402 protein-coding genes, 7 tRNA genes, 3 rRNA genes, 1 other RNA gene and 1 pseudogene (2 of these 414 cut by a window edge) are annotated in these 454,217 nt (G+C 64.9%); 229 read left to right on the forward strand and 185 right to left on the reverse strand.

Annotated elements, in window-relative coordinates:
• The 17 genes from nuoF to CT3_RS05605 all read left to right on the forward strand — a co-directional run.
• Positions 1-360, forward strand: the 3' end of a protein-coding gene (nuoF, locus tag CT3_RS05525) for an NADH-quinone oxidoreductase subunit NuoF (RefSeq protein ID WP_066539314.1). Its footprint begins 1,017 nt before the window's first position; 360 of the gene's 1,377 nt are visible here — the last part of the coding sequence; its start codon lies off the left edge, out of view; the stop codon is at positions 358-360.
• 15 nt (positions 361-375) lie between these two features.
• A complete protein-coding gene (gene nuoG / locus CT3_RS05530; RefSeq protein ID WP_066539312.1) occupies positions 376-2,490 on the forward strand; it encodes an NADH-quinone oxidoreductase subunit NuoG in 2,115 nt (704 codons plus the stop codon).
• On the forward strand, positions 2,487-3,563 hold the full coding sequence (gene nuoH / locus CT3_RS05535; RefSeq protein ID WP_066539310.1) for an NADH-quinone oxidoreductase subunit NuoH: 1,077 nt from the start codon (positions 2,487-2,489) through the stop codon (positions 3,561-3,563). The genes nuoG and nuoH overlap by 4 nt, the downstream gene beginning before the upstream one ends.
• A gap of 15 nt (positions 3,564-3,578) precedes the next feature.
• A complete protein-coding gene (nuoI, locus tag CT3_RS05540) occupies positions 3,579-4,088 on the forward strand; it encodes an NADH-quinone oxidoreductase subunit NuoI (RefSeq protein WP_066539308.1) in 510 nt (169 codons plus the stop codon).
• A gap of 33 nt (positions 4,089-4,121) precedes the next feature.
• Positions 4,122-4,778, forward strand: a complete 657-nt coding sequence (locus CT3_RS05545; RefSeq protein ID WP_066539306.1) for an NADH-quinone oxidoreductase subunit J — start codon at positions 4,122-4,124, stop codon at positions 4,776-4,778.
• Entirely contained in the window at positions 4,775-5,083 is a 309-nt protein-coding gene (gene nuoK / locus CT3_RS05550) for an NADH-quinone oxidoreductase subunit NuoK (RefSeq protein ID WP_066539304.1), read from the forward strand. The genes CT3_RS05545 and nuoK overlap by 4 nt, the downstream gene beginning before the upstream one ends.
• A 28-nt stretch (positions 5,084-5,111) precedes the next feature.
• Positions 5,112-7,163 (forward strand): NADH-quinone oxidoreductase subunit L, encoded by a 2,052-nt coding sequence (nuoL, locus tag CT3_RS05555; RefSeq protein WP_225608760.1) that lies wholly within the window; start codon positions 5,112-5,114, stop codon positions 7,161-7,163.
• A gap of 12 nt (positions 7,164-7,175) precedes the next feature.
• Positions 7,176-8,651, forward strand: coding sequence for an NADH-quinone oxidoreductase subunit M (locus CT3_RS05560; RefSeq protein ID WP_066539301.1), 1,476 nt, complete (start codon positions 7,176-7,178; stop codon positions 8,649-8,651).
• 24 nt (positions 8,652-8,675) lie between these two features.
• Entirely contained in the window at positions 8,676-10,169 is a 1,494-nt protein-coding gene (nuoN, locus tag CT3_RS05565; protein ID WP_066539300.1) for an NADH-quinone oxidoreductase subunit NuoN, read from the forward strand.
• Between the two features lie 17 nt (positions 10,170-10,186).
• Positions 10,187-10,504, forward strand: a complete 318-nt coding sequence (locus CT3_RS05570; RefSeq protein WP_066539299.1) for a DUF2818 family protein — start codon at positions 10,187-10,189, stop codon at positions 10,502-10,504.
• A 29-nt stretch (positions 10,505-10,533) separates the two neighbouring features.
• Complete coding sequence (locus CT3_RS05575) at positions 10,534-11,013, forward strand: DUF1178 family protein (protein ID WP_066539297.1); 480 nt, start codon at positions 10,534-10,536, stop codon at positions 11,011-11,013.
• Between the two features lie 373 nt (positions 11,014-11,386).
• Entirely contained in the window at positions 11,387-12,157 is a 771-nt protein-coding gene (locus CT3_RS05580) for an ABC transporter ATP-binding protein (RefSeq protein ID WP_066539296.1), read from the forward strand.
• Between the two features lie 148 nt (positions 12,158-12,305).
• Entirely contained in the window at positions 12,306-13,025 is a 720-nt protein-coding gene (locus CT3_RS05585; protein ID WP_066539530.1) for an ABC transporter ATP-binding protein, read from the forward strand.
• A gap of 104 nt (positions 13,026-13,129) precedes the next feature.
• Positions 13,130-14,329 (forward strand): ABC transporter substrate-binding protein, encoded by a 1,200-nt coding sequence (locus CT3_RS05590; protein WP_066539295.1) that lies wholly within the window; start codon positions 13,130-13,132, stop codon positions 14,327-14,329.
• Positions 14,330-14,411: 82 nt separating this feature from the next.
• Positions 14,412-15,605: an ABC transporter substrate-binding protein gene (locus tag CT3_RS05595; RefSeq protein ID WP_066539294.1), complete on the forward strand. Its 1,194-nt coding sequence runs from the start codon at positions 14,412-14,414 to the stop codon at positions 15,603-15,605.
• Positions 15,606-15,725: 120 nt separating this feature from the next.
• Positions 15,726-16,610 (forward strand): branched-chain amino acid ABC transporter permease, encoded by an 885-nt coding sequence (locus CT3_RS05600; RefSeq protein ID WP_066539293.1) that lies wholly within the window; start codon positions 15,726-15,728, stop codon positions 16,608-16,610.
• Between the two features lie 15 nt (positions 16,611-16,625).
• On the forward strand, positions 16,626-17,618 hold the full coding sequence (locus CT3_RS05605; protein WP_066539292.1) for a branched-chain amino acid ABC transporter permease: 993 nt from the start codon (positions 16,626-16,628) through the stop codon (positions 17,616-17,618).
• Between the two features lie 203 nt (positions 17,619-17,821).
• Here the strand turns inward: CT3_RS05605 and CT3_RS05610 are convergent, their stop codons facing one another.
• On the reverse strand, positions 17,822-19,024 hold the full coding sequence (locus CT3_RS05610; protein WP_066539291.1) for a lipocalin-like domain-containing protein: 1,203 nt from the start codon (positions 19,022-19,024) through the stop codon (positions 17,822-17,824).
• Positions 19,021-20,115 (reverse strand): PLP-dependent cysteine synthase family protein, encoded by a 1,095-nt coding sequence (locus CT3_RS05615; RefSeq protein WP_098066341.1) that lies wholly within the window; start codon positions 20,113-20,115, stop codon positions 19,021-19,023. The genes CT3_RS05610 and CT3_RS05615 overlap by 4 nt, the downstream gene beginning before the upstream one ends.
• Positions 20,116-20,273: 158 nt before the next feature.
• Here CT3_RS05615 and CT3_RS05620 point away from each other — a divergent pair, with 158 nt between their 5' ends.
• On the forward strand, positions 20,274-20,915 hold the full coding sequence (locus CT3_RS05620; RefSeq protein ID WP_066539285.1) for a DUF924 family protein: 642 nt from the start codon (positions 20,274-20,276) through the stop codon (positions 20,913-20,915).
• Positions 20,916-21,298: 383 nt separating this feature from the next.
• On the forward strand, positions 21,299-21,529 hold the full coding sequence (locus CT3_RS05625; RefSeq protein ID WP_066539529.1) for an HP1242/YdcH family protein: 231 nt from the start codon (positions 21,299-21,301) through the stop codon (positions 21,527-21,529).
• 270 nt (positions 21,530-21,799) lie between these two features.
• Here CT3_RS05625 and CT3_RS05630 read toward each other — a convergent pair whose 3' ends face one another.
• The 4 genes from CT3_RS05630 to CT3_RS05645 all read right to left on the reverse strand — a co-directional run bounded on the left by CT3_RS05630 (position 21,800) and on the right by CT3_RS05645 (position 26,215).
• The gene (locus CT3_RS05630) at positions 21,800-22,909 is read right to left on the reverse strand and encodes an acyltransferase family protein (RefSeq protein WP_066539284.1); all 1,110 of its coding nucleotides are present in this window, start codon (positions 22,907-22,909) and stop codon (positions 21,800-21,802) included.
• A gap of 579 nt (positions 22,910-23,488) precedes the next feature.
• Positions 23,489-24,397, reverse strand: coding sequence for a transporter substrate-binding domain-containing protein (locus CT3_RS05635; RefSeq protein WP_066539283.1), 909 nt, complete (start codon positions 24,395-24,397; stop codon positions 23,489-23,491).
• A gap of 224 nt (positions 24,398-24,621) precedes the next feature.
• On the reverse strand, positions 24,622-25,455 hold the full coding sequence (locus CT3_RS05640) for a tRNA-uridine aminocarboxypropyltransferase (protein ID WP_066539282.1): 834 nt from the start codon (positions 25,453-25,455) through the stop codon (positions 24,622-24,624).
• 148 nt (positions 25,456-25,603) lie between these two features.
• Positions 25,604-26,215, reverse strand: coding sequence for a class I SAM-dependent methyltransferase (locus CT3_RS05645; RefSeq protein WP_066539280.1), 612 nt, complete (start codon positions 26,213-26,215; stop codon positions 25,604-25,606).
• A 504-nt stretch (positions 26,216-26,719) separates the two neighbouring features.
• Here CT3_RS05645 and CT3_RS05650 point away from each other — a divergent pair.
• Positions 26,720-27,697: a Bug family tripartite tricarboxylate transporter substrate binding protein gene (locus CT3_RS05650; RefSeq protein WP_083520524.1), complete on the forward strand. Its 978-nt coding sequence runs from the start codon at positions 26,720-26,722 to the stop codon at positions 27,695-27,697.
• 463 nt (positions 27,698-28,160) lie between these two features.
• On the forward strand, positions 28,161-28,775 hold the full coding sequence (locus CT3_RS05655; protein ID WP_083520543.1) for a PadR family transcriptional regulator: 615 nt from the start codon (positions 28,161-28,163) through the stop codon (positions 28,773-28,775).
• Between the two features lie 72 nt (positions 28,776-28,847).
• Here CT3_RS05655 and CT3_RS05660 read toward each other — a convergent pair whose 3' ends face one another.
• Positions 28,848-29,765 carry a LysR family transcriptional regulator gene (locus CT3_RS05660; RefSeq protein ID WP_066539274.1) on the reverse strand — a complete coding sequence of 306 codons (918 nt, stop codon included), beginning with the start codon at positions 29,763-29,765 and terminating at the stop codon, positions 28,848-28,850.
• Between the two features lie 156 nt (positions 29,766-29,921).
• On the opposite strand from CT3_RS05660, the gene CT3_RS05665 reads away from it, so the two are divergent.
• The 5 genes from CT3_RS05665 to CT3_RS05685 all read left to right on the forward strand — a co-directional run bounded on the left by CT3_RS05665 (position 29,922) and on the right by CT3_RS05685 (position 35,785).
• Positions 29,922-30,632, forward strand: a complete 711-nt coding sequence (locus tag CT3_RS05665; protein ID WP_066539272.1) for a pirin family protein — start codon at positions 29,922-29,924, stop codon at positions 30,630-30,632.
• Between the two features lie 76 nt (positions 30,633-30,708).
• Complete coding sequence (locus tag CT3_RS05670) at positions 30,709-31,407, forward strand: hydrolase (RefSeq protein WP_066539270.1); 699 nt, start codon at positions 30,709-30,711, stop codon at positions 31,405-31,407.
• 114 nt (positions 31,408-31,521) lie between these two features.
• Positions 31,522-31,806 (forward strand): XapX domain-containing protein, encoded by a 285-nt coding sequence (locus tag CT3_RS05675; protein WP_066539268.1) that lies wholly within the window; start codon positions 31,522-31,524, stop codon positions 31,804-31,806.
• 112 nt (positions 31,807-31,918) lie between these two features.
• Positions 31,919-33,814 carry an amidohydrolase gene (locus CT3_RS05680; protein ID WP_066539266.1) on the forward strand — a complete coding sequence of 632 codons (1,896 nt, stop codon included), beginning with the start codon at positions 31,919-31,921 and terminating at the stop codon, positions 33,812-33,814.
• A gap of 342 nt (positions 33,815-34,156) precedes the next feature.
• Positions 34,157-35,785 carry an MFS transporter gene (locus CT3_RS05685; protein ID WP_066539265.1) on the forward strand — a complete coding sequence of 543 codons (1,629 nt, stop codon included), beginning with the start codon at positions 34,157-34,159 and terminating at the stop codon, positions 35,783-35,785.
• Between the two features lie 45 nt (positions 35,786-35,830).
• Here CT3_RS05685 and CT3_RS05690 read toward each other — a convergent pair whose 3' ends face one another.
• The 4 genes from CT3_RS05690 to CT3_RS05705 all read right to left on the reverse strand — a co-directional run bounded on the left by CT3_RS05690 (position 35,831) and on the right by CT3_RS05705 (position 39,689).
• Positions 35,831-36,214, reverse strand: a complete 384-nt coding sequence (locus CT3_RS05690) for a VOC family protein (RefSeq protein WP_066539527.1) — start codon at positions 36,212-36,214, stop codon at positions 35,831-35,833.
• 300 nt (positions 36,215-36,514) lie between these two features.
• Positions 36,515-37,417, reverse strand: coding sequence for a sulfurtransferase (locus tag CT3_RS05695; protein WP_066539262.1), 903 nt, complete (start codon positions 37,415-37,417; stop codon positions 36,515-36,517).
• Between the two features lie 100 nt (positions 37,418-37,517).
• Positions 37,518-38,468: a DMT family transporter gene (locus tag CT3_RS05700; RefSeq protein WP_066539261.1), complete on the reverse strand. Its 951-nt coding sequence runs from the start codon at positions 38,466-38,468 to the stop codon at positions 37,518-37,520.
• An 81-nt stretch (positions 38,469-38,549) separates the two neighbouring features.
• Positions 38,550-39,689, reverse strand: coding sequence for an aromatic ring-hydroxylating oxygenase subunit alpha (locus tag CT3_RS05705; RefSeq protein WP_066539260.1), 1,140 nt, complete (start codon positions 39,687-39,689; stop codon positions 38,550-38,552).
• Between the two features lie 391 nt (positions 39,690-40,080).
• Between CT3_RS05705 and xseB the strand changes: the two genes are divergently transcribed.
• The 5 genes from xseB to CT3_RS05730 all read left to right on the forward strand — a co-directional run bounded on the left by xseB (position 40,081) and on the right by CT3_RS05730 (position 45,813).
• A complete protein-coding gene (gene xseB / locus CT3_RS05710; protein ID WP_066539257.1) occupies positions 40,081-40,326 on the forward strand; it encodes an exodeoxyribonuclease VII small subunit in 246 nt (81 codons plus the stop codon).
• Positions 40,326-41,243: a polyprenyl synthetase family protein gene (locus tag CT3_RS05715; protein ID WP_066539252.1), complete on the forward strand. Its 918-nt coding sequence runs from the start codon at positions 40,326-40,328 to the stop codon at positions 41,241-41,243. Before xseB ends, CT3_RS05715 begins: the two co-directional genes overlap by 1 nt.
• A 106-nt stretch (positions 41,244-41,349) precedes the next feature.
• Positions 41,350-43,218 (forward strand): 1-deoxy-D-xylulose-5-phosphate synthase, encoded by a 1,869-nt coding sequence (gene dxs / locus CT3_RS05720; protein WP_066539250.1) that lies wholly within the window; start codon positions 41,350-41,352, stop codon positions 43,216-43,218.
• Positions 43,219-43,481: 263 nt separating this feature from the next.
• Positions 43,482-44,564 carry a type 2 periplasmic-binding domain-containing protein gene (locus CT3_RS05725; RefSeq protein WP_066539247.1) on the forward strand — a complete coding sequence of 361 codons (1,083 nt, stop codon included), beginning with the start codon at positions 43,482-43,484 and terminating at the stop codon, positions 44,562-44,564.
• A gap of 169 nt (positions 44,565-44,733) precedes the next feature.
• Positions 44,734-45,813: a TRAP transporter substrate-binding protein gene (locus CT3_RS05730; protein WP_066539245.1), complete on the forward strand. Its 1,080-nt coding sequence runs from the start codon at positions 44,734-44,736 to the stop codon at positions 45,811-45,813.
• An 86-nt stretch (positions 45,814-45,899) separates the two neighbouring features.
• On the opposite strand, the gene nhaA is transcribed toward CT3_RS05730, so the two are convergent.
• The 5 genes from nhaA to CT3_RS05755 all read right to left on the reverse strand — a co-directional run bounded on the left by nhaA (position 45,900) and on the right by CT3_RS05755 (position 51,230).
• A complete protein-coding gene (gene nhaA / locus CT3_RS05735; RefSeq protein ID WP_098066344.1) occupies positions 45,900-47,216 on the reverse strand; it encodes a Na+/H+ antiporter NhaA in 1,317 nt (438 codons plus the stop codon).
• A gap of 474 nt (positions 47,217-47,690) precedes the next feature.
• A complete protein-coding gene (locus CT3_RS05740; protein WP_066539241.1) occupies positions 47,691-49,469 on the reverse strand; it encodes a TRAP transporter large permease in 1,779 nt (592 codons plus the stop codon).
• A gap of 17 nt (positions 49,470-49,486) precedes the next feature.
• Positions 49,487-50,098, reverse strand: coding sequence for a TRAP transporter small permease subunit (locus tag CT3_RS05745; RefSeq protein WP_066539239.1), 612 nt, complete (start codon positions 50,096-50,098; stop codon positions 49,487-49,489).
• A 224-nt stretch (positions 50,099-50,322) separates the two neighbouring features.
• Positions 50,323-50,853, reverse strand: a complete 531-nt coding sequence (locus tag CT3_RS05750) for a low molecular weight protein-tyrosine-phosphatase (RefSeq protein WP_066539525.1) — start codon at positions 50,851-50,853, stop codon at positions 50,323-50,325.
• 5 nt (positions 50,854-50,858) lie between these two features.
• Positions 50,859-51,230 (reverse strand): hypothetical protein, encoded by a 372-nt coding sequence (locus CT3_RS05755; protein WP_066539237.1) that lies wholly within the window; start codon positions 51,228-51,230, stop codon positions 50,859-50,861.
• 163 nt (positions 51,231-51,393) lie between these two features.
• Between CT3_RS05755 and CT3_RS05760 the strand changes: the two genes are divergently transcribed.
• Positions 51,394-52,035, forward strand: coding sequence for an ABC transporter ATP-binding protein (locus tag CT3_RS05760; RefSeq protein WP_066539235.1), 642 nt, complete (start codon positions 51,394-51,396; stop codon positions 52,033-52,035).
• A 31-nt stretch (positions 52,036-52,066) separates the two neighbouring features.
• On the opposite strand, the gene CT3_RS05765 is transcribed toward CT3_RS05760, so the two are convergent.
• The 9 genes from CT3_RS05765 to CT3_RS05805 form a co-directional block, all read right to left on the reverse strand.
• The gene (locus tag CT3_RS05765; protein WP_066539233.1) at positions 52,067-52,894 is read right to left on the reverse strand and encodes an alpha/beta fold hydrolase; all 828 of its coding nucleotides are present in this window, start codon (positions 52,892-52,894) and stop codon (positions 52,067-52,069) included.
• Positions 52,895-52,918: 24 nt separating this feature from the next.
• Entirely contained in the window at positions 52,919-53,746 is an 828-nt protein-coding gene (locus CT3_RS05770; protein ID WP_066539228.1) for a proteasome-type protease, read from the reverse strand.
• Between the two features lie 114 nt (positions 53,747-53,860).
• The gene (locus CT3_RS05775; RefSeq protein ID WP_066539227.1) at positions 53,861-54,646 is read right to left on the reverse strand and encodes a LytR/AlgR family response regulator transcription factor; all 786 of its coding nucleotides are present in this window, start codon (positions 54,644-54,646) and stop codon (positions 53,861-53,863) included.
• Positions 54,643-55,761 carry a sensor histidine kinase gene (locus CT3_RS05780; RefSeq protein WP_066539226.1) on the reverse strand — a complete coding sequence of 373 codons (1,119 nt, stop codon included), beginning with the start codon at positions 55,759-55,761 and terminating at the stop codon, positions 54,643-54,645. The genes CT3_RS05775 and CT3_RS05780 overlap by 4 nt, the downstream gene beginning before the upstream one ends.
• 6 nt (positions 55,762-55,767) lie before the next feature.
• Positions 55,768-56,067: a 2TM domain-containing protein gene (locus CT3_RS05785; protein WP_066539523.1), complete on the reverse strand. Its 300-nt coding sequence runs from the start codon at positions 56,065-56,067 to the stop codon at positions 55,768-55,770.
• A gap of 196 nt (positions 56,068-56,263) precedes the next feature.
• Entirely contained in the window at positions 56,264-58,852 is a 2,589-nt protein-coding gene (mutS, locus tag CT3_RS05790) for a DNA mismatch repair protein MutS (protein WP_066539521.1), read from the reverse strand.
• 310 nt (positions 58,853-59,162) lie between these two features.
• On the reverse strand, positions 59,163-59,480 hold the full coding sequence (locus tag CT3_RS05795; protein WP_066539225.1) for a chaperone modulator CbpM: 318 nt from the start codon (positions 59,478-59,480) through the stop codon (positions 59,163-59,165).
• Positions 59,477-60,463 carry a DnaJ C-terminal domain-containing protein gene (locus CT3_RS05800; protein WP_066539223.1) on the reverse strand — a complete coding sequence of 329 codons (987 nt, stop codon included), beginning with the start codon at positions 60,461-60,463 and terminating at the stop codon, positions 59,477-59,479. The genes CT3_RS05795 and CT3_RS05800 overlap by 4 nt, the downstream gene beginning before the upstream one ends.
• Positions 60,464-60,660: 197 nt before the next feature.
• Positions 60,661-61,542, reverse strand: a complete 882-nt coding sequence (locus tag CT3_RS05805) for an inositol monophosphatase family protein (protein ID WP_066539222.1) — start codon at positions 61,540-61,542, stop codon at positions 60,661-60,663.
• A 268-nt stretch (positions 61,543-61,810) separates the two neighbouring features.
• Between CT3_RS05805 and CT3_RS05810 the strand changes: the two genes are divergently transcribed.
• The 3 genes from CT3_RS05810 to CT3_RS05820 all read left to right on the forward strand — a co-directional run bounded on the left by CT3_RS05810 (position 61,811) and on the right by CT3_RS05820 (position 64,403).
• On the forward strand, positions 61,811-62,632 hold the full coding sequence (locus CT3_RS05810) for an RNA methyltransferase (protein ID WP_066539221.1): 822 nt from the start codon (positions 61,811-61,813) through the stop codon (positions 62,630-62,632).
• Positions 62,633-62,666: 34 nt separating this feature from the next.
• Complete coding sequence (gene cysE, locus CT3_RS05815; RefSeq protein WP_066539220.1) at positions 62,667-63,515, forward strand: serine O-acetyltransferase; 849 nt, start codon at positions 62,667-62,669, stop codon at positions 63,513-63,515.
• 243 nt (positions 63,516-63,758) lie between these two features.
• On the forward strand, positions 63,759-64,403 hold the full coding sequence (locus CT3_RS05820; protein ID WP_066539219.1) for a nitroreductase: 645 nt from the start codon (positions 63,759-63,761) through the stop codon (positions 64,401-64,403).
• A gap of 143 nt (positions 64,404-64,546) precedes the next feature.
• On the opposite strand, the gene CT3_RS05825 is transcribed toward CT3_RS05820, so the two are convergent.
• The gene (locus tag CT3_RS05825; protein ID WP_066539217.1) at positions 64,547-65,878 is read right to left on the reverse strand and encodes an MmgE/PrpD family protein; all 1,332 of its coding nucleotides are present in this window, start codon (positions 65,876-65,878) and stop codon (positions 64,547-64,549) included.
• A 193-nt stretch (positions 65,879-66,071) separates the two neighbouring features.
• On the opposite strand from CT3_RS05825, the gene CT3_RS05830 reads away from it, so the two are divergent.
• Genes CT3_RS05830 through CT3_RS05850 form a run of 5 tightly spaced genes read left to right on the forward strand, consistent with a single transcriptional unit; the run spans position 66,072 to position 72,140 of the window.
• On the forward strand, positions 66,072-67,226 hold the full coding sequence (locus CT3_RS05830) for an acyl-CoA dehydrogenase family protein (RefSeq protein WP_066539215.1): 1,155 nt from the start codon (positions 66,072-66,074) through the stop codon (positions 67,224-67,226).
• Between the two features lie 31 nt (positions 67,227-67,257).
• On the forward strand, positions 67,258-68,229 hold the full coding sequence (locus tag CT3_RS05835) for a Bug family tripartite tricarboxylate transporter substrate binding protein (protein ID WP_066539214.1): 972 nt from the start codon (positions 67,258-67,260) through the stop codon (positions 68,227-68,229).
• Between the two features lie 8 nt (positions 68,230-68,237).
• Complete coding sequence (locus CT3_RS05840) at positions 68,238-70,328, forward strand: acetate--CoA ligase family protein (RefSeq protein WP_066539212.1); 2,091 nt, start codon at positions 68,238-68,240, stop codon at positions 70,326-70,328.
• Between the two features lie 12 nt (positions 70,329-70,340).
• Complete coding sequence (locus tag CT3_RS05845; RefSeq protein WP_066539210.1) at positions 70,341-71,183, forward strand: alpha/beta fold hydrolase; 843 nt, start codon at positions 70,341-70,343, stop codon at positions 71,181-71,183.
• A gap of 57 nt (positions 71,184-71,240) precedes the next feature.
• On the forward strand, positions 71,241-72,140 hold the full coding sequence (locus CT3_RS05850; protein ID WP_066539519.1) for a LysR substrate-binding domain-containing protein: 900 nt from the start codon (positions 71,241-71,243) through the stop codon (positions 72,138-72,140).
• A gap of 50 nt (positions 72,141-72,190) precedes the next feature.
• Here CT3_RS05850 and CT3_RS05855 read toward each other — a convergent pair whose 3' ends face one another.
• Both CT3_RS05855 and map read right to left on the reverse strand, forming a co-directional pair.
• Entirely contained in the window at positions 72,191-72,523 is a 333-nt protein-coding gene (locus tag CT3_RS05855; protein WP_066539208.1) for an SMR family transporter, read from the reverse strand.
• 133 nt (positions 72,524-72,656) lie between these two features.
• Positions 72,657-73,451 (reverse strand): type I methionyl aminopeptidase, encoded by a 795-nt coding sequence (map, locus tag CT3_RS05860; RefSeq protein WP_066539518.1) that lies wholly within the window; start codon positions 73,449-73,451, stop codon positions 72,657-72,659.
• A gap of 465 nt (positions 73,452-73,916) precedes the next feature.
• Here map and CT3_RS05865 point away from each other — a divergent pair, with 465 nt between their 5' ends.
• A complete protein-coding gene (locus CT3_RS05865; protein WP_066539206.1) occupies positions 73,917-75,233 on the forward strand; it encodes an NAD(P)/FAD-dependent oxidoreductase in 1,317 nt (438 codons plus the stop codon).
• Between the two features lie 127 nt (positions 75,234-75,360).
• On the opposite strand, the gene CT3_RS05870 is transcribed toward CT3_RS05865, so the two are convergent.
• The 7 genes from CT3_RS05870 to CT3_RS05900 form a co-directional block, all read right to left on the reverse strand.
• The gene (locus CT3_RS05870) at positions 75,361-76,671 is read right to left on the reverse strand and encodes a citrate synthase (protein ID WP_066539204.1); all 1,311 of its coding nucleotides are present in this window, start codon (positions 76,669-76,671) and stop codon (positions 75,361-75,363) included.
• A 60-nt stretch (positions 76,672-76,731) separates the two neighbouring features.
• Entirely contained in the window at positions 76,732-77,007 is a 276-nt protein-coding gene (locus tag CT3_RS05875) for an FAD assembly factor SdhE (protein ID WP_066539202.1), read from the reverse strand.
• Positions 77,008-77,010: 3 nt separating this feature from the next.
• On the reverse strand, positions 77,011-77,715 hold the full coding sequence (locus tag CT3_RS05880; RefSeq protein ID WP_066539199.1) for a succinate dehydrogenase iron-sulfur subunit: 705 nt from the start codon (positions 77,713-77,715) through the stop codon (positions 77,011-77,013).
• Between the two features lie 27 nt (positions 77,716-77,742).
• Complete coding sequence (gene sdhA / locus CT3_RS05885) at positions 77,743-79,548, reverse strand: succinate dehydrogenase flavoprotein subunit (protein WP_066539198.1); 1,806 nt, start codon at positions 79,546-79,548, stop codon at positions 77,743-77,745.
• A gap of 33 nt (positions 79,549-79,581) precedes the next feature.
• Positions 79,582-79,947, reverse strand: a complete 366-nt coding sequence (gene sdhD, locus CT3_RS05890; RefSeq protein ID WP_066539194.1) for a succinate dehydrogenase, hydrophobic membrane anchor protein — start codon at positions 79,945-79,947, stop codon at positions 79,582-79,584.
• Between the two features lie 23 nt (positions 79,948-79,970).
• The gene (sdhC, locus tag CT3_RS05895) at positions 79,971-80,405 is read right to left on the reverse strand and encodes a succinate dehydrogenase, cytochrome b556 subunit (RefSeq protein ID WP_066539192.1); all 435 of its coding nucleotides are present in this window, start codon (positions 80,403-80,405) and stop codon (positions 79,971-79,973) included.
• A 134-nt stretch (positions 80,406-80,539) separates the two neighbouring features.
• Complete coding sequence (locus tag CT3_RS05900) at positions 80,540-81,331, reverse strand: GntR family transcriptional regulator (protein WP_066539189.1); 792 nt, start codon at positions 81,329-81,331, stop codon at positions 80,540-80,542.
• A 223-nt stretch (positions 81,332-81,554) separates the two neighbouring features.
• On the opposite strand from CT3_RS05900, the gene CT3_RS05905 reads away from it, so the two are divergent.
• The 7 genes from CT3_RS05905 (at position 81,555) to CT3_RS05935 (ending at position 91,183) form a co-directional block, all read left to right on the forward strand.
• Positions 81,555-82,541 (forward strand): malate dehydrogenase, encoded by a 987-nt coding sequence (locus tag CT3_RS05905; RefSeq protein ID WP_066539187.1) that lies wholly within the window; start codon positions 81,555-81,557, stop codon positions 82,539-82,541.
• 20 nt (positions 82,542-82,561) lie between these two features.
• Positions 82,562-83,362 (forward strand): trans-aconitate 2-methyltransferase, encoded by an 801-nt coding sequence (gene tam / locus CT3_RS05910; RefSeq protein WP_066539186.1) that lies wholly within the window; start codon positions 82,562-82,564, stop codon positions 83,360-83,362.
• The gene (locus CT3_RS05915) at positions 83,359-84,363 is read left to right on the forward strand and encodes an HpcH/HpaI aldolase/citrate lyase family protein (protein ID WP_066539184.1); all 1,005 of its coding nucleotides are present in this window, start codon (positions 83,359-83,361) and stop codon (positions 84,361-84,363) included. The genes tam and CT3_RS05915 overlap by 4 nt, the downstream gene beginning before the upstream one ends.
• A gap of 39 nt (positions 84,364-84,402) precedes the next feature.
• Positions 84,403-84,990 carry a hypothetical protein gene (locus CT3_RS05920; RefSeq protein WP_066539182.1) on the forward strand — a complete coding sequence of 196 codons (588 nt, stop codon included), beginning with the start codon at positions 84,403-84,405 and terminating at the stop codon, positions 84,988-84,990.
• Positions 84,991-85,050: 60 nt separating this feature from the next.
• A complete protein-coding gene (gene acnB / locus CT3_RS05925; protein WP_066539180.1) occupies positions 85,051-87,636 on the forward strand; it encodes a bifunctional aconitate hydratase 2/2-methylisocitrate dehydratase in 2,586 nt (861 codons plus the stop codon).
• 167 nt (positions 87,637-87,803) lie between these two features.
• Positions 87,804-90,692 carry an aconitate hydratase gene (locus tag CT3_RS05930; protein WP_066539177.1) on the forward strand — a complete coding sequence of 963 codons (2,889 nt, stop codon included), beginning with the start codon at positions 87,804-87,806 and terminating at the stop codon, positions 90,690-90,692.
• A gap of 224 nt (positions 90,693-90,916) precedes the next feature.
• Positions 90,917-91,183, forward strand: coding sequence for a hypothetical protein (locus tag CT3_RS05935; protein ID WP_083520520.1), 267 nt, complete (start codon positions 90,917-90,919; stop codon positions 91,181-91,183).
• 491 nt (positions 91,184-91,674) lie between these two features.
• On the opposite strand, the gene bamC is transcribed toward CT3_RS05935, so the two are convergent.
• The 7 genes from bamC to CT3_RS05965 all read right to left on the reverse strand — a co-directional run bounded on the left by bamC (position 91,675) and on the right by CT3_RS05965 (position 99,273).
• The gene (bamC, locus tag CT3_RS05940; protein WP_066539173.1) at positions 91,675-92,778 is read right to left on the reverse strand and encodes an NlpB/DapX family lipoprotein; all 1,104 of its coding nucleotides are present in this window, start codon (positions 92,776-92,778) and stop codon (positions 91,675-91,677) included.
• A 63-nt stretch (positions 92,779-92,841) separates the two neighbouring features.
• Positions 92,842-93,738, reverse strand: coding sequence for a 4-hydroxy-tetrahydrodipicolinate synthase (dapA, locus tag CT3_RS05945; RefSeq protein WP_066539171.1), 897 nt, complete (start codon positions 93,736-93,738; stop codon positions 92,842-92,844).
• Positions 93,739-94,017: 279 nt separating this feature from the next.
• Positions 94,018-96,132, reverse strand: a complete 2,115-nt coding sequence (locus CT3_RS05950) for a DUF6630 family protein (protein ID WP_066539170.1) — start codon at positions 96,130-96,132, stop codon at positions 94,018-94,020.
• Positions 96,133-96,384: 252 nt separating this feature from the next.
• Positions 96,385-96,954, reverse strand: a complete 570-nt coding sequence (locus CT3_RS05955; protein ID WP_066539167.1) for a class I SAM-dependent methyltransferase — start codon at positions 96,952-96,954, stop codon at positions 96,385-96,387.
• 64 nt (positions 96,955-97,018) lie between these two features.
• Positions 97,019-97,831 (reverse strand): SDR family oxidoreductase, encoded by an 813-nt coding sequence (locus CT3_RS05960; RefSeq protein WP_066539166.1) that lies wholly within the window; start codon positions 97,829-97,831, stop codon positions 97,019-97,021.
• 42 nt (positions 97,832-97,873) lie between these two features.
• Complete coding sequence (locus tag CT3_RS21165; protein ID WP_172591864.1) at positions 97,874-98,041, reverse strand: hypothetical protein; 168 nt, start codon at positions 98,039-98,041, stop codon at positions 97,874-97,876.
• A gap of 38 nt (positions 98,042-98,079) precedes the next feature.
• Positions 98,080-99,273, reverse strand: a complete 1,194-nt coding sequence (locus CT3_RS05965) for an MFS transporter (RefSeq protein WP_066539517.1) — start codon at positions 99,271-99,273, stop codon at positions 98,080-98,082.
• A 232-nt stretch (positions 99,274-99,505) separates the two neighbouring features.
• Here CT3_RS05965 and CT3_RS05970 point away from each other — a divergent pair, with 232 nt between their 5' ends.
• The 3 genes from CT3_RS05970 to parC are packed head-to-tail and all read left to right on the forward strand — an operon-like array spanning position 99,506 to position 104,790.
• Positions 99,506-101,485, forward strand: a complete 1,980-nt coding sequence (locus tag CT3_RS05970) for a DNA topoisomerase IV subunit B (RefSeq protein WP_066539163.1) — start codon at positions 99,506-99,508, stop codon at positions 101,483-101,485.
• Between the two features lie 9 nt (positions 101,486-101,494).
• Entirely contained in the window at positions 101,495-102,430 is a 936-nt protein-coding gene (locus CT3_RS05975; RefSeq protein WP_066539161.1) for a lytic transglycosylase domain-containing protein, read from the forward strand.
• Positions 102,427-104,790 (forward strand): DNA topoisomerase IV subunit A, encoded by a 2,364-nt coding sequence (gene parC, locus CT3_RS05980; RefSeq protein ID WP_066539157.1) that lies wholly within the window; start codon positions 102,427-102,429, stop codon positions 104,788-104,790. Before CT3_RS05975 ends, parC begins: the two co-directional genes overlap by 4 nt.
• 166 nt (positions 104,791-104,956) lie before the next feature.
• Here the strand turns inward: parC and CT3_RS05985 are convergent, their stop codons facing one another.
• A complete protein-coding gene (locus tag CT3_RS05985) occupies positions 104,957-106,018 on the reverse strand; it encodes an NAD(P)-dependent alcohol dehydrogenase (protein ID WP_066539156.1) in 1,062 nt (353 codons plus the stop codon).
• A 195-nt stretch (positions 106,019-106,213) separates the two neighbouring features.
• Here CT3_RS05985 and CT3_RS05990 point away from each other — a divergent pair, with 195 nt between their 5' ends.
• A complete protein-coding gene (locus CT3_RS05990) occupies positions 106,214-107,158 on the forward strand; it encodes a LysR family transcriptional regulator (protein WP_066539155.1) in 945 nt (314 codons plus the stop codon).
• 93 nt (positions 107,159-107,251) lie between these two features.
• On the opposite strand, the gene CT3_RS05995 is transcribed toward CT3_RS05990, so the two are convergent.
• The gene (locus CT3_RS05995; protein ID WP_066539154.1) at positions 107,252-107,929 is read right to left on the reverse strand and encodes a YiaD family glycine zipper/OmpA-like lipoprotein; all 678 of its coding nucleotides are present in this window, start codon (positions 107,927-107,929) and stop codon (positions 107,252-107,254) included.
• A gap of 322 nt (positions 107,930-108,251) precedes the next feature.
• Positions 108,252-108,611, reverse strand: a complete 360-nt coding sequence (locus CT3_RS06000; RefSeq protein WP_066539153.1) for a hypothetical protein — start codon at positions 108,609-108,611, stop codon at positions 108,252-108,254.
• A 507-nt stretch (positions 108,612-109,118) separates the two neighbouring features.
• On the opposite strand from CT3_RS06000, the gene CT3_RS06005 reads away from it, so the two are divergent.
• Positions 109,119-109,508 (forward strand): COG4315 family predicted lipoprotein, encoded by a 390-nt coding sequence (locus CT3_RS06005; protein WP_066539152.1) that lies wholly within the window; start codon positions 109,119-109,121, stop codon positions 109,506-109,508.
• Between the two features lie 127 nt (positions 109,509-109,635).
• On the opposite strand, the gene trhA is transcribed toward CT3_RS06005, so the two are convergent.
• The 4 genes from trhA to CT3_RS06020 form a co-directional block, all read right to left on the reverse strand.
• Positions 109,636-110,271: a PAQR family membrane homeostasis protein TrhA gene (gene trhA / locus CT3_RS06010; RefSeq protein ID WP_066539150.1), complete on the reverse strand. Its 636-nt coding sequence runs from the start codon at positions 110,269-110,271 to the stop codon at positions 109,636-109,638.
• 154 nt (positions 110,272-110,425) lie between these two features.
• Positions 110,426-110,818, reverse strand: a complete 393-nt coding sequence (locus tag CT3_RS06015) for a nuclear transport factor 2 family protein (protein WP_066539149.1) — start codon at positions 110,816-110,818, stop codon at positions 110,426-110,428.
• Positions 110,819-111,097: 279 nt separating this feature from the next.
• A complete protein-coding gene (locus CT3_RS21170; protein ID WP_172591865.1) occupies positions 111,098-111,268 on the reverse strand; it encodes a hypothetical protein in 171 nt (56 codons plus the stop codon).
• A 261-nt stretch (positions 111,269-111,529) separates the two neighbouring features.
• Entirely contained in the window at positions 111,530-111,793 is a 264-nt protein-coding gene (locus CT3_RS06020; RefSeq protein WP_127446185.1) for a hypothetical protein, read from the reverse strand.
• A gap of 117 nt (positions 111,794-111,910) precedes the next feature.
• On the opposite strand from CT3_RS06020, the gene CT3_RS06025 reads away from it, so the two are divergent.
• On the forward strand, positions 111,911-113,629 hold the full coding sequence (locus CT3_RS06025; protein ID WP_083520518.1) for a methyl-accepting chemotaxis protein: 1,719 nt from the start codon (positions 111,911-111,913) through the stop codon (positions 113,627-113,629).
• A 575-nt stretch (positions 113,630-114,204) separates the two neighbouring features.
• Positions 114,205-115,833, forward strand: coding sequence for a methyl-accepting chemotaxis protein (locus CT3_RS06030; RefSeq protein WP_066539148.1), 1,629 nt, complete (start codon positions 114,205-114,207; stop codon positions 115,831-115,833).
• A gap of 215 nt (positions 115,834-116,048) precedes the next feature.
• Here the strand turns inward: CT3_RS06030 and CT3_RS06035 are convergent, their stop codons facing one another.
• Positions 116,049-116,507, reverse strand: coding sequence for a RidA family protein (locus tag CT3_RS06035; protein WP_066539147.1), 459 nt, complete (start codon positions 116,505-116,507; stop codon positions 116,049-116,051).
• Positions 116,508-116,607: 100 nt separating this feature from the next.
• On the opposite strand from CT3_RS06035, the gene CT3_RS06040 reads away from it, so the two are divergent.
• The 3 genes from CT3_RS06040 to CT3_RS06050 all read left to right on the forward strand — a co-directional run bounded on the left by CT3_RS06040 (position 116,608) and on the right by CT3_RS06050 (position 121,716).
• Positions 116,608-119,070, forward strand: coding sequence for a DNA internalization-related competence protein ComEC/Rec2 (locus CT3_RS06040; protein ID WP_083520517.1), 2,463 nt, complete (start codon positions 116,608-116,610; stop codon positions 119,068-119,070).
• Between the two features lie 107 nt (positions 119,071-119,177).
• On the forward strand, positions 119,178-120,704 hold the full coding sequence (locus CT3_RS06045; protein WP_066539145.1) for a circularly permuted type 2 ATP-grasp protein: 1,527 nt from the start codon (positions 119,178-119,180) through the stop codon (positions 120,702-120,704).
• 46 nt (positions 120,705-120,750) lie between these two features.
• Complete coding sequence (locus tag CT3_RS06050) at positions 120,751-121,716, forward strand: alpha-E domain-containing protein (RefSeq protein ID WP_066539143.1); 966 nt, start codon at positions 120,751-120,753, stop codon at positions 121,714-121,716.
• A gap of 38 nt (positions 121,717-121,754) precedes the next feature.
• On the opposite strand, the gene CT3_RS21175 is transcribed toward CT3_RS06050, so the two are convergent.
• Positions 121,755-122,126 carry a DUF4148 domain-containing protein gene (locus CT3_RS21175; protein WP_174976631.1) on the reverse strand — a complete coding sequence of 124 codons (372 nt, stop codon included), beginning with the start codon at positions 122,124-122,126 and terminating at the stop codon, positions 121,755-121,757.
• 367 nt (positions 122,127-122,493) lie between these two features.
• Here CT3_RS21175 and CT3_RS06060 point away from each other — a divergent pair, with 367 nt between their 5' ends.
• Positions 122,494-124,230, forward strand: a complete 1,737-nt coding sequence (locus tag CT3_RS06060; protein ID WP_066539139.1) for a thiamine pyrophosphate-binding protein — start codon at positions 122,494-122,496, stop codon at positions 124,228-124,230.
• A gap of 64 nt (positions 124,231-124,294) precedes the next feature.
• On the opposite strand, the gene bfr (CT3_RS06065) is transcribed toward CT3_RS06060, so the two are convergent.
• Entirely contained in the window at positions 124,295-124,771 is a 477-nt protein-coding gene (gene bfr, locus CT3_RS06065; RefSeq protein WP_066539137.1) for a bacterioferritin, read from the reverse strand.
• A gap of 286 nt (positions 124,772-125,057) precedes the next feature.
• On the opposite strand from bfr (CT3_RS06065), the gene ahpC reads away from it, so the two are divergent.
• From ahpC to CT3_RS06110, 9 genes are all read left to right on the forward strand, one after another.
• Entirely contained in the window at positions 125,058-125,621 is a 564-nt protein-coding gene (gene ahpC / locus CT3_RS06070) for an alkyl hydroperoxide reductase subunit C (protein ID WP_066539131.1), read from the forward strand.
• Positions 125,622-125,719: 98 nt separating this feature from the next.
• Positions 125,720-127,276 (forward strand): alkyl hydroperoxide reductase subunit F, encoded by a 1,557-nt coding sequence (gene ahpF, locus CT3_RS06075; protein WP_066539130.1) that lies wholly within the window; start codon positions 125,720-125,722, stop codon positions 127,274-127,276.
• Between the two features lie 249 nt (positions 127,277-127,525).
• Positions 127,526-128,407 carry an alpha/beta hydrolase gene (locus CT3_RS06080; RefSeq protein ID WP_225608764.1) on the forward strand — a complete coding sequence of 294 codons (882 nt, stop codon included), beginning with the start codon at positions 127,526-127,528 and terminating at the stop codon, positions 128,405-128,407.
• 324 nt (positions 128,408-128,731) lie between these two features.
• Entirely contained in the window at positions 128,732-130,930 is a 2,199-nt protein-coding gene (locus CT3_RS06085; RefSeq protein WP_066539129.1) for a TonB-dependent hemoglobin/transferrin/lactoferrin family receptor, read from the forward strand.
• 72 nt (positions 130,931-131,002) lie between these two features.
• Positions 131,003-131,434, forward strand: coding sequence for a hypothetical protein (locus tag CT3_RS06090; protein WP_066539128.1), 432 nt, complete (start codon positions 131,003-131,005; stop codon positions 131,432-131,434).
• The gene (locus CT3_RS06095) at positions 131,431-132,531 is read left to right on the forward strand and encodes a hemin-degrading factor (RefSeq protein WP_066539126.1); all 1,101 of its coding nucleotides are present in this window, start codon (positions 131,431-131,433) and stop codon (positions 132,529-132,531) included. The genes CT3_RS06090 and CT3_RS06095 overlap by 4 nt, the downstream gene beginning before the upstream one ends.
• Positions 132,531-133,427, forward strand: coding sequence for a heme/hemin ABC transporter substrate-binding protein (locus CT3_RS06100; protein ID WP_370510817.1), 897 nt, complete (start codon positions 132,531-132,533; stop codon positions 133,425-133,427). Before CT3_RS06095 ends, CT3_RS06100 begins: the two co-directional genes overlap by 1 nt.
• 12 nt (positions 133,428-133,439) lie before the next feature.
• Positions 133,440-134,543, forward strand: a complete 1,104-nt coding sequence (locus CT3_RS06105) for a FecCD family ABC transporter permease (RefSeq protein WP_066539511.1) — start codon at positions 133,440-133,442, stop codon at positions 134,541-134,543.
• Positions 134,540-135,436, forward strand: coding sequence for a heme ABC transporter ATP-binding protein (locus CT3_RS06110; protein ID WP_227657861.1), 897 nt, complete (start codon positions 134,540-134,542; stop codon positions 135,434-135,436). Before CT3_RS06105 ends, CT3_RS06110 begins: the two co-directional genes overlap by 4 nt.
• Positions 135,437-135,683: 247 nt before the next feature.
• Here the strand turns inward: CT3_RS06110 and CT3_RS06115 are convergent, their stop codons facing one another.
• Entirely contained in the window at positions 135,684-135,950 is a 267-nt protein-coding gene (locus tag CT3_RS06115; RefSeq protein WP_066539124.1) for a DUF2798 domain-containing protein, read from the reverse strand.
• A 159-nt stretch (positions 135,951-136,109) separates the two neighbouring features.
• Between CT3_RS06115 and CT3_RS06120 the strand changes: the two genes are divergently transcribed.
• Complete coding sequence (locus CT3_RS06120) at positions 136,110-137,066, forward strand: LysR family transcriptional regulator (protein ID WP_066539122.1); 957 nt, start codon at positions 136,110-136,112, stop codon at positions 137,064-137,066.
• A gap of 1 nt (position 137,067) precedes the next feature.
• Here CT3_RS06120 and ppsR read toward each other — a convergent pair whose 3' ends face one another.
• Positions 137,068-137,892, reverse strand: coding sequence for a posphoenolpyruvate synthetase regulatory kinase/phosphorylase PpsR (gene ppsR, locus CT3_RS06125; protein ID WP_066539119.1), 825 nt, complete (start codon positions 137,890-137,892; stop codon positions 137,068-137,070).
• A gap of 218 nt (positions 137,893-138,110) precedes the next feature.
• Between ppsR and ppsA the strand changes: the two genes are divergently transcribed.
• From ppsA to CT3_RS06145, 4 genes are all read left to right on the forward strand, one after another.
• The gene (ppsA, locus tag CT3_RS06130; RefSeq protein WP_066539113.1) at positions 138,111-140,501 is read left to right on the forward strand and encodes a phosphoenolpyruvate synthase; all 2,391 of its coding nucleotides are present in this window, start codon (positions 138,111-138,113) and stop codon (positions 140,499-140,501) included.
• 23 nt (positions 140,502-140,524) lie between these two features.
• Positions 140,525-140,848, forward strand: a complete 324-nt coding sequence (locus tag CT3_RS06135; protein WP_066539111.1) for a DUF4212 domain-containing protein — start codon at positions 140,525-140,527, stop codon at positions 140,846-140,848.
• Positions 140,832-142,940 carry a VC_2705 family sodium/solute symporter gene (locus CT3_RS06140; protein WP_066539504.1) on the forward strand — a complete coding sequence of 703 codons (2,109 nt, stop codon included), beginning with the start codon at positions 140,832-140,834 and terminating at the stop codon, positions 142,938-142,940. Before CT3_RS06135 ends, CT3_RS06140 begins: the two co-directional genes overlap by 17 nt.
• Before the next feature lie 183 nt (positions 142,941-143,123).
• Positions 143,124-143,615 (forward strand): hypothetical protein, encoded by a 492-nt coding sequence (locus CT3_RS06145; RefSeq protein WP_066539109.1) that lies wholly within the window; start codon positions 143,124-143,126, stop codon positions 143,613-143,615.
• An 82-nt stretch (positions 143,616-143,697) separates the two neighbouring features.
• On the opposite strand, the gene CT3_RS21180 is transcribed toward CT3_RS06145, so the two are convergent.
• The 3 genes and pseudogenes from CT3_RS21180 to CT3_RS06155 form a co-directional block, all read right to left on the reverse strand.
• On the reverse strand, positions 143,698-144,051 hold the full coding sequence (locus CT3_RS21180; protein ID WP_225608792.1) for an FKBP-type peptidyl-prolyl cis-trans isomerase: 354 nt from the start codon (positions 144,049-144,051) through the stop codon (positions 143,698-143,700).
• Positions 144,043-144,390: pseudogene (locus CT3_RS21185) on the reverse strand (FKBP-type peptidyl-prolyl cis-trans isomerase); the annotation flags it as partial. The pseudogene CT3_RS21185 and the gene CT3_RS21180, both read right to left, overlap by 9 nt.
• 111 nt (positions 144,391-144,501) lie before the next feature.
• Positions 144,502-144,807, reverse strand: a complete 306-nt coding sequence (locus CT3_RS06155) for a winged helix-turn-helix transcriptional regulator (RefSeq protein ID WP_066539105.1) — start codon at positions 144,805-144,807, stop codon at positions 144,502-144,504.
• Between the two features lie 429 nt (positions 144,808-145,236).
• Between CT3_RS06155 and CT3_RS06160 the strand changes: the two genes are divergently transcribed.
• The 3 genes from CT3_RS06160 to CT3_RS06170 all read left to right on the forward strand — a co-directional run bounded on the left by CT3_RS06160 (position 145,237) and on the right by CT3_RS06170 (position 148,573).
• Positions 145,237-146,472: a CaiB/BaiF CoA transferase family protein gene (locus CT3_RS06160; RefSeq protein WP_066539103.1), complete on the forward strand. Its 1,236-nt coding sequence runs from the start codon at positions 145,237-145,239 to the stop codon at positions 146,470-146,472.
• A 47-nt stretch (positions 146,473-146,519) separates the two neighbouring features.
• Positions 146,520-147,476, forward strand: a complete 957-nt coding sequence (xerD, locus tag CT3_RS06165; RefSeq protein ID WP_083520514.1) for a site-specific tyrosine recombinase XerD — start codon at positions 146,520-146,522, stop codon at positions 147,474-147,476.
• 116 nt (positions 147,477-147,592) lie between these two features.
• Positions 147,593-148,573 carry a Bug family tripartite tricarboxylate transporter substrate binding protein gene (locus tag CT3_RS06170; RefSeq protein ID WP_066539102.1) on the forward strand — a complete coding sequence of 327 codons (981 nt, stop codon included), beginning with the start codon at positions 147,593-147,595 and terminating at the stop codon, positions 148,571-148,573.
• A gap of 218 nt (positions 148,574-148,791) precedes the next feature.
• Here the strand turns inward: CT3_RS06170 and CT3_RS06175 are convergent, their stop codons facing one another.
• A complete protein-coding gene (locus CT3_RS06175; protein WP_083520513.1) occupies positions 148,792-150,057 on the reverse strand; it encodes an EAL and HDOD domain-containing protein in 1,266 nt (421 codons plus the stop codon).
• An 87-nt stretch (positions 150,058-150,144) separates the two neighbouring features.
• On the reverse strand, positions 150,145-150,954 hold the full coding sequence (locus tag CT3_RS06180) for a ferritin-like domain-containing protein (RefSeq protein ID WP_066539100.1): 810 nt from the start codon (positions 150,952-150,954) through the stop codon (positions 150,145-150,147).
• Between the two features lie 47 nt (positions 150,955-151,001).
• Here CT3_RS06180 and CT3_RS06185 point away from each other — a divergent pair, with 47 nt between their 5' ends.
• Together CT3_RS06185 and hslO are read left to right on the forward strand one after the other, a co-directional pair.
• Positions 151,002-151,529: a gamma carbonic anhydrase family protein gene (locus CT3_RS06185; RefSeq protein ID WP_066539098.1), complete on the forward strand. Its 528-nt coding sequence runs from the start codon at positions 151,002-151,004 to the stop codon at positions 151,527-151,529.
• A 31-nt stretch (positions 151,530-151,560) separates the two neighbouring features.
• Positions 151,561-152,556, forward strand: a complete 996-nt coding sequence (gene hslO, locus CT3_RS06190; protein ID WP_066539096.1) for an Hsp33 family molecular chaperone HslO — start codon at positions 151,561-151,563, stop codon at positions 152,554-152,556.
• A 240-nt stretch (positions 152,557-152,796) separates the two neighbouring features.
• Here hslO and CT3_RS06195 read toward each other — a convergent pair whose 3' ends face one another.
• The 5 genes from CT3_RS06195 to pyrG all read right to left on the reverse strand — a co-directional run bounded on the left by CT3_RS06195 (position 152,797) and on the right by pyrG (position 157,923).
• Positions 152,797-153,369 carry a hypothetical protein gene (locus CT3_RS06195; RefSeq protein ID WP_127446186.1) on the reverse strand — a complete coding sequence of 191 codons (573 nt, stop codon included), beginning with the start codon at positions 153,367-153,369 and terminating at the stop codon, positions 152,797-152,799.
• A 223-nt stretch (positions 153,370-153,592) separates the two neighbouring features.
• Positions 153,593-153,871 (reverse strand): FtsB family cell division protein, encoded by a 279-nt coding sequence (locus CT3_RS06200; RefSeq protein ID WP_066539093.1) that lies wholly within the window; start codon positions 153,869-153,871, stop codon positions 153,593-153,595.
• 40 nt (positions 153,872-153,911) lie between these two features.
• Complete coding sequence (gene eno, locus CT3_RS06205; RefSeq protein WP_066539088.1) at positions 153,912-155,198, reverse strand: phosphopyruvate hydratase; 1,287 nt, start codon at positions 155,196-155,198, stop codon at positions 153,912-153,914.
• Between the two features lie 172 nt (positions 155,199-155,370).
• Positions 155,371-156,228 (reverse strand): 3-deoxy-8-phosphooctulonate synthase, encoded by an 858-nt coding sequence (kdsA, locus tag CT3_RS06210; protein ID WP_066539086.1) that lies wholly within the window; start codon positions 156,226-156,228, stop codon positions 155,371-155,373.
• A gap of 36 nt (positions 156,229-156,264) precedes the next feature.
• Complete coding sequence (gene pyrG, locus CT3_RS06215; RefSeq protein ID WP_066539084.1) at positions 156,265-157,923, reverse strand: CTP synthase; 1,659 nt, start codon at positions 157,921-157,923, stop codon at positions 156,265-156,267.
• Positions 157,924-158,029: 106 nt separating this feature from the next.
• Between pyrG and coaBC the strand changes: the two genes are divergently transcribed.
• From coaBC to dut, 3 genes are all read left to right on the forward strand, one after another.
• Complete coding sequence (gene coaBC / locus CT3_RS06220) at positions 158,030-159,256, forward strand: bifunctional phosphopantothenoylcysteine decarboxylase/phosphopantothenate--cysteine ligase CoaBC (RefSeq protein WP_066539082.1); 1,227 nt, start codon at positions 158,030-158,032, stop codon at positions 159,254-159,256.
• A gap of 41 nt (positions 159,257-159,297) precedes the next feature.
• Entirely contained in the window at positions 159,298-159,804 is a 507-nt protein-coding gene (locus CT3_RS06225; RefSeq protein ID WP_066539081.1) for a hypothetical protein, read from the forward strand.
• Positions 159,805-159,932: 128 nt separating this feature from the next.
• Complete coding sequence (dut, locus tag CT3_RS06230; RefSeq protein ID WP_066539080.1) at positions 159,933-160,382, forward strand: dUTP diphosphatase; 450 nt, start codon at positions 159,933-159,935, stop codon at positions 160,380-160,382.
• A gap of 73 nt (positions 160,383-160,455) precedes the next feature.
• On the opposite strand, the gene CT3_RS06235 is transcribed toward dut, so the two are convergent.
• The gene (locus CT3_RS06235; RefSeq protein ID WP_066539078.1) at positions 160,456-161,127 is read right to left on the reverse strand and encodes a DsbA family oxidoreductase; all 672 of its coding nucleotides are present in this window, start codon (positions 161,125-161,127) and stop codon (positions 160,456-160,458) included.
• 484 nt (positions 161,128-161,611) lie between these two features.
• On the opposite strand from CT3_RS06235, the gene CT3_RS06240 reads away from it, so the two are divergent.
• Positions 161,612-162,193: an outer membrane lipoprotein gene (locus tag CT3_RS06240; RefSeq protein ID WP_066539074.1), complete on the forward strand. Its 582-nt coding sequence runs from the start codon at positions 161,612-161,614 to the stop codon at positions 162,191-162,193.
• A 148-nt stretch (positions 162,194-162,341) separates the two neighbouring features.
• On the opposite strand, the gene CT3_RS06245 is transcribed toward CT3_RS06240, so the two are convergent.
• Genes CT3_RS06245 through CT3_RS06255 form a run of 3 tightly spaced genes read right to left on the reverse strand, consistent with a single transcriptional unit; the run spans position 162,342 to position 164,823 of the window.
• Positions 162,342-163,781, reverse strand: a complete 1,440-nt coding sequence (locus CT3_RS06245) for a sensor histidine kinase (RefSeq protein WP_066539072.1) — start codon at positions 163,779-163,781, stop codon at positions 162,342-162,344.
• Positions 163,778-164,455: a response regulator transcription factor gene (locus tag CT3_RS06250; protein WP_066539070.1), complete on the reverse strand. Its 678-nt coding sequence runs from the start codon at positions 164,453-164,455 to the stop codon at positions 163,778-163,780. The genes CT3_RS06245 and CT3_RS06250 overlap by 4 nt, the downstream gene beginning before the upstream one ends.
• Complete coding sequence (locus CT3_RS06255) at positions 164,455-164,823, reverse strand: PepSY domain-containing protein (RefSeq protein WP_083520510.1); 369 nt, start codon at positions 164,821-164,823, stop codon at positions 164,455-164,457. The genes CT3_RS06250 and CT3_RS06255 overlap by 1 nt, the downstream gene beginning before the upstream one ends.
• Positions 164,824-164,976: 153 nt before the next feature.
• On the opposite strand from CT3_RS06255, the gene CT3_RS06260 reads away from it, so the two are divergent.
• Both CT3_RS06260 and CT3_RS06265 read left to right on the forward strand, forming a co-directional pair.
• Complete coding sequence (locus tag CT3_RS06260) at positions 164,977-165,333, forward strand: PepSY domain-containing protein (RefSeq protein WP_225608765.1); 357 nt, start codon at positions 164,977-164,979, stop codon at positions 165,331-165,333.
• Positions 165,334-165,406: 73 nt separating this feature from the next.
• Positions 165,407-166,831: a ferredoxin reductase family protein gene (locus CT3_RS06265; protein WP_066539068.1), complete on the forward strand. Its 1,425-nt coding sequence runs from the start codon at positions 165,407-165,409 to the stop codon at positions 166,829-166,831.
• 112 nt (positions 166,832-166,943) lie between these two features.
• Here CT3_RS06265 and CT3_RS06270 read toward each other — a convergent pair whose 3' ends face one another.
• On the reverse strand, positions 166,944-167,468 hold the full coding sequence (locus CT3_RS06270; protein ID WP_066539497.1) for an FKBP-type peptidyl-prolyl cis-trans isomerase: 525 nt from the start codon (positions 167,466-167,468) through the stop codon (positions 166,944-166,946).
• 305 nt (positions 167,469-167,773) lie between these two features.
• Here CT3_RS06270 and CT3_RS06275 point away from each other — a divergent pair, with 305 nt between their 5' ends.
• Entirely contained in the window at positions 167,774-168,901 is a 1,128-nt protein-coding gene (locus CT3_RS06275) for a cupin domain-containing protein (protein WP_066539066.1), read from the forward strand.
• A 231-nt stretch (positions 168,902-169,132) separates the two neighbouring features.
• On the opposite strand, the gene CT3_RS06280 is transcribed toward CT3_RS06275, so the two are convergent.
• On the reverse strand, positions 169,133-169,732 hold the full coding sequence (locus CT3_RS06280) for a DUF5610 domain-containing protein (protein WP_066539064.1): 600 nt from the start codon (positions 169,730-169,732) through the stop codon (positions 169,133-169,135).
• On the opposite strand from CT3_RS06280, the gene CT3_RS06285 reads away from it, so the two are divergent.
• Together CT3_RS06285 and ccoG (CT3_RS06290) are read left to right on the forward strand one after the other, a co-directional pair.
• The gene (locus tag CT3_RS06285) at positions 169,731-169,928 is read left to right on the forward strand and encodes a hypothetical protein (protein WP_127446187.1); all 198 of its coding nucleotides are present in this window, start codon (positions 169,731-169,733) and stop codon (positions 169,926-169,928) included. The genes CT3_RS06280 and CT3_RS06285 overlap by 2 nt on opposite strands.
• A gap of 135 nt (positions 169,929-170,063) precedes the next feature.
• Entirely contained in the window at positions 170,064-171,542 is a 1,479-nt protein-coding gene (gene ccoG / locus CT3_RS06290) for a cytochrome c oxidase accessory protein CcoG (protein ID WP_066539495.1), read from the forward strand.
• Positions 171,543-171,731: 189 nt separating this feature from the next.
• Here the strand turns inward: ccoG (CT3_RS06290) and CT3_RS06295 are convergent, their stop codons facing one another.
• On the reverse strand, positions 171,732-173,171 hold the full coding sequence (locus tag CT3_RS06295; protein ID WP_066539493.1) for an aminotransferase-like domain-containing protein: 1,440 nt from the start codon (positions 173,169-173,171) through the stop codon (positions 171,732-171,734).
• 175 nt (positions 173,172-173,346) lie between these two features.
• Positions 173,347-174,279, reverse strand: a complete 933-nt coding sequence (locus CT3_RS06300; protein ID WP_066539062.1) for a DMT family transporter — start codon at positions 174,277-174,279, stop codon at positions 173,347-173,349.
• Positions 174,280-174,410: 131 nt separating this feature from the next.
• On the opposite strand from CT3_RS06300, the gene gcvA reads away from it, so the two are divergent.
• Positions 174,411-175,298 carry a transcriptional regulator GcvA gene (gene gcvA, locus CT3_RS06305; protein WP_066539060.1) on the forward strand — a complete coding sequence of 296 codons (888 nt, stop codon included), beginning with the start codon at positions 174,411-174,413 and terminating at the stop codon, positions 175,296-175,298.
• Positions 175,299-175,424: 126 nt separating this feature from the next.
• Here the strand turns inward: gcvA and CT3_RS06310 are convergent, their stop codons facing one another.
• Together CT3_RS06310 and CT3_RS06315 are read right to left on the reverse strand one after the other, a co-directional pair.
• A complete protein-coding gene (locus CT3_RS06310; protein ID WP_066539058.1) occupies positions 175,425-175,811 on the reverse strand; it encodes a VOC family protein in 387 nt (128 codons plus the stop codon).
• A gap of 142 nt (positions 175,812-175,953) precedes the next feature.
• Entirely contained in the window at positions 175,954-176,877 is a 924-nt protein-coding gene (locus CT3_RS06315) for a LysR family transcriptional regulator (protein WP_066539055.1), read from the reverse strand.
• 169 nt (positions 176,878-177,046) lie between these two features.
• Here CT3_RS06315 and CT3_RS06320 point away from each other — a divergent pair, with 169 nt between their 5' ends.
• The 4 genes from CT3_RS06320 to CT3_RS06335 all read left to right on the forward strand — a co-directional run bounded on the left by CT3_RS06320 (position 177,047) and on the right by CT3_RS06335 (position 182,135).
• Positions 177,047-178,747 (forward strand): acyl-CoA dehydrogenase family protein, encoded by a 1,701-nt coding sequence (locus CT3_RS06320; RefSeq protein WP_066539049.1) that lies wholly within the window; start codon positions 177,047-177,049, stop codon positions 178,745-178,747.
• Positions 178,748-178,847: 100 nt separating this feature from the next.
• A complete protein-coding gene (locus CT3_RS06325; RefSeq protein WP_066539045.1) occupies positions 178,848-179,822 on the forward strand; it encodes a tripartite tricarboxylate transporter substrate binding protein in 975 nt (324 codons plus the stop codon).
• A gap of 182 nt (positions 179,823-180,004) precedes the next feature.
• On the forward strand, positions 180,005-180,970 hold the full coding sequence (locus tag CT3_RS06330) for a Bug family tripartite tricarboxylate transporter substrate binding protein (protein ID WP_066539492.1): 966 nt from the start codon (positions 180,005-180,007) through the stop codon (positions 180,968-180,970).
• Between the two features lie 31 nt (positions 180,971-181,001).
• Positions 181,002-182,135: a CaiB/BaiF CoA transferase family protein gene (locus CT3_RS06335; RefSeq protein WP_225608766.1), complete on the forward strand. Its 1,134-nt coding sequence runs from the start codon at positions 181,002-181,004 to the stop codon at positions 182,133-182,135.
• Between the two features lie 70 nt (positions 182,136-182,205).
• Here the strand turns inward: CT3_RS06335 and CT3_RS06340 are convergent, their stop codons facing one another.
• Positions 182,206-183,312 (reverse strand): NADH:flavin oxidoreductase/NADH oxidase, encoded by a 1,107-nt coding sequence (locus CT3_RS06340; protein WP_066539041.1) that lies wholly within the window; start codon positions 183,310-183,312, stop codon positions 182,206-182,208.
• A gap of 364 nt (positions 183,313-183,676) precedes the next feature.
• On the opposite strand from CT3_RS06340, the gene CT3_RS06345 reads away from it, so the two are divergent.
• From CT3_RS06345 to CT3_RS06365, 5 genes are all read left to right on the forward strand, one after another.
• Complete coding sequence (locus CT3_RS06345) at positions 183,677-185,212, forward strand: TolC family protein (protein ID WP_066539039.1); 1,536 nt, start codon at positions 183,677-183,679, stop codon at positions 185,210-185,212.
• Positions 185,209-186,042 carry an efflux RND transporter periplasmic adaptor subunit gene (locus tag CT3_RS06350; RefSeq protein ID WP_225608767.1) on the forward strand — a complete coding sequence of 278 codons (834 nt, stop codon included), beginning with the start codon at positions 185,209-185,211 and terminating at the stop codon, positions 186,040-186,042. The genes CT3_RS06345 and CT3_RS06350 overlap by 4 nt, the downstream gene beginning before the upstream one ends.
• A gap of 217 nt (positions 186,043-186,259) precedes the next feature.
• Positions 186,260-192,748 (forward strand): Ig-like domain-containing protein, encoded by a 6,489-nt coding sequence (locus CT3_RS06355; RefSeq protein ID WP_083520507.1) that lies wholly within the window; start codon positions 186,260-186,262, stop codon positions 192,746-192,748.
• Positions 192,748-194,136 carry an efflux RND transporter periplasmic adaptor subunit gene (locus CT3_RS06360; RefSeq protein WP_066539032.1) on the forward strand — a complete coding sequence of 463 codons (1,389 nt, stop codon included), beginning with the start codon at positions 192,748-192,750 and terminating at the stop codon, positions 194,134-194,136. The genes CT3_RS06355 and CT3_RS06360 overlap by 1 nt, the downstream gene beginning before the upstream one ends.
• Positions 194,133-196,256, forward strand: a complete 2,124-nt coding sequence (locus tag CT3_RS06365) for a site-2 protease family protein (protein ID WP_227657862.1) — start codon at positions 194,133-194,135, stop codon at positions 196,254-196,256. Before CT3_RS06360 ends, CT3_RS06365 begins: the two co-directional genes overlap by 4 nt.
• Before the next feature lie 123 nt (positions 196,257-196,379).
• Here the strand turns inward: CT3_RS06365 and CT3_RS06370 are convergent, their stop codons facing one another.
• From CT3_RS06370 to CT3_RS06380, 3 genes are all read right to left on the reverse strand, one after another.
• A complete protein-coding gene (locus CT3_RS06370) occupies positions 196,380-197,252 on the reverse strand; it encodes a plasmid replication/partition related protein (protein ID WP_066539031.1) in 873 nt (290 codons plus the stop codon).
• Positions 197,253-197,406: 154 nt separating this feature from the next.
• Positions 197,407-198,789: a prephenate-dependent tRNA uridine(34) hydroxylase TrhP gene (gene trhP, locus CT3_RS06375; protein ID WP_066539030.1), complete on the reverse strand. Its 1,383-nt coding sequence runs from the start codon at positions 198,787-198,789 to the stop codon at positions 197,407-197,409.
• A 211-nt stretch (positions 198,790-199,000) separates the two neighbouring features.
• Positions 199,001-199,894: a LysR family transcriptional regulator gene (locus CT3_RS06380; RefSeq protein ID WP_066539026.1), complete on the reverse strand. Its 894-nt coding sequence runs from the start codon at positions 199,892-199,894 to the stop codon at positions 199,001-199,003.
• 217 nt (positions 199,895-200,111) lie between these two features.
• Between CT3_RS06380 and CT3_RS06385 the strand changes: the two genes are divergently transcribed.
• A complete protein-coding gene (locus CT3_RS06385) occupies positions 200,112-200,876 on the forward strand; it encodes a TSUP family transporter (RefSeq protein ID WP_066539024.1) in 765 nt (254 codons plus the stop codon).
• Between the two features lie 124 nt (positions 200,877-201,000).
• Here the strand turns inward: CT3_RS06385 and tolA are convergent, their stop codons facing one another.
• From tolA to CT3_RS06430, 9 genes are all read right to left on the reverse strand, one after another.
• Complete coding sequence (tolA, locus tag CT3_RS06390; RefSeq protein WP_066539022.1) at positions 201,001-202,155, reverse strand: cell envelope integrity protein TolA; 1,155 nt, start codon at positions 202,153-202,155, stop codon at positions 201,001-201,003.
• A 63-nt stretch (positions 202,156-202,218) separates the two neighbouring features.
• Entirely contained in the window at positions 202,219-202,650 is a 432-nt protein-coding gene (locus CT3_RS06395; protein ID WP_066539020.1) for an ExbD/TolR family protein, read from the reverse strand.
• 13 nt (positions 202,651-202,663) lie between these two features.
• Entirely contained in the window at positions 202,664-203,368 is a 705-nt protein-coding gene (gene tolQ / locus CT3_RS06400; protein ID WP_066539018.1) for a protein TolQ, read from the reverse strand.
• Positions 203,365-203,784, reverse strand: a complete 420-nt coding sequence (locus CT3_RS06405) for a YbgC/FadM family acyl-CoA thioesterase (protein ID WP_066539489.1) — start codon at positions 203,782-203,784, stop codon at positions 203,365-203,367. The genes tolQ and CT3_RS06405 overlap by 4 nt, the downstream gene beginning before the upstream one ends.
• 8 nt (positions 203,785-203,792) lie before the next feature.
• Positions 203,793-204,989 (reverse strand): pyridoxal phosphate-dependent aminotransferase, encoded by a 1,197-nt coding sequence (locus CT3_RS06410; protein ID WP_066539016.1) that lies wholly within the window; start codon positions 204,987-204,989, stop codon positions 203,793-203,795.
• A gap of 82 nt (positions 204,990-205,071) precedes the next feature.
• The gene (gene nusB / locus CT3_RS06415) at positions 205,072-205,674 is read right to left on the reverse strand and encodes a transcription antitermination factor NusB (protein ID WP_066539014.1); all 603 of its coding nucleotides are present in this window, start codon (positions 205,672-205,674) and stop codon (positions 205,072-205,074) included.
• Positions 205,675-205,677: 3 nt separating this feature from the next.
• On the reverse strand, positions 205,678-206,142 hold the full coding sequence (gene ribH, locus CT3_RS06420) for a 6,7-dimethyl-8-ribityllumazine synthase (protein ID WP_066539012.1): 465 nt from the start codon (positions 206,140-206,142) through the stop codon (positions 205,678-205,680).
• A 6-nt stretch (positions 206,143-206,148) separates the two neighbouring features.
• Positions 206,149-207,270: a bifunctional 3,4-dihydroxy-2-butanone-4-phosphate synthase/GTP cyclohydrolase II gene (gene ribBA / locus CT3_RS06425; protein ID WP_066539010.1), complete on the reverse strand. Its 1,122-nt coding sequence runs from the start codon at positions 207,268-207,270 to the stop codon at positions 206,149-206,151.
• A gap of 198 nt (positions 207,271-207,468) precedes the next feature.
• Positions 207,469-207,765 (reverse strand): 2Fe-2S iron-sulfur cluster-binding protein, encoded by a 297-nt coding sequence (locus CT3_RS06430; protein WP_066539487.1) that lies wholly within the window; start codon positions 207,763-207,765, stop codon positions 207,469-207,471.
• Between the two features lie 491 nt (positions 207,766-208,256).
• Between CT3_RS06430 and CT3_RS06435 the strand changes: the two genes are divergently transcribed.
• From CT3_RS06435 to CT3_RS06445, 3 genes are all read left to right on the forward strand, one after another.
• A complete protein-coding gene (locus tag CT3_RS06435; protein ID WP_066539008.1) occupies positions 208,257-209,180 on the forward strand; it encodes an SDR family NAD(P)-dependent oxidoreductase in 924 nt (307 codons plus the stop codon).
• A 164-nt stretch (positions 209,181-209,344) separates the two neighbouring features.
• Entirely contained in the window at positions 209,345-210,877 is a 1,533-nt protein-coding gene (gene gshA, locus CT3_RS06440; protein ID WP_066539006.1) for a glutamate--cysteine ligase, read from the forward strand.
• A gap of 171 nt (positions 210,878-211,048) precedes the next feature.
• Positions 211,049-212,701: a methyl-accepting chemotaxis protein gene (locus CT3_RS06445; protein ID WP_127446188.1), complete on the forward strand. Its 1,653-nt coding sequence runs from the start codon at positions 211,049-211,051 to the stop codon at positions 212,699-212,701.
• 127 nt (positions 212,702-212,828) lie between these two features.
• Here the strand turns inward: CT3_RS06445 and CT3_RS06450 are convergent, their stop codons facing one another.
• Positions 212,829-213,059, reverse strand: coding sequence for a hypothetical protein (locus CT3_RS06450; protein ID WP_066539002.1), 231 nt, complete (start codon positions 213,057-213,059; stop codon positions 212,829-212,831).
• Positions 213,060-213,142: 83 nt separating this feature from the next.
• On the opposite strand from CT3_RS06450, the gene ylqF reads away from it, so the two are divergent.
• Both ylqF and CT3_RS06460 read left to right on the forward strand, forming a co-directional pair.
• Entirely contained in the window at positions 213,143-214,081 is a 939-nt protein-coding gene (gene ylqF, locus CT3_RS06455; RefSeq protein WP_066539000.1) for a ribosome biogenesis GTPase YlqF, read from the forward strand.
• Positions 214,082-214,188: 107 nt separating this feature from the next.
• The gene (locus CT3_RS06460; protein WP_066538998.1) at positions 214,189-216,510 is read left to right on the forward strand and encodes a putative bifunctional diguanylate cyclase/phosphodiesterase; all 2,322 of its coding nucleotides are present in this window, start codon (positions 214,189-214,191) and stop codon (positions 216,508-216,510) included.
• 108 nt (positions 216,511-216,618) lie between these two features.
• On the opposite strand, the gene CT3_RS06465 is transcribed toward CT3_RS06460, so the two are convergent.
• Positions 216,619-217,695, reverse strand: a complete 1,077-nt coding sequence (locus CT3_RS06465) for a Bug family tripartite tricarboxylate transporter substrate binding protein (RefSeq protein WP_083520506.1) — start codon at positions 217,693-217,695, stop codon at positions 216,619-216,621.
• A complete protein-coding gene (locus tag CT3_RS06470) occupies positions 217,610-218,803 on the reverse strand; it encodes a M20 aminoacylase family protein (RefSeq protein WP_066539484.1) in 1,194 nt (397 codons plus the stop codon). The genes CT3_RS06465 and CT3_RS06470 overlap by 86 nt, the downstream gene beginning before the upstream one ends.
• A gap of 695 nt (positions 218,804-219,498) precedes the next feature.
• Between CT3_RS06470 and CT3_RS06475 the strand changes: the two genes are divergently transcribed.
• From CT3_RS06475 to CT3_RS06485, 3 genes are all read left to right on the forward strand, one after another.
• The gene (locus CT3_RS06475; RefSeq protein ID WP_066538993.1) at positions 219,499-220,500 is read left to right on the forward strand and encodes a DHH family phosphoesterase; all 1,002 of its coding nucleotides are present in this window, start codon (positions 219,499-219,501) and stop codon (positions 220,498-220,500) included.
• A 286-nt stretch (positions 220,501-220,786) separates the two neighbouring features.
• Positions 220,787-221,443, forward strand: a complete 657-nt coding sequence (locus CT3_RS06480; protein ID WP_066538991.1) for a TetR/AcrR family transcriptional regulator — start codon at positions 220,787-220,789, stop codon at positions 221,441-221,443.
• Between the two features lie 67 nt (positions 221,444-221,510).
• Complete coding sequence (locus CT3_RS06485; RefSeq protein WP_066538990.1) at positions 221,511-223,211, forward strand: acyl-CoA dehydrogenase family protein; 1,701 nt, start codon at positions 221,511-221,513, stop codon at positions 223,209-223,211.
• Positions 223,212-223,330: 119 nt separating this feature from the next.
• Here the strand turns inward: CT3_RS06485 and CT3_RS06490 are convergent, their stop codons facing one another.
• The 6 genes from CT3_RS06490 to CT3_RS06515 all read right to left on the reverse strand — a co-directional run bounded on the left by CT3_RS06490 (position 223,331) and on the right by CT3_RS06515 (position 229,257).
• Positions 223,331-224,137 carry a pseudouridine synthase gene (locus CT3_RS06490; protein ID WP_066539480.1) on the reverse strand — a complete coding sequence of 269 codons (807 nt, stop codon included), beginning with the start codon at positions 224,135-224,137 and terminating at the stop codon, positions 223,331-223,333.
• Positions 224,138-224,303: 166 nt separating this feature from the next.
• Positions 224,304-224,768: an azurin gene (gene azu / locus CT3_RS06495; RefSeq protein WP_066538989.1), complete on the reverse strand. Its 465-nt coding sequence runs from the start codon at positions 224,766-224,768 to the stop codon at positions 224,304-224,306.
• Positions 224,769-224,883: 115 nt separating this feature from the next.
• Positions 224,884-225,420: a RidA family protein gene (locus CT3_RS06500; protein WP_066538987.1), complete on the reverse strand. Its 537-nt coding sequence runs from the start codon at positions 225,418-225,420 to the stop codon at positions 224,884-224,886.
• A gap of 98 nt (positions 225,421-225,518) precedes the next feature.
• Positions 225,519-225,989: a c-type cytochrome gene (locus CT3_RS06505; RefSeq protein WP_083520540.1), complete on the reverse strand. Its 471-nt coding sequence runs from the start codon at positions 225,987-225,989 to the stop codon at positions 225,519-225,521.
• Positions 225,990-226,018: 29 nt separating this feature from the next.
• The gene (locus CT3_RS06510; protein WP_066538985.1) at positions 226,019-227,605 is read right to left on the reverse strand and encodes a flavin monoamine oxidase family protein; all 1,587 of its coding nucleotides are present in this window, start codon (positions 227,603-227,605) and stop codon (positions 226,019-226,021) included.
• A 338-nt stretch (positions 227,606-227,943) separates the two neighbouring features.
• On the reverse strand, positions 227,944-229,257 hold the full coding sequence (locus tag CT3_RS06515) for an MFS transporter (RefSeq protein WP_172591866.1): 1,314 nt from the start codon (positions 229,255-229,257) through the stop codon (positions 227,944-227,946).
• A gap of 82 nt (positions 229,258-229,339) precedes the next feature.
• Between CT3_RS06515 and rarD the strand changes: the two genes are divergently transcribed.
• On the forward strand, positions 229,340-230,230 hold the full coding sequence (gene rarD, locus CT3_RS06520) for an EamA family transporter RarD (RefSeq protein WP_066538983.1): 891 nt from the start codon (positions 229,340-229,342) through the stop codon (positions 230,228-230,230).
• 498 nt (positions 230,231-230,728) lie between these two features.
• Entirely contained in the window at positions 230,729-231,067 is a 339-nt protein-coding gene (locus CT3_RS06525; protein ID WP_066538981.1) for a MoaF-related domain-containing protein, read from the forward strand.
• 379 nt (positions 231,068-231,446) lie between these two features.
• Here the strand turns inward: CT3_RS06525 and CT3_RS06530 are convergent, their stop codons facing one another.
• Positions 231,447-232,196, reverse strand: coding sequence for an META and DUF4377 domain-containing protein (locus CT3_RS06530; RefSeq protein WP_066538979.1), 750 nt, complete (start codon positions 232,194-232,196; stop codon positions 231,447-231,449).
• 563 nt (positions 232,197-232,759) lie between these two features.
• On the opposite strand from CT3_RS06530, the gene CT3_RS06535 reads away from it, so the two are divergent.
• A complete protein-coding gene (locus tag CT3_RS06535) occupies positions 232,760-233,311 on the forward strand; it encodes a DUF2242 domain-containing protein (protein WP_083520537.1) in 552 nt (183 codons plus the stop codon).
• A gap of 250 nt (positions 233,312-233,561) precedes the next feature.
• Here CT3_RS06535 and CT3_RS06540 read toward each other — a convergent pair whose 3' ends face one another.
• Positions 233,562-234,443, reverse strand: coding sequence for a peptidoglycan DD-metalloendopeptidase family protein (locus tag CT3_RS06540; RefSeq protein ID WP_066538975.1), 882 nt, complete (start codon positions 234,441-234,443; stop codon positions 233,562-233,564).
• 260 nt (positions 234,444-234,703) lie between these two features.
• Here CT3_RS06540 and CT3_RS06545 point away from each other — a divergent pair, with 260 nt between their 5' ends.
• Both CT3_RS06545 and CT3_RS06550 read left to right on the forward strand, forming a co-directional pair.
• Complete coding sequence (locus CT3_RS06545; RefSeq protein WP_066538973.1) at positions 234,704-235,873, forward strand: acyltransferase family protein; 1,170 nt, start codon at positions 234,704-234,706, stop codon at positions 235,871-235,873.
• A gap of 237 nt (positions 235,874-236,110) precedes the next feature.
• A complete protein-coding gene (locus CT3_RS06550) occupies positions 236,111-236,482 on the forward strand; it encodes an oxidoreductase (protein WP_066538971.1) in 372 nt (123 codons plus the stop codon).
• 182 nt (positions 236,483-236,664) lie between these two features.
• Here CT3_RS06550 and CT3_RS06555 read toward each other — a convergent pair whose 3' ends face one another.
• Positions 236,665-238,479: a glutamine--tRNA ligase/YqeY domain fusion protein gene (locus CT3_RS06555; RefSeq protein WP_066538969.1), complete on the reverse strand. Its 1,815-nt coding sequence runs from the start codon at positions 238,477-238,479 to the stop codon at positions 236,665-236,667.
• Positions 238,480-238,718: 239 nt separating this feature from the next.
• Between CT3_RS06555 and CT3_RS06560 the strand changes: the two genes are divergently transcribed.
• From CT3_RS06560 to CT3_RS06590, 7 genes are all read left to right on the forward strand, one after another.
• The gene (locus CT3_RS06560; protein ID WP_066538967.1) at positions 238,719-239,060 is read left to right on the forward strand and encodes a hypothetical protein; all 342 of its coding nucleotides are present in this window, start codon (positions 238,719-238,721) and stop codon (positions 239,058-239,060) included.
• 304 nt (positions 239,061-239,364) lie between these two features.
• Positions 239,365-239,823 (forward strand): type II 3-dehydroquinate dehydratase, encoded by a 459-nt coding sequence (aroQ, locus tag CT3_RS06565; protein ID WP_066538965.1) that lies wholly within the window; start codon positions 239,365-239,367, stop codon positions 239,821-239,823.
• 36 nt (positions 239,824-239,859) lie between these two features.
• Entirely contained in the window at positions 239,860-240,816 is a 957-nt protein-coding gene (locus CT3_RS06570) for an alpha/beta fold hydrolase (protein ID WP_227657863.1), read from the forward strand.
• A gap of 13 nt (positions 240,817-240,829) precedes the next feature.
• Positions 240,830-241,234: an alternative ribosome rescue aminoacyl-tRNA hydrolase ArfB gene (gene arfB, locus CT3_RS06575; RefSeq protein ID WP_066538963.1), complete on the forward strand. Its 405-nt coding sequence runs from the start codon at positions 240,830-240,832 to the stop codon at positions 241,232-241,234.
• A gap of 150 nt (positions 241,235-241,384) precedes the next feature.
• Positions 241,385-241,810, forward strand: a complete 426-nt coding sequence (locus CT3_RS06580) for a hypothetical protein (protein WP_066538961.1) — start codon at positions 241,385-241,387, stop codon at positions 241,808-241,810.
• A gap of 191 nt (positions 241,811-242,001) precedes the next feature.
• The gene (locus CT3_RS06585) at positions 242,002-242,880 is read left to right on the forward strand and encodes a DODA-type extradiol aromatic ring-opening family dioxygenase (protein ID WP_066538959.1); all 879 of its coding nucleotides are present in this window, start codon (positions 242,002-242,004) and stop codon (positions 242,878-242,880) included.
• A 29-nt stretch (positions 242,881-242,909) separates the two neighbouring features.
• On the forward strand, positions 242,910-243,584 hold the full coding sequence (locus CT3_RS06590) for an alpha/beta hydrolase (RefSeq protein ID WP_066538957.1): 675 nt from the start codon (positions 242,910-242,912) through the stop codon (positions 243,582-243,584).
• Positions 243,585-243,619: 35 nt separating this feature from the next.
• Here the strand turns inward: CT3_RS06590 and CT3_RS21190 are convergent, their stop codons facing one another.
• Complete coding sequence (locus tag CT3_RS21190; protein WP_227657864.1) at positions 243,620-244,039, reverse strand: hypothetical protein; 420 nt, start codon at positions 244,037-244,039, stop codon at positions 243,620-243,622.
• Entirely contained in the window at positions 244,039-244,482 is a 444-nt protein-coding gene (locus tag CT3_RS21195) for an MBL fold metallo-hydrolase (protein ID WP_227657865.1), read from the reverse strand. Before CT3_RS21195 ends, CT3_RS21190 begins: the two co-directional genes overlap by 1 nt.
• Before the next feature lie 91 nt (positions 244,483-244,573).
• Here CT3_RS21195 and CT3_RS06600 point away from each other — a divergent pair, with 91 nt between their 5' ends.
• The 4 genes from CT3_RS06600 to CT3_RS06615 all read left to right on the forward strand — a co-directional run bounded on the left by CT3_RS06600 (position 244,574) and on the right by CT3_RS06615 (position 247,835).
• Positions 244,574-244,783: a hypothetical protein gene (locus CT3_RS06600; protein ID WP_127446189.1), complete on the forward strand. Its 210-nt coding sequence runs from the start codon at positions 244,574-244,576 to the stop codon at positions 244,781-244,783.
• 6 nt (positions 244,784-244,789) lie between these two features.
• A complete protein-coding gene (locus tag CT3_RS21200) occupies positions 244,790-245,566 on the forward strand; it encodes a helix-turn-helix domain-containing protein (RefSeq protein WP_227657866.1) in 777 nt (258 codons plus the stop codon).
• A 322-nt stretch (positions 245,567-245,888) separates the two neighbouring features.
• A complete protein-coding gene (locus tag CT3_RS06610) occupies positions 245,889-246,863 on the forward strand; it encodes a quinone oxidoreductase family protein (protein WP_066539473.1) in 975 nt (324 codons plus the stop codon).
• A 21-nt stretch (positions 246,864-246,884) separates the two neighbouring features.
• Positions 246,885-247,835, forward strand: a complete 951-nt coding sequence (locus tag CT3_RS06615; protein ID WP_066538955.1) for a LysR family transcriptional regulator — start codon at positions 246,885-246,887, stop codon at positions 247,833-247,835.
• A 49-nt stretch (positions 247,836-247,884) separates the two neighbouring features.
• Here CT3_RS06615 and CT3_RS06620 read toward each other — a convergent pair whose 3' ends face one another.
• From CT3_RS06620 to CT3_RS06640, 5 genes are all read right to left on the reverse strand, one after another.
• Positions 247,885-248,721: a M90 family metallopeptidase gene (locus CT3_RS06620; protein WP_066538953.1), complete on the reverse strand. Its 837-nt coding sequence runs from the start codon at positions 248,719-248,721 to the stop codon at positions 247,885-247,887.
• Between the two features lie 8 nt (positions 248,722-248,729).
• Positions 248,730-249,530: a UDP-2,3-diacylglucosamine diphosphatase gene (locus CT3_RS06625; RefSeq protein WP_066538951.1), complete on the reverse strand. Its 801-nt coding sequence runs from the start codon at positions 249,528-249,530 to the stop codon at positions 248,730-248,732.
• Between the two features lie 138 nt (positions 249,531-249,668).
• Positions 249,669-250,196 (reverse strand): peptidylprolyl isomerase, encoded by a 528-nt coding sequence (locus CT3_RS06630; protein WP_066538950.1) that lies wholly within the window; start codon positions 250,194-250,196, stop codon positions 249,669-249,671.
• Positions 250,197-250,247: 51 nt separating this feature from the next.
• Positions 250,248-250,832 (reverse strand): peptidylprolyl isomerase, encoded by a 585-nt coding sequence (locus CT3_RS06635; RefSeq protein ID WP_066538949.1) that lies wholly within the window; start codon positions 250,830-250,832, stop codon positions 250,248-250,250.
• 140 nt (positions 250,833-250,972) lie between these two features.
• Positions 250,973-251,497 (reverse strand): tetratricopeptide repeat protein, encoded by a 525-nt coding sequence (locus CT3_RS06640; protein ID WP_306304386.1) that lies wholly within the window; start codon positions 251,495-251,497, stop codon positions 250,973-250,975.
• 201 nt (positions 251,498-251,698) lie between these two features.
• Between CT3_RS06640 and cysS the strand changes: the two genes are divergently transcribed.
• The 12 genes from cysS to CT3_RS06700 all read left to right on the forward strand — a co-directional run bounded on the left by cysS (position 251,699) and on the right by CT3_RS06700 (position 263,990).
• Positions 251,699-253,078 carry a cysteine--tRNA ligase gene (gene cysS, locus CT3_RS06645; protein ID WP_066538944.1) on the forward strand — a complete coding sequence of 460 codons (1,380 nt, stop codon included), beginning with the start codon at positions 251,699-251,701 and terminating at the stop codon, positions 253,076-253,078.
• 18 nt (positions 253,079-253,096) lie between these two features.
• Positions 253,097-253,756 (forward strand): DNA-3-methyladenine glycosylase family protein, encoded by a 660-nt coding sequence (locus CT3_RS06650; RefSeq protein WP_066538943.1) that lies wholly within the window; start codon positions 253,097-253,099, stop codon positions 253,754-253,756.
• Positions 253,757-253,802: 46 nt separating this feature from the next.
• Entirely contained in the window at positions 253,803-254,774 is a 972-nt protein-coding gene (locus CT3_RS06655) for an acetyl-CoA carboxylase carboxyltransferase subunit alpha (RefSeq protein ID WP_066538942.1), read from the forward strand.
• Between the two features lie 173 nt (positions 254,775-254,947).
• On the forward strand, positions 254,948-255,895 hold the full coding sequence (gene tilS, locus CT3_RS06660) for a tRNA lysidine(34) synthetase TilS (protein WP_066538940.1): 948 nt from the start codon (positions 254,948-254,950) through the stop codon (positions 255,893-255,895).
• Positions 255,896-255,997: 102 nt separating this feature from the next.
• Positions 255,998-257,263 (forward strand): aspartate kinase, encoded by a 1,266-nt coding sequence (locus CT3_RS06665; RefSeq protein WP_066538935.1) that lies wholly within the window; start codon positions 255,998-256,000, stop codon positions 257,261-257,263.
• Between the two features lie 54 nt (positions 257,264-257,317).
• Positions 257,318-257,410 (forward strand) — tRNA-Ser (locus CT3_RS06670).
• A gap of 326 nt (positions 257,411-257,736) precedes the next feature.
• Positions 257,737-259,267, forward strand: a 16S ribosomal RNA gene (locus tag CT3_RS06675).
• 90 nt (positions 259,268-259,357) lie between these two features.
• A tRNA-Ile gene (locus tag CT3_RS06680) sits at positions 259,358-259,434 on the forward strand.
• Between the two features lie 31 nt (positions 259,435-259,465).
• Positions 259,466-259,541: transfer RNA gene (locus tag CT3_RS06685), tRNA-Ala, on the forward strand.
• A 380-nt stretch (positions 259,542-259,921) separates the two neighbouring features.
• Positions 259,922-262,801, forward strand: a 23S ribosomal RNA gene (locus CT3_RS06690).
• Between the two features lie 129 nt (positions 262,802-262,930).
• Positions 262,931-263,043: ribosomal RNA gene (rrf, locus tag CT3_RS06695) — 5S ribosomal RNA — on the forward strand.
• Together the 16S, 23S and 5S rRNA genes with 3 tRNA genes alongside form the textbook arrangement of a ribosomal RNA operon.
• A gap of 212 nt (positions 263,044-263,255) precedes the next feature.
• Entirely contained in the window at positions 263,256-263,990 is a 735-nt protein-coding gene (locus tag CT3_RS06700; RefSeq protein ID WP_066536288.1) for a 16S rRNA pseudouridine(516) synthase, read from the forward strand.
• A 290-nt stretch (positions 263,991-264,280) separates the two neighbouring features.
• Here CT3_RS06700 and CT3_RS06705 read toward each other — a convergent pair.
• From CT3_RS06705 to CT3_RS06720, 4 genes are all read right to left on the reverse strand, one after another.
• Positions 264,281-264,365: transfer RNA gene (locus CT3_RS06705), tRNA-Leu, on the reverse strand.
• Between the two features lie 85 nt (positions 264,366-264,450).
• Positions 264,451-264,535: transfer RNA gene (locus CT3_RS06710), tRNA-Leu, on the reverse strand.
• Positions 264,536-264,623: 88 nt separating this feature from the next.
• Positions 264,624-264,708, reverse strand: a tRNA-Leu gene (locus tag CT3_RS06715).
• A 122-nt stretch (positions 264,709-264,830) separates the two neighbouring features.
• A tRNA-Leu gene (locus CT3_RS06720) sits at positions 264,831-264,915 on the reverse strand.
• Between the two features lie 34 nt (positions 264,916-264,949).
• Here CT3_RS06720 and rnr point away from each other — a divergent pair.
• Complete coding sequence (rnr, locus tag CT3_RS06725; protein ID WP_066536286.1) at positions 264,950-267,349, forward strand: ribonuclease R; 2,400 nt, start codon at positions 264,950-264,952, stop codon at positions 267,347-267,349.
• Positions 267,350-267,866: 517 nt separating this feature from the next.
• Here rnr and CT3_RS06730 read toward each other — a convergent pair.
• The 3 genes from CT3_RS06730 to CT3_RS06740 all read right to left on the reverse strand — a co-directional run bounded on the left by CT3_RS06730 (position 267,867) and on the right by CT3_RS06740 (position 272,250).
• Positions 267,867-269,399: an NAD(P)H-hydrate dehydratase gene (locus CT3_RS06730; protein ID WP_083520422.1), complete on the reverse strand. Its 1,533-nt coding sequence runs from the start codon at positions 269,397-269,399 to the stop codon at positions 267,867-267,869.
• Between the two features lie 178 nt (positions 269,400-269,577).
• A complete protein-coding gene (locus CT3_RS06735; protein WP_083520423.1) occupies positions 269,578-270,831 on the reverse strand; it encodes an FAD-dependent oxidoreductase in 1,254 nt (417 codons plus the stop codon).
• 45 nt (positions 270,832-270,876) lie between these two features.
• Entirely contained in the window at positions 270,877-272,250 is a 1,374-nt protein-coding gene (locus CT3_RS06740) for an amidase (RefSeq protein WP_066536282.1), read from the reverse strand.
• Positions 272,251-272,433: 183 nt separating this feature from the next.
• Here CT3_RS06740 and rpsB point away from each other — a divergent pair, with 183 nt between their 5' ends.
• The 20 genes from rpsB (at position 272,434) to CT3_RS06840 (ending at position 293,306) form a co-directional block, all read left to right on the forward strand.
• Positions 272,434-273,186: a 30S ribosomal protein S2 gene (gene rpsB / locus CT3_RS06745; protein WP_066536279.1), complete on the forward strand. Its 753-nt coding sequence runs from the start codon at positions 272,434-272,436 to the stop codon at positions 273,184-273,186.
• Between the two features lie 105 nt (positions 273,187-273,291).
• A complete protein-coding gene (gene tsf, locus CT3_RS06750; protein ID WP_066536275.1) occupies positions 273,292-274,182 on the forward strand; it encodes a translation elongation factor Ts in 891 nt (296 codons plus the stop codon).
• A gap of 72 nt (positions 274,183-274,254) precedes the next feature.
• The gene (pyrH, locus tag CT3_RS06755; protein WP_066536273.1) at positions 274,255-274,977 is read left to right on the forward strand and encodes a UMP kinase; all 723 of its coding nucleotides are present in this window, start codon (positions 274,255-274,257) and stop codon (positions 274,975-274,977) included.
• Positions 274,978-275,039: 62 nt separating this feature from the next.
• Positions 275,040-275,600 (forward strand): ribosome recycling factor, encoded by a 561-nt coding sequence (gene frr, locus CT3_RS06760; protein ID WP_066536272.1) that lies wholly within the window; start codon positions 275,040-275,042, stop codon positions 275,598-275,600.
• A 27-nt stretch (positions 275,601-275,627) separates the two neighbouring features.
• A complete protein-coding gene (uppS, locus tag CT3_RS06765; protein WP_066536270.1) occupies positions 275,628-276,359 on the forward strand; it encodes a polyprenyl diphosphate synthase in 732 nt (243 codons plus the stop codon).
• A 14-nt stretch (positions 276,360-276,373) separates the two neighbouring features.
• Positions 276,374-277,225 carry a phosphatidate cytidylyltransferase gene (locus tag CT3_RS06770; RefSeq protein WP_066536268.1) on the forward strand — a complete coding sequence of 284 codons (852 nt, stop codon included), beginning with the start codon at positions 276,374-276,376 and terminating at the stop codon, positions 277,223-277,225.
• Positions 277,225-278,406 (forward strand): 1-deoxy-D-xylulose-5-phosphate reductoisomerase, encoded by a 1,182-nt coding sequence (ispC, locus tag CT3_RS06775; RefSeq protein WP_066536260.1) that lies wholly within the window; start codon positions 277,225-277,227, stop codon positions 278,404-278,406. Before CT3_RS06770 ends, ispC begins: the two co-directional genes overlap by 1 nt.
• A 64-nt stretch (positions 278,407-278,470) precedes the next feature.
• Complete coding sequence (gene rseP, locus CT3_RS06780; protein ID WP_066536258.1) at positions 278,471-279,820, forward strand: RIP metalloprotease RseP; 1,350 nt, start codon at positions 278,471-278,473, stop codon at positions 279,818-279,820.
• Between the two features lie 42 nt (positions 279,821-279,862).
• Positions 279,863-282,199, forward strand: a complete 2,337-nt coding sequence (gene bamA, locus CT3_RS06785; RefSeq protein ID WP_066536256.1) for an outer membrane protein assembly factor BamA — start codon at positions 279,863-279,865, stop codon at positions 282,197-282,199.
• 2 nt (positions 282,200-282,201) lie between these two features.
• Positions 282,202-282,705, forward strand: coding sequence for an OmpH/Skp family outer membrane protein (locus CT3_RS06790; protein WP_066536253.1), 504 nt, complete (start codon positions 282,202-282,204; stop codon positions 282,703-282,705).
• A 20-nt stretch (positions 282,706-282,725) separates the two neighbouring features.
• Positions 282,726-283,724, forward strand: a complete 999-nt coding sequence (gene lpxD, locus CT3_RS06795) for a UDP-3-O-(3-hydroxymyristoyl)glucosamine N-acyltransferase (RefSeq protein WP_066536250.1) — start codon at positions 282,726-282,728, stop codon at positions 283,722-283,724.
• Positions 283,724-284,164, forward strand: coding sequence for a 3-hydroxyacyl-ACP dehydratase FabZ (fabZ, locus tag CT3_RS06800; protein ID WP_003053425.1), 441 nt, complete (start codon positions 283,724-283,726; stop codon positions 284,162-284,164). Before lpxD ends, fabZ begins: the two co-directional genes overlap by 1 nt.
• A 10-nt stretch (positions 284,165-284,174) precedes the next feature.
• Entirely contained in the window at positions 284,175-284,972 is a 798-nt protein-coding gene (lpxA, locus tag CT3_RS06805; protein WP_098066102.1) for an acyl-ACP--UDP-N-acetylglucosamine O-acyltransferase, read from the forward strand.
• A gap of 36 nt (positions 284,973-285,008) precedes the next feature.
• Positions 285,009-286,142 carry a lipid-A-disaccharide synthase gene (lpxB, locus tag CT3_RS06810; RefSeq protein WP_066535909.1) on the forward strand — a complete coding sequence of 378 codons (1,134 nt, stop codon included), beginning with the start codon at positions 285,009-285,011 and terminating at the stop codon, positions 286,140-286,142.
• On the forward strand, positions 286,114-286,761 hold the full coding sequence (rnhB, locus tag CT3_RS06815) for a ribonuclease HII (RefSeq protein ID WP_066535907.1): 648 nt from the start codon (positions 286,114-286,116) through the stop codon (positions 286,759-286,761). The genes lpxB and rnhB overlap by 29 nt, the downstream gene beginning before the upstream one ends.
• Positions 286,758-287,540 (forward strand): TrmH family RNA methyltransferase, encoded by a 783-nt coding sequence (locus tag CT3_RS06820; protein ID WP_066535905.1) that lies wholly within the window; start codon positions 286,758-286,760, stop codon positions 287,538-287,540. Before rnhB ends, CT3_RS06820 begins: the two co-directional genes overlap by 4 nt.
• Before the next feature lie 175 nt (positions 287,541-287,715).
• Positions 287,716-288,888 (forward strand): glutamine-hydrolyzing carbamoyl-phosphate synthase small subunit, encoded by a 1,173-nt coding sequence (gene carA, locus CT3_RS06825; RefSeq protein WP_066535903.1) that lies wholly within the window; start codon positions 287,716-287,718, stop codon positions 288,886-288,888.
• Positions 288,881-292,129 (forward strand): carbamoyl-phosphate synthase large subunit, encoded by a 3,249-nt coding sequence (carB, locus tag CT3_RS06830; RefSeq protein ID WP_066535901.1) that lies wholly within the window; start codon positions 288,881-288,883, stop codon positions 292,127-292,129. Before carA ends, carB begins: the two co-directional genes overlap by 8 nt.
• 221 nt (positions 292,130-292,350) lie before the next feature.
• Positions 292,351-292,827 carry a transcription elongation factor GreA gene (gene greA, locus CT3_RS06835; RefSeq protein WP_066535897.1) on the forward strand — a complete coding sequence of 159 codons (477 nt, stop codon included), beginning with the start codon at positions 292,351-292,353 and terminating at the stop codon, positions 292,825-292,827.
• A gap of 23 nt (positions 292,828-292,850) precedes the next feature.
• On the forward strand, positions 292,851-293,306 hold the full coding sequence (locus CT3_RS06840) for a DUF4149 domain-containing protein (RefSeq protein ID WP_370510802.1): 456 nt from the start codon (positions 292,851-292,853) through the stop codon (positions 293,304-293,306).
• Positions 293,307-293,473: 167 nt separating this feature from the next.
• Here CT3_RS06840 and CT3_RS06845 read toward each other — a convergent pair whose 3' ends face one another.
• Positions 293,474-294,226 (reverse strand): glycosyltransferase, encoded by a 753-nt coding sequence (locus CT3_RS06845; protein WP_066535894.1) that lies wholly within the window; start codon positions 294,224-294,226, stop codon positions 293,474-293,476.
• A 32-nt stretch (positions 294,227-294,258) separates the two neighbouring features.
• Positions 294,259-294,729 carry a YhbY family RNA-binding protein gene (locus tag CT3_RS06850; protein WP_066535891.1) on the reverse strand — a complete coding sequence of 157 codons (471 nt, stop codon included), beginning with the start codon at positions 294,727-294,729 and terminating at the stop codon, positions 294,259-294,261.
• Between the two features lie 32 nt (positions 294,730-294,761).
• On the opposite strand from CT3_RS06850, the gene CT3_RS06855 reads away from it, so the two are divergent.
• From CT3_RS06855 to glmM, 4 genes are all read left to right on the forward strand, one after another.
• A complete protein-coding gene (locus tag CT3_RS06855; RefSeq protein ID WP_066535883.1) occupies positions 294,762-295,418 on the forward strand; it encodes an RlmE family RNA methyltransferase in 657 nt (218 codons plus the stop codon).
• A gap of 183 nt (positions 295,419-295,601) precedes the next feature.
• Positions 295,602-297,524, forward strand: coding sequence for an ATP-dependent zinc metalloprotease FtsH (ftsH, locus tag CT3_RS06860; RefSeq protein ID WP_066535881.1), 1,923 nt, complete (start codon positions 295,602-295,604; stop codon positions 297,522-297,524).
• A gap of 81 nt (positions 297,525-297,605) precedes the next feature.
• The gene (gene folP, locus CT3_RS06865) at positions 297,606-298,448 is read left to right on the forward strand and encodes a dihydropteroate synthase (protein ID WP_066535878.1); all 843 of its coding nucleotides are present in this window, start codon (positions 297,606-297,608) and stop codon (positions 298,446-298,448) included.
• Between the two features lie 35 nt (positions 298,449-298,483).
• On the forward strand, positions 298,484-299,818 hold the full coding sequence (gene glmM / locus CT3_RS06870; protein ID WP_066535872.1) for a phosphoglucosamine mutase: 1,335 nt from the start codon (positions 298,484-298,486) through the stop codon (positions 299,816-299,818).
• A gap of 82 nt (positions 299,819-299,900) precedes the next feature.
• On the opposite strand, the gene CT3_RS06875 is transcribed toward glmM, so the two are convergent.
• The 3 genes from CT3_RS06875 to CT3_RS06885 form a co-directional block, all read right to left on the reverse strand.
• Positions 299,901-302,123: a sensor domain-containing protein gene (locus CT3_RS06875; RefSeq protein WP_066535868.1), complete on the reverse strand. Its 2,223-nt coding sequence runs from the start codon at positions 302,121-302,123 to the stop codon at positions 299,901-299,903.
• Positions 302,124-302,307: 184 nt separating this feature from the next.
• Positions 302,308-305,265 (reverse strand): bifunctional diguanylate cyclase/phosphodiesterase, encoded by a 2,958-nt coding sequence (locus CT3_RS06880; RefSeq protein ID WP_227657867.1) that lies wholly within the window; start codon positions 305,263-305,265, stop codon positions 302,308-302,310.
• A 223-nt stretch (positions 305,266-305,488) separates the two neighbouring features.
• Positions 305,489-306,427, reverse strand: coding sequence for a Ppx/GppA family phosphatase (locus CT3_RS06885; RefSeq protein WP_172591834.1), 939 nt, complete (start codon positions 306,425-306,427; stop codon positions 305,489-305,491).
• Between the two features lie 339 nt (positions 306,428-306,766).
• On the opposite strand from CT3_RS06885, the gene ppk1 reads away from it, so the two are divergent.
• Entirely contained in the window at positions 306,767-308,833 is a 2,067-nt protein-coding gene (ppk1, locus tag CT3_RS06890; RefSeq protein WP_227657931.1) for a polyphosphate kinase 1, read from the forward strand.
• A gap of 253 nt (positions 308,834-309,086) precedes the next feature.
• Here ppk1 and CT3_RS06895 read toward each other — a convergent pair whose 3' ends face one another.
• Entirely contained in the window at positions 309,087-310,562 is a 1,476-nt protein-coding gene (locus tag CT3_RS06895; RefSeq protein ID WP_066535860.1) for a Ppx/GppA phosphatase family protein, read from the reverse strand.
• Positions 310,563-310,841: 279 nt separating this feature from the next.
• Between CT3_RS06895 and pstS the strand changes: the two genes are divergently transcribed.
• The 7 genes from pstS to phoR all read left to right on the forward strand — a co-directional run bounded on the left by pstS (position 310,842) and on the right by phoR (position 317,520).
• Complete coding sequence (gene pstS / locus CT3_RS06900) at positions 310,842-311,882, forward strand: phosphate ABC transporter substrate-binding protein PstS (protein ID WP_066535857.1); 1,041 nt, start codon at positions 310,842-310,844, stop codon at positions 311,880-311,882.
• 174 nt (positions 311,883-312,056) lie between these two features.
• Positions 312,057-312,980, forward strand: coding sequence for a phosphate ABC transporter permease subunit PstC (pstC, locus tag CT3_RS06905; protein ID WP_066535854.1), 924 nt, complete (start codon positions 312,057-312,059; stop codon positions 312,978-312,980).
• Positions 312,977-313,861 (forward strand): phosphate ABC transporter permease PstA, encoded by an 885-nt coding sequence (gene pstA / locus CT3_RS06910; protein ID WP_066535847.1) that lies wholly within the window; start codon positions 312,977-312,979, stop codon positions 313,859-313,861. Before pstC ends, pstA begins: the two co-directional genes overlap by 4 nt.
• Before the next feature lie 18 nt (positions 313,862-313,879).
• Positions 313,880-314,662 (forward strand): phosphate ABC transporter ATP-binding protein PstB, encoded by a 783-nt coding sequence (gene pstB / locus CT3_RS06915; RefSeq protein ID WP_066535842.1) that lies wholly within the window; start codon positions 313,880-313,882, stop codon positions 314,660-314,662.
• An 11-nt stretch (positions 314,663-314,673) separates the two neighbouring features.
• Complete coding sequence (phoU, locus tag CT3_RS06920; RefSeq protein ID WP_066535840.1) at positions 314,674-315,375, forward strand: phosphate signaling complex protein PhoU; 702 nt, start codon at positions 314,674-314,676, stop codon at positions 315,373-315,375.
• A gap of 20 nt (positions 315,376-315,395) precedes the next feature.
• The gene (gene phoB / locus CT3_RS06925; RefSeq protein WP_066535834.1) at positions 315,396-316,100 is read left to right on the forward strand and encodes a phosphate regulon transcriptional regulator PhoB; all 705 of its coding nucleotides are present in this window, start codon (positions 315,396-315,398) and stop codon (positions 316,098-316,100) included.
• 73 nt (positions 316,101-316,173) lie between these two features.
• On the forward strand, positions 316,174-317,520 hold the full coding sequence (gene phoR / locus CT3_RS06930; protein WP_066535832.1) for a phosphate regulon sensor histidine kinase PhoR: 1,347 nt from the start codon (positions 316,174-316,176) through the stop codon (positions 317,518-317,520).
• Between the two features lie 38 nt (positions 317,521-317,558).
• On the opposite strand, the gene CT3_RS06935 is transcribed toward phoR, so the two are convergent.
• The 5 genes from CT3_RS06935 to trxA all read right to left on the reverse strand — a co-directional run bounded on the left by CT3_RS06935 (position 317,559) and on the right by trxA (position 322,999).
• Positions 317,559-318,935, reverse strand: a complete 1,377-nt coding sequence (locus CT3_RS06935; RefSeq protein ID WP_066535821.1) for an MATE family efflux transporter — start codon at positions 318,933-318,935, stop codon at positions 317,559-317,561.
• Positions 318,936-318,939: 4 nt separating this feature from the next.
• On the reverse strand, positions 318,940-320,634 hold the full coding sequence (locus tag CT3_RS06940; RefSeq protein WP_066535819.1) for a hypothetical protein: 1,695 nt from the start codon (positions 320,632-320,634) through the stop codon (positions 318,940-318,942).
• A gap of 118 nt (positions 320,635-320,752) precedes the next feature.
• Complete coding sequence (locus tag CT3_RS06945) at positions 320,753-320,998, reverse strand: type B 50S ribosomal protein L31 (protein ID WP_066535817.1); 246 nt, start codon at positions 320,996-320,998, stop codon at positions 320,753-320,755.
• Positions 320,999-321,141: 143 nt separating this feature from the next.
• Positions 321,142-322,404 (reverse strand): transcription termination factor Rho, encoded by a 1,263-nt coding sequence (rho, locus tag CT3_RS06950; RefSeq protein ID WP_066535811.1) that lies wholly within the window; start codon positions 322,402-322,404, stop codon positions 321,142-321,144.
• A 262-nt stretch (positions 322,405-322,666) separates the two neighbouring features.
• Positions 322,667-322,999: a thioredoxin TrxA gene (gene trxA / locus CT3_RS06955; RefSeq protein WP_066535802.1), complete on the reverse strand. Its 333-nt coding sequence runs from the start codon at positions 322,997-322,999 to the stop codon at positions 322,667-322,669.
• 349 nt (positions 323,000-323,348) lie between these two features.
• Here trxA and CT3_RS06960 point away from each other — a divergent pair, with 349 nt between their 5' ends.
• Positions 323,349-325,109, forward strand: a complete 1,761-nt coding sequence (locus CT3_RS06960) for a TIGR03862 family flavoprotein (protein ID WP_428042430.1) — start codon at positions 323,349-323,351, stop codon at positions 325,107-325,109.
• A 748-nt stretch (positions 325,110-325,857) separates the two neighbouring features.
• On the opposite strand, the gene dmeF is transcribed toward CT3_RS06960, so the two are convergent.
• Positions 325,858-326,820 carry a CDF family Co(II)/Ni(II) efflux transporter DmeF gene (gene dmeF, locus CT3_RS06970; RefSeq protein ID WP_066535796.1) on the reverse strand — a complete coding sequence of 321 codons (963 nt, stop codon included), beginning with the start codon at positions 326,818-326,820 and terminating at the stop codon, positions 325,858-325,860.
• 46 nt (positions 326,821-326,866) lie between these two features.
• On the opposite strand from dmeF, the gene CT3_RS06975 reads away from it, so the two are divergent.
• Entirely contained in the window at positions 326,867-327,142 is a 276-nt protein-coding gene (locus CT3_RS06975; RefSeq protein ID WP_066535792.1) for a metal/formaldehyde-sensitive transcriptional repressor, read from the forward strand.
• A gap of 349 nt (positions 327,143-327,491) precedes the next feature.
• On the opposite strand, the gene ffs is transcribed toward CT3_RS06975, so the two are convergent.
• An RNA gene (gene ffs / locus CT3_RS06980) (signal recognition particle sRNA small type) lies at positions 327,492-327,587 on the reverse strand.
• 89 nt (positions 327,588-327,676) lie between these two features.
• Here ffs and dnaX point away from each other — a divergent pair.
• From dnaX to recR, 3 genes are all read left to right on the forward strand, one after another.
• Positions 327,677-329,857: a DNA polymerase III subunit gamma/tau gene (gene dnaX, locus CT3_RS06985; RefSeq protein ID WP_066535791.1), complete on the forward strand. Its 2,181-nt coding sequence runs from the start codon at positions 327,677-327,679 to the stop codon at positions 329,855-329,857.
• A gap of 83 nt (positions 329,858-329,940) precedes the next feature.
• Entirely contained in the window at positions 329,941-330,273 is a 333-nt protein-coding gene (locus tag CT3_RS06990; protein ID WP_066535790.1) for a YbaB/EbfC family nucleoid-associated protein, read from the forward strand.
• A gap of 293 nt (positions 330,274-330,566) precedes the next feature.
• A complete protein-coding gene (gene recR, locus CT3_RS06995; protein ID WP_066535787.1) occupies positions 330,567-331,160 on the forward strand; it encodes a recombination mediator RecR in 594 nt (197 codons plus the stop codon).
• 176 nt (positions 331,161-331,336) lie between these two features.
• Here recR and CT3_RS07000 read toward each other — a convergent pair whose 3' ends face one another.
• Together CT3_RS07000 and gloB are read right to left on the reverse strand one after the other, a co-directional pair.
• The gene (locus CT3_RS07000; RefSeq protein ID WP_066535784.1) at positions 331,337-332,875 is read right to left on the reverse strand and encodes a transglycosylase SLT domain-containing protein; all 1,539 of its coding nucleotides are present in this window, start codon (positions 332,873-332,875) and stop codon (positions 331,337-331,339) included.
• Positions 332,872-333,663, reverse strand: a complete 792-nt coding sequence (gloB, locus tag CT3_RS07005; RefSeq protein WP_066535781.1) for a hydroxyacylglutathione hydrolase — start codon at positions 333,661-333,663, stop codon at positions 332,872-332,874. Before gloB ends, CT3_RS07000 begins: the two co-directional genes overlap by 4 nt.
• Here gloB and CT3_RS07010 point away from each other — a divergent pair.
• The 6 genes from CT3_RS07010 to CT3_RS07035 all read left to right on the forward strand — a co-directional run bounded on the left by CT3_RS07010 (position 333,662) and on the right by CT3_RS07035 (position 337,215).
• Positions 333,662-334,471 (forward strand): class I SAM-dependent methyltransferase, encoded by an 810-nt coding sequence (locus tag CT3_RS07010; protein ID WP_066535779.1) that lies wholly within the window; start codon positions 333,662-333,664, stop codon positions 334,469-334,471. The two genes, gloB and CT3_RS07010, sit on opposite strands and share 2 nt — an antisense overlap.
• Positions 334,468-334,917 (forward strand): ribonuclease HI, encoded by a 450-nt coding sequence (rnhA, locus tag CT3_RS07015; protein WP_066535778.1) that lies wholly within the window; start codon positions 334,468-334,470, stop codon positions 334,915-334,917. The genes CT3_RS07010 and rnhA overlap by 4 nt, the downstream gene beginning before the upstream one ends.
• 105 nt (positions 334,918-335,022) lie before the next feature.
• Complete coding sequence (locus CT3_RS07020; protein WP_066535775.1) at positions 335,023-335,589, forward strand: nucleotidyltransferase family protein; 567 nt, start codon at positions 335,023-335,025, stop codon at positions 335,587-335,589.
• A gap of 89 nt (positions 335,590-335,678) precedes the next feature.
• The gene (locus CT3_RS07025) at positions 335,679-336,329 is read left to right on the forward strand and encodes a DUF2625 domain-containing protein (RefSeq protein ID WP_066535774.1); all 651 of its coding nucleotides are present in this window, start codon (positions 335,679-335,681) and stop codon (positions 336,327-336,329) included.
• A 63-nt stretch (positions 336,330-336,392) separates the two neighbouring features.
• Complete coding sequence (locus CT3_RS07030; protein ID WP_066535772.1) at positions 336,393-336,695, forward strand: hypothetical protein; 303 nt, start codon at positions 336,393-336,395, stop codon at positions 336,693-336,695.
• Positions 336,696-336,804: 109 nt separating this feature from the next.
• Positions 336,805-337,215, forward strand: coding sequence for a hypothetical protein (locus CT3_RS07035; RefSeq protein ID WP_066535770.1), 411 nt, complete (start codon positions 336,805-336,807; stop codon positions 337,213-337,215).
• Positions 337,216-337,246: 31 nt separating this feature from the next.
• On the opposite strand, the gene CT3_RS07040 is transcribed toward CT3_RS07035, so the two are convergent.
• The 5 genes from CT3_RS07040 to CT3_RS07060 all read right to left on the reverse strand — a co-directional run bounded on the left by CT3_RS07040 (position 337,247) and on the right by CT3_RS07060 (position 341,982).
• Positions 337,247-337,576, reverse strand: coding sequence for a thioredoxin family protein (locus CT3_RS07040; RefSeq protein WP_066535769.1), 330 nt, complete (start codon positions 337,574-337,576; stop codon positions 337,247-337,249).
• Positions 337,577-337,607: 31 nt separating this feature from the next.
• On the reverse strand, positions 337,608-338,918 hold the full coding sequence (gene moeA / locus CT3_RS07045; RefSeq protein WP_225608560.1) for a molybdopterin molybdotransferase MoeA: 1,311 nt from the start codon (positions 338,916-338,918) through the stop codon (positions 337,608-337,610).
• The gene (gene mobA / locus CT3_RS07050) at positions 338,918-339,610 is read right to left on the reverse strand and encodes a molybdenum cofactor guanylyltransferase MobA (RefSeq protein ID WP_066535768.1); all 693 of its coding nucleotides are present in this window, start codon (positions 339,608-339,610) and stop codon (positions 338,918-338,920) included. The genes moeA and mobA overlap by 1 nt, the downstream gene beginning before the upstream one ends.
• Positions 339,611-339,880: 270 nt before the next feature.
• A complete protein-coding gene (moaA, locus tag CT3_RS07055; RefSeq protein WP_066535759.1) occupies positions 339,881-341,020 on the reverse strand; it encodes a GTP 3',8-cyclase MoaA in 1,140 nt (379 codons plus the stop codon).
• 191 nt (positions 341,021-341,211) lie between these two features.
• Positions 341,212-341,982, reverse strand: coding sequence for an SDR family oxidoreductase (locus CT3_RS07060; RefSeq protein ID WP_066535754.1), 771 nt, complete (start codon positions 341,980-341,982; stop codon positions 341,212-341,214).
• Between the two features lie 388 nt (positions 341,983-342,370).
• On the opposite strand from CT3_RS07060, the gene CT3_RS07065 reads away from it, so the two are divergent.
• From CT3_RS07065 to CT3_RS07080, 4 genes are all read left to right on the forward strand, one after another.
• On the forward strand, positions 342,371-342,991 hold the full coding sequence (locus CT3_RS07065) for a MarR family winged helix-turn-helix transcriptional regulator (protein ID WP_066535751.1): 621 nt from the start codon (positions 342,371-342,373) through the stop codon (positions 342,989-342,991).
• A gap of 52 nt (positions 342,992-343,043) precedes the next feature.
• On the forward strand, positions 343,044-344,522 hold the full coding sequence (locus CT3_RS07070) for an efflux transporter outer membrane subunit (protein ID WP_066535747.1): 1,479 nt from the start codon (positions 343,044-343,046) through the stop codon (positions 344,520-344,522).
• Positions 344,523-344,644: 122 nt separating this feature from the next.
• Positions 344,645-345,928: an HlyD/EmrA/EmrK family protein gene (locus tag CT3_RS07075; RefSeq protein ID WP_066535745.1), complete on the forward strand. Its 1,284-nt coding sequence runs from the start codon at positions 344,645-344,647 to the stop codon at positions 345,926-345,928.
• A gap of 34 nt (positions 345,929-345,962) precedes the next feature.
• Positions 345,963-347,591: a DHA2 family efflux MFS transporter permease subunit gene (locus CT3_RS07080; protein WP_066535742.1), complete on the forward strand. Its 1,629-nt coding sequence runs from the start codon at positions 345,963-345,965 to the stop codon at positions 347,589-347,591.
• Positions 347,592-347,711: 120 nt separating this feature from the next.
• On the opposite strand, the gene CT3_RS07085 is transcribed toward CT3_RS07080, so the two are convergent.
• The 3 genes from CT3_RS07085 to CT3_RS07095 are packed head-to-tail and all read right to left on the reverse strand — an operon-like array spanning position 347,712 to position 350,705.
• Positions 347,712-349,037, reverse strand: coding sequence for an MFS transporter (locus tag CT3_RS07085; RefSeq protein ID WP_066535739.1), 1,326 nt, complete (start codon positions 349,035-349,037; stop codon positions 347,712-347,714).
• Positions 349,038-349,096: 59 nt separating this feature from the next.
• Complete coding sequence (locus CT3_RS07090) at positions 349,097-349,849, reverse strand: SDR family NAD(P)-dependent oxidoreductase (protein WP_066536235.1); 753 nt, start codon at positions 349,847-349,849, stop codon at positions 349,097-349,099.
• Positions 349,850-349,859: 10 nt separating this feature from the next.
• Positions 349,860-350,705 (reverse strand): ureidoglycolate lyase, encoded by an 846-nt coding sequence (locus CT3_RS07095; protein ID WP_066535734.1) that lies wholly within the window; start codon positions 350,703-350,705, stop codon positions 349,860-349,862.
• 91 nt (positions 350,706-350,796) lie between these two features.
• Here CT3_RS07095 and CT3_RS07100 point away from each other — a divergent pair, with 91 nt between their 5' ends.
• Complete coding sequence (locus CT3_RS07100) at positions 350,797-351,771, forward strand: LysR family transcriptional regulator (protein ID WP_066535732.1); 975 nt, start codon at positions 350,797-350,799, stop codon at positions 351,769-351,771.
• Positions 351,772-351,839: 68 nt separating this feature from the next.
• Here CT3_RS07100 and CT3_RS07105 read toward each other — a convergent pair whose 3' ends face one another.
• Both CT3_RS07105 and CT3_RS07110 read right to left on the reverse strand, forming a co-directional pair.
• Positions 351,840-353,084, reverse strand: a complete 1,245-nt coding sequence (locus tag CT3_RS07105; protein ID WP_066535728.1) for a multidrug effflux MFS transporter — start codon at positions 353,082-353,084, stop codon at positions 351,840-351,842.
• Between the two features lie 177 nt (positions 353,085-353,261).
• Positions 353,262-353,585, reverse strand: a complete 324-nt coding sequence (locus tag CT3_RS07110; RefSeq protein ID WP_083520399.1) for a tetratricopeptide repeat protein — start codon at positions 353,583-353,585, stop codon at positions 353,262-353,264.
• A gap of 172 nt (positions 353,586-353,757) precedes the next feature.
• On the opposite strand from CT3_RS07110, the gene CT3_RS07115 reads away from it, so the two are divergent.
• Complete coding sequence (locus tag CT3_RS07115; RefSeq protein WP_066535723.1) at positions 353,758-354,126, forward strand: SpoIIAA family protein; 369 nt, start codon at positions 353,758-353,760, stop codon at positions 354,124-354,126.
• Positions 354,127-354,212: 86 nt separating this feature from the next.
• Here CT3_RS07115 and CT3_RS07120 read toward each other — a convergent pair whose 3' ends face one another.
• Positions 354,213-355,721, reverse strand: a complete 1,509-nt coding sequence (locus CT3_RS07120; protein WP_066535716.1) for an MFS transporter — start codon at positions 355,719-355,721, stop codon at positions 354,213-354,215.
• Between the two features lie 112 nt (positions 355,722-355,833).
• Here CT3_RS07120 and CT3_RS07125 point away from each other — a divergent pair, with 112 nt between their 5' ends.
• Together CT3_RS07125 and CT3_RS07130 are read left to right on the forward strand one after the other, a co-directional pair.
• On the forward strand, positions 355,834-356,724 hold the full coding sequence (locus CT3_RS07125; RefSeq protein ID WP_066535702.1) for a LysR family transcriptional regulator: 891 nt from the start codon (positions 355,834-355,836) through the stop codon (positions 356,722-356,724).
• Between the two features lie 234 nt (positions 356,725-356,958).
• The gene (locus CT3_RS07130) at positions 356,959-358,041 is read left to right on the forward strand and encodes an MBL fold metallo-hydrolase (protein ID WP_066535692.1); all 1,083 of its coding nucleotides are present in this window, start codon (positions 356,959-356,961) and stop codon (positions 358,039-358,041) included.
• Positions 358,042-358,160: 119 nt separating this feature from the next.
• Here CT3_RS07130 and CT3_RS07135 read toward each other — a convergent pair whose 3' ends face one another.
• Positions 358,161-359,171 (reverse strand): Bug family tripartite tricarboxylate transporter substrate binding protein, encoded by a 1,011-nt coding sequence (locus CT3_RS07135; RefSeq protein WP_066535689.1) that lies wholly within the window; start codon positions 359,169-359,171, stop codon positions 358,161-358,163.
• A 223-nt stretch (positions 359,172-359,394) separates the two neighbouring features.
• Here CT3_RS07135 and CT3_RS07140 point away from each other — a divergent pair, with 223 nt between their 5' ends.
• Positions 359,395-359,646 carry a VF530 family protein gene (locus tag CT3_RS07140; protein WP_066536230.1) on the forward strand — a complete coding sequence of 84 codons (252 nt, stop codon included), beginning with the start codon at positions 359,395-359,397 and terminating at the stop codon, positions 359,644-359,646.
• A gap of 107 nt (positions 359,647-359,753) precedes the next feature.
• Here CT3_RS07140 and CT3_RS07145 read toward each other — a convergent pair whose 3' ends face one another.
• Positions 359,754-360,308, reverse strand: coding sequence for a DUF2889 domain-containing protein (locus CT3_RS07145; protein ID WP_066535684.1), 555 nt, complete (start codon positions 360,306-360,308; stop codon positions 359,754-359,756).
• A 174-nt stretch (positions 360,309-360,482) separates the two neighbouring features.
• Complete coding sequence (locus CT3_RS07150) at positions 360,483-361,916, reverse strand: aldehyde dehydrogenase family protein (RefSeq protein ID WP_066536223.1); 1,434 nt, start codon at positions 361,914-361,916, stop codon at positions 360,483-360,485.
• 307 nt (positions 361,917-362,223) lie between these two features.
• On the opposite strand from CT3_RS07150, the gene CT3_RS07155 reads away from it, so the two are divergent.
• The 5 genes from CT3_RS07155 to CT3_RS07175 all read left to right on the forward strand — a co-directional run bounded on the left by CT3_RS07155 (position 362,224) and on the right by CT3_RS07175 (position 368,083).
• On the forward strand, positions 362,224-362,754 hold the full coding sequence (locus tag CT3_RS07155; RefSeq protein ID WP_066535682.1) for an Mpo1 family 2-hydroxy fatty acid dioxygenase: 531 nt from the start codon (positions 362,224-362,226) through the stop codon (positions 362,752-362,754).
• Between the two features lie 170 nt (positions 362,755-362,924).
• A complete protein-coding gene (gene ppa, locus CT3_RS07160; protein ID WP_066535678.1) occupies positions 362,925-363,452 on the forward strand; it encodes an inorganic diphosphatase in 528 nt (175 codons plus the stop codon).
• A gap of 247 nt (positions 363,453-363,699) precedes the next feature.
• The gene (locus tag CT3_RS07165) at positions 363,700-365,514 is read left to right on the forward strand and encodes a methyl-accepting chemotaxis protein (protein ID WP_218568121.1); all 1,815 of its coding nucleotides are present in this window, start codon (positions 363,700-363,702) and stop codon (positions 365,512-365,514) included.
• A gap of 315 nt (positions 365,515-365,829) precedes the next feature.
• Positions 365,830-366,321, forward strand: a complete 492-nt coding sequence (locus tag CT3_RS07170; RefSeq protein ID WP_066535677.1) for a chemotaxis protein CheW — start codon at positions 365,830-365,832, stop codon at positions 366,319-366,321.
• Between the two features lie 79 nt (positions 366,322-366,400).
• Complete coding sequence (locus tag CT3_RS07175) at positions 366,401-368,083, forward strand: methyl-accepting chemotaxis protein (RefSeq protein WP_083520398.1); 1,683 nt, start codon at positions 366,401-366,403, stop codon at positions 368,081-368,083.
• A gap of 53 nt (positions 368,084-368,136) precedes the next feature.
• Here the strand turns inward: CT3_RS07175 and CT3_RS07180 are convergent, their stop codons facing one another.
• Complete coding sequence (locus CT3_RS07180; protein ID WP_066535670.1) at positions 368,137-369,465, reverse strand: GNAT family N-acetyltransferase; 1,329 nt, start codon at positions 369,463-369,465, stop codon at positions 368,137-368,139.
• Between the two features lie 65 nt (positions 369,466-369,530).
• Between CT3_RS07180 and CT3_RS07185 the strand changes: the two genes are divergently transcribed.
• Together CT3_RS07185 and CT3_RS07190 are read left to right on the forward strand one after the other, a co-directional pair.
• The gene (locus tag CT3_RS07185; RefSeq protein ID WP_066536217.1) at positions 369,531-371,183 is read left to right on the forward strand and encodes an NAD+ synthase; all 1,653 of its coding nucleotides are present in this window, start codon (positions 369,531-369,533) and stop codon (positions 371,181-371,183) included.
• A gap of 52 nt (positions 371,184-371,235) precedes the next feature.
• Positions 371,236-371,574: a P-II family nitrogen regulator gene (locus CT3_RS07190; RefSeq protein WP_066535662.1), complete on the forward strand. Its 339-nt coding sequence runs from the start codon at positions 371,236-371,238 to the stop codon at positions 371,572-371,574.
• A 187-nt stretch (positions 371,575-371,761) separates the two neighbouring features.
• On the opposite strand, the gene CT3_RS07195 is transcribed toward CT3_RS07190, so the two are convergent.
• The 6 genes from CT3_RS07195 to CT3_RS07220 all read right to left on the reverse strand — a co-directional run bounded on the left by CT3_RS07195 (position 371,762) and on the right by CT3_RS07220 (position 375,391).
• Complete coding sequence (locus CT3_RS07195) at positions 371,762-372,364, reverse strand: LOG family protein (RefSeq protein WP_066535660.1); 603 nt, start codon at positions 372,362-372,364, stop codon at positions 371,762-371,764.
• Positions 372,361-372,768 carry a diacylglycerol kinase gene (locus tag CT3_RS07200; protein WP_066535657.1) on the reverse strand — a complete coding sequence of 136 codons (408 nt, stop codon included), beginning with the start codon at positions 372,766-372,768 and terminating at the stop codon, positions 372,361-372,363. Before CT3_RS07200 ends, CT3_RS07195 begins: the two co-directional genes overlap by 4 nt.
• Positions 372,769-372,789: 21 nt before the next feature.
• Positions 372,790-373,305, reverse strand: a complete 516-nt coding sequence (locus CT3_RS07205) for an RDD family protein (protein ID WP_066535651.1) — start codon at positions 373,303-373,305, stop codon at positions 372,790-372,792.
• Between the two features lie 142 nt (positions 373,306-373,447).
• Entirely contained in the window at positions 373,448-374,338 is an 891-nt protein-coding gene (locus CT3_RS07210; RefSeq protein ID WP_083520397.1) for a DUF3106 domain-containing protein, read from the reverse strand.
• 19 nt (positions 374,339-374,357) lie between these two features.
• Positions 374,358-374,825, reverse strand: a complete 468-nt coding sequence (locus CT3_RS07215; RefSeq protein WP_066535648.1) for a DUF3619 family protein — start codon at positions 374,823-374,825, stop codon at positions 374,358-374,360.
• On the reverse strand, positions 374,822-375,391 hold the full coding sequence (locus CT3_RS07220; protein ID WP_066535637.1) for an RNA polymerase sigma factor: 570 nt from the start codon (positions 375,389-375,391) through the stop codon (positions 374,822-374,824). The genes CT3_RS07215 and CT3_RS07220 overlap by 4 nt, the downstream gene beginning before the upstream one ends.
• A gap of 267 nt (positions 375,392-375,658) precedes the next feature.
• Here CT3_RS07220 and CT3_RS07225 point away from each other — a divergent pair, with 267 nt between their 5' ends.
• From CT3_RS07225 to CT3_RS07260, 8 genes are all read left to right on the forward strand, one after another.
• A complete protein-coding gene (locus tag CT3_RS07225; protein ID WP_066536215.1) occupies positions 375,659-377,446 on the forward strand; it encodes an acetolactate synthase 3 catalytic subunit in 1,788 nt (595 codons plus the stop codon).
• Positions 377,447-377,608: 162 nt separating this feature from the next.
• Entirely contained in the window at positions 377,609-378,100 is a 492-nt protein-coding gene (ilvN, locus tag CT3_RS07230) for an acetolactate synthase small subunit (RefSeq protein ID WP_066535634.1), read from the forward strand.
• 122 nt (positions 378,101-378,222) lie between these two features.
• The gene (gene ilvC / locus CT3_RS07235; protein ID WP_066535630.1) at positions 378,223-379,239 is read left to right on the forward strand and encodes a ketol-acid reductoisomerase; all 1,017 of its coding nucleotides are present in this window, start codon (positions 378,223-378,225) and stop codon (positions 379,237-379,239) included.
• Between the two features lie 232 nt (positions 379,240-379,471).
• A complete protein-coding gene (gene pssA, locus CT3_RS07240; protein WP_066535628.1) occupies positions 379,472-380,347 on the forward strand; it encodes a CDP-diacylglycerol--serine O-phosphatidyltransferase in 876 nt (291 codons plus the stop codon).
• A gap of 229 nt (positions 380,348-380,576) precedes the next feature.
• The gene (gene leuA / locus CT3_RS07245) at positions 380,577-382,244 is read left to right on the forward strand and encodes a 2-isopropylmalate synthase (protein ID WP_066535620.1); all 1,668 of its coding nucleotides are present in this window, start codon (positions 380,577-380,579) and stop codon (positions 382,242-382,244) included.
• A gap of 269 nt (positions 382,245-382,513) precedes the next feature.
• Positions 382,514-383,644, forward strand: a complete 1,131-nt coding sequence (gene pbpG / locus CT3_RS07250) for a D-alanyl-D-alanine endopeptidase (RefSeq protein ID WP_066535617.1) — start codon at positions 382,514-382,516, stop codon at positions 383,642-383,644.
• A 335-nt stretch (positions 383,645-383,979) separates the two neighbouring features.
• Positions 383,980-384,615 (forward strand): DUF6806 family protein, encoded by a 636-nt coding sequence (locus tag CT3_RS07255; RefSeq protein ID WP_066535611.1) that lies wholly within the window; start codon positions 383,980-383,982, stop codon positions 384,613-384,615.
• Positions 384,616-384,694: 79 nt separating this feature from the next.
• On the forward strand, positions 384,695-385,240 hold the full coding sequence (locus CT3_RS07260) for a M48 metallopeptidase family protein (RefSeq protein ID WP_066535606.1): 546 nt from the start codon (positions 384,695-384,697) through the stop codon (positions 385,238-385,240).
• Positions 385,241-385,387: 147 nt separating this feature from the next.
• On the opposite strand, the gene murI is transcribed toward CT3_RS07260, so the two are convergent.
• The 6 genes from murI to CT3_RS07290 form a co-directional block, all read right to left on the reverse strand.
• Positions 385,388-386,302 carry a glutamate racemase gene (murI, locus tag CT3_RS07265; protein ID WP_066535604.1) on the reverse strand — a complete coding sequence of 305 codons (915 nt, stop codon included), beginning with the start codon at positions 386,300-386,302 and terminating at the stop codon, positions 385,388-385,390.
• 142 nt (positions 386,303-386,444) lie between these two features.
• Complete coding sequence (locus CT3_RS07270) at positions 386,445-387,026, reverse strand: GNAT family N-acetyltransferase (RefSeq protein ID WP_066535602.1); 582 nt, start codon at positions 387,024-387,026, stop codon at positions 386,445-386,447.
• Between the two features lie 10 nt (positions 387,027-387,036).
• Positions 387,037-387,567: a hypothetical protein gene (locus tag CT3_RS07275; protein WP_225608561.1), complete on the reverse strand. Its 531-nt coding sequence runs from the start codon at positions 387,565-387,567 to the stop codon at positions 387,037-387,039.
• 159 nt (positions 387,568-387,726) lie between these two features.
• A complete protein-coding gene (locus CT3_RS07280; RefSeq protein ID WP_066535600.1) occupies positions 387,727-388,323 on the reverse strand; it encodes a hypothetical protein in 597 nt (198 codons plus the stop codon).
• A gap of 228 nt (positions 388,324-388,551) precedes the next feature.
• Positions 388,552-389,925, reverse strand: a complete 1,374-nt coding sequence (locus CT3_RS07285) for a sigma-54 interaction domain-containing protein (RefSeq protein ID WP_083520396.1) — start codon at positions 389,923-389,925, stop codon at positions 388,552-388,554.
• A gap of 10 nt (positions 389,926-389,935) precedes the next feature.
• Positions 389,936-391,360 carry a hypothetical protein gene (locus CT3_RS07290; protein ID WP_066535597.1) on the reverse strand — a complete coding sequence of 475 codons (1,425 nt, stop codon included), beginning with the start codon at positions 391,358-391,360 and terminating at the stop codon, positions 389,936-389,938.
• A gap of 628 nt (positions 391,361-391,988) precedes the next feature.
• Between CT3_RS07290 and CT3_RS07295 the strand changes: the two genes are divergently transcribed.
• From CT3_RS07295 to CT3_RS07310, 4 genes are all read left to right on the forward strand, one after another.
• Positions 391,989-393,158 (forward strand): hypothetical protein, encoded by a 1,170-nt coding sequence (locus tag CT3_RS07295; protein WP_083520395.1) that lies wholly within the window; start codon positions 391,989-391,991, stop codon positions 393,156-393,158.
• Positions 393,159-393,253: 95 nt separating this feature from the next.
• The gene (locus CT3_RS07300) at positions 393,254-393,622 is read left to right on the forward strand and encodes a hypothetical protein (protein ID WP_225608562.1); all 369 of its coding nucleotides are present in this window, start codon (positions 393,254-393,256) and stop codon (positions 393,620-393,622) included.
• A 72-nt stretch (positions 393,623-393,694) separates the two neighbouring features.
• A complete protein-coding gene (locus CT3_RS07305; RefSeq protein WP_083520415.1) occupies positions 393,695-394,453 on the forward strand; it encodes a C39 family peptidase in 759 nt (252 codons plus the stop codon).
• Positions 394,453-395,037, forward strand: a complete 585-nt coding sequence (locus CT3_RS07310; protein ID WP_127446190.1) for a hypothetical protein — start codon at positions 394,453-394,455, stop codon at positions 395,035-395,037. Before CT3_RS07305 ends, CT3_RS07310 begins: the two co-directional genes overlap by 1 nt.
• A gap of 126 nt (positions 395,038-395,163) precedes the next feature.
• Here CT3_RS07310 and CT3_RS07315 read toward each other — a convergent pair whose 3' ends face one another.
• The 5 genes from CT3_RS07315 to CT3_RS07335 all read right to left on the reverse strand — a co-directional run bounded on the left by CT3_RS07315 (position 395,164) and on the right by CT3_RS07335 (position 397,625).
• Positions 395,164-395,574 (reverse strand): VOC family protein, encoded by a 411-nt coding sequence (locus CT3_RS07315; protein WP_066535586.1) that lies wholly within the window; start codon positions 395,572-395,574, stop codon positions 395,164-395,166.
• 38 nt (positions 395,575-395,612) lie between these two features.
• On the reverse strand, positions 395,613-396,119 hold the full coding sequence (locus tag CT3_RS07320) for a GNAT family N-acetyltransferase (RefSeq protein ID WP_066536209.1): 507 nt from the start codon (positions 396,117-396,119) through the stop codon (positions 395,613-395,615).
• Between the two features lie 81 nt (positions 396,120-396,200).
• Positions 396,201-396,677 (reverse strand): hypothetical protein, encoded by a 477-nt coding sequence (locus CT3_RS07325; RefSeq protein WP_066535584.1) that lies wholly within the window; start codon positions 396,675-396,677, stop codon positions 396,201-396,203.
• A 6-nt stretch (positions 396,678-396,683) separates the two neighbouring features.
• The gene (locus CT3_RS07330; RefSeq protein WP_225608564.1) at positions 396,684-397,097 is read right to left on the reverse strand and encodes a DUF6152 family protein; all 414 of its coding nucleotides are present in this window, start codon (positions 397,095-397,097) and stop codon (positions 396,684-396,686) included.
• Positions 397,098-397,163: 66 nt separating this feature from the next.
• Positions 397,164-397,625: an SRPBCC family protein gene (locus CT3_RS07335; RefSeq protein WP_066535582.1), complete on the reverse strand. Its 462-nt coding sequence runs from the start codon at positions 397,623-397,625 to the stop codon at positions 397,164-397,166.
• Positions 397,626-397,848: 223 nt separating this feature from the next.
• Here CT3_RS07335 and CT3_RS07340 point away from each other — a divergent pair, with 223 nt between their 5' ends.
• A complete protein-coding gene (locus tag CT3_RS07340) occupies positions 397,849-399,564 on the forward strand; it encodes a tannase/feruloyl esterase family alpha/beta hydrolase (protein ID WP_066535579.1) in 1,716 nt (571 codons plus the stop codon).
• A gap of 53 nt (positions 399,565-399,617) precedes the next feature.
• Here CT3_RS07340 and CT3_RS07345 read toward each other — a convergent pair whose 3' ends face one another.
• The 6 genes from CT3_RS07345 to CT3_RS07365 form a co-directional block, all read right to left on the reverse strand.
• Positions 399,618-400,253 (reverse strand): DUF938 domain-containing protein, encoded by a 636-nt coding sequence (locus CT3_RS07345; RefSeq protein WP_066535577.1) that lies wholly within the window; start codon positions 400,251-400,253, stop codon positions 399,618-399,620.
• A gap of 239 nt (positions 400,254-400,492) precedes the next feature.
• Positions 400,493-401,548: a TerB family tellurite resistance protein gene (locus CT3_RS07350; protein WP_066535574.1), complete on the reverse strand. Its 1,056-nt coding sequence runs from the start codon at positions 401,546-401,548 to the stop codon at positions 400,493-400,495.
• A 243-nt stretch (positions 401,549-401,791) separates the two neighbouring features.
• Entirely contained in the window at positions 401,792-402,244 is a 453-nt protein-coding gene (locus CT3_RS07355; RefSeq protein WP_066535565.1) for an SRPBCC domain-containing protein, read from the reverse strand.
• A 171-nt stretch (positions 402,245-402,415) separates the two neighbouring features.
• Entirely contained in the window at positions 402,416-402,757 is a 342-nt protein-coding gene (locus CT3_RS07360; protein ID WP_066536200.1) for a putative quinol monooxygenase, read from the reverse strand.
• A 320-nt stretch (positions 402,758-403,077) separates the two neighbouring features.
• Positions 403,078-403,239 carry a hypothetical protein gene (locus CT3_RS21205; RefSeq protein WP_172591833.1) on the reverse strand — a complete coding sequence of 54 codons (162 nt, stop codon included), beginning with the start codon at positions 403,237-403,239 and terminating at the stop codon, positions 403,078-403,080.
• Between the two features lie 28 nt (positions 403,240-403,267).
• The gene (locus CT3_RS07365; RefSeq protein ID WP_083520394.1) at positions 403,268-403,426 is read right to left on the reverse strand and encodes a transcription initiation factor TFIID subunit D10; all 159 of its coding nucleotides are present in this window, start codon (positions 403,424-403,426) and stop codon (positions 403,268-403,270) included.
• A 236-nt stretch (positions 403,427-403,662) separates the two neighbouring features.
• On the opposite strand from CT3_RS07365, the gene CT3_RS07370 reads away from it, so the two are divergent.
• Both CT3_RS07370 and CT3_RS07375 read left to right on the forward strand, forming a co-directional pair.
• Positions 403,663-403,887, forward strand: a complete 225-nt coding sequence (locus tag CT3_RS07370; protein WP_083520414.1) for a hypothetical protein — start codon at positions 403,663-403,665, stop codon at positions 403,885-403,887.
• Positions 403,874-404,200: a plasmid stabilization protein gene (locus CT3_RS07375; protein ID WP_066535555.1), complete on the forward strand. Its 327-nt coding sequence runs from the start codon at positions 403,874-403,876 to the stop codon at positions 404,198-404,200. Before CT3_RS07370 ends, CT3_RS07375 begins: the two co-directional genes overlap by 14 nt.
• 234 nt (positions 404,201-404,434) lie before the next feature.
• Here CT3_RS07375 and CT3_RS07380 read toward each other — a convergent pair whose 3' ends face one another.
• Positions 404,435-405,988 (reverse strand): fumarate hydratase, encoded by a 1,554-nt coding sequence (locus CT3_RS07380; protein ID WP_066535540.1) that lies wholly within the window; start codon positions 405,986-405,988, stop codon positions 404,435-404,437.
• Positions 405,989-406,418: 430 nt separating this feature from the next.
• Here CT3_RS07380 and fumC point away from each other — a divergent pair, with 430 nt between their 5' ends.
• Entirely contained in the window at positions 406,419-407,831 is a 1,413-nt protein-coding gene (fumC, locus tag CT3_RS07385) for a class II fumarate hydratase (RefSeq protein WP_066535539.1), read from the forward strand.
• A gap of 291 nt (positions 407,832-408,122) precedes the next feature.
• Here the strand turns inward: fumC and CT3_RS07390 are convergent, their stop codons facing one another.
• The gene (locus tag CT3_RS07390; protein ID WP_066535537.1) at positions 408,123-408,851 is read right to left on the reverse strand and encodes a DUF3334 family protein; all 729 of its coding nucleotides are present in this window, start codon (positions 408,849-408,851) and stop codon (positions 408,123-408,125) included.
• Positions 408,852-409,221: 370 nt separating this feature from the next.
• Between CT3_RS07390 and CT3_RS07395 the strand changes: the two genes are divergently transcribed.
• The gene (locus tag CT3_RS07395; RefSeq protein ID WP_172591832.1) at positions 409,222-410,106 is read left to right on the forward strand and encodes an META domain-containing protein; all 885 of its coding nucleotides are present in this window, start codon (positions 409,222-409,224) and stop codon (positions 410,104-410,106) included.
• Between the two features lie 106 nt (positions 410,107-410,212).
• Here CT3_RS07395 and CT3_RS07400 read toward each other — a convergent pair whose 3' ends face one another.
• The 5 genes from CT3_RS07400 to CT3_RS07420 all read right to left on the reverse strand — a co-directional run bounded on the left by CT3_RS07400 (position 410,213) and on the right by CT3_RS07420 (position 416,231).
• Positions 410,213-411,013, reverse strand: a complete 801-nt coding sequence (locus CT3_RS07400; RefSeq protein ID WP_066535531.1) for a transporter substrate-binding domain-containing protein — start codon at positions 411,011-411,013, stop codon at positions 410,213-410,215.
• A gap of 163 nt (positions 411,014-411,176) precedes the next feature.
• Positions 411,177-412,148 (reverse strand): glycine betaine/L-proline ABC transporter substrate-binding protein ProX, encoded by a 972-nt coding sequence (gene proX, locus CT3_RS07405; protein WP_225608601.1) that lies wholly within the window; start codon positions 412,146-412,148, stop codon positions 411,177-411,179.
• 215 nt (positions 412,149-412,363) lie between these two features.
• Positions 412,364-413,662 carry a glycine betaine/L-proline ABC transporter permease ProW gene (gene proW / locus CT3_RS07410; protein WP_172591831.1) on the reverse strand — a complete coding sequence of 433 codons (1,299 nt, stop codon included), beginning with the start codon at positions 413,660-413,662 and terminating at the stop codon, positions 412,364-412,366.
• Positions 413,659-414,993: a glycine betaine/L-proline ABC transporter ATP-binding protein ProV gene (gene proV / locus CT3_RS07415; protein ID WP_066535527.1), complete on the reverse strand. Its 1,335-nt coding sequence runs from the start codon at positions 414,991-414,993 to the stop codon at positions 413,659-413,661. The genes proW and proV overlap by 4 nt, the downstream gene beginning before the upstream one ends.
• Before the next feature lie 599 nt (positions 414,994-415,592).
• Complete coding sequence (locus CT3_RS07420) at positions 415,593-416,231, reverse strand: TIGR00645 family protein (protein ID WP_066535525.1); 639 nt, start codon at positions 416,229-416,231, stop codon at positions 415,593-415,595.
• 206 nt (positions 416,232-416,437) lie between these two features.
• Between CT3_RS07420 and acs the strand changes: the two genes are divergently transcribed.
• Together acs and CT3_RS07430 are read left to right on the forward strand one after the other, a co-directional pair.
• Positions 416,438-418,432, forward strand: coding sequence for an acetate--CoA ligase (gene acs, locus CT3_RS07425; RefSeq protein ID WP_066535517.1), 1,995 nt, complete (start codon positions 416,438-416,440; stop codon positions 418,430-418,432).
• Between the two features lie 252 nt (positions 418,433-418,684).
• The gene (locus CT3_RS07430) at positions 418,685-419,206 is read left to right on the forward strand and encodes a LapA family protein (RefSeq protein WP_225608565.1); all 522 of its coding nucleotides are present in this window, start codon (positions 418,685-418,687) and stop codon (positions 419,204-419,206) included.
• A gap of 169 nt (positions 419,207-419,375) precedes the next feature.
• On the opposite strand, the gene CT3_RS07435 is transcribed toward CT3_RS07430, so the two are convergent.
• Entirely contained in the window at positions 419,376-419,681 is a 306-nt protein-coding gene (locus tag CT3_RS07435) for a c-type cytochrome (RefSeq protein ID WP_066535514.1), read from the reverse strand.
• A gap of 319 nt (positions 419,682-420,000) precedes the next feature.
• On the opposite strand from CT3_RS07435, the gene ilvD reads away from it, so the two are divergent.
• Both ilvD and CT3_RS07445 read left to right on the forward strand, forming a co-directional pair.
• A complete protein-coding gene (ilvD, locus tag CT3_RS07440) occupies positions 420,001-421,860 on the forward strand; it encodes a dihydroxy-acid dehydratase (protein ID WP_066535509.1) in 1,860 nt (619 codons plus the stop codon).
• Between the two features lie 488 nt (positions 421,861-422,348).
• A complete protein-coding gene (locus CT3_RS07445) occupies positions 422,349-423,608 on the forward strand; it encodes an NRAMP family divalent metal transporter (RefSeq protein WP_066535508.1) in 1,260 nt (419 codons plus the stop codon).
• A gap of 48 nt (positions 423,609-423,656) precedes the next feature.
• Here CT3_RS07445 and CT3_RS07450 read toward each other — a convergent pair whose 3' ends face one another.
• The 4 genes from CT3_RS07450 to CT3_RS07465 are packed head-to-tail and all read right to left on the reverse strand — an operon-like array spanning position 423,657 to position 432,943.
• Positions 423,657-425,126, reverse strand: coding sequence for an efflux transporter outer membrane subunit (locus CT3_RS07450; RefSeq protein WP_066535505.1), 1,470 nt, complete (start codon positions 425,124-425,126; stop codon positions 423,657-423,659).
• Between the two features lie 38 nt (positions 425,127-425,164).
• A complete protein-coding gene (locus CT3_RS07455) occupies positions 425,165-428,326 on the reverse strand; it encodes a multidrug efflux RND transporter permease subunit (protein ID WP_066536194.1) in 3,162 nt (1,053 codons plus the stop codon).
• Between the two features lie 60 nt (positions 428,327-428,386).
• Positions 428,387-431,581 (reverse strand): multidrug efflux RND transporter permease subunit, encoded by a 3,195-nt coding sequence (locus CT3_RS07460; RefSeq protein ID WP_066535503.1) that lies wholly within the window; start codon positions 431,579-431,581, stop codon positions 428,387-428,389.
• A gap of 60 nt (positions 431,582-431,641) precedes the next feature.
• Positions 431,642-432,943 (reverse strand): efflux RND transporter periplasmic adaptor subunit, encoded by a 1,302-nt coding sequence (locus CT3_RS07465; RefSeq protein WP_486816611.1) that lies wholly within the window; start codon positions 432,941-432,943, stop codon positions 431,642-431,644.
• Between the two features lie 829 nt (positions 432,944-433,772).
• On the opposite strand from CT3_RS07465, the gene CT3_RS07470 reads away from it, so the two are divergent.
• Complete coding sequence (locus CT3_RS07470; protein ID WP_227657869.1) at positions 433,773-434,795, forward strand: Bug family tripartite tricarboxylate transporter substrate binding protein; 1,023 nt, start codon at positions 433,773-433,775, stop codon at positions 434,793-434,795.
• Between the two features lie 150 nt (positions 434,796-434,945).
• On the opposite strand, the gene bfr (CT3_RS07475) is transcribed toward CT3_RS07470, so the two are convergent.
• From bfr (CT3_RS07475) to CT3_RS07485, 3 genes are all read right to left on the reverse strand, one after another.
• The gene (bfr, locus tag CT3_RS07475; protein WP_066535499.1) at positions 434,946-435,422 is read right to left on the reverse strand and encodes a bacterioferritin; all 477 of its coding nucleotides are present in this window, start codon (positions 435,420-435,422) and stop codon (positions 434,946-434,948) included.
• Between the two features lie 166 nt (positions 435,423-435,588).
• Entirely contained in the window at positions 435,589-436,824 is a 1,236-nt protein-coding gene (locus CT3_RS07480; RefSeq protein WP_066535497.1) for an MFS transporter, read from the reverse strand.
• A 101-nt stretch (positions 436,825-436,925) separates the two neighbouring features.
• Complete coding sequence (locus CT3_RS07485) at positions 436,926-437,957, reverse strand: GlxA family transcriptional regulator (protein ID WP_066535495.1); 1,032 nt, start codon at positions 437,955-437,957, stop codon at positions 436,926-436,928.
• Between the two features lie 153 nt (positions 437,958-438,110).
• Between CT3_RS07485 and lgt the strand changes: the two genes are divergently transcribed.
• The 4 genes from lgt (at position 438,111) to CT3_RS07505 (ending at position 442,432) form a co-directional block, all read left to right on the forward strand.
• The gene (gene lgt / locus CT3_RS07490; protein WP_066535493.1) at positions 438,111-438,944 is read left to right on the forward strand and encodes a prolipoprotein diacylglyceryl transferase; all 834 of its coding nucleotides are present in this window, start codon (positions 438,111-438,113) and stop codon (positions 438,942-438,944) included.
• Positions 438,945-439,165: 221 nt separating this feature from the next.
• Complete coding sequence (locus tag CT3_RS07495) at positions 439,166-440,599, forward strand: malonyl-CoA decarboxylase (RefSeq protein ID WP_066535490.1); 1,434 nt, start codon at positions 439,166-439,168, stop codon at positions 440,597-440,599.
• Positions 440,600-440,614: 15 nt separating this feature from the next.
• Entirely contained in the window at positions 440,615-441,634 is a 1,020-nt protein-coding gene (locus CT3_RS07500) for a Bug family tripartite tricarboxylate transporter substrate binding protein (RefSeq protein ID WP_066535488.1), read from the forward strand.
• Positions 441,635-441,652: 18 nt separating this feature from the next.
• Positions 441,653-442,432 (forward strand): enoyl-CoA hydratase/isomerase family protein, encoded by a 780-nt coding sequence (locus tag CT3_RS07505; protein ID WP_066535479.1) that lies wholly within the window; start codon positions 441,653-441,655, stop codon positions 442,430-442,432.
• A gap of 176 nt (positions 442,433-442,608) precedes the next feature.
• On the opposite strand, the gene CT3_RS07510 is transcribed toward CT3_RS07505, so the two are convergent.
• Positions 442,609-443,052, reverse strand: a complete 444-nt coding sequence (locus tag CT3_RS07510) for a universal stress protein (protein ID WP_066535476.1) — start codon at positions 443,050-443,052, stop codon at positions 442,609-442,611.
• Positions 443,053-443,160: 108 nt separating this feature from the next.
• Between CT3_RS07510 and CT3_RS07515 the strand changes: the two genes are divergently transcribed.
• From CT3_RS07515 to CT3_RS07550, 8 genes are all read left to right on the forward strand, one after another.
• Positions 443,161-445,605 carry a heavy metal translocating P-type ATPase gene (locus CT3_RS07515; RefSeq protein WP_083520391.1) on the forward strand — a complete coding sequence of 815 codons (2,445 nt, stop codon included), beginning with the start codon at positions 443,161-443,163 and terminating at the stop codon, positions 445,603-445,605.
• On the forward strand, positions 445,605-445,742 hold the full coding sequence (gene ccoS, locus CT3_RS07520) for a cbb3-type cytochrome oxidase assembly protein CcoS (RefSeq protein ID WP_066535475.1): 138 nt from the start codon (positions 445,605-445,607) through the stop codon (positions 445,740-445,742). Before CT3_RS07515 ends, ccoS begins: the two co-directional genes overlap by 1 nt.
• A 63-nt stretch (positions 445,743-445,805) precedes the next feature.
• Positions 445,806-447,245: a cytochrome-c oxidase, cbb3-type subunit I gene (gene ccoN, locus CT3_RS07525; RefSeq protein WP_066535472.1), complete on the forward strand. Its 1,440-nt coding sequence runs from the start codon at positions 445,806-445,808 to the stop codon at positions 447,243-447,245.
• A gap of 15 nt (positions 447,246-447,260) precedes the next feature.
• Positions 447,261-447,884 carry a cytochrome-c oxidase, cbb3-type subunit II gene (gene ccoO / locus CT3_RS07530; protein ID WP_066535466.1) on the forward strand — a complete coding sequence of 208 codons (624 nt, stop codon included), beginning with the start codon at positions 447,261-447,263 and terminating at the stop codon, positions 447,882-447,884.
• A gap of 12 nt (positions 447,885-447,896) precedes the next feature.
• On the forward strand, positions 447,897-448,034 hold the full coding sequence (locus CT3_RS07535) for a cbb3-type cytochrome oxidase subunit 3 (protein ID WP_066535464.1): 138 nt from the start codon (positions 447,897-447,899) through the stop codon (positions 448,032-448,034).
• Positions 448,035-448,060: 26 nt separating this feature from the next.
• Complete coding sequence (gene ccoP / locus CT3_RS07540; RefSeq protein ID WP_066535461.1) at positions 448,061-448,975, forward strand: cytochrome-c oxidase, cbb3-type subunit III; 915 nt, start codon at positions 448,061-448,063, stop codon at positions 448,973-448,975.
• 70 nt (positions 448,976-449,045) lie between these two features.
• Entirely contained in the window at positions 449,046-450,476 is a 1,431-nt protein-coding gene (ccoG, locus tag CT3_RS07545) for a cytochrome c oxidase accessory protein CcoG (RefSeq protein ID WP_066535458.1), read from the forward strand.
• 83 nt (positions 450,477-450,559) lie between these two features.
• Entirely contained in the window at positions 450,560-450,853 is a 294-nt protein-coding gene (locus CT3_RS07550) for a FixH family protein (protein ID WP_066535456.1), read from the forward strand.
• A gap of 218 nt (positions 450,854-451,071) precedes the next feature.
• Here CT3_RS07550 and CT3_RS07555 read toward each other — a convergent pair whose 3' ends face one another.
• From CT3_RS07555 to CT3_RS07565, 3 genes are all read right to left on the reverse strand, one after another.
• Positions 451,072-451,830, reverse strand: coding sequence for a 3-hydroxyacyl-CoA dehydrogenase (locus CT3_RS07555; protein ID WP_066535453.1), 759 nt, complete (start codon positions 451,828-451,830; stop codon positions 451,072-451,074).
• A 122-nt stretch (positions 451,831-451,952) separates the two neighbouring features.
• Positions 451,953-453,002, reverse strand: coding sequence for an extracellular solute-binding protein (locus tag CT3_RS07560; protein WP_066535446.1), 1,050 nt, complete (start codon positions 453,000-453,002; stop codon positions 451,953-451,955).
• A gap of 306 nt (positions 453,003-453,308) precedes the next feature.
• Positions 453,309-453,854: a phasin family protein gene (locus CT3_RS07565; RefSeq protein ID WP_066535441.1), complete on the reverse strand. Its 546-nt coding sequence runs from the start codon at positions 453,852-453,854 to the stop codon at positions 453,309-453,311.
• A 271-nt stretch (positions 453,855-454,125) separates the two neighbouring features.
• Here CT3_RS07565 and CT3_RS07570 point away from each other — a divergent pair, with 271 nt between their 5' ends.
• On the forward strand, positions 454,126-454,217 hold the start of the coding sequence (locus CT3_RS07570) for an acyl-CoA thioesterase (protein ID WP_066536181.1). 427 nt of this gene lie beyond the right edge of the window; the window shows 92 of its 519 coding nt (coding positions 1-92); the start codon lies at positions 454,126-454,128; its stop codon lies beyond the right edge, outside the window.

A 454,217-nucleotide genomic window follows, 5' to 3' on the forward strand; every position in this document is an offset into this window, starting at 1 on the left:
TCCAAGGCCGGTTCCATGCTGGGTTCGGGTGCCGTGATCGTGATGGACGATTCGCGTGACATGGTCGAGAGTCTGCTGCGCCTGTCGTATTTCTATTCGCACGAGTCCTGTGGCCAGTGCACGCCCTGCCGCGAAGGCACGGGCTGGCTGTGGCGCGTGGTGAACCGTATCCAGCACGGTGAAGGCCGTCCGGAAGACATCGAGTTGCTGGACTCTGTGTCCGTGAACATCATGGGCCGCACCATCTGCGCCCTGGGCGATGCAGCGGCCATGCCGGTGCGCGCCATGATCAAGCACTTCCGCCACGAGTTCGAAGCGAAGATCCAGAACGCTTCCAAACAGGCTGCCAAGGCCGCCTGATCGCGAGACAAGCATATGGTTGAAATTGAACTGGACGGTAAGAAGGTGGAGGTGGCTGAAGGCTGCATGGTGATGCATGCAGCCGAGAAGGCCGGTACCTACATTCCACATTTCTGCTACCACAAGAAGTTGTCCATTGCGGCGAACTGCCGCATGTGCCTGGTGGACGTGGAAAAAGCGCCCAAGCCCATGCCCGCCTGCGCCACCCCGGTGACGCAAGGCATGATTGTGCGCACCAAGAGCGAAAAGGCCATCAAGGCCCAGCAGTCGGTGATGGAGTTCCTGCTCATCAATCACCCGCTGGATTGCCCGATCTGCGACCAAGGCGGTGAATGCCAGCTGCAGGATCTGGCCGTGGGCTATGGCAGCAGCAGCTCGCGCTACGAAGAAGAAAAGCGCGTGGTGTTCCACAAGGATGTGGGTCCGCTGATTTCCATGGAGGAAATGAGCCGCTGCATCCACTGCACCCGCTGCGTGCGCTTTGGCCAAGAGATCTCCGGCATCATGGAGCTGGGCATGATCCACCGCGGCGAGCACTCGGAAATCACCACCGTGGTGGGCGATACCGTGGACTCGGAGCTGTCGGGCAACATGATCGACATCTGCCCCGTGGGTGCGCTGACCAGCAAGCCTTTCCGCTACAGCGCCCGCACCTGGGAACTGTCGCGCCGCAAGTCGGTGTCGCCCCACGACTCCACCGGTGCCAACCTGATCGTTCAGGTGAAGAACCACAAGGTGATGCGCGTGGTTCCGTTCGAGAACGAAGCCGTCAACGAATGCTGGATTGCCGACCGTGACCGTTTCTCCTATGAAGCGCTCAACGGAGCAGACCGCCTGACCCGCCCCATGCTGAAGCAGGGCGGCGAGTGGAAGGAAGTCGACTGGCAGACCGCGCTGGAATACGTGGCCAATGGCCTGCGCACCATCAAGAACGACCACGGCGCCAACAGCGTGGCCGCTCTGGCCAGCCCGCACAGCACGCTGGAAGAGCTGTACTTGGCTGCCGCGCTGGTGCGCGGTATGGGCAGCGACAGCATCGACTGGCGTCTGCGCCATGCCGAATTTGCCGCTGCACAAGGCGTGCGCTGGCTGGGCATGCCCATTGCCGCCATGAACGAGTTGCAGGCCGTGCTGGTCGTGGGTTCCAACCTGCGCAAGGACCACCCGCTGTTTGCACAGCGTATCCGCCAGGCCGCCAAGAAGGGCTGCCAGGTGTTTGCCATCAATGGCAAGGTGTACGACTGGGCACTGCCCGTGTCCGCCTCGGTGGTGGCTGCTGCCGACTGGGCGCAGGCGCTGGCCGATGTGGCTGCTGCCGTGGCCCAGGCCAAGGGCGTGGCATCTCCCGTGCAAGGCTCTGACAACGCAGAAGCGGCCGCCATTGCGGGCGCACTGCTGTCGGGCGAGCGCAAGGCCATCCTGCTGGGCAATGCGGCTGCGCACCATGCACAGGCCGAAAGCCTGCTGGCTCTGGCGCAGTGGATTGGCGAGCAGACCGGTGCCCACGTGGGCTACCTGACCGAAGCGGCCAACACCGTGGGTGCGCAATGGGTCAAGGCCCAGCCTCAGGCCCAAGGCCTGAATGCGGCACAGATCACGGCCGGCCAGGCCAAGGCCGTGATTCTGCTGAACAACGAGCCCGTGTTCGACACGGCTGCCGGTGCCAAGGCCGTCGAAGGCCTGTCCAAGGCAGAGATGGTGGTGACCTTGAGCCCTTTCAAGACCAATCTGGATTTCAGCGATGTGCTGCTGCCGATTGCACCGTTCACCGAAACCTCGGGCAGCTTCGTCAATGCCGAAGGCCGTGTGCAGAGTTTCCACGCCGTGGTTAAGCCACTGGGCGAAACCCGTCCGGGCTGGAAGGTGCTGCGCGTGCTGGGCAATCTGCTGGGCGTGCAAGGCATGGCGTTCGAATCCTCGCAGGACGTGCTGGCGGCAGCCGCCGGCGGCGTGAGCCAGCTGGGTGCCGAGCTGAACAACCGCACAGCCGCCGCTGCGGCCGTGGTGCAGGGTGCTGTGGCCGAACCGGTGGTGGCCAGTATTTACCAACTGGACAGCATTGTCCGCCGTGCGACGTCGCTGCAACTGACAGCCGATGCGCGCCAGGCACGTGAGGGAGGTGCCGCATGATTGACGCACTCAAGAATGCAGGCGCTGGCCTGATCGCCGCTTCCTGGTGGACCGATGTGGCCTGGCCGGTGATCTGGGTTCTGCTGGGCATCATCGCCATCGTGGCACCGCTGATGATTGCCGTGGCCTACCTGACGCTGTGGGAGCGCAAGTTCCTGGGCTGGATCCAGGTGCGTCCCGGTCCCAACCGCGTGGGTCCCTGGGGCCTGCTGCAGCCGATGGCCGACGGCCTGAAGCTGCTGACCAAGGAACTGATCTTCCCCTCGGCTGCCGCCAAGGGCCTGTTCTATGTCGGCCCGGTGATGGCGATCATGCCGGCCCTGGCCGCCTGGGTGGCGATTCCCTTTGCCCCCGAAGTGGCGCTGGCCAATGTGAACGCAGGTCTGCTGCTGATCATGGCCATCACCTCGATCGAAGTGTATGGCGTGATCATTGCGGGCTGGGCTTCCAACTCCAAGTACGCCTTCCTGGGCGCGCTGCGTGCTTCGGCACAGATGGTGAGCTATGAAATCGCCATGGGCTTCTGCTTCCTGGTGGTCATCATGGTCAGCGGCAGCATGAACCTGACGCAGATCGTGCTGGGCCAAGGCCAGGGCCACTTTGCGAGCATGGGCGTGAGCATCCTGTCGTGGAACTGGCTGCCGCTGCTGCCCATCTTCATCGTCTACCTGATCTCGGTCGTGGCCGAAACCAACCGCCACCCCTTCGACGTGGTGGAAGGCGAGTCGGAAATCGTGGCCGGCCACATGGTTGAGTACTCGGGCATGGGCTTCGCCATCTTCTTCCTGGCTGAATACGCCAGCATGTGGCTGGTGTCCATCCTGGCCGTGATCATGTTCCTGGGCGGATGGCTGCCTCCGTTCGACTTCCTGGGCTTCATCCCCGGCTGGATCTGGCTGGCGATCAAGACGTTCCTGGTGGTGTCGTGCTTCATCTGGATCCGTGCAACGTTCCCGCGCTTCCGTTATGACCAGATCATGCGTCTGGGCTGGAAGATCTTTATCCCTGTCACCCTGGTGTGGCTGGTGCTTGTGGGTGCTTGGCTGCACTCGCCGTGGAACATCTGGAATTAAGGCGGGATACGAACAATGTCTGCTGTTGCTGCAACCCCATTCTCCTTGAAGGACTTTCTCAAGAGCTTCATGCTCTGGGAACTGGCCAAGGGCATGGTTCTGACGGGCCGCTACGCATTTTCGCGCCGCGTGACCATTCAGTTCCCCGAGGAAAAGACGCCGCTGTCGCCGCGCTTCCGTGGCCTGCACGCCCTGCGCCGCTATGAAAATGGCGAAGAGCGCTGCATTGCCTGCAAGCTGTGCGAAGCCGTGTGCCCGGCCATGGCCATCACCATCGAATCGGATGTGCGTGACGATGGTTCGCGTCGCACCACGCGTTACGACATCGATCTGACCAAGTGCATCTTCTGCGGTTTCTGCGAAGAGAGCTGCCCGGTCGACTCGATCGTCGAAACGCAGATCTTTGAATACCACGGCGAAAAGCGTGGCGACCTGTACTTCACCAAGGACATGTTGCTGGCCGTGGGTGACCGCTATGAAGCCGACATCGCCGCTGCCAAGGCAGCCGATGCCAAGTACCGCTGAAGCGGCTCCTGATCAACCAAGAAGATTCGATCCATGGACGCCAAGACTGGTTTTTTCTATCTCTTCTCGGCAGTGCTGCTGTTTGCAGCCTTCCGAGTGGTTACGGCGCGCAACCCCGTGCACGCCGTGCTCAATCTGATTCTGGCTTTCTCGCAGGCTTCCGCCATCTGGCTGCTGCTGAAGGCTGAATTCCTGGCTATCGCGCTGGTGCTGGTGTACCTGGGCGCGGTGCTGGTGCTGTTCCTGTTTGTGGTGATGATGCTGGACATCCGCATTGACGACGTACGACGTGGCTTCTGGCGGCATTTCCCGCTGGCAGCCGTGATCGGCGCGGTCATCACGTTCGAAATGGCACTGGTGGTGATGGGCGGCTTCAGCGGCATGGATGAACCCAAGCCCGTGGCCGATCTGGTGAATGCTGCCGGTCAGGTCATTCCCTATTCCAACACCCAGGCGCTGGGCAAGCTGCTGTACACCGAGTACCTGTACCCGATTGAAATTGCGGCAGTCATCCTGCTGGTGGCCATGATCACGGCCATTGCACTGACGCTGCGCAAGCGCAAAGACAACAAGGCAATCAGCGTTTCCGACCAGGTGCGAGTGCGTGCCCAGGACCGTCTGTCCATCGTCAAGATGCCCAGCACCCAGGCTCCTGTGGAGGAAACCGTTGTGGAGGAGAAGAAGGCATGACGCTCACACTGGGACATTTCCTGACCTTGGGCGCGATGCTGTTCGCGCTGTCGGTTGTCGGGATCTTTCTGAACCGCAAGAACCTGATCGTGCTGCTGATGGCCATCGAGCTGATGCTGCTGTCGGTGAACATGAACTTCGTGGCCTTCTCCCACTACCTGGGTGACATGCACGGCCAGGTGTTCGTGTTCTTCATCCTGACTGTGGCTGCAGCCGAATCGGCCATCGGCCTCGCCATCCTGGTGCTGCTGTTCCGCAACAAGTCCAGCATCAATGCGGAAGATCTCAACACCCTGAAGGGTTGAGTCGCCGGTCTTAGCAAGGTCCAGAAGAATGAGTCAAACCCTCTCTGCATCCATGCTCCTGGCGGTGCCTTTGGCACCGCTGGCGGGCTCCGCATTGGCCGGTATCTTTGGTACAGCCTTTGGCGGCAACAAGTTCGGACGCGGTGCCAGCCGTTCGCTCACCATCTTGGGTGTGCTGGTGGCATTCGTGATTTCCGCGATGACGTTCCAGTCGGTCGTTTTCGACGGCGCCACCTTCAACCAGACCATTTACGAATGGATGACGGTGGGCAGCCTGAAGATGGAGATCGGCTTCCTGATCGACAGCCTGACGGCCATGATGATGTGCGTGGTGACCTTTGTGTCGCTGATGGTGCACATCTACACCATTGGCTACATGGAGGAAGACGACGGCTACAACCGTTTCTTCTCCTACATCTCGCTGTTCACCTTCTCCATGTTGATGCTCGTGATGAGCAACAACCTGCTGCAGCTGTTCTTCGGCTGGGAAGCCGTGGGTCTGGTGTCGTATCTGCTGATCGGTTTCTACTTCAAGAAGGAATCGGCCATCTTCGCGAACATGAAGGCCTTCCTGGTCAACCGCGTTGGTGACTTCGGCTTCATCCTGGGTATCGGCCTGATCGCTGCCTACACCGGCACGTTCAACTACTCGGAAATCTTCGCCAAGCTGCCCGAGATCCAGAACACGCTGCTGCCTGGTACGGCCTGGCTGCTGGTGACCGTGACGGCCATCTGCCTGTTCATCGGTGCGATGGGCAAGTCGGCACAGTTCCCGCTGCATGCCTGGCTGCCGGATTCGATGGAAGGTCCTACCCCCATCTCCGCGCTGATCCACGCGGCCACCATGGTGACCGCCGGTATCTTCATGGTCTCGCGCATGTCGCCGCTGTATGAGCTGTCGGACACCGCGCTGAACTTCATCCTGGTAATCGGCTCCATCACGGCCCTGTTCATGGGTATCCTGGGCATCATCCAGAACGACATCAAGCGCGTGATTGCGTACTCCACGCTGTCGCAGCTGGGTTACATGACCATCGCCCTGGGCGTGTCGGCCTACTCGGTGGCCACGTTCCACCTGATGACGCACGCGTTCTTCAAGGCGCTGCTGTTCCTGGGTGCCGGCTCCGTCATCATGGGCATGCACCACAACCAGGACATCCGCTGGATGGGTGGCGTGCGCAAGTACATGCCCATCACCTGGATCACCTTCCTGCTGGGCAACCTGGCGCTGATCGGTACGCCGTTCTTCTCGGGTTTCTACTCCAAGGACGCCATCATCGAAGCGGTGCACGCTTCGCACCTGCCCGCGGCTGGCTTCGCCACCTTTGCGGTGCTGGCCGGCGTGTTCATCACGGCTTTCTATTCGTTCCGTCTGTACTTCATCGTGTTTCACGGCAAGGAGCGCTACGACCAGAATCCCGATGCACACCATGACGACCACCATGCCCATGATGACCACCACGACGACCACCACGGCCATGGCCACGATGCCAAGCCGCACGAGTCGCCCTGGGTGGTGACCGGTCCTCTGGTCCTGCTGGCCATCCCGTCGGTGGTGATCGGTGCCATGGCACTGATGCCCATGCTGTTTGGTGACTTCTTCAAGGGCGTGATCTACGTCGACGGCACCAAGCACCACGCCATGGCCGAACTGGCCGCGGACATCCACGGCTGGCTGCCCATGGCACTGCACGGTTTCCAGACCGCGCCGTTCTGGCTGGCTCTGGCCGGTGTGGTGGTCTCCTATGTGTTCTACATGGTCATGCCTGCCATCCCCACGGCCATCAAGTCGTTCTCGCAAAAGATCGGCCTGTATCAGGTGCTGGAAGGCAAGTACGGTGTGGACTGGGTCTACGAAAACATCTTTGCACGCGGCTCGCGTTGCCTGGGTACCGGTCTGTGGAAGGTGGGTGACCAAACCTTGATCGACGGTGTTGTCGTCAACGGTTCCTGGAAGCTGGTGGGCAAGATCGCTTCGGTGGTCCGCTGGTTCCAGTCGGGCTATATCTACCACTATGCATTGGTCATGATCCTGGGCATCTTCCTGCTCATGACTTATTTCGTGTGGCTCAACAAGTAAGGAAGTAGAAAAATGGGATTGTTGAGTCTTGCCATTTGGACACCGATTCTTTTTGGTGTCGTGCTGCTGGCACTGGGACGTGAAAGCCAGGTCCGCGCCGTGCGCTGGCTGGCCCTGATCGGGGCCATTGCCGGCCTGCTGGTGACCTTGCCGCTGCTGTCCGGCTTTGACACGACGACTGCCAACATGCAGTTCGTGGAAAAGTCGCTGTGGATTGAACGTTTCAATATCCACTACCACCTGGGCCTGGACGGCCTGTCGTTCTGGTTCGTGCCGCTGACGGCCTTCATCACGGTGATCGTGGTGATCGCTTCCTGGGAGAACATCACCGAGCGCGTGAACCAGTACATGGGCGCGTTCCTGATCCTGTCGGGTCTGATGGTCGGCGTGTTCTGCGCACTGGACGGCCTGCTGTTCTACGTGTTCTTCGAAGCCACGCTGATTCCGATGTACCTGATCATCGGTATCTGGGGTGGTCCGAACAAGATCTACGCCGCGTTCAAGTTCTTCCTGTACACCCTGATGGGCTCGCTGCTCACCCTGGTGGCGCTGATCTACCTGTACAACAAGTCGGGTGGCAGCTTTGACATCCAGACCTGGCACCAGCTGCCGCTGGGCAGCACGGCCCAGACGCTGATCTTCTTTGCCTTCTTCGCTGCGTTTGCCGTGAAGGTGCCGATGTGGCCGGTGCACACCTGGCTGCCCGACGTGCACGTGGAAGCGCCTACAGGCGGTTCTGCCGTGCTGGCGGCCATCATGCTGAAGCTGGGTGCCTATGGTTTCCTGCGCTTCTCGCTGCCCATCGCTCCGGATGCCGCCCGTGAATGGGCCTGGCTGATGATCACCCTGTCCCTGGTGGCCGTGATCTATGTGGGCATGGTGGCGCTGGTCCAGAAGGACATGAAGAAGCTGGTGGCGTACTCGTCCGTGGCCCACATGGGTTTCGTGACCCTGGGCTTCTTCATCTTCAACGACCTGGGCGTGGCCGGCGGTATCGTGCAGATGATTGCCCACGGCTTTGTGTCGGGCGCCATGTTCCTGTGCATCGGCGTGCTGTACGACCGCGTGCACTCCCGTGAAATCGCCGCGTACGGCGGTGTGGTCAACACCATGCCCAAGTTCGCTGCGTTTGCCCTGCTGTTTGCCATGGCCAACTGCGGCCTGCCTGCCACGGCCGGTTTCGTGGGTGAGTGGATGGTGATCCTGGCTGCCGTGAAGTTCAACTTCTGGGTGGGCATGGGCGCTGCCACGGCACTGATGTTTGGCGCGGCCTACACCCTGTGGATGTACAAGCGCGTCTATCTGGGCCCTGTGGCCAACGACCATGTGAAGGAGCTGCAGGACATCAACTGCCGCGAATTCCTGGTGCTGGGTGTGCTGGCCGTTGCCGTGCTGTACATGGGTATCTATCCCAAGCCCTTCACGGACGTGATGGATGTGTCGGTGGCGCAGCTGCTGCAGCACGTGGCACAGAGCAAGCTCCCCTGACAGGACAGAACTGAGAGATTCGAGATGATTGACAACATCAGCTGGCTTTCGATCTACCCCGAGATCGTGCTCCTAGTCATGGGATGCGTGATCGCCCTGGTAGATCTGGGTGTCAAAAGCCCACGCCGCACAGCGACCTATGTGCTGACCTTGCTGACGCTGGCCGTGGTCGCCGTCATGCAGGCCATGTATGCCTCCAGCGGCAATACCTTCTACGGCTGGGGCAACATGGTGGTCTCCGACGCCATGGGCAACTGGCTCAAGTGCTTCGCCACTGTCGCCATGATGGTGACCCTGGTCTACGGCCGTCCCTACGCGGGCGACCGCGGCATGCTGCAAGGCGGCGAGTTCTTCACGCTGTCCATGTTCGCGCTGCTGGGCATGTTCATCATGATTTCCGGCAACAACTTCCTGCTGATTTACCTCGGCCTGGAATGTCTGACGCTCTCCAGCTACGCGCTGGTGGCGCTGCGCCGCGACCATGCCACTTCCACCGAAGCGGCCATGAAGTACTTCGTGCTGGGTGCCATGGCTTCCGGTTTCCTGCTGTACGGCATGTCCATGCTCTACGGTGCCACCGGTTCGCTGGACATTGGTGAAGTCTTCAAGGCCATCAACTCCGGTCAGATCAAGCACCAGGTGCTGGTCTTCGGTCTGGTGTTCATCGTGGCTGGCCTGGCCTTCAAGCTGGGTGCCGTGCCTTTCCACATGTGGGTGCCTGACGTGTACCAGGGCGCTCCCACCGCCATCACCGCCATGATCGGCGGCGCGCCCAAGCTGGCCGCTTTCGCCATGGTGATGCGCCTGCTGGTGGACGGCCTGCTGCCGCTGGCCATCGACTGGCAGCAGATGCTGGCCGTGCTGGCGATTGCGTCGCTGCTGGTGGGTAACCTGGCTGCCATCATGCAGACCAACCTCAAGCGCATGCTGGCCTACTCCACCATTGCGCAAATGGGTTTTGTGCTGCTGGGCCTGCTGTCCGGCGTGGTCAACGGCAACGTGAACCCTGCCAACGTGGAAAGCGCCTACAGCTCCGCCATGTTCTATGTGGTGACCTATGTGCTGACCACCCTGGCTGCGTTCGGCGTGATCCTGCTGCTGTCGCGTGAAGGCTTCGAAAGCGAAGAAATCTCCGACCTGGCTGGCCTGAACCAGCGCAGCCCGCTGTATGCCGGCGTGATGGCCGCCTGCCTGTTCTCCATGGCCGGTATCCCTCCGCTGGTGGGCTTCTACGCCAAGCTGGCCGTGCTGCAGGCCCTGGTGGCTTCCGGTCAGGCGCTGTACATCGGTCTGGCCGTGTTCGCGGTGGTGATGTCGCTGATCGGCGCCTTCTACTACCTGCGCGTCGTCAAGGTCATGTACTTCGACAAGCCGCTGACCGCGACCAGCGTGTCCGCTCCGTTCGACGTGCGTGCCGTGCTGACCGTCAATGGTGCCCTGGTGCTGCTGCTGGGCATCTTCCCCAGCGCACTGATGTCCCTGTGCGCCGATGCGATAGTGCGCGCCCTGGCGTCATGAGGCTTTAAAATCGAAGCGTGACCCAAACTGCTTCTATCTGGCTCGTGATATTGGCTGCCCTTGTGGCAGCCAATTTGCCTTTTCTGAATGAACGCTGGCTGCTGGCCGGCCCCGTGGCCCGTGGTCATGCCAAGCCCTTCTGGGGGCGACTGCTGGAACTGTTCCTGCTGTACCTGCTGGTCGGTGGCCTGGCACTGGCGCTGGAAAAGCGTGCCGGCCAGATCTACCCGCAGGGATGGGAGTTCTATGCCGTGACCGGCGCGCTGTTCCTGACGCTGGCGTTTCCTGGCTTTGTCTACCGCTATCTGGGACAACGCCGCCGCACCCAGGCCTGAGCCGGCCTGCGTGTGCTGAGGAGGGCGACATGAAGGTCTTGGATCTGCGCTGCGAGCAAGGGCATCTGTTCGAAGGCTGGTTCGGCTCGGAAGACGATTTCCAAAGCCAGCTGGCCCGGGATCTGATTGCCTGCCCCGTGTGCAGCAGCGTACGCATCCACAAAGGCCTCAGCGCCCCGCGCCTGAACCTGGGCGCAGCCACCGCACCCAGTACGCCCGGCGCACCGGCAGCGCCGGCTGCTGCGGCGTCATCCACACCTCTTGTCCCGGAAGACCGCCTGCGGGCCGTGCAAGCGGCCTGGCTGCAGATGAGCCGCCGTATCGTGCAGCAGACCGAGGATGTCGGTGCCCAATTCGCCGACGAGGCGCGGCGCATCCACCGGGGCGAGGTGGAGGAGCGCGGCATCCGCGGCCAGGCCACACCGCGCGAGGCGCTGGAACTGCTGGAAGAGGGCATCGGCGTGCTGCCGCTGGCCGTGCCGGATACGTCCAAAGAGACCTTGCAATAAGGCCTGCAGTCCGCATTGCGGGTTCCACTGTGCAAAACGCTCCCTTGGTGGAGCGTTTTTTTATGCCCGCAGCGCGCAGGAAAGCTGCGCCGGGCTGTGCTAACTGACAGAAAGCTGCCGAACTTGTGGCTGGGCGACAGAGCCGGTTATCCCATCGGTGCTTGAATATTCTTCTAACACCTTGTATTTGCAGTGAATTTTTGATTCGTTGGCTGTCTAGGGTTTGTGCTTAGGTTGTAAGTCTTACGCATTAGCCCCAGTGCGGTCACAGAGGGGCCTACGTAGGATGCGCTGCAACATAAGAACATGGATGGTGCGGCCTGGAGACAAGCCACAAGCAGCACTATCCCAACCTTGAAGTGGGACTGCAGCGATGAGCGATGTCATTCTCGAAACCCGGAACCTGACCAAGGAGTTCAAGGGTTTCACTGCCGTGAGCAACGTCAATCTGGACGTTCAGCGCGGCAGCATTCATGCCCTGATCGGGCCCAACGGGGCAGGCAAAACCACGTGTTTCAACCTGCTGACCAAGTTTCTGGTGCCCACCTCGGGCACCATCAAGTTCAACGGCGTGGACATTACCGGCGAGGCGCCGGCGCAGATTGCACGCCGTGGCGTGATCCGCTCGTTCCAGATTTCGGCGGTGTTCCCGCACCTGACGCTGATGGAGAACGTGCGCATCGGCCTGCAACGCCAGCTGGGCACGGAATTCCATTTCTGGCGCAGCGAGAAGTCGCTGGACAAGCTCAACACCCGCGCCATGGAACTGCTCACCGAAGTGGGCCTGGAAGACCTGGCCGATGAAGTGACGGTGAACCTGCCTTACGGCCGCAAGCGCGCGCTGGAAATCGCCACCACCTTGGCCATGGAGCCCGAGCTGATGCTGCTGGATGAGCCCACCCAGGGCATGGGCCACGAAGACGTGGACCGCGTCACCCAGCTGATCAAGAAGGTCTCGGCCGGCCGCACCATCCTGATGGTGGAGCACAACATGAAGGTGATCTCCTCCATCGCCGACCGCATCACCGTGCTGCAGCGCGGCGCGGTGCTGGCCGAAGGTCCGTATGAAGAGGTCTCGAAGAATCCGCAGGTGATGGAAGCCTATATGGGCACCACCGACGGCCAACTGCAGGGCGCGCACTGATGGCTGCCATGCTGCGCCGCTTTGCGCCTTCCCCCCAAGGGGACGGCCGCTGTGCGGCAGAAGGTGCCTTGCTCGACGCCACGCAACTGGCGCGTGCCGGTTGTGCACGCCGCGCCCGGTGCGCGGTGCTTTGAAGAGATACGCAATGATGAACAACACAACAACTCCGGCGCTGGAGATCCGTGGCCTGGAAGCCTGGTACGGCGAATCCCATGTGCTGCACGGTGTGGACATCGTGGTCCAGCCGGGTGAAGTGGTGACGCTGCTGGGCCGCAATGGCGCGGGCCGCACCTCCACCATGCGTGCCGTGATGGGGCTGACGGGCAGCCGCAAAGGCTCGATCAAGATCAACGGCCAGGAAACCATCCACCTGCCCACCCACAAGATTGCGCACCTGGGCGTGGGTTACTGCCCCGAAGAGCGCGGCATTTTCTCCAGCCTGTCGTGCGAAGAGAACCTGATGCTGCCGCCGCCGCTGAAGACCGGCGAAAAAGGCATGAGCGTGGAGGAAATCTACGAGATGTTCCCCAACCTTGCCGAGCGCCGCCACAGCCAGGGCACGCGCCTGTCGGGGGGCGAGCAGCAGATGCTGGCCGTGGCCCGCATTCTGCGCACCGGTGCACGGCTGCTGCTGCTCGATGAAATCTCGGAAGGGCTGGCGCCCGTGATCGTGCAGGCACTGGCCCGCATGATCACCATGCTGCGCAGCAAGGGCTACACGGTGGTGATGGTGGAGCAGAACTTCCGCTTTGCCGCACCGCTGGCCGACCGCTTCTATGTGATGGAGCATGGCTCCATCGTCGAACGTTTCGAATCTGCGCAATTGCAGGAAAAGATGTCCGTGCTCAATGAGCTGCTGGGCGTATGAGTGTTTCTTGCACCGCAAGAGGCTAGGTAAAAAAGAGAGCTGCCAAGTGCGTGAAGCGTGCCGAGCAGCCTGAAATCAGCATAAATACAAGGAGACCGCAAACCATGCAGAATTTTTCGATGAAAGCCCTCGCTCTGGGTCTGGCCGCTGCAGGCCTGCTGGGTGTGAACGCCCAGGCGCAAGAGAAGGTGAAGATCGGCTTCATCACCGACATGTCCAGCAACTACGCGGACGTGGACGGCAAGAACGGTGCCATCGCCATCCAGATGGCGATCGATGACTTTGGCGGCAAGGTGCTGGGCAAGCCCATCGAGCTGCTGACCCAGGACCACCAGCACAAGCCCGACATTGCCGCCACCAAGGCGCGCGAATGGATCGACACCCAGAACCTGACCATGCTGCTGGGAGGCACCAATTCCGGCGTGGCCCTGGCCCTGGCCAAGGTGGCCAACGAGAAAAAACGCGTCTACATCAACAACGGTGCCGGTGCCTCGGCACTGACCAACGAGCAGTGCACCCCCTACACCGTGCACTACGCCTACGACACCGTGGCCCTGGCGAAGGGTACGGGCGCTGCCGTAGTGGAAAACGGCGGCAAGAGCTGGTTCTTCCTGACGGCGGACTATGCCTTCGGCCACTCGCTGGAGGCCGACACCGCTGCCGTGGTCAAGGCCAAGGGCGGCCAGGTGCTGGGCCAGGTGCGCCACCCGCTGAACGCCTCGGACTTCTCCAGCTTCCTGCTGCAGGCACAGAACTCCAAGGCCCAGATCCTGGGTCTGGCCAACGCCGGCGGTGACACCATCAACGCCATCAAGGCGGCGCGCGAGTTCGGCATCAACAAGACCATGAAGATGGCCGGCCTGCTGGTGTTCCTGACCGACATCCACTCGCTGGGCCTGAAAAACACCGAAGGCCTGCTGCTGACCACCAGCTGGGACTGGAACCTGAACGACGAAACCCGTGCCTTCGGCAAGAAGTTCATGGCCAAGACCAAGCGCATGCCCACCGATGTGCAGGCTGCCAACTACTCGGCCGTCACCAACTACCTGAAGGCCCTGGAAAAGTCCGGCACCACCGATGCCGACAAGGTCATGGCCACGCTCAAGAGCACGCCGCTGAAGGACTTCTACGGCCAGGGCGTGATCCGTCCCGATGGCCGCTATGCCCACGACATGTACCTGATGCAGGTCAAGTCGCCCAAGGAATCCAAGGAAGCCTGGGACTACTACAAGGTGGTCACCAAGCTGTCGGCCGACCAGGTGTGGACCACCAAGGCAGACAGCAAGTGCGCTCTCTGGAAGTAAGGCCCACGCGCCGGGCCGTCTGAAGGACGGTCCGGCAGCGGGCGCAGTGTTCGATCGGTAGACCCCTATGAGGAGACAGGCGATGAAGCACAAGCTCGGTAAGTTGGCATTGGCGCTGTGCGCCGCAGGTGTGGCAGTGGGCGCGGCTGCGCAGGAGAAGGTCAAGATCGGTTTCGTGACCGACATGTCCAGCCTGTACGCGGACGTGGAAGGCAAGAACGGCGCGCTGGCCATGCAGATGGCCATCGACGACTTTGGCGGCAAGGTGCTGGGTCAGCCCATCGAGCTGATGAGCGCCGACCACCAGAACAAGGCCGACATCGCAGCCTCCAAGGTGCGCGAGTGGGTGGACACGCAAGGCATCACGCTGATCATGAGCGGCACCAACTCGGGCACGGCCCTGGCGGTGGCGCAGGTGGCCAACGAGAAGAAGCGCGTGCACATCAACAACGGCGCGGGCTCCTCGGCCCTGACCAACGAGCAGTGCAATCCCTACACCATCCACTACGCCTACGACACCGTGGCCCTGGCCAAGGGCACCGGCGCGGCGGTGGTGGAGCGGGGCGGCAAGGACTGGTTCTTCCTGACGGCGGACTATGCCTTCGGGCAGGCGCTGGAAGCCGACACCACCAAGGTGGTGCTGGCCAAGGGCGGCAAGGTGCTGGGCTCGGTCAAGCACCCGCTCAATGCCTCGGACTTCTCCAGCTTCCTGCTGCAGGCGCAGAACTCCAAGGCCCACATCCTGGGCCTGGCCAATGCCGGCGGTGACACCATCAACGCCATCAAGGCGGCGCGCGAGTTCGGCATCAACAAGACCATGAAGACCGCCGGTCTGCTGGTGTTCCTGACCGACATCCACTCGCTGGGCCTGAAGAACACCGAAGGTCTGCTGCACACCACCAGCTGGTACTGGGACATGAACGATGCCTCGCGTGCTTTCGCCAGCAAGTTCATAGCCAAGACCAAGCGCATGCCCACCGATGTGCAGGCGGCCGACTACTCGGCGGTGATGAACTACCTCAAGGCCGTGCAGGCCGTGAAGACCACCGACCCGGACAAGGTCATGGCCTACCTGAAGAGCACGGAGCTGAACGACTTCTACGCCAAGGGCCGCATCCGTCCTGACGGTACCTATGCCCACAACATGTACCTGGTGGAAGTGAAGGCGCCCAAGGAATCCACCAAGCCCTGGGACTATCTGAAAGTGCTGCAGACCCTGCCGGCCGACCAGGTGTGGACCACCAAGGCCGAAACCAAATGTGCGCTCTGGAAATAAGCCGCAGCCGCCGCGCCTGAGTGCCTAGGCACCCAGGCTGCGGTCCGGTCCTGTGCCCTGCGGGCGCGGGGCCGGCGCCACCAGGGCATCCCCCCTCTTTTCCCTTTTGTGTCGTTTCCCATGGAAATCTTCGGTGTGTCATTGCCGGGCCTGATGAGCCAGCTGTTGCTGGGGCTCGTCAACGGCTCGTTTTACGCGATCCTGAGCTTGGGCCTGGCCGTGATCTTCGGTCTGCTCAACGTGATCAACTTTGCGCACGGCGCGTTGTTCATGCTCGGGGCGATGGTCACCTGGATGGCCATGAACTATTTCGAGATCAACTACTGGGTCATGCTGATTGCGGCCCCGTTCATCGTCGGGCTGTTCGGTGTGTTCATCGAGCGGTTCCTGCTGCGCTGGATCTACAAGCTCGACCACCTCTACGGCCTGCTGCTGACGCTGGGGCTGTCGCTGCTGATCGAAGGCGTGTTCCGCTCCGTCTACGGCGTCTCGGGCCTGGGTTACGACACCCCCGAAGCCCTGACCGGCGCCACCGACCTGGGCTTCATGATGCTGCCCAACTACCGCGCCTGGGTGGTGGTGGCCTCGCTGGTGGTGTGCGTTGCCACCTGGTATGTGATTGAAAAGACACGCATCGGCGCCTACCTGCGCGCCGGCACCGAAAACCCGCGCCTGGTGGAAGCCTTCGGCGTCAACGTGCCGGTGATGATCACGCTGACCTACGCCTTCGGCGTGGGCCTGGCCGCCTTTGCCGGCGTGCTGGCCGCACCGGTCTACCAGGTCACGCCGCTGATGGGGCAGAACCTCATCATCGTGGTGTTCGCCGTGGTGGTGATTGGCGGCATGGGCTCCATCATGGGCTCCATCCTCACCGGTCTGGGCCTGGGCGTGATCGAAGGCCTGACCAAGGTCTTCTGGCCCGAAGCTTCGTCCACCGTGGTGTTCTTCATCATGGTCATCGTTCTCCTGATCCGCCCCGCCGGCCTGTTCGGCAAAGAAAAGTAAGCAGGGGCCAGCCACATGAACTCCAAGAAACTCGCTTTTACTGGCTACGGCCTGCTGCTGCTCGGCCTGATCGTGGCCCCCTTCTTCGGGGCCTACCCGGTGTTCGTGATGAAGCTGATGTGCTTCGCACTGTTCGCCTCGGCCTTCAACCTGCTGCTGGGCTACACCGGCCTGCTGTCCTTCGGCCACGCGGCCTTTCTGGGCGGTGCGGCGTACGTGGCCGGCTATTCCATCAAGGCCTGGGCGTTCACGCCCGAGCTGGGCCTGATCCTGGGCACGCTGGCCGGGGCCTTCATCGGTCTGGTCGCTGGCTGGCTGGCCATCCGGCGCCAGGGCATCTATTTCTCGATGATCACGCTGGCGCTGGCGCAGATGCTGTTCTTCGTCTTCCTGCAAGCCAAGTTCACCGGAGGGGAAGACGGCCTGCAAGGCGTGCCGCGCGGCAAGCTGTTTGGCGTGATCGACCTGTCCAGCGACCTGACCATGTACTACGTGGCCCTGGTGATCGTGGCGCTGGCCTTCCTGCTGATCGTGCGCACCGTGCACTCTCCGTTTGGCCAGGTGCTCAAGGCCATCAAGGAGAACGAGCCGCGCGCCATCTCGCTGGGTTATGACGTGCACCGCTTCAAGCTGCTGGCCTTTGTGCTGTCGGCCGCACTGACCGGTCTGGCCGGTGCGCTCAAGACCGTGGTGCTGGGTTTTGCCACCTTGTCGGACGCGCACTGGACCACCTCCGGTCACGTGATCCTGATGACGCTGATGGGCGGCCTGGGCACGCTGTCCGGCCCCATCGTCGGCTCGGCCGTGGTGGTGGCTCTGGAAAACAAGATCGGTGACTTTGGCAGCTTCCTGGCCAAGCTCACCGGCGTGGAATGGTTCTCCACGCTGGGTGAATCGGTGACCATCGTCACCGGCCTGATCTTTGTGATCTGCGTGCTGGCCTTCCGCCGCGGCATCATGGGTGAAATCATTGCCTGGCTGACCCGCCGCAAGAACGGGACCGCGTGATGCGGTGAAGCATTGCTGAAGGCCCTGCGGGCCTTTGCCATGAAAACGCCACGCACTCCGGTGCGTGGCGTTTTGCTTTGGGCGCAGGTGTCGGGGCGTTGGGGCCTGCGGGCCGATGAGTTCCGTGGCGCTGCATGCCGGCGCATGTACGTGGGCAGCAGGGGGACAACCGCGGCCCAACGGTGTCTAGCCCGGCGAGGCCGTCACATCCTCAGCCGGCTGGCATACCCCGTCATTTCCAGGTAGCCCCGGCCCACCAGCGGCAGCTGGTCGTCCAGCGCATCGCCCCCAGGGGGCAGTTGCAGCAGATCGCTCAGCCCCTCCCAGTACACGGCGCCGGTGGTGGCGCGGCTGTCCAGTTCCTGGGCGGCCACCTGAGCGCGCACCACATAGCGCCGGCCGGGCGTGTCCACGCGCCAGCGCACGGGGTAGCGGGCCTGGCTGGCCGGGCTGGTCCACCAGGCCAGCGGGGTGAACTGCACCTCCTGGTCGGCAAACACCTGCGGACTGGCACCGGGTGCGCGCAGCGAGCCGCCGCCCCACAGGGCCGAGCCATCGTGTCGGCGCAGGTGAAAGGCAGTGAGGGCGCTGCCGTCGGCCAGGTTCATGCCGATCCAGTCCCAGCCTTCGGCCTCGGGGTGCATCAGCGCCGTGCTGCACTCGTGGTCCAGCCAGGCACGGTTGTGCAGTGCCGTGGTGGCGTTGGCGGGCACGGGGTCGATGGCCAGCTTCTGGCCGCGCACGGTGATGTGGCCGCTCACGGCCAGTTGGGGCTGGCTGTAGTAGTAGCTGGCCTGCTCCGGCAGCGGGCCTTTGCGGGATAGGCCGCCCCGGCCCTGCAGCAGCACCGGCTGGGTGGTGGCCAGCTCCAGCTCCAGCGCAAAGTCGGCGGCCTGCAGCTTGGCGCTGTAGCGGCTGGCCTGTGCGGCGCTCTGGCCGGGGACAGGCTGGCGGGCCAGGCGCCAGTCCTGGATGTGCACGGACGTGTCGTCCAGCGCCGCCTCGGCCAGGCCAAAGCCGGCGCGCGCCATGCGCTGGTCGTGCAGCAGCACCTGGCCCTGCACATCACACAGCGCCACATGGGCGAACAGCAACTGCTGGGCGGCAAAGGCGGAACGCAGGCCCTGTGCCGCGTCCACCCGACTGCGGAAGAACGTCAGCTGAAAACCCCAGGGCCGCCCGCCGGCCTGCACATGGCCGGTGATGTACCACCATTCGGTGCCCAGATCGGGGTGGCTGCCAAAGTCGCGCGGAAAAGCCAGTGTCCTGGGTGGCAGGGCCCAGGCGCTGGACAGGGGCAGCAGCGTGCCGGTGCCTCCCAGCAACCCCAGTGCACCCAAGGTGCGCAGTGCATGGCGGCGGGGCAGGGACGGCGCGGTCGGCGCAAGAGGGGGCCGCACGCTCATACCCAGCGCTGCACCTGGCCCTGGCGGTCCAGCAACTGCTGCAGCCGGGCCAGTGCCGGGGCCACATCGCCCAGTTGCTGTTGCACCCACTGCGCATCGTGGTAGGTACACAGATAGCGTTCGCCGGCATCGCACAGCAGCGACAGGATGGAGCCCTGTTCACCGCGGTCGCGCATGTCGCAGGCCAGGCGCAGCATGGCCACCAGATTGGTGCCGGTGGACGGGCCCACGCGCCGCCCCAGCAACTGGCCCAGCAACTGCATGGCGGCGATGGATGCCAGGTTGTCCACTTCTTCCATGCGGTCCACCAGCGAGGGAATGAAGCTGGGCTCCACACGCGGGCGGCCGATGCCTTCGATGCGCGATCCGCAGGCGGTGAGCGTGGCATCCCCGGTGCGGTGGTAGGCGGAAAACACGCTGCCTTCGGGGTCGGCCACACAGACCTGCGTGGAAAGGCTTTGGTAGCGCACCCAGCGGCCGATGGTGGCGCTGGTGCCGCCGGTGCCTGCGCCCACCACAATCCAGCGCGGCACCGGGTGGCGTTCGCGTTGCATCTGGCTGAACATGCTTTGCGCGATATTGTTGTTGCCGCGCCAGTCGGTGGCCCGCTCGGCATAGGTGAACTGGTCCATGTAGTGGCCGCCGGTGTCGTGCGCGATGGTGCGGGCTGCGTCATAGACCTCGGCCGCGCTGTCCACGAAATGGCAGCGCCCGCCGTGGAATTCGATCTGCGCCACCTTCTCGGCCGAGGTGCTGCGCGGCATGACCGCCACAAACGGCAGATCCAGCAGCCGGGCAAAGTAGGCCTCGCTGACGGCAGTGGAGCCGCTGGAGGCTTCCACAATCGTCGCGCCCTCGCGTATCCAGCCATTGCACAGCGCATACAGAAACAGCGAGCGCGCCAGCCGGTGTTTGAGGCTGCCGGTGGGATGGGTGGATTCGTCCTTCAGATACAGGTCGATGCCGCAGCGGGCAAAGCCGGGCAGGTTCAGCGGGATCAGGTGGGTGTCGGCACTGCGCTGGTAGTCGGCTTCGATGCGGGCGATGGCGTCGTGGAGCCAGCTGGTCGGGATGGGGAGAGCGGCTTGCATGGTGCCCATTGTGCAATGGGCGGGAGACCGATCCGGGCCAGACCGTTGGTGCAGTGCGGTAGTGCGGCATGCCGTGGCGCTATTGCGGACGTACTACCATGGTGTGCGGCCGCACAGACCGGCGGCATGCTCTCCGATACCGAAGAAAGGATATGGACATGGCTTTCACCCTGCATGTGGGCAACCCGCCGCTGGACCCCCGGCTGGCACAGGTGCTGGAGTACTGGCTGGGCGCCGAGCAGCCCACCGACGCCACGGCACTGGCGCGCAAGCAGCTGTGGTTCAGCAAGGATGAAGCCGTGGACGAGGAAATCCGCCACCGCTTTGGCGCCGTGATGCAGGAAGCCCTGAGCGGCCGCCTGAACGGCGATGCCGCCACCCCGCTGGGGCGGCTGGCGGTGATCATTGTGCTGGACCAGTTCATGCGCAACGCCCACCGTGGCACGCCCAAGAGCTTTGCCGGCGATCCGCTGGCCTTGCAGCTGGCGCTGGAGGGCATTGCCCAGGGCCATGACACCGACGACCGCATTCCACCGGTGGCGCGCATCTTTTTCTACCTGCCGCTGGAGCATGCCGAGGATCTGGCCATGCAGCAGCACAGCGTGGTGGCCTTTGAGCAGCTGGCGCAGGAGGCGGGGCCCGCCACGCGCGATTTCTTTGCCGTCACCGCCGATTACGCCCACCGCCACCGCGACGTCATTGAACGCTTTGGCCGTTTCCCCCACCGCAATCCCATTCTGGGACGGGCGAGCACGGCCGAGGAAAAGGTCTACCTGGCCCAGCCCGGCGCGGGCTTCTAAGCACGGCCCGGCATCGCCCGTTCTCACAAGCCCTCGCAAGGACGTGGTACCGCAGTCGGGTGCATGCCCGCGCTGCGCTGCCTGGCGCGTGGTGCCACGCCTGCGGCATCTGGCTGGTGGTGTACTGCGGGGAATTCCGCCCAGGGGGTGCTCCTGGGACGGGCGTGCACACGGATAGCGGTTGGGTCACCTGCAGTCGGTGCAAGTGGATGATTTGAAAGTGTTTTGTGTTGTATCAACCACCCCGGCCGCACCTCGGGAATGGGCTGCCAGGGCGGCGATTGCTGGGTAAGATGAAACGGCAGCCCAGGTCAGTCTGTCCTTGGAATGCACCCGGGCCTGCACACCACCCCCCTCTCGCCGACCCAAGCAAAGGAGTGATGATGTTTCCTGAGTTTCGCGAACAGATTGCGGACATGCGCGCCAACGACCGCCATTTCAGCCGCCTCTTCGAACAGCACAATGCGCTGGACCATGAGATCAAGAACCTGGAAGACCGGCGTACGCCCAGTCTGCACACCCAGATTGAAAAGCTCAAAAAAGAAAAGCTGCTGATCAAGGAAAGGCTCTACACCATGCTCAAGGGCTGTGCCAACGGCACTGCACCTGCGTGAGGTGGTGCAGTGCCTGTAGCGCTGGCGCTGCGTGTCCCCTGCCCACCTGTGCACCGCGGTGCACAGGTGGGCAGGGGACACGGCCTTGCTGCGGCGCTGCCCTTGCCCGGTAGCCAGGGCTGGAGGCCAGTCTCCCTCCCGTGTGGGAGGCCGCATCTGCCCCAGGGCTGGCGCAAACGGGTCAACGCCCCATGAAAAAAGGCAGCTTTCGCAAGAAAGACTGCCTTTGTGTTATCTGCTTCCCGGTTCCTGGCCGGTGAAGGGGCGCGGTCAGCGGCCGCGTGGAGCGGTTTCCATGTTGGCAGCCTCCACCTTGCCCGCGTCGGCAGCCGTCTGTGGGTGACCTTGGGGTACGGCATCGCGGCGGCGCAGTGCCCAGCGCTCGATGGTGTAGAACGACAGGGCGGCCAGGGCCGTGGAGATGACAAAACCCAGCAGCACGGTGACCGGCCAGGCGAATTCCGCACGCAGCCAGCGCACCACCGGGTAGTGCCACAGGTAGATGCCGTAGGACAGCTTGCCGATGTAGACCAGCCAGGGCGCGGACAGCATCTCATAGACCAGTCCCTGGCCGGGCAGCACGGCCACCAGCACCACCAGAGCGGCCATTTCCACCACCGTCAGTCCCCATACCATGGGGCCCATATCGCCCCATTCCATGGCCATCAGCAGCGGCACGGCCAGCGGAATCCACATCAGGCGCGGCAAGTGCTGCTGCAGGCGATCCAGCAGCGGGTGGCGGTCCAGCACCAGGGCCGCCAGCAAGCTGCCCAGCAGCAGACCGGTGGTGCGGGTGTCAAAGCGGAAGAACACCGCATAGAACTCCTGACCCAGCAGCACCCACAGCACGCGCCAGGCCCAGCCCAGCACGAACAGGGCCGCAATCGCACGCCACAGCGTGCCCGGGCTGCTGCGGCGGGCCAGCCACAGCAGGGCGATGGGCCAGACCAGATAGAAATGTTCTTCCACCGACAGCGACCACATGTGCAGCAGCGTGTCCGGGCTGTCGAAGAAGGCAATGCCGTAATCGGCCAGGTACAGCAGCGACACCAGGGCATCGCTGTACACATCCTCCAGATCGGGCCAGACCAGGGGGGCCAGCAGCGCGTAGGCGGCCAGAAACACCGCCAGCGGGGGCATCAGACGGTAAAAGCGCCGGCGGTAGAACTCCCAGAAGTCGATGCGGCCCGTGGCCTGTATTTCCTTGAGCAGCAGCGAGGTGATCAGATAGCCGCTGAGCACGAAGAACAGGTCCACGCCAAAGAATGCGCCGTCAAACATGGGCGCATGGGCGTGGGACAGGATGACCAGCAGGATGGCGACCGCACGCAGTCCATCCAGTGCGGGGTTGTAGGCCAGCTTCAAGGGGTTCTGGGGCAAAACGCGGCACCTCCTCGGATCGGGCTCCGGGCCCGGTGTGCAAACAGACAAAGTGCAATCCTGCGCAATGCGTGCCATGGACTGCAGCGTGGCGCCAGGGACGCGGCGCCTCAAACAAGGTGTGGGGGTCCTGGTGCAGCATGTTCCGTACCCAGGGGCAGACAATCTGGACCTGTCCGTCTTCCCGCGCAGCGGCAGCGGATGGACATCCCACAGCGAAAGCGGGGCCTGGGCGGAGCGCGCCAGGAGGCTTTCACGGCATGCAGACTGAGTGCATGCGCAGCCCTGAAGTTCCGCTGTCCGGTATCCGGCACAGCCCGCAGGGGTGGGCGCATTCTAGCGGCAGCTCCCGGGCAATGTCGCTGGACTGTACGCAATGTGACAAACGAGACATTCCCGCAAGATGTGCTTGCAAGTGGCTGTGCCGCAAGAGATCGCTCGGCCGCCTGGGCCCTGCTGGGGTCCCAGACCCGGGCCCTGCGTTGGCACCCCGGGGGATGGCCTGCGTCCGGCGTTGGCGCAGGCATGGACCTGCCGTTCCAAAGGTTCGTGCCATCGAACCCAGGAACAAGCGCGCTGTCAGTGTGCCAGCGGCAGCTGCAGCTGTTCCAGCGGCGTGTCGTCGGGTTGGGCCAGCATGCGCTTGAGTGTCTCGCCCATGGGAAGGTTCAGGTTCACGTTCTTGGGCGGGATCGGCTGGGTGAACCATTTGGCGTAGAGCTGGTGGATCTCACCGTTCTTCATCATCTGGCGCAAGGCGGCATCCACGGCTTTTTTTACTTCCGGGTCGCGCCGGGTGAACTGGATGGCAATCGGCTCGGCGCCAATCACCTCGCCCACAATCTTCCAGCCCTGGGGGTTCTTGGACTGGGCGATCACGCCCGCCAGCAGGTTGTCGTCCAGCACAAAGGCATCGACGCGGCCGGCTTCGAGTTGCAGCATGCTTTCAAAATGGTCCTTGCCCATGCGGGTGTCGAACTGGATGCTGTGGGCATCGGCGTACTTGCGCAGAATCTGCACGGCCGTGGTGCCGGTGGTGGCAACCACTTTCTTGCCATTCAACTGCTGAAAGCTGGTGATGGGCGAATGGGCCGGCACGGCCATGCGGACCTCGCTCACATAGGTGGTCAGACCGAAGGCCACCTGCTCCTGGCGGCGCAGGGTATTGGTCATGCTGGCGCAGTTGAAGTCGGCCGTGCCGTTGTCGATCAACGGCATGGTGTTCTGGGCCGTCAGCACCATGTACTTCAGCCGGGCCTTGGGCGCGATGGCATGGATCACCTTCTGGCACAGCTCCAGGTGGTAGCCGGTGAAGGTTTCGTTGGCGTCCAGCGTATAGACCATGGGAGAGGCGCTTTCGCGCACGCCCACCACCACGGTGCCGCCGTCGCGCCATTTCTGCAGGGTGGCCGACGGGGCGGCATGGACAGACAAGGCACTGGCCGACAGGGCCAGCAGGGCGACAGACCCGGCAAACACAGAACGCATGGCAAAAAAAGGAGGCGCTACCGCGGCAGCGCCTCTCAAAGGAAGTTGGGGGGAGGGCGCCTATTCTTCCAGATGCTTCATGCCTTGCAGTGGAATGCTTATGCCCCCGGCAGCGCCGTCGCTTCGGGTGTGCCTGCCGACGCTGCCGGGAAATCACACATCTATGGATGGCAGGCGCCGCAGCGGCGTGCGCGGCCCGCGGATGCCCAGGCAGCCGTGGCTCTTCAGCCGGGCTGCCGTGCCACGGACTGCTGCAGCTGCCGGTGCGCCGGGCTGTGCAGATCGGCCGGCAACTGGTGTTTGGCCTGCAGGTAGTGGTGGGTGTAGACCTCCAGATACGCCTCCAGTGCCTGGCCGGCGCGCTGGTCGTACGGGTGACCGCTCAGCTCCAGGCACAGGGCCGCCACTTCGCTGGTGCAGAAATGGTCGTCGCGTTGGGAGCGGCGCAGGCGGTAGCGGCTGATCTGCTCGGGCTGCAGCCCCAGCACCGGAAAGCGATCCAGATAGGGGCTTTTGCGGAACATCTTGCGCGCTTCGGGCCAGGTGGCGTCCAGCAGGATGAACAGCGGCCTTCTGGCTGCAGCCGCACTGGCGGCTTCGCCGGTGTGGCCGGAAGGAGCCGATGGAGCGGGGGGCAGTGCCTGCACGGCGCGTTCGGGCGGTTGCACATATTCGCTGGGGAAGACCACATAGGGCTGCCACTGCGGGTCGGCCAGCAGGGCCTCCAGGGCCGGATCGATGGCGGTGCGCGCCCAGCCAAAGGCCCAGGTGGACTGCACCACATCGGCGATCAGCCAACCGGTGTTGCTGGGCTTGAGCGGCTCGGCGTCGTGCATCAGCAGACAAAAGCCGGCATGCGTGGGCAGATCGGGGCGCAGCGCACAGATGCAGTGGCTGGGCCGCAGGCGGCAGCCCTCGCAGCGTTCGCCCTTGGGGCCGCCCCGAGCCAGAAACGGTCGGGTGCTGCGCGCCAGTCGGGCGTCGCGCAGGCGGGCGACCGCATGGGGGGCTACCAGCGGCGGCGTGGTGGCGGAGGGACTGGCGTGCGGGGACGCCATGCAAGAGGACGGGTCAGAGGAAAACGGCACGCTCGCGATTGTCCGCGCAAAGCGGGCCGCACCGGCGCGCATGGGCATGGGGCAGTGCAGAGGCCACCACCGCGGGGGTGGGGGGCGTGCATGCCTGGGAAAGAAAGGAATGGAGCGTTCAGCCGCCCAGGCATTCCAGCTCGAACAGCGGCAGTTCGGCCTGGCGGCTCAGCCACACGCCGCCGCCCAGTTCCTTGCAAAAAGGCTGCAGGCCACGGCGGTACAGTTCGGCGCGGTGGCGGTACAGGCGGGGGTCGGTCAGCTCTTCGTCGATGATGTCGCGCTCATAGTCTTCGCGCGCCACGGCCTCGATGTACAGGCCCCCGCGGGTGAGACGGCCTAGATTGGCCAGGGCCTTCTTGAGGTCGGCTGGGTTCAGATAGGGCAGCACGCCCTGGCAGATCACCAGATCAAATGGCTGGCCGTCGGCCGGCTGCCAGTCCACCACCGAGCCCTGGGCCCAGCCATAGCGTTCGCACAGATAGCGGCTGAACTCCACGCCCTGGTAGCTGGCGCCAGGGAAATGCTGCTGCACCGCATCCCGCCACAGGCCGATGCCGCAGCCCACATCCAGCACGCGGTGCACGGGGACGCGCAGATACGCCAAGTACGAGCAGACAAACGTCCCCAGCCGCCGCGCGTGCTCGGGGTCGATCACGCTGGTTTTCTTGTCGAAGTAAAAGCGCTGGTAGTACGCCTCGTCAAACCACTCGCCGCTTGCTGATTGCACGCAGTCTCCTTTGCTGAAGCGCCCATGCGCTGTGGCGGCCGAGTATGGCCCAGGCCGTCACCATGCGTGGGGCGCTGCGGTATTGCGTACGGCACTGTCTGTGCAGGCTGCCGGGACGAGGGCGGAAGGCATGCACGGCCCCGGGATGGGGCAGACGGACGGGCGGCCGACCGGGATGCACGGGTTTGCCCGGAAATGGGGCAGGGAGCGGGTCAGGCCGGCCTGCGCAGACCGCAGGGTTCTGTCACAAAGAGCCGCTTGTACGCAGGTTTTGTGCATATTTGAAAAACAGTCTGCACGATTATATAGACTACCATAAAACCATTATTTATTCAATCTGATAAATACCTATGCGCATTTTCTGTGATGGAGAATGAAGCAGGTAATTTGTTCAGCAAAATCAGCCACCTGTCTGCACTGGGTGCTATTTGATTTATTGAAATCTGAATAATTTGAATATTCCCTGCAAGGCCTCGCCATTCAAAACTCCAAGGGATATTCAATATGTTTTCTCGTCGCCAATTCCTGGCCGCTGCTGCATTGCCAGCCGCCTTGCCGCTGGCACCCACGGCCTGGGCACAGTCCAATGTGGTGCGTCTGGTGGTGGGCTTTGCCGCCGGTGGTGCGGCCGATTTTGTGGCCCGCCAGCTGGCGCAGAATCTGCAGGCCGAACTGGGCGCCACCGTGGTGGTGGACAACCGTCCTGGTGCCGGCGGGCGCATTGCGGTGGATATGGCCAGGAACGCCAAGGCCGATGGCCTGACCCTGCTGGTCACACCCGGCTCCATCCTCACCATCTACCCCCATGTCTACGACAGGCTCAGCTACCAGCCGCTGCGCGACCTGGTGCCGGTGGCCAACCTCTGCGCCGTGCCCTACAGCGTGAACATCGGCCCCGGGGTGCCAGCTTCGGTCACCACGCTCAAGGAATTTGGCCAGTGGCTCAAGGCCCACCCGCAGCAGGCCAGCTACGGATCGCCCGGCGCCGGTACCACGCCGCACTTTCTGGGCGCCATGTTTGCCGCCAGCGCAGGCGTGGACTATCTGCATGTGCCCTACAAGGGCGGTTCGCTGGCGCTGCAGGACGTCATGGGCGGCCAGCTGACATCCAGCTTCAATGTGGTCAGCGAGGCCGTACCCCATGCCGCCAGCCCCAAGCTGCGCGTGCTGGCGGTCTCCAGCCCGCAGCGCATTGCCCAGTTGCCCAAGGTGCCGACATTTGCCGAACTGGGCATGAAGGAGCTGACCAGCCAGGAATGGATCGGTCTGCTGGCCCCCAAGGGCACCAAGCCCGAGGTGGCGGCCCGCCTGCACGATGCCGCCAACCGCGCCTTTGCCCAGCCGGCCGTGCAGAAGGCCCTGGCCGAAATGGCGTTTGGCGTGACCACCAGCACCCAGGCCGAATTTGCCCAGTTGCTCAAAGGGGACCTCGACAAATGGGGCCCCGTGGTGCGCAGCACGGGTTTCAAGGCCGAGGCCTGAGACGCTGGCGCGCAGCAGCGGAGCGCCTGCATAGACAGAAAATCAGGTATGACTTGCATGAAATATGCAACATGGTTATAATTCGTTCCGTTGTTTGCGCAAACAATGCTGATCTCACGCCAGCACGTCGGGCACCCGACGAGAAAAATACAAGTGACAGCTGCAGAGACGTTCTGCCGTAAAACGGTGATCGCGTAAGAGTCATCGTCCAATACTGAAAGCCCGTACCGGTTCGCCGCTGCGGGCTTTTTCACGTCTGATGCCCTGATTTCGATAGCAGCCTGCGCTGGTCCCGCCAACAAGAACAGACCAAAAGAGCGGCAGTCCTGCTTGGTGCCGGCTGCGGAAGAGGGCCGAGGGGGCGGCGTAAAGTGGTGTGAATTGCGTTGCCTGTGGTGCGAAGGGCCTTGAAATCTTTGTTTTAAAGATATATCTTAGATGCATCTTGACCGAGGAATTCACCATGCATCCCCATCCCCACCACGCTTTCCACAGCCCGCGCGGCATGCACCATGACGGCGGCGAAGGCGGCCGAGGACACGGCCGCGAACATGGCCATGGCGGCCCGCAGCATGGCCCGGGCGCGGAACGCCACCGCCGCGAGCGCATGTTCGAGGCCGGCGGTCTCAAGCTCATCGCCCTGCACCTGATCGCCCAGCAACCCAGCCACGGCTATGACGTGATCCGCGCCATTGGCGAGCTGGTCGGTGGCGACTACCAGCCCAGCCCCGGCACCATCTACCCCACCCTGAGCTATCTGGTCGACATGGGCCATGCGACCGCCACCGAAGTGGAAGGCGGCCGCAAGCGCTACGCCGTCACGCCCGAAGGCCAGGCCGCGCTGCAGGAGCAGGATGGCGCGCTGCAGCAGCTGCTGGCCCGTCTGGCCCACGGCAAGGACCGCGAAGCCCGCCAGCGCCCGGCCGGCCTGGTGCGTGCCATGGAAAACTTCAAGACGGCGCTGCGCCTGAAGACCCACGGCCAGCCCGGCGTGCCAGCGGCGCCGTTGACCGACGCCCAGGTAACGGCCATCGCAGCGATCCTGGACGAAGCCGCGTTGAAAATTGAAAAAGCCTGAAAGCCCGGGCAGGTCGCCGCCCGGTCCGGACGCCGTCCGGCTGTGCGTTCCTGCCACCGCAAGGGCTGTGGCCTATTGCCGCTCCGCCCAGGGCTCGTTCGGCAGGCAGGTTGCGACATAGTCGATGAACGCCTGCACCCGCGCTGGGCGGATGCGTCCCGGTGGCGTGAGGATGTGCAGCGCGATCGGGTCGGCCTGCCAGTCTTCCATCGCCACCTGCAACTGGCCTGACTGCAGCAGCGGCCAGACCAGGAATGCCGGTTGCAGTGCCAGTCCCATGCCTGCCAGCAGGGCGGGGGTCAGCGCCTCGGCATTGTTGGCGTGCAACTGGGCATGCACGACCTGGGTGAATTCGCCCTGCTGCGCATGGCGGAAGTGCCAGGGCGCACCATGGGGCGTGTGGCCGTAGTGCAGGGCGCGGTGTTGCCGCAGGTCGCTGGGATGCCGGGGGTGGCCATGGCGCTGAAAGTACGCCGGCGCACCGACCAGCAGCAGCCGCACCCGGCACAGCCGGCGGGCCAGCAGGCTGGAATCTTCCAGGTTGGCAATGCGCAGTGCCAGGTCAAAGCGTTCGGCAATCAGGTCCACCTGGGCATCGCTGAACTGGACCTGCAGATCCACGTCCGGATGCTGCAGCATGAAGCCCGGCAGCAGAGGGGCCAGCCGCGAGATGCCGAACGTCATGGGCGCCGCCACGCGCACCTGCCCGCGCAGGCTGGTGGCATGGTCCATGACTTCGGTTTCCACCGATTCACCTTCCTGCAGGATGCGGGTGGCGCGCTCCAGTGCGGCCTGGCCGGCATCGGTCAGCGCCACACGCCGCGAGGTGCGGTGCAGCAGCATGGTCTTGAGGCGGCTCTCCAGCCGGGAGATCGCTTTGGACACCGTGGCCTGCGACAGCGACAGCTCTTGCGCCGTGCGCGCGAATGAACCCGTTTCAGCCACCTTGGCAAAGATGGCCCAGGCTTCCAGATCCGGCAGTTTTTTCATGGGGTGGTAAGTCGCTGTAGGCCGACGCACTGTAAGACTGCAGGCCTCTGGATAGGGTATCGAAAAGTGAAAGCCAGATATTCGATAGCTGTCATCTCACTGCACATGCCGGGCAACTAGACTTTGCTCCACCATCGCGTCAGCAAAGGATGACACATGATTGAGCGTCGATCGTTGGACAGCCTGGGCGGGGCCAACCATGGCTGGTTGGATGCCAAGCACCATTTCTCGTTTGCCGACTACCATGACCCCAAGCGCATGCACTGGGGCAGTCTGCGGGTCTGGAATGACGATGCCATCCAGCCTGGCAGCGGCTTTCCCCCGCATTCGCACGGGGACATGGAAATCATCACCTATGTGCGCCAAGGTGCCATCACGCACGAAGACAACCTGGGCAACAAAGGACGCACGCCGGCGGGGGATGTGCAGGTCATGAGTGCCGGCAGCGGCATCACCCACGCCGAGTACAACCTGGAGCCGGGTGTCACCCGCATCTTCCAGATCTGGGTCATTCCCGACCGCCGGGGCGAGAAGCCGAGCTGGGGTAGCCAGGCCTTCCCCAAGGGCGACCGTGCGGGGGCATTTGTCACGCTGGCCAGCGGCATGGCGGGCGACCACGATGTGCTGCCACTGCGCACCGACGCACGTGTGCTGGGCGCCACCATCCCAGCCGGGGACAGCGTGGAATACCACTTTGCCCATGCCGACCGCTATGGCTATCTGGTACTGGCCACGGGGGCTGCCTCCGTCAACGGCGTGGACTTGCGCCAGCAGGATGGCGCGGCCATCCACGACGAAACCCGCATCCGGATCACTGCCAGCGAAGACACCGAAGTCGTGCTGGTTGACGCCGCCCCGCTGCCCTAGCCACAGCCCTGGCGCCTGCGCTTTCGCCGCTCTTTTTTCCTTCAACCCTGAATCCCTCAACCCGGAAGGCCTTGCCATGTCCCATCGCAATTACCTGGAAGTTCTGACCCCGCAAAACAGCCAGCTCATCTTCATCGATCAGCAGCCGCAAATGGCATTTGGTGTGCAGTCCATCGACCGCCAGACGCTGAAAAACAATGTGGTGGGCCTGGCCAAGGCGGCCAAGGTGTTCCATATTCCCGTGACCCTCACCACGGTGGAGACAGAAAGCTTCTCCGGCCACACCTATCCGGAGCTGCTGAGCGTGTTCCCCGACCACCCGCTGCTCGAGCGCAGCTCCATGAATTCCTGGGACGACCAGAATGTGCGCGATGCACTGGCCGCCAATGTGGCCAAGGGGCACAAGAAAATCATCGTCTCGGGCCTGTGGACCGAGGTCTGCAACAACACCTTTGCGCTGTCGGCCATGCACGATGCGGGCTACGAGATCTACATGGTGGCCGATGCGTCGGGCGGCACGTCGCTGGATGCACACAACTACGCCATGCAGCGCATGGTGCAAGCGGGTGTGGTGCCCGTGACCTGGCAGCAGGTGCTGCTGGAGTGGCAGCGTGACTGGGCCAAGCGTGACACCTACAACGCCGTGATGGACATCGTGCGCGAACACTCCGGGGCGTACGGCATGGGTGTGGATTATTGCTACACCATGGTGCACAAGGCGCCGGAGCGCGTGCAGCATGGCGGCACCATCGGCCCCAACCCCGCACAGTCCTGAGCCCGCAGCGGTTGCTGCGCTACCACCATCTCCGCCTGCTCCCTGCACCCTCCAGGGGGCAGGACACCGATTCCCATCCGCACCGGCCCGGGCTGGGTGCAGGGAGGTCCTTCCATGAAACTCTATGTGCTCTCGCTGGCAGCAGGTCTGCTGGTCGGTGTGGTCTACAGCCTGCTCCAGGTCCGCTCGCCTGCACCGCCCTTGGTGGCCCTGGTCGGTCTGCTGGGGATTTTGCTGGGCGAGCAGATCGTGCCCATAGGCAAGCAACTGCTGGCGGGCACGGCGTTCGGTACGGCATGCACCGCATGCCAGGCCGATGACCATGTCCTGGGGCAGCTGCCCGGTAAAAGCCGACCGACGGCCACGGCCACACCGCACGACGCCCACCCAGATTCCTGATCCATTCCCTTTCATGCCCACGCGCCGCACAGTCATCACCTCCGCAGCAGGCCTGGCGGCAGGCGGTATGCTGGGTTGTCGTTCGCTCCCCCATTCTTCGCAAGGACCCGCCATGCCCCACAGCCCCCCCGACGTCATCTTTCACAGCGGGCGGATCACCACGCTGAACAAGGGCCAGCCCGTTGCCCAGGCCGTGGCCGTCAAGGATGGCAAGTTCACCGCGGTGGGCACGGATGCCGAAGTGCTGGCCCTGGCAGGCAGTGGCACGCGCAAGATCGACCTGCAGCAACGCAGCGTGCTGCCCGGGCTTTGCGACAACCACACGCATGTAATCCGTGGCGGCCTGAACTACAACCTGGAGCTGCGCTGGGACGGCGTGCGTTCGCTGGCCGATGCCATGGCCATGCTCAAGGCCCAGGTCGCCAACACGCCCGCGCCGCAATGGGTGCGGGTGGTCGGCGGTTTCACCGAGCACCAGTTTGCAGAAAAACGTTTGCCTACGCTGGCGGAAATCAATGCGGTGGCCCCCGACACGCCGGTGTTTCTGCTGCACCTGTATGACCGCGCGCTGCTGAACGCTGCCGCATTGCGTGCCGTGGGCTACACCCGGGACACGCCCGAGCCCCCGGGCGGCGAAATCGTGCGCGACGCCAACGGCAACCCCCTGGGTCTGCTGCTGGCCAAACCCAATGCCACCATCCTCTACAGCACGCTGGCGCTGGGGCCCAAGCTGCCGTTCGACTACCAGCTCAACTCCACGCGCCACTTCATGCGCGAGCTGAACCGTCTGGGTGTGACAGGGGTGATCGATGCCGGAGGGGGCTCGCAGAACTACCCCGACGATTACCGCGTCATCGAACAGCTCGACAAGGACGGTCTGATCACCGTGCGCCTGGCCTACAACCTGTTCACGCAGAAGCCCAAGAAAGAGAAAGAGGACTTTTTGCAGTGGACGCAGAGCGTTCGCTACAAGCAGGGCAACGACTACTTCCGCCACAACGGTGCGGGCGAAATGCTGGTGTATTCGGCCGCGGATTTTGAAGATTTCCGCCAGCCCCGGCCCGACATGCCGCCTAACATGGAAGGCGAGCTGGAAGAGGTGGTGCGCATCCTGGTGCAGAACCGCTGGCCGTGGCGCCTGCATGCCACCTATGACGAGACCATCAGCCGTGCGCTCGACGTGTTCGAGAAGGTGCACCAGGAGTCGCCGATCAACGGCCTGAACTGGTTCTTCGACCATGCCGAAACCATTTCGGACCGGTCCATAGACCGCATTGCGGCGCTGGGCGGTGGCGTTGCCGTGCAGCACCGCATGGCCTACCAGGGCGAATACTTCATCGAGCGCTACGGCGCCCGGGCCGCCGAAGCCACGCCGCCCATCAAGAAGATTCTGGAAAAAGGCGTCAAGGTGTCCGCCGGGACCGACGCGACGCGGGTGGCTTCGTACAACCCCTGGGTGTCGCTGTCGTGGATGGTCACCGGAAAGACGGTGGGCGGCACCCCGATGTACCCCCAGCGCAATCTGCTCGATCGCGAAACCGCCCTGCGCATGTGGACCGAGAACGTGGCCTGGTTCAGCAACGAGGTGGACCAGCGCGGCCGCATCCAGGTGGGCCATTTTGCGGACCTGATCGTGCCGGACAAGGATTACTTCCAGGTGGCGGAGGACGAGATTTCTTTCCTGGTGTCCGACATGACGGTGGTGGGCGGGCGTGTGGTGTATGGCGCGGGCAACTTCCAGCAGCACGATGACAACCCGGTTCCCCCGGCCATGCCCGACTGGTCGCCGGTGCGCCGCTATGGTGGGTTTGCGGCCTGGGGCGACCCGGAGGGCGCGGGCCAGAACTCACTGAACCCCGCGCGCTACCGCCAGATGGCCGCCGCCTGTGGCTGCGGCACCAGCTGCGGCATGCACGGGCACCAGCACGCGAATTCCTGGGCATCGGACGTACCCACCTCCGACCCCAAGAGCTTCTTCGGGGCGCTGGGGTGTTCCTGCTGGCTTTGACCAGATGTGCCGTGCCGGCGCTGGCCGGTGTCGGCTTCGGTTTTCTGCATGGCCCGCCGGGCCGGGAGGGGCGATGAACAGTTCGGGAACTTGCTGTGCCGATCCAGCTGCCCACCGGGTGGGGTCTGCGGAGAGCGGGCGGCACTTGGGGCTGCCATCGGTGCCGGCATCGACGTTTCAGGCACGCTCCGCGCCCACGCGCATGGCAGGCCGGGTGCTGCGGCCCGATGGCGCAGCCGCGGCGGGAGCGAAGCGCCTTGGTGCACTCCCTTCCTTTTATCCACATTCGGGTCTGGCGGGCGGCATGGTGCCGCCCACCGGGCTGCCTCTGCACACGCAACCATGAACGCTTCCATTTCTCCCAGCCCCACTCCGCCTGCGGCCAGTGACAGCAGCTTTGCACCGTTGCGGCAAAAGCTGTTTGCCGTGCTGTGGGTGGCCACCGTCATTGGCAACACCGGCAGCTTTGTGCGCGATGTGGCCAGCTCGTGGATCATGACCGACCTGTCGCCATCGCCTACGGCCGTGGCACTGGTGCAGGCGGCCGCGTCGGCCCCGGCGTTCCTGCTGGCGATTCCGGCCGGTGTGCTGTCTGACATTCTGGACCGCCGCAAGTTTCTGATCTGCATCCAGCTGCTGCTGGCCAGCGTCAGCATTGCGCTGATGACCTTGTCCGCGCTGGGCATGCAGACCGTGTTCTCGCTGGTGGCGTTCACGTTTCTGGGCGGCATTGGCGCGGCGCTGATGGGGCCGACCTGGCAGGCCATCGTGCCGGAGCTGGTGGGGAAGAAAGACCTGAAATCGGCGGTCGCACTGAACTCGCTGGGCATCAACATCTCGCGCGCCGTGGGCCCTGCGCTGGGGGGCATGGTGCTGGCGGGCCTGGGCGCTTCCGTCGCCTATGGCGTGGATGTCATCAGCTATGTGTTCGTGGTGGCCGCTCTGTTGTGGTGGCCGCGTCCCAAGTCCGGGCAGGACGACCTGACCGAGCGCTTTGCGGGTGCCTTCCGCGCGGGGTTGCGCTATGCCCGCGCCAGCCACGAGCTGCATGTCGTGCTGCTGCGCGCATTCCTGTTCTTTGCGCTGGCCAGTTCGGTCTGGGCGCTGCTGCCGCTGGTGGCGCGCCAGCTGCTGGGCGGCGGCGCAGGCTTTTACGGCATCTTGCTGGGGGCGGTCGGTGTGGGCGCCATCGGCGGTGCCTTTCTGTTGCCCAAGCTGCGCGCCCAGTTCTCGTCCGACGGCCTGCTGCTGCTATCGGCCTGTGTCACGGCGGCGGTCATGGCGTTCCTGTCCACCGGCCCTGCGCAATGGGCGGCAGCGGTCGCCTTGCTGTTGCTGGGCACCGCCTGGATCACGGCGCTGACCACGCTCAACGGCGTGGCACAGGCCATCCTGCCCAACTGGGTGCGTGGCCGCGCACTGGCCGTGTATCTGACGGTCTTCAACGGTGCCATGACTTTTGGCAGCCTGGCCTGGGGCTTTACGGCCAAGGCCATCGGCGTGCCCTACACCTTGCTGGCCGGTGCGGCCGGACTCCTCGTGATGGGCCTGGTTGCGCACCGCATCAAGCTGCCTCAAGGGGAGGCGGATCTTGTTCCGTCCAACCACTGGCCCGAGCCGCTGACAGAGGCCGAAGTGGACCACGACCGGGGGCCGGTGATGATACAGATCACCTACCATGTGGAGCATGCCCAGCAGGCCGCCTTCTTGAAGGCGCTGGCCCGGCTGTCTGCCGAGCGCCGCCGCGATGGCGCCTACGCCTGGGGCGTGGTGCAGGATGCCGCGGCGCACAACACCCTGGTCGAGTGGTTCCAGGTCGAGTCCTGGGCCGAGCACCTGCGCCAGCACCAGCGCGTCACGCACCACGATGCCGATGTCCAGGCCGATGTGCTGCAGTACCACAGCGGCAGTGAACCGCCGGTGGTCAAGCACTATCTTGCCATCAACCACCCTGCGCAGGGACGCATCTGACGGCCCAGGTGGCCGTGGTGCGCAAGGCCAGGCAGGGCGGCGGCGTCAGGCCTTGGGTGGACGGTGCAGCAGGCAGACCTTGTTGCCGTCCGGATCGCGCAGATAGGCCAGGTACATGGCGCCCTTGCCTTCACCGCGCCAGCCGGGCGGGTCTTCGCAGGTCACGCCACCCGCTGCAATGCCGGCAGCGTGGGCGGCGTTGGCCTGTTCAATGGATTCGGCGGCAAAGCCAAAGGTGCTGCCGTTGCCGATGGTCGCGGGCTCGCCATTGATGGGTTGGGACATGCTGAACGTGCCGCCCGCATGGCGCCAGAACAGGCGGTGGCGGTCCAGTACCCCGGGCTTGGCGCCCAGTGTGCCCAGCAGGGCGTCGTAGAACTTCTTGGCGGCATCCAGGTCGTTGGTACCGAGCATGATGTGGCTGAACATGGTGGTCTCCTTGGTTATGAGCAAGCCCGAATCCGGGCTTGATGCGCAATCAGCCAGCCATCGTAATGGGCTTTGCACCTGACAGGCGCTCGTTCCTGTCGCCTGGATTCCTCGCACGAAGCCCTTTCTCTTCGCCCTGGTTCCACGGGGCGAGCCGCTCCAGATGGGCTGACGCGTGTGATGGCAAGGCGGGCCAGGCCGCTCCCGCACCGCTCCACCACATCTGCAGCGCCCCTGCGTCACGGGCCTATGCAGGCCTCGCTGCCGAGCCAGTTCCGTGGCGGCTTTCAGGGCGTTGTGTCAGCCGCGTTCCACCGGGCGGCTGGTGTCGGAGCACCATTCGCTCCAGCTGCCGGCAAACAGCCGGGTGGGGGCGTAGCCGGCCACTTCCATGGCAATCAGATTGGGCAGGGCGCTGACGCCACTGCCGCACTGGTGGACCACGCTGGCGGGGTCGCGGCCTTGCAGCAGTTCGTCGAACTCGGCGCGCAGCAGGTCCTTGGGCTTGAAGCGGCCGTCGGCTGCGATATTGGTGGTGAACGGGCGGTTCAGTGCGCCGGGGATGTGGCCGGCCACCGGGTCCAGCGGTTCCACTTCGCCGCGGTAGCGGGCCGGGGCACGGGCGTCGATCACGGTTTGCACGGCGGGCTGGCCCAGGTCTCGCAGCACGTCGGCGGCCGTGCTCAGCGTGCGCAGCGGCGGGTGCAGCTCGAAATTGCTCTGGAAGCGGTTGGGCTCCTCCCCTTGGGCCACGGGCAGGCCTGCGGCTTGCCAGTGCTGGAGGCCGCCGTCCAGCACGGCCACGGCATCGTGGCCTGCCCACTTCAGCATCCACCACAGGCGGCCGCAGTAGTTGGCGCCGTTGCGGTCGTACACCACGGCCTGCATGCCGTTGGCAAAGCCCACACTGGACAGCCAGGTGGCAAAGCGTTCGCGGCTGGGAAGGGGGTGGCGGCCACCGGAGGCGGGCTTGCCGCTTTGCTCCACAGCCACATTGCCGTTGCGATCCGGCAGTCCGTGCTTGGCGCTGAGGGCCTGGTCCAGGTCCGCAAAAACGGCGCCGGGGATATGGGCTTGCAGATACTGCTGGCGGCCGGCGGCGGGCTGGGCCAGGTCGAAGCTGCAATCAAACACCATCAGCGGCTGGCCTTGGGCCTGCAGGGCCTGGAGCTGGGCGGTGGTGATGAGGGTGGTGTAGGTCATGGGCGGTGGCGCAGTGCAAACGACGATGCTGCATTGTGCGACAGCCCGCAGGCTTGGCGCTGTATCCGCTGGTGTGCAGCGGGGAAGGCGGGTTGGGGTCTCAGTGGTTGCTGGAGGGCATGTCGGTGCCCGGCGCCGAAGCCGGAGCAGGGGCCGGCTGTGTGGCCCCGCGGGCGCGGAAGATGGAGGCGGCAATGCCGCAGAAGGTGATCAGCACCATGCCGGTCCAGCCGGCGGTGCCCAGGTGGTCTCCGAACAAGAAGATGCTGTAGAGACTGGCGAACACAATGCCCGAGTACTGCAGATTGGCGGCCACCAGCGTGCCCTTGCGGGTCTTGGCGCTGGAGTAGGCCTTGGTCAGCGTGATCTGGCCGCCGGCGGCCAGCACGCCGATGGGCAGCAGCCACAAGGCCTGCTGCCAGCCCGGCCAGTCCGACACCCCCATGAAGACCATGCCGCCCAGGCCCATCAGCGCGGAGCCCAGGCCGAAGTAGAAGACGGTGCGGCTTTCCGGCTCGCCGATGCGGGCCAGGGCGCCCAGCTGCATATAGGCCAGGGCGGAAAGCAGACCGGAAGACAGGCCGATCAGCGCAGGAGCGGTCTGGTCCTTGGCGAAACTGGGTTGCAGCATCAGCACCACGCCGGCAAAGCCGATGGCGATGGTGATGACCAGCGGAATGTTCAGTGCCTGGCGCTGGCCCTGGTAGCTGGGGCGCAGCGTCCAGGCGGCGCCGGCCAGCATGATGACGGCAATCCACAGGCTGCTCATGTAGTTCAGCGTCATGGCGCTGGCCAGCGGGATCTGGGTGAGGGCGTAGAACCAGCAGCCCATGGAGGTGACACCCACGGCACTGCGCCAGACATGCATCAGCGGGTGCTTGGTCTTGAGGCTGACACCCTGCGAGGACGACAGCGCCCACAGGATGACCATGCCCATCAGGCCGCGGTAGAAGACGATCTCGGCGGTGTTGAAGCTGTCCGACGCATATTTGATGCACACCCCCATCGTCGAGAAGAGGAATGTACTCATCACCATCCACAGCACTTGCATTGGGTCCGCCAGTCAGAACGAAAAAAAGCTGCCTGCGCTGACAAATTCAGCGCAGGCAGCTTGGGAATGCTAGCAAAAAACTCAAGATCGCGGGACGTGCTCACCCATCGTGGATCGATACCACTCGTGGAAATGCTGCATGCCGTCTTCCATGGGGCTCTGGTAGGGACCCACTTCGTTGTCGCCGCGCGCCAGCAGGGCACGGCGGCCCGCGTCCATGCGTTCGCCAATCTCGTCGTCCTCGATGGCGGTTTCCATGTAGGCGGCTTTTTGCGCCTCGACGAATTCCGGCTCGAAGGCCGCGATTTCCTCGGGGTAGTAGAACTCGACCACGTTCATGGTCTGGGTCGGGCTGATGGGGTGCAGCGTCGAGACCGTGAGCACGTGCGGATACCACTCCACCATGATGTGAGGGTAGTAGGTCAGCCAGATGGCACCGCGCTCGGGCAACTGGCCGTTGCGGTACTGCAGCAGCACCTCATGCCACTTCTTGTACACGTCCGAGCCGGGGTTGCCGAAGCTAGGCGCCACGCCCACGGTCTGCACCGAGTATTCCTTGGCGAATTCCCACGTCAGATCGTCACAGGTGACGAAATTGCCCAGGCCGGGGTGGAAGGGGCCGACGTGGTAGTCCTCCAGATAGACTTCGATGAAGGTCTTCCAGTTGTAGTTGCACGTGTGCATTTCCACATGGCTGAGCACAAAGCCCTCGAAACTCAGCTGCTCCTTGAGCTGCATGCCCGCCAGATCGGCGTGCACGTCGCGGCCATTGGCCTCGAACAGCAGGCCGTTCCATTCCTGGAGCGGGTAGTTGTTCAGGTTCAGGCAGGGATCGTGGCTGAAATGGGGCGCGCCCAGCAGTTCGCCACCGGGGCTGTAGGTCCAGCGGTGCAGCGGGCAGACGATGTTGCCGCCAGCGTGTCCCTTGCCTTCTTCCAGCAGGTTGCCACGGCCCTTGAGCATGATGGCCTGGCGGTGGCGGCAGATGTTGGAGACCAGCTCGACCTTGCCGTTGGCATTGCGCACCAGGGCGCGGCCTTCGTTTTCCTGCGGCAGGGCGTAGTAGTCGCCCACATGGGGGACAGAGATGGCGTGGCCCACATAGCGTGGTCCTCGCTGGAAGATGGTTGCCATTTCGCGCTGGAACAGCGCTTCATCGAAATAGCTGGAAACTGGTAGTTGGCTGGCGGCCTGCTGCAGTTGAAGACTTAAATCAGACATGGGTGACCTGACCTAAAGACTCCCCACAGGGAGGGTGCGCGTGCGCACGCGATGAAAAGAAAAACCGGCCATGCGGCTGGCAGGAAGCGGACAACGCCTGGGCCGGAAAAGCTTCCGGAGGCTGGAGTCCGCCTGGCTGCACAGGCAGTGGGGCCGGTTCGACGGGAATGGGATTATAGGTGGTGGGGTTATTTCCGTTCCCCCCGTATGTGTATTGGCATTTCTGGTTAATGCCAAGCGCTTTGTAAGGGCTTTGTAGCCCGGCTGGGCCCCCCGGACCGGCCCTGGCAGCGGCAGGCTGCACCAGCGCGGGGAATCTGTGGACGTGGGCGACGGCGGGAGGGAGGTGCTGCGCCTAAAATCGACGGTTTTCTTTCACCCGAGCGTTGCCATGCCCAAAAAGGCTTCTCCTGTACCCGATCCGATTGAGACGCCCGACAGCTATGAAGCCGCCGTTGCCGAGCTGGAGCAACTGGCGGTGCGCATGGAGTCGGGCCAGCTGCCACTGAACGACATGCTGACGGGCTACCGCCGTGCCTCGGTGCTGCTTGCGTATTGCCGCGAACAGCTCGACGGGGTGGAGGCGCAGATCAAGGTATTGGACGGCGAGACTCTGAAGAAATGGGCCCAGGAGTGATGGAAGCAATGAGTGAGGACGTGACGGCACAGGCATTCGATCTGAACGCCTGGAGCCAGGTGCAGTTGCAGCGCACGGAGGCCGCGCTTTCCGCATGGGTGGGGGTGAGTGCGCCTGCCGGTCTGGGGGAGGCCATGCGCTATGCCGTGCTGGATGGCGGCAAACGCCTGCGCCCGCTGCTGGTACTGGCCGCTTCCGAAGCGGTGCAGGGCAATGCCGAGGCCGCGCTGCGCGCGGCCTGCGCCGTGGAGCTGATCCATGCCTATTCGCTGGTGCATGACGACATGCCCTGCATGGATAACGATGTGTTGCGCCGTGGCAAGCCCACGGTGCATGTGGCGTTTGGCGAAGCCCGTGCGCTGCTGGCTGGCGATGCGCTGCAGGCGCTGGCCTTCGAGCTGCTGACGCCCGAAGGCGAGGCCGTGCCCGACGCCATGCAGGCCCGGCTGTGCCGCCTGCTGGGGGCCGCAGCGGGAGCGCAGGGTATGGCAGGCGGCCAGGCCATCGACCTGGCCAGCGTGGGCCTGCCTTTGAGCGAAGACCAGCTGCGCCAGATGCACCGTCTGAAAACCGGGGCCCTGCTGGAAGGCAGCGTGCTGATGGGAGCGGCCTGCGGACAGGTCGCTGCTGTGACCCAGCAGGCGCTGAAGGACTACGGTGCAGCGCTGGGCCTGGCATTCCAGGTGGTGGACGATGTGCTGGACGTGGTGGCCGATTCCGCCACCCTGGGCAAGACCGCCGGCAAGGACGCCGCCAACGACAAGCCTACCTATGTGTCGCTGATGGGTTTGGATGGCGCCCGCCGCCATGCGGCAGCATTGCTGCAAGAATCACTGGCGGCCCTGGAACGCAGCGGCCTGCGCGATACGCAGGCGTTGCGGGCCCTGGCCCATATGGTGGTGGACCGCTCGCACTGACTGCCAGCGGCACGCTGCCCACCGGGCTGCAAAGCCCGCCCTATTGATGAAAAACAGCTGCCGAGGCGCCCTGCAAGCGCCAAGGCAGCCCGTAAAAAAAGAGCTGATGACCACCAACGCCTACCCTCTGCTGCAGAAAGTGAATGCGCCTGCCGACCTGCGCGCCATGCCGCGTGGCAACCTGAAGGCACTGGCGTCCGAGTTGCGCAACTATGTGATCGACAGCGTCTCCCAGACCGGCGGCCACCTGAGCTCGAACCTGGGCACGGTGGAGCTGACCGTGGCGCTGCATGCGGTGTTCGATACGCCGTATGACCGCATCGTCTGGGATGTGGGCCACCAGACCTACCCGCACAAGATCCTGACCGGCCGGCGCGAGCGCATGTCCACGCTGCGCCAGCTGGACGGGATTTCGGGCTTTCCCCTGCGCACCGAAAGCGAGTACGACGCGTTCGGTGCCGGGCACTCGTCCACCAGCATCTCGGCTGCACTGGGCATGGCCCTGGCCGCCAAGCAAAAGGGTGAAAACCGCCGCGCCATTGCCGTGATCGGCGATGGGGCCATGACGGCCGGCATGGCATTTGAAGCGCTGAACAACGGCGGCGTGGCGGACGCCAATCTGCTCGTCATCTTGAACGACAACGACATGAGCATCAGCCCGCCCGTGGGCGCGCTGAACCGCTACCTGGCCCAGCTGATGAGCGGCCAGTTCTACGCCAAGGCCCGGGATATGGGCAAGAGCGTGCTCAAGCAGGTGCCTCCGTTGCTGGAGCTGGCCAAGCGTCTGGAGCAGCAGGCCAAGGGCATGGTGGTGCCTGCCACCATGTTCGAGCAGTTCGGCTTCAACTACATCGGCCCCATCGATGGGCATGACCTGGATTCGCTGATCCCCACGCTGGAAAACATCAAGGGCCTGAAGGGCCCGCAGTTCCTGCACGTGGTCACCAAGAAAGGCCAGGGCTACAAGCTGGCCGAGGCCGACCCTGTGGCCTACCATGGTCCGGGCAAGTTCGATCCGGCCGTGGGCCTGGTCAAGCCGGCCGCACCGGCCAAGCAGACGTTCACGCAGGTGTTCGGCCAGTGGCTGTGCGACATGGCAGCCCAGGACCAGCGTCTGGTGGGCATCACGCCGGCCATGCGCGAGGGCTCGGGCATGGTGGAGTTCCACAAGCGCTTCCCCGGCCGCTACCACGACGTGGGCATTGCCGAGCAGCATGCCGTGACCTTTGCCGGCGGCATGGCCTGCGAAGGCCTCAAACCCGTGGTGGCGATCTATTCCACCTTTTTGCAGCGCGCCTATGACCAGCTGATCCACGACGTGGCGCTGCAGAACCTGCCGGTGGTGTTTGCGCTGGACCGCGCGGGTCTGGTGGGGGCCGACGGCGCCACCCATGCCGGTGCCTACGACATCGCCTTTGTGCGCTGCATCCCGAACATGAGCATGGCCTGTCCTGCCGACGAGCGCGAAACCCGCCAGCTGCTGAGCACGGCTTACGCGCAGAACCACCCTGTCTGCGTGCGCTATCCGCGCGGTGCCGGCGTGGGCATGACGCCGCTGGAAAGCCTGGACGGCCTGCCGTTCGGCAAGGGGGAAATCCGCCGCAGCTCGGCCACCAAGAAGATCGCCATCCTGGCTTTTGGCAGCTTGCTGTATCCCGCCCTGGCGGCGGGCGAGGCGCTGGATGCCACTGTGGTCAATATGCGCTGGGCCAAGCCGCTGGACGAGGAACTGCTGCGCCAGGTGGCGGCCGAGCACGATGCGATCGTCACCGTGGAAGAGGGCTGCGTCATGGGCGGAGCCGGCTCTGCTGTGGGCGAGGCGCTGGCTGCCGCCGGCATCACCAAGCCGCTGCTGCACCTGGGCCTGCCCGACCAGTTCATCGAGCATGGCGACCCCGCCAAGCTGCTGGCCCTGCAAGGCCTGGACGCGGCGGGCATGGAAGCTTCCATCCGGGCGCGCTTCATGGCGCCATGACGCCCAGCTGCGCTGCCTGCCGGCATCACGCACCAAGCCGCCTTCGGGGCGGCTTTTTTTGCGCCATTGTTTCGCATACCGGCGCTGGTGCGCCGCATGCATGACGCTGACACAACACTGAAGACGGGTGCGGGCTATCCCCTGGTTTCGGGGTTAACCCGCGCGGGGCTGGCGTTTTTCCATTCCTACAATGCCGCACGCTCCGCTGCTGTAGCCGGTGTGCTGCAGTGTGTGTAGCCGAAAGTGCAATATTAGGAGAGAAAATGGACCGTCGTTCCCTTATCAAACAGGCTGGCTTGGCTGGCGTACTGGCTGCCGGTGCAGCCCCCGCCGTGCATGCCCAAGCGGCTGTGCGTTGGCGCCTGGCTTCGAGCTTCCCCAAGTCGCTGGACACCATCTTTGGTAGCGCGGAAAAATTCTCTCAGACGGTCAAGGCCCTGTCGGGCGGCAAGTTCGAAGTCTCGGTGCATGCCGCTGGCGAACTGATGCCCGCCTTCGGCGTGGTGGATGCGCTGGAAAACAGCACCATCGAAATGGCGCAGACCGCGCCTTACTACTTCACCGGCAAGAACTCCATCTTCGCCTTTGGCTGCGCCGTGCCTTTCGGCCTGACCGCACGCCAGATGGATGCCTGGATGGAGCACGGCAACGGCCGCAAGCTGTTCGATGCCTTCTGCGCCAACTACAACATCAAGAGCTACAGCGCAGGCAACACCGGCACCCAGATGGGCGGCTGGTACCGCAAGGAAATCAAGTCCGTCGCCGACCTGAAGGGGCTGAAGATGCGCCTGGGCGGCGGCCTGTTCGGTGAAGCCATGGCCAAGCTGGGCGTGGTCTCGCAGAACATGCCTGCCGGCGATGTGTACCAGGCGCTGGAAAAGGGCACGCTGGACGCCACCGAGTTCGTGGGCCCCTACGACGACCAGAAGCTGGGCTTCAACAAGGTTGCTCCCTACTACTACTACCCCGGCTGGTGGGAAGGCGGTGCGGAGCTGGAGTTCTTCGTCAACGCCAAGGCCTATGCGGCGCTGTCGGTCGAGAACAAGGCCATTGTGGATGCAGCCACCCGTGTGGCGGCCCGCGACATGACGTCCAAGTACGACGCCTTCAACCCCGTTGCCCTCAAGAAGCTGGTGGCCGACAAGACCGTCCTCAAGGCCTTCCCCAAGGACGTGATGGACGCCGGCTACAAGGCCTCGATGGAAGTCTTTGCCGAGCACGAAGCCAAGTCGCCCGAGTTCAAGAAGATCCACCAGGACATGCGCGCCTTCCAGCGCGACCAACTGCTGTGGGAACGCTTCTCGGAGTTCCGCTACAACAGCTACATGGCGTCGATCAAGCTCTGATTGGCGTTCCATGCTGCAACCCGTTCCGCCAGGGGAAGGTTGCAGCATCCCCTGCGAGCCGGCATTGCCATCCGATGCACATCGGATGATGGCCGGCTTTTTTGTTCCCTGAATCCGCCGCAGAAGCGGATCAATTTCCCGTAACTTGCGACAACACAAGGAGAGGTCAATGGATCGTCGTTCCGTATTGAAGAATGCCGGCATTGCCGGCGTGCTGGCTGCCGCCGCAGCCCCGGCCGTGCATGCACAACCCGTGGTGCGCTGGCGCATTGCGTCGAGCTTCCCCAAATCGCTGGACACCATCTACGGCTCGGCCGAAGTGTTTGCCCAGTCCATCAAGGCCATGTCGGGTGGCAAGTTCGAAGTCTCCGTGCACCAGGCCGGCGAGCTGATGCCCGCTTTCAACGTGGTGGACGGTGTGCAGAACGGCACCGTGGAAATGGCCCACACCGCGCCTTACTACTTCTTCGGCAAGAACGAAGTGTTTGCCATCGGCGGTGCCATTCCCTTCGGCATGAACTCGCGCCAGCTGACCTCCTGGATGGTGGATGGCAATGGCTCCAAGCTGATGACCGAGTTCTACGCCAAGTACAACATCGTGCCGCTGCCGGGTGGCAACACCGGCGCGCAGATGGGTGGCTGGTTCCGCAAGGAAGTGAAGAGCACCGAAGACATCAAGGGTCTGAAGTTCCGCGTGGGCGGCTTTGCCGGCAAGGTGCTGGAAAAGCTGGGTGCCGTGCCGCAGAACATTCCGGCCGGTGAAATCTACCAGTCGCTGGAAAAGGGCACCATCGATGCGGCCGAATGGATCGGCCCGTACGACGACCTGAAGCTGGGCCTGAACAAGGTGGCGCCGTTCTACTACTACCCCGGCTGGTGGGAAGGTTCGCTGAACCTGTCCTTCTACATCAACGACAAGGCCTTCAACAGCCTGACCAACGAGCAGAAAGCCCTGGTCAAGTCGGCTGCCTACGAAGCCCACGTGACCACCCAGGCCCGCTACGACGCCCGCAACCCCGGCGCGCTGAAGCAGCTGGTGGCTGCCAAGGCCAAGGTGCTGCCGTTCCCGCAGACCGTGATGGATGCGTCGTTCAAGGCCACCATGGAGCTGTACGCCAGCCTGGACAACAGCAATCCGGACTGGAAGAAGATCTACGCCGACTACCGCAACTTCCAGCGTGACCAGATCCTGTGGTTCCGCTTTGCCGAGTCGCGCTTCGACAACTTCATGTCGGCGCAGAAGATGTGAGCACGCTCTGCGCTGCACACCCCAAAAACCGGGCCATGGCCCGGTTTTTTTGTGGCAAGGCGGGAGTGCGGGAACTCCCGCTGCGGTCAGTGCTGCAGGCGCTGGCGCACGGCCCAGCCATACAGCAGGCCCAGCACCGCGGCCGTGGCCGATGCGCCCAGAATGCCCATCTTGGCGGCGGCCAGCAGCTGTGGCTCGGCAAAGGCCAGTCCCCCCACAAAGATGGCCATGGTGAAGCCGATGCCCGCCAGCATGCCCACCAGCACCACGCCTGGCCAGGTCACGCCCTGGGGCATCCGGCACAGACCGGTCTTGACGGCCAGCCAGGTGGCCAGGAACACCCCGATGGGCTTGCCCAGGACCAGGGCCGCTGCCACCCCCAGCGCCACGGTGGCGGGGCCGGAGGCGGTCAGGTCCACGCCGCCGAACTGCACGCCGGCATTGGCCAGGGCAAAGATCGGCATCACGCCAAACGCCACCCAGGGGTGCAGCAGCGGGGGAAGTCGGAACACCGGGGCCAGCAGATCGCGCTGCGCCGTGGCGGCCACGCGCAGTTCGTGGTGCAGCAGTTGCACATCCACATTGCCGGCCCGGGCCTGAACCTGCACGCGCGACAGCGCTTGTTGTGCCACTTCCAGCTGGTGGCGTGGGGCTGGGCGCAAGGCCACGGGGGTCATCAGCCCCAGCACCACACCGGCCAGGGTGGGGTGGGCACCGGTTTTCAGCAGGCCCCACCACAGCACGGTGCCGGGCAGCAGGTACAGCCATGCGCTGGCCACGCCCATGCGGTTGAACAGCAGCACCAGCAACAGGCCGATGAAGGCAATGCCAAAGCCGCTATAGTCCAGCCCGCCCGAGTAGAAGAAGGCAATGATCAGCACGGCCATGATATCGTCGATGATGGCCAGGGCCAGCAGGAAGATGCGCAGCGGCCCCGGAACAGACCTGCCCAGCAGTGCCAGCACGCCCACGGCAAAGGCAATGTCGGTGGCCGTGGGGATGGCCCAGCCGTTGAGCAGCTGTCTGTCACCGGCCGCGAACGCTACATAGATCAGTGCAGGCACGGCCACGCCGCCGATGGCCGCCATCACCGGCAGGCTGGCCTGGCCGAGGCTGGAGAGCGCGCCGTTGTGGATTTCACGGCGGATTTCCATGCCCACGACCAGAAAGAAAATGGTCATCAGCACATCGTTCACGAAGAAATGCAAATCGGTGGTGACGGACCAGGGGCCGATCGTCAACGCCAGGGGAGCGTGCCAGGTGTCAACGTAGCTTTGCGCCCAGGGCGAGTTGGCCCACAGCAGTGCCACGGTGGCGGCCAGCAGCAGCACGATGCCGCTCATGGCCTCGATGTCCAGGACGCGGCCGAGGTGGCGAAGCGCGCTGTCGGTGGCCTGCTGCATCCGGGGGATGCGGGCCGAGGGCGTGGGGAAATCAGAGTGGATCTGGGCAGGGGGCGCGGACAGGCGCGCCTGGCCCATGGGGTCACGGGAGTGCACGGTGGACGGACTTTCGGCAGGGAGTGCGCCGGCGGCCCGACCTGCGCATGAAGATTCACCTGCCGTCACCACCGCATGTGGCGGGCACCCGCAGCCAGTGTACGCGGCGGGCGGGGTTGGGGTGCAGATGACCGGGCTGCAGGCCGGAAATGCTTGACAGCCAGCACGCGGCCTCTGGGGCGCCAGGTGGTACTGTTGTATCTAAAACAGTAGCAAATTCAATAGATTGGGCAAGGTGTACGCGGTGACTTTGCTCGCAAGCATGCATGCGCCATGCCGCGGGTGGGTGTTCGCGCGGGATGAGGCCACTGTGGCGTAGCCCACAAAAAAGCCCCTGGGCCGAAGCGCAGGGGCTGATGGTGTGCGGAGCGCTGCAGCTTATTTGGGCTGCTCGTTCTTCATCGCGTCTTCCATGGCTTTCATAGGGTCGTCCTCGGCCGGGGCGGCGGGGGCTGCACCGGCATCGGGGGCACCGCCTTCCAGCGTGGGGTTCTCGAAGTCGATGGGCGCCGGCATATCGGCTTCCATCTGTTCGCGCACCTTGTCCAGATCGTAATTCTGCTTTTCGTCCAGACCGCTGGAGACAATGCCCGGGAAGGCAATGATCAGGCCCACCATCAGCAACTGGATGCACAGGAAGGGGATGGCACCCATGTAGATCTGCGAGGTGGTCACCGGGGCAATGCGCTTCTTGGTCACCTTGTCGGTGTATTCCTTTTCAGGCGCCACCGAGCGCAGGAAGAACAGCGCGAAGCCGAAGGGTGGGTGCATGAACGAAGTCTGCATGTTCACTGCCAGCAGCACGCCGAACCACACCAGGTCGATGCCCAGCTTGTCGGCCACCGGGGCCAGCAGCGGCACCACGATGAAGGACAGCTCGAAGAAGTCCAGGAAGAAGGCCAGCACGAACACCATGATGTTCACGACGATCAGGAAGCCCAGTTGGCCGCCAGGCAGGCCGGCCAGCAGATGTTCCACCCACAGCGGGCCGTCCACGCCCTGGAAGGTCAGGCCGAACACGGTGGCACCGATCAGGATGAACAGCACAAAGCACGACAGTTTGGTGGTGCCGACCAGTGCCTGGCGCAGCAGCTTGTAGTCCAGGCGCTTGCGCAGCAGGGCCAGGATGATGGCACCCATGGCGCCCATGGCGCCGCCTTCGGTGGGCGTGGCAATGCCCAGGAAGATGGTGCCCAGGACCAGGAAGATCAGCAGCAGCGGAGGGATCAGCACGAAGGTGACCTTCTCGGCCACATGCGACAGCAGGCCCATGCGGGTGATGCGGTTGATGGACGCGGCCACAAAGGCCAGGGCCACGCCAAAGCACATGGCAAAGACGATGGTCTCGTCGGTGGCGACCTTCTCCACCGTTTCACCGGTGAACCAGGTGTGGATGGTTTCCATGTGGTGGGCGGCGAACAGGGACACGCCCACGCACAGCACGGTCAGGGCCAGCAGCGAAGGCAGGCCGCTGGAGCCGTCCTTTTCCTTCAGACTGCGCGCTTCGGGCGGCAGGGCCGGCACCATGGCGGGCTTGAAGATGGCCAGTGCAAAGATCAGCACCATGTACATGCCCACCAGCATGAAGCCGGGAACAAAGGCACCCTTGTACAGGTCGCCCACGCTGCGACCCAGCTGGTCGGCCAGCACGATCAGCACCAAGGAAGGCGGAATGATCTGCGCCAGCGTGCCGGAAGCGGCAATCACCCCCGATGCGATGCGGCGGTCATAACCGTAGCGCAGCATGATGGGCAGCGAGATCAGGCCCATGGAGATCACCGATGCGGCCACCACGCCGGTGGTGGCGGCCAGCATGGCGCCCACCAGAATCACGGCAATCGCCACGCCACCGCGGATGGGGCCAAACAGCTGGCCCACGGTGTCGAGCAAATCCTCGGCCATGCCGCTGCGCTCCAGAATCAACCCCATCAGGGTGAAGAAGGGAATCGCAAGCAGCGTTTCGTTTTGCATGATGCCGTAGATGCGCAGCGGCAGTGCCTGCATCAGGGCTTCGGGCAGCACGCCCAGCTCGATGCCGACCACGGCAAAGAACAGGCCGCAGGCGCCCAGGCTGAAGGCCACGGGGAAGCCGATCAGCAAGAAACAGATCAGCCCCGCGAACATGATCGGGGCCATATTGTTGGCAATGAATTCCATCGCTGTGTCTCCCTCGCTCAGGCGCGCTTGGCGCCGGTGCGCTCAGCTTCTTCTTCGGCTTTGCGGATGGCTTCTGCCAGTTCTTCTTCCGCGCTCTTCTCCACGATCTTGACCGTGGGGTCGTCAATCAGCCCGGCCAGGAAGGCAATGCGCTTGATGAATTCGGAGATGCCTTGCAGCAGCAGCAGGCCAAAGCCCAGCGGCATCATCAGATAGACCGGCCAGCGGATCAGGCCGCCGGCGTTGCTGGACATTTCACCGGTGCGCAGCGCCTGCAGGAAGAAGGGCGTGCCGTAGTACAGCACGATCAGGCACATGGGGGTCAGGAACAGCGCGAAGCCGATCACGTCGATCCATACCCGGGTGCGCAGCGAAAGCTTGGAGTTGATCACGTCCACCTTGACGTGTTCCTTCTCCAGCAGCGTGTAGCCGGCGGCGAGCAGGAAGGAGGCTGCAAACAGGTACCACTGCACTTCCAGGAAGGCATTGGAGCTGGTGTGCAGCACCTTGCGCACGATGGCGTTGAGGGCGCTGATGATGGTGGCGCCCAGGATGAGCCAGATGACGTATCTGCCGACCAGCGCGTTGAGCCGGTCTATTCCTCGTGAAAGCTTGAGTAAAGCCTGCATGTTGTCTCCGTGTATTGGCGAAGCGTAGGTTCGCCTGACCGGGTGTTCCTGTGGCGGTGTGCACGGGCAAACAAAAGGTCAGCGGACTCTTACGAAGGCGCGATTCTACGGAGCACTTTCTACCGTTTCTGACGGCAGTGTGACGGTGAATTCCCTAGGTGTTTATTGCGTCTGTTGCTATTGATTGTGTAGCAATAAGGGTTAACGCGAAGGCTTGATGCAGATCATTTGGCGCTCTCGCCCGGGGTGGAGTCGGGCCGTGGCAGCTGCGGGTGTAGGTGGGCCAGATGGTCCAGCACGCCATCACAGGCATCTTCCACCAGGTCCAGCACTTTTTCAAAGCCGTTGGTACCGCCGTAGTAGGGATCGGGCACGGTGGCACTGCGGTGGCGGCTGCAGTAATGGGTCAGCAGCTGCAGCTTGTGCTGCAAGGCGGGCGGGCATTGCTGTTCCAGCCGGGCCATGTTTTCGTGGTCCATGGCCAGAATCAGGTCGTGGCGGCGAAAGTCTTCGGGCTGCACCTGGCGTGCACGCAGATCCGACAGGTCGTAGCCCCGGTGCTGCGCATGCTGCCGGGCGCGCTGGTCGGCCGGTTCGCCCACATGGTAGGCATGGGTGCCGCAGGAATCCACCCGCACCAGATCCTGCCAGCCGCGCGCCGCAATGCGGGCCCGCATCACGCCATGGGCCGTGGGGCTGCGGCAGATGTTGCCCATGCAGACCATCAGAATGGAGATGGCGGGGGCGCTGTCCATGGGGCTCATTCCAGATCGAAGGCCTGCAGCAGTGCGTCCGCAAAGGCGGCGCGGCCGGTGAGCGTCAGGGTCAAGGTCACAGTGCCGGTGGCAGGCAGGGCTGCATGCTGCAGCGCCAGCGGCTGGCCCTGTACCACGGCACGCAGATCGCGGCCGGTGCTGTCGCCCAGGCTGATGTCGAAGTCCCAGGCGGCGCCTTCGTCGAGTGCGCCGCGCTGGCGGGGAAATTGCTGTTCGGCCCAGTGCAGCACCTGCAGCACTTCCGCCTGCAGGGCCGGCCAGCGGTCGGCGGTGACGGTGGCCATGGCATCCCAGGTGGCGCTGCCTTCCTCGTCTTCGCTGTAGTCAAAAATCAGATAGTCCAGGGCGGTGCGCATGGTGTTCGGTGGTGGGGGAGACGGCTGTTATTGTGGAGCAGGCTGCTGTCTGTTTTCTAGAATGTGCCGTTGCCCTGGCGCTGTGCCGGCACCGCAGCACTTCCAAGCCGACCCGGTTGTGGGTTGTGGCGGCTCCCGCTTCTTTTGCCTTTGCTGTTCTTCTATGACTTCTCCACCCGATTTCGCACGATTCCGCCAGCTGCAGGTGCAGGCCTTGCAACTGGGCCATGGCGCATGGCAGCTGTGCCGGGAGTGGAGCCATGCCTGGAAGCCTGGATTGCATTTGCTGCGCGGCGGCGACGGTGCCGGCAAAAGCAGCCTGCTGCGCGCGCTGGCCGGGGCACAGCCGCCACGTACGGGGACGGTGGGGTGGTCCGACCGGGCGCTGATGCCGGGCGATGTGTTCTGGGTCGATCCCCGTTTTCCGGAGCAGCAGGGTGCCACCACCGGCACCCCTTTGCAGTGGGCGGCCCAGCAGGCCCGGGCCTATCCGCGCTGGAACGCGGCGCAATGGCAGGCGCACATTGCACAGTGGCAGCTGCAGGCGGATGTGGCCAAGCCCTGGCATGCACTGTCCACCGGCACGGCCCGCAAGCTGTGGATGGCGGCGGCGCTGTCCAGCGGCGCGGATCTGGTGCTGATCGATGAGCCGGTCGCCGGGCTGGACCGGCCTTCCATTGCCTATCTCCGCCAGGCGCTGGCACAACGTGCCCAGGGCGCGCAATGGGTGCTGGTGGCCCACTTTGACGATCTGCAGGGGCTGCCCTGGGACAGCGTGCTGGATCTGGAAGACCTGCCGCAATAAGGGGCGCGGAACGCAGTTCCGCAAAAACGGCTCAGTGGCTGGCGCGGTTGCGCACGAATTCGAGGTTGAGCAAGGCCGCCTCGATGGAGGCCGCCGTGGATTCCGGCTGCTCCATGGGGAACAGGTGCGTGCCGTCCTGGATGCTGATGCGCCCCTGGGTGATGCGCTGGGTCAGGTCCATGCCGACCTGCTTCATTTCGCGCGAGGAGCGTCCGCCGATGAAGGCGACCGGGCAGCGCAGCGGGTTGCGCGACAGCCAGCTGCCCAGGTTGTGCGGCAAGGTGTTGTAGATGGTGGTTTCCACTTCCCGGGTGAAGTGCAGGCGCAGCTGCCCGTCGTCGCCGTGCGCCAGCCCGTGGGTCAGGTAGTCCTGCAGCACCTGGGGGTGCCAGCGGGTGAACAGGCGCTTGCTGTGGAAATAGCTTTGTGCCTCGTCCATCGTCGGCCACTGCGCCCGGCGGCGGGCGCTGACCTTGCCGGGCGAGACGCTGCCCACCAGCTGGGTGCGCTTGGCCACGCCCAGCGTGGTGGCACGCCAGCCGCTGATCAGCGGCGAATCCAGCATCAGCACGCCGCGGGCCAGTTCCGGGTATTTGGCGGCCGTCATCACGCTGACGAAACCGCCCAGCGAATGCCCCACCAGATAGGGAGGCTCGCTGCCTTTGGGCGTCTGGCTGCGCACGAATTCCGCCAGTTGCTCCACCAGGTGCGGCCAGTTGTCGCTGACGGGAAAGCGGGGGTCGTGGCCCAGACGGTCCAGCGCCTGTACCGCCATGCCGCGCCGCTCCAGCAACTGAAACAGCAGCGAATAGGTACCGGCCGGAAAGCTGTTGGCGTGCGAGAAGATGACGGGCAGCATGGCAGGCACTGTAGGCCAGATGGCTTACACCAGCTTTTCGGACGGTGCGGTGATCTTCTTCAGCTGCGGGGCACGGGTGCTGTGCACGCGCAGCGGGGTGGTGGTTTTCTCGCCTTCCCAGGCCGGGTCTTCGATGCTGTCGAACACATGGCGCAGGCGCTCGCCCCAGCTTTCGTGGAGCATGCGGTAGTAGGGGTTGTACTCGTCGATGCACACCACCTTGTCCGAGCGGAAGCTGCCGGTCTCGTACAGCACCAGATCCAGCGGCAGGCCCACCGACAGATTGGACTTGAGCGTGCTGTCCATGGACACCAGCACGCATTTGGCGGCCTCGTCCAAGGGGGTGTCGGGGGTGATCACGCGGTCCAGCACGGGCTTGCCGTACTTGGATTCGCCGATCTGGAAGTAGGGCGTTTCATAGGTGGCTTCGATGAAGTTGCCGGCCGCATACACCTGGAACAGGCGCAGGCCTTCGCCCTTGATCTGGCCGCCAAACACCATGGAGACATTGAAGTCCACACCGGCGCGCTTGAGGGCCACGCCATCGCGGTCGTACACATGGCGCACGGCCGCGCCCAGCACGCGGGCGGCATCGAACATGCTGGTGACGTTCCAGATGGTCAGGATCTCGCCGGTCTGCTCGTCGCGGATGTGCTGGGTCTGCAGGATTTCACGCACCGATTGCGAGATCGACAGATTGCCCGCCGACAGCAGGACCATGAAGCGGTCGCCCGTCTTCTCGTAGACCATCATCTTGCGGAACGAGCTGATCTGGTCCAGTCCGGCATTGGTGCGGGAGTCGGACAGAAAAACGAGCCCGGCGTTGAGTTTGACGGCGACGCAATAGGTCATGGTGGAAAAGTGAAACGGCGAAAGGCCCAAGTGTAGTGCGCCCGCAATGTTGGGGGGCTGCGTGGGGGAAGCAAGCGACGGGCCCGCACGGCGGGTGTCCAGGCTGGTGGCTGCTTACATGGCCTTGAAACGGTGTGCGTAGAGGCGGCTGACCGCCAGGCGCTCCGGGCGCTGGCGCAGGTGCAGGCTCAGGCGGCCGCTGGCGTCCCGGCTGGCGCTGGCAATGGCGTTGGCGCGTACCACCGTGCCGCGGTGCACCTGCCAGAACTGTTCCGGGTCCAGACAGGGCAGCAGTTCCTTGAGCGGGGTGCGTACCAGGTATTCCTGGGTGGCGGTGCACACGCGCACGTATTTGTCGGCCGCTTCCAGGAACAGCACCTCGGCCACGGCCACCATGTGGATCTGCGTGCCCTGGCCGGCTTGCAGCATCTGCAGCCGCGCAGGGGCTGCGGCGGGCAGGTCCAGCAACGCCCGCAGCTGGGCCAGCGTGGCGTCCATCTGGGAGGGGGCCGGGGGGGCGGTCAGCCGCTGCTGCAGCCGCTGCACCGTGCGCCGCAGCCTTTCGGGCTGTACGGGCTTGAGCAGATAGTCCGCCGCCTGGGCCTCGAAGGCCTGTACCGCGTACTGGTCGTAGGCGGTGATGAAGACCAGTGCGGGAAAAGGGCGATCGGGCGGCCAGGCGTCCGCCAGTTCGGCGGCCGCTTCCAGTCCGCTCTGGCCCGGCATGCGGATGTCGAAGAACAGCACATCCGGCTGCAGCGCCAGGGCCTGCTGCACGGCGGCGATGCCGTCCAGGGCCAGGGCGGAGGTGTCCAGTTCGGGCCATGCCTCGGCCAGGGCGTGCTGCAAGCCCAGGGCCAGCAGGGGTTCGTCTTCGGCAATCAGGGCGCGGAAGGTCATGGCGAAGGTGCGGTGCCGGGTAACGGAAATACGATGGTAGCGCTGGTGCCGCCTGTAGGGACAGTCCTCAGCTCCAGGGTCGCCGCGCTTCCGTACAGGCCGGCCAGCCGATCCCGCACTTGCTGCAGGCCAAAGTGGCGGTCGGGCAGGGTGGGGGCATCCGCCGCTGGAGGGGGAGAGTCCGGTGGCAGGCCGGCGCCGTTGTCTGTGACCTGCAGCTGCAGCCGGGCGGCCGCACCCTGCCCCAGTTGCAAGGCCTGCACCGTGATCTGGCCGGGGCCCGGCTGGGGCTCCAGCCCATGGCGGATGGCGTTCTCCACCAGCGGCTGCAGCAGCAGCGGAGCCACGGGTATGCCGGCCAGCGCAGGCGGCAGTTGCAGCTGGTAGTGCAGGCGTGGGCCCATGCGCACGGCCATCAGCGCCAGATAGTCGTTCAGCCGGGCGAATTCGGCCTCCAGCGTGTGCCAGGGCTGGCGGGCAGCGCCCAGGGTGGCGCGCAGATAGGCGATCAACTGGTCCAGCATGGTCTGTGCGCGCGCCGGATCGGCGGCAATCAGCACCCGCAGATTGGCCAGGGTGTTGAACAGCATGTGCGGCTCCAGCTGGCTTTCCAGCAGCTTGAGCCGGGCTTCAGCCGCGTCGCGCTGCACCGCAGTCACCTGGTTTTCCAGCGCATGGGCCTTGCCGCCCAGGTAGAACAGCAGCGAGGCAATGCCATTGGCAACTGCCGTAGTTACCAGGGTGGACACCAGCATATCGCCCTGCAGCAGCGGGTGGCCGAGGACCAGGCGTGTCGTGATGTCCCCCACCAGCAGCCCCACCGCCATGCCCAGCATGACCAGTGCAGGGCCACGCCAGCCCGCCGGCCAGGGGTAGGGCTGGCCGCGGCTGAGCCACAGCCGCCCGGCGTCGATCACCAGCCAGCTGGGGATGCCGATGGCCAGCGAGCACCACAGGTTGGGCAACCAGTCGGCTGGCACCAGGGCGCTGCGCAGCATGGTGATGCCCAGGCACAAGGCGAGCACCAGCGGCGCATGGCGCAGCAAAGGCGCAAACAGGGGGGCGGCCGCGGTGGACGGAGTGGATGGGGTGGGCGGGGTGGCAAACGGCTGCATGCGGGCTCAGCCTTGCGGGTGTTGGGCTTGCAGCCGTGCCCGTTCGAGGGCGACCAGGCGTTCCATCCCGGTGCTGCCGGGCTGCATCCAGAACACGGCCAGGCCATGCAGTGCCAGACCCAGGCCCCAGCCCAGGGCCGGGAACACGGCCCAGTGCCGGCCCTGGTACCAGCTCAGAGCCAACAGCCCCAGGTTGACGAGCAGGTAGATGGTTGCGTGGCTCCACCAGCCCAGTTTGGCGCGTACCCGGCGGCGGGCCAGGCGATCCAGGGCGGCGGGGGAGTGCGATGTGGCGGGCGTCGGCATGGTCAGGGCATCCTTCAAGGTACGGGGCCTGCGGTGGGGAATGGCTGCAGATTACCGCCCGCACCGGTGCACTGCCAGGGGAATGTGACCAGTTGCGGCTACAGCGCCGCGAAATGCAGCCGGTCAGCGCCAATGGCGGAGGTACCCAGGCACAGCGCCCGCAGGCAGCGGGCGCTAGTGGATGGAAACCAGCGGGTCACACCTGCTGCGACAATTTTTTCAGCTGGTACAGCGCCTCCAGCGCTTCGCGGGGGCTGAGGGCGTCCGGATTGATCTGGGCCAGGGCCGCATCCACCGGGCCGGCGCTGGGGCCGGACTCGGCCGCCGCAGGCGCTTCGAACAGGTCCACCTGCAGGCGGTCCTCGCTGGCGCGTTCCTCCAGCGTGGCCAGCGCGTGGCGGGCGTGGTTCAGCACCCCGGCGGGCATGCCGGCCAGCTTGGCGACATGGATGCCGTAGCTGCGGCTGGCCGGTCCGGGCTGGATTTCATGCAGAAACACAATGTCCGTGCCGGCCTCGGCGGCACCCACGTGCACATTGATGGCTGCCCTGGCCTTGGCAGGCAGGTCGGTCAGCTCGAAATAATGGGTGGCAAACAGCGTGAAGGCCTTGGTCTTGTCGTGCAGCTGCGAGGCAATGCCGCTGGCCAGGGCCAGGCCGTCGAAGGTGCTGGTGCCCCGGCCGATCTCGTCCATCAGCACCAGGCTGTGCGGTGTGGCGGCATGCAGAATCTGCGCGGCCTCGGTCATCTCCATCATGAAGGTGGACTGGGCGTTGGCCAGGTCGTCCGCCGCACCGATGCGGGTGTGGATGGCATCGATGGGCCCCAGCAGGCAGCGCGTGGCGGGCACATGGCTGCCCATGCTGGCCAGCAGCGTGATCAGGGCCACCTGGCGCATATAGGTCGACTTGCCGCCCATGTTCGGGCCGGTGATGATCTGCATGCGCGTGTTGGTGTTCAGCTGCGTGTGGTTGGGGATGAAGCTGCCGCTCGAGGTTTCGGCCATGCGCGCTTCCACCACCGGGTGGCGGCCGGCTTCGATCTCGATGCAGGGCAGGCTGCTGAATTCGGGGGCGCACCAGTTCAGGGTCAGGCTGCGCTCGGCCAGCGTGCACAGCACATCCAGTGCGGCAATGGCCTGGGCCACGCGGGTGAGGCCGGGCACATGGGGCTGCAGCTGGTCCAGCAGCTGTTCGTACAGGAACTTCTCGCGCTGCAGCGCACGTTCCTGGGCGGACAGGGCCTTGTCTTCAAAGGCCTTGAGCTCGGGCGTGATGTAACGCTCGGCGTTCTTCAGTGTCTGGCGACGGCGGTAGCGTTCCGGCACCTGGTCGCGGTAGCTGTTGGTGATCTCGATGTAGAAACCGTGGACCTTGTTGAACTGCACGCGCAGATTGGGAATGCTGGTCAGCAGCTTTTCCTTGGCTTCCAGCTCCAGCAGAAAGCCGTCGCAGTTGTCCTGGATGCTGCGCAGTTCGTCCAGCTCGGCGTCAAAACCGGTGGCGATCACACCGCCGTCACGCACCAGGGCGGCAGGTTCTTCCTGGATGGCGCGCTCCAGCAGTTCGGCGCAGCCTTCCGGGGGCTGCAGGTCTGCAAAGATCTGATTCAGATAGGCCGAGGGCGCTGTCCCGGAGCGGGCCAGCAGCTGCGCTTTCTGCAGCGTCTTGCCCAGGGCCACCAGCTCGCGCGGGCGCACCTGGCGCAGCGCGGTGCGGGCGGTGATGCGCTCCACATCGCTCACGCCCTTGAGGGCGTCGCGCAGCGTCTGCCAGGGGGCTGTGCCGCTGCCCTGGCCGCGCAGCACCTGCGTGGCCTGCAGGCGGGCGGTGGCATGGCTGCGGTCGCGGCGGGGCTCCAGCAGCCAGTTTTTCAGCAGGCGGCTGCCCATGCCGGTCATGCAGGTGTCCAGCAGCGAAAACAGCGTGGGCGCGTCTTCGCCGCGCAGTGTCTTGACGAGCTCCAGGTTGCGGCAGGTGGCCGGCGGCAGTGCAATCAGCTCATCGTCGCGCTGCACCTGGATGCTGTGCAAATGCGGCAGGGCACGGCCCTGGGTGTGTTCGGCATAGCTGAGCAGCGCGGCGCAGGCGGCATGGGCCAGCGGCAGGTCTTCGGCGTTCCAGGCGTTCAGGTTGGCGCTGCCCAGTTGCTCCAGCAGCTTGCGCTTGCCCAGACCGCTGTCGAACTGCCAATCCGGCCGGGGGGTCAGCGGTGCGGTGAAGGTGCTGGACTGGCGCAGGGCGTACAGGTTCTTCTCGAACCGCTCGGTCACGCCGGCGCTGTACAGCACCTCGCTGGGGCTGATGCGTGCCAGCCATGCACCCAGTTCGTCGGCGCCGCATTCGGCCATGTGGATGCGGCCCTGCGTCACGCTCAGCCAGGCCAGGCCGCAGCGTTGGCGCCCGGCGGTGTGCAGGGCCAGCAGCATGGCTTCCTGCTTGTCGTTCAGCAGCTCGCTGTCGGTGATGGTGCCGGGGGTGACCACGCGCACCACCTTGCGTTCCACTGGGCCTTTGCTGGCACCGACTTCGCCCACCTGTTCGCAAATCGCCACCGATTCGCCCATCTTGATCAGGCGGCCCAGATAGCTTTCCAGCGCATGGAAAGGCACGCCCGCCATGGCGACCGGAAAACCGGCGGACTGGCCGCGGGTGGTCAGCGTGATGTCCAGCAGGCGTGCAGCTTTTTCGGCATCGCTCCAGAAGACCTCGTAGAAGTCGCCCATGCGGTAGAGCACCAGCGTGTCCGGATAGTGGGCCTTGATCTGGACGTACTGCTGCATCATGGGCGTATGGGCCGCCAGCGGTGCGTCCAGCGGTGATCCGCTGACGCTGGGTGCGCCCGGTTCGTTCGCCGGGGTGGCTTCGGGGGATGCGGTGGTGGTGGAGGTAGCCGGGCTCTGCAAAGTCAATTCCTTGTGTGCTGCGCGGCGCAAGGCGGCTGCCCTGGGGCCGCGGCACCCTGCGCCGGCAGGGATCAGCCGGCAATTATCCCGGATGGGCCGGCGGCTCTTTGCCGCCGGGCGCAGTTCATGCCGACGCACCAGGGCCTTGCGAGCCTGCCTCGGCAAGGCCGGGGGCGGCGGGACGGGCTGCTCAGTGGCCCAGGCTTTCCAGGCGCTGGCGCAGCTGGCGCACTTCCTCCATCAGGTCGGCGGTCATGGCGGCCAGCTCGGGGTCCGCGTCGAACATGCGTTCCAGATCGGCAATGCGCCGCGCGCGGATCACCGTCTGGGTGCTGAAGCGCCACTGCTGCGGTGTCTGGTCATCCGCGGCTGGGTCGCATGCCAGCACGCCGGTGGTCACGCGCTGGACGATCCAGGCGGTGTCGGTGCGGCAGGCCTGGGCCAGCTGCACCAGGCTCAGGGCCTGGGCATCCAGCAGTTCGGGTGGGGTGTAGAAGGGGATGGTCATGTGGCATCTCCGGTGCGGGTGCGCAGATCGGCGTAGGCGGCGGCCAGTGCTTCGTAGGCGGCGCGCTGGGCAGCGGTGTGGGCTTTGGGCACCTGCAGCTGCAGCACCAGGTACAGGTCGCCCGGCGTGCTGCTGGGCAGGCCCTTGCCTTTGATGCGCAGCTTGCGCCCGGGCTGGCTGCCGGCGGGGACATTGATCTCCAGGGGGCCGGCCAGGGTGGTGAATTCCACCGGGCCACCCAGTGCCGCTTCCCAGGGCATCAGGGGCAGCTGCTGGTACACGTCCTTGCCTTCGGTGTGCCAGCGCTTGTCGGCGCGAAAGCGCACTTCCAGCAGCAGGTCGCCGGCTTCGCCGTTGCCCAGGCCGGGGCTGCCCTGGCCTGCCAGGCGGATCATCTGGCCTTCGCGCACCCCCTTGGGAATGGTGACCTGTAGCTCGCGCACGGTTTCATGGGCGTGGCCCTGGGCGTCCAGCTGCACGCCGCGCAACTGCAGGCGGTGCATGCCGCCGGCGTAGCTGTCGGGCACATCCAGCTCGATGACGGAGTGCTGGTCCCGGCCGCGCACATCGGGCGGCGGCCCGGCCTGCTGGCGCTGGCGGCGCTGCTGGCGCTGGGCCCGGCCAAACAGCTCTTCGAAAAAGCTGCTGTAGTCCTCGCCGTGCATGCCACCCATGCCACTGGCGCCATCGCTGTCGCGGAAGTGGAATTCCTGGTGGTTCCAGCCCGGGGGCGGGGTAAAGCCCTGGCCTTGTGCGCCCTGGTACTGGCTGGGGTCGCCCAGTTCGTCATAGGCCTTGCGTTTTTCCGGGTCGGACAGCACGTTGTAGGCCTCGTTGACCTCGGCCATGCGCTGCTGGGCATCGGCCTCCTTGCTGACATCCGGGTGGTACTTGCGCGCCAGCTTGCGGAACGCTTTCTTGATCTCGTCTGCGCCGGCGTCTTTGGCCACACCCAAAGTCTTGTAGTAGTCCTTGTAATCCACTGCAGGCCTCCCTAGGGGCAGCGCGGTCGAAAGCGGCGCTGCATGCCCGGCCATCATGCGGCATGCTGGCTGACAAGGTCGAGGGTTTTTTCCATATGTGCACCGCAGCATGCGGGCATGCAAAAGCCGCCGGGCCCGGGCAGGCTGCGGCGGCTTGGCGTGGCTGCATTGGGCAGCCAGGGCGGAGGAGGCCGGTATCAGGCTTCTTGCGCGCCTTCGCCAGCGGTGTCTTGCTTCAGCGCGGCTTGCACGCCCATCTTGTCGTCCACACCGGCGAACTTGCTGTACTTGCCCAGGATGCCGACCAGTTGGCCATAGGCGCGGGGGTTGCCGGCCAGCAGCTCGCGCTGTTCCAGGAAGTCGGCTTCGCCGGTGAAGTTGCCCACCAGACCACCGGCTTCGGTCACCAGCAGGCTGCCGGCGGCGATGTCCCAGCTGGACAGGCCGGTTTCAAAGAAACCGTCGGTAAAGCCGGCGGCCACATAGGCCAGGTCCAGTGCGGCAGAGCCAGGGCGGCGCACGCCGGCCACGCGCTCGGTCACGTCGGCGAACATGCGCAGGTAGTGGCGCAGGTTGTCACCGGGGCGGAAGGGGAAGCCGGTGGAGACCAGGCAGTCCTTGAGCTGGGTGCGCTTGGACACGCGGATGCGGCGTTCGTTCAGGAAAGCACCACGGCCACGGGTAGCGGTGAACAGGTCGTTGCGGCTGGGGTCGTACACCACTGCGTGCTCGATCTTGCCCTTGTACGACAGTGCAATGCTGACGCAGTACACGGGGAAGCCGTGGATGAAGTTGGTGGTGCCGTCCAGGGGATCGATGATCCAGATGTGGTCGGAGTTCTTGTTGCCGTATTCGCTGCCGGATTCTTCGGCCAGGATGCCGTGCTGGGGGTAGGCGCCCAGCAGGGTTTCGATGATGATGCGCTCGGACGCCTGGTCCACTTCGGTCACAAAGTCGTTGACCTGCTTTTGCGCCACGCGCACGTTCTCCACATCAAGGGCGGCACGGTTGATGACAGCGCCAGCGGCGCGGGCGGCCTTGATGGCCACGTTGAGCATGGGATGCAGGTTGGTCGACATAGATTGTGTAAGCGTTGGGTGCTAAACCACAGGCGCGCGCATGCTGTACCTAACGCAACTTCTCTCAGACAACAACCAGCATGACACACCGCCCGCAGCGGATGAAGAACTCTTTCAGGCGGTCGGACCCGGTGCAATGGCAGTGCAATGACCGGGTTCCCGCGCTCTGCGCACGTCCGGCGATGCGGACAGCGACAATAGGGGCGAGATTCTAACTGGCTTCGCCATTTTTTGCTGCCCGCGGTTTCGCGCCGGGCATGACATTTTCATGAAAACCCGTTTTGTACTGATAGAAACCAGCCATGCCGGCAATGTGGGCGCTGCCGCCCGCGCCATGAAGACCATGGGCTTCGACGATCTGGTGCTGGTGCGGCCGCGCTGGGCCAATGTGCTGCGCAAGGAAGAAACCATCCAGCGCGCCAGTGGCGCCTTGGATGTGCTGGGCAATGCCCGCATTGTGGAAACGCTGGACGAAGCCCTGGACGGCATCAGCCATCTGTGTGCCACGGCCATGACGCCGCGCGACTTTGGTCCGCCCACACGCACGCCGCGCCAGCATTTCGAGATGCTGATGAAAGGGGAGCTGGATGTGCGTCCTGCAGACACGGCACAGGCGGTTCAGTGTTTGGCTTCCGGCGTGGCCGCTGCGGCCGAATCCGCGCCTTCCGCCACGTGCAACCAGACCGGTGTGGGCCTGCTGTTCGGCTGCGAGCGCTTTGGCATGAGCAACGAGGATGTCTATCGCAGCGATGTGGCGCTTTCCATTCCATCCAATCCGCAGTTCGGCTCGCTGAACCTGGGCGCGGCCATCCAGGTGGTGGCCTATGAATGGCGGCAGGCACTGGGCGGTTTCCCGGTGGTGGAGCACACGCCCCAGCCGCAGCGCGCCGATGTGGCGCAGGTGGGCGGCATGCTGCAGCATTGGGAAGAGGCGCTGACGCACATCGGTTTTCTGGACCCGGCCGCACCCAAGAAGCTGATGCCGCGCCTCAACCAATTGTTCAACCGCGCCCAGCTGACGCAGGAGGAAATCCACATCCTGCGCGGTGTCGCCAAACGCATGCTGATGAGCGAGGCGGCAAGCCGCTAGACTGGCGACCTTTTCTTCCACTTTGTAACACCTGATGCTTTCCCGCCTGCGCTCCGACATCCAGTGCATTCTTGACCGCGACCCCGCGGCCCGCAGCACCTGGGAAGTCGTCACCTGTTACCCCGGCCTGCATGCCATCTGGCTGCAGCGCTTGGCGCACTGGTGCTGGACGCATGGGCTCAAGTGGCTGGGGCGTTTCATCTCGCACCTGGGACGCTGGCTCACGGGCATTGAAATCCACCCCGGTGCGGTGATTGGCGAGCGCGTGTTCATCGATCACGGCATGGGCGTGGTGATCGGCGAAACCGCGGTGGTGGGCGACGGCTGCACCATCTACCACGGCGTCACGCTGGGCGGCACCTCGCTGTACAAGGGCAGCAAGCGCCACCCCACACTGGGAAAGAACGTGGTGGTGGCCGCCGGCGCCAAGGTGCTGGGCGGCTTTGAGGTGGGCGACAACGCCAAGATCGGCAGCAACGCCGTGGTCATCAAGCCGGTGCCCGCCGGCGCCACGGCTGTGGGCATTCCGGCGCGGATCATTCCGTCCAAGGAAGGCGCCAGCGCCGATGTGACCGATGCCGTGGATCTGCCGCCCGTGGTTCAGCCGGCCAGTGCGGCACCGTCGGCCGCCGCTAACGCCGACTGCGCGAGCCAGGAGGGGGTTTTCACCGCCTATGGCGTGACGCAGGAAGACGACCCGCTGTCCCAGGCCATGCGCGGTCTGGTCGATGGTGCCGCCTGCCACGAGGAGCAACTGGCCAAGCTGTGGGAAGTGGTCGAGAAACTGTCGGTGCAGATGTCGGCGCGCGACTGCGTGCCGTCCGAAGCCGAACGTGGCCAGCATTTCGAGACCGAGAAGATCAAGCAGATCCTGGGCAAGTAAGCCCGCCATGGCGGGCATAAGCGCTTTGCAAGGCGCACGTTGAAGAAAGGGCCCTCGCAGGCCCTTTTTTTCGGGCGTCTGCTGCACTTTTCGCTGGGCGCATGCCGTGGTGGCAGGCCTTGCCGGACAAGCGGGGGCTGAAATGTCGCTGGATCTGCGTCACCTAGGTGGCGCTGGCAGCTGCCAAGCTCTTGTACGCTTGGTGCTTTGTTCCACCTTTGACCTGTAACAGGACCGCTATCCATGGATGTGACCCAAGCCCTGCGCGAACGCCGTTCGGTGCGCGCCTTCACCGAGCAAGTGCCCGCAGCCGATCTGGTGCAGCGCATCATGCAAGATGCCGCCGCAGCCGCTTCCGGTGGCAATATGCAGCCCTGGCGCGTGGCCGCCATCTCCGGCCAGCCGCTGCAAGCCATGCTCGCCGATGTGGCCAAGACCCCTGGCGAAGAAAACCCCCAGCATGTCTCGTACCCGCCGAATCTGTGGGAACCCTACCGCACCCGCCGCTTTGCCAACGGTGAAGACCTGTATGCCAGCATCGGCGTGCCGCGCGAGGACAAGGCCGGCCGCCTGAAGCAGCTGGCCAAGAATGCCCAGTTCTTTGGCGCGCCCGTAGGCGTGATCATGTTCACCGAAGAGCGCATGGGCCCGGTGCAGTGGATCGACCTGGGCATCTATCTGCAGGCCTTCATGCTGCGTGCCACCGAAGAAGGCCTGGCCACCTGCGCCCAGGGTTTCTGGCGCCGTTACGACGCCGTGGTCAAACAGCATCTCGCGGTACCGGAAGGCTATCTGGTGGCCTTTGGCATTGCCCTGGGCTACGAAGACACGACGGCGCCGATCAACACCATGCGTGCCAGCCGGGCCGAGTTTGCCGAGTGGGGGTAGTTGCAGGGGTTCTGACCCCCAGCGGCCCCCTGCGCCGGTGGCTGTGCAAAAAGGGGCTGACAGCCCCTTTTTTTCTGCGTGCGATAGAGGGTCCTGTGGGCTATGCAGGCCGGCCTTGGAGGCCCTGGCACCGGGCCCATGGCTCAGAGAAAGTGCAGATCCGGTGCCGTTTCCAGCTGCCACAGCCGGGACGAGATGGCCTGCAGCCGCTCTGCCCCCAGGGTGGCGGTGGCCAGCTCTTCCAGCTTGCTCTGCAGATCGGCATCGGTGAGCGGCATGTCCGGATCGCCTTTGCGGGTGGGCTGCAGAAAGCGCAGTGTCTGGCCGCTGTGCAGGCGGATGGTGACCTGGGCCGCACGCTGCCCCGGGAACTGGCGGTCCAGATCGGGGTGCACCGTCAAGCTCACCTTCTCCATCAGGGCGCGGGTGTCGGGGTGGTGCAGCTGCGCCGCATCGAACGCGGCCAGGCGCACGCTGCCGCACCGCAGGGCGGTGCTGACCACGTAGGGAATGCTGAAGCGGGCTTCGGCAGCGGTGCGCGGTGCGGGATTGCCGGCGACCGCCAGTGCCGGACCGTAGGTGGCCACCTCGATGTGGGCAATCTCCGCAGGCGTGAAACCATGGGTGCGCTGCAGCTCCAGTGCGCCATCAATGGGGGCGAAGGTGTGGCCGCAGCAGGCGTGGTTCTTGAAGGTCATTTCCGTGATGTTGAAGGCCTTGCCCAGATCGGCCAGCACCGGCGCCCAGTCGGGTGCGTTGCCCATGGCCACGCCCATCCCCATCTTGCCTTCCAGCACGTCCAGCGAGCCGGTGATGCCCTGCCGGGCCATCAATGCAGCCGCCACACCGGCTTCTGCGGCGCGTCCGGAATGCAAGGGCTTGGACATGGAGTCCATCTGAAAGGCCTGCTGCAGCCCTGCGGCGAACGTGGCCGAAGTGCACAGCGCATGGGTGAACTGCGTGGCATCCAGGTGCAGCAGACAGGCCGCTGCCGCGGCCGCGCCGAACGTGCCCACGGTGCCGGTGTTGTGCCAGTACTGGTAGTGCGCACGTCCCAGGATCTGGCCGATGCGGGTCGAGATTTCGTAGCCGACGATGACCGCCTGCAGAAATTCACGGCCGGTGGCATCCACCTGCTGGCCCACTGCCAGGGCGGCCGAAATCGTTGGGGCGCCGGGATGGTAGATGGCGTGCTTGAAGATGTCGTCGACTTCTGCCGTGTGGGAAGCCGTGCCCTGGATCAAGGCGGCCGCCTTGACCGTTGCCGGGCGGCCCAGAGCCAGCCGCGCCGGTCCCCGGTCCAGGTCGTCCGCCATGGCGGCTTCGAGCAAGGGCGTGGGGTGCATGGGGTAGCCGGCAATCAGGGCCGCGTACCAGTCCACGACGGCACGCTTGGCGTGGTGCAGCACAGAGGGGCTGATGGGCTGGGTCGGGAAGCGGGCACCGAACTGGCCCAGGGTTTCGCTGACGTACATGGTGGCAGACACGATGGAGAGGGGAGTGTGGGAGAGAGGGTAGAGGGCAATGGCCCCCGGAATCTGCAGGATAGGCCGGCAGCCAGGTATCAGTCATTTCTCTAACTCATATCTTGCGGCGCAATTGGAAGACCTTGCCATGAGCGGGCGGGCAGATCATTCGGGCCATTGTTCAACCCCGCACGATCGCACCATGGATTTCACCCTTTCCGAAGAACACCAGGCATTCGCCGACAGCGTGGCCCGCTTCGCCCAAGACAAGCTGGCCGCCGGCGCGCTGGAGCGCGCACATGCCTCCCACTATCCCTGGGAGACCGCGCAGATGCTGGCGGAGCAAGGCTTGCTGGGGATCGCTTTCCCGGAAGAAGATGGCGGCCAGGGCGGCTCGCTGATGCACGCCGTGCTGGCCATCCAGCAGGTGGCACTGGTCTGCCCCAAGAGTGCGGACATTGTGCAGGCCGGCAACTTCGGCCCGATCCGCACCTTTGTGGAGTACGCCACACCCGAGCAGAAGGCGCGCTTTCTTCCGGATCTGCTGGCTGGAAAAAAGCTCATTTCTTTGGGCATGACCGAGCCGGATGCCGGCTCGGCAGTGACCGAACTCAAGACCTCGGCCGTGCTGGACGGCGATCACTACGTCATCAACGGCAGCAAGGTGTTCTCGACCCACAGCCCCGAGGCGGAGCTGTTCCTGATCTATGTGCGCTTCGGCCCCGGTGTGGACGGCATCGGTTCGGTGCTGGTGGAGCGCGGCACCCCCGGCTTCGACGTGGGCCAGCCGTCGAACTTCATGAACGGCGAGCAGTGGTCGCAGCTGTACTTCGAGAACTGCCGCATTCCCAAGGGCAATCTGCTGCTGGGCGCCGGAGGCTTCAAGAAGCAGATCTCCGGCTTCAACGTGGAGCGTCTGGGCAATGCCTCGCGTGCGCTGGCACTGGGCCGCCACGCCTTCAACCTGGCGCGTGAGCACGCCATGGTGCGCAAGCAGTTCGGCCGCGAGCTGTGCGAGTTCCAGGGCCTGCAGTGGAAGTTTGCCGAGATGTGGATGAAGCTGGAACAGGCGCAGCTGTTGCTCTACAAGGCCGCGCTGGAAGGCGAGCATGGCCTGCCCAGTGCGCAAAGCACGGCCATGGCCAAACTGGCCTGCAATCTGGCCGGCTGGGAAGCGTCGAACGAAGCCATGCAGGTCATGGGTGGCATGGGTTTCAGCCAGGAAGCACTGGTCGAGTACTGTGTGCGCCGCACCCGTGGCTGGATGATCGCCGGCGGTTCGATCGAAGTGCTGAAGAACCGCATTGCCGAAGGCGTATTTGGTCGCACGTTCTCGCAACGTGCTCCCAAGCAATAAGCGCCGGCATCGCATAACAAGGAGACAAACCATGCAACGTCGTACATGGGTGGCCGCAGCCGCGGCCATGGCAGGCCTCGCCCTGTCCAGCACCGCACTGGCGTCGGACGCCTATCCGGCCAAACCCGTCAAGATCATCGTCGGCTTTCAGGCCGGAGGCCCTACCGATGTGGTGGCGCGTCTGGTGGCCAAGGCTCTGCAGGACGAGCTGAAGGGGGCTTTCATCGTGGAAAACAAGGTGGGTGCGACCAGCAACATCGCCTCGGAAATGGTGGCTGCCGCCCCGGCCGATGGCTACACCTTGCTGCTGGCGGCCGCACCGTTGACGATGAACAAATACGTGTTCCCCAAGCAGAAGTTCGATCCGCTCAAGAGCTTCGAGCCCGTCTCCAAAGTCTCTTCGGCGCCAGGGGTGCTGGCTGCCAGCCCCAAGCTGAATGTGAAGACCTACAGGGAGTTCGAGGAGCTGGCCCGAAAAAAACCGGGCGAGCTGAGCTATGGCACCACGGGTGCGGGCGGCTCGCAGCACATGGCGACGCTGCGACTGGAGCAACTGACGGGGGTCAAGATGCTGCACGTGCCGTATTCCGGCGGATCGGGTGTGCTGAACGACCTGATTGCTGGCGTAGTCGATGTCGCTTTTATGACATCCACCGGTGCCATGCCCAACCTGGAAGCGGGCAAAGTACGGCCTCTCGCGGTGGCCGGCCCCAACCGCCTGCCGGGTCTGCCCCAGGTGCCGACCTTCAGTGAGGTGGGCTTGCCCGACATGGTGTCCGACTCGTGGAACGGTCTGCTGGCGCCTGCGGGAACGCCCAAGGCCATTGTCGACAAGTTGTCTGCCGCCGTCATGAAAGCGGTCAAGTCCAAGGAGTTCAAGGAGGTGCTGATTCCGCAGGGCGCCGTGCTGATCGGTAATTCTCCCAGCGAGTTCAAGGCCCAGTTGCAGACCGAGGTGGGCCACTGGTCCGAGCAGTTCAAGAAATTCAAGATCGAGAAGTAATCCACGCCATGACCGCATCCCTCGCCGCTATGCCCTCCGTCTGCCAGACCCTGCTGTACCCCCGAAGCATTGCTTTGGTGGGCGCATCGGATGACGTCAAGAAAACGGGCGGCCGTCCGCTGCAGTTTCTGCGCCGCTCAGGCTTCGCTGGGACGATCTATCCGATCAATCCCAACCGGGCACAGGTGCAGGGCGAGCAGGCATGGCCCAGCCTGGCGGCCTTGCCCCAGGTGCCGGACCATGTGTTCGTGCTGTCGCCCACCGAGACCGTGATCGACACGGTCCGTGAATGCGCGCGCCTGGGCGTGCCGCTGGTGACCATTCTGGCCAGCGGCTTTTCGGAGTCGGGCGCCGAAGGCGTCCAGCGGGAAGCGGAGCTGCGTGCCATTGCCCGCAATTCCACGCTGCGCATTCTGGGCCCCAGCAGCCTGGGGGTGGTCAATCCGCACAACGGTCTGGTGTTGACCGCGAATGCCGCATTTGCCGAGCCCGATGTGCCCAGAGGCAAGGTGTTTGTCGCCTCGCACAGCGGCAGCATGATCGGGGCCCTGGTGTCGCGCGGCAAGGCGCGTGGCGTGGGGTTTGCGGGGCTGGTGTCGGTGGGCAGCGAAGTCGATCTGAGCGTGGGCGAGATCTGCGCGGCGACCTTGGACGATCCGGCCATAGAAGGCTATGCGCTCTTTCTGGAGAGCCTGCGCCATGGCGACCAGCTGCAGGCCTTTGCCCGCGAAGCCGCGCGCCGCGGCAAGCCGGTGATCGCGTACAAGCTGGGCCGCTCCAGCGCTGCAGCGGAAATGGCAACCACCCACACCGGCGCACTGGCGGGCGAGGACGATATTGCCGATGCCTTCCTGAAAGACCTGGGCATCGTGCGGGTGGACATGCTGGAGACGCTGTTCGAAGTCTTTCCCCTGGCACAGAAAGTACCGCTGCAGTCCCATTCCATGGCCGGCAAACGCATCGGCGTGGTGACCACCACCGGTGGCGGTGCCGCCATGGTGGTGGACCAGCTGGGGCTGCGCGGTATCACGGTGCAGCCCGTTTCGGATGCGACCCTGGCCAAACTCAAGGCGGCCCAGGTGCCGGGCAGTGCCGGCCGGGTGCTGGACCTGACCCTGGCGGGCACCCGGTATGAGGTGATGAAGAGCGTGCTGGACATCATGCTGGAGGCGCCGGAGTTCGACATGGTGGTGGCGGTGGTGGGCTCTTCGGCGCGCTTTCAGCCCGATCTGGCGGTCAAGCCCATCATGGACAGCGCCGGTCACGCCAAGCCGCTGGTGACCATGCTGGTGCCGGATGCGCCCCAGGCCCTGGCGGCACTGACCCAGGCCGGCATGCCCTGCTTTCGCACACCGGAAAGCTGTGCCGATGCGATTGCGGCCGTGCTGGCCCGCCGTGTGCCGCACACACCGGGCCAGACCGTGGCGGCAGCACCGGGTATGGGTGCTGCACTGAGCGAGGCGCAGGCCTACCAGCTGCTGGACCGCCTGCAGGTGCCCCATGCGCCCGCGGCCACCTTTGCGCTGGACGGCCAGCCCGGGCCGCTGCCGTTCGACTTTCCGGTCGTGGCCAAGGTGTGCTCCCCCGAGATCCCGCACAAGACCGAAGTCGGCGGTGTGGTGCTGGGAATCCAGAATCCGGAGCAACTGGTGCAGGCATTTGCCACGCTGCGCGCCAACCTGGCGGCCAGGGCGCCCGGGGTGGCCTGCAACGAGGTGCTGGTGCAGCCCATGCGCAAGGGTCTGTCCGAGGTGCTGCTGGGCTACCGCATCGACCCCGATGCCGGCCCCATCATCATGCTGGCCGCCGGCGGCATCTGGGCCGAGGTGATGCGTGACCGCAGCATCCGGCTGGCCCCGGTCAGTGTGGACACCGCGCGCGAGATGATTGCCGAGGTCAAGCTGCTGCAGACCGTATCGGGTCTGCGCGGCAAGGCCAGGGGCGATCTGGAAGCGCTGGCCCAGGCCATTTCCGATCTGTCGCAACTGGCGCTGCAGCCCGTGCATGGAGTGCTGGAGGCGGAAGTGAACCCGCTGATGGTGATGCCCGAAGGGCAGGGGGTGCTGGCGGTGGACGCGCTGGTGCTCCAGGCCCGATAAGGCCGGCGCAGCATGGACGGCGAGGACAGCGCAGCGCAGCGGCTGGCGGCACTGGAAGCCGGTGCCCGCCACCACCGGGTGCAGGCCGGCGGCATCAAGCTGCATTGGCGTGAATGGGGCCAGGGCCAACCCCTGGTGCTGCTGCATGGCGGCCATGGGTCCTGGATGCACTGGGTCCGCAACATTGAGTGCTTCGCCCGCCACTACCGGGTGCTGGTGCCGGATCTGCCGGGCTTTGGTGCCTCCGACGACTTTGCCCTGTCCGCCCATGACGGGCAGCGGCCTGCGGCATTGCTGGACGCGCTGAGCGACAGCGTGGTGCAACTGGTGGGGGCCCAGCCGCTGCACCTGGCCGGGTTCTCGTTTGGAGGGGCGGTGGCCGGCATGCTGGCCGCACGCCTGCCGCAGGTACAGCGGCTGGTGCTGCTGGGTACGGCCGGCCATGGCGGCCCGCGCAGGGAAACCGAGGCGCTGCTGGATTGGCGGGTCAGCGACCCGGCCGAGCGCATGGCGGCGCTGCACCAGAACCTGGCGGTGTTCATGCTTTCCAAGGCGGCTGCGGCCGATGCGCTGGCCCTGCACATCCATCGCCATTGCTGCGAAGCCACGCGTTTTCGCAGCAAGGCCATGTCGCGCAGCAGCCGCCTGCAGGCGGTGCTGCAGGACTATGCCAGGCCGATTCTGCTGGTGTGGGGCGAGGCCGATGTGACGGCCGTGCCCATGGTGGCGGCCGAAGCTCTGAAACAGGACCGCCCCGAACGGGACTGGACCATCGTGCCCGGCGCCGGCCATTGGGTGCAATACGAAAGTGCGAATGCGGTGAACACCCTGGTGGTCCGCTGGTTGCAGACGTGACGCCAGACCGGGCCTGCGCGACAGCGTTGCGCCACACAGGCTTCTAGAATGGCGCGCATGGCCCTGAAGATTCCTCCGCTCAATCCGCTGAAAGTGTTTGAGGTGGTGGCGCGCACCTGCAATCTGACCCTGGCCGCCAAGGAGCTGCACATCAGCCAGTCGGCGGTCAGCAAGCAGCTGCATGTGCTGCAGGAATACCTGGGGGTGGAGCTGTTCCGGCGCGAGCGCCATGGCATCAGCCTGACGCAGGCCGGCCAGCGCTACGGCGATGCCATTGCGCCGGCCTTCGAGAGCATAGGCAAGGCCACGGGCGACATCATGCGCAGCGGATCGGACCGGACTCTGCGCATCCAGACCTACACCACGTTTGCAGCCAAGTGGCTGATTCCGCGCCTGCACGATTTCCATACCCGCTACAGCGACATTGCGGTGGTCATTACCAATTCGGTCAAGGACGTGGACTTTGACCGCGACCCGGTGGACATGGCCATCCAGATGGGCAACGGTGCGTGGCCAGGGACGGACACGGACTTTCTGTTTGAAGACGTGATCGAGCCGGTGTGCAGCCCGGCGTTCTTTCGCACCAATGCGCCCGAGTCCGCCTATCCGCAGGCCTTGCTGCGCACGCGGCTGCTGGTCTCGCACTACCGGCAGAAAGACTGGCAGACCTGGGCCCGGCAATGCCGGTATGAGGCGGAGATCGACAGCGTGGAGAGCATGCGCTTCAGCAGCTCGGTGCTGACCTGGCAGGCAGCGGCCGATGGCCTGGGGATTGCCATCGGACAGACCGCCTTGCTGGTGGACGATCTGCGCAGTGGCAAGCTGGTGGCGCCGTTTGGTCTGCCGGTGCGCACCGGCGCCTCCTACTATCTGGTGCGCCCACAGCTGCAGCGCCACTCGCACAAGGTCCAGGTGTTTCGGGACTGGCTGGCCGAGCAGATTGCATCCCAGGGCTGAATCCATGGCCTTCGCCCCGGTGCGAAGGCGAATACCAGGGACGTGGCGGCTCAGTGGCCGGCCGTCTTGGAAAACAGATTGATCACCAGCACACCGCTGAGGATCAGGCCCATGCCGATCAGGGCCGCGGTATCGAGCTTCTGGTTCAGAAACACCCAGGCGATGCCAGAGACCAGCACGATGCCCGCGCCCGACCAGATGGCGTAGGCCACGCCCGTGGGCACGGTGCGCAGCGTGAGCGACAGAAAGTAGAACGACAGCACATAGCCCAGACCCACGACCACGCTAGGTCCCAGGCGGCTGAAGCCTTCGGTGCTTTTGAGAAGCGAGGTGGCAGCCACTTCGCAGACGATGGCGATGCCCAGAAACCAGTAATTGCTCATGTCGGCGACTGTAGCGCCAACCGTTCCGGTGGTGCGCCGGGAGACGGCCAATGGCCCGGGGCAGGCCAGGCCCTTGTTGGACGTCTGCTCCCGGTCTGTGCACACGGGCCGGGGTGGCCGTGCAGCGCCCGGCTCAGGGCGCCGGGTAGGCGCCGGTGCCTTCGGGCCAGGGGGTCAGCACCTCGTAGCCGGTGGCGGTCACGGCCACCATGTGCTCCCACTGGGCGGACAGGGAACGGTCGCGGGTGACCACGGTCCAGCCGTCGTCCAGCTCCTTGGTGGCCGGCTTGCCGGCGTTGACCATGGGCTCGATGGTGAAGATCATGCCTTCCTGTAGCGTCATGCCCTGGCCGCGCTGGCCGTAGTGCAGCACCTGGGGTTCGTCGTGGTAGGTCTGGCCGATGCCGTGGCCGCAGTAGTCGCGCACGATGGTGAACTGCTCGCGGTGGGCCACGGTCTGGATGGCGTGGCCGATGTCGCCCAGCGTGGCACCGGGCTTGACGGCGCGGATTCCGGCCACCATGGCTTCGTAGGTGGTATCGATCAGGCGGCGGCCCAGGGCCGAGACCTTGCCCACGGTGTACATGCGGCTGGTGTCGCCAAACCAGCCGTCCTTGATCAGCGCCACGTCGACGTTGACGATGTCGCCGTCCTTGAGGATTTCCTTCTTGGACGGAATGCCGTGGCAGACCACGTGGTTGACAGAGGTGCACACGGTCTTGGGGTAGCCGTAATAGCCGATGTTGGCAGGGATGCACCGCAGCTCGTCCACGATGAAGTTGTGGCACAGCCCGTCCAGGTATTCGGTGCTCACGCCGGGCTGTACATGGGGGGTGAGCATTTCCAGCACGCGGGCGGCCAGCATGCCGGCTTCGCGGGACTTGGCAATGCCGGCGGCGTCGTGGATGGGAGGAAGTTTTTTGCGCATGGTGTGGGCAGCACCCAAGGTGGCTGCAGGGGGCAGCGGGCAGGCTGCAGATGCTTTCCATTATCGGCATCTGTGCGGCGGGGCGCAGACCGCAGGGGCGCAATGGTGTGGGCCGTGCGGTGGCTTTGCGCAGGTGACGTTGCGCCGGATATGCGCCGGATGCGCGCGGCTCCGCGTGCTGGAAGGCCAGGCCGGTGGTGCCTCCTGCACCGGCCGTCAGGCCGTGAAAAGACCTGGAAACATCGGTGGTAGTTACCAGATGGTTACTAGATTTTCAGTCTTCTATTAGATATAAAACACATTTGAAACCGTTGTCTGTATTGAATTAAGTGCTATGAATATTGGTGCACAATGCGCCCCTTGTGCACAGGGCTGCTGGTGGACTGCGGGGAGAGATACCAGTGGAATGGTGGCAGCCTTGTGCCTCTAATTCTTTTTTCTGCCAACACCACAAAGGAAGTCGCCATGGGCGAAGAACGCAGCACCGCATCGCAGCCGGCCCGGATCGTCGTCGTAGGCGGTGGCGTGGCGGGCCTGGAAATCGCCTCGGCGCTGGGCAAGCGCCGCGATGACGGCCTGATTGCCAGCGTGACGCTGATCGACAGCGATTCCGCCCACGTCTGGAAGCCCATGCTGCACACCATTGCCGCGGGCACGCGCGATCTGGCCCAGCAGCAGACCACCTACCTGGCCCAGGCGGCCGATGCGGGCTTTGCCTACCAGCCCGGCGAGATGTGCGCCCTGGACCGTGTGGCCAAGGAGGTACTGCTGGCTCCGATCACCGCGCCCGATGGCCGCGAAGTGGTGCCGGGCCGGCGCATTGCCTATGACAAGCTGGTGCTGGCCATTGGCAGCGGTGCGAATGACTTTGGCACGGATGGGGTGCTGGAGCACTGTTTCATGATCGACACGCGCCGCAAGGCCGATGCCTTCAACCAGGAAATCCGTTTGCGCATGGTGCGCAGCATGACCCAGGGCGAGGGCCTGCAGGTCGCGATTGTGGGGGGCGGGGCCACCGGGGTGGAACTGGCGGCCGAGCTGGTGCAACTGGCAGAAAGCGCCCGCGCCTATGGCGCCATCGGGGAGGCGGCACGCTTTGGCATTGTGCTGGTCGAAGCCGGGCCGCGTTTGCTGCCCAGCTTCACCGAAGACATCTCGGCCGCGACCAAGCGCCGTCTGGAGGCCCTGGGCGTGACCGTGCTGGTCAACGAACGGGTGCAGCAAGCCACGGCCGATGGTCTGGTGCTGGGCGATGGCCGGACGGTGAATGCCGGTCTGCGGGTGTGGGCGGCGGGCGTGAAGGCGCCGGAATTCCTGTCGACCCTGGGTCTGCAGACCACGCGCGGCCACCAACTGGTAGTCAACGACCACCTGCGCACCGATGACCCCGATATCTACGCCGTGGGCGACTGCGCCAGCTTCACGCTGCCGGGGCAGATCCAGCCCCTGCCGCCGACGGCCCAGGTGGCGCACCAGCAGGCGCGTTACCTGATCGACACCCTGCCCCAGGTGCTGCGCGACCCGCAGGCCGGCAGCAGCGAGCGCTTTGCCTACCGCGACATGGGCGCGCTGGTGTCGCTGGCCAATTACGACGCCTATGGGTCGCTGGGCAAATTCGGACTGTTCAACGGCGGCACCATCCGCGGGCGGCTGGCCATGCTCAGCCACCTGTGGCTGTACCGTTCGCACCAGGCGCGGCTGTACGGTTTCTGGCGCGGCGGCTTCCTGTGGCTGGTGGACATGATGAATTCCCGCCTGCGCCCCTCGATCCGGCTGGACTGAAGGTCTGCGCCGGGGCCCATCCCGGCCGGTGCTAAGTTCGGTGGCGTGAGCACCACGAAAAAAGCCCGCAAGCGCAAGGCGTGCGGGCTTTTGCCATGTCGGTGGAATGCGCCTTGCGGCGCATGCATCAACGCTGGGTGATGGGCTTGACGTCGCGGGCGACAGAGCCGGTGTACAGCTGGCGGGGACGACCGATCTTGTACTCGGGGTCAGCCATTTGTTCGTTCAGCTGAGCGATCCAGCCCACGGTGCGGGCCAGAGCGAAGATGCCGGTGAACAGCTTGACGGGGATGCCGATGGCACGTTGCACGATGCCGGAGTAGAAGTCCACGTTCGGGTAGAGCTTGCGCTGCACGAAGTAGTCGTCTTCCAGGGCGATCTTTTCCAGCTGCTTGGCCAGTGCGAACAGCGGATCCTTTTCCAGGCCCAGCTCTTGCAGGATTTCGTTGCAGGTTTCCTGCATCAGCTTGGCGCGGGGGTCGTAGTTCTTGTACACGCGGTGGCCAAAGCCCATCAGCTTGACGCCGCTGTTCTTGTCCTTGACCTGTTCCATGAACTCGCCGACCTTGGAGATGCCGCCGTTGGCCTGGATGTGTTCCAGCATGTTCAGGCAGGCTTCGTTGGCGCCGCCGTGGGCAGGGCCCCACAGGCAGGCCACGCCAGCGGAGATGGCGGCGAAGGGGTTGGTGCCGGACGAACCGCACAGGCGCACGGTGGAGGTCGAAGCGTTTTGCTCGTGGTCAGCGTGCAGGATGAAGATGCGGTCCAGCGCACGTTCCACCACGGGGTTGACCTTGTATTCTTCGCAAGGGTTGCCGAACATCATGCGCATGAAGTTGCCTGCGTAGGACAGGTCGTTCTTCGGGTACATGTAAGGCTGGCCCACGCCGTACTTGTAGGCCATGGAGACCAGCGTAGGCAGCTTGGCGATCAGGCGGATCGCGGCGATTTCGCGGTGCTCGGGGTTGGTGATGTCGGTGCTGTCGTGGTAGAAGGCCGACATGCCGCCCACCAGACCGGTCAGCACGGCCATGGGGTGTGCATCACGACGGAAACCGCGCAGGAAGAACTGCATCTGTTCGTTGACCATCGTGTGCTGGGTCACGCGGTTCTCGAAGTCAGCCTTCTGGGTTTCGTTGGGCAGTTCTCCGTACAGCAGCAGGTAGCAGGTTTCCAGGAAGTTGCAGTTCTTGGCCAGCTGTTCGATGGGGTAGCCACGGTACAGCAGTTCACCCTTGTCACCGTCGATGTAGGTGATGGCCGACTGGCACGCCGCGGTCGAGAGGAAGCCGGGGTCATACGTGAACATGCCCGATTGGCCGTACAGCTTGCGAATGTCGATCACGTCTGGGCCGATGTTGCCCTGGTAGACCGGCAATTCGACGCTGGGTGCGCCATTGCTGAAAGACAGCGTTGCTTTGTTGTCAGCGAGTTTCATTTCCAACTTCCTTCTCGGAGTGGCCGGATCTGGGCCGGCCTTTTTTGCAAGTTGTGCAGATCAGAGGGGCTTGCGCACCATCTGTAGCACTTCTCTAACTTCAGGGGTGTCTAAGGCCCCTTCCGGCTCTTTGCGGCGCAGGAAGAGATCCATCAGATCGTTGTCTGCCAAGTCCATCAAGGCAGACAGACCAGTTGCGTGTCTCCGCGTCAACTGGCTGCCGTAAGTGGCAAAAAACTTCTCGATGTAGAGATCGTTCTCGACCAGGCCGCGGCGGCTTCGCCACCGCAGCAAGTCGCGTTCCCGTTCTTCGAGGATTGCGTCCATCTCGTTCATGGATCAGATAGCCCGGCGGACCATCAGTTCCTTGATCTTGCCAATGGCCTTCGTGGGGTTCAGGTGCTTGGGGCACACGTCCACGCAGTTCATGATGGTGTGGCAGCGGAAGAGGCGGTACGGATCTTCCAGGTTGTCCAGGCGTTCGCCGGTGGCGGTGTCGCGGCTGTCCGCGATGAAGCGGTAAGCCTGCAGCAGACCGGCCGGGCCCACGAACTTGTCGGGGTTCCACCAGAACGAGGGGCAGCTGGTCGAGCAGCTGGCGCACAGAATGCACTCGTACAGACCGTTGAGCTCTTCGCGCTCTTCGGGCGACTGCAGGCGTTCCTTGCTGGTCGTCGTGTAGATGTCGCTTTGCAGGTACGGCTTGATCGAGTGGTACTGCTTGAAGAACTGGGTCATGTCCACGATCAGGTCGCGGATGACCGGCAGGCCGGGCAGGGGCTTCAGAACGATGTCGCCCTTGAGGGTGTTCATGTTCGTCAGGCAGGCCAGACCGTTCTTGCCGTTGATGTTCATGGCGTCCGAGCCGCACACGCCTTCACGGCAGGAGCGACGGAAGGAGATGGAGGGGTCCATCGCCTTGAGCTTGACCAGGGCGTCCAGCAGCATGCGTTCGTGACCGTCCAGCTCCACTTGCACGGTTTGCATGTAGGGCTTGGCGTCTTTGTCCGGATCGTAGCGGTAGATTTTGAAAGTACGCTTCATTTTTGGATTCTCTCGTGGGCTGCTGGATTAGAACGTGCGGACCTTGGGAGGCACGCTGTCCACGGTCAGGGGCTTCAGGTTCACGGGCTTGTACGACAGGCCGTTGGTGGCGCTGTCCCACAGGGTGTGCTTGAGCCATTCCTTGTCGTTGCGGCCCAGCGGGAACTCGGCGTGGTCGGCAGGGTGCTCGTAGTCGTACACGGTGTGTGCACCACGGCATTCCTTGCGGGCAGCAGCCGATGTCATGGTGGCCTGGGCCACTTCGATCAGGTTGTCCACTTCCAGCGCTTCCATGCGGGCGGTGTTCCAGACCTTGGACTTGTCCTTCAGGGTCACGGAGCCGACCTGGTCACGGATGGCGTTGATCTTGGTCACGCCTTCGTCCATGCTCTTTTGCGTGCGGAACACGCCGGCATGCGTCTGCATCGCGGTGCGGATGTCGCCAGCGATGTCCTGGGCGTAGACGCCGTCCTTGGAGTTGTCCAGCTGGTTGAGGCGCTCCAGCGTGCGGTCAGCACCGTCGGCGGGCACGTTGTGGTGGGGGCCGAAGTTGTTGACGAAGTTGACGATGTGCTTGCCGGCGGACTTGCCGAAGACCAGCAGGTCCAGCAGCGAGTTGGTGCCCAGGCGGTTGGCGCCGTGCACCGACACGCAGGAGCATTCGCCCACAGCGTACAGACCGTTGACGACCTGGTTTTGCTGACCGTCCCAGGTGACGACCTGGCCGTTGATGTTGGTGGGGATGCCACCCATCTGGTAGTGGATGGTGGGCACCACGGGAATGGGTTCCTTGGTGATGTCCACGTTGGCGAAGTTGTGGCCGATTTCTTCCACGGAAGGCAGGCGCTTGCGGATGGTGTCGGCACCCAGGTGGTCCAGCTTCATCAGGATGTAGTCCTTGTTGGGACCGCAGCCGCGACCTTCCTTGATTTCCTGGTCCATCGAACGCGACACGAAGTCACGGGGGGCCAGATCCTTCAGCGTGGGAGCGTAACGCTCCATGAAGCGCTCGCCTTCGCTGTTCAGCAGGATCGCGCCTTCGCCGCGGCAGCCTTCGGTCAGCAGCACGCCGGCACCGGCCACGCCGGTGGGGTGGAATTGCCAGAATTCCATGTCCTGCAGCGGGATGCCAGCGCGCGCGGCCATGCCCAGGCCGTCACCGGTGTTGATGAAGGCATTGGTGGATGCCTGGAAGATACGGCCGGCGCCCCCGGTGGCCAGCAGCACGGCCTTGGCGTGCAGCTCGTACAGGTCGCCGGTTTCCAGTTCGAGGGCGGTCACGCCGACCACATCGCCCTGGGGATTGCGGATCAGGTCCAGGGCCATCCACTCCACGAAGAAGTTGGTCTTGGACTTGACGTTCTGCTGGTACAGCGTGTGCAGCATGGCGTGACCGGTACGGTCAGCGGCAGCGCAGGCGCGTTGCACGGGCTTTTCGCCGTAGTTGGCGGTGTGGCCGCCGAAGGGACGCTGGTAGATGGTGCCGTCGGGGTTGCGGTCGAACGGCATGCCGAAGTGTTCCAGCTCGATCACGACGTTCGGTGCTTCGCGGCACATGAACTCGATGGCGTCCTGGTCGCCCAGCCAGTCGGAGCCCTTGATGGTGTCGTAGAAGTGATAGTGCCAGTTGTCCTCGGACATATTGCCCAGGGAAGCCGACACGCCGCCTTGTGCAGCCACGGTGTGCGAACGGGTGGGGAACACCTTGGACAGCGAGGCGACGGACAGGCCGGCGCGGGACAGTTCCAGGGCAGCGCGCAGACCGGAGCCGCCGGCACCGACGATGACAACGTCAAACTTGCGCTTGGTGATATTCGCTTTGGAGTAGCTCATTCTTAACCTTCAATCGTGAGGGGAGGGCGCAAGTCACAGACGCCACAGGACTTGGAAGCCCCAGCCAGCACAGCCGACCAGCCAGACAATGGTGAAAACCTGCAGCGCCAGGCGCAGGCCCACGGGCTTGACGTAGTCCATCCAGATATCGCGCACACCGATCCAGACGTGCCAGGCCAGCGCAATGATCACGCCGAAGGTGACGAACTTCATCCACTGGGCGGCAAAGATGCCGGCCCACAGGTCGTAGCCGATGGGGCCTTGGCTGAACACCAGCTGGGCCAGCACGACCACGGTGAACAGCACGATCAGGACCGCAGTGACGCGTTGCACCAGCCAGTCGCGGATACCGTAATGGGCACCGACCACGGTGCGCTTGGAGCCGTAATTCACGGACATGTTGTTTTCCTTCTAACGTGGGATCAGTACAGGCCGAACAGCTTGGCACCCAGGACCACGGTCAGGGCGATGCTGATGACCAGCACGGTCACGGCGGAAGACTTGCCGAATTCCTTGGAAACTGCCGAGTGCGACACGTCCATCCACAGGTGGCGCAGACCGGCGATCAGGTGGTGCAGCGAGGCCCAGATGATGGCCAGCGTGACCAGCTTGATGAACCAGCCCGGCACGAAGCCGATGCCGACGTTGAAGGCCGCCTTGAAGATTTCAAAGGAGAACTCGGAGGACAGCGACTTGTCGAACATCCAGAGGATGAACGGCAGCAGCAGGAACATCAGCAGGCCGCTGATGCGGTGCAAGATGGAAACCCAGCCAGCCGGAGGCAAGCGATAGGTTGGGAGGTCCTGGAGGGCGTGGATGTTGCGGAACTCTGGCCGCTTTTTTGCTAACTCAGTCATGGCGGGGTGCTTTCGAGATGTAACTGCGTTGTAATCGCTCGGATGCAAACGATCCAAAATTCTATTGCAATGCCGCAGTTTCGGGTGCCTGGGAATCCGGGATTGTGCGGTATCTCCGAGGCGGAAGCTGCAGATCAGCTCAATTCGTTGCGGTAGTGGTGCGTGTCAGTGCGGTAGATACCGCGTCGTAACTCCATGGGGGTGTCGTTGTAGGTATAGGCTACGCGCTCCACACTCAACAATGGTGTGGAGGTGCTTACTTGCAGTAGCTGTGCCTGCTCTTCATCGGGCAGCACGGCGCGGATCTTTTCGTCGGCACGGACCATGCGCACGCCAAACTCCAGCTCGAACATGGCGTAGGTCGGGCCCTGGTAGCTGCCCATCTGCTCGGCGCTGAGGCCCTTGAAGGCGTGACCGGGCAACCAGATGTCTTCCACGATGGTCGGCGTGCCGCTTAGTGTGAGCACGCGGCGGGCCTGGATGACGGCGTCGCCGCTCTTGAGTTGCAGCAGGCGGGCTACTTCGGCGCTGGCGCGCACGCGCTTGCATTCGAGGATGCTGCGCTGGGCGCGGCCTTCCTTTTGCAGATCGCCGGTGTCCGGGTGCAGCTTCAGAAAGCGATACTGGACCTGCTGCGCGGCGTGGGTGGCCACAAACGTGCCCTTGCCCTGGCGGCGCATGACCAGATTTTCGGCGGCCAGCTCGTCAATTGCCTTGCGCACCGTGCCCTGGCTCACCTTGAAGCGTGCTGCCAGCTCCATTTCGCTGGGGATCAGCTCGCCGGGACGCCACTCGCCAGCCTGCAGGCTTTGCAGGATCAGGCCCTTGATCTGCTGGTACAGGGGGCTGAAGGAGGGCGTGGATGCGCCCGAGCTGGAGACGCTGTGGTGGGGGAACTCGGGGGCGGTGGTCGGGGTGGATGCCATGGTGCAGGGTATGGGAGCGGTCAGCAATCTCCGGGCGGGAAAAACAGGCGGAACGGGTCCGCGACAAAGCCTCGATCATATCTTATATAAGACATAAGACAAATTGACCAAGGATTCAAATCGGCGGTACACTTTCGCCCTGTTTGCGGAGCATGGGCGGCTGGTCATGGATGCTGGTGCTTCCTGCGCCGACAACTGTTTTATCCATACTTGGAGTTCTTACATGAGCAAGAAGCCCGTCCGTGTCGCCGTCACCGGCGCAGCTGGCCAAATCGGTTACGCCCTGTTGTTCCGCATCGCCTCTGGCGAAATGCTGGGTAAAGATCAACCCGTTATTCTGCAACTGCTGGAAATCCCCGACGAAAAGGCTCAAAACGCTCTGAAGGGCGTGATCATGGAGCTGGAAGACTGCGCCTTCCCTCTGCTGGCCGGCATCGAAGCCCACAGCGACCCGAAGGAAGCCTTCAAGGATACCGACTACGCTCTGCTGGTCGGTGCCCGTCCTCGCGGCCCCGGCATGGAACGTGCCGACCTGCTGGCTGCCAACGCCCAGATCTTCACCGCCCAGGGCAAGGCCCTGAACGCCGTGGCTTCGCGCAATGTGAAGGTGCTGGTGGTCGGCAACCCCGCCAACACCAACGCCTACATCGCCATGAAGTCGGCTCCGGATCTGCCCGCCAAGAACTTCACCGCCATGCTGCGTCTGGACCACAACCGCGCTGCTTCGCAACTGGCTGCCAAGGCCGGTTTCAAGGTGGGCGACATCCGCAAGCTGACCGTCTGGGGCAACCACTCGCCCACCATGTACGCTGACTACCGTTTCGCCACCGTGGACGGCAAGTCGGTCAAGGACATGGTCAACGACCAGGTGTGGAACAAGGATGTGTTCCTGCCCACCGTGGGCAAGCGTGGCGCTGCCATCATCGCTGCCCGCGGCCTGTCGTCGGCTGCTTCGGCTGCCAACGCCGCCATCGACCACATGCGTGACTGGGCCCTGGGCTCCAACGGCGAATGGGTCACCATGGGCGTGCCTTCGCAAGGCCAGTACGGTATTCCCGCCGGTGTGGTGTTCGGCTTCCCCGTGACCACCGAAAACGGCGAGTACAAGATCGTCGAAGGTCTGGAAATCGATGCTTTCTCGCAAGAGTGCATCGACAAGACCCTGGCTGAGCTGCAAGGCGAGCAAGACGGCGTCAAGCACCTGCTGTAAGCCACCAGCGAGTCACCGGCATGCAAGACTGGAACCCCGCGCTGTATCTGCGCTTCGCCAATGAACGCACGCGTCCTGCGGCCGAGCTGCTGGCGCGGGTGCCAAGCGATCCTGCCCATGTCCGCCATGTGGTGGACCTGGGTTGTGGGCCGGGCAATTCCACCGAGCTGCTGGTGCAGCGCTTTGTCGATGCCCAGGCGCTGGGCATCGACAATTCCGACGCCATGCTGGCCACTGCACGCACGCAGCTGCCGCAGGCGCAATTTGCCCTGGGCGATATCGCCACCTGGGCGCCGGAGGCAGGCTCTCCTGCACCGGACCTGATCTATGCCAATGCTTCCCTGCAGTGGGTGGGCTTGCATGAAACCCTGATTCCCCGTCTGCTCTCGCTGCTGGCGCCCGGTGGCGTGCTGGCGATCCAGATGCCGGACAACCGTCAGGAACCCACGCACCGGCTGATGCGCGAAGTGGCGCGTCTGCCCGAGTTTGCCCCGTACATCGGCGATGCAGACAAGTTGCGTACCGACATTCTGCCCATTGGGGCTTATTACGATTTACTGGCTGCGCCCGGCGCGCAGACCGCCTCCGTGGATGTGTGGCACACCGTGTACCAGCACCCCATGGAGTCCGCTGCCGCCATCGTGCAATGGGTGCGCGGCACCGGTTTGAAGCCTTTTGTGGAAGGCCTGCCCCAGGCGCTGCAAGCCGCATTTCTGACGGAATACGAGCGCCGCGTGGATGCGGCCTATCCCGTGCGCGCGGACGGCAAGCGCCTGCTGGCCTTCCCGCGCCTGTTTCTTGTTGCCCAACGCCAAGCATGACGAATTCGACTGTCCACCCCGCGCAGGTCTTGCTGGACGCCCAGGCGGGCGGCACGCAGCGTCTGCCCGTGTGCGACCACTACAGTGGCGTGGAAGAGCGCATGCGCAAAAGCCTGCAGCTGCAGGCCGAGATGATGGCCGAGTTCGGCGCCTGCGTGTTCGATGTCACGCTGGACTGCGAAGACGGAGCGCCGGTCGGCCAGGAGCTGCAGCACGCCAGGCTGGTGGCCGGGCTGGCCCGCAATGCGGCGCCTGGCGCCCGGGTGGCGGCCCGCGTGCATGCCGTGGACCATGCGGCCTTTCAGCAGGACATGGACATCATTGCCGGTGAGGCGGGGGCCCGGCTGTGCCACATCATGGTGCCCAAGGTGGAGTCGGTGGAGGATGTGCTCCTGGCTGAAAAAGCCCTGCAGCGCGCCACCGGCCAGCCGGTACCGCTGCATGTGCTGATTGAATCGCCCGCTGCCGTGCACCGGGCCTTCGAGATTGCCGCCCATCCGGCGGTGCAAAGCATTTCCTTCGGGCTGATGGACTTTGTATCGGCCCATGGGGGCGCCATTCCCTCCAGTGCCATGGGCGTGGAAGGGCAGTTTCAGCATCCGCTGGTGGTGCGCGCCAAGCTGGAGATTGCGGCGGCCTGCCATGCCCACGGCAAAGTGCCTTCGCACTGTGTGGTCACCGAGTTCAAAAACCCCGCAGTGATGCAGGCGGCTGCAACAAAAGCTTTCAATGATTTCGGCTATACCCGGGTCTGGAGTATCCACCCGGCGCAAATTCGTCCGATTCTGGCGGCTTTCATGCCCGCGAGCGACGAAGTGGCGCTCGCTGCGGATATTCTTGCCGCCGCCGCCAACGCTGACTGGGCTCCCATCAGCCACCACGGCGTGCTGCACGACCGCGCCAGCTACCGGTATTACTGGCAGCTGCTGGAGCGTGCACACCGGACAGGGCAGCACATCCCTGTGGCCGCAAGCCACTGGTTTGGCCCTGCCGGATCTTAAAAACCGTAGCAAACAACACATGGAAATCCAGGAGCTGAAATGAAAACCCTCATTGCCTCCGTCATCGCCCTCGTACCCGCACTGATGCTGGTACAGCCCGCTGCTGCCACCGTCCAGCCCAAGCCCGCTGCCGCCAAGAAAGCTGCACCGGCCGCCAAGGCCTCCACCGCGAAGAAAACCACCACCGCCAAGAAGCCTGCAGCCGCCAAGGGCGCTGTAGCCGCCGCGGCCGGCGCGGGTGCCGCCACGGCGGTGGCTGCCTCGGCCCTGTCGCCCGAAGCCCTGAGCCTGGCGGACCGCGTGCACACCGGCCGCATCGGCTGCGAACTGGGCCAGCACGTGAACGTGACCAAGGACGGCAACAACCCTGGTTACTTCCACGTGGACGGCAATGGCTTCAAGTACCACATGTCCCCTGTGGCCACGTCCACCGGCGTGGTGCGCCTGGAAGACAAGCAGGCTGGCGCCGTGTGGCTGCAGATCGCCAACAAATCCATGCTCATGAACCAGAAGCAAGGCCAGCGCCTGGCGGACGAGTGCATGAGCAGCGAGCAAACCCAGGTGGCTGAGGCCATCAAGCGAAACCCCCCTCCTAGCCTTCTGGAAAACCCCGCAGCCGGCAAATAAAGCCGGCGGTGGGCTGCCAAGAGGCTGACCCCACTTACAAAACCATTGGAGAGAGAACCCATGTTGAAAGCCTACCGTGACCATGTGGCAGAACGTGCCGCACTGGGCATCCCCCCGCTGCCTCTGGATGCCAAGCAGGTCGCTGAGCTGATCGAGCTGATCAAGAACCCGCCTGCTGGCGAGGATGCCTTCCTGCTGGATCTGCTGACCCACCGCGTGCCGCCCGGAGTGGACGATGCGGCCAAGGTCAAGGCTTCCTTCCTGGCCGCCGTGGCACACGGTGACCTGAAGGTGGGCCTCATCTCCAAGTCCAAGGCCACCGAGCTGCTGGGCACCATGGTGGGCGGCTACAACGTCCACCCCCTGATCGAGCTGCTGGACGACGCCGAAGTCGCCGGTGTGGCTGCCGACGCCCTGAAGAAGACGCTGCTGATGTTCGACTTCTTCAACGACGTGGCCACCAAGGCCAAGGCGGGCAATGCCAAGGCCAAGGAAGTGATGCAGAGCTGGGCGGATGCCGAGTGGTTCACCTCGCGTCCCGAAGTGGAAAAGAAGATCACCGTCACCGTCTTCAAGGTGCCCGGTGAGACCAACACCGACGACCTGTCGCCCGCTCCGGACGCATGGAGCCGCCCCGACATTCCGCTGCACTACCTGGCCATGCTGAAGAACACGCGTCCTGACGCAAAGTTCAAGCCGGAGGAAGACGGCAAGCGCGGCCCGATGAAGTTCATCGACGAACTGAAGGCCAAGGGCAATCTGGTGGCCTACGTCGGCGACGTGGTGGGTACCGGTTCTTCGCGCAAGTCGGCAACCAACTCCATCGTCTGGGCCACGGGTCAGGACATTCCCTTTGTCCCCAACAAGCGCTTCGGTGGCGTGACGCTGGGCGGCAAGATCGCCCCCATCTTCTTCAACACGCAGGAAGACTCGGGCTCGCTGCCGATCGAAGTGGACGTTTCCAAGCTGGAAATGGGTGACGTGATCGATGTGCTGCCCTATGACGGCAAGATCACCAAGAATGGCGAAACGGTGGCCGAGTTCCAGCTCAAAAGCGACGTGCTGTTCGACGAAGTGCGCGCCGGCGGCCGGATCAACCTGATCATCGGCCGTTCGCTGACGGCCAAGGCCCGCGAATTCCTGGGTCTGACCGCCTCCACGGTGTTCCGCCTGCCCCAGGCTCCTGCTGCTTCGAACGCCGGCTTCACGCTGGCCCAGAAGATGGTGGGCCGTGCCGTGGGGCTGCCGGAAGGCCAGGGTGTGCGCCCCGGTACCTACTGCGAACCCCGCATGACCACTGTGGGCTCGCAAGACACCACCGGCCCCATGACCCGTGACGAGCTGAAGGACCTGGCCTGCCTGGGCTTCTCCGCCGACATGGTGATGCAATCCTTCTGCCACACCGCGGCCTACCCCAAGCCCGTGGACGTGAAGACCCACCGCGAACTGCCCGAGTTCATCAGCAACCGCGGTGGCGTGGCCCTGCGTCCTGGTGACGGCGTGATCCACAGCTGGCTCAACCGCCTGCTGCTGCCTGACACCGTCGGCACCGGTGGCGACTCGCACACCCGCTTCCCCATCGGTATCTCCTTCCCGGCAGGCTCCGGTCTGGTGGCCTTCGGCGCGGCGACCGGCGTGATGCCGCTGGACATGCCCGAATCGGTGCTGGTGCGCTTCAAGGGTGAAATGCAGCCCGGCGTGACCCTGCGCGACCTGGTGCACGCGATCCCCCTGTACGCCATCAAGCAAGGTCTGCTGACCGTGGCCAAGGCTGGCAAGATCAACGAATTCTCGGGTCGTATCCTGGAAATCGAAGGCCTGCCCAACCTGAAGGTAGAGCAAGCGTTCGAGCTGTCCGACGCCTCGGCAGAGCGTTCTGCCGCAGGTTGCACGATCAAGCTGAACCCCGAGCCGATCAAGGAATACCTGACCTCGAACATCGTTCTGATGAAGAACATGATCGCCGATGGTTACGCCGACGCCAACACGCTGCAGCGCCGTATCGAAAAGGTCGAAGCCTGGCTGGCCAAGCCCGATCTGCTGGAAGCCGACAAGGACGCCGAGTACGCCCACATCATCGAAATCGATCTGGCCGACATCAAGGAACCCATCGTTTGCTGCCCGAACGATCCCGATGACGCCAAGACCCTGTCCGACGTGGCCGGCACCAAGATCGATGAAGCCTTCATCGGCTCCTGCATGACCAATATCGGTCACTTCCGCGCCGCAGCCAAGCTGCTGGGCGGCCAGCGCGACATCCCCGTCAAGCTGTGGGTGGCTCCTCCCACGAAGATGGACCAGAGCGAGCTGATCAAGGAAGGCCACTACGCGGCCTTCGGCACGGCCGGTGCGCGCACTGAAATGCCGGGCTGCTCGCTGTGCATGGGCAACCAGGCCCAGGTGCGTGAAGGCGCTACCGTGATCTCCACGTCGACCCGCAACTTCCCCAACCGTCTGGGCAAGAACACCAATGTGTTCCTGGGCTCGGCCGAGCTGGCCGCGATCGCATCGCGCCTGGGCAAGCTGCCTTCGAAGGAAGAGTACCTGAAGGAAATGGGCGTGATCGATGCCGACAAGGCCTCCGTCTACCGCTACATGAACTTCAACGAGATCGCCGAGTACGCGGCAGTCGCTGAAAAGGTGTAATTCACCTGCTGCACAGGCCGGACATGCGCCGGCCCTTGCCACCAACCCGCTTCGGCGGGTTTTTTTGTACCCGATGGCTTGCCGCGTGGTCTTTGTCCGATAGACGCGTCAGAGGGGGCGACGCAGAATGCAGGGGAGATGGCTTTTGTATGGACGGAGAACCCTCGATGAAACACGCATTCGCTTCCACCCTCCACAACTTCCGAACCGCTTCGGGCAAGGAAGGGAAATTCTTCTCACTGCCAGCGCTGGCGCAGAAATACCCCGGCGTGAAACGCTTGCCGGTGTCCATCCGCATCGTGCTGGAATCGGTGCTGCGCAACTGCGACGGCAACAAGGTCACGCCCGAGCATGTGGCCCAGCTGGCGCAGTGGAAGCCCAAGGCCGTGCGGACCGACGAGATTCCCTTCGTGGTCTCGCGGGTGGTGCTGCAGGACTTCACCGGGGTGCCGCTGCTGGCCGATCTGGCGGCCATGCGCTCCACCGCCGCCCTGCTGGGCAAGAAGCCCAAGGCCATCGAGCCGCTGGTGCCGGTGGATCTGGTGGTCGACCATTCCATCATGGTCGACTACTTCGGCACTCCCAAGGCGCTGGACCTGAACATGAAACTGGAATTTCAGCGCAACCAGGAGCGCTACCAGTTCATGAAATGGGGCATGCAGGCCTTTGACACCTTTGGCGTGGTGCCGCCGGGTTTCGGCATTGTCCACCAGGTGAATCTGGAATACCTGGCGCGCGGCGTGCACCGCACTGCTGATGGGGTCTACTACCCCGACACCCTGGTGGGCACGGACAGCCACACCACCATGATCAACGGCATCGGCGTGGTGGGCTGGGGTGTGGGGGGCATCGAAGCCGAGGCCGCCATGCTGGGCCAGCCGGTGTACTTTCTGACGCCCGATGTGGTGGGGTTCGAGCTCACGGGGCGGCTGCGCGAAGGCGTGACCGCCACCGACCTGGTGCTCACTGTCACCGAGATGCTGCGCAAGGAAAAGGTGGTGGGCCAGTTTGTGGAGTTCTTTGGCGAAGGCACAGCCAGCCTGACGTTGCCGGACCGCGCCACCATCGGCAATATGGCGCCGGAATACGGCGCCACCATGGGCTTCTTCCCGGTGGATGAAAAGACGCTGGACTACTTTCAGGGCACGGGCCGCAAGAAAAGCGAGATCGAGGCGTTCGAAGCCTATTTCCGCGCCCAGGGGCTGTTTGGCGTGCCCCGGGCGGGCGACATCGACTATTCGCGCGTGGTCTCCCTGGACCTGGGTACGGTGGCGCCCAGCCTGGCTGGTCCCAAGCGCCCGCAGGACCGTATCGAAATCGGCGATGTGGCCAGCAAGTTCGATGCCCTGTTCACGGCCTCGGTGGCGGCCAACGGCTTCAACCAGCCGGCCGACCAGCTGGGACTGCGCCACCGCGTAGGCTGTGGCGAAGGGGAACTGGCCACCGATGCACCGCCGCCCAAGCCGGGCGCACCGCGTGCGGTGGTGGAAATGGTCGGCAACCGCCCCACGCTGGAAACCACGCATGACAATGCCGTGACCACGGCGGTGTGCGCGCTACCCGGCAGCGACGACAAGGTGCTGCGCATCGGCAACGGTGACGTGCTGATTGCCGCCATCACCAGCTGCACCAACACCTCCAACCCCAGCGTGCTGCTGGCGGCCGGCCTGCTGGCCAAGAAGGCGGTGCAGGCCGGGCTCAAGGTCAAGCCGCACATCAAGACCTCGCTGGCGCCCGGCTCCCGCGTGGTGACCGAGTACCTGACCGAAACCGGCCTGCTGCCCTACCTGGAAAAGCTGGGTTTTGCGCTGGCGGGCTATGGCTGCACCACCTGCATCGGCAACGCGGGCGACCTGACGCCGGAGCTGAACGACGCCATCACGCGCAACAACCTGGTGTGTGCGGCCGTGCTGTCGGGCAACCGCAACTTCGAGGCGCGCATCCACCCCAATATCAAGGCCAATTTCCTGGCCAGCCCGCCCTTGGTGGTGGCCTATGCGATTGCCGGCACGGTGCGCAAGGACCTGATGACCGAACCGGTGGGCAAGGGCAAGGGCGGCAAGGACATCTACCTGGGCGATATCTGGCCCAGCAGCGAGGAGATCCATGCGCTGCTGAAGTACGCCATGAACGGCAAGGCTTTCCGCGCCAACTATGAAAAAGTGAAGACCGAGCCCGGCAAGCTGTGGGAAAAGATCAAGGGCGTGACCGGCTCCACCTATACCTGGCCACAAAGCACCTACATTGCCGAGCCCCCTTTCTTCCAGGACTTCACGCTGGAGCTGGGTGCTGCTGCGGGGGGCGCGTCGGCACCCGACTACGACGTGCGCGGTGCGCGCATCATGGCCCTGTTTGGCGACTCCATCACCACCGACCACATCTCGCCGGCAGGCTCCATCAAGGAAAGCTCTCCTGCCGGCCAGTGGCTGCTGGCCCATGGCGTGCAAAAAGCCGACTTCAACAGCTATGGTTCGCGCCGTGGCAACCACGAGGTGATGATGCGCGGCACATTTGCGAATGTGCGCATCAAGAACCTGATGATTCCGGCGGCGGTCGATGGCTCGCGCGAGGAGGGCGGGGTGACGCTCTACCGCGACGACAACGGCAAGGTGGAAAAGATGTCCATCTACGACGCCGCGATGAAGTGGCAGTCGGCCGGTCGGGCCACGGTGGTGCTGGCAGGCGAGGAGTATGGCACCGGCTCCAGCCGCGACTGGGCGGCCAAGGGCACGCAGCTGCTGGGCATCAAGGCGGTGGTCGCGCGCAGCTTCGAGCGCATCCACCGCTCCAACCTGGTGGGCATGGGGGTGCTGCCGCTGCAGTTCAAGGGCAACGACAGCTGGCAGACGCTGGGGCTGAAGGGGGACGAGTGGATCGACGTGATCCCCGCCGCGAATCTGGCACCGCAAAGTGATGCGAAGTTGGTGGTCACACGCGCGGATGGCAGCCAGCAGACCGTGGTGGTGAAGCTGCGCATCGATACCCCTATCGAGGTGGATTACTACCGCCACGGCGGCATCCTGCCCTATGTGCTGCGGCAGCTGCTGGCCGGCTGACAAAGGCGTGCGGCATCGGGCTGCTGCGGTTTTACAGGGGAGGCAAAGTTTTTTTCAAAAAATATGCAAACCCTGTAAACCGACTGCGAGTGACACGCGTTGAGACGGTACATGCCTGTGCATGCGTGCCCCTGGCGGGCATGTGCGTAGCACCAGCCAACAGGGCCCGGAGGGGGTCAGCCGGTGCGGCATACCGAATAACTCATCCTCAAGAGGAAATTGTCATGAAGAAGTCTCTCGTTCTGGCTACCGTGATCGCTGCTGCTGCTCTGGCTGCTTGCGGCAAGAAGGAAGAAGCTCCTGCTGCTCCCGCCGCTCCTGCTGTGGAAGCTCCCGCTCCTGCTGCTCCTGCCGCTGACGCTGCTGCTCCCGCCGCTCCTGCTGCTGACGCTGCTGCCCCCGCCGCTGACGCTGCTGCTGATGCCGCCAAGCAAGCCGCTGACGCTGCTGCCGACGCTGCCAAGCAAGCTGCTGAACCCGCAGCCAAGTAATTTGCACTCCTCCTCCACCTTGCGGGCCCTGGCCTGACAAACGTGGTGGTGAATGCACCAAAAAGCCCGCCTCTGGCGGGCTTTTTGTTTGTGGGCAGGGCTTTGGCCTCTATGGCCGCCGCGGCTTGCGGCGGCAGGCCGGTCGTGAAGGGGTGCCTTGCAGGGGTTCTGCGTCTTGCCGGTTCACTGCATTGGTGCCAGCGCTGTGTCGGCACTCCTGGCCACACACATGGGCTGCGCGTTCAGGTGGGGTCGAGGTGAGGCTGGTGGTGCGCAGGTCCTGGTCTTTACTGCAGGGGGGGCGCTGGACGGTGTGTGGTGCACGCCGGGCGCAGCACTGGATGGCGGTCGTCAGAGGGGCACCGCCATCTCGCCAGTGCAAGGCCCAGAGGCTCAGGAGTGCGCAGGTTTGACAGCCTGGCCGTGCTGCCGGCTGAAAAGGCCATGAAAAAAGGCTGCCGAAGCAGCCTTTGGGGGGAATCCCGAAGGGATTAGCGCAGGTCGTCGGCAATGACGCGCACGATGCGCTGGGCATTGACGTCGCTCTCGGGCTGGCCGTTTTCGCCCAGCACCACCACGCTCGACTTGGCGCCTTCGCTGCGCACGGCGATCTGGTACTTGGCGGGCTTGGCTTCGGCCTTGGAGCCGAACAGGCTGCCGAAGAAGCCCTTCTTCTTTTCTTCCGTGTCGGGGTTGGCCGGGACGTAGCGCACGAAGTACAGGCCCTTGCTGCGGTCACGGTCTTCCACGGTGAAGCCGGTTCGGTCCAGGGCCACACCGACACGGCGCCAGGCGCGGTCGAAGGCTTCGTCGATTTCCACGGCGGGTTGGCCGTTGAGCGTGGTCACGCGGGCCGACTGGGCCACGGTGGGCTTGGTGCCGCCCGCGGCGACCACGGCCTTGGACTGCTCTTCGGTGCTGCCCAGGCGCACCATGATGCGGCGCAGGAATTCGGTTTCCAGCTCGGGATCGGCGGCGCGTGGCTGCCAGATGGTGCTGTCCTTTTGCTGGTTGGCGTAGACCTCCTGCATGCCGCGGTGCGTCACGTAGATTTCGGTCTTGCCGTCGGCGCGGCGTTCCAGGCGGGTGCGGAAGCGGTCACGCTCGCTGGTGGAGTACAGCGAATCGAACACCTTGCCCAGGGTGGAGCGGATCACGTCCTGGGGCAGCTTGGCGCGGTTTTCGGCCCAGTCGGTTTCCAGAATGCCAAGCTCGGGCTTTTCAATGGCCATGTTGAAGCCACTTTCCAGCCAGAAATCGCGCACCGGATCCCAGATCTTGTCGGCAGGGCGGTTGACCACCAGCCAGCGCTGGTTGCCGTCACGTTCGATGGTGACGTCACCCACGGTCAGGGCGGCAGCCTTTTCCAGCGGCGGTGTCACCGAGGCCTGGCCAGCCTGCAGCTCGCGGGCCGAGACGCTGGAGCCGGGCACGTTGTAGCGTGTGTCGCGAGAGAGCTGGTTCAGATCGGGAGGCACGTCCAGGGTCACGCCCTTTTTGGCACTCTTATAGTCGATCTTGTCGTTCTCCAGCACAGAGCAAGCCGACAGAGCGACGGCAATGCCCAACAGGCTCAGTCGTGTGATGTTTTTCACGCAGGAAATCCTTGAGGGTCAAGACATGGGAAAGCGCCGGGCGACACCCGGCGCAAACCGCTATTAGAGCAGACCCGCGTCGCGCAAAGAAGTTTCCACTACGGCGTGGTTGTTTGCGGACAGCGGTGTCATGGGAAGGCGCATGGTAGCGCCACACAGACCCATGCGTGCAACAGCCCATTTCACAGGGATGGGGTTGGCTTCCACAAACAGGTTTTTGTGCAGGGGCATCAGCTTGAACTGGATGTCCATGGCGCGCTTCACATCACCGGCCAGCGCGGCCTTGCACAGATCGCTCATCAGGCGCGGGGCCACGTTGGCGGTGACGGACACATTGCCGTGGCCGCCCAGCAGCATCAACGCGACGGCAGTGGGGTCATCGCCGGAGTACACGCCAAAATCCTCGGGCACATCGCGGATCAGCCACTGTGCGCGCTCGATGTTGCCGGTGGCTTCCTTGATGCCGAAGATGCTGTCGATCTGCGCCAGGCGCAGCACGGTGTCGTGCTGCATATCGGCCACGGAGCGGCCGGGCACGTTATAGAGCATCATGGGCAGGTCGCCCACGGCCTCGGCAATCGCCTTGAAGTGCTGGTACTGGCCTTCCTGCGTGGGCTTGTTGTAGTAGGGCACAACCTGCAGCTGGCTGTCGGCGCCGACCTTCTTGGCGTAACGGGCCAGCTCGATGGCTTCGTGCGTGCTGTTGGCGCCGCAGCCGGCCATCACGGGCACACGGCCTGCGGCCTGTTCCACGGACACGCGGATGATTTCGCAGTGTTCTTCCACGCTCACCGTGGGCGATTCGCCTGTGGTGCCGACCACGCCGATGCAGTTGGTGCCTTCGGCCACATGCCAGTCGATGAGTTTGCGCAGGCTGGGGTAGTCGACGCTACCGTCCTCATGCATGGGTGTGACAAGGGCAACAATGCTGCCCCGCAGGGCGACGGAAGAAGTGGTCATGTCCGCAAAGTGAAACGGTAAAAATTCATTCTACCCAGCGGATCTGGTGAAGGGCACTGGGCAGACAGGGTGGCAACGCTCATGACGCTGTTTATGCCATTTTGATGCAATTATTCGCCGATATGACGATAAATTATTTTTTGTTTCGTCGAATGTGTTGCGTTCGTGCCGGTGCCACGGGGGCAAGCGCGTGAAGCGGCACGGGCTTGGACGGCCCGCGGAACAGGAGGAGCGGGCGGTGCGGCCGCTGCAGCCATCCCCGGCAGGGCCGCTCCACCTTCACACCTCGTGGACCCAGGCGCCGACAGCGGCCTGGGACAGCCGCTCCAGCAAAGGGGCTGCATCGTCCTGGCGCACCACGGCAAAGCGCAGGCAGTCGCTGTCGGTGCGCAGCTGCAGCAAGGCCAGCTGCTGCGTGCCCAGGTGCTGGGCCAGGCTGTCCAGTCCATCCTGCATGCCATCGCCCTGGGTGGCGCGGTCCCACTGCCAATCCCGGGTGCCGGGCAGCCACTGGCTGCCGGCCAGGCCATCGGCATCCTTCCAGTCCAGTTGGGCAAACTGCGGCGCAATGGCTAGCAGATGCTGCCAGTACAGCGTCAGGTCGTTGTCGTCGCCGTAGAGCTCCAGGGTGTCGGGGTCGAAATCCGGGTCCTCTGTGTCCCAGCCAAAGTCGTCCGGGTCCGGGTGGGCGACCGCGTCGCGCCAGCGCTCGGCCAGGGCATCGCCCGCGCCGGTATCGCCCAGGCACAGTATGCGGGCCACGTCCTGCATCCAGTCCGTGTCTTCGGCGTCCACCAGATCGCTGCGGCGCAGGACGCGCACTTCGAGCTCGCTTGTCCCGGTGAGGTTGCTGCGCAGGGCCTCGGTGACTTCGCCCCAGGTTTCGCCGGTGGGCGTGAAGCTGAAGTCTTTCAAAGAGAACCAGCCCATCTCCGCTTCAGGGCCGCTGCCCATGCCGGCCAGCAGCGCGTTCTTCTGGACGATGCGGGCCAGCGGCGGGCACCACAGCGCGGGTGCGCTCAGCAGTTGGCCCTTGGTGCTGAAGACATGGGGTTGGCCTTCGGGGCTGTAAGCCAGCAGTTTACCGCCGGGGAAGACCTTGGGGGGCGAATCGTTGAAGCCGCGCTCGATCTGGGCAAAGGCGCAGGGCACGCGCAGCACGCCGCTGCGGTGGACCACGCCTTCGCGCAACGGACTGCTGCGGTCGCCTGGGCGCTGGCGCTGGAAGGCCACCGCCAGGCCGTTCTTGGGGTTGAAATTCAGCACGTGGCTGAAAGTGCTGTCGAACAGCGGCTGGCCGGTGGCGTCCAGCAGTAGCATGATGTCGTCGCTGCGGCGCGCACGAATGAGCCCGTCATCGTGGGAGAGCTCGATCTCCTTCAGGCCGCTGTACAGCACAGCCAGATCGGACAGGCGCAGCAGCGTATCGCTGCCGTCGGCCGCTTGCGACTTGATCAGGTATGGTGTCAGCGCCCAGGCTTCGGGATAGCCCTGATCCGGAGTGAGCAGCCACAGTCCATTGGCGTCCTGGATGCCATGGCGCTCGGCCTGTCCCGGGCGCTCCGGCGGATAGACCAGGTTGATGCAGTTGCCGCTGGCAAACGCGCCGAGGGCGCCGGCATCCGGATGCAGCAGCCAGCGACCGTAGGGCGTGACCAGGCCCACGGGCCAGTGTTCACGCTCCTGCTCTGTCTGGCAGGGCAGGCCGGTGTGAGGGTGCAACTTGGGCATCACCACGTAGGCCTCGAGTTCTTCCTCCCAGGCTCCGTGGTAGCGCTCTTCATAGTGCTCGGAGAGCCAGGCAGGCCAGTCGTCGGAGATGTCGCGCTCCACCGGTTCGGTGCGTGCCACCACCGAGGGGCTCCACCAGCCCAGCTGGGCGGCGGGCGATTGCAGCAGGCTGTGCAGCACCTCGGGCAGGCCCGTGGTGCTGCAGTCCCACAACAGGCATTGATCGCGCTGGGCCTGCAAAAAGGCGGTGTATGCGGGCTCGTCAAAGTCATGCGGGCACAGCGTGGCGCAGTCCAGCAGCAGCCAGCGGCGCGTGCTGGTGGTAATGGCCTGGTCGATGTCCTGCCATTGCCGGCGCTGAGCCTCAGGCCAATGCGCGGGCAGCGGCTCCATCTGGGACTTGAGCCATTGCCAGCGGGCTTTCACGCCGTCCATGGGGGCGGCTAGGGAGGACAGGCCTTCGTTGTCCCCGTAGGCGCTGCAAGGTACCAGCGTGGGCAGGTGCTGGGCATCGCCCATCAGCAGGCTGAACAGCAAAGGCGTGTGGTCGAACCATTCGGCCCAGCCGTCGCAGGGGCTGCCCGAGGCAGCCGGGCGGGCGGGCCATGCGGTGGTGGAACTGGGGTATTCGTCGTGGGCCAGCAGCAGGGCGTAGGTGGGCATGGAGAGCAGAACTTCAGTGAGAGTGTCGGGAGGGACGGGTTTCAAAGGCCGCACGTGCAATCCCGGAGATGGGCGGGTGTTGCCGGGAGGCCCTGCCATGGCGTGTGGTGTGCACGTGCCCGTGGCGGGTGATTCCATGTGCCTGCGCCGCAGTCCTTGGCAGGCCGGGGCGGGGGTGTGGTTCTGGTTTTAAGGCGACCGCGGGCCCCCCGTGCTGAAGGCTTCGAACCGGTGGAAGGCCGGATGACCGGGTTAAGGCGTCAGCCGGGCCGGGAGCGCGCTGCCCGCTGGGCGGATGGCGGCGATGCGCTGCACCACGCGGTCAGGCTGGCGCAGCTGGCCGCATTCATAGGCCACCACCTGCCAGCCGGTGCAGACCTGCAGCAGCTCGCCGGGGGCCAGCAGAAAGTCCGGGCGTGACGGTTTGCCAAAAGCTTCGTTGCCCTGGCCGAAGGTTTCATACAGCAGCACGCCGCCGGGCGCCACACTGTCCAGGATCTGCGGCCACAGGGGGCGCCACAGGTAGTTGGTGACCACCACCGCGCCGAACTGGCGCCCCGGCAGCGGCCAGGGGCCGTTTTCGATATCGGCGCAGAGCAGCTCGCCCAGACCGGGCAGTGCGGCCAGTGCGGCTGCATCGCGGTCCACCCCGGTCATGGCATGGCCATTGGCGGCCAGCCAGCGCAGGTGGCGGCCGCTGCCGCAGGCCACATCCAGCACGCTGCAGCCGGCCGGCAGCAGATGGCGCCAGCGCTCGATCCAGGGGGACGGTGCTGGCTGGGCTTGCGGGAGTGTGGAGGCAGGTGGCGTGGCGTGGATCATGTAGAAAACTATAGCAGCCTGTACCTTGGGGGCAGGTGGTGCAGACGGCCTGGGCTGACCAGGGTCAATGGCTGCCAAGCGGACGCTGCAGGGCCGCCAGCGCCATGCGTTCCACCACACTGGGGGCAATGAGCTTGACCCAGCGGCCCAGTTTTCCTTGGCGTGTCATGACCACCTCGCGTTGGCGGCGTTCCATGCCCTGCAGGATCAGCCGCGCGCATTCGGCCACGGGCATGGCATGTTCCTCCTTCAGGCCGCTGACGCCGGCGGCCTGGCCTTGGGCGTTGTAGCCGTGGTAACGGATGCGGGTGTCCACCACGCCGGGGTAGGCCGTGGTCACGCTGACGCCGGCCGGTTTCAGTTCGGCGCGCAGCGCTTCGAAAAAGCCGGCCTGGGCGAACTTGCTGGCGCTGTAGGCCGTGCGCCCGGGCACGCCCACCAGCCCGGCCAGCGAGGACACGGCCACGATGCTGCCGTGCGAGGCTTTCAGGTGCGGCAAGGCGGCATGGGTGCACCACACACTGCCCCAGAAATTGGTGCGCATCAGCTGCTCGTACCAGGCCAGGTGCTCGGCACTCACTTCTTCGAACAGGGCATGGGCCGATACGCCGGCGTTGTTGACCAGCACGTCCAGGCCGCTAAACTGCTGCGCGCTCTGTGCCACCAGGGCGCGGCAGGCCGCCTCGTCGGAGACATCGGTGGGCACGGCCAGCAACTGGGCGCCATGGGCCTGGCACTGGTCCGCCACGGACTGCAGTTTGTCGAGGTTGCGCGCGGCCAGGGTCAGCTGCAGCGATTGCTGGTGGTGCCGTGCCAGTTGGAGCGCCATTTCGACGCCGATGCCGTCAGAGGCGCCGGTGATGAGGATGCGGGGCATGAGACCTCCCGGCCATGCCGCCGGGGCGGGCTGCCCCCAGGCTCAGAAGCAGGCCCAGACCTGGTTGGCGAGTGTGACCATGAAGTCCGGCTGCAGATACAGGGCAAACACTGCTGCCAGCACCGCGGCGATGACCGCCCAGACCAGCGCCCGCCGCCAGCCGTGCAGCCGGGGCGGGACAGAGGGCGGTGCGGTGCCGGGGGTATGCATGGCTGCGATGGTAGCGCTGAACGGCGGTGAGAGACCGGTCAGGCGGCGGCCGGCTTGCGCACCAGGGCCTGCTCACGCACCGGCAGGTTGACAACGGCGGCAAAAATGCCCAGCGCAATCGCCAGATACCAGACCATGTCGTAATTGCCGTTGCGGTCATACAGGTAGCCGCCCAGCCACACGCCCAGGAAACTGCCCACCTGGTGGCTGCAGAACACAAAACCGCCCAGCATGGACAGATGCTGCACACCGAAGATCTGGGCGATGGTGGCATTGGTCAGCGGTACGGTGGACAGCCACAGAAAGCCCATGGCGGCCGAGAAGAGGTAGACCGACCAGGGCGACAGCGGGGCCAGCAGGAAGGCAATGATGACCACCGAGCGCAGCCCGTAGATGCCCGACAGCAGGTAGCGCTTGGGCATTTTCTGGCCCAGATTCCCGGCGATGTAGGTGCCGAAGATGTTGAACAGGCCCACCAACGCCAGGGAATAGCTGGCCACCTGGGGGGCAATGCCAAAGTCCTTCAGGTAGCTGGGCATGTGCACGCCGATGAACATCACCTGGAAGCCGCAGACAAAGTAGCCCGACAGCAGCAGCACAAAGCTGGGGTTGGTCCAGGCTTCGGCCAGGGCCTGGCCGATGGTCTGGTCGCGCTGGGGCGCAGCACCTGCCGTGCCGCCAAAGCCGGGCTCGCGCAGGCCAAAGGCCAGGGCGGCAATCACCAGGGCGATCACGGCCAGGATCAGCAGCGCGTTGGACCAGCCGAACTGCGCAATCAGCCCGCCTTCCACCGGCACCATGAAGAACTGGCCGAACGAACCGGCTGCCGCCGTCACGCCCATGGCCCAGCTGCGGCGGTCGGGCGGAATCTGCCGCCCCAGCACGCCATAGATCACCGCATAGGTGGTGCCGGCCTGGGCGGCACCGATCAGCACCCCGGCCGTGAGCGCAAACAGCAAGGTGGAGGGCGACAGCGCCATGCCCACCAGACCCAGCGCATACAGGATGGCGCCGCCGATCAGCACCTTGAAGGCGCCCAGCTTGTCGGCCATCATGCCCACGAAGATGCCCAGCACGCCCCAGGACAGGTTCTGGATGGCAATCGCCAGGGCAAAGGATTCGCGGGTCCAGCCCATTTCCTGGGTGATGGGTTGCAGCCACAGGCCGAAGCCGTGGCGTATGCCCATGGACAAGGTGACCACTGCACCCCCGCACAGCAGCACCTGCAGCATGGGCAGGCGGTTGGTGGTGTTGTTTTGGTTTTGCATAGCTGTGGAATGTATCCAGTTCACCCGCTACCTGTGGGGCAGCCCCACCTCGCGAATGGACTCCGGCGCGACAGCCTGCTGTGTTAGCGTTGCGCCCGGAAATGCCCCGGCGCTTGCGCATGTGCAAGCAATGGCGTCAGGGGTAACTGTTTATTTATCCAGCTGTGCGCTGGTGCGCGCACTACAATTCGCCCCCATGGCAGCCAAACCCTCTACTTCCATTCCCGAATATTCGGAAGGTTCGATCCGCGTCCTCAAGGGCCTGGAGCCGGTCAAGCAACGCCCCGGCATGTACACCCGCACCGACAACCCCCTGCACATCCTGCAGGAGGTGATCGACAACGCGGCCGACGAAGCCCTGGCCGGCTACGGCAAGCGCATCAAGGTCTCGCTGCATACCGATGGCTCGGTCAGCGTGGAAGACGATGGCCGCGGCATTCCCTTTGGCCTGCACCCCGAAGAAGGCGCCCCTGTGGTGGAGCTGGTCTTCACCCGCCTGCATGCCGGCGGCAAGTTCGACAAGGGTCAGGGCGGCGCCTACAGCTTCTCCGGTGGTCTGCACGGCGTGGGCGTGTCGGTGACGAATGCGCTGTCCACGCGCATGGAAGTCACCGTGCACCGCGACGGCAAGGTGGCCCATCTGGTGTTTGCCGGTGGCGATGTGATCGAGCCCCTGACCGTGCGCCCGCTGCAAAGCGGCGAGCGCAAGCAGGGCACCACCGTGCGTGCCTGGCCGGACGCCAAATACTTTGAATCGTCCAACCTGCCCATGGGCGAGATGGTGCACCTGCTGCGCAGCAAGGCGGTGCTGATGCCCGGCGTGAGCGTGTCCCTGGTCAACGACAAGAACCGCGACACGCAAAGCTGGCAGTACAAGGGCGGCCTGCGCGACTATCTGGCGCAAAGCCTGGCGGGCGACCCCGTCATTCCCCTGTTCGAGGGCGAGGGCTTTGCCGACCGGCACAACGACAACTTTGCCGAAGGCGAAGGTGCGGCCTGGTGTGTGGCCTTCACCGAAGAAGGTGCGCCGCTGCGCGAGAGCTATGTCAACCTGATTCCCACCACCGCCGGCGGCACGCACGACAGCGGCCTGCGCGACGGCCTGTTCCAGGCGGTCAAGGCGTTCATCGACATGCATTCGCTGTTGCCCAAGGGCGTCAAGCTGATGCCGGACGATGTGTTCGCCCGCGCCAGCTATGTGCTCTCGGCCAAGGTGCTGGACCCCCAGTTCCAGGGCCAGATCAAGGAGCGGCTGAACTCCCGTGATGCCGTGCGCCTGGTCTCGGGCTTTGTGCGCCCGGCGCTGGAGCTGTGGCTGAACGAGCATGTGGAGCACGGCAAGAAGCTGGCCGAACTGGCCATCAAGGCCGCGCAGACGCGCCAGCGCGCCGGCCAGAAGGTGGAAAAGCGCAAAGGTTCCGGCGTGGCCGTGCTGCCCGGCAAGCTCACCGATTGCGAAAGCCGCGACCTGGCCCACAACGAGGTGTTCCTGGTCGAAGGCGATTCGGCCGGCGGCTCCGCCAAGATGGGACGGGACAAGGAGACCCAGGCCGTGCTGCCGCTGCGCGGCAAGGTGCTCAATACCTGGGAAGTGGACCGCGACCGCCTGTTTGCCAACACCGAAATTCACGACATCTCGGTGGCCATCGGTGTCGATCCGCATGGTCCGGATGACGTGGTGGATCTGTCCGGCCTGCGCTACGGCAAGATCTGCATCCTGTCCGATGCCGACGTGGACGGCTCCCACATCCAGGTGCTGCTGCTGACGCTGTTCTTCAAGCATTTCCCCAAGCTGATGGAGGCCGGCCATGTGTGCATTGCCCGTCCGCCGCTGTTCCGCGTGGACGTGCCGGCACGCGGCAAGAAGCCCGCGGCCAAGGTCTATGCGCTGGACGAAAGCGAGCTGAACGCCATCTTGGAGAAAGCGGTCAAGGAAGGTGTGGCGCGCGAGAAATGCCAGATCAGCCGCTTCAAGGGCCTGGGCGAGATGAACGCCGAGCAGCTGTGGGAAACCACGCTCAACCCCGACACGCGCCGCCTGCTGCCGGTGCAGGTCGACACCATGCCGCTGCAGGAGACCGAGCACCTGATGACCCGCTTGATGGGCAAGGGCGAGGCAGCCTCGCGCCGTGAGCTGATGGAGCTGCACGGCGACGCGGTGGACCTGGACATCTGAGGCCCTGCCATGCCGCTGTCTTTCATTGCATGGCTGCAGACTTTACGGGCATGGCCGCAGCACGCGGCACGCCCGGCGGGACTGCGCCTGTGCGGTGAAAGAGGGCTGCGCGCCCGGTACCGACGGCTGCTGCTGACCCTTTGGCTGTCGGCTGCCGCGGCCCTGGCGCTGCCCGGCGCGGCTCGGGCCGATATCTGGGCCTATGTGGATGGTCAGGGCGTGACCCACTTTGCGGCCGAGCCGCTGGATGAGCGCTACCGCCTGTTCTTCCAGGGCGATGATTTCGATTCGCAGCGCGACGGCACGCCCCGACACGCAGGTAGCGGCTCGGGCCTGAAGGTGGACGCGGCTTCCGTGGCATCGGCCGGCAAGCTGGCAGCGTATTTCTCGTCCTCGGCCCAGTACCAGCGGGTGCGCCGCCATGTGGAGCACACCGCGCAGAATACCGGGCTGGACTACGAGCTGCTCAAGGCCCTGATCGCCACCGAATCCGGCTTCGATGTGGATGTGGTCTCGCCCAAGGGCGCTGTGGGGCTGATGCAGCTGCTGCCGGCCACGGCCGAGCGCTTTGGCGTGCGCGCCGACGCGCGCCGCTCGGTGGCCGCCAAGCTCACCGACCCCGCCACGAATCTGCAGGCCGGCGCCCGCTACCTGAAGTATTTGATCGCCATGTTCCCGGGCCGGCTGGACCTGGCGCTGGCCGCCTACAACGCAGGGGAAAACGCTGTCAAACGCTTCGGCCAGGCGATTCCCCCGTACAAAGAAACCCAAAACTATGTCCGCACCGTGCTGGCGTTGTATGAACAGCTGCAGCCCGGCGCTTCCGCGGCGGCCGCACGCGGTGGCCGCCAGGCGGCCATCCCCGGCACAGGCCGGGTGCGCATGGAGCTGCGCGGCGACCAGCCGGCTGCGGACCTGAGTACTACCCCGAACTTTCTTCCATGAGTGACCATTTGACGCTAGACCTTGCACGCCCCGCCGAGGGCGGTGACTCGCTGGACCTGGGCGCCTACGCCCAGCGCGCCTACCTGGAATATGCCCTGTCCGTGGTGAAGGGCCGGGCCCTGCCCGATGTGGCCGACGGCCTCAAGCCCGTGCAGCGCCGCATTCTGTACGCCATGGACCGCATGGGCCTGTCCTATGGCGGCAGCACCGGCAACACGGCGGCCAAGCCGGTCAAGAGCGCCCGTGTGGTGGGCGATGTGCTGGGCCGTTTCCACCCCCATGGCGACCAGTCCGCCTACGACGCGCTGGTGCGCATGGCGCAGGATTTCAACCAGCGCTACCCGCTGGTGGACGGCCAGGGCAACTTCGGCAGCCGCGACGGCGACGGCGCTGCAGCCATGCGGTACACCGAGGCCCGGTTGTCCAAGATCACGCGCCTGCTGCTCGACGAGATCGACCAGGGCACGGTGGATTTCGTGCCCAACTACGACGGCAGCACCGAAGAGCCCCAGCAGCTGCCCGCGCGCCTGCCTTTCTCGCTGCTCAACGGCGCCAGCGGCATTGCCGTGGGTCTGGCCACCGAAATTCCCAGCCACAACCTGCTGGAAGTGGCCGAAGCCTGCGTGGCGCTGATCAGAAAGCCCGCGCTGGCCGATGAGGAGCTGTTTGCACTGATTCCCGGTCCGGATTACCCCGGCGGCGGCCAGATCATCAGCAGCAGCCATGACATTGCCGAGGCCTACCGCAGCGGCCGCGGCAGCCTGAAGGTGCGTGCGCGCTGGACGATCGAGGAGCTGGCGCGCGGCCAGTGGCAGCTGGTGGTCAACGAGCTGCCTCCGGGCGTGAGCACGCAGAAGGTGCTGGAAGAGATCGAGGACATCACCAACCCCAAGGTCAAGACCGGCAAGAAGGCGCTGACCCTGGAGCAGAACCAGCTCAAGGCCAGCATGCTGGCGGTGCTGGATGGGGTGCGCGACGAGTCCAGCAAGGACGCACCGGTGCGCATCGTCTTCGAGCCCAAGACCGGCAAGGTGCCGCAGTCCGAGCTGGTGGTCGCATTGCTGGCCCACACCAGCCTGGAAACGTCCAGCTCCATCAACATGACCTGTATCGGGCTGGACGGCAAACCGGTGCAGAAGCCGCTGCGCCAGATGCTGGAGGAGTGGATCGATTTCCGCCAGGCCACCATCACCCGCCGCAGCGAATACCGCCTGGCCAAGGTGCTGGACCGCATCCACATCCTGGAAGGCCGCCAGGCCGTGCTGCTGAACATCGATGAGGTGATTGCCCTCATCCGTGCCAGCGACGAGCCCAAGCCGGCGCTGATGGAGCGCTTCAACCTGTCCGAACGCCAGGCCGAAGACATTCTGGAAATCCGCCTGCGCCAGTTGGCACGGCTGGAAGCCATCAAGATCGAGCAGGAACTGGCCGCATTGCGCGACGAGCAGAAGGGGCTGGAAGAAATCCTGCAGGACTCCAAGGCGCTGCGCAGCCTGATGGTCAAGGAAATCAAGGCCGACGCCAAAGAGTTTGGCGATGCACGCCGCACCCTGATCCAGGCGGAAAAGAAGGTGGTGGCCGAGGTCAAGGTGGTGGATGAGCCGGTGACCGTGGTCATTTCCGAAAAAGGCTGGGTGCGCACGCGCCAGGGCCATGGCCACGAGGCCGCGGTGTTTACCTTCAAGTCCGGCGACCAGCTGTGGGGCACGTTCGAATGCCGCACCGTGGACCAGCTGATCGTGTTTGGCGACAACGGCCGTGTCTACAGCGTGGCTGTCTCCAGCCTGCCCGGCGGGCGCGGTGACGGGCAGCCCGTCACCACCATGATCGACCTGGAGTCCGGCAGCCAGATCACCGCCTACTTTGCGGGCAGTGCCGACAGCCAGCTGCTGCTGGCCAGCTCCGGCGGCTACGGTTTTGTGGCCAAGCTGGAATCCATGGTGGCGCGCAACAAGGCGGGCAAGTCCTTTGTGACGGTGCAGGACGGCGAGACGCTGTGCCTGCCCAGCAACCTGGCCGCCATCCCCGCCGCCACGGCCGACGGCGTCGACACACCGGCCGCCACCCATGTGGCCTGCCTGTCCAGCGATGGTCATGTGCTGACCTATGCCCTGTCCGAGTTGAAGCTGATGAGCGGGGGCCGCGGCCTGCAGCTGATGAAGCTGGAGGACAAGGCCAGCCTGGTGGGGGCAGCAGCCTACACCCGCAGCGTGCGCATCACCGGCAACGGACGCGGCGGCAAGGACCGGGAAGAAACCCTGGAAATCCGCAGCCTGAACAACGCGGCCGGCAAGCGCGGCAGCAAGGGCAAGGCCGCAGGCTGGACCTTCAAGCCCAGCGGCATCTTCCGGGTGGAATAAGCCGGCGCGTTCCGTGTCCCCCGCAAAAAAAGCCAGCTGCGTGCTGGCTTTTTTTTGCGTCCCGGTGGCGGGGCAGGAGCCCTGGACATGGGCGAGCGGCCGATGCGCTGGGCTGCCAGCGGCTATGACCGGGTTGCCCCTGCCGCCACAGGGTGGCAGGGTGATCTCACGCAGCGCCTTGGAACGAGGCAATATCGATCACAAACCGATATTTCACATCGCTTTTCAGCATGCGTTCGTAGGCGTCGTTGATGCTGCCGATGTCGATGCGCTCGATATCGGCCGTGATGCCGTGCTGGCCGCAGAAGTCCAGCATCTCCTGGGTTTCGGCAATGCCGCCGATCACCGATCCGGCCACCGATTTGCGGCCCATCACCATGGGGGCGGTGTTGAGCATTTCTTCCAGCGGACCGAGGTAGCCCACCAGCACCAGCGTGCCGGACACCGCCAGGGTGCTGACATAGGGGTTGAGTTCGTGCACATAGGGCACGGTGTCGATGATCAGATCGAACTGGCCGCGCACGGCCTTCATTTGCGCGGGATCGGTGGAGATCACCACGTGGCTGGCACCCAGGCGCTGGGCGTCGGCTTCCTTGCCCGGGCTGCGGCTGAACAGCGTCACTTCGGCGCCCATGGCCTTGGCCAGTTTCAACGCCATATGGCCCAGGCCGCCCAGGCCGACCACGGCCACCTTGCTGCCGGGGCCCACCTTCCAGTGGCGCAGCGGCGACCAGGTGGTGATGCCCGCGCACAGCAGCGGGGCGGCGCCGGCAGGGTCCAGGTGCTCGGGCACGTTCACCACAAACTGTTCGGAGACCACGATGCGTTCCGAATAGCCCCCCTGGGTGGATGTGCCGTCCTGGCGGTCCACATCGTTGTAGGTGCCGGTCATGCCGTTCTCGCAGTACTGCTCCAGCCCCTGGGCGCAGGCCGGGCAGTGCTGGCAGGAGTCGACCATGCAGCCCACGCCCACGCGCTGGCCCACGGTAAAGCGCGTCACATCGGCGCCCACGGCCGTCACGCGGCCGATGATTTCGTGGCCGGGGACCACGGGGTAGCGTGGAACGCCCCAGTCGCCGCGCACGGTGTGCAGGTCGGAGTGGCAGACCCCGGCAAATTCGATCTCGATGGCCACATCGTTGGGGCGTGGATCGCGGCGCACAAAGCTGAACAGCCCCAGTGCAGAGGTGGCGGAATGGGCGGCATAGCCGCGCACGGGCATGACCATGGTGGTGTCCTGTGGGAAAAGTCGCAAGAAAGTGCTGGCCGCTGCCGGGGTGGAAAGGAGGAGGGCAGCGGCAGCCGTTGTGAGCAGATTCTAGAAAGCACATTCACAAGCCACTAGCCATCAATGCCTTGAAGGATTTACAAGTGAAATTTGTCAGTAGACGGATTTTTCAGGTGTTTGCCCCTACCATGGCCCATGCCCATCAATGAACTGCGCGCGCTGCACACCTTTCTTCACACGGCCGAGCTGGGCAGCCTGCGCCGGGCGGCGCAGCAGCAGGGCGTCAGCGCCCAGGCGGCCAGCCAGGCGCTGGCCCAGCTGGAGAAGCACCTGGGCGTGCGCCTGTTCCACCGCACCACGCGCAGCATGGCGCTGACGGCCGAGGGGCGGCAGCTGCTGGCCACGGTGCAGCCGGCAGTACGCAGCCTGGAGCAGGCGCTGGCCGGTGTGCAGCATGCCAAGGACGAGATCGCCGGACCGCTGCGGGTGGTGGGGCCGCGTTCCACCTTTCGCCCGGTGGTGGCGCCGCTGCTGTCCGCATTCAGTGCCCGCCACCCCGCGGTGCAGCTGGAGGTGCAACTGGACGACCATGTAGGCAACTGGGTGGAGGATCGGGTGGATGTGGGCTTTCGCGGCGGCCCGGCCACGGCCGAAGGCGTGGTGGCGCGGCGGCTGTTTGCGCTGCAGCTGATCGTCTGCGCGGCGCCGGCCTATCTGGAGCGGCAGGGCGCGCCGCGCACGCCGGCCGAGCTGGCGCGGCACCCATGCAGCGTGTTCTTGCGCACCGATACCGGCCGCCCCATGCCCTGGCAGCTGCGGCAAGGGGACGCGGTGGTCTACCAGGCGCTCACGCCGGCCTTCAGCACCAATGACGAAGAACTGGAGCTGCAGGCCGTGCTGGGCGGCCAGGTGCTGGGCCAGCTGACGGGGGTCACGGCGGCGCCGTTCATCCGGTCCGGCCGCCTGGTGCCGGTGCTGCTGCCGTACCTGGTGGAGGAGCACAGCCTGTATCTGTACTGGGGCAGCCGCAGCGCCCAGCCTGCCCGCGTGCGGGCGTTCATCGACATGGCGCTGGAGACGCTGACCGAGAACCCGGCCTTTGTGCTGGGCCGGGCGGAGCTGGAAGCCGCCGCACGCTGACACCGCAGCAGACCGGTCCGCGTGCGGATGAGGCTGCTGCGGCACGGAGGCCGGCGGGCGTCCTCCTGGGGCAGGGGCTGCCCCGGCAGCTGTTTATCGGCGCTGTTCCATCACAAACACCTCCACCCGGCGGTTCTTGGCCCGGCCGGCCGGTGTGTCGTTGCTGGCCACGGGTTCACGGGCGCCGCGGCCTTCGGTCTGGATGCGCGGACCCATCACCTTCTGCTGGAAGATGTAGTTGCGTGCCGCATTGGCGCGGTCCTTGGACAGCGGGTCGTTGATGTGCGGGCCGCCACTGCTGTCGGCGTGGCCCACGATCAGCACATGCGTGGTGGGATGGCGCTTGAGGCTGTCGGCAAAGCGGCCGAGCAGGGTGCGGGCCTGGGGCTGCAGTTCGGCGCTGTGGCTGTTGAAGGTGATGTCGGCGGGAAAGACCATCTTGAGCCGGTTGTCGTCGGTGCGGCTGACCTTCACGCCGGTGCCCTTGGTGGCGCGCTCCAGTTCCAGGCGCTGGCGCTCCATGTTCCTGGACCACAGATAGGCCACGGTGCCGCCCACGGCCGCACCCGCCACCGCGCCCACAGCGGCCTTGCCGCCCGTGGCATGGGCCACGCCCGCACCGGCCACGGCGCCCACGGCCGCACCCACTGCGGTATTGCGCGTGGTGTTGGTGGGGGCCTGCGTGGTGGGCGTGGGGGCAGGGGCGCTGCACCCGCTCAGGGCAAGGGCAGAAGAGGTCAGGGCCAGCAGCCAGGCAGTGCGTGCGCGCAAGGTTTTCTCCGTCAGTAACAGTTGCTGCGTCGAATGTACCGGAATTGAAATGCAGAAACGTTGTTCAAGCGCACCAGGTATGCACAAGCTGCTATGCATGCGTGAGCATGGGAGTGCTTGCTTTGATAGAAAAAATTACAAGCTGCGAGGGCGTGGCATGCGGCAGAGAATGGGCCGCAGGCATGGGCCGGCGCTGCCCTGCGGCTGATGGATGACCGCGTGCCGTGCGGCCCAGGTACAAAAAAGCCCGCAGGGAGCGGGCAGAGGCCGTGGTGCGGTGGTGCGATGGGGTGTGGTAAGCGCCACCGCTGCGGCAGGCGGGTCAGGCCAGGCCGTCCAGGCTCAGTACATCGGTTTCCACGCACACGCCATTGTCCAGGCTGGCACGCACCACAAAGCCCTCGTCGATCGCGACCAGCTGGGCGCTGTCCACGTTCAGACCTTCATGGCCTTGCGGGCCCTGGAAGGAGAAAAAGCCGCGCAGCGGCAGGTCGGCGGCGCACTCCATGTCGACGGCAGGGTGTTGTTCCACCAGCCATTGGCGGGCGGAACGCAGGGTGGCGGCTACGGGCAGGCAGTCGGCGGGAATGTCGATGTGGGCGGTGCGCGTGGTGTCATCGCCGCTCAGTCCATCCAGATCGCCGATGGTGAAGAAGGGCAGTTGAAAGCTGTGGGTGCTCATGGGTAGGTTCTGCTATCAAAAATGTTGCATGCATTGTCCGGGTAGAGCGCATCAAGTCTGGTGGGATGGTTTTTGAATCCATGCGGCTGCCACGGAGCAGTCCTGGGATGTCGCGGCCGGCCAGAAGTTCTGCGTGCCGTGCAAAAAAAGCGGCTGGCCTGCGGCTGCACTGCATGCGGGTGGCGGGCGGCGCACTGTTCACACCCGGAGCGGCCGTGGAGCGGGGGCGATGTCGGCACCGTTCCCCGCCGGGGTAGGGGGCCAAGCACCACAGAAAGCGCGCACAACGCACCAACGGTTACACCGTGTAGCTGGGATGGAGGGAGACTGCATGGTCTTGCCCTGCCGGAGTGATGGACACGGCGGGAGCAGGCCATGTGCCCCCGGGCGCTGTCGCAGCCAGTGCGGCTGCGGTGGCAGACCGCGTTGCCCATGCTGGGCAGGGCATTGCGTTGTCTACCGTCCATCCGGCCGCAGGCCGCCATTTCACAGCAAGGAGACCACACCATGATCCGCATGATTTCCCTCACTGTTCTGGCACCGGCGCTGCTGGCGGCCTGTTCCATGGCTCCCCATGCCAAGGACAACTCGCCCAGCACCATTCGCGATGGCATGCTGGTGGGGCCGAACCAGATGACGCTGTATGTGTTCGACAGGGATACTGCCGGCAGCGGAAAAAGTGTCTGCAACGGGCCCTGCGCCACCAACTGGCCGCCGCTGATGGCCAAGGCCAATGCGGCACCCACTGGCGACTGGAGTGTGGTGACGCGCGATGACGGCAGCAAACAGTGGGCCTACAAGGGGCGACCGCTGTACTTCTGGGCCAAGGACACCAAGCCCGGTGACAAGACGGGCGACGGCTTCCTGAACAACAGCTGGCATGTCGCCAGACCGTAAGCGGGGACGATGACAGCGGCGCATGCCGCTGTCGCTGCAGACATGAAACCGCGGTTAGCGCTGGGCGGCGTGCGGCAGAGAGCGCTCTGGTCGCTTTTTCTTCGATCCAGCGGTGTGTCAGCGTGGATCAGCGCGCTGCGGGCACCGGCAGCACATACAGCCACACCGCCGCATAGTGCAGGCCGCTGCCTGCCAGCACGAACAGGTGCCAGATGCCATGGGCGTGGCGCAGCCGCTGGTCCAGAGCGAAGAACACGATCCCGCCGGTGTACAGCAGCCCGCCCGACAGCAGGCAGACAAATCCGGCCGTGCCCAGCGCATCCAGCAGCGGGCCGACGGCGACCAGCACCACCCAGCCCATCAGGGCATACAGCACCAGCGACAGCACCCGGGCTTCACTGCGCGGCTTGATCTCCTGCAGCATGCCCACCACGGCCATGCCCCAGACCACACCAAACAGCGACCAGCCCCAGGCGCCGCGCAGGCTGATCAGGCAGAACGGGGTGTAGCTGCCGGCAATCAGCAGGTAGATGCTCAGGTGGTCCAGCTTGCGCAGCACCCGCTTGGCGCGGCCGCGCACGCTGTGGTAGCTGGTGGAGATGGCGTACAGCAGCACCAGGCTGGCGCCGTAGATGGCCACGCTGGTGATGCCTATGCCGTCGCTGTGCAGGCTGGCACGCACGATCAGCCACACCGCACCGCCCAGCGCCAGCAAGGCGCCCAGCAGGTGGGTCCATGCATTGAAACGTTCGCCGTAATACATGCGTTGCCATGCCTTTCGCCGTGCGGAGGCTGTGCTGCGTCCATGGTGCGCACAGCCAGTGCGTTGCAGTCGGCACAGCGTAAGGGCTGGGCAATGGCACTACCGCAGGCAGGGGATGGCGGGCGTGGTGGGCGGTGTGGCCTGGCTGTGGGACTTACTGCGGCTGGGCGTGGAAGGCCTTGTTGGCAATCTTCCAGCCGGCCTCGGTCTTGAGCAGCACGAAGTAGTCGGTGAAGGTCACGGCGCCATGCTCCAGCGTGACCTTGGCCATGGCCGAGGTGCCGGTGATGTCCAGCCAGTCGATGCGGCGGCGGCGCAGGGCCTCGTCCGCCGCCGGAATGTTGTTGAAGCGCTGGCAGTAGACGTCCAGCGTCCACGATGTCAGCGGACCTTCCCGCACGCTTTCCAGGCGGGCGCTGGGCAGAAAGGCTGCGCGCATGTGTGCGGCGCAGTCCTCCGCGTGTCCACGCATGTACAGCTCCAGCGGTAGGCGCACAGCGGCTTCTTCGGGGTGGGGGATCGGGTGCTGGGGGGCAGCGGTGGTCATGGTGGTCTCCTGGTGATGGTGTCCGGGGTGCGCATGCATGCTAGGTCCGCTGGGGCGGAGGATTAGGCGCGTGGCGGTGAAGACTGTTTCACCGGCGTAGCGGGCACAGGTCGACCATGCGAGCCATTGCAGGCTGTCCAAAGCAAGCGCCCCGAAGGCCACGGCGGGCATTCGGGGCGGAAGGGGAGATCGCTCCAGGATCCGGAGCGCCAGCGGCAGCGCCGCACACAGAAAAAAGACGCTGCTGCTGCCGCTCCGGTGGAGAGCGGGGCGGAAAGCTTATTCGCTTTCGCTGGGGCTGCCGCAGTCGTCGCAGGCTTCGGTGCTGCAGCCGCCTTCGGCTTCGATGGTGTGGGTGCACATGCAGTGCGGGCAAAGGATGCGGCCGAGGTAGCTGCCTTCGTGGGTGGAAGTGGTGTCGGCGGCAAGGGTCACGTGGCGGTTGGGCATGGGATGCTCCTTCTGTAACGGTGGCGCAGGCTGTCAAAGGCCGGAGCGCCGGGTTAAGACATGGGTGTCAAACACCATCCCTTGCTCAACTTGCTAATTAGCACGGTGGTGCTAATTGGCTGGCTGGCGGTGCGGCACAGCAGGTAGTTGCTGTGGTCCTGAGGGGCTGCGCTGGAGGGTGAATCCGCCGCAACCTCAGAGGGTTGGCATGGGTCTTATTGTTTGCGTCGCAGCAATTTCTTTTTTGGCGCCATAAAAAAATTATTCTTCTTTTAAATCAAATAATTGCGTTAATTTTTCGTAATGTAAAACGATTTTCTGGCCTGTAAAAGTACAAAAATCAGGTGTTTTTTCAGAATGCGAAATCAAAATTTCACAATACAGAAAAATGCGGCGATGCAGCGTAATGAAAAGCGCCATGCAACCGGAGGCACCATGCCATCGCAGCAAATGCTGCAAGAAATGCGATAAAGCCCTGTGAATGGCAGGGGATCCATGCAGCAGCTGGCGTGTGGTGCGCGCCACATGCCACCTTCCCTGGGGCTTACACCGATACGAACCTGTGGCGCTTTGTTGTCCACTTCGTATCCGCACGGTCGTGCTTTTTAGTGCGCTGCATCATAAAAAGAGGGAGGAGGGGCTATGAAGCACATCGGGGTGACCCACAAGTTGTGGCTGGGGGTGGGCAGCATCGTGGTGGGGGCGGTGATCATCGTGGGCGTGGCGGGCTACAACTCGGCCCAGCACCAGAAAAAGCATGGCGAGCAGGACCGCCTGCTCTCTCTGCGCCTGGAGCAGGCCACGCAGTGGCATGCATTGACCCAGGTGAATGCGGTGCGGACCCTGGCCCAGGTGTTCAGCCGCGATGCACAGGATGCCGAGCAGTTCTCCGCGCAGATGGCAGCGACCAGCCAGCAGATCTCCACTTTGCAACAGGCGTTGGAGGCATCGGCCCGCGATGCGGACGACCGCGGCCAGATGCAGAACGTGGTGGCCTTGCGCCAGGCCATGCAGACCCAGCGGGATCAGATGCTGCAGAAGAAGGCCGCCGGCCAGGAGGAGGAAAGCCGCGCCCTGGCGCGCACCGGCTACCGCCAGTCGGTGGATGCCTATCTGGCCGGCCTGCTGCGCTTTGTGCAGCACCAGTCCCAGGGGCTCGAAGCCATGCGTGCCGAAATGGGCGCTGCACGGCAAGGGGTGGTGCGCAGTTCTGCGCTGAACATGGTGGTGTTGCTGTTGGGCGTGTCGATTGGTGCCTACCTGCTGATCAACGGCATCCGCCGCGCGCTGGCGCAGGCCAACGGGGTGGCCGGGCAGATTGCGGCCGGCGACCTGCGCAGCCAGTGGGCAGTGCAGCGCCACGATGAGTTTGGTCAGTTGCTGCTGTCACTGCAGGCCATGAGCCGGTCGCTGGGCGCCATGATCCAGGATGTGAGCACCAGCGGCGATGCCATTGCCCTGGCCAGCGCCGAAATCGCCAATGGCAACCAGGATCTGTCGCAGCGCACCGAAATCACTTCCAGCCATTTGCAGCAGGCCGCCAGTGCCATGCTGCAGCTGACCAGTACCTTGCAGCAGACGGCGGCCAGTGCCCAGCAGGCCGCAGGCCTGGCGGACCAGGCGTCGGGCGTGGCCCAGCGGGGCGGGGCCGTGGTGGGCCAGGTGGTCAGCACCATGAACGACATCCACGCCAGCAGCCAGAAGATTGCCGACATCATCGGCGTGATCGATGGCATTGCCTTCCAGACCAATATCCTGGCGCTGAATGCGGCGGTGGAAGCCGCCCGCGCGGGTGAGCAGGGGCGCGGCTTTGCGGTGGTGGCCAGCGAAGTGCGTTCCCTGGCCGGCCGCAGCGCGGATGCCGCCAAGGAAATCAAGCAACTGATCCAGGCCTCGGTCGAGCGGGTGGCCGATGGTGCGCGCCTGGTGAACGAGGCGGGAGGGACCATGCAGGAAATCGTGCAGTCCGTGCAGCGCGTGACCCAGGTGATGGGACAGATCAACGCCAGTGCCGCCGAGCAGCGTGACGGCGTGGCCCAGGTCAGCGAAGCCGTGGGCGCGCTGGACCAGATGACGCAGCAGAACGCCGCGCTGGTGGAAGAAAGCGCGGCGGCCGCCTTCAGTTTGCGTGAGCAGTCGGAACACCTGCGCGAGCTGGTGCAGCGCTTTCAGGTGCCGGACAGCGTGCCGCAGCGCACGGGGGCCGCTGCTGTGGCCGCCACGGTACCTGTCGGTGCATCCGCGCCGGTCCTGGCTAGCGGCCACGGTGCAGTGCATGCACTGCGCTCCCCTGCACGGGCACCCGCATTGGCACCGGCAGGGCAGCAAACCGATCCATCGCGTGCACTGGAGATGGCATAGCACTACCTGTTCTACACGCCGCGAGCACCAAGGCCCGGTGCACGCGGATGCCGGTTGAGGGAAGAGGGCGCAACCGTCCATGGAGCATGGCGAGCGTTGGGGGGAGCTATCGGCTCCCCCATTTTTTTGCGGCGGCGCAGCGATCCTGCGCAGTGCCGCCCTGTTGATTCCACAGGCGGTACCTGCGGTCGCACCGCGGCGGTTGTGCGGCATGCACGGCGGGGCGCGGGTGTGCCACGCTCCTGCGAGGCGCAACCATCCGACGTGCGCTTGCACAGCGATCGCTGATGGCCGACGGCTCGGTGCCTATCTGCGAAGCATGGGACGCTGTGCCTGGGGATGTTTCCGGTTAACGAACGGTTGTGAATGGCTATTGAGAAATGTCAATTCATAGTAATCATCAGTGATGCGAAATGGAGGCCATCAGGGAAAACCAGATTTCGTCGCCGGGCTGGTTCGGCGTCCACTGTGTCTGGGTGTAAGTCTTGTCAATCGTGCAGGCGACCGCCGATATTTTGGCGGACGAACGGTGGCAGGGCCGCATCCACGCATTGCAACCGAGGCATGGAGAGTGCATGAAAAATATCAGCGTCACACGCAAGCTGTGGATCAGTGTGCTGTGTATCGTGGCGGGCATGGTGGGATTGGCGGGCTTTGTGGGCACCGGCGCTTACCGCTTCCAGAAGCAGCAGGAGGCCCAGGAAGTCATCCTGTCCCAGCGCGTGGCGGAGGCCATGCACTGGGCGGCATTGACCAAGACCAACGCCGTGCGCACGCTGGCCGTGGTGCTCAGCACCGATCCCAGCGTGGGCGAAGAGTTCTCGCCCACCATTGCGGCCACCAGCGCGCAGATTACCAAGGTACAGAAAAGCCTGGAAGAAGCCAATCTGAGCGAGGCCGACAAGGCCCAGATGGCCCGTATTGCCCAGCTGCGCAGCGACATGATTGCGGTCCGCCAGCAGGTGATGAAGCTCAAGGAAGCCGGGAGCGCGGATGAAAGTGTGAAGATCGTGCAGGCCACCTACAAGCCGGTGGTGGACAAATACCTCGAAGGCCTGCAGGCCTTTGTCGACCTGCAAACCGCCCACATCACCCGCATGCGCGCCGAGATGGCAGACACCCGTGTACGCATGGGCCTGTGGGCCGGCGTGGGCATGCTGGCGCTGGTGGTGGCCATCGTGCTGGGCGCGCATTGGCTGATCAACAGCATCCGCCGGCCGCTGGTGCAGGCCAACGAGATCGCCGAGCGCATTGCTGCGGGGGATCTGAGCACCCAAGTGGGGGTCGACCGTAGCGATGAGTTCGGGCAGTTGCTGCTCTCGCTGCGCAATATGAACCAGGCGCTGGGGGGGATGATCCAGGAAGTGCGCTACGGCACCGACAACATCGCCCAGGCCAGCGCCGAAATCGCCATGGGCAACCAGGATCTGTCGCAGCGTACCGAGGAAACCTCGGGCCGCCTGCAGCAGGCGGCCTCCGCCATGGCCCAGCTCACCAGTACGCTGCAGCAGACGGCGGGCAACGCCCAGCAGGCTACCCAGCTGGCCGAACAGGCCTCGGGCGTGGCCCAGCGGGGCGGGGCTGTGGTGGGGCAGGTGGTCAGCACCATGAACGACATCCATGCCAGCAGCCAGAAGATTGCCGACATCATCGGCGTGATTGATGGCATTGCCTTCCAGACCAACATCCTGGCGCTGAATGCGGCGGTGGAAGCCGCCCGTGCGGGTGAGCAGGGACGCGGCTTTGCGGTGGTGGCCAGCGAGGTACGGTCTCTGGCCGGCCGCAGCGCGGATGCCGCCAAGGAAATCAAGCAGCTGATCCAGGCCTCGGTCGAGCGGGTGGCCGATGGTGCACGCCTGGTGCATGAAGCGGGCGGCACCATGCAGGAAATCGTCCAGTCCATCGAGCGCGTGACACTGACCATGGCCGAGATCAACGCCGTGGCCGCCGAGCAGCGCGATGGCATTGCCCAGGTCAGCGAGGCCGTGAGCTCGCTCGACCAGATGACACAGCAGAACGCGGCCCTGGTGGAGGAAAGTGCGGCTGCCTCGCACAGCCTGAGCGAGCAATCGCAGAACATGAAAAGCGTGGTGGGCCGTTTCAAGGTCCCCGGCGCGCAGCAGGTTCTGGGCTTGCAGCGCCCGGTGCCGGCGCCCCGCAGCATCGGCAGCCGGCCGCAAGCGATGCTGGAGCTGGAGGGCTGACCTCCTGGATCCACAACCGGGCGTAGGTGGGGCGACCGACCGCCGCACCAGGCACCGGGCAAAAAGGCAAAGCAGCCACAGGCCTCTTCACGGTCCGGTGGTTCGCGCCCAACAAAAAAGCAGCCCCAGAGGCTGCTTTTTTTGTTTCCGGTGCACGGCAAGGGGCCAGGGCGGCCTGCACCCAGGCCACTGGGCCGCGTGCCCGACGGAACGGGTCAGGCGATCTCGGCGACGAGATCGATCTCCACGCAGGCGCCCATGGGGACCTGTGCCACGCCAAAGGCGCTGCGTGCGTGCGAGCCCTTGTCGCCAAACACTTCGGCCAACAGCTCGGAGCAGCCGTTGGTCACCAGGTGCTGCTCGGTGAAGCTGGCGGTGGAATTCACCAGGCTCATCACCTTGACGATGCGGGTGACGCGGTTCAGATCGCCGCCGCAGGCCACCTGCAGCGTACCCAGCAGGTCCACGGCCACGGCGCGTGCGGCCAGCTTGCCTTCGTCGGTGCTGATGGCGCCGCCCAGCTGGCCGGTCCACACCTTGCCGTCCTTGCGGGCAATATGGCCGCTCAGAAACACCAGGTTGCCCGTCTGCACGAAGGGCACATAGGCGGCGGCCGGGACGGCCAGCGGGGGCAGGGTGATGTTCAGGGCTTGGAGTTTGTCGTAGACACTCATGGGAGTTCCTTGCATGGTGGGTAGATCGGGGCGGGAGGGGCGTGCTGCGGTTCCGGCGCGTGCGTGGCCGTCGGTGACAACCGCGCGCATGCCAGCCAGTATGCCAAGAGTGGAGCCGTCTTTCGCTTCCGCGTGCACTGCAGTACGGCTTTCTCCCACGATCTGGGCCCTGGCCGCCACGGCAGGGGTGGCGCTGCAGCTGCTGCAGCCTGCCCTGTGGCCGGGGTGGAGGTACGCGGTGCTGGGCGTGGCGGCCGTGCTGCTGGGGGGCGCGGCCATGTGGGCGCGGCCGCACGCCGGCGCGCGGCGAACGCAGCAGGGGCTGCTGCTTCTGATGGTGGTTTGCGCTGCGGCGGCGTCCTTTGCGCTGACGGGATGGCAGGCCCTGGGGCGGCAAGCCCAGCGCATTGCGCCTGCCTTGGAGGGCGTGGATGTGGACGTGATCGCCGTGGTGGACGCCCTGCCGGCACGCACCTCCCAAGGTCTGCGGATGCAACTGGTGGTGGAGCAGGCACAGCGGGCCAATGGACAGGCCGTGGAGCTGCCGCAGCGGCTGGAAGTCACATGGTATGCGCCACGCGGAGCGGGGGCTGCGCTGTGGCCTGCGGTCTCGGCCGGCGAACGCTGGCGCTGGACGCTGCGCCTCAAAGCCCCGCATGGTGCGCGCAATCCCCATGGCTGGGACTGGGAGCTGTGGCTGTGGGCCCAGGGCATTGGCGCCACCGGCTATGTACGCGACAGCCCCAAAAACACCACCCCCCGGCGGCTGGATCCTGCCGAAGGCCGCCGCCCGGTGGAAGCGCTGCGCCAGCAGGTGCGCGATGCCATCGTGGCCCAGGGGGCCGTCCCGGGCGCGGCAGATGCCGAGCCGGATGCCGCGAACGATCGCCGCCGTGCCTTTGGCGTGGTGGCGGCGCTGGTCACGGGCGACCAGCGCTCCATCGACACCGCCGACTGGGAGGTGTTTCGCCGCACCGGCGTGGCCCACCTGGTCAGCATTTCGGGCCTGCACATCACCATGTTCGCCTGGCTGGCGATGCGCCTGCTGGGGGCCTTGTGGCGCTGCAGCCCGTGGCTGTGCCTGCGCTGGCCCGCGCCGCTGGCGGCACTGTGGGGCGGCGTGGGGCTGGCGGCAGCCTATGCACTGTTCAGCGGTGGCGGACTGCCTGCGCAGCGCACGGTGGGCATGCTGGTGGTGGTGGCCCTGCTGCACAGCACCGGCCGGCGCTGGCCTTGGTGGGCGGTCTGGAGTGCGGTGCTGGCGGTGATCGCGCTGTGGGATCCCTGGGCGCTGTGCCAGGCGGGCTTTTGGCTCAGCTTTGTGGCCGTGGGGGTGCTGCTGGCGTCGGGCACTGCGGGGTGGCAGCTGCAAGGCTGGGCGCAGCGGCTGTACCAGTTGCTGCGCGAACAGATGGTGGTGGTGCTGGCGCTCAGCCCGCTGTCGCTGCTGTTCTTCGGGCAGGTTTCGCTGGTCGGTGGCCTGGCCAATCTGCTGGCCATTCCCTGGGTGACCCTGGTGGTCACCCCTCTGTCGCTGCTGGGGGTGCTCTGGCACCCCTTGTGGGAGGCCGCGGCCTGGTGTGTGCAGGCCATGGCGGTGGTGCTGGAGGCGCTGTCCGCCTGGCCCTGGGCCAGTCTCGCCCGGGCGCAGGCGCCGTGGTGGGCGGCCGCAGCGGCCATCGCCGCCGGTGTGGGCCTGGTGCTGCCGCTGCCCTGGCAGTGGAAGGCGTTGGCCTTGCCGCTGCTGTGGCCCGCGCTGTGGTGGCAGGCGCCCCGGCCCGCCCCTGGCGAGGTGGACATGCTGGCGCTGGACGTGGGCCAGGGGGCAGCGGTGTTGCTGCGCACGGCCCACCACAGTCTGCTGTTTGATGCCGGGCCGGCCTGGCCGGGGGGAGATGCCGGGGCCCGGGTGGTGCAGCCCTTGTTGCAGGCCCTGGGGGAGCGGCTGGACATGCTGGTACTCAGCCATGGCGATGCCGACCATGTGGGTGGGGCCGAGGCGGTGCTGGCCCAGCAGCCCCAGGCGCAGTTGGTGGGGGCGGGCGCGGCGGTGGTGGCCCAGCGCCTGTCCCGGTCCTGGCAGCCCTGCGTGGCCGGTCAGCAGTGGGAATGGGACGGGGTGCTGTGGCAGGTGCTGCACCCCGCGGCCGGCGTGCAGGGTGACGGCAATGCCGCCAGCTGCGTGCTGCGCGTGCAGGCGGCCAACGGTGCAGCGGTGCTGCTGACAGGCGATATCGAGGCGGCGCAGGAAGCCGCATTGCTGCGCTCCGGCCAGAACCTGCAGGCCGATGTGCTGCTGGCACCCCACCATGGCAGCCGCACCTCGTCGAGCGCGGCGTTTCTGGCGGCGGTGGCGCCGCACACGGTGGTGGTGCAGGCGGGTTATCGCAACCGTTTCGGTCACCCTGCAGCGCCTGTTTTGCGGCGCTACGCCGCCCAGGACCTGGTGGTGCAGAGCACGCCCCAATGCGGCGCGGCGCACTGGAATGGTGTGCAGGCGCAGACAGTGGCCTGTGAGCGCAGTCTGCGCCCACGTTACTGGAGCCATGCACCAGATCGGTGAGTGCTTGCCCGGAGGGGGCGGAGCGTGGCAGCCCTTAAACTGGCTGTCATACCCATAGTGCATCGCTATGGCCCGCAATTTGCTATGCAATCCCAAGGAGGCCCACGATGCAGAAGTACGACGAGATGTACACCATGCTGCCGTTTGACGGCAGTGACGTGCGAGACCACTACAAAGCCTATGCGCAGTGGCTGGCACAGCAACCGGCGCAGACCATGGCAGCGCGCGCGGCAGAGGCAGAGATGATCTTCCGCCGCGTGGGGATCACCTTTGCGGTCTACGGGGAGAAAGACGCCAATGGTGCGGGCACGGAACGCCTGATTCCGTTCGACCTGATCCCCCGCATCATTCCCGGCGCGGAGTGGACGCGCATGCAGGCGGGCCTGGTGCAACGGGTCACGGCACTGAACCGCTTCATTGCCGACATTTACCACGACCAGGACATTCTGCGGGCCGGTATCGTGCCCAGGGACCTGATCGCCAACAATGCCCAGTACCGGCCCGAGATGGAGGGCGTGGATGTGCCGCGCGACATCTATGCGCACATCGCCGGCATCGACATCGTGCGCGCCCCCAATGCCCGGGGCGAAGGTGAGTACTTTGTGCTGGAGGACAACCTGCGCGTGCCCTCCGGCGTGTCCTACATGCTGGAAAACCGCAAGATGATGATGCGGTTGTTCCCCGACCTGTTCACCCGGCACGCCGTGCAGCCGGTGGCGCATTACCCCGACATGCTGCTCGATACGCTGCGCGCCAGTGCTCCGGCACGGGCCGCATCCGATTCGGCCACGGTGGTGGTGCTGACGCCAGGCATGTACAACAGCGCCTACTTCGAGCACGCCTTCCTGGCGCAGCAAATGGGGGTGGAGCTGGTCGAGGGACCGGACCTGGTCGTCAAGGACAAGGTGGTCTATATGCGCACCACGCGCGGCCTGCAGCGCGTGGATGTGATCTACCGTCGCGTGGATGACGACTTCCTGGATCCGCTGGTGTTCCGTCCCAATTCCACCCTGGGCTGCGCCGGGTTGATGGACGCCTACCGCGCCGGCAATGTGACCATCTGCAATGCGGTGGGCACCGGGATCGCCGACGACAAATCGGTCTACCCCTATGTGCCGGAGATGATCCGCTTCTACCTGGGCGAGGAACCGATTCTTTCCAACGTGCCCACCTGGCTGTGCCGCAAGCAGGACGATCTGAAATACGTGCTGGCGCATCTGCATGAGCTGGTGGTCAAGGAGGTGCATGGTGCCGGCGGCTACGGCATGCTGATCGGCCCTGCTGCCACCCGGACCGAGATCGAGGACTTCCGCCGTGCGCTGCTGGCCAATCCGGCAGGCTATATCGCCCAGCCCACGCTCAGTCTGTCGAGCTGTCCGACGATGGTGGATGCTGGCATTGCGCCGCGCCACATCGATTTGCGCCCCTTTGTGCTGAGCGGCGAGACCGTGCGCATGGCGGCCGGCGGCCTGACGCGCGTGGCGCTGAAGGACGGATCGCTGGTGGTCAATTCTTCGCAGGGCGGCGGGACCAAGGACACCTGGGTGCTGAACGAACAGGCCCAGGGCCAGCCTTCACCGGAGCTGGTGCAGGAGCTGGGCGGCATGGTGCAGAGCATGGGAGGGAACTGGTGATGAACATCGCTTGCATTCCTGCCATGACGATCTTGAAAGGTTTCCCATGCTGAGCCGTACCGCAGACCACCTGTTCTGGATGTCCCGCTACACCGAGCGGGCAGAAAACACCGCCCGCATGCTGAACGTCAGCTACGACACCTCCATGCTGCCCCAGCCTGCCGAGATGGCACGCAAGGACTGGATGGGGGTGCTGTCCATCAGTGAACTGATTCCCGCCTACGACCGGCGCCATACCCAGGTCACGCGCGATGGCGTGCTGCATTTCATGGTGCGCGATGAGAACAACCCCTCATCGATCTACTCCTGCCTGCGGGCCGCACGCGAGAACGCACGGGCGGTGCGCGGCGCCTTGACGTCGGAAGTGTGGGAAACCCAGAACCAGACCTGGCTGGAGCTGAACCGCCAGCTGCAGGATGGCTGGTTCGAGCGCGACCCGATGCAGTTCTTTGAGTGGGTCAAATACCGCTCCCACCTGTCGCGGGGCGTGTCGCTGGGCACCATGCTGCAGGATGAGTCCTTCCACTTTGTGCGGCTGGGCACATTCCTGGAACGGGCAGACAACACGGCGCGCCTGCTGGATGTGAAGTTCCACGCCATTGAGAGCGACTACCACGGTACCGATCTGCGCCAGGTGGGGCAGCAGCAGTTCGACTTCTACCACTGGAGCGCGGTGCTGCGCAGCGTCTCGGCCTTCGAGGTGTACCGCAAGGTCTACCGCGATGTGATCACGCCCGAGCGCGTGGCCGAGCTGCTGATTCTGCGCCGCGACATGCCGCGTTCGCTGCACGCCAGCATGCACGAGCTGATGGACAACCTGCGCCAGGTGGGGCACCAGGAGATGAGCGAGAGCCTGCGCAGTGCCGGCCTGTTGCTGGCCCAGCTGCAATATGGGCGCATCACGGAAATTCTGGACACCGGCTTGCATGCCTATCTGACCCAGTTCCTGGACCGGGTCAACCTGCTGGGCGGGCAGATCAGCCGCGACTTCCTGGCGCCCGAGCTGGTCTGAACCGCAGCGCGGGGTCCGCGATAGGCGGCCCTATGCGCTCAGTAACCAGACCGTGGTGTCGGGTGCGCCGTATGCGGGCCGGGGGCAGAGCCGGCCATGGCGCCGGGTGCACAGGCTTCGGGGCGCAGCGGTGGCGTGGGCTGGCCGTAGGAGCGCAAGACCATGGCTTCCAGTTCGCCCGAGGCCCGGGCGCATTCCAGCTCTGCAATCACCTCGGCACGGGTGCGACCCGGCTGCACCGCAGGCGCGGCGGGCATGGCCTGGCTGGCGGCGACGGCCACCACCGGTGCTTCGCTGCGCTCCTGTGCCAGGCTGCCGGTGGCAATACCGCCGGCCATGGTGGCGCACAGCAAGGCAGTGCGCAGATGCCAGAGTGGCGTATTCGAAAGGGATGGGGTGTACTGCGACATGGCAGGGCTCCTGCAAAAAACACGGCGACGTTGCCGCATGCCTGCACTGTCGTGCCGGGTGCCAGCGAGGCACAGCGCCTTGCGACGAAACCGGGGCGGCGCAGTGTGTACCGACGTGCTGGTGGTGTGAATGGCGGGGTGCAAATTGGGGACAAGGCAGGTGCAAGGCCGCGCTTGCCGGGCCACGGCGGCGCAGGGACCTTGTCGGCTGTGCGACAGGCAAGCAGGGTGTGCTGCGGGTTCCACCAACTGTCTGCTCTCCCATCCTTCGCATAATCACGGGGCCGCTGGTGCAGCCCCATGCGGGGTGCGACTCCCCGTCGGCTGCCCTCCCGTTTTCTCCCCCTGACACAGAAAGAGACAAGCCATGCCTTCCACCACCCCACCACGCAGCGCAGGCCACCTGATCGTCGAATGCCTGATCGCCCAGGGCGTGGACATGGCCTTTGGCGTGCCCGGCGAAAGCTATCTGGATGTGCTCGATGGCCTGCATGCCCACCGCGACCGCATCCGTTTCATCACCTGCCGCCAGGAGGGCGGAGCCTCCTTCATGGCGGATGCCTACGGCAAGCTCACTGGCAAGCCCGGGGTGCTGATGGTCACGCGCGGTCCGGGGGCGACGAACGCCTCCATCGGCATCCACACGGCGTTCCAGGATTCCACACCCATGGTGGTGCTGATTGGTGACGTGGGCAGTGATATGCGTGACCGCGAAGCTTTCCAGGAAGTGGATTTCGGCACCTTCTTCGGCCCTGGCACGCGTGGCATGGCCAAGCGGGTGGAACGCATCGACGATGCCCGCCGCATTCCCGAATACATCGCCCGTGCGTTCACCACGGCCCTGCAAGGTCGCCCTGGTCCCGTGGTGCTGGTGCTGCCCGAAGACATGCTGACCCAGGTGGTCTCCGGCGAGGCCCTGCCCGCCGCCCCCGCGGTGCACCAGGACATCGGCGCACAGGGCGCTGAGGAATTGCGTGCGCTGCTGCTGAAGGCCAAACAACCGTTTGTGATCGCTGGCGGACCGGGCTGGACGCCGCTGGCCGCGCAAGACCTGCAGGCCTTTGCGGAGCGCTGGCAGTTGCCGGTGGGCAATGCCTTCCGTTTCCAGGACACTTTCGACAACCACCACCCGCTGTACGCCGGCGATGTGGGCATTGCCATCAACCCGGCGCTGGCCCAGCGCATCAAGCAGGCGGATCTGCTGATCACCATCGGTGCGCGCCTGGGCGAGATGACGACCAGCGGCTACACCCTGCTGCAGTCGCCGCGCCCGGTGCAGCAGCTGGTGCACATCCACCCCAGTGCCGAGGAACTGGGCCGTGTCTTCCGCGCCGATCTGCCGCTGTGCGCCACCATGCCTGCGGCAGCCCGGGCGCTGGCGGCACTGGACGCTCCGGCCAGTGTGCCCTGGGCCGCCTGGACGGCGGCAGCCCATGCCGACTACGAAGCCAATCTGCAGCCCCAGCCGCTGGCGGGGCTGGATGTGGCCAAGGACGGCGCCATCGACATGCCGGCCATCATTGCCACGCTGCAGCGCCTGCTGCCGCAGGACACAGCCATCACCAATGGCGCGGGCAACTTTGCCAGCTGGGTGCACCGCTATTTCCGCTTTCATGGCTGGAGCAAGGGCCACAAGACCCAGCTGGCGCCCACCAGCGGCGCCATGGGCTATGGCGTGCCGGCCGGGATTGCGGCCAATCTGATCACCGGGCGCACGGCGTTCACCATCGCGGGAGACGGCGACTTCCTGATGAATGGCCAGGAGCTGGCGACGGCACTGCAGCATGGCGGCAAAAGCATCATCGTGCTGCTGAACAATGGCATCTACGGCACCATCCGCATGCACCAGGAGCGTGAGTACCCCGGCCATGTCAGCGGCTCCACGCTGGGCAATCCGGACTTCTGTGCGCTGGCCCAGGCCTACGGCTATGCGGCCGAGCGGGTGGAACGTACGGCCGACTTCGAAGCCGCACTGCAACGCGCGCTGGCGGCACCCACGGGCACGCTGATCGAGATTCCGCTCAGCCCGGAAGTCATCACCACCCGCGCCACCTTGTCCACCATCCGGGAAAACGCGCTGCACAACCAGAAGGCGCATGGCTGAGCCATTCGGCGGCGCATGAAAAAACGGGCCCTACAGGGCCCGTTTTGCATGGAAAGCAGGAGCTTCAGTCCGCTTCGCTCATCTGCGACTGCAGATAGTTCTGGACGCCCACCTTTTCGATCAGGTCCAGCTGGGTTTCGAGGAAGTCGATGTGCTCCTCGGTGTCTTCCAGGATCTCTTGCAGCAGATCGCGCGAGACATAGTCCTGCACGCTTTCGCAGGCGGCAATGCCTTCCTTGATGGTCTGCTGGGCGGCCTGTTCCAGGCGCAGGTCGCAGGTCAGGGATTCAGGCACGTCTTCACCGATCTGCAGCTTGCCCAGGTCCTGCAGGTTGGGCAGACCGTCCAGCATGAAGATGCGGTCCATCAGCACGTCGGCGTGTTTCATCTCGCTGATGGATTCCTTGTATTCCACCTTGGCCAGCTTGTCGAAACCCCAGTGCTTGAACATGCGGTAGTGTACGAAGTACTGGTTGATGGCGGTGAGTTCGTTTTTGAGTTGTGCCTGGAGGCAGGCAATGACTTGTGTGTCGCCTTGCATGTGGGGGCTCCTTCCTGTCGCTGTTGTGGGGCGATTGTCCTGTATGACAACGCACTTGACATCTTTGCCCCCAATAATGGGGATGGGCTGCGTTTGATGCTGAATCGCGTTTGCATTCGGTGTCTGCACAGCGGTCTGCCGATGGCTATCGATACGGTAGTTTTTGATAGTCATACTCAATCAATATGATCGAGTCAATCGATTGAGTTTATCGGTTGCTTGTCCTACACTTGACCCAGTGCTTAGTTCAAGCAGTACCTCCGATTCACTGAAAGGAAACAACACAATGTCCGTGCTCAACAGCAAGATCAAGCCCTTCACCGCACAAGCCTACAAGGGCGGCAAGTTCATCGAAGTGACCGAAAAGGACGTCCTGGGCAAGTGGGCCGTGTTCTTCTTCTACCCCGCCGACTTCACCTTCGTGTGCCCCACCGAACTGGGTGACGTGGCCGACCACTACGCTGAACTGCAGAAGCTGGGCGTGGAAGTCTATTCCGTCTCCACCGACACCCACTTCGTGCACAAGGCATGGCACGACACGTCGGACACCATCGCCAAGATCCAGTACACCATGCTGGGCGACCCCACCTGGCAAATCAGCCAGAACTTCGACTGCCTGCGCGAAGGCGAAGGCCTGGCAGACCGTGCCACCTTCATCATTGACCCCCAAGGCGTGATCCAGGCCATGGAAATCACCGCCGAAGGCATCGGCCGCGACGCAGAAGACCTGCTGCGCAAGGTCAAGGCTGCCCAGTACGTGGCGGCCCACCCCGGTGAAGTCTGCCCCGCCAAGTGGAAGGAAGGCGAAGCTACCCTGGCTCCTTCCCTGGACCTGGTCGGCAAGATCTAAGCCTTTGCCCGCAGAAAAAAGCCCGGGCCTGACCGGGCTTTTTTTCCATCAAGCAAAAGCAGGCTATCGAAATAAATAATTAATAGGATTTGACTAATATGCTGGACGCCAACCTCAAAACCCAACTCAAGGCCTATCTGGAGCGCTTGCAAAAGCCGCTCGAGATCGTCGCAACCCTGGATGACAGCAAGGCCGCCGGTGAAGTCAAGTCTCTGTTGGCCGATCTGGTGGCGCTGAGCGACAAGATCACCGTGGTCGAAAACAACGATCTGGCGGTGCGCAAGCCTTCGTTTGCCATCAACAACCCCGGCGTGGAAACCGGTGTGCGCTTTGCCGGCGTGCCCCTGGGCCATGAATTCACGTCCTTCGTGCTGGCCCTGCTGCACGTGGGCGGCCACCCCTCCAAGGAATCGGCGGATCTGCTGGAGCAGATCAAGGCCATCAATGTGCCGCTGCACTTCGAGACCTACTACTCGCTGTCCTGCCACAACTGCCCGGACGTGGTGCAGGCGCTGAACCTGATGTCGGCGCTGAACCCCCAGATCACGCACACCGCCATCGACGGCGGCCTGTTCCAGGACGAGGTCAAGGAACGCGAAGTGATGGGCGTGCCCACCGTGTTCGTCAACGGTGAACGCTTTGGCCAGGGCCGCATGGAACTGGCAGAGATCGTTGCCAAGGTGGACACCGGTGCGGTGGCCCGTGCGGCGGCCCAGATTTCCGCCAAGGACGCGTTCGACGTGCTGGTGGTGGGCGCAGGCCCTGCCGGCGCAGCGGCGGCCATCTACGCCGCCCGCAAGGGCATTCGCACCGGCATCGCTGCCGAGCGCGTGGGTGGTCAGGTGCTGGACACGGTGGACATCGAGAACTTCATCTCGGTGAGCAAGACCGACGGTCCCAAGCTGGCGGCGGCGCTGGAAGCCCACATCCGTGACTACGAAGTGGACATCATGAGCCAGCAGCGTGCGGCCAAGCTGATTCCGGCAGCCACCGAAGGCGGCCTGATCGAGGTGCAGACCGAATCCGGTGCCAGCCTGAAGGCCAAGACCGTGATCCTGTCCACCGGTGCCCGCTGGCGCAATATGAACGTGCCCGGTGAAGAGCAGTACCGCACCAAGGGTGTGACGTTCTGCCCGCACTGCGACGGCCCGCTGTTCAAGGGCAAGGATGTGGCCGTGATTGGCGGTGGCAACTCCGGCGTGGAAGCCGCCATCGACCTGGCCGGTATCGTCAAGAGCGTCACGGTGCTGGAATTTGCCGCCGAGCTGAAGGCCGATGCCGTGCTGCAAAAGAAGCTGGCTTCGCTGCCCAATGTGACGGTGATCCTGAACGCCCAGACCACCGAGGTGAACGGCGACGGCAAGAAGGTCACCGGCATCACCTACAAGGACCGCACCACCGATGAAATCAAGTCGGTGGCGCTGGAAGGCATCTTTGTGCAGATCGGTCTGCTGCCCAATACCGACTGGCTCAAGGGCACGGTGAACCTGACGCGCTTTGGCGAGATCGAGATCAATGCCAAGGGCGAGACCAATGTGCCTGGCGTGCTGGCGGCCGGTGACTGCACCAACGTGCCGTACAAGCAGATCATCATTGCCGCAGGTGCCGGTGCCACGGCTGCGCTGTCGGCTTTCGATCACCTGATCCGCCATTGAGGGCTGGGGCCTGGGGGTGAAGGCCGGGCCATCCGCTGCGGTCTGCACCCACCACAGGCCCCACAGTAGCTACTGCCAGGGCGGCCGCGTTGCTGCGATTGCCCACCAAAGGACTGCTTCGGCAGTCCTTTGGTCTTTCTGGCGCCCGCAGCTGCCAGGGCGCTGCCGCGCAGATTGCCTTGCGGTGACCCTGCAGGCTATGCTGGCCGTGCAGCAGGGGGCGGCCCTTGTGCAATGCAGGAGTCGGCCATGCGCAAGTCGCAATGTGAAAGTGCAGCGGGCCTGTGGGCGCGTGCGGTGGTGTGGGCCGGGATGGCCTTGGGGGCGGTCTTGGCCCAGGCACACGCCGCAGAGGCGGAGCGGCCGCCTGCCGCAACGGCTGTCACTGCGGCACCGGCTGCAGCGTTGACTGCCCCCGCATCCGGGACCGTCTGGTCGCTGCCCACCCGTGACGGTGTGCGCACCACCGTGTACTGGGAAGTGGCACCGAATGCCTGGGCCACGGTGCTGCTGTTTCCGGGGGGCGTGGGCGGTTTTGGCAAGCTGGAGCAGAACCAGCCCAGCAGCAACAATTTTCTGGTGCGCTCGGCAGACGAATTCCGGGAGCAGGGCCTGAACGTGGCCATCTTCGGCCGGGCGAATGGGCAGGAGCTGGCGCCCCAGGACCGCATGGGCGCCGAGCATCTGCAGGACATTCGCCAGGTGCTGCAGGCCGTGCGTACCCACAGCAGCCTGCCGGTGTGGCTGGTGGGTACCAGCCGGGGCACGACATCGGTGGCGGCCGCTGCCAGCCGCATGCAGGATGCCGGGCTGGCCGGTGTGGTGCTGACGTCCAGCATCGTGGCCCCGGCGGAGCCGGGCGCGCTGCCCAGCCTGGATCTGGCGGCCATCCGTGTGCCGGTGCTGCTGGTGCAGCATGCCAGGGATGCCTGTCCCCTGTGCACGCCCAGCGCCATGCCGGGGGTGCTGGCGCGCTTCACCCAGGCGCCGGTCAAACAGCTGCAATTGGTCGATGGCGGCGCCCACCCCACGGGCGGCGTGTGCCATGCCTTGCACTGGCATGGCTTCATCGGCATGGAGCACATGGCCGTGCAGCGCATCACGCAATGGATGCGCCAGCCACAACCCTGAGAGCCCTGGACCGGGCGCTGCGAGCGCACAAGCGTCCGCCGCCCATCACTTTTGCCCGTGCAGTGGCATGGGCATCAAGCCCCATGCGTGCCGTGGTCTGGCCGCAGGCATGTCCTTGCCGGGCACTGCGATCCACCCCTCCAGACCACTGGTGCAGAAAACACACACCCTGCCGGTGTACGTCATGTTAATGAGAATTGTTCTCATATAATTGAAGGATTGCCAGCCACCCCAAGCCGTTCGCTTTGCTGAACTCTCGGCCCAGGTTCGCCAGCCCCAAACCCTTTGGTGCAGTACCAGAACTTCAGGAAGAGAGAACAAGCTATGACCCAGCTGTGGGCAGGAATGCGTCCGGTGGCCCAAGCGGCCGTGTTGGCCTGTGTGTGGGGAGGGTCTGCCATGGCCGCCGATGCGCCCGCGGCGGCATTGCCCGAAACCACGGTGGCCGCCCCGGCCCAGCAGGCCGATGCACTGGACCCGGCGCAGACCCCGTATGCCACCGAGCTGCTGAACCGTGCGGAGATGGAGCGCCAGCAGGTGCTGGACATCCGCGATGCCACCCGTGACATGGTCAACGTGGAAGTACCGCGCCAGCCAGCGCGGGGGACCGGCATTTCGGGCACCACAGGGCGCGAAGGCAATACCGGCTTCGAGATTCGCGGCCTGGGCGGCAACCGCGTGCAGATGCTGGTGGACGGTATTCCCCAGCCCGAGGCCGACAGCTTCATGAACAGCCACAGCTTTGGCCGCGACTATGTGGATCCGCTGACGCTGTCGTCCATCGAAGTGCACAAGGGCGTATCGCCCGTGTCCATGCCGGCCGGCGGCATTGCCGGTGCGGTCAATCTGCGCACGCTGTCGCCCTCGGACCTGCTGCTGGATGGCAAGACGCTGGCTGGCCGAGCGCTGCTGGGCTGGCGCAGCGAAAGCCAGGGGCTGACCGCCGGCGCCGTGCTGGCGGGCAAGGCCTCGGACCAGCTGCAGTGGCTGTTTGCGCTCAACGGCGACTGGAGCGACGAGACCGAAACCATGGGCCGCGTGGGGGGCACAGGCCTCAAGCGCACCCGGGCCAATCCCGAGGACATCCGCCGCAACTCGGTACTGGCCAAGCTGGTCTACCAGCCCAATGCCGACCAGAGCCATATGCTCACGGTCGAGCGCCGCAGCCAGAGCACGTATGTCAACAACCTGCATGATTTTGCCAGCGGCACGACCAAGAGCCACACCGACGACAACGAGAGCACGCGCAACCGCGTCTCGCTCAAGTCCGACTTCCGCCTGAATGCGGCCGCAGCCGATCTGTTGACGGGTTATCTCGCCTGGCAGGACAGCAGTTCCACCCAGAAGCTGGATGTGGATACCACCACCCAGGGCCTGCGCGTGCGCGACCACAGCTATGACGAACGCATGCTGCAGGCCGGTCTGCAGGCGCGCAAGCAACTGGGCCGCCATGCGCTGCACTACGGCCTGGATGTGAACCGCCTGGACAACGAAACCAAGAGCCTGTCCACCGACCGAGGCGTGACTACGGCCGTGCCCAAGGGGCCGGACACCACCACCACGCGCTGGGGGGCTTTTGTGCAGGACAGCATCGAGCTGGGCCGCTTCACCCTCAAGCCGGGCCTGCGTTACGAATCGGTGGACGTGGATGCCGATGCCGGCAGCATCAGCATGGGCGCCTCGGGGGCCACGGCCGTGTCCAAACGCTTTGATGCCTGGCTGCCGCAGCTGGGCGGTCAGATGCGCATGGGCGGTGGCGTGCAGCTGTTTGCCAACTATGCGCGGGGCTTTCGTGCCCCCACGGCTGGCGAGCTGAACAACTTCTTCGGCAACATCACACCGTTCTACGGTTACTACATCCTGCCCAACCCGAATCTGAAGGCCGAAACCAGCAACAACCTCGACCTGGGCATACGCGACGCCGAAGGCGCCTTCCAGTGGGAGGCTGCGGCCTTCTACGGCAAGTACCGCAATTTCATTGAGCGCTATGCCAATGCGGGCTCCGTAGGCACTTCCCCGGTGGTCACCTTGCAGCAGTCGCGCAACCAGGCCCGGGCAACGATCAAGGGGATCGAGCTCAAGGCCAGGGCGGAGCTGGGTCAGTCCTGGGGCGGTGTCTGGAATCTGCGCGGTGGCTACGGCTACACCAAGGGCACGGGCGCAGATGGCCAGGGTCTGGAAAGCATCTCGCCCTGGCAGGTCAAGCTGGGCGTAGGCCAGAAGGCCGCGCACTGGAACTGGGAGCTGGCGGCCACGCACCACGCTGCGAAGAAGCAAAGCGATGTGTCCACCAGCAGCAGTGCGCTGTTCATGACGCCGTCCTTCACCGTGCTGGATCTGACCACGCAGGTAGAACTGCGCAAAGGCCTGCGCCTGAACCTGGGCCTGTTCAACCTGACGGACCGCAAGTACTGGAACTGGTCGGATGTGCGCGGTGTGACCACGGCCACCGAGCGCGCCGCCATCGACGCCTACAGCCAGCCGGGCCGCAATGTGCGTGTCTCGCTGGTCGCCGACTTCTAAAACCACAACCGCCTGGGCCAGTGCTTGCTGCACTGGCCCAGGCTTTTTTGACGAAGCACCACTGGAGCCAGCATGTCGCACAACGCCCACTCGCATTCGCACCCCGAGACCGCCAGCGCCAACCACGATGAGGAATACCTGCTTTCCGAACAGGAAGCGGTGCTGGCCGCCACGCTGGCCCTGATGACCGGCTTCGCCCATGGCTGCTGCCCGGCGCACAAGGGGCCCATTGCCGCCAAGGTGGCCGACCAGCTCAGTGCCCTGGTGCACAGCATGCAGGGGCCGCAGCTGTCCTGCGACATGCAGGCGCTGCTGCTGCGCTTGCGCACCCGCTGGACGGCGGCGGCCGCCCATTACGCCGAAGCCCACCTCAACGAAATGCGCCGCGACCTGCGCAGCCAGGCCGATGCGGCGGCGGCTGCCGCCATGCACATGCCCGCTGCCGCCAGCCCCACCCAGACCCCGGACGTGCTGTGGCACGCCCCTTTGGAGACTTTGCAATGAATAACGCCACGATGGAACACCTGAATACTTCTTTCCCGGCCAACCCCGCTACGGTGCGCGAAGGCTTTGCGACCCAGCGCGCTGCCGGCCTGCGTGCCAAGGACGCTGCCGAGACCCTGGGCCTGAGCGAAGGCGCGGTGGTACAGGCCCACACCGGTGCCCATGACCGGTCGCTGCAATCCACACCGCTGGTCGGCGGCCAATGGCTGGCCATCCTGCAGGCGCTGGAAGCCTGCGGCCCGGTGATGGCGCTGACGCGCAACGAAACCGTGGTGCACGAAAAGGACGGCATCTACCGCAATCTGACGCAGGAGGGCCCGATCGGCCTGTGCGTCAACCCCGACATCGACCTGCGCCTGTTCTTCATGCACTGGCATGCCGGCTATGCGGTCACCGAACCCGGGCGCGGCGGTGTGCTGGCCCACAGCCTGCAGTTCTTCGACAGCGCGGGTGTGGCGGTGCACAAGGTCTATGCAAGGCCCGCCAGCGACCTGGATGCCTGGAATGCCCTTGTGGCACGCTTTGCCGACGCCGGTGCGCAGCACACCTTCCAGCCGCGCGCCGCGCAGCCGGCGGTGGCGCCCGACAGCAGCATCGACGTGACGGGCCTGCGCACGGCCTGGGCCGCCATGCAGGACACGCACGAGTTCTTCGGCATGCTCAAGAAATTCGGCAGCGAACGCCAGCAGAGCTTTCGCCTGACGCAAGGTGAATTCTGCGAGCCCCTGGCCACCGGTGTGGTGACCGAGCTGCTGCAGCGCGCTGCTGCCGCGTCCACGCCCATCATGGTGTTTGCGGGCAGCAAAGGCTGCATCCAGATCCATTCCGGCCCGGTGAACAACATCAAGCCCCTGGCCACACCCGGTGCGGCCCAGTGGATCAATGTGCTGGATGCCGGCTTCAATCTGCATGTGCGCACCGACCGCGTGGTCAGTGCCTGGCTGGTGCGCAAGCCCACGAGCGACGGCGTGGTGACGTCGGTGGAAGTGTTCGACGACACCGGCGAGGTGGTGGCCATGTTCTTCGGGGTGCGCAAGCCGGGACAGCCCGAGCTGACCGCCTGGCGCGACCTGGCCGAAACCCTGGAGCGCCTGTGATGAAGGGGTGTGCACGCAGAGCCGCGCTGCAGCGGCTGGCGGCGGTCGCCGCCATGGGCTGGACCGGGGCTGCCAGCTGGGCCCAGCCTGCTACGCCCAAAGCGGCTGCGGCTGCCGGTGCGTCGCGGCGCATCATCAGCCTGGGGGGCGCCGTCACCGAGGCGGTGTACGCCCTGGGCGCCGAAAACATGCTGGTGGCCACCGACACCACCAGCCTCTACCCGGACGCCGCCACGCGCACGCCCAAGGTGGGCTATCTGCGCCAGTTGTCGGCCGAAGGTGTGCTGTCGCTGCGACCCGATGCCGTGATCGGTGCGGGGGAAGCCGGCCCGGCCATCGTGCTGGACCAACTGCGCGCCGCCGGCGTGCAGGTGGAGACCGTGCAGGCCACGCACGACTGGGCCGAAGTCATGGCCAAGCTGCGCATGGCGGGCCGCGCCACCGGCAAGCAGGCCGAGGCCGAAGCCCTGGCCCAGCAGCTGCAGCAGCAGTGGCAGGCGGTGCAGGCCGACGTGGCCCGCGCCCGCAGCAAGCCGCGTGCGCTGTTCATCCTGGCGCACAGCGGCACGCCCCAGGTGGCGGGCAGCGGCACGGCAGCCCATGCGCTGCTGACCATGGCGGGCGCTTCGAATGCGGTGCAGGCATTCAAAGGCTACCGTGCGCTGACGGCCGAGGCCATGGCGGCCGTCGCGCCCCAGCTGATCGTGACCACCACGCAGGGCCTGGAGGCCATGGGCGGGATCGACGCTTTCTGGAAGCGTCCCGAACTGGCACTGACGCCGGCCTATGGCCGGCGCGCCCTGGTGGCCATGGAGGCCAACCACCTGCTGGGCTTTGGCCCGCGTCTGCCGTCGGCAGTGCGCCAGTTGCATGAACAGATGCAGCGGGTGGTGTAAATGGCGGTGCAGATGAGTGCCGTGCCGGCTCCGCGCCGTGCCAGTGCCTGGCGCCGGCCCTGGCGGCTGTCCAACGGGCGGCTGGCGCCGGCGACGGCCCTGGGCACCATGGCGCTGCTGGCCCTGCTGGTGCTGCTGTGGGCCAGCGCCCAAGGGGCCTACGCGATTGCGCCGACGCAGCTGCTGCAGGTGCTGGGCCAGGGGGTGACCGGGCAAGGGGGCCAGCAAGGGGCTGGGGCGCAGGAGCTGGTGTTTCTGCACATCCGCCTGCCGCGCTTGCTGCTGGGCGTGGTGGCCGGGGCCGGTCTGGGTCTGGCGGGCGCCCTGATGCAGGGCTTGTTCCGCAATCCGCTGGCGGACCCGGGTCTGATTGGCGTGAGCAGCGGTGCCGCCCTGGCGGCGGCTTTCACCATTGTGCTGGGTCAGGCCTGGCTGCCGGGCCTGCAGGTCGGCCTGGGCAGCTGGGCGCTGGCGCTGGCCGCGTTTGCGGGCGGCATGGGCGTGACGGTGCTGATCTACCTGCTGGCCCAGACCCAGGGCGGTACGCGCGTGGGACTGATGCTGCTGGCCGGCATTGCCGTCAATGCGCTGGCGGGGGCCGGGCTGGGCTATCTGAGCTATGTGTCCAGCGACGAACAGCTGCGCAATCTGCAGCTGTGGCTGATGGGCAGCCTGGGCCAGTCGCGCTGGTCCACGGTCGTTCTGGTGGGCAGCGTGGTGCTGGTGTGCAACGCCGCCGCGTTGCGGCTGGCGCGGCCGCTGAATGCACTGGCCCTGGGCGAGGCGCAGGCCCAGTTGCTGGGTGTGCCGGTGGAGCGCTGCAAGCGCTGGATCGTGGTGGTCACCGCGCTGGCCGTGGGGGCCGTGACATCGGCCACCGGCATCATCGGCTTCATCGGTCTGGTGGCGCCGCATGGTGTGCGCCTGATTGCCGGGCCGGACCACCGGGTGGTGCTGCCGTGCTCGGCCTTGCTGGGCGCTGCGCTGGTGGTGGGGGCGGATGCGCTGGCACGTACCGTGGTGCAGCCGGCGGAGATGCCGCTGGGCGTGCTGACGGCATTCATCGGCGTGCCGCTGTTTTTGTGGATGCTGCGGCAATTCAGGAGCGGGCTGTGACAGTGGTGACGACCGGGGAACACGGCCCGGTGCAGGGCATGGACGACGGCAGCCTGCACTGCCAGGACATTCGGCTGACCGCATACCGCCAGGGCCCGCTGCTGGCCCGGGTGGACGCGCAGCTGCGGCCCAGCCGGGTGACGGCCATCCTGGGGCCGAACGGCGCGGGCAAGTCCACCTTGCTGGCGGCGCTGTGCGGTACGCAGTCGCCGCGCCAGGGGCAGGTGTTGTGGGATGGTGCGCCGCTGGCCCAGCTACCCGCTGCCCAGCGCGCGCGGCGCATGGCAGTGATGCACCAGGACACGCAGCTGGCGTTTGCCTTCACCGTGCAGGAGGTGGTGGAAATGGGGCGTTACCCCCACCGCCAGCACCCCGCGCCGGACGAGGCGGCCATCGTGCAGCACTGCATGCAGGCCACCGGCGTGGCGGGCCTGGCGCAGCGCGCGCTGGCCTCGCTGTCGGGCGGGGAGCGTGCCCGGGTGCAGCTGGCGCGGGCGCTGGCGCAGATCCCGCCGGAGGGGCAGGCGCAGTCCGGCAGCCGCTGGCTGCTGCTGGATGAACCCACGGCCGCGCTGGACCTGCAGCACCAGCACCATGCCATGGCCCTGGTGCGCGAGCGCTCCAGCTGCGATGGCCTGGGCGTGATCGTGGTGCTGCACGACCTGAACCTGGCGCTGCGCTATGCCGACGAGGTGCTGCTGCTGCCCGGTCAGGGCGAGGCGGCGCTGCTGGGGCCGGTGCATGCCGTGCTGACCTTGCCGACCATCGCCCGCGTATGGCGCATTCACGGTGAGATGCAGACTGCGCGCGACGGTACGCCCCAGTTCATCGCCGGTGCGCACTGCGCGCAGTTGCCAGGGATGGATGCGCCGGTGGCATTAGGCGCTGTGTGAGGGAATGGACCGCGAAAAGGCCGCCCAAGCCTTGCGGCTGCGCTTGGGTAGCGCTGGAAGCAGGCGGGAATGCCAGCAGGGGAGCCAGGGCGTGCGGTCCCGGGCGTCTTCCGGCCCCGGCCTGGTGACCAGGGGTCTGGCCCGCCGAAGATCGGGGTGTTGAGGCCAAACTGTCTCCCTGGGCCGGCCCAGGGGCGTGGGTGGATACCAACGGCAGAACACATGCAGCGCTGACGCCCGCAGCGGTTTACAGATCGACGGTGGCTGCCACCAGGCGGACCACCAGCGGGCGCACCAGCAGCACGCAGCCAAAGGCGATGGGCATGGCAAACACATAGGCGCCGAGCACGCGCTGCACATAGCCATCGCTCAGGCCGCTGTTGATGCCGACGATGGCCGCGCACATCAGCATGGCCATGATGGCCGACATGTAAAAGGCAAACACCACAGGGGCGTAGGGGCGGGGGAGCTTGCGGCGGGCGCGTGCGGCGGGGGGCGAGGTTGGAGGGGTCATCAAAGTCGGAAATGCAATCGGTAAGGGGAGGGGCCACAACCATGGGGGTCATGGGCGAAGGGGGACTTTACGCAGCGCCGGCAGGCAGCGGTAGATGCGGCCAGCTTGCTAGACTCATAAGATAAATTTACGAATCCAAAAAACCATCGCTTACCAAACATGCCGAATCTGCGCGCCATCGAAACCTTCGTCAAAGCGCTGGAAGGGGGCTCCATCGCCTCGGCTGCCCGCCAGCTGGGCATGACGCCGGCCGCAGCCAGTCAGAACATTGCGCGGCTGGAGCGCGAGCTGGGCGTGCGGCTGTTGACCCGCACGACCCGGCAGATTGCGTTGACCGAAGCGGGAGAGCGCTACCTGGCGCGTGTGGCGCCGGTGCTGGGCGAGCTGGAAAAAGCCCAGTCCGATCTGTCGCTGCTGCACGGCGAGTTGCAGGGCCGGCTGCGCATTGCCTGCATGGCCGCCTTTGGCCGCCATGTACTGGCACCGCTGCTGCCGGCCTTTGCCGCGCGCCATCCCAAGCTGGCGCTGGAGCTGCTGAATGTGGACCGGCAGGTGGATGTGCTCAAAGAGGATGTGGACGTCAGCTTGCGCTACCGCGATGTGCTGGAGCCGGGCATGGCGGTGCGGCATCTGGTGGCGGTGCCACGCAGGCTGTATGCCGCACCGGCCTATCTGCAGGCCCACGGCGTGCCGCGCACGGCGGAGGATTTGCTGCAGCACCGCTGCCTGCTGTACCGGCGGGAGGTGGATGGGCGGCTGATGCGCTGGCCTTTCAGCAGTGGCGGCCAGCGCGCCGATCCGCCGCTGCATATTGCGGCCATCGCCAATGACATCGATGTGCTGGTGGCGATGGCGGAGGCCGGCGCCGGCATCACCTGGGCCGGCTTCTTTCTGGTGCATGAGCAGGTGCGCCAGGGCCGGCTGGTGCATCTTCCCATGCCCGAAGCCCGGCCCGGGGACCCCGGCCTGCAGTTCGAGGAGGAACCGCTGGACTTTTTCTCCTGCTTTCGCGACCGACAGTATGTGCCGGCCAAGGTCCGGGCGCTGGTGGACTATCTGCTTGAAGCCCTGCCGGTGCTTCCCCAGCTGCAGTTGCCGCCGGCGCCGGATCAGTAGATCAGTAGTGGCCCAGGCGCTCGGGCAGCACTTCCTGCAGGATGGTGGTGGCGATCTCCTCGATCGACTTGGTGGTGGTGGACAGCCACTTGATGCCGCTGCGGCGCATCATGGCTTCGGCTTCGGCCACTTCATGGCGGCAGTTTTCGAGGCTGGCGTACTTGGAGTCCGGACGGCGTTCGTTGCGGATAGACGACAGACGGCCCGGATCAATGGTCAGGCCGAACAGCTTCTTGCGCTGGGGTTCCAGTGCCGGGGGCAGCTGGCGGCGGTCGAAGTCTTCGGGGATCAGCGGGTAGTTGCCCACTTTCAGACCGAACTGCATGGCCAGATAGAGGCTGGTCGGGGTCTTGCCGGAGCGGCTCACGCCCACCAGGATCACATCGGCGCCGGCCAGATCGCGGTTGCTCTGGCCGTCATCGTGGGCCAGCGTGTAGTTAATGGCCTCCATGCGGTCAAAGTATTCCTTGCTGTGGCTCACGTCCGAGAAGCGGCCCACGCGGTGCATGGACTTCTCGCCCAGTTCGTCTTCCAGCGGCTGGACAAAGGTGCCGAACATGTCCAGCAGCATGCCCTTGCAGCTGCTCTGGATCACCTGCTGCACCTCGGGGTGGACCACGGTGGTGAAGACGATGGGCTTCTTGCCCTCGATCTCGGCGGTGTGGTTGATCTGACGGACGGCCTGGTGGGCCTTGTCTGCCGTATCCACAAACGGAATGCGCACCAGGCGCGGCTTGACGTTGAACTGCGTCATCAAGGCCGAGCCAAAGGTTTCGGCCGTGATGCCGGTGCCGTCCGAGACGACAAAAATGGTGCGCGTATGCATGGGCAGCTAACAGTGGTCAAAAAATGAACAGCCCGCCATTGCCATGGACTTTGCGCGGCAGGCCTACAATGGCGCCCATTATTCCCAATTTCATCCCCACACAAGCAGAACGCCAACATCCAGAACACCTAAGTGTGTTCTGCCAGATGTGGGGGGATGGCTGCAGGCCTGAAAAGCAGGGCCTGGGCTGAGCCGGTTTTTTAACTTTGGAGCTTCCCATGTCTGAACGTTTTGAGGCGACCGCGCTGGTCGTTCCGTTCGAAAACCTGCGCATGAGCGACGTTGAAGTCGTCGGCGGCAAGAACGCCTCGCTGGGCGAGATGATTTCCCAGCTGCCCCAGGGCGTGCGCGTGCCTACCGGCTTCGCCACCACGGCCCACGCCTTCCGCAACTTCCTGGCCTATGAAGGCCTGGCCGACAAGATTTCCGCCAAGCTGGCCGCTCTGGATGTGGACGATGTCCGCGCCCTGGCCGCCGTGGGCGCCGAAATCCGCGCCCTGGTCGAGAACCAACCCTTCCCGGCCGATCTGGAAGCCGCCATCCGCGCCGCTTTCATCACGCTGCAAGGCGGCAACGAAGCCGCTTCGTTCGCTGTGCGTTCCTCTGCCACGGCAGAAGACCTGCCCGATGCATCGTTTGCCGGTCAGCAAGAAACCTTCCTGAACGTGATGGGCATCGAAGACGTGCTGCACAAGATGAAGGAAGTGTTCGCGTCGCTGTACAACGACCGCGCCATCTCCTACCGCGTGCACAAGGGCTTTGCCCACGACGTGGTGGCACTTTCCGCCGGCGTGCAACGCATGGTGCGCTCCGACCTGGGCGCTGCCGGTGTGATGTTCACCATCGACACCGAATCCGGCTTTGAAGAAGTGGTGTTCATCACTTCCAGCTATGGCCTGGGCGAAACCGTGGTGCAAGGCGCCGTGAACCCCGACGAGTTCTACGTGCACAAGCCCATGCTCCAGGCCGGCAAGAACGCGCTGATCCGCCGCAATCTGGGCTCCAAGCTGATCCAGATGGTGTTCTCTTCCGCTGAAGAGAAGGCCGCGTCCGGCAAGCTGGTCAAGACCACCGATGTGGCCACCGAGCTGCGCAACCGCTACTCGCTGACCGACGCCGACGTGCAGGAACTGGCCAAGTACGCGCTGGTGATCGAGCAGCACTACGGCCGTCCCATGGACATCGAGTGGGGCAAGGACGGTACCGACGGCAAGCTGTACATCCTGCAGGCCCGTCCCGAGACCGTGAAGAGCCAGGCCAAGGGCCAGGCCGAGCTGCGCTACAAGCTCAAGGGTACCGGTACGGTGCTGGCCGAAGGCCGCGCCATCGGTCAGAAGATCGGTACCGGCCCGGTGCGTCTGGTGTCCGACATCTCGCAGATGGATCAGGTGCAGGCCGGTGACGTGCTGGTGACCGACATGACCGACCCCAACTGGGAGCCGGTGATGAAGAAGGCCGCCGCCATCGTCACCAACCGCGGTGGCCGTACCTGCCACGCCGCCATCATTGCGCGTGAACTGGGTATCCCTGCCGTGGTGGGCTGCGGTGACGCCACCGAGCTGCTGAAGAACGGCACCCTGGTGACCGTGTCCTGCGCCGAAGGCGATACCGGCAAGATCTATGACGGCCTGATCGAGACGGAAGTGACCGAAGTCACCCGTGGCGCCATGCCCGAGATCAAGACCAAGATCATGATGAACGTGGGCAACCCCCAGCTGGCCTTCGACTTTGCCCAGCTGCCCAACGAAGGCGTGGGTCTGGCCCGCCTGGAATTCATCATCAACAACAACATCGGTGTGCACCCCAAGGCCATCCTGGACTACCCCGCGGTGGACTCCGACCTGAAGAAGGCCGTGGAATCCGTGGCCCGTGGCCATGCATCGCCCCGTGCCTTCTATGTGGACAAGGTGGCCGAAGGCGTGGCCACGATCGCTGCGGCTTTCTACCCCAAGCCCGTGATCGTGCGCATGTCGGACTTCAAGTCCAACGAGTACCGCAAGCTGATCGGTGGCAGCCGCTACGAACCCGAGGAAGAAAACCCGATGTTGGGCTTCCGCGGTGCTGCGCGCTACATCTCGGCCGATTTCGGCGAAGCCTTCCGCATGGAATGCGAAGCCCTGCGCCGTGTGCGTGAAGACATGGGCCTGACCAATGTCAAGGTCATGATCCCCTTCGTGCGCACGCTGGGCCAGGCCAAGCGCGTGACCGAGCTGCTGGCGGAAAACGGCCTGAAGCGCGGCGAGAACGGCCTGCAGCTGATCATGATGTGTGAAGTGCCCTCGAACGCCATCCTGGCCGACGAGTTCCTGGAATACTTCGACGGCTTCTCGATCGGCTCCAACGACCTGACCCAGCTGACCCTGGGTCTGGACCGCGATTCCGGTCTGGAACTGCTGGCTGCCGACTTCGACGAGCGCGACCCCGCCGTCAAGAAGATGCTGGAGCGCGCCATCCAGGCCTGCCTGGCACAGAACAAGTACGTGGGCATCTGCGGCCAGGGCCCTTCGGACCACCCCGACTTCGCCAAGTGGCTGGCGGACCAGGGCATTGCCTCCATCTCGCTGAACCCTGACAGCGTGGTGGCAACTTGGCAACGTCTGGCAAGCTGAGGCTTGCACAGCACAGGTGCTTTGTGAATCGGGACGATCTTCCGCATGAAGCACCGGTCGCCGGCGGGGGCACTTTTGCCCCCGACCTGCACGATATCCACCACCTGTGGCTCAAGGCATTGTTGCTGGCGGTCTGGGTGGTGGTGTCGTTTGGGGCCTGCTTCTACGCGCGCGAGTTGCAGGCCTGGGCCGAAGGCTGGCCGCTGGGGTATTGGATGGCCGCCCAAGGGGCAGTCCTGATGTTCATTGTCCTGGTGCTCGTTTACTGTGTCGCCATGGATCAGTTTGAACGCAATGACGCTGCGCGCCGCCGCGCCCAGGCGGCACGCCATGGCCGGCCCCAGTAATTCCGACTTCGCCTCCACCACCATTCCCTCCAGCTATCTTTGGCGCCTGCACCGCATGCTGGCGCTGTATGTGCTGGGGGTGCTGGCATTTCTGGGCACCATGGTCTGGGCCGAGGAGCAGGGCCTGGCACGGCACTGGATCGGCCCCATCTTCCTGTTCACCACGGTGATGGTGTACGCGGGCATCGGCGTCTACGCCCGCACCAGCAACCCGGAAGACTATTACGTGGCCGGGCGGCGCATTCCGCCCATGTACAACGGCATGGCGGCTGCGGCCGACTGGATGAGTGCCGCCTCCTTCATCAGCCTGTCGGGTGCGCTGTACCTGCAGGGCTTTGGCGGGACCCCGGGGCAACCCGGCGGCCTGGCCTATCTGCTGGGCTGGACGGGCGGCTTTTGCCTGGTGGCCATGCTGATTGCCCCCCATCTGCGCGCCATGCGGCTGTACACGGTGCCGGACTTCTTCCAGGTGCGTTTTGGCGGGCGCTGGCCGCGCATTCTGGCGGCGCTGGCCACTGTGGTCTGCTCCTTCACCTATGTGGTGGCGCAGATCTATGGTGTGGGCCTGATTGCGTCGCGGCTGACGGGGGTGCAGTTCGAGATCGGCATCATGCTGGGCCTGGGTGGGGTGCTGCTGTGCTCCTTTCTGGGCGGCATGCGGGCCATCACCTGGACCCAGGTGGCGCAGTATGTGGTGATCTTGCTGGCGTTCCTGATTCCGGTGTCCTGGCTGGCCTACAAGCAGCTGGGCAACCCGGTGGCGGCCGTCGCCTACGGCGCACAGTTGGGCAAGATTGCGGTGCTGGAAGAGCAGTTGCTGGAATCGTCGGCCGAGCAGGAGGTGCAGGATGCCTACCTGCGCCGTGCCGAGTTGCTGCAGCGCAAGCTGGCGGCGCTGCCCCAGTCGCTGGATCTGGAGCGCGCGCAGCTGGCGGAACGCCTGCGCATTCTGCGGGCCGAGCGCGGGGAGTTGAGCGACATCGTGATGGCCAGCCGCGAGTACGCCGCCTTGCCGCGCGATGCGGACCAGGCCCGGGAGCGCTGGACGCGGGAGGTGGCGGAGAACCTGGAACGCGCCAAGCCGCTGGGCGGCCTGCCGCGGCACAGCCAGCCGTTCACCGGCGACCCGGACGGCACGCCGGCGCAGCAGGCGGAATACCAGGATGCACGCATCAACTTTCTGGCCCTGATGTTCTGTCTGATGGTGGGTACGGCCGGCCTGCCGCATCTGCTGACCCGCTACTACACGGCGCCGTCGGTGTCGGGAGCACGCACCTCGGTGGCGTGGACCCTGTTTTTTATCGGTCTGCTGTACCTGACGGCGCCGGCGCTGGCGGCGCTGGTGAAGTACGAGGTGATGAACAACCTGGTGGGCGTGCGGTTCGATGAATTGCCGGCCTGGATGGGGCAATGGGCGCGGGTGGACGCATCGCTGCTGTCGGTGGAAGACATGAATGGCGATGGCCGCGTGCAGTTTGGCGAAATCCGTCTGGGTGCGGATCTGATCATGCTGGCCACGCCGGAGATTGCGGGACTGCCGTTTGTTGTGTCGGGGCTGGTGGCCGCCGGGGGGCTGGCGGCGGCGCTGTCCACGGCCGACGGCTTGCTGCTGGCCATCAGCAATGCGCTGGTGCGGGACCTGTATTTCCATGCCCGGCCGCGGCGCATGGTGCCGGAGCAGCGGGTGATCCTGTCCAAGTTCGCGCTGCTGGCGGTAGCGCTGGCGGCGGCGTTTGTGGCTGGCCGGCGTTCTTCGGACATCCTGCCCATGGTGACGGCCTCGTTCTCGCTGGCCGCCTCGGCCTTTGTGCCGGTGATGGTGCTGGGCATTTTCTGGCGCGGCACCACCCGCCAGGGCGCCTTGGCAGGCATGCTGGGCGGGCTGGTGGTGGCGCTGTACTACATGCTTTCGCACGCGTCGCTGGTGAAGGCGTGGCTGCCCCATGTGCTGCTGGCTGATGGGCTGTGGTTCGGCATCCAGCCCGTCTCGGCCGGGGTGTTCGGCGTGCCGGCCGGGCTGCTGCTGGCATGGGGTGTGAGTTGGCTGACGCGTACCCGCGCACCCGTACCGCGCCCCTACGGACCCTTGTGAGACGGCGCGGGTGGGCCGGTGGTCGGAACTGCCGGCACGCGGGATTTGATGTGCCGCAACACCTGCTGCATTGTCCCTTTGCGAAAGGGGGGCGGGCGTGGGAAGCTGCATGCCAGTCACTGCGCATCCCGTGGCGGATGCCGCAAGTGCTTGGTTTCATGAGCACCATCCCAGGAGGGCAGCATGATCTTGGTTCCCACTTCAAGCGGCCGGCAGGCCCTGGCCGTACAGGATGCGTTGTTCACGCCCAGCATGCACACCGTCTTCATGCTGTGTGACGGGCAGCGCAGCATGGGCCAGGTATTGGGCGCCACGGCTGGTCTGGGGGCGACGTCCGAGGATGTGCGTACCTTGCTGGAACTGGGGTGGCTGCGGGCCGGGACGCAGCAGGAAACGGCGGCCCCCGCCATGGATGAGCGCACGGCCAGCCTGGCGCTGGAGCATGCGCGGTATGTGGAAGGCTACCGCTGGGCGCGGCAGCTGACCACGGGGCTGGGACTGCGGGGCTTGCGTCTGCTGCTGGCCATTGAGTCCGCCACCGACTACCAGCAGCTGGCGTCGCTGGTGCCGCGGATCCGTGATGCCGTGGGGTCCGCACGGGCCGCAGTGCTGGAGCTGGTGTTGTTTGGCGATGTGCAGGAGAAGACTGTGCCGCCTTCGCGTGCATCGTGGTAGCTTGGGCGCCAGGATGCAAAAAAGGCGCCTGAGGGCGCCTTTTCTTGTCTGGACCGCCTGGTGCGATCCGGGCCGGGCGGGGTCAGACCGCCAGCAGTTCCACTTCGAAGCGCAGCGTGGCATGGGGAGGGATCACGCCACCCGCGCCACGGGCGCCATAGCCCATTTCCGAGGGGATGATCAGGGTGCGCTTGCCGCCCACCTTCATGCCTTGCACGCCCTTGTCCCAGCCCTTGATGACCATGCCGGCACCCAGCTGGAAGACGAAGGGGTCGTTGCGGTCCAGGCTGGAGTCGAACTTGGCGCCTTGTTCGCCATTGTTGTAGAGCCAGCCGGTGTAGTGCACCGTCACGCGCTTGCCGCGTGTGGCTTCGGCACCGTCACCCACAACCGTGTCTTCGATCTGGAGCACCGGTGCGGCCTTGGTGGACAGCAGCTCCACGTCGAACTTCAGGGTGGCATTGGGAGGAATCACACCGCCGGCGCCGCGCTCGCCGTAGCCGAGTTCTGAGGGGATGATCAGGGTGCGCTTGCCGCCCACCTTCATGCCTTGCACGCCTTCATCCCAGCCGCGGATGACCATGCCTTCGTCCAGGGAGAACTCGAACGGCTCGCGGCGGTCCTTGCTGGAGTCGAACTTGGCGCCTTGTTCGCCATTGTTGTAAAGCCAGCCGGTGTAGTGCACCTTGACGTCAGCGCCGCTGATGGCTTCGGCGCCTTCGCCCACAACGGTGTCTTCATACTGCAGGCCAGAGGCGGTGGTGGTCAGGGCCATGGGGTGTCCTTGGAGATCGTCAATAAAGAAATCAGGCCTGCAGGGCATGCCCCGGGCCTGATGCATACCTGTACGCACCTTCGGTGCGCCAGATGCGAAAGGTGCGACAGCTTACTTCTTGGCGCGCGCGGCTGCCCAGCGTGTGGCAAAAGCCTGCACATCGCTGAGGCGCTTGAGCAGGTCATGGCCCTGGGTGGTGACGGTGTAACCGTCGCTGCCGTGCTCCAGCAGGCCACATTCGCGCAGTTCCTTGATACGGGTGTTCAGCGTGTTGGGGGTGATGCCCCCCACGCTGTCCTGCAGCAAGCGGAAGGTCTGTGGGTGTCCGTCGCGCAAAGCCCACAGGACGCGGAGTGCATAACGGCATTCCAGCTTTTCGAACAGCTGGTTGATGGCGGCGTTTTCCTTGGAGCTCATAGACGCTTCTCCTTGCGCATGTCGTTGATGGAGGACTGGGGCAGCGGATCCCCCGTACCAAGTCGGAATGAATATAGCGTGGATCGCATTCTGCTACAAGTTTGGTAGCTCTATATGTAGAGCAATCAGGCAAACGGGTCAGAAATGGCTCAAAAACGGCGCAAGTGTTGCAACCGGACCACGTCCGTTGGAGACGTCGGGTGTTTGTCGGACACGTGGGTGCGCTCCAGTGCCCTTGCAGGGCGCGCGCGTTTGGGGATGCGGCGGCTTCCCAAATGCCGGGGCCGGCAGCTGCAGGCGCTTTCTACAATGGGCCACTGGTTGTGGGCGTGCTCCCAGAGTCCGTGGGCATGGGGGGGTGGGCCGCAGGCGCGCAGGCCCTGCCTCCGGTCGGCGGCGCCCCGTCTTGTGGCTTTTTCTTGGTACCTCATGGCTTCTTCTTCCGATATTCCCCTGGACACCGCTGCGGCGGCTGCCGACCGGCCTCTGCCTCTGCAAGGCCTGCGCGTGGTGGAGTTTTCCCACATGGTGATGGGGCCGTCGTGCGGCATGGTGCTGGCCGACCTGGGGGCGGAGGTGATCAAGGTGGAGCCGGTGGAAGGCGACCGCACGCGCCATCTGCTGGGGGCAGGCGCGGGCTTTTTCCCCATGTTCAACCGCAACAAGAAGAGCATCGCCATTGACCTGCGCAGCGCCGAAGGCCTGCAGGCCGCCATCCGGCTGGCGGCATCGGCCGATGTGGTGCTGCAGAACTTCAAGCCCGGGGTGATGAAGAAATACGGGCTGGACTACGCCACGCTGAGCCAGCTGAATCCGGGACTGATCTATGTGAACCACACCGGCTTTCTGCCGGGGCCCTACGAGCACCGTACGGCGCTGGACGAGGTGGTGCAGATGATGGGCGGTCTGGCCTATATGACAGGCCGCCCGGGCGACCCGCTGCGTGCCGGCACCAGCGTGAACGACATCATGGGCGGCATGTTTGGCGCCATTGGTGCCATGGCAGCGCTGATGCAGCGCGCCCAGACGGGCAAGGGCCAGGAGATCGACTCCGCCCTGTTCGAGAACAATGTCTTCCTGGTCGGTCAGCACATGATGCAGTACGCCGTGACGGGACAGGCGGCGGCTCCCATGCCGGACCGCATTTCGTCCTGGGCCATGTACGACGTGTTCACCGCCCAGGATGGGGAGCAGATCTTTCTGGCCGCCGTCAGCGATGCCCAGTGGCGCACCTTCTGCGATGCCATGGGTTATGACGATCTGAAGAACGATCCGCAGCTGCAGACCAACAATGACCGTGTGCGTGCCCGCTCCACGATGATGCCGGTGCTGCGCGAGCGGCTGGCCCAGCATACGGCGGCCGCGCTGGCGGCCATCTTCGAGCAGCATCAGCTGCCGTTCGCGCCGATCTCCCGGCCGGAACAGCTGTTCGATGACCCCCACCTGAATGCCACGGGCTGCCTGGCGGATGTGGTGCTGACCGATGGCGAGCGCGCCGGACAGACGGTGCGCACCACGCTGCTGCCGCTGCGCATGGACGGCCAGCGCCTGCCGGTGCGCTGCAGCCCGCCCGCCGTGGGCGAGCACACGGCGGTGCTGCTGCAGGGCCTGGGGTACGGGGCGGACGATATTGCGCAGCTGCAATCCACCGGCGCCGTGGCCTGAGTGCTGCCGGGGCGGCTGCACAATGGCGCCTCAGGAGTGAACAGTCGATGACGGAACCGAAGACAGCGCAAGCAGACACCGGCAATGCGGGGGGCGACGGCCTGGATGCCGCCAGCCAGGCCGCGGTGGATGCCTTTGTCGAAGCGCTGTGGCTGGAAGACGGCCTGGCAGACAACAGCCTGCAGGCGTACCGCCGGGATTTGACGCAGTACCTGCGCTGGCTGCAGCAGGCTTTTCCGGGGGTGTCCCTGGATGCTTCCGCCGAGGAACACCTGCAGGCCTATCTGGCACACCGTCTGGATCTGCGCAGCAAGGCCACGTCGGCCAACCGCTGCCTGAGCGTGCTGCGCCGCTATTTCCAGTGGGCGCTGCGCGAAGCGCGCATCCACCAGGATCCGGTGATGCGTCTGCAGCCGGCCAAGCAGCCGCAGCGTGTGCCGCACACCCTGACGGCCGAGCAGGTGGAGCGTCTGCTGCAGGCCCCGGACCTGGGCAACCCGCTGGGCTTGCGCGACCGTGCCATGCTGGAGCTGCTGTATGCCAGCGGCCTGCGGGTGAGCGAGCTGGTGGGTCTGCCGCTGTTCCAGGTCGACCTGCGGGCCGGGGTACTGCGGGTGATGGGCAAGGGCAGCAAGGAACGGCTGGTGCCGTTTGGCCAGGAGGCCCAGCATTGGCTGGAGCAGTACCTGGCGCAGGGGCGCGCCGAGCTGCTGGCCGGTCAGCACAGCGATGCGGTGTTTGTCACCCGGCGCGGCAGCGGCATGACGCGGGTGATGTTCTGGACGCTGGTGAAAAAATATGCGGCCATCGCCGGCATCACGGCGCCGCTGTCGCCGCACACGCTGCGCCATGCCTTTGCCACCCATTTGCTCAACCACGGCGCAGACCTGCGCGTGGTGCAGATGCTGCTGGGACATGCGGACATTTCCACCACCACCATCTACACCCATGTGGCGCGCGAGCGCCTGCGCCAGCTGCATGCCACCCACCACCCGCGGGGGTGAGCGCCAGGACGGTGCCAGCCGGTGCCGCCTGCCGTGGCTTGAAGAATTACTAAACCCGCATAAGCGGTTTTACAGTTTTAAAGAAAATTGCAAGGTTTATGCAATCCGGAGTTTCCATGACTGATTCCCTGCGCCGTGGTCTGCTGGCTGCGGCTGTGCTCGCCGCCACTGTGCCTGCCTTGTCTGTAGCGGCTGAAGCCTGGCCGACCAAGCCCATCCGCATGGTGGTGTCCTACCCCGCTGGCGGCGTGAGCGACAACGTGGCGCGCGCACTGGGCGACAAGCTGTCGGCCCAGCTGGGCCAGACCGTGGTGATCGAGAACAAGGCCGGTGCTGGCGGTGCGATCGGTCTGGACCAGGTGGCCAAGTCGCCGGCCGACGGTTACACCCTGGGCTTTTCGTCCATCAGCCCGCTGGCGCTGAGCCCCCACCTGGGCAAGATGGCCTTCGATCCGCTCAAGGACATCGCCCCGGTGGCCAGCGTCATGTACTCGCCCATTCTGATTCTGGGTACCAAGGCCAACAAGGCGGCCAACTTTGCCGCACTGATGGAACAGTCGCGCAAGGACCCGGGTGTGGTGCGCTGGGCCACGGCCGGCTTGGCATCGCTGGGCCATATCGTGCTGGAGCAGGTGCGCCACCAGGCCAAGGTGGACATCACCCACGTGCCCTACAAGGGCGGCGGCCAGCAGATGAATGACGGCCTGGGCGGTCAGTACGAGATCCTGTCCACCAATGCCAGCCCCACGGTGATGCCCCACATCAAGAGCGGCAGCCTGACGCCGCTGGCCGTGGGCGCGCCCAAGCGCCTGGATTCGCTGCCCAAGGTGCCCACCCTGGCCGAATTGGGTTATCCAGCAGCCAACAGCACCTCGCTGTTCGGCATCTTCGCCCCGGCCGGCACCCCCAAGGCCGTGCTGGACCGTCTGAACGCCGAAATCAACAAGGCACTGGCCGAGCCCGATATCCAGCAGCGCCTGAAGGCCAGCGACAACGTGCCCACCGGTGGCACGGCCGCGGCTTTTGCCAAGCAGATCGCTGCGGAATCGGTGGAGAACGCCAAGATCATCAAGGCCGCCAGCATCACGCTGCAGTAAGCGAAACGGTTGTTCATTTCTCCCCGAAAAGCACTGCCTGGCAGTGCTTTTTTCATGGCCGTGTGCTGCATTCACCACGTGCATGCGCGGCTTTCCGGGCGGCTGCTCCGGCGGGGGGCAGGGCGCTGCGCCGGTGAAGGGGGCCGGTCGCTGCAGGCCCCCCGTTCATGGCGGCGGATGCAGGGCGGGCCTTAAACCGCCCACGGGAAGCGCCGGATTCAGGTCGTGGACAGATTGTCCGTCCATGCCAGCGCCTGCAGGTGCGCCAGATTGATCTGTGGATCGCTCAGCCGCGACAGGGTGGCAGAGCGGTCGTGCAGCAGCGGGCTGCAATCCTCGCAGGCACGCGTCAGCTCCAGCAACTCGCCCAGAACGCCTTCGTTGCGCAGCAGGGCCGCTCCCACGGCATCGGGCACATTCACCAGGTTGAGCGTGGCCTGCATGGGAATGTTCAGCATCACGTCCAGCAGCGAGAACACGCCCACCACAAAGGCCTGGTCGGCCTCGTCCTCGCCCAGCAGTTCCAGGGCCAGCAGCTCCATCAGGCGCCCACGCACCACGGCGGTCTGGCCCACCGATGAGGGCAGGTTGCCGAACTTGGAGGCCGTCAGCAGCAGCGCGGCCCAGCGGAACATTTTCTTCAGTCCCAGGATCAGGACGGCCTGGCGGAAGGAGGTGATTTCCCGTGCCATGCCCAGGCCGGCCGAGTTGATCAGTCGCATCAGATTGAAGGCCAGGCCGGCATCTTTCTTCAGCACGGCCTCGATGGCTTCCGGATGCGCCTGCTGGCGCAGCAGGTTGATCAGCTGGATGATGCTGGCCTGGGCCGGGGCCAGCAGGCGGGCTTCCACCAGCGCAGGGCGGGCAAACCAGTAGCCCTGGAACAGGCGGATGCCCATGTCCTGCAGCAGGTGGTAGTGCTGGGCGCTTTCCACTTTCTCTGCAATGATCTGGGCCTTGGTGTGGCGCTGGGCATAGCCCACCAGCACGGCGAGCTGTTCCGGGCGCAGCACGCCCAGGTCCAGCTTGATGTAGTCGGCCAGCGGCAGCCAGGCGGCGTAGGCCGATTCCAGCACCTTGTGGCCAAACGCCAGCTGAAAGCCCCGGTTGCGCAGCGCTTGCAGAATGGGCAGGCGGGCCAGCACCTCGCTGCTGGCCACATGGCCCAGCATCTCCACCTCCAGCACCACCTTGTCGGAGCTGACCAGTTCCAGCTGGCCGCTGGCCATGCTTTCGTGCGAGCACTTCACGAAAATGGGTTTGGTGACGGCCGGATCGTCACCGCTGGCATGGGACATGGCCGCAAAGATCAGGCTGACATCGTTGGCCACGCCCAGACTGGCGGGTGCACGGGAGCGGCAGAACAGCTCGTAGCCCACGACTTCGCCCTGCTGGTCCACGATGGCCTGCCGCGCAATCATGGCGCCAGGAAGCGCCGCTTGCGCAGTGGGAGGAGGGGCAGAAGTCAAAGTGGACAGTGACATGGGGCGTGAAGGGTGGCGGGGCAGTAGTCGGTGCAGCAGGCGGCTGCGATCATGCCGCACACAGGCGGCGCTTGTCGATGTCCATGGTCAAGCAATTTGCTGGAGCCACAGCAGCTCGGTTTCGGTGAAGCCGGCCTGCTTGCGGGCGCTGGTGTTGAACGGCGGCCGCAGGCGCGGGGCTTCGTAGCGTACCGTGAGTTCGTGGTACAGCGATTCGGGATCCAGCCCCTGTTTGTCGCACAACCAGCGGTACCAGTGGTTGCCGATGGCGACATGACCCACTTCTTCGTGCAGGATGATGTCCAGAATGGCCACTGCCGCCAGGGCATCGGGGGCGTGGGTATTGCGCAGCTTGTTCTGGATCTGCGGGGTGGCATCCAGCCCGCGCGCTTCCAGCGTGCGGGGCACCAGGGCCATGCGGGCGGTGACATCGTCCGAGGTTTTCTCGCACATGGTCCACATGCCCTGGTGGGCAGGGTGGTCGCCGTAGTCCTGGCCGTGGTGCTGGCGCAGGTGGTCGCGCAGCAGCAGAAAGTGTTTGCCTTCCTCGGCGGCCACGCGCAGCCAGTCACGGTAGTAGTCGGGCGGCATGCCGGCAAAACGCCACATGGCGTCCAGCGCCAGGTTGATGGCGTTGAATTCGATATGGGCGATGGCGTGAATCAAGATGGCCCGGCCTTCGGGCGTGGCCGGGGAGCGGCGCGCCACTTCGGTGTGGTGGCGCAGCAGCGGGCGTTCGGGGCGACCCGGCAGGCTGGCCGGATCCACGGACGGCAGCTGCATATCGGCTGCTATGGAATAGTGAGCTTGCTGTGCATGCAGGTCAAGCACAGCAAGCGCTTTTTCTTCAGGGTCGGTGAGGCGCAAGACCTCCAATGCACGGTGGCGAAGCTCCATATTTACAATTTTAGGTTTCGCACTAAAACCAACGGAGACAGTCCCCCATGGCAATTTACGAACTGGACGGCGTGGCGCCGGTGATTTCCCCTTCGGCCTGGGTGGCCGACAGTGCCCAGGTGATGGGCCAGGTTGAATTGGGCGAAGACGCCAGCATATGGTTTGGAACGGTGGTTCGTGGTGACACGGACCGCATCACCATCGGGGCGGGAAGCAATATCCAGGATGCCAGCGTGCTGCATGCCGATTTTGGCTCGCCGCTGACCATCGGCCAGCATGTCACCGTGGGCCACCAGGTGATGCTGCATGGCTGCACGATTGGCGATGAATCGCTGATCGGCATCGGCGCCGTGGTGCTCAATGGGGCGAAAATCGGCAAGAACTGCCTGGTGGGGGCCGGCTCGCTGGTCACCGAAGGCAAGGAATTCCCCGATGGCTCCATGATTCTGGGCAGCCCCGCCAAGGTGGTGCGCCAGCTGAGCCCGGAACAGATCGAAGGCCTGCGCCAAAGCGCACGCCACTATGTACTGAACGCGCAGCGCTTTCACAAAGGCCTGCGCAAGCTCGGCGGATAAACGCCGGGCGTTTTTTGAGAAATGAGACAGCGTGTCTGAACTGCACAAATTCCTTTTTGACGGCCAGCCGGTGCGCGGCATGATCGTGCGCCTCACCGATGCCTGGCAGGAAATCCTGCGCCGCCGCGCCAGCAACACCGAAACCGGGGCCTATGCCGCCCCGGTGCGCGAGCTGCTGGGGGAAATGGCGGCGGCCGGCGTGCTGATGCAATCGAACATCAAGTTCAATGGCGCGCTGGTGCTGCAGGTGATGGGGGACGGCCCGGTCAAGCTGGTCGTGGCGGATGTGAATTCCGACCTGACGCTGCGCGCCACTGCCAATGTGCAGGGGGATGTGCCGGCAGGTGCCTCCTTGGCCGAGCTGGTGAATGTGCATGGCAGCGGCCGCTGCGCCATCACGTTGGACCCCAAGGACCGCCGCCCGGGCCAGCAACCCTACCAGGGCGTGGTGCCGCTGCAGGATGTGGATGGCAAGAAGTTCGCCCGCCTGTCGGATGCGCTGCAGTTCTACATGCTGCAGTCCGAGCAGCTGGACACCACCATCGTGCTGGCGGCCAACGAGGAAGTGGCGGCCGGTCTGATGATCCAGCGCATGCCCGTCAAGGGCGAGGCCAACCTGGCCGGTGCCACCGAGAGTGCCGAACAGGGCGATGACCGCAACGGTTTCAACGAGGACTACAACCGCATCGCCCATCTGGCCGCCAGCCTGACGCGCGATGAGCTGTTGACGCTGGACGTGGACACCATCCTGCACCGCCTGTTCTGGGAGGAGAAGCTGCTGCGCTTTGTGCCCCAGCAGGACGAGGAGGCCGGTCCCCGTTTTGCCTGCACCTGCAGCCGTGAACGCGTGCAGAACATGCTGCGTTCCTTGGGGCAGGACGAGGTGGACAGCATCGTCGCCGAACGCGGCAATGTGGAAGTGGGCTGCGACTACTGCGGCCAGCAGTACCACTTTGACGCGGTGGACGCGGCCCAGCTGTTTGCCGATGCGGCGGCGCAGCCGCCGGCATCCAACGCGGTGCAATAAGCGCCTTGCCTGGGGGCAGGCTCGGTCCTGCCGGGTGGTCCCGCTCGCTAAAAAGCCTTGCTTGCAAGGCTTTTTTCTTGTGCGTGCCATGGGAAGATCGGGCTATGCAGGCACTTTGTACCGAAGCAGCAACTGCTGCAGCGCTGCCCGTGGCGGCTCACAGCGGCCATGGTCCATGGGCGCAGGCAGTGATGATTTATTCATAGAGTTTGCTGTTCGGGTGCGGCAAACAGGCGAGGCTCAGGGCTGCCCTGCGTCGTTCCCAGGGATCTTGCGGCCACCCAGCAGGCGTGAGAACAAGCGCTGCTCGCTGGCGGGGTCCACGCATTCCCGGCAACGCAGATTGGGCGCATGGCCGTGCTGCAGCGCACTGGCCACGTCGGGCCCGCTGCGCAGGGAGGATGTTTCGGTCTGCTGAACAGCCAAGGCCTGCAGGCATTCCAGCAGCGCGCGCAGTTGCTGCGCCGGGGCGCCGTAGAGCACCCGCAGGCAGGTGGTGCCATCCATCGCATCCTGCATCAGCTGCTGGCGGCAGGCCTGCTCCAGCGCGCGCTCGGCGGTACCCGCCGATGCCGGTGTCGGCAGCCAGAACACCTGGCCGGTGGGCAGGGGCTGCTGGGCCTGTGCCGTCCAATGGGCCAGCAGGCCGGCATCCACGAAGGAGGAGGGTGGGGAGCGCCCATCGGGCGGGCATGGCGTGCTGTCGATGGCTGCGGCATCTGCCTGCGCCACACGCTGCCACAGCGCCTGCGGCTGGCTGCTGGCCGTGCCGGCCACGATGGCCAAGGGAAAAGGGGCAGGAAGCGGGGACATCGAGTGGGCGGTGTGGAGCCGTTTTTCGGGGCGAGCAGGACCTGGTGGGGCCGAAGCGCGGCAGGTAGGGCCAGTGTAGAGGCCGTGGCGGTGGGGCGTGCTGCACCGCACGGCATGGGGCCTGGCGGTAGGGGCATGGGTGTAGCAGCCGTTGTGCAGAAACGATAACGGCCTCGCAAGAGGCCGTTACAGGGAGGTGCGCGCAGGGGCGCGCCTGCGGCGATCAGGGCTTGGTGATCTGCACGTAGATCTCGTTGGGTTTGACCATGCCCAGTTCGCTGCGGGCTTTCTCTTCCACCATGTCCTTGCCCTCGCGCAGGTCCGACACTTCCGAGGTCAGCCGGTTGTTTTCCAGCCGGGCCACTTCGTTGGCAGACTTGATCTGCGCGATCTGGGTGCGCATCTCCTGCACATGGTCCATGCTGTAGCTGCCCAGCCAGAGCTGGGCGTGGACGATGGCCAGTATGGCCAGCAGTACCAGCGTGACAATGCGGTGAACCATGGTGCGGGGGAGGCGCTCGACTCAGTGAAAGGGCTGCGGATCAGCGCAGATTGTAGAAAGCAGCGCGGCCGGGGTATTCGGCCACATCGCCCAGGTCTTCTTCGATGCGCAGCAACTGGTTGTACTTGGCGATACGGTCGGAACGGCTCATGGAGCCGGTCTTGATCTGACCTGCATTCAGGCCGACAGCGATGTCGGCGATGGTGCTGTCTTCGGTTTCGCCCGAGCGGTGCGAGATCACGGCGGTGTAACCGGCGCGCTTGGCCATTTCGATGGCGGCGAAGGTTTCGGTCAGGGTGCCGATCTGGTTGATCTTGATCAGGATGGAGTTGGCAATGTGCTTTTCAATGCCTTCCTTCAGGATCTTGGTGTTGGTCACGAACAGGTCGTCACCCACCAGCTGCACCTTCTTGCCCAGACGCTCGGTCAGGATCTTCCAGCCATCCCAGTCGCCTTCGTGCATGCCGTCTTCGATGGAGACGATGGGGTACTTGTCGCACCAGCCCGCCAGCATGTCGGTCCACTGGGTGGAGGTCAGCGTCATATTGCCTTCGCCGGCCAGCACGTACATGCCGTCCTTGTAGAACTCGGAGGCTGCGCAGTCCAGGCCCAGGGCGATCTGTTCACCGGGCTTGTAGCCGGCGTTTTCGATGGCTTCGATGATCAGCTGGATCGCGGCTTCGTGGTTTTCCACGGAAGGCGCGAAACCGCCTTCGTCGCCCACGGCTGTGGACATGCCCTTGTGGTGGATGATGGCCTTCAGTGCATGGAAGACCTCGGCGCCCCAGCGCACGGCTTCGCGGAAGGTCGGCGCACCCACGGGGATGATCATGAACTCTTGCAGGTCCAGGCTGTTGTTGGCGTGGGCGCCACCGTTGATCACGTTCATCATGGGCACGGGCAGCTGTGTGCCGCCCATGCCGCCGAAATAGCGGTACAGGGGCAGACCGGCTTCTTCCGCGGCAGCGCGGGCCACGGCCATGGACACCGCCAGCATGGCGTTGGCGCCCAGGCGGCTCTTGTTGTCGGTGCCGTCCAGATCGATCAGGGTCTTGTCCAGGAAGGCCTGTTCGGAAGCATCCAGGCCCAGCACGGCCTCGGAGATTTCGGTATTGATGTGCTCCACGGCCTTCAGCACGCCCTTGCCCAGGTAACGGCTCTTGTCGCCGTCACGCAGTTCGATGGCTTCGCGCGAGCCGGTGGAGGCGCCGCTCGGCACCGCAGCGCGGCCCATCACGCCGGATTCCAGCAGCACGTCGCATTCGACGGTGGGGTTGCCGCGGCTGTCCAGGACTTCGCGTCCTACGATGTCAACGATTGCACTCATGGTCTTCCTTTGAAGGTTTTTACAAATTCGTGTCCCAGAGGACTTGGCGGAATTCTCCGCCAACAGAGCCGTCCGGATACGCACAGACGGCGCTGTTTTGGATACGAAAAAGCACGCCGTGCGGGGCGTGCTTGGGTGTCGTTACCGGATGGCGTGCATGGTACGCGCTGCTTCAGGCTTCGAAGGCGTTTTCCAGGAAACCGTTGCGCTTGGTCACATCGTCCAAGGCCACCAGGGTTTCCAGCAGCGCCTTCATGTGCTTGAGCGGCACGGCGTTGGGGCCGTCCGACAGGGCGTTGCAGGGATCGGGGTGGGTTTCCATGAAGAGACCGGCCACACCCACGGCCACGGCCGCACGGGACAGCACAGGCACCATCTCGCGCATGCCGCCGCTGCTGGTGCCGTTGCCGCCGGGCAGCTGCACGCTGTGCGTGGCGTCGAACACCACGGGGGCGTTCGTCTCGCGCATGATGGCCAGAGAGCGCATGTCGCTGACCAGGTTGTTGTAGCCGAAGCTGGCGCCGCGTTCGCAGGCGGTGAAGCTGTCTTCGGGCAGGCCTGCTTCCTTGGCGGCGGCACGGGCCTTGTCGATGACGTTCTTCATATCGTGCGGGGCCAGGAACTGGCCCTTCTTGATATTGACCGGCTTGCCCGACTGGGCCACGGCACGGATGAAGTCGGTCTGGCGGCACAGGAAGGCGGGCGTCTGCAGCATGTCCACGACGGACGCCACATACGGCACTTCTTCCACGGTGTGCACGTCGGTGAGCACCGGCACACCGATTTCCTTCTTCACCTTGGCCAGGATTTCCAGGCCTTTTTCCATGCCCGGGCCGCGAAAGCTGGTGCCCGAGGAGCGGTTGGCCTTGTCAAAGCTGCTCTTGAACAGGAAATGGATGCCCAGGTAGGAGGTGATTTCCTTGAGCTGGCCCGCCACGTCCATCTGCAACTGCTCGGACTCGACCACGCAGGGTCCGGCGATCAGAAAAAAGCGTTGGTCCAGGCCAATGTCGAAGCCGCAGAGTTTCATGGCGGGTTTCCTTGTCGTATCCGGTCAAGTCGGCGCTCAGGCCTTCTTGCCCTTTTGCTTGCCGTCGACGGCTGCCTTGATGAAGGCATTGAACAGCGGGTGGCCATCCCAGGGGGTGGACTTGAACTCGGGGTGGAACTGCACGCCGATGTACCAGGGGTGCACGGCAGCCGGCAGCTCGACGATTTCTGTCAGCTGTTCGCGCTGGGTCAGGGCCGAGATCACCAGACCCGCTGCACGCAGCTGGTCCAGGTACTGGGTGTTGGCTTCATAGCGATGGCGGTGGCGTTCGGTGACCACGTCGCCGTAGATGCTGTGGGCCAGCGTGTCTTTCTGCACATCGGAGGACTGTGCGCCCAGGCGCATGGTACCGCCCAGGTCGGAGTTCTCGTCGCGCGTCTTGATCGTGCCGTCCTCGTCCTTCCACTCGGTGATCAGGGCGATCACGGGGTTGGGGGTCTGGGGATCGAACTCGGTCGAGTTGGCGCCTTCCAGGCCCGCCACATGGCGTGCGTACTCGATGGTGGCCACTTGCATGCCCAGGCAGATGCCCAGGTAAGGCACCTTGTTCACACGGGCGAACTGGGCGGTGGAGATCTTGCCTTCCACGCCACGCGAACCGAAGCCGCCGGGCACCAGGATGGCGTCGTACTTGGACAGCTCCTGCTTGGCGTTGGCGTCGGTGATGGTTTCCGAGTCCACGTGGGTGATCTTCACGCGCACATGGTTCTGCATGCCGGCGTGCTTGAGTGCTTCGTTGACCGACTTGTAGGCGTCGGACAGCTCCACATACTTGCCCACCATGGCCACATTCACTTCGCCTTGCGGGTGCTCTGTTTCGTAGACCAGGTCGTCCCAGCGCTTGAGCGTGGTGGGCGGGGTGTTCAGGCGCAGCTTGTCGCAGATCAGGCCGTCCAGGCCTTGCTCGTGCAGCATGCGGGGCACCTTGTAGATGGTGTCCACGTCCCACATGGAGATCACGCCCCACTCGGGCACGTTGGTGAACAGCGAGATCTTGGCCTTTTCCTCTTCCGGTACCTGGTACTGGGCGCGGCACAGCAGGGCGTCGGGCTGGATACCGATTTCGCGCAGCTTCTGCACCGTGTGCTGGGTGGGCTTGGTCTTGAGTTCACCGGCCGTGGCGATGTAGGGCAGGTAGGTCAGGTGGACGAAGGCCGAGTTGTTGGGGCCCAGCTTCAGCGCCAGCTGGCGCACGGCTTCCAGGAAAGGCAGGGACTCGATGTCGCCCACGGTGCCACCGATTTCGCAGATGGCCACATCCACGGCGTCATCGGTGCCGATGCCGGCGCCGCGCTTGACGTATTCCTGGATTTCATTGGTGACATGGGGGATGACCTGCACGGTCTTGCCCAGGTAGTCGCCGCGGCGTTCCTTCTCCAGCACGGACTGGTAGATACGGCCCGTGGTGAAGTTGTTGGTCTGCTTCATGCGGGTTTCGATGAAGCGCTCGTAGTGGCCGAGGTCCAGGTCGGTTTCAGCGCCGTCATCCGTCACAAACACTTCGCCGTGCTGGAAGGGCGACATGGTGCCGGGGTCCACGTTGATGTACGGGTCCAGCTTGATGAGGGTGACTTTGAGACCGCGCGATTCCAGGATCGCAGCAAGGGAGGCTGAGGCGATTCCCTTGCCCAGGGAAGACACCACACCGCCTGTGACGAAGACGAATTTGGTCATCTCTTCATTTTTTTGGTGGTGGTAAAGATGAATTATAGGTGCGAGCGGGTTCCCGCCGCTTGCCGACACGCAAATGCAGGGGCATGCGTCTGCTACATTCGCCGCCATGAACGCGCTTGCTGGCAAACATGTGGTGCTGGGCCTCTCTGGAGGCGTGGCTTGTTACAAATCGGCCCATCTGTGCCGTCTGCTGACCAAGGCGGGCGCCACCGTGCAGGTGGTGATGACGGAGGCGGCCGAGCACTTCATCACCCCGGTGACCATGCAGGCCTTGTCCGGGCGCACGGTGTACGGCTCGCAGTGGGATGCCCGCGAGCCCAACAACATGCCGCACATCAACCTCAGCCGCGAGGCCGATGCCATCGTCATCGCGCCCTGTAGCGCGGATTTCATCGCCAAGCTGGCCCAGGGTCGTGCCGATGAGCTGCTGAGCCTGATGTGCCTGGCCCGTCCCATTGACCGCATTCCGCTGCTGCTGGCGCCAGCCATGAACCGTGAAATGTGGGCCCACCCGGCCACGCAGCGCAATCTGGCCCAGGTGGCGGCCGACGGCGCTCTGGTGCTGGGCGTGGGCGTGGGTGACCAGGCCTGCGGCGAAACCGGCGATGGCCGCATGCTGGAGCCCGAAGAGCTGCTGGAAGACCTGCAGGCCTTTTTTGCCCCCAAGGTGCTGCGTGGCAAAAAGCTGTTGATCACGGCCGGCCCGACGTTCGAAGCCATCGATCCGGTGCGGGGCATCACCAATCTGTCCAGCGGCAAGATGGGTTTTGCGATTGCTGCTGCCGCCCAGGCCGCCGGGGCGGAGGTGACCCTGGTCGCCGGCCCGGTGCACCTGCCCACGCCGCGCGGCGTGCAGCGCATCAATGTGCAGTCGGCCCAGCAGATGCTGGCGGCCGTGCAGTCCCAGGTCGGGCCCGCGGATGTGTTCATCGCCACCGCCGCAGTGGCGGACTGGCGTCCGGCCAATACGGCCGACCAGAAGATCAAGAAAGACGGTTCTGGCGAAGTGCCGGCACTGGCTTTTGTGGAGAACCCCGACATCCTGGCCACCGTGGCCCAATCTGCCCGGGCCCAGAGCGGTGCCTTGTACTGTGTGGGTTTTGCGGCCGAAAGCCACGATCTGCTGCAGCACGCCATGGCCAAGCGCCTGCGCAAGGACGTGCCCCTGCTGGTGGGCAATATCGGCCCGGCCACGTTTGGTCAGGACGACAACGCCTTGCTGCTGGTGGATGCCCAAGGCCACCGCGAGTTGCCGCGCGCGCCCAAGACCGAGCTGGGGGTGCAACTGGTGCAGGAGCTGGCGCGCCGCCTGGCCGCTGCTCCGGGGCGCTGAGCGCGTACCGCCCCTGTTGACCTGTTTGAAGATTTTTGCCCATGTACACCTCGAACTATGACGGCCCGCGTGGCGGCGACTATGTGCGCTATGTCGATTCCCTGCTGCGTGCCAGTCCGCTGTACCGCAGTGCCTTCCATGGGCTGAACGCCGGCAACCGCAGCGACTTCACCGATGCGGGGGCCACCCCGGGCGCACAGCCGGCATCGGCGCTGGCGCGGGTGCGCGAAAAGGCGCAGGCAGCCGTGCAGCAGGCACAGGAAGCTCAGCGTGCAGGCCGGCCTGCGGCGCAAAAAGCGCAGCAGCGCAAGGCCCGCAATCCACGCAAGCAGCTGGAAGCGGAGCAGGCAGCCCGCCGCGCCGCGCAGCAGCAGGCCCAGGACAAGCCGGCTGCTGCATCCTGGTTCCGTATCACGCCCGGGCGGATCGTGTTTCTGGTGTTCCTGGCCATCCTGGGCATGGTTGTGCCGGGTCTGGGTGCGCTGCTGCTGCTGTTCGGCATCATCAGCGCAGTGCGCAAGGGCATCCGGTCTGCCGCCAAGGACTGAGCGATTTCCGAAATGCCATGCCGGGCCTGGCGGCACGGCACAATGCAGCCTTTGTTGTCTGACCGGCGGCAGAGCCCGGCCCCTTCCCGTGGCGCCATCGGCGCCTGCAGCCCGCTGTGAGTTTCCCCATGAATGTTGACCTGAAGATCCTGGATGCGCGCCTGCGCGAGAACATGCCCGCCTACGCCACGCCCGGCAGTGCCGGACTGGACCTGCGCGCTTGTCTGGATGCGCCGCTGACGCTGGAGCCCGGCCAATGGCAGCTGGTGCCTACCGGCATGGCCATCTACCTGAAAGACCCCGGCTACGCCGCCATGATCCTGCCGCGTTCCGGCATGGGCCACAAGCACGGCATCGTGCTGGGCAATCTGGTGGGACTGATCGACAGTGACTACCAGGGCCAGTTGATGGTCAGCGCCTGGAACCGTTCCTCCACCGCGTTCACGCTGCAGCCCATGGACCGTCTGGCCCAGCTGGTGATCGTGCCGGTGGCGCAGGCGCAATTCAACCTGGTGGAAGAATTTGCCGATACCAGCGAGCGCGGCGAAGGCGGCTACGGCTCCACAGGCAAGCAGTAAGCGCAAAGGGCGTCCTGAAACAAAGCCCGGCGTTGCCGGGCTTTGTTTTTTTGGGTGCCGCAGACCACGCAGATCAGACCATGGACGGCGGGGCGCCGGCGGCTGCGATATAGCGCAGCGCACGGACAAAGGCCTCGGGCGCCTGGTTGCCGCGCAGCAGCTGGCGGTGGTTGAAAATGAAGGTGGGGACGGTCTGTATGCCCATTCCCCGGTAGAAGGACTGGGCTTCGCGCACGGCCTGGATGTCGTCGCCCGCCGCCAGATAAGCCAGTGCAGCCTCGCGGCTCAGGCCTGCGGCCACGGCGGCATCGGCCAGCACCTGGTGGTCGGCAATGTTCGCCCCCTGTCCGAAGTAGCCGTGCACCAGCTGCTGCGCCAGCACCAGCTGGTGGTCCTGACCCTGGTTGTCGGCCCATTGCAGCAGCCGGTGGGCGTCCAGCGTGTTGTAGAGCATGCGGGGCTCCTGCGGGCCCATTTCCAGCTGGATCGCCAGGCCGTGCAGACGAATGTCGGCCCAGCAGGGCTGCAGGGCGGCGCGGGCAGGGCGCTGGTGCTGCTGCAGGTACTGGGCGCGGATTTCCCCGGCGGCTTTCACGCTGGGGTGCAGCTCCAGCGGTTGCAGGTGCAGCTTCGCCTGGATCTCGCCTTCCAGGCTGCGCAGCGCGTGCAGCAGATTGAACAGGGCAATGGCGCACCAGGGGCAGGTGGTGTCGCTGACCATATCAATGCGGACGGTGGCGGGCATGGCTGCTCCTGTGGGTGCACGCTGCGGGTGTCTAGCTATCTGGTTGGTAAACCTCATAGCGAATTTGTAAGAGCGTTCTGGCCTTTCGCCCGTAGGCGTGCAACCCAAACACCTATGCGCAGGCAGCGCTATCCAGGCCAACGGCAACTGCGTGCATGCCATGAAAATGCAGCGCTTTGACCAGCGTACGCCATGGGACGGGTGCAGTTACCAATCCCCAAAAATACATGCAAGCGGCAATGCGGCAGCGATGGCAAATAGCTCCGCACCGTGCACACCATGGCGACAGCTTAGGGCTGCATGGGGCTCGTTTGCAAGGCCGCAGCCGGTACGGGGGCGGGAGGGAAGTTTGTGAGCAAGTGTGAAAGCAGTCGTCTCCCTGCGGCACTGGGGCGTTGAACCAGTAAGGCGCTTACGGCGCGCCACCTGTGCAGGCCGTGCACATCGCCATGGCCCTGCCGCTTTGCAGACGAGGAGAAATTGCATGCACACCATTTCACGTTGGGGCCGTCTGGCCATGGCAGCCGCTGTGGCCGCCGCACTGACAGCCTGCGCGGCCTACCCCCAGGGCGGCTATAACCAAGGTGGCTACGCCAGCCAGGGCGGCTACAACCAGCCGGTCACCAGCTACCCGGTGCAAAGCGGCAACTATGGCAGCACCTACGGCAACACGTATGGCGGCGGCTACAACCAGCAAGGCCAGTACAACCAACAAGGCCAGTACGTCCAGCAGGGGCGGGTGCTGAATGTGGAAACCGTGCGCGTGCAGGACGGCAGCGGCATTGGCGCCGGTGGTGCCATCGTCGGCGGTGTGTTGGGTGGTGTACTGGGCCACCAGGTGGGCGGCGGCCGTGGCAAGGACCTGGCCACCATCGCCGGCGTGGTGGGCGGCGCACTGGCAGGCAATGCCGTGCAGAACAATATGGGCGGCGGCAGTGTGCGCGATATCTACCGTGTCAGCGTGCAGATGCCCGATGGCAGCGTGCGGGCGTTTGACTACCAGAATGCCCCGGGCTTCCGTCCCGGCGACCATGTGCGGGTGGACGGCAACCAGATCTACCGCTGAACCACCGCGCTGCCGCTGCAGCATGCATCCAAAGGGCCTGCGGGCCCTTTTTCTATGGGCGCGGTGTGCGCCAGACTCCAACGTATCCGTGTTGTGCGCAGGGCCATGGACAGGAGCCGAGAACCGCGGGGTGGGCCTGCCGGGGGGCTCAGGCCGCCGGCGCAGCCGGCAGGCACAGGCGCATCTGCAAACCCCCCAGCGGCGAGGGGTGGGCCTCGATGCTGCCACCGTAGGTGTGGGCCAGCTCACGCACGATGTCCAGCCCCAGGCCGGTGCCGGGGCGCTGTTCATCCAGCCGCTCTCCGCGGCCGAAGATGCGGTTGCGCTGGGCTGGGTCCGGAATGCCGGGGCCGTCATCGTCCACCAGCAGGCACAGCTGCCCGCCTTGGCCCGGGGGCCCTGGCAGGGCCTGCACCGACAGTTCCACCCGGCTGCTCGCCCACTTGCCGGCGTTGTCCAGCAGGTTGCCCAGCATTTCAAAAAAGTCCTGTTCCTCCCCCCGAAAGGCGAGTGGCTCCAGTTGCTGCACATCGCTTGCTAGATGGAAGTGCACCTCCCGGCCGGCATGCAGGCGCCGCATGGTGCGCAGCAGCGCCTGCAGCGGCTCCAGCACCGGGGTGCGCAGGCCCGTGGCGCGGATGGCCGTGGCGGCGCGCGCGCGGGCCAGGTGGTGGTCGACCTGGCGGGAGGCAGAGCTGACCTGTTCACGCACCAACTGGCCCAGCGGGGTGGCATCGTGCGCGGCGGCGTTGCCCAGAATGTTCAGCGGTGTGTGCACGGCATGGGCCAGATTGCCGGCCTGTGTGCGGGCGCGCTGCACGATGTCGGCATTGGCGGCAAGCACATGGTTGAATTCGGCGACCAAGGGTTGCAGCTCATGCGGCACCGGGCCTTGCAGCTGCGCCGTCTGGCCGGCCCGCACGGATGCCAGTTGCTGGCGCAGGCGTTGCAGCGGGCGCAGTGCCAGGTGCAGTTGCACGGCCACGGCCAGCAGCAGCCCCACGGCCAGCAGGCCCAGCGCGACCAGCAGCATGGTGGTGAAGCGCTGCAGCGGCTCGGCCAGCAGGGCCTGGTCGGCGGCCACGGTCAGCCGCAGCAACGGGGCGTCGGCATCCGGCAGCTGCAGCGGGCGGCTGACCGCCAGTAGCGCATGGCCTTGTGCGTCCTGCAGATCCAGCACGGCATGGCCCAGGCGGCGGGTGCCGGGAAAGCCAGGGTCGGCCGGCAGTGGCAGAGCCTGGTCCCACAGCGAGCGTGAGCGTGCCACCGTGTGGAACTGGCCCTCACTGGGCGCCCAGGTGTCGACCTGCCAGTACAGCCCGGACAGCGGGGTGTCCAGGCGCACATCGTCCGTCATGGCGGTGACGCGCACCTCATGCCCCTGCATGTTGACGGCGGCACTGAGCTGGTTGAGCTGGCGCACCAGCTGGTCCTGCAACTGCTGGTGCACATGTTCCTGGAACAGGCCGCGCAGCCCCCAGCCGGCCACGGCCACGGCCAGCACCAGCCATACCAGCGTGCCCAGCAGCAGCCGCAGACGCAGCGATCCGTGCTGCAGCCAGCGCAGCGCGGCGTGGGCGGCATTCATGGCAGGCTTTCTGCCGGGGCGGGCACCAGGCGGTAGCCCAGGCCGCGCACGGTTTCAATGCTGCCTGCGGGCAGCTTCTTGCGCAGCCGGCCCACAAAGACTTCGATGGTGTTGGAGTCGCGCTCGCTGTCCTGCGGATACAGGTGTTCGGACAGCTCGGTGCGCGAGAGCACTTCGCCCACGCGCTGCATCAGCAACGCCAGGATCTTGAACTCGTGGCTGGTCAGCACCAGCGGCAGCCCATCCACGGCCACGGTGGCCTGGCGCGTGTCCAGCAGGATGCTGCCGCACTGCCATTGGGCGCTGCTGTGGGGCGAAAGCCGGCGCAGCAGGGCGCGCAGGCGGGCCAGCAGTTCTTCCATGTGGAAAGGCTTGGCCAGGTAATCGTCGGCCCCGGCGTCCATGCCCATCACTTTTTCATGCCAGGCACTGCGGGCGGTCAGGATCAGCACCGGCATGCCGCGCCCGCAGGCGCGCCAGTGGCGCAGCACGGTCAGTCCGTCCACCACGGGCAGACCCAGGTCCAGGACCACCGCATCAAATGTCTCTTCCTGACCCAGATACCGCGCGGTGCTGCCGTCGGCTGCGGTTTCCACGGTGTGACCGGCAGCGGCAATGGCGTCGCGCAGCTGGGTCTGCAAAGTGGGTTCGTCTTCCACCACCAGGATGCGCATCAGTCACGTCCTTTCTGGCGCACGCTCAGCACCTTGCCGTTCACCGCGTTGATCTTGACCTTGAGCACCCGGCCGTCGGCCTGCAGCACGCGCAGTTCGTAGAGGAAGCGGCCGTCGTCGTGCTCGAACTCCACCTTGATGACCTGGCCCTTGTACTCGCGCTCCACCTGGTCCAGCACGGTGCGCAGCGGCAGCACCTTGCCCTGCTGCAGCGCCTGGCGGGCCAGCTCATGGTCGCTTTCATCCGACTGTGCGGAGGGCGCCTGCAAGGCGATGGCCCCCCATAGCACCGCCACGCATGCGGCCGCCCCCAGCACGGGCAGGGCGCGCAGGCGGGGCAGGTGAAAGCGGGGACGGGGCAGTGGCATGGCAGGGGCTCCAGAGCGGCAAGGCCTTTCCTTATACCGAAACGCCAATGAACCGCAGATGAACGGCGCCTTCAGCTTCGGTTCACGGGCGCTGGAAAACACTGCAGCCATGTCAGCACGGTGCTGGCAGTTTCTTCTTTCAGGAGTTTGCACATGATGGCTATTACCCGTTCTTCTCTGTCCGTGCTGCGCAAGGCGGCGGCACCCGCATCCGCGCTGGCGCTGGCCGCCGTGCTGGGTGGCACGGCCATGGCGCAAGGTACCCCCGCGGCCACACCGGCTGCGGCCCCCGGGCTGGCGACCATGGCCGCATCCGCAGGCCATGCCCCGGTACTGACCATCCGCCAGGTCTATGACCGCCTGGAAACCGCGGGCTACCGCGATCTGCGCGAAATCGAATGGGATGACTACCACTACGACGTCAAAGGCCGCAATGCGCAAGGCGCGCGTGTGAAGCTGGAAGTGGATGGGCAGACCGGCGCCGTGCTGCGCAGCCGCATCAAGCACTGAACGACGGAATGCGCGAGGGGGCTGTGGCTCCCGCCTGTCGAACCGAGGGTGTAGGTCAGAACAAGGAAGTGGTATGCGTGTACGCGGCATATGGGCCGCCTGGGCGGCGGTGTTGACCGCAGCCTGGATGCTGGCCCTGTGGGCCGAGCAAGGCCAGGGGCTGGTGGCGGGGGCGAATGGCGAGAGCGTGCAGTGGGCCTGGCTGCTGCGGCGGGATCTGTTGCTGCTGACCGGGGTGTGGAGCCTGGGCATGCTCTCGCTGACTATGTGGCTGGCATTGCGCCAGCCTTGGATGGAGCGCCCCCTGGGCGGCATGGACCAGGTGTACCGCCTGCACAAATGGCTGGGCACTACGGCCGCCGTGGCTGCTGTGATGCATTGGATCGCCAAGGAGTCGAGCGCCTGGATCAAGACAGTGTGGGGCACGGCCGGGCGCCCAGCGCGCGATGCCATGCTGCCCTGGCTGGCCGAGGGACGCAGCTGGGCCAAGGACCTGGGGGAATGGGCTTTTTATGCCTTGCTGCTGCTGGTGGCGCTCACGCTGTGGCGCCGCCTGCTGCCTTACAAGCCCTGGCGCTGGCTGCACCGCGTGATGCCGGTGCTGTATGGGGCGCTGGTCTTTCACAGCCTGGTGCTGCTGCCGCAGGCGTACTGGCAGCAGCCCGTGGGGTGGTTGATGGGGGCGCTGATGGTGCTGGGCAGTGCGGCCGCGCTGTGGGCGCTGGCTGGCCGGATCGGGCGTGCCCGCCGCTATGCGGCGCAGGTGCATGCAGTGCAACTGCTGGGGACGCGGCCAGCACAGGATCCGCTGGAGGTGCTGTGTGCTCTGCCTGCCCATTGGCCGGGGCACCGCGCCGGGCAATTTGTCTTTGTGCGCTGGGATGCCTGGGAAGGGGCCCACCCTTTCACTGTGGCCAGTGCGCCGGGGGCATGCGGGCAGACGGCCGATGGGCGGACGTTGTTGCGGCTGGTGATCAAGCCGCTGGGAGACTACACCGCCCAGCTGCACCGCAGGCTGCACGCTGGACAGGCCATGCAGATCGAAGGACCGTATGGGCGGTTCGATGGCCGTGCACCGCATGCCGATGGGCAGGCGGTCCCCGTGCAAGTCTGGGTGGCGGCCGGTGTGGGCATCACCCCGTTTCTGGCGTGGCTGGAGGCGCGGCAGCCGGGCTCCATGCCCCACGCCGAGGCGCCGGGCGACGGCCTGTCTGCGGCCCATCTGCACTACTGCACCCGCGATGCCGCGACCGATAGGCTGCTGCCCCGTGTGCAGAACCTGTGCGCCGAGGCCTGTCCGCCGATGGGCCTGACCGTGCACGATGCCGCCCAGGGCCAGTGGCTGCGCCCCCAGGATCTGGAGCACCATGGCCCCGAACTGGACCTGTGGGTCTGCGGCCCCCAAAGCCTGGGCGATGCCTTGCAGCAAGGTGCCCAGGCGGTACGGGCCCAGGGTGGACGCTGGCGGCTGCACCGCGAGGCATTCGGGATGCGGTAGTCCCCGCGCAGGCGTGCAGCAGCAAGCGCCTGCTGTACCGCCCGCGCGACCCCACAAAAAAGGCAGCCCGCAGGCTGCCTTTTTTTATTGGGGAGAGGGGTGCAGGCCTGTGTCAGTGCAGCAGGTCGTTGCCCGGTGCCTGGGGCTGCACGCGGAAAAAGCCGGTGCCGGCGCTGCCGCGGCCGATTTCCTCTTCCGTGGCTTCGCGCACGGCTTCCACCTTCAGGTGTATACGCAGCGCAATACCGGCCAGCGGGTGGTTGCCGTCCAGCACCACATGCTCGGGGTAGATGTCGGTCACGGTGTAGAGCGCGTCCTTGGGGGCCGTGGGGTTGCAGCCTTCGGGCAGGGCGCTGCCTTCAAAGGTCATGCCTTCTTCCAGCTCGGCCGGGAACAGCGTGCGCGGCTCCAGGAAGATCAGTTTGTCGATGTAGTCGCCAAACGCGTCTTCGGGCTCCAGGTGCAGGTCCAGCGTGGCACCCACCTGGTGGCCTTGCAGGGCTTCCTCAATGCGCTTGAGCAGGTCGTCGCCGCCCAGCAGAAATTCCACCGGCTCGTCCAGCACATCCAGCTCATCGCCCAAGGTGTCTTTGAGCACCCAGGTCAGCGCGACCACGCATTGTTCGGTGATTTCCATATCGAAGCTTTCTTGGCAAGGGGCGTGGGCCTGGCCAGAGGGGGCCACCCAGCGCGGAAGGCCGAAATTGTACCGGCCACCGGCTTTCCTGTCGGCACGTGTGGGTGCCGCTGCCGCGGCGCCCGCATGCTGGCCACTGTCGGCTGCGCCATGCACACGGTTTTGCGCCGCAGCAAAGCCTGGCATTGGGCCCCATGGGACAATGCGCCTCACGGTGGACCGCCTGTGCATGCTGCGCGCGGCCCGCAAACACCTTCCCTTTTTCTACCGATGCGGCCCCTGGTGGCGCCGCTGTCTGCATCGCCATGGACATCCAATCCCCGCTCCAGCTGCTCGGCGGCATCTCGCCCGAGAAATTCATGCGCACCTACTGGCACAAGAAGCCGCTGCTGATTCGCCAGGCGATCCCCGGCTTCAAGCCGCTGCTCAACCGTGCGCAGCTGCTGGCGCTGGCCGGTGAAGAGGGCGTGGAAGCGCGCCTGATCGAGCAACTGGGCGAAGGCCAGTGGAAGCTGTCGCATGGCCCCTTCCCGCGCCGCAAGCTGCCGTCGCTGGCCAAGCCCGGCTGGACGGCGCTGGTGCAAGGCGTGGACCTGCACAACGAAGCGGCGCACCAGTTGCTGCAGCAGTTCCGCTTTGTGCCCGACGCGCGCATGGACGATCTGATGATCAGCTTTGCCACCGACCAGGGTGGCGTGGGCCCGCATTTCGACAACTACGACGTGTTCCTGCTGCAGGCCCACGGCAAGCGCCGCTGGCGCATCGGACGCCAGAAGGACTTCACGCTGCAGGAAGGCGTGCCGCTGAAGATCCTGACCAACTTCGAGCCCGAAGAGGAATGGGTGCTTGAGCCCGGCGACATGCTGTACCTGCCGCCCAAGTGGGCGCACGACGGCATTGCCGAAGGCGAGTGCATGACGTATTCGGTGGGCTTCCGTTCGCCCAAACAGGACGAGATGGCGCGCGAGCTCTTTTTGCGCATGTCCGATGCCCCGGATGAGGCGCCCAAGGATGTGGTCTACAAGGATCCCAAGCAGCCTGCCGTGGCCAAGCCGGGCGAAATTCCTGCCGACCTGTACGACTTTGCCCGGGAAGCGCTGAAAAAAGCCCTGGCCGAGCCGCTGGCGCTGGAGCGTGCCCTGGGCGAGTACATGAGCGACCCCAAGCCGGGCGTGTGGTTCGAGCCGGCCGAGGACTTCGGCATGATCGAAGGCGTGGAACTGAACCGCCGCACCCGCATGCTGTACGACGCCAAGCACATCTTCATCAACGGCGAAAGCTACCTGGCCGGCGGCAAGGATGCCAAGCTGATGCAGCAACTGGCCGATAACCGCCGCCTGTCGGTGCGCGAGGTGCAGCAGTTCAGCGACGATGCGCTGGAGTTGCTGTCCAGCTGGGTGGATGCCGGCTGGGCGCAGAGCGTACCGGCGTGACCACGGCCCTGGCACCGCTCGGTACACCCTGGTGGTGTGGAGCGTGCGGGGCGCGCAGGGGTGAGGCCTGCGGATGCGCAAGCCATCCCGGCGGCCTGGGTGTCGTGGATGGGGGGAATGTCCTGTACTTCACGGCAAGGCAGTGCAGCTGGTAATGGAAATAAAGGCTCCCTCGGGAGCCTTTTTTGTTGCCAGGTCACGCGCTTCGGAGCGGGACAGGTGCCAGGTGAATCAGGCTGTCGCCGCTTCCGTGTTGGCCGGTGTGGCGCTTCCGTCCTGCGGCGCCTTCAGCGCGGCCAGCTTTTGCTGCAGGAAGTCATCAAAGCCCTGCTGCACCAGGCTGTAGGTGCGCTCGATGGCGCTGCGCACGGGGCTGTCGGCCTCTCCCCAGACGCCCAGGCCTTGCAGAATGTCGGTGGCCTCGCCATAGCCTTGCTCAAAGCCGCTGCGGATGGTGGCCACAAAGTCCTGCAGCAGGGTTTCGGGGTTCTTGTCCGGATATTTGGCGGCATAGCGCTCGAACATCGCGGTCGAGAGCGACACGATGCGGCCGGCCACCGCCTCGCTGCTCTGGTCCTGCTGCTGCGCCTGGGCAATGGCGTCTGGTCCCAGCTCGGGCGCCAGCACCTCGTTGAGCTTGTCCACCGCAGCGCGGTACAGCAGCGTCAGGCTGTGGTTGCCGGCAGAGATGGAGACATCCATCGAGGCCTGCAGGATTTGCGCATTCTGCTGTGCACGCTGGCCTTCGCGGCTGGCGGCGACCGTGCGCTGGGCGTCTTCAAGTGCCGTGTTGGATGTGCTGGTGGCGGAAACGCCGGTGGTGGCAACCATGGTCTTCTCCTTGTGGTCGCGTGCGGGTGTGCTGCGACGTTGCGTATATTTCGGCGGGTTTTTTGAAGACTTGAGCGACGTTTTTGGATTTTGCAAAAACATAGCAATCCAGATACATGCGGCGGGCGTTGCCGCGGCCAATGCATGTCAAACCTATGCTGCATGGGCGCAGGCTGCTCAGTTTTTGCAGAACTGATCTGGTGACGCAGATCAAATGCGCATCTGATACGGTCTTTTTGCCCGGAAACTGATGCTGTGCAAGCACGGGGCGTCGCCGCATAGTCGGCGCCAACACATGGCAGATGCACTGCCGCGCCGCCCCCACGCACACATGAACCCGCTTCACGATTCCTCCCCCACCGTGCCCGCAGCCGCCGGCACGGGCACTGCGCGCAAGACCATTCCCATCCATGCCGAGCCACCCGAGGCCGGCCGTTCCTTTTACGAAAAGCGCCAGAAGATCCATCCGCGCTCCATCGCCGGGCGCTTTGCCGCCTGGCGCTGGGCGCTGGTGTGGCTGACGCAGCTGTTCTTCTACGGTGTGCCCTGGTTGCAGATCCATGGCCGCCAGGCACTGCTGTTCGATCTGGAGCAGCGGCGCTTTTACATCTTCGGCTGGCTGCTGGTGCCGCAGGATTTCATCTACCTGGCGGTGCTGCTGATCATCAGCGCGCTGGCGCTGTTCCTGTTCACCGCCGTGGCCGGCCGGTTGTGGTGCGGCTTCAGCTGCCCGCAGACGGTGTATACCGAGCTGTTCATGTGGATCGAGCGGCGCACCGAAGGCGACCGCAGCGCCCGCCTGCGCCTGGACGGCAGCGGCTGGACTGCCGAAAAAATCGCCAAGCGCGGCGCCAAGCACGGGCTGTGGCTGCTGGTGGCGTTGTGGACGGGGGTGACCTTCGTCGGCTACTTCGTCCCCATCCGTTCCCTGGTGGTGGACCTGGCCAGCTTCACCGGTCCCTGGCAGATGTTCTGGACCCTGTTCTACGCCACCGCCACCTATACCAATGCCGGTTTTCTGCGCGAGCAGGTCTGCAAATACATGTGCCCTTATGCGCGCTTCCAAAGCGCCATGATGGACCGCGACACCCTGGTGGTCAGCTACGACAGTGCCCGGGGCGAGGGCGAAAAAGGCCGCAGCCCGCGTGCCAAGGGAGCGGACCACCGCGCCCAGGGCCTGGGCGACTGCATTGACTGTGCCCTGTGCGTGCAGGTGTGCCCGGCGGGCATCGACATCCGCGACGGCCTGCAGTACGAGTGCATTGGCTGCGGTCTGTGCATCGACGCCTGCAACGGCGTGATGGACAAGATGCATTACACCCGCGGCCTGATCCGCTTGAGCACGCAAAACGCCCTGGCCGGGGGCTGGAGCCGGGCCCAGACCTGGCGTCGCATCGCCCGCCCGCGCGTGCTGCTGTACGCCGTGGGGCTGGTGGGCATCACCGTCGCCATGGTGGTGAGTCTTTCACTGCGCACGCCGCTGCAGGTGGATGTGGTGCGCGACCGGGGCACGCTCTCGCGCATTGTGTCTGGCGGCCAGATCGAGAACATCTACCGCGTGCAGATTGCCAATGCCACCGAGCGGCCCCAGCGCCTGCGCCTGAGCGCCAGCGGACTGGGCGGCGTGCATGTGGCATCCGATAGCGAAGTGTGGCTGGAAGGCGCACAAGACCGCTGGGTGGTGGTGCGCCTGCAGGCCCCCTATGGCGCGGCGGAAGCCGGATCGCACCCGGTGACCATCCATGTGCAGGCCGAAGGCGATGCGGCGCTGCAAGTGGCCGCCAAGACCACCTTCCTGGTGCCCCGGTAAAGACGAATTGGATGCATTGAATGAATTGACAGTTGTTTGACCGCTCTGCGGTTGTTGCTGGCGGCGCGGGTGTGCCGCCATTTCAGGCGGTCTGCCCCAAGCAGACCGCCTTTTTTCTGAATGGGCTCCCTGTTTCAGGGAGCGCCGCAGGTGCTTGTGGCTGTGCCGATGTACTTGTGCCGTGGCGGTTCAGGTGGCGTCCTGGCTGCCAGCCACCATGTCACAGCACCAGCGGCCCAGCTGGGCCAGAGCCGCCTCGGTGGCGGCATCCCAGGCAATGCCGTAGTTCAGCCGCAGGCAGTGGGCAAACGCCGGGCTGGGGCTGAACAGCGGGCCGGGTGCCAGGCTGATGCCGTGCTGCAGTGCACGCTGGTACAGGGCCCAGGCGTCGCAGCCTGTGGGCAGTTCCAGCCACAGAAAGTAGCCGCCTTCGGGCCGCGTGGCGCGCGTGCCCGGGGGGAAGTGGCGTGCAATGGCCTCGGCCATGCGGTCGCGCTGCACCGCCAGCGCGTGGCGCAGGTGGCGCAGGTGCTTGTCGTAGCCTACCCCCTCCAGGTACTGGGCCAGGGCCGCCTGGGCCGGGCCATTGGTGGCGATGGAGGTGGTCAGCTTTTGCCGTGCCACGGCCTGGGTAAAGCGCCCGGCCGCCGTCCAGCCGATGCGCCAGCCCGGCGCCAGGCATTTGGAAAACGAACTGCAGTGCAGCACCCAGCCTTCGCGGTCGAACGCCTTGGCGGGCAGCGGGCGGTGCGGGGCGAAGTACAGCTCGCCGTAGACATCGTCCTCGATCAGCGGCACCTGCAGGCGGGTGACCAGTTCCACCAGCGCCTGCTTGCGTGCCGGCGGCATCAGGCTGCCCAGCGGGTTCTGGAAACTGGTCATCAGCCACACGGCCTGAGGCCGATGCTGGAGCAGGGCGGCTTCCAGCGCCTGCAGATCCACGCCGTCGCGCGGGTGGGTGGGCACCTCGATGGCCTGCAGGCCCAGGCGTTCCAGCGCCTGCAGCGCACCGTAGAAGCAGGGGGACTCCACCACCACGGCGCCGCCGGGCCGGGTGACGGCCGCCAGGCACAGGTTCAGCGCCTCCAGTGCGCCATTGGTGATGACCAGATCGTCCATGGCCAGTGGCATGCCGTCGGCCAGGTAGCGGCGCGCAATTTGGCGGCGCAGGCCGCTGTGGCCGGGGGTCAGGTCGTCCAGTGCCGTGCGCTGGGCAGTGGCCTGTCTGGCGCTGGCGGCCAGGGCCTGGGCCAGCTTGGGCAGGGCAAACCACTGCGGGCCCGGAAAGGCGCTGCCCAGCGGCACCGTGCCCTGCTGCAGGCTGGCCTGCAGCACGGAAAACACGCGTTCGGTGACATCCACCTGGACCGAGGCACTGTCGGGGCGGGACAGCGCTTCGGGCTCCGGCGGGGCCATGCCCCCGCCATGGGCCACAAAGTAGCCCGAGCGTTCGCGCGCCCGGATCAGGCCGCGTGCTTCCAGCAGGTAGTACGCCTGGAAGACGGTGGATGGGCTGACCTGGCGGCTGGCACAGGCCTGGCGCACCGAAGGCAGGCGGTCGCCCGGCTGCAGTACCCCGGCGCGGATCGACGCCTCGATGTCCGCCGCCAGCAACTGGTAGCGGTTCAGGGATGCAGCGGGGGCAGAGGTGGCTGGGGGCACGGAAAAAAGTAGGGGATGAAGCGAGGGCAGGGCTGGGGCGAGGGCGCGGCACGACAGAAACAGCGCAGACCGCCGCCGCAGCAGCACAGCAGCCCACGGCGCAAACTGTAGCGGAAGGTCGTGCCTCGGCCGTTGCGCCCGCTCAGGGTTTGGCCGCTTGGGCGGCAACAGCAGGGCCCGCCGGGGCGGGCTTGGGGGCCGGGCGCAGCACCAGCCACAGTGCCAGCGCAATCAGCGCACCGCCGGCGGCGTGGGCCCAGCCCACGGACTCACCCAGCAGCAGCCAACCCCACAGCACGCCGAACAGCGGGATCAGGAATGTCACCGTCAGCGCCTTGAGCGCACCTACATCGGCAATCAGGCGGAAATACAGCACATAGGCCCAGGCCGTGCACAGCAAGCCCAGGGCCAGCAGGGCAACGGCTACGGTGGGCGTCACGCTGGCCAGCGGCAGCGGGTGCAACCACAGCGAACCGGCAGCCAGCGGCACCAGCAGCAGCACGGCGGCGCACTGGCTGCCCAGGGCCACCAGGCGGCTGTCCAGTCCGCCGCGCTGGCCGATCCAGCGCTGGGTCAGGTAGCCGGCCAGGCCATAGCACAGCGTGGCCACCAGGCAGGCGGCCACACCCCACAGTGCTGCGGCATCCACCGGAAGCGGGCCGGTGCGCACCAGCACCGCCACACCTGCCAGGCCCACGCAGACGCCGGCCAGCTTGTGGACGGTGATGCGCTCGCTAAAGAACAAGGTACCCAGCAGCACGCCCATCAGCGGCGTCAGCGCGTTCAGGATGGCGCTGTAACCGGCCGGCAGCACCTGGGCGGCCAACGCGTACATGGCAAACGGAATGCCGGAATTGACCACGCCCAGCGCCAGTGCGGCGCGGCCCTTGCCGTCAAAACGCAGCGGCACGCGCTGCAGCAGCACCAGCAGGCCCAGCCCCAAAGCACCCAGCAGCACGCGGCCACCGGCCGTGGGCAGGGCGCCCAGCACCGGCACCGCAATGCGCATGGACAGGTAGCTGCCGCCCCACAGGGCGGCGAGCAGCAGCAGGCGGATCAGGCTGGGCAGGGGCATGGCTGGTGTTCCAGGGAAAAGTTCAGTACAACTAAAGACAAAGCGTCAGTGCGGCCTGCATTCTGTGCCCATGGTGTGGGCTGTACCAGCGATTTTTTCTGCTGAATTGTTTAGTAAAACTAAATATCACCATGCACTTGCCACCGCTGTCCACCGTCCGCAGTTTTGAAGCCACGGCCCGCCACGGCAGCGCCGCGCGGGCGGCCGAGGAGCTGCATGTCACGCCCGGTGCCATTTCGCAGCAGCTGCGCAAGCTGGAAGATTTTGTGGGCCAGCGCCTGTTTGAACGCCAGGCACGCGGTCTGGTGCTGACGGACGCCGGGCGCGTGCTGCTGGCCGGCTGCCAGGAAGCCTTGGCGGCACTGCAGCGCGCCACGGCCCAGCTGCGCCACCAGCGCCAGGTGCTGCTGGTCAGTTGCACACCGGTGTTTGCCGCGCAATGGCTGGTGCCCCGGCTGCAGGATTTTCTGCAGTCCGCCCCGGAGGTGGATGTGCATGTCAGCACCACCGCCCGGCTGGTGGACCTGGCAGCCGAAGGCGTGCACTTTGCCGTGCGCCATGGCCTGGGGCGCTATGCCGGCTTGCAGGCCCGGCGGCTGCTGGACGACGACCTGCAGCCGGTCTGCAGCCCATTGTGGGTGGCGCACCGGCCCACAGCGCAGGCCGCCGACATCACCGCTGCCGGGCTGCTGCACGATGGCCAGCGCGACGACTGGCAACTGTGGGCCCGGGCGGCCGGGCGCCCCCAGCTGGACACTTCGCAAGGCATTGTGTTTGTGGATTCCAATGCCGCCATCGAAGCCGCGCTGGCCGGGCGCGGCGTGGCCCTGGCGCGCCGCTCCATGGTGGTGAACGAACTGGAGCAGGGGCGTCTGCTGGCTCTGCAGGTGCCGCCGCTGGTGACGCCCCTGGCCTATTACCTGGTGTTTCGCGAGCCCACGCTGGCCCAGCCGGCGGCACGCCGTTTTCACGACTGGCTGCTGGCCCAGGCCGCCTTGGCGCGCACGGTGGATGGCTGAATGCGGCCACCGTGGTGCAACGGGTTCCGCCGCCGCTGGTGCTGGGCACATTGCATGCATACCGCAGCAAAGATGGGGGCCGGCTGTGCACCACTTGCATCCGGCCAGCCCGACTCCTTCACGGCCTTACTGCATGGAATGCAGCCCGATCAGATTGCCTTCGCTGTCCTGCACCATGGCAATAAAGCCATAGGGGGCGATGGAGAACTTCTCCTTGATGATCTGCCCTCCATGGGCGTCGGCGCGGCGCACCTGCTCGGCGCAGTCTTCGCAGACAAAGTAGACCAGGGTGCCGCCGGGGCCGGACAGGTAGTCGGGCATCTTCACCAGCGCGCCGCTGGCGCCCATGCCTTCTTTTTCCATGGGAAAGGCCCACATCTCCAGATCCGAATCCGCGCCGCCCGGGGGCGTCAACTGCTCCAGCGGCCGGCCCAGCAGCTGCTCGTAAAAGCGCCGCGCGCGCGGCATGTCCTGCACATAGATCTCAAACCAACCCACGGCGTTGTGTTGCATGGTCGTACCTCCTGTTGCGGTGGCAGCGGATGCCAGGCCCCGGTAGGGCATGGCGTCCGCTGCCAACCATTGTGCAAAGCTGCGCGCGGCGGTGCACGCTGCGGCTGCACTGCGCCAAGGGGTATCGCGCCAACGGGGTCGATCAGTCGCTGGCGGGGGCTGGCGCTGCATCGGCGGCCGCCACGGCGGCAATGCGTTCTTGCAGCAGTTGCAGCAGAGTGTCGATCAGCGGGTGGGCGGGCACGGGGCGCCATATGGCCTGCAGCTCGGAGTGGGCTGCGCTCTGGCGCAGCGGGCGAAAGGCCAACCCCGGCATGCCCACGCGCTGCAGGCAGGCGGGCACGATCGACACCCCTTGGCCGCCGCTGACCAGCGACAGCACCGACAGCCAGTGGCGCACCTCGTGGCGCAGCTCCGGGTCAAAGCCGGCGCGCTGGCACAGGGTGCGGATGCTGCGGAAATACTCGGGAGAGACCGACTCGGCAAACAGCACCATGCGCTCCTGGGACAGATCGGACACGGCTACGCGTGCTTGCCGCGCCAGGGCGTGGTGGGTGGGCAGGCAGGCCATGAAGGGCTCGCGCAGCAGCGTGCGGGCGCGCAGGCCGTCGGGCACCACCATGGTGTGCAGCAGGGCCAGGTCCAGCTTGCCTTGCTGCAGGGCGCTGACCTGCTCGGCACTGTTGAGCTCATGCAGGTCCACCCGCACCTGGGGGTGCAGCAACTGCAACTGGGCCAGCGCCTCGGGCAGGCCACGGTACATGCTGGAGCCCACAAACCCCAGCCGCAGGCAGCCGGCCATGCCATGGGCCACGGCGCGTGTGTCCAGGGCCGCACGTCGTGCGCGTTCCAGAATGTCGCGGGCCTGGGCCAGCAGGTGGGTGCCGGCCGGGGTCAGGCGCACCTCCTTGCTGCTGCGCTCGAACAGCTGGGCGTCCAGCTGGGCTTCCAACTGCTTGATGGCCACGCTCAACGGCGGCTGCGAGATGTGCAGCCGCTGCGCGGCGCGGCTGAAGTGCAGCTCTTCGGCCAGTACGGTGAAGTACTGCAGTTGGCGCAGTTCCATGGGGAGCCTTTGGAGAAGAAGATGCTGCGATGCAGCAACGTACAGGGTGGTCTATCTATTCGATTTAGATATGGATGAATATTTCAATAATATTCGACATGAATGGTGCATGTTCCCAGAATTTGACCCAAGTCAGATCCACCTCGCCCGCCTTGTTGAAGGAGAGAGCATGAACATGCGTGCCCCATTGGAAGTTTCCCGTACCACCGATTCCGCCCATCCCTTACCCGACCGTGCGGGCAGCAATCTCTACACCACCGACACGCAATGGGCCCCGTTGCTGCAGCAGTACCTGCCGGCCGATGTGTACGCCCACCTGCAGCCCTATCTGACCCGCATGGGCCATTTGGCCGGCAGCCGTCTGGACGAGCTGGCGCTGATTGCCGACAAGAACCCGCCCACGCTGGAGCACCGCACCCGCACCGGTCAGGATGCTCAGCGCATCGTCAAGCATCCGGCCTATGTGGAGATGGAGCGCGTGGCCTATGGCGAATTCGCGCTGGCCACCATGTCGCACCGCACCGGTGTGCTGGGCTGGGAAGGCAAGCTGCCCCCGCTGGCCAAGTACGCGCTGACCTATCTGTTTGTGCAGGCCGAGTTTGGCCTGTGCTGCCCGCTGTCCATGACCGATTCGCTGGCGCGCACGCTGCGCAAGTTCGGTGCGCCGGAGCTGGTCGATAAATACTGGAGCCAGCTCACCGCCACCGACTTTGATGACATGGCCCAGGGCGCCATGTTCATGACCGAGCAGGCTGCCGGCTCCGACATCGCCAACACCCAGACCGTGGCTTATCCGCAGGCCGATGGCAGCTGGCGCCTGGTGGGCGACAAGTGGTTCTGCTCCAACCCCGACGCGGCGTTTGCCATGGTGCTGGCGCGGGTCGATGGCGCGCCGGCCGGCATGAAGGGCATCTCGCTGTTCCTGCTGCCGCGCCAGCTGGACGATGGCAGTACCAACCACTACCGCATCATCCGCCTGAAGGAAAAGCTGGGTACGCGCTCCATGGCCAGCGGCGAGATCCACATGGAAGGTGCCGTGGCCTATTTGGTGGGCGAGCAAGGCCGGGGCTTTGTGCAGATGGCCGATATGGTCAACAACTCGCGCCTGTCCAACGGGGTGCGTGCAGCCGGCATGATGCGCCGCGCCGTGGCCGAGGCCGAGTTCATTGCCAGCGAGCGCCATGCCTTTGGCAAGGCCTTGCAGGACATGCCGCTGATGCAGCGCCAGCTCGACAAGCTGCGCACCTACTCCGAACAGGCCCGCACCATGGTGCTGCAAACCGCACAGGCGCTACAGCGCTCGGACGCCGGGGAAGAGGGCGGCTACGCGCTGCTGCGCATCCTGACGCCGCTGATCAAGTTCCGCGCCTGCCGCGATGCCCGCAAGGTCACCGGGGACGCCATGGAAGTGCGCGGCGGCTGCGGCTACATCGAAGAGTGGAGCGACCCGCGCCTGGTGCGCGACGCCCACCTGGGCAGCATCTGGGAAGGCACCAGCAACATCGTCGCGCTGGATGTGCTGCGCGCCATCCGCCGCGAAGGCTCGCTCCCGGTGCTGCAGGCCCATGCCGCACAGCTGCTGGCGCAGACCCATGCTGCCCCAGCCTTCCTCACTGCATTGCGCAGCGCGCTGGAGCGGGCTGCGGCCTTTTCCCAATCTGCCGCGGATGCCGATGCCGCCGGTGAGCGCCTGGCACGCCAGGCCGCCTCGGGCCTCTACCACTGCTTCACGGCCATCGCCATGGCCTGGGAAGCCTCGCGCACGCACAGCAGCGAGCGCATGCGCTGGGCCCAGCTGGTGCTGCTGCACCGCGCGCTGCCGCGCGATCCACTGCAAGACGGCGGCATCCCCGCCGACTGGGTGCAATAAGCCGCACCGGCGCCGGGCTGCGGCCATGCCGGCTGCTCCGGACATTTTTCCCCGCAAGTCCCGACACAGGGGCAGGGGCCATCCTCCTGGAGACAACACCATGAACAAGCGCCACTTTGTACAGGGGCTGGGCCTGCTGGCTGCCGCCCCTTGGGCCACCAGCTGGGCACAGTCCAGCGGCACGGGCTTTCCGAACAAACCGATCACGCTGATCCTGCCCTATGCCCCGGGCGGCCCCACCGACCAGCACCTGCGGGTGGTGGCCGAAGAGGCCGGCAAGATCCTGGGCCAGCCCATCGTGCTGGACAGCCGCCCCGGCGCCAACGGTGTGACCGCCGCCGCCGCGCTGACCCGCGCGTCCGCCGATGGCTACACGCTGGGCGTGCTGCCGGCATCAGTCTACCGCGAGCCTTACATCAACAAAGTGCCGTTCGATCCCACCACCAGCTTCAGCTACATCGCGCTGCTGTCGGACTACAGCTTTGGTCTGGCCGTGCGCCAAGATGCGCCGTGGAAGACCTGGGCCGATCTGGTGGCCGATGCCAGGAAGCGCCCCGGCGCCCTCAACATTGGCGCCACCGGCGCCATGGGCACACCGCGCATCGTGATGGAAGAGGTGCTGGCAGCGGCGGGCGTGAAGGCCAATGTGGTGACCTACAAGGGCGATGCCGATGTGGCCACCGCCATTCTGGGTGGCCACATCGACGCGGCGCCGCTGTCGGGGGGGGCCGTGCCGCACATCGATGCCCACAAGATGCGCTATCTGGTGATGCTGACGGCGCAGCGTGTGCCGCGCTTTCCCACGCTGCCCACGCTCAAGGAGTCGGGGCTGGACCACTTCATCGACTCCCCTTACGGCGTGGCCGGCCCCAAGGGCATGGACGCAGCGCGCGTGGCCCAGCTGACAGCTGTGTTCCAGAAGGCCTTGCTGTCGCCAGCGGGCATGAAGGCCATGGAGCTGCTCAACCAGCAGCCCAACTACAAGGACCCCGCGCAGTACCAGCGCTACGCACAGGAAGCCTTTGCCCGCGAAAAGCAGCGGGTGGCCTGGCTGCGGGACCAAGGCCTGCTGTAAGACACGGCGCCCTGCAGCGAAACAACAGCCAGACAAGCCGTGCAAGCGCTTTGCAGGCTCTTTGCAGCCGCATGATGCGCTTTCAATTTAATAGCAAAAGACTGTCCTGCCCACACCGGGCTACGGCGGTCATGATAGGAGACACCACTATGAACCCCATTCCATGGCAGCGTCCCGTGCCCATGCTGTGCGGGCTGACGGCCGCCACCTTGCTGGTGGCCGCTCCGCTGGCCGCGCAGGCCGAGACCTTCCCCTCCAAGCCCGTGAACTTTGTGGTGCCGTTCCCGCCGGGCGGCCCCACCGATGCCATGGCACGCACGCTGGCCGTGGCGCTGACCGAGGCCCTGGGCCAGAGCGTGATCGTGGAGAACAAGTCCGGTGCAGGCGGCAACATTGGTGCGGACATGGTGGCCCGCGCCAAGCCCGATGGCTACACCATCATGTTCGGCACCTCGGGCCCGCTGGCCATCAACCAAAGCCTCTACACCAAGATCAGCTACGACCCGGCCACCAGCTTTGCCCCCATCATCCGCGTGGGCCACCTGCCCAACATCCTGGTAGTGCACCCCAAGCTCCATGCCAGCACCGTGCAGCAGCTGATTGCGCAGGACAAGGCCAAGCCGGCCAGCCTGAACTACGCCTCGTCGGGCAATGGCGCGTCCTCGCACCTGGCCGGCGTGTTGTTCAACCAGAAGGCTGGTACCCAGTTGCAGCATGTGCCTTACAAGGGCACAGGCCCCGCGCTCAACGACCTGCTGGCCGGGCAGGTGGACATGACGTTCACCGACATCCTCACGGCCATGCCCTACATCCAGAGCGGCAAGCTCAAGGCCATTGGCGTGACCACGGACAAGCGCTCGCAGGCCATGCCGCAGATTCCCACGATTGCCGAGCAAGGTCTGCCCGGTTACGACGTGAGCGTGTTCTTTGGCGTGGTGGCTCCCAAGGGCACCCCGGCCGATCGCATTGCCACGCTGAACCAGGCCTTCCGCAAGGCACTGGCCAGCGACAAGGTGCGCTCGGTGTTTGCCGCGCAAGGACTGGAGCCCGCACCCGACCACAGCCCCCAGGCGCTGGGCCGCTTCATCAGCGAAGAGGTCGGCAAGTGGAAAACCGTGGTCGATGCCTCGGGTGCCAAGCTGGACTGATGCGTACCCCCGACGACCTGTGAAAGACGCTATGAACGCAACCACTGCAACGGGCATGGGGGCTGGCGCCCTGCAAGGCCTGCGCGTGCTCGACCTCTCCCGCATCCTGGGCGGGCCGCTGTGCGGCCAGATCCTGGGAGACCACGGCGCCGATGTGCTGAAGGTGGAGCCGCCCCAGGGCGACGACACCCGTGCCTGGGGCCCGCCGTTCCAGGACGGTGTGGCCTCGTACTACCGGGGGCTGAACCGCAACAAACGCAGCCAGTGCCTGGACCTGAGCCAGCCCGCCGGCCAGGCCCGCGTGCTGGAGCTGATGGCACAGGCCGATGTGGTGGTGGAGAACTTCAAGATCGGCACCATGGAAAAATGGGGCATTGGCTGGGAACAAGTGCATGCGCGCTTTCCGGGCTTGATCTGGTGCCGGGTCAGCGGCTTCGGGGCCGATGGCCCGCTGGGAGCCTGGCCGGGCTATGACGCGGCCATCCAGGCCATGAGCGGCATCATGAGCGTCAACGGCGAGCAGGGTGGCGAGCCGCTGCGCGTGGGGCTGCCCGTGGTGGACATGGTCACCGGCATGAATGCGGTCATCGGCGTGCTGCTGGCGCTGCAGGAACGCCAGCGCAGCGGCCTGGGCCAGCTGGTGGATGCGGCGCTGTATGACAGCGGCATCTCGCTGCTGCACCCGCATGGCGCCAACTGGTTCATGGATGGCAAGCCGCCCCAGCGCACCGGCAATGCCCACCCCAATATCTACCCCTACGACACGCTGCAGACAGGTTCCATCCCGGTGTTCTTTGCTGTGGGCAATGACCGCCAGTTCGGTCTGCTGTGCGGCCACATCGGCTGCCCGCAACTGGCCGAAGACCCGCGCTTTGCCACGGCGGGCCAGCGCTCGGTGCACCGCGCCATGCTCAAGCCGCTGCTGGAGCAGCAGCTGGCCGCCTTCGAGGGCGAGCAACTGGCCACGGACCTGATGGCCATTGGCGTGCCGGCAGCGCCCGTGCAGTCAGTGGATGCGGCTTTGCAGCATCCGCACACGCTGCACCGCGAGATGGTGGTGGACCTGCCGGGCTACCGGGGCATTGGGGCGCCGGTCAAGCTCAGCCGCACCCCGGCCACCTACCGGCTGGCTCCCCTCACGCCCGGAGAGGACTTTGTGGTGTGACGCGGTGCCGCCAGGGCACACCCAAAGGAGTCGAAGGGCTCCTTTTTCATGAGCTATTCAAGCTCAGCCACTATGCCTGGAACAGTTTTTTGGCCCCATGCGGCTGGCAGCGCAGATACTGCGGTGCCGCATGCACGGTGGCACCCAGCTGGCGTGCAGCCTCCCAGGGCCAGCGCGGCTGGTAGAGCATGGCGCGGGCGATGCCCACTGCATCGGCCTGGCCGGTCTGCACAATGTGCTCGGCCTGCTGCGGGTCGGTGATCAGACCCACGGCAATCACCGGCATGCGGCCTTCCAGGCGGTCCTTCAGTGCTTCGGCCAGCGGAACCTGGTAGCCGGGGCCCACCGGAATCTTCTGGTCCGGGTGCAGCGCGGCACTGGAGACATGCAGAAAATCGCAGCCGCGTGCGGCCAGTTCCTGGGCTAGGTGCTGGCTCTGCGCCAGGTCCCAGCCGGCAGGCTCCATCCAGTCGGTGGCGCTGATGCGTACGCCCACGGCCATGGACGCATCCACGGCGGTGCGCACGGCCTCGAACACTTCCAGCGTCAGGCGCATGCGGTTGTCCAGGCTGCCGCCGTACTGGTCGGTGCGCTGGTTGGACAGCGGCGACAGGAACTGGTGCAGCAGATAACCGTGGGCGGCGTGGATCTCGATGGCGTCCAGTCCCAGTTGCCGGGCGCGCAGGGCGGCATCCACAAAGGCCTGGGTGATCTCGGCAATGTCCTGCAGTGACGCGGCCTGGGGCTGCGGATCGGTGGGGGCAAAAGGTATGGCGCTGGCGCTGACCGTGGGCCAGGCCTGGGCATCGTCCGCCGGCAGCGCTCCGCCACCCTCCCAGGGGCGGCGGCAGCTGGCCTTGCGCCCGGCATGGGCCAGCTGTATGCACACCGGCATAGGGCTGAAACGGCGCATGTGGTGCACCACCGGGCGCAATGCGTCGGTATGGGCATCGCTCCACAGCCCCAGGTCATGGGCACTGATGCGCCCGCGCGCTTCCACTGCCGTGGCCTCCAGCACCAGCAGACCGGCTCCCGACTGGGACAGGTTGCCGTAGTGCATCACATGAAAGTCGTTGGCCAGCCCGTCCTGCGCGGAATACATGCACATTGGGGGAATGACGATGCGGTTGGCCAGCTGCAACGGGCCGAAGGCGATGGGGGAGAACAGGGCAGACATGAAAAGAGGGGGATGTGTATCAACAACAGTGCACTGCAGCATGACACAGACAGGAGATGTCGCGCGTCCGATGCATGACAGCGTGCGCAGAAATGGCGTGACGCTGGAAGTTTGAAGTATTTGGGAATCGATCTTTGTTTTCGGGTAGTAAAAATTCAATGCAAAAGGGCGGATATACCTAAATCTGGTGATTGCCGGTGGGAGCACCGGTGGCTACCATGACAAAAATTTACAAAATTAACAGCCGCTGAGGGATGGCTCTGTGTAGAGAAACGCGGTCTGTGCAGGGTTTGCTGTGGACAGTTTGTGCCCGCCTCCTGCCAGTGGCTGCTTTGGTGTTTCGATTCCATCTCAACCCGCCACCATGCAAGACCACTCTGTTTCCCTCTCCTGGCTGCCTCTGGCACGCCGCGCCGCCCTGGTTCTGGGCACGGGCGCTGTGCTCACCGGCTGCGCCAGCTTCAACGCCCAGCCCCTGACCGACGACGAGCTGCGCAGCCAGGTGCAGGCCGACCGCCAGCAACTGACGCAGGACGTGGCCCCGCTGCCCGCCATCGTCACGCTGGAGGAAGCCATTGCCCGCGCCATCAAGTACAACGCCGTGCAGCGCCTGCGCGCCATGGAAGAGGCCGTGGCCCAGGGAACCTACCAGGTCTCCAAATTCGACATGCTGCCCAAGCTGGTGGCCTCGGCGGGCTACCGCTACCGTGACGAAGAGCTGATCACCCGCAGCCAGGACTCGGTCACCGGTCGTCCCTCGCTGGCCAACCCCTATATCTCCACCGACCGGGAAGCCACGCTGTACTCGCTGGGCTTTTCCTGGAGCCTGTTGGACTTCGGCCAAAGCTATTACGCCGCCCGCCAGAACGCCGACCGTGCGCTGATTGCCGAAGAACGCCGCCGCAAGGCCCTGCACAACCTGGTGCAGGAAGTGCGCACCGCCTACTGGCGTGTGGCCGCCCACCAGGCGCTGCAGGCGCCGCTGCGCACGGCCAGCCAGGCTGCGGATCTGGCGCTGACCGACGTGCGCAAGGTCGAAGCCGAAAAACTGCGCTCGCCGGTGGAGCCGCTGCGCTACCAGCGCCAGTTGCTGGAAAACCTGCGCCTGCTGGAAGTGATCGAGCAGGAGCTCTCGCCCGCGCGCCTGGAACTGGCGGCCCTGATGGGCATGGCCCCCGGCCAGGCAGCCACGGCCTGGCGCGTGGCCGAGCCTGCGCAAGGCACGTCCTCCACCTGGCTGCAGCGCCCAGTGGAAGACATGGAAGCGCTGGCCCTGGTGCGCAACCCCGACCTGCGTGAAAGCCAGTACGGTGCCCGCATTGCCCGCGAAGAGACCAAGCGCGTGATGCTGCGCATGTTCCCCGGCCTGTCCTTCAACTACGCCGCCAACCACAGCACAGACAGCTTCCTGATCAACGACAGCTGGCGCGAAGCCGGGCTGCAGATCTCGTTCAACCTGCTGGGTCTGCTGTCGGTGCCGGCGCAAAAGCGCCTGGCCGATGCCGGTGTGGCCCTGGCCGACCAGAAACGCATGGCCACGCAGATGGCGGTGCTCAGCCAGCTGCACATCGCCCGCCTGCAGTTTGCCAACGCTGCCCACCAGTACGAGCGCGCCGACGCCATTGCGGCGGTGGACCAGCGCTTGGCCGAGCACGTGGACAACCTGGTCAAGGTGGACAAGCAGACCCGCCAGGACAGCGTGGCACAGCAGACCGCGTCCATCCTGTCCACGCTGCGGCGCTACCAGGCGCTGGCGGCGCTGCAGTCGGCAGGTTCGCGCCTGCAGGCCACGCTGGGGCTGGAGCCGGTGATCGAAGGCTCTGACAAACTGCCGCTGCCCGAGCTGACCAGCGCCGTCGGCCAGGCGCTGCAGCGCTGGGAAGCGGGGCAGCTGCAATGATGCGATTGCAAGGGTTGCGCAGCGGCGCACTGGGAATGGCCTGCTGCGGTGTGGTGCTGGCGGCGGGTGCGCAGACAGCGCCGGCGCCTCCCACTTCCACGACTGCCCCTGTCGCCAAGAAGCCTGCAGCCGCGCTGCCGGGCGTGGGCAGTGCGCTGGAGCAGCGCGACATCCGCGCCCAGCTGGCGCCGCGCCGCTACACCACCTTGGCCGCCGAGATCGGTGCCAAGGTGCAGCGCCTGCCGGTGGTGGAAGGCGCAGCCTTCCGCCGGGGCCAGTTGCTGGTGCAGTTTGACTGCAGCCTGCAGCAGGCCCAGCTGAACAAGGCCCAGGCCGGTGTGGATGCGACCGAGAAAACCTGGCGTGCCAACCAGCGCCTGGCCGAGCTGAATTCGGTGGGCAAGATCGAGCTGGACACCTCGCATGCCGAATGGAACAAGGCCCGCGCCGACCTGTCGGCCAACCGCAGCCTGCTGGGCAAATGCCAGATCAGCGCGCCCTATGCCGGCCGCATTGCTGAGCAAAAAATCCGCGAGCAGCAGTACGCCCAGCCTGGTCAGGCTCTGCTGGACATCATCGACGACAGCGTGCTAGAGCTGGAGTTTTTGGTGCCTTCGCGCTGGCTGAGCTGGCTGCAGCAGGGCACGGCCTTCGAGGTGCGCATTGACGAAACCGGTAAGACCTACCCCGCCAAGGTGCAGCGCCTGGCCGCGCGGGTGGACCCGGTGAGCCAGTCCATCAAGGTCAACGCCGCCATCCACGGCAAGTTCCCCGAGTTGATTGCCGGCATGAGCGGGCAGGTGCTGATGGCGCCGCCTGCGCAGAAGTAAGACCCAAGACCGCCGTGGAAGGAGCAGCCTGTGCGCATGTCTGACAGATAGATAGCCCGCAGCTTGCTTCGACCAAGAAATCCGGGCCGGGCCTGCTGCCACCGAAGTGACCGGTGTGCAGCGGGCTTCAGCCCCCCGTATTCCGTGCCAGTGCCCTTGCAAGTGCCGTCCGTGAGCCCGAGAAAGGGCCGCCCAGGCAAAAAGGAAGGATGATTCGATGACCGCCCACAACCGCCCCTTCTGGCGCCGCCTGGCGCAAGCTGCTGCCAAACCTGCGACTGTCAGAGCCGCTGCATCTGCCCACACCGCCCCAGCCGGGCTGGTTAGCCCCATGCGCCCCCTGGCGCTGGAGCAGCGCTTCATGTTCGACGGCGCGGGTGCGGCCGACGCTGCGCATGCAGTGGTGGACGGCGCCACGGCCACCGATGCCGCGGCAGACACCGCCGGCGCGTTGCGCCATGCGCTGATGGCAGAGGCACCTGCAGTCGGCAGCCCGCGGCAAGAAATCGCCTTTATAGATGGTCAAGTCCAGGACTACCAGCAACTGTTGGCGGGGATCAAACCAGGCACCGAGGTGGTGGTGCTCGACCCCAAGAGCGATGGCCTGAAGCAAATCAGCGGCTACTTGGCGGGACGCTCCGGCATCGATGCCATTCATATCGTCAGTCACGGGCTGTCCGGACAGGTGACGCTTGGCAGCCTTACCTTCGATAAAGCAAGCTTGGACGCACGTGCAACCGACTTGGCACAGATCGGGCAGAGCCTCGATGTCGATGGCGACATTCTCTTCTATGGCTGCGATGTCGGCAGCGGTGCCGCCGGACAGGCGTTCATCAACCAGATCGCCCAATTTACCGGCGCAGATGTAGCCGCCTCCAACGATGTGACCGGCTCCACCTCCCAAGGCGGAGACTGGACACTGGAAGTCACCAGTGGCTCGATCGAGGCAGTAACACCATTCTCCGTATCGGCCCAACAGGCCTTCGGTGGGCGGTTGTTCGCGGGGACGCTCAATTTTAGCGGCCCGGATACATATCTCGGCATGACGGTAACGGATGGGCAAGCCAATTCCATTGACATTCCCGGTGTAGTGATCGAGATCTATTCGGCGGATTCGGGTAATACGAACAGTAACTCTCCGTGGGAGTACTACAGCACCTTCTTCGGTCCAAACTCTGACGGAATCGTCGATAGCTCTGGTGACGGAACGCCGATCATCATCATCCGCAGCCAGAACGGAGCTGATTTCTCCTTCACCGGTATCAAGATCGTCGACTATCTGGGCACTCATCCGCAGATCACCTTCGAAGCCTTCCGTGATGGTGTCTCGCAGGGTAGCGTGACGCTGGCGACGGACAGTCTCGACTACATATCCGATTTCACCCAATCCAACGGGCTGACCGCGTCGATCTTCCAAAACGTCGACGAGATCCGTATCTCGGATCCCTCTTCCGGCAATGGCAATCTGTATGTCGCGCTCGACAACATCGGCTTCGCCGATGTGCCGCGCCCCGCCCTGGTGTCGGCAACGTTCTCCGATAACAACCTGAAGATCGGCGAGACCTCCTCCGTCACCTTCACTTTCAACATGGCGGTGACGGGTTTCACTACTGCCGACCTGATCGTGCCCAACGGCAGCATCAACGGCTTGAGCAGCTCCGATGGAGGCCTCACCTGGACCGGCCTGTTCACCCCCGACGCAAGCGTCACCGACAGCACCAACGTCATCACCGTTAACCTCAGCGGTGTCACTGGAGTCAGTACCTCCCTTGCAGGTATCGGAGCCGCCGACTCCAGCAACTACGCCATCGACACCCTGGCACCCAGCGTCACATCGGTGACCTCCAGCACTGCCAACGGTACCTACAAGGCAGGGGATGTGATTTCCGTACAGGTGAGCTTTTTTGAGAATGTCACTGTCACCGGCACCCCTCAGTTGACGCTGGAGACTGGCAGTACTGACAGGGTGATCAACTACACCAGCGGTTCGGGCACCAATACGCTGACCTTCAGCTATACCGTGCAAGCTGGCGACGCCAGTTTGGATTTGGACTACATCAGCATTGGAGCCCTGGCGCTCAATGGAGGCACGGTCCGGGATGCTGCAGGCAATGACGCCACGCTAACCCTGGCACAGCCGGGGACATCGGGCTCATTGGGAGCGAACAAAAGCTTAATCATCGATGCGGTCCCGCCGACCACCACGGTGTCCAGTCTCAATTTCTCCAACGATACGGGGAGTTCAGGCAGCGACTTCATCACCAATGTTGCCTCGCAAACCATCAGCGGCACGCTGTCAGCCAATCTGCAGTCTGGTGAGGCGGTGTATGTCTCCATCAACAACGGCGCGACGTGGACTGCCGCCAGCGCTACCGTGGGCCAGAACAGCTGGTCACTGGCTGGCGTCACACTGAGTACTAGCAGTACCCTGCGCGTAAAAGTCAGTGATGCCGCTGGCAATGACGGTACGGTGCACTCTCAGTCTTACACCTACGACACCACGTCACCCACTACCAGCTTCAGCGGCCTGACTTTCTCCAACGACAGCGGTACCTTCGGCGACTTCATTACCAACAACGCCAGCCAGACCATCACTGCCACGCTGAGTGCCAGCCTTGCCGCTGGCGACGTTCTGCATGGTTCGCTGGATGGTGGCAATACCTGGTCCGACATCACCAGCAAAGTCAGTGGCACGACGTTGAGCTGGAATGGCGTCACCCTGGCAGGCAGCGGCTCTTTGCAGCTGCGGGTGATGGATGCCGCTGGCAACACGGGACCCGTGAGAAGCCAAGCCTACGTGCTGGATACCGGCGTGCCCAGCGCTCCATCTACGCCGATACTGAACGGCGCCAGCGATACCGGAATTTCCAATGGCGATGGCATCACCAGCGACACCACTCCGACCTTCACCGGCGTGGCCGAAAGCGGCAGCACCGTGAAGATCTATGACGGCGCCACCTTGCTGGGCAGCGTGACCGCTACCGGTGGCACCTGGAGCTATACCACCACCACGTTGAGCGAAGGCAGCCACTCCATCACCGCCACCGCCACCGACGCAGCAGGGAATGTGTCGGCTGCTTCTGCAGGCCGGGTGGTGACCATCGATGCGACAGCACCTTCCGTGAGTATGGTCGTGGTACCCGCCAATGCCACCTATTTCACGGGCGATACCCTGAGCTTCAGCGTGAGCTTCAGTGAATCGGTCACGGTTGACACCGGTGGCGGTACGCCCCGCATCGCGCTGACGGTGGGCAGCAGCACGCGCTATGCCTCCTATGTTTCGGGATCCGGCAGCAGTACGCTGGTGTTCAGCTACACCGTAGTCAACGGCGACACGGACAGCGATGGCATCACCGTGGGCGCACTATCGGCCAACGGCGGGACACTGAAGGATGCTGCGGGCAATGATGCCTCCCTGACGTTGAACAGCGTCGGCAGCACCGCTGCTGTGCTGGTGGACGGAGTGCAGCCCGGCATCACCAGCGTCAGCGCCACAACCAGCGACGGCAGCTATGGTGCCGGCCAGACCATCTTCATCACAGTCAGCTTCAGCACGGCCGTGGATGTCAGCACCACCAATGGCCTGCCGACGCTGGCACTCAGCAGCGGGGGGGTAGCCAGCTATACCGGTGGGTCGGGCAGTGCCACGCTGACCTTCAGCTATACCGTGGCCGCAGGGCAGAACAGCGCCGACCTGGATGTGGCATCGACCCATGCGCTGCAACTCAATGGCGCCACCATCAGCGAAGCTGGTGGCAGCCACAGTGCAGCATCGATAGTGCTGGCTGCCCCAGGGACGGCCGGATCGCTGGGGGCGAACAAGGCGATTGTGGTTGACACCTCGGCTCCGACCGCCAGCGTACAAAACGTCTCTTTCTCTTCGGACACTGGGCCCAGTTCCAGCGATCTGGTGACCAGCGACCCAAGCCAGACCATCAGCGGCACATTGAGTGCCAGCCTGGGCAGTGGCGAGTATGTGGAAATTTCGCTGGACAACGGGAACAGTTGGCAAAGCGCGTCGTCTTCTGCAAACAGCTGGAGCCTGGCTGGTCAAACATTGACTGGCAGTGGCACCTTGCAGGTGCGCGTGTCGGATGCCGCAGGCAATCACGGCGCAGCATTCTCTGCTGCTTATGTGCTGGATCAGACAGCACCTACAGTCAGCATCACCAGCAGCGCGAGCTCACTCAAAGCCGGAGAGTCGGCGACCATCACCTTTACCTTCAGTGAGCCTCCTGTGAACTTTCGTGCCGCTGATCTGACGGTGAGTGGCGGCGTGATCAGCGGCTTTTCCGCCACGGCCAATCCACTGGTCTATGTGGCGACCTTCACACCAACAGCGGGAGTAAGTAACGGTTCCGCCGTGGTGTCCGTGGCTGGCGGCGGATACACCGATGTCGCGGGCAACCTGGGCTATGGAGCTGCATCGGTGGCCATTGCTGTTGATACGTTGACCCCTTCATTGGCCATCAGCAGCAATGTCGCAAGCCTGAAAGCAGGCGAAACAGCCCTAATCACGTTCACCTTCAGCGAAGCGCCACGGGGGTTTGACTCCGGTGATGTGAGCGTACAGGGTGGGGTCTTGAGCGGCTGGGCAGCTACCGCCAATCCCTTGGTGTATACGGCAGTCCTGACGCCTGTGCAGGGGGTGGACTCGGGATCTTTGACGGTGACTGTGGCGCCGGGCAGCTATACCGACGCTGCAGGCAACCCAGGCCAGGGAGGCAGCACGCCGAACATCGCCTATGACACGCTGGCCCCCTCTGCGACAGTGGTCAGCGTCCGGTTTTCCGATGATACGGGCGTCAGCAGTAGCGATCTGATCACGCGTACTGCCAGCCAGACCATTGATGGCATGCTGTCGGCGCCCTTGGTGTCGGGGGAGTCGGTGCAAGTTTCGCTGGATGGAGGTGCCACGTGGATGTCAGCGGGGAGTGTCGGCAGCGACAGCTGGTCATTGGGCGTGGTGTTGACGGGCAGTGGTGTGCTGCAGGTGCGTGTGGTCGATGCCGCAGGCAATGCCGCTGCGGCGTTCTACCGTCCTTATGTGCTGGATCAATCGCCCCCTACGGTGGTGATCTCCAGCAATGTGGCGACGGTCAACGGTGTGACGCCAGCGCTGATTACTTTCACCTTTTCCGAGCACCCTATGGGATTTAGTGCTGGCAACATTACGGTGTCTGGAGGGACTTTGAGTGGTTTGACGGCCACATCCAACCCCTTGGTCTATACCGCCACATATACACCGGTAAGCGGCGTCGCCAGCGGCTCGGCCACTATCGCGGTCAATGGCTACACCGACGCTGCAGGCAACTCCGGCAGCAGTGGCGCCATTCCCTCGCTGCAGATTGATACGGTGGCACCGTCCGCAACAGCAAATGGGGTGATGTTCATCAATGACAGTGGTATCAATGGTGACCTGATTACCAATGTGGCATTACAAACCATCAGCGGCAATTTGTCTGCCCCACTGGTTGCCGGTGACGAGGTTCAGATTTCTCTGGACAATGGGGCAAGCTGGATGACGGTGGACACTTCCATCGGAGATATCAGTTGGTCTTTCATTGCAACGCTCAATCCAGGCAGCAATACGTTGCGGGTCCGGGTGAGCGATGCCGCAGGCAACCACAGTACTGTGTATGCACAGGCCTATGCCTATGACGACACTGCACCAGTGGCAACACTCACACCCCTGCAGACGGACAGTTTAACCCCGACCCTGACCGGGACCTCAGCACTCGCAGCAGGGGATACCATGACGGTGACCGTGGGCGGAGCGACCTATCAGGTCACACCCGTGTCCGGGGCATGGAGCTTGGATCTGGCAACGGCAGTGCCGATCAGCGGTGTACTTGCCCTGGCGGCCGGTCAGCAGTACAGCGTGGGCATTGCGACCCTTGATGTCGCAGGCAATCAGGGCAGCAGCAGCAGCACCTTGACGATCCGTGTACCCCCAACGACACCGGTGACGCCCAGCCTTCCAGAACCACCTATCGTGCCGGTGTTCCCTTCCACTCCTGTGTTGACAGACCCTTCGCTGCCCCTCGCCGTGTTCCCTCCTGACATGGCCGACACCCCCATCCCTGGCGGTCCCGCAGCACCGTGGATACTGCCGCAGTCCAGCGTGGGCAGCGATATCGGCATCAGCTGGCCGGGGCAGACGCCACCGACGGTGCTGGACACCTTGCCGAGCTTTGGGCCGCTGTCGCCGATGCAGCAGACGCCGGATGTCGGTCTGACCTCTGCCGAGGGCTTCCAGATTGTGGCGCTACCTGGCATGCAAGGCAGCAATGCACCGGTGGCTTACAAGTCGATCCCGGATGTGGTGGCCAGCAGCGGCGAGCGGATTGCGGTACAGATCAGCAGCGACGCGTTTGCCTACGCCGATGGCAATGCGGTGGTCACACTATCGGCCCGCATGGCGGATGGCACACCGTTGCCAGGCTGGTTGCGCTTCGATGCCCGCACCGGGCGCTTTGAAGGCACACCACCGCCCGGCTTTGAAGGTACGTTGAGTGTCAGGGTGACGGTGCGTGACAGCGAGGGCCGAGTCGCCACGCAGGTCTTCAAGCTGGTGGTCAGCAAGGATGCCAGCAAAACCGCTTTCTGGCACGGCGATGGAAGTGCTCCGGCAGGCCGTGCGAGCCTGAGCGAGCAACTGCGCAGTGCGCGCGGTGCTGCGGCGCGCCTGGCGGTGTTGTCCTGATGAACGAAGGTACGACAGGCAGCCCGTTGATTGCCCTGTTGGAGCTGGCACAGCGCGCACGCGCTGCGGCCACCGGTCAGGAGCTAGCCTTTCAGATGGTGAATGCCACGCGCACGCTGTTGCCCTATCGCCAGGCGGCGCTGTGGTTCCGGGATGGGGGTGTGCGCACCCTGTCCGGGGTGGTAGGGGTGGAGGCCAATGCACCTTATACACAGTGGCTGGATTCACTGTGCCGGACATTGGCCGAACAACACCGTGCAGCAACGCCGCTGGTGGTGGATGTGGCCCAGCTGCCGCCGGCCATTCAGGCCGACTGGAGCCACTGGTTGCCTGCCAAGGCGGTCTGGCTGCCGCTGCGCCCGGCCCCCAACGGAGTCCCAGCCGCAGCCGGGGAGCAGGCCGATGGCGGGCTGCTGCTGGCTGGCGATGCCGCTGCATCCGCCCAACAACTGGCGTTGCTGGCCGAATGGATGGACATCTGGCAGCACGCCTGGCGTGCGGCCCATCCGCAGCCGGGCTGGTCGCTGTCTAGCCTGCCGGGCCGTCTGCGCAGTTGGTGGGGGGGGAACTCTTCCCAACAACGCTGGCGCCGGCGTGCCGGCGTGGTGCTGGCCTTGCTGGCGGTATTGCTGCTTCCGGTGCACCTGACCGTACTGGCACCCGGCGAGCTGGTGGCGGCGCAGCCGGCCGTGCTGCGCGCACCCATGGATGGGGTGGTGGAGCAGATCCATGTGCAGCCCAACGAGATGGTGAAGCAGGGCCAGTTGCTGTTCAACCTGGACGAGGCGCAGCTTGCCAGCCGGCTCGAAGTGTCGGAGCAGGCCTTGCAGACGGCCGAGGCGGAGTACCGCCAGTTTGCCCAGCTGGCGCTGGGCGATGTGCGCTCCAAATCCCAGCTGGCAGCGCTGGCCGGCAAGATTGGCGAGCGCCGCGCCGAGCAGGCGTTTCTGACCGAGCAGCGCCAGCGCGCCCAGGTGCTGGCGCCGCACGATGGCATGGTGTTGTTCGATGCCCCGTCGGAATGGATAGGCAAGCCGGTGCAGACCGGTGAGCGCGTGATGCGCATTGCCCAGCCCGATGCGGTGGAGGTGGAAGCCTGGTTGCCGATTGGCGATGCCATTGCACTGCAGCCTGGCGCGCCGGTGCAGCTGTACCTGGCAGCCGACCCCTTGGCGGCTGTGCAGGCACAGGTGCGCTATGTGGCCTATGACGCTGTGGCCCGCCCGGACGGCCAGTATGCCTACCGTGTGCGTGCACAGCTGGTGCAGCCGGGCACGCAACGCATCGGCCTCAAAGGTACGGCCAAGCTGCAAGGCGAGCGGGTCAGCCTGGCCTACTGGATGGTGCGCAAGCCCTGGGCCAGCATCCGCCAGTGGGTGGCGCTGTGATCGGAGCACCAGCCCCCTGGCAGCCCTTGCGGGAGGAGCTGGACCTGCTGCACGGTCCGGCCTTGCCCGACGGCCAGCCTAGCTGGACCTTGCACGACCCGGTGCGCAATCTGTTCTTTCAACTGGACTGGGCCAGCTTTGAAGTGCTGCGCCGCTGGGACATGGCCGACGCCCAGGCCATGGCACGCGATATTGCGGCGCACACCACTTTGCAGGTGACTGCGGCGGACGTGCAGGTGCTGCAGCAGTTTCTGCTGGGCAACGAGCTGCTGCAGCCGCCGCCCCATGGTGCGCCTGCGCTGGCCGAAAAGTGGCAAAGCCGGCGTGGCGGCTGGTCGCAATGGCTGTTGCACAACTATCTGTTCTTCCGGGTGCCGCTGCTGCGCCCGGACCGCTGGCTGGAACGCTGGGCGCCCCGGCTGGATTTTCTATTTCGGCCCGGCTTCTGGTGGCTGACGCTGGCCGCCTTCCTGTGGGGGCTGTGGGGCGTGGTGCGTTCCTGGGAAGTGTTTCACGCCACCCTGGTGGACATGTGGAGCCTGCAGGGCCTGCTGGCCTATGGTGTCACCTTGCTGGGGGTGAAATGCCTGCACGAGTTGGGCCATGGCATCACCGCCAAGCGCTATGGCTGCCGCGTGCCCACCATGGGGGTGGCGTTTCTGGTGCTGTGGCCCGTGGCCTATACCGATACCAACGAGGTCTGGAAGCTGACGCGCCGCGACCAGCGGTTGAAGGTGGCGGCAGCGGGCATTACCACCGAGCTGGTGATTGCCGTGTGGGCCTTGCTGGCCTGGCTGTGGCTGCCCGATGGCTGGCCCAAGGCCATGGCCTTCTTGCTGGCCACCACCACCTGGGTGAGCACGGTGCTGATCAATGCCAGCCCCTTCATGCGCTTTGATGGCTATTTTCTGCTGTCGGACTATCTGCAGATGCCCAATCTGCACAGCCGTGCCTTTGCCCTGGCGCGCTGGGATCTGCGCGAGCGGCTGTTTGCGCTGGGCGAGGCCCCGCCCGAGCGCTTTGCCCCTACGCGCCAGCGCATGCTGATTGCCTTTGCCTGGGCCACCTGGATTTACCGTCTGGTGCTGTTTCTGGGGATTGCGGCCCTGGTGTATCACTTCTTCATCAAGGCGGTCGGGATTTTGTTGTTTGCGGTGGAAATCGTGTGGTTCGTTGCCAAGCCGGTGTGGTCGGAAGTGAAAGCCTGGCGGGAACGCAAGGCGCAGATTGTGCACAGCCGCCGTGCGCGCTGGAGTGCTGCGCTGGCGGTGGGGTTGCTGGCCTTGCTGGTGGTGCCCTGGCCGGTGCCGGTGCTCAGCAGTGGCATGCTGCAGTCCGGTGCGCAGTGGCAGCTGCATGCGCCGGAGGCCGCACAGCTGGCGCAGGCGCCCTTGGCCGAAGGCAGTGCGGTGGCGGCCGATACCGCCGTGTTTGCGCTGACTTCACCCGCCTTGCAGGCGGCCGCCCAGCAGAACCAGGCGCGTTTGCGGCAGGTGGTGCAGCAGTCGGCAGCCGCCGGCATGGACGGGGAACTGCGCCGCGACTGGCAAGTGTGGCAGGACCGCCAGGCCGAGGCCCTGGCACAGCAGGCGGCGCTGGACACCGACGCCGCGCGCTACCAGTTGCAGCCGGGCGGCAGCGGCGTGCTGCGCGATGTGGACCCGGACTTGCAGGCCGGAGAATGGGTGGCCCGCAGGGAGCTGTTGGGCCGTGTGGTGGACCTGCAGAAACTGGAAGTGGTGAGCTATGTGGCGGAGCAGGAACTGCACCGCATTCGGCCGGGCGATAGCGGCCTGTTCATCACCGAGGGTGCCGGTGGTGCCGCACTGCCGGTGCGCGTGCGCAGCATTGACCAGGACGCCAGCCGCAGCCTGAACGAAGGGGCGCTGTCCGCACAGGCGGGCGGCAATGTGGCGGTGCGCAATCAGCAGGGGGTGCTGTACCCCGAGCAGCCGGTGTACCGGGTGGTACTGGATGTGGTGAACACGGAGGCCTTGCCCGCCTGGGCGGCCCAGCACCGCTGGCGTGGCCGGGTCAGCATCCGGGGGGCCTGGGAAGCGCCGGGGGCGCAGTTTGTGCGCACGGCGGCCAGCGTGTTCTGGCGCGAGGCGGGCTTTTAGCGCCAGGGGGCAGGGCCGCGGCGTGCCGTGGTGGTCCTGCCGTAAGCCCATGGACCATCATGGCCTATGGAACCCGCATGCCGCAGACCCGGGCGGCATGCGGAGCACGGGGGGCTTCAGACCTTAGACCTGTTCGGCCAGCAGTTCCTGCAAGGTCTTGACCTGCAGCTTCAGCCGCTCGTTTTCGGCTTCCAGCTCGGCCACGCGGGCCTGCAGCTCTTCGGCCGATGCCTGCGGAGCAGCTTCGGCGCCTTCTTCGGCTTCCAGCTTTTCGGCCTTGGGCTTTTTCTTGGCGTCGCGCAGGCGCTTGGCAGCCTGTTTCAGTCCGTCAGCGCCTTCGGCGGCCACGGCCTGCTGTTCTTCCATCGGCAGGGTGGCGACCACAGCCGCCGCGTTCAGCGTCAGCTCCCCGGCGCGCACGGCGGCGACCACTTCGGGTGCGGCCTTTTCCTGGATGGTTTCGATCATCTTGACCTGGCCGGCCGACAGGCGTGCGGCGCGGGCCAGTGCTTCGCGGGTGTCCAGGGCCTGGTCGGGCACCTTGGGCATGGTAGCCAGGGCCTGGGCGACCACCGGGTCGGTATCGCCTTCCCAGGGCGCGTCGGTGGCAGCTTCACCGGCCTGGGCCTTGGCGGCGTTCACGGCGGCAGCGGCCGCGGCGCGGCGTTCGGCAATGATTTCGCGTTTGCGCAGGGCCAGCACGCCGCGCTGGAAGTCGGACACGCTGCGGCGGCCCAGGTGCTGGTCGATCATCCACAGGTGGATGTCTTCCATGTTCTGGAAGCGTTCGTTCTGGATGGTCTTGAACGGCAGGCCGTGCTTTTGGCAGATGCCAAAGCGGTTGTGGCCGTCCACCAGGATATTGCCCCACAGCACCAGCGCGTCGCGGCAGCCTTCGTCGAGGATGCTGCGCTCCAGCGATTCGTGTTCGTCGGGGGTCAGGGGGTCGATATAGGCCTTGAGTTCGGGCAGAACCTGGATTTCTTCTGGATTCACTTGTCGTTCCTTGTCTTCAGGCAATCAGAGGCAAAAAGAGGCAAAGGCCCCGAGGGGCCTTGCAGAATCAGGGGCTGCCTGCGCGCATGGGGCGCGGACTTCAGCGCGCCGTCGTGCCGAAGTGCTCCGCGCCTGGGCGCAGGAAGCCGTGGTCTTATGCTTGTTCGGGGTGCAGCAAGCGGGCAATCAGTGCACCTTCCCACGGACCTTCCATCGGCACGCGCACGCGGATGGGGTTGCCCTGGGCCACCTGCACCGGCTCGCCGTCCAGATTGAACATCTGGGTCAGCTGGACGCGGCGGTTGCCTGTGGGGTGCACGACCTCAATGGTATCGCCCACGGCAAAACGGTTCATGGTTTCAATCTCGACCATGCCATTCACGTAATCGCGCACCTGGCCCACAAAGTGGCTGCGCTGCAGCACCGAGGTGCCGGTTTCGTAGTTCTGGTAGTCGTTGGCGGGGCGGCGCTCCAGCAGGCCGCCGGTGTAGCCGCGGTTGGCCAGGCTTTCCAGCTCGGTGATCAGGTGCGGGTTGAAGGGGCGGCCGGCCACGGCGTCGTCGATGGCGCGGCGGTAGGTCTGCGCGGTGCGGGCCACGTAGTACAGGCTCTTGGTGCGGCCTTCGATCTTCAGCGAATCGACGCCGATCTTGGTCAGGCGCTCCACATGCTCCACGGCGCGCAGGTCCTTGGAGTTCATGATGTAGGTGCCGTGCTCATCTTCCATGATGGGCATCATTTCGCCGGGGCGGCCTTTTTCTTCCAGCAGGTAGATGGCATCGGCCTTGGGGTGGCGGTTGCCGTCACCGCAGGTGCTGGTGAACTGGTTGTCGGCGTCGTTCTTGGCGTCTTCGAAGTTGAAGCCCTTGTCCATGGCCTGGGCCAGGGCTTCGCCGGTGTTGGGGTCGACCTGAGCGTCGTGCGTCTTGTAGTCCCAGCGGCAGGCGTTGGTGCAGGTGCCCTGGTTGGGGTCGCGGCGGTTGAAGTAGCCGCTCAGCAGGCAGCGGCCCGAGTAGGCAATGCACAGTGCGCCGTGCACAAAGACTTCGATCTCCATGTCCGGGCATTCCTGGCGGATCTTTTCGATCTCGTCCAGAGACAGCTCGCGCGAGAGGATGATGCGCTCCACGCCCATCTTCTGCCAGAACTTGACGGTGGCGTAGTTGGTGGTGTTGGCCTGCACGGACAGGTGGATCACCGCCTCGGGCCACTTTTCCTTGACCATCATGATCAGGCCCGGGTCGGCCATGATCAGCGCGTCGGGCTTCATGGCGATGATGGGCTCGATGTCGCGCAGGTAGGTGCGGATCTTGTCGTTGTGCGCAATCACGTTGCTGGTCAGGAAGAACTTCTTGCCGCGTGCATGCGCTTCCTGGATGCCCTGGGCGATCTGTTCCATGCGGAACTCGTTGTTGCGGGCGCGCAGACTGTAGCGCGGCTGGCCGGCATACACGGCATCGGCGCCAAAGTCATAGGCGGCGCGCATTTTGTCGAGCGAGCCGGCGGGCAACAGGAGTTCGGGGGCTTTGAGGGTCATGATGGGGCGTATTGTCCTGCAAACCGCCCTCCCGTGTGTCAGGGCGGGCAGGGTGCCCGCAGGGGTTTCAGGGGCTGTTACCTCCGCGTCCGGCACGGTTGCTGCCACCGGATTGGGCAGGCTGCATGGGCGCGTCCGCAGGCCATGTGCCGCGGGAGGGCGTGTTCCCGGTCGCCGCCGCTTGGGCCAGGTGGGGCGTGCGGCAGTGGGCTCAGCGGATGCTGTGCTGCTGCAGGTGTTCCAGCAGCAGCTGGGCATGTGCCGGCAGCTGCACGCCGGGCCGGGTGCACAGCAGCAGCTGGCGCTGGGCCCAGGGGTCCTGCAGGGCGATCGCCCGTGCGCCGTTGCGGCCCGCATGGCGGCGTGCAGCGGAGGCAGGCAGCACGGCCACGCCGGCGCCCTGGCCGACCAGCTGGCAGATGCTGTCGAACTGCTGCAGCTGCACGCGCCAGCGCAGCGGCTGGCCCAGTTGCGTGGCGTGGCGCTGCACCAGGGCCTGCAGGGCAGAGCCGCGGGGCAGGCCAATCCAGTCCTGTGTCAGCAACTCGGCAAGCCGCAGCGACATGCGGCGTGCCAGCGGGTGTTCCACCGGCAGCACGGCCACCAGCGGATCGGGGCGCCAGGGTTCGGCCTGGATGCCGCTGGTGTCCACCGCATCGCTGGCAATGCCAATGTCGCACAGGCCCTGACGCAAGCCGTCCAGCACGGCTTCGCTGCGGCATTCCTGCAGCTCCAGTGCCACGCGCGGCTGGGCCTGCAGAAAACCGGCCACGGCCTGCGGCAGGTGTTCGGCCACGGCCGAGGTATTGCCCCGCACCCGCGCCTGACCGGCCAGGCCGTTGCCGAAGTCCGCCAGATCACCGCGCAGATGCTCCATTTGCTGCAGCACCTGGCGTGCGTGCTGGCCCAGCGTATGGCCGGCGGCCGTGGGGCGCACGCCGCGTGCACCGCGCTCGAGCAGTGGGGCACCCAGCTGGGCTTCCATGCCGCGCACGCGCTCGCTGGCCGAGGCCAGCGTCATGTGCGACAGGCCCGCTGCCGCCGTGAGCGTGCCGCTGTCCAGGATGTGGACAAACAGTTGCAGATCGGTGAGGTCAAAGCGCATGGAGGGCAAGGTGGGCATGGACGAAGAGGGGCGGAACAAGGCTCAGGGAGGGCCTGAGTCTGGCTGCAGCACTTCCGCATTGTGGTGTCAGTGTAGGCGCAGAAGAATGGCGCAGGAAAAGTGTTTGGTTAGGACATGTTGTGATGCAAAAGGTTCAGTTTGAAACGAAGGCTGCTGCGGCCACCATGGCAGCCATGGCGGCACAGCAGGCGGGCGCATGAACGCCGATTTGCTGGCCCAGCCGGGGCTGCTGCTGGGGGCCGTGCTGGTGTTTGCGCTGGCAGGCGTGGTCAAGGGCGTGGTGGGTCTGGGTCTGCCCACGGTCTCCATGGCGCTGCTGGCGCTGTTCATGCCCACGGGGCAGGCCGCCGCCTGGCTGCTGCTGCCTTCGCTGGTGACCAATGTGCTGCAGATGCGTCCGGCGGCATCGCTGGGACCGGTGCTGCGCCAGCTGTGGCCCATGCAGCTGGGCGTGGTGGTGGGTACGTTGGGCGGGGTGTGGTGGTGGGGGCCGCTGGGCCAGGCCGCCGGGGCACGCACCTTGCTGGGAGCGGCGCTGGCGCTGTATGCGCTGTGGGGTCTGTGGGGACGTGCGGTGACGCTGCCGCACAGGCACCAGGGGTGGCTGGGGGCTGTGGCTGGCCTGGTGACCGGGGGCATCACGGCGCTGACCGGTGTGTTTGTGGTGCCGGCGGTGGCCTATCTGCAGGCCTTGCAGCTGCCGCGCCAGGCGCTGATGCAGGCCATGGGGCTGAGCTTTACGGTCTCCACGCTGGCCTTGGGTCTGGGGCTGAGTGGTGTGGCGGGCGGCAGCGGCCCGCTGGATGGTGCGGCGCTGGGGGCGTCGGCCGCGATGCTGCTGCCCGCGCTGCTGGGCATGGCTGCGGGGGAGCGGCTGCGATCGCGTCTGTCGGCCACGGCTTTCAAGCGGGTGCTGATGGGCAGCTTGCTGGCACTGGGGGCTTACATGCTGTTCAACTAGCAGCGGTGAAACCGCTGTGCCGCTGCATGGCATGGCAGCATGTCTGCAAAAGAAAAGGGCTTGAAGGTGGAAACACCTTCAAGCCCTTTTCTGCGTGTGCTGCCGCAGCGTGGCTGGTACGGACTCAGTCTTGCGGGCGGAAGCCGATCACCAGGGTGGGCGGCACCTTGCCATCCACGTCCTTGGGCAGGGAATCGGTCTTCTGCACGGCGCGCACCACGGCGTCGTCCCAGGCCTTGTTGCCGCTGGACTTGATCAGGCGGGCGCTGATGATGTCACCGCCGGGCGCGGTGCGCACTTCGACTTCGGCACGCGGGTTGCCGCTGATCGCGTCCGGGTAGACGATGTTGGGCTTGACCTTGGCCGCCACCTTGGCGCCGTAGCCGGCCGACGGGCCGTGGCCGCCGCCGGCACCGGTGCCCGCACCGGAACCGTTGCCACCGCCCTTGCCAGCGTTGGGGCCGCTGCTGCGCTCGGCCGAGCCACTGCCGCCCGAGCCTGCCAGACCGGCCATGCGTGCCATGTTTTCCTGGCGCATCTTCTCTGCGGCGGCTGCGTCCTTGGCGTCCTTGGCCGCCTGTTCCTTCTTGCGCTTGTCGTCAGCGGCCTTCTTCTCGGCTTTTTCCTTGTCGGCTTTCTCTTTCTCGGCCTTGTCTTTTTTCTCTTTTTCCTTCTGCAGCTTGTCTTTCTCGGCCTTGTCCGCCTTTTCTTTCTCCAGGCGGTCCTTCTTCTCCTGCTCTTTCTTCTGCTTGTCCTTCTCGGCCTTGTCTGCTTTTTCCTTTTCCAGGCGTTCCTTGCGCTCTTCCTCGGCCTGTTCCTTCTTTTCTTTTTCCTTTTGCAGCCGCGCTTTTTCCGCCTTCTCGGCCTTTTCCTTGGCTTGGCGTTCTTCCAGCTCGCGCTTGTCCTTCAGCTCCTGCTGGCGCTTTTTCTCCAGCGCCAGCTCGGCCTCATGGGCCTGTTGCTCGGCTTGCAGCTGTTGTGGCGTGGGCTTGGGCGGCACCACCACGGGCTCTGGCTCCGGTGGGGGCGGGGGCTTGACGGGTTCGGGCTCCGGCTCGGGTTCCGGTGGCGGCGTGGGCGCACGCGGGGCCGCTGCCGTGGGCATTTCCGACCACAGCTCGGCTTCCACAGCGGCTTCACCGACCGCTTTGGGCGGGCGCACGTTCCACACGAGCGCCACGATCAGCAGGATGTGCGCCGCCAGTGCCATCAGCCAGGCGCGCAGGTACTTGCTGCGGCGGGGTGGGGCAAAGGGGTCGTTTTCGTAGCGGGATGACATGGAATCGGGTGCGGTGCTAATAGTTGCGGGCCGGCGGGCGGAAAGTCGCCGCCGGCCCGAAGGTCACTTGCCGGCGGCGGACTTGACGCCCAGGGCCACGCGCTTGACGCCGGCTTTCTGGAGTTCGCCCATGGCGTTGACCACGGTTTCGTAGGGCAGGGCTTTGTCTGCCTGGATCATGACGGCACTGTCCTCGGGCTGGCCGGATTGCCAGCTGGCGGCCGCCAGACCCAGTTCCTGCAGCGTCACGGCCTGTTCGCCATTCGGCGTCTTCAGGCGCACGGAGCCGTCCTTGTCGATCAGCACATGGGCCACGTTCTGGACCGGGGGCTTGGTGGACTTGCCGGCGCTGGGCACGTTGATGGCGCCGGGCGTGAGCATGGGGGCCGTGACCATGAAGATGATCAGCAGCACCAGCATCACGTCGATGAACGGCACCATATTGATTTCGTTGACGGTGCGGCGGCCTTTGCCGCGGGAGCTGACTGAGGGCATGGGGCGGCTCCGATCAGTGGCCCGACGCCGTGCTCTGGCCCACGCCGCTCACATTGCGCTGCAGGATGTTGGAGAACTCTTCGATGAAGGTTTCCTGCTGGCTGGCAACGCGGTCAATCTTGTGGGCGTAGCGGTTGTAGGCAGTCACCGCCGGGATGGCAGCAAACAGGCCCATGGCGGTGGCGACCAGGGCTTCGGCAATGCCGGGGGCCACGGTGGCCAGCGTGATCTGTTCCATGTTGGCAAAACCGGTGAAGGCGTGCATCACCCCCCAGACCGTGCCGAACAGACCGACGTAGGGGGCCACGGAGCCCACGGTGCCCAGGAAGGGCAGACCGGATTCGATCTCGTCCATCTCCCGTTGGAAGCTGGCACGCATGGCGCGGCGGGTCCCGTCCATCAGCGTGTCGGCGCTGGTGATGCGGCGTTCGCGCAGTTTCTGGTATTCGCGCATGCCGCTGGCGAAGACGCGTTCCATCGGGCCGCCGCTCTTGGCGTTTTTCATGGCGCTGATGTACAGATCGTTCAGGCTGGTGCCGGACCAGAAGTCCTGCTCGAAGCTGTCGTTCTGCGCGCGCACCTTGTTGAGCGTCTGCATCTTGCGGAAGATCATGGCCCAGCTGGCGACCGAGGCGGCCACCAGGATCAGCATGACGAGTTGGACCACCCAGCTGGCTTGCAGCACCAGGTGGAGGATGGACATGTCTTGGTTGTTCATGAGAGTTGTTCCAGGATGCTGGCAGGAATACGGGCAGGGCGCATGCTGGCCGCATCCACCCAGCCAATACGGATGGTGCCTTCACTTAACAGCTGAGGCTGGCCATCGGATGACATGGTGTGTTGTAACAAAGCCTGTTGGGCAATGGTGATGGAGGCGCGGCCGGCCGATTGCAGCCGGGCCGTGACCCAGAGCTGATCGTCCAGCCGTGCCGGGGTGACATAGTCCACCGCAGCATGGGTTACGACAAAGAAGCCGCCGGTTTGTTCCCGCAGCTTTTGCTGCTCGATACCCAGGGCGCGCAGCCATTCGGTGCGGCCGCGCTCGAAGAAATGCAGCATCCGGGAGGGGTAGACCGTGCCGCGGGCATCGGTGTCCTCCCAATAGATGCGCAGGGGAAAGCGAAAGGCCGTCATGAGCATGCTCAGCCCAGCAGGCGTTCCATGCGGGCCACGGCTTCCTGCAACTGGGCCATGGAGTTGGCCGTGGAAAAGCGGATGTGGCGTGCGGTGTCGGCCGTGCCGAAGTCGCGGCCTGGGGTGGCCGCGATATGGGCTTGCTGCAGCAGCGCATGGGCAAAGTCCCAGCTGCAGTTGGCTCCGGGCGCCACGCACAGCTTGTGCGCCATCTGGGAGCAGTCGGCCCAGGCGTAGAACGCGCCGTCGGGCATCACCGGCACGGACAGGCCCAGGCGGTTGAGCTGGGGCAGGAAGTAGTCGCGGCGGGCCTTGAATTCGGCACGGCGGCGTTCGAACTCGGCAATGCTTTCGGGCGCAAAGCAGGCCAGGGCGGCATGCTGCGAGATGGTGGACGCGCAGATGAACAGGTTCTGGGCCAGGCGCTCCACCACCGGCACCATGGCGTCGGGCACCACCATCCAGCCCAGGCGCCAGCCGGTCATGTTGAAGTACTTGCTGAAGCTGTTGATGCTGATGATGTCGTCGTCCATGGCCAGGGCGGTCTGGCCGAAGGCGTCGTCATACGACAGGCCCAGGTAGATCTCGTCGACGATGGTGATGCCGCCCTTGGACTTGACCACCTCGTGGATGCGGCGCAGCTCGGTCGGGTCAATGGACGTGCCTGTGGGGTTGGAGGGCGATGCCAGCAGCACCCCGCGCGTCTTGTCGCCCCAGTGGGCCTGCACCTGGGCGGCGCTGAGCTGGAAACGCTCTGCCGCGCCCGACGGAATCAGCTTGGCCGAGCCTTCGGCGGCGCTGACGAAGTGGCGGTTGCAGGGGTAGCTGGGGTCCGGCATCAGGATTTCATCGCCGGCCTCGATCAGTGCCAGGCAGGCCAGTTGCAGCGCAGCGCTGGCGCCGGCGGTGACCACAATGCGGCGTGCGGGTACGTCCACGCCGAAGCGGCTGGCATACCAGCCGCTGATGGCTTCGCGCAGCGGCTCCAGGCCCAGCGCGTTGGTGTATTGCGTGGCGCCGCTGCCGATGGCGCGGGCCGCGGCCTCCTGCACCAGGGCGGGTGCGGTGAAATCGGGTTCGCCAATGTTCAGAAAGATCACCGGCTGGTCGGTGTGGGCCACTTCACGGGCCAGCGCCTGGGCGGCCTTGGCCACCTCCATCACGTAAAACGGTTCAATGCGTTGCGCGCGGGTGGAAAACTGCATGGGCTCTTCAAGGGGGCGGCGGTGCCGCAGAACAAAAAAGAAAAAAGGCAGCGTTCCGGAGGGAAGGCTGCCTGGCAGGAGATCAGGCCTGGCTGTCCTGGGCGGGCTGGTCGGCTGCGGGTTCGGCCTTGGGGGCCTGCTCCGGCTTGCCGGCGCCGTTCTGGCCCTTGTCGGCGGCCACTTCGGTGGGGCGCAGCGTGGGGGCCAGGGCGTGGAGAACGCCGTTCACATACTTGTGGCCGTCGGTGCCGCCAAATTCCTTGGCCAGCTCGATGCTCTCGTTGAGCACCACACGCCAGGGCACATCGGGGCAGTGCAGGAATTCATAGACGCCAATCCACATGCAGGCATGCTCGATGGGCGAGAGCTCTTCCATGCGGCGGTCCAGCTTGGGAGCGATCAGCGCATCCAGGTCCGCAGCGGTTTCGATGCAGCCGTGCAGCAGTGCGTCGTAGTGGGCCGTGTCGCACTTGTGAAAGCCCGCCAGGTCGCGCGTGAACATGTCGATGGACGTGGCATCGTTGCCACCCACGATGTGCTGGTACAGCGCCTGCAGCGCGAACTCGCGCGAGCGGCTGCGGGTGGACTTGGAGGCCGCCTTGCGCACGCCGGTGCTGGTCACGCCCTTGCGGGGCTGGCGGGGGGGGCGGCTTTTGGCCGATGTGGATTGGGTGTCGTCGCTCATGGCTTATTTCAGGGTGCGGAGCAGACAGGCCATTTCGATGGCCACGCGGGCGGCATCGGCGCCTTTTTCGGTCTGGCGGGCGATGGCCTGCTCCAGGTTCTCGGTCGTGATGATCGCGTTGGCGATCGGAAGACGGTAGTCCAGGCTCAGGCGGGTCACGCCGGCGCCGGATTCATTGGCCACCAGTTCAAAGTGGTAGGTCTCGCCGCGGATGATGCAGCCCAGGGCCACCAGGGCGTCATAGCCGCCGCGCTCGGCCAGGGCCTGCAGCGCCACGGGCACTTCCAGTGCGCCGGGCACCAGCACATGGTCAATGGCGTCGGCGGCCACACCGGCGTCCAGCAAGGTCTGGGTGCAGGCCTGGGCCAGGGTGTTGGTGATGCTTTCGTTCCAGCGGGCCTGGACGATGCCAATGCGCAGACCTTGGCCGTTCAGTGCGGAGGCGTTGCCTTTTTCAGCGTGCAGCATGTCGCTTTATTCCTTGGTGATGTAACCGGTGATTTCCAGGCCGTAGCCGGCCATGCTGGGCATGCGGCGGGGCTGGCCCAGCAGCTTCATTTTGTGCACGCCGCATTCGCGCAGGATCTGTGCGCCCACGCCGTAGGTGCGCAGGTCCATGCGGCCGCGCTCGGGTGCCTGGGCCGAGCGGGCCTTGCCGTCGAACTGCTCCAGCAGTTGGGCGGCACTTTCGCCGCAGTTCAGCAGCACGGCCACGCCCTGGCCTTGGCGGTCCAGGTACTGCAGGCTGGTGTCCAGACCCCAGGAGTGCATGGAGCGGTTGATCTCCAGCGCATCCAGCACGGACAGCGGCTCGTGCACACGCACGGGGACTTCATCGGTTTCGCTCCAGCTGCCCTTGACCAGGGCCAGGTGCACGGCATGGCTGGGTTTGTCGCGGAAGGCGTGGCAGGTGAATTCGCCGTAGGGCGTCTGGATGGCACGGCTGCCCACTTTTTCCAGCAGCGATTCGGTGCGGCTGCGGTACTGGATCAGGTCGGCAATGGTGCCGATCTTCAGGCCGTGTTCCGCGGCAAACAGCTGCAGATCGGGCAGGCGGGCCATGGTGCCGTCGTCCTTCATGATCTCGCAGATCACGGCCGAGGGGGTGCAGCCGGCCATGCCGGCCAAGTCGCAACCGGCTTCCGTGTGGCCGGCGCGGATCAGCACGCCGCCGTCCACGGCCTGCAGCGGGAAGATGTGGCCCGGTTGCACCAGGTCGGTGGGCACGGCGTTCTTGGCCACGGCTGCCTGCACGGTGCGGGCGCGGTCGGCGGCGGAAATGCCGGTGGTCACGCCTTCGGCAGCTTCAATGGAGACGGTGAAGGCGGTGCTGTAGACGGTGCCATTGCGTGCAGCCATGGGCGGCAGCTTCAGGTATTCGCAGCGTTCGCGGGTGAGCGTCAGGCAGATCAGGCCCCGGCCGAACCGGGCCATGAAGTTGATGGCTTCGGGGGTGACGTGGTCGGAGGCCAGCACCAGGTCGCCTTCGTTTTCGCGGTCTTCCTCATCCACCAGGATGACCATGCGGCCTGCGCGCATGTCGGCAACGATCTCTTCCACCGGCGAGATGGCGACGGGGTTCAGGGGGGTATTCATGAGAGCTGTTTCCTTGGGGCCTGGTGCTGTGGCAACAGAAGGCGTATGGCGTCCAGGGCACTGACACATGGTGCCCAAGGACACCCCCAAAGAACGCTATGCGCACGGCCACTACCGTACGAGAGAGGGCGCCGGATGGTGCCCGCCTCGGAATCCCGCCATTCTAGTGCAGCGCAGCAGCTGTGCGCCGCAGAAGGTTTAGCGGGAGGGGTCCTGCAGCACCACATCGCCATCCGGAATCGCCACGCAGGGCAGCACGCAGCCTTCGGCTTTTTCTTCGGCGCTCAGGCCGGGCCATTCCACGGCGTAATGCACGCTGCCGGACACCAGTTGGCCGATGCAGGTGCGGCAGGTGCCGTTGCGGCAGGAGCTGGGCCAATCCAGCCCACCTTGCTCCATGGAGTCGAGCAGGGACTGGTCGGCCCAGGCATCGCATTGCTGGTCGCTGGGGCTGAGGCGGGCGATGAAAAAGGGTGGAGCGAATTCGGAAGACATGGGCAGCAAAAAAAGGAGCGCTCCATGGCGCAAACCTTGCATTGTGGCCGAGCCTGGATTCGGCGGGCAGTGGGCGGGATTTGTCCTGGTGTTAACCCGTGCATGCCTAAAAAATGGGCGCAGCAAATGGAAGTGTGAAAAATCAAGCACTTAGCGTCCAGGAATCCGCGGTTGCGAAAGTTGTCCACACAGTTTTCCAACGCGGTTGGTGACAACTTTGTCAGACAGTGCGCTGCCTAAAAAACAGGCATAAAAATAAAATCATTCAAAATCAATGGCTTGGGATTTTTTTGTAACAGTGTCTCATGCTTATCCACAGGCCTTTGCTGCAGAGATGGGGGTAAATCGGTGTTCGCGTCTGCGGTGGCTGCACGTGGGGGCGCACAGTCGCTTGGGCTACTGCAGCGCTGCCCGCCGCCGCGTAGAGTGCGCGGCGTAGACACCCGCAGCGGGTGGCAAAAAGCACGCAGATCCAACAGGAGACAAACACCATGCAAGCAGATGAACTGGACTTTCAGGGCCGTGTGGCCATCGTGACCGGCGCCGGGGGCGGCCTGGGCCGCCAGCATGCGCTGGCATTGGCACGACGCGGTGCCAAGGTGCTGGTCAACGATCTGGGCGGCGCGCTGGACGGCAGCGGTGGTTCGGTCGGCGCGGCCCAGGCCGTGGTCAATGAAATCGTTGCCGCCGGTGGCGAAGCACTGGCCAATGGCGCTTCGGTGACCGATTTCGAGGCCGTGCAGGCCATGGTGCAGCAGGCCGTGGACGCCTGGGGGCGGGTGGACATCCTGGTCAACAACGCCGGCATCCTGCGCGACAAGAGCTTTGCCAAGATGGACATGAGCGATTTCCGCCTGGTGATCGAAGTCCATCTGATGGGGGCCGCCAACTGCTGCAAGGCCGTGTGGGCCCAGATGCAGGCACAGAACTACGGCCGCATCGTGATGACGACCTCGTCCTCCGGGCTGTATGGCAACTTTGGCCAGAGCAACTACGGTGCGGCCAAACTGGCCCAGGTGGGGCTGATGCAGACCCTGGCCATCGAAGGTGCCAAGTACGGCATCCACGTCAACGCGCTGGCACCCACGGCGGCCACGCGCATGACCCAAGGCCTGCTGGGGGAAGAGGCGCTGCAGGCGCTGACGCCCGAATCGGTGGTGCCGGCCATGCTGGTGCTGGCGCACGCGTCGGCGCCCACGCGCACCATCCTGTGCGCAGGTGCGGGGTCGTTCGAGGCGGCACACATCACCTTGACCCAGGGCGTGCACCTGGGCCAGGGCGAGACCGTGCCCGAGCAACTGGCCGAGGCCTTGCCCCAGGTGCTGGACCGCACGCAGGAGCAGGTGCCGCAAAGCGGCCAGGCGCAAAGCCGCCTGGAGGTGGGCAAGGCCTTGCAGGCCAGGGCGCTGGCCTAAGCACAAGCCGGGTGGGGCTGTGGCGGCGGCCCGGGCCGGCACAGTCCGGGTGTGGTTAAAACCGGGGGGCATACGCCACTGGTTACATTTGCCTATCATCGGCGGCCCATGGCCCGGCATGCTAAGTTCGGGCCCCGCAGTACTGTGCACCGACACCAGCCAGCATGAACCATACCGCAGCCTTCTCTTCGCTTCCTGATGCCCAACGCCTGGCGGGAATCCGCCGTGGCATTGAGAAAGAAGGCTTGCGTGCGCTGTCGAACGGGGGGCTGGCACTGACGCCGCACCCCGCCGCGCTGGGTTCGGCACTGACCCACCCCCACATCACCACGGACTTCAGCGAATCGCAACTGGAGCTGATCACCGGCGCCCGTCTGGGCGTGGAAGAATGTGTGCAGGAGCTGCAGCGCGTGCACCAGTTTGTGCACCGCACGCTGGATGCCCAGTGTGACGGCGAGCTGATGTGGGCCTCCAGCATGCCCTGCGGGCTGCCCATCGATGAAACCATTCCGCTGGGGCGCTATGGCAGCTCGCATGTCGGGCGCTCCAAAAGCGTCTACCGCATGGGCCTGGGCCACCGCTATGGTCGCCGCATGCAGACCATCTCAGGCATCCACTACAACTGGTCGTTGCCGGGGGTGTCCAGTGAAGAATACTTTGCGCTGATCCGCAATTTCCGCCGCCACGCGTTTGTGCTGCTGTACCTCTACGGTGCATCGCCGGTGCTGTCCCCGTGCTTTGTCGAAGGTCGTTCGCACCAGCTGCAGCCCATGGGCACCGAGGGCAGGGCGTTCTACCTGCCCTATGCCACCTCGCTGCGCATGGGGCGCCTGGGCTACCAGAGCGATGCCCAGTCCAGCATCAGCGTCAGCTACAACGGCCTGGAAGGCTATGCCAATTCGCTGTACGACGCCCTGACCCGGCCTTACCCCGCCTACCAACTGGTGGGCGTGCGCAATCCGGGCGGCGACTACAACCAGCTGGGCACCAGCCTGCTGCAGATCGAGAACGAGTTCTACGGCACCATCCGTCCCAAGCGCACCGTGAAGAGCGGAGAGCGCCCGCTGCATGCGCTGCGTGAGCGCGGTGTGGAGTATGTGGAAGTGCGCTTGATGGACATCGATCCCTATGAAGATGTGGGGATCCACGCCAGCACCATGCGGATGCTGGACGTGTTCCTGCTGCACTGCCTGCTCAGCGACAGCCCACCGGATTCGCCGCAGGAGATTGCGGACCTCAAGCACAACCAGCACCTGACCGCCGAGCGCGGCCGTGAGCCCGGTCTGCACCTGGTGCGCGCCGGCCGGGAGGTGGAGATGACGGCCTGGGCCGATGAGGTGCTGCAGGCCTGCCGGCCCATTGCCCAGGCGCTGGACCAGGTGCACGGCACGCAGGATTACACCGAGGCCCTGAAGCTGGCACTGGCCCGTGTGCAGGACAGCAGCCTCACGCCGTCGGCCCGCGTGCTGGTCGATATGGCCCAGCACTACGGCAACAACTTCAACGCCTTTGGCCTGGCCCGCTCCCAATGGGCGCGCGACCAGTTGCTGCACCGCCCATGGAGTGCGGCGGATGAGGCGCAGTTTGCGGCCTGGGCGGCCGAATCGGTGCAGGCCCAGCAGGCCATCGAGGCCGCCAGCGTGGGCAGTTTCGAGGACTGGCGCCAGAACTACATGGCGCCCCAGCAACTGGGCTGAGTCCGGCGCGGCTGCCGCCTGTGCCCAGGACGGGCATGGGTTGCCTAAGCAGGGCGCATGAATCTGCGATGACAGCATCGCGGGCATGTGACATGCGTTTGTAACACGCTGTCACTACATTGCCGTACAGAAGCTGCCCCGGTGGGTGGCACAGGGTGACACCCGCCAGCCATGTCCACTGCCACATTGCGTTTGCATCCGCCCCGCCGCTCCGTGTGGGCGCACCTCCAGAACCTGTCGGTCGCCCGCAAGATCGGCATGGTGTTCCTGGGACTGCTGCTGTCCAGTGCACTGGTCGCCGTGGCCCTGCTGTGGCAATTGCAGCGCGTGAACCAGGAAGTGGCCCAGGCTACGGCCCACAGCGAGCAGCGCATGCTCTGGGCCGTGCGCTGGCAGGCCCTGACCAACCAGGCACTGGAAGTGGCGCTGGCCGGGGTACAGTCCGCCGAAGAAGCGCTGATCGCCAGTGCCAACGACAAGGCCCGCACCTTGTGGAAGGCCGCCGAGCAGGCGCGCGAAGCCATGGCCCAACGGATCAGCGATGGCGACGACCGCGCCCTGATGGACGAAGCCCAGGCCGGCCAGGCCCAGTTGCTGAAGCACTATGAAGCGGCGTTCAAAGCGCGCGACCTGGGGCAGGCCTGGGAAGTGCAGAAGCTGGTGGACCAGGCCTTGTTGCCGGCCGCCAAGGCGCAGGTCGCGGTGTTCGAGCGCCTGATCGCCCTGCAGGAAACCCACCGAAGCGAGGTGCTGGAAGCCGGCGCCCGCCAGCGCCAGGCAGCGCTGTGGTGGGCCGTGGCCATCTACGGCAGCCTGCTGGTGCTGGGCGTGCTGGTGTCGGGGGCGCTGGTGCGCTCGCTGACCCGTCCGCTGCACGAGGCAGTGGCTGTGGCCCGCACCATCGCACAGGGGGACTTGCGTGTGCGCGTGGACAGCCAGCGCACCGACGAAGTCGGGGTGCTGCTGCAGGATCTGGGCCGCATGGCACGCCAGTTGCAGACGGTGGTGGCCCAGGTGCACGACGGTGTGGAGGCTGTGACCGAGGCTTCGGGCCAGATTGCCGCCGGCAATGGGGAACTGGCCGAGCGCACGGCCCAGACGGCCGACCACCTGCACCGCAGTGTGGAGCGCATCGAGGAAGTCACGCTGACCCTGATGCAGACCGCTGAAACCGCCTTGCAGGCCGACCGATTGGCCGCCGCCGCTGCCGCCTCGGCCCGCGAGGGGGGAGAAGCGGTGCGCGACGTGGTGGACAGCATGCAGGGCATTGCCGAGCGCAGCCGCGAGATTGCGGCTATCACCGGCGTGATCGATGGCATCGCTTTCCAGACCAATATTCTGGCGCTCAATGCCGCGGTGGAAGCGGCACGTGCCGGCAGCCAGGGCCGGGGGTTTGCGGTGGTGGCCACCGAGGTGCGTGCGCTGGCCCAGCGGAGCGCCGAAGCGGCCAAGCAGATCAAGGCGCTGATCGGCGATTCGCTGCGCCAGGTGGATGGCGGCGTGCTGCTGGCGCGCCAGGCCGGCGGCCGCATGCAGGGCATTGTGGGCGATGTGGCCCAGGTCGGGCAGCTGATTGCCGAAATGGCCCAGGCCTCCACCGCCCAGCGCGACGGCATTGCCCACATCCACAGCGCGGTGCTGGAACTGGACGGCATGACGCGCCAGAACGCGGCCATGGTGCAGGCTTGCAGCCAGGCCACCGATACCATGCAGCAGGAAGTGGGACAGCTGGTGCGCGAAGTGGGGGTGTTCCGCCTGGAGCCGCGTGCCTTGCCCCGGGCTGCCGTGGCTGCCGCGCAGCAGCCGGTGTTGCTGGCGTCCTGAGCACGCAGTGGGCGGGGGGCACCGCCCAGGTGCGGGGTCTGGGGCGGTATCCGGGGGCAGGGGCAGGTGCTACAGAGGCGGCGCCGGACGCACTCCGGCAGGGTCTATGGCCCGAAGGCCGACTCCGTCAGCCGCGCCGCTGGCGCAGGCGGTGCAGACCTTCCTTGCCGATGAAGGCCAGGCCCAGTGCCAGGGCGAACCAGCCCACCACCCGGGCCTGGGCAAACATATCGCGCAGCGGCGTGGCGCCCATGAAGTGGGGTGCGATCAACAGCACCAGTCCGATCAGGGCCAGGATCACCCCTTTGACCAGGGTGTCATTGGCAGTGGGTTTGCGGGAGGGAGAGAAGAAGGCCATGGCGCAGTAGATGACGGGAGAACAGGGTTGCGATTATCCTTGCGCCCCCGAAGACACCTGACATTCCCGTAGAAAGACACTCCATGGCCATCCAGTGGTTTCCCGGTCACATGAACCTGACGCGTAAGCTGATTGCCGAGCGCATCAAAGAAATCGATGTGGTGATCGAAGTGCTGGATGCGCGTTTGCCAGGCTCCAGCTTCAACCCGCTGCTGCAGGAACTGACGGGCCACAAGCCCCGCGTCAAGCTGCTCAACAAGCAGGATGTGGCCGATCCGGTGCAGACCCAGGCCTGGCTGGAGTGGTACAACGCCCAGCCCGAGACCCGCGCCATCCCCATGGATGCGGAGGAGGCCGCGCCCGCCCGCCGCCTGGCGCAGGCCTGCCGTGAACTGGCGCCCAACCGGGGTGGTCTGGCCAAGCCGCTGCGCGTGCTGATCTGCGGTGTGCCCAATGTGGGCAAGTCCACGCTGATCAATTCCATGAGCAACAAGCGCCAGGCCAAGGCCGCCGACGAAGCCGGTGTGACCAAGGACGAGCAGCGCATTGTGCTGGACGATGACTTCTATCTGTGGGACACGCCCGGCATGCTGTGGCCGCGCATCATCGTTGAGCAAAGCGGCTTCAATCTGGCGGCTGCCGGCTCGGTGGGGCGCAATGCCTACGACGAAGAGCTGGTGGCGCTGGAGCTGCTGCTGTATCTGCAAAAGCACTACGCGCAGAACCTGGAAGACCGCTACAAGCTGGGCTGGGGGGCGCAGAAGATTGCGGCCGCCCATGACGATGAGCTGCTGGAAGCCATAGCCCGCAAGCGCGGCGCCGTGATGAGCGGTGGGCGCGTGAACACGCAGAAAGCGGCCGAGCTGGTGATCACCGACTTCCGCACCCACATCCTGGGCCGTATCACGCTGGAAACCCCGGCCGAGTTTGCGCAATGGGTGGCCGCAGGCGAAGCGGCCGAGCAGCAGCGCCAGGCCCTGGCCGAAGCCAAGAAAAAGCAGCGCAAGGCGGCACGGCGCTGACACGGCGCCGGGGGCATTGCCGGCATGGACAATGCCCCCGAAGCTTGTCACCATGAGTGAGTGCTGACGCTATCATGCGCCAACCATCACCTTCATGACGGGCTTTCATGCAAGCGCTGCAGCGTTCGCTTTCTCCGCAGGATGAGACCTTCAGTCGCAGTCTGGTGCGATTGGGGGGCATCTTTGTGGCGCTGCAATCGGTCGTGCTGGCGGCGGCCTACTGGCTGGAAGGTGCGCCCGACTGGCCCTGGCGCCTGCTGGCCAATGCCATCGCCTGCTCCATCGGCATGGCCGCCTGGGCGCTGGAGCGCAAGGGGCGCTGGATTGGTGCCACCTATGTGCTGGTCTGGGGTCTGTGGGGGGTGATCGTGCTGGCGGCCCTGGCCACCGGAGGGGCGCGAAGCCACAACCAGCTGGGTCTTCCCATCATCTTGCTGTTCTGTGGCTGGGTGCTGGGACAGCAGCCAGCGCTGTGGCTGCTGGCGGCTTCGCTGGGCGCGATCATGGCGTTCAAGCTGGCGCAGTTGTGGGGCGTGATGGGGGGGCTGGTCATGACCTGGACCTCCGTGATCTACACCTGCGGCATGCTGGTGCTGACGGTGGTCGCCACCTTGCTGGCGCGCCAGCATTTCATGAGCCGGGCGGCCATTGCGGAAGCGGCGCAGGAACAGCTGCGTGCCAGCGAGCACGAGCTGCGCAAGCTGTCCCTGGCAGTGGAGCAATGCCCGGCCAGCATTGTGATCACCGATATGCAAACGCATGTGGTGTACGCCAACCAGGCGTTCCTGCAGCGTTCCGGCTATGCGCTGCAGGAAGTGCTGGGACGCCCCACGCGTGAAGTGTCCATCACGGGCATGGATGACGCACAGCGCCAGGAGGTGCAGGAGCTGCTGGCCAAGGGGCAGACATGGCAGGGGGATTTGCGCAACCGCCGCAAGGATGGCCGGCTGGTGGTGGAGGATGTGCGCGTGGCGCCATTGCACGATGAGTTCGGTGTGCCGACCCATTACGTGGAGCTCAAACAGGACATCACCGACCGCATCAAGGCCGAGGCCACCATCCACCAGCTGTCGCACTACGACCGCATCACCGGTCTGCCCAACCGCTTTGCCTTTCTCAAGCGGCTGATGGAGCTCAAGGAGCAGAGCAAGGGCCTTCGCTGCGAGATCAGCCCTTGCCCGCGCCACGGTCTGCTGGTGCTGGACGTGGACCGTTTCACCAACTTCAACGATGTGCATGGATCGGTGCAGGGGGACCAGTTGCTGCGCGCCGTGGCCGTCTGTCTCAGCGGGCTGGTGCCCGCGAACGGGCTGCTGGTGCGCAATTCGGGCGATGAGTTTGCCATCGTGCTGGAGAATCTGGCCGTCGATGTCAGTAATGCGGAACTGCTGACCAAGGCTTTCGCGCAGCGGCTGCTGGAGGCACTGTCGGCGGACCCGCTGTGGCTGGATGGCGTGCACGATGGCGTGCGTGTGACCTGCTGCATCGGCATGTGCGTCTTTCCGGAGCTGGCCAACGATTCCGAGATTGAAGCCCTGCGCCGTGCCAATACCGCGCTGCATGAGGCCAAGAGCCGCGGGCCGGGGCATGCGGTGATCTTCCAGGAGGTGATGGCCGAGAACGCCAGCCGCCGTTACCGCATCGAAAAAGGCCTGCGCCGTGCGGTTGGCGAAGGCGAGCTGCGCCTGTTCCTGCAAGGCCAGTACAACGCGGAAGGGGTGGCGATGGGGGTCGAGGCGCTGGTGCGCTGGGAGAACCCGGAGCGGGGCCTGCTGAGCCCGGGGGCCTTCATTCCCGTGGCCGAAGAGTCCGACCTGATCGTGTTGCTGGGGGACTGGATGCTGGAGCAGACCTGCCGCCTGCTGGTGCGGCCGGAACTGGTCGAGCGGCGGCTGCAACTGTCGGTGAATGTCAGTGCCCGGCAGTTTCTGCAGACCGATTTCGTGGCCAAGCTGCAGGCGCTGCTGGCGTTCACAGAGGCCGATCCTTCCCGGCTGACGCTGGAGGTGACGGAAGGTCTGGTGCTGGGAGATTTTGATGAGGCTGCGCACCGGATGCTGCAGCTGCGCGAAATGGGCATCCAGTTTGCGCTGGATGATTTTGGCACCGGCTATTCGTCCATGGCCTATCTGAAGCGCCTGCCGATCCAGGAACTCAAGATCGACCAGAGCTTTGTGCGGGACATGAACAAGAGCCAGCAGACCGAAGCGCTGGTGGAGGCCATTTTGTGGGTGGCCCACCGCTTTGGCCTGCGGGTGGTGGCCGAAGGGGTGGAGACCCCGGCCCAGGCCGCGCTGCTGCATGCCTGGGAGCCGAAGATCCTGTGCCAGGGCTTTCTGTACGACCAGCCCATCCCCTGGCAGGCCTGGGTGGCGCGCTATGTGCAGCAGCTGCAGCCGCCGGTCACCGATACCGGCACGGAGGCCTGATCGCCAGGGGCCTGCGGAAACGCAGGGTCTGCCGCAGTCGCACAGGCGGAGGGTTGCAGGCAAGTGGGAGTGGCACCGCCGCCCTGCAGCGGCGGCGCTGGCGTTGGCCTACTGGGCCTGGATACCGGCTTCGCTGATCACCTTGGCATTGGCCACATAGTCCTGGCGCACCAGGGTGGCAAAGGCCTGCTGGCTCATGGGGTAGGCCATGTTGTCCAGCTTGCGCAGGCGTTCCTGCATCTCGGCAGATTGCAGCAGGCGGTTCACTTCAGCGTGGAAGCGCTGCTGAATGTCTGCCGGGGTGCTGGCCGGGGCATAGAAGCCAAAAGTGGAGGTCAGGTTGGCGGCGGTGAAGCCCAGCTCGCCCAAGGTGGGTATCTGTGCCAGCGCCGGCATGCGGCGCGGGCCGGTCACGGCCAGCACGCGCAGCTTGCCTTCGGCAATCAGGGCATTGATGGGGGCATAGGGATTGGCCAGCAGCAGGTCGAACTGGGCGCCGGCGGCATCGGTGATCAGCTGGGAGCCGCCCTTGTAGGGCACATGCACCAGGTTGGCGCCGGATTTGCGGCGCAGCTGCTCCACCATGATATGGGCCAGCGTGCCGTAGCCGGATGTGGCCACGCTCACGCCCTTGGGGTGGTTTTTGGCGGCGTCCAGTACGGCCGCAAAGTCATTGCCCTTGAAGGCCGTGGTGGCCAGCACATAGACAGGGGCGTACATGACCGAGGCCACGGGCGCGATGTCGCGCAGCGGGTCATAGCCCACTTTCATGATGTGCGGGTTCAGCGTCAGCGGGCTGATGGCGCCGAAGGCAAAGGTATAGCCGTCGCCGGCGCTGCGGGCCATTTCGGCGATGCCGATGGTGCCGCCCGCGCCGCCGCGGTTTTCAACAACGAAGGACTGGCCCAGCGTGGCCGCCATGCGCTCGCCGAACTGGCGGGCGATCACGTCGTTCACACCGCCAGCCGGGTAGGGCACGATCACGCGCACCGGGTGGCGGGGCCAGCCGGACTGCGCAGCCCAGGCCGGCAGCCCGCTGCCGACCGCCATGCCGCCCAGGGCGGCTGCCAGCAGCTTGCGCCGCGAGGGGCCGGCCCGTTCAGTCGCGGGGCTGGGTGAACCAGCGGCGAGCGAGTCGGTCCCAGAAACGGGCGCCGAGTTCGATGTTGTCGTCGTTGAAGTCATAGCCTGGATTGTGCAGCCCCACGCCGGGCTGGCCACCCTTGCCGTTGCCGATCCAACCATAGGCACCAGGGATTTCTTCCAGCATGAAGCCGAAATCCTCGGCCGTCATGGCGGGAGCGATGTCGGGGAAGGCGTTGGCGTTGCCCACCATCTCCTGCATCACCTCGCCCATGAAGCGGGCTTCGCGCTCGCTGTTGGTGGTGTTAGGGTAGCCGGGCTTGTGGATATAGGTGGCTTCACACAGATGGGCTTCGGCCACATGCTGGGAGATGCGCTTGAGGCCCTCGGTCATGTAGTCCTGCGTCTCTTTGCTCAGCGTACGCACCGTGCCGTAGATGCAGCATTCATCCGGGATGATGTTCTCGACCGTGCCGCCGTCGATCTTGCCGATGGTCAGCACTGCGCTGTCGATGGGGTCCACGCCGCGCGACACCAGGGTCTGCAGCTGGCCGACGATGGTGCAGGCGACAGGGATCGGGTCCAGCGTCTTGTGCGGCATGGCGGCGTGGCCGCCCTTGCCCTTGACGCGGATCTCGAAACGCATGGTGGACGCCATGATGGGGCCCACGCGCACGGCCATCTGACCCTGGGGGAGTGATGGCCAGTTGTGCAGTGCAAACACGGCATCGCAGGGGAAGAGGGTGAACAGGCCATCGTCCATCATGGCCTTGGCGCCCGCGCCACCTTCTTCGCCGGGCTGGAAGATCAGGTGCACGGTACCGTCAAAGTCGGGGTTCTGTGCCAGCAGCGTGGCGGCGCCCAGCAGCATGGTGGTGTGGCCGTCGTGGCCGCAGGCGTGCATCTTGCCGGGGATGCAGCTGGCATAGGGTGCGCCGGTGGCTTCGGCCACGGGCAGGGCATCCATGTCGGCACGGATGCCCACCTGGCGGCCGGGGTTCTCTTTGCTGCGGCCCTTGCCGTAGATGCTGGTCACCACGCCGGTCTGGCCCAGGCCGCGGTGCACGGTCAGACCCAGGGCGCCCAGGTAGGCAGCCACTTTGTCAGCCGTGCGGTGTTCTTCGTATTTCAGTTCCGGGTTGGCGTGCAAGTCACGTCGGAAGCTGACCAGTTGGCCCAGGTAGGGGGTGATGTCGGATGCGGTTGTCATCTTGCTATCGGTACCGGCGCGCGGCAGGCGCCCGGCACGGGGGGAAGAGGTGTAGTCCACATTATCGTCAAAAGGAATATATGGGCATAGGGGAAACCGCATTCCAGGGGTGCAGGTAGTGCTGCTGTGAATGCATATGAAAAATGAGTGTCAATAGCTATTTGATTGGGTATGTAGCTCCTGAATTGGTAGTGTTTTGGCGATGGAATGAATAAGTTCAGTCGCAAGTTGCATATCTGGAGCCGGGTGCTGGGGCGCAGTAGAGGGATGTTTTTAATTCTGAATTGGAATATTTTGTGGCGGGGTAACCGGTGGCGCCATGGCGCAGTCCTGCCGCAGTCACGCCACGGCGTGCATCCCTCATGGGGAGGTGCTGGCTCGGCTGCCGCGCACGCGCTGTTCCGGTAGTCCCGTGCCTGCCGTGGTGCGGTGGCGATCCGCGGTGGGCAGGCACTGGCTGACGTTGGCACCGCCAGCCTGCCATGGCGAGCGGAGCTGTGGAGGTAGACGGCATGCCCATGACCGGCCGACGGCATGCTTTAAACGACTGCCTGCGGGAGTTCAGTCCGGCGGGTACTGCATCGCTGCCTAGCGTGTGCGGGCATGGGGGCTGGAGCCAGGCTGTCCCAGTGCTGCCAGGGGTGGTGTAACGGCGCAACGCACGGGCGCGGGCAGAGCGGCGACAATCGGTGGCAATGAGCCGAACCATCCTCCCCCTGCAATTGCTGGTGGGGCCGTCGCACGACGACCCGCGCCCCCTGATCCTCTACCACGGCCGCCGCTGCCCGGACGGCTTTGGCGCCTCGCTGGCCGCCTGGCTGTACTACGGCGATAGCGCCGAGTACCGGGGCCTGGACCATGGCGAGATCCAGACCGCCGATGACCTGGGCGATCTGGATGGCCGCGCGGTCTACGTGCTGGACTTTGCCTTCGAGCCGGAGCTGCTGGCTGCCATCGAAGCGCGTGTGTCCAAGCTGGTGGTGCTGGACCACCACAAGAGCGCGGCCGAGAAGCTGACGGGCTACCAGTGCCGCTGCGGTGTGGTGCACTTCGACATGAACAAGTCCGGTGCGCGCCTGGCCTGGGAGTTCTTTCACCCCGACAAGCCGGTGCCCGGCCTGATCCGCTATGTGGAAGACCGCGATATCTGGAAGTGGGAGTTTCCGGAAAGCCCGGCCTTTCTGGCTGCGCTGGAAATGGAGCCGCGCTCCATTGCACGCTGGGCCGAGATTGCTGCCTTCACCCCGGAAGAGGAAGTCGTCTTCATGGCCCGCGGCGGCGCCATGGACGAGAAATACCAGAAGCTCTGTGCCGATATTGCCGACAGTGCCCAGCCCCTGGTCTTCAACGGCCAGCAGGGCCTGATGGTCAACTGCAACGGCATGTTCCACAGCCAAGTGGGAGATCTGCTGTCCCGCCAAAGCGGCAGCTTTGCCTTCATGTGGCATGCCAGCACCAAGGGCGTGAAAGTGGGCCTGCGTTCGCGCTCCGAGTTCAACTGCATTCCCCTGGCCGAAGCCATGGGTGGCGGTGGCCATGCACAGGCTTGCGGCTTCAAGATGGGCAACGAGCGTCTGGTGGAACTGCTGTCCGGGACCTTCCAAAGCGATGCCGAAGCCGACTACCCCTTTGTCAAAGCACCGCTGATGGAGTTTGACGAGGACGGCAAGTGGATCCGTCCGCCCAAGGCGGATTGAGCGCACTGTCTGCCGCACCGTACCTTGCCCGCCAAGGTGCACCGCTCCAACGCCGCTTTTGCGGCGTTTTTTAATGGGGCTGCCGCATCCCGTGCCCGTGTGCGGGTTGCCAGTGGGCGGTGCTGCCGTTCGCCATCTGTGGATGGGGCCTTGCCCGGGAGAGGTCCGTGGCGTGCACGCAGACCCTTTCGCACTGCATCCAGGTGGGCACCGGGTAAACCACAGGCGGTTTTTCCAACAAATGAATATAGATTCACTTCATTCGTGAATCCATGTTCATTTCTTGATGGTCTACCGCCAAACCCCTGCCGTCGAAGCCCGCTTGCACGACAACCGCAGCCGCATCCTGGCGGCCGCCCGCGCCCTGGTCAGTGAAGGCGGCTGGGCCGAGGCACAGGTGGCCAGCGTGGCCGCCACGGCGGGTCTGGCCACCGGTACGGTGTACCGCTATTTCGCCTCCAAGGCCGAGCTGTTTGCCGAGGTGCTGTCTGCGGTCTCGCAGCGCGAGGTGGATGTGCTCGAAGGCATTGCGGCCACCGGCGACGATGCCCACAGCAGGCTGCATGCCGCCGTGGCGGTGTTTGTGCGCCGTGCCATGCGCAACCCGCGCCTAGCCTATGCACTTATTGCCGAGCCCTGCGACAAGGCCATCGACGAAGTGCGGCTGCAGTACCGCGCCGCCATCAGCGCCGTCATCAGCGGGCTGATCGCCCAGGGCCAGGCCAGTGGCCAGATGCGTGCCGACATGCTGGCGGACACGGCGGCCTGCTTCATTGTGGGCGGTTTCATGGAAGGGCTGATCGGTCCGCTCTCGCCATTGAAGCAGCCCCTGCATTCCCATCCCGACCCCCAGGCCTGCCAGCGCGATGTGGAGGCGCTGGCCGAACAGATGGCCCACCTGGCCTGTGCCAGTGTGGGCAGTCCCACGGTCCCCCGCGCCTAGCCGTCGGCCGTCTGGATGCGGCGGCCGGGATGTTGTGTTGTCTCCCCTCTCAAACCCAGGAGTGCCCATGCTGACCCGAACCCATCTGTCTCCCTCCAGCGGCTTTGCCCCCACGCACGAGGTGCGCAACCAGGCCCAGCCGGCCAGCGGCTTCAACGCCTTCACCGGGGACGCCGTGCTCAGCGCCGCCATTGCGCGCGATGCCCCCTGGGCCGCTGCACGCTGCGCCGCGCTGGGTGCGGTCGCGGGGGATGAGGCCGTGCAGGAGCTGGCCCGCTTGGCCAACCGCCACCTGCCCGAGCTGCAGACCCACGACCGGTTTGGCAACCGGGTGGACTGGGTGGAATTCCATCCCGCCTGGCACCAGCTGATGGCACTGGCCTGGCAGCACGAGGTGCCCAACCTCAGCTGGCGCACCAATGAATCCAACGGCCACCTGGCGCGTGCTGTGCTGTCCTATCTGTGGAACCAGGTGGAGCAGGGCACTGCCTGCCCCACAGGCATGGCCTATGCCTGTCTGCCGGGTTTCGAGGCCGAGCCGGCCCTGGCCATCTGGGCCGAAAAGGCGCGTGGCACCAGCTATGAATTCAGCCGCCGCGAAGTGGCCGACAAGCCCAGTGTGGTGATTGGCTATGCCATGACCGAAAAGCAGGGCGGATCGGACCTGCGGGAGACGCAGACCACGGCCACCTTTGCGGGCACGCACGACTACCATGGCGCCACCGCGCACTGGTACCAGCTGACGGGGCACAAATGGTTTTGCTCGGTGCCGCAGGCGGATGGCTTCTTCACCCTGGCCAAGGTGGATGGGGGCGTCACCTGCTTCTTTCTGCCGCGCACCCTGCCGGACGGCAGCCATAACCGATTTGCCGTGCAGCGCCTCAAGGACAAGGCGGGCAACCGCTCCAATGCCTCCAGCGAGGTCGAATATCAGGGTACGCTGGCCATCCGCGTGGGGGAAGAGGGACATGGCATCCGCGAAATCCTGTCGCACGCCCACCTGACGCGGCTGGACTTTGCCGTGGGCTCGGCCGGCCTGATGCGCCAGAGCCTGACGCTGGCGCTGCGCCACACCGGCACGCGCAACGCCTTCGGCAGCCGCATTGCCGAGCGGCCGATGATGGTGCAGGTGCTGGCCGATATGGCGGTGGAGGTGGAGGCGGCCACGCTGATGGCCCTGCGCGTGGCACGCGCCACCGATGGGATGCAGACCAGCGAACACGAGCGCCTGCTGGCCCGGGTGGCCACGCCGGCCGCCAAATTCTTCAACTGCTCACGCGCGCCATCGATCGCCTATGAAGCGTTGCAATGCCACGGCGGCAATGGGTTCATCGAAGAAAACCCTATGGCCCGCCTGTACCGTGAGGCGCCGTTGAACAGCGTCTGGGAAGGCACGGCCAACATGATGTGCATGGACGTGCGCCGTGCGCTGCAGCGCGATGCCGGCTGTGTGGATGCGCTGTTCGCCGAGCTGGTCCCCCTGGCCGGCCAGCACGCACGGTTTGATGCGCTGGTGGCCCAGACCCAACGGCTGGTGCGCGACGGTCTGGAAGACGAGTACCTGGCCCGCCCCATGACCGAGGCCATTGCCCGTGTGCTGCAGGGCGCCGAATTGCTGCGCCACAGCCCGGCCGAGGTCGGTGACGCCTTTCTGGCGACGCGTAGCGGCGCCATCGGCAGTGGCTGGGGGGTGCACTACGGGACCTGGCAGAACGCGGGCAGCCAGCCGGCGGCCCGGCGCATTGTGCAGCGCGCAGCCGTGCAATAGGCCGCGCTACCGGCTGCACCAGAGCCAGAGACCGGCACGGCGAAGCAGCCCCCGGCAGCGTTGCCTCGGGGTCGGCAGTGTGCGCCACCCGGAGCGTGTTGCTTTCGGAAGAGACCGGTCTACAGCGCCATGCCGCAGCTGGGAGGCAGCGGGTTCGGTCCGCTCTGCCAGCCCGGCAAGGCCATCAGGCGCTGCCACTGCTGCACCTCGGGCACATGGCCCAGCTGGCGCCAGTCGGCGCAAAAGCGCATGCGTTCGCCGGTCGCGGGGTGGGGCAGCTCCAGTGCGTGACCGTGCAGCCACAGGCGCTGCAGACCGATGCGCTGGGCCCACCAGCGGTTCAGCGGGCCTTTGCCGTGCGTGGCATCGCCCAGGATGGGGTGGGCCGTGTGTTTCAGGTGGCGGCGGATCTGGTGGCGGCGGCCGGTGCGGGGGAAGGCTTCCACCAGCGAAAAACGGGTGCTGGGGTGGCGCGGGTCATAGGACTCAGGCCAGTCCAGCCGCGCCAGGCCGCGCAGCAGGGTCTGCGCCGGCTGGGCAGGAGCGTCGGGTGGGGCATCGTCGGGGTGCAGCGCATGGTCCACATTGATGTGGCCCGGGACCCAGCCGCGTGCCAGTGCCAGATAGTGCTTGTGGGCGCGGTGTTCGGCAAACGCCGCCGTCAGCTTCTGCGTGGCTTCCTTGTGCAGGCTAAACACCAGCACGCCGCAGGTGCCTTGGTCCAGCCGGTGCACGGGCCAGACATGGCGGCCAATCTGGTCGCGCAGGTGCTGCAGCACAAAGCGTGTCTCATGGCGCGCCAGCGCGGTGCGGTGCACCAGCCAGCCGGCGGGCTTGTAGACCACCACCATGTCGTCATCCTGATGGAGGATGTGCAGCAGTTCGGGACCGGCCGCTGCATGCGGTGGCAGGTCATTCAGCGGCAGGTCGGTGGGCAACAGGGGCAGGACATCGGGCACAGGCATGGGGGCAGAACGCGAACGGGCAGGCCCCAGGCCTGCACAGCCCCGCAGTGTAGGCGCTGGACTGCCACCGCAGGGCGGCAGGGGCTGCTGTGCCAGCGGCGGCTACCGGAGAGGGGCCGCAGGCCGCTCAGCTGCCCAGCTTGAGCGTGCCCTTCATGATGCTGTTGTGGCCGGGGAAGGAGCAGAAGTAGGTGTAGTCGGTGCCGGCTTTGAGCTTGGCCACCGGAATGTCCACCTGGGTGCTTTCACCGCCGCCGATCAGCTTGCTGTGGGCGATGACGCGCGCGTCCTGTGGCTTCACGTAGTCATTGGCCACGCCGGCGGCAATCCCGTCGGTGGCGACGGCTGCCACATCGCCCGGCACGGTCAGCACCAGGTTGTGGCCCATGGCCGTCTTGGGCAGCTTGCCCACGTGCTTGAGCGTGACCCAGAAGGTCTTGCAGGCGGCGGGCACGGACAGCGTCTTGACGTTGAACTGCATGGCGTCGTTGCTTTCCACGGTGGCGCTGCAGTCGGCCGCCAGCGCGGGCGCAGCGACAAAGGCCGTGGTGCAGGAGGCAATGGCGCACAGGGTGCGAAGAAGGGTCTTCATGGTGTATGCGGATAAGGGCCCTGGCGGCGGACCGCCGTGGCCGGAACAGAGGGCGGGTGGAGGGGCGCCACCCGGATCGGCTGCAGCCACCACACAGAATGGCTGCAGGGGCGGCTTACCTGGTGACCGACTTGGCGCCGCGCACGGCCACCACTTCGATTTCCACCAGGTAGGCGGGGTTGGCCAGGGCCGCAATCTCGAATGCCGAGCGCGATGGCAGATGGGGTTGTTCGGCGGTGCCGAAGAACTGGGTGTAGCCCTTCATGAAGCCGGCAAAGTCCATCTTGTTGCCTTTGGCCGGATCCTTGACCAGGAAGACCTGCATCTTGATCACATCGGACATGGTCAGGCCCATGGACTTGAGCTGGGCGTCGATGCTCTTGAGCACGTTGACGGTCTGGCCTTCGGTGTCACCGCCGTAGGCTGCCGGGTCGTTGGCGGCCTTGCTCTTGTCCTGCATGGCAGGCACCTTGCCCGACAGATAGATCGTGCTGGCGCCGGGCGGCACTTCCACCGCGTTGGAGATGGGGAAGCTGGAGTTGGGGATCTTGTAGCGGATCAGCTCGGGGCTCTGGCTGGCGTTGGTGGCACAGCCGGCCAGCAGGGCTGCGGCGCTCAGGGTGGAAATGAACAGGGTGGTGCGCAAAGACATGCAAATACCTCAATCGATAGGGTCGGTGCCGAAGAGCGGCTCGGGAGTGAGAAAAGAAGCAGGGCTGCAGCGCAGTGCGGCCCTGCCGGGGGAGCGGTTTACTTGCGGAAAAGCTTCACGTCATCGGCTTTGACCGCGTCGGTGAACTGGTTGCCGAAATGCGTGCGCACGTAGTTCACCACCTCGGCCACCTGTTCGTCCTTCAGGCGGGCGGCAAAGCTGGGCATGCCGTGCAGGCCGTTCATCACCACGCCGACGGGGTAGGCGCCGGCCGCCAGCTTGGTGTTGCCGGCGAGGGCCGGGTAAAAGCCTGCGCCCTTGCTGCCCTGGCCTTGGGGCATGTGGCAGCCCTGGCAGATGGCCTGGTAGATCTTGTCGCCACCGCGCTGGGTGTTGATCTGGCGGCTGTCGGAGAACCCTGCCTGCAGCGCCGCCACCTCGGCGGTGGGGATGGCCATCACTTCGGTGGCCGTGCCGGTGGCCGGGGCCGCCAGTGCAGGCAGACTGCACAGGCCGGCCAGCAGCAGGGCGGCGGCGCTGAGACCACGGGAAGAATGCGTGTTGCTCATGGTGTTCAATTCCTTGTCGTGGGGGCGGCTCACAGGGCGGCAGCCTTGGCGTGCAGGCGCTGCACGGCGTTTAGCGACGACAGCACGGCACCTTCCTGCCAAGCAGGGATGAAGGAGATGTGTTCGCCTGCCAGCACCAGGCGGTTGTCGATCTGCGCCATGTTGTCGTAGTGCTGTTCGCGCAAGGTGTCGTTCCAGGCGCCAAAGCAGCCCTGTATCCAGCCCATGCGGTGCCAGGCCACGGAGACGCCGTTGCGGAATTCCTGCTTGTACTGGGGGTGGATCTGGCTGCCGTATTCCACGGCCAGGCGGATGCGTTCCTTGGGTGTCAGCGACGAGAAGCGGTAGGCATTGGTGTTCTCGAAAGCGTAGGCGCCCAGCAGCACGGCGGGGCCGGCGCTCATGTAGTCGTTGGAGGGGTAGGAGATCTGCTGGATGGGCAGGTCGGTGTTGGTGATGCCGCCGTAGATGCGTTCATCCTCCTCCCAGAAGCGGCGCTTGAATTCCAGGCCGATCTTCATGGAGCTGCCGTAGGGCAGGGCCTCGATGCCGGCGCGCATCGTGTCGCCGACCTGGATGTCCATCTGGGCGAGGATGGAGGCCGGAATCGTGCACACGCACCAGTCGGCCTGGACCTGCTGCGGCGCACCGTTGCGGGTGTAGCTGACGGTGACGGCCTTGTCGTTCTGCGCAATCTGGGTGACGCGGGCGTTGTACTGGATGGCCTGGCCCAGGTCCTTGGCCAGGGCTTTGGGCAGCATGTCCATGCCGCCATGGGGCTGGAAGATGGTGCTGTGGAATTCGGTCAGGTTGCCGGCGCCGATCTGCGACCACAGGTTCGACTGCAGGACGTCGTGCAGGGCGATGGGCTGGGAGGCCTTGGCGCGGTCCATCAGGCCGCCGCCCGGGTCGATGTCATAGCCGCGGTATTCGCTGGTGTGCAGGCTGGCGGCGTAGCGGTATTCCTTGTCCAGCGCGCCGTAGCTCTTCAGCGCGGCCAGCAGCTTTTCGGCATCTTCCTTGCGGATCACGGCATCCAGGGCGCCCTGGTTGGTGGCCTTGGCCAGCAGCTCCGACACATGGCCGCGGAAGTCGGTGGAGACATGGCGGAAGCGCTGGGGCTTGCCGCCAAACGCCTTGCTGCTGTGCACATAGGCGTTGTGGTTGACCTGGTTGAACACGTCCAGCTGGATGCCGTAGCGGCGGTACAGGTCCATCATGGCGTGGTGGTTGTGGGGAACACGCCAGGGGCCGGGGTTCAGGTAGTTGCCCTTGGCAAACCCCACGGTCTGCGTGGTGCCGTCCAGCTCTGTGAAGCTGTCGCCACCGCGCAGCGTCCAGGCGCGGCCGCCCGCGCGGTTCTGGTATTCCAGCACGGTGACCTTGTAGCCGGCGTTGCGCAGTTCCACGGCGGCCACCATGCCGGCCAGACCGGCGCCCAGCACCACCACGGAGGCCCCGGGCTTGGCCTTGCCCAGCTGGATGGGGCCGGTGTAGCTGGATTCGGCCGCATGGCCCAGGGAAGTCATGGCCTGATACATCACCGAGCCACCGGCCACCTGGCCAATCATCGAGAGCAGTTTCCGTCTGGTAAGTGGAGTTTTTTGTTCTGGCATAGGTCAGCTTGCTTTCTGTTGACGGCCGCGCGGGAAGTACGCAGACCGCCTTGGCTAGTGCAACTCGTATGCCAGCTTGGATAGATACAGAAAGCGCATGCAGCTATTAAATTTGCACCGCTATGGTTGTGGTGCGCACCAATGCCGTGATGCGAAAAGCTACTTTGGTGCAGCTTTGTGAGCGAGTGTATGAACTTGTTAATTGATGTGTTTTTGGTCGAGCCGTGCCGGGTTGCGCTGCCTGCGCGGGGCGCAAAAAAGCCCGCTCGGAAGCGGGCTGGTGGTGGGATGCGGCTACGGCCCCAGGACCTGCAGCGAGCGCTGCAAGCAGCGGTGGTTCACGCGGAAGGGTGGCTGCTGGAGCGGGCAGCGTCTTCCAGCCGGTCCACTGTGCGCAAGGGCTCGAACACCCGCATCCAGGTGCCCACCACCCCCAGCGTGCACAGGCTGCCGGCAATGGCCGCCGGCACGGCACCAATGGCCGATGCCATGGCACCGGCGCGGAACTCGCCCAGCTCGTTGCTGGAGCTGATGAACAGCATGTTCACCGCATTCACCCGGCCGCGCATGGCGTCGGGCGTGGAGAATTGCACCAGGGCCGAGCGGATGTAAACGCTGACCATGTCCGCAGCACCAGCCACCGCCAGGCAGGCCAGCGACAGCCAGAACCAGTGCGACAGCGAGAAGATCAGGTTGGCCATGCCAAACACGGCCACGGCCGCAAACATCACCTTGCCCACATGGCGCTGGATGGGGCGGGTGCTGAGCCACAGGCCCATGGCCACCTCGCCCACGGCCATCGATGAGCGCAGCATGCCCAGCCCTTCGGGACCGGTGTGCAGCACTTCCTTGGCATACACCGGCAGCAGCGCCACCACGCCGCCCAGCAGCACGGCAAACAGATCCAGCGAGATGGTGCCCAGCACGATGGGACGGCTGCGGATGAAGCGGATGCCTTCTGCGGCGCGCTGCCACATCGTGCCTTCTAGCGGCTGGCGTGGCGCCGCGTAGCGCACGGGCACCACCGCCAGCAGCAGCACGCCCAGCACCAGGGCGACGGCACACACGGCATAGGTCAACTCGCCGCCACCCAGGCCATACAGCAGGCCGCCCAGCATGGGGGCGGCAATGGCCGAGGTGCGCATCAGCATGCTGTTGGTCGCCAGGGCCTGGGCCAGGTGTTCGCGCGGCACGATCTGGGGCAGCAGGCTTTGCATGGCCGGGCTGGTGAAGGCGCGGCTGCAGCCAAACAGCACCAGCACGGCGTAGATGCCGCCCACCCCATGTTCGCCCAGCGTGGTCAGCCACAGCAGCAGACCGGCGCACAAGGCTGCCACGCTCCAGCTGACGGCCAGGATGCGCTTGCGGCTCATGCGGTCGCTCAGATCCCCGGCAGGCACCAGCAGCAGCAGCATGGGCAGGAACTGCGCCAGTCCCACCAGGGCCAGCGACAGCGGATCGCGGGTGATGTCATAGACCTGCCAGGCCACGACGATGGCCTGCATCTGCTGGGCGAAGAAGCCCAGCATGCGGGCAGCGAGAAAGGGAACAAAGCCCGGCTGGCGCAGCGCGCTGCCGTGCACCGGGGTGGGGGCGGTAGAAGACAAGGGGAGACCCGTCGAGGAAGGCACAAGCGCTGCATTCTGGCGCATCTGTCTGCACCATGCCGCCACCTGCGCGTCATGCCAGGTGCATGCCATGGCCGACAATGCGCGGCTTGCAAGGGGGATAGGCATGGTCAAGGGTGTGCTGGCATCGGTGCTGGCTTCGGTGATGTTCGGGCTGCTGTATGCCATGGCGCCCTGGCTGGCTCCGCTGGACGGCGAGCAGATCTTTGGCTGGCGCGTGGTGGTCACCTTGCCGTTCACCACGGCACTGCTGTGGCTGCTGCAGGAGCAGGGACAGTTGAAGGCGATGGTCGCCCGGGTGCGCGCCCAGCCGTCGCTGGTGCTGGGGCTGCTGGCCAGCGCTGCATTGCTGGGGGTGCAGCTGTGGCTTTTCATGTGGGCACCATTGCACGGCAAGGCCCTGCCGGTGTCGCTGGGCTATTTTCTGCTGCCGCTGATCCTGGTGCTGGCAGGGCGCTTGCTGTTTCAGGAACGCCTGACCCGTCCGCAGATGCTGGCTGCGGTGCTGGCCAGTCTGGGCGTGGCGTGGGAGCTGTGGCGCGCGGGCGGGCTGGCGCTGGAAACGGGGATCGTCTGCCTGGGCTACCCGGTCTATTTTGCGCTGCGCCGCAAGCTGGGCACAGACAACCTGGGCGGGCATTGGGTGGACATGGCGCTGCTGGTGCCGGCCGCGCTGTGGTTCATGGCCCGTGCGCCGTCGGGCCTGCTGGTGTGGCAGTCTGCATCGCATCTGCAGGCCATGCTGCCGCTGCTGGGGGTGGTCAGTGCGGCCGGTCTGGCGCTGTACATGCTGGCCAGCCGCTGGCTGCCCATGGGCTTGTTCGGTTTGCTGTCCTATGTGGAGCCGGTGCTGCTGGCCCTGGTGGCGCTGTTGCTGGGTGAGCAGCTGGCGCCCGGACAGCAGCCGCTGTATATCGCCATCTTTGCGGCGGTGGCGGTGCTGGTGGTGGAAGCGGTGGTGCAGCTGCGGCAGGAGCGCCTCCGGAAAGTGGTGTAGACACTGCCGTTCTTGCACGCTGGGTCGAAGGGGCGGCCTGCCGGGCCGGTGGCATCGCGTGCCGGATGTGATGAAAAAACGGGCAATGGCGCCAAAGCCATGCTGGGCGTGGCCTGGGCCGGTTTACAGGCAAGTTATCCACAAGGGCGCCCACACGCAGTGGGCATAAGTCCGGGCAGCGCCTTGGAGGGGCGAGCGCTGTGGGCAGGTGCGTTCTGCCTCGGTGATTTTTCTGGACCGGTGCGCTTGGTGCCTGGCGGCAGTCCCAGCAGCATTGGCATCCGCAGTCGCCGGCGGTGAAACGCCATGGATCGGTACCGGAAACCGTTCGGCGGGAATGTAGGAAAGTGAGGGCGATCTGGCGCTGGCAGTCTGACTTCCCGATCATGCTGACTATTCCTACATGTCCATGGGGTGGGCTATTGAACAATCAATTCCATAGCAAAGGCGTTTTCGACATACCGCGCTCAACCGATACAACGACAGAGGCAGACCATCATGACAATGCAATACATCGGCGCACTCCTGGGTCGTGAAGCCGTCATCGACTTCCCTGAAAGCACTGCCGAAGTCCGTTACACCGTGCGGGGGGATCTGCACTGGAGGGTGCGCGACAAGAACGGCAACATCACGCAAGGGCATGAACGCCTGAGCTATCTGCAACTGTCCGACACGCTGCACTTCCTGAACTGGATCGAAAAGACCGGTTTCACCGTGAGCCAGCTCATCGATACCGAAAACGGCACGGTCAAGGCATTCTGGTCCTATGCCGACGACCAGAGCGAGCGTGGCCACCGCGCTTCCATGTTTGTGGACGGCAAGTTTCGTTTCAACTGATAGCGGGTTGCCCCGCTGGTGGGCGGGGCCGGGAGCTGAATTCCCGCAGGCCAGGCGGATGCACGCTGCGTTCTTTGCCGCCGGGGGAGCAGACAGGAGAGAGGGAAATTGAAATCGGGGTTATGGCTGCCTACCGTGCAGCCGTTTTTTTGTCTGCGCGTGGTCGGTGTTTTGTTTGCGTGCTGTCTGTCTGCCGCCCCGCTGTCAACGTTCCGGCCGTGATGTCCCGTTACCGGGCCTGTGAACCTGGTGCACACCCATGCCGAACCTCGGCAAAAAGCTGTGCCCAAAGAAAAGCCATGCGGGGGCACTGCATGGCTTTTGAGAGGGCTGCGATGGCGACGCAGGCCGCTGGATGGCGGCGCGTGCGGATCCGCAGTCAGCGTGGTTTGACGATTTCCGACTCCACCACCATGTCCAGCACATAGACATAGCGCGAGGCATCGGCCGGAACCTGCTTGCGTTCGTAGCGTTGCACGCGCAGCACGTTACGCACGCCGGGTTCATGGCGGTAGCCTTCGATCTCGGTATAGAACAGCTGCCAGGGGCCGACTTCGGTCTTCAGGCCGCGACTGTCGTACTGGACCGAGCGCACCTTGAGGCACTGCATGGGAGCCACGCCGCTGCAGGCTTCACGTTGCGGTGCCACTTCCAGGAACTCGCGCACGCCTTCGCTGCCGTACAGCGTGGCGGGCGTGGGCTTGCCCTGCAGCTCCCAGCGACCGCCGTCCTTGAAGGTCAGGGTCAGCGTGGGGGCGGCAGGACCTTCGGCCGTACGCAGCTGCCAGCTGTCGAGCTGGGCCAGGCGCTGTGCCACGCGTTGCTCCAGTTCCATCAGCGAACGGTTGTTGCAGGCGCGCATGGTGGACACCAGCTGTTCCACCAGGATGCGGTTGCCGTCCAGCGTGTAGCGGCCGGCCAGCTGGTTGCACAGGTTGTGCACGCTCAACATGCCTTCGCTGGTGAAGTCCAGCTGCACATCCTTGCCTTCCACGCCCGGGCCGCTGGGCTTCCAGCCTGCCTGCTCCGCGCCCTGGGCCGTGCTGGCGCGCTGCAGCAGCCAGTGGTGGCCGCTCAGAATGCGGGCGGCGGAGGGCGCTTGCGATGGAGCAGGACGGGTTTGTGTCACAGGAGAAGCCGAGGAAGATGAAGCCGAGGGCTGGGCGCAACCGGCCAGCAGACCCAGGCACAGGCTTGCGACCGCGACAGGTTGCCATGGGGCGCGCAGCGCATGGGAAGAGGGTGTCAAATGTTTCACAGTGATGGGACAGGGTGAATGGACGGAAGTTCAGTCTCGTAGGCGGTTTGGTGCCGCAGCGTCGCAGCAGCCGCCCTTGCTGTGTCAGACGATATCGTGATCTTCGCCCAGTCGTGTATCTGGTTTGTGCGTGTATTCCACGTAAATGGCAAACAAATGTATTGCGGCGGATGGCGCACATGGAGGGAACCTTGCGTGCCATCGGCCCTCCTATCTGGGCGCCATCGTGGGCGAGATAAAATGGCCTGCCTGGAGCGTGTGATGGCCTCTCGTGGCCGGGTTGCAGCGTGGAGCCTTCTGGAAGTCCTGTGCAGCCAACTCACCGCGGGTTTGCATGCATACCGCATGCAGCGCGATATGGAGTGCATGGGGTGCGGATGAGAGCAACTGGGCAAATACAAGGGCCCGCAGCCAAGGCGGGATGGGCAATGGCCATGGCGACAGCCGCCATGCTGGCAGGGTGCGGGGGCAGCTCCACGCTGCAGACGCTGCCGCCGCAGGAGAGCTTCACGTCGGCTGCCACCTTCTCGCGCATGTTCGATGCGCGGGCCGAGCAGACCTGCGAAGCGGCGCGGCGCGCCTTGCTGAGCCAGGGCTACATCATCGACACCAGCCGCAAGGACCTGGTGGAAGGCAACAAGAACTTCCAGCCCGAGGCAGAACGCCATCTGCAGATGCACATCCGTGTGGTGTGCGCTGCCGAGTCGGCCGATGGCAAGCTGAGCGTGGGTTTTGTCACCGCCTTGCAAGACACCTACGCCCTGCGCAAGGCCAGCAATTCGGCCAGCGTGGGGGTCAGTGCACTGGGCTCGCTGTCGCTGCCGTTCTCGGCGGGGCACGACTCCATGATCAAGGTCGGCAGTGAAACTATCCAGTCGGAGCGTTTCTACGAAAGCTTTTTCGAGTTGATGCGGCGCTATCTGCTGGTGGACGTGGCAGATGGAACGCCCTCCTCTGTCGAATCGGCCAGTTCGAAAAAACCTTGACACCTGGCGCGCGCGCCGCCGCTGTGCACCATCCTGCTGCAGACAATGCGGCGGGATAAGTTGAAAAAATCTTTTCAGGTCGGCGCATCTTGCCTGTGCCGGCAACGCGGTGACTGCCGTTGCAGGCACAGGCTCCGCTGAGTGGCTTCGGTTGCTTTCGAAGGGAGACCCTCCTTCGTGCGCGCAGGCCGACGGCGATGGGCCACGGCACCCTCCGTGTCCGTGGTGCCGGTGGAAAAGCAGGGCGCTGTCAGGCAGCCAGGAACAAGGCCGGGTCCACCATGGTGCGGTTCAGCATCACGCCCCAGTGTAGGTGCGGGCCCGTCACGCGGCCGGTGGCGCCCACCTGGCAGAAGCGATCGCCGGTGCGCAGCACATCGCCGACCTTGCAGTCGGTGCGGCTCAGGTGGCAGTACATGCTCAGCAGGCCGGCACCGTGGTCCAGCCACACGGTACCTCCGTTGAAGAAGTAGTCGCCCACATCCACCACCGTGCCGAGCAACGGTGCCACGATGGGCGTGCCCGTGGCGGCCGCAATGTCCATGCCGCTGTGCGGATTGCGTGCCTGGCCGTTGAAGATGCGGCGCAGGCCAAAGCTGCTGCTGCGCCGGCCGGGCACGGGCTGCTGCATGCGCAGTGGCCCCAGATCGGGCGGCGGGGCGCTGAAACGCTCCATGATGGTCTGCTGGTGGGCGCGTTCGCGCTCGTGGCGGGCCAGATCGTCGGGCGCCAGGTCCACGGTCTTGGGGGAGACCTTCAACCGCTGCTCGGTGTATTTCTTGTCCTGCACCTGGTAGCGCAGTGTGCGCTCACGTGCTCCGTCCTGCACCTGCACCGTATGGGAGCCAGGTTTGGTGGACAGGGGGATGCCCACCACCGCCGTCCACTCGATCATGTCGCCCAGCACGAGCACCGGCACATCGCCGGAGCGTACCTGGGGGCGTTGGGGGGCCGGGCCCAGTGACAGGCGTGCCACGCCGCCGGGGACGCGGCTGTCCTGGGGCCACAGTCCATTGTCAGCGGCAGCCAGGGTGGGAAAAGGGAGTGCGGCCAGCGCACCCATGCCCGCCAGGGCTTGCATGGCACGGCGGCGGGAGGGAAGGTGGCTGAAATGGAGCGGTGCAGCAGACATGCGGTGGTGCAGGACGTAATGTGGGGAGGGATGTGGGCATTGTGAAGCGCGCCCGGCGTGGCTGCAGCAATTCCTGGCGCAGCCATGGGGTTGGGCAGGTGGTCGGGGCTGCGGATGGCATGCGCTGGCGATAGTGGATGGCGCAAGCTGCCGCCACCGTCTGTCAACGGGAATATGGTCTGGAACGTTGAGCTAACACAAGCAGGCCGGCATTTGAACGGCCTGCTGCTTTTTCTGCCGCTTTTGCGCACTCCCTATCCATGTCCTCCAGAAATGCCTGGCTTGACCAGGCCAAAGGGTTCGCCTGCCTGCTGATCGTTTGCCACCATCTGGCCTTCTATGGGCCGATGTCGGATGTGGTCAAGCCGGTGGCGACCCTGTTGATGGACTGGCTGTTCGACTATGCGCGCATGGCGGTGCAGGTGTTCCTGGTGCTGGGCGGCTACCTGGCCGCAGCCGGTCTGGCACCGCAGGGGTTGACGCGCCATGCCCAGCTGCTTCCGTTGCTGGGCAAGCGCTTTGTGCGCCTGGTGCTGCCTTTTGCCGCAGCGCTGGCCGTGACCATTCTGCTCACAGAGCTGGTGCGCAACATGGGGTTCGAACACGATTCCATGTCGGCCCCCCCCACCTGGGCCCAGCTGCTGGCCCACCTGTTCCTGCTGCATGGCGTGGGGGGCTGGGAGTCCCTGTCTGCAGGCGTCTGGTATGTGGCCATCGACTTCCAGCTCTACGCCGCTGCCGCGCTGTGGATCTGGGCCTGCCACCGCCTGGCACAGGCGCCGTTGGCCGCCAAATCTGCCGCGAAGGGCGGTGCCGCAGCGGCGCCAGCTGCCAGCCGCTGGCCGCTGACCCTGGTGCAGGCCGGCATCGTGGTGCTGGTGGCGGCATCGCTGTGGGACTGGAATCTGGACAGCGGTCTGGACAACTGGGCCATCTATTTCTTTGGTGCCTACGGTCTGGGCATGATGGCCTGGTGGGCAGCACACAGCCCGCGCCCCATGGGCCGCTGGGTCTGGGCGGCGGCCATGCTGGTGCTGGGCGCTGTGGCGCTGTGGATCGAATGGCGCACCCGCATTGCCCTGGCGCTGACCACGGCCCTGGTGCTGGCGCTGGCCGGAGCGGTGTCCTGGTCTGACCGCCTGCTGCAATGGCGCTGGTCCCCGCTGCAGCAGCTGGGCCAGATGTCGTACTCCGTGTTCCTGATCCACTTCAGCATCTGCCTGCTGGTGAATGCCGTGTGGCACATGCTGTGGCCCGAAGGCGCGTTCATCAACAGTATCGGGCTGGTGCTGGCGGTGGGCCTGTCGGTGGCTGCCGGCCATCTGCTCTACCGCTATGTGGAAACCCAGAGTGCCAGCTGGCTGGAACTGCTGCGCTGGCAGGCCGGCACCATGGGGGTGGGTGCAGCCGTGGCGCTGAACCTGATCTGAAGCCGGTGCACACCCGGCGGTCGGTACGGACCTGCCAACTTTCCAATCGATACGCTGGGCAGAGCATGCCGACCACATGGCGTGGCGCCCGCAAGGCCGGTGCTGCCGGGCGGGTGTGCCGCACGCGGGCTTGTTGATCTGGCGCAGAGGCTTTGCATTCCCCCGTGGCACTGGTACTGCGGCGGGCAGCAGGCTTTTTATGATGGGGCAGTGCTTTTTGAAAGGATGGGTTGCCCCATGCAGATGTTCCAGATCGTGGTGATTGGCGCCGGCGAGACCGGTACCCCTTTGTTGCAGCAGATGTTGAATGCACCGTTTGTGCAGGTGCGCGGTGTGGCCGACCTGGACCTGAACCAGCCCGGTATCGCCCTGGCGCGCCAGCACGGCGTGCATGTCACCACCAATTTCATGGAGCTGGTGGACCACACGGTGGACATCATCATCGATGTCTCCGGTGCGCCCAGCGTGCGTGAGATCCTGCGCAGCAACATGGTGGACACGGGCAACACCCACACCCTGATCGTGCACGAATCGATTGCGATGCTGATGATGTCGCTGTCTGCCGGCCGCCTGGTGGCCAGCAAGCACGGGAATATGGAATACGCCTGAAATCGGCGTGCCGTGCCGGTTGCCGGTGCACCGGATGCATCCGCCACCATCGAAAAGGACTGCCTGGGCAGTCCTTTTTGCTTGGCGGTCTGCCGCCAGTTCGCGTGTGCGCCGCGCACTGCCTAGTTCACCCCAGAAAAAAGGCTGCCGGATGGCAGCCTTTCAGGCAGGCGCGGGGGCGCTTACTTGCCCCAGGAGTCCTTCAGGCCGGTGATCTTGTTGAACACCGGGTGGGCCGCGCTGTGGTCCTTGCGGTCGGCCACAAAGTAGCCAAAGCGCTCGAACTGGAACTTGTCGTCGGGCTGGGCCGCCTTGAGCGAAGGTTCCACATAGGCGGTCACGACCTTGAGGCTGTCGGGGTTCAGCAGGGCCAGATAGTCCTTGCCGCCGGCATCGGGCTGGGCATCGGTGAACAGGCGGTCGTACAGACGCACTTCCGCTTGCAGCCCGTCCTGCACGCCCACCCAGGTGATGGCCGCCTTGACCTTGACGCTGTCGGCGCCGGGGGTGCCGCTCTTGGTGTCGGGCACCACGGTGGCCAGCACCTTGGTCACGTTGCCGTCGGCGTCCTTCTCGGCACCGGTGCATTCGATCACGTAGCCGCCCTTCAGGCGCACCTTGTTGCCGGGGAACAGGCGCTTGTAGCCCTTGGGGGGAACTTCGGCAAAGTCTTCGCGCTCGATCCAGACCTCGCGGCCCAGGGTGAAGTGGCGGTTCGGTGCCGTGGCCGGCTCGTCGCCGTGGTGGGGCAGGGCCGGCAGTTGGCACTGTTCCAGGTGGTCGGCACTGCCAAACACCTCGGCCCAGTTGGTGAGTTCCAGCTTGACCGGGTCCAGCACCACCATGGCGCGGTGGGCCTGGTTCTCAAGGTCTTCGCGCAGGCAGCCGTCCAGTGTGGCGTAGTCGATCCAGCTGTAGTCCTTGGTCACGCCGATGCGTTCGCAGAAATTGCGGATGGACGCAGGGGTGTAGCCCCGGCGGCGCAAGCCGACGATGGTGGGCATGCGGGGGTCGTCCCAGCCGGTCAGCGTACCGCTGTCCACCAGGTGCTTGAGCTTGCGCTTGCTGGTGACCACATAGGTCAGGTTCAGGCGGGCGAACTCATACTGGCGCGGCTGGGGGGCATCGATCAGGCCGCCAGCGCGCAGGTGGTCCAGCAGCCAGTCGTAGAACGGGCGCTGGTCTTCGAACTCCAGGGTGCAGATGGAGTGGGTGATGTGTTCGTACGCATCCTCGATCGGGTGGGCGAAGGTGTACATCGGGTAGATGCACCACTGGTTGCCGGTGTTGTGGTGCTCGGCATGGCGCACGCGGTAGATCGCGGGGTCACGCAGATTGATGTTGGGGGCGGCCATATCGATCTTGGCACGCAGCACGGCGGCGCCATCGGCCAGCTTGCCGGCCTTCATATCGGCAAAGCGGGCCAGGTTCTCGGACACGCTGCGGTCGCGGAACGGGCTGTTCACGCCGGGGCGGGTGAAGTCGCCCCGGTTGGCCTTCATGTCCTCGGCCGATTGCTCATCCACATAGGCCAGGCCCTGTTCGATCAGGTACACGGCGCAGCGGTACATGAAGTCGAAATAGTTGCTGGCGAAGTACAGGTTGTTGTTGCCCTGGGGATCCTTCCAGTCAAAGCCCAGCCACTGGACGGCATCCTTGATGCTGTCCACATATTCCTGGTCTTCTTTTTCCGGGTTGGTGTCGTCAAAGCGCAGGTGGCACACGCCGCCAAAGTCGCGTGCCAGACCAAAGTTCAGGCAGATGGACTTGGCGTGGCCCACGTGCAGATAGCCGTTGGGCTCGGGCGGGAAGCGGGTGCGGATCTTGGCCTCGTCCACCTGGCCTTGCTGGTGGTGCTGCGCATCGCCCGGCGTGCCACCCCAGTGGCGCTGGGCGTAGGTGCCTTTTTCCAGGTCGGCTTCGATGATTTGGCGCAGGAAGTTGGTGGGTTTGACCACTTCCGGCGCATTGCTGGTGGTATTGACGGGGGTGCTCATAGGGGCGTCATTGTAGGCGGCTGGCCGCCACTGCAGCGTTGCCTGCGCGCCATGCCCGGGTCTGCACAAGGGCGCGGGGTGGTGTGATCGGGGCCTCCAACGTCAAGAAACGTTAAGTCACAAAAGTAGCAGGAATGCTGACATCCAAAAACAGGCCTGCCACGTTAAATATGCAAGCAGGGTGTGTGGCCTGTGCCGCAGCCACCCTTCCTCCCCCGCAGAACGAGGAGATACAACATATGTGGAAAAACCCCATCCCCGCCCTGATCGTCGCTGCCGCCGCATTGGCTGGCTCGGTGGGCACGGCCCAGGCCGGTGGCAATATCAGCTGGTCTGTGGGCATCAATGCCGGTCCCCCCGTGGTCTATGGCCCGCCGCCCGTCTACATGGCGCCGCAACCGGTGTATGTGGCACCGCCGCCGCGCTATTACGCACCGCCGCCGCGCGTGGTGTATGCACCGCCGCCCGTCATGCTGTGGGCGCCGCCGCCGCCTCCCCCCCGTGGCTGGCACCACCACCGCCACCACGACCGCGGTTATGACCGGGGTTACCGTGGCCATGGCCACGATTACCGCCGCTGAGCTTCAGAAAATTTCCGTTCCCGTCGCCTACTGATACACCGGGTGGCGGGGCCGGGGCGTTTTTGTATCTGGCCCCATGCCTGCGATCGCCGGCATGGGGTTTGTTTTTGGCTGCGGCGCATGGCTTGCGCACAGCGCCAGGTTGGCTGCAGATACAGACAAACTAGGGTTTATGCCTAGAGTTGGTGGCGGTCGCGGCTGCTTCGCCGTCGAAGTGTCCGCAATTGTCGAAAAACTGTCATCACCAGCACCGATCGCCCTGGAGTGGCGCCGCATAATCGGCGGCAGTCGCTGGAGTGTTTGCATGCAAAAAACCGTCTTTGTTCTCAATGGCCCGAATCTGAACCTGCTGGGCACACGGGAACCTGCCATCTATGGTGCTGACACCTTGGCCGATGTGCAGGCCTTGTGCGAGGCCGCCTGTGCCCGCCATGGCCTGGCATTGCGCTTTCACCAAAGCAACCACGAAGGCCAGCTGATCGACTGGATCCACGAAGCCGGCCGCCTGCATGCGCAAGGCCAACTGGCGGGCCTGGTGTTCAACGCTGGGGCCTTCACCCACACCAGTGTGGCGTTGATGGATGCCGTCAAGGGCACGGGCGTGGCGCTGCTGGAGCTGCACATTACCAACGTGTTTGCGCGCGAGGCCTTCCGCCACCACTCCTATCTGTCGCCGGTGGCACGCGCGGTGGTGTGCGGCCTGGGCGTGCAGGGCTATGCGCTGGCCATCGATGCCGTGGCCCAGTGGTCCGCAGCAGGCTGAACCTCCTGATCCGAATCCCCCCTCTGAGAGTGCGCTGTGCTTGAGACATTTGAACGCGATGACAACCTGCCCGAGCTGGGCTGGGCCGATTTTCCGGAAGCCATGACCGCCATGGCCGCCGGCCAGCTGCAGTCCATCGAAGCCCGCAAGGTGCTGGCCAAGGGGGAGCGGGTGGAGCACCCCCATGCCAATGGGCACACGGTGCTGCACCACTGGAGCCCGGCCGAGCCCAATGGCCAGCCGCCGGTGGTGCTGTTCCATGGCGGCAGCGGCAGCTGGACGCACTGGGTGCGCAGCATCATCCCGCTGACCGAAGCCGGCCACGACGTGTGGGCGGTGGATTTGCCGGGCTTTGGCGATTCGGACGCCGTGGCCGGTGCCCATGACGCCGATGGCATGCTCGACACCCTGGCGCAGATGCTGCAGGAACGCTTTCCGCTGCAGCCGGTGCAGCTGGTGGGCTTCTCGTTCGGCGGCATGACGGCCGGAATGCTGGCTGCCGCCCATCCGCATGTGGTGCAGCAACTGGTGATCGTTGGCGCCCCCGGCATCGGTCTGAGCGCCAAGCACCCGTTCCAGCTCAAGGGCTGGCGCCATCTGAAGTCGCCCTATGCCCAGCTGCAGACCCATGTCTACAACCTGGGGGAGCTGATGCTGTGCGATCTGAAAAAGATCACCCGCGATACCGTGGCCCTGCATGTGGCCAATGTGCAGCGCGACCGCTTGCCGCGCCGCCGCATCTCCAGCACCGACATTCTGGTCAAGTCGCTGCTGAAAGTGACCTGCCCGGTCACCGCCATCTATGCCGAGCGCGACGCCCTCTACCCCAAGCTGCTGGACGAGGTGGAAACCTTGCTGGCCACCAGCGCCCGCAATTTCCAGGGCATGCACCGCGTGCCCGATGCAGGCCACTGGGTGCAGTACGAAGCCCCGGAGGCCGTGCACGCCCTGCTGTTGCCCATTCTGGCGGGCCCGCAGCCGGTGGAGGCCTGAGAGGCCTGGGACCATGCGCTGGCAGCTGCACGAGGACGAAGTCACCTGGACCGCCATCCGCGCCCAGGGGGCGGGCGGTCAGAATGTGAACAAGGTCTCCAGCGCCGTGCACCTGCGCTTCGATGTGGCCGCGTCTTCGCTGCCCGATCTCCTCAAGGAGCGCCTGCTGGCGCGCTGCGGCCATGACCAGCGCTTCACGCTGGACGGGGTGGTGGTCATCAAGGCCCAGGCCCATCGCACGCAGGAACGCAATCTGCAAGACGCATTGCAGCGCCTGCGCGAGCTGCTGGCCGAAGTCGCCCACACCCCCAAGACCCGCAAGGCTACCCGGCCGACCCGCGCCAGCCAGCAGCGCCGCGTGGATGGCAAGAAACGCGCCGGGGAAACCAAGGCCGGGCGGCAGAAACTGCAGTTCTGACGCGGTCCGTGCTGCAGCAGCGCGCCAGAAGCGCGCACAGCGGGAAAAAATGTGCCTATCGGCCCCCCGCATGTCTACACCGCCCCATACGGGCACACGGGCTTTCACTGCGCAATGACTGACGTACCGATCTTGAAGAGATGGCTTGCCATGGCCGAGGATGACGCCATCGTCGTCGACCTGGACGACATCCACCACGAGGCCTTGGCCAATATGTGGAGCTTTTCTCCGGACGACGACGCGGCTTCGGACCTGCGGCCTGAAGACCTTGCCCACTTTGTCGGCCAGGTGTTGGAAGCGCGGCGGCGGCGACTGGTGGCGGATGGGCATGCGGCCATGCTGTTCTACTGCTGGCATGACGCGCAGACCCGGCAGCTGCGGTTCAGCCTGGTGTCCGCCGCGCATGGCCGCCTGCCGTTTCGCATAGCCCTCCAGCACGAAGCGACCCCCATGGCAATTGCGGAGCGCATCGTCCATGGCGACTGGTGCAACCCGCAATGGGGCCAGGCTTCCGACAAGGACATGGCGGACGACGCGGTGCCCTGCCTGTCGGTGTTTGTGGCACAACTGCCCTGAATCCGCCGCCCGGCGTGCAACGGGCAGGCCTGAACACTGGCGCCGGACACACTGCGGCCTATTGAATTCAATTTCAGAACAATATGTGGCAGTAATGGCGGCTAGTGCAACAGTGGCCGCGCCCCTACATTCACTGGGTAGGCCGTTGGCTGCGCACAGCGCAGCGGCGGCCCCTGTAGGAAAGCCTTGCCATGACCACCTCTTTGCCGAATCTGTCCCCCACCGCTGACATGCCTGTACAGCGCCTGCCTGCCTTGTTTGTCTCCCACGGTTCGCCCATGTTTGCCGTCGAGCCTGGGGACACCGGACCGGCCCTGCAGCGCTGGGGCAGCGCGCTGCGTGCGGAGTACCCGCAGCTGCGCGGGGTGGTGGTGATGTCGCCGCACTGGATGAGCCGGGGGCTGGAGGTGATGGCGGCGCTGCAGCCCGAGACCTGGCACGACTTTGGCGGTTTTCCCCGCCTGCTCTACAGCCTGCAGTACCCGGCCCCGGGCGCCCCCTTGCTGGCACAGCAGGTGGCGCAACTGTTGCAGGCCGCCGGCCAGCAGCCGGTGCTGAACCCCAAGCGCCCGATGGACCACGGTGCCTGGGTGCCGTTGATGCACCTGTTCCCCCAGGCCGATGTTCCCGTGGTGCAGCTGTCGCTGCCAGCCGATGCGGATGCGGCGGCGGTCTACGCCCTGGGCCAGGCCCTGCGCCCGCTGCGCGATGCCGGGGTGCTGCTGGTGGGATCGGGCAGCATGACGCACAATCTGCGCGACTTTGTCACCGGGCAAAGCGGCGGCCGGCTGGACTATGTGCAGCCTTTCAGCCGCTGGATCGAGGAGCGCATCACGGCGCGCGATACCGCCGCGCTGCTGGACTGGCTGGAGCAGGCCCCACAGGCGCGGCGCGCCCACCCGACGGATGACCATTTCCTGCCGCTGTTCTTTGCGCTGGGTGCCGGTGGACCGGGCACCACGGCCAGCTACCTGAGCCGTGAAGTGCAGTACGGCATGCTGGCCATGGACAGTTTTGCGTTGCAGGATGTGCCTGCAGGTGAGCACGCGGCCGCTGCGCCATTACAGTGAAGCCCGGACATTTTCAGCAAGGACCACCCATGGACACCCCCGCACTCCAACTGCCGCTGAATGGCTATATCCGCCCCGCCCAGGCCGCACCGGAACAGGCCTGGCTGCTGGTGCTGATGCACGGCGTGGGCAGCAATGCCCAGGACCTGTTCAGCCTGGCTCCCTATGTGCCACCCCAGTTCCACGTGCTTAGCCTGCAGGCGCCGTACGCCATGGGGCCGGATGCGTTCGCCTGGTTCCAGTTCAGCGTCAACCCAGACGGCAGCCGCACCATTGCGGCCGACCAGGAGCAGCACAGCCGCGCCCTGGTGGCCCAGACCGTGCGGCAGGCCGCCGAACAACTGGGCGTTCCGCCCGAACGCGTGGTGGTGGGCGGCTTCAGCCAGGGCGGCATCATGAGCCTGAGCCTGCTGCTGACCCAGCCCGCGTTGCTGCACGCCATCTGTGTATGGCACAGCCGCCTGCTGCCCGAGGTGCTGCCGCTGCAGGTGCCGCCCGCGCAACTGGCAGGCCGCCAGGTGTGGCTGAGCCACGGTACGCAGGACAACGTGATTCCGCTGACCAGCGCCCACCTGACCCGTGCCCGGCTGGAGCCGTTGCCGGTGCAGCTGCGCTACCACGAGTACCCCTGCGCCCACACCATCCACCCCGACGAACTGCGCGACTGCGTGCAGTGGCTGCAGGGCCTGACGGCCGCCGCGTAAGCACCGCACCGCAGCAGGTCTGCACTGCAGGGTGCTCAGGCCGCTTGCGCGGACGCAAGGGCCGGCCGCCCTGCAACTTCCGGTGCCGGGATGGCACATGTATCTGTGTACACGCGCTGTGCCCCATCTTCCGGCACCCACAGGCGGCCGCCCAGTCCGTGTTCGGCTGCCAGCGCGTGCACCTGGGCGCGGGTGGTGGGACAGTGGTCCAGCGCTTCCAGGTGGTTGACCACCAACTGGCCGGGCCAGCAGGCCGCAGCCCGCACCATGTCGTGGGCATCCATCAGGATCTCGCCACCCAGGTCAAAGCGGGCGCCGCCGGCGGGCAGTACGGCCGCACCGGGCTGCAGCCGCTGCAGGCAGTCACGCACGGCGGGGGTCGGCACGGTGTCGCCCGCCAGGTAAACGGACGGGTTGCCTGGCAGCTCCAGCAGGTAGCCGTGGCCGTGCTCCATCAACCGACCACCCAGCCCCGGCCGTGCACGCAGGGGACCGGGGTGATCTGCCCTCCCAGCGGCCAGGACTGGCGGCCGGGGCCTTCCAGTGCCACCGTCTGCAGCCCGCGCTGGCGCAGGTAGGCGGCATCGTGCGGCATGCAGAACACGGGAATCTGGCGTTCGCGCAAAAAGCGCTTGCCGGCGCGGTCCAGGTGGTCGAAGTGGCCGCGCTGGCAGTGGGTGATGAGGGCGTGGGTCACACGTTCCAGCACGGCTTCGGTGTTGTCTGGCAGCTCGGCGATGGGATTGCGCTGCCGGGCCTTGCCGGTGAGCCGCAGGTAGCGCAGCGCGGGCAGGGTGGCGCGGGGCGCCAGCATGGGGTCGACCAGCAGGCCGACGGGGCGGCCCTGGCTTTCGAACTCCAGAACGATGGTGGCATTGCGCAAGTGGGTGATGAGCATGGAAGACGCCTTGGCGGTGGGAACATGGGCGCATTGTTCCCAGGCACCAGGTGGCTGAAAATGGCAAGATTGGTCAATCTATTTGCCATTCATGCCAAGCGCTGTGCCTCCGCCCGTTTCACCACCCAGGCCCACGCGCCTGGCCTTGCTGCTGTACCCTGGCTGTATGCCGGGTGGCCTGTTTGCCGTGGCCGACATGGTGCGCGCCGCCAACCTGCGCGCGCAGCGCACGCTGTACGAGCTGGTGTGGGCCGGGGTGGACCTGCAGCCGGTGCCGACCTGGCAGGGGCCGGGACTGTAGCCCGCGGTGACGCTGGCCGCGGCGGCCGCCGATGTGGTGCTGGTGCCCGGGTTGTGGCTGTCGTCCGCCAGCGACCTGCAGCGCCCCTTGCAGCAACTGACCCCGCTGGTGCGCGCCCTGCAGCAGTTGCCTGCTGCGACCCGGCTGTGGAGCTATTGCGCCGGCGTGGTGCCGGTGGCGGCCAGCGGGCGTTTGCACGGCGAGGCGGCCACCGCCACCTGGTGGCTGCGCGAGGCGCTGCACACCCACTTTCCCCGGGTGGACTGGCGCTTTGACGAGGCCGTGGTGCAAGGGCAGTCGGTGCTGACGGCGGCCGGAGCCCATGGCTATGTGCCGCTGATGCAGCAGGCCCTGGCCGCACAGCTGGCGCCGGCCGAACTGCGCGACCTGCAGAACCTGCTAATGGTGCCCCGGCCGGCAGCGGTGCATCCTCGGTTCGCGGGCCTGGAGCTGACGGCGCTGGCCGACGACAACCTGCGCCGCGCCTGGATGCTGGTGCAGCGCACCGCCGCCGCCGAGCTGCGTCTGGCGGCATTGGCCCACACGCTGCATGTGTCACCACGCACCCTGGCACGCCGGGTGCGCGCGCAGACCGGGCTGGCCGCCGCGCAGGGGATGCGGCACATCAAGCTGCGGCAGGTGGCCGATGCCCTGTGTGAAACCCGGCAACCGCTGAAGCGGATTGCCGAGGACCTGGGCTTTGCCAGCGAGGCCAGTCTGATCCGCGCTTTCCGGCAGGTGACAGGCATGACGCCCATGGCATACCGCATCGCCCATGCCTGAGTGAAGGGCTGCGTGCTGGAGACAAAGGAACACCTCGGGCGCTAGGGTGCAGCCTGCCTGCAGCAGGTTGGTTAGGCAACGTTCTGAAACTCTATGAATGCGACCGCGGCGTACAGCCTCCTCCAAAGAGGAGGGGGCGGGCGGCATCTGCCATCGCTGCTGCCGTCGCCGCAGCAGTCGGGGCTGCCTTGTGCCCGAGCCGGGGCGCCGCGGCTCTTTTGATTAATGCATGCAGTGCAGTGGTGATCTGCATCTGCATGGATTGTGGCGCTGCATGTGCATGAATACCATGGCTTTTTTCATTCCATTGAAGGAAACAGCCATGGCCATTGCCATTCGTGTGCACAGCACCGGAGCCCCTGAAGTGATGCAGCTGGAGAGCATGGAGCTTGCAGCGCCCGGCCCGGGAGAAGTCTGTCTGGAGCAGACGTCCATCGGCGTCAATCCGCTGGATGTCAGCCAGCGCAAAGGGGCCGTGCCCATCCCACTGCCGTCCGGACTGGGGTTAGAAGGTGCGGGGCGGGTGACGGCGGTGGGGGCTGGGGTGTCCAGCGTGCAGGTCGGGGACAGGGTAGCCTACGCCACCGGCCCTTTGGGGGCCTATGCCAGTGCACGGCTGTTTCCGGCGGACCGGCTGGTGCGTCTGCCGGACACCCTCAGCAACGACGCCGCGGCAGCGGTGCTGTTCAAGGGCATCACGGCCCAGTACCTGCTGAAGACCACCGGCCAGGTTCGCCCGGGCTCCACGGTGCTGGTCTATGGCGCCGCCGGGGCGCTGGGGCAGTTGCTGTGCGCCTGGGCCCGCCATCTGGGGGCGCAGGTGCTGGGTGTGGTGTCCAAGCCGGCCAGCGTGGCGCGGGCCGAGGCCAGCGGCTGCCATGCCGTCTTTGTCTTTGACGCGCAGACCCTGGCGTCCCAGGTGGCGCAGGCCACGCAGGGGCGCAAGGTGGATGTGGTGTACGACCCCATTGGGCGGGACACGTTTGCCGCCTCGCTGGACTGCCTGCGTCCCCGCGGGCTGATGGTGTCGTTCGGGGCCACATCGGGGCTGCCGCCTGCCGTCGAGGTGGGCGTGCTCAATGCCAAGGGCTCGCTGTTCCTGACGCGGCCTTCCCTGGCGGCGCACACGGCGTCCGCCGAGGAATACCAGAGCCGGGCCCGGGACGTGCTGGACGCCGTGGCCAGCGGCATACTCACGCCGCAGATCTGGAAAAGTTACGCACTGGCCGATGCGGCCCTGGCGCATGCGGACCTGGAGCACGGGCGCTCCCAAGGCGCGATCATTCTCAACCCCTGATATTCACATTCAACGCACGCCATGGAAATGCCCGACAGCCAGCACACGGATGAGCTCGCCACCCTGCTGGCGCTGTCGGAGCAGCACTCGTTTGCGGCCGCTGCCCGGGTGCTGGAGCGCCATCCGTCGGTCCTGTCCAAGCGGATCCAGGCGCTGGAGCGCAGGCTGGGCGTGCGCCTGGTCGAGCGCACCACACGCAGGCTGAGTCTCACCCGCGAAGGCCTGCAATTGGTGGAAAAGGTGCGCCAGGCGGCCAACTGGATACGGGATGCCGAGCGGGAAGCGGCGCAAGGGGCCACCGAGGTGCGCGGACGGCTGCGCCTGGCCCTGCCTGCCACCATGGGGCGGCGCTGGATCAGTCCCATGGTGGCCGGTTTTGCCCTGGCCTACCCGGAGGTGGTGCTGGAGGTGGAATACAGCGAGCGCATCGTGGATGTGGTGGGCGAGCGTTTCGATGCCGCCATCCGCATTGGCAATCTGCCCGACAGCGGCCTGGTGGCAACGCGGCTGTGCGACCAGTACCGGATCCTGTGCGCATCGGCCGCCTACCTGGCGCGGTGCCCGGCGCCCGCCAGTCCAGCGGATCTGGCCCGGCACAACTGCCTGGGCTATACCGGCTTGCTGTCCTTTCCGGAATGGACCCTGGTGCAGGCCGACCGGCAAGGAGCTGCCCCGACCCGCCAGTCGCTGCGCGTCACCGGCTCCATGCGCAGCAATGACAACGAGGCGTTGCTGCATGCGGCGCTGCAGGGGGTGGGCATTGTTGCGGGCAGCGACTGGCATCTGCTGCCTGCCGTGCAGTCTGGGGCGCTGGTGCGTGTGCTGCCCGAGTGGACGCTGGGCGAGGCCGGTGGCATCTATCTGGTCCGCCCCTCAGGGCAGTACCAGACAGCGGCCTTGGCGGCGTTCAGGCAGTGGATCAGCGAGCGCTTTGCGGCCGTGCCCTGGCGCCGCCATGCCGGGGCGTCGTAACCCGGCCGCAGGCCAAACTGTGGCTGCACACAGGCAGCCAACGTCAGCGTCAGCGGGCCAGGCGCCCAAAGAAGGCGTCCAGCGCATGGACTACGGTGGGCAGTTCCTCGGCCATGCGTTCGCGGTCCACCCAGTAGCCTTCACAGGCCACGGCAAAGAACTCGGCCGGGGCTTCGGCCCCGTAGGCATCCAGCCAGGGAGCCGGCTGGCCAAAGCGTTCATGGCGGATGACCAGATCGCGAAAGCGTTCGTAGGCATCACCCCAGACGGCGCTCCAGGCCTGGCGGGCGGCGCTGGCACTGGTATGGCCCATGAACCCCCGGGGCAAGGGCGGGCAGCCGTTGGCGTGGCCGTCGTGCATGTCCAGCTTGTGGGCGAATTCATGGATCACCACATTGGTGTGGCCGCCATGGGCGGCGTGGCCGGGCTGCACGGCGGCCCAGCTGAGCATGACGGGGCCGCCTTCCATGGCTTCGCCCATCAGCTCTTCCCGGTAGTGGTGTACCACACCCGCTTCGTCCACCACCTTGCGGCGGGCCACCACGTCGTCCGCATGCACGACGATGCCGACAAAGTCGTCGTACCAGCGCAGGGCGTCAGCGGGTTCGCCGAAATACAGCAGCAGCACACAGGCCTGGGCGGCAATGGCCACGGCCATGGCGTCGGTGATGACCAGGCCATGGGCGCCGGAAAACTCCTTGCGCTGCAGGAAATGCGCCACCAGCTGTTGCAGGTGGGCGTCTTCGGCGGGCGTGAGGCGTTCCAGGAAGGGGTAGGTGGCGACGGTGGCCTGCCACAGTGCGGCCGGTACCGGTGCGGGAGGCAGTGCACCCGCGCGCACGGCTGCGCGGCGGGCCCAGGTGGGGAGAACGCGCTGCCAGTCCATGCAATGCCTCAGCCGGCGCAGGCCGCCTGCGGAGACAGGCGCTGCCAGCCGGCGGGGGTCAGGCGCAGCACTTCGCTGCGCTGGGTGTCGGCATCGATGTGCCAGTCGCTGGTGACAATGCGCCAGCGGTGGCCGTCCAGCGCATGGTCGGCAGGCTGGTGGGTGTGGCCGTGTACCAGCCAGTGGGCCTGGGCGGCATCCATCCAGGTGGCGGTCATCTGCGCATCGGTGTCGGCGTAGGGGGCACCGGCCTGCTTGCGTTGTTCGCTTTCCGTGCGGGCGGATTTGCCGATGGCACGGCGCACGGCCAGCGGCTGGGCCAGCACCTGCTGCTGCCAGGCGGCAGAGCGCGACAGGGTGCGGAACTGCTGGTATTCCACATCGTCCAGGCACAGCGCATCGCCATGGCTGAGCAGGATGCGGCGCTCGCCCCAGACCAGCACGGTAGGGTCGGCCAGGGCGGTCATGCCGGTGCGCTGCATCAGCAGATCGCCGGCCAGAAAGTCGCGGTTGCCGACCATGAAAAACAGCGGCCGCTGTGCGGCGGCTTGTTGCAGGATTGCGGCGCATTCGGCCTCAAAGCTGCCCGGCTCATCCAGCGCGTCGTCGCCCACCCAGACTTCAAACAGGTCGCCCAGCAGGAACACGGCATCGGCGGGGGTGTGCGCCAGATAGTCGCGCCAGGCCTGCACGGTCTGCGGCTCCGAGGGCTGCAGGTGCAGGTCCGAAATGACATCGACCGTGCGCCAGGTGGGCGCAGCCTGCAGCTGCGCCACCGGGGGCACGGTCGTACGGGGATCTGAACTCACTCGAAGAATCAGTGATTCCGGCCGCTGCGCGCCAGCCTGTGCAGCTGGCGGAGCCCATGTGCGCGGCAGCCCGCAAGGGCCGTCCCGCAGCACGGGCTGTCCTCCCATGGAGGTAAGCCGCGCAGCGGCCCAGGGGGATCAGAGGGCCACGGCCTTGTCGATCACCACGGCGTCAAAAGGCACGTCGTCGTGGAAGCCCTTGCGGGTGGTGCGCACCTTCTTGATGGCGTCGATCACGTCTTCGCCCTTGACCACCTTGCCGAACACGGCATAGCCCCAGCCTTGGCCGGTGGGGGCGGTGTGGTTCAGGAAGCTGTTGTCCACGGTGTTGATGAAGAACTGGGCCGTGGCGCTGTGCGGATCGCTGGTACGGGCCATAGCGATGGTGTACTTGTCGTTCTTCAGGCCGTTCTTGGCTTCGTTCTCGATGGGTGCCGCGGTTTCCTTTTGCTTCATGTCAGCCGCAAAGCCGCCGCCCTGGATCATGAAGTTCTTGATCACGCGGTGAAAGATCGTGCCGTTGTAGAAGCCTTGGTTCACGTAGTTCAGGAAGTTTTCCGTGGACTTGGGGGCGTTCACTGCGTCCAGTTCCAGCGTGATCACGCCGGGGGTGGCGGTGTCGGCCACGTTGATGGTGATGTGCAGTTCGACTTGTGGGTTGCTCATGGCGTGTCCAATCTTGAATCTAAAGGGGGTGAGGGGGGATGCCGGTGCGGGTCAGCGCAGCACGGTGGCCGAGGTGATGGTGACCGGCGTGGTGGGCACATTCTGGTGCATGCCACGGGTGCCCGTAATCACCGTGCGGATTTTCTCCACGGTCTCGGTGCCTTCGACCACCTTGCCGAACACGGCATAGCCGTAGCCATCGGGCTTGGGGGCATTGAGCGAGTCGTTGTTGGCGACGTTGATGAAGAACTGCGCCGTGGCCGAGTTGGGGTTGCCGGTACGGGCCATGGCGATGGTGTACTTGTCGTTCTTCAGGCCGTTCTTGGCTTCCAGCGGGATGGGCGCACGCGTGGTTTTCTGCTGCATGTCGGCGGTAAAGCCGCCGCCCTGGATCATGAAGCCGTCGATCACGCGGTGAAAGATGGTGCCGTCGTAGTGCTTGTCGTTCACGTACAGCAGGAAGTTCTCCACTGTCTTGGGGGCGGCGCCGGGGTTCAGTTCCAGCACGATATCGCCCAGGCTGGTAGCCAGCTTGACACGGGGAGGGCCGTTCTGCGCCCAGGTGGGCGCAGCAAAAATGCCCGCTGTCAGTACAGATGCAGCAAGCGTGAGAGCGACTTTTCTACGGGAAAACATGGGAATGCTCCGAAAAGGCAAACAAACGAAAAAAGCAGGGAGTCTGCCAGCAGGGGCACGCAGCGCACGGGGCGCCGGCCAGCCACCGGTGCTGGTGGTGTTCAGTCAGTTGGGGGCGGTTGTCCGCCCGCCAAGGGGTATCACTTGGCTGCGGGCTGCAGCACACCGCCCAGTGTGGACAGTTTGAGCTTGAGAGGGGCGTTGTTGCCGCTCAGTTGCAGCGAACGGGTGTAGGACTGCTGCGCCAGGCGGGTGTAGATATCACCCAGGTTCTCGTGCGCCACCGCATAGTTCGGGTTGTTGCGCACGGCCATCTCCAGCGCGTTGCGGGCCTGGTCCAGGCGGTTCTGGCCGGCATAGATCACAGCCAGGTTGTTATAGGGCTCGGGTAGCTCGGGATATTCCTCGGTCAGCAGCGTGAAGGTGGCGATCGCCTCTTCGGTCTGGCCGGCCGCGACCTGGGCCGTGCCCTTCAGAAAGCGCATCTGCGGATCGCGCTGGTTGCTGGCCAGGTACTGGTCGGCCTTGGCAATGGCGTCGGCGGTCTTGCCGGCGCGCACCAGCTTGGCGACATCGCTGTAGTCGTCAGCCTGGGCCGCGCCGCCTGCCGCCAGCAAGGCGGCCACAGCCAAGGCGCGCAGGGCAGAGGAGGGAGAGCGGCGCATGAACATGGAGTAGGTGCTTTCGAGGAGATGGGGGCACCCCCGCACGGGGGGCTTTATACTGCGACGCATTGTAGCTGAGGGGTGTCGGGCCGCTGTGCGCAGCAAAGGCCGCCAGGGCACCCCTTTTGCGCTGCTGGGAATGTGCGGCCGGACCGTCCTGCCGCTTTCTCCCCTCCCTCTGTGATTGAGACACACCTCCCGATGAGTTTGCGTATCTACAACACGCTGTCGCGTGCACTGCAAGCGTTTTCGCCGATCGAGCCTGGCCATGTCCGCATGTACGTGTGCGGCATGACCGTATACGACCTCTGCCACCTGGGCCATGCGCGCTCCATGGTGGCGTTCGACGTGGTCCAGCGCTGGCTGCGTGCCAGCGGCTACCGCGTGACCTATGTGCGCAACATCACCGACATCGATGACAAGATCATCAAGCGTGCGGTGGAAAACGGCGAAACCATCCGCAGCCTGACGGACCGCATGATCGCGGCCCTGCACCAGGACGCCGATGCGCTGGGCATTGCCCGCCCCGACCACGAACCCCGCGCCACCGACTATGTGCCGCAGATGCTGGGCATGATCGGTACGCTGCAGCAAAAGGGCCTGGCCTACCAGGCCGGCAATGGCGATGTGAACTACGCCGTGCGCAAGTTCCCAGGCTACGGCAAGCTGTCCGGCAAGTCGCTGGACGAGCTGAATGCGGGCGAGCGTGTGGCCGTGCAGGATGGCAAGCACGATCCGCTGGACTTTGTGCTGTGGAAGTCCTCCAAGCCTGAAGAGCCGGCCGATGTGAAATGGCCCAGCCCGTTTGGCGAAGGCCGCCCCGGCTGGCATATCGAATGCTCGGCCATGGGCTGCGCGCTGCTGGGCGAGAGCTTTGACATCCATGGTGGCGGTGCGGACCTGCAGTTCCCCCACCATGAGAACGAGATTGCCCAGAGCGAAGGCGCCACCGGCAAGCCGCTGGCCTCGACCTGGATGCACAACGGCTTCATCAATGTGGACAACGAGAAGATGTCCAAGTCGCTGGGCAATTTCTTCACCATCCGCGATGTGCTCAAGGAATACGACGCCGAAACCGTGCGTTTCTTCGTCGTGCGCAGCCACTACCGCAGCCCGCTGAACTACAGCGATGTGCATCTGGACGATGCCCGCAGCGCCCTCAAGCGCCTGTACACGGCACTGAGTCTGGTGGCTGCGGCGCCGGTGCAGATCGACTGGAGTAACACCCATGCTGCGCGCTTTCAGGCCGCCATGGACGAGGACTTCGGCACCCCCGAAGCGGTGGCCGTGCTGTTCGAGCTGGCCGCCGAGGTCAATCGCAGCAAGTCGCCGGAAGTGGCCGGTCTGCTGAAGGCGCTGGGCGGTGTGCTGGGCCTGCTGCAGGACGATCCGCAGAAATTCCTGCAGGCCGGCACCGAAGGGGTGGACGCGGCCGCCGTTGAGGCGCAGATCGCCGCGCGTGCTGCCGCCAAGGCCGACAAGAACTGGGCCGAGGCCGACCGCATCCGCAAGGCACTGCTGGAGCAGGGCATCGTGCTCAAGGACTCCGCAGCGGGCACCACCTGGGAGGCCGCCCAGTAAGGGCGCAGGACAACTCCCATGGCTCCCTCTCCGAAAGAACTGCCCGTGCCGCCGCAGCATGCTGCGGCCTACTGGGCAGAGGCGTGCAAGCACCTGGTCAAGAAAGACCGGGTGCTGCGCCGCCTGATCCCCCAATACCCCGGTGAAGCGCTGATGGCGCACGGCGACGCGTTCGTGACGCTGGCGCGCTCCATCGTGGGCCAGCAGGTGGCGGCCAAGTCGGCCTCTGCCCAATGGAAAAAACTGCTGGCGCTGCTGCCCGAAGGGCTCACGCCCGCCCAGCTGCTGCGCCTGAAGGTGGACGACATGCGCGTCGCCGGTCTGTCTGCCCGCAAGGTGGACTATCTGGTGGACCTGGCCGTGCACTTCACCGAAGACCGCCTGCATGTGGACGCCTGGGGCGAGATGGATGACGAATCCATCATTGCCGAGCTGACCGCCATCCGTGGCATCGGCCGCTGGACGGCCGAGATGTTCCTGATGTTCTACCTGCTGCGTCCGAATGTGCTGCCGCTGGACGACGCCGGCCTGCTCAAGGGCATCAGCGAGAACTATTTCTCGGGCGAAGCCGTCAGCCGCAGCGATGTCCGTGAAGTCGCTGAGGCCTGGAAACCCTGGTGCAGCGTGGCAACTTGGTATATTTGGCGCTCGCTCGACCCGCAGCCTGTGACCTATTGATACGTTCCATAGGCCCCTTGGCGTGGCCGGGACAAGGAGAATAATTTTGGCGAAAAAGACTTTTCTGGACTTCGAACAGCCCATCGCGGAACTCGAAGCCAAGATCGAAGAGCTGCGTTATGTGCAGACCGAAAGCGCTGTCGATATTTCGGAAGAAATCGACCAGCTGAGCAAGAAGAGCCAGCAGCTCACCAAGGACATCTACAGCGATCTGTCGCCCTGGCAGATCACCAAGATCGCGCGCCATCCGGAGCGGCCTTACACGCTGGACTATGTGCGCGAGTGCTTCACCGACTTTGTCGAGATGCACGGCGACCGCCATTTTTCGGATGACAAGTCCATCATCGGCGGTCTGGCGCGCTTCAATGGCCAGCCGTGCATGGTCATTGGCCACCAGAAGGGCCGTGACACCAAGGAGCGCGCGCTGCGCAACTTCGGCATGACCCGCCCCGAGGGCTACCGCAAGGCCCTGCGTCTGATGAAGACGGCCGAGAAGTTCCACCTGCCGGTGTTCACCTTTGTGGACACGCCCGGTGCCTTCCCCGGCATCGATGCGGAAGAGCGCGGCCAGTCCGAAGCCATCGGCCGCAACATCTTCGAGATGGCCCAGCTGCAGACCCCCATCATCACCACCATCATCGGTGAAGGTGGCTCGGGTGGCGCGCTGGCCATTGCCGTGGCCGACCAGGTGCTGATGCTGCAGTACTCGGTGTACTCCGTGATCAGCCCCGAAGGCTGCGCTTCCATTCTGTGGAAGACCGGCGAAAAGGCGTCGGAAGCCGCCGAAGCCATGGGCATCACCGCCCACCGCCTGAAGGCCCTGGGCCTGGTGGACAAGATCGTGAACGAACCTGTGGGTGGTGGACACCGCGATCCCAAGCAGATGGCATCGTTCCTCAAGCGTGCCCTGGCCGATGCCTGGCGCCAGCTGTCGGACCTGAAGCCCAAGGAGCTGCAGGACCGCCGCTACGAGCGCCTGCAAAGCTATGGTCGCTTCACCGACACCAAGGCCAGCTAAACCGCTGGCACGGCAATGACGGACGGGCACGCTGTGCACACCGCCTTGACCATGGCCCTGCGGGGCCATTTTTCTTGCGCAGAAAAAGCGGCGCCGTGCCCCTGGCGCGATGGACGGGTGGGCCAGGGCGGTCGCAACCCGGTGGTGTGGGTGGCTTGCGAGGGAGGCGGGGTATGACGCAGTCGGTCGACTTTGCCATGGCGGCTTTCGCTCCCGCGCTGCCTCTGGCCGTGGCCTACAGTGGCGGGGCGGATTCCTCTGCGCTGCTGCATGCCTGTGCGCAGCGCTGGCCCGGGCAGGTCTATGCCATCCATGTGCACCATGGCTTGCAGGCTGCGGCCGATGGTTTTGCCGCACATTGCCGCGCCACCTGTGAACGCCTGCAGGTGCCGCTGGCGGTGGTGCAGGTGGATGCGCGCCCTGCGCCGGGGGACAGTCCCGAAGATGCGGCCCGCCGCCGCCGCTATGCCGCACTGACCGAGCATGCGCTGCACGCCTTCGACCGGCCCATGGCCAGCATCGCCCTGGCCCAGCATGCGGATGACCAGGTGGAGACGCTGCTGCTGGCCTTGTCCCGTGGCGCCGGTCTGCCGGGTCTGGCGGCCATGCCCCGGCACTGGCAGCGGGCAGGGCAGGACTGGCACCGGCCGCTGCTGCAGGTGGCCGGGGCCGATGTCCGCCAGTGGCTGACCGACCGGGGCGAGGGCTGGGTGGAAGACCCCAGCAACTCCGATCTGCGCTACACCCGCAACCGGATCCGCCAGCAGCTACTGCCGGTGCTGGAGCAGGTGTTTCCCCAGTTTCGCGACACTTTTGCACGCAGCAGTCAGCACGCGGCCCAGGCCCAGCAGGTGCTGGCGGCCCAGGCGCAGGCTGATCTGCAGACTGTGGGGGTTCCGCCACAGATCAAGGCGGTGCAGGCGTTGCCGCCCGAGCGCCAGGCCCACGTGCTGCGCCAGTGGCTGCTGCAGTTTCACGGCGCCACGCCGTCGGCGGCGCAGCTCCAGGAGCTGCTGCGGCAGATCCGCCATTGCACTACGCGAGGCCACCGCATCCATATCAAGGTGGGATGCGGGTTTGTGGTGAGAGAAGGCGCGCGGCTCGGTTGGTACAATCCCTGAGTTTTGGTCCACTTATCTGAAGTACGAAATCCGGCGGCGCGCCAAAACAGCACACCGTTCATTCAGCGCCGTACCCTGCAGTTTCGTCACCCCTGTTATCCAATGGCACTGATCGTTCATAAATACGGCGGCACCTCGATGGGCTCTCCCGAGCGCATCCGCAACGTCGCCAAGCGCGTGGCCAAGTGGGCTCGGGCCGGCCACCAAATGGTGGTGGTTCCCAGCGCCATGAGTGGCGAAACCAACCGTTTGCTGGGTCTGGCCAGCGAGCTGGCGCCCAACAGCCCCAAGACTTCGTACTACCGTGAGCTGGACATGCTGGCGGCAACTGGTGAGCAGGCCTCCTCGGCACTGCTGGCCATTGCGCTGCAAGCGGAAGGCATGGAGTCGGTCAGCTACGCCGGCTGGCAAGTGCCCGTGCGCACCGACAGCAGCTTCACCAAGGCCCGCATCGAATCCATCGACGACGCCCGCGTGCGCGCCGATCTGGAAGCCGGCCGTGTCGTGATCGTCACCGGTTTCCAGGGGATCGATCCCGACGGCAACATCACCACGCTGGGTCGTGGCGGCTCGGATACCTCGGCTGTGGCCGTGGCGGCTGCCATGAAGGCTGCCGAATGCCTGATCTATACCGATGTGGATGGCGTCTACACCACCGACCCCCGTGTGGTGGCTGCTGCCAAGCGCCTGACCACGGTGAGCTTTGAAGAGATGCTGGAGATGGCCAGCCTGGGCTCCAAGGTGCTGCAGATCCGTTCGGTGGAGTTTGCCGGCAAGTACAAGGTGCCCATGCGCGTGCTCTCGAGCTTCACGCCCTGGGACATCGATCTGGAAGAAGAGGCCAAGTCCGGCACGCTGATTACTTTTGAGGAAGACGAAAAAATGGAAAAGGCCGTCGTATCCGGCATCGCTTTCAACCGCGGCGAAGCCAAGATCTCCGTGCTCGGCGTGCCCGACACCCCCGGCGTGGCGGCTGCCATCCTGGGTCCTGTGGCAGATGCCAACATCGAAGTGGATGTGATCATCCAGAACATCTCCAAGGAAGGTAAGACCGACTTCTCCTTCACCGTCAGCCAGGGCGACTACCAGCGTGCCATGGACCTGCTGCGTGAAAAAGTGGTGCCCGCCCTGGGTGCTGCCGAAGTGGTGGGCAATCCCAACATCGCCAAGGTCAGCATTGTCGGTATCGGCATGCGCAGCCATGTGGGTGTGGCGTCCACCATGTTCCGTGCACTGAGCAAGGAAAACGTGAACATCCAGATGATCTCCACCTCCGAGATCAAGACCTCGGTCGTCATTGACGAGAAGTACCTGGAGCTGGCCGTGCGCGCCCTGCACACGGCCTTCGGTCTGGACAAAAGCGAATAATTTTCGCAACTTCGTCAAAGCGGCCCAAAAAGCTGCTTACAATAGCGTTATTGCGGAAACGTGACCGAGTGGCCGAAGGTGCTCCCCTGCTAAGGGAGTATGGGGTGTAGAGCCTCATCGAGGGTTCGAATCCCTCCGTTTCCGCCAAGATCAAAGAAAAAAGCCTTCCGGCTTTTTTCTTTTTGCAAGCATCTTCTGGATGTTTGCAAAAAGTTAAAAACTTTGATCCGCATAACAAAAGTTGTGCTACACTACGAGGCTTCGCTGATCGCAGCGAACTGAATTCAAAGCAGAGATTCTGGTTTGAGTCGCATCATTAAAAATGTACAGCCGATAAGCGTGGGCGTTTGAAGGCGATTGCCAAATGTTCTTCGGAACTAAACAAACGCTCACAAAAACAGTAATGAGGAAAGAGGAATCTTTCTTGATTCCGTCAAGTGAGTGAGTAGTCGAAAGACTTTAAATTCAAGATCGAACTGTAGAGTTTGATCCTGGCTCAGATTGAACGCTGGCGGCATGCTTTACACATGCAAGTCGAACGGCAGCACGGACTTCGGTCTGGTGGCGAGTGGCGAACGGGTGAGTAATACATCGGAACGTGCCCAGTTGTGGGGGATAACTACTCGAAAGAGTAGCTAATACCGCATGAGAACTGAGGTTGAAAGCAGGGGATCGTAAGACCTTGCGCAACTGGAGCGGCCGATGGCAGATTAGGTAGTTGGTGGGATAAAAGCTTACCAAGCCGACGATCTGTAGCTGGTCTGAGAGGACGACCAGCCACACTGGGACTGAGACACGGCCCAGACTCCTACGGGAGGCAGCAGTGGGGAATTTTGGACAATGGGCGAAAGCCTGATCCAGCAATGCCGCGTGCAGGATGAAGGCCTTCGGGTTGTAAACTGCTTTTGTACGGAACGAAAAGCTTCGGGTTAATACCCTGGAGTCATGACGGTACCGTAAGAATAAGCACCGGCTAACTACGTGCCAGCAGCCGCGGTAATACGTAGGGTGCAAGCGTTAATCGGAATTACTGGGCGTAAAGCGTGCGCAGGCGGTCTTGTAAGACAGAGGTGAAATCCCCGGGCTCAACCTGGGAACTGCCTTTGTGACTGCAAGGCTGGAGTGCGGCAGAGGGGGATGGAATTCCGCGTGTAGCAGTGAAATGCGTAGATATGCGGAGGAACACCGATGGCGAAGGCAATCCCCTGGGCCTGCACTGACGCTCATGCACGAAAGCGTGGGGAGCAAACAGGATTAGATACCCTGGTAGTCCACGCCCTAAACGATGTCAACTGGTTGTTGGGTCTTAACTGACTCAGTAACGAAGCTAACGCGTGAAGTTGACCGCCTGGGGAGTACGGCCGCAAGGTTGAAACTCAAAGGAATTGACGGGGACCCGCACAAGCGGTGGATGATGTGGTTTAATTCGATGCAACGCGAAAAACCTTACCCACCTTTGACATGTACGGAATCCTTTAGAGATAGAGGAGTGCTCGAAAGAGAGCCGTAACACAGGTGCTGCATGGCTGTCGTCAGCTCGTGTCGTGAGATGTTGGGTTAAGTCCCGCAACGAGCGCAACCCTTGCCATTAGTTGCTACGAAAGGGCACTCTAATGGGACTGCCGGTGACAAACCGGAGGAAGGTGGGGATGACGTCAAGTCCTCATGGCCCTTATAGGTGGGGCTACACACGTCATACAATGGCTGGTACAAAGGGTTGCCAACCCGCGAGGGGGAGCTAATCCCATAAAGCCAGTCGTAGTCCGGATCGCAGTCTGCAACTCGACTGCGTGAAGTCGGAATCGCTAGTAATCGTGGATCAGAATGTCACGGTGAATACGTTCCCGGGTCTTGTACACACCGCCCGTCACACCATGGGAGCGGGTCTCGCCAGAAGTAGGTAGCCTAACCGTAAGGAGGGCGCTTACCACGGCGGGGTTCGTGACTGGGGTGAAGTCGTAACAAGGTAGCCGTATCGGAAGGTGCGGCTGGATCACCTCCTTTCTGGAAACAAGCAATCAAGTTTGAACGTCCACACTTATCGGTTGTTGGAACAAGCCAGGTGGCTCGCTGATGAAGCGGGCTGCATGGAATGGGTCTGTAGCTCAGCTGGTTAGAGCACTGTGTTGATAACGCAGGGGTCGTTGGTTCGAGCCCAACTAGACCCACCATTAGGTTCCGATGCCAGTGCAAGAGGATCCCGGGGGATTAGCTCAGCTGGGAGAGCACCTGCTTTGCAAGCAGGGGGTCGTCGGTTCGATCCCGTCATCCTCCACCAATGAAAAAAGATAGCGCCCAAAGGTGCTACAATCATTGGCTCGGCATATGAGAGTTCAATACAAAAGCAGTCTTGCAAAGACTGCTTTTGTATTGATCGATCCGATCAATAGGCTGTTCTTTAAAAATTCATAGAGTCGAAAATCAGCGTTGCTGGTGGAAAGCATGAAAAATGCACCGTGCCACCAGCAACGATTTTGATTGCGTCAACACGAATTCAAACTTTGAATTCAAGTAATGACGAATCATTCTCTAGGCGCAAATCGAAAGATTTGCACCGAAGAATCATTCACATTACGGCATAACGCGTAAGGTGAGAGACCTTACAAGTCTTTGAAAACCGAAATGGCGACCATCTCGCAAGAGAGGTCAAAGTTATAGGGTCAAGTGACTAAGAGCATGTGGTGGATGCCTTGGCGATTACAGGCGACGAAAGACGTGATAGCCTGCGATAAGCTTCGGGGAGCTGGCAAATAAGCTTTGATCCGGAGATTTCTGAATGGGGAAACCCACCTAGCAATAGGTATCGGCAGCTGAATACATAGGCTGTCGAAGCGAACCTGGAGAACTGAAACATCTAAGTACCCAGAGGAAAAGACATCAACCGAGATTCCGATAGTAGTGGCGAGCGAATTCGGAACAGCCTTCTAGTGATAGTCAGACGGTTAACAAAACGGAATGGAAAGTCCGGCCATAGTGGGTGATAGCCCCGTATGTGAAAACCGACTGGTGGTACTGAGCTAGAGAAAAGTAGGGCGGGGCACGAGAAACCCTGTCTGAATATGGGGGGACCATCCTCCAAGGCTAAATACTCGTAATCGACCGATAGTGAACCAGTACCGTGAGGGAAAGGCGAAAAGAACCCCGGGAGGGGAGTGAAATAGATCCTGAAACCGCATGCTTACAAAAAGTCGGAGCCTCGTAAGGGGTGACGGCGTACCTTTTGTATAATGGGTCAGCGACTTACATTCAGTGGCAAGCTTAACCGAGTAGGGGAGGCGTAGAGAAATCGAGTCCGAATAGGGCGTCCAGTCGCTGGGTGTAGACCCGAAACCAAGTGATCTATCCATGGCCAGGATGAAGGTGCCGTAACAGGTACTGGAGGTCCGAACCGACTGATGTTGCAAAATCAGCGGATGAGCTGTGGATAGGGGTGAAAGGCTAAACAAACTTGGAAATAGCTGGTTCTCTCCGAAAACTATTTAGGTAGTGCCTCAAGTATTACCTGCGGGGGTAGAGCACTGTTTAGGCTAGGGGGTCATGGCGACTTACCAAACCTATGCAAACTCCGAATACCGCAGAGTACAGCTTGGGAGACAGAGCACCGGGTGCTAACGTCCGGACTCAAGAGGGAAACAACCCAGACCGCCAGCTAAGGTCCCTAAAATTGGCTAAGTGGGAAACGAAGTGGGAAGGCTAAAACAGTCAGGATGTTGGCTTAGAAGCAGCCATCATTTAAAGAAAGCGTAATAGCTCACTGATCGAGTCGTCCTGCGCGGAAGATGTAACGGGGCTAAGCCAGTTACCGAAGCTGCGGATGTGCAATTTATTGCACGTGGTAGGAGAGCGTTCTGTAAGCCTGTGAAGGTGCCTGGTAACGGGTGCTGGAGGTATCAGAAGTGCGAATGCTGACATGAGTAGCGTTAAAGCGGGTGAAAAGCCCGCTCGCCGTAAGCGCAAGGTTTCCTACGCAACGTTCATCGGCGTAGGGTGAGTCGGCCCCTAAGGCGAGGCAGAGATGCGTAGCTGATGGGAAACAGGTCAATATTCCTGTACCGATCAATAGTGCGATGTGGGGACGGAGAAGGTTAGCTCAGCCAACTGTTGGATATGTTGGTTCAAGCCTGTAGTCGTGGTCCTTAGGCAAATCCGGGGATCTTAGATGAGGGGTGATAACGAGTGTGCTTGCACACGAAGTGAGTGATACCCTGCTTCCAGGAAAAGCCACTAAGCTTCAGCTATTGACGACCGTACCGCAAACCGACACTGGTGCGCGAGATGAGTATTCTAAGGCGCTTGAGAGAACTCAGGAGAAGGAACTCGGCAAATTGATACCGTAACTTCGGGAGAAGGTATGCCCCTAGTAAGTGAAGTTGTACAAATGGAGCTAAACGGGGTTGCAAAAAATCGGTGGCTGCGACTGTTTAATAAAAACACAGCACTCTGCAAACACGAAAGTGGACGTATAGGGTGTGACGCCTGCCCGGTGCTGGAAGATTAAATGATGGGGTGCAAGCTCTTGATTGAAGTCCCAGTAAACGGCGGCCGTAACTATAACGGTCCTAAGGTAGCGAAATTCCTTGTCGGGTAAGTTCCGACCTGCACGAATGGCGTAACGATGGCCACACTGTCTCCTCCTGAGACTCAGCGAAGTTGAAATGTTTGTGATGATGCAATCTCCCCGCGGAAAGACGGAAAGACCCCATGAACCTTTACTGTAGCTTTGTATTGGACTTTGAACGGATCTGTGTAGGATAGGTGGGAGGCTTTGAAGTGTGGTCGCTAGATCACATGGAGCCAACGTTGAAATACCACCCTGGTGCGTTTGAGGTTCTAACCTAGGTCCATTATCTGGATCGGGGACAGTGCATGGTAGGCAGTTTGACTGGGGCGGTCTCCTCCCAAAGCGTAACGGAGGAGTTCGAAGGTACGCTAGTTACGGTCGGACATCGTGACGATAGTGCAATGGCATAAGCGTGCTTAACTGCGAGACTGACAAGTCGAGCAGATGCGAAAGCAGGACATAGTGATCCGGTGGTTCTGTATGGAAGGGCCATCGCTCAACGGATAAAAGGTACTCTGGGGATAACAGGCTGATACCGCCCAAGAGTTCATATCGACGGCGGTGTTTGGCACCTCGATGTCGGCTCATCTCATCCTGGGGCTGTAGTCGGTCCCAAGGGTATGGCTGTTCGCCATTTAAAGAGGTACGTGAGCTGGGTTTAAAACGTCGTGAGACAGTTTGGTCCCTATCTTCCGTGGGCGTTGCAGATTTGAGGAAGCCTGCTCCTAGTACGAGAGGACCGGAGTGGACACACCTCTGGTGTATCGGTTGTCACGCCAGTGGCATTGCCGAGTAGCTACGTGTGGAAGAGATAACCGCTGAAAGCATCTAAGCGGGAAACTCGTTTCAAGATGAGATCTGCCGGGGCCTTGAGCCCCCTGAAGGGTCGTTGTAGACCACGACGTTGATAGGCTGGGTGTGGAAGCGCAGTAATGCGTTAAGCTAACCAGTACTAATTGCCCGAGCGGCTTGACCCTATAACTTTGACTGCCAATAGGTAGTACAAGACTGTTATGCCAAAAGTAGGCGCAATCAAAATACAAGCTGATTTACAGACTCTATGAATTGACTGGGTAGTGCACAGCACTGCCTGGTGACAAGTTATGCCTGATGACCATAGCGATTTGGTACCACTCCTTCCCATCCCGAACAGGACAGTGAAACGAATTTGCGCCGATGATAGTGCGGGTTCCCGTGTGAAAGTAGGTCATCGTCAGGCTCTTACAGCGCAACACCCCCAGCTCTCGCAAGAGGCTGGGGGTTTTGTTTTTGGCGGCTTAGATTGCTCTCCAAAAGCGTAGCGCTTGCGAATTGATGGGCTTGGGTTTCAAATAGAAGTTTATTTGGAAACAATGCCGTGTGTGTTGAGCGTGCTCCGGTTTTTGAATGTTCTGAAATGGATTGCACAGGGCAATCCTGTGAGGTGGTGTTATGCAGTTGCAAGATATTCTGTATTCCCAGGGCTTTGGCATTCGCCGCGTGTGTTCTGGGTTGGTGCAGCAAGGCTGGGTTGAGGTGTGTGTCGATGGCGAGATGCAGCGCGTGACCGACTCCACGCTGGACCTGGATACGGAGGGTTTGAAATTCCGCGTGCAGGGCGTGGACTGGGAATACCATGAAAAAGGCTATGTGCTGCTGTACAAGCCGGCCGGCACGGAATGCTCGCAAAAGCCTTCGGCCCACCCCAGTATCTATACCTTGCTGCCGATGCCGCTGCGCCAGCGACCGAACAAGAATGCGATCCAGGGCCTGCAGGCGGTGGGGCGCCTGGACCAGGATACAACGGGTTTGCTGCTGCTCAGCGATGATGGCCAGTTCATTCACCGCATGAGTTCGCCCAAAAAGCATGTGCCCAAGGTCTACCGGGTGCAGGCCAAACATGCGGTGACGGCGCAGATGGTGGAGCGTCTGCTGGCCGGTGTGGTGCTGGACGATGACCCCAAGCCTGTGCGGGCGGCTGCCTGTGTGCAGGTGGATGAATGCACGCTGGATTTGACGCTGACCGAAGGGAAATACCACCAGGTCAAGCGCATGCTGGCGGCGGTGGGCAACCGTGTGGAAGGCTTGCATCGCTGGAAGATCGGCGGTCTGGAGCTGCCGGCGACGATGGAGCCGGGGCAGTGGCGCTGGTTGACGGCCGCCGACCTGGAGCTGCTGCGCCCTTGAAGATGGCGTACATGGCATGCGAGGCCTGCCATTGGTGACAAAGCCCATTCCTGCTTGGCAGGCAATGGGCTTTTTTCATATGGTTTGCTGGGTGCAGTGCCATTGCGTCACTGCGTGCGCCTGTTGGTGGCAGCGCCGTAACCCTGTCCCTGGGAGGTATCTTTTTTTGTGGGTGGCTTGCTTGGCATCCCGTATGGGCCACTGGGCCGCAGGGGTGGCTGCGGGCAGCAAGTGTAAGTGTGCGGGCAACAAAAAAGGCGATTGCTGAAGCAGCAATCGCCTGATGTGTCTGGTGCCCAGGAGAGGACTCGAACCTCCACGGAGTTACCCGCTAGTACCTGAAACTAGTGCGTCTACCAATTCCGCCACCTGGGCAAAAACAGATTGTGTTGAATGGGTGTGGTAGCACCCGCAATCTATTCTTGGGTGATGTCTGCCAAAAGCAAGCATCGCAAATTTTTGGTGCCCAGGAGAGGACTCGAACCTCCACGGAGTTACCCGCTAGTACCTGAAACTAGTGCGTCTACCAATTCCGCCACCTGGGCAAAAGACAAATTGTGTTGAATAAAGTGTGGTAGCACCTCACAATTTGCTTTTGGTGATGTCTGCTGAACAAGCAAGCATCGCAAATTTTGGTGCCCAGGAGAGGACTCGAACCTCCACGGAGTTACCCGCTAGTACCTGAAACTAGTGCGTCTACCAATTCCGCCACCTGGGCTTGCATCTGTCAAAGACAGATCCATTTTTTCCTAAAGCGTCTCCGCCTTTATGCAAAACATGCTCACTGTGGTAGCAATGAACCTTGTTTTTACGAAAACCACAGCTGGTTGTCGTTAAACTTGGTGCCCAGGAGAGGACTCGAACCTCCACGGAGTTACCCGCTAGTACCTGAAACTAGTGCGTCTACCAATTCCGCCACCTGGGCGCCTCAGGAAAGATTTAGATTGTATAGTAAAAAAATGAACCTCCGCACAAAGACAGCCAACTTGTCCAAAGAAATTGAAGGTACCGTGCAGGGGCACCGCGATGGCCATGGCTTTGTCCTGCGCGACGACGGCGAAGGTGACATCTTTCTTCCTCCCAATGAGATGCGTGCGGTGCTGCACAAGGACCAGGTGCGGGTGCGCATCGTGGGCCAGGATCGCCGTGGCCGGCCCGAAGGCCATGTGCTGGAGATCGTCGAGCGTCCTACCAAGACCCTGATCGGCCGGCTGCTGCAGGAAAGCGGCGTGTGGCTGGTGGCGCCGGAAGACAAGCGCTATGGCCAGGATGTGCTGGTGCCGGGCACCGGCATCGGCACGGCCAAGGCTGGCCAGGTGGTGGTGGTGGAACTGACAGAGGCCCCTGCCTTGTTTGGCCAGCCGGTGGGTCGGGTGATTGAAGTGCTGGGCGAAGTGGATGACCCAGGCATGGAAATCGAGATCGCCGTGCGCAAGTATGGCGTGCCCCATATCTTCAGTGATGCCTGTCTGGCCGAAGCCAAGGCGCTCCCCGACAAGGTGCGTGCGGTGGACCGCAAGAACCGCGTGGATCTGCGCGATGTGCCCCTGGTCACCATCGACGGCGAAGACGCCCGGGACTTTGACGATGCCGTGTACTGCGAGCCCGCCAAGGTGGGGCGCAGCAAGGGCTGGCGCCTGCTGGTGGCGATTGCCGATGTGAGCCACTATGTGCAGAACGGCAATGCCATCGATATCGATGCCTACGAGCGCGCCACCAGTGTGTACTTTCCGCGCCGCGTGATCCCCATGCTGCCGGAAAAGCTGAGCAACGGTCTGTGTTCGCTCAACCCCGCCGTGGACCGCCTGTGCATGGTCTGCGACATGCTGGTCAACAACAAGGGCGAGGTGCAGGCCTACCAGTTCTACCCGGCGGTGATGCACAGCCATGCACGCTTCACCTATACCGAGGTGGCGGCCATTCTGTCCAATACCCGTGGGCCGGAAGCCGCGCAGCGCAAGGAGCGCGTGCAAGACCTGCTGAACCTGCACGATGTGTACCGTGCCCTGCTGCAGGCGCGCCAGGCGCGCGGCGCAGTGGACTTTGATACGGTGGAGACGCAGATCGTCTGCGACGACAACGGCCGGATTGAGAAAATCATCCCCCGCACCCGCAACGATGCCCACCGTCTGATCGAAGAAGCCATGCTGGCCGCCAACGTGTGCTCGGCCGATTTCATCGAAGAGAACGGCCAGAACGGCCTGTTCCGTGTGCACGACCGTCCTTCGGCCGAAAAGATAGACATCCTGCGTGGCTATCTGAAGGCGCTGGGTGTGGGCATGTCGGTCAGCGACACACCGCACCCGCGTGAATTCCAGGCCATTGCCGATGCCACCAAGGACCGTCCGGATTCGCAGCAGATTCACACCATGCTGCTGCGCTCCATGATGCAGGCCTTCTACACGCCCGAGAACAATGGCCACTTCGGTCTGGCGTTCGAGGCCTACACCCATTTCACCAGCCCCATCCGCCGCTACCCCGACTTGCTGGTGCACCGTGTCATCAAGTCCATCCTGGCCGGTTCGCACTACCGCCTGCCCACCTTGCCAACGCCGGGAGAGGCCCAGGCCAAGCTGGCCAAGCGTCTGGCGTCGCGCGTGACCGAGCCGCAGCAAAAGCCCCGCAGCCGTGCGGCCCAGGCCGAGCTGCAAGGCTGGGAGGCCGCCGGCCTGCACTGCAGCGCCAACGAGCGGCGCGCCGACGAGGCCAGCCGGGACGTGGAAGCCTGGCTCAAGTGCAAATACATGCGCGACCATCTGGGCGAGGAGTTTGCCGGTACGGTGTCCTCGGTCACCACCTTCGGCATCTTTGTCACGCTGGATGCCATGTATGTGGAAGGTCTGGTGCACATCACCGAGCTGGGCGGTGATTACTTCCGCTTTGATGAGCACCGCCAGGAGCTGCGCGGCGAACGCACCGGCATCCGCTACACCATCGGCACCCGCATGCGGGTGCAGGTGAGCCGTGTGGACCTGGATGGCCGCAAGATCGACTTCCGCATCGTGCACGATGAGGAAGAAATGGCTTTGCGCAATGCCACCCGCAGCCGTGCCGGCAAGCGTGCCCGCCGTGAAGCGGCCAGCGATGACGGCAGTGAGGAGGCTGCAGCGCCTGCCCGCGCTCCGGTGGAAGCCGTGGACAGCTGGAACCAGGGCAAGCCCGGCCGCTCCGGTTCCGGCAAGCCTGCGCGACGCGATAACCGCAATGCCCACCAGGCGCCGCGTGAAGCGGCGGCGCCCGATATGCAGGATCTGCGTGCATCGGTGCAGCAGGCTGCCGTGGCCAAGCAGGGCAAGGCCGCTGCCAAGACCGCCAAAAACTCCAGGGCCGGCAAGCGCAAGCCCCGAACGGGCCGCTGAGACGGTTGAGCGAGGGCCGCTTCGGCGGCCTGCACCAGGGATTCACCAGCGGAATGCGGTGGATCCCTTTTTTTATGCGCCGCCGCTCGCCCAGGTTGGATGGAGTGTGCGGAGTCTGGCTGCCAAGCTGGCCTGTTGCCTGCTACTCACCCGTTCTGGTGCGCGCGCAGTGCGGGTCTTCCCAGTTGCCCGGTGGGAAGGTTGGAGCGTTTGGCACCTGGTCAGCCTGTGACCCCAACTGTTTCAGCCCTGGGAGGCGTGGGCGTATGCACCGATGTGGCGCTTTTTTCTGCCTCAGGAGCGATGATCGGTTCTGGCGCCAAGGCAAAAAATCGTTCGGGCGGCAGCGTCAGCGCTGTGGGATGGCGCAGCGCCAGTGCTGGGCGGCCGTAGCATCCACGGCAGGTATGGAAGCACCAGGGCGCACCATAGAGTCTCTGGCGGCGGCTGCGGCCGCATCTGCTGCCAGCTTGTTCGCCGGCAGCGTGCATGCGAGGTGGCGCAGTGGCCTGCAGTTTCAGCTGCAGCGCGCCAGTGCGCCGGCCGTCAGCGCCTGACCGGCAGGCCACTGCTCGGCCAGATGACCATGGCGCCACACGGCCCATTGCGCGGCGGTGTGGGGTGGCAGGCCCTGGGCCCAGGCAGCGCCCACCATGCCGGCCAGCACGTCGCCGGTGCCGGCCGTGGCCAGCAGTGCATTGCCGCTGCCATTGATGCACGGCAGCTGGTGGGGGCTGGCAATGATGCTGCCCGAGCCTTTGAGCACCACGGTGCTGGATGTCTGCTGCGACAACTGGTGTGCGGCCTGCAGGCGGTCGGCCTGCACGGCGGTGGTGTCGCTGCCCAGCAGGCGTGCGGCTTCCAGCGGGTGGGGGGTGAGGATGGTGTGCAGGCCGATGTGGGCGCGGCTGGCCAGCAAGTGCTGCAAGGCGCTGTCGGTGGCGATGGCGTTGAGGGCATCGGCATCCAGCACCAGGCGGTGGGCTTGCTCCAGCGCCTGGGGCAGCACGGCGGCAACGGCCTGGCCGCCGCCGCAGCCGCACACCACCACGCCCTGGTCCCAGTGCAGGGCGCTGACCTGGCGCAGCATCAGCTCGGGCTGCTGGGGCAGCAACTGGCAGGCGCCTTCGTCCAGCAAAGCCAGCATCACGCGGCCGGCACCATGGTGCAGCGCCGCGGTGGCCGCCAGTACGGCGGCGCCCCCCATGCCCATACCGCGCAGGTACAGGCCTTCGCCGCCGATCACGGCCACATCGCCATAGCTGCCCTTGTGGCTGGCGTGGGCACGGCTGCGCAGTGCCATGGCGCCGCCCAGCTGGGCACAGGGGCGGTGGTCGGGGTGCTGGTTCAGGTCGACGCCCAGGTCATCCCACCAGACCTCGCCCGCCGCATCCCGGCCGGCGCCGGTGAAGAGGCCGGGTTTCAGCGTCAGAAAGCTCAGCGTGTGGCGCGGGCTGCGCGGGGCGCGCTCGAAGGCCATGCCCGGCAGATACTGGCCGGTGTCGGCCTGCAGGCCCGTAGGCAGGTCGGCGCACAATACCGGTGCCGGACACAGGTGCAGCCATTGCAGCAATTGCACCAGCGGGTCGTTCGGGGGAAGCTGGCGTGTGCTGGCGCCAATGCCCAGCAGTGCGTCCACCGCCAGGTCCTGGGCGTCCAGGGCCGGTGGCGCACTGTCCAGAAAGCGCACGCCGGCCTTCTGGGCGGCCAGCCATGCGGCGTGGGTGTCGCTGCTGCAGCGCTGCGGATCCCCCAGCCAGTGCACGCTGGTGGCGTAACCTGCAGCCTGGAAGGCGGCGGCCGCCTGCAGCCCGTCTCCGCCGTTGTTGCCTGCGCCGCAGGCCAGCCAGACCTGGCGGGCGTGGGGGGCAATGGCCCGGCCCAGCTGGGCCAGTGCCGCACCTGCGCGCTGCATCAGGCTGGGGCTGGGGGCGGCATCCAGTGCGTGGGCTTCAATCAGGCGGGTGGTGGCCGTGTCATACAGCGGTTGACCGCCGGCAGCGCGTTGCAGGCGGCGTACTGCCGGGGGGAGGGCGGTGAGGGAGCGCATACCCCGCAGTGTGCACCCGATGGGTGCCGGGGCTGGTGTGGGCTGTGGCAGATCGCCAACGGCCGCGCAAGCACGCCGCGTGGCGGCGCTGACCGCAGAGGTGCGGCGCGGAGCGTCGGCTGAAAAGGGAGGCTTGTAGGGGCGGTCCATCCCTTCTGGGGTGGACCGCGTCACCGCTTCAGCTGGAAAAACGCATCGGTGACAAGGCCTGGACTTCCTGTGGCACGGCGCGTCCGGCAATCTGGTCGGCCAGGATGCGGGCGCAGCCATTGGCCAGCGATGCGCCGTGGGCGCCATGGGCCAGGTTGAGCCAGATCTGCGGTTGCGAGCCCCGGCCCAGCAGTGGCGCACCGTCCGGCATGACGCCGCGGGTGCCGCGCCAGATCTGCACCTGGGGCGAGGACAGCTGGGCTGCGCCGGGGTACCAGTCGTTCAGCGCTTCGTACATCCGTGTCAGCGTGGCCTGGTTATGGGCTTCGGGCGCGGTGCCCAGCTCGGCACCTCCGCTGATGCGGATGCGCTGGCCGATGCGGCTGATCACCAGTTGCTGGCCCCAGTCCAGCGCCGCCGCGCGGGGCGCATGTGTGGGCTCGCGCAGCGGTGCGCTGATGGAGTAGCCGTGCAGCGGCATCATGGGCAGGCGCAGGCCGCTGGCGGCCAGCAGATCGGGGTTGGCGCCCGTGCACAGCACCACGGCATCGTGCAGGTGGGCGGCGTTGTCGCCTTCCTGCAGCAGGTGCACCTGCTTGCCCACACTTTGCACGCTGCGGATGGTGGTGTGCGGCTGCAGGCGCACACCGCTGTGCATGGCCAGCTGGCGCAGCTGCTGCGTCCACTGGCGGCAGTTGATGGTCTCGCCTTCGCTCAGTTGCAGGGCGCCGGCCAGCGTGGCCTCGGGGGACAGGCCGGGTTCCGCGGCACGGGCGGCGGCGGCGTCCAGCAACTGGGCGGATACATCCATCTCGGCCAGTGCGGCCAGCAGCGGTTGCATGGCCTGCACTTCCTTGGCGCTGCGCAGCAGCACCAGGTGGCTCTGGTGGGATTCTGTGCTCAGTTCATGGGCGGCCGAGATTTCGTGGCGCAGCTGCTGGCTGAAGGCGCTGAGCTGTTCCAGCGCACTGGCGGTGGTGGTGAGCAGGCCGGTCTTGTGGGCACTGCGCTCGGCCGTCTTCCAGCGGCGCAGCCAGCGCCAGTTCTGTCCCAGCCAGGGGCCGGCAGCCTGTACCAGTGTCTGGCCGGTGCCGCCCGGGGTCCAGCCGGGGGTGGACCAGGGTTGCAGCAGGGTGGGGGACAGCCAGCCCGCATTGGCAAAGCTGGCACCTTCGGCAGCAGCATTGTGTTGTTCATAGACCGTCACCGTATGGCCGTCCTGGGCCAGTTCGTAAGCGGTCGCAATGCCGGCAATGCCGGCACCGACTATGGCGATGTCCATGGAAAGGGGGTGGTGCCGGGCGGCCCAGGCCGCCGGCAACATGTATCAATACGAAAGAAGCACGGATTCTGCCTGCAAAGCCAGGTCCAGGATTGCATCATCGTGCATGGCACTGTGCCAAAGCATGACGCCCATAGGCAATTCCCCTGGCATGTGGCAGGGCAGGCTGATGGCGCAGCCATCCAGCTGATTGACCACGCTGGTGTTGCGCAGCAGCAGCATATTGGTGCGGGTGAACGCGGCGTCGCGCTGGGCATCGCGTGCGGCATCCTGTCCATCGGCCGGAGCCACATCTGCAATCAGCGGAGCGGTGATGGGCACGGTGGGCGAGACCAGGGCATCAAAGCCCTGGAGCGTGGCGTCCATGCGCTGCTGCCAGTCGCGGCGTAAATGCAACAGGTCGATGTAGTCGGCCGCGCTGAGCAGCGCGCCCTTTTCAATACGGCTGCGCACACGGGGGTCGTACAGATCGGCCTGGCCGGCCAGCAGGTGGCGGTGCCAGGCATGGCTTTCCGCTGCGGTCAGGCCACCGGCTGCGTTGATGGCCGCCAGCTCGGCGGTCTCGGGCAGGCTGATTTCCACCAGCTCGGCGCCGGCGTCACGCAGGCGCTGCAGGCTGCGGGCAAAGGCGGTGGCGACAGCGGGCTCCAGCTCATTCAGGAACACCGTGGCGGGTACGGCCAGGCGGCTGCCGCGCAGGCTGCGCCGGCCGGTGTGCACCGGCTGTGCGGTCAGTATCTGGTGGGCGAGCACGGCGTCGCGCACGCTGCGGGTCAGGGCGCAGGCCGTGTCCAGCGAGGGGGCCAGCGGCACCGTGCCATCGAGCAGGGAGAGGCGGGCTGTGGGTTTGAACCCCACCAGGCCGTTGAGGGCGGCGGGGATGCGGATGGAGCCGCCGGTGTCTGACCCCAGAGCCAGCCAGGCGGCGCCGGTGGCGACCGAGACCCCTGCGCCGGAGGATGAGCCGCCCGGAATGCGTGCTGCATAGCCTGGAGTGGAGTCGCCATACAGGGCATCCACTGCCGCCGGGGTGCCGAAATGCGGGTTGACGCCCACGCCTGCGTAGGCAAATTCCACCATGTGGGTGCGACCGATGATGCTGGCGCCGGCGCGGCGCAGGCGGGCCACGGCACCGCTGTCCTGGTGGGCGGCGGGCGCGTGGGCCAGCACGCGGGAGCTGGCGGTGCTGGTGCAGCCCTGCATATCAAACAGGTCCTTGACCGAGACCGCCAAGCCTGCCAGCGGCAGTGCGGGGTCGGCTGCGGCCGCGGTGGCGCGCGCGCTGTCGAACAGCGTCTGCGCAAACACATGCTGGCAGGCAGTGGATTGGGCGGCGGCGATGGATTTTTCCAGCTCCCGGGAGGCGGTGGAGCGGCCTTCGCGCAGCAAAGCACGTGTGGCAAGGAGGTCAGGCTTCATGGGCTGTGCTAAAATCTTTCGGCTTTGCGCAATGCAACCCGGCTTGCTTTCAGATTTTGAAGGAGGGCTGTGGGGTGCAGGGATGCAAAGCAAATCGCAAACCAGTCTCTTCAAGGTGTTGCGGTCACGCAGTGGCTGCAATGGTTGGGCTGGATTTTAGACACAACCTTTGAGGTAATTTTCATGGCAGTAACAATGCGCGAGATGCTGGAAGCTGGCGTCCACTTTGGTCACCAAACCCGCTTCTGGAACCCCAAGATGGCTCCGTTCATCTTCGGTCACCGCAACAAGATCCACATCATCAACCTGGAAAAGTCGCTGCCGATGTTCCAGGATGCCCAGAAGTTCGCCAAGCAACTGGCTTCGAACGGTGGCACCGTGCTGATGGTGGGTACCAAGCGCCAAGCCCGTGAGCTGGTGGCTGCAGAAGCCCAGCGCGCTGGCGTGCCTTTCGTGGATCAACGCTGGTTGGGCGGCATGCTGACCAACTTCAAGACGGTCAAGACCTCCATCAAGCGTCTGAAGGACATGAAGGCTCAGCAAGAAGCTGGTCTGGAATCCATGTCCAAGAAGGAACAGCTGATGTTCGTGCGCGAACTGGAAAAGCTGGAAAAGGACATCGGCGGTATCCAGGACATGAACACCCTGCCCGATGCCATCTTCGTGATCGACGTGGGCTACCACAAGATTGCCATTTCCGAAGCCAAGAAGCTGGGCATTCCTCTGATCGGCGTGGTGGACTCCAACCACAACCCCGAAGGTATCGACTACGTGATCCCCGGTAACGACGACTCGGCCAAGGCCGTGGAACTGTACGCCCGTGGCATCGCCGACGCGATCCTGGAAGGCCGTGAAGCCCGTCTGAACGACGTGGCCAAGGCTGCTGCTGGCGAAGGCTCCGACGAATTCGTGGAAGTGGAAAACACCGCTGCCTAATTCCCGGCTGCGCGATACGTCGCGATAAAAAAGCGGGGCTCTGGTAGCCCCCTTTTTTTAGCTGAAATCCTGTAACGAACTGAATACTGAAGACGGAGAAACAAGATGGCTGCAATTACCGCAAGCATGGTCGCCGAACTGCGCGCCAAGACCGATGCCCCGATGATGGAATGCAAGAAGGCACTGACGGAAGCTGAAGGCGACATGGCCAAGGCGGAAGAGCTGCTGCGCGTCAAGCTGGGCACCAAGGCTGGCAAGGCCGCTTCGCGCGTGACCGCCGAAGGCGTGATCACTGCCTTCATCGAAGGTGGCAAGGGTGGCATGATCGAAGTCAACAGCGAAACCGACTTCGTCTCCAAGAACGACAGCTTCATCGCCATGGCCAACGCCGCTGCCAAGCTGGTGGCTGAGCACAACCCCGCTGACGTCGAAGCCCTGGGCGCTCTGGCCTACGAACAAGACGGCTACGGCCCCACCCTGGAAGATGTGCGCAAGGGCCTGATCGGCAAGATCGGCGAAAACATGTCTTTCCGCCGCTTCAAGCGCTTCGAAGGCACGCTGGCTTCCTACCTGCACGGCACCCGCATCGGTGTGGTCGTCGAGTTCGACGGTGACGCTGTCGCTGCCAAGGACGTGGCCATGCACATCGCCGCCATGAAGCCCGTGGCCGTGACGTCCGCCGACGTGCCTGCCGACCTGATCGCCAAGGAGCGCTCGGTGGCCGAAGCCAAGGCAGCCGAATCCGGCAAGCCTGCCGACATCGTCGCCAAGATGGTGGAAGGTTCCGTGCAGAAGTACCTGAAGGAAGTGTCCCTGGCTGACCAGGTCTTCGTGAAGGCTGCCGACGGCAAGCAGACCGTGGCCCAGATGCTCAAGGCTGCCAACACCAATGTGAAGGGCTTCACCATGTTCGTGGTGGGCGAAGGCATTGAGAAGAAGGTGGACGACTTCGCCGCCGAAGTGGCTGCCCAAGTGGCCGCTGCCAAGGGCGCATAAAGCGCTGAAGCCGCCCTGCTGATTACCACCACAACCACCCCTCTCACCTATTTGAATCGAACGGAGTTCCCCATGTCCCAAGCCAAACCAGCCCACAAGCGTATCTTGCTCAAGCTGTCAGGCGAAGCGCTGATGGGGGATGACCAGTTCGGTATCAACCGCGCGACGATCGAGCGCATGGTCTCCGAGATCGTCGAGGTGACCAAGGTGGGGGTGGAAGTGGCGGTGGTGATCGGCGGCGGCAACATCTTCCGTGGTGTGGCGGGCGGCTCTGCCGGCATGGACCGCGCCACGGCAGATTACATGGGCATGCTGGCCACCGTGATGAACGCGCTGGCCCTGGCCGATGCCATGAACAAGCAAGGCCTGACGGCCCGCGTGATGTCGGCCATCGGCATCGAGCAGGTGGTCGAGCCCTATGTGCGCCCCAAGGCGCTGCAATATCTGGAAGAAGGCAAGGTGGTGGTTTTTGCGGCCGGCACTGGCAACCCCTTCTTCACGACCGACACCGCCGCTGCACTGCGTGGCGCGGAAATTGGTGCCGAGGTGGTGCTCAAGGCCACCAAGGTGGACGGTGTGTACACTGCAGACCCCGTCAAGGATCCTTCCGCGACACGCTATTCCTCGCTGTCGTTTGATGAAGCGATCTCGCGCAACCTGGGCATCATGGATGCCACGGCTTTCGCTTTGTGCCGTGACCAGAAGCTGCCTATCCGCGTGTTTTCCATCGTCAAGCCCGGCGCACTGCTGCGCGTGGTGATGGGGAATGATGAAGGCACCCTGGTGTCCGCTTAATTGCGAAGACTGCGTGCCCGCCCGGTGAGTGCGGGCGGACATTGGCTTCCCGAGGTAAACACATGACGATCGCTGACATCAAGAAGAGCACCGAAACCAAGATGGGCCAGTCCATCGAGGCGCTCAAGAACAATCTCTCGCGCATCCGTACCGGCCGTGCCAATCCGGCCCTGCTGGATGCCATCCATGTCGAGTACTACGGCTCCATGGTGCCGCTGTCCCAGGTGGCGAATGTGTCGCTGCTGGACTCGCGCACCATCAGCGTGCAGCCCTGGGAAAAGAACATGGCAGCCAAGGTGGAAAAGGCCATCCGCGAAAGCGATCTGGGTCTGAACCCTGCCTCGCTGGGCGACCTCATCCGCGTGCCCCTGCCTCCGATGAGCGAAGAGCGCCGCAAGGAAATGACCAAGCTGGCGCGTACCGAGGGTGAAAACTCCAAGATCGCCATCCGCAACCTGCGCCGCGACGCCAACGAAGGCGTGAAGAAGCTGGTCAAGGACAAGGAAGCTTCGGAAGACGATCAAAAGCGTTCGGAAGCCGAAGTACAGAAGCTGACGGACAAGTTCATTGCCGAAGTGGACACCCTGGTGGCCGCCAAGGAACAGGACATCCTGGCTGTCTGAGCCTGGCTTGCTAGCGATTTCGACTGCATGACCGTGTCATCCGTGGTGCCGCACCACGTAGCCATCGTGATGGATGGCAATGGCCGCTGGGCCACCAAACGCTTTCTGCCGCGGCTGGCAGGGCACAAGCAGGGCGTGGATGCACTGCGCCGCTGCGTGCGGGCCTGCATCCAGCGTGGCGTGCGCGTCCTGACCGTGTTCGCGTTCTCGTCAGAGAACTGGAACCGTCCTGCGGACGAGGTGTCGGGCCTGATGTCGCTGCTGGCGACGGCACTGGGCCACGAAGTGCCCAGCCTGTCCAAGGAAGGTGTGCAGCTGCACTTTGTGGGTGAGCGCCAGGGCCTGAGCGCCAAGGTGGCGGCAGGCCTGGTGCAGGCCGAGCAGGCCACCGCGCACAATGAGCGTCTGATCCTGAACGTCTGCTTCAACTATGGCGGCCGCTGGGATGTGGCCCAGGCGGCAGCGCAGCTGGCTGCGCGTGGCGAAGCCATCACCGAAGCCAGCCTGAACGCTGCCATGGCCCTGGCCCATGTGCCCGATCCGGACTTGTTCATCCGTACCGGGGGTGAGCACCGCATCAGCAATTTTCTGCTGTGGCAGTGTGCGTACTCCGAGCTGTTCTTCAGCCCCAGCCTGTGGCCCGACTTTGACGATGCGGCCCTGGATGCGGCGCTTCATGATTACGCCAGCCGGGAGCGACGCTTCGGCAAGACTTCCGCGCAGGTTCAGACAACCGGCGCATCCGCGATGCGCGCCTGAAAGGGGAGTGCAACATGCTCAAGCAGCGTGTGATTACCGCCGTGGTCCTGCTGGCCATCTTGCTGCCCGCGCTGTTCGCCAGCACACCCTTGCCCTTTACCTTGCTGGTGCTGGCCATGGTGGCGGCCGCAGCCTGGGAGTGGGGGCGTCTGAATGGTCTGGGGCAAGCGGGCAGCGTGCTGACGGCGGTCCTTTGCCTCGCGCTCTGTGGCCTGGCATGGCAGCAAGGCTGGCTGGCGCGCAATCTGCAGGTGCTGTGGATCGTGGCGGGCGCTGCCTGGGTGCTGGGCAGTGTGGCACTGATACGGGCAGGGGTACCGGGCTGGTCTACCATCCCCCGCAGCATCCGGCTCGTGGGTGGCGTGCTCGCACTGTGGGCGACCTGGCTGGCAGTGGCCCAGGCCCGAGCGATGGGCGTGAACTTTCTGCTCTCCATCATGGTCCTGGTCTGGGTGGCCGACATCTTTGCCTACTTCGCTGGTCGCACGTTCGGTCTGAAGTTCACCAAAAACAAGTTGGCCCCAGCCATCAGTCCGGGCAAGAGCTGGGAAGGGGTGTGGGGTGGCGCGATCGGTGTGCTGGTGCTGGCGGTGGCCTGGGCCTTGCTGGACCGCCACTACGGTGCGGCCGTGCCCAGTTTTTACAGCCATCTGGTACAGGCCGGCTGGCCGCTGCTGGTGGTGGCAGCCTTGTTCATGGCGGCCATGAGCGTGGTCGGGGATCTGATTGAATCTCTGATCAAGCGCAGTGCGGGTGTCAAGGACAGCAGCAACCTGCTGCCGGGCCATGGCGGCGTGCTGGACCGCATCGACGCGCTGCTGCCCACGCTGCCGCTGGCCATGATGCTGACAACTTTGGTGCATTGATGAAACAACGTTTGACGGTGCTGGGCTCTACGGGCTCGATTGGCACCAATACCCTGGACGTGGTGCGCAGGCACCGCGCCGACTATGAGATTTATGCGCTGAGCGCCGCCACCCAGGTGGACCTGATGCTGGCGCAATGTGCGGAATTCGCGCCCCGGTTTGCCGTGATGGCCAGTGCGCCCCATGCACGGCAACTGGAAGAAAAGCTGAAGGCCAACGGGCTGGCGACGCAGGTGTTGCATGCGGTGGATGCCCTGGAGCGCATCGCATCCGATGCGCCGGTTGATGCGGTGATGGGGGCCATTGTGGGCGCAGCGGGGCTGGCGCCTTGCTTGGCGGCTGCCAAAGCAGGCAAGCGCTTGCTGCTTGCCAACAAGGAGGCCCTGGTGGTGGGCGGTGCGCTGTTCATGGACACGGTGCAGCAGCACGGCTGCACCTTGCTGCCGATCGACAGTGAGCACTCCGCCATCTTCCAGTGCCTGCCGGAAGATCGCAGCACCTGGGCGAGCCGGGTGGACAGCCTGCTGCTGACCGCATCGGGCGGGCCTTTCCGCCAGCGCGATCCGGCCACACTGGCGCAGATCACGCCGGACCAGGCGTGCGCCCACCCGAATTTCGCCATGGGGCGCAAGATCTCGGTGGACTCCGCCACGATGATGAACAAGGCGCTGGAAGTGATCGAGGCGCGCTGGCTGTTCGGCATGGAGCCGGACCGCATCAAGGTGGTGGTGCACCCGCAGCAGATCGTGCACTCCATGGTGCAGTTCAAGGATGCGTCCATCCTGGCCCAGCTGGGAACGCCCGACATGCGCGTGCCCATCGCCTGCGGTCTGGCCTGGCCCGAGCGCATCGACAGCGGTGTGCAACCGCTGGACTTTGCGAAGTTGAGTGCGCTCACCTTTGAAGAAGCCGATGCGCAGCGCTTCCCGGGGCTGCACCTGTCCTGGCATGCGCTGAAGGCGCCGGAAGGCACGACCACGGTGCTGAACGCGGCCAACGAGGTGGCGGTGGCCGCCTTCCTGGGCGGCCAGCTGCGCTTTGACCGCATCCATGCGGTGAACCTGGAGGCGCTGGAGGCCGTGGTGCCACCGCGTTGCCCGGGATCGCTGGGTGATCTAATGGCGCTGGACCAGGAAGCCCGCGCACGGGCCGTCCATACCGTTCAGCGCTGGGCCGCTTGATTGCTGCTGCGGCCTGCACGCTCAGTGAGCACTTCCTGAAAACCACCGCGAAAGAGGCGTCCTTATGCTGACCGTGCTTGCTTTTGTTGTGGCTCTGGGCATCCTGATTGCCGTGCACGAGTACGGCCACTACCGCATGGCCGTGGCCTGCGGGGTCAAGGTGCTGCGTTTTTCCGTGGGCTTTGGCAAACCCCTGCTGCGCTGGCAAAGCAAGAAGTCCTCAACGGAATTCGTGCTGGGTGCGCTGCCCTTGGGGGGTTATGTGCGCATGCTGGATGAGCGCGAAGCGCCGGTGGATTCCGACGAGCGGCATCTGGCCTTCAACCGCCAACCCTTGCGTTCGCGTGTGGCCATCGTGGCCGCCGGTCCTGCCGCCAATCTGCTGCTGGCCGTGCTGCTGTATGCGTTGGTGAACTGGGTCGGGCTGGAGGAGCCGCGTGCCGTACTGGCTGCGCCGGCGACCGGTTCGGTGGTGGCGCAGGCGGGGTTGCACGGTGGTGAGCGAGTGACCGCTGTGCAGGTGGGGCAGGAGGCGCCGCAGGATGTGCGTTCCTTCGAGCACCTGCGCTGGGCGCTGACGCAGGCGGCGCTGGAAAAGCAGGATGCGCGCATCACTTGGCAGCGGGCCCCCGGCGACGGGGTGCAAACGACGGAATTGCCCTTGTCCACACTGCCCGGCACCGCGCTCGATGCCAGCCTGGGCGCTGCGATCGGTGTGCAGGTGCCCTGGACCCCGGCGCAGGTGGAGCGCGTGATGGACGCCGGAGCCGCCGCCGCTGCAGGTTTGCAGGCCGGAGATGTGGTGACGCAGGCTTTTGGTGTACCGGTGGTGGATGGCTTTCAGCTGCGCCAGTTGATACGCCAGCATCCCGAACAGGCCGGTGACTGGACGGTGGTGCGCGGCGGGCAGGAAATGCAGCTGTCGGTCAAGCCCGAAGCCACGCAGGAACAGGATGTGCGCATCGGGCGTGTGGGGGCTTACATCGGCGGTGCGCCTGAGATGGTCATCGTGCGCCTGGGGGCGGTCGAGGGGCTGTGGGCCGGTGTGACCAAGACCTGGGACGTGTCGGTGCTCAGCCTGAAGATGATGGGACGCATGCTGATCGGTGAGGCGTCACTCAAGAATCTGAGCGGGCCTTTGACCATTGCGGATTACGCCGGAAAGTCGGCCAGCATGGGGTGGGTACAGTATCTGGCTTTCCTGGCGCTGATCAGTGTGAGTCTGGGTGTGCTCAACCTGTTGCCACTGCCTGTTCTGGATGGTGGGCACCTGATGTATTATCTTTGGGAAGGTGTCACAGGACGCGCCATCTCCGAATTGTGGATGGAACGGCTGCAAAGGGCCGGCGTCAGTGTGCTTCTCGTCATGATGTGCATCGCTTTTTTTAACGACATCAGCCGCATATTGGGCTAAATTTACGGCCTTCCAGAATTCTGGCGGCGTTCGCTTTCATTCATGAATCAACACTTCAAACGCTTCGGCGCACGCACGGCCACGGCTGCTGCTGCATTGCTTTGCCTGGCACAGGCTGCTTGGGCGCTTGCGCCTTTCAAGGTTCAGGATATTCGTGTGGAGGGCCTGCAGCGTGTGGAGGCAGGCACCATCTTTGCCTCCATGCCGCTGCGCGTGGGCGAACAGTACGATGACGAAAAAGGTGCAGCCGCTATCCGCTCGCTGTTTGCCCTGGGTCTGTTCAAGGATGTGCGCCTGGAAGCCGATGGCGACGTGCTGGTGGTGGTCGTGGAAGAGCGCCCATCGATTGCCGATGTGAACTTTGTCGGCACCAAGGAGTTCGACAAGGACACTTTGGTGAAGGCCATGCGCGATGTGGGCCTGGCCGAAGGGCGTCCTTTCGACAAGGCGCTGGCCGATCGCGCAGAGCAGGAGCTCAAGCGCCAGTACATCAACCGCAGCCTGTATGGCGCGGACGTGGTGACCACGGTCACGCCGATCGAGCGCAACCGCGTGAATCTGACGTTCTCGGTCACCGAGGGCGAGCCGGCCAAGATCAGCGAAATCCACGTGGTGGGCAACAAGGCTTTCAGCGAATCCACGCTGAAGAAGCAGCTGGACCTGGATACCGGTGGTTGGATGAGCTGGTACACCAAGTCGGACCGCTATGCGCGCAGCAAGCTGAATGCCGACCTGGAAACCCTGCGTTCGTACTATCTGCAGCGCGGCTACTTGGATTTCCGCATCGACTCGACCCAGGTGGCGATCTCTCCGGACAAGGAAAAGATCACCCTGACCATCAATGTGCACGAAGGCGAGCGCTTCGTGGTCTCCGGCGTGTCGCTGGAAGGTAACTACCTGAACCGTGACGATGAGTTCAAGTCGCTGGTGAAGGTGCGCCCCGGTGAGCCGTACAACGCGGACCTGGTGACGGAAACCACCAAGGCCTTCTCGGACCACTTCGGCAACTTTGGCTATGCCTTTGCACGGGTGGAGGCGGTGCCGGAAGTGGACCGTGAAAACAACCGCGTGCACTTTGTGCTGCGTGCCGATCCTTCGCGCCGTGCCTATGTGCGCCGCATCAATGTCAGCGGCAACGAACGCACGCGCGATGAGGTGCTGCGCCGTGAATTCCGCCAGTACGAATCGTCCTGGTATGACGGTGACAAGATCAAGCTGTCGCGTGACCGCGTGGACCGCTTGGGCTACTTCACCGAAGTCGATGTGGAAACCCAGGAAGTCCCTGGCTCGCCCGACCAGGTAGATCTGGTGGTCAATGTGAAGGAAAAGCCCACCGGCTCCATCCAGCTGGGTGCAGGCTTCTCCAGCGCGGAAAAGGTGACCCTGAGCTTCGGTATCAAGCAGGAGAACGTGTTTGGCTCCGGCAACTACCTGGGCCTGGATGTCAACACCAGCAAGTACAACCGCAACCTGGTGGTGAGCACGACCGACCCCTACTTCACGCAGGACGGCATCTCGCGTACCGTGGATCTGTACTACCGTACCAGCCGCCCCTACTCGTACTACTACGATGGCGTGAGCGTGGATACGGACGATCTGTACAAGATCGTCAGCAAGGGCGCGTCCATCAAGTTTGGCGTGCCGTTCAGCGAGATCGATACCGTGTTCTTCGGTGTCGGCTTTGAACAGACCACCATCAAGGATGGTCTGTACATGCCGGTGGAGTACCAGAGCTACATCAACCAGTTCGGTGCTACCAGCAATGCCATTCCTTTGACGGTGGGCTGGTCGCGCGACAGCCGCGACAGCGCGCTGGCGCCCAATTCAGGTCGTTACCAACGTTTCAATGCTGACTGGTCTGCGGCCGGAGATGCGCGCTACATTCGGGGTAACTACCAGATCCAGCAGTATGTGCCGCTGTCCAAGAGCTTCACCTTCGCCTTCAATGGCGAGCTGGGCTGGGGCAAGGGCTTGAATGGCCGTCCTTTCCCGCTGTTCAAGAATTTCTACTCTGGTGGTCTGGGGTCGGTGCGTGGTTTCGACCAGGGCAGCCTGGGTCCGCGTGGCCAGTCCGTCAATGGCTATGATGGTACGTATCTGGGCGGCGCCAAGAAGCTGACCTTGAATGCCGAGTTCATTGCGCCCTTCCCGGGTGCGGGCAACGACAAGACGCTGCGCTGGTTCACTTTCGTGGACGTGGGTAATGTCTTCGGCGAGAATGAGAAATTCACGGCGAGTGATTTGCGCGCATCGGCGGGTATTGGTCTGAGCTGGATTTCTCCGCTGGGGCCGCTGCGTTTGGCATGGGCCAATCCGATCCGTAAAAAGCCGGAAGATCGTCTGCAAAAAATTCAATTCCAAATCGGAACATCGTTTTAAACATGAAAATCTATCAACCCATCGCAGTGGCCTTGCTGTGCGGCGCAGCCGCTGTGTCGGCACAGGCTCAGGATTTCAAGGCCGGTTTTGTGAATACCGACCGCATTTTCCGCGAGGCCAATTCGGCCAAGGCTGCGCAAGCGAAGCTGGAGCAGGAGTTCTCCAAGCGCGAGCGTGAATTGGTGGATATCGGCAACCGTCTGAAGGCAGATTCGGAGAAGTTCGAGCGCGAAGCGCCCACCATGGCCGAAAGCCAGCGTTCGGCCAAGCAGCGTCAGCTGATCGAGCAGGACCGCGAATTCCAGCGCAAGCGCCGTGAATTCCAGGAAGACCTGAATGCCCGCAAGAACGAAGAGCTGTCGCAGGTCCTGGATCGCGCCAACAAGGTGGTGATGCAAGTGGCGGAAGCAGAGAAGTACGACGTGATTCTGCAAGAAGCCGTGTATGTGAACCCCAAGCTCGACATCACGGACAAGGTCATCAAGGCCTTGAACGGCGGCAAGTGATGTAAGTCAGGCTGTTCGACGTGAGTTTGACCTTAGGACAAATAGTCGAAAGCTTGGGGGGGACACTGGTGGAGGGGCAGCCGGATCGCGTGATCCGGCGTATCGCTCCACTGGAGTCTGCGGATGCCGATTCCATCAGCTTTCTCAGCAATCCCAAGTATTTGCCACAACTGGCCGCCTCTCAGGCGGCCTGTGTCGTTGTGGCGCCTGCCCAGCAGGCGGCTGCACAGGCACGTGGCGCCTGCATCGTTGCAGACAATCCGTATCTGTACTTTGCACGGCTGACGCAGCTGTGGAAGCGTGCGCACGCGGATGCGGCTGCTGCAGGCGTGCATGCCAGTGCAGTCATTCACCCGGAGGCGGTGGTGCACCCCTCGGCCACGATCGGTCCGCTGTGTGTGGTCGAGCGCGGTGCTGTCGTGGGTGCGGGCACGGTGCTGAAGTCGCGTGTCACCATCAGCGAATACTGTCAGGTGGGTGAGCGCTGCCTGTTGCACCCGGGTGTGGTGATCGGCGCGGATGGCTTTGGCTTTGCCCAGGAGCGGGGCGTCTGGGTCAAGATCGAGCAGCTGGGGCGCGTGCGCATCGGCAACGATGTGGAGGTCGGGGCCAACACCTGTATCGACCGCGGTGCACTGGATGACACCGTGATCTCGGATGGGGTGAAGCTCGACAACCTGGTGCAGATCGGTCACAACGTCCATGTAGGTGAGCACACGGCCATTGCCGGCAATGCCGGTGTGGCCGGTAGTGCGCATATCGGCGCGCATTGCAGTATCGGTGGTGCGTCCAATATCCTGGGGCATTTGAAAATTGCCGACGGTGTGGCGATTTCTCCGACTTCGGTCGTCATGCGCTCGGTCACGCAGCCGGGCCTGTACACTGGCATTTTTCCGCTGGCCACGAATGCCCAGTGGGAAAAGAACGCTGCAACACTCAAACAATTGCATGCACTGCGCGAGCGGATCAAGGCGCTGGAAAAAGCCTTGGGCGCCCCGCGCAGCACAAACGGAAATTGATGATGGATATTCAAGAAATTCTCAAGCAACTGCCCCACCGCTATCCTTTTTTGCTGGTGGACCGCGTGCTGGAGCTTGAGCGCAATACGCGCATCAAGGCAATCAAGAACGTAACGTTCAACGAGCCCTTCTTTACCGGGCACTTCCCTGGCCGCCCGGTGATGCCGGGTGTGCTGATCCTGGAAGCGCTGGCCCAGGCTGCCGGCCTGCTGGCGTTCGACGCCATGGGACAGGTGCCGGATGAAAACAATATCTACTACTTCGTGGGTATCGACTCCGCCCGTTTCAAGCGCCCTGTGGTGCCGGGTGACCAGCTGGCGCTGGAAATCACGATCGACCGTGTGCGTGGCGGTATCTGGAAGTTCAATGCCGTCGCCAGCGTGGACGGCGAAGTGGCTGCAGAAGCCCAGTTGATGTGCACCATGCGCCACGTGGGTTGAGTGAGGTCCTGTGGAACAAGACTGCCTGATTCATCCCAGTGCCATCGTCCATCCCCAGGCGCAGCTCGATAGCACTGTGCGGGTGGGGCCGTACGCCGTGGTGGGGCCCAAGCTGCGCATTGGCGCACAAACCACGGTGGGGCCGCATTGTGTGCTGGAAGGCGACACGGAAATTGGGTGCCATAACCAGATCTTTCAGTTCGCCTCGCTGGGGGCGCAGCCGCAAGACAAAAAGTATGCGGGCGAACCCACGCAGCTGATCATCGGCGACCGCAACACCATCCGCGAGTTCTGCACCTTCAACACCGGAACGGTGCAGGATGGCGGCGTGACGCGCATCGGCAATGACAACTGGATCATGGCCTATGTGCACATTGCGCACGACTGCGTCGTCGGCCACAACACCATTCTGGCCAACAACGCGACCCTGGCAGGCCATGTGCATGTGGGGGATTGGGTGATTCTGGGCGGCCTGACCGGGGTGCACCAGTTCACCCGGATCGGCGCCCATGCCATGGCGGGCTTTGCCAGCCATATCTCGCAGGATGTGCCGCCCTTCATGATGGTGGATGGCAATCCGCTGGCCGTGCGCGGTTTCAATATCGAAGGCCTGCGCCGCCGCGGCTTTGGTGAGCAGCGTCTGCGTGCGGTCAAGCAGATGCACCGTCTGCTGTACCGCCAGGGGCTGACCCTGGAGGCTGCACGTGCAGCCATTGCGGCGCTGGCCGCCGAGTTGCCGGAGGCGGCAGCCGATGTGCAGGCCATGCTGGATTTTCTGGCGGCTTCCCAACGCGGCATTGCCCGCTGATGGCCTGTGACTAGCGATAGCAATGCCCGACTGGCCATGGTGGCCGGCGAGACATCCGGTGATCTGCTGGCCGGTTTGTTGCTGGATGGCGTGCACGCCCGCATGCCCGATGTGCAGGCCGCGGGCATTGGTGGCCCGCAGATGGCGGCGCGTGGCTTCGATGCCTGGTGGCACAGCGAAAAACTGGCTGTGCATGGCTACAGCTGGGAGCTGGTGCGCCGCCTGCGCGAAATCCTCTCCATCCGCAAGCAGCTGCGCCAACGCCTGCTGGTGGAAAAGCCTGCGGTATTTGTGGGCGTGGATGCACCGGACTTCAACCTGGGGCTGGAGCGGGATCTGCGTGCTGCGGGCATCAAGACGGTGCACTTTGTGTGCCCTTCCATATGGGCCTGGCGTGCCAACCGGATCGACAAGATCCGGGCTGCAGCAGACCATGTGCTGTGCCTGTTTCCGTTCGAGCCAGCCTTGCTGCAGCAGCATGGCATTGAGGCGACCTATGTCGGCCACCCGCTGGCGGCCGTGATCCCGATGGAGCCTGACAAGGCGGCGGCGCGTGCCAGACTGGGCCTGGCCTTGGACCGCAAGGTGCTGGCCTTGCTGCCGGGCAGCCGTTCTGCGGAAGTGCAGTACATCGCCAAACCGTTTTTTGCGGCGGCGGCGTTGGTGCGGGCGCAGATGCCGGAGGTCCAGGTGGTGGTGCCGGTCGTACCCCAGCATTGGCAGCGCATGCAGCAAGCCGTGCGTGAAGCCGGTGTGCAGGAGTGGGTGCAGCTGGTGCAAGGGCAGTCACACGACGTGCTGGCCGCCTGCGATTGCACCCTGATCGCCAGTGGCACGGCCACGCTGGAGGCGGCGCTGTTCAAGCGCCCGATGGTGATTTCTTACCGCATGCACCCCATCAGCTGGCGGCTGATGCGGCGCAAGCAATTGCAGCCCTGGGTGGGGCTGCCCAATATTCTGTGTTCTGATTTCGTGGTTCCCGAATTACTGCAAGACGCTGCCACGCCCGAGGCGCTGGCGGCCGCAAGCCTGGACTGGCTGCAAGCCTATGACCAGCAGCCTTCCAAGATTGCTGAGCTGCAGGCGCGTTTCAGCGCGCTGCACCACACCCTGTTCCGCGACACTTCTGCGCTGGCTGCCGATGCGATCCAAAAACTCATGTGCCGCTGAGCAGGCTTGCCTGCAGTGGCACGCGCCCGGCCTGGTGGCCGGTGTGGATGAGGCCGGACGCGGCCCCTTGGCGGGCCCGGTGGTGGCGGCGGCGGTGATTCTGGATGATCTGCATCCGATTGCCGGTCTGGCGGACTCCAAAAAGCTCACTGCTGCACGGCGTGAGGCCTTGTTCGATGAAATTCGTGCCAAGGCGCTGTGCTTCTGTATTGCCGAAGCGTCGGTGGAAGAGATCGATCGCCTCAACATCCTGCAGGCCACGATGCTGGCCATGCAGCGCGCCGTCCTCGGCCTGCGTCTGAAGCCTGCGCGTGCGCTGGTAGATGGCAACCGTCTGCCGGTGCTGGAGATGCAGGGCGAAGCCATTGTCAAAGGCGATGCACTGGTGCCGGCCATCTCGGCTGCGTCCATTCTGGCCAAGGTGCACCGCGATCGCTGGTGTGATGGGTTGCACGCCCGTTTTCCGCACTATGGTTTTGCCACGCACAAGGGCTACGGGACGGCGGCGCATCTGCTGGCTTTGCGTGAGTTTGGCGCGTGCCCCGAGCACCGCACTTCATTTTCTCCGGTGACCAAGGTCTTGCAGGCTGCGGCGCTCTCAGTGGGGGGGGGCGCATGATGCAGCACACCATGATTCAGTCGCGTGACAACGCCTTCGTCAAAGAACTGCGCCGTCTCTCCCAGGAAAGTACCGCCTACCGCAAGCAAGGCCAGGTCTGGCTGGAAGGCGACCACCTGTGCCGTGCGGCACTGGCCCGGGGCTTGCGCCCGAAAGTGGCGGTGTTTGCCGAATCCGTCTGGCCGCAGGTGCCGGCGGAGTGGGTGCAGGCCGCCGGCAAGGCGGTGGTGCTGGCGGACAGCCTGTTTGCGGAGATCAGCAGCCTGGAGTCGCCTGCGCGCATGGGCTACGTGATGGAGTGGGATGTGGGTGCACAGGTCCAGCCCGGTGTGGCCGCCGTGGTGCTGGACCGGGTGCAGGACGCGGGCAATGTGGGCTCCATCTTGCGCAGTGCGGCCGCCTTCGGCTTTGGCCAGATTGTGGCGCTGAAGGGGACTGCCGCGCTGTGGAGCCAGAAGGTGCTGCGTGCCGGCATGGGGGCGCATTTCGGCCTGCATCTGGTGGAGGCTGCTTCCATCGCGGAGGTGCAGGCCTTGCAGCTGCCGCTGGTGGTCACCAGCTCGCACCAGGGAACCCTGATCCACGAGGCGGCCTTGCCCTGGCCCTGCGCCTGGGCCATGGGGCATGAAGGGCAGGGCGTGGGCGATGCCCTGATGGAGATGGCGGAGCACCGCATCAGCATTGCCCAGCCTGGAGGGGAGGAGTCGCTGAATGTGGCGGCCGCAGCGGCAATCTGCCTGCATGCCAGCAGCGTAAGCATGTTGCGTGCGCTCGGGTAATCCCGCAGCAAGTCAAAGGGCTGAAGCAGAGAGAGCCTATAATGGGCGGCTTTCAAGCATTCCTTCATACGCCTAGCGACGCTCCCTCGCCATACCCTGCTGACACAAACACTGTCCCCACGCACGTGCGGGGGGCTGCGTTGGGCGTAACCGTAATAAAAAACCGGAGAACCCAGTGCTTTTGTCTCTCAAGGGAGCCTTCCCCCCCGCCATCCTGGCGCTCGCAGACGGCACGGTCTTTATTGGCAACTCGATTGGTGCGCAAGGCACCACGGTGGGCGAAGTCGTTTTCAACACTTCGCTGACCGGCTACCAGGAAATCCTCACCGACCCCAGCTATTGCCAGCAGATCGTGACGCTCACGTATCCGCACATCGGCAACTATGGTGTCAATCCTGAAGACGTCGAAGCCGACAAGATCCATGCCGCAGGTCTGATCATCAAGAACCTGCCTTTGCTGGCCAGCAACTTCCGCAGCACCCAGACGCTGTCCGAGTACCTGGTGGATGGCAAGACGGTCGCCATTGCCAACATCGACACCCGCAAGCTCACGCGTCTGCTGCGTGACAAGGGGGCGCAAAATGGCGCGATTGTCGGCCTGGCGGCTGGTGAGGAAGTGACCCAGGCCAAGATTGACGAAGCCATTACCGCAGCCCAGGCCGCGCCCGACATGAAGGGTCTGGACCTGGCCAAGGTGGTGACCACGGCCAAGCCCTATCCCTGGACCGAGGCCGAGTGGACGCTGGGTGAAGGCTACGGCCAGCTCGAATCGCCCAAGTTCAAGGTTGTGGCCTATGACTTCGGCGTGAAGAAGAACATTCTGCGCATGCTGGCCGAGCGTGGCTGCGAAGTGACCGTGGTGCCTGCCCAGACACCCGCCAAGGACGTACTGGCGCTGAATCCCGATGGCGTGTTCCTGTCCAACGGCCCTGGCGATCCGGCCCCCTGCGACTACGCGATTGCCGCGGCGCAAGAGATCATGGCCTCCGGCAAGCCGCTGTTCGGTATCTGCCTGGGGCACCAGATCATGGCCCTGGCCTCCGGTGCCAAGACCTTCAAAATGCAGAACAGCCACCACGGTGCCAACCACCCCGTGAAGGACCTGGATTCCGGCCGTGTGAGCATCACCAGCCAGAACCACGGTTTTGCGGTGGAGCTGGAATCGCTGCCCGCCAACGTGCGCGCCACGCACATCAGCCTGTTTGACGGCACGCTGCAAGGTCTGGAGCGCACCGATGTGCCCGCCTTCTGCTTCCAGGGCCACCCCGAGGCATCGCCCGGCCCGCACGATATTGGCTACCTGTTCGACCGCTTCACAGCGCTGATGGAGAAACACAACAATGCCTAAGCGCAACGACCTTAAAAGCATTCTGATCATTGGCGCCGGTCCCATCGTGATCGGTCAGGCCTGCGAGTTTGACTACTCCGGCGTGCAGGCCTGCAAGGCCCTGCGCGAAGAGGGTTACAAAGTCATTCTGATCAACAGCAACCCTGCCACGATCATGACCGACCCGGCCACGGCCGACGTCACCTACATCGAGCCCATCACCTGGCAGACGGTCGAGAAGATCATCGCCAAGGAACGTCCCGATGCCATTTTGCCCACCATGGGTGGCCAGACCGCGCTGAACTGTGCGCTGGACCTGTGGAAGCACGGCGTGCTGGACAAGTACCAGGTGGAGCTGATCGGTGCCAAGCCGGAAGCCATCGACAAGGCAGAAGACCGCCTGAAGTTCAAGGACGCCATGACCAAGATCGGTCTGGGTTCTGCGCGCTCCGGTATCGCCCACAGCATGGACGAAGCCTGGGATGTGCAAAAGAAGGTGGGCTTCCCCACCGTGATCCGCCCCAGCTTCACGCTGGGCGGCACGGGCGGCGGTATCGCCTACAACTCGGAAGAGTTCGAAACCATCTGCAAGCGCGGTCTGGAAGCCTCTCCCACCAATGAGCTGCTGATCGAAGAGTCGCTGCTGGGCTGGAAAGAGTACGAGATGGAAGTGGTGCGCGATACCGCGGACAACTGCATCATCGTCTGCTCCATCGAAAACCTGGACCCCATGGGGGTGCACACCGGTGACTCCATCACCGTGGCGCCGGCGCAGACGCTGACCGACAAGGAATACCAGATCATGCGCAATGCATCGCTGGCTGTTCTGCGCGAAATCGGCGTGGACACCGGCGGCTCCAACGTGCAGTTCTCGGTGAACCCCAAGGACGGTCGCATGATCGTCATCGAGATGAACCCCCGCGTCTCGCGTTCCTCGGCGCTGGCGTCCAAGGCCACCGGCTTCCCCATCGCCAAGATCGCGGCCAAGCTGGCCGTGGGCTTTACGCTGGATGAGCTGAAGAACGAAATCACCGGCGGCAAGACCCCGGCGTCGTTCGAGCCCTCGATCGACTACGTGGTCACCAAGATCCCGCGTTTCGCGTTCGAGAAGTTCCCTGCTGCCGACAACCGCCTGACCACGCAGATGAAGTCCGTGGGCGAGGTGATGGCCATTGGCCGTACCTTCCAGGAATCCTTCCAGAAGGCCCTGCGCGGTCTGGAAGTGGGCGTGGACGGCATGAACGAGAAGACCCAGGACCGCGAAATCCTGGAAAAGGAACTGGGCGAGCCCGGTCCCGACCGCATCTGGTATGTGGGTGACGCGTTTGCGGCCGGCTGGACGCTGGACGAAGTGCACAGCATCACCAAGATCGACAAGTGGTTCCTGGTGCAGATCGAAGAAATCGTGAAGATCGAACTCGAGCTGGACCAGCTGGCTGCCGCCAAGGGTGACGGCGCACTGGCCTCGCTGGATGTGCAGACCCTGCGCACCCTGAAGCAAAAGGGCTTCTCGGACCGCCGCCTGGCCAAGCTGCTGCACACCACCGACAAGGCGGTGCGTGAAGCGCGCAAGGCCCTGAAGGTGCGCCCCGTGTTCAAGCGTGTGGACACCTGTGCGGCCGAATTTGCCTCCAACACGGCGTACATGTACTCCACGTACGACGAGGAATGCGAAGCCGCGCCCACCGACAAAAAGAAGATCATGGTGCTGGGCGGTGGCCCGAACCGCATCGGCCAGGGCATCGAGTTCGACTACTGCTGCGTGCACGCCGCCATGGCCATGCGCGAAGATGGTTATGAAACCATCATGGTCAACTGCAACCCCGAGACCGTGTCGACCGACTACGACACATCCGATCGCCTGTACTTCGAACCGCTGACGCTGGAAGACGTGCTGGAGATCGTGGCGGTCGAGCAGCCTGCTGGCGTGATCGTGCAGTACGGCGGCCAGACGCCGCTGAAGCTGGCCCTGGGGCTGGAAAAAGAAGGCGTGCCCATCATCGGCACCTCGCCCGACATGATCGATGCGGCGGAAGACCGCGAGCGCTTCCAGCGCCTGCTGCAGCAACTGAACCTGCTGCAGCCGCCCAATGCCACGGCCCGTACCGAAGCCGAAGCGCTGGAAAAGGCGGCCGGCCTGGGCTATCCGCTGGTGGTGCGTCCTTCCTATGTGCTGGGTGGCCGTGCGATGGAAATCGTGCACGAGCAGCGCGATCTGGAGCGCTACATGCGCGAAGCCGTCAAGGTCTCCAACGACTCGCCCGTGCTGCTGGATCACTTCCTGTCCAATGCCATCGAGTGCGATGTGGACTGCGTGCGCGACCGCGAAGGCAAGGTCTTCATCGGTGGGGTGATGGAGCACATCGAGCAAGCTGGCGTGCACTCCGGTGACTCTGCCTGCTCGCTGCCCCCTTACTACCTGAAGGCCGAGACCGTGGCCGAGATCAAGCGCCAGACGGCCGAGATGGCCCATGGCCTGAACGTGGTCGGCCTGATGAACGTGCAGTTCGCCATCAAGGAAGTGGACGGCAAGGACGTGATCTACGTGCTGGAAGTGAACCCCCGCGCTTCGCGCACGGTGCCGTTCGTCTCCAAGGCCACGGGTATCCAGCTGGCCAAGGTGGCTGCACGCTGCATGGTGGGCGATACGCTGGCCGAGCAGGGCGTCACCAAGGAAGTGACGCCGCCATACTTCAGCGTCAAGGAAGCCGTGTTCCCGTTCGTGAAGTTCCCCGGTGTGGACACCATCCTCGGCCCCGAGATGAAGTCCACCGGTGAAGTCATGGGTGTGGGCAAGACCTTTGGCGAAGCCTTTGTGAAGAGCCAGCTGGGCGCTGGCGTCAAGCTGCCGACCGAAGGCAAGGTGTTCCTGACCGTGAAGAACAATGACAAGTCCCGCGCCGTGGCGATTGCCAAGGAGCTGGTGGCCATGGGCTTCACGCTGTGCGCCACGCGCGGCACGGCCGCTGCGATTGCCGAAGCCGGTGTGGAAGTGCAGACCGTGAACAAGGTCACCGAAGGCCGCCCCCACATCGTGGACATGATCAAGAACAACGAGATTGCCTTGGTCATCAACACGGTGGAAGAGCGCCGCAATGCCATCGCCGACTCGCGCGCCATCCGTACCAGCGCCTTGCTGGCCCGGGTGACCACCTTCACCACCATCTTTGGTGCGGAAGCGGCGGTCGACGGGATGAAGGCCCTGCGCGGCAATCTGGATGTGTACTCGGTGCAGGAGCTGCACGCCCAGCTGACGCATTGATGGGGCACGGCCCGGACAGCCCGACGGGGCTGCCGGGTTTTACCGGAGGGATGCCGTGGCAAACACGGCATAATGGCCGGTAATGAATTGACAAGAACCGCCGCGCGGCAACGTGCGGCGGTTTGCTTTTGGGGCACGGGCCCCTGTCCGGCGTGGTCCGGCAAGGCCCTGCCAGGAGTGCCGCGAGCTGTGCGGTGTTTGCTGAATTTGGAGACTTGACTATGGCCACCATCCCCATCACCAAGCGCGGAGCGGAAAAGCTCAAGGTGGAACTGCAGCGCCTGAAGACGGTGGAGCGTCCTGCCGTGATCCAGGCCATCGCCGAAGCGCGTGCCCAGGGCGATCTGAGCGAAAACGCCGAGTACGAATCCGCCAAGGAACACCAGGGCTTTGTCGAAGGCCGCATCGGCGAAATCGAAGGCAAGCTGTCGGCTGCCCAGATCATTGACCCTTCGGCGCTGGACGCTGGAGGCCGCGTGGTGTTTGGCGCCACGGTGGATCTGGAAGACGAAGACAGCGGCGTGGCGGTGACCTACCAGATCGTGGGCGAGGATGAAGCCGATCTGAAACTGGGTCTGATCAACGTGTCCAGCCCCATTGCCCGTGCCCTGATCGGCAAGGAAGAGGGCGATGTGGCCGTGGTCCAAGCCCCGGGTGGCGAGCGCCGCTACGAGGTGGTCGCGGTCAAGTACCTCTGAACGCGGTTTCACCCCCGCCGGCCATGACACCGCTGCAAGCACGCCTTCCGCTGCTGCTGGCTGCCCTGTGGTGGGGGAGCCTGACGGCCATGGGGGGCGTGGCCGTGCCGGTGCTGCAGGCGCACCTGCCATCACCCACCCAGGCGGCTGCGGCGTGCGCTGCGCTGCTGGCTGCACAGACCTGGATTTCCATCGCATGCTGCGCGCTGCTGCTGGTGGTTTCCAAGCGGAAGTACGCCGAAAGGCAGGAGGCCTGGGCGCAAGCCGCCATGGTGTTCGTGCTGGGCGGCTTGTTGCTGGCGCTGGTGGCGCAATACGGTGTGGCGCCGCGAGTGGCGGCCAGGCAGGGCGCCGTCTGGCAGTACGCCGCCGTGGCCTTGCATGTGCTGCAGTGGTGCTGTGCGCTGTGCACCTTGTGGAAGGTGGCCGCGTTGGCGTTGGCGGGACGGGACGATGCGGAGGCTACGCCACCGGCTTGATGTCTCGCAGAAGGAACGCGTGCCTGCTGGCAGTGCTGCCGGATGGTCGGTGGCCAGAGCCGTGGGCAATCTGTCACCGGCAGGCCATAAAAAAAGCAGTCCATCGGACTGCTTTTTTGCTGGTGCCATGCACCCGCCGTCAGCGGCAGGGGGCTTTCCAGTGGCGCTTATTCGCGCCAGTGTTCGGCCACCCAGCGGGCGGGCTTGATGAAGCGAAAACGCCGGTTGCGGCGACCGGCCAATGCGTCGGGCGGGTTGCACTCTCCGTGGAAGATGACGATGCGCGCACCTTCGGGCACAAAAGGCTCTTTCCAGTAGTTGGTGGGCCAGCTCGGAATGCCGTGGTACTTGAAGCTGGGGCACCACTCGGCGGGCCAGTACTGGAGCTTGCCTTGCTTGTGCAGAAAGTCCGACAGATAGGCCTGTTCGTTGCGGAACTGCTTGCGGATTTCCTCGAAGTGGCCGCGGAAATATTCCAGCACATCCGGATGAGCGCCCAGCTCGAAGCGGTACACCGACGAGTTGCCGGTGATGCGCCAGGGCCGCTTGTGGTCGTGGATGATGAGAAAGTCACCGGGGTAGGTGAAGAACTCGTCCAGCGGGCCGGTGATGACCACATCCACATCCAGGAACAGGGCCGTGCCCTTCAGTCCGTGCAGATCGGCGGAGAAGGTGGTCAGCTTGGTCCAGCCGCGTTCAGGGATGCCAGCGGGCAGGTCCAGCGAGGGAATGGGCAGGCATTCCACCTCGGAACGAATCCCTTCGCTGTTGTCGGTCAGGCAGACAAAGCGAAAATCTCCCTTGAGATGGCGGCGCACCATGGCGTAGAGACGGTTGACGTACTCCGGGCCGTACTTGGTACCCCACTTCATGCAGAGGATGTGGCGCTCAGGCGTCGCCGATGTCGTATTCAGTGCCATGGCAGGTGTGTCGTGGGCGTGCGCGACAGCGCTCAACCCAGGCGGCTTTTCTTGACCGATTTTTGCTTGGGCTTGGCGCGCTTGATCTGGCCGCCGGCGGTCAGGCGCTGGTTGCCCAGCACGCGCAGCTGCTTGACCTCAGGGCGCTGACCGGCCTTGCCGAACTTCAGCACCTTCACGTCGCGTGGGCCGGGCATGCGGTCTTCATCAAAGGCCTTTTCCTTTTCAGGAATCGGGCGCCACAGCACCAGCAGCTTGCCGATGTGCTGGATGGGGGCCGCGTTCAGCTCGTCGCACAGCTGTTGGTAGATCTGGTCGCGGGTGGCGCGTTCGTCGCCGAAGACGCGGACCTTGATCAGGCCGTGGGCATTCAGTGCCGCATCCACTTCTTTCTGGACTGCGGGTGTGAGGCCGTCACCACCGATCAGGACCACGGGGTCCAGGTGGTGGGCGTTGGCGCGGTGTTCCCGGCGCTCTGCGGGAGTCAATTCAATTTGGGGCATGGGCCGTATTATCGAGGCAGGAAGAATTTCGCATGAAGATCAATACCAAAAGCAAGAAAGTGGATAAGGCATGGCTCAACAACCATGTCAACGATCCCTATGTTCAGGCCGCACAGAAAGACGGCTACCGGGCCCGTGCGGCCTACAAGTTGAAGGAGATCGATGAGGCGCTCAAGCTGATCCATCCCGGTGACATTGTGGTGGATCTGGGCTGTGCTCCCGGTGCGTGGAGCCAGTACCTGCGCCGCAAGCTGGCCCCCAAGGGAGCCGCCGTAGGGGACTTGAATGGCACCATCATCTCGCTGGACCTGCTGCCGATGGAATCCATTGAAGGCGTGCACTTCATCCAGGGCGACTTCCGCGAGGAACCGGTGCTGGCGCAGCTGGAAGAGGCGGTGCAGGGACGGGCGGTGGATGTGGTGGTGTCGGACATGGCCCCAAACCTGTCGGGTAATTCCACGACGGACGGCGCGCGCATCACCCACCTGATCGAGCTGGCGGTCGATTTCGCGACCCACCACCTCAAGCCCGAGGGGGCGCTGGTGGTCAAGTTGTTCCACGGTCCCGGTTATGACGAGCTGGTGGCCCTGTTTCGCCAGACTTTTCGCACGGTCAAGACGTTCAAGCCCAAATCCTCGCGCATCCGTTCATCGGAAACATTCCTGATCGGAATGGGACTCAAGACCTGATGCCACTTTGATGTGGATCAACCGCGGGTGTTGCCCCCTCCGCTGGGCGGATATTTCCCGGAGACCTATCGCCTTGGCAGGAATAAGGTTTCGATCCGCATGCTTGAAACACCTAAAATGCATCCCATATGGATGACATCGTCCGTATGTGCATGAATTTCGCCTTTTTCATTGGAGCCCCGCTTGAACAATCAGTGGTTTTCTAAAGTTGCCGTATGGCTGGTCATCGCCATGGTGCTGTTCACGGTGTTCAAGCAGTTTGACACCCGTGGCGGTGCTGGCGCTGGTTATGTCGGCTATTCCGACTTCCTCGAGGATGTGCGCAGCAACCGCATCAAGAGCGTCACCATCCAGGAGAGCCCTGGCGGCACCGAAATCATGGCGGTCACCAACGATGACCGCCGTGTGCGCACGACCGCGACCTACCTGGACCGTGGTCTGGTGGGCGACCTGATCAACAACAACGTCAAGTTCGACGTCAAGCCGCGTGAAGAAGGCTCGCTGCTGATGAGCTTGCTCATCAGCTGGGGGCCGATGCTGCTGCTGATCGGCGTGTGGGTGTACTTCATGCGCCAGATGCAGGGCGGTGGCAAGGGCGGCGCGTTCAGCTTTGGCAAGTCCAAGGCGCGCATGCTCGACGAAAACAACAACACCGTCACCTTCGCCGACGTCGCCGGTTGCGACGAGGCCAAGGAGGAAGTCAAGGAAGTCGTCGACTTCCTGAAGGACCCCAACAAGTTCCAGAAGCTGGGTGGCCGCATTCCGCGTGGCCTGCTGCTGGTGGGCCCTCCCGGTACGGGCAAGACGCTGCTGGCCAAGTCGATTGCGGGCGAAGCCAAGGTGCCGTTCTTCTCGATCTCGGGTTCCGACTTCGTGGAAATGTTCGTTGGCGTGGGCGCGGCCCGTGTGCGCGACATGTTCGAGAACGCCAAGAAGAATGCGCCTTGCATCATCTTCATCGATGAAATCGATGCGGTGGGCCGCCAGCGTGGCGCCGGCATGGGCGGTGGCAACGATGAGCGCGAGCAGACACTGAACCAGATGCTGGTGGAGATGGATGGTTTCGAAACCAACCTGGGCGTGATCGTGGTGGCTGCCACCAACCGCCCCGACATCCTGGATGCCGCTCTGCTGCGTCCCGGACGTTTCGACCGCCAGGTCTATGTGACCTTGCCGGACATCCGTGGCCGCGAGCAGATCCTGAACGTGCACATGCGCAAGATCCCTGTGGCCCAGGACGTGAACCCGGCCATCATTGCACGCGGCACGCCCGGCATGTCGGGTGCCGATCTGGCGAACCTGTGCAACGAAGCGGCCCTGATGGCTGCACGCCGCAACGCGCGCACCGTGGAGATGCAGGACTTTGAAAAGGCCAAGGACAAGATCATCATGGGCCCCGAGCGCAAGTCCATGGTCATGCCCGAGGAAGAGCGCCGCAACACGGCCTACCACGAGGCAGGCCATGCCCTGATCGGCAAGCTGCTGCCCAAGTGCGACCCGGTGCACAAGGTCACCATCATCCCGCGCGGCCGTGCGCTGGGCGTGACCATGAGCCTGCCGGAAAAAGACCGCTACTCCTATGACAAGGAGTTCATGCTCAACCAGATCGCGATGCTGTTCGGCGGCCGCATTGCTGAAGAAGTGTTCATGAACCAGATGACCACGGGGGCATCGAACGACTTTGAGCGTGCGACGCAGATTGCCCGTGACATGGTGACGCGCTATGGCATGACCGATGCACTGGGCCCCATGGTCTATGCCGAACAGGAAGGCGAGCCTTTCCTGGGCCGCTCCATGAGCAAGCCCAGCGGCATCAGCGAAGAGACCATGCAGAAGGTGGACGCTGAAGTGCGACGCATCATCGACGAGCAGTACCATCTGGCGCGCAAGCTGATCGAGGACAACTCCGACAAGATGCATGCCATGGCCAAGGCCATGCTCGATTGGGAAACCATCGATGCGGAGCAGCTGGACGACATCATGGCGGGTAAGGAGCCACGTCCCCCCAAGGACTGGACGCCACGCAATCCCCCCTCGTCGGGTGACAGCGGGCACGGCGGTGGAACCCCTGCGGTAGACACCGATACGGCACCTACGGCGGTGTGATCCTGGTGCCATCAGGCACAGGAAAAGCGGGACTCTGTGGAGTCCCGCTTTGTTTTTTCAGATGAAATCCAAGGACGGGCGATGAATACATGCTGGCAGGTGACGCGCTTTGACATTGATCTGCGCCGACCGCGCGTCATGGGCATTGTGAATGTGACACCGGATTCCTTTTCGGACGGTGGGCGGCATGCCGGTACCAGTGCGGCCATGGCACATGCAGAAAGGCTGCTGAAAGAGGGGGCCGATATCCTGGACATCGGTGGCGAATCGACGCGCCCCGGAAGTCCGGCGGTGCCCCTGGACGAAGAGCTGGCGCGGGTGCTGCCGGTGGTCAAGGAAGCCGTGCGCCTGCAGGTGCCGGTGTCCGTGGACACCTACAAGCCAGAGGTGATGCAGGCAGTGCTGGATGCCGGCGCCGACATCATCAATGACATATGGGCTTTGCGCCAGGCAGGTGCCCGCGAGATCATTGCGGCGCATCCGCGCAGTGGCGTGTGCCTGATGCACATGCACCAGACGCCACAGACCATGCACCTGGAGCACATGCAGGCCGATCCCGTTGCCCAGGTGCGCCAGTTTCTGGCGGAGCAGGTGGCATGCCTGGAGCAGCTGGGGGTGGCGCGCGAGCGCATCACGCTGGACTACGGCATCGGCTTCGGCAAGAGCGTGGAACAAAACTTTGCACTGCTTGCCCGGCAGCAAGATCTGCTGGACCTAGACTTGCCGCTGCTGGCGGGATGGTCCCGCAAGGGCTCGCTGGGAACCGTGACGGGCTTGCCCGTGCACGAGCGCATGGTGCCCAGTGTGACGGCCGCCGTGCTGGCGGTGGAGCGTGGGGCACGTGTCGTGCGTGTGCACGATGTGGCGGACACGGTGGCGGCATTGAAAATCTGGAATGCCATGCATGCACACGATGCGGCGTGAGCAGTGGGTTGAGCAATAAAACGAGGAGGAGCGCCATGGCGCGTCAATATTTTGGTACCGATGGAATCCGGGGCACTGTCGGCAAGGCACCGATCACGGCCGATTTCGCATTGCGCCTGGCGCATGCGGTGGGCCGCGTGCTCAAGCGGACGCAAGAGCGTCCGACGGTGCTGATTGGCAAGGACACCCGGATTTCGGGCTATATGCTGGAAGCCGCGATGGAAGCCGGTTTCAATGCGGCAGGAGTGGACGTCATTCTGCTGGGACCGCTGCCCACACCCGGCGTGGCCTATCTGACGCGAGCACAACGCGCCAGCCTGGGGGTGGTGATCAGTGCCAGCCACAACCCGTACCCGGACAACGGTATCAAGTTCTTCAGCGCCCAAGGTACAAAGCTGCCCGATGCCTGGGAAGAAGAAGTGGAGGCCTTGATCGATGCCGAGCCTGCGTGGGTCGATTCGCGCAATCTCGGCAAGACGCGCCGGCTCAACGATGCGGCAGGCCGCTATATCGAATTCTGCAAAAGCACGTTTGCCAACGATCTGAGCCTGCGTGGTCTCAAGATCGTGGTGGATGCCGCCCACGGCGCGGCCTACCAGATTGCACCGCAGGTGTTCCATGAGCTGGGCGCCGATGTGGTGGCCATCGGCTGCCAGCCGGATGGGCTGAACATCAACGACGGTGTGGGGGCCACGTATCCGCAGGCATTGGCCCAGGCTGTCCGCGCCCACCATGCGGACTACGGTATTGCCCTGGATGGCGATGCCGACCGTCTGCAGATGGTGGATGCGCAAGGGCGTATCTTCAATGGCGATGAGGTGCTGTTCCTGATGGTGCAGGATCGTTTGCGACGCAGCGAACCGGTGGGTGGTGTGGTGGGCACCCTGATGACCAATATGGCGGTGGAAAAAGCCCTGGAAAGCCAGGGCGTGCCCATGGTGCGCGCCAAGGTGGGTGACCGCTATGTGCTGGAGGAGCTGCAGCGGCGCCAATGGATTCTGGGTGGAGAAGGATCGGGACATCTGCTGGCCCTGGACAAGCACACTACCGGTGATGGCTTGGTGAGTGCGCTGCAAGTGCTGCAGGCTTGTGCACGCAGTGGCAAGACCATGGCAGCGCTGCTGGATGGGTTGACGCTGTATCCCCAGGTCATGGTGAACGTGCGCCTGCAGCCTGACCAGGATTGGAAGTCCAACACGGCATTGGCACAGGCGCAGACCGCGGCCGAGCAGGAGTTGGGCCATTACGGGCGGGTGTTGATCCGTGCCAGCGGCACGGAGCCGCTGCTGCGCGTGATGGTGGAGGCGCAGGATGCTGCGCTGGCCCACCGCCTGGCGCAAGGTCTGGCGGATGCAGCCCGTGCAGGATGATGGTGCATTGGGGAGGTGCCGACTGCGCCCCCCTTCATAAAAAACGGGGCCCTTTATGGGCCCTTTTTTTATGATCCGAGCTTCAGTGAGACTGTGCGTAGCTGCGGAAAAAGTGCTCGAAGTCACCTGCCTGGAGCGGCCGGCTGAAGTGGTAGCCCTGGGCCTCATCGCAGCCTTGCTGTTGCAGAAATTCCAGTTGCGCCTGCGTCTCTACGCCTTCGGCCGTGGTTTGCATGCCCAGGGCCTGTGCCATGCGAATGATGGCGCTGACAATGGCGCGGTCATTGCTGTCGTGGTCAATGTCGCGGATGAACGACTGGTCGATCTTGAGTTTGTAAATCTGGAACCGTTTGAGCTGGCTGAGTGACGAGTATCCGGTGCCAAAGTCGTCCATGGACAGCCGGATGCCGTGGGAGTTCAAACGGTCCATCGTGGCCGTGGCCGTGCGGGGATCCTGGACGGCGACACCTTCGGTCAGCTCCAGCTCCAGCAGGTCGGGTGAAATGCCGGATTCCGTCAGGATGCGGCTGACCATCTCCGGCAGCTGGGGCTGGTGGAATTGAATTGCCGACAGATTGACGGCCACCTTGATGTTGCCCAACCCCTGTTGGTTCCACTGCTTGAGCTGTTCCACGGCGGTTTTCAGCACCCATTCACCGATCTGCAGGATCTGCCCGCTGTCTTCGGCTACAGGAATGAATTCCGCCGGGGAAATGGAGCCCAGTTCAGGGTGGTGCCAGCGCAGCAGCGCTTCTGCGCTGCGAATGGAGCCGGTGCGCAGGCACACCTGGGGCTGGTAATGCAGCTGGAATTGCTTGCGCTCCAAGGCCCGGCGCAAGGCATTCTCCAGTTGCAGTGCGCGCAAGGACTTGGCGCGCATCTCCGGGGTGAAGAAGCGGTAGGTGTTGCGGCCATCCAGCTTGGCGTGGTACATGGCCACATCGGCCGCCTGGGTCAGGGCATCGAATTCCGTGCCGTCCTGCGGGTGCAAGGCGATGCCCATGGAGGGCGCAATGGTCAGCTCATGGTGCTCGATCTGGTAGGGGCGCTGCGATGCTTCCTGCAGCTTGGCGGCCACGCGGGCGGCCCCCTGGGCGTTGGCGCCGGGCAGCAGCAGCACGAATTCATCCCCCCCCAGACGCGCCACGGTGTCGCGCTCGCGCACGATGGAGCGCAGGCGCTTGCCGATTTCCACCAGCAGGGCGTCGCCGACCTTGTGGCCCAGCGAATCGTTCACATGCTTGAAGTGGTCCAGGTCCAGGAAGATCACGGCCAGCGGCGTGCTGTTTTCGGTGGCGGTCTGGATGGCCCCGGCGCTGCGCTGGGCCAGCAGTGTTCGGTTGGGCAGGCCGGTGAGCGGGTCGTAGTGCGCCAGCCAGTAAATGCGCTCCTGGTCCTGCACTTCACGGTGCAGGTCGGCCACCGTGGAGCTCAGTTCCAGAGTGCGTTCGCGCACCTGCTGCTCCAGCTGGTTCTGTACCTGTGCCAGATGCTGCTGTGCCAGCTTGCGGTCGGTGATGTCTTCGATGATCCAGACGCTGCCTTGCGAAAGATCGGAGGCATCCAGGAGCTTGCAACGCATCTCGCACTCTAGCACGGAGCCGTCCTTGCGCTGCAGGGCGACTTCGGCCTCGAAGCGCAGGCCGTTCAATAGTACGCTCTGGCTTTTGTGCTGCAACTGCTCCCATGCCTGGGTGCTGGGGATGAAACTGGTGGGGTCGATGTTCTGCAGCTCGCCAGGGTCGTAACCCAGCATCTGTTCCAGATGGGGGTTGCAGCGGGTGATCTTGCCTTTGCGGAAGAACGCAATGCCAATGGCCGCGTGGTCGAACAGCAGCTGCTTTTCTCGCAAGGCATTGCCCAGCAGCGACTGCGAGCGCTTTTGCTCGTCGATGTCGTCGATGATCCAGATGGAGCCTTCCCGTGTGTCGTCCGGGTTGATCAGGCGCCCGGTGAGTGCGCCCCAGAAAAGCCGCCCGTTCTTGCGGCGCATGAGGCGTTCGGTTTTGAAGACTTCACCGCGCGACAGCGTGGGGTAGGCGGTACGCCCCAGTTCGCGAAATTCGGTGCGGGTCGGATGAAAGTTGGCACTGCTGATGCCTTCCATGTCCTGTGGATGCAGATAACCGAAGATTTCCGCGTAGCGCCGGTTGCAGCGCACGACCACGCGCTGGCGGATGAAGACGATGCCGACATCGGCGCTTTCCAGCAGCGTCTGGTGTTCCCGCAGCAGGCGTTGAACGGCATTCGACTCCGCACTTTCAAGAGGCAAGGCGTGCGAAGGCGCATTCAGCAGAGTGGACATGTGTGCGGAAGACACAAAAAGGGAAGCGACCCTGACCCGTCATGCGGGCAGGGGAGGTAAATGTGTACTTATGTTACACGCGCGCGTCACGCGCGGCGGTGTTACCCATCGGGATGTTTGTCGGTTTGCACACTCGCTTGACTGCGCACAAAAAATACGCAAGTCCACTTTGCCGGGCGCTTTTTCAGGACGCCGGCGTGCAGGCTAGAAGCAGGGCTTCAAATTGTGGCGCGGGCAGCGGGCGGCTGAACAGGTAGCCTTGCACAAAATTGCAGCCCTGTGCCTGCAGAAAATCCAGCTGCGCTTCGCTTTCCACCCCTTCGGCCAGGGTGTCCATGCCGAGTGCCTTGGCGATATGGATGATGGCCACAATGATGGCCCGGTCGTTGGCGTCCTGCTCCAGGTCGCGCACAAAGGACTGGTCGATCTTGAGCTTGTGGATCTGAAAACGCTTGAGGTAGCTGAGCGAGGAGTAGCCGGTGCCGAAGTCGTCCAGCGCAATGCGCACGCCCTGGCGATTGAGCCTGTCCAGCATGGCAATGGCGGCTGCTGGGTCGTCGACTGCGGCACTTTCGGTCAGCTCCAGCATCAGATGCTTCGCCGGCAACCGGGCATGGGCCAGATTGCGTGCCACCTGCTCGGGCAGGTGGTGGTGCTGGAACTGCAGCGGTGACAGATTTACGGACACGGTGCGCAGCGTGATCCCCATGTCCAGCCAGCGGCGCATGTCCTGGGCCGCCGTGCGCATCACCCAATCGCCGATGCCGATGATGAGGCCGGTGCTTTCCGCAATGGGAATGAACTCGGCGGGTGACACCTGGCCCAGTTCAGGGTGGTACCAGCGGATCAGCGCTTCCGCGCCGATCACGGCCTTGGTGTGGGTGTCCAGCTGGGGCTGGTAGTGCAGTGCGAACTGCTCCCGCTCCAGGGCGCGGCGCAGGGCATTGGCAATGTGCAGCGTGCGGGCGCTGCGCGCTTCCAGCTCGGCAGTGAAGAAGCTATAGCGGTTGCGGCCTGACTGCTTGGCGCGGTACATGGCTGCATCGGCACGCTGGTAGAGGGTGTCGAAGCCATCGCCGTCCACGGGGTAGGTGGCGATGCCGATAGACAGCGAGATGGTGAGCTCATGCCCATCGATCTGAAAAGGGGCTGCAGTGCTGTCCAGCAGCTTTTGCGCCAGAACCTCCACATCGGCCATCTGCCGGCCGTAGACCAGCACCACGAATTCGTCCCCGCCCATGCGCGCCACGGTGTCCTGGGGACGCAATTGCAGTTGCAGCCGCCGGGCCAGGGCCACCAGGACACGGTCGCCGACACGGTGGCCCAGTGAGTCGTTGATATTCTTGAAATGGTCCAGGTCCAAGAATAGCAAGGCGGCGCAGCCTTCGGCGGTGCGCTGGTGCTGGATGGCTTGCGTGACCCGTTCGGACAGCAGGCTGCGGTTGGGCAGGCCGGTGAGGGCATCGAAATGCGCCAGGTGCCGGATGCGTTCCTGGTCCCGGCGCTGCTGCGTGATGTCGCGGAACAGGGTGATGCAGTGCGTCAGCCGGCCTTGCTCGTCGCGCAAGGCCGTGATGGTCCGGTACTGCTGGTAAGGGGTGCCGTTGCGGTGCAGGCCCTGTGTTTCGCCTTCCCATTGGCCGGTGCGCTGCACGAGCAGGTAGGGCTCGGCAGGCAGCTCGCTGGGTGCGCCGGATTGCGCCATGTCCAGGCTGGCCAGCTGACCGATGGCTTCGGGTGCACCGAAGCCACTCAGGCGGCAGTAGGCCGGGTTGATCTGGACAATGCGGTGCATGGCATCCGAAATGACAATGGCTTCGCTGCTTTGGCGAAACACCTGGGAGGTCAGGTAGAGCTCCTGCTCGGCTTGCACTCGTTCGGTCACATCGCGCGACAGCACGATGAAGTGCGCTTCGGAGGCAAATGCCGGGCTTTTGCGGGCCACCGAGAGTTCGAACCATTTGCTGTGCCCATCGCGGGTCGGAACTTGCAGCCTAAAACCGCTGGCCCAGCCCGAGGTTTCGGCGATCTGCAAGGCGTTGAAGACGATGCGGCTGTCTTTTTCAGGCAGGAATTCCGTGAAGCGCTTGCCGATCAAAGCATCCCGAGGGGCTGCCAGCATGTCGGGGCGCGGGCTGTGCACACTGATGTAGTGGCCTTCGCGATCCAGTTCCATCAGCACATCGGGAATGGCGTCGATGGTGGCGCGCAGCTGGCGCTGGGCGTCCTGGAGCTGTTGGGTGCGCTGGTTCACCATCTGCTCCAGATTGGCTTCATGGGCTTTCAGGTGCAGCAGCAGCTTGGTCAAGGCGCCGATCAAGGAGGCAAACAACAGGCCCGCCAAAGCCCGCATCAGCAAGGTGGTGGGGTTGAGCCAGCCGCTGCGGGGCATGACGCTGAGCATCCATTCGCTGTTGGGCAACTCGATGCGCTGGTGGACGGTGGCGGCCGACAGCGTGGTGCCGGCTGCCTGGATGATCTGCGGGGTGTCACTGCCTGGCGGGACACGCCAGAGCACATAGTCGTAGCCGCGTGCGTTCAGGCGCTCCAGGCGTGCAGTTTTCAGGACCGCTTCCAGGCGCAGGGTGACATTGGTGAAGCCCCAGAATTTACCGGCTTCCAGAAACACCGGCATGCGCCCCACGATGCCGATGCCGCCCTGTGCCAGGGGCATGGGGCCGGCCAGGGTCAGCTGGTTGCTGTCGCGGGCCCGTTCGGCTTCGCGCTGCTGCTGGGGGGAGTTCAACTGGTTGAAGCCCAGCACACCTTCATTGCCCACCAGGGGCACCACGACCTGGATCACTCCGTTGGGTGCCAGGGACATGGCGCTGACTTCCGGGTACATCACGATCAGGTGGCGGGCCGTCTCCTCAAACGCCTGGATGGAACCGTGGGTCTGCGCCACAGCGGCGGCCAGGGCTTTGTTGGCGGCCAGGGCCTGGCCGATTCCGCGCTCCAGATAGCGCGCGTGGTCGGTGGCGACATCGTTGGCCAGGGCGCGGGCCTGCTGCTGATCCTGGCGTTCAAGGTGCCAGATCAGTGCGGTCGATAACAGCAAACCCAGGATGAACACCATCCACGCAACCGTGTTGGTGCGTCCGGCGTTCAGCAGCGGGGGGGCAGGTGTGGAAGGTTCGGCCACAGTGGTCTCTTTCCCGAAGCATTATCACGGTGAGGGCCGGGATGGCAAGTCGCTGCAGCAACGCCTGTCCTGCCGCGGCTGGACTTGCGGTGGGGTCTGCGGTGCAGATGCTGCAGTGACTGCAGTTGTTTGGAAAAGCAAAATTTCCTCTGTCCGTGGGGAGCCAATCTCATGCCGCGATCTGCCAGGAATTGGCTGCACATGGGCGGAATCCGTGTGGTCTTCAGCCATCCAGCGGGCCGGCTTGTGACAGGCTCACCAGCAGCCCGTGCCGCAGTGCCCCCTGGGCCATGCGCATCTGCTGTAGCCCCAGCAGTTCGAACACCGCACACATCACGCTGATGCCGCCACCGATGACCGGTAGCAGCTCGGAGCGCAGCCCTTGCAGGCTGGCCAGGTGGCGCACATGGCCCCAGGACTGCAACTGGTCGCGCAGCGCCCACAACGCCTCGCGGCTGATGCTGCCCGGGGTATGGCCCTGGGCCGTCAGCACCTTGCTGATGGCGCCCGCCGTGCCGGAAGCACCGTACACCTGCGCGCTGGATGCCGTGGCCAGTTGGTTGGCCAAGGGGCGTGCCGGGGCCAGCACGGACAGCGCTGCCTCACGTGCCTGGGCAAAGGCGTTGGCAGACAGCGTGCCATCGGGGAAGAAGGCCTGCGCCCAGCCCACACTGCCCAAGGGGTAGGAGCTGGCGTGTCGCAGCTCGCTGCCCTGGCCCCAGCCCAGCTCGGTGGAGCGGCCTCCGATGTCCACCACCAGCCGGGGATGCTGGTCGTCGGGTAGGAACAGGGCCACGCCCTGGTAGATCAGCTGTGCTTCCTGCTCGCCGGTGATGACTTCCACCGGGCATTGCACAATCGATGCGGTGCGGTCCAGAAAGATCTGGCGGTTGGTGGCTTCGCGCAGGGTCTGGGTGGCCACCACCTTGCGCTGCGAGGGTGGCACATGGGCCATCAGCTGGGCGTAGCGCTGCAGGCAGTCCCAGCCGCGCTCCATGGCTTCGGGCTGCAGGCGGCCGTCGGCATCCAGGGCGCCTCCCAGGCGGATGGTTTCCTTGCGGTGCAGCTGCAGGCGGATATGGCCACGCTCCATGCGCGCGGTCTCCAGCAGAATGCTGTTGGAGCCGATGTCGATTGCGGCCAGCGCGCTTCCCTCTTTCATGTGCATGTGCCCCCAAGCCAAGCCGCGCAGGTTACCACCGAAGCCTGTGGCAGCCCTGACAGAACGGCCAAAGTCCCAGTGCCTGCAGCGGGCGCGCGGCGGGATGCTGGAGCCGTATGGCAGAGTGTGTCATGCCGTTGTCATGGGTTTGTCACATTGGCCGCCAATACTGGACGCTTCACCACTCGGGTTTCTTGTATGCATGCCGCTTCCACCGCCTTCGATGACAACGCGATGACAGAAGAAGCTGTTGTCAGCGATGTCCCCATGCGTGGGAGTGCAGACGTGGTGGCAGCGCTGGAGCTGGGCGCGACGCCCACCCCCAGTGCGCCAGTGGAAATGGCGGCCTTGTTGCCCGTGCCGGCGCCGCCAGTGCTGCCGCTGCTGGACCGGGACCTGTGCATTCTGGCGTTCAACGAACGCGTGCTGGCCTGGGCCATGCGCGACGATGTGCCGCTGCTGGAGCGGCTGCGGTTCCTGACCATCGTCTCCTCCAATCTGGACGAGTTCTTCGAGGTGCGCGCCGCACCGCAGGTCACGGCCATGCGTGCGGCCATCGAGCAGGGGGCGGCCATGCCGGCACCGCTGCAGGCCCTGGCCGACCATTCCCATGCCCTGGTGACGCAGCAGTACCGGATCTACAACGAAGAGATCAGCCCGGCCTTCGGGCGTGTCGGCATCCGTGTGGTGGCCAATCGCGACCGCACGGCGGCCCAGAGGGAATGGGTGCACAGCTATTTCGCCAAGGAGGTGCAGCCGCTGCTGGTGCCGGTTGGGCTGGATCCGGCTCATCCTTTTCCCAAGGTGGCCAACAAGACGCTGAACTTCATCGTGCGGCTACAGGGCAATGATGCCTTCGGTCGCCACAATGATGTGGCTATTTTGCGTGTGCCGCGTGCGCTGCCGCGCCTGGTGGCCATGCCAGCCAAGGTCACGGAAGGCAAGCGCCTGTTCGTCAGTCTGACCAGCATCGTGCGTGCCCATCTGAAAGACCTGTTTCCGGGCCGCAAGGTGCAGGAGTTTTCGCAGTTCCGCGTCACGCGCCACTCCGATCTCTCGGTGGATGAGGAGGATGTGCCGGACCTGCGGACCGCGTTGCGCCAGGGCCTGCACCACCGGCATTACGGCATGGCCGTGCGGCTGGAGGTGGACTTCGGCTGCTCCGACACGCTCGCGCAGATGCTGCTCACCCAGTTCTCGCTGCCGCCGCAGGTGTTGTTCCGCGTCAAGGGACCGGTGAATCTGGGGCGGCTGGCACAGCTGATCGAGCTGGTGGATGCGCCGCAACTGCTGTTCCCCGCCTGGCGCCCGGTCTGGCCACGCCAGCTGGCGCAAGGCAGCTCCATCATGGCGCAGATGCGCCAGCGCGATGTGCTGATGCACCAGCCGTTCGAGAGCTTCGATGGCGTGCTGGCGTTGCTGCGCGAGGCCGTGAACGACCCGCAGGTGCTGGTGATCAAGCAGACCATCTACCGCACCGGTGCCGATTCCGAGCTGATGCGGCTGCTGGGCGAGGCGGTGCGCCGCGGCAAGGAGGTCATGGCGGTGGTGGAGCTCAAGGCCCGCTTTGACGAGGAAGCCAACATCAACTGGGCAGAGTCTCTGGAGGATGTGGGTGCCCAGGTGGTCTATGGCGTGGTGGGACTCAAGACCCACGCCAAGATGCTGCTGGTGACGCGGCGCGAAGGTCGGCGCCTGCGGCGCTACGGCCATCTGTCCACCGGCAACTACAACATGCGCACGGCGCGGCTGTATACCGATCTCGGCTATCTGACCTGTGAGGCCGGCACCACGGCCGATATGGATGCCGTATTCAGCCATCTGGCCAACCAGAACCACATGCCCCAGCTGCAGCGCCTGGTGATGGCGCCGTTTGCCCTGCATGACCGCCTGCTGGCGCTGATAGGCAAGGCGGCCGATGCTGCGCGCCAGGGCAAGCCAGCGCGCATTGTGGTGAAGATGAATGCGCTGACCGATGAAGCCCTGATACGCGGCCTGGTGGCGGCCGGGCAGGCCGGTGTGCAGATTGATCTGATCGTGCGCGGAGCCTGCATGCTGCCGCCACAGGTGGCCGGGCAGACCGACAACATCCGCGTGCGATCGGTGATCGGCCGCTTTCTGGAACACACCCGCGTCTTCTATTTTGCCTGGGGTGTGCACGAGCATGTCTACCTGTCCAGCGCTGACTGGATGAGCCGCAACATGCTGCGGCGTGTGGAGCTGGCCTGGCCGGTGACGGATGCGGCGCTGCGCCAGCAGATCATCGACGAATGCTTGGTGGCCTATCTGCACGATGACCGGGATGCCTGGAGCCAACAGCCCGATGGCCGCTATCTGCCGCCCCCGCATCCCCAGACCGGCCTGGGCGCACAGCAGGCACTGATGCAGCGCTACGCGGGCGGCTGACGCCGGCTGCGGCCGCAGGCAGTCATGCCTGGCCCCTGTCGCAGGGGCTGCGTGCGCTGGTGTGGATTGCTGACCGGTCGCACGCACACGCACGCACGAGCGATGGTGGGGTGACATTGCCGTGCGGTTGTATGCGTTGCCTGGGCACTGCCCGGGAGGCATTGATGGCATGCCTGGCCATTGCCGGTGCGTATGCAGCGCACTCCCGCAACGGTCGTGCAGCCTTGTCAGACAGCCGGTACGGCGTCGCCGTTCAGTCCAGCAAGAGTTGCAGTTTCCACGGCGTCCTGGACCAGGCTTCCGCCTCTTCCGCCAGCAGATGGGCGGATTGGGGAAACTGCTGCGACCAGTGGGCCGGCGCACGCAGGGTGAAGCTCGCACCGCGGCGCAGCAGTTGCATGCCCTGCAATTGGGGTGCCTGGCGGGCGTGGCACAGGATCACGGCCAGGCGCAGGGCCAGCAGTTCCATGGCACCGGGAGCCTGGCTGATGAAGTCTTCCACCTTCTTGAGCTTGCCGCGGTGGCCCAGCACCAGCAGGGCCAGGTGCAGCAACTCGTCCTCGGCAAAGCCTTTGGCACCGCTGTATTGCAGGATGTAGGCGCTGTGGCGGTGGTAGTCGCTGCGGTTGATGCGTTGGCCCACCTCGTGCAACAGGCCGGCCCATTCCAGCAGGTGGTGCTGTGGCTGGGTGCTGCCGGTCATCTCGCGCCACAGGTGCTGGGCGGTGTCGGCCACATGGCGCCCATGGGCGGTTTCCACGGCAAAACGGTTGGCCAGGGCCTGCACACTGGCAGTGCGCAGGTCGCCTGTGGGCAGATCGGCATCGATCAGGTCATGCAGCACGCCCTGGCGCAGTGCGCCCTGGGCAATCTGCATGGAGTCAATGCCCAGCAGGTCGAAGGCGGCACGCATGATGCTGATGCCGCCGGCCAGCATGGGGCGGCGGTCCTCGCGCATGCCTTCCAGCCGGATGCGGTCCATCGTCTGGGCGCGCAACAGCTGCTGCAGCAGCCAGTCCAGGCCGTCGCGGTCGATCACGCCCTGGCTGCGGCCATTGGCAATCAGGACCTCGCCGACGGCATTGGCCGTACCTGCCGAGGCATAGGCGCAATCCCAGCTGCCGGGACGGAAGGTGTCCAACGCCTCGTCCAGCACGGCGCGGGCGGCCAGTTCGGCGTTGGCAAAGGCTTCTGCGGTCAGCACGCCCTGGGGAAAGTAGCGCATGGACCAGGCCACGCTGCCAATGCGGTAGGAGGCCAGGGCTTCGGCCTGCACGCCGTGGCCCAGCACGAATTCGGTGGAGCGGCCGCCAATGTCCATCACCAGGCGCCGTTCATCGCTCATCGGCAGCTGGCTGACCACGCCGCGGTAGATCAGGCGTGCTTCGTCTTCGCCGCTGATGACATCAATGGGAAAGCCCAGCAGCTCGCTGCCGCGCTGCACAAAAGCCTCCCGGTTGCGGGCTTCGCGCAGTGTCTGTGTGGCCACCGCACGCACACGCTGGGGGTCGAAGCCGCGCAGGCGCTCGCCAAACCGCGCCAGGCAGGCCCAGCCGCGCTCCATGGCTTCCGGGGTCAGGTTGCGCTCGTCATCCAGCCCGTTGCCCTGGCGCACGGTTTCCTTGAGGTATTCGACCCGCTGGATCTGCAGGTGCTCATAGCTGCCAATTTCCAGCCGGAAACTGTTGGAGCCCAGGTCGATGGCGGCAAGTGTCGTGGCGTGTGGCATGAAGCGAAAACAGGTACGGGCGAAAAGGGGACAAGCTTAGCAGCGTCGCTGACGCGGAGATGACATTCGCGCGAATGCCTCTGGTGCTTTCTTGACAGAAGCGCAGAGGGCGCACGCTACGCCGACTGTGTGACAGATTGGTGACGCTCTGTGCGATGGTGCAGAACCCATGCTGCGCCCGGGGTGCAACGGCTTGCGACTTCTTTTTTATGTCACGACACTGTCACAAAGCCTTTTTACATTCACGCTTATCACTTTTTCATAACCGAGAGGTTTCTCATGAAGTTGTCTGTGTTGCGTGGTGTGGTGACGGGTGTGGTGGCTGTGGCCGGTGTGTCTGCTGTGTGGGCACAGCAGGAAGCCACGGGCGCGGGTGCCAGCTTCCCCGCTCCGCTGTACTCCAAGTGGGCTGCGGATTACCACAAGGCCACTGGTGTGAAGATCAACTACCAGTCCGTGGGCTCCAGTGCCGGCATCAAGCAGATCGAAGCCAAGACGGTGGACTTCGGTGCCTCGGACGAGCCGCTGAAGGACGACGAGCTGGCCAAAAAGGGTCTGGTGCAGTTCCCCACCGTGATCGGCGGCATCGTGCCCGTGGTCAACATCAAGGGTATTGCTCCCGGTCAGCTCAAGCTGAGCGGTCAGGTGCTGGGTGACATCTACCTGGGCAAGATCACCAAGTGGAATGACGCAGCCATCGTGGCCCTGAATCCCGGTGTCGCGCTGCCGGATGCCACCATAGCTCCGGTGCGCCGTGCCGACGGTTCGGGCACCACCTTCGGTTTCACCAACTACCTCTCCAAGGTGAACGCCGAGTGGAAGGAAAAAGTGGGTGAAGGCAAGGCTGTGAACTGGCCCACCGGTGCCGGCGGCAAGGGCAACGAAGGCGTGGCCGCCTTTGTGGGCCGTCTGCCCAACTCCATCGGTTACGTGGAATACGCCTATGTCAAGCAAAACAAACTGACCTTCACCCTGCTGCAAAACAGCAGCGGCGCTTTCGTGACGCCGGATGACGCCACCTTCAAGGCGGCGGCTGCCGGTGCCGACTGGTCCAAGAGCTTCTTCCAGATACTGACCAACCAGCCTGGCAAGGACGCATGGCCCATCACCAGCGCCACCTTCATCCTGATGCACGCCAAGCAGGAAAAGCCCGAGCAGGCAGCTGCTGCGCTGAAGTTCTTCCAGTGGGCCTACCAGTCGGGTGACCAAACGGCCGCTGGTCTGGACTATGTGCCCATGCCTGAACCCGTCAAGCAAGTGATCTACAAGTCCTGGGGCAACATCAAGAATGCCGCAGGCCAGACCATCGCTGTGAAGTAATCTTTCGTTCTTCTCCTGCCGCGGGAGCCTCTGGCGCCTGCGGCAGGTCAGCTTCTTCTCAAGGTGCCCTCTGTGTCACAAACGACTTCGGCCCCTGGTTTGACGAACGCGCAAGCGTCGGACCGCCGTGCCAGTACCCCGTCTCCCCGCCGTTCCCCCCTGATCACCGGGGTGATGGCGGATCGTCTGTTTGCGTTGCTGGCCAAGGCGGCCGCATGGGTGACCCTGGGTTTGTTGGCGGCCATTCTGGTGTCGCTGCTGTTTGGTGCCTGGCCGGCCATCAAGGAATACGGTCTGGGTTTTCTGGTCAACAGCGAGTGGGATCCCGTGCAGGACAAGTACGGCGGTCTGGTGATGATTTACGGCACCTTGATGACCTCGCTGATCGCGCTGGTGATCGCGGTGCCGGTGAGTTTCGGCATTGCACTGTTCCTGACCGAGCTGTCGCCCGCCTGGCTCAAGCGCCCGCTGGGCACGGCCATCGAATTGCTGGCCGCCGTGCCGTCCATCGTGTACGGCATGTGGGGCCTGATGGTGTTCGGTCCCGTGCTGGCCACCTATGTGCAGCAGCCGCTGCAGTCCCTGCTGGATGGTGTGCCCTATCTGGGCGCCCTGGTGTCGGGCCCGCCGGTGGGTATCGGCATTCTGTCGGCCGGCATCATCCTGGCCATTATGATCATTCCGTTCATCGCCTCGGTGATGCGCGATGTGTTTGAAGTCACGCCCGCACTGCTCAAGGAGTCGGCCTACGGCCTGGGCTCCACCACCTGGGAAGTGGTGTGGAAAGTGGTGTTGCCCTATACCAAGGCCGGTGTGCTGGGCGGCGTCATGCTGGGCCTGGGACGTGCGCTGGGCGAGACCATGGCCGTGACCTTCGTGATCGGCAACATGAACCAGCTGAATTCGCTGTCGGTATTCGAGGCGGCCAACAGCATCACCTCGGCCCTGGCCAACGAGTTTGCCGAAGCCGGCGAAGGTCTGCACCAGGCATCGCTGATCTATCTGGGCCTGGTGCTGTTCTTCATCACCTTTGTCGTGCTGTCGCTGTCCAAGGTGCTGCTCAACCGTCTGAAAAAGAGTGAAGGAGCACGGGCATGAGCACCACCAGCCAACGCATGCTGCAAGATGCCGACCTGGCTGCACGCCGCCAGGCCAAATACGCCAAGCGCAAGCGCCTGAACCGCATTGCCTTGACCCTGTCGCTGGCCGCCATGGCCTTCGGCGTGTTCTGGCTGATCTGGATTCTGTGGGAAACCGTCAGCCTGGGACTGGGGGGCCTGAATGCAGCGCTGTTCACCGACATGACGCCTCCGCCCAATGAAGAGGGCGGCCTGGCCAATGCCATCTTCGGTTCTCTGACCATGGTGCTGATGGCCACGCTGGTGGGGACTCCCATCGGTGTGATGGCCGGCGTCTACCTGGCCGAGTACGACCCGCGCAGCTGGCTGGCCAGCACCACGCGGTTTGTGAATGACATTCTGCTGTCTGCCCCCTCCATCGTGATCGGCCTGTTTGTCTATGCTGTGGTGGTGGCGCGCTTCAAGAGTTTTTCGGGTTACGCCGGCATCGTGGCGCTGGCGCTGCTGGTGATTCCGGTGGTGATCCGCACTACCGAGAACATGCTCACCCTGGTGCCATCCAATCTGCGCGAGGCCGCCTATGCGCTGGGCACGCCCAAGTGGAAGGTCATCAGCCGCATCACCTTGCGTGCGGCCCGTGCCGGTGTGATCACCGGCGTGCTGCTGGCCGTGGCCCGCATCGCCGGGGAGACGGCTCCGCTGCTGTTCACGGCGTTGAACAACCAGTTCTGGAATGCCGACCTGTCCAAGCCCATGGCCAGCCTGCCGGTGACCATCTTCAAGTTTGCGATGAGCCCGTACGAAAACTGGCAGCAACTGGCATGGGCGGGCGTGTTCCTGATCACCATGGCCGTGCTTGCACTGAACATCCTGGCACGTGTGTTGACCCGCCAAAAGTAATAGCAAGGAAACCTGCAGATGACTGCGACTACCCTGAATCCGGTGAGCACCGCCAAGCTGTCGGTGCGTGATCTGAACTTCTACTACGGCAAGTTCCACGCCCTCAAGAACATCAACCTCGAGATCCCCGAAAAAAAGGTCACGGCCTTCATTGGGCCCTCGGGCTGTGGCAAGTCCACCTTGCTGCGCACCTTCAACCGCATGTACGAGCTCTATCCCGAGCAGCGTGCCGAAGGCCAGATCATGCTGGACGGCGAGAATCTGCTGACCAGCAAGCAGGACGTGGCGCTGATCCGTGCCAAGGTGGGCATGGTGTTCCAGAAGCCGACGCCGTTCCCCATGTCTATCTACGACAATATTGCCTTTGGCGTGAAGCTGTTTGAAGACCTGAGCGCCGCCGACATGGACGACCGTGTGGAATGGGCGCTGCGCAAGGCGGCGCTGTGGTCGGAAGTGAAAGACAAGCTGCAGCAAAGCGGCTCCGGTCTGTCCGGTGGCCAGCAGCAGCGCCTGTGCATTGCGCGCGGCATCGCCATCAAGCCGGAAGTGCTGCTGCTCGATGAGCCCTGCTCGGCCCTGGATCCGATTTCCACCTCCAAGGTGGAAGAGCTGATTGCCGAACTCAAGAGCGATTACACCGTGGTGATCGTGACCCACAACATGCAGCAGGCAGCACGTTGCAGCGACTACACCGCCTATATGTACCTGGGCGATCTGGTGGAATTCGGGGAGACGGAACAGATGTTCTTCAAGCCCCAGCGCAAAGAAACCGAAGACTACATTACCGGCCGCTTCGGCTGAGGAGCAATTACATGCCAGACAAGCATCTTTCCTCGCAGTTTGACTCGGAGCTCAACCGCGTCTCGGCCCGTGTCATGGAGCTGGGCGGTCTGGTGGAGCAGCAGATCCACCAGGCAGTCCATGCCCTCACGCAGTTCAGCACCGATTCGATTGCGCAGATCAACGCCAATGAAGCGCGCGTGAATGCGATGGAAGTCGAGATCGACTACGAACTCTCTTCCATCATCGGCCGACGCCAGCCCACGGCCCGCGATCTGCGCATGCTGATGGCCTTTTCCAAGGTCACCGCCAACCTGGAACGCATGGGCGACGAAGCCCACAAGATTGCCCGCATGGTGCAGTCCATCATCGAAAGCGGTGCCGCCCGATCGCTGCCCGCAGGGGAGCTGCGCGTCGCGGCCGAGATGGCCTCGAGCATGCTGCGCAAGGCGCTGGATGCGCTGGCGCGGCTGGACACCAAGTCGGCGGTGGTCATCCTCAAGGAGGACGATCTGATCGACCACGAATTCGATGGTTTTGTGCGCAAGCTCATCACCTACATGATGGAAGATCCGCGCAAGATTTCGCCCAGCCTGGACCTGCTGTTCGTGGCCAAGGCCATCGAGCGCATCGGTGACCACTCCAAGAACGTGGCCGAGCAAATCATCTACCTGGTCGAAGGCAAGGACATCCGCCATGAAACCATGGATGTTATCGAATCGACGGTGAAATAATCGAGGACGGTGTTTCGGGTATGAAGAAGAACCCCCAAATCCTGATCGTGGAGGATGAGCCAGCGATTGCGGAGCTGATCGCCGTCAATCTGCGCCACAACGGTTTCCAGCCGGTGTGGGCCGAGGACGGTGCCAGCGCCCAGCGTGAGCTGGATGCCGTCCTGCCCGACGCCATCTTGCTGGACTGGATGCTGCCGGGGGCCAGTGGCCTGGCCCTGGCGCGCAAGTGGCGCACGGATCCGCGCACCAAGTCGATTCCCATCCTGATGCTGACGGCGCGTGGTGACGAGCCTGACAAGGTGTCGGGCCTGGATGCCGGTGCCGACGACTACATCACCAAGCCCTTTTCCACGCAGGAGCTGCTGGCGCGCATCCGCGCCGTGCTGCGCCGCCGGGCACCGGAGCAGGTGGCCACACGCGTGACCATGGGTACCCTGGAGCTGGATGCATCGACCCACCGCGTCTCGTATGCGGGCGAGGCGCTGAAGCTGGGGCCGACAGAGTTCAAGCTGCTGAACTATCTGCTGAACCATCCGGAACGTGTGCACAGCCGCGCACAGCTGCTGGACAAGGTCTGGGGTGACCATGTCTTCATCGAGGAGCGGACGGTAGACGTGCACGTCAAGCGCCTGCGCGAAGCGCTGGGCGAAGCTGGCGGCATGGTGCAGACGGTGCGGGGTGTGGGTTACCGCCTGAGCGCCCCCTCGTCCGCGGCAGGCGCCTGATACGACAATGCACAACAAGCCTGGTGGCTGAGCCGCTGCCGGGCATGCACAACACACAGAAAAGAGTGCAGACATGACGTGGCGTGGATTGACCCTGGCTTTGCTGCAGGCAGCGTTGATGGGCCTGGGGTGGTGGCTGGGGCAAGCCTGGGGCGTGGCCGCGGGTGCGCTGCTGGCCACCTGGCTGTGGATGGCTTGGGACATGTGGCGTGCGCGCAAGCTGCTGGTGTGGCTGCGGTCGACCGAGCTGCAGCAGGCGCCGGCCATGTCCGGGCTATGGGGAGAGCTGTCCACCCGCATGCGCCGCTGGCTGCGTCTGGGTACCCAGCAGGTGCAGCAAAGCGAACAGCGCCTGCAGGACATCTTTGCGGCCTTGCAGGCCAGTCCCAATGGCCTGATCCTTCTGGATGCCACCGGCCACATTGAATGGTGCAACCAGATGGCGGAGCAGCAGTTCGGTCTGGATGCGCAGCGCGACATGCTGCAGTCCATGGGCAATCTGGTGCGTGATCCGGCTTTCAGTGCCTATTGGGCGCGGCATGACTTTGCGCAGCCGGTGCTGATGCAAGGGCGTGACAGTACCGCAGCGCGGCCGGTGCGACTGTCGGTGCAGCTGTATGCCTATGGCGATGGGCGACACCTGCTGCTCTCGCGCGACATCACCTCGCTGGAACAGGCCGAAGCCATGCGCCGCGACTTCGTGGCCAATGTGTCACACGAGATTCGCACGCCATTGACGGTGTTGGTGGGGTTTGTGGAAACGCTGCAGACCCTGCCGCTGGAAGAAGACGAGCGCAAGCGTTTTCTGGGCCTGATGGCGCAGCAGGCGACGCGCATGCAAAGCCTGGTGCAGGACCTGCTGACCCTGTCGCGGCTGGAAGGCAGTCCGCTGCCCGCGCGCGGAGAGTGGACGCCGCTGGCGCCGCTGCTGCGCCAGTGCGAGGATGAGGCCCGCGCCCTGTCCGACATGGTGACCCGCAAGAGCGGGCAAGCCCATGTACTGGAGTTTCCTCCCGCATCGGCCGTACAGATCGACGTGGCGGGCATTCCCGCCGAGTTGCAAAGCGCGTTCTCCAACCTGATCAGCAATGCCATCCGCTATACGCCGGCGGGAGGCCATATCGCTGTGACATGGACTTCCCATGCCGACGGCAGTGCCACGTTCGCGGTGCAGGACAGTGGCCGGGGCATCGACCCGGAGCATGTGGGGCGCCTGACGGAGCGCTTCTACCGCATTGACCGCAGCCGTTCGCGCGAGACGGGGGGCACAGGGCTGGGTCTGGCCATCGTCAAGCATGTGCTGCAGCGCCATGGTGCGCAACTGCACATCAGCAGCATCCTGGGCAAGGGCTCGACTTTTTCCGCCACGTTCCCGGCCCAGCGCCTGCGTGCGCACGCGATCGGCTTTACCGGCAACTGAAATCTTTCAGCGTGGCCACTCGTCAAGCCGGTGCGGCCTCATCCGGGGTGGATGGCTGGGTCCGGGGTGCTGCGAGCCTGCGGCAAAAGCCGCAGGTGGCGCTGCAACATGGCGACAAAGATCAGGGCCGTCACGGCCAGTGCCAGCACGCTGGAAGCCCAGAACGGGGTCGGGGAGCCCCGCCATGCCGGTGGCCATTCCCACAGATAGGCCATGGCGTAGCCTCCGCCCAGGCCCACGCCCCACAGCATGGTGCTGTAGGTGACCAGTGGTGCCAGGGTGATGCGCAAGGCGCGCAACACAAAGATGCAATAGCACTGGATGCAGTCGGCCAGGTGGTAGGCCGCAATCCAGCCCAGCAGGCCGGTTGTCAGGGCGGCCACGGCCGCATCCTGGGTGTACAGGGCCGCGATGGGGCTACGCAGCAGCCACACCGTCAGGGCCAGCACGGCGCCCAGGCCGGCGGCCAGGCGCAAGCCCTGGCGCGCCATCTGCGCTGCATGGGCCGCATGCCCGGCGCCCAGCCAGTAGCTGACCCGGGCGCTGGTGGCAATGGCCAAAGACAGGGGCACCATGTAGCACAGCGCGGCCAGATTGGCGGCAATCTGGTGGCTGGCCGAGGACAGGCTGCCTTGGCGGGCGATGAACAAGGCCATCAGCGTGAAGGAGGTCACCTCCACCGAGATGGACAGGCCTGCCGGTATGCCCAGCCGGGCAAACTGACCTAGTTGCTGCCGGTCTGGCTGCTCCATGGGGCGCCACAGTTGCAGCGGGGCATACAGCGATTGCCGGCGCAGCAGTGCAATGGCCAGCAGCACCGTGGCGTATTGCACCAGTAGTGTGGCCCAGGCACAACCTGCGGCGCCCATGGCGGGCAGGCCCAGGCCGCCAAAGGTGAACCAGATGGACAGCAGAATCTTGGGCAGCAGGGACAGCAGCTGCAGCCAGGTGACGAGCTGCGGGTGGCCCAGCGCCTGGTTGAGGGTGGTGAACAGCCGGAAGAACAGGGCGGCCGGCAATGCCATGGCCACTATGCGCAGATAGCTGCGCACTTCGGGCTGCAATGCCGGCGGGACTTTGGCCCAGTCCAGCAGCAGGCCGGGAGCCAGCAGCGTGGCCATGCCGACGGCGGTCACCAGCAGGTAGAGGTACAGCGACTGGCGAAAGGACTGGCCAATGAGCGCGGGCTGCCGGCGGCCATGCTGCTCGGCCCAGATGGGCAGCAGGGCCTGGAGAATGCCCATCAGCGAGATGTACACGCTGACAAAGATGGCGCTGGCCACGGACAAGGCGGCCAGTGCGTCGGAGGCATAACGGCCCGCTACCACGGTGTCGGTGACGCCGAAGGCCATTACGGCCAGCTGCCCTGCCAGCACCGTGCCGGCATGCCGTGCCACAGTGCGTATTTCGCTCATGGGCTCAGCGGCGCTGCAGGATCAGCAGGCGGTCTTTCTTGTCCGTGGGACGGGCGGCGATTGCATGCTGTTTCCATTGGGTGGTGGCGGCAGGCGACAGCGTGGCCCAGTAGGCCGGTTCGGTGATCGTCCATTCGCAATTCCGGGCGCGGTCCACCCGGAATAGCTGCAGTTGCCATGGGGTGTAGTACTGCAGTGCGGCGACTTCCGCACGGCCCAGGCCGGCCACGTTCACGCAGGCAGAGTCGTCCGCAGGTATCGCTGCCAGCACCTGGCGCATATGGGGGGCATCGCTGCGCCCATAGTCCAGCGCAGGCAACCACAGCGTCATCAAGAGCACCCAGCCCAGCGTGGCACCGCCTGCGGGCAGCACCAAGCTTTTCCAGATGGCTGCGCGGTGGCGGCGCGTGCGCCAGGCCACCAGCAGCAGCCAGGCGACCGTGGCCGCCAGAGCAACGGCAAATGGGAACCAGGAGAACGTGGGCGTGAAACCGGGGGCCAGCCTGGCCACATTGGCGGCCGGCTTGGCGGGGAAGCCGGTCTGCATGGAGATCCAGATCACCCAGATGGCAATGCCGGAGATGGTGAAGAAGATCAGGGTGAACCAGTCAATCAGCGCGCCCAGGCTGCGCCGGAGCGTGGGCAGGGCAAAGGCGGCCAGCATCGAGATGGCAGGCAGGCCCAGCAGCAGTGCGCGGTCGGCGGGCTGGGTGGTCAGGGTGGCACCCACCGCCAGGACCCACAGCCACAGTGGCAGGGTCAGGTGGGTGTGGCGTGCAGGTGCTGCCAGTTGATGGCGCCAGCGCCACAGGGTCCACAGCGCCAGCGGCCAGGCCGGCCAGCTGAACCAGGTCAGCAGCCTGCCCAGGCTTTGCCATTCCTTGCCTTCCACCCAGGGATTGATCAGGCGCCATTCCCACAGACCTAGTTTCCAGGCGATGAAGGAGGTGAATGCCACGGCGCACAGCCACCAGATCGCCCAGGTGCCCTGGTGCTGCAGGTCGGTGCCGCGGGTGTGCCAGGTCAGCACGGCAATGCCCAGGCCCAGGATGGATGCCAGCGACGGCGCACCGCTGAGGGTCAGGCCCAGCAGGCCGATCCCCGTCAGCGCAGCCGCCAGCCGGGGGTGGTAGGCCATGGCCGCAGCGGCCAGCAAGGTGATGGTGCCGAATGCCAGCTGGGCCAGATAGCTGCTGGTTTCGTGCGAGAACTGTGCCAGACCCAGGCAGGCCATCAGGGCCAGCAGGCCGCCGTCGGCAATGGCGCGGGCGTAATCCTGGGGGCGAGCCTCGCCGCCGAAGGCGAACGCAACCGGCTGTGCGCCCGGGGTGCGGGCCAGGTAGTACACCGCCCACCACATGGACATGAAGGTCAGCACCAGCAGAGCGATGAAGGGCAGGCGCACCACCCATTCCGGACTCCAGCTGGAGGGAAAGATCTGCAAGGCCCAGGCCCCCAGCCAATAGGGCAGCAGACCTTCGGTCGACGGGGAAAGCCCCAGCATCGAGGGGCGCAGCCAGCTGGTATCCCCGGCAGCCAGGGCACGCATATAGCCGAACGATGCGATGTCCGTCTCCCGCCAGGGCGAGCGGCCGATAAAGCCGGGGAAGACATAGGCAGCGCACAGCAGCCACAAGGCCCAACGGGGCAATGTGCGCACGGCGTTCTGGGCAACGATGGCGGGACTGGGCGGATTCATGGGCGAAAAACGGGCATCAGGCACAGCAGCCTGTCAGGTACCGCGCAGCATACCGGGCGCGGCAAATAAAAAGGCAGCACGGTCGCCCGGGCTGCCTTTTTGGCGAAAGAAGCAGAGATTACTTCTTGCCGAAGCGGTTGCGGAACTTTTCCACGCGGCCGCCCATGTTGTCCACCGACTTTTGGGTACCGGTGTAGAAGGGGTGCGACTCGGAGGAGGTATCCAGCTTGAACAGGGGATATTCCTTGCCTTCGAAGGTTTCGGTTTCCTTGGTGGGCACGCACGAACGTGTCACAAACTTGAAGCCGTTGGACAGGTCCGAGAACAGAACTTCGCGGTAGTCGGGGTGAATGCCTTCTTTCATGATCTTCCTTTGGTCAAGTGCGGTAGCCGTGCCTAACCTGCTACAACCCTTGTAGCAGTCAATGCATTAAGCGTACTTTCCGCAATAGAAAAAGCCCCTGATTATACATCGAGGGGCTTTGTCAGTGTGCGGGAGGCAGGGATTTAGCCGCCGCGGCGCATCATGTCGAAGAAGTCCACATTGGTCTTGGTGGCCTTCATGTTCTTGATCATCAGCTCCATGGACTCGATCTCGTCCATGTTGTACATGAACTGGCGCAGGATGCGGGTCTTCTGCAGGATTTCGGGTGGCAGCAGCAGCTCTTCGCGGCGTGTGCCGCTCTTGTTGAGCTCGATGGCCGGGAACACGCGCTTTTCATACAGGCGGCGGTTCAGGTGCAGTTCGCTGTTGCCGGTGCCCTTGAATTCTTCAAAGATCACTTCGTCCATGCGGCTGCCGGTGTCCACCAGGGCGGTGGCGATGATGGTCAGCGAACCACCTTCTTCCACCTTGCGGGCGGCACCGAAGAAGCGCTTGGGGCGCTGCAGGGCGTTGGAGTCCACACCGCCGGACAGCACCTTGCCGGAGCTGGGCACCACGTTGTTGTAGGCGCGGGCCAGGCGGGTGATGGAGTCCAGCAGGATGACCACGTCCTTGCCCAGTTCCACCAGGCGCTTGGCGCGTTCGATCACCATTTCGGCCACGTGCACATGGCGGGTAGCCGGCTCGTCGAAGGTGGAGGCAATGATTTCGCCCTTCACCGAGCGCTGCATTTCCGTCACTTCTTCCGGGCGCTCGTCCACCAGCAGCACCATCATGTGCACATCGGGGTGGTTGGCCGTGATGGCGTGGGCAATGCTTTGCATCATCATGGTCTTGCCGCTCTTGGGCGGTGCCACGATCAGTGCGCGTTGGCCGCGGCCAATGGGGGCAATGATGTCGATGATGCGGCCGGTGATGTTCTCTTCACCCTTGATGTCGCGCTCCAGGCGCATCTGTTCCTTGGGGAACAGGGGGGTCAGATTCTCGAACATCACCTTGTGCTTGTTCGATTCAGGCGAGTTGCCGTTGACCTTGTCCAGCTTGGTCAGGGCAAAGTAGCGCTCGCCATCCTTGGGAATGCGCACTTCGCCTTCGATCATGTCGCCGGTGTGCAGATTGAAGCGGCGCACCTGGCTGGGGGAGATGTAGATGTCGTCCGTGCTGGCGGTGTAGCTGGTGTCGGGGCTGCGCAGGAAACCGAAGCCATCGGGCAGGATTTCCAGCACGCCATCGGCAAACACCTGTTCGCCGGCCTTGGCGCGCTTCTTGATGATGGCAAACATCAGCTCTTGCTTGCGCATACGACCGACGTTTTCGATCTCAAGCGCTTCGGCCTGCTTCAACACTTCGGACACGTGCAGTGCCTTGAGTTCGTTAAGGTGCATGGAGTTGCTCCTGGGCGGAGTCTTTAAGAAATCAGGGGGGGCGTAGGGCCGAGGGAGACCATTGATTGCGTGGTCTGCTGGCGCTGCCGGAAGAGATCAGGACCCGCAAGCCGATGCTGCATTGCGAGGTCTGTGCTGATTATGACAGGAAATGCCGGGCGTTCGCTAGTTTTGCGGGAAACGGGCCGGTTCCTGGAGGAATGGGGTCTTGGGGAAACACATTGCCCGGGGCACGCACTGGCCCGGGCAATGCGGAGGGTGATCAGGCCAGGTTCTGGTCGATGAAGGCCGTCAGCTGGGCCTTGGCCAGGGCGCCCACCTTGGTGGCAGCCAGTTCGCCGTCCTTGAACAGCATCAGGGTGGGGATGCCGCGGATGCCGAACTTGGCGGGGATCTCGCGGTTTTCGTCCACGTTCATCTTGGCGATGGTCAGCTTGCCTTGGTAGGCACTGGCCACGTCGTCCAGGATGGGGGCGATCATCTTGCAGGGGCCGCACCATTCGGCCCAGTAATCCACCAGCACAGGCGTGCCAGATTGCAGCACGTCGGCTTCAAAGCTTGCATCAGAAATGTGTTTGATCAGGTCGCTGGCCATGGGGTTCCTTGTTGGTTGCTTGCTTATTGCAGAACGGAATCAGAAATGCGGTTTGGCAATATGCCGAGAGTTGGGGTTATTGTCGCAGAAAGCAATCTCCAGACTTAGGGTGTGGACAGGGTAGGAGGCGCTATGACGCTGATAGCATTCGGTGATCGCATGCTGCATGCCAGCCTGCCGAATCTTGAATCCCGCCGCCACTGCGGGCCGACGGCAGGGCGGGGGATGCCCTTGTCGCTGCAGCCATGTGGCTTCAGCACCACAATCGCGCCCTGCTTGTGCCGTGTACCTGCGTCACCCCGCCGCCAGGATGGGTTGCCACGCGGTCTGTACCTTACGAATACGTTTTATGACTCTCTCCGCTTCTTCGCAGGACGCCCTCCACGCTGGCCCTGCCGCCCTGGATTGTGAAATCGCCATCATTGGCGCCGGCCCGGCGGGCCTGATGGCCGCAGAACGCCTGTCGGCGCAGGGGCGTGCGGTGTGTGTGTTTGACGCCAAGGCCTCCGTGGGGCGCAAGTTTCTGCTGGCGGGCAAGGGGGGAATGAACCTGACCCATTCCGAGCCGCTGGAGGCCTTTGTGGGGCGGTATGGTGACAGTGCCTCGCATCTGCGCCCCCTGTTGGAGGCCTTCGGTCCGCAGCAGGTGTGCGAATGGGTGCAGGGCCTGGGTCTGCAGACTTTCGTCGGGTCGTCCGGACGGGTGTTCCCCACCGACATGAAGGCGGCGCCTTTGCTGCGTGCGTGGATGACGCGCTTGCGCCAGCAAGGCGTGCGCTTTTTCATGCGCCACCGCTGGACCGGGTGGGCGAGCGACGGCAGCCTGCAGTTGCAGGCCGAGTCGGGCTGTGTTGCCGTGCGCGCGCAGGCCGTGTTGCTGGCACTGGGTGGCGGCAGCTGGGCCCGCCTGGGGTCGGACGGGGCGTGGGTGCCCTGGTTGGCGGAGCGCCAGATTGCCGTGGCGCCTCTGCAGCCCAGCAACTGCGGTTTCGACGTGGGTCCGGCGCCGTCGGCGGAAGGCGAAACACGCCGTGCCTTTTTGCAAGGCCTGGTGGGGCAGCCGGCAGACCAGGGCGGTTGGACGCCCTGGTTCAAAGAGCGGTTTGCCGGCCAGCCCTTCAAGTCGGTGGCCATCCGGTTTGTGGGCAGTGACGGCCGGGTCTTTGACCGCCGTGGTGAATTCGTGGCCACGGAGACGGGGGTCGAAGGCAGCCTGGTCTACGCTGTCTCCAGCCAGCTGCGGGACGAGATCCAGCGCAGTGGAAGCGCGGTGTTTCACCTGGACCTGCTGCCAGCCTGGAGCGATGCAAAAGTGCTGAGCGAAGTGCGCCACCCGCGCGGCTCCCGCAGCCTGTCCAGCCATTTGAAAGGGCGCCTGGGGCTGGATGGCATCAAGGCCGGCATCCTGCGTGAGGTGCTGAGCAAGGCAGAGATGGAAGATCCCGTGCGTCTGGCTGCGGCCATCAAGGCGCTGCCCATCACGGTGGTGGCGCCACGGCCCATCGACGAGGTCATCAGCACGGCGGGGGGGGGTGCGCTGGGAAGCAGTGGATGCGGACTTGATGAGCCGCCAGCAACCAGGCCTGTTCTTTGCCGGAGAGATGCTGGACTGGGAAGCGCCGACGGGGGGGTATCTGTTGACGGCTTGCATGGCCACGGGTGTGCAGGCCGCCCAGGGGATGGACCGGTTCCTGGCTTCCCAAGCCGCCGCAGCGTAAGGCTGCGTTGCCAGGGCGGCCGCGTGCAGTCTGCTGTTGCCCCTTGGCGGGCTGGTTGCGCCGGGGGGCGGTTCTCAGATCTCCGCTGCGTCTTCAGAGTTGCCCACGGCGTCAAAAAAGGTCTGCTGCCAGGCCATGCGGGCGCCGCGCAAACCCTCTATCAGTGCCTTCTGGTCGTTGATGACCTGGTTGCGCAGCGTGCTGAGACCTTGCACGCTGTTCTGAAATTGGCGGGTGCCAATTTCAAACTGGCTCAGTCCGCTGCTGGGCCAGTTGCCCAGGGCCTGCATGCGTTCCCACCATATCTCCGCCTGGGCCGCTGCAAGGTGGCTGCAGGTTTCGTTGAAATCCATGCAGCGCTTGGTGCCATCGTTGGCCAGGTGAACCAGTGACTTTTGATATTCCACATTGGCTTTGAATACAGCCAGAGGGATTTGCGGGATTTCGGTTTTTTGTGCCATGACCAACTCCTTTTATCGGTTATGGGGATGGGGTGTCCAGAAAAGGGGAATTCATTGCCCCAAGGTCTGAATCATTGGATCCTGTTGTGATGTATTTGTGGTTATGCTAGCGCGAAATCTGCAAAATTGTGATGCCGGCACATAGAGTTACATCCGAATGAATGTTCCTGGTGCTCAGAAGAAAATGCAGTCAGTGGCTGTTATGTCGGTCTGCATTGCTTTCAATTGAATAGCGCAACCAAATTTTCCAGCGTCCAACTGTTGATACAGGTCATGAAATCCGGCCTTGTGGCTGGTGCCTGCGTGGTGGCGCGGAGGGCATTGCAGGCCTGTGCAGGCATTGGAATGCACTGTGCAGAAACTTGCTGGAGGTGAAAAGGATGGAATAATTATTTGTATACAAGTTAATGTAAATATAGAAGATATATGGCGTTATTCTTCTGCGCGAAAAAATATATCCGCGCTGAATGTGAATTATTTTCAATGAATGAGTGGGGGATATAAAGGCAGTATCCATGGGATATGCCCGTGCGCCATGAGGTTTCTTTGGCGCTGCGCGCAAAACCTCTGTACGCCTTTGTACGCATATGTACGCCCTTGTCCGGTCCTGTCGTGCTCTGCACGGTAACACCTTGTCTCTGCTGCCCGCTGGCGATTGAGGGGGCTGTGTCGGCGGTCCTCAGCGGGAGTGATTGACTTCGATGGAAACATGCACCAGTTCCTCGTGAATCTGGAGCAACTGGCGGATGTAGTCGGGCGTGACTTCCGGCTCTCCCACCACCGCCACGATGCAGGCGTATTTGTCTTTGCCTACGCGCCAGACATGCAGGTCGGTGATGTCGGCGGGCAAGGGGCCTTCGGCAATCGCCTCGCGCACCTCCTGGGTGACGGGGGCATCCATCTCGGCATCCAGCAGCACCCGGCTGCTGTCGCGCAGCAGGCCCAGAGCCCACGCCGCCACCAGTACGGCCCCGATGAGGCCCATGGCCGGGTCCAGCCAGGCAAAGCCCCACAGCATGCCGCCGAGCAAAGCGACGATGGCCATCACCGATGTGGCTGCATCGGCAAGCATATGCAGATACGCCGAGCGCAGATTGAGGTCGCCGTGTCCTGCATGGGAATGTTGGTCGTGACCGTGGTGTTCGTGCCCATGGTGATGGTGGTGCTGGCCTCCCTTGAGCAGCCAGGCGCACAGCAGATTCACAACCAGCCCCAGTGCCGCGATACCAATGGCCTGTTCATAGTGGATGGAGGAGGGGGACAGCAGGCGTTCCACGGACTGGATGGCCATCAGCGCTGCGACCAGCAGCAGCAGGATGGCGCTGGTGTATCCCGCCAGAATTTCGATCTTCCATGTGCCGAAGGCAAAGCGTTGGTCGCCGGCCAGGCGCCGCGCTGCGGCATACGCTCCCACGGAAAGTCCCAGCGCTAGGGCGTGGGAGCTCATGTGCCAGCCATCGGCCAGCAAGGCCATGGAGTTGAAGTAATAGCCCCCGGCAATCTCCAGGGCCATCATGGCCAGGGTCAGCAGCATCGCCAGCTTGGCTTTCTGTTCCGCCAAGGGGTTGCCTGCATCAAAGACGTGGGAGTGTGTGCGGGCAGCCGGCTGGGCTGCGTGGGGGGGCATCGATGCGGCGTTCATTCATATACTGTACCCCAGTATATTGATGGCGTTAAAATTACCACCTATGTCGCATACAGTTCTCAACAAAAAACCGCTGCTGGCACGGATTCGGCGTATCAAGGGCCAGACCGAGGCCTTGGAGCGCGCGCTGGAGGGTTCGGCCGAGTGTGCGGTCATCCTCCAGCAGTTGGCTGCCGTGCGGGGTGCCGTGAATGGGTTGATGCTGGAAGTTTTGGAAGGGCATGTGCGCGAACACCTGGGTGATGCCGATGCCCCTGCAGAGCAGCGGGCCAAGGACCTGGACCTGGTGGTGTCGGTGATGCGTTCCTATGTGAAGTGATACCCCGGTAGGGTATCGGCAGCCGATGGCGCGTGGCTGAGCAGTGCGGGATGTAGGGGGAGTGCGGGGCGCCGGAGCCTGCGCCCCTACCGCCGTCATCCAACCTTTGATTTCAAGCAGGCAGAAGCCGCTGCGGATGCGGCATCGCCTTCAGCAGGCCACGGTCGGGGCATCCAGGCCCCCGATCATGGTGGCGCAGTCTTTCGGGCGAGGGCTGGGACCTGCTGCCATGGGCGCGAAAAAGCACTTGCCGGATGGGCCGGTGCGTCACAGTCGGTTTTTTGCGTAGCGTTGGGAGAGCCTTTGGTGGAAGACAGCCTCTTGTCTGCAAAGAGGATTTCCAGCTAAAGGTGACGAGCCTGATCTCGGCACTGGTTTCACAGTTAGGGCTGCTTGGTTCCCCACCTGACCCGGTTGGCTGCTTCCCCATGCGAGGAGGCCCGTCACCTCGCATTGTACCCGAGGATTGATCCATCGCCGGCGCGAATGCCTTGACGGCGCAAGGCGGGTGCGCCAGCCCGTAGAATCCTGCGCATGTCCTATCTCGTGCTTGCCCGCAAATACCGCCCCCGCAATTTCTCTGAAATGGTGGGGCAAGAGCATGTCGTGCAGGCGCTGACCAATGCGCTGACCCAGCAGCGCCTGCACCACGCCTATCTGTTCACGGGCACGCGTGGTGTGGGCAAGACCACGGTGTCGCGTATCCTGGCCAAATCGCTCAACTGCGTGGGGCCGGACGGTCAGGGCGGTATCACGGCCACGCCCTGCGGCGTGTGCCCGGCCTGCAAGGAAATCGACAGCGGACGCTTCCCCGACTACACCGAGCTGGACGCTGCCTCGAACCGCGGTGTGGACGAAGTCCAAAGCCTGCTGGAGCAGGCCGTCTACAAGCCGGTGCAAGGGCGCTTCAAGGTCTTCATGATCGACGAAGTGCACATGCTGACGAATACGGCATTCAATGCCATGCTCAAGACGCTGGAAGAGCCGCCGGAGTATCTGAAGTTCGTGCTGGCCACCACCGATCCGCAGAAGGTGCCGGTCACCGTGCTGTCGCGCTGCCTGCAGTTCAATCTGCGGCCCATGGCGCCCGATACGGTGCTGGAGCATCTGACCAGCGTGCTGGGGACCGAAAGCGTGCCGGCCGAGCCTCAGGCGCTCAAGCTGCTGGCGCGCGCTGCCCGCGGCTCCATGCGCGATGCGCTGTCGCTGACCGATCAGGCCATTGCCTTTGGCAGCGGCCAGCTGCAGGAAGCCACCGTGCGCCAGATGCTGGGCAGCGTGGACCGCAGCTATGTGTTCCGTCTGATCGGGGCACTGGCGCAGGGCGATGGCCGTACCGTGGTGGAAACGGTGGACAGCCTGCGCACCAACGGTGTCTCGGCCTCGGCCACGCTGGAAGACATGTGCGCCGTGCTGCAGCGCATGGCCGTGCTGCAGGCCGTGCCGCAGATGGCCGATGCGGCGGACCCTTCCGATCCGGAAGCCGCCGAGATGGCCGCCCTGGCGCAGCAGATGCCTGCCGATGAAACCCAGTTGCTCTACAGCATCAGTCTGCATGGGCGCACCGAACTGGGCCTGGCGCCCGATGAATACGCTGCGCTGACCATGGCGTTGCTGCGCCTGCTGGCCTTCAAGCCCCAGGGCACAGCCGATGCGGCCACGGTGGAAAAAAAAACTCTAGCGAAACCCGTCACACAGGCTGAAGCAGCCCGCATCCAGGCGCCGGCCCCGGCGCAGGCCAGCGCGCAAGCCGTCACAGTGGTGGCTGCGGAGCCGGTTCCTGCTGCGCCGGCCGTTCCGGAGGTGGCACCGGTTGTGCCTGCCGCTGCCCCTGTGCAACCGCCGGCATCCGTCGCGCCGGTGCAGGCTCCGGCCGTGGCGCCTGCCGTCCAGTACACTGCGTCGCCCATCGCGGCGCCAGCGCCTGCCGGGGAGCCTGCTGCGCGCGCCACCCCGGCGGCTGCCGATGTGGTGCAGGCTCCCGCACCCGTGGCACCCCCTGCAGCGCCGAAAGCCACTGCTGTGCAATCGCACGCAGCGCCGCAGCCCGCGCCGCAGCCTGCCGTCGTGCCGCCGGCCGGTGTGCCAGCCGTGAGTAACGAAGTGCCGCCCTGGGAAGATATTCCCGAGGTAGCGGTGGAAGAATCCGACAGCAGCGACGATGCCGACTCCGCACCGCCCGCCTGGGAGGGGCCCATGGACGGCGAGCCCATGGACCTGCCGGATGATCCGCTGGACGCCATGGAACCTGTGGATGCCGCTCCCGCACCGCGCAGCGCACCCGCGGTGCAGGACTACGCTCCGGCACCCGCGCCGCTGGAAGTTCCGACCACGCCACTGGGCGATGTCTGGCATGGCGTGGTGACGCAACTGGTGCAGGCCGAGGCCGTGACTGCCCTGGTGCGCGAGCTGGCGCTGCAGTCCCAGTTGGTGGCCCAGGAGGGCGACAGCTGGACGCTGCGCGTGGAGCGCACCTCGCTGAACCAGGCTACCGCCAAGGAGCGGCTGCGCAAGGCTTTGGCCGACGCCGGGCACTGCCAGACGCTGGTAGTGGAAAATGGCGCTGCGGCCGATACCCCGGCCAAGCGCAATACCGCGGCTGCCCAGCGTCACCAGAAGCTGGCGGAAGCCATTGTGCTGAACGACCCCCAGGTGCAGACATTGATGCGCGCGTACGGTGCCAAAATCGTGCCTGGCAGCATTCGCCCTGCATAAGCAGGGCCCGGCAGACGCTGCCCATGGCACGTCTGCTTCTGTGACCGATTCATACTGAGAAAACCAACGCAAAGGATTTAGCCATGTTCAACAAAGGACAACTCGCCGGCCTGATGAAGCAAGCCCAGGCCATGCAGGACAACCTGAAGAAGGCCCAGGAAGAGCTGGGCAACATCGAGGTGGAAGGTGAGTCCGGCGCCGGTCTGGTCAAGGTCGTGATGACCTGCAAGCACGACGTCAAGCGCATCACCATCGACCCCAGCCTGCTGGCCGAAGACAAGGACATGCTGGAAGACCTGGTGGCCGCCGCTTTCAACGCTGCCGTGCGCAAGGCCGAAGAGACCAGCAACGAGAAGATGGGTAAGCTGACCGCTGGCATGCCCGGTCTGCCCGGTGGCATGAAGTTCCCGTTCTAAGCACCGCGCGCAGCCGCCCTGCGTCGCTTGTGCGTTGCCTTGCCGCCCTGCGGCAGCGGATGGCGCAGGGCGCAGGGCGCGGCACGGGTGGTGTTCATCCTGCAGCCTGCTGCTGCACAGGCCGCCGTGGCCAGGATGGGATGAACGCAGCGCAGCTGTGCTGCAGGGCCGGACGGACTGTGGTCCGGGTGGTCTGTGACCGAGGGAAAGCGCTGGCGCTTTCCCTTTTGCTTTGGGCGCTGCCGTTTCGCTGCGCACTGGGCTGGATATTTCTGGATTCTGGAGTGTTGCCGATGTCCGAACTGCTTCAACCGCTGGAGCCCCTGATCCAGGCGCTGCGCCGCCTGCCGGGCGTGGGCGTCAAAACTGCGCAGCGCATGGCGTTCCATATGCTGCAACGCGACCAGGAAGGTGCGCGCCAGCTGGCGCGGGCGCTGGTGACCGCCGTGGATTCCGTGCGCCACTGCGAAAAATGCAACACCTTCACGCACGAGACGGTGTGCAGCATCTGCCGCGATGAAGGGCGCGACGCCGCTCGCCTGTGCGTGGTGGAGACGCCGGCGGATCTGGCGGCCATGGAGCGCACAGGCGCCTACCGTGGCTACTACTTTGTGCTGATGGGGCGGCTGTCGCCCATGGACGGTGTGGGCCCCAAGGACATCGGCCTGCCCGAGCTGCTGGTGCGCACCCAGGAACCGGCGCTGCAAGAGGTGATTCTGGCCACCAGCTTCACCGCCGAAGGCGAGGCCACGGCCCACGCCATCACGGAGCTGCTGCAAGGCCGCTCCATCGAGGTCACCCGTCTGGCGCGGGGCGTGCCGGTGGGCAGCGAGCTGGAATATGTGGACCTGGGCACGATTGCCCATGCGCTGGTGGACCGGCGCTGAGCCCGACCCACGCCGCTGCCATGCGGTGGTGGGGGCGCAAGCAGGGGCGCTGGCAAGCAAGGCAGGGCCGCGTGCCTGCCTTCGCAGCCGCTTCGGCCGCCCTGATCGCATCACAGCACCAGATGCACAAAAAAAGGACTGCCCAGGCAGTCCTTTTTTGATGGCGCAGGGCCTGGTCAGCGCTTGCGCTTGGAAGGCGTTCCGCCCTTTTGGGCCACCGCGGTCTTGCCTTCGTTGCGCGGCACGGCCTTGACAGCGGTCTTGCTGTTGCGGCTGACCTTGGTCACGGTCTGCTGGCGGCCGTTGCCGCTGCTGGCCACACTGGCGGCCACACGGGCCGGAAGGTACATGGTCAGTGACTGGCCGCTGCGCAGGCTGGCATTGGGGCGCAGGTCGTTCCAGCTCACCACATCGCTGGAGCTGACGTTGTAGCGCCGTGCAATGCTGATGATGGTGTCACCCTTGCGGGCCTTGACGGTGCTGCGCCGCGTCGTGACTTCGGGTGCAAAGGCGATGCTGGCGGTATCCGCCACCTGGCCGGAGACATCGCCGGCTTCGCCTGTACGCGGGATCATCAGTGCCGAGCCGGACTTGATCAGCATGCGCGGCGGGATGTTGTTGGCGGTACGCAGGTCGTACTCGCTCATGCCGGCGCGCTGTGCGGCATCGGCCACGCTCATGGTGCGTGGCAGCACCCACACCGTCCAGCTGGCATGCTGGCCTTTGTCATAGGCTTCCAGGTTGCGGCGGAATACCTTGGCATTGTCCCAGGGTAGCAGGATCTGCGGCGTGCCGGCCGCCAGGATGACGGGTTTGTGGAATGATGGGTTGAGGGCGCGGAAGTCTTCTTCGCGCACGTCGGCCAGCTTGGCGACCAGGGCCACGTCGATGTCGCGGGTGATTTCCACGGCCTGGAAATAAGGGTGGTTCTCGATCAGCGGCAGCTGGGCGCTGAAGCGTCCGGGCTGGGCAATGATGTTCTTGACTGCCTGCAGCTTGGGCACATAGTTGCGCGTTTCGGCGGGCATGTTCAGCTCGGTGTAGCCCGTGCCCAGGCCCAGCGTCTGGTTGCGCTTGATGGCGCGACCCACGCTGCCTTCGCCCCAGTTGTAGGCGGCCAGGGCCAGGTGCCAGTCGCCGAACATGTTGTAGAGCTTTTGCAGATAGTCCAGCGCTGCGCGCGTGGAGGCCATCACATCGCGCCGGTCGTCGCGGAAGCTGTTTTGCTTCAGGTCGAAATAGGTGCCTGTGGCGGGCATGAACTGCCACATGCCGGCGGCCTTGGCGCTGGACACGGCCTGCGGGTTGAACGCGCTTTCGATATAGGGCAGCAGTGCCAGTTCGGTGGGCATGTCGCGGCGTTCCAGCTCTTCCACGATGTAGAACAGGTATTTGCTGGAGCGCTCGGTCATGCGCTGGATGTAGTCGGGGCGGCTGCTGTACCACTGCTCCTGGTTCTGGACCAGGTCCTGTTCCAGATCGGGCATGGCAAAACCGTTGCGGATGCGTTCCCACAGGTCGGCTGGCGGCGTCAGCGATGCCACCTTGCCGCCGCGGGCGCTCTTGTTGCTCAATGGGCTGAGCGGACCTTGGGGAATATGGCTGGTGACCGACGCGGTGCTGGCGTTCGGTGCCGTGCCATCGGTGGGCGTGGTGGTGGCGCAACCGGCCAGCCACAACGCACTGCACAGTAAAAGAATATGCCTCAAATTCATTGGAATACGTTTTTCCATTCGCGCAGCGCGGTGAAGACGCTGAGCGGGTGTTGGGTGTCGAGGTGAGGCGCGAATTGTGAAGCCCCTTGGGCTACTTGCACAACGTTACAACGCAAAAAAGGGTTGATTTCGCGCTCCACCGCCAGGGACGATGGCAGTGTGGGCTGTCCCTGTGCACGCAGATTCTGGCAGTGTGCCGCATGATGGAGCAGCTGCACATTGTTTGGTTCCACGGCCAAGGCGAAGCGCAAGTTAGAAAGTGTGTACTCATGTGCGCAGCACACGCGGGTGTCGGCGGGCAGGGACGCCAGTTGCTGCAGCGAATCGAACATCTGTGCCGGCGTGCCTTCGAACAGGCGGCCGCAGCCGGCCGAAAACAGGGTATCGCCGCAGAACAGAATGGGGGCATTCCCGGGGCCGGGACCTCCAGGGCTGGCACAGTAATACGCCACATGGCCGCTGGTGTGGCCGGGAATGGCCAGTACCTGCCAGTGCAGGCCCAGCAGGTGCAAGGTATCACCGCCGTCCACGCGGGTGGCCGGTTCGGGAATGGTCTCGAAGGCGGGACCGTAGACCGTGGCGCCGGTGGCTTCGCGCAGTGCCGCCACGCCGCCGACATGATCGGCATGGTGGTGGGTCACTAGAATGGTCCGCAGCGCAAGGCCCCGGGCCTGCAACACCTGCATGACAGGCTCGGCCACGCCGGGGTCGACCACCAGGGCCTCGTGGCCATCGTGCAGCAACCAGATGTAATTGTCCGCCAGCGCGGGTATGGGCAACAGGTTCATGAGTGAGACGAATCGGGTAGTACACCCTTGGAATGCGACGGCGTCGGGCCAGTACCTGCTGGACTGGGAGCAGCAACGCTGCGACGAGGCCGTGTCCGATATTTTCGGCTATCACAGCCTTCAGTGGGGTATGCCGATGCTACAAGGGTTACGAACCAACCGCATGCCCCACCGGTGGCTGGCCCTGGAGTCCCCGGAGCAGGCCGCCTGGTGCCCGCCCGCCGCACAGGAAGGGGAGGTGGCGGCGGACAGTCCGCGGTGGGCTCCCGCTTTCTATGCCGATTTCCGCGCGTTGCCGCTGGCCGATGCCTGCATGGACCTGCTGATCCTGCCGCACACCCTGGAGCTCAGCCCCGACCCCCACGCCACGCTGCGCGAGGTGGCGCGCGTGCTGATGCCCGAAGGCAAGGTGCTGATCTTTGGCCTGAACCCCTGGAGCCTGTGGGGTGCCCAGCACGCGCTGGAGCGGCCGGCGGAGGACGCTGCCAATGCCACGCGGGGAATTGCCTATCTGCGGCTGCGCGACTGGCTGCGGCTGATGGAGCTGGAAATCGAGGCGGTGGACTTCGGCGCCTTCACCCCCCATGTGCAGCAGGCGCGCTGGCAGCAGCGCTGGGGCTGGATGAACCGTGTGGGAGCCAAAACCTGGCCCATACTCGGCGCTGTTTATTGCGTGGTGGCCATCAAGCGCGTGCAGGGCATGCGGCTGCTGGAGCCCGGCTGGCGCACGCGCCGTGTCAATGCGCCAGGGGCGGTGCCCGTGGCCCAGCGCAATCCATCGTCGAAATACAAGGATATGAAGTTGTGAACAAGGTTGTGATCTACACGGACGGCGCCTGCAAGGGCAACCCCGGCCCTGGTGGCTGGGGTGTGCTGATGCAGGCGGGAGACGCCAAGAAGGAACTGTTTGGCGGCGAACGTGAAACCACCAACAACCGTATGGAGCTGCAGGCGGTGATCGAGGCGCTCAGCGCCCTCAAGCGTCCCTGCGATGTGACGCTGTACCTGGACAGCCAGTACGTGCGCAAAGGCATCACCGAATGGATCCACGGCTGGAAGGCCAAAGGGTGGCGCACGGCCAGCAAGGAACCCGTCAAGAATGCAGAGCAGTGGCAGCAGCTGGACGCGCTGGTCAGCGGCGCCGGCCACCGCATCGACTGGCGCTGGGTCAAGGGCCACGCCGGAGACCCGGGCAATGAACGCGCCGACGCCCTGGCAAACAAGGGCGTGGACCAGGCACTGGGGCGGCTGTAAGCACCGCGGACGCCACGCTCGCCATGCGCGCGATACGCTTGTTGCACCCCGTCGTACGGGAAGTGCGGCCGGGCTGCTGTGCCTACCTTCGACGAACGACAAGTAATGCAAGCCCTTAGCAGGGAGACCCTGGTGGCGCTGGCCATGGAAAACCCCGCCAACCGTGCCTTGCTGGCGTTGCTGCCCACGCTGGAGCTGCCGCAGGGCATGCTGACTGCGGGCTGCCTGTTCCAGACGGTGTGGAACCTGCAATCCGGCCGCCCGCCCCAGTGGGGCATCAAGGACTATGACGTCATCTACTTTGACGACGATCTGTCCTGGGAGGCCGAAGACCGCGTCATTGCGCGCGTGCGCCAGGCATGCCAGCGCCTGGGCGTGCATGTGGAGGTGCGCAACCAGGCCCGTGTGCACCTGTGGTATGCCCAGAAATTCGGCGCCAGCTACGCGCCGCTGCACCGGGCCACCGATGGCATCGACCGCTACCTGATCTGCTCCACCTGCATCGGGGTGGACGTTGCCACCGGCGTGCTGTATAGCACCCACGGACTGGACGATCTGCAGCGCAATGTGCTGCGGATCAATCCCCTGAACCACCAGCCTGCCATGTTTGCCGACAAGGTACGCAGCTACCAGGAACGCTGGCCATGGCTGACGGTGGAGGCAGCATGCTGAGTGGCTGTGGCGCGCGCTTGGCCGCATGGCTGACGATTTCCCCGTGCCAGAATGGCGCGCATGGATGCTGAACCGGTGAAGGAGGGCGCATGCGGGCGCTGCACGAGCTGTTGAACCATGCCGAGTCGGCGTTGCCGCTGATCACGGCGTGGGCCCGGGATGCGGAGCTGCCCGTGGAGCTGTTGCCGCCCTCGGCCGCATGCGATGCGGTGCTGCTGGCGCTGCAGGTGACGACGCGTTCGCCGCTGGGGGCCATGGCCCATGGCACCGGCGGCGTGCTGGTCGATGGGGGCTGGCTGCGCCTGCTGGGTTCGGGTCATCCCCGGCTGTCGCGCGATCTGGCGGCATGGAACCAGTCGCGCGGCGATGGCTTTCTGTTGGTGGGCGATGATGCCGTGGGCGGCTTCTTCGCCATCAACGGCGGTGCGCTGGGGGCGGACCGGGGAGGCATCTACTATCTGGCACCGGACACCCTCGCCTGGGAAGCGCTGGAGATGGGGCACACGGCGTTCATGCAGTGGGCTTTTTCCAGCCGTCTGTGCGACTTCTACCGCGATTTGCGCTGGGAGGGCTGGCAGGCCGATGTGGCGGCGCTGGATGCCGACAGTTGCATGGGTTTCTATCCTTTTCTGTTCACTGCCCAGGGTTCGGTGCACACCAGCGCACGCCGGCCCACGCCCGTGGCGGAGCATTACGCTTTCATGTGCCAAGGCGGGACGCAGGCCTGCAGCAGCCCGTGAGGCAGGGAGCCGGGCAGGCCTCGGCAGCACCTTGCACCGCCATGGAACCACACTGAGACGACGATGGTCAGTTACACACTCGACAACGGCGAAACCTTGCATGCGCAGGCGCCGGACACTTTCTATCTGCCGCCTGGCGAGATGCGGGCCGGGTTGAATGTGGGCGACTTTGCCAAGCTGGTCTTTCGCATCACCCACGAGGCAGGGGAGAACGTGGAGCGCATGTGGGTGATCGTCCAGGCCCGCCAGGGTGCGGGCTATCTGGGCACGCTCGACAACCAGCCGTATTGCACGCAAGCCCTGGCGCCTGGCCTGCAGGTGGCGTTCGGCCCCGAGCATGTGATCCAGATCCTGCGCGGCGATTAGGCGCACAGCCCATGCGCAGCCCGCTTTCGCTTCCTTCCTTCCTTCCTTCCTTCCTTCCTTCCTTCCTTCCTTCCCCATCTCCCTGCCGCCCCAAGCGGCCTTTGGCCTGTTGAGCAAACAGGAGCTGCGCGCGCTGGCGGACAGGCTGCTGGTGCAGGATGTGCTGGCGGTGGACAGGTGCATAGCGTTTGTGCTGGCGGACACCCGGGGACTGTGGCATGGCCGGGCCCGGGCAATGGTCTGCCGCCGCCTGAAGCACTGCCCGCTGGGGCGCAGCCAGCGCACACAGCTGCTGTCCAGCATTCTTCTACGGCTGCAGACCGGAGCGTTCGCCGAACAGTTCAAGGACCAGCTGCGCCTGGCACGGCATCTGGACCGGCAACGCACCCTGGCCGCTGCGGAACGCGCACTGACCAGCAGCCGCCCCTATGTGCAGCGTTATGCGCAGTGGACGGTGGCGGTGTGCCAGTCCCCAGCGCCATCCATCGCCGTCTCTGTCCCCCGCGCCAGCCCCACCTGACCGGCATTGCCGCGCGGTAGCGGGTTCCGTTTCAGGCGGCCTCCACCACCATCCGCACCGCCGCTTCAGCCTGTGCGCCCTGTGGCCGCACGGTCCTGCGGATTTCCTGGCCGTCCTGCAGCAGCACCAGCGTGGGCCAGAGCTTGACGCGGAACAGGCGTCCCAGGCGGCGGCCGGGGCCGTCTTCCACCTTGATGTGCTGGATGTCGTCTCGCGGTGCCAGCACCTTGCGGATGGCGTCCTGCGCGCCCAGGCAGTGGGGACACCAATCGGTGCCGAACTCCAGCAGCACCAGGCCGGGCAGGGCTTGCACAGCCTCGGCGATGGGCTCTGGCAGGGTGGCGGTATCGGTGTAGGCCATGGATGCGTTGACTGCAAAAAGAATGCAGCTTTTATAGCAGGCCGTGCAGTGGCAGCGCGTTGACCAGGGTTGCTGCCGCCAGATCGCCCTGGTGGTGGTCCAGCAGCAGCAGGGCGTCGGCCTGCACCAGGCTGCTGAGCATGGCCGAGCTCTGGTTGCCGGTGGGGCGGGCCTCGACCTGGCCCTGGGCATTGGTGTGCAGGGTGGCACGGACGAATTCGGTGCGGCCGGCACGCTTGCGCAGCGGCACAGCCAGCGGAACCTGCACCAACGCTGGCGTGGCACGCTCGGCATCCATGCCCATGGCCTGCAGCAGCGCGGGGCGAGCCAGCAGCGCAAAGCTGAGGAGGGTGGCAACCGGGTTGCCGGGCAGGCCCAGCAGCAACGCGCCAGGGCGACCGTCTGCCCGGTGCATGCGGCCGACGGCCAGTGGGCGGCCGGGGCGCATGGCGATGCGCAGGAAAGCCACATCGCCCAGCTCGGCCAGCAGGGTCTGGGTATGGTCGGCGTCGCCGCTGCTGACGCCGCCGCTGGTCAGGATGACATCGGCATCCTGTGCGGCGTGCTGCAGCGCCGCGCGCAGTGCGGCAGGCTCGTCGCGCACAGCGCCCAAGTCGTGCACGGTGCAGCCCAGTTGCTGCAGTGCCGCGGCCAGTGCAAAGCGGTTGCTGTCGTAGATGGCGCCGGTGCGGGCCGCTTCGCCCGGTTGCAGCAGCTCATCGCCGGTGGAAAACAGGGCCACGCGCAGGCGGCGGCGCACGGTCAGCTGGGCCAGGCCCAGGCCGGCGGCCAGGCCCAGCTCGGCAGGACCCAGGCGGGTGCCGGCAGGCAGGGCGGTGGCGCCTGTGGCCAGTTCCTCGCCGCGCTGGCGGCGGTTGGCGCCGGGGCGCAGTCCGGCGCTGGCAAAGCGCACGGTGGGCGCTGCCGCATCCGCAGTGCCTTCCAATTGGCACAGCTCAAACGGCACAACGGTGTCCAGCCCCGGCGGCAGCATGGCACCCGTCATGATGCGCAGCGCATGGCCAGCCGGAATATCCCCCGTCCAGGGCTGGCCGGCCAGCACGGTCCCCGCAACGGGCAGCGCCAGCGGTTCGGCCGTGGCCAGCCACTGGCCGGCAAAGGCATAGCCGTCCATGGCGGCGTTGTCGTGCGGCGGTACATCGACGGGGGACAGGACATCGGCTGCCAGCACGCGGCCCAGCGCCTGTTGCAGCGGCAGCGACTCGGTCTCTGCCACGGGCTGGGCCAGGGCGCGCAGCAGGGTGTGGACCTGGTTTACCTGCATGGCGCCGGCATCCGCGCCAATCCGGGTCAGCAGTTGGGTCATCCAGGAGGGGGACATCAGCGGTTCTCCATCTTCGGTACGGCGGCGTGCAGCCCTTCCAGGGCATGCAGCTCCTGCAGGGAGTTGGCATTGGCAAAGGCCAGCGGGTCGTCGCCCGGCTGGTCGAAGCAGGCCACGGCCAGCGGGTGCAGCGCGGTCCAGCGGTCGATCTTGCGACCGCCTGCGCTGACGAACTGCTGCAGGCTGGCGAGCAGGCTGGTGTGTATCAGGCAGAAAGCGGGCTGGGCACGCAGAGGTGGGGCATGGATGGCTGTCGCTGCGCTGGCGGCGTCCGCATGGGGTGCTGCCGGCTCGGTATCCGGCGCGTGCGCCAGGGCCAGCGGGGCCTGTGCGGCTTCGGCTGCGGCCACCAGGCGCGCGGCCAGGTCGGCCGGGAAGCGGGGCGTATCGCAAGGCACGGCCAGCAGCCAGGGGGTGCGGCAATGCAGCAGGCCGGCCAGAAAGCCTGCCAGGGGGCCGGGGTAGTCGGCCTCGGTGTCGACCACCACCTCCACGCCCCAGGCACGGTAGGTCTCGAGATGGCGGTTGGCGTTGACCAGCAGCGGCCCGACCTGGGGCGCCAGGCGCTGCAGCGCGTGCCGGGCCAGCGGCTGGCCGGCAAACGGCTGCAAGCCCTTGTCCACGCCGCCCATGCGGCTGCCACGGCCGCCGGCCAGCACCATGCCGGTGATGTCGGAAGTAGCGATCATGTTCTTCAAAAAATATAGCTGCCTGCTCCCCTGCAGCAGGCAAGTGAGGCTGATTTGGCGCCAAGTGTAGCGGCAGGGCCGCAGCGCTTCGGGCGGTCAGGCCCCAGGGGTGTGGTGTCCATGGCGGGGATTTCACTGCGGCGTTCGGCCCTGCCCCAATCTGCCCACGTCTCCAGCAACCGATGTGCTGTCTGCCGGAGACCCTAGCTAAACGCCGCTGACTGGCGCTGCGGCCGTCCGCTGTTCAGGGGCCACCCGGTGCTTCAGGGCTCAACCCCCGATGTAGCTCATTTCAATCCGCCGGCGGGGCGCCGCTTCCGAAGGCGGCAGCTGGCTGCGCAGCTCGGAATAGCGGTCCGTGCGGCCTTGCCAGATGTCGGCTACAGCCGCAGACAGCTGCGCGTCGCTGCTGCCGTTGCGCAGCAGGGTGCGCAGATCCCAGCCCTGGTCGGCAAACAGGCAGGTGTAGAGCTGGCCTTCGGTGGACAGGCGGGCGCGGCTGCATTCGTGGCAGAAAGCCTGGGTCACGCTGCTGATCACGCCCACTTCGCCCAAGGCTGGGTCGTGGCGGCCGTCGGCGCCGACATAGCCCCAGCGCTGGGCGGTTTCGCCGGGGGCAGTCGCTTCCAGCGGCACCAGGGGCAGCTCGCGCTGCAGCAGGGCGATGACCTCGGCCGAGGGCAGGACTTCATCCATGCACCAGCCGTTGGTGGCGCCCACATCCATGTATTCGATAAAGCGCAGCGTCACGCCCGTGCCGCGAAAATGCCGCGCCATGGGCAGGATCTGGTCTTCATTGGTGCCGCGCTTGACCACCATGTTCACCTTGATGTGCTGCAGCCCGGCCTGCTGCGCGGCAGCGATGCCGTCCAGCACTTCGGCCACGGGGAAGTCCACATCGTTCATGCGGCGAAAGACCGCGTCGTCCAGCCCGTCCAGGCTCACGGTCACACGCTGCAGGCCGGCGTCTTTCAGCACCTGGGCCTTGCGGCGCAGCAAGGAGCCGTTGGTGGTCAATGTCAGGTCCAGGGGCTGGCCGTCGGGCGTGCGCAGCCCGGCCAGCTGGGCGATCAGGTTTTCCACATGCTTGCGCAGCAGCGGCTCGCCCCCGGTCAGGCGCAGCTTGCGCACCCCGTGCTGCACAAACACTTGGGACAGACGGGTGATTTCCTCAAAGGACAGCAGGGCCGAATGCGGCAGGTAGTACTGGTAGTCCTTGTCGAAGATCTCCTTGGGCATGCAGTAGGCGCAGCGGAAGTTGCAGCGGTCCGTCACGCTGATACGCAGGTCATGCAAGGGGCGGCCGAGTCCATCCTGCAGTACACCGGTAGCGGTGGGCAGGGCAGTGGGGATGCGGGGCTGCAGCGGCGCGGCGCGCTGGTCCAGCACAGGAATCACTCGGTCGGACATAGGGGTGCGATTGTGCCTCTAAGGGGGTATGCCTTGTGGGTGTTGGGGCATGGAGCGCGGGGCGCGCCGTGCGTGCTTGATGTGCATCAAGAGGGCGTCGTGTCGGGCGACCCCTGGACCGCCTCGCCGCAACAGCGGAAAAACCGCCTGCCTGCGCAAATCCAGGGCGCGGGCTGTTTCACCGCCGGGCGTCAGACACACCGGGCGCCATCCACCTCGATGCAGACGCCGCTGATGAACGCCGCCTCGTCGCTGGCCAGGTACAGCGCGGCATTGGCCACATCCAGCGCGGTGGAAAAGCGGCCCAGCGGAATGGTGGCTAGAAACCGGGCGCGCCGGGACTCGTCGACCGGGCCTCCGGCAAACTCGGCGGCCAGGCCGGTGTCGGGGTTGAAGACCGGGTTGATGCAGTTCACACGGATGCCATCCGGTCCCAGTTCGGCCGCCATCGACTTGCTGGTGGTGATGACAGCCCCCTTGGAGCCGTTGTACCAGGTCAGTCCCGGGCGCGGGCGGATCCCGGCGGTGGACGCAATGTTGATGAAGCAGCCGCTGCTGCCCTGTGGGTTGGCACGCATGGCGGGCACGCCGTGGATGGCCGAAAGGTAGATGCTTTTCATGTTGACGGCATACACCCGGTCGAACTCTTCCTCACTGACTTCCAGCATCGGGCGGTTGCGGTGGGTCCAGCCGGCGTTGTTGATCCACACATCCAGCCGGCCGAACAGCTCCAGCGTGCGTGCGGTCAGGGCCTGAACATCGGCATGGCGCGTCATGTCGGCCTGTACGAACTGCGCCTGTCCTCCGCTGGCACGGATGCTGGCGGCCACGGCTTCGCCCTTGGTTGCATCAATGTCGTTGACGACCACGCATGCGCCTTCGGCGGCCAGGCGCCGGGCAATGCCTTCCCCAATGCCATTGCCGGCGCCGGTGACGATGGTGGATTTGCCTGCTGCGCGCATACGGGGTGTCTCCTGAAGCTGGGGTGGGGGAAGGGTGTGCCACCCATTATGGAAAGCGCGGTGCGTGTCCGGTGGCAGCACGCGCGACAGGCCAGGGAAAACACGGGCAAGGCTGTTGCACCTGGTGCGCCGCAGCTGCCAATGGCGAGGTGCTGTCGCGGCATGGTGACAGCAGGGTCTGTGCCGCGCGGCTCTGGAGGTCTGTTGACGGGGCATCTGATATCACGGTGATGCCATGCCAGCCTAGATCCATAGCTCTGATTTCGGGAGCGTTCCAGGCGTTTGCCAGGTCGCCATGCCCCCTGCGGCTGCATGGGTGACAGGCGGTGTTCTGCAATTTGGAATACATTGCACAGCCAATTATTGCTTAGTCAATTAAATTTCGACCATGTCACTTTCCCCTGACGACCCCCAGGCGCACGGCCCGGAACCTGGTGCCGTGCAGCCCCCGGCCGCCTTTTACCGGCCCGGCAGCTACCAGCCTTGGGAGAGCGCCGGTTTTCTGATGCGCCGCGTGCTCAGCTCCGTCCTGCAGCAGGCCGATGCGCAGCTGGCCGAGCATGACCTGACCTATGTGCAGTGGCTGCCGCTGTACAAGCTGCTGCTCAACAGCGACACCCGCAGCACCTGCCTGGCGCGTGATCTGGGCATGGACCCGGCCTCCGTCACCCGTGCACTGGACCGCATCGAGGCCAAAGGTCTGCTGCGGCGCGAGCGCTCCACCACCGACCGCCGCCGTGTGGAACTGGTGCTGACCGAACAGGGCCGCGCCGTGGCCACCCAGGTGCCCGAGGTGCTGTGCGATGTGCTCAACGCCCATCTGGCGGGTTTCAGCGATGCGGAATGCCGCCAGCTGGTGTCCATGCTGCAGCGCATGCTGCTCAACGGCGATGCACTGCGGGGAGGGGCCGCCGCACCCGTCGCGCCTTCTGCGTCGTCCTCGCCATCCCCGGCAGCACGCCCTCCGTCCCCACCACCTGCGGGCGCAGAGGCGACGCCCGAATCCTGACGCTTTTCGGCTGCAGCCCTTGCAGCCTTGTTTGACCTTGGATCCATCCACCATGTCTTCACACCGTTTTGCAGCGCCCCCGCTGCACCGCCTGGCTGCCGGGCTGTCGCTGGGCGCCGCCGCCCTGGTCCTGGCCGGTTGCGCTTCCCAGGGGCCGGCCTACGCCCCGCTGGCCACGCTGGCCCCTGACGCACTGGGGCTGCAGGCCCGCTCCGCTGCGGACGCCACCACCGAGGCCGCCTTGCCCGCTGCTCAGTGGTGGGGTGCGCTGGGCGATGCTCAGCTCAACCAGCTGGTGGCCTTGGCCCTGCAGGACAACCCCAGCCTGGCCGCGAGCCAGACCCGCCTGGACAAGGCCCTGGCGCTGGCCACGGCCACCAGCAGCGCCACCGATGTGCGCGGCAGCTTCACTACCGATGCGACCCGCCAGCACTACAGCGCCAACGGCATGATCCCGGCGCCCATTGCCGGCCACACCTACAACAGCGGCAACGTGCAGCTGGGCCTGGGCTGGAATCCGGATTTCTTTGGCAAGCACCGCGCCGAGCTGGATGCAGCCCTGGGCCAGGCCCGTGCGGCCCAGGCCGACCGTGCGGCCGCCGCCACCCAGCTGGCAGGCCAGGTCGCACGCAGCTATGTGGGGCTGGCCCGCTTGCTGGCCCAGCGCGATGTGGCCCAGCGGACGCTGGTGCAACGCCAGGCCTTGCTGGACCTGAGCCAGCAGCGCACCCGCGCCGGTCTGGACAGCCAAGTGGAACTGACCCAGGCCCAGGCGGGCCTGCCCGATGCCCGCACCCAGGTGGAAATGCTGGATGAGCAGATCACGCTGGCACGCCGCACCATTGCCGTGCTGTGCGGCCAGGCGCCCGATGCCCAGCAGGCCCTGGCGCCGCAGCTGGCAGCCCTGCAGCTGCAGGCGGTACCCACGGTGCTGGGGGGCGATCTGCTGGGCCGCCGCCCGGATGTGGTGGCGGCCCGCTGGCGCGTGGAAGCCGCCACGCGCGGCATTGACAGCGCCAAGGCCGAGTTCTATCCGGATGTGAACCTGACGGCGTTTGTGGGCCTGTCGGCCGTCGGGCTGGACCAGGTGTTCCAGGGCAGTTCGCGCCAGCTGGGCGTGACGCCCGCGCTGCGGTTGCCGATTTTCGATGGCAAGCGCCTGCGCGCCCAGCTGCGCGGCAAGCAGGCCGATCTGGACAGCGCCATCGCCCAGTACAACGGCGTGGTGCTGGATGCGGTCAAGGGCGCAGGCGATGCCGTGGCGTCCATGCAATCGCTGGAGCGCCAGCAGCAGTTGCAGGCCGAATCGCTGGCCAAGGCCGAACGCGCCTATGACTTTGCCGTGCAGCGCTACCAGGCCGGTCTGACCGGTCAGGTGGTGGTGCTGAACACCGAAAACCAGGTGATTGCCCAGCGCCGCCTGGCCGTGGACCTGCGTGCCCGTGAACTGGACACCCGCATTGCGCTGATGCAGGCGCTGGGCGGTGGCTGGCAGGACGACACCGCCCGCGTGCAACTGAGCCAGAAATGATCCCGGGATGAACCGGCGCGCCACGCGCGCCATCCACTTTCACCGATTTTTCCCGGGCACGCTGCTGTGCAGACGGCCCGGGGCGCAAAACCACTTACCGACATAACAAAGCGCCGAACATCATGACCGATAGCAAGAACACTCCCGCCGCAGCGCCCGCTGCCAATCCCCAGGGCCGCCGCAAAGGCCTGACCATCGTGGCGGCCGCCGTGGCCGTGGCCGCCGTGGCATGGGGCGGCTGGCACTGGATGGTGGCCCGCAACTACCAGACCACCGACAACGCCTATGTGGCGGGCAATGTGGTGCAGATCACGCCCCAGGTGGGCGGGACCGTGATCAGCATTGGCGCGGACGACACCGATTACGTCAAGCCCGGCCAGGTGCTGGTGCAGCTCGACACCGCCGACGCCCTGGTGGCCCTGGCCCAGGCCGAATCGCAGCTGGCCCAGACCGTGCGCCAGGTGCGCACGCTGTATGCCAACAATGCCCCGCTGGCAGCCCAGGTGGCCCAGCGCGAAGCCGATCTGCTGCGCCTGCAGGCCGATCTGGGCCGTGCCAGGGACGACGTGGAGCGTCGCCGGCCACTGACGGCCACGGGCGCCGTCGGCAAGGAAGAGTTTGACCATGCCCAGAGCGTGTTCAAGACCGCCAGCAATGCCGTGGTGGCAGCCGAAGCCGCCGTGCGCGCCGCCAAGGCACAGCTGGTGGCCGCCGAAGCCCAGACCCAGGGCAGCACGGCCGAGGCCCACCCCAGCGTGCTGGCCGCCGCAGCCAAGGTGCGCGAAGCCGCGCTGGCGTTGCAGCGCACCCGCCTGGTGGCTCCGGTGGAAGGCTATGTCGCCAAGCGCGGCGTGCAACTGGGCCAGCGCGTGGCCGCTGGCGCACCGCTGATGACGGTGGTGGGCCTGCACCAGCTGTGGGTGGATGCCAACTTCAAGGAAAGCCAGCTGGCCGATCTGCGCATTGGCCAGAAGACCGAGCTGACGGCCGATGTCTATGGCGACAAGACCGTCTACCACGGCACCGTGGTGGGCCTGGGCGCCGGCACGGGTGCTGCCTTCTCGCTGCTGCCGGCGCAGAACGCCTCGGGTAACTGGATCAAGGTGGTGCAGCGCGTGCCGGTGCGCATCAGCCTGAGCCCCGAAGACCTGGCCTCCCATCCGCTGCGGGTGGGCCTGTCGATGGAGGCCAAGGTGGATGTGCGGGACCGTGATGGCACGGCCCTGGCCTCGACCCCGCGCGCCGAGCCGGTGGCACAGACGGCGGTGTATGACGCCGCCTTGCCGCAGACGGAGGAGCGCATCGCCCGCATCATCGCCGGACAAAGCGTGCCTGCACTGCAGCAATTGCCCGCTCCGGTGGCCGTGTCCGCCGCGGCCTCGGCGGCAGACAAGGCTGCGCAGTAAGCCGCCCGGTACCTGAACTGGAGCGGATCCGCGTATGACTTCTTCTTCTACGGCAGCACCCGGCGATAGCCCGGGGGCGCTGCCTTCTCTTCCGCCCGTGCCACCCAGCCCGCCGGCCATGCCTGCGCGGCCGGCGCCGCTCAAGGGCGCGCAACTGGTGCTGGGCACGGTGGCCCTGTCGCTGGCCACGTTCATGAACGTGCTCGACTCGTCCATCGCCAACGTGGCCATTCCGGCCATCTCGGGCGATGTGGGCGTCAGCCCGAGCCAGGGCACCTGGGTGATCACCAGCTTCGGTGTGGCCAACGCCATCAGCGTGCCGCTGACCGGCTGGCTCACCCAGCGCTTTGGCGCGGTGCGGCTGTTCACCATGAGCGTGCTGCTGTTCGTGCTGACGTCCTGGCTGTGCGGTTTTGCCGGATCGCTGGAAACGCTGGTGCTGTTCCGCGTGCTGCAGGGCCTGGTGGCCGGACCCATGATTCCGCTGTCGCAGACGCTGCTGCTGTCCAGCTACCCGCCTTCGCGGGCCGGCACGGCGCTGGCGCTGTGGGGCATGACCACGCTGGTGGCGCCGGTGGTGGGGCCGCTGCTGGGCGGCTGGATCACCGACAACATTTCCTGGCCGTGGATCTTCTACATCAATGTGCCGGTGGGCCTGCTGTCGGCACTGCTGACCTGGAACATCTACCGCAGCCGCGAGACGGCCACGCGCAAGCTGCCCATCGATACCGTGGGCCTGTCCCTGCTGGTGCTGTGGGTCGGTGCGCTGCAGCTGATGCTGGACAAGGGCAAGGAGCTGGACTGGTTCGCATCGGGCGAGATCATCACCATGGCCGTGGTGGCGCTGGTCAGCTTTGTGGTGTTCGTGGTCTGGGAACTGACCGACGCCCACCCGGTGGTGGAGCTGCGTCTGTTCATGCGGCGCAACTTTGCCGCTGGCTCGCTGGCGCTGTCGATTGCCTACGGAGTGTTCTTCGGCAATGTGGTGCTGCTGCCGCTGTGGCTGCAGCAGTGGCTGGGCTACACCAGCACGACCGCCGGCATGGCGCTGGCCCCGGTGGGCATTCTGGCCATTGTGCTGACCCCGCTGGTGGGCAAGAAAGTGGGCAGCTGGGATCCGCGCTGGATGGCCACGGGTGCGTTCGTGGTGTTTGCCACGGTGCTGTGGATGCGTTCGCACTTCACCATCGAGACGGACTTCTTCCACATCCTGATTCCCACCCTGATCCAGGGTGTGGCCATGGCCTTCTTCTTCATCCCGCTGACCACCATCACGCTCAGCGGGCTGACGCCGGACCGCATCCCGGCGGCGGCCGGCCTGTCCAACTTTGTGCGCATCACTGCGGGCGCCATGGGCACGTCGATCGCCACCACGCTGTGGGACAGCCGCGCCACCATGCACCATGCCCACCTGACGGAAACGCTGGTACAGGGCCAGGGGACCTTCGCGATCACGCTGAACCAGCTGCAGGCTGCCGGCATGACACAGGAGCAGGCCCTGGCGCAGATCAACCGGCTGATCGACCAGCAGGCGTTCACGCTGGCGGCCAACGACATCTTCTGGGCGTCGTCCATGCTGTTCCTGGTGCTGATCGTGCTGATCTGGCTGACCAAGCGTCCGGTAGGCCATGCCGGTGCCGCCGATGCCGGAGGGGCGCACTGAGCGGGTGAGGGCAGGCTTCTGTGGATTGTGGCGAGTCGCTGTCACTGCCATTTTCCTTGCAGTTTCCCCATGAAAAAAAGCCCGCCGTAGATACGGCGGGCTTTTTTGTGGGGCGGAATGTCAGCTGCGGGTGCGCTCGTAGAAACGCTGGGGCAGACCCCAGGCAATGATGACGAAGCTCACCACCAGCGCTGCAGCCAGGGCGTACAGGCCCATGGATGCGCTGCCGGTGACGTCCTTTACCTTGCCCACCATATAGGGGCTGATCAGTCCGCCCAGCTGGCCGATGGAGTTGATCAGGGCAATCCCGGCGGCGGCGGCCATGCCGGTCAGAAAACGCTGGGGAAAGACCCAGAACAGACCGATGGCGGAGATCACCCCCGTGGCCGCCAGCGTCAGCCCGAACAGCAGCGCCACCGTGTGTTCGCTGTAGGTGCCGCAGATGAAATAACCCACGCCACCGAGCAAGGCTGTCAATGCCAGGTGCCAGCGGCGTTCGCCGGTGCGGTCGGAGTTCTTGCCCAGCAGGATCATGGTCACGCCGGCCACCAGGTAGGGAATGGCCGAGATCAGGCCGATGGCAAACGTGTCCTGTGTGCCCGCGGTCTTGATGAGCTGCGGCATCCAGAACACCAGGCCATAGATGCCGCCGGCCAGGCACAGATAGATGATCGACAGGATATAGGTTGCGGGTTCGCGCAGGGCCGCGCCGAAGTGGTGGGTGTCTGCCTTCTTGGCGTCGCGGCTGACCATGCTGCTCCAGAACTGCCGGTCGCTGGCGTTGAGCCACTTGGCATGCTCGATTTCATCGTCCAGGTGGAACCAGACGATGATGCCCAGCACGATGGAAGGCAGGCCTTCCAGCAGGAACAGCCACTGCCAGCCATGCAGGCCCAGGGCGCCATCCGTGAACTTCATGATGCCGCCCGAAATGGGGCCGCCGATGATGCCGCAGAAGGCGATGCCGGACATGAAGATGGTGTTGATGCGGCCGCGGCGCTGAGCGGGAAACCACTTGGTGAAATAGTACAGGGCGCCTGGCACAAACCCCGCTTCCAGGGCGCCGACCAGAAAGCGGATGAAGTAGAACCCCATCTCGCTGGTGACGAACATGGTGCAGGCCGAGGCAATGCCCCAGGTCACCATGATGCGCATGATCCAGATGCGGGCACCTACCCGGTGCAGGATCATGTTGCTGGGCACTTCGAACAGGAAGTAGCCGATGAAGAAGATGCTGGCGCCCAGGCCATAGACCGCATCCGAAAAGCCCAGCTCGCTTTGCATCTGCAGCTTGGCAAAGCTGATGTTCACACGGTCCAGGTAGGCCATGACCCAGCAAATCACGAGCAGGGGGATGAAGCGCCAGAAGACCTTGCCGTAGATCTCCTTCTCGCGTGAAACTTCCCCGGTGCTCAACCCACTTTCTACGTGCAGTGTTGTGCTCATAGCTTGTCTCCTTTTTTATTGATGGAACACGCCGCTATGCTGCGGCGTTGTCAGTGCGCTCAGTAGGTCGCCCGGCCGCCGGAGAGATCGAAGACCGCGCCCGTGGTGAACGAGTTTTCCGCGCTCACCAGCCAGCCCACCAGCGATGCAATCTCGTCGACCTGGACGAAGCGGCCCCGGGGAATCTTGGAGAGCATGTAGTCGATGTGCTGCTGCGACATCTGGTCGAAGATCTTGGTTCGGGCCGCTGCCGGCGTGATGGCGTTGACCGAGATGTTCTGGCCTGCGGTTTCCTTGCCGATGCTCTTGGTCAGCGCGATGACGCCGGCCTTGGAGGCACTGTAGGCACAGGCATTCGGGTTGCCTTCCTTGCCGGCAATGGATGCCACGTTCACCACCCGGCCATAGCCCTGGCTCACCATGCCCTTGAGCAGCACCTTGTTGACGTTGAACGTGCCATGCAGGTTCACCTTGATCACCTGGTCCCATTCCGTATCCGGGTAGTCGACCGTGGGGGCGTTGGCGCCCGCAATGCCGGCACTGTTCACCAGGATGGACACCGGTCCCAGGGCGGCCGTGGTGTCGGCGCTGGCCTGCTCCACGCTGGCCATGTTCGTGATGTCGGTGACGACGGTGTGCACGGTGCCTTGGGCCTGCAGCTTCTGCTGTGCTGCCTGCAGGGCGTGGGGGTCGCGGTCCCAGATGGCCACAGCCGCACCGCCGTCGAGAAGCCGCTCCACCACGGACAGGCCAATCCCTTGGGCGCCGCCGGTGACCACTGCCACCTTGCCTGCGAAGTCGTACTGGTTCATGTTCATCTCCTTACGCGGCAATCACGCGCTGTTGCTGTTCACCCAGGCCGTCGATGCCCAGGCGCATGGTCTGGCCTGCGCGCAGGTACACCGGTGCTGGCTTGATGCCCATGCCGACGCCGGGCGGGGTGCCGGTGGAGATGACATCGCCGGGGTGCAGCGTCATGAAGCGGCTGAGGTAGGCAATGATTTCGGGCACCTTGAAAATCATCGTAGCGGTGCTGCCGTCCTGGTAGCGGTGGCCATCGACTTCCAGCCACAGCCGCAGCTGGTGCGGATCCGGCACCTCGTCCCGGGTGACCAGCCAGGGCCCGGTGGGGCCGAAGGTGTCGCAACCCTTGCCCTTGTCCCAGGTGCCTCCGCGCTCGATCTGGTATTCGCGTTCCGACACATCGTTGACCACGCAGTAGCCCGCCACGTGTTCCATGGCCTGGCTGGCGTCGATGTAGGACGCGGTTTTGCCGATGACGATGCCCAGCTCCACTTCCCAGTCGGTCTTGACCGAGCCGCGCGGAATCTTGACGTCGTCATTGGGGCCGACAACGGCCGAGGTCCATTTGTTGAAGACCACGGGCTCCTGGGGGATGGGCATGTTCGATTCGGCAGCATGGTCGGCATAGTTCAGGCCGATGCAGATGAACTTGCCGATCTGACCCACACAGGCACCAAGGCGTGGCTGGCCGGCCACCAGCGGCAGGGTGGTGAGGTCCATGGCCGCCAGCTGGGCCACGGCGGCGCTGGCCAGGAATTTCCCGTCAATGTCCGCCGTCAGGCTGGAGATGTCCCGGATGCGACCTTCCGGGTCCAAAACTCCTGGCTTCTCCGCACCGGCTGGGCCATAACGCAACAACTTCATACAACGTCTCCAAGTAATTCATTCGACGCTGCGCAGTCTAGGAGTCGCCAGCAGGCGCGCGCATGCGGAACACAGGTCCAGGTAGAACAAAATGGAATCTCCGGAGAAACCCGAGCAGGATGTGGCGCAGCAACTGGCCAGCCTGCATGCCATGGGCGGCCGGCTCAAGTTCAAACAGCTCAAGCTGCTCATCGCCATCGAAGACATGGGCTCGGTGCACCAGGCCGCCGTGCTGCTGCACATGTCGCAGCCGGGCGTGAGCAAGGCCCTGCGCGAAATAGAAGAAGCGATCGGCGTCACCTTGTTTGCCCGCACCCCGCAGGGCCTGGTGCCGACCGATATGGGGCGCTGTGCCATCCGGTATGCGCGCCTGATGCTGTCCAGCCTGGCGCACATGCACAAGGAGCTGCTGGGCATGTCCCGCACTTCCGGTGTGCGCATTGCCGTGGGCACGATTGCGGGCGCATTGGCAGCCGTGCTGGCCAATGCCCTGATTGCCTTTCACAGGCTGCACCCGGACGTGACGGTCGAGCTGCAGGAGGGCACCAGTGCCGACCTGCTGGAAGGTCTGCAAAGCGGGGTGCTGGACCTGGCGCTGTGCCGGACATCGGTGGCCCGGCGCACCGATATCTTCCATTTCGAATGGCTGCGCGAGGAAGAGGTGGCAGTGGCGGTCTCGCCCATGCATGCGCTCAGCCGCACTCCGGATGTCGGCTGGGAACAGGTGGCGCAGTACCCATGGATTCTGTTTCCCGGCCACATGCCGCTGCGCACCCTGCTGGAGCGCGAGGCGGCCAGCAATGGGGTGGTGCTGGCGTTCAGGCCGGTGGAGACCTCATCGACATTCGCCACGGCGCTGTTGCTGAACAAAAGCCCCGACATGGTGGCCCTGATGTCGCTGGAGACCCTGCAGTTTTTCGAGGCCCGGCAGACGCTGGCACGGCTGGACCTGAAGGTGCATGCCAATGCGGAGCCTTACGGCCTGGTGACCCGGGTCGGGGCGCCGGAGTCCGCGGCACTGACCGCGCTGAAGGCCTGTATCCGCAGGCAGGCCCTGTCGGCCTGAAGACCGCCTGGAGCCTGGGGGACACCGGCCCGTGATCGCAGCACCACGCTGGCGTGGTGCTGCCGGGCTCACTGTGCCTGGGCTGTCTGGCGGCCGCGTGCAGTCCCCAGCGTGATCCAGGTCAGCGCCACGCCGCACAGCGCGCCGGTGGCCATGCCCACCACCATGGGCAGGGGCTTGCCGGTGGAGAACAGGCCCACCAGTTGCATGGCGATGGCGCCCATGAGCATCTGCAGCGTGCCCAGCAGGGCCGACGCGGCGCCGGCAATGGCGCCATGCTCTTCCAGGGCCAGCACGGAGGTGGTGGGAATCACCAGACCCATGAAGGCGCTGGCAATGAAGTACAGCGCCATCAGTACCGCCAACTGGTCGCCGCCCAGCAGGTAATAGGTCAGCAGTGCAACCATGACCACACCGCTGGCGCTGGCGGCCAGCTTGACCACGGTGGCCAGGCCGAAGCGCTGGCCCAGCGCGCCGGTGAACTGTGCGGCACCGATGAAGGCCACGGCATTCAGTGCAAACGCCATGCTGTACTGCGTGGTGGAGAGACCGTAGTGGTTGATCAGCACAAAGGGCGAGCCGGCCAGGTAGACGAAAAAGCCCGCCATGGCGCAGGCCCCGATGAAGACCAGACCCAGGTAGTGCGTGTCACGCAGCAGCAGCGCATAGGCGCGGAACGTGTCGGCCAGCTGGCTGTCGCCGCGTGCCGCTGGGCCACGGGTTTCGGGCAGGCCGCGCACCATGGCCAGCATGCCCAGTACCGCGGCCGCAGTGACCGCCCAGAACACCCAGCGCCAGCCGCCCAGCCCAATCACCGCACTGCCGGCCAGCGGTGCCAGGATGGGCGAGACGCTGAATACCAGCATCAGCAGCGACATCATGCGTGCCGCCTCGTGGCCGGTGTGCAGGTCCCGCACCACGGCGCGGGGAATCGCCATGCCGGCTGCCGCGCCCAGACCCTGGATGAAGCGCAGCACCACCAGGGTCTGAATGTCCTGCGCCAGCGCGCAGCCGATGCTGGCCAGCACAAAGATGGCCAGGCCCAGGTACAGCGGCTTTTTGCGGCCCCACAGATCGGCCAGCGAACCGAACAGTGGCTGGCCCACGCCCAGCGCCAAAAAGAAGGCCGTCAGGCTGGCCTGCACGGCCGATACCGGCGCGTTCAGGCTGGCGCCGATCTGCGGCAGCGCCGGCAGGTACATATCGATGGCAAACGGCCCGATGGCCGAGAGCAGGCCGAGGATCAAGACCAGGCGCAGGGCGGAAGCAGGGGCAGATGAGGAAGCAGGGTTCGAAACGGGCAAATCAGACATAGGGGCGGGATTGTCGCGGATGGGCGAGGTTGCTGTGCGGAAAGGGCACTGGATGGGCTGGCTGCGTCTGCTGGGAGCGCGTAGATGGCGCAGCTGGTGGCACGAAGGGGCCGGATGGCATGCACATGCCGCTGCCGATGTTGATGGCGATGCGCTTGCAGGCGCTTTGTACCGCACTCAACCCTGCTGTTTGTCCAGCCGTTTCAGGAACACCCCCAGCTCTTTCACCACCTGGGCATCGCCCTTGTCCTGGGCGCAGGCCAGGCCGTGCTCCCAGGCCTGGCGCGCGGCGGCTGGATCGCCTAGCGCCAGCTGGGTCTTGCCCAGCAGCTTCCAGGCCACGGAATAGTGCGGATCCAGTGTGGTGGCGCGCAGCAGGTGCTCCAGCGCAGTGGCGGGTTGTGCGTCGTCCAGGGCGGCTTTGCCCAGCGTGTAGCGCAGCAGTGCGGTTTCCTTGCCGGCATCCAGCAGAGCCTGCAGGCGTTGTGTCATGGGGTTCATGGTCCAGTCCCTCGCGCAATGCATGCGCTGGACACCATCTTGCCTGCGGTGCAGCAAACGCACGCGGTGTAGGGGCTGCCATCGGTGTCCTAAACCATCGATGGCAGTGCAGGCACTGCAGGCGCGGCCAGTCCGCCGTACAGTGAAGGTCTGCGACTCCAGGAGCGCTGCCATGCTCACGTTCACCTTGATGAAGCCCGAAGGCATTTTGCGCCTGCACCCCAGCGGCCCGCTGACCGAGCAGGACTTTGAGCGGCTGCGGACCGAGGTGGATGCCTATCTGATGGGCCACGCCCGGCTGAATGGGGTGCTGGTGCGGGCGGCCGAGTTTCCCGGCTGGGAGAACTGGGCCGGGTTCAGCGCCCACATGCACTTTGTGCACGCGCACCACAAGCGGGTGGAGCGCATAGCCCTGGTGACCGACAGTGCGGTGGCGGGCCTGGGCGAGTTTCTGGCCGAGCATTTCACTTCGGCCGAGGTGCGGCGTTTTCCGCTGGCCGATGAACGGCTGGCAATGCAGTGGCTGCAAGCGGCGTCATGATGGCCGGGCGGAAATGCCTTGGCGGCGGGTGGGCTGGGCTGCAGCCGTCCTGAAGGAAGAAGGCACGCAGCCACGCGCAGGCGTGCTCAGCGCATGCGCCAGCGCACCAGCGCGGCGGCTGCCACTAGCAACGCCGAGGCGCTGATCAGCACCGCGGTAAAGCCCTGGTCAAAGGCCGTGTGGGCGGCGTGCACCAGCGGCTGCGCAACGGCCGCGGGCAGGCCTTCGGCAGCCAGCAGTGCTTCGTCCAGGCTGTCGCGCACACTGGCGGGCAAGGCACCGGCCACTGCCGGGAGTGCCAGACTGTGGGCGTAGACCGCCGAGAGCATGCTGCCCATCAGCGTCACGCCCAGGGCGCCACCCAGCTCGTACGACACCTCTTCCACCGAAGCCGCCATGCCCGCGCGTTCGGGCGCGACGCTCATCAGGATGGTGGCCGACGCCGCTGTCATCGTCGCACCTACGCCAAAGCCCAGCACCGCCAGGCTCAGCACCTGCCATGGCGTGGCGGCCAGGTGCACCCACCAGTAGGCGGCCATGCCCAGGCCGGCCACCAGCAGCGCACGCGCCAGCAGCAGCGGGCTGCCCCAGCGGTGCAACAGCCGCCCGGCAATGGGGCCGGCCACAAACGCCGCCACCGGCAGGGGCAGCGTGGCCCAGCCGGCCTCCAGGGGGGAATAGCCCGCCACCAGTTGCAGCCGCTGGCTGAACACCAGCTGCATGCCCAGCAGCGCAGCCGACGAGGTCAGTGCAGCCACCACCGCCATGCTGAACGTCGGGTTGCGGAACAGTTCCAGGTCCAGCAGCGGGTGGGCGCTGCGGCGCTGGCGGTGCACAAAGATGGCCAGAAACGCCGTGCCCAGCAGCAGCGCCAGCAGGGCCATGGCCCAGTCCGGCACGGCCTTGCCTGCCTCCTTGATGGCGTAGGTGCAGGCCACCAGACCCACCATCACCTGCAGGCTGGCAATGCCGTCCCAGGGGCGCTGGCGGTCGCCGTGCGAGGGGGCGATATAGCGCCAGGCCAGGGGCAGCGTGACCAGCACAATGGGCACGTTGATCAGGAACACCGAACCCCACCAGAAATGCTCCAGCAGCGCGCCGCCCACCACCGGCCCGAAGGCCGCGCCGCCCGAGGCCACCGAGGCCCAGATACCGATGGCCAGGGCACGTTCCTTGTCATCGCCAAAGCTCAGTCGGATCACCGACAGCGTGGCCGGCATCATCATGGCGGCGCCCACACCCAGCAGTGCACGCGCGGCAATCAGCACGCCGGTGTCGGGTGCAAACGCCGCCAGCAGCGAGGCCGCACCAAACACCACCAGGCCCGACAGCAGCATCGTCTTGTGACCCAGCTTGTCGCCCAGCGTGCCCATGCCCAGCAGCAGGCCCGAGACGACCAGCGCGTAGATGTTGATGATCCACAGCTTGGCCGAGGCACTGGCCGCCAGATCGTGTGTCAGCCGGGGCAGGGCGGTGTAGAGCACCGTCATGTCGATGACGATCAGCAGCAGGGCCACGGACACAATGCCCAGCACCAGCCAGCGGTGGCGCGCGGCGGGAGCGGTGTGGAGGGGAGTGGAAACAGACAGAACCATGACAAAACCAATGCGTATCAGCCAGCGCTCCAGCTCTGCCGGTGCGCAATGACCGCATGATTCATCAATTAATTGATTTATAAAAGTTTGATTCAATCAATAAAATTGATGTATGGAATGGACACTTGAACGCCTGAACCAGTTTGTTGCCGTGGCCGAATGCGGCTCGATGACGCAGGCCGCACGCCGCCTGGGCCGGGCGCAGTCGGCCGTGAGCATGGCCATGGGCTTGCTGGAGGCCGATCTGGGCGTGGCGCTGTTCAGCCGTGCCGGCCGCAGCGTGCAGCTCACACCGGCCGGCAGCGTGATGCTGCTGGAAGCCCGCGCGCTGCTGCACCAGGCCCAGGCGCTGGAGCTGCGGGCCCGTGCACTGGCCGCAGGCCAGACCGCCACGCTGTGCATGGCGCTGGACGAGGCGCTGCCGTACCCGCCGATCGCCCGGTTGCTGCGTGAACTGGCCCAGCACTATCCGGCGCTGGAGCTGACGGTGCTCAACGGCACGGCTGCCGAAGTGGCGCTGGCCGTGCAAAGCCAGCGTGCCCAGCTGCGCTTTCAGTTTGACCGGGGGGTGGTCGGCGGACAGTTTGCCCAGCGCTCCGTGGCCAGCGTGCCGCAGATGGTGTGTGTGGCGCACGACCATCCGCTGGCCCGGCAGTCCCGCGTCAGCCGCCAGGCCCTGGCTGCGCAGCGTCAGTTGGTGATGTGCATCGAAGGCGTGGAGGAGCTGGTGCTCAGCCCCCGCGTGTGGCGTTCGGACAGCTTTTATGTGCTGGCCGACATGGTGGCCGATGGCCTGGGCTGGGCCATCCTGCCGCGCAACATCATCGAGTACGGTGAGGGGATCTCGCGCCTGACCGTGCTGCATTGCCCCGAGCTGCTGCTGCCTCCGCTGGCCGTGCGCATGCTGACGCTGCAAGGCGCCGTACTGGATGCCACTGCGCAGTGGATCCAGCAGCGCATGGCCGAGGTGCTGATGCCGGAGGGCCAGGGCCTGTTCACCTGAGTGCAGAAAATGCGTTGCGCCGCGGGAAGGCATGTCGGCCCTGGTGTGAACCGTTTTTTCTCCGAAAACCTTTGCGCAGACATCACGCATGGGGGCCCATGCAGACAGCCTCGTCAGCTCACTTTTCGGCATGAACGCCTGCGCCATGGCGTTCACCCGCTGACCTTCGGGCTTGTGCCCGCCGCCGATGCCCCCATCTGTGGCAGTCTGTGGACTTCTGACCTCCTTCGCGCCATGCCACTTTCCAATCCCTTGGCCCGTTTCTTTCGCAGCCCGGTTGTGGCCTACCCGCAATCGCCCCAGTTTGCGGGCGGGCGCTTTCGCAACATCCACCCCCGTCCTGCCCAGGGTCCACAACCCGGCGCCAAGGTGATGTGGGATTTCTTTTTCAACAAGCCGCGCAACTCGGAGCCGGCGGCACCACTGCCGGTGCAGCCGCTCACGCGCGCCCAGCTGGAGGTGGCGCCCGAGCGCAGCCTCTACCGCATCGGCCACTCCACCTTGCTGATGAAGCTGCGTGGGGGCTGGTGGATCACCGACCCGGTGTTTGCCGAACGTGCCTCACCGCTGGCCTTCTTCGGGCCCAAGCGCTTTCATGCACCACCCATTGCATTGGCGGAGTTGCCACCGTTGCGCGGCGTGCTGTTGTCGCACGACCATTACGACCACCTGGACCGCGCCACGGTGCGGATTCTGGCGGCCAAAACCGATCTGTTCATTTGCACCTTGGGCGTGGGGGACCGGCTGGTGGCATGGGGCGTGCCGGCCGCCAAGGTGCAGCAGTACGACTGGTGGCAGGGCACGCAGGTGGACGGGCTGCGCTTCACGGCCACACCGGCCCAGCACTTTTCGGGTCGCAGCCTGCGCGACGGCAACCACACGCTGTGGGCCTCCTGGGTGATCGAAGACCTGGAAAGCACGCAGCCGCTGCGCATCTTCTTCAGCGGCGATGGCGGCTACTTTGACGGTTTCAGGCAGATAGGCCGGCAGTTTGGCCCCTTCGATGTGACGCTGATGGAGACCGGCGCCTACAACGAACACTGGCCCTATGTGCACATGCACCCCGCGCAGACCGTGCAGGCCCATCAGGATCTGGGCGGCAAATGGCTGCTGCCCATCCACAACGGCACTTTCAATCTGGCCATGCATGCCTGGTGGGACCCGTTCGAGCGCGTGGTGGACCTGGCCGAGGCCCAGGCCATTGCCGTGGCCACGCCGCTGATGGGCGAGCGGCTGGACCTGGCCGCTCCCCATACCGGCGAGCGCTGGTGGCGGGCGCTGGTGCCGGTGGAGGAGGGGGAGCCCCGTACCGCGTGACACGGTGGCCCTGTGCATCGCCCATGCGGGGCCATGCACAGGGCGGCCCTGGTGGCGCAGACCTGTGCGGGTGGAGTGCAGGGCGATGGGCGGTGGGTCGGGCCCCCCGGAACGGGCGCTCAGTCCAGGCTGATATGGCTCTGGCGGATCACCTCGGCAAAGCGCTGGTGCTCGGCGGCAATGAACTGTTCCAGCTGTTTGCGGGTGGCGGGAAAGGGCGTGTAGCCAAAGCTCTGGAACTTGGCGCGCGCCTCGGGGGTGTCCAGTGCGGCCTGCGCATCCTGGCGGATCTGCTCCGCCACTGCGGGCGGCAGGCCGACCGGGGCCACCAGGGCGTTCCAGCCCGAGACTTCCAGCCCTTGCGGGCCACCGGATTCCCCCACAGTGGGCACATCCGGAAAATCGGGTGAGCGCTGCGGCGCCGCAATCGCCAGAAAGCGCAGCTTGCCCGCGCGCTGCAGCGGGCCGGCAGTGGCTGCGCTGCCCAGCGAGAAGTGCAGATCGCCGGTGGACACCGAGGTATAGAGCTGCGAGGTTTCCTTGAACACCACATGCTGCATGCGGGCGCCGGTGCGGGCGGCCAGCAGTTCGACCCCCAGGTGCACCGGGTTGCCCACCGACCAGGAGCCGTAGTTCAGCTGGCCCGGACGGGCCAGGGCATCGGCCACCAGCGCGCCCACCGAGGGGTAGGGGCTGTTCTGCGGAACCGTGATGAAAAAATAGGTCTTGAACAACGCCATCAGCGGCATGAAGTCGCGCTGCGGGTCGTAGGGCAGTTTTTTGAACAGGCTGGGGTAGGCAGACAGGTGCAGGCCGTCCAGCACGATCAGCGTGCTGCCGTCCTGTGGAGCGCGCTTGAAGGCATCAATGGCAATGAAGCCGTTGCCGCCGGGGCGGTTCTCCACCACCACCGGCTGGCCCCAGCGGCGCGCCAGGCCATCAGCCAGCAGGCGGGCCACACCGTCCGGGCCGCCCCCCACGGGGAAGGGGGTGATGATGCGCACCGGTTTGCCAGGGAAGGCAGGGGTGGGCGGGGCCGCATGGGCCGCAGCAAGCGGCAGCGTGCCCAGAGTTCCCAGCGCCAGGACAGCGCCCAGGGCCCGGCGGGTCTGTGCAAAACGAGAGAGCATGGTGCAGTGCGGTGGCCGCAGGTGGGGCAGCGGCCCGTTCCAAAAATGGGCAGCAGTGTACAAAAGCTGCTGCCGCGCCTGCGGCCTGCCGGCCCTGGTGGGGGCAAGGGTGTGGGGCGGTCCCAAGGGGCCGCTGCGTGCTAGGCATTTGCCCGCATTGCAGGATGCGGTGCGCAAAGGCCCTGGCGTGGCCGGCTGGCGGCCGGTACGCGACAATCGGCCCATGACGACCCCCTCTGCGCAGCAACCCCGCAACCCCTTGCACGGCATCACGCTGGAGCGCATCGTGACCGAGCTGGTGGACTACTACGGTTGGCCCGGCCTGGGCGACCGCATCCAGCTGCGCTGCTTCAATGTCGATCCCAGCATCACGTCCAGCCTGCGCTTTCTGCGCAAGACGCCCTGGGCGCGGGAGAAGGTGGAGGGGCTGTACCTGTTCATGTTGCGCGAGCAGCGGCGGTACGGGGAGCGCTGACACCTTCGCTTCTGCGGTGCGGTGGCCGCTGCTGCACCGGCAGCGTTGTGGCCTCGCAAGCCTGGGGGTGAAGACCGTCTGCGCTGCGGCGCACAACCGCTTCAGGTTCAGGCCTTGGGCTTGGCCTGGAAATGCACAAACTGTGGAAAGTGCTCGGCCACACCGGGGCCGTCAAAGTCCCAGCCTTTGCACTGGCCCAGATAGCGCGGCGGGGTGTCCGGGGCGGTGGTGAAGGCGCCGACAATGCTCTGGAAGGTGGCGGTGGCCATGCTTTGCAGCAGCTCGCGCATGTGGGTGCAGCCGGCGATGGTGCCCAGGTGCGTCTCGATCGACTTGCGCCAGCCGCGTGCCATGCAACTGCCCACCATCTTCTGCATGGCCTCCAGCGCGGCGGGGCAGCCACCCAGGGGGTGGGCATCCATCACGGCTTCGATGGACTGCACCACCAGCTGGGTGTTGACGGTGACGCGGATCCACATGTGGTGGATGGGGTCGCCTGCCTTGCGTATCCCGGGGCTGTTGACGCGGGGCACATCGACAGCCTTGGTGTCCAGCAGCTCGCCTTCGATGTCCCACAGCCCGTCCTCACGGACAAAGCTGTTGAAGTGGATGCGGCGGATATGCTGGGGCGTGCGGGCCACCGTGGGTGCGGACAAAGGCATGTGGGGCGTGGATGTCAAAACGCAGCTGCATAGGCCGTGTCTTATGAATTTGATAGCGTGATGGCGGCTGCTGCGTGCGGATGGCGCACAACAGCCTGATTTGATCTGCATCCTAGCGAAAAAGCCGGCGCCGCGCTGTCCGGTGCGGCTCAGTGTGCTGCAGCGCCGCGGCGGTCAGCCATGGCGGATGGCCACGGTTTTCAGCACCGTGAAGCCGTACAGCGCTTCAAACCCTTTTTCGCGGCCGTGGCCGCTGGATTTGACGCCGCCAAACGGCAGCTCCACGCCGCCGCCCGCGCCGTAGTTGTTGACGAAGACCTGGCCGCAGCGCAGTGCCCGCGCCATGCGGAACTGGCGCGCGCCGTCACGCGTCCACACACCGGCCACCAGACCGAAATCCGTGCCATTGGCCAGGCGGATGGCGTCGGCTTCATCGTCAAACGGCATGGCGGCCAGCACCGGGCCAAACACCTCTTCCTGCGCCAGGCGGTGGTCGGGTGGCACATCGCGCAGCAGCGTCGGAGCCTGGTAGAAGCCAGATTCGGGTGCTTCTTCCACGATCTGGCCCTGGGCCACGACCGGAATGCCGGCCACCTGCGCGTCCGACAGAAAGTCCCACACGCGCTGCTGCTGGCTCTGGCGGATCAGCGGGCCGACATCCAGGTCCATGGCGGCCGGGCCCACGCGCAGTGCAGCAAAGGCTTCGCCCAGCCGTTCGAGCAACGGTTCGTAGATGCTGCGCTGCACCAGCAGGCGCGATCCGGCCGAGCAGGTCTGGCCGGCGTTCTGCACGATGGCGTTGATGAGCGTGGGGATGGCGGCGTCCAGGTCGGCGTCTTCAAACACGATCTGCGGGCTCTTGCCCCCCAGCTCCAGCGTGACGGGCACATGGCGCTCGGCCGCAGCCTGCTGGATCAGCGTGCCCACATGGGGACTGCCGGTGAAGCTGAGGTGGTTCACATCCGGGTGGCGGGCCAGCGCATCGCCTGCCTCGTGGCCGTAGCCGGTGACGATGTTGATGCAGCCGGGCGGAAAGCCGGCCTCGGCTGCCAGCTGGGCCACACGCAGCACCGAAAGGCAGGCGTCTTCCGCCGGTTTGACCACGCAGGTGTTGCCTGCTGCCAGCGCCGCGCCCACGCAGCGGCCGAAGATCTGCATCGGATAGTTCCAGGGCACGACATGGCCGGTCACGCCATGGGGCTCGCGCCAGGTCAGCACGCTGTAGCCGTCCTGGTAGGGAATGGTGTCGCCGTGCAGCTTGTCGCAGGCCCCGGCATAGAACTCGAAGTAGCGCGCCAGCGCCAGGGTGTCGGCCTGGGCCTGCTTGGTGGGCTTGCCGCAGTCGCGCTGCTCCAGTGCCGACAGCTCCATGCCGTGCTCCAGCACCAGGGCGGACAGGCGGGCCAGCAGGCGTCCGCGCTCGACGGCCGGCGTCTTGCGCCACACGGTCTCGTAGCACTGGCGCGCCGCAGAGACTGCCGTGGCAATGTCTTCGGCGTTGCCGCGCTGGATGTCTTCAAATGGCTGGCCGTCCGACGGATCAATCACCGCGATCGTGCGGCCGGAGGTGGACGGGACGGAGGCGTTGGCGATGTAGTGGTAGAGCATGCCGGCCATTGTGGCGATCTGCGCGGGCGGCACCAGTCGCACAGCCATCATCGAGTTGCGCTGCCGCAAAGATGGTGGTCCGGCTGCGCAATCAGGTGCGCCGTTGATTTAGACAGGGAAAGAGCAGGGGGCTATTAATAGTGAAGCGCCTGGGAATTTCCCGCAGTCGGTGACCGGCCAGAGGCTGCGCGGGATGCCCCCAGTGGACAAATGGTGTCGGGCGCAGGAATATGCGCCGAAGTGAACAAGCGTGCTTTTTTGATTTTCTCTCACCTTTTCGCTCTGTAGCCCCAGCCGGAGACGCCCCATGAAAACCTTGACCGATCAGCTGTCGCAGTACGCCGACTACCACCGCGACCCGCGCAACATCCTGACCCATTTCTTTGGCGTTCCCATGATCCAGCTAGCCGTCGTGATCCTGCTGTCGCGCCCGGCCTGGGACATTGCCGCGCTGGGTGGGGTGCCGGTGTCGCCCGCCGTGATTGCCGCCATGCTGGCCTGCAGTTACTACCTGCTGCTGGACCTGCGCTACGGGCTGGCCATGGCCGCAGTGCTGGCCGCCATGCTGGCCGTGGCTGCGCCGCTGGCCCAGCAGGCCACCAGCGTCTGGCTGGTCTGGGGCCTGGGCCTGTTTATGGTGGGCTGGGTGATCCAGTTCATCGGTCACTATTACGAAGGGCGCAAGCCGGCTTTCATGGACGACATCGTGGGCCTGCTGATCGGTCCGCTGTTCGTGATGGCCGAAATGGGCTTTGGCCTGGGCCTGCGCCGCGAGGTGCAGCAGGCCATCGAAGCGCGCAGTGGCCCGGTGCGCCAGCGCCAGGCACAGGCCAACTGAGAGCGGGGGGGAGCAGGGGGGCACGTCGCCTGATCCGGCGCAGTGCGGCAGGCGCTGTGCCGGGCGGTGCGGATATTCCGTGCGGCTGCAAGAAGCCGGCAAGGGTGAACCCCTAAAATGCACGGGCTGGCCCCTTGCGGGCTTTTGTTTCAACCCACCCACACAGAACCATGTCTCTGAACAATGTGACCCCCGGCGCCAAGGCCCCTGAAGTCTTCAACGTCATCATCGAAATCTCGGCCAACTCCGCTCCCGTTAAGTACGAAGTGGACAAGGAAACCGGCGCCCTGTTCGTGGACCGCTTCATGGGCACGGCCATGCACTACCCCGTGAACTACGGCTATGTGCCCCAGACCCTGGCCGGCGACGGTGACCCGGTGGACGTGCTGGTGATGACTCCCTTCCCCCTGCCCAGTGGCGTGGTCGTGCCTTGCCGCGCGATCGGCATCCTGCAGATGGAAGACGAAGGCGGCGTGGACGGCAAGGTGCTGGCGGTGCCCACCCAGAAGCTGCTGCCTTCCTACGACAAGATCAACCACCTGAGCGATATCCATGAGCTGACCCTGCAGCAGATCGCTCACTTCTTCGAGCACTACAAGGACCTGGAAAAGGGCAAGTGGGTCAAGGTGCTGGGCTGGAAGGGCGTGGATGTGGCCCACAAGGAAATCACCGACGGCATCGCTGCCTACAAGGGCTGATCCGCCGCAGGCGGTATCCCTATTGTCAGAATGGTTGGACCGGTCGGCCTTCGCAGGCTGACATTGCCGGCCCCGGCTGCCTGGGTGACAGGCACGCCAAGCTGACACCATCGCCGCGAGAACGCGCGTTCCTCTTCGGGAATGCGCGTTTTTTTGTAACATCTGTCGGCTCGCCGTTGGTCGGCCTCTGCCGGGGCTTGGTGGTGGGCGGGTGCCGCTGGCACTCCTTACAACAAGGAGAGGGCGTATGTTGCGATGGTCTGATATGCGGGTGGGCACCAAGCTGTTTGGTGGTTTTGCCCTGGTCGTGTTCTTGACGCTGGTGGTAGGTGGGCTGTCGCTGTGGCAGCTCCAGCGGCTGAATGCCGCAATGGAAACGGTCAGCAACCATTCCATGCCCAGCGTGGCGGATACCGGCAATCTGCGCGGCCAGTGGAACCGCTTTCGCCGCATGGAAGCCGGCATCCTGAATGCCAACAGCCTGCAGGAGGTGCAGAGCATCACCAAGCAGTCCGAAGCGCTGCTGCAGCTGATTCAGGGCGTGGAAAAGTCCTATGACTCGCTGCCCCGTTCCGAGGCCGAAAAGCAGCTGATGCAGTCCTACCAGCAAAACCGCAGCGCCTATCTGGACACCCATGCGCAATTCCTGAAGGAGGCGCAGGCCAAGGATTACACCCAGGGCAGCGGGGATCTGTTGCTGGGCGACACCGTCTCCAATCTGTATGCCGGCCAGGCGGAGGTGAGCTTTGTGGCTCTGGCCGAGACCGTTGGCAAGCTGATGAAGCACAGCCTGGACGAGGCCGACCGTACCCGCACGGCGGGCCAGCAGGTCTATGCCGCCGCCTGGTGGTGGGTGGTGGCCGGTATGGCGGCCAGCGTGGTGCTGGCGCTGCTGTGCGCCTGGCTGGTGACACGTGCCGTCACGCGGCCGGCATCGCAGGCGGTGCAGGTGGCGCGCCGCATTGCCCAGGGCGACCTGGCGGAGACCGTGCCGCAAGGCGGCAAGGACGAAATGGGTGCGCTGCTCAATGCCTTGAGCGCCATGCGCGACAGCCTGGGTGAAGTGGTGGAACATGTGCGCCACAACGCGGAATCGGTGGCCACGGCCAGCAGCGAAATTGCCCAGGGCAACAGCGACCTGTCCAGTCGCACCGAAGAGCAGGCCAGCGCGCTGCAGCAGACCGCGGCGGCCATGGCCCAGCTGGGCTCTACCGTGCGGCAGAATGCCGAAAGCGCCCGCCAGGCCAACCAGTTGGCGATGAGTGCCTCGACCGTGGCTGTCCAGGGTGGTGAGGTGGTGGGTGAGGTGGTCAGCACCATGCGCGGCATCAACGACAGCAGCCACAAGATTGCCGACATCATTGGCGTGATCGATGGCATTGCCTTCCAGACGAATATCCTGGCGCTGAACGCCGCCGTGGAAGCGGCCCGCGCCGGTGAGCAGGGCCGCGGCTTTGCCGTGGTGGCCGGGGAAGTGCGTACGCTGGCCCAGCGCAGTGCCGAAGCGGCCAAGCAGATCAAGCTGCTGATCGACGAAAGCGTGCAGCGGGTCCAGACCGGCAGCCAACTGGTGGACCGCGCTGGTGCCACCATGACCGAAGTGGTGGGCGCCATCCGCCGCGTGACCGATCTGGTGGGTGAAATCACGGCGGCCAGTGCCGAGCAAAGCGAAGGCGTGTCCCAGGTGGCCGATGCCATCACCCAGATGGACACCGCCACCCAGCAGAACGCCGCGCTGGTGGAGGAAAGCGCTGCAGCGGCCGACAGCCTGCAGCGCCAGTCCGGCGATCTGGTGCAGGCCGTGGCACGTTTTCGCACCGCCGGTGGCGCGCAATGGGCGGCTCCGGTGGCCGCGGTGGCCCCTGTACCGCCGGCCGCTCCGCGCAGCGCTGCTGCACCTGCCATCCCCGTATCTGTTTCTGCCGAAGCCCCTGCGCCGCAACGGGCCCAGGCCGGCCTCCCATCTGGACCCACTCCCGTGCGTGCCACGTCGGCCAAGGCGGCGCTCCCGACTGCCGCGGCAACCACGGCCACTGCGGACGACGAGTGGGAGCAGTTCTAACGCCTTTTCCGCACTGCACCGCTCCGGCCAGCCGCGTTGCGTGCATCCATGTCTGAATGGCCACAAAGCAGGCCGTTCCTCCACCCCATGCCACCGCCCCGGTGCATGGGGGTTTTTTGTGGGCCGGTCTGGAGGCGCGCTGTGCCTGCCTGTTCTGTGGCGCAGGGAGGCTCTGCCGTCCGGCCCTGGGCGCAGGACGGGCGGGCTGCTGCGGCAGCTTGCTGGCACGCTCCCTGCATTAGCCTGCGGTATATGGGCCTGGTGCGGGTGTCGGCATGTTCAGGACCGTTTGGCCGCAGGCCGGGGAGGGTAAAGATGACGCAGCACCATGCCGCCAGCAGCGGCTTTTCCGAGTGCCTGACCTTTCGCCTGGGCAAAGAGGAGTACGGCATCGACATCCTGCGGGTGCAGGAGATCCGTTCCTATGAAACGCCCACCCGCATCGCCCACGCCCCGGCGTTCATCAAAGGGGTGATCGATCTGCGCGGTGTGATTGTGCCCATCGTGGACCTGCGCCTCAAGCTGGCCTGTGCCAGCTCCGAGTACACGCCGTTCACGGTGGTGATCATCCTGAATGTGGCCCAGTCGATGATGGGCGTGGTGGTGGATGCCGTGGCCGACGTGGTGCAGATCCCGCACGAGGCGCTGCGACCCGCGCCGCAGTTCCAGGATTCGTCCCAGGTGGATGGGGCTTTCATCAAGGGCATTGCCAAGGTGGGCGAGCGCATGTTGATCGTGGTGGACATCGCCGCCATGCTGACAGCGCAGGACATGGGCGTGTTGCGCACGGCAGCGCACGCGGCCTGAAGCGCCGGTCGGCCCATCAACATTGGCATGGTGCGCCGCAGCACCGTCATGGAATGGGATACACAACAGGGAGGGAAACATGCAGAACTGGAAGATATCAACGCGGCTGGCCGCAGCATTCGGGATGCTGGTGGTCTTGCTGCTGGGTGTGGCCGGCGCGGCGCTGCTGCAGCTGTCGACACTGAACGCTGTCACCAAACAGATCACCAGCAACAACCTGATCAGTGTGGAGCTGATCAACAAGCTGGGGGCTCACATCATCGAGGCGCGCTTGCTGGAGCTGCGCCATGTGTACAACGAGAGCCCGGAATACAAGGCCAGCATCGAGCAGCAGATGACCAAGCTGCAGGGCGACATGGATGACATCAAGGCCAGATATGCACCGCTGGTGGATTCCCCGGCCGAACGCAGCGCCTACGAAACCCTGCTGGCCCAGCGCAAGGAATATGTGGTGCTGATGGAGCGGCTGTTTCGGCTGTCGCGCAGCGGGGAGAGCGACAAGGCCCGCGAGTTCATGAACGGCGAGTCGCTCCAGCTCTACAACGCCTCGTCGGCCACGCTGGACACGCTGCTCGAAATCAATACCAACGATGCCAACAGTGAGTCGCGCAAGGCCGATGCCGCTTTTTCCAACGGCGTATGGGTGATGGGTGTGGCCGTGCTGCTGGCGCTGGCACTGTCCGTGACTGCGGGTCTCTGGATCACCCGTTCCATCCGCACACCGCTGCAGCGTGCCGTGGCCCTGGCCGACAGGGTGGCGGGCGGCGATCTGAGCAGCCGCATCGAGGTGCACACCACCGACGAGCTGGGCCAACTGTTCTCCGCCTTGCAGCGCATGCAGTCCAGTCTGGCAGAGACGGTCAGGGCAGTGCGCCGCAATGCCGAAGGCGTGGCCTCCGCCAGCAGCCAGATCGCCAACGGCAATGCCGATCTGTCCAGCCGCACCGAAGAGCAGGCCAGCTCGCTGGAAGAAACAGCGGCCTCCATGGAAGAGCTGGGCTCCACCGTGCGCCTGAATGCGGAGAATGCCCGCGAAGCCAACCAGCTGGCCCGCACGGCGGCCGATGTGGCGGTGCACGGCGGCGATGTGGTGGGCGAGGTGGTGACCACCATGCGCGGCATCAATGACAGCAGCCGCAAGATCGCCGACATCGTGGGGGTGATCGACTCCATTGCCTTCCAGACGAATATCCTGGCGCTGAACGCCGCCGTGGAAGCGGCCCGTGCTGGCGAGCAAGGCCGCGGTTTTGCCGTGGTGGCCAGCGAGGTGCGCTCGCTTGCCAGCCGCAGTGCCGCAGCGGCCAAGGAGATTGCGGCGCTGATTTCCGAAAGCGTGGGCCGGGTGGAGCAGGGCACGGTACTGGTCGACAAGGCCGGAAACACCATGGCCGAGGTGGTGGACTCCATCCAGAAGGTGACCGCCATCGTGGGCGAGATCAGCACCGCCAGCGCTGAACAGAGCCAGGGCGTGACCCAGGTGGGCGAGGCTGTGTCACAGATGGACACCGTCACCCAGCAGAATGCCGCCCTGGTGGAGGAAAGCGCCGCTGCGGCCGACAGTCTGCGCCGCCAGGCCCAGGAGCTGCTGCAGGCGGTGGAGGTCTTCCGCCTGTCCGACAGTGAAGTGCACCATGGCGCTTCCAGCGCATCGGTGGCCTTCGCGGCAGTGCCGGCGCAGCCGCCCAGTGTGGGATCGCGGGGGCGTGTGCTGGGGCTGCGCAAGAAGACCGCTGCCATGGCAGTGGCCACCGACGTGTTCTGAACGCCTGGGCCCGCAGTGGGCCCCGCCAACGTCCCTGGGCGTCCCTGGAGACTCTAACCAGCGCTGTGGCGCAGGGGGCTGTGGGCTTGCAGTTCCTGCAGATAGTGGGCCATGCCTTCGCCCTCGCGTTCCAGAAAATGCTCCACCGCATCGGCAAATGCCGGGTGGGCCAGCCAGTGGTAGCTGGCCGTGGCCACCGGCAGCAGGGCGCGTGCCATTTTGTGCTCGCCCTGGGCGCCGCCTTCAAATGCCGCCAGCCCGTGCTGGATGCACCACTGCAGCGGCTGGTAGTAGCAGGCTTCAAAGTGCAGGCAATCCACCCGCTCCAGCGCCCCCCAGTAGCGGCCATAGGCCGTGGCACCGTGCAGTGCGGCGGTGGGCGCTGGCAGGGCCAGATGCGCCAGCGTATCCGCAGCGCACGCTTCGCCATGGCGGTCGTTTGGGCCGGGTGTGGCATCCGCGCTGACCGCAATCAGGCTGCATGCCATGCGCTGGCCGCCGCGTGCTGCCACAAACAGCACCCAGTGGCCGGGCAGGTCCTGCGCCATGCGGGCGAAGAAGTCACGGTTCAGATACGGTGGGTTGCCATGCTCATGGTAGGTCTGGGCATAGCAGCGGTAGAAGAAGTCCCAGTCGGCCGCGCGGATCTGCCGCCCCGCCTGCACCTGGAACTGCACACCGGCCTGGGCCACGCGCTGGCGTTCCTGGCGGATTTTCTTGCGCTTGGCCTGCTGCAGCTGGGCCAGGAAATCATCGAAGTCGGCATAAGGGCCGCTCGTGGGGTTGCAGGCCGCTTCGGCAGGCGGGGCGTGAGGGGCCATGGAGAGGGGCGAGGACCGGTTTTGCCAGTGAAACTGCACGCCGGCGCGCGGCATCCAGCCCACTTGTTGCAGAGCGGCATGGTCTGCCGCATCCCCGAACAGCACATGGGCGGACGACAGCTGCTGTGCGGCACACCAGTCCTGCACGGCCTGCACCAGCTGCACACGCAGCGCGTCGCTGGCGGCCAGCAGCCGGCTGCCGGGCACGGGCGTGAAGGGCACGGCCACCACGGCCTTGGGGTAGTAGGCCAGGCCATGCTCGTGGTAGGCGCGGGCCCAGGCCATGTCGAACACATATTCACCCCAGGAGTGGGCCTTGAGGTACAGCGGGCAGGCGGCCACCAGTTGCTCGCCATGCGGCCCGGTGTGCCACAGGGTGATGAAGTGCGCATCCCAGCCGGTTTCCCGCACGGCGCTGCCGCTGTCCTGCATGGCTGACAGGTAGGCGTGGCGCATGAAGGGGGTGGGGGTCATCTGCAGTGCCAACAGGGCATCCCAGGCCGTTGCTGCAATCTGCTGCACGGAGGTAAACACGCGGGTGATAATGGGCTTTTCAGTCATGCGGGGCGCAGGCAGGGTCTCGTTCCGCACAGTTTATGCAGGCCGCTTCGGCCCCAATGCCTTCCATGACGCTTTCTATTCGCATCGCCCAGCTGAATTTTGTCGTGGGCGATCTGCCCGGCAATGCCCAGAAAATCATCGATGCCGCCACCCAGGCCTATGCCGACGGTGCGCAGCTGCTGCTGACGCCCGAGCTGGCACTGAGCGGCTATGCGGCCGAAGACCTGTACCTGCGCCCGGCCTTCCAGGCGGCTTGTGACCGCGAACTGGAGCGCATCGCCCAGGCCACGCTGTCCTGGCCGGGTCTGGCGCTGGTGGTGGGGCACCCCACGGTGGTGGACTACCCTGAAGAGCGCCGCCGCTACAACACTGCCAGTGTGCTGCGCAGCGGTGTGGTGGAACGCAGCTACCACAAGCAGTGTCTGCCCAATTACAGCGTGTTCGACGAGCAGCGCCACTTTGTGCCGGGTGACCGCAGCTGTGTCATCGATCTGGCCGGCGTGCGCGTGGGCCTGCTGATCTGCGAAGATGCCTGGCAGCCGGCACCCGCCATGGCCGCCAAGGCCGCCGGTGCCCAGTTGCTGGCGGTGCTCAATGCGTCGCCTTTCCACCACCACAAGCAGCAGGAGCGCGAGCGCGTGCTGGGCCAGCGCGCCGCCGAAACCGGCTTGCCGCTGGTCTACGCCCATCTGGTGGGGGGGCAGGATGAACTGATTTTTGACGGCGGCAGCGTGGCGGTGAGCGGGCAGGGCTCCGTGGTCGTGCGCGGGCCCTCGTTCCGTGAGAGCCTGGTGGCCCTGCGCGCCACGGTGGTCCAGGGGGCGGTGGAGCTGGCAGGCGACATTTGCCCGGAGCAGACGCCCGATGCCGCCCTGTGGGATGCCCTGGTGCTGGGCGTGCGCGATTACCTGGGCAAAAACCGTTTTCCCAGCGCCGTCCTGGGGCTGTCCGGTGGTATCGACTCCGCCCTGGTGCTGGCGATTGCCGTGGACGCGCTGGGCAAGGACAAGGTGCGCACGGTGATGATGCCTTCGCCCTACACGGCCGACATCAGCTGGATTGACGCCCGTGACATGGCCGAACGCCTGGGCGTGCGCTATGACGAAATCGCCATCGCACCGCAGTTCGAGGCCTTCAAGGCAGCACTGGCCAGCGACTTTGCCGGTCTGGCAGAAGACACCACCGAAGAGAATCTGCAGGCCCGCATTCGCGGCACGCTGCTGATGGCCTTGTCCAACAAGCATGGTTCCGTGGTGCTGACCACGGGCAACAAGAGCGAAATGGCCACCGGCTACTGCACGCTGTATGGCGACATGGCGGGCGGCTTTGCCGTGATCAAGGATGTGCTCAAGACCCGGGTGTTCGACTTGGCGCGCTGGCGCAATGCCAACGACCCTTACGGCACCGGTGCCAATCCGATTCCGGAACGCATCATCACCCGCCCGCCCAGCGCCGAGCTGCGCCCGGATCAGAAGGACCAGGACAGCCTGCCATCGTATGAGGTGCTGGATGCCATCATCGTCCGCTACATGGAAAATGACGAGCCTATGGCATCCTTGGTGGCCGACGGTTATCCTGCTGCGGATGTGGACCGGGTCACGCGGCTGATCCGCATCAACGAGTACAAGCGCCGCCAGGCGCCGGTGGGCATCCGTGTTTCGCCGCGCAGCTTCGGCAAGGACTGGCGCTACCCGATTACCAACGCGTTCCGGGCCTGAAGCCCGTGGGCGCACCGCAAATTTCACAACCTAGCTCTGGAGTAATCCCACTATGAAAATGATCACCGCCATCATCAAGCCGTTCAAGCTGGAAGAGGTGCGCGAGGCGCTGGCCGAATGCGGCGTGACGGGCTTGACTGTGACGGAGGTCAAGGGGTTTGGCCGTCAGAAAGGCCACACCGAGCTGTACCGCGGTGCGGAGTACGTGGTGGACTTTCTGCCCAAGGTGAAGATCGACGTGGTGGTGGCCACCGAAGATGTGGACCGCTGCGTGGATGCCGTGGTGGCCGCTGCCCGCACGGGCAAGATCGGTGATGGCAAGATCTTTGTCACCCCCGTGGAGCGTGTGGTGCGCATCCGCACCGGTGACCTGGACAACGCCGCCATCTGAGCCGGCGGCCTTTCCCGGCCAGCGGGTGTGGCGCTGGGCAGGCTTGCGCAGCTTTCAGCAGGGCCCATTGCTCCAGCCGGGCGCCCGCAGCGATCCCAAGCCGCGATCTCCAGCAGCGCGACCACTTTCCCATCAAAAAAGCAGCCCTGGGGCTGCTTTTTTTGTGCGGTCGGCGTGGGCGGTGGGGTCAGATCTTGCCGCGCAGGTTCTGGCTTTCGGGCGCCAGGCCCGCTTCTTCGACCAGGGCCTGCAGCAGTGCACCGATGTCGGTGCCATGGCGGATCAGGTCCATCTGCCAGGGGCCCATGAAGCCGCTGGCCACGCTGCTGTCCAGGAACTGCAGCATGTGGTCATAGTAGCCAGCGGTGTTCAGCAGGCCGATGGGCTTGTCGTGGTAGCCCAGCTGGCGCCAGGTCCAGACTTCAAAGAATTCCTCGAACGTGCCAATGCCGCCGGGCAGTGCCAGAAAGGCATTGCTGCGTTCGGCCATCATGGCCTTGCGCTCGTGCATATTGGCCACGATGTGCAGCTCGTCGCAGGCGGTGTTGGCCAGTTCCTTGTCGACCAGGGCCTGGGGAATCACCCCCACCACGCGGCCGCCGGCCTGGCGCGTGGCTTCGGCCACGGTGCCCATCAGGCCGGTGCGCCCGCCGCCATAGACCAGTTGGCCGCCCAGCTTGCCAATCCACTGGCCCACGGCAGTGGCGGCTTCGGTGTAGGCGGTGTTCTCTCCCGGGCGGGAGCCGCAGTAGACGCAGATCGAAAAAGCGGGGGTGTTGGTGGCGGTCATGCAAACAAAGCGGCGGCAAAGCGCGCGTACAAGGCAGAAACAAAAGCGGCGCCGCACAGCAGCAGGCTCAGCAGCACGGCGGCGCTGCCCATGTCCTTGGCGTTCTTGGACAGCTGGTGCCATTCCGGGCCGATGCGGTCGATGGCGGCTTCCACTGCGCTGTTGAGCAGTTCGGTGATCAGCACCAGCAGCACGGTGGCGGCCAGGAACATGCGCTCCAGCCAGCTCTGGCCCAGCCACAGCGCGAGGGGGAGCAGGGCGATGGCCAGGATGGCTTCGGTGCGGAAGGCTTTTTCCTTCCAGCCTGCGCGCAGGCCGGCCAGCGAATAGGCGCCGGCATGCAGGATGCGGGTGAGCCCGGTGCGCTGCTTCTGCGGGTTGTCAAAAGGTGTCGGTGCGGTCATGGCGTCGGGTGAAGCAAGGTGTCAGGACTGTACCGATATCAGGCGGGTTCCGGCCAGCACATCGTGCCAGAACTGGCGCTGCGGGTGAAAGCGGCTGAGCACGGCCCAGACCAGCACCCAGCCGCAGACCAGCACGGTGCTTTCGATGGCGGGCAGGTGAAACGGCGCCACGACGGCCAGCGGGGGCAGAAACCACAACCAGCACAGCGCGTAGCGGGCCAGGGCACGTACGCGGGTCAGCGGGCGGCCCTGGGGGTCGACCACCTGGATGCGCCAGGTCTTCATGGCCAGGGTCTGCCCACCGCGGGTCCAGAACCAGACAAAGTAGGCGCCAAACACCACGAACAGCACCACCTGCAGCACATGGGCGCTTTGTAGCGCCGGAATCAGCAGGCCCAGCATGCCGTGGATGAGTGCGGCAATGAAGAGCAGGGCAAACAGCAGCAGCCCTTCATACAGCCAGCAGGCCAGGCGACGGCGCAGGCTGGGGGCTTGCAGGGCCAAGGGGGAGGTGGAGGGTGGTGCGGCGGTGTTCACGGACGGCGATCAAATTCCGGGCGGCCAGCGGCAGGGCGAACCGTTACGGCGCGTGCTGGAGCGGCATGGGGCATGCTCTGCTGCAGCACCGCGTCCGTCGGCAAGCACTTCTGCGATGGGAGTGCGGGCAGGTCAGCCCTGCTTACTGCGGGGAGTGGATGGGAGGGAAGTCGGGGTGCGAGTGGCTGACGGAGGCATCTCTGTCGGTCACTTGCTCAACGGGTGCATTGTCACCCAAAGGCGGCAGGCTGATCACGGGGGCCGCCTGCGGGACCACCACCGGAGCAGTCTGCACCGGTGGGGGCGCCACGGGAGGGATCACCGGTGCCGCAGGTGCCGGCTGCTGGCGCACCGGCGGTTGGGGTGGCGGCAGCAGGATCTTGGGTGGGTTGGCCACGGTCTGCGGCGTGGTGCTGGCCGCGGGAATGGTGGCCAGCTTGCGTTTGGACTGCGGGCGCAGGGCTGTGGCGGCGCCCCGTGTCTTGGGGGCAGCTTTGGCGGCCAGGCGGCGCTTTTCCTCGGAGCTCAAAGCCTGGTAGGCATCCCACTTGGCTTGCAGATCCTCGGGCGAAAGCTGGCGGCTGGTGAAAAAGTTCAGGCGTGCCTGGTTGCGCTGCTGCACGCTCAGGCTGGACCAGGTCTGCATGCGCTGCTGCAGCTTTTCCTGGTCTTCGGGAGGCAATTGGTCAAATCCGTCGGCCAGGCTGATCCAGCGGCGCTTGGTCAGCTCGCCCATGGTGACCCAGCGCTCCTTGAGGGGAGCGAGCACTTCGCGCTGCACGCTTGTCAGCTCGTTCCAGCCGGGGCCAGAGCTGGCGCGCTGCAGGGTCTGGTGGGTGCCTGCCGACAGCGAGCGACGGGCCTTGCCGGAGGCCGAGGAGACGGACATCTCGGCCGGCACGGCGCTGGGCGCCATGCGCACCTGTGACACCACCCAGCCGCCGCCGATCGCCAGGCCCAACAACACAGCAGCCGCCACAGTGGTGGCGGCGCGGGTCAGGGTGGAGGAGGCGTTCAGTGGGCTGGTGGGCATGCAGGCAGAAAACTGGGCGTCAGTGCGCCGGGGTGGATGGGTTGCTTTGCAGGAACTGGATGAAGCCAGGGTCTGTGTAAGCGTCGGGCGGCAGGGCGTCGGTCAACAGCTCGGTGTCGAGCTCGGCCACTTCCAGGGTGGAGCTGGCATCTTGCTGCACGCCGATGAATGCAATGCCGGCCACCATGGCGGCAATGGGCAGGGCAGTGAGCGCATGGCGCAGCCACTGTGGCATCCAGCCCGACGGGCCGGTGCCCAGGGTCGCCGAGCCGTCGGCGCCCATCTGGACGCTGTGCAGGGTCGCTTCCTGTGCCGGGCGGGCGACGGTGCTGACGGCGCGCTTGCGCATGGACAGGGCCTGCTCCCGGGAGGCGCGCAGGCGCTCGGTCACGACATAGGGCAGATCGGCTTGACCGGCGCTCAGGCGTGCAGCGATCTTGCGGCCGAAACGATCGGCAACACTTTCGGTGGAGATGCTGGTGGTCATAACTCGATTCCTTTGGCCTTCAATGCCTTGCTGAGGGTCTGGATGGCGCGAAAACAGTGGGTTTTGACGCTCCCTTCGGAGCAGCCCATGGCCGCGGCCGTTTCTGCAACATCCATTTCCTCCCAGTAACGCATCAGGAAGGCCTCGCGTTGACGTGCTGGCAGTTCTTGTATCTCTTTTTCGATGCTCTGCAAAACCTGAGCGCGCTGTGTTGAATCTTCGGCGCTCTGCACGGTCTTTTGCGCAGTGTCGCTGGCATGACTTTCCAGCCAGTCGTAGCCATCGTCTTCGCCGTCGCGCTGCTCGAAGTCCCCGATGTTGGTGAACAGGGCATTGCGCGTCTTCTGGCGGCGGAACCAGTCCAGCGTGCTGTTGGACAGGATGCGCTGAAAGAGCATGGGCAGCTCTTCCGGCGGTTTGTCCCCGTAATGCTGGGTCAGCTTGATCATGCTGTCCTGCACGATGTCGAGTGCAGAGTCCTCGTCGCGCACGTGGAACACCGTGCGCTTGAAGGCACGTTTTTCCACGTCTTTGAGGAATTGGGACAGTTCTTGTTCAGTAGCCAAGGCAGGGGCCGCAAGGAAAGGCGAAGGCCGCATTGCGGCAAGGAGAAAACGTGATTATCGCATTTACATTTGAATTTTCGGCATGAACGGTACAAATGCGTGTTGCAGTGCGATAATGTTCGCTGCATTTCAAAAAGGCAAACGGGTCACGGTCCGGCGTCCACTCATGTCGCCCATGTCCTTGGTCCTAAGTCCTGAACCACTCCCACAAGGAGGCGGCCAGGGGCACCCAAGGTTTTTCGTTAGAGAAATTCACAAAGGTTGATCATGGAAATCTCCAAGGCCGAGCTGTCTTCTGCAGCGGCTGCTTCCACACAGGCGGGCACCCAGGAACTGATGGGCGCCGAAATTCTGGTCAAGGCCTTGCAGGCCGAAGGCGTCCAGCATCTGTGGGGCTACCCCGGCGGTGCGGTGTTGTACATCTACGACGCACTCTACAAACAAGATACGATTCAGCATGTGCTGGTGCGCCACGAACAGGCGGCCGTGCATGCGGCAGACGGCTTTGCCCGTGCAACGGGTGAAGTGGGCGTGGCGCTGGTCACCTCCGGCCCCGGCCTGACCAATGCGGTCACCGGCATTGCCACCGCTTACACCGACTCCATCCCTCTGGTGGTGATCAGCGGCCAGACCTCCACCAATTACATCGGTACCGACGCCTTCCAGGAATGCGACACCGTGGGCATCACGCGCCCGGTGGTCAAGCACAACTTCCTGGTCAAGGATGTGCGCGATCTGGCGGCCACCATGAAAAAGGCCTTCCACATCGCCCGCACCGGCCGTCCCGGTCCCGTGGTGGTGGACATCCCCAAGGATGTGTCCTTCAAGAAGGCGACGTACACCGGTTACCCGCAGAGCGTGGAGATGCGCTCCTACAACCCGGTGAAGAAGGGCCACTCCGGTCAGATCCGCAAGGCGCTGCAACTGCTGCTGACCGCCAAGCGCCCCTATATCTATACCGGTGGCGGCGTGTTGCTGGGCAATGCCTGCAACGAGTTGCGCCAGCTGGTGGACCTGCTGGGCTACCCCGTCACCCACACCCTGCTGGGCCTGGGGGCTTATCCGGCCAGCGACCGCAAGTTCCTGGGCATGCTGGGCATGCACGGCACCATCGAAGCCAACAACGCCATGCAGAACTGCGATGTGCTGCTGGCCGTGGGCGCCCGCTTCGATGACCGCGTGATTGGCAATCCCAAGCACTTCATGTCGGTGGAGCGCAAGATCATCCACATCGACATCGATCCTTCCTCCATTTCCAAGCGCGTGAAGGTGGATGTGCCCATCGTGGGCGACGTCAAGGATGTGCTGACCGAACTGATCGCCATGATCCGCGAAGGTGTTGCCAAGCCCGATGCGGCGGCCCTGGGACAGTGGTGGAGCACCATCGAAGGCTGGCGCGACCGCGACTGCCTGAAGTACGACCGTGGCAATGGCAACGTCATCAAGCCCCAGTACGTGGTGGAAACGCTGTGGAACCTGGCCAAGGATGCCGACGCCTACATCACCTCCGATGTGGGGCAGCACCAGATGTGGGCTGCACAGTACTACCGCTTTGACGAGCCGCGCCGCTGGATCAACTCCGGTGGCCTGGGCACCATGGGGGTGGGCCTGCCCTACGCCATGGGCATCAAGCTGGCCAAGCCCGAATCCGAGGTGTTCTGCATCACCGGCGAAGGCTCGATCCAGATGAACATCCAGGAGCTGGCCACCTGCTTCCAGTACAACACGCCGGTGGTCATCTGTGCGCTGAACAACCGTTTCCTGGGCATGGTGCGCCAGTGGCAGGAGATCGAATACTCCGGTCGCTACAGCCACAGCTACATGGATTCGCTGCCCGACTTCGTCAAGCTGGCCGAGGCCTATGGCCACCGCGGCATGCTGATCGAAGATCCGGCCCAGGTCGAATCCGCGCTGCAGGAAGCGCGCCGCATCGTGCGTGAAGAGGGCAAGACCGTGTTCCTGGACTTCCGCACCGATCCGACGGAAAACGTCTTCCCCATGGTCCAGGCCGGCAAGGGCATCACCGAGATGCTGCTGGGCGCCGACGACCTGTAAGCCCTGCTCCGGAAAACCGGGTGGCTGCACACGCAGCGCCGGTTCCTGGAGGATGGCAGCGTGCCGCTACGGCAAGCCACTTTTTATTGACGAATCTATTGTCCGCCAAGCCTGGCACTTACCGGTGTCGGGGGAGGGCGGCGAAAAGAGGAATCTGGACCTATGAAACACATCATTGCCGTGCTGCTCGAAAACGAGCCCGGAGCCCTGTCGCGCGTGGTCGGCCTGTTCTCGGCCCGCGGCTACAACATCGAATCCCTGACCGTGGCGCCGACGGAAGATCCGTCGCTGTCGCGCATGACCATCCAGACCACCGGGTCGGACGACGTCATCGAGCAGATCACCAAGCACCTGAACCGCCTGATCGAGGTGGTGAAGGTGGTCGATCTGACCGAAGGCGCCTACACCGAGCGCGAGCTGATGATGGTCAAGGTGCGCGCCGTGGGCAAGGAGCGCGAAGAGATGAAGCGCATGGCCGACATTTTCCGTGGCCGCATCATCGACGTCACCGAAAAAAGCTACACCGTGGAGCTGACCGGCGACCAGTCGAAGAACGATGCCTTCCTGCAGGCCATCGACCGCACCGCCATTCTGGAAACCGTGCGCACCGGTGCCAGCGGCATCGGCCGCGGCGAACGCATCTTGCGCGTCTAAACCCTGTATTCCTGTATCTGTGGAGCGCTGCTGACGCGGCCATGACCGGGTTGTAAGCCTGGTCGTACACAATCCCCTTTTTTCGACCCAACACCTACCCCAACAAGCAACTGGAGCCAACCATGAAAGTTTTCTACGACAAAGACTGTGATCTGAGCCTGATCAAGGGCAAGACCGTGGCCATCATCGGCTATGGCAGCCAAGGCCATGCACATGCGCAAAACCTGAACGAATCCGGCGTGAACGTCGTGGTCGGTCTGCGCAAGGGCGGCGCCTCCTGGGACAAGGTCGGCAAGGCCGGCCTGAAGGTCATGGAAGTCAACGACGCCGTGAAGGCCGCTGACGTGGTCATGATCCTGCTGCCCGACGAGAACATCCCCGAGGTGTACAAGAACAACGTCGAGCCCAACATCAAGCAAGGCGCCATCCTGGCGTTCGCCCACGGCTTCAACGTGCACTACAACCAGGTGGTGCCCCGTGCCGACCTGGACGTGATCATGGTCGCCCCCAAGGGCCCAGGCCACACCGTGCGCTCCGAATACCTGAAGGGTGGCGGCGTGCCTTCCCTGATCGCCATCTACCAGGACAAGTCCGGCAAGGCCCGTGACGTGGCCCTGTCCTATGCCATGGCCAACGGCGGCGGCAAGGGTGGCATCATCGAAACCAACTTCAAGGAAGAAACCGAGACCGACCTGTTCGGCGAGCAGGCCGTGCTGTGCGGCGGCGCGGTGGAGTTGGTGAAGATGGGCTTCGAAACCCTGACCGAAGCCGGCTACGCCCCCGAAATGGCGTACTTCGAATGCCTGCACGAGCTGAAGCTGATCGTCGACCTGATGTACGAAGGCGGCATCGCCAACATGAACTACTCCATCTCGAACAATGCCGAGTATGGTGAGTACGTGACCGGCCCCGAAGTCATCAACGAAGAATCCCGCAAGGCCATGCGCAACGCCCTCAAGCGCATCCAGAGCGGTGAATACGCCAAGATGTTCATCAGCGAAGGCCGTCTGAACTATCCTTCGATGACCGCACGCCGTCGCCAGAACGCAGACCATGCCATCGAGCAGGTCGGTGGTCAGCTGCGTTCCATGATGCCTTGGATCTCCAAGAACAAGCTGGTCGACCAGTCCAAGAACTGATCGCGCTGCACCCGCCTGCTGCCGCAAGGCAGCGGGCGATCCGGTGCACGGCCAAGCCACCTGCAAAGGTGGCTTTTTTTATGCGTATGGCAGGCTGCGGCCATGGGCTGCTGCGGGCTGCCGCAGCACGGGTACACTGCACTCCGTCGCGCGCTGCCACAGGCATGCGCCTAAAATACTATGGTTTTGATAGCTGCCCGTGAAAGCGGTTGTGGCGTAGGAGATCAGTTTGATGCAAAACGAGAACGAATCCGGCGACGCCGTGGCCGTCAAGCCGCGCAGGCTGCGCAAGGGTATTTATGTGCTGCCCAACCTGTTTACGCTGGCTGCGCTGTTTGGAGGCTTTTATGCCATCGTCATGGCCATGAACAACCAGTTCGAATTGGCGGCCGTGGGCGTGTTCTGCGCCATGGTGCTGGACAGCCTGGACGGCCGCGTGGCGCGCATGACGCACACGCAAAGCGCGTTTGGCGAGCAGATGGATTCGCTGTCCGACATGGTGTCCTTCGGCGCTGCACCGGCGCTGATCGCCTATGAGTGGGCGCTGCGCCCGCTGGGCCGCTGGGGCTGGATTGCGGCCTTTGTGTACTGCGCCTGTGCGGCGCTGCGCCTGGCGCGCTTCAACGTGAACACGGGTGTGGTCGACAAGCGCTACTTCCAGGGCATGCCATCGCCTGCTGCCGCGGCCCTGGTGGCGGGTTTCATCTGGCTGACCAGTGCGCTGATGGTGTCGCACCGCGATGTGCCCATCTTCGGTGAGGTGATTTCCTGGTTTGGCGGCTACCCCACGGACCGCGCCGACCTGTCGTGGATCATGTTCGCCATCACCCTGTTCGCCGGCCTGACCATGGTCACCAACATTCCCTACTACAGCTTCAAGGACATCGGCGGCGCCAAGAGCGTGCCGTTTGTGAGTCTGGTGGTGGTGGCCTTGCTGATCGGGGTGGTCAGCATCGAGCCTGCCACCATGCTGTTCCTGATCTTCGTGGGCTACTCGATCTCCGGCTATGTGATCTACGTCTGGCGCCGCTCGCAGGGCCACCAGGTCAGCATCGTCTCCACGTCCAAGGACGAACCGGACGAGCGCGGTCTGCACCAGGATGATTGATCGTTACCAAAAAAATGCGGCTGTGCCGTGCCAGTTGTGCTAAAGTGACTCGCATGCAAAACCTGTCGCTAGCTCTACTAATCTTCATGTCCAACGGGCAGAGCCAGTAGCGCGCGCGTACAACCACCTACTTCCACGGCCCGTCAGCACCAGCGACGGGCCGTTTTGTTTTTTGAAGTCGCTGGGAAGCAGGCCACTTTTCTTGAGTCACTAAAGAAAGATCTCTTCGATGTTGCAGAATCCCGCCACCAAATACCGCCCCTTCGCTCCCGTGCGCTTGACCGGCCGCACATGGCCTGATGCGGTGATCTCCAAGCCACCGGTCTGGTGCAGCGTGGACCTGCGTGATGGCAACCAGGCGCTGATTGAGCCCATGGACATCGAACGCAAGATCCGCATGTTCGAACAGCTGGTGAAAATCGGCTTCAAGGAAATCGAAGTGGGCTTCCCTTCGGCTTCGCAGATCGAATTCGACTTCATGCGCAAGCTCATCGAGGAAAACCGCATCCCCGATGACGTCACCGTGCAGGTGCTGACCCAGGCGCGTGAACACCTGGTGCGCCGCACCTTTGAAGCGCTGGAAGGCGTGCCCCGTGCCATCGTCCACCTCTACAACGCCACGGCCCCCGTGATGCGCCGTGTGGTGCTGAACATGAGCGAAGACGAAATCGTCGAACTGGCCACCACCAATGCGCAGATGTTCTCGGACATTGCCGCCACCTACCCCCAGACGAAGTGGACCTTCCAGTACTCGCCCGAGATGTATTCGGACACCGAGCTGGAATTCTCCAAGCGCGTGATCGATGCCGTGACCGCCGTGTGGAAGCCCACACCGCAGAACAAGTGCATCATCAACCTGCCGACCACGGTAGAGCACTCCACGCCCAATATCTTTGCCGACATGGTGGAGTGGACGCACCGCCACATCGAGCGCCGCGACAGCGTGGTGCTGTCGGTACACCCGCACAATGACCGCGGTACCGGCACCGCCACGGCGGAACTGGCCCTGATGGCGGGTGCGGATCGCCTGGAAGGCTGCCTGTTCGGCAATGGCGAGCGCACCGGCAACCTGGACGTGGTGAATGTGGCCCTGAATATGTACATCCAGGGTGTGAACCCGGGGCTGGATTTCTCCGACATCGACGGCATCCGCGCCACGGTGGAGCACTGCAACCAGCTTCCCGTGCACCCACGCCACCCGTATGTGGGCGATCTGGTCTACACCTCGTTCTCGGGCTCGCACCAGGATGCCATCAAGAAAGCGTTCGCCGCATACCGGGATGGCGAGATCTGGGACATGCCTTATCTGCCCATCGACCCCAAGGACCTGGGCCGCAGCTACGAAGCCGTGATCCGCGTGAACAGCCAGTCGGGCAAGGGCGGCATCGCTTACCTGCTCGAAAGCGAATACGGCCTGCAATTGCCCCGCCGCCTGCAGATCGAATTCAGCCAGGTGGTGCAGCGCGAGATGGACGCTTCGGGCAAGGAACTCACCGCTGCCGACCTGTGGTCGCTGTTCCAGCGTGAATACGGTCTGGGCGATTTCCGTACCCCCCAGTACCGGCTGCAGGAAGACGATGGTGTGGTGACCCTGTCGGCCGCCATGGACTGGGAAGGCCAGCGCCTGGAGCTGGAAGGTGAAGGCACCGGCCCGATCGATGCCTTTGTGCAGGCACTGAGCAATGCCGTGGGCCGTTCCGTGCGCGTGCTGAACTACAGCGAACACGCTGTGGGTGAGGGTGCCAATGCCCAGGCCATTGCCTATGTGGAAGTGCGGGTGGATGACTCCGAGGTGGTGCACGGCGTGGGCAAGGATGCCAACATTGTTTCCGCCTCGATCCGCGCCATTCTGTCGGGCCTGCGCCGTGCCCCCCAAGGGCAGCCTGTGGCCGCCTGATCCTGTTGAGATGGGCCCCGGACGGAGGGAATGGCCAGTGGTCTATAACCCTCTGTCAAGCCCTGCCATTTTTGCCTGGCAGGGCTTTTTTACGTGGGCAACCAGTCTGTATGCGAAGTGTGCGCTTCGGTTTTACAAAAAAACAGGATGCAAAAATTTGTACCAAGAATATAATTTGATAAACGTCATGCGGACTTGAGTGCAAGTTACTGATTTACTTGTATTTTTGCGCTGCAGCATCCCAATTTCTTAGCCGCCTGGAGCATTGAATGCATCCCCCCAGCCGATCCGCACACGGCCGTATTGCCCAAGCACTGGCTTTTCTCACCATTTCCTGTGCGTTGTCCGTACAGGCGGCCCCCAGCAAACAGCCTGCCAAGAAGCAAGTGTCTACTACGGCTTCCAAGCGCGCCGCAGCCAAGGACGAGCCCCGCAAGCGTGTGGTGGTCAAGGTCGAACGCCAGAAGGCCGTGGTGGCCAAAGCTGCTCCGCGTGGCAAGGTCGCCCGCAGCGCCAAGGCCCCGGTGCGTGCCGCTGCCGCGACGGCTGCCGTGGCCACGGCCGCCGCAGTGGCCCGTCCTTCCTTTGGCCAGATTGCCGGCCTGCACATGGTGAACGATCCACTGGACCTGAAGTCCAGTGTGGCCCTGGTGGTGGACCAGGACACCAAGGAAGTGCTGCTGAGCAAGAACGACCATGCGGTGCTGCCCATTGCCTCGCTGACCAAGCTGATGACGGGCTTGCTGATCTCCGAAGCCAAGCTGCCCATGGACGAGCAGATCACCATCACCCAGGATGATGTGGACACCGAAAAGCACAGCAGCTCCCGCCTGCGGGTGGGCACCACGCTGACGCGTGGCGAGATGATGCACCTGGCGCTGATGTCCAGCGAAAACCGCGCTGCCCATGCCCTGGGCCGCAGCTATCCCGGTGGCCTGCAGGCTTTTGTGCGCCAGATGAATGCCAAGGCCAAGCTGCTGGGCATGAACGATACCCGCTATATCGAGCCGACCGGCCTGTCCAGCAGCAACCAGTCCAGTGCCCATGATCTGGCCGTGCTGGTGAATGTGGCCCATGCCGATCCGCTGCTGCGCGAGCTGTCCACGTCGCCCGGTTTCGAGGTGGCGGTGGGCAACCGCATGATGCAGTTCAACAATACCAACCGCCTGGTCAAGAGCGACAACTGGGACATCGGTCTGCAAAAGACCGGTTACATCTCGGAAGCGGGCCGCTGCCTGGTGATGCAGGCCAGGGTCTCGGGGCGCAAGCTGATCATGGTGTTCCTGGATTCGGCCGGCCGTTTCAGCCGCCTGGGCGACGCCGAGCGCGTGCGCAGCTGGGTGGAGTCCATGGGCCCCCACGCAGCACGCACCACCACGGCCGCCCACATCAAGGGCTGAGCCAGGCGCCCGTGCTGCAGTGCACAGGTAGCTCCTCCGAAAAGGGACCGCAAGGTCCCTTTTTTGTGCGCTGCACAACGGTACTGGAGAGCGTTGTGTTGCTGCCCGATTCGGCCTTTACCCCAATCCATGAGGTGGTTGGCTGCTCTTGATTTGGGAGTGTGGGGGCGTTCAAAGGGATGCACAGCCTGCCCGTGCACTTACCACCACCACCCGCAGGTGCGGGCGAGCGTGCGAAAATAGGGCATTAGTGCGCTGCAGGCACACAACCAGACGAACAAGCCGTCCTGCATGCCCATCCCCGGCGTCCGCGCCGGGGCCAACACGGACCGAACATGACAAGCTACAACGCCCCTTTTGAAATTCACGTCCACGGCCAGGTGGTGGTGCGTGCCGATGTCACATTCGAGCAGCTGCAAGAAGCGCTCAAGCCGCTGTGGGCCTATGCCGGCGCACGCTCGCTGACCGATGGCGCCAGCAGTTCCTATGACGAGGAGCCCGGCATCCAGTTCAATGCCAAGGAGCATGTGCTGCAGATGTGCTGGACGGTGTCGGGTGACGAGGATTTCCGCCAGGCGCTGGACGATATGTGCATGGGCCTGAACGAGCTGGCCGAGCAGGGCGCAGCCATCGAGGTGACGTTCTATGACGCCGAGTTCGACGAAGAGGAAGAGGCGCCCGGCACCCAGTCGCGCGACGACTTCGTGATGCTGTTCGTCGGCCCCAACCCGGCCGCCATCATGCAGGTGCAGCGCGATCTGCTGGTGCAGGACGTGATCAACATGATGGAGCGCCACTTTGACGCCAGCGAGCTGGGCGGCGTAGTGGGCGAGATCGACAAGCTGTTCACGCAGCGCTTTGACAGCTTGGTGAACTCGCTGGAGCTAGGCAAGCCACCGCGCGGCCCTGGCAGCGGGGGCGCCGCAGGCGGTCATGGTGGCAACGGCCGCCGTCCGCGCCACCTGCACTGATCTTTCGTTTTTTTGTCTTGGATCCACCGGCTGCATGGCGCCTGTACCAGGTGCCCTACAGCCGGTGGCCGTTTGTGAGATGACCACTTCCGCATTCACCCCCTTGCCCTATCTGTCGGCCTACCCGGCGACGCTGCAGGACCAGGTGCGTGCGTTGATGGCCCAGCCCCAGGGCGTGCGCGACTGGTTGCTGCGCCGGCATCCGCACGCCCACCAGCTGCGTACCGACAAGGCCTTGTATGGCTATGTGGACGATCTGAAGAATGACCATCTGCGCAAGGCCGGCACCATCCACAAGGTGGTGTACGACAACAAGGTGCACATCGTGCGCAATGCACTCGGCACGCACACGCGCCGCTCCGTGGTGCAAGGCAGCCGGTTGAATACCCGCCATGAAATCCGCATCGCCGCGCTGTTCCGCCAGGCTCCCGAGGCCTTTCTGCGCATGATCACCGTGCACGAGTTGGCCCACTTGCGCGAGCTGGACCATGACAAGGCCTTCTACAAGCTGTGCACCTACATGGAGCCGAACTACCACCAGTACGAATTCGAGGTGCGTGTCTATCTCAGCCATGTGGAGGTGGGCGGTGACAAGCTGTGGGGTGGAGAAACCGACCTGGCTTGATCGCAGCCGTTCCAGCACCTGATGCCGCGGTGCATGCCGCAGTCCGGGCTGGCGCCATGGACGGCGTGGCGTGTGGGGCCTGCTGCAGGCCATCGACAGCCTGAATCTTCACTACAGGCGTGTGCCCTCCGCCGGCAGGGCCATCACTCAGCGCGTCGGCAGGGGCTGCGTATGCAGCGGCACATCGACCGTGCGGCAGCAGTGGGCCGGCAGGTCCAGCCAGCGCAGGGCAGCGGACTGCAGTGCACCCAGCTGGCCGGTGGTCATGAGCTGGATCTGCGCGGGGCCGGCCAGTGCATCGGGGTGGGCGCTGGCCGGCTCCGGTGCCAGCGTGCCGGCCTGGGCCAGGATGCGGCGGGTCTGCCGTGCCACGGGGGCGCCGGTGTCCACCAGCTGCACCTCGGGCCCCAGCAGGGCGCGCAGATCGTCCTTGGCAAAGATGTAATGGGTACAGCCCAGCACCAGGGTGTCGATCTGCCCGGTCTTGACGCCAAAGGTGCCGAGGGCGCCGGTGTAGCGCGCGCACAGGGCTCTGATCTCGGTGGCGCTGGCATCTTCGGGGGGCGGTGCTTCCGTGCTCACTTCGATCGCGCGGGCCAGACCGTCGCAGGCCTGCACATGGAACTGGGCGCGGCCGCCGTGTTCGGCCACCAGGCGGGCAAAGCGCTGGCTGTTGACGGTGCCGCGCGTGGCGATCACCCCCACCTGGTGGGTCTGGCTGGACAGCGAGGCGGGCTTGAGGGCCGGCTCCACCCCAATCAACGGCAGATCGGGCATTTCGGCGCGCAGCAGCTCCACCGCAGCCGCCGTGGCGGTGTTGCAGGCTATCACCAGCGCCTTGATGCCGTAATGCCGCCGCATGTGCTGCGCCACGGTGCGGGTGCGGGCGATGACAAAGGCATCGCCGCGCTCGCCGTAGGGGGCATTGCCGCTGTCGGCCAGGTAGACGAACTGTTCGTGGGGCAGCTCATGGCGCAAGGCCTGCAGCACGCTGAGGCCGCCAATGCCGCTGTCGAACACACCGATGGGGGCGGGGGAGGTGGAAAGCGGGGAGGAGACCATGGTGGGGGACGGTGTGCGTGGCGTTCGGAACACGGCAGTATGCACGCTTGCCGAGGGGGATGAAGACAAGGCTGGCCCATGGGCCGGTGCGCAGGGCGGACTATGTCTGGCCTGCGGGTGGTGAGTGGGTGCTGGCGTGCGCTTACCGCGGACCGCTGCCCGGTGCCTGCAGCCGGTACAGCACATGGGTGCGCAGCGGGTGGCCTATCGCCAGGGCCGGGTGTTCGAACGTGGCGGCATCGCGCTGCATGCCCAGGCGTTGCATCAGCGCCTGCGAGCGCTGGTTGCCGATGGTGGTGAAGGCCACCACCTCGGGCAGGTGCAATGGGCCAAAGGCAAAGTCCAGTACGGCGCGGGCGGCCTCAGCGGCCAGGCCTTGGCCCCACCAGGGGCGGGCCAGGCGCCAGCCGATTTCCACGCAGGGCGCAAAAGGCAGGTCTGCGCTGGGAACGTTCAGTCCCACAAAACCGATGAACTGGCGCGTCTCCAGGTGCTCGACGGCCCAGAAGCCCCAACCCTGGCGCGCGATGCGCCGGTTGATCTCATCGGCCAGGGCATTGCTTTGCGCGGTGCTCAAAGGGGAAGGAAAGTGGCGCATCACCTCGGCATCGGCCGTCAGCGCCGCAAAGGCCGGCCAGTCAGCCGGTTGCCAGGGGCGCAGCCGCAGGCGTGCGGTCAGCAGGACCTGGGGCTGTTGGGCAAAGCGGGCAGTGTGCGGTGGCATGGGGCAAGGCTTACGTCGGGGTGTCGGGATCGTCTGGCACGCTGGCGCCGCAGCTGGGGCAGAACTGGTGCTGGTGGTCGACGGCATGGCCGAGAGGGCACTGGCGCAGCCGCAGCAGGTGCGGCATGCGCCAGGCGGAATAGAAGATGCACAGCGCCACGGCATAGAACAGCATGCCATGGCCGGTGAAAGCGCGCAGACTGCCCCATTCGGATGTCTTGTCCTTTGCAATGCTGACAAAGAAGTTGGCAAAGGCATAGGCAAACAGCAGGCCGATGGCAACACGCATCCACAACGGGCAGCCCGCCAGCACCCGCTGCCACGAAAACTGCTTGCGCCCACCGGGGCTGATGCGCTGGGCAATCAGCACCGCCGGAACCCAGGCCGCAAACATGCCGCCGATCAGCAACTTTGCATGTTCCCGGGCCAGGGGCTGGAGCAGCCCGGGCATGTGGCCTGTCCAGGCGGCCAGGTGCAGGGAAAAGCTCAGTACCAAGCCGGTGGCGGACAAGGCCATCAAGGGCCACAGAAAAACATGCATGGAACAGTGAGAGGACAAACGGGTTGGGATGGTGCCGGCAGTGCTGCCATTGCCGCCAGCGCGGTCTGCGCGGCCGGCATGCGCCCGAAAAAGATCAAAACAGGTGGAGCGTCCGAGTATGCGGCATGACGCTCCACGCCACATGCATGTGGCTGCGGCCTAGGGAGCGCTGTCGGGGTGTTCCGGTGCGTGCAGCCGCACGGCATAGACATAGTCCCCCAGGGCGGTGCGGCGGCTGAGCACCATGGCGGGCAGCGGCCCTTCGGGCAACTGGTCGAATGCATCGCTGTCCACGCAGAACTCGAACAGCCAGAAACGGGTGTCGGCCAGCTGCAGCTGGTGGTGGCAGCTGCGGCGGCCGGAGCCACGCTTTTTCTGAACCTGTGTGCTGCGGCTGGCTTCCTCACCGGTCCAGCGGGTCAGCAGCATAGGGGCCGTCATGGCCAGATCCAGCCACAGCACCAACAGAAAGAATCCCACACACAACGGGGCCAGGGTCCAGCGCTTGACGGGGCTGTAGCTGAGCCAAGGGCCCGCAGGCGTCCACAGACCTAGCCGGAACCAGTACCACAGCAGACCGCATGCCGCGCTGGTGCACAGCACGGCCAGCAGCAAGGCGGTGCGCGACCAGCCGGAGGCGGGCACAAAGCTGCGCGAGAAAATGGGGATGAGGGCACTGAGCATCACCAGCAGGAACACACCGATCAGCCATCTCTGCCGCGTGGGGGTTCCGGGGGCCCAGAGTCCGTGTCTCATGCCAAAAATGCCTCTCTATGCTGTGCGCTACCAAGCAGATGCTATGGTTTTATTATCCAGCAGCCAAGGCCCAGACCCGGCGCTCGCCCGCCTGAACAGGGGGCGTGCGCCACTGAGGAATGGACCGAGTCGGAACAGCGGGGAAGCCGCAGCGGTGCACAGCCATGTCGGAAGGCGCTCAGGAACCTCGGTATGACCTGCGAGATCAGCATGACCTGCATGGGTGCATCAGATCACGATGCCGTGCTTGTCCATCAGTCGGTACAGCGTCATGCGCGATACGCCCAGATCGCGCGCCGCCTGGGTGATGTTGTGGCCGGCTTTGGTCAGCGTGCTCTGGATGATTTCACGCTCTGCCTGGGTGCGGGCATTTTCCAGGCCAATGCCCACCAGCGGTTCCGGGGTGGACAGGCCCAGATCGGCGGCACTGATCCAGCGGCTGTCGCTCATCACCACCGCGCGCTGCACGCGGTTGTACAGCTCCCGCACATTGCCGGGCCAGTCGTACGCCGCCATGGCGGCCAGTGCGTTCTGGGCAAACCCATGCAGGCGGGTGCTGCTGTGGCCACCGCACAGCGCAAAAAAATGCTGGGCCAGCACCACCACATCTTCCCTCCGTGCGCGCAGCGGTGGCACATCGATGGGCAGCACATTCAGGCGGTAGAACAGGTCTTCCCGAAAGCGCCCCTGGCTCACCGCATGCTGCAACTGCACATGGGTGGCGGCCACCACGCGGGCGTCCACCGCCACGCTGTTCAAGCCTCCCACGCGGTAGATGCTGCGTTCCTGCAGGAAGCGCAACAGATTGGCTTGCAGCTCCAGCGACAGATCACCGATCTCGTCCAGAAACAGGGTGCCGCCATGGGCCGCTTCGATCAGCCCCTGCTTGCGGGCCGTGGCTCCGGTGAAGGCCCCTTTTTCGTAGCCAAACAGTTCGGACTGGATCAAGGAGGGTGCAATGGCCGCGCAGTTCACCGCCACAAAGGGGGCGGTGCAGCGGTCGGAGCTGTCGTGGATGGCACGTGCTGCAAGCTCCTTGCCACTGCCGCTTTCGCCGCTGATCAGCACCGGTGCATGGTTGGCTGCCACCTTGCGCAGCTTGAGGCGCAGCTGTGCCAGCACGGCGCTGTGGCCGACCATGCCCAGCGTGGCTTCCCCGGCTGCGGGCGTGGATGGTGCTTGCAGGCTGCGCCGCAGCTCGCTGCGGCGGTACAGGTAGTCCAGCACGCGGGCCACTTCAGCCCAGTCGGGGGGCGTCAGCTGGTAGTCGAAAAAACTCTCCAGCAGCAGGGTGCGCAGCGCGGCCGATTCCAGTGCGCTGGCATCGCACAAGGCCACCCATTCCAGCGGCTGCAGGCGCTGGATGCTGGTGACGGCCGATTCCAGATGCGTCCAGGACAGGGGGCCATGCCCTGTGCTGCTGCCGGTGTGCGGGCCGAGCAGCAGCAGCCCCGCCTGGATGGGCTGCTGCGCCAGCGCTTGCCGGGCATCGGATGCATTGCTGACCCAGACAGCCTCCCATCCTAGATGGTGCAGTGCACACAGCAGCGGGGACGGGTCGGGCAGTCCCCAGGTCAGGGTCAGAACTTTTTTAACCTGCATGCTCCATCACTTAAAACGACATGGGCACGCGCACGCTCAGGGACAGGTCGGGGGTGTCGCGGGTCAGGCCTGCGCCCACCGATACATTGATCGTGGTGCGTGGGCTGTAGCGGTAGGAATAGCCCAGCAGCAGCGAGGCCAGCTGGATGCGCACGGCATTGGCCAGGGCTGTGCCGTTTTGCTTGGTGCGTCCCACGGTGTTCAGCTCCACCCCCAGGCTGAAGGACGAGCGATCATTGAGCGCCAGGCCCATGCCGAAGTTGATGCCCAGCACATCGCCGGGCTTGACCGAACCGATGTATTCCTTCTCGCCATTGAGCACGGTGCGCGAGACGCCGCTGCGCCCGAAGTTGTGCGTGTAGCTGACGCTGCCGAAGAACACGGCGGGGTCCGATGGCAGCAGCCAGGTCAGGCTGGTCTGCAGGGAGTTGAAGCCGGAGCCCGTGGGCAGCTCCAGCGGCATGCCGGTACCGGTGGTGTTGCCGATGCAGCGGGTGACGCAGTCGGTCACCACATCGAAGGGGTCTTTGCCGGTGCGGGTCTTGAAGCGCAGGCCGGCGATCAGATAGGGCTTGTTGGCCTGCGGTTCGTTCAACTGGTAGCGCAGTGCCAGTTCCACGTCGCCGATGGCGTTGCCACGGTTGCTGAACGCGCGTTCCGACGCGGAGCCGGTGAAGATTTCGCGGCTGATGGAGTCATCGCGCCGCGACACATAGGGGATGCGGATTTCGCCTTCCAGGCGCTTGGTCAGACCGAAGCGGCCCGTCAGCGCCATGGTCAGCGTATTGCGTTTGACTTCACGCACATCGACCAGGCCAATCAGCAGGGCGGGAATCACGGTATAGCCCACCAACGCCACCCGGTTGCTGGAGGAGTAGCCGTATTGGACCGAGGGCTCCAGCACGTAGTGGCCGGGTTGGGTCAGGATGCCGGGCTGCTCGAAGATCTGGGCCACCTGCAGCGGCGCTTCCGGCTCCGGTGGCGCAGTGCCCACCCGCACGGCGCGGCCCCCGGGATCGGGTGGTGCCATGCCGACGGCGGCGGTGGCGGCAGGTACCGCATTGGCTGCCGATGGCGACCGGTAACCGCCCTCGGCGACCGCGGTGGCGCCGCCTTGCTGGGCCTGCATCTGGCGCTGCAGCTCATCGTGCTGGGAAACTTGTGTGTCCAGTCGTTCGCGCAAGGCCTGGATTTCCTGTGCCTGTGCCTCCAGCCGTGACTGCAGCAACTGCACCTGCTGCGTCAGTGTCGGAGCACGTGTCGGTGCAGGCGCGCGGCTTTTGGTGGCACGTGGTTTGCTGAGGTTTTCAGACGTGGAGGATGCCGGTGCATCGGTGCTTTGTGCCAGGGTGTATCCCGGCGCCAGACTCAGCAGCGGCAGCAGACATGCCGCACCGTAGATGCGCGGTTTCAGCGCGGAATGCAGGCTCGGCATGGATTGTCTCCTCGGTACGCAATCGACTTGCTCGGATGCCTTGTGCAGCGGCCACCGCCTTTTCCGTCCAGGCATTTCGAAGGCAGTGTGGAAGACGTCCCGACAAGCGGCAAGCTGCCTGCTGCAAGCGAACGTAACGGGTGTTCAGGAAATCTTTGCATGCTGCACCGCGGTGTCGCAGCCGTGCAGCACCGGGGCCTGGCGAGGGCTCCTGAGAAGCGCAATTTCGGGCCCAGCGCAGGTCGGATGTCACATGCACGTGACGGTGTGGTTTATGTGATTTTCCTATCGATATGGCGTATCCATAAAGGGAAATGCATGGGCTGAATGCGGGCCGTGCGGGGTGCTGTGCCATGCCGTTGGCATGCAGGAAAAGTCGGGTGGCTGGCATGCCATGTCACACCCATGTGACAGACCGGAACGGTGGTGCGCGCCCTTGTGGAAGGCTGTTGTGGGTGCGGGAATCTTCTACAACCAGAAACAAAAAAGATCGAACCTGCATCAGGCTATACAAGCGATTTCAGCGCAGTGAGTACTGGCATAGAAGCTGCTAAGCGACCTTCGATCTGCGCCTGCGCAAATCACTCCTAGTCGGTTTTCATTCCTTTTTCCCTATTTCGGAGGACGTATGCAAAAGACACTTATGGCCACTGCTGTGGCTGTGCTGCTGGGTGCCAGCGGCGCGGTCATGGCCAACACCACGGATCAGGATACGGTGCTGGGCAACAACACATCGAACAGCACGATGAATGAGGACTACTCCAGCACCACCAACACCGCAACCACCACCACCACCACGCGCACTCCAGACAACAGCATCAACAAGAACTCCGGCGCTGCCACCGCCAGTGCTGCGCGTTCTGTCGCGCTGAACAACGGCGCCACCGGCAACTTCAGCAACGCGTTCAATGTCACCACGGCCGTGGCCAGCAGCAACCTGACCGGCTATGTGTCCGGCAATGCCATCAGCAATATCGGCAACTGGGCGACCAATGCAGGCAATGCCAATGGCGGTACCGGCAACGGCGGCACAGGTGGTGCGGGCTCCGGAGGAACGGCAGCCGGTAACGGCCAGGGCGGCTCCGGCGGTACCGGCAACGGTGCGGTGGGTGCCACGGGCGGCAGTGCGTCCAACGGCAGCAGCTCCGCAGGCGCCGCCAACAACCAGGGTGCGAGAGCCGGCAACGGTGCTTCGGGCAATGGCGGCGGAGCAGGCGGCGCCAACAGCGGCGGTCCCGCTTCCACCACGACCACAGCCGGTGCTGGCGGCGGCGGTGCTGGCAGCAGCGCTGGCGCCACGGGTGGCAGCGGTGGCCTGTTGGGTACGGGTGGTGCGGCCGACAACTCCAGTGGTGCAGCATCGGGTGGCGCAGGCTCGGCCACGGCCGGTGGCGGCTCGCCCATCAGCACCGGTGGGGAAGGCACCCGTACTGCAGGCAGCGGTAGCGGTGGTGCCGGTGGCAGCGCCACCAATGGCAGTGCGACCTCGGGCAGTGCCAGCAATGGCTCGGCCACCGCAGGGAACGGCGGCAATGGCGGCAACGGCACGGGCGGCACAGGTGGTGCAGGCAGCGCCACCAACACCGCCCATGGCGGCACCGGCGGCACCGGCGCAGGCGGCTCCGGCGGCGCAGGCGGCACCAACCGCGTGAACGCCGGCACCTTCAGCATGGCCAACACCATGACCAGCGTCGGCCAGTCGGCCGCCGGCATCATGATCGCCAGCCAGAACAGCGGTCTGTCTTCCATGGTACAGCAAAGTGTGAACGTCCAGGCCAATCTGGCCGTGGGTCGTTAACGCGCAGCGGCTGCAACCCCCTGAGATGGCCTGGCGGCCATTTCAGGGGCGTGTTGCGGCAGTTCGACACTCTGTCCCCAGTGAAAGGAGCCGCCATGTGGGTCTCGATTTCGCACCGGTGCTGGCCATGGGTCTGCAGCCTGCTGCTGTATGGAGTGACGGCATTGCCCGCAGGGGCAGAGCCTTTGGCGGTCGTGGGTGCGTCCGCCGCGGAGTCGGCGTTCGGCACGCCCGTGCCAGCCAGCCAGCTGGCCGATGCGCGCGGTGGATCTTTTCACACCGAAAACCAGATGACATTGACCGGGACCACCAGTGGCAACAGTGCCCAGAACGTGATCACCGGCAGCAACGCCATCGAAGCCGGTTCCTTCGATCAGATGACCGGCCTGCCGGTGGTGATCCAGAACTCGGGCGCCAATGTGCTGATCCAGAACGCCGTCATCGTCAATTTGCAAATGCAGTGAACCGCGCGCACTGCGCTTTCATTGCCGGGGGAGCTTGCCATGCCCGCACCATCCTCGTTGTTCTTCCTGGCCATGCTGCGCGCGGGGCAGCAGGCGCCGGGTTTTCGCGGCTTCCGCCGGGGGCTGGGGCTGGCTTGCGGCCTGATTGCCGCAGGGACGGCGCAGGCGGCCGAGCCTGCCGTCGCTGCGCCTGCTGACGCCGGCCAGGGCTACGCCTACTTTGCATCGCTGGGCCAAGGCAGCGTGCGCCTGCCCATCACCAGTTTGCGGGATGGCCGCCTGGCCCGCACACTGATCCAGCAGTACGACTTCAGCTGTGGCTCGGCGGCCCTGGCCACCTTGCTGACCCACCATTACGGCATGGCCACCACCGAGCAGGCGGTGTTCGAGTACATGTTTGCGACGGGAGACCAGGCCAAGATTCAGAAGGAAGGCTTTTCGCTGCTGGACATGAAGCGCTATCTGGCGCAATGGGGCATGCAGGCCGATGGCTTTGCCCTGGGGCTGGAAAAGCTGGCCGAAGCGCGTACGCCGGCCATTGTGCTGATCAATGAAAACGGCTACCAGCACTTCGTGGTGGTCAAGGGGCTGGAAAAAGACCGTGTGCTGCTGGGCGACCCCGCCCAGGGGACGCGCGCCATGTCGCGCACGCAGTTTGACGCCGTGTGGCCCAGTCGCCTGCTGTTCGTGATCCACAACCGGATCGGCCAGGGTCAGTTCAATCTGGCGCAGGACTGGCAGGTGGCGCCGCGCAGTCCGCTGGCGCAGGGCCTCAGCCGCGACAGCCTGAGCGCCATCACCTTGCCCAAGCATGGCGTGGGAGACTTCTGATGTCCCTCCAACACCTTCCTGCATGGTGCGTGGCCAGCCTGGTGCTGGCGGCGGCCGCACCTGCGCTGCCGGCCCAGGAAATTCCGGAAACCACGGTGCGGGCATCTGCCGGCCCCTCCAGGGCGGGAGAGCAGATCTGGCACACGGTGCCCGACGCGCAGCTGGACCGCATGCGGGGCGGTTTCGATGTGGGCGGCGGGCTGATGGTCTCGCTGGGCATCCAGCAAGCCACCTACATCAACGGCCAGCTGGTGACCCAGACCGCGATCTCGCTGACCCAGCTGAACCAGCTCACGTCCGCCCAGGCCGCCACCTTGCGCGAGCGGTTGAATACCTTGACGGTGGTGCAGAACGGCCCTGGTAACCGTTTTGGCGCGATCCAGAGCCCGGCCGATGGCAGTGCGCTGGTCAGCCAGATTGCTGGAGCGGGAGCGGGGACGGTGATCCAGAACAGCCTGAGCGGCCAGCGCATCCAGCAGCTGACCACCATCGATGCGAGCTCCAACGGCATGGGGTTGCTGCGTGCTGGCCAGTGGCAGCAGACGCTGCGTGACAGCATGGGGGCAGTGGGCGGCATGCGCTGAGGGTACTGATGGCACCGGAGCTGCGCGCGCCCGGTGCTGGCCGGGTCCGTGCCATGTACAAGGTCCTGCCTTCCTGCCCGCAAGCCGCGTCTGGCATCAGGTCCGCAGGCAAGCCAGGGGGTATCGCTACGCCTGCTCGGCGTTGCCGCTCGCCACCGGTGTGCACAGCTCCACCAGCGTGCCGTCCGGACAGCGCACATAGGACACGGTCTGCCCCCAGGGCTTGGCTGTGGGCGGCGACAGTTCAGTGGCACCTGCGGTCAGGGCCTGTGCATGGGCGCCCGCCACATCGGCCGTGACCAGGGCGATTTCAAACCCCAGGGGCTGGGGGGACGAGTGGGCTGCCACATGGCCGCCCGGGAAGTTGCTGTCCCCGAGCGCATGGGCGGCAAAGGCCAGGGTGGTGGCGCCGGTGTCCAGCTCGCCATAGGTGCCGGAATCGTGCACAAAGCGCAGGCGCAGGCCGAAGGCCCGCTGCCAGAAATCGAGTGAGGTGGCCACATCGGGCACGTAGATGATGGTGTATCCCAGTTGCATGGGGTGTTCCTGCATGGTGTTGGTGCTGTGCCCCCGGTTCAGTCGGGGGCGAATGCCGCATGGTAGGCCACCTCGCCCGATGCCTGGCTGTTCCCGAAAGCCAGTACCTGAAAGTAGGGCGCGGGGGCGCCGGCAAAAACGCAATCGGCACGGTGGGAAAAACCAAAGCGGCCGTAGTAGGCAGGCTCTCCCAGCACCACACAGCCGGCGGCACCCCGGGCACGCAGCAGCTCCAGCCCATGCTGTACCAGGGCGGCGCCTGCTCCCTGGCCTTGGCTGTGGGGAGCGACCGCGATCGGTCCCAGGCCGTACCAGCCCGCACTGGTGCCGGGAAAAGTGACCGGCGAAAAGGCCGCATGACCGATCATCTGCCCATTCTGCTCTGCCACCAGCGACAGCGTGAGCACCCCCGCCGCGCGCAGGCGCGCAATGATCAGGTGCTCGGTCTGGTCGCTGTGCGGGTGGTGCTGGAAAGCGGCACGGGTGATGCGGTCGATGGCGTCCACATCAGCGGCAGTTTCGGGGCGGATGGAAAAACGGGGCATGGCAAAACGCAAGGCAATGAATGCGGTGGACAGTGACAGAGAACCAAGCGTGCATTGTGCCGCCCAGCAGGGGGCGGCGGCTCAGAGAAAGCCGATCCAGCGCCCCGCCAGCACCATGGCCAGCCACAGCAGCAACGACAGGGCTGCACGGCAGCGCACCGCCGCAGCGTGCTGCGCGCGGGCCGACCAGCCGACCGCCCCATGCTGCCAGGCGATATTGCCCAGGGCCAGCACCAGCAAGGCCAGCTTGCATTGGAAAGCGGTGTTGAAGGCGTAATCCACCGGGCGCACGCTGAACAGCCACAGACCGGTCAGCAGCGCCAGCGCCAGACCCAGGGCGGCCATGGGCTGCAACACCGGCCGCAATGCAGCCAAGGGCACTTGGCGCCACAGCCCCAGCAGGCGCAGATCCAGCGGCACGATGGCGCCCACCAGCAAGCCCAGGCCCAGGATGTGGGCGGCATTCACCCACAGATAGGCCGTGCCAGATGCCTGCAGCCAGCGTGCGCCAGGCCACAGGGACAGCGCCTCCAGGACCTGCAGCAATGCCGGGGGCATGGGGGCTCAGTCCTGGATGCGCTCGGGGTACATGTCGTAGTTTTTACCCCCTACGGTGATGCGCACGGCTTTCATGTGCAGTGCCTGGGCATCCTTGCTGCGGTTGCCGCGCACGGTGATGGCGTCGCCGACCTGTGCCGTGTTGCCGGTAAAACCCGAGCGCTCGGTCTGCGACGGATTGCCCAGGTCCACCTGCCAGCGCCCGCCATCGGCTGCCTGGACGGTCAGCACAGGGTGGGGCGGCGCCATGGAAATGCGTGCAATCTGGCCTTGCAGCGTCATCTGTTCGCCTTCGGCCCAGGACCAGCCATGGTGTGCCTGGGCCGTGACTGTGCCCAGCAGCAGCGCAGTGGCCGCGGCCAGGCGGGACAGGGGCTGCAGGCGGCGCTGCGGTCCGGTGTCGTGGGGCAATGGGGTCATCGGAGCCTCCTTGCAGACGGTAGGGTGAGCGAGCGGGGGCACGGACTGCGCCGTGCGGGGGATGGGTCAGCTTGCGTGCATTTCCTGCGCCTCACACAAGGCCTTGAGCCGTTGCAGCGCGCGCGGGTAGGTGTCGTGCATGTATTGCACATAGTCGGCCACGGTGTCCACTTCCACCCGCAACTCGGTGCCGCCGGCAGGCAGATCGCGCAGGTGGAAGTTCTCGTAGGCCGGAGCCCAGGCCAGCACCTGGGGACTGTGCGTGTCGTCCACACCCTGGCGGATCTCGCCCAGATGGCGGATGGACAGCAGGGTGCCTTCGCGCCGCTCGGCAATTTCGGAGGTCATGCCATCGCCGCTGGGCGCCAGGAAACGGATTCTGGCGCCTTGCTCCCATGAACCTTCGTAGGTGGAGCCTTCGCAGAAGGCGGACGTCCAGTCGCGGTAGCCGTCTGGTGACTGCATGGTCAGCCACACCTTGCTGCGCGGGGCGGCGATGGTCACCGCAAAGTACAGGCGTTGTGTCATGGCAGCGGTCCTCCGGTTTGCAGGATGGCTCCATGGTAGAGCGCCTGCGGCACCGGCACATCCCTCATGCCTGCTGGCGGTACGGGTTTGCTGCAGTGCGGCGCCATGCTGGAAAACCATGTGCAGACATTCCCGCAGGCCAGCCCCAGAGGCCCTGGTGACAGGGCCGTGCGCCCGAATAATGGCTGCCGCACTTTTTCCTTTCACATCTGGCGGAGGCGACATGGCGGTGGACTTTGCAACGGGAATACGGGGGAGCTACGGTGGTGGGCTGGTGGTGACGGCCATGGGCCTGCTGCTGGCAGGTTGCGGCACGGCGCCGCCGCAGTTGCCGGCCCAGCCGCTGGCATGCAGCGCCTTGCAAGGCAAGCAGGTGCCGGCCGGGCAGATCGGCTTGGCCACCCAGGGCGCGCAGGTCACCCAGGCGCAGGAGGTGGCAGCAGCCGGGGAGGGCGCTGCCGCCGTGGGGGCCTATTGCAAGCTGCTGGTGGACATCCGTCCGGTGGACCCGGCGGCACCCATGATCAAGGCGCAGTTCAATCTGCCGCAGCAATGGAACGGCAAGGCGTTGATGGGCGGCGGCGGCGGGTACAACGGCACCATCCCCAGCATGACGGGCAACTACGCGGCCGGACCGGCGCGCACGCCGGTGCCGCTGGCCCAGGGCTATGCCACTTTTTCCAGCGATTCCGGTCACCAGGCCGGGGCCACCACCAGCCGCGACGGCAGCTTCGGCACCAACGACGAGGCGGTGCGCAACTTCAGCGGCGATGCCCTGAAGAAGACCCGCGATGTGGCGGCCCAGCTCATTGGCTGGCACTACGGCAAGCTGCCTGCGCGCTGGTATTTCGTGGGCGGCTCCACCGGCGGGCGTGAAGCCCTGGCCGTGGCACAGCGCTGGCCCAAGGATTTTGATGGCGTGATCGCCTGGTACCCGGCCTGGAACGCTGCGGCACTGGATTTGCAGTTTGGCCGTATCACCCGCGCCCTGGCCCAGCCCGGGGCCTATCCCAGTCAGGCACAGCGTGCGCAGCTCTTGCGTGCTGCGCTCCAGACCTGCGACAAGCTCGACGGAGTCGAGGATGGCGTGGTGTCCAACGTGGCCGCCTGCAACCGCCAGTTCGACCCGGCCACCGCCCTGGTGGATGGCAAGCCGCTGCGTTGTGAAGGCGGGCGCGCTGCGGGCGACCACTGCCTGGCCGATGCGCAGATCGCGGCGCTGAAGGTGATGGACAGCCCCATCACCTTCAGCCGTCCGCTGGGCAGCGGCGAGACACAGTATCCCGGCTTCAACCTCTGGGGGGCCGATCTGGGCCTGGCGCGTGGCACGCCGCAAGCGCCCACCATCACGCTGCTGGCGCTGGGTACCGGCCAGCCTGGCAGTCCGATGCCGCTGACGGCGCCCTATCACAGCGTGTTCTGGGACCAGTGGGTGCGCTTCTTCGTCACGCGCGATGCGCAGTTCAACAGCCTGACGCTGGATCCGCAGGCCCCCGGCCCGTGGCAGGCGCGCATCGATGCCTTGACCCGGCTGCAGGACATCAACCGCACGGACCTGTCCGCCTTCCGCGCACGCGGTGGCAAGCTGCTGATGGCGCACGGCACGGCCGATGTGCTGGTCAGCACCCGGGCCACGCAGCAGTACTACCAGCGCATGGTGCAGAGCATGGGCCGGGCGGCGGTGCGCGACTTTGCTCGCTACTACGAGGTGCCGGGGTATGGCCACGCGGTCAGCGGGATCTACAACGCCGCATGGGACAGTCTGGCGGTGCTGGATGCCTGGGTCGCACAGGGCCAGGCCCCGCAGGCGCAGGTGGTGGAAGACACCGTGGGGCTGCCGGGCCGCACCCGTCCGCTGTGCGAATACCCCGGTTGGCCACGCTACAACGGCAGCGGCGATGTGAACGCCGCCGCCAACTTTCGCTGCGTGAGCGAATAGGCACTTCTCCCACCTCCGCACCACCTCCGGCGACGGTGGTGCGGGCCCGGCCATCAGCCTTTGCGGAACACCAGCGTGCGGTTGTTGGCCGGCATGGCATGGTCCTGCACCAGCTCCAGCCCATGGAGGCTGCCCAGTGCCTGCAGGGCTTCCTGGTCGCGGATGCCGCTGGCGGCGTCGCGCTGGCGCAGCCAGGCATCGAAAGCGCGGTTGCTGTCGCTGGTGAACTGGCCGCGGTAGTTGAACGGGCCATAGACGGCGAACACGCCGCCCGTGGGGAGATGGGCGCCCACCAGCGCGAACATGCGCTCCACCAGCGGCCAGGCCACGATGTGGCAGGTGTTGCTGGTGAACACCGCGTCGAATGCACCGTCGGCTGTCTGCGGCCAGGAGCTGCTGTGCAGATCAAAGGCCAGCGGCGCACGCAGATTGGTGGCGGGCTGGGTGGCATGCCAGGCAAGGATGCCCGCATGGTGCTCGGGCAGGTCGCTGGTCTGCCACACCAGCTGCGGCAGGCGGGGAGCCATGTACACGCTGTGCTGACCGGTGCCCGAGCCGATTTCCAGCACCTGCCGCCGATCGGCAAAGGCCTGCTCCAGCACCGCCAGAATGGGCGCCTGGTTGTTGGCGCAGGCCTGGGAGAAAGGGCGCTCGGCGGGCGTGTCGGGGTGGGGAGTGAACGGATGCATGCGGGAGAGAGAGGCGGGGTGTCGGGAAGAGACATTGTCCGTGCCAAAACGCCTGGGCGACCGATGGCCCTATGACGCTGTGGCCCTGTCGTCCTGCCGCATAAGTGTGCCGGGGCCGTATACAGATGCAGTGCATGGAGCGCGCACGACCGGTTTCCTGTCCGCGTATCCAAGCGGACATGGCTGCAGTCCTGGCTGCGACGGGCCATGCCATGGCCGCAGCCGAGCCCTGGCAGCCTTCAGCCGCCGCGCACCATCTGCAGGATCTTGGCGGTGTTCAGCCCGCGTGCGGTTTCCTGCATCTGGGGCAGGTAATGTGCCTGCAGCTGGCGGCCATCGCGCATCACATGCTGGTAGGCGCTCTTCAGCATCTCGGTGCTCAGGGTGCGGCCGCCGGCGTAATACTGGTTGGACACATGGCCCAAGGCGTAGGTGCTGGCAAAGCTCATGCCGCTGCTCACGGCCTGTTTGCCCAGGCTGCCGAAGATGCCTTTGCCGGCCTTGCCCAGCAGGCCGCCCAGCAGCTTGCGACCGGCCTCTTCCAGGTACTGCGAGGTCAGACCCACGCCCAGCGCCGCCAGCAGGTCCTTGATGTGGCCCTTGTCCAGCTCGTAGCCGTAGCTCTGGCCTATCTGGTAGACCAGCCGCATCTGCAGCGGAATGATGGCCAGGGTCGACAGGTTTTCCGGCAGCAACTCGATGGCGCCGTTCAGGATGGCGGTTTTCAGAATCTTGCTGTCCATCTCGGTGGCGGACAGGTTCCCGGGACGGCGCTGTGCCGCCGCACACAGCGGGTCTACCGCCGTGGGGTGGGGCACCGGTTCCTGCGAGGGCAGGGTGTCCACGTCAGGCAGTTGTGCATTCAGCGGGGCGTCCGCCACGGACTGGGCCTGGCTGTCGAAGCTGCTGGCGGCACCCGCATAGCCGGCCACTGCGGTGGCTGCATTGCTGGCGTTGCCGGTGCCGCTGGCGCCCATGCCCCAGGCCTGGCGCAGCTGGGCCAGAAAGTCCTGCTCCTTGGCGCTGGTGTGGCCATCGGCCTCGCACACGCAGACCGCCATTTCATAGGCCAACTGGCGCGCTTCGGGGGTGGAGAGCTGGGCGAGCACAGCGGGCAGCTGCACACGGCGCAGCAGCACATCCTGGTACAGGCCGGGCAGGTTCACCTGCTGGTCACCGGCCAGACCTTCGGCCACCTGGCGGATCTGTTCGCGCTCGCGATCGTGCTTCTCGCCATCGGCGAAGGATGCCAGAAGGCAGATGGTCAGGGTGGCGCGAATGTCTTCAGAGGTCATGGTGTTCCCAGGTAGGTGAAGGGGTCCAGATGGGAGTGCTGCGCAGGCAGCTGGTTCCGTGCACGCCAAGGCGCTGTCTGAAAAGACAGCTGCCTGTGCACGTGCAAGGCATGGGAGCGGCCTGTTGGTGATGAATTCTGGTGGGCCGTGGCGACCAAGGTCGGATCCGTAGATGCTGCCGCTGGTCGCCGTTCAAATCAGTTTACGTGCGCAGCAGGCAGTTTGAAAAGCGCATGCAGATATTCAGTCCCGACCGCTGGGTATCTGTGCGGCCACTTCGGCCTGCCAGCGGTCCAGGTTCTGTTCGTTGGCGGGGACCACCACGGCCTGCACGGCTGCCGCCACGTCGGCACTGTCAAACACCTGCTCCCAGTCCACACGGGTGCCGGGCTGGCCGTCGGACGGATGGTTTGTCAGCGTAATGGTGAGGCGGAAATGCGGGTGGTTCAGATGGCGGATGACCACGCGGTCGGGTGCATCCACGGTCTCGAACACCGATTCGTTGGCGTAGTGCCTGCCGTCCGGCCCGTGCATGGTGAAGCGCCACATGCCACCGCTCTCGACCTCGCATTCGGCGAAGGTGTTGTGGAACCCGGCTGGTCCCCACCAGCGGGCCAACCGGACGGGATCGGCCAGGGCGGCAAACACGGTGTCGGGCGCAGCGGCAAAGTGCCGGTGGGTGTGAAAGCGGGTCATATCGCACTCCTGGTGGCGGGCGAGACTGCGGCCATGGCCGCGCTGCGCGCAGGGGATGGCCCTATGGGAGCACCGCCGGGGCCAATCGGCAAGAGGTGGCCCATTTCCAGCAGGGTTTTCTGACTGTCCTGAGTCCGACGGTCGGCGAAGCCCGCAAGCCTGGGCCTGCCGTCAGGCTTCGGCCTCGGCCTGTGCAGGAGTGTGGTCGGCAGGGCACCACTCCGTTCCAGGCAGGACATCCATCAGCAGGAACTGGCCGGGCTGGCTCTGGTGGCGGTCGATCTGCGGCACCAGACGCTGGAAATGCTCGGTGGCGCAGTGTGTGTCCAGCGCCGCGCGGTCGGGCCAGGTTTCGATGAAGGTGAAATGCCCCGGATCCTTCTGGTCCACAAACAACTCGTAGGACAGGCACAGCGGCTCCTGCCTGGTTTTCTCCACCAGCTCGCGGTACAGCGGCAGCACGGTGGCAATGTGTTCCGGGCGGATGAAGTCTTGGGCAATCACTTTGAGCATGGGGCGGGGTTCCTGGTGGGGCGGGGAGCGCATTGGCGGTGGCAGCGTGCTGCGCCATGCCCTCCTACATGCTGCTGAAGCTATCACACCCGGGTGGGCACGCTGGAGGGCCTTCAGCGATGCGGCAAGGGGACCGGCCACCATGCCATGCGGAGCAGAAGTCTCTATGTGCCAGCCTCAGCGGGGGCCGCCTGCCTGCAGCCGCCATCGCTACCACCACAGCATCAGCACCGCTATGGCGGGCCACCACGTCCCCGGTTCCAGTGCTGTACCCACAAAAAGGCCCGCTGTCGGTCAGCGGGCCGGTGGTGCCAGCGCGGTCAGTGCATCTGCTCATGGAGCGGTGGCGGGGCTTCGGTGCCCAGCTGGCGCTTGTTGCATTTGCTCTGCTGCTGGCTGTATTTGGCCTCGTGCAAGGGCTGTCCCATCTGCAAAGGCCAGGGGGACTGGCTGGGCAGCTGCTCCGGGCGCAAACCGGTCATTGCAGCGGCTTCCGTCCCTGCCAGGGTGCTAGCGCTGTTGCTGGGGTTGCTGCTTGGAGGGTTGCCCGGGCTGCTGTTGCCCGGGAGATTGCTGCTGTTGCTGCTTCTCCTTGGGCTGGCCCGGTTGTTGGCCGGGTTGTTGCGGCTGCTGGTTCACTTGGTTCTGCGGGTTGTGCTGCTGTTGCATGGCAAAAAGCTCCTTCAGTGGTGAACGACAGGCCGGGGTGGCCTGTCTGACAGATCGGGGCGAGCTGTCTGGTGCCACCTTCGCCGCATTTGGAAGCCACTTTGTAAGCGTGGGGCTTACATGTTTTCCCTTGGGCCCCCGAGGGGGAACTGGCGCTGTGCTCTGTCCCCGAATGGAACGTTTTTTTACGCAATCACACAATGATGTCGTTCAAGGTGGAGGCAAGGAGGTTTTTCATGCCCTTGCATCTGTCTGCCGCTGCGCCCGCCATGCCCAACCCGCACATCCCGAACGAGCCCCTGCTACCGCCGGATCCGGACAAGGTCCCGGGCCGTCCCGAGCCCGTGGCGCCGCCTGCACCGATTGACCCACTGGTCACCGCGCCGCCGATCCGGTTGCCGCCGCAGCCGGTGCCTCCATCGCCATCAACCAGCCAAGGAGCACGCCATGCCACGCGGTGACAAGTCGGCCTATACCGACAAGCAAAAGCGCCAGGCCCGCCACATCGAGGAAAGCTACGAGGAACGCGGTGTGGATCCTGACAAGGCGGCCGAAATTGCCTGGGCCACGGTGAACAAGGAAACCGGCGGTGGCAAGCTGTCGGGCTCCGGCCGGGGCCACCCGGTGGACCGCGTCTCTGCCCGCAAGGGCGGGCGCATCGGCGGTGCCGCATCCGCGGCGCGCACGCCCGAAGAGCGGTCGGCTTCGGCCCAGAAGGCGGCGGCAACGCGCAAGCGCAATGCCGAGGCCAAACGGGCCGCTTCGGCCAAATAGCGCGATCCAAGTCGCACAAGCGCCGCATCAGGGCCGCATCAGGGCCGCATCAGGGCCGCATTAGAGCCGCAGAATGCGCATTCCCCATGTCATCTGGCTGAGGGTTTCCGCATTTCTCCCGTGAAGAGATGGCGGGCGATTTTTTCGGGTGGACGAGACCGTTGAAAGGTGTGGGCGGGCACCCAATAAAAAACCGCCCGAAGGCGGTTCTTTATGCAGGCAGCAGCGGGGCGGTTACGCACCGGCCACTTCAATGCCCTTGAATTCGCCGGTGGCAATCTTTTCCTTCCAGACTGCAGGGCCGGTGATGTGGGCGCTGGTGCCGCCGGCATCCACGGCCACCGTGACGGGCATGTCGACCACGTCGAATTCGTAGATGGCTTCCATGCCCAGGTCTTCAAAGCCCACCACCTTGGCGTGCTTGATGGCCTTGGAGACCAGGTAGGCGGCGCCGCCCACGGCCATCAGGTAAGCGCTCTTGTGCTTCTTGATGGCTTCGATGGCCACGGGGCCGCGCTCGGACTTGCCGATCATAGAGATCAGGCCGGTCTGCGACAGCATCATCTCGGTGAACTTGTCCATGCGGGTGGCGGTGGTGGGGCCTGCCGGGCCGACCACTTCGTCGCGCACGGGGTCCACGGGGCCGACGTAGTAGATCACGCGGTTGGTGAAGTCCACGGGCAGCTTTTCGCCCTTGGCCAGCATGTCCTGGATGCGCTTGTGCGCGGCGTCACGGCCGGTGAGCATCTTGCCGTTGAGCAAGATGGTGTCGCCGGGCTTCCAGCTGGCGACTTCTTCCTTGGTCAGGGTGTTCAGGTCCACGCGCTTGGACTTGTTGTAGTCGGGTGCCCAGTCGATCTTGGGCCAGCTGTCCAGCGAAGGCGCGTCCAGGTACACCGGGCCGGAGCCGTCCATCACGAAGTGGGCGTGGCGGGTGGCAGCGCAGTTCGGGATCATGGCCACGGGCTTGGAGGCCGCGTGCGTGGGGTACATATTGATCTTGACGTCCAGCACCGTGGTCAGGCCGCCCAGGCCTTGGGCGCCGATGCCCAGGGCATTGATCTTTTCGAACAGCTCCAGACGCAGCTTTTCCACGTCATCCAGCTCTGCACCGCTGGCAGCCTTGGCCTGCAGCTCGTACATGTTCAGGTCTTCCATCAGGCTTTCCTTGGCCAGCAAGACGGCTTTTTCTGCCGTGCCGCCAATGCCGATGCCGATCATGCCGGGAGGGCACCAGCCTGCGCCCATGGTGGGGATGGTCTTGAGCACCCATTCCACCAGGTCGTCGCTGGGGTTCATCATGATCATCTTGGACTTGTTCTCGGAGCCGCCGCCCTTGGCGGCCACGGTCACGTCCACCTTGTCGCCGGGCACGATCTGCACATTGATCACGGCGGGGGTGTTGTCCTTGGTGTTCTTGCGCTTGAAGTGGGGGTCGGCCACCACGGACGCACGCAGCGTGTTGTCGGGGTGGTTGTAGCCACGGCGCACGCCTTCGTTGATGGCGTCTTCCAGGCCCATGGTGAAGCCTTCCCACTTGACGTCCATGCCCACCTTCAGGAACACGTTGACGATGCCGGTGTCCTGGCAGATGGGGCGCTGGCCGGTGGCGGCCATCTTGGAGTTGGTCAGGATCTGTGCCATCGCATCCTTGGCCGCAGGGCTTTGCTCACGCTCGTAGGCGCGGGCCAGATGCTGGATGAAATCCGGCGTGTGGTAGTAGCTGATGTACTGGAGGGCACCTGCGATCGAGTCGATCAGGTCCTGCTGGCGGATGGAGGTCGTCATCGTGAAGCTTCTCTGTTATGGGTGCGCAGGGGCTGCGCTCGGAAAACCTGCTGATTATCCGCGCTAAGCCCTCGGGCTGTAGGCCAAAGCCGACAAGTCTTATAGAGGACTTGGGGCGCGCCGCAGCTTACTGCAAGCCGCTGTCCGGGTGCTGACCATGGGGTTCTGGGGACTTTCAAAAACCATAGCTTCTTTCGCGCTTGCATATTGGGAAAGAAACCGATCCGACCACCTGTGCAGGATGGAGGTGCCCGATGTGTTGCGGTGCGGTACAACACCCCAATGAGAATGGCTGTCATTGCCTGGGTTAGCATGGCGGTCTGCTTTTTTTGCTGGCATGCATGCGCATGCCAGTGTGTTTTGCGGCCAACCGTAGCCAGATCGCCTCCAGCCAGCTGCGCCGCCTTGTTTGCCTTCAAGGAGTCCCAAAATGACAAGCACTTCCACCTCCGGCCAGGCCACGCGCCAGGAAAAAGACACCTTCGGCCCCATCGACGTGCCGGCCGACAAGCTCTGGGGGGCCCAGACCCAGCGTTCGCTGCAGAACTTCGACATCAGCGGCGAACAGCAGCCGCGCGAGATCATTGCCGCGCTGGCGCAGGTGAAGAAGGCATCGGCCACGGTGAACCATGCCCTGGGTCTGCTGGATGCCAAGAAGTCCCAGGCCATCAATGCCGCCGCCGATGAGGTGCTGGCCGGCCAGCACCCGGGCGAATTCCCGCTGGTGGTGTGGCAGACCGGCTCGGGCACGCAGACCAATATGAACGTCAACGAGGTGCTGGCCAACCGCGCCAGCGAGCTGCTGGGCGGCGAGCGTGGCGAGTCGCGCCTGGTGCACCCGAATGACGACGTGAACAAAAGCCAGTCCAGCAACGACGTCTATCCCACGGCCATGCATGTGGCGGCGGTCACTGCCATCGAGCAGAAGCTGCTGCCGGCCATTGCCAAGCTGCGCACCACACTGCAGGCCAAGAGCGAGGCGTTTGCCGACATCGTGAAGATCGGCCGTACCCATCTGCAGGACGCCACGCCGCTGACGCTGGGCCAGGAGATCTCCGGTTGGGTGGCCCAGCTGGCTCACAGCGAAAAGCATGTGCGCGCCGCGCTGCCCCATCTGTACGAGCTGGCGCTGGGCGGCACGGCTGTGGGCACGGGCCTGAATGCGCCCAAGGGCTATGCCGAAGGGGTGGCGGCCGAGCTGGCCAAGCTGACCGGCTACCCGTTCGTCACCTCGCCCAACAAGTTCGAATCGCTGGCATCGTGCGACGGGCTGGTGCACGCCCATGGCGCGCTCAAGACTCTGGCCGCCAGCATGGTGAAGATTGCCAACGATGTGCGCTGGCTGGCCAGCGGCCCCCGCAGCGGCCTGGGCGAACTGTCGATTCCCGAGAACGAACCGGGCTCCTCGATCATGCCCGGCAAGGTCAACCCCACGCAGTCCGAAGCCGTGACCATGCTGGGCGCCCAGGTGTTCGGCAACGATGTGGCCATCAACTTTGGCGGTGCCAGCGGCAACTTCGAGCTGAACGTGTTTCGCCCGCTGGTGGCGCACAACTTCCTGCAGAGCGTGCGCCTGCTGGCCGATGGCATGGTCAGCTTCAATGACCACTGCGCCGTGGGGATCGAGCCCAACCGCGAACGCATTGCCGAGCTGGTCAGCCGCTCTCTGATGCTGGTGACGGCACTCAATACCCATATCGGCTACGACAAGGCGGCCTACATCGCCAAGAAGGCGCACAAAGAGGGTTCGAGCCTGCGCGACGCTGCCATTGCCAGCGGCCATGTGACGGCCGAGCAGTTTGACCAGTGGGTGGTGGCCAAGGACATGGTGGGCAATCTGTAAGCCTGTTTCGGTCCCTGTGCTTTCGGTCTGGTGTTCCCAGGCCGTAAATTCCGTACCCCGCTGCCGTTGGGGTTGCAGGTGCCGGGCAGCTCAGGGGGTTGCAGTCTGCTCCCCAGCTGGAAGCCGATGGCTTCCAGTGTGTGGTTTCGCACAGGATGCTGCGTATGCGAAGCGGGCGCAGCCACTGGAGTGCGTTGTGGGCACCTTGACCGGCAGACCTGCCAGCGCCATGAAAAAAAGCACCCTGCAGGGTGCTTTTTTGTGGACGGTACGTGCGGTGGTGCCGGCTGCTTACATGCCCAGCGATTTGAGCAGGGCCTCGGTATCGGCGTCGGTGGAAGAAGGCGTCGTGGCGGTCGCAGCAGCCGTGGCGGCGGAGGCACCGGCGGCGGCAGGACTGGCTGCAGGCGCGCCGGCTGCGGCCATGATGGCATCGGCGTCGATCTCGGCTTCGGGCACAAAGTCGCGCAGGGTGATGAATTCGGTGCGGTCCACCGCCAGCTCCAGATAGAAGATGTTGTTGGCGGCGGTGTAGAAGGTGACGCGGCGCGCCTCGGGGTTGTCGAGGTTGGCGTCCACGCTCAGCTGCACCTGCTTGTTCAGCACCAGCATCTTGGGCTGGTTCTGGGTGATGTGGGTCTGCAGCTCGCGGCGCACCTTGCCGGTGAAGTCACCCACCACCTGGTTCATCAGCTCGCCCATCACGTTGCTGACTTCGTCCGAGGTGTAGCTGGTGGCCAGGTCGCTTTCGGACAGGCCCATGTTCAGCAGGTAGTTGCGGTACAGCTCCATGGCCGACGCGGCGGACAGGTTGATGATGACCAGACCGGAGAAGCCGCCGTCAAACAGCACAAAGCAGCCGATGTCGGGCTTGAGGTAGGTCTTCTGGATACGCTGCACCACGCCGGAGTATTGCACCTGGCTGTTAGTGGCCACGTTCAGCACGCGGGTGACGGAATTGCACAGGCTGAGCAACAGCTCCTCGGTGCCTTGGACGACGTTGGGATTCTCTTGGCTCATGGGGGTGCCTGTTCAGGAAATAGCACGATTATGGATGCAACAGTTGGTCACAAGTGTGTTGGACCGTGCGGCAGCGCGATCGTGCAGCCAGCGGCCCGGTCCGAACCGCATGGCAAGGCGGGTGGTGCCGCACTGCGGCAGCGCGCGGCCATGGGCGTTGCCCGGCTGCGCCGGGTGTTCCGCAGCATTGTCGGCGCGCTATTTTTTGAGTAGCTTTTCGGCCAATAACCGTGCGTGCAACAAGCCCAAAGGCGTTGAATGCATGACTGCCCGCAAGGGGTATTGGCGCTGCAGTTTCGCCCTGCCTGGCCAGGGGCTCTGCTAACGTGCGGGCATGAAGTACATGTACAACCATGGACAGGAGGCATCCATGTCGCATTCCCTGTGGCGCGTGGCCGGCTGTGTGCTGGCTGTGGCCAGTCTGGCGGGCTGTTCCACCGTCTCGCAAAAATGGTCGCAATGGCGCGGCACCAGCAGCACCCCGGCTGCGGCGCAGCAGCCCGGCGTTCTGCAGCCCAGCACGGAAACGGGCCGCTGGCAGGGCGTCTACAGCTATGAAGCCGACAGTGGCCGATTCCTGGACTGCAAGACCGGGCAGACCGTGCCGGTGCTGATGGAGGGCGATAACGCGCTGCTGGAGAATGCCTATATGGCGTCGCGCAATGGTCCCAACACCGCCATGCTGGCCAGTGTGGATGGCCGCATCGTCGAACGCCCCTCTGCCGATCCGGTGATGGCCCAGCAGGGCAAGAAGGAGCTGGCGCTGCGCGTGGAGCGTTTTGTGTCGCTGTCCAGCGCCACGTCCTGCGCCGGGGACAAGGCCAAGAACCTGGGTGTGCCCGTACCGGTGGCGGCAGCCGCTGCGGCCGGGCAGGGTGGAGCCAAGCCCGCCGCGGCAGAGCAGGCCACGGTGTCGCTGGACAATACCTACTGGAAGCTGCTGACCTTGAACGGCAAGGCCGTGCCCCGCCTGGACAAGGAAGCGCACATCATCCTGCAGCAGCAAGGCCGGCTGGTGGGCTCGGGCGGCTGCAACCGCCTGATGGGCAGCTGGAAGCAGGACGGCCAGCAGCTGCAGTTCGGTCAGGTGGCCGGCACCCGCATGGCCTGCAAGGGCGCGGCGTCCAGCACCGAATCGGCCATGCTGAAAATGCTGGGCCAGGTGGCCAGCTGGCGCATCCACGGTGACCAACTGGAATTGCTGGATGCCAAGGGCAAGCTGCTGGCGCAGCTGCAGGCCGTGGCCTTGCGCTGAGGCACAGCGGTCAACACACCACCATCCATGCAAAGCGGCCCCGCAGGGGCCGCTTTTTTTATGCTCGTTTCTTTTTTTGGTGCAGCGCAGTTGCCCGGAACTGCGTTTATTCCGGCAGATTGCCCAGCGGGCGGCCCAGGTACTTTTCCGAGATGGCGTTCAGCGTGCCATCGGCCTTGGCGGTGCGCAGGATCACGTTCACCTGGTCCAGCAGGGCGGTGTTGCCCTTGGCCACGCCGATGAAGCAGGGCACATCGGTCAGCAGCAGCTTGTATTCGGCACCCAGCTTGGGGTTGCGCTGCATGGTCAGCCCGGCCACGGCCGCACTGTGGGCCAGCACCTGGCTCTGGCCGGTCACGAACGAGGCGATGGTGGCGGTGTCGTCCTCAAAGCGCTTGATCTGTGCACCGGCAGGGGCCAGCTTGGTCAGCGCATCGTCCTGGAGCGAGCCGCGCGTGACCGACACGGTCTTGCCGGCCAGATCGCCAAACTGCTTGATCGCCAGGCTCTTGTTGGCATACAGGCCCGAGAAGAACGGGGCGTAGGAGATGGTGAAGTCCACCACTTTCTCGCGCTCGGGGTTCTTGCCCATGGAGGAGATGATCAGGTCCACCTTGCCGGCCTGCAGCGCGGGAATGCGTGCAGGCGAGGTGACGGTGACGATGTTGAGCTTGACGCCCAGCTGCTTGGCGATCAGCTCGGCCGTGGCCACGTCCGAGCCCTGGGGCTTCATGCTGGCGTCGATATAGCCATAGGGTGGGTAATCGGTCTGGATGCCGACGTTCAGGACTTTGTGGGCCTGGATGTCGGCCAGCGTGGCGGCCTGGGCGGTCAGACCGCAGAGGCTGGACAGGCCCAGGGCGGCCAGAGAAGACAACAGGGTGCGGCGGGGCAGGAAATGCAACATGAAAAGCTCCGGGGAGTGAAACCAATGCCCGGTGCTGCATCGTGGTGCAGGCGACCGGGTCCACCGGCAGTGAATGCATAGACCGTGCCCGCTCGCACAAAAAACCGGCCGCAGGGGCCGGTGGATGGATGTGCGCCATGTGCAGGCGCTTGCTGTGCGGACTTCAGCGGGCCGCGTCGCGTGCCTGCTGCAGCCAGCCGTCGAACTGCTTTTGGTGCGCCTTGATCCAGCCTGTGGTGTGGCGCTCGATGTCGGCTGCCTTGCCTTGCCCCTGGCTCATCATGTAGTTCTGGGCATTGATGTCGGCCACGGACAGCTGCATCACGGCAAACAGCTTGGCAGCGGCGGGGTTCTTTTCCGCCCAGGCCTTGTTGGCCACGATCTGCTGGTTGTTGGCGATGAAGCCGTAGTTCTTGCCATTGGCCAGCTTGGTGTCGGTGCCGGCCTGCTCACCGGGCATGGCCGAGAAAGGCACTTGCAGCCAGACCACGTCCTTGCCGGGCTTGAGCACATTGCTCACCCAGTACGGTGTCCAGGTGTAGTAGAGGATGGGCTTGCCGGCCTTGTAGCGGGTGATGGTGTCGGCCATCAGCGCGGCGTAGGTGCCCTGCTTGTGCGTGACCGTGTCGCGCAGCTTGTAGGCGGAAAGCTGGTGTTCGATCATGGCCTCGCAGCCCCAGCCGGGGGTGCAGCCGGTCAGGTCGGCCTTGCCGTCACCGTCGGTGTCGAACAGCTTGGCAATCTCGGGGTCCTTGAGCTGGCCCAGGTTGGTGATCTGGTGGGCGTCGGCCGTCTTCTTGTCGATCAGGTAGCCCTGGGCGGCGTTGGCCGAGAACACGCCCTGGCGGTAGAGCTTGGCGTCACCACCGGCATTCTTGTAGTAGTCGGCATGCAGAGGGTTCCAGTGGTTGGCCATGAAGGTGGCGTCGCCATTGGCCAGGGCGATATGGGCCGTGGGGTATTCCACTTCCTTCACGGGCTGCACGTCATAGCCCAGTTGTTCCAGGGCTTTGATGACCAGCAGGGTCTGGAAGGTTTCTTCGGCGATGGAGCTTTTCAGCGGCTGGACTTTCACGCCCTTGCCGGGCAGGTCGGCGCTGTCGGCCGCCAGGGCCATGCTGCCAGCCATGGCCATGCCTGCGGCCACGGCGCAGGCACGTTGCCAGGCCGAGCGGGGGGCGTTGGCGGTGGGGAGGGTCTGTGTATCGGGGGTGTATGCAGTGTGCAACGTCATCCTTGGTGTTCCTTTTTTGGTTGGTGTGGTGTCTGGGGGAGGTGCCTGGGCCGTGCCAGGCTGCCGGCCTTGCACGGCACAGCGGTCGTGCAGGCCATCAGCGAAGGGGCTGGCCTTCAGCTGGCAGATGGCTGGGGCGGCAGCGGAGTGGGCTGCGCCTGTGCCGTGGATGCTGCAGCCGCAGTCGGCGTTGCTGGCGCTGTGGCTGCTGTCGGCACTGCCGCAGGGGCCGGACGCAGCATGCGCACCACCAGGCCTGCCGGGCCGGTCTGCCACCAGCGGGCGCTGCCGCGTGTGTTTTCACCCATGGCCTGGGTCAGACGGTCCAGCACGATGGCCAGCAGCACAATGCCCAGGCCGCCCACGGTGGCCAGGCCCATGTCCAGGCGGCCGATACCGCGCAGCACCATCTGGCCCAGACCGCCGACGGCGATCATGGAGGCGATGACCACCATGGACAGCGACAGCATCAGCGCCTGGTTGATGCCGGTCATGATGGACGGCATGGCCAGCGGCAGCTGCACTTTCCACAGCAGCTGCAAGGGCGAGGCGCCGTAGGCGCGGCTGGCTTCGATCAGGTCCGGACGCACCTGGCGGATGCCCAGATTGGTCAGGCGGATCAGCGGCGGCAGCGCGAACACGATGGTCACGATCACCCCCGGCACATTGCCGATGCCGAACAGCATCACCACCGGCACCAGATACACAAAGGCCGGCGTCGTCTGCATGGCGTCCAGCACCGGGCGCATCCAGCGCTGGGCGCGGTCGCTGCTGGCCAGCACGATGCCCATCGGCAGGCCGATGACCACGCAGAACAGCAGCGAGGTCAGCACCAGGGCCAGGGTCACCATGGCTTCGGACCAGATGCCCAGTGCCGCGACGATCAGCAGCGAGATGGCCGAGCCGACGGCCAGCTTGCGGCTGGCGAACTGCCAGGACAGCAGGGCAATCAGCAGCACGAGCACCGGCATGGGCACGGCCAGCAAAGTGTCGGTCACGCCGTTGAGGGTGGCATCGATGGGGGTGCGCACCGCCTGGAAGAAGGGGCGGAAATGCTCGACCACCCAGCCCAGGCCGTCATTGATGGCGTCCTGCACCGGCAGGCCTTCGGTGGTGATCTGGTGCCACAGGGCCGTCAGGCCGCTCTGGCTGCTGTCATCCACCGGGGTGGATGTGGCCGGGGTGCTGAGCCAGTCCATGCCGGCGTCGGGCGCACCGGCGCTGCCGCCCCAGGGGTCGGTGCCGGCATCGGTGGCGTTGGCCGTGGGCGCATCGGCCTGCACGCTGCTGGCTGCCCAGGGATCGTCGACCGCGGCATCGGCGGACGGGGTGTGCATCGGATTCGGGGCGTCCTGTGCGGTGCTGGCGGCCCAGGGATCGTCCTGCACCGGGGTGGTGGTGTGCAAATCGTTCATGCGGCATCTCCGGTCTGGTTATGGACAGGCGCGGCAGGCTGGGCATGCGGCGCCACGGCGGGTTCCGCCGCATGCACGGGGAACTTCGGATTCAGCTGGATGGGCGGCACTTCGATCTGGGGCGGCGGCACGGGCGGGGTGTCGCGGTCCAGGAACTTGAGCATGGTGGTGCGACTGACCACACCGAGGAAGCTGCCGTCCTCGTCCACCACGGGCAGCGGGAAAGGCACGGCCGCCACCGGGCCGAACAGATCGGCCACCGGTGTGCTGCTGGCCAGCGGCACGGCGTTGGGGATGAAGGCGTGCTGCAGTGCGCGCATGCCGGGCTGGCCTTGCAGCGCATCCCGCAGGGACTGTGAAGAGACCACGCCCAGGTAGCGCTTGCGGCTGTTGACCACATAGGCGTGGTCGCGGTCGGAGTCCTCGATCAGGCGCAGCGCGGCGCGGCAGCCGCGGTCGCTGTGCTCGGAGATGATGGTCACGGCCTGGCGGGCGATGTCGGCAGCCTTGAAGACCGAGGCCGCATCCACGCCGCGCACAAAGTTGCGCACGTAATCGTTGGCCGGGCTGCGCAGGATTTCATCGGGCGTGCCCACCTGCACCACCTGGCCATCCTTCATGATGGCGATGCGGTCGCCAATGCGCATGGCTTCATCCAGGTCGTGCGAGATGAAGACCACGGTGCGCCGCTTGATCTGCTGCAGGCGCAGGATTTCGGACTGCATCTCGGTGCGGATGATGGGGTCCAGGGCGGAGAACGCCTCGTCCATCAGCAGGATGCTGGGGTCGGATGCCAGGGCACGGGCCAGGCCCACACGCTGCTGCATGCCGCCCGACAGGGCATCGGGGTAGCTGGCACCCCAGGCGCCCAGGCCGACCTGCTCCAGCGCTTCCTGGGCGGCTTTTTGGCGCGTGGGCTTGTCCACGCCGGCCAGTTCCAGGCCGAAGGCGGTGTTGTCCAGCACCGTCATGTGGGGCATCAGCGCGAACGACTGGAACACCATGGAGATGTCCTTGCGGCGCAGGGCGCGCAGGTCGCGGTCGTTGAGCTGGTTGATGTCCTGGCCATCCACCACGATCTGGCCGCTGGTGGGCTCGATCAGTCGGTTGAGCAGGCGCACCAGCGTGGACTTGCCCGAGCCGGACAGGCCCATGATGACAAAGACCTCGCCGGCCTCGATGGTGAAGTGGGCGTCGAACACGCCGATGGACTGGCCGGTGCGCTGCAGGATGTCTTGTTTCGACAGCCCCTGCTGCACCAGGTCGAGCGCAGCCTGCGGCTGGTCGCCGAAGACTTTGAACACATGCTCGATGCGGATTTGTTTGGCCACTGGTTTCTCTCCCTCATTGGTTTTGGAGGTTGAACACAGTGCAGCCGCGCCATGGGCATGCCCATGGCGGCCTACACGCGAAGCCGGAAAACGTGGGGCCCGATGCACTGGCGCAGCGGGGAACACCCGTTGCGCCACATTGAAGGGCAGGTATGGCAGGGCCCGCATGGCACGCGAGGGTGCGCAAGGGCCGCAGGAGCGAGGGAGGAAGTCAACGGTCAGACCGCCGGTTGCTTTCCCTCGGAGCGGGTGGCGGCGCAAGGCCGAAAGCCACCCGGATGAAAGTCCGTGCATCAGGGCCGGAGTCCGGCCTGTGGCGGCATCGCGTTGCGTGGCAACGGTGCGCGCCAGAGTCAATCCACCCGCAAAAGGGATGGATTACCTGCATGGCAGGTTGTTAATCAAGCCTTTATTCTAACTATTCGTTATGTTGCTGTCAATGATTTTTTTGCGTTGCAGCATTCGCGGGGCTGGCAACGGCGGGCTTCATGCTTTCTCCCGCTGGCAACGGAGCGGAAAAAGCAGCAACCCCGGAACCTTGCGGTAGCCGGGGGTGCATGCGGGCAAAAACGCCCCGATGGGCGCTTTGCAGAGGGGACTCAGTGGGCGCTGTGGCTGGCGTGGCTGCTGTGGATCAGCTTGTCGGTGAAGGCAATGGCCAGGGCGCTGAGCAGGAAGACCACATGGATGATGGTCTGCCACATCAGCACCTGCACTTCATAGTTGCCGGCGTTGATGAAGCTCTTGAGCAGGTGGATGGAGCTGATGCCGATGATGGACAGGGCCAGCTTGACCTTGAGCACCGAGGCGTTCACATGGTCCAGCCACTCGGGCTGGTCGGGGTGGCTGTCCAGGCCCAGTCGGCTGACAAAGGTTTCGTAGCCGCCGACGATCACCATGATCAGCAGGTTGGAGATCATCACCACGTCGATCAGGGCCAGCACCACCAGCATGATGACGGTCTCGTTCAGGCCGGTAATGGTGGCTTCGGGTTTGTAGCCGATGTTGGTGATCAGTGCCTGCAGCGCTTCCTGGCTGCCGAAGGCGGCTTCCACCAGGTGCAGCAGCTCGATCAGGAAGTGCCAGACATAGACACCCTGGGCTGCGATCAAGCCCAGGTACAGCGGCAGCTGCAGCCAGCGGCTGGCAAAGATCAGGGCTGGCAGGGGACGCAGGGCCACGGGCGTGGACGAGGGGGGGGAGGCAGGAGACTCGGATTTCGGGTCAGCGTGGGCCATGGTGGGTCAGAGGATGGTTGAAGGAAACCGTAGCAGCGAAGCGCTGCTGGGCGGGCATTGTATGCGGCGGCATTGTGGAAACCCGAGGGGGAAGGCAGGGCTTTTTGCGGGCTACAGTGGGAGATAGACGGCGAGTCAGTGGTATGTAAGTGCCCGACACGACAGTACGCCGCAAACAAACCCTACAAGTGCAAGGAGACTCAGCCATGAACGCACCGACCAACGCCATCGAATCCGTGCTGGTGGAAAACCGCGTCTTTCCCCCATCCGATGCGACCCAGAAGGCAGCCCGTGTGTCCGGCATGGCCGCTTACGAAGCCCTGTGTGCCGAAGCGGACAAGGACTATGAAGGTTATTGGGCCCGCCTGGCCCGTGAAAACGTGGTGTGGACCAAGCCCTTCACCCAGGTGCTGGACCAGAGCAATGCCCCGTTCTTCAAATGGTTTGCCGACGGCGAACTGAATGCCAGCGCCAACTGCCTGGACAAGCACATCGGCACGCCGGTCGAAAATAAGACCGCCATCATCTTTGAAGCCGACGGCGGCGAGGTCACCAAGGTCACCTACAAGGAACTGCTGGCCCGCGTGAGCCAGTTCGCCAACGCGCTCAAGGCCCGTGGCGTGCAAAAGGGCGACCGTGTGCTGATCTACATGCCCATGACCATCGAAGGCGTGGTGGCCATGCAGGCCTGCGCGCGCATCGGTGCCACGCACTCGGTGGTGTTCGGCGGCTTCTCGGCCAAGGCGGTGCAGGAACGCATCGTGGACGTGGGCGCCAGCGCGGTGGTCACGGCCAACTACCAGATGCGTGGTGGCAAGGAGCTGCCGCTGAAGGCCATCGTCGACGACGCGCTGGCGCTGGGCGGCTGCGATGCGGTCAAGACGGTGCTGGTGTACGAACGCACACCCACGGCATGCGCCATGGTGGCCGGCCGTGACATCACCTTCACCGAAGCGCTGGCAGGCCAGTCGACCGAATGTCCGGCCGTGCCGGTGAATGCCGAGCACCCGCTGTTCATCCTCTACACCAGCGGCTCCACCGGCAAGCCCAAGGGCGTGCAGCACAGCACCGGTGGCTACATGCTGTGGGCGCGCCAGACGGTGAACTGGACCTTCGACATGAAGGACAGCGATGTGTTCTGGTGCACGGCCGACATCGGCTGGATCACCGGCCATACCTATGTGGCCTACGGCCCGCTGTCGGCGGGTGCCACGCAGATCGTGTTCGAAGGCGTGCCGACCTTCCCGAACGCCGGCCGCTTCTGGCAGATGATCGAGCGCCATGGCTGCACGGTGTTCTACACCGCGCCCACGGCCATCCGTTCGCTGATCAAGGCCGCGGATTCCGACGAGAAGGTGCACCCCAAGAACTGGAACCTGTCGTCGCTGCGTATCCTGGGCAGCGTGGGCGAGCCCATCAACCCCGAAGCCTGGATGTGGTACTACAAGCACATTGGTGGCGAGCGCTGCCCGATCGTGGACACCTTCTGGCAGACCGAAAACGGCGGCCACATGATCACGCCTCTGCCTGGTGCCACCCCGCTGGTGCCCGGTTCGTGCACCTTGCCGCTGCCCGGCATCACCGCGGCCATCGTCGATGAATCCGGCAACGACATGCCCCACGGCGCCGGCGGCATCCTGGTGGTCAAGAAGCCCTGGCCGTCGATGATCCGCAACATCTGGGGTGACCCCGAGCGCTTCAAGAAAAGCTACTTCCCCGAAGAGCTCAAGGGCTACTACCTGGCCGGTGACGGCGCCGTGCGCAGCGAAGACCGCGGCTACTTCCGCATCACCGGCCGCATCGACGATGTGCTGAACGTCTCCGGCCACCGCATGGGCACGATGGAAATCGAATCCGCGCTGGTATCCAAGACCGATCTGGTGGCGGAAGCCGCTGTGGTGGGCCGCCCGGACGACCTGACCGGCGAAGCCATCTGCGCCTTCGTGGTGCTCAAGCGCCCGGTGCCGACCGGCGAAGAAGCCAAGGCCCTGGCCAACGAACTGCGCAACTGGGTGGCCAAGGAAATCGGCCCCATCGCCAAGCCCAAGGACATCCGCTTTGGCGAGAACCTGCCCAAGACCCGCAGCGGCAAGATCATGCGCCGTCTGCTGCGCTCCATCGCCAAGGGCGAGGCCATCACCCAGGACACCAGCACGCTGGAAAACCCTGCGATCCTGGAGCAGCTGGCCAAGACCAACTGATTCAGAACGCCGCGCAACGCGGACACCGGGTGCTCTGCGACAGCTGCGGCCCTGATGCTTCGGATGCGGTACCGCCGCACCCGTTTATGCCACCGCCACAAGCGGTGGCTTTTTTCTGGGCTGGCGCAAACAAGCGCCAATGTGGCGCGGGACAGGGGCCATTCCTACCTGGGCTGAATCCAAGATGCGTTACAAATGCGGCGAAGGGCAGGCAGTAGTGCCACGCCCGCTGACCGGACCTTGGAGATTTTCATGAAAGCAAGAACCGCTTTGCTGACCTTGATCGTGCTGCTGATCGTGTTCCTGGCCACGATGAACTGGCAGGCGCTGAACCAATCCACGCCCGTCTCGTTGGGTTTCACTACGGTGGAGGCCCCGCTGGGCCTGATCATGCTGTGCCTGACGGCGTTGCTGGCCATCTTCTTTGTGGCCTACGTGGTCACGCTGCAGGGTTCGGTGCTGATGGAGACGCGCCGGCACAACAAAGAAATGCTGGCCCAGCGCGAGCTGGCCGACAAGGCCGAGGCCTCGCGCTTCACCGAGCTGCGCACGGTGCTGGAGCTGCGACACCAGGAAGCGCAGCAGCAACTGCTCAACCGCCTGGATGCGCTGGAAGAGCAGTTCAAGGCCCGCGCCCAGGAAAGTGACAATTCCACCGCCGCCTATGTCGGCCAGCTGGAGCAGCAGCTGCGCGCCGGCGTGGCCGCCGACTGGGGCAGCGGCAAGGGCCATGCGGCCAAACCGGCCGAAGGCCGCGCCGATCCGTTGCTCTGATGACGGTGCTGCTGCAGCCGGGCCCGCGCCCGGTGCGCAGGCAGCGACGGTGGCGCAGGGGACGCATGCGCCAGGTAAAAAAGAAAAAAGCCGCTGGGCACAGGCCAGGCGGCTTTTTCGGTGGGCCGAGGTCGCGCGGCCCTGCGGCGGGTGCCCGCGCGGTGCGGGATTACTTCAAGGTCAGAATCCAGGCCGCCAGCTTCTTGGCATCGGCTTCGCTGACCTGGGTGTTGGCAGGCATGGGTACGGGGCCCCAGACGCCGCTGCCACCCTTGACGATCTTGGCCGCCAGCTTGTCCGCAGCGTCCTTCTGGCCGGCGTACTTGCCGGCCACGTCCTTGTAGGAGGGGCCCACCAGCTTCTTGTCCACGGCATGGCAGGCCATGCAGTTCTTGGACTGGGCCAGCGCCAGATCGGCCATGGCCGGGGCGGCAACGGACAGGGTCAGGGTCAGGGTGATCAGAACACGCTTCATAGCTACTTTTTCCTCGAGGGCTTTGGCAGAAGTGGGGGAAACAGGGTCGGATTGTAGGCCCGGCCGCAGGCGGGTGCGCATTCCCTGCAAGCGGGTGGATGCCATGGGGCTATTGGGGTTGGCAGGGCGGTGGCTCCGGTACGCACCAGAAGGCTACTATCGCGTTTTGCGATGGCTGGCTCGGTCGCCAGCAGGGATTTGCGCCTGCGCCTTCGCGGGGTGGCTGGGTGATAATCTGCGGTGATCCTGTGTGGGATGGGCGGTGGCAAACCGGCCGCTGCGCGCAGGCCTGCAGACCTTTGCTACAACGACATTCCCCATGCCCGCATACCGTTCCAAAACCTCCACCGGCGGCCGCAACATGGCAGGTGCGCGCGCCTTGTGGCGTGCCACCGGCATGAAAGATGGCGACTTCGAAAAGCCCATCATCGCCATTGCCAACTCCTTCACCCAGTTCGTGCCCGGCCACGTGCACCTGAAGGACATGGGGCAGCTGGTGGCGCGCGAGATTGAAAAGGCCGGCGGTGTGGCCAAGGAATTCAACACCATCGCCGTGGACGATGGCATCGCCATGGGCCATGACGGCATGCTGTATTCGCTGCCCAGCCGTGACCTGATTGCCGATTCGGTCGAATACATGGTGAACGCCCACTGCGCCGATGCGCTGGTGTGCATCTCCAACTGCGACAAGATCACCCCCGGCATGCTGATGGCCGCCATGCGCCTGAACATCCCGGTGATCTTTGTCTCCGGCGGGCCCATGGAAGCGGGCAAGACCAAGCTGGCCAATCCCGATACCAAGACCATCGAGTTCAAGAAGCTGGATCTGGTGGACGCCATGGTGATCGCCGCCGACCAGCGCTATTCCGACGCCGAGGTGGCAGAGGTGGAGCGCTCGGCCTGCCCGACGTGCGGCTCCTGCTCGGGCATGTTCACCGCCAACTCCATGAACTGCCTGACCGAGGCGCTGGGCCTGTCCCTGCCCGGCAACGGCACTGTGGTGGCCACGCACGCCGACCGCGAAGCGCTGTTCCTGCGCGCCGGTCGCCGCATTGTGGAGCTGGCCCGCCAGCACTACGAGCAGGACGATGCATCGGTGCTGCCGCGTGCCGTGGGCTTCAAGGCCTTCGAGAACGCTATCACGCTGGACATCGCCATGGGCGGGTCCACCAACACCATCCTGCACCTGCTGGCCATCGCCAAGGAAGCCGGTATCGACTTCACCATGGCCGACATCGACCGCCTTTCGCGCGTCGTGCCCCAGCTGTGCAAGGTCGCGCCCAACACGCCCAAGTACCACATCGAAGACGTGCACCGCGCTGGCGGCATCATGGCCATCCTGGGTGAGCTGGACCGCGCTGGCAAGCTGCATACCGATGTGCCCACCGTGCATGCCAAGACCCTGAAGGAAGCGCTGGACCAGTGGGACATCGTGCGCACGCAGGATGAAGCCGTGCGCCACTTCTACCTGGCGGGCCCGGCCGGCATCCCCACGCAGGTGGCTTTCAGCCAGAGCACCCGCTGGCCCAGCCTGGACCTGGACCGTGCCGAGGGCTGCATCCGCAGCTATGAGCATGCTTTCAGCAAGGAAGGCGGCCTGGCGGTGCTGACCGGCAACATCGCCCTGAATGGCTGTGTGGTGAAGTCCGCCGGTGTGGACGAATCCATTCTGGTGTTTGAAGGCACGGCCCATGTGGTCGAGTCGCAGGACGAAGCCGTGGAAAACATCCTGGCCGACAAGGTGAAGGCCGGTGATGTGGTGATCGTGCGTTACGAAGGCCCCAAGGGCGGCCCCGGCATGCAGGAGATGCTGTATCCCACCAGCTACCTCAAGTCCAAGGGTCTGGGCAAGGCCTGCGCGCTGCTGACGGACGGACGTTTCTCCGGCGGGACGTCGGGTCTGTCCATTGGTCACTGCTCGCCCGAAGCCGCCGCTGGCGGCGCCATCGGCCTGGTGCAGAACGGCGACAAGATCCGCATCGACATTCCCAACCGCACCATCAATGCGCTGGTCAGCGATGAAGAACTGGCCCGCCGCCGCGAAGTGCAGAACGCCAAGGGCTGGAAGCCCGTCAAGCCGCGTCCGCGCAAGATCTCAGCCGCACTGAAGGCCTACGCCATGCTGGTCACCAGCGCGGATACCGGCGCCGTGCGCGACCTGTCGCTGCTGGACGATTGAGCGACGGGTATTGCGGGCTGCATCTGCTGCATCTGCTGCATCTACCAAGAGCAGGGCTGTGAAATCCTTCAGGCAGGAGCCCACGCAGCGCGCTTGATGTGCGCAGGCACCCGCCACGCCCGCCAGAAAAAACCGCCCCATCCTGTGGATGTGGGCGGTTTTTTCATGTGCAGCCAGGACCACAGGCACAAGGCATGCGGCGTGCTCTGCTTGAGCGCAGCACTGGCCGTTGCTGCGGACAGCGCTTCCGGGTTCCGGGCTTGCCTGGCGAGGTGGCTGGGCCTCTTTGGCTCCAGCTGGGCATGCCATCCCGGAGCCTGGAAGGCGCAGCGCAAGCCGTGCCCCGGTACTGTTCCCCGACGGGCGACCTGTGCCGGGGGGCTCCGGATGCTGCACCATGGATGAACAAGGTATCTTCCTGGGACCTGGAAGCGCATGCATGCCGGTGTCCGGGTTGTACAGAGCCATCTTCGTTCGTCAGAGGCCCTATGAAACCGACCTGGTCACAGCGGCTGCGCAAGAGCTTCCAATCCCTGGGGCCCGGGCTGATCACCGGGGCTGCCGACGACGACCCCAGCGGTATTGCCACCTACTCCCAGGCCGGGGCGCAGTTCGGCTTCTCCATGCTCTGGAGCATGGTCTTCACCTTGCCGCTGATGGCGGCCATCCAGATCATCAGCGCGCGCATCGGCTATGTGACGCGCCGTGGTCTGGTGGCCAATATCGGACAGGCCTATCCCCGCTGGGTGCTGGTCTCCACCGTGACGCTGCTGGTCGGTGCCAACACCCTGAACATTGCCGCCGATCTGGCGGCCATGGCCGAGGCATTGCGGCTTCTGCTGGGTGGTTCGGCCCATGTCTATGTCGTCAGCTTCGGGATGCTGTGCCTGCTGCTGCAGGTGTTTCTGCCTTACCGCCTGTATGTGCGCGGGCTGAAATGGCTGACGCTGGCCTTGCTCGCCTATGTGGCGGTGGCATTGACCGTTCCCCTGAACTGGGGCGACGTGCTGCGCGCGGTGGTGTATCCGCGCTTGACGCTCAGCAACGAAGTGCTGTTGATGGTGGTCGCGCTCTTTGGCACCACCATCAGCCCCTATCTGTTTTTCTGGCAGGCGGCACAGGAGATGGAAGACCTGCGCGGCGGCCCGGTGCATTCGCTGCAGGAGGTCCGGCACCATCTGCGCCGGATCAAGTTCGACACCATCCTGGGGATGACGTTCTCGAACCTGATCGCTTTCTTTGTTATCCTGAGCACGGCCGCCACCTTGCATGCGGCAGGACTCACCCATATCGAAACGTCCGCGCAGGCCGCCGAAGCGTTGCGGCCGGTGGCCGGCGACCTCACATTTTTGCTGTTCAGCCTGGGCATCATCGGTACCGGCATGCTGGCGGTGCCGGTGCTGGCAGGGTCTGCCGCGTATGCCGTTGCAGAGGCCTTCCGGTGGGAAGGCACCTTGAGCGCGCGCCTGGGGCAGGGAGAGGGCCGTGGTTTCTACGGGGTGATCGCATTTGCCACATTCGGCGGCGTGGTGCTGTGCTTCACCCCGACAGACCCTGTGAAAGAGCTGTTCTGGGCGGCGGTGCTCAACGGGGTGATAGCGGTGCCCATCATGGTGGTGATGATGCTGCTGGCCACCCGGCGGGACACCATGGGCGCGCACACCATAGGCCACCGCCTGCGTGCCTTGGGGTGGCTGGCCACGGCGGCCATGGCGGCCACCGTGGTGGCCATGCTGGTCACGCTGTGATGGCCTAGCGCGGATGGTGAAGACGGGGAGGCCTGCGGCGCGCCGGGCTCATGGCTCCCAGCGCCCGGCGACGTTCTTCAGCAGGGTGTTGATGGCCGCCAGGCGCCGGTTCTGCACGCTGATCAGACTGTTCTGTGCGCTCAACACCGTGGTCTGTGCCGACAGCACATTCAGATAGGCCACGGTACCTGCCTTGTACTGGTTGTTGGCCACGTCCAGCGCCTTTTGCGCGGCGGCCACGGCTTCGGTCTGCACCTGCTGTTCCTGGGCCAGGTGGGTGGCGGCCACCAGGTTGTCTTCCACCTCCTGCAGCGCCGTCAGCACGGTCTGCTTGTAGCTGGCACCTGCCAGATCCAGCGCTGCGCGGGCCGACTCCACGGCAGCCGAGCGGGCGCCGCCGTCGAACAGGCTCACGGCCATGGCCGGACCCAGCGACCAGAACAGATTGGGGGCACTGAGCAGGTGCGACAGCGTGCTGCTGCGATAGCCGCCTGCCGCCGACAGCGTGAGCGCCGGAAAGTAGGCGGAACGCGCCACGCCCACCTGGGCATTGGCCGCGGCCACGCGGCGTTCCGCCGCCGCAATGTCGGGGCGCTGCTCCAGCAGGGTGGAGGCCAGCATGCCCGGCACCTGCGGCGCAGCCGGCAGCTGCCCGGTGACGGGCAGGCTGAACTGGGCGGGCGCCAGGCCCAGCAACGCGGCCAATGCATGCTCGTACTGGGCGCGTGTGGTCCGGGCCTCCAGCAACTGGGCCTGGGTGCTCTTGTACTGTGATTCGGCCTGGGCCACGTCGGCCGACGATGCCACGCCTGCGCGGTAGCGGTTCTGTGTCAGCTGCCAGCTTTGCAGGTAAGCCTGCAGGCTGTCCTGCAGCAGCTGCATCTGGGCTTCGGCCGCGCGCAGCGCGATATAGGTTTGTGCCACGGTCGCCTGGCTGGACAGGCGCGCGGCGGACAGATCGTCCTGGCTGGCCTGGGCGCTCAGCTGGTCGGCCGTCACCTGGCCGGACAGCCGCCCCCACAGATCCAGCTCCCAGCTGGCGCTCAGACCGAGCGAGTAGCTGTTGTTGATGCCGGCACTGCCACCGTTGCCCGTGCTGCCGCCTGCACGGGCCCGGCCGGCGCTGCCCGATGCGCCCAGCGTCGGCAGCAGGCCGGCCCGGCTGCTGGCCACCGCGGCCTGGGCGGCACGCAGCCGGGCCACGGCCTGTTCCACGCCGGGGCTGCCGGCCGCAGCCTGCTCCTGCAGCCGGTTCAGCGTGGCATCGCCATACAACGACCACCAGGAGGTGGGCACGGCAGCCGCAGCATCGCCTGGCGTGGCGCCATGGCGGGCGGGCTGCCACACCCCCCATTCGGCGGCAGAGGGTGTGGCTTCCTTGAAGGTGGCAGGCACATCCAGCGCTGGGCGTTGGTAGGTGGGTGCCATGGAGCAGCCGGTCAACCCCAGCACCAGGACTGCCGCAACGGGCCAGGGCGATTTCAGATCAGCGAACGGATTCAGCGCGCGCCATGGCATTGGCAGGCCCTTTTGATGCATAGCTTCGGTCCAGACAATCATGCAGGTGTTCCGGGTGTGGCAGTCACATTCCCCTGGCGCTGCCAGGTGCGCAGCCAGCGGGTGCGCACACGGTCCAGCAGCACATAGACCACGGGTGTGGTGTAGAGCGTGAGCAACTGGCTGACCAGCAGGCCGCCCACAATGGCAATGCCCAGCGGCTGGCGCAGCTCAGCCCCGTCACCCCGGCCCAGCGCCAGCGGCAGCGCCCCGAAGATGGCGGCCATGGTGGTCATCAGAATGGGGCGCAGCCGCAGGTTGCAGGCACGGTAGATGGCCTGTGCGGCCGTGGTGTGACCGGCTTTCTCGCGCTCCAGCGCGAAGTCGATCATCATGATGGCGTTCTTCTTGACCAGGCCGATCAGCAGGATCACGCCGATGAAGGCGATCAGGGAGAACTCGGTCTTGCACAGCATCAGCGCCAGCAGCGCGCCCACGCCGGCCGATGGCAGGGTGGAGAGGATGGTCAGCGGGTGGACCAGGTTTTCATAGAGGATGCCCAGCACCAGATAGATGGTGAGGATGGCCGCCAGAATCAGCAGCGGCTGCCCTGCCAGCGCTTGCTGGAAAGCGCCCGCCGTGCCGCTGAAGCTGCCGCGTATGGACACCGGCATGCCGAGGTCCGCCATGGCCTGGCGGATGGCGTCATTGGCCTGCGACAGCGAGACCCCGGGTGGCAGGCTGTAGCTGATGGTGCTGGCCGGCGTGCCGCCTTCGTGGCTGACCGTCAGCGGGGTGTTGGTGGTGGTGATGCGGGCAAACGCTGTCAGCGGTACCTGCTCGCCGCTGCTGTTGACGAAGAAGAAGCCGCGCAGCGTCTCCGGGCTCTGCAGGAACTGGGGGGCCGCTTCCATCACCACGCGGTACTGGTTGAGCGGGTTGTAGATCACCCCCACCTGGCGCTGGCCGAAGGCGTCGTTCAGGGTGTTGTCGATCTGCACCACCGTCAGTCCCAGGCGCGCTGCCTGGTCGCGGTCGATCACCAACGAGGTCTGCAGGCCATAGTCCTGCACGTCGCTGTTCACATCGGTGAGCTCCGGCAGGGTGGACAGCACCTGGCGGATGCGCGGCTCCCAGGTGCGCAATTCGGCGTTGTCGTCGGCCTGCAGCGTGAAATCGTAGGAGGCCATGCTCTGGCGGCCGCCGATGCGGACATCTTGCTGCGCCACCATGAACAGGCGTGCACCGGGTTCGTTCTTGAGCTTGTCGCGCAGGCGGTTGATGACCTCGTCACTGGACACCTTGCGCTCGGACAGCGGCTTGAGCGACATGAAGATGTTGGCGGCATTGCGCTGGCCGCCGCCGGTGACACCGGTCACGTATTCCACCGCCGGATCCTGCTGCACGATGGCCAGAAAGCGCTGGATGCGCCGCTCCATGGCCTGGAAGGAGGTGGACTGGTCGGCGCGGATGAAGCCCATCACCCGCCCCGTGTCCTGCTGGGGCATGAAGCCCTTGTCGATGGCCACATACAGGTAGACGTTCAGCCCGATGACCGCCAGCAGCACCAGCACCACCAGGGGCTGGCGGCGCAGGCTCCAGGCCAGGGTGCGGCGATAACCGGCGGTGAGCGCGGTTTCGCCCCGGCCGATGGCGGCCGAGATGCGCTGCCAGAAGCCTTGCCAGCGTTGCCGCCAGGCACTGCGCTGGCCCTTGCGCGCTTGCATGCGGGCCTGCTGTGCCGGTGTGCGCAGCAATGCCGCGCACATCATGGGGGTGGTGGTCAGCGACACCACCATGGACACCAGGATCGCCGCGGACATGACCACCGCGAACTCCCGGAAGAAACGCCCCACGATGCCTCCCATGAACAGAATGGGCACAAACACCGCAATCAGCGACAGGCTCATGGAGACCACGGTGAAACCGATTTCCCGTGCACCCTGCAGCGCCGCCTGCAAGGGCGACTTGCCCCGCTCCATGTGGCGCATCACGTTTTCCAGCACCACGATGGCATCGTCCACCACAAAGCCCGTGGCCACCGTCAGGGCCATCAGCGACAGATTGTCCAGCGTGTAGCCGCACAGGTACATGATGCCGAACGTGCCCATCAGCGAGGCCGGCACGGCCACGGCGGGAATCAGTGTGGCCCGCCCGTTGCGCAGGAACAGGAACACCACCAGGATCACCAGGGCCACCGAGATGGCCAGCGCGCGCTCCACCTCCACCACGGAGGCCCGCAGCGTGGGGGTGCGGTCGGAGACGATGGTCATGTCGATGGCCGCCGGAATGGATGCCTGCAGCTGCGGCAGCAGGGCACGCACCCTGTCCACGGCTTCCAGGATGTTGGCGTCCGGCTGCTTGAAGATCTGCAGCAGGATGGCGGGCTTGCCGTTGGCCACGCCGAAGTTGCGCACGTCCTGCACCGAGTCACTGACCTCTGCCACATCCTGCAGCCGCACGGCATAGCCATTGTTCCAGCTGAGCACCAGCGGCGCATAGTCGGCCGCCTTGGACGCCTGGTCGTTGGTGCCCACCTGCCAGTAGTGGTCCTCGCGCTCCACCGCCCCCAGGGGGCGGTTGGCGTTGGTGCTGGTGATGGCGCTGCGCACCTGCTCCAGCGAAATGCCGTTGGCCGCCAGGCGCACCGGGTCCAGTTCCACCCGCACGGCAGGCAGGGCCCCACCGCTGATGCTGGCCTGGCCCACGCCCTCGACCTGGGAGAGCTTCTGCGCCAGCACAGTGGAGGCGGCGTCATACATCTGCCCGCGGGTGAGGCTGGAAGAGGTCAGCGCCAGGATCAGGATGGGCGCATCGGCCGGGTTGACCTTGCGGTAGGTCGGGTTGCTGGGCATGCCCGAAGGCAGCAGGGTGCGCGCCGCGTTGATGGCGGCTTGCACGTCGCGCGCGGCGCTGTCCACGGTGCGCGACAGATCGAACTGCAGGGTGATGCGGGTGTTGCCCAGGCTGGAGCTGGACGTCATTTCATTGACGCCGGCAATTGATCCCAGCGCCCTCTCCAGCGGCGTCGCCACGGTGGCCGCCATGGTGTCCGGCGCGGCCCCGGGCAGGCTGGCCGTGACCGAGATGGTGGGGTAGTCCACCTGCGGCAGCGGCGCCACAGGCAGCAGGAAATAGGCCACGCCACCCAGCAGGGCCATGCCGATGGTCAGCAGCATGGTGGCAATCGGGCGGAAGATGAAGGGGGTGGACAGGCTCATGTCCCCTCCCGGGCGCACATCTGGCGCGGCCGACACGGCGGAAACGGCTGGCAGAGGGGCTCAGGCATGGCCGTCCTCCTGCACATCGGCTTCGCTGCGCGGCAGGTGCTGGACCGCCGGCAGGCCATGGCGCACGCGCCAGCGCTCGGCCCAGCCCTCGAACGTGAGGTAGATCACCGGCGTGGTGAACAGCGTCAGCAGCTGGCTGAGCAGCAGCCCGCCCACCAGCGTGACCCCCAGGGGGTGGCGCAGCTCGCTGCCCACCCCGGTGCCGATCATCAGCGGCAGCGCGCCCAGCAGGGCCGCCAGGGTGGTCATCAGAATCGGCCGGAAGCGCAGCAGACAGGCCTGGTGGATGGCGGCCCGTGCGCCCATGCCGCCTTCGCGCTGGGCCTCCAGCGCGAAGTCGATCATCATGATGGCGTTCTTCTTGACGATGCCGATCAGCAGCACGATGCCAATGATGGCGATGATGTCCAGGTCCAGCCCGGCCAGCAGCAGGGCCAGCAGTGCTCCCACCCCCGCTGACGGCAAGGTGGACAGGATGGTGATGGGGTGGATGGTGCTCTCATACAGCACGCCCAGCACGATGTACATGGTCACCACGGCCGCCAGCACCAGCAGCAGCGTGTTGGACAGCGACGCCTGGAAGGCCAGGGCCGCCCCCTGGAACTGCGCATCCACCGACAGCGGCAGGTGCCCGCGCGCGCGCAGGGACTGGATTTCCTGCTGCGCAGCCTCCACCGCATGGCCCAGCGACACACCGGGTGCCGTATTGAAGGAAATGGTGGCTGCCGGCAACTGGCCGACGTGGTTGACGGCCAGGGCCATGGGGCGGTCGCGCACCGTGGCCACCGAGGTGAGCGGCACCGGCTTGCCGGCACTGGAGGCCACATGGATGGATTGCAGTGCTTCCGGGCCCAGCTTGAACTGGGGCGCCACTTCCAGCACCACCCGGTACTGGTTGGACTGGGTGAAGATGGTGGAGATCAGCCGCTGGCCGAAGGCGTTGTAGAGCGCCGTGTCCACGGCGGCAACCGTCACCCCCAGCCGGCTGGCCTGGGCGCGGTCAATTTCCACATAGGCCTGGCGCCCCTGGTTCTGCAGGTCGCTGCCCACATCCAGCAGCTGCGGCAACTGGCGCAGCCGCTCCACCAGGGCCTGGGTGCTGGTTTCCAGCTGGGGCATATCGGGCGAGGACAGCAGCAGCTGGTACTGGGTGCGTGCCTGCCGGTCTTCGATCGTCAGGTCCTGCACCGGCTGGGCGTACAGGCGGATGCCGGGCACCTGGGCGGCGGCATCGCTCAGGCGCCGCAGCACGGTGGCCATGGCGTCGCGCTGGCCGTGGGCCACCAGGTCGATCTGGATGCGCCCGGTGTTGAGCGTGGTGTTGCTGCCATCCACACCGATGAAGGAGGACACGCTTTGCACGGCGGGGTCCTTCAGCAGCTGTGCGGCCAGGGCCTGCTGGCGCTCGGCCATGGCTGCAAACGAGATGGACTGGTCGGCTTCGGTGGTGGCCGCAATGGTGCCTGTGTCCTGGTCGGGAAAGAAGCCCTTGGGCACGGCAAAGTACAGCAGCACCGTGATCGCCAGCGTGGCCAGGAAGACCAGCCAGGTCAGGGCACGGTGGTCCAGCACCCAGTCCAGCCAGCGCCCGTAGCCGACGATGACGCCGTCGAACCACCGGGCCACGGCGTCTGCCGTGCGGCCCCAGGCAGTGCGTGCCGGCGCCGGGACACTGCTAGCTTCAGCCTGCGGCTGGTGGTGCAGCAGCCGCGCGCACAGCATGGGGGTCAGCGTGAGCGACACCACTGCCGAGATCAGGATGGCCACCGCCATGGTGATGGCGAATTCATGGAACAGACGGCCGACCACATCCCCCATGAACAGCAGCGGAATCAGCACCGCGATCAGCGAAATCGTCAGCGAGATGATGGTGAAACCGATCTGCTTGGCGCCCTTGAGCGCGGCCTGCATCGGTGGCTCGCCTTTTTCCACGAAACGGGCGATGTTCTCGATCATCACGATGGCATCGTCCACCACAAAGCCGGTGGAGATGGTCAGGGCCATCAACGTGAGGTTGTTGATGGAAAAGCCCGCCAGGTACATCACGCCGAAGGTGCCGATCAGCGACAGCGGCACCGCCACACTGGGGATGAGCGTGGCCGAGGCGCTGCGCAGGAACAGAAAGATCACCATCACCACCAGGGAGATGGATAGCGCCAGTTCCCACTGCATGTCCTCCACCGAGGCCCGGATGGTGACCGTGCGGTCCGTGAGAATGTGCACATCCAGCGAGGCTGGCAGCGTTTCCTTCAGCTGGGGCAGCAAGGCCTTGATGGCGTCCACCGTGTCGATCACGTTCGCCCCCGGCTGGCGGCGGATGTTGAGAATCACCGCCGCGCTGGCGCCCTGTGCCGGCGTGCCGGCCCAGGCGGCCAGGCGCGTGTTCTCGGCGTCGTCCACCGTCTGCGCCACATCGGCCAGGCGAATGGGGTTGCCGTTCTTGAAGGCGATCAGCAGATTGCGGTACTCGGAGGCGGATTGCAGCTGGTCATTGGCGTCGATGGTGGAGGCGCGGTAGGGGCCGTCAAATCCGCCCTTGGCGGCCTTGACGTTGGCCGCCGCAATGGCGGTGCGCACATCGTCCAGCGTCATGCCGTAGCTGGCCAGGGCTGTCGGATTGGCCTGGATGCGCACGGCCGGCCGGCGCCCACCGGCGATGGCCACCAGACCCACGCCCTTGACCTGGGATAGCTTGGGCGCCAGACGGTTTTCCACCAGGTCGTTGACGCGGATCACCGGCAGCGAAGGCGAGGTGATGGCCAGCGTCAGCACCGGCGCATCGGCCGGGTTGACCTTGCTGTAGAGCGGGGGCATGGGCAGGTCGCTGGGCAGCAGATTGGCCCCGGCATTGATGGCGGCCTGCACCTGTTGCTCGGCCACATCCATGGACATGTCCAGCGAGAAGCGCAGGTTGATGACGGATGCGCCTCCGGAGCTGGTGGACGACATCTGGTCCAGCCCCGGCATCTGACCGAACTGGCGCTCCAGCGGCGCGGTGACATTGGATGTCATCACGTCCGGGCTGGCGCCGGGGTAGAGCGTGGTGACCTGGATGGTGGGGTAGTCCACCTCCGGCAGGGCCGAGATGGGCAGCAGCCGGTAGGCCAGGATGCCGGAGATCAGCACTGCCACCATCAGGAGCGAGGTGGCAATGGGCCGCAGAATGAAGAGGCGGGAGAGGTTCATGGTGACCGAAGATGCCTGTGGCGTGTGTGTCTGGTACAGGTCCGTTCACATACGGCCGTGTCAACGGCCACCACTGGCGCCGGCTGCCGTATTGCCTGTGCCTGCTGCGGAGGGCTCCGCTGGCGCGGTGGCGCCCGGCTGGCCGGCGGGCGCCAATCCTGGGGCTGGGGCTGGGGCTGGGGCTGGGGCTGGGGCTGCGGCACCTCCACCGCCATTTGCGGAATTGCCCCGTTCGGCGCGCAGCTTCTGGAAGAAGGCCTTGCGCTCGTCGGGACTCATCTTGACGACCTGTTCGCGCTGTGCGGGCGTCAGATTGCGCATGCTGCGCGGCTGGCTGGCGGCGTCCTGCACGGCCTGGTCCACCTGCTGCACCTTGCCGGCGGCGATCACGGTGACGGGTGCGCCTTCGCGCAGACGGTCGATGCCATCGGTGACCACCTGGTCGCCCGGCTGCAAGTCTCCCTGCACGCTGACGCGATCGCCATCGGTCACCCCGACCTTGATCTTGCGCTGCGTGACCGTATGGTCGGCCTGTACCAGATACACATAGTTGTTCTGCACCGCCGTGGCAGGCACGGTCAGCACCTGTTCCAGCCGGTTGACCTGCAGCCGTACATTGACGAACTGGTTGGCAAACAGGCCGCCTTCGGCATTGGCGAATGCCGCCTTGGCCTTGACGGTGCCGGTGGTGGTGTCAATGGCGTTGTCCAGCGCATTCAGCCGGCCTTTGCCCAGCAGCTGCTTTTGCTCACGGTCCCACAGTTCGACCGGCAGCTCGGTGCCTTGGGCCAGTTGCAGTGCCAGGGTGTTGACATGGGCCTCGGGGATGGAAAACACGGCATCAATGGGCCGCACCTGGGTGATGGTGACCAGTCCATTGGCGTCCGACGGGTTCACCACATTGCCCAGATCCGCCTGGCGCAGACCCAGCCTGCCCGCAATGGGGGCCGTCACCTTGGTGTAGCTGAGCTGCAGTCTGGCGGCGTCCACTTGTCCCTGGTCTGCCGCCACCGTGCCTTGCAACTGGCGCACCAGTGCGGCCTGGGTATCGACCTGCTGGCTGGCAATCGAATCCTGGGCGAGCAGTGCCTGGTAGCGCTGCAGATCCAGCTGGGCATTCTTGAGCTGGGCCTGGTCGCGCTGCAATGCGCCCTGGACCTGGCCCAGCGTGGCCTGGAAGCTGCGCGGATCGATATCGGCCAGCAACTGGCCTGCCTTGACTTCGTCGCCTTCCTTGAAGTGCAGCTTTTGCAGCTCGCCCGAGACCTTGGCTCGCACCACGGCGGTGGCCCGGGCATTCAAGGTGCCGATGGCACTGATGAGGACGCGCACATCGCGCCGGTCCACGACGCCGACGGACACGGGCTGGGCGGTGGTTCCCGCACCGTTTCGGTTCGGACCGCCTCGGCTGCCGCTGCGGCCAGGGTCTGCCGGTGCGGAAGCTCCCGTGCCACCAGACCCGGTCTGGCGGTGCCCCTGCCACCACCATGCTGCAGCGACCGCCAACAGGATGGCAGCAGCAAGCGCGAGCCAGGGCAGCAAGCGCCGCGACCGTACGCCAGGGGGGAAACGCATAATTCACTCCAGATGACAAGTGTCGCCATGCTAGCGCTGCTGCGCCGTCTTTTTGCAGGCTTTACGCCAGTTGAAGCGCCCGTCAGTATCTGGCAAGCACGCCGCCTTGCTGCCCTGGAGGGTCTGCAGCTTCCGGGGTCCGTATCGCGCGGCAGGGTGGGCGCGGTTTGCTTGGCATCGGGTGGGGCCGGTAGACCGCCGGCTGCCTGTCCGCACCCGCTCGCACCCCGGTCGGGTCGTCGGTCTGCCGGCCGTCCACTCCTGCGGACCCGCCTGCCTTCCGGTGCCCGAAAGGGGCGGCAACTGCCACCCGGTTTTTCCGTACCGCAATTCCAGGCACCCTTGTCTGTGCATGCTGGCGTCCTCCATCTGGCGGGCGGTGGGCCTGTCGGCCGGCTGTGTGCGGCCAGGGGCTCCCGGGTGGTCTGCGCCACGGGGCTGCGCCGCCGATCGTTCGGCCCGAAGGATCGGGGTGCATGGAAGGAAGGTGTGCCGGGTCCGGAAGAGGGCGCATGGCTTTCCATGGGCGGCAGTCCGGGTATGGGCTGTCATGGAAATATGTCACCTGCGGGATATCGATAATGGGCTGCGCGCAGCGTTGCGCCAAGGAGTTGTGGTGAGCAGTGGGTGGAGCAGAAACAGACGCCAGGCCGTGGTGGCCGGGGTGTTGGGCATGGTGGGGTGTGCGGTGCAGGGGGGGGCTTTTGCCCAGACGGCTGCGCAGCCGACCTATCCGCAGCGGCCGGTCAAGCTGGTGGTGCCGTTTGCCCCGGGCGGCTCGACCGACATCGTGGCCCGCCTGGTGGCCGAAGCCATGCATGCGCCGCTGGGGCAGAGCGTGGTGGTGGAAAACAAGGCCGGTGCGGGTGGCATGGTGGGGGCCGAGGCCGTCGCCCGTGCCGCACCAGACGGCTATACCGTGGGCCTGGGCTCCATCAGCACCCTGGCGGTGAACCCGGTGGTGCTGCCGCAGGTGCGGGTCGATCCGCTCAAGGACCTGGCGCCGGTGCTGCCGCTGGCATCGATTGCGTCGGTGTTCTCGGTCCGGCCCGAACTGGGGGTCAAGGACTTCGGCAGCTTTGTGCGCATGGCCAAGGCCCAGGGCGACCGTTGGGCGGTGGGCTCATCGGGCGTGGGCTCGGTGGGACATCTGATTCTGGCGGCCTTCAACCGCGACCTGGGCCTGCAGCTGCGTCACATTCCCTACAAAGGCATGGGGCCGGTGGTGCAAAGCGTTCTCAGCGGGGAAACGCAGATGCTGAGCGACCAGTACCCGTCGTCTGCCCCCCATATCCAGAACGGCCTGCTGCAGCCGTTTGCGGTGGCCGCCGAGGCGCGCGTGCCCGCACTGCCGCGGGTGCCGACCTTGGCCGAACTGGGCTATCCCGAGCTCAACAGCCTGGCCATCACCTGGTTCGGTCTGGTGGTGCCGGCAGGCACCCCCCGGCCGGTGGTGGCGCGGCTGAATGCCGCGGCCAATGCGGCACTGCAGCAGCCCGCCTTGCGCGCCCGGCTGGCCCAGTTGGGTGTGCAGCCTCTGGGCGGAACGCCCGCCCAGCTGCAGCAGATGGTGGTGCAGACCACTGCCGTGGTGCGCAAGCTGGTGCAGCAGGAACGGGTGATGGACGCCGCCCAGTAAGCGGTGTTCCGTGGTGCAGCGCCATCTGCGGATGCTGCACCGGCCGCGCTATCCAGAGCGGCTTGAACCGGATCTGCGGCGATAAAAAAAGCTCCCGGATCGGGAGCTTTGTGCAGGGGTGGGGCCCGCAGGCCCGGCAGTGTTCTGGCGTCAGGCCACGTCGCCCATCTGGCTTTGCAGGTAGTTGGGCAGGCCGACACGTTCGATCAGACCCAGCTGCTTTTCCAGCCAGTAGGCGTGGTCCTCTTCCGTGTCCTTGAGCTGGGCCAGCAGCAGATCGCGGGTCTGGTAGTCGGCGTGGCGTTCGCACAGGGCCATGGCAGCACGCAGGTTGTTGCGCACCTGGTATTCGACGGCCAGGTCCTTGCGCAGCATGGCTTCCACGGTGTCACCCGCTTCGAAAGCATGGGGGCGCATGTCGGGCTTGCCACCCAGGAACAGGATGCGGCGCAGGATGGCGTCGGCATGCACAGTCTCTTCTTCCATTTCGTGGCCGATGCGGGCAAACAGGCGCAGGAAGCCCTGGTCTTCGTATTGGCGGGAGTGGATGAAGTACTGGTCGCGTGCTGCCAGCTCGCCGCGCAGCAGTTCTTTCAGGCAGTCAATGACTTCGGGATGGCCTTGCATATTGTTCTTCTGTGAGAGTGGTAATGGACCAAGTATCCTGCGTCTGCAAGGCTTTCCCAAATCAGTGCAGGAGAATTCCCACGCAAATCCGTTCTGTATGCGGGCGCTAAGCACTCGCATTCGCATTGGGGGGGCGGAAGGCCTGTGGGGTGGCGGAGGCACGGGATCACGGGGTGCGCATGGCGGTCGGCATGGCCAGCGCGCCAGGGCGCAGCCACCAGGCCATGGCGCACAGCACCGGCAGCATGGCCCAGTTGACCGCCTGCCAGCCCAGGCTCTGCACCAGCACGCCCGATGCCAGCGACATGCTCGCCGCCACCGCGCTGTTGCTCCATTCCATCATCGGCTGGGCCACGCTACGCTCCTCGGGCCGGTAAGCCTGGGTCAGCAGGGTGGTGCCGGCCAGCAGCAGCAGGTTCCAGCCCGCACCCAGCAGCAGGGAACTGGCCAGGTACTGCGGCTGCGATTCGCCCGTCAGTGCACAGAGGGCGCTGGCTGCCAGCAGGGCCACGCCCAGGCCCGCCACGCGGCGGGCTCCCCAGCGGTCCAGCGCCGCGCCGGCCCACAGCGACGGCACGAACATGCCCAGCACATGCCACTGGATGACGTGGGCCGAAGCCTCCAGCCCATAGCCGTGGCCGTGCATGGCCAGCGGCGTGGCATTCATCACCAGAATCATCAGCCCGTGGGCGCACGCCGTCAGCAACAGGGCCTGGCGGATGGCGGGGCGTTGCCACAGCGTACGGCGGGAGGTGATGGCTGCATGCTTCATGGGCGTGGCCGCGGTCAGCGTAGCCGCCGCAGCCGCCGGTGCAGCAGATGAGGGTGATGTGCGGGAGACGGGAATCCCTTGCAGCACCGCCCAGGCCGTGGCGGCCAGCAAGGCCAGCACCAGGTAGGCGCCTGCCAGCGGCGTGGCCAGCAGGTGGCGGCTGTGCAAGGCCAGCGTGGGGGCAAGCAGGGCTGCTGCAATGCCGCCGGCCACGACCCAGGCGGCTGCACGCCCTTTGTGCGCCGGGTCTACGCCTTCCAATGCCGCAAAACGGTAGTAGCCGGCCGATGCCTGGTAGGCCCCCACCAGCAGCACCCCCAGGTTGAGCAGCACAAAACTGTGCCAGTGGATGCTGGCGGTGCAGACCAGACCGCCCGCCACCCCCAGCAGTGCACCGCGCTGCAGACCCTGGCGCGGGCCATGCCGGGCCATCCAGCGGGCCATTGGCCCCACGGTCAACAGGCTGCCGGTCACCAGCAGGGCCAGGGGCAAGGTGGCCAGCAGCGGCCAGGGGGCCAACTGCTGGCCCACCAGACCGGTCAGGGTGATACCGATGATGGAGCAGCTCCAGTACAGGGCCTGGGCGGTGCTCAGCACGGCCAGCGTGGGGTAGCGGTGTGGCAGCAACATGGGACAAATCTCCGGAAACAGGGAAAAGCAGGGATGCGGCAGCCCGGCTGTTCAGGAACTGCCGGTACGACAAGGGGGAGGGTTGTGAAAAGAAAGGGGGTTCAGCCCGCACCAAAGCGTTCGGCAAACGCCTGCGGGCTGATGGCCAGGTGGCGCTGAAAGCTGCGGCGCAGCGTCTCCGGGTGGCCAAAGCCGCACAGCCGTGCCACGGTCGCCACGGAGGCCTGGCGCTGGCTGAGCAGGGCGGTGGCGGCTTCCAGCCGCACGCGTTCCACATAGCGGGCGGGGGTGGTGCCCAGCTCGCGCTGGAACACGCGCGCCAGCGTGCGTGGCGGCAGGCAGGCCTGGGCGGCCAGCTGTTCCACCTTCAGGTCCTGGGCGATCTGGCTGGGAATCCATTCCAGCAGCTGGGTCAGTCGGGGGGCGTGCTGCGTCTCGGGTGTCAGCAGGGGGCTGAACTGGGCCTGTCCGCCGGGGCGGCGCATGAACATCACCAGGTGGCGTGCCACAGCCAGCGCCAGGGGGCGGCCCAGATCGGCCTCCACCAGGGCCAGCGCCAGATCGATGCCAGCGGTGACGCCGGCCGAGGTGAAACGCCGCGACTGGACCGGATGTGCCGGGTTGTAGGTGTGCAGGCAGTCGCTGTCGATCTGGCTGGCCGGGCTGCACTGGCGCAGCTGGGCCATGCGCAGCCAGTGTGTGGTGGCGTGCACGCCGTCCAGCAGGCCGGCATGGGCCAGGACCAGCGCTCCGGAGCAGACCGAGCCCAGGCGCTGCACCTGCGTGGCGGCATTGCAGAGCCAGTCGCGCAGCGCCCGGTCAGCGGCGGCCGCGTCGGCACCATCCCCACCCGGGACCAGCACGGTGGTGGCAGGGTGCAGCGGCACATCGCGCCAGCCGCAGTCGGCGTGCAGCCGCAGCCCGGCCGTGGTGGCCACCGGGCCGGCGGCCTGGGCCGCAAACACCAGCCGGTAGTACGGTGGCAGGCCGTGTCGGGCGCGTTCGTCGTTGGCCGTGGCAAACACCTGCATGGGGCCGGTCACATCCAGGCTCATCACGCCCGGGTAGAGCAGGCACAGCACCTGGTGGCTGTCGGTAGCGGGCAGGGCCGGGGCGTTGGTGTGGGCAGGCATGGCGGCAGTGTGCGGTGCCTGGCCGGTGGCTGCAAGGACATGCTTCCCACTTTTTCTGCCATCTGTGCCCATCGCTGCCTTTTTTCCCATCGGGCCATTGCTGCGGCCGGGCAGTGCGGGGTGTGGCCCGTGGGGTTACAGCGCTGCGGCACAATGGCCGCCATGCTGATGTATCCCCAGATCAATCCCGTGGCCCTGCAACTGGGGCCGCTGGCCATCCACTGGTATGGCCTGACCTACCTGGCTGCCTTCGGGCTGTTTTTGTGGCTGGGCACGCGCCGCCTGCGTCACCCGCCGTTCAACCGCATGCAGGGCGAGACCGCTTGGTCGCGCAAGGATGTGGAAGACATCCTGTTTCTGGGCGTTCTGGGGGTGATCGTGGGCGGGCGTCTGGGCTACTGCCTGTTCTACAAGCCCGGCTTTTACCTGGCCAACCCGCTGCAGGTGTTTGCGGTGTGGGAAGGCGGGATGAGCTTCCACGGCGGTCTGCTGGGGGTGGTGGGGGCCATGCTGTGGTTTGCCCATTCGCGCAAGCGCCACTGGCTGCAGGTGGCCGACTTTGTGGCGCCCTGCGTGCCCACAGGGCTGGCGGCCGGGCGCCTTGGCAATTTCATCAATGGCGAGCTGTGGGGCCGCTTTGCCAGCCCGGATCTGGCCTGGGCCATGGTGTTCCCGCAAAGCGGCTCCATGCAGCCGCGCCACCCTTCGCAGATCTACCAGTTCCTGCTGGAAGGCCTGCTGCTGTTTGTGCTGCTGTGGCTGTATGCACGCAAGGAACGCCGCCAGGGGCAGGTGGCTGCGGTGTTCCTGCTGGGCTATGGCGCCTTCCGCTTCATTGCCGAGTACTTCCGCGAACCCGACGATTACCTGGGTCTGCTGTCGCTGGGCATGAGCATGGGCCAGTGGCTGTGCGTGCCGATGATCGTGGCCGGTGTGGCGCTGTGGCTCTGGTCGGAGCGCACCCAACCGCTGCCGCAGAAGCTGTGACCGCTTGGCGACAATTTGTTGCCTAATTTGTTTCTGGGGCGCTCTGTTACTGCGTAAGATGCTATGGTTGTGGTAGTGATGGCGGCGTAGGTAGTGTTGCGGACTTGCCTCCGAAGTGACCGCTACGCTGCCGATCTGCCACCCATAATGGATACGTGCATTGCCCCGCATGCAAAAGCGGCGGTGGTGCGCTACAGCCAATGCCTCGCAGGATCGCCTCCATGAACGTTGCTTCCGAATGGTTCTCGCGCAGCATGTCCTTGCTGCGCAAATCTCCCCCGGCTACCGAAGCAGGTGCCGACACCGTCCGCCCGCTGGCGCAGCGCCTCAAAGCCACGCTGCGCCGTGGTGCCGAAGCCAATCCTCCCCATGTGTTGCGCAAGTTGCTGGAAGACCTGCGTGCTGCGGCCGATGAGCAGGTCAGCGAGGTCGAAGGTGCGCGCCATGCCAAAGAGGTGATGGCTTGGTACGCACAGGCCACCGCCGCGCAGCGCCAGGACCTGTGGCTGCTGCTGTGTGAACTGTTTGGCCCGGATGCCCAGCGCATCGAAGCGGCCCGCGCCCAGTACGAAAAAGCCAAGACCCCCACCGAGCAAGGCCAGGCCGAAATTGCCCTGCGCAAGGCGCTGGTGTCGGCGCGCACGCGGGTGCTGCAGCGCTTTTCCGTGCCCGAAGGCGGCATGCGCTTTCTGGTGAACCTGCGTGCCGAGCTGCTGGCCTTGCCCAAGAGCGACAAGCGCTTTGCCGCCCTGGACGCCGAGCTGGAATACCTGTTCTCCACCTGGTTCGATGTGGCGTTTCTGGAGCTGCGTCGCCTGAGCTGGGATTCGCCCGCTTCGCTGCTGGAAAAGCTGATCCAGTACGAGGCCGTGCACGACATCCGCAGCTGGGCCGATCTGAAGAACCGACTGGACAGCGACCGCCGCTGCTACGGTTTCTTCCATCCGCGCCTGCCCAACGAGCCGCTGATCTTTGTGGAAGTGGCGCTGCTGGACCACATGGCCGCCAGCATCACGCCCCTGCTCGACGAAACGGCCGCGCCGGTGGATCTGGCCAAGGCCACCACGGCCATCTTCTATTCCATCAGCAACACCCAGACCGGTCTGCGTGGGGTGAGCTTCGGCAATTCGCTGATCAAGCATGTGGTCGAGACCTTGCTGGCGGAGTTCCCCAAGCTCAAGCATTTCGCCACGCTCTCGCCCATTCCCGGCCTGCGTGGTTGGTTGTCCAAGCAGGGCGATGCTCTGCTGGCGCAGTGGGACGACAAGCGCCACCAGGAAGTGGCCAAGGCGCTGAAGACGCAGGCCCCTGTCAAGGTGGCCGATCTGATCGTCGCCGCCGACGGTGCGCTGGAGTGGAAGGAAGACACCGTGCTGCGCAAGGCCCTGGCCTGGTGTGCGGCGCAGTACCTGGCCAAGGAGGTCAAGGACAGCCGTCCGCTGGACCCGGTGGCACGCTTTCACCTGGGCAACGGCGCCCGGGTGGAGCGCTTGAACTGGGGCGGCGATCCATCGACCAAGGGCATGAAGCAGGCGTTCGGCTTGATGGTCAACTACCTGTACGACCTCAAGCGCCTGGACAAGCACCGCGCCCTGCTGGCGCAGGGCAAGCTGCCAGTGTCGGCCGAGATGGAATCTCTGTGCAAGGGTAAATGATGATGGGGTGGATGCATGCCTGAGCTAGATCGCCTGCGTCGACAGCTGCTGGGAGCACTGGGCGCCGCAGGCATCGGTACCGTCGCCCCGGCGTGGGCGCAAAAAACCGCGCCGCTGCCGCCTGCTGTGGGCCGCTGGCCGCAGCAGGAGGTGGAGTTGACCGTGCCGTTTCCGGCCGGCGGCAATTCCTCTTTGCTGGGCAAGACCATGGCGCGCCAGTTCGCCCGGGAGACGGGCCAGCCCATGCGTCTGGAATACCGTGGGGGCGGCGGCGGCACCGCCGGTGCCACCTACGTGGCCAAAGCCCCGGCCGATGGTTCGCACCTGCTGATGGGTGGCGTCAGCATGCTGGCCTCCCGCGCCGTGCAGCTGCAGCTGGATGTGGATCTGTACGAGGATTTCGCGCCGCTGGCGCTGGTGGCCCAGATGCCGCTGGTGCTGCTGGTCAGCCCGCGCCGGCTCAATGTGCGTACCTGGCCCGAGCTGCTGGCCGAGCTGCGGCGCAAGCCCCAGCGCTATCGCTATGCGTCGGCCGGCATTGGTACCTCCAACCATGTGGCCGGTGAATGGTTCAAGCTCGAGACCGGCGCCTTGCTCGAGCATGTGCCCTACAAGGGCTCGGGGCCGGCCATGCTGGATGTGGCGCAAGGCAATGTGGAGCTGATGCTGGACGGCCTGGCGTCGGCCCTGCCGCACCTGCAGGCGGACCGGCTGCGGGCGGTGTTTGTCACCGGCCCGCAGCGTTCGCCGCTGCTGCCCGATGTGCCCACGGCCCACGAGCTGGGCCTGGACGATTTCCAGTCCATGCCCTGGTATGGCATTTTTGCCCCCAGAGCCACTCCTGCTTCGGTGCAGGCGCGGGCCATCGAGGTGTTCCGCAGCATGGCGGGGGCGCCCGCAGTGCAGAAGGAGTGGCGGGCCATGGGGGCCACCTGGCCGGGGCTGTACGGCCCGGAATTCAAGCAGTTTCTCCAGGACGAGATGAAGCATTGGGCGCGCATTGTGCGGGAGACCGGCGCAGCGGCGCGGCCCTGAGATACCGAAAGCACCACCATGACAGGACAGATCACGCTGCGCCCCTGGAGCGCGCAGCCGCAGCATGCCGGCATCTGGCGTGTAGGCATCGACCACCCCGGCAAGCTCAATGCCATGTCGCGTGCCATGTGGGTGGCGCTGCGCGAGACCCTACAGGCCGTGAACGCCCGCAGCGATGTGCGCTGCCTGGTGGTGCAAGGGGAGGGCGCGGCTTTTTGCGCTGGCGGCGATATCGCCGAGTACCCGGGCTTTCGCTTTGACGAGGCGCAGCTGACGCATTTCCACGAAAGCGAGGTCTGGGGCGGGTTGCAGGCCTTGCTGGACTGCCCGGTGCCGGTGGTGGCCGCGATCCGCGGCGCCTGCATGGGGGCCGGGGTGGAAATCTCCAGCTGCTGCGATCTGCGCGTGGCGACCGAGGACGCCAAATTCGGCGCACCGATTGCCAGGCTGGGCTTTCCGATGGCACCCCGCGAACTGGAGCTGGTGGTGCGGGAAGTGGGCAGCATGGTGGCGCGCCGCATGCTGCTGGAAGCGGCCGTGTTTTCTGCCGCCGAGATGGCGCAGCACGGTTTTCTGGGACCGGTGGTGGCTGCGGAGCAGCTGGACGCCGTGGTGCAGGACACGGCCGAGAAGGTGGCGGCCTTGTCCCCACTGGCTGCGCGCCTGAACAAGCAGGGGATGCGCAGCCTTGCCCAAGGCGGGGTGCCGGCGGTGGCGCAGCCCTATGCCTATGCCGATGATGCGGAACACCGCGAAGGCATTCACGCCTTTCTGGAAAAACGCAAACCGCAGTTCTGATCGGGTGTGGTGCACGGTGTGCGGTGGGTGTGACGACATCGCTGCGGCCTGCTGCTGCCGCAAAGCAAGCACCGCACAACCTGCACGAAGCAAGCAACAAACAAGCACCAAAGGGGCCGCATGCGGCCCCTTTGTCACATTAAGGCCGCATTAGCGACCCAGCAGGGGTCTGTGCCTTAGCGCAGCACCAGCACGGGGATCTGCGAGTGCGTGAGAACATGCTGCGTCTCGCTGCCCAGCAGCAGGCGCTTGAGGCCCTTGCGGCCGTGCGAGGCCATCACGATCAGGTCGGCTTTTTGCTTGGTGGCTGCCGACATGATGGCTTCGGCCACGAGGTCGGACTTGGCAATGCTGGTCTTGACCGTCACGCCCACGGCTTTGCCTTCGGCCTTGACCTTGTCCAGCATGGCTTGCGCCTGCTCGGCCCACTGCGCCTCGATGCGCTTGATTTCGGCGTTGTCCACGGTGACACCGCCTTCCAGGTAGCTGCGCGGATAGCGGGGAACCACTTTCAAGGCCACCAGCGAGGCACCGCAGAGCTTGGCCAGCGACAGGGCGTTGGCGACAGCTTTGTCGGAAAGGGGGGAGCCGTCGGTGGCCACCAAAATGCGTTCGTACATGAGTTATCTCCTTAATGGCAAGTGGACAGGTCAAAGCTTAGAGCGATCGCCAAGGGTGGTCTTGATGCACATCAATACGCTTATCATCGCGCCCATTACGCTTGAACCATGTCCCACGAAACCCTGAATCCATCGCAGGCAATGGAGCGGACCGTGCTTGATTCAGGCCGCCTGGAGGTCCCCGGCAACATCGCCCTGCTCGATGATCCGCTGGAGTGGGGCTCGTTCGGGCGCCCTGCAGGTGCGCCCGCTGCGCAGGCCGACGTCGCCGATCCGCTGCAGGTTCCCCTCTGGGAATCGAACGTGGTGCTGGGCGGCATGCACTGCGCCACCTGCGCGCTGACCATCGAGGAAGCCTTGCGCACCGTGCCCGGCGTGCAACGGGCCGATGTCAGCGGCTCCACCCACCGCGCCAAGGTGCAGTGGAACCCCTCTCTGGTACGCCCTTCCCAATGGATGGCCGCCATCCAGAAAGCGGGCTATGGGGTGTTGCCTGCGCGCGACGCCCATGCGCGCGAGCTGCGCCAGGCCGAAAACCGCCGTGCACTGTGGCGCTGGCTGGTGGCCGGCTTTTGCATGATGCAGGTGATGATGTACGCATGGCCGGCCTATGACGCCAAGCCGGGCGATCTGACGCTGGAGATGGAAACCCTGCTGCGCTGGGCTTCGTGGGTGATCTCCATCCCCGTGGTGCTGTTTGCCTGCGGCCCTTTCTTTCGCAGTGCGTGGCGCGATCTGCGCACGCGCAGCATCAGCATGGACCTGCCGGTGGCGCTGGGCATGCTGATTACCTTTGTCGTCAGCTCCATGGGCACGTTCGATCCGGCGGGCCCGTTCGGCAAAGAGGTCTATTACGACTCGCTGACCATGTTCGTGTTCTTCCTGCTGTCCGGCCGCTGGCTGGAGCTGCGCCTGCGCGACAAGACGGCTGGTGCATTGGAGGCGGTGATGAACCGCCTGCCCGACAGCGTGGAGCGCCGCCTGCCCGATGGCTGCTGGGAGCGGGTGACGGTGCGCCGGCTGCAGGCCGGCGATGTGGTGCGGGTGCTGGCGGGAGAGGCTTTCCCGGCCGACGGGCAGCTGGTGCAAGGCCAGACCCATGCCGATGAAGCGCTGCTGACCGGTGAGTCCACGGCCGTGCGCAAGGTGGTGGGCGACACGGTGACGGCCGGCAGTTTCAACCTGGGTGGCCCGGTCGAAGTAGCTGTCGACATGGTGGGCGCGCAGACCCGCTTTGCCCAGATCGTGGAGCTGATGGAAAGCGCGGCTTCGCAAAAGCCGCGCCTGGCACAGCTGGCGGACCGTGTGGCCAAGCCCTTCCTGGTGGTGGTGATGCTGGCGGCACTGGCCGCCGGCGTGTACTGGTGGCCCAGCGATCCGGGTCACGCCATGATGGTGGCGGTGGCCATTCTGATCGTGACCTGCCCCTGCGCACTGTCCTTGGCCACGCCGGTGGCCATGCTGTCGGCAGCGGGCAGCCTGGCGCGCCACGGGGTGCTGGTGCGCAATCTGCAGGCCCTGGAAACCCTGGCCGAGGCCGATACCCTGGTCTTCGACAAGACCGGCACCTTGACGCAGGACGGCATGCGCGTGCTGCAGGTCCAACCCGCTGCCGGGCAGGCATCTGCACCTGTGCTGGCGCTGGCGGCCCTGGTGGGCGCGCAGTCGGTGCACCCGGTGTCGCGGGCCGTGGTGCAGGCGGCGCGCGAACAGGCGGTGGATGCGCCGGGCTGGACACTGCTGGAGGCGCAGGAAGTGGCCGGCGCCGGCATGCGTGCGCGGGTGCAGGATCCGCAGGGCGTGGTGCATGCACTGCGTCTGGGGTCCTGGCCGTTTGCGGGCCAGGGCCAGCCCCAGGATGGCCGCCAGTGCGTGTATCTGGCGGCCGAGCAGGGCGATGCGGCCGTGCAGCCCTGGGGTTTTCTGGAGTTGAGTGAAGGCCTGCGCCCCGAAGCGCAGGCCACTGTGGCCGCGCTGGCGCATTCGGGCATGGAGATCCACCTGCTTTCCGGCGACCGCGATGCGGCCGTGCAGCAGATGGCGCGCGCCGCTGGCATTGCCCATGTGCAAGGCGAGTGCTCGCCGGAAGACAAGCTGGATGCCCTGCGGGCGCTGCAGGCCCAGGGTCGGCATGTGGCCATGGTGGGGGACGGCCTGAACGATGGCCCGGTGCTGGCGGGCGCCCATGTGTCCTTTGCCTTTGGCCGCTCCGTGCCGCTGGCGCAGTCCCGCTCGGATTTTGTGGTGCTGGGCGATGACCTGGGTCTGATTGCCCAGACCGCGCTGCTGGCGCGCAAGACGCTGCGCATCGTGCGCCAGAACCTGCTGTGGGCCGCCGGCTACAACGCGCTGAGCATTCCCCTGGCGGTGATGGGCTGGATGCCGGCCTGGCTGGCCGGGCTGGGCATGGCGCTGAGCTCGCTGCTGGTGGTGCTCAATGCGGCGCGCCTGACCCGGCAATTACCTGTTTTGCATACCTCGGATGCAGCGGCTGAAAGTGCACAGCGTGCTGTGACTGCGCCGGCTGCGCCCCCGCTTCTTGGAGTCCGTTGATGGACATTCTGTATTTACTCATTCCTCTCTCGGTAGCACTGGTGCTGGCGATTCTGGCGGCCCTGTGGTGGGCGGTGTACCGCGGTCAGTTTGAGAGCGTGGAGCAAGAAGGGGAGCGCATTCTTCGTGACGATTGATGATCGTCAACACACCAAAACGCGAAACGGTGAACACTTTCAGTGCTAATTAAGAGGTACCCGATGGATTCTCTAAAAACTAATGCTGTCCATTACGACGATACAGTTGTTCGGCAGTTTTCAATCATGGCCGTGGTATGGGGGGTGGTTGGTATGGCAGTGGGCGTGCTCGTCGCGTCCCAGCTGGCCTGGCCCGAACTCAACTTCGGTATTCCCTGGCTGAGTTTCGGCCGTTTGCGACCACTGCATACCAATGCGGTGATTTTTGCGTTTGGTGGCTGTGCGCTGTTTGCGACCAGCTACTACGTGGTGCAGCGAACCTGCCACACGAAGCTTTTCTTGCCCAAACTGGCGGCCTTCACCTTCTGGGGTTGGCAGCTGGTGATTTTGCTGGCCGCCATCACGCTGCCGCTGGGCTACACCTCCGGCAAGGAATATGCCGAGCTGGAGTGGCCCATCGACATCCTGATCGCAGTGGTGTGGGTGGCCTACGCCGTGGTGTTTTTTGGCACCATCGGCATCCGCAAGGTCAAGCACATCTATGTGGCCAACTGGTTCTTCGGCGCCTTCATCATCGCCGTGGCCTTGCTGCACATCGTGAACAGCGCCGCCATCCCGGCCGGCCTGCTCAAGAGCTACTCGGCGTACGCCGGTGTGCAAGACGCCATGGTGCAATGGTGGTACGGCCACAATGCCGTGGGCTTCTTCCTGACCGCAGGTTTCCTGGGCATGATGTACTACTTCGTGCCCAAGCAGGCAGGTCGTCCCGTGTACTCGTATCGCCTGTCGATCGTGCACTTCTGGGCCCTGATCTTCACCTACATGTGGGCGGGTCCTCACCATCTGCACTACACCGCGCTGCCGGACTGGACCCAGTCCGTGGGCATGCTGTTCTCGCTGATCCTGCTGGCTCCCAGCTGGGGCGGCATGATCAACGGTGTGATGACCCTGTCGGGCGCCTGGCACAAGCTGCGTGACGACCCCATCCTGCGCTTCCTGATCGTGTCCCTGTCGTTCTACGGCATGTCCACCTTCGAGGGCCCGATGATGGCCATCAAGACCGTGAATGCCCTGTCGCATTACACCGACTGGACCGTGGGCCACGTGCACTCCGGTGCCCTGGGCTGGGTGGGGCTGATCACCATGGGCTCGCTGTACTACCTGGTGCCGCGCCTGTTCGGCCGCGAAAAGATGCACTCCGTGCCTGCCATCGAGCTGCACTTCTGGATGGCCACCATCGGCATCGTGCTGTACATCGCTGCGATGTGGATTGCCGGTGTGATGCAAGGTCTGATGTGGCGCGCTGTCAATCCCGACGGCACCCTGACCTACACCTTCGTGGAAAGCGTGAAGGCGACCTATCCCTTCTACGTGATCCGTGTGGTGGGTGGTCTGCTGTACCTGGCCGGCATGCTGGTGATGGCATGGAACGTCTGGATGACTGCAATCTCGGGCCGAGCCGTCAAGGTGCCCGTGGTGGCCGTGAACCCCGCACACGCCTGATCTTGAGGAGCCAATATGTCTGCATCTAATAACAAGGGCTTTTCCCACGAGAAGGTGGAAACCAGCAACTTCCTCATGATCGTCCTGATCCTGTTGGTGGTGGCGGTGGGTGGCCTGGTGGAAATCGTGCCGCTGTTCTTCCAGAAGTCCACGACGGAAGCCGTGCAAGGCGTCAAGCCTTATGCGCCGCTGCAGCTGATGGGCCGCGACGTCTATCTGCGCGAAGGTTGCTACAACTGCCACTCGCAGATGATCCGCCCCTTCCGCGCTGAAACCATGCGCTACGGCCACTACTCGGTGGCAGGCGAGTTCGTGTACGACCACCCCTTCCAGTGGGGCTCCAAGCGTACCGGTCCCGACCTGCACCGCGTGGGCGGCAAGTACAGCGATGAATGGCATCGCATCCACTTGAACAACCCGCGTGACGTGGTGCCCGAGTCCAACATGCCTGCGTACTCGTGGCTGGCCACCAGCGCGGTGGACCACACCGTGGTGGCACAGCGCATGAGCGCACTGCGCAATGTGGGCGTGCCTTACACCGACGAGGAAATCGCTGGTGCCGAGGAACAAGTCAAGGGCAAGACCGAGATGGAGGCTGTGATCGCCTACCTGCAAGGTCTGGGCACCGCACTGAAGTAAGGGGAGAGGGTCATGGATATCACCACCATGCGCATCGTGGCCACGCTGGCATCGCTGGCGTGTTTCGTGGGCATCTGGTGGTGGGCTTATGCCCGCCGCAACCAGACCCGATTCGAAGAGGCGGCCATGCTGCCATTTGATCAAGACTGATTTCTCCACCAGAACGAGAACATCCCATGAGCGATTTCGTAAACAATTTCTGGTCGGTATACGTCTCAGGCATCACCATGGTGGGCATCCTGGCCTGCCTGATCCTGCTGTTTGTCACGGCCCGTAAGAAGGTGGTGTCGGACGAAGACAACACCACCGGCCACGTCTGGGACGAAGACCTGCGTGAGCTGAACAACCCCATGCCCCGTTGGTGGATGTGGCTGTTCATCATCACCGTGGTCTTCAGCCTGATGTACCTGGCGATGTACCCCGGCCTGGGTTCGTACACCGGCAAGCTGCAATGGAGCCAGACCGGCGCCTATGACAAGGAAGTCGAGAAGGCCAAGGCCGATCTGGAGCCGCTGTATGCGCGCTTCACGGCCATGTCGACCGAGGACATTGCCAAGGACAGCCAGGCCATGGCCATTGGCGAGCGCCTGTTCATGAACAACTGCGCCCAGTGCCACGGCTCTGACGCACGCGGCGGCAAGTCCTTCCCCAACCTTACCGATGGCGACTGGCTGCATGGCGGTACCCCCGACCGCATCCACGAGACCATTGCCAAGGGCCGTATCGGCATGATGCCGCCGCAGGCCGAGGCGGTGGGTTCACCGGAAGACGTGCGCAACCTGGCCCACTATGTGCTGAGCCTGTCGGGCAGCCCCCACGATTCCGTGAAGGCTTCGCTGGGCAAGTCCAAGTTCACCACCTGCGCAGCCTGCCACGGCATGGACGGCAAGGGCAACACCATGCTGGGTGCGCCCAACCTGACCGACGATGTCTGGCTGCATGGCTGGGGTGAACAAGCCATTGTGGACATGGTCACCAACGGCAAGATGAACCAGATGCCTGCCCAGGAAGGCAAGCTGACACCGGCCCAGATCAATGTGTTGACCGCCTATGTGTGGAATTTCTCGCACAAACAGGGATCGGCAAACTGATCCTCGATGAACGAGGCGGCACGCGAGTGCCGCCTTTTTTCATTGGCGAGTTGAGAATGAGAGTTGCCCCATGACTTCGATCAAAGAGGATAAGGCCCCCAAGAAGGTCATCCCCATCCAGGCTGCCGACCAGCCACGCAGCTTCTATGAAGCGCACAAACGTGTCTACCCACGCTCCATCAGCGGCCTCTTCATGCGCTGGCGCTGGGCTTTGGTGTTTCTCACGCAAATCATCTTCTACGGCCTGCCATGGCTGGAGTGGGGGCAGCGCCAGATGGTGCTGTTCGATCTGGGGGCACGGCGCTTCTATCTGTTCGGCCTGGTGCTGTACCCGCAGGATTTCATCTACCTGGCGGGTCTGCTGATCATCTGCGCCCTGGCGCTGTTCCTGTTCACGGCCGTTGCAGGGCGACTGTGGTGTGGCTTCAGCTGCCCGCAAACCGTGTACACCGAAATCTTCATGTGGATCGAGCAGAAGGTCGAAGGCGAACGCAGCGCGCGCATCCGCCTGGACCAGGGGGGCTGGACGTTCGAGAAGATCTGGAAGAAATCCACCAAGCAGCTGCTGTGGATCGTCCTGTCCGTGTGGACGGGCTTCACCTTTGTGGGCTACTTCGTGCCCATCCGCGAGCTGGGCGTGGAACTGCTGGCGCTGCAAGGCGGCTGGCAGATCTTCTGGGTGCTGTTTTATGGCTTTGCCACCTATGGCAATGCCGGGTATATGCGTGAGCAGGTGTGCAAGTACATGTGCCCCTATGCGCGTTTCCAGAGCGCCATGTTCGACAAGGACACGCTGATCGTCAGCTACGACCCGGTGCGCGGCGAGAACCGCGGCCCGCGCAAGAAGAATGTGGACTACAAGGCCCAGGGCCTGGGCGACTGCATCGACTGCAAGCTCTGCGTGCAGGTGTGCCCGGTGGGGATCGACATCCGTGACGGCCTGCAGTACGAATGCATAGGCTGCGGCCTGTGCATCGATGCGTGCAACAGCATCATGGACAACATGCACTACCCGCGCGGTCTGATCCGCCTGACCACGCAAAATGGCGTGGCCCAGGGCTGGAAGCATGCGCAGATCCTGCGCCGTGTGCTGCGTCCGCGTGTGCTGATCTACTCCGGCATCCTGCTGGCGCTGGCCGCGGCCATGGTGGTCAGCCTGTCGCTGCGCGAGCCCTTGAAGGTGGACGTGATCCGCGACCGCGCCTCGCTGGCGCGCATTGCCGCCGGCGGCAAGCTGGAGAACGTGTTCCGCCTGCAGGTGATGAACGCGACCGAGACCGAGCAGACCTACCGGGTACGCGCCCATGGCCTGGAAGGTATCGCGGTAGCATCGGAAACCGAGGTGGTGGTGCTGCCCGCCGAAACGCGTGGCGTGGCGGTGCGGGTGCAGATTCCGTATGGCTCGGCGCCTGCGGGTTCGCATCCGGTGTATTTCGATATCGATGCCGTCAGCGGCCAGGGCAAGGTGAGCGAGAAATCGGTGTTCATCGTGCCCCGCTGAACCGTGCAGGTGCCTGCGGCCAAGGGCCCGGGCACCGCAGAGAAGTTTGACCCAGGCGTTCCATGGCGCCAGAAAGACGTTCTATGACGACAACAACGCAACAAGCAGTCAGCCCTGAAAAATCCGCCGCGCCGTGGTGGAAGTTTGGCCATGTGTGGCTGGTGCTGGCTGGGCCGATCATCGTGGTGATTGCCGGCCTGACCACGTTCTGGATTGCGGTGCACAGTCCCGATCCGGTGATCGAGGAGGACTACTACCGCAAGGGCATCGAGATCAACCAGACGCTGCGGAACCCGGAAAAGAGTTTTGCCCCGGCGCTCCAGAGCCGCAACCACGCCGCCACGCCGGAAGAGGCGCAGCCCAGCATGAAGCCGTGAGGCGCTTGGTAAGCACGCTGCAAAAAAGCCAACCGACCGGTTGGCTTTTTTGTGGCTGTCGTGCAGGGCGTCCGGCAGTGGCGCTGCCGTGCAGAAGGGGTGCCCCGTCACGGCCTGAGCACCTGCCGCATGGGTTTGAACGTTCCGGTCACCAAAAGCCAGATCGGCCGGAGGACAGGGGAGACGCAGCGGCTGCCGTGCCGATCTGCGGCAGTCAATCAGCGCGGAGCGAGGCGGATTGCGCCATCCAGGCGGATCACCTCGCCGTTGAGCATGTCGTTTTCCAGGATGTGGCAGGCCAGCTTGGCGTAGTCCTGGGGCGTGCCCAGGCGGCTGGGGAAGGGCACGCCAGCGGCCAGCGCATCCTGCACTTCTTGGGGCATGCCGAACAGCATGGGTGTGCCAAAGATGCCGGGGGCAATTGTCATATTGCGTATGCCGTTGCGTGCGAGATCACGGGCAATGGGCAGTGTCATGCCGACCACGCCGCCCTTGGACGCGGCATAGGCTGCCTGGCCGATCTGGCCGTCGTAGGCCGCCACGCTGGCGGTGGAGATCAGCACGCCGCGCTCGCCGGTGCTTTCCGGCTCGTTCTTGCTCATGGCATCGGCGGCCAGGCGGATCATGTTGAAGCTGCCTATCAGGTTCACCGTGATCACCTTCTGGTACAGCGCCAGGCTGTGGGGCCCGTTCTTGCCCACGGTCTTTTCGGCCGGGGCAATGCCCGCGCAGTTGACCAGGCCCATCAGCTTGCCCAGCGACACGGCCTTGGCCACCACGGCCTGGCCGTCGGCTTCGTTGCTGACATCGCAGCGCACAAAGGCGCCGCCAATATCTGCTGCCACGGCTTCGCCTTTTTCCTGCTGCATGTCGGCGATGACAACGGTGCCGCCCTTGGCGGCCAGCATGCGGGCCGTGCCTTCACCCAGGCCTGAAGCGCCGCCGGTGACGATGAAAACCTTGCCTTGAATGTCCATGGTGTCTCCTGTTGGTATGTGACGTATACGTCAATTATGCGGGGTGATGGGGGGCGGCCCTGTCCCGTGAATGCAACAAAAAACCCGGCCAGGGCCGGGTGGATTGCACAGGGAGGGGCGGTTTACTGGAAGCCGACGCGGTCCAGCATCTGCTGCACCTTGACCATGTTGGCGCCCACGGCCGAGATCGGGATGGTTTCGCTCTTGAAGGGCTTGCCCTGGGTCATGGCCTTGAGTGCGGGGTTGTCCACGGTCACGCCCTTGGCGGTGGGCCATTCGTTGTTGCCGTTGGCAAAGTAGTTCTGGGCGGCCGGGCTGGCCAGGTATTCCAGAAACTTGACGGCGTTGTCCTTGTGCTTGGCGTGCTTGGCCACCGCACCGCCGGCAATGTTCATGTGGGTACCGTAGCTGTCCTGGTTGGGGAACACCACACCGACCTTTTCGGTGACCTGCACATCGGCCGGGTTGGCCGAGCGCATCAGGCGTGCCAGGTAGTAGCTGTTGGTCACGGCGATATCGCATTCACCAGCGGCCACGGCCTTGATCTGGTCGGTGTCACCACCCTTGGGGGCGCGGGCCAGGTTGTCCTTGATGCCCTTGAGCCAGGCTTCGGCCTTGGCCTCGCCCATGTGCTCGGTCACGGCGCCGAACATGCTCAGGTTGTAGGGGTGGGAGCCGGAGCGGATGCAGATCTTGCCCTTGTTCTTGGGGTCGGACAGCGCTTCGTAGGTGGCCACATCGGCAGGCTGCACCTTGGCCTTGTTGTAGACCACCACCCGGGCGCGGGTGGAGAAGCCGAACCAGCTGATGCCGCCATCGGCTTCGGGCTTGCTGCGCAGGTTGGCGGGGATGGCGTTGTTCAGCGCTGCCGAGTGGATGGGCTGGAACAGGCCGTCCTTCTCGCCACGGTACAGGCGCGCGGCGTCGACCATCAGGATCACGTCGGCGGGGGAGGCAGCGCCTTCGGCCTTCAGGCGCGCAATGATGCCTGCATCGTCGGAATCCACGCGGTTGACCTTGATGCCCGTGGCCTTGGTGAAGCCGGTGTACAGCTCTTCGTCGGTGTTGTAGTGGCGGGCCGAATACAGGTTCACCACCTGCTCCTGGGCCAGCGCATGGCCGGCAACGACCAGGGCACAAGCGGAAACAAGGGCTTTCAAAGCGTGCTGCATGGATGGACTTTCAGTGCAAAACAAAAGAAGGAAATGAGGGCGCATGATAGTCTGAACGCGAATCTTTCTTAACCACAAGCCCGCAGTTGTTGTGGGCGATCAAGCACTGCGACCGGCAAGCCCTGGCCGAGGCAAAAAAAAACCCGGTCAAAGACCGGGTTTGAAAGGATCCAAGAAACGGGGGTTTCGAGAGGATCCAAGGAGACAACTGGTGCCATGAAGCATGGTGGTGCTCCAGGCGATGGCATGATTATAGGGTAATCCCTAGATGATTGTCAAATGCCATCGCGTCGGCATGTCCAGGGCTTAGCGCTTGCGGCTGGCGGCCGTAGCGGCTTGCGTGGCGGTGGAGGCCACTGCATTGATGTTGGCTTCGGTCATGTCGGAAGCTTGCTTCACCGCCTTTTGCATGCTTTCGAAGGCATTGGTGGCGGCCGACACGGCGCTCTTCATCACGGCCACGGCGGTTTCGGAGCCGGCGGGAGCGTTCTTGGCGGTGCTGTCCACCAGGCTGGAGAAGCTCTTTTGCAGCTCGGCAGCCTTTTCTTCAAAGGTCTTGGAGAATTCGCCGCTGGTGGCCGAAGCGATGTTGTACAGGTGGCGGTTGTAGGCGGCGGTCTTTTCGGCCAGGGGTTGGAACAGGTTGGCTTGCAACTGCAGCAGCTCTTGCGCGTCCTTCACGCTCAGCAGGGATTGGGTGTGGCTGGCGGCCTCGTTCAGGGCGGCGCGGGTGGCCGTCACATTCAGCTCCACCAGCTTTTCCACGCCTTCGAAGGCTTTGGAAGTCAGGCCAAACAGGGTTTCCAGGTTGGCTTTTTGTGCGCTCAGGATTTGGTCAGCGGTCAGGGACATTGTGGTTCTCCAGGTTGGGTGGCCATACGCTGGCCAGTTGCGTCACAACTGCGGGCTTCAAGAATTTATGTTGCGCTGCAGCATGACTGAATTTTATGCAGTGTCGGATTTCGCGCAAGTGTTTTTGCTGCGCTGCATCAAATATTTACCCAAATGCGGTTTTCTATACACAGAAAGCCGGATGGGCGGCCGGTGCCCGCGGTGTTGCGCCACCACAAAACCACGTTTTGCCCGATAGGCGGCTTGCGAGTGGGGCCACACAATGTTCGCCATGACCGACAAGCCTGTTTCCTCTTCTCAACCTTCTGCCGCTTCTTCTGCGGCCGCTGCTGCTACCGCACGGCCCAGTGCCCAGCCGCGCTC

The sequence above is a fragment of the Comamonas terrigena NBRC 13299 genome (genome assembly GCF_006740045.1).
Classification (GTDB): Bacteria; Pseudomonadota; Gammaproteobacteria; order Burkholderiales; family Burkholderiaceae_C; genus Comamonas; species Comamonas terrigena.

What these genes read in the sequence shown, in the direction of transcription:
- nuoG (WP_066539312.1), top strand. Translation starts at nt 376, where the DNA reads ATGGTTGAAATTGAACTGGACGGTAAGAAGGTGGAGGTGGCTGAAGGC.
- nuoH (WP_066539310.1), top strand. Translation starts at nt 2,487, where the DNA reads ATGATTGACGCACTCAAGAATGCAGGCGCTGGCCTGATCGCCGCTTCC.
- nuoI (WP_066539308.1), top strand. Translation starts at nt 3,579, where the DNA reads ATGTCTGCTGTTGCTGCAACCCCATTCTCCTTGAAGGACTTTCTCAAG.
- CT3_RS05545 (WP_066539306.1), top strand. Translation starts at nt 4,122, where the DNA reads ATGGACGCCAAGACTGGTTTTTTCTATCTCTTCTCGGCAGTGCTGCTG.
- nuoK (WP_066539304.1), top strand. Translation starts at nt 4,775, where the DNA reads ATGACGCTCACACTGGGACATTTCCTGACCTTGGGCGCGATGCTGTTC.
- nuoL (WP_225608760.1), top strand. Translation starts at nt 5,112, where the DNA reads ATGAGTCAAACCCTCTCTGCATCCATGCTCCTGGCGGTGCCTTTGGCA.
- CT3_RS05560 (WP_066539301.1), top strand. Translation starts at nt 7,176, where the DNA reads ATGGGATTGTTGAGTCTTGCCATTTGGACACCGATTCTTTTTGGTGTC.
- nuoN (WP_066539300.1), top strand. Translation starts at nt 8,676, where the DNA reads ATGATTGACAACATCAGCTGGCTTTCGATCTACCCCGAGATCGTGCTC.
- CT3_RS05575 (WP_066539297.1), top strand. Translation starts at nt 10,534, where the DNA reads ATGAAGGTCTTGGATCTGCGCTGCGAGCAAGGGCATCTGTTCGAAGGC.
- CT3_RS05580 (WP_066539296.1), top strand. Translation starts at nt 11,387, where the DNA reads ATGAGCGATGTCATTCTCGAAACCCGGAACCTGACCAAGGAGTTCAAG.
- CT3_RS05585 (WP_066539530.1), top strand. Translation starts at nt 12,306, where the DNA reads ATGAACAACACAACAACTCCGGCGCTGGAGATCCGTGGCCTGGAAGCC.
- CT3_RS05590 (WP_066539295.1), top strand. Translation starts at nt 13,130, where the DNA reads ATGCAGAATTTTTCGATGAAAGCCCTCGCTCTGGGTCTGGCCGCTGCA.
- CT3_RS05595 (WP_066539294.1), top strand. Translation starts at nt 14,412, where the DNA reads ATGAAGCACAAGCTCGGTAAGTTGGCATTGGCGCTGTGCGCCGCAGGT.
- CT3_RS05600 (WP_066539293.1), top strand. Translation starts at nt 15,726, where the DNA reads ATGGAAATCTTCGGTGTGTCATTGCCGGGCCTGATGAGCCAGCTGTTG.
- CT3_RS05605 (WP_066539292.1), top strand. Translation starts at nt 16,626, where the DNA reads ATGAACTCCAAGAAACTCGCTTTTACTGGCTACGGCCTGCTGCTGCTC.
- CT3_RS05610 (WP_066539291.1), bottom strand. Translation starts at nt 19,024, where the DNA reads ATGAGCGTGCGGCCCCCTCTTGCGCCGACCGCGCCGTCCCTGCCCCGC.
- CT3_RS05615 (WP_098066341.1), bottom strand. Translation starts at nt 20,115, where the DNA reads ATGCAAGCCGCTCTCCCCATCCCGACCAGCTGGCTCCACGACGCCATC.
- CT3_RS05620 (WP_066539285.1), top strand. Translation starts at nt 20,274, where the DNA reads ATGGCTTTCACCCTGCATGTGGGCAACCCGCCGCTGGACCCCCGGCTG.
- CT3_RS05625 (WP_066539529.1), top strand. Translation starts at nt 21,299, where the DNA reads ATGTTTCCTGAGTTTCGCGAACAGATTGCGGACATGCGCGCCAACGAC.
- CT3_RS05635 (WP_066539283.1), bottom strand. Translation starts at nt 24,397, where the DNA reads ATGCGTTCTGTGTTTGCCGGGTCTGTCGCCCTGCTGGCCCTGTCGGCC.
- CT3_RS05640 (WP_066539282.1), bottom strand. Translation starts at nt 25,455, where the DNA reads ATGGCGTCCCCGCACGCCAGTCCCTCCGCCACCACGCCGCCGCTGGTA.
- CT3_RS05650 (WP_083520524.1), top strand. Translation starts at nt 26,720, where the DNA reads ATGTTTTCTCGTCGCCAATTCCTGGCCGCTGCTGCATTGCCAGCCGCC.
- CT3_RS05655 (WP_083520543.1), top strand. Translation starts at nt 28,161, where the DNA reads ATGCATCCCCATCCCCACCACGCTTTCCACAGCCCGCGCGGCATGCAC.
- CT3_RS05660 (WP_066539274.1), bottom strand. Translation starts at nt 29,765, where the DNA reads ATGAAAAAACTGCCGGATCTGGAAGCCTGGGCCATCTTTGCCAAGGTG.
- CT3_RS05665 (WP_066539272.1), top strand. Translation starts at nt 29,922, where the DNA reads ATGATTGAGCGTCGATCGTTGGACAGCCTGGGCGGGGCCAACCATGGC.
- CT3_RS05670 (WP_066539270.1), top strand. Translation starts at nt 30,709, where the DNA reads ATGTCCCATCGCAATTACCTGGAAGTTCTGACCCCGCAAAACAGCCAG.
- CT3_RS05675 (WP_066539268.1), top strand. Translation starts at nt 31,522, where the DNA reads ATGAAACTCTATGTGCTCTCGCTGGCAGCAGGTCTGCTGGTCGGTGTG.
- CT3_RS05680 (WP_066539266.1), top strand. Translation starts at nt 31,919, where the DNA reads ATGCCCCACAGCCCCCCCGACGTCATCTTTCACAGCGGGCGGATCACC.
- CT3_RS05685 (WP_066539265.1), top strand. Translation starts at nt 34,157, where the DNA reads ATGAACGCTTCCATTTCTCCCAGCCCCACTCCGCCTGCGGCCAGTGAC.
- CT3_RS05690 (WP_066539527.1), bottom strand. Translation starts at nt 36,214, where the DNA reads ATGTTCAGCCACATCATGCTCGGTACCAACGACCTGGATGCCGCCAAG.
- CT3_RS05695 (WP_066539262.1), bottom strand. Translation starts at nt 37,417, where the DNA reads ATGACCTACACCACCCTCATCACCACCGCCCAGCTCCAGGCCCTGCAG.
- CT3_RS05700 (WP_066539261.1), bottom strand. Translation starts at nt 38,468, where the DNA reads ATGCAAGTGCTGTGGATGGTGATGAGTACATTCCTCTTCTCGACGATG.
- CT3_RS05705 (WP_066539260.1), bottom strand. Translation starts at nt 39,689, where the DNA reads ATGTCTGATTTAAGTCTTCAACTGCAGCAGGCCGCCAGCCAACTACCA.
- xseB (WP_066539257.1), top strand. Translation starts at nt 40,081, where the DNA reads ATGCCCAAAAAGGCTTCTCCTGTACCCGATCCGATTGAGACGCCCGAC.
- CT3_RS05715 (WP_066539252.1), top strand. Translation starts at nt 40,326, where the DNA reads ATGGAAGCAATGAGTGAGGACGTGACGGCACAGGCATTCGATCTGAAC.
- dxs (WP_066539250.1), top strand. Translation starts at nt 41,350, where the DNA reads ATGACCACCAACGCCTACCCTCTGCTGCAGAAAGTGAATGCGCCTGCC.
- CT3_RS05725 (WP_066539247.1), top strand. Translation starts at nt 43,482, where the DNA reads ATGGACCGTCGTTCCCTTATCAAACAGGCTGGCTTGGCTGGCGTACTG.
- CT3_RS05730 (WP_066539245.1), top strand. Translation starts at nt 44,734, where the DNA reads ATGGATCGTCGTTCCGTATTGAAGAATGCCGGCATTGCCGGCGTGCTG.
- nhaA (WP_098066344.1), bottom strand. Translation starts at nt 47,216, where the DNA reads ATGCAGCAGGCCACCGACAGCGCGCTTCGCCACCTCGGCCGCGTCCTG.
- CT3_RS05740 (WP_066539241.1), bottom strand. Translation starts at nt 49,469, where the DNA reads ATGGAATTCATTGCCAACAATATGGCCCCGATCATGTTCGCGGGGCTG.
- CT3_RS05745 (WP_066539239.1), bottom strand. Translation starts at nt 50,098, where the DNA reads ATGCAGGCTTTACTCAAGCTTTCACGAGGAATAGACCGGCTCAACGCG.
- CT3_RS05750 (WP_066539525.1), bottom strand. Translation starts at nt 50,853, where the DNA reads ATGGACAGCGCCCCCGCCATCTCCATTCTGATGGTCTGCATGGGCAAC.
- CT3_RS05755 (WP_066539237.1), bottom strand. Translation starts at nt 51,230, where the DNA reads ATGCGCACCGCCCTGGACTATCTGATTTTTGACTACAGCGAAGACGAG.
- CT3_RS05760 (WP_066539235.1), top strand. Translation starts at nt 51,394, where the DNA reads ATGACTTCTCCACCCGATTTCGCACGATTCCGCCAGCTGCAGGTGCAG.
- CT3_RS05765 (WP_066539233.1), bottom strand. Translation starts at nt 52,894, where the DNA reads ATGCTGCCCGTCATCTTCTCGCACGCCAACAGCTTTCCGGCCGGTACC.
- CT3_RS05770 (WP_066539228.1), bottom strand. Translation starts at nt 53,746, where the DNA reads ATGACCTATTGCGTCGCCGTCAAACTCAACGCCGGGCTCGTTTTTCTG.
- CT3_RS05775 (WP_066539227.1), bottom strand. Translation starts at nt 54,646, where the DNA reads ATGACCTTCCGCGCCCTGATTGCCGAAGACGAACCCCTGCTGGCCCTG.
- CT3_RS05780 (WP_066539226.1), bottom strand. Translation starts at nt 55,761, where the DNA reads ATGCAGCCGTTTGCCACCCCGCCCACCCCATCCACTCCGTCCACCGCG.
- CT3_RS05785 (WP_066539523.1), bottom strand. Translation starts at nt 56,067, where the DNA reads ATGCCGACGCCCGCCACATCGCACTCCCCCGCCGCCCTGGATCGCCTG.
- mutS (WP_066539521.1), bottom strand. Translation starts at nt 58,852, where the DNA reads ATGATGCAGCAGTACGTCCAGATCAAGGCCCACTATCCGGACACGCTG.
- CT3_RS05795 (WP_066539225.1), bottom strand. Translation starts at nt 59,480, where the DNA reads ATGACCATCCCCTTCTACACCCCACCCGAACTGCTGGATGCCCAGGCC.
- CT3_RS05805 (WP_066539222.1), bottom strand. Translation starts at nt 61,542, where the DNA reads ATGTCGACCAACCTGCATCCCATGCTCAACGTGGCCATCAAGGCCGCC.
- CT3_RS05810 (WP_066539221.1), top strand. Translation starts at nt 61,811, where the DNA reads ATGAAAACCCGTTTTGTACTGATAGAAACCAGCCATGCCGGCAATGTG.
- cysE (WP_066539220.1), top strand. Translation starts at nt 62,667, where the DNA reads ATGCTTTCCCGCCTGCGCTCCGACATCCAGTGCATTCTTGACCGCGAC.
- CT3_RS05820 (WP_066539219.1), top strand. Translation starts at nt 63,759, where the DNA reads ATGGATGTGACCCAAGCCCTGCGCGAACGCCGTTCGGTGCGCGCCTTC.
- CT3_RS05825 (WP_066539217.1), bottom strand. Translation starts at nt 65,878, where the DNA reads ATGTACGTCAGCGAAACCCTGGGCCAGTTCGGTGCCCGCTTCCCGACC.
- CT3_RS05830 (WP_066539215.1), top strand. Translation starts at nt 66,072, where the DNA reads ATGGATTTCACCCTTTCCGAAGAACACCAGGCATTCGCCGACAGCGTG.
- CT3_RS05835 (WP_066539214.1), top strand. Translation starts at nt 67,258, where the DNA reads ATGCAACGTCGTACATGGGTGGCCGCAGCCGCGGCCATGGCAGGCCTC.
- CT3_RS05840 (WP_066539212.1), top strand. Translation starts at nt 68,238, where the DNA reads ATGACCGCATCCCTCGCCGCTATGCCCTCCGTCTGCCAGACCCTGCTG.
- CT3_RS05845 (WP_066539210.1), top strand. Translation starts at nt 70,341, where the DNA reads ATGGACGGCGAGGACAGCGCAGCGCAGCGGCTGGCGGCACTGGAAGCC.
- CT3_RS05850 (WP_066539519.1), top strand. Translation starts at nt 71,241, where the DNA reads ATGGCCCTGAAGATTCCTCCGCTCAATCCGCTGAAAGTGTTTGAGGTG.
- CT3_RS05855 (WP_066539208.1), bottom strand. Translation starts at nt 72,523, where the DNA reads ATGAGCAATTACTGGTTTCTGGGCATCGCCATCGTCTGCGAAGTGGCT.
- map (WP_066539518.1), bottom strand. Translation starts at nt 73,451, where the DNA reads ATGCGCAAAAAACTTCCTCCCATCCACGACGCCGCCGGCATTGCCAAG.
- CT3_RS05865 (WP_066539206.1), top strand. Translation starts at nt 73,917, where the DNA reads ATGGGCGAAGAACGCAGCACCGCATCGCAGCCGGCCCGGATCGTCGTC.
- CT3_RS05870 (WP_066539204.1), bottom strand. Translation starts at nt 76,671, where the DNA reads ATGAAACTCGCTGACAACAAAGCAACGCTGTCTTTCAGCAATGGCGCA.
- CT3_RS05875 (WP_066539202.1), bottom strand. Translation starts at nt 77,007, where the DNA reads ATGAACGAGATGGACGCAATCCTCGAAGAACGGGAACGCGACTTGCTG.
- CT3_RS05880 (WP_066539199.1), bottom strand. Translation starts at nt 77,715, where the DNA reads ATGAAGCGTACTTTCAAAATCTACCGCTACGATCCGGACAAAGACGCC.
- sdhA (WP_066539198.1), bottom strand. Translation starts at nt 79,548, where the DNA reads ATGAGCTACTCCAAAGCGAATATCACCAAGCGCAAGTTTGACGTTGTC.
- sdhD (WP_066539194.1), bottom strand. Translation starts at nt 79,947, where the DNA reads ATGTCCGTGAATTACGGCTCCAAGCGCACCGTGGTCGGTGCCCATTAC.
- sdhC (WP_066539192.1), bottom strand. Translation starts at nt 80,405, where the DNA reads ATGACTGAGTTAGCAAAAAAGCGGCCAGAGTTCCGCAACATCCACGCC.
- CT3_RS05900 (WP_066539189.1), bottom strand. Translation starts at nt 81,331, where the DNA reads ATGGCATCCACCCCGACCACCGCCCCCGAGTTCCCCCACCACAGCGTC.
- CT3_RS05905 (WP_066539187.1), top strand. Translation starts at nt 81,555, where the DNA reads ATGAGCAAGAAGCCCGTCCGTGTCGCCGTCACCGGCGCAGCTGGCCAA.
- tam (WP_066539186.1), top strand. Translation starts at nt 82,562, where the DNA reads ATGCAAGACTGGAACCCCGCGCTGTATCTGCGCTTCGCCAATGAACGC.
- CT3_RS05915 (WP_066539184.1), top strand. Translation starts at nt 83,359, where the DNA reads ATGACGAATTCGACTGTCCACCCCGCGCAGGTCTTGCTGGACGCCCAG.
- CT3_RS05920 (WP_066539182.1), top strand. Translation starts at nt 84,403, where the DNA reads ATGAAAACCCTCATTGCCTCCGTCATCGCCCTCGTACCCGCACTGATG.
- acnB (WP_066539180.1), top strand. Translation starts at nt 85,051, where the DNA reads ATGTTGAAAGCCTACCGTGACCATGTGGCAGAACGTGCCGCACTGGGC.
- CT3_RS05930 (WP_066539177.1), top strand. Translation starts at nt 87,804, where the DNA reads ATGAAACACGCATTCGCTTCCACCCTCCACAACTTCCGAACCGCTTCG.
- CT3_RS05935 (WP_083520520.1), top strand. Translation starts at nt 90,917, where the DNA reads ATGAAGAAGTCTCTCGTTCTGGCTACCGTGATCGCTGCTGCTGCTCTG.
- dapA (WP_066539171.1), bottom strand. Translation starts at nt 93,738, where the DNA reads ATGACCACTTCTTCCGTCGCCCTGCGGGGCAGCATTGTTGCCCTTGTC.
- CT3_RS05950 (WP_066539170.1), bottom strand. Translation starts at nt 96,132, where the DNA reads ATGCCCACCTACGCCCTGCTGCTGGCCCACGACGAATACCCCAGTTCC.
- CT3_RS05955 (WP_066539167.1), bottom strand. Translation starts at nt 96,954, where the DNA reads ATGATCCACGCCACGCCACCTGCCTCCACACTCCCGCAAGCCCAGCCA.
- CT3_RS05960 (WP_066539166.1), bottom strand. Translation starts at nt 97,831, where the DNA reads ATGCCCCGCATCCTCATCACCGGCGCCTCTGACGGCATCGGCGTCGAA.
- CT3_RS21165 (WP_172591864.1), bottom strand. Translation starts at nt 98,041, where the DNA reads ATGCATACCCCCGGCACCGCACCGCCCTCTGTCCCGCCCCGGCTGCAC.
- CT3_RS05965 (WP_066539517.1), bottom strand. Translation starts at nt 99,273, where the DNA reads ATGCTGCAGGTGCTGCTGTGCGGGGGTGCAGTGGTCACCTTGTCCATG.
- CT3_RS05970 (WP_066539163.1), top strand. Translation starts at nt 99,506, where the DNA reads ATGGCAGCCAAACCCTCTACTTCCATTCCCGAATATTCGGAAGGTTCG.
- CT3_RS05975 (WP_066539161.1), top strand. Translation starts at nt 101,495, where the DNA reads ATGCCGCTGTCTTTCATTGCATGGCTGCAGACTTTACGGGCATGGCCG.
- parC (WP_066539157.1), top strand. Translation starts at nt 102,427, where the DNA reads ATGAGTGACCATTTGACGCTAGACCTTGCACGCCCCGCCGAGGGCGGT.
- CT3_RS05985 (WP_066539156.1), bottom strand. Translation starts at nt 106,018, where the DNA reads ATGGTCATGCCCGTGCGCGGCTATGCCGCCCATTCCGCCACCTCTGCA.
- CT3_RS05990 (WP_066539155.1), top strand. Translation starts at nt 106,214, where the DNA reads ATGCCCATCAATGAACTGCGCGCGCTGCACACCTTTCTTCACACGGCC.
- CT3_RS06000 (WP_066539153.1), bottom strand. Translation starts at nt 108,611, where the DNA reads ATGAGCACCCACAGCTTTCAACTGCCCTTCTTCACCATCGGCGATCTG.
- CT3_RS06005 (WP_066539152.1), top strand. Translation starts at nt 109,119, where the DNA reads ATGATCCGCATGATTTCCCTCACTGTTCTGGCACCGGCGCTGCTGGCG.
- trhA (WP_066539150.1), bottom strand. Translation starts at nt 110,271, where the DNA reads ATGTATTACGGCGAACGTTTCAATGCATGGACCCACCTGCTGGGCGCC.
- CT3_RS06015 (WP_066539149.1), bottom strand. Translation starts at nt 110,818, where the DNA reads ATGACCACCGCTGCCCCCCAGCACCCGATCCCCCACCCCGAAGAAGCC.
- CT3_RS21170 (WP_172591865.1), bottom strand. Translation starts at nt 111,268, where the DNA reads ATGCCCAACCGCCACGTGACCCTTGCCGCCGACACCACTTCCACCCAC.
- CT3_RS06025 (WP_083520518.1), top strand. Translation starts at nt 111,911, where the DNA reads ATGAAGCACATCGGGGTGACCCACAAGTTGTGGCTGGGGGTGGGCAGC.
- CT3_RS06030 (WP_066539148.1), top strand. Translation starts at nt 114,205, where the DNA reads ATGAAAAATATCAGCGTCACACGCAAGCTGTGGATCAGTGTGCTGTGT.
- CT3_RS06035 (WP_066539147.1), bottom strand. Translation starts at nt 116,507, where the DNA reads ATGAGTGTCTACGACAAACTCCAAGCCCTGAACATCACCCTGCCCCCG.
- CT3_RS06040 (WP_083520517.1), top strand. Translation starts at nt 116,608, where the DNA reads ATGCCAAGAGTGGAGCCGTCTTTCGCTTCCGCGTGCACTGCAGTACGG.
- CT3_RS06045 (WP_066539145.1), top strand. Translation starts at nt 119,178, where the DNA reads ATGCAGAAGTACGACGAGATGTACACCATGCTGCCGTTTGACGGCAGT.
- CT3_RS06050 (WP_066539143.1), top strand. Translation starts at nt 120,751, where the DNA reads ATGCTGAGCCGTACCGCAGACCACCTGTTCTGGATGTCCCGCTACACC.
- CT3_RS21175 (WP_174976631.1), bottom strand. Translation starts at nt 122,126, where the DNA reads ATGTCGCAGTACACCCCATCCCTTTCGAATACGCCACTCTGGCATCTG.
- CT3_RS06060 (WP_066539139.1), top strand. Translation starts at nt 122,494, where the DNA reads ATGCCTTCCACCACCCCACCACGCAGCGCAGGCCACCTGATCGTCGAA.
- bfr (WP_066539137.1), bottom strand. Translation starts at nt 124,771, where the DNA reads ATGCAAGGCGACACACAAGTCATTGCCTGCCTCCAGGCACAACTCAAA.
- ahpC (WP_066539131.1), top strand. Translation starts at nt 125,058, where the DNA reads ATGTCCGTGCTCAACAGCAAGATCAAGCCCTTCACCGCACAAGCCTAC.
- ahpF (WP_066539130.1), top strand. Translation starts at nt 125,720, where the DNA reads ATGCTGGACGCCAACCTCAAAACCCAACTCAAGGCCTATCTGGAGCGC.
- CT3_RS06080 (WP_225608764.1), top strand. Translation starts at nt 127,526, where the DNA reads ATGCGCAAGTCGCAATGTGAAAGTGCAGCGGGCCTGTGGGCGCGTGCG.
- CT3_RS06085 (WP_066539129.1), top strand. Translation starts at nt 128,732, where the DNA reads ATGACCCAGCTGTGGGCAGGAATGCGTCCGGTGGCCCAAGCGGCCGTG.
- CT3_RS06090 (WP_066539128.1), top strand. Translation starts at nt 131,003, where the DNA reads ATGTCGCACAACGCCCACTCGCATTCGCACCCCGAGACCGCCAGCGCC.
- CT3_RS06095 (WP_066539126.1), top strand. Translation starts at nt 131,431, where the DNA reads ATGAATAACGCCACGATGGAACACCTGAATACTTCTTTCCCGGCCAAC.
- CT3_RS06100 (WP_370510817.1), top strand. Translation starts at nt 132,531, where the DNA reads ATGAAGGGGTGTGCACGCAGAGCCGCGCTGCAGCGGCTGGCGGCGGTC.
- CT3_RS06105 (WP_066539511.1), top strand. Translation starts at nt 133,440, where the DNA reads ATGAGTGCCGTGCCGGCTCCGCGCCGTGCCAGTGCCTGGCGCCGGCCC.
- CT3_RS06115 (WP_066539124.1), bottom strand. Translation starts at nt 135,950, where the DNA reads ATGACCCCTCCAACCTCGCCCCCCGCCGCACGCGCCCGCCGCAAGCTC.
- CT3_RS06120 (WP_066539122.1), top strand. Translation starts at nt 136,110, where the DNA reads ATGCCGAATCTGCGCGCCATCGAAACCTTCGTCAAAGCGCTGGAAGGG.
- ppsR (WP_066539119.1), bottom strand. Translation starts at nt 137,892, where the DNA reads ATGCATACGCGCACCATTTTTGTCGTCTCGGACGGCACCGGCATCACG.
- ppsA (WP_066539113.1), top strand. Translation starts at nt 138,111, where the DNA reads ATGTCTGAACGTTTTGAGGCGACCGCGCTGGTCGTTCCGTTCGAAAAC.
- CT3_RS06140 (WP_066539504.1), top strand. Translation starts at nt 140,832, where the DNA reads ATGGCCGGCCCCAGTAATTCCGACTTCGCCTCCACCACCATTCCCTCC.
- CT3_RS06145 (WP_066539109.1), top strand. Translation starts at nt 143,124, where the DNA reads ATGATCTTGGTTCCCACTTCAAGCGGCCGGCAGGCCCTGGCCGTACAG.
- CT3_RS06155 (WP_066539105.1), bottom strand. Translation starts at nt 144,807, where the DNA reads ATGAGCTCCAAGGAAAACGCCGCCATCAACCAGCTGTTCGAAAAGCTG.
- CT3_RS06160 (WP_066539103.1), top strand. Translation starts at nt 145,237, where the DNA reads ATGGCTTCTTCTTCCGATATTCCCCTGGACACCGCTGCGGCGGCTGCC.
- xerD (WP_083520514.1), top strand. Translation starts at nt 146,520, where the DNA reads ATGACGGAACCGAAGACAGCGCAAGCAGACACCGGCAATGCGGGGGGC.
- CT3_RS06170 (WP_066539102.1), top strand. Translation starts at nt 147,593, where the DNA reads ATGACTGATTCCCTGCGCCGTGGTCTGCTGGCTGCGGCTGTGCTCGCC.
- CT3_RS06175 (WP_083520513.1), bottom strand. Translation starts at nt 150,057, where the DNA reads ATGTCACTGTCCACTTTGACTTCTGCCCCTCCTCCCACTGCGCAAGCG.
- CT3_RS06180 (WP_066539100.1), bottom strand. Translation starts at nt 150,954, where the DNA reads ATGGAGCTTCGCCACCGTGCATTGGAGGTCTTGCGCCTCACCGACCCT.
- CT3_RS06185 (WP_066539098.1), top strand. Translation starts at nt 151,002, where the DNA reads ATGGCAATTTACGAACTGGACGGCGTGGCGCCGGTGATTTCCCCTTCG.
- CT3_RS06195 (WP_127446186.1), bottom strand. Translation starts at nt 153,369, where the DNA reads ATGTCCCCGCTTCCTGCCCCTTTTCCCTTGGCCATCGTGGCCGGCACG.
- CT3_RS06200 (WP_066539093.1), bottom strand. Translation starts at nt 153,871, where the DNA reads ATGGTTCACCGCATTGTCACGCTGGTACTGCTGGCCATACTGGCCATC.
- eno (WP_066539088.1), bottom strand. Translation starts at nt 155,198, where the DNA reads ATGAGTGCAATCGTTGACATCGTAGGACGCGAAGTCCTGGACAGCCGC.
- kdsA (WP_066539086.1), bottom strand. Translation starts at nt 156,228, where the DNA reads ATGAAACTCTGCGGCTTCGACATTGGCCTGGACCAACGCTTTTTTCTG.
- pyrG (WP_066539084.1), bottom strand. Translation starts at nt 157,923, where the DNA reads ATGACCAAATTCGTCTTCGTCACAGGCGGTGTGGTGTCTTCCCTGGGC.
- coaBC (WP_066539082.1), top strand. Translation starts at nt 158,030, where the DNA reads ATGAACGCGCTTGCTGGCAAACATGTGGTGCTGGGCCTCTCTGGAGGC.
- CT3_RS06225 (WP_066539081.1), top strand. Translation starts at nt 159,298, where the DNA reads ATGTACACCTCGAACTATGACGGCCCGCGTGGCGGCGACTATGTGCGC.
- dut (WP_066539080.1), top strand. Translation starts at nt 159,933, where the DNA reads ATGAATGTTGACCTGAAGATCCTGGATGCGCGCCTGCGCGAGAACATG.
- CT3_RS06235 (WP_066539078.1), bottom strand. Translation starts at nt 161,127, where the DNA reads ATGCCCGCCACCGTCCGCATTGATATGGTCAGCGACACCACCTGCCCC.
- CT3_RS06240 (WP_066539074.1), top strand. Translation starts at nt 161,612, where the DNA reads ATGCACACCATTTCACGTTGGGGCCGTCTGGCCATGGCAGCCGCTGTG.
- CT3_RS06245 (WP_066539072.1), bottom strand. Translation starts at nt 163,781, where the DNA reads ATGAATGCCGCCCACGCCGCGCTGCGCTGGCTGCAGCACGGATCGCTG.
- CT3_RS06250 (WP_066539070.1), bottom strand. Translation starts at nt 164,455, where the DNA reads ATGCGCATCCTGGTGGTGGAAGACGAACCCACTTTGCAGACCCAGCTG.
- CT3_RS06255 (WP_083520510.1), bottom strand. Translation starts at nt 164,823, where the DNA reads ATGCCACTGCCCCGTCCCCGCTTTCACCTGCCCCGCCTGCGCGCCCTG.
- CT3_RS06260 (WP_225608765.1), top strand. Translation starts at nt 164,977, where the DNA reads ATGATGGCTATTACCCGTTCTTCTCTGTCCGTGCTGCGCAAGGCGGCG.
- CT3_RS06265 (WP_066539068.1), top strand. Translation starts at nt 165,407, where the DNA reads ATGCGTGTACGCGGCATATGGGCCGCCTGGGCGGCGGTGTTGACCGCA.
- CT3_RS06270 (WP_066539497.1), bottom strand. Translation starts at nt 167,468, where the DNA reads ATGGAAATCACCGAACAATGCGTGGTCGCGCTGACCTGGGTGCTCAAA.
- CT3_RS06275 (WP_066539066.1), top strand. Translation starts at nt 167,774, where the DNA reads ATGGACATCCAATCCCCGCTCCAGCTGCTCGGCGGCATCTCGCCCGAG.
- CT3_RS06285 (WP_127446187.1), top strand. Translation starts at nt 169,731, where the DNA reads ATGGTCTTCTCCTTGTGGTCGCGTGCGGGTGTGCTGCGACGTTGCGTA.
- CT3_RS06280 (WP_066539064.1), bottom strand. Translation starts at nt 169,732, where the DNA reads ATGGTTGCCACCACCGGCGTTTCCGCCACCAGCACATCCAACACGGCA.
- ccoG (WP_066539495.1), top strand. Translation starts at nt 170,064, where the DNA reads ATGAACCCGCTTCACGATTCCTCCCCCACCGTGCCCGCAGCCGCCGGC.
- CT3_RS06300 (WP_066539062.1), bottom strand. Translation starts at nt 174,279, where the DNA reads ATGCCCCTGCCCAGCCTGATCCGCCTGCTGCTGCTCGCCGCCCTGTGG.
- gcvA (WP_066539060.1), top strand. Translation starts at nt 174,411, where the DNA reads ATGCACTTGCCACCGCTGTCCACCGTCCGCAGTTTTGAAGCCACGGCC.
- CT3_RS06310 (WP_066539058.1), bottom strand. Translation starts at nt 175,811, where the DNA reads ATGCAACACAACGCCGTGGGTTGGTTTGAGATCTATGTGCAGGACATG.
- CT3_RS06315 (WP_066539055.1), bottom strand. Translation starts at nt 176,877, where the DNA reads ATGGAACTGCGCCAACTGCAGTACTTCACCGTACTGGCCGAAGAGCTG.
- CT3_RS06320 (WP_066539049.1), top strand. Translation starts at nt 177,047, where the DNA reads ATGAACATGCGTGCCCCATTGGAAGTTTCCCGTACCACCGATTCCGCC.
- CT3_RS06325 (WP_066539045.1), top strand. Translation starts at nt 178,848, where the DNA reads ATGAACAAGCGCCACTTTGTACAGGGGCTGGGCCTGCTGGCTGCCGCC.
- CT3_RS06330 (WP_066539492.1), top strand. Translation starts at nt 180,005, where the DNA reads ATGCTGTGCGGGCTGACGGCCGCCACCTTGCTGGTGGCCGCTCCGCTG.
- CT3_RS06335 (WP_225608766.1), top strand. Translation starts at nt 181,002, where the DNA reads ATGAACGCAACCACTGCAACGGGCATGGGGGCTGGCGCCCTGCAAGGC.
- CT3_RS06340 (WP_066539041.1), bottom strand. Translation starts at nt 183,312, where the DNA reads ATGTCTGCCCTGTTCTCCCCCATCGCCTTCGGCCCGTTGCAGCTGGCC.
- CT3_RS06345 (WP_066539039.1), top strand. Translation starts at nt 183,677, where the DNA reads ATGCAAGACCACTCTGTTTCCCTCTCCTGGCTGCCTCTGGCACGCCGC.
- CT3_RS06350 (WP_225608767.1), top strand. Translation starts at nt 185,209, where the DNA reads ATGATGCGATTGCAAGGGTTGCGCAGCGGCGCACTGGGAATGGCCTGC.
- CT3_RS06355 (WP_083520507.1), top strand. Translation starts at nt 186,260, where the DNA reads ATGACCGCCCACAACCGCCCCTTCTGGCGCCGCCTGGCGCAAGCTGCT.
- CT3_RS06360 (WP_066539032.1), top strand. Translation starts at nt 192,748, where the DNA reads ATGAACGAAGGTACGACAGGCAGCCCGTTGATTGCCCTGTTGGAGCTG.
- trhP (WP_066539030.1), bottom strand. Translation starts at nt 198,789, where the DNA reads ATGACCCTCAAAGCCCCCGAACTCCTGTTGCCCGCCGGCTCGCTCGAC.
- CT3_RS06380 (WP_066539026.1), bottom strand. Translation starts at nt 199,894, where the DNA reads ATGCGCTTTGACCTCACCGATCTGCAACTGTTTGTCCACATCCTGGAC.
- CT3_RS06385 (WP_066539024.1), top strand. Translation starts at nt 200,112, where the DNA reads ATGAACGCCGATTTGCTGGCCCAGCCGGGGCTGCTGCTGGGGGCCGTG.
- tolA (WP_066539022.1), bottom strand. Translation starts at nt 202,155, where the DNA reads ATGTCATCCCGCTACGAAAACGACCCCTTTGCCCCACCCCGCCGCAGC.
- CT3_RS06395 (WP_066539020.1), bottom strand. Translation starts at nt 202,650, where the DNA reads ATGCCCTCAGTCAGCTCCCGCGGCAAAGGCCGCCGCACCGTCAACGAA.
- tolQ (WP_066539018.1), bottom strand. Translation starts at nt 203,368, where the DNA reads ATGAACAACCAAGACATGTCCATCCTCCACCTGGTGCTGCAAGCCAGC.
- CT3_RS06405 (WP_066539489.1), bottom strand. Translation starts at nt 203,784, where the DNA reads ATGACGGCCTTTCGCTTTCCCCTGCGCATCTATTGGGAGGACACCGAT.
- CT3_RS06410 (WP_066539016.1), bottom strand. Translation starts at nt 204,989, where the DNA reads ATGCAGTTTTCCACCCGCGCGCAACGCATTGAACCGTTTTACGTGATG.
- nusB (WP_066539014.1), bottom strand. Translation starts at nt 205,674, where the DNA reads ATGAGCGACGACACCCAATCCACATCGGCCAAAAGCCGCCCCCCCCGC.
- ribH (WP_066539012.1), bottom strand. Translation starts at nt 206,142, where the DNA reads ATGCTGCACGCTGAAAAAGGCAACGCCTCCGCACTGAACGGCCAAGGT.
- ribBA (WP_066539010.1), bottom strand. Translation starts at nt 207,270, where the DNA reads ATGAATACCCCCCTGAACCCCGTCGCCATCTCGCCGGTGGAAGAGATC.
- CT3_RS06430 (WP_066539487.1), bottom strand. Translation starts at nt 207,765, where the DNA reads ATGTCTTCCGAATTCGCTCCACCCTTTTTCATCGCCCGCCTCAGCCCC.
- CT3_RS06435 (WP_066539008.1), top strand. Translation starts at nt 208,257, where the DNA reads ATGCAAGCAGATGAACTGGACTTTCAGGGCCGTGTGGCCATCGTGACC.
- gshA (WP_066539006.1), top strand. Translation starts at nt 209,345, where the DNA reads ATGAACCATACCGCAGCCTTCTCTTCGCTTCCTGATGCCCAACGCCTG.
- CT3_RS06445 (WP_127446188.1), top strand. Translation starts at nt 211,049, where the DNA reads ATGTCCACTGCCACATTGCGTTTGCATCCGCCCCGCCGCTCCGTGTGG.
- CT3_RS06450 (WP_066539002.1), bottom strand. Translation starts at nt 213,059, where the DNA reads ATGGCCTTCTTCTCTCCCTCCCGCAAACCCACTGCCAATGACACCCTG.
- ylqF (WP_066539000.1), top strand. Translation starts at nt 213,143, where the DNA reads ATGGCCATCCAGTGGTTTCCCGGTCACATGAACCTGACGCGTAAGCTG.
- CT3_RS06460 (WP_066538998.1), top strand. Translation starts at nt 214,189, where the DNA reads ATGCAAGCGCTGCAGCGTTCGCTTTCTCCGCAGGATGAGACCTTCAGT.
- CT3_RS06465 (WP_083520506.1), bottom strand. Translation starts at nt 217,695, where the DNA reads ATGACTTCAACGACGACAACATCGAACTCGGCGCCCGTTTCTGGGACC.
- CT3_RS06470 (WP_066539484.1), bottom strand. Translation starts at nt 218,803, where the DNA reads ATGACAACCGCATCCGACATCACCCCCTACCTGGGCCAACTGGTCAGC.
- CT3_RS06475 (WP_066538993.1), top strand. Translation starts at nt 219,499, where the DNA reads ATGAGCCGAACCATCCTCCCCCTGCAATTGCTGGTGGGGCCGTCGCAC.
- CT3_RS06480 (WP_066538991.1), top strand. Translation starts at nt 220,787, where the DNA reads ATGGTCTACCGCCAAACCCCTGCCGTCGAAGCCCGCTTGCACGACAAC.
- CT3_RS06485 (WP_066538990.1), top strand. Translation starts at nt 221,511, where the DNA reads ATGCTGACCCGAACCCATCTGTCTCCCTCCAGCGGCTTTGCCCCCACG.
- azu (WP_066538989.1), bottom strand. Translation starts at nt 224,768, where the DNA reads ATGAAGACCCTTCTTCGCACCCTGTGCGCCATTGCCTCCTGCACCACG.
- CT3_RS06500 (WP_066538987.1), bottom strand. Translation starts at nt 225,420, where the DNA reads ATGTCTTTGCGCACCACCCTGTTCATTTCCACCCTGAGCGCCGCAGCC.
- CT3_RS06505 (WP_083520540.1), bottom strand. Translation starts at nt 225,989, where the DNA reads ATGAGCAACACGCATTCTTCCCGTGGTCTCAGCGCCGCCGCCCTGCTG.
- CT3_RS06510 (WP_066538985.1), bottom strand. Translation starts at nt 227,605, where the DNA reads ATGCCAGAACAAAAAACTCCACTTACCAGACGGAAACTGCTCTCGATG.
- CT3_RS06515 (WP_172591866.1), bottom strand. Translation starts at nt 229,257, where the DNA reads ATGCGCCAGAATGCAGCGCTTGTGCCTTCCTCGACGGGTCTCCCCTTG.
- rarD (WP_066538983.1), top strand. Translation starts at nt 229,340, where the DNA reads ATGGTCAAGGGTGTGCTGGCATCGGTGCTGGCTTCGGTGATGTTCGGG.
- CT3_RS06525 (WP_066538981.1), top strand. Translation starts at nt 230,729, where the DNA reads ATGACAATGCAATACATCGGCGCACTCCTGGGTCGTGAAGCCGTCATC.
- CT3_RS06535 (WP_083520537.1), top strand. Translation starts at nt 232,760, where the DNA reads ATGGCGACAGCCGCCATGCTGGCAGGGTGCGGGGGCAGCTCCACGCTG.
- CT3_RS06540 (WP_066538975.1), bottom strand. Translation starts at nt 234,443, where the DNA reads ATGTCTGCTGCACCGCTCCATTTCAGCCACCTTCCCTCCCGCCGCCGT.
- CT3_RS06545 (WP_066538973.1), top strand. Translation starts at nt 234,704, where the DNA reads ATGTCCTCCAGAAATGCCTGGCTTGACCAGGCCAAAGGGTTCGCCTGC.
- CT3_RS06550 (WP_066538971.1), top strand. Translation starts at nt 236,111, where the DNA reads ATGCAGATGTTCCAGATCGTGGTGATTGGCGCCGGCGAGACCGGTACC.
- CT3_RS06555 (WP_066538969.1), bottom strand. Translation starts at nt 238,479, where the DNA reads ATGAGCACCCCCGTCAATACCACCAGCAATGCGCCGGAAGTGGTCAAA.
- CT3_RS06560 (WP_066538967.1), top strand. Translation starts at nt 238,719, where the DNA reads ATGTGGAAAAACCCCATCCCCGCCCTGATCGTCGCTGCCGCCGCATTG.
- aroQ (WP_066538965.1), top strand. Translation starts at nt 239,365, where the DNA reads ATGCAAAAAACCGTCTTTGTTCTCAATGGCCCGAATCTGAACCTGCTG.
- arfB (WP_066538963.1), top strand. Translation starts at nt 240,830, where the DNA reads ATGCGCTGGCAGCTGCACGAGGACGAAGTCACCTGGACCGCCATCCGC.
- CT3_RS06580 (WP_066538961.1), top strand. Translation starts at nt 241,385, where the DNA reads ATGGCCGAGGATGACGCCATCGTCGTCGACCTGGACGACATCCACCAC.
- CT3_RS06585 (WP_066538959.1), top strand. Translation starts at nt 242,002, where the DNA reads ATGACCACCTCTTTGCCGAATCTGTCCCCCACCGCTGACATGCCTGTA.
- CT3_RS06590 (WP_066538957.1), top strand. Translation starts at nt 242,910, where the DNA reads ATGGACACCCCCGCACTCCAACTGCCGCTGAATGGCTATATCCGCCCC.
- CT3_RS21190 (WP_227657864.1), bottom strand. Translation starts at nt 244,039, where the DNA reads ATGGAGCACGGCCACGGCTACCTGCTGGAGCTGCCAGGCAACCCGTCC.
- CT3_RS21195 (WP_227657865.1), bottom strand. Translation starts at nt 244,482, where the DNA reads ATGCTCATCACCCACTTGCGCAATGCCACCATCGTTCTGGAGTTCGAA.
- CT3_RS06600 (WP_127446189.1), top strand. Translation starts at nt 244,574, where the DNA reads ATGCCAAGCGCTGTGCCTCCGCCCGTTTCACCACCCAGGCCCACGCGC.
- CT3_RS06610 (WP_066539473.1), top strand. Translation starts at nt 245,889, where the DNA reads ATGGCCATTGCCATTCGTGTGCACAGCACCGGAGCCCCTGAAGTGATG.
- CT3_RS06615 (WP_066538955.1), top strand. Translation starts at nt 246,885, where the DNA reads ATGGAAATGCCCGACAGCCAGCACACGGATGAGCTCGCCACCCTGCTG.
- CT3_RS06620 (WP_066538953.1), bottom strand. Translation starts at nt 248,721, where the DNA reads ATGGACTGGCAGCGCGTTCTCCCCACCTGGGCCCGCCGCGCAGCCGTG.
- CT3_RS06630 (WP_066538950.1), bottom strand. Translation starts at nt 250,196, where the DNA reads ATGAGCAACCCACAAGTCGAACTGCACATCACCATCAACGTGGCCGAC.
- CT3_RS06635 (WP_066538949.1), bottom strand. Translation starts at nt 250,832, where the DNA reads ATGTTTTCCCGTAGAAAAGTCGCTCTCACGCTTGCTGCATCTGTACTG.
- CT3_RS06640 (WP_306304386.1), bottom strand. Translation starts at nt 251,497, where the DNA reads ATGCGCCGCTCTCCCTCCTCTGCCCTGCGCGCCTTGGCTGTGGCCGCC.
- cysS (WP_066538944.1), top strand. Translation starts at nt 251,699, where the DNA reads ATGAGTTTGCGTATCTACAACACGCTGTCGCGTGCACTGCAAGCGTTT.
- CT3_RS06650 (WP_066538943.1), top strand. Translation starts at nt 253,097, where the DNA reads ATGGCTCCCTCTCCGAAAGAACTGCCCGTGCCGCCGCAGCATGCTGCG.
- tilS (WP_066538940.1), top strand. Translation starts at nt 254,948, where the DNA reads ATGACGCAGTCGGTCGACTTTGCCATGGCGGCTTTCGCTCCCGCGCTG.
- CT3_RS06665 (WP_066538935.1), top strand. Translation starts at nt 255,998, where the DNA reads ATGGCACTGATCGTTCATAAATACGGCGGCACCTCGATGGGCTCTCCC.
- CT3_RS06700 (WP_066536288.1), top strand. Translation starts at nt 263,256, where the DNA reads ATGCAGTTGCAAGATATTCTGTATTCCCAGGGCTTTGGCATTCGCCGC.
- rnr (WP_066536286.1), top strand. Translation starts at nt 264,950, where the DNA reads ATGAACCTCCGCACAAAGACAGCCAACTTGTCCAAAGAAATTGAAGGT.
- CT3_RS06730 (WP_083520422.1), bottom strand. Translation starts at nt 269,399, where the DNA reads ATGCGCTCCCTCACCGCCCTCCCCCCGGCAGTACGCCGCCTGCAACGC.
- CT3_RS06735 (WP_083520423.1), bottom strand. Translation starts at nt 270,831, where the DNA reads ATGGACATCGCCATAGTCGGTGCCGGCATTGCCGGCATTGCGACCGCT.
- CT3_RS06740 (WP_066536282.1), bottom strand. Translation starts at nt 272,250, where the DNA reads ATGAAGCCTGACCTCCTTGCCACACGTGCTTTGCTGCGCGAAGGCCGC.
- rpsB (WP_066536279.1), top strand. Translation starts at nt 272,434, where the DNA reads ATGGCAGTAACAATGCGCGAGATGCTGGAAGCTGGCGTCCACTTTGGT.
- tsf (WP_066536275.1), top strand. Translation starts at nt 273,292, where the DNA reads ATGGCTGCAATTACCGCAAGCATGGTCGCCGAACTGCGCGCCAAGACC.
- pyrH (WP_066536273.1), top strand. Translation starts at nt 274,255, where the DNA reads ATGTCCCAAGCCAAACCAGCCCACAAGCGTATCTTGCTCAAGCTGTCA.
- frr (WP_066536272.1), top strand. Translation starts at nt 275,040, where the DNA reads ATGACGATCGCTGACATCAAGAAGAGCACCGAAACCAAGATGGGCCAG.
- uppS (WP_066536270.1), top strand. Translation starts at nt 275,628, where the DNA reads ATGACCGTGTCATCCGTGGTGCCGCACCACGTAGCCATCGTGATGGAT.
- CT3_RS06770 (WP_066536268.1), top strand. Translation starts at nt 276,374, where the DNA reads ATGCTCAAGCAGCGTGTGATTACCGCCGTGGTCCTGCTGGCCATCTTG.
- ispC (WP_066536260.1), top strand. Translation starts at nt 277,225, where the DNA reads ATGAAACAACGTTTGACGGTGCTGGGCTCTACGGGCTCGATTGGCACC.
- rseP (WP_066536258.1), top strand. Translation starts at nt 278,471, where the DNA reads ATGCTGACCGTGCTTGCTTTTGTTGTGGCTCTGGGCATCCTGATTGCC.
- bamA (WP_066536256.1), top strand. Translation starts at nt 279,863, where the DNA reads ATGAATCAACACTTCAAACGCTTCGGCGCACGCACGGCCACGGCTGCT.
- CT3_RS06790 (WP_066536253.1), top strand. Translation starts at nt 282,202, where the DNA reads ATGAAAATCTATCAACCCATCGCAGTGGCCTTGCTGTGCGGCGCAGCC.
- fabZ (WP_003053425.1), top strand. Translation starts at nt 283,724, where the DNA reads ATGATGGATATTCAAGAAATTCTCAAGCAACTGCCCCACCGCTATCCT.
- lpxB (WP_066535909.1), top strand. Translation starts at nt 285,009, where the DNA reads ATGGTGGCCGGCGAGACATCCGGTGATCTGCTGGCCGGTTTGTTGCTG.
- rnhB (WP_066535907.1), top strand. Translation starts at nt 286,114, where the DNA reads ATGCGATCCAAAAACTCATGTGCCGCTGAGCAGGCTTGCCTGCAGTGG.
- CT3_RS06820 (WP_066535905.1), top strand. Translation starts at nt 286,758, where the DNA reads ATGATGCAGCACACCATGATTCAGTCGCGTGACAACGCCTTCGTCAAA.
- carB (WP_066535901.1), top strand. Translation starts at nt 288,881, where the DNA reads ATGCCTAAGCGCAACGACCTTAAAAGCATTCTGATCATTGGCGCCGGT.
- greA (WP_066535897.1), top strand. Translation starts at nt 292,351, where the DNA reads ATGGCCACCATCCCCATCACCAAGCGCGGAGCGGAAAAGCTCAAGGTG.
- CT3_RS06840 (WP_370510802.1), top strand. Translation starts at nt 292,851, where the DNA reads ATGACACCGCTGCAAGCACGCCTTCCGCTGCTGCTGGCTGCCCTGTGG.
- CT3_RS06845 (WP_066535894.1), bottom strand. Translation starts at nt 294,226, where the DNA reads ATGGCACTGAATACGACATCGGCGACGCCTGAGCGCCACATCCTCTGC.
- CT3_RS06850 (WP_066535891.1), bottom strand. Translation starts at nt 294,729, where the DNA reads ATGCCCCAAATTGAATTGACTCCCGCAGAGCGCCGGGAACACCGCGCC.
- CT3_RS06855 (WP_066535883.1), top strand. Translation starts at nt 294,762, where the DNA reads ATGAAGATCAATACCAAAAGCAAGAAAGTGGATAAGGCATGGCTCAAC.
- folP (WP_066535878.1), top strand. Translation starts at nt 297,606, where the DNA reads ATGAATACATGCTGGCAGGTGACGCGCTTTGACATTGATCTGCGCCGA.
- glmM (WP_066535872.1), top strand. Translation starts at nt 298,484, where the DNA reads ATGGCGCGTCAATATTTTGGTACCGATGGAATCCGGGGCACTGTCGGC.
- CT3_RS06875 (WP_066535868.1), bottom strand. Translation starts at nt 302,123, where the DNA reads ATGTCCACTCTGCTGAATGCGCCTTCGCACGCCTTGCCTCTTGAAAGT.
- CT3_RS06885 (WP_172591834.1), bottom strand. Translation starts at nt 306,427, where the DNA reads ATGAAAGAGGGAAGCGCGCTGGCCGCAATCGACATCGGCTCCAACAGC.
- ppk1 (WP_227657931.1), top strand. Translation starts at nt 306,767, where the DNA reads ATGGCGGCCTTGTTGCCCGTGCCGGCGCCGCCAGTGCTGCCGCTGCTG.
- CT3_RS06895 (WP_066535860.1), bottom strand. Translation starts at nt 310,562, where the DNA reads ATGCCACACGCCACGACACTTGCCGCCATCGACCTGGGCTCCAACAGT.
- pstS (WP_066535857.1), top strand. Translation starts at nt 310,842, where the DNA reads ATGAAGTTGTCTGTGTTGCGTGGTGTGGTGACGGGTGTGGTGGCTGTG.
- pstC (WP_066535854.1), top strand. Translation starts at nt 312,057, where the DNA reads ATGGCGGATCGTCTGTTTGCGTTGCTGGCCAAGGCGGCCGCATGGGTG.
- pstA (WP_066535847.1), top strand. Translation starts at nt 312,977, where the DNA reads ATGAGCACCACCAGCCAACGCATGCTGCAAGATGCCGACCTGGCTGCA.
- pstB (WP_066535842.1), top strand. Translation starts at nt 313,880, where the DNA reads ATGACTGCGACTACCCTGAATCCGGTGAGCACCGCCAAGCTGTCGGTG.
- phoU (WP_066535840.1), top strand. Translation starts at nt 314,674, where the DNA reads ATGCCAGACAAGCATCTTTCCTCGCAGTTTGACTCGGAGCTCAACCGC.
- phoB (WP_066535834.1), top strand. Translation starts at nt 315,396, where the DNA reads ATGAAGAAGAACCCCCAAATCCTGATCGTGGAGGATGAGCCAGCGATT.
- phoR (WP_066535832.1), top strand. Translation starts at nt 316,174, where the DNA reads ATGACGTGGCGTGGATTGACCCTGGCTTTGCTGCAGGCAGCGTTGATG.
- CT3_RS06935 (WP_066535821.1), bottom strand. Translation starts at nt 318,935, where the DNA reads ATGAGCGAAATACGCACTGTGGCACGGCATGCCGGCACGGTGCTGGCA.
- CT3_RS06940 (WP_066535819.1), bottom strand. Translation starts at nt 320,634, where the DNA reads ATGAATCCGCCCAGTCCCGCCATCGTTGCCCAGAACGCCGTGCGCACA.
- CT3_RS06945 (WP_066535817.1), bottom strand. Translation starts at nt 320,998, where the DNA reads ATGAAAGAAGGCATTCACCCCGACTACCGCGAAGTTCTGTTCTCGGAC.
- rho (WP_066535811.1), bottom strand. Translation starts at nt 322,404, where the DNA reads ATGCACCTTAACGAACTCAAGGCACTGCACGTGTCCGAAGTGTTGAAG.
- trxA (WP_066535802.1), bottom strand. Translation starts at nt 322,999, where the DNA reads ATGGCCAGCGACCTGATCAAACACATTTCTGATGCAAGCTTTGAAGCC.
- CT3_RS06960 (WP_428042430.1), top strand. Translation starts at nt 323,349, where the DNA reads ATGACTCTCTCCGCTTCTTCGCAGGACGCCCTCCACGCTGGCCCTGCC.
- dmeF (WP_066535796.1), bottom strand. Translation starts at nt 326,820, where the DNA reads ATGAACGCCGCATCGATGCCCCCCCACGCAGCCCAGCCGGCTGCCCGC.
- CT3_RS06975 (WP_066535792.1), top strand. Translation starts at nt 326,867, where the DNA reads ATGTCGCATACAGTTCTCAACAAAAAACCGCTGCTGGCACGGATTCGG.
- dnaX (WP_066535791.1), top strand. Translation starts at nt 327,677, where the DNA reads ATGTCCTATCTCGTGCTTGCCCGCAAATACCGCCCCCGCAATTTCTCT.
- CT3_RS06990 (WP_066535790.1), top strand. Translation starts at nt 329,941, where the DNA reads ATGTTCAACAAAGGACAACTCGCCGGCCTGATGAAGCAAGCCCAGGCC.
- recR (WP_066535787.1), top strand. Translation starts at nt 330,567, where the DNA reads ATGTCCGAACTGCTTCAACCGCTGGAGCCCCTGATCCAGGCGCTGCGC.
- CT3_RS07000 (WP_066535784.1), bottom strand. Translation starts at nt 332,875, where the DNA reads ATGAATTTGAGGCATATTCTTTTACTGTGCAGTGCGTTGTGGCTGGCC.
- CT3_RS07010 (WP_066535779.1), top strand. Translation starts at nt 333,662, where the DNA reads ATGAGTGAGACGAATCGGGTAGTACACCCTTGGAATGCGACGGCGTCG.
- gloB (WP_066535781.1), bottom strand. Translation starts at nt 333,663, where the DNA reads ATGAACCTGTTGCCCATACCCGCGCTGGCGGACAATTACATCTGGTTG.
- CT3_RS07020 (WP_066535775.1), top strand. Translation starts at nt 335,023, where the DNA reads ATGCAAGCCCTTAGCAGGGAGACCCTGGTGGCGCTGGCCATGGAAAAC.
- CT3_RS07025 (WP_066535774.1), top strand. Translation starts at nt 335,679, where the DNA reads ATGCGGGCGCTGCACGAGCTGTTGAACCATGCCGAGTCGGCGTTGCCG.
- CT3_RS07030 (WP_066535772.1), top strand. Translation starts at nt 336,393, where the DNA reads ATGGTCAGTTACACACTCGACAACGGCGAAACCTTGCATGCGCAGGCG.
- CT3_RS07040 (WP_066535769.1), bottom strand. Translation starts at nt 337,576, where the DNA reads ATGGCCTACACCGATACCGCCACCCTGCCAGAGCCCATCGCCGAGGCT.
- moeA (WP_225608560.1), bottom strand. Translation starts at nt 338,918, where the DNA reads ATGTCCCCCTCCTGGATGACCCAACTGCTGACCCGGATTGGCGCGGAT.
- mobA (WP_066535768.1), bottom strand. Translation starts at nt 339,610, where the DNA reads ATGATCGCTACTTCCGACATCACCGGCATGGTGCTGGCCGGCGGCCGT.
- moaA (WP_066535759.1), bottom strand. Translation starts at nt 341,020, where the DNA reads ATGTCCGACCGAGTGATTCCTGTGCTGGACCAGCGCGCCGCGCCGCTG.
- CT3_RS07060 (WP_066535754.1), bottom strand. Translation starts at nt 341,982, where the DNA reads ATGCGCGCAGCAGGCAAATCCACCATCGTCACCGGCGCCGGCAATGGC.
- CT3_RS07065 (WP_066535751.1), top strand. Translation starts at nt 342,371, where the DNA reads ATGTCACTTTCCCCTGACGACCCCCAGGCGCACGGCCCGGAACCTGGT.
- CT3_RS07070 (WP_066535747.1), top strand. Translation starts at nt 343,044, where the DNA reads ATGTCTTCACACCGTTTTGCAGCGCCCCCGCTGCACCGCCTGGCTGCC.
- CT3_RS07075 (WP_066535745.1), top strand. Translation starts at nt 344,645, where the DNA reads ATGACCGATAGCAAGAACACTCCCGCCGCAGCGCCCGCTGCCAATCCC.
- CT3_RS07080 (WP_066535742.1), top strand. Translation starts at nt 345,963, where the DNA reads ATGACTTCTTCTTCTACGGCAGCACCCGGCGATAGCCCGGGGGCGCTG.
- CT3_RS07085 (WP_066535739.1), bottom strand. Translation starts at nt 349,037, where the DNA reads ATGAGCACAACACTGCACGTAGAAAGTGGGTTGAGCACCGGGGAAGTT.
- CT3_RS07090 (WP_066536235.1), bottom strand. Translation starts at nt 349,849, where the DNA reads ATGAACCAGTACGACTTCGCAGGCAAGGTGGCAGTGGTCACCGGCGGC.
- CT3_RS07095 (WP_066535734.1), bottom strand. Translation starts at nt 350,705, where the DNA reads ATGAAGTTGTTGCGTTATGGCCCAGCCGGTGCGGAGAAGCCAGGAGTT.
- CT3_RS07100 (WP_066535732.1), top strand. Translation starts at nt 350,797, where the DNA reads ATGGAATCTCCGGAGAAACCCGAGCAGGATGTGGCGCAGCAACTGGCC.
- CT3_RS07105 (WP_066535728.1), bottom strand. Translation starts at nt 353,084, where the DNA reads ATGTCTGATTTGCCCGTTTCGAACCCTGCTTCCTCATCTGCCCCTGCT.
- CT3_RS07110 (WP_083520399.1), bottom strand. Translation starts at nt 353,585, where the DNA reads ATGAACCCCATGACACAACGCCTGCAGGCTCTGCTGGATGCCGGCAAG.
- CT3_RS07115 (WP_066535723.1), top strand. Translation starts at nt 353,758, where the DNA reads ATGCTCACGTTCACCTTGATGAAGCCCGAAGGCATTTTGCGCCTGCAC.
- CT3_RS07120 (WP_066535716.1), bottom strand. Translation starts at nt 355,721, where the DNA reads ATGGTTCTGTCTGTTTCCACTCCCCTCCACACCGCTCCCGCCGCGCGC.
- CT3_RS07125 (WP_066535702.1), top strand. Translation starts at nt 355,834, where the DNA reads ATGGAATGGACACTTGAACGCCTGAACCAGTTTGTTGCCGTGGCCGAA.
- CT3_RS07130 (WP_066535692.1), top strand. Translation starts at nt 356,959, where the DNA reads ATGCCACTTTCCAATCCCTTGGCCCGTTTCTTTCGCAGCCCGGTTGTG.
- CT3_RS07135 (WP_066535689.1), bottom strand. Translation starts at nt 359,171, where the DNA reads ATGCTCTCTCGTTTTGCACAGACCCGCCGGGCCCTGGGCGCTGTCCTG.
- CT3_RS07140 (WP_066536230.1), top strand. Translation starts at nt 359,395, where the DNA reads ATGACGACCCCCTCTGCGCAGCAACCCCGCAACCCCTTGCACGGCATC.
- CT3_RS07145 (WP_066535684.1), bottom strand. Translation starts at nt 360,308, where the DNA reads ATGCCTTTGTCCGCACCCACGGTGGCCCGCACGCCCCAGCATATCCGC.
- CT3_RS07150 (WP_066536223.1), bottom strand. Translation starts at nt 361,916, where the DNA reads ATGCTCTACCACTACATCGCCAACGCCTCCGTCCCGTCCACCTCCGGC.
- CT3_RS07155 (WP_066535682.1), top strand. Translation starts at nt 362,224, where the DNA reads ATGAAAACCTTGACCGATCAGCTGTCGCAGTACGCCGACTACCACCGC.
- ppa (WP_066535678.1), top strand. Translation starts at nt 362,925, where the DNA reads ATGTCTCTGAACAATGTGACCCCCGGCGCCAAGGCCCCTGAAGTCTTC.
- CT3_RS07165 (WP_218568121.1), top strand. Translation starts at nt 363,700, where the DNA reads ATGTTGCGATGGTCTGATATGCGGGTGGGCACCAAGCTGTTTGGTGGT.
- CT3_RS07170 (WP_066535677.1), top strand. Translation starts at nt 365,830, where the DNA reads ATGACGCAGCACCATGCCGCCAGCAGCGGCTTTTCCGAGTGCCTGACC.
- CT3_RS07175 (WP_083520398.1), top strand. Translation starts at nt 366,401, where the DNA reads ATGCAGAACTGGAAGATATCAACGCGGCTGGCCGCAGCATTCGGGATG.
- CT3_RS07180 (WP_066535670.1), bottom strand. Translation starts at nt 369,465, where the DNA reads ATGACTGAAAAGCCCATTATCACCCGCGTGTTTACCTCCGTGCAGCAG.
- CT3_RS07185 (WP_066536217.1), top strand. Translation starts at nt 369,531, where the DNA reads ATGACGCTTTCTATTCGCATCGCCCAGCTGAATTTTGTCGTGGGCGAT.
- CT3_RS07190 (WP_066535662.1), top strand. Translation starts at nt 371,236, where the DNA reads ATGAAAATGATCACCGCCATCATCAAGCCGTTCAAGCTGGAAGAGGTG.
- CT3_RS07195 (WP_066535660.1), bottom strand. Translation starts at nt 372,364, where the DNA reads ATGACCGCCACCAACACCCCCGCTTTTTCGATCTGCGTCTACTGCGGC.
- CT3_RS07200 (WP_066535657.1), bottom strand. Translation starts at nt 372,768, where the DNA reads ATGACCGCACCGACACCTTTTGACAACCCGCAGAAGCAGCGCACCGGG.
- CT3_RS07210 (WP_083520397.1), bottom strand. Translation starts at nt 374,338, where the DNA reads ATGCCCACCAGCCCACTGAACGCCTCCTCCACCCTGACCCGCGCCGCC.
- CT3_RS07215 (WP_066535648.1), bottom strand. Translation starts at nt 374,825, where the DNA reads ATGACCACCAGCATCTCCACCGAAAGTGTTGCCGATCGTTTCGGCCGC.
- CT3_RS07225 (WP_066536215.1), top strand. Translation starts at nt 375,659, where the DNA reads ATGGAAATCTCCAAGGCCGAGCTGTCTTCTGCAGCGGCTGCTTCCACA.
- ilvN (WP_066535634.1), top strand. Translation starts at nt 377,609, where the DNA reads ATGAAACACATCATTGCCGTGCTGCTCGAAAACGAGCCCGGAGCCCTG.
- ilvC (WP_066535630.1), top strand. Translation starts at nt 378,223, where the DNA reads ATGAAAGTTTTCTACGACAAAGACTGTGATCTGAGCCTGATCAAGGGC.
- pssA (WP_066535628.1), top strand. Translation starts at nt 379,472, where the DNA reads ATGCAAAACGAGAACGAATCCGGCGACGCCGTGGCCGTCAAGCCGCGC.
- leuA (WP_066535620.1), top strand. Translation starts at nt 380,577, where the DNA reads ATGTTGCAGAATCCCGCCACCAAATACCGCCCCTTCGCTCCCGTGCGC.
- pbpG (WP_066535617.1), top strand. Translation starts at nt 382,514, where the DNA reads ATGCATCCCCCCAGCCGATCCGCACACGGCCGTATTGCCCAAGCACTG.
- CT3_RS07255 (WP_066535611.1), top strand. Translation starts at nt 383,980, where the DNA reads ATGACAAGCTACAACGCCCCTTTTGAAATTCACGTCCACGGCCAGGTG.
- CT3_RS07260 (WP_066535606.1), top strand. Translation starts at nt 384,695, where the DNA reads ATGACCACTTCCGCATTCACCCCCTTGCCCTATCTGTCGGCCTACCCG.
- murI (WP_066535604.1), bottom strand. Translation starts at nt 386,302, where the DNA reads ATGGTCTCCTCCCCGCTTTCCACCTCCCCCGCCCCCATCGGTGTGTTC.
- CT3_RS07270 (WP_066535602.1), bottom strand. Translation starts at nt 387,026, where the DNA reads ATGCCACCGCACACTGCCCGCTTTGCCCAACAGCCCCAGGTCCTGCTG.
- CT3_RS07275 (WP_225608561.1), bottom strand. Translation starts at nt 387,567, where the DNA reads ATGCATGTTTTTCTGTGGCCCTTGATGGCCTTGTCCGCCACCGGCTTG.
- CT3_RS07280 (WP_066535600.1), bottom strand. Translation starts at nt 388,323, where the DNA reads ATGAGACACGGACTCTGGGCCCCCGGAACCCCCACGCGGCAGAGATGG.
- CT3_RS07285 (WP_083520396.1), bottom strand. Translation starts at nt 389,925, where the DNA reads ATGCAGGTTAAAAAAGTTCTGACCCTGACCTGGGGACTGCCCGACCCG.
- CT3_RS07290 (WP_066535597.1), bottom strand. Translation starts at nt 391,360, where the DNA reads ATGCCGAGCCTGCATTCCGCGCTGAAACCGCGCATCTACGGTGCGGCA.
- CT3_RS07295 (WP_083520395.1), top strand. Translation starts at nt 391,989, where the DNA reads ATGCAAAAGACACTTATGGCCACTGCTGTGGCTGTGCTGCTGGGTGCC.
- CT3_RS07300 (WP_225608562.1), top strand. Translation starts at nt 393,254, where the DNA reads ATGTGGGTCTCGATTTCGCACCGGTGCTGGCCATGGGTCTGCAGCCTG.
- CT3_RS07305 (WP_083520415.1), top strand. Translation starts at nt 393,695, where the DNA reads ATGCTGCGCGCGGGGCAGCAGGCGCCGGGTTTTCGCGGCTTCCGCCGG.
- CT3_RS07310 (WP_127446190.1), top strand. Translation starts at nt 394,453, where the DNA reads ATGTCCCTCCAACACCTTCCTGCATGGTGCGTGGCCAGCCTGGTGCTG.
- CT3_RS07315 (WP_066535586.1), bottom strand. Translation starts at nt 395,574, where the DNA reads ATGCAACTGGGATACACCATCATCTACGTGCCCGATGTGGCCACCTCA.
- CT3_RS07320 (WP_066536209.1), bottom strand. Translation starts at nt 396,119, where the DNA reads ATGCCCCGTTTTTCCATCCGCCCCGAAACTGCCGCTGATGTGGACGCC.
- CT3_RS07325 (WP_066535584.1), bottom strand. Translation starts at nt 396,677, where the DNA reads ATGCCCCCGGCATTGCTGCAGGTCCTGGAGGCGCTGTCCCTGTGGCCT.
- CT3_RS07330 (WP_225608564.1), bottom strand. Translation starts at nt 397,097, where the DNA reads ATGACCCCATTGCCCCACGACACCGGACCGCAGCGCCGCCTGCAGCCC.
- CT3_RS07335 (WP_066535582.1), bottom strand. Translation starts at nt 397,625, where the DNA reads ATGACACAACGCCTGTACTTTGCGGTGACCATCGCCGCCCCGCGCAGC.
- CT3_RS07340 (WP_066535579.1), top strand. Translation starts at nt 397,849, where the DNA reads ATGGCGGTGGACTTTGCAACGGGAATACGGGGGAGCTACGGTGGTGGG.
- CT3_RS07345 (WP_066535577.1), bottom strand. Translation starts at nt 400,253, where the DNA reads ATGCATCCGTTCACTCCCCACCCCGACACGCCCGCCGAGCGCCCTTTC.
- CT3_RS07350 (WP_066535574.1), bottom strand. Translation starts at nt 401,548, where the DNA reads ATGACCTCTGAAGACATTCGCGCCACCCTGACCATCTGCCTTCTGGCA.
- CT3_RS07355 (WP_066535565.1), bottom strand. Translation starts at nt 402,244, where the DNA reads ATGACCCGCTTTCACACCCACCGGCACTTTGCCGCTGCGCCCGACACC.
- CT3_RS07360 (WP_066536200.1), bottom strand. Translation starts at nt 402,757, where the DNA reads ATGCTCAAAGTGATTGCCCAAGACTTCATCCGCCCGGAACACATTGCC.
- CT3_RS21205 (WP_172591833.1), bottom strand. Translation starts at nt 403,239, where the DNA reads ATGACCGGTTTGCGCCCGGAGCAGCTGCCCAGCCAGTCCCCCTGGCCT.
- CT3_RS07365 (WP_083520394.1), bottom strand. Translation starts at nt 403,426, where the DNA reads ATGCAACAGCAGCACAACCCGCAGAACCAAGTGAACCAGCAGCCGCAA.
- CT3_RS07370 (WP_083520414.1), top strand. Translation starts at nt 403,663, where the DNA reads ATGCCCTTGCATCTGTCTGCCGCTGCGCCCGCCATGCCCAACCCGCAC.
- CT3_RS07375 (WP_066535555.1), top strand. Translation starts at nt 403,874, where the DNA reads ATGCCACGCGGTGACAAGTCGGCCTATACCGACAAGCAAAAGCGCCAG.
- CT3_RS07380 (WP_066535540.1), bottom strand. Translation starts at nt 405,988, where the DNA reads ATGACGACCTCCATCCGCCAGCAGGACCTGATCGACTCGATCGCAGGT.
- fumC (WP_066535539.1), top strand. Translation starts at nt 406,419, where the DNA reads ATGACAAGCACTTCCACCTCCGGCCAGGCCACGCGCCAGGAAAAAGAC.
- CT3_RS07390 (WP_066535537.1), bottom strand. Translation starts at nt 408,851, where the DNA reads ATGAGCCAAGAGAATCCCAACGTCGTCCAAGGCACCGAGGAGCTGTTG.
- CT3_RS07395 (WP_172591832.1), top strand. Translation starts at nt 409,222, where the DNA reads ATGTCGCATTCCCTGTGGCGCGTGGCCGGCTGTGTGCTGGCTGTGGCC.
- CT3_RS07400 (WP_066535531.1), bottom strand. Translation starts at nt 411,013, where the DNA reads ATGTTGCATTTCCTGCCCCGCCGCACCCTGTTGTCTTCTCTGGCCGCC.
- proX (WP_225608601.1), bottom strand. Translation starts at nt 412,148, where the DNA reads ATGGCCATGGCTGGCAGCATGGCCCTGGCGGCCGACAGCGCCGACCTG.
- proW (WP_172591831.1), bottom strand. Translation starts at nt 413,662, where the DNA reads ATGAACGATTTGCACACCACCACCCCGGTGCAGGACGATCCCTGGGCC.
- CT3_RS07420 (WP_066535525.1), bottom strand. Translation starts at nt 416,231, where the DNA reads ATGGCCCACGCTGACCCGAAATCCGAGTCTCCTGCCTCCCCCCCCTCG.
- acs (WP_066535517.1), top strand. Translation starts at nt 416,438, where the DNA reads ATGAACGCACCGACCAACGCCATCGAATCCGTGCTGGTGGAAAACCGC.
- CT3_RS07430 (WP_225608565.1), top strand. Translation starts at nt 418,685, where the DNA reads ATGAAAGCAAGAACCGCTTTGCTGACCTTGATCGTGCTGCTGATCGTG.
- CT3_RS07435 (WP_066535514.1), bottom strand. Translation starts at nt 419,681, where the DNA reads ATGAAGCGTGTTCTGATCACCCTGACCCTGACCCTGTCCGTTGCCGCC.
- ilvD (WP_066535509.1), top strand. Translation starts at nt 420,001, where the DNA reads ATGCCCGCATACCGTTCCAAAACCTCCACCGGCGGCCGCAACATGGCA.
- CT3_RS07445 (WP_066535508.1), top strand. Translation starts at nt 422,349, where the DNA reads ATGAAACCGACCTGGTCACAGCGGCTGCGCAAGAGCTTCCAATCCCTG.
- CT3_RS07450 (WP_066535505.1), bottom strand. Translation starts at nt 425,126, where the DNA reads ATGCCATGGCGCGCGCTGAATCCGTTCGCTGATCTGAAATCGCCCTGG.
- CT3_RS07455 (WP_066536194.1), bottom strand. Translation starts at nt 428,326, where the DNA reads ATGAGCCTGTCCACCCCCTTCATCTTCCGCCCGATTGCCACCATGCTG.
- CT3_RS07460 (WP_066535503.1), bottom strand. Translation starts at nt 431,581, where the DNA reads ATGAACCTCTCCCGCCTCTTCATTCTGCGGCCCATTGCCACCTCGCTC.
- bfr (WP_066535499.1), bottom strand. Translation starts at nt 435,422, where the DNA reads ATGCAAGGCCATCCCGAAGTCATTGACTGCCTGAAAGAACTGCTGCGC.
- CT3_RS07480 (WP_066535497.1), bottom strand. Translation starts at nt 436,824, where the DNA reads ATGTTGCTGCCACACCGCTACCCCACGCTGGCCGTGCTGAGCACCGCC.
- CT3_RS07485 (WP_066535495.1), bottom strand. Translation starts at nt 437,957, where the DNA reads ATGCCTGCCCACACCAACGCCCCGGCCCTGCCCGCTACCGACAGCCAC.
- lgt (WP_066535493.1), top strand. Translation starts at nt 438,111, where the DNA reads ATGGCCGCCATGCTGATGTATCCCCAGATCAATCCCGTGGCCCTGCAA.
- CT3_RS07495 (WP_066535490.1), top strand. Translation starts at nt 439,166, where the DNA reads ATGAACGTTGCTTCCGAATGGTTCTCGCGCAGCATGTCCTTGCTGCGC.
- CT3_RS07500 (WP_066535488.1), top strand. Translation starts at nt 440,615, where the DNA reads ATGCCTGAGCTAGATCGCCTGCGTCGACAGCTGCTGGGAGCACTGGGC.
- CT3_RS07505 (WP_066535479.1), top strand. Translation starts at nt 441,653, where the DNA reads ATGACAGGACAGATCACGCTGCGCCCCTGGAGCGCGCAGCCGCAGCAT.
- CT3_RS07510 (WP_066535476.1), bottom strand. Translation starts at nt 443,052, where the DNA reads ATGTACGAACGCATTTTGGTGGCCACCGACGGCTCCCCCCTTTCCGAC.
- CT3_RS07515 (WP_083520391.1), top strand. Translation starts at nt 443,161, where the DNA reads ATGTCCCACGAAACCCTGAATCCATCGCAGGCAATGGAGCGGACCGTG.
- ccoS (WP_066535475.1), top strand. Translation starts at nt 445,605, where the DNA reads ATGGACATTCTGTATTTACTCATTCCTCTCTCGGTAGCACTGGTGCTG.
- ccoN (WP_066535472.1), top strand. Translation starts at nt 445,806, where the DNA reads ATGGATTCTCTAAAAACTAATGCTGTCCATTACGACGATACAGTTGTT.
- ccoO (WP_066535466.1), top strand. Translation starts at nt 447,261, where the DNA reads ATGTCTGCATCTAATAACAAGGGCTTTTCCCACGAGAAGGTGGAAACC.
- CT3_RS07535 (WP_066535464.1), top strand. Translation starts at nt 447,897, where the DNA reads ATGGATATCACCACCATGCGCATCGTGGCCACGCTGGCATCGCTGGCG.
- ccoP (WP_066535461.1), top strand. Translation starts at nt 448,061, where the DNA reads ATGAGCGATTTCGTAAACAATTTCTGGTCGGTATACGTCTCAGGCATC.
- ccoG (WP_066535458.1), top strand. Translation starts at nt 449,046, where the DNA reads ATGACTTCGATCAAAGAGGATAAGGCCCCCAAGAAGGTCATCCCCATC.
- CT3_RS07550 (WP_066535456.1), top strand. Translation starts at nt 450,560, where the DNA reads ATGACGACAACAACGCAACAAGCAGTCAGCCCTGAAAAATCCGCCGCG.
- CT3_RS07555 (WP_066535453.1), bottom strand. Translation starts at nt 451,830, where the DNA reads ATGGACATTCAAGGCAAGGTTTTCATCGTCACCGGCGGCGCTTCAGGC.
- CT3_RS07560 (WP_066535446.1), bottom strand. Translation starts at nt 453,002, where the DNA reads ATGCAGCACGCTTTGAAAGCCCTTGTTTCCGCTTGTGCCCTGGTCGTT.
- CT3_RS07565 (WP_066535441.1), bottom strand. Translation starts at nt 453,854, where the DNA reads ATGTCCCTGACCGCTGACCAAATCCTGAGCGCACAAAAAGCCAACCTG.